Source organism: Sphingobium rhizovicinum, assembly GCF_042647625.1.
In the GTDB taxonomy this organism is placed as follows: domain Bacteria; phylum Pseudomonadota; class Alphaproteobacteria; order Sphingomonadales; family Sphingomonadaceae; genus Sphingobium; species Sphingobium rhizovicinum.
The window spans coordinates 1-461,373 of the sequence record NZ_JBHRVU010000005.1 but is presented as its reverse complement, the minus strand read 5'-3'; the positions used below and the strand labels follow the sequence as shown (position 1 = coordinate 461,373).

Genomic DNA, 461,373 nt, shown 5'->3' with positions numbered 1-461,373 from the left:
CCCGCATGATATCCAAATATCGCCAAAAACTATTCGCAATCGACCGCAGATTATTTCAATATGATATGATTATAGAAATATCCTGCGAGTTGAATCGAACGATGAGCGATACGATTGATGCGACGGACCGGGCGATATTGCGGCTGTTGCGGCTCAATGCGCGTCGGCCCAATTCGGAAATCGCGGCGGAGGTGGGATTGTCGCCATCGGCTTGCCATCGCCGCATCCGTATATTGGAGGATGCCGGCATCATCCGCGGCTATACGGTCGTGACCGGCCTGATCGATCATGATGCAAAGTCGGTGGATGTCGTCGTACAGGTGACGCTGGATCGCCAGACGGAGGATTATCTGGTGCGGTTTGAGCATGCCGTGCGGCAGTGCCCTGAAATTCGCGAATGTTTCCTGATGACCGGGGCGGTCGACTATTGGTTGCGGGTGCAGGCCGACAGCGTCGCCGCCTATGAAGTTATCCATGGCGAAATTCTGTCCCGTCTGCCTGGCGTAACCCGGCTGAACTCCAGCATCTCAATGCGGGACGCGTTGCGGCCGCGCCGTTCAACCAAGAGGTGACGGGGGGTAAAGGGCAGGGCGCAGACGGGGGCCGCCTGTCTGGCAGGCATTGCGAGGCGCTTGAGCGACGCGGCGATGCAACCGCTGGGGCGATAAGGGGTTCCGGGTTTCTGCTGTCTCATGCGCTGCGCCGGAATAATCCTAATCTTTCGGTAACATCCGCACGGCATGAGGGGGCCGTGGAGATGTGGCATGTATGAAATCCGGTTTCGCCACGACATCAACCTGTTGGACATTGCCTGGCATGGCCTGTTCAGCAGCGATGCGGTGGCGGCTTATGCGCGCGAGGCGAAGGCGCGATTCGCGGCGGAAGGATTTTCGCCCGGCTATCTGCTGCGCATGGACATGAGCCATAGCGCGGTCCAGCCGAAGGATGCGGTGGCCGCATTTCGCGAACATCTGGGAGAGGGGAAATTCCCCCGCGCTTCGCGCATTGCCATCGTCACCCCCAGCGTCATTGCCAAGATGCAGGTGCGGCGGGAAATGACGCAACCCTATCTGCGCATCTTCGAAGCGGCGGAACCGGCGCTGCAATGGCTGCTGAACGGCGATGGTGAGCGGGCTTAGGAAGAGGCGATCTCCTGCAGAGATTGCGTGCGCAATCCTCCGTTTGTCGTAGTCACGAAATTTTCATGTTGCGCTGCACAACGAAATCTGATCCCTTGGCTGAACAGCGGTGGAACAGGCGCTTAAGCCTTCAGTAACCATGAGGGGCGCATGATCCACCCTGCGACTGAGAGTCGGAGGGCTTGAACATGGGCACGAGTGCAAGACCGGCGGATGGGGCTGTCACCCTGGCGGAACTGCGTGAATTCGCCAGCTTCCCGTCTGCCACGCAGCGGTACATCAGACGTTCGCTCGACATCGGACTGCATCGCCGCGACGCGATGAAGCTGTGGTCGCGCGACATGGTGGAGGAAGCCTCGATCCGCGCGCAGGCGCGCATCTATGGCCGGCTGGACGAAATCAAGATGCGCGTGCCCGACGATAGCGGCCTGGAGCAGGTGGAGCCGTTCATGGCGCCGCTCGTTACCATTTCCGCCTTCGATCTGGGACAGGATCGGCTGGGCAGCTTTTCGGCCTATCGCTTCCTCTATGAGCGTCTGCTGGGCGCTGGCGCGCGGCCATGGTTGCCCGGCGCCTTCTGCGCGGCGGCGAGCCTGCCGCACCTTCACCCCGAAAAGAGGCGCGCGCTGCTTCAGTCGATCAGCGAAGCGGCGGCCACGGCGGTGGGCTGGTCCAATCGAGAGCCGACCTTCTACCCCGAATGGGTGGAAAAGGTGGATATGTCCAAGGCGAACTGAACAGCCGTCACATCTTTGCAAGAGGCTGCGCGGAGTGGGGGCTCCGGCGCGGCCTTTTCTTTGTTCAGGGTTCAGGCGCGATGCGGGGCGTAGAGGATGACGGCCGCGCCAACCAGACAGAGCGCGACGCCCATCAAATCCCAGCGATCGGGACGCACCCCTTCCGCGCCCCACAGCCACAACAGCGCCGACAGGATATAGATGCCGCCATAGGCCGCATAGGCGCGTCCGGCCTGATCGCTGTCGACCAGGGTCAGCAGCCAGGCGAACAGGGCCAGCGATACGCCGCCCGGCAGCAGCCAGAGCGGCGAACGATCCATGCGCAGCCATGCCCAGAAGGCGAAGCAGCCGGCTATTTCGGCAAGGGCTGCGGCGAGGTAGATGAAGAGTGCAGGCATCGGTCCCGTCATAGACAGGATATAGGCGGATGGAACAGGCTCATTGCGTCCCGGCCGTCATGGCCAGCAGGGCGAAGCTGGCAAGCCAATGTTCCCCCATATAATCGCCCGACACCGCGCCGATCGATGCGTCGATATGGGATTGCGCGGATTCCAGCAGGACGCGGCGGGTTGCTTCATCCTCATATTGCCCCGCAATCTCGCGCATGGTCCATGCCCGGCTCAGATTGAGGCCGTTGAGATGGGCGATCCTGCCGTCGCTTTCATCGCTGACATGGGCGGGAACGAACAGTTCCGCCGGCGCGCGCTGGGGCAGTTCCGACAGAAAATGGGCCAGCCATGGCTGGAACGTCTCGCGCGGCAGAATGTGGGCCATGGCGCAGGCCTCGGTCAGCACCGGGGATAGGAAATCCTCGCCCCCCGGCTCCCAGGTCTGCACCACCTTGTCCGTGCCATACCAGTGCAACGCGCGCTGCTCCAGCAGGTCGAGCAAGGGCTGGTCGTCATGCGTCTGCCCATAAATCTGCGCCAATATCAGCGCGAAGGCGGTATTGGCGTGATTGCCGACGCGCAGGGGATAGGTCAGCGCAGGCAGATAGGCCATGAACAGATTGCGGAAATCCTGCGCCAAAGGCGCAAGCGTCGCGGCATGGGGATTGTCGCCCCGCGTCAGTTCGCTGGCCAGCATCAGCAACCAGCCCCAGCCATAGGGGCGCTCAAAGGTGCGCGCCCAGCTGCGGGTCAGATAGGCGCGCTCCGCAGCGACCTTTTCGGGCGTCAGCATCGACGCGAAAAGATCGTCAATTGCGCGGCTCTCCGCAATGTCGGGGAAAAGACGGCGGACGCGGGCCAGCAGCCAATAGCCATGGACGCAGCTATGCCAGTCGTAACTGCCATGGAAGATCGGATGCACCTGCCGCGGGATATAGGCGTCCGCATCGCTGTCCATCACATGGTCGGCCTTGTGCGGATATTCGCGGGTGACATGGCCCATGGCGATGTGGGCGAACGCGCCGGCCTGATCGGGGGTCAGAATATTGGCCATTGGAAATCCTTCATGGAAAGGCGCACCACGCCATGGCGATGATGTTGAAGCAGAGAATGATGAAGGCGGTGGGGGCCTGTGCGCGGATCACGCCATGGCGATCGCGCAGTTCCAGCAGGGCGGCCGGCACGATGTTGAAATTGGCCGCCATCGGCGTGAGCAGCGTGCCGCAAAATCCTGACAACATGCCCAGCGCAACGATTGTCGGCGGATTGCCGCCAAATTGATGGATCAGTATCGGAATGGCGATGCCCACCGTCATGATCGGGAAGGCGGCGAAGGCATTGCCCATGATGATGGTGAACAGCGCCATGCCGACGCAATAGGCTATCACCGCCATGAACCGTGCGTCGAGCGGCAATGTCGACGTGATGCCGGTCGCCACCATCTTGCCCACGCCCGCCAGCGCAAAGATGCCGCCGAGAGCGGCCAGCATCTGCGGCAGCGCCATTGCCCAGCCGATCGTGTCGCTCAGGCGGCGGGCTTCGGCCGCCGGTGCCGATCGCGGCGCCCGCGTCAGCCCAGCAGCAAAGCCGATCGAAATCAGTGTCGCGACCGCCAGCCAGACTAATGTCACCTGTTTGGGGTCGATGATCGGCCTGCCCGCCAGCCGGCCGTCGGGCATCAGCAATGTGCCCGCGAGCGTGATCGTGGGGATGCAAAGCGCCGGCAGAAGCAGCCGCCAGCCAAGGCGCGCTGCGCTGCGCAGCTTGTGCGCCTCGTCGCTCGATGCGACGGGCTGGGGTTTAAGGCCCATCGCCGCGAGGGCAACCATGCCCAGGACCAGCAATCCGTTCACCAGATCGGGCAGCCATGGCCCGATCGCCAGCGTCACGGCGAAGGCGGCCCAGAAGGCGGCGCTGCGCCATCGCGCGGCGTCCCTGCGGGTGATGATATGGTGAAGGGCGACGCCGGCAGGCAGAAGTCCCGCGACAATCCCCAGAAAATCAAGGCCGATCATGCCCGGCCTGCCCGAAGACGACGATCAATCCACAACAGGCGCGCGCCGTGGATGGCAAAGGCGGCCAGCGCGGTCGGTATCGACCAGAGCGCAACATGGAGCGGCGCGACGGTGATCCCGTTCTGCTCCATCACCGCCCGGATCAGCAGGATGGATCCGATGGCGATGAACACATCTTCGCCAAAGAAGGCGCCCACATTGTCGGCGGCGGCGGCATGGGCGCGCACCAGTTCGCGATTGTCGTCGCTCAGTCCGTCGGTCGCATCCCGCTCGGCGGCGCCTTCGGCCATGGGGGCGACGATCGGTCGAACCATCTGCGCCGCGCCGCCCAGCGACATCAGGCCCAGCGCCGCGGTCAGCTGGCGGAAAGCGAAATAGCCCAGCAGCACGCGCCCGGCGGTCGCCTTGCGCAGCCTCTGGATCATCGCCCGCGCCTGTTCCCGCAGCCCCGCCCGCTCCAGCAGGCCGATCATCGGCAGGGCCAGCCATTGCACCGACATGAAACGGGCATCGACAAAGGATTTGCCGATCATCTCGACAATCTCGATCGGGTTGAACCCGGCCGCCAGCGCGCTGGAAAAGGCCGCGACCGTCACGACCAGCATCGGATTGAGCCGAAGGGCAAAGCCCACGACCAGAACGACGATGCCGCACAGGACCAGCATGGCGGCCTACAGCGTCGCGGCGGCGCGTGCCGCCTGATTATACTGGCCCGAAATCCGGCGCAGCAGGTCCGCTGCTTCGGACAGCGCCGTTTCCGCCGGCCCATCGGCCGCCAATGGGGTCGCCAGAAGCCTTTCGCGGATGATCCGATAAGCGTCGCAAAATTCGCGGCCGGCGGCCGTCGCTTCGATCAGCTTTTCCTTGCCTTCGCGTCGTGTTGCGACCAGCCCCGATTTTTCCAGTTTGCGCAGCGCATAGGTCGCCAGATGCGTATCCTCTATGTCCAGCACCAGCGCGATGTCGCCCAGCCGCTTGGCCCGGTCGCGATGGCGCACCGAATGGAGGATCAGGACTTCCAGCGGGGACAGCGACATGCCGGCGGCCTGCGCGCATCGGCCCAGCCAGCGTTGATAGGCGGTCGCAGCGAGGGTCAGGCTGAATTCCAGTTCAGACAGAGCCGGGGCGGCGCCATCGGCCAGATGGGCCGAAGAAACAATGGCTCGCCTTTGTTCACCCATTTTCCACTCCTTGCGAAGCTGCTGGATCATTGGGTAGCAATCTGTCTATATTATGTCGACAATTTATTGATAATTTGGAGCGACAGATGGCCGGGTGGCAATTTTGGGTGGATCGTGGCGGCACATTCACCGATATTGTGGCGCGCGCTCCTGAAGGCGATCTGCGCAGCGCCAAGTTGCTGAGCGAAAATCCCGAACGCTATGCGGATGCGGCGATCGCCGGCATCCGCAATATCCTGTCCCTGACCGACGATCAGCCGCTGCCCCATGGCCTCATCCATTCGGTCAAGATGGGCACCACGGTCGCCACCAATGCGCTGCTGGAGCGCAAGGGCGCACGGACCCTGCTGCTGGTGGACAGCGGATTTGCCGACCTGCTCCGGATCGGCAACCAGACCCGTCCCGATCTGTTTGCGCTCGACATCCGGCTTCCTTCGCCGCTCTATGACGCGGTTGAGGAAGTTGGCGGGCGCATCGACGCTGCGGGCCACCCGGTGTCTGATCTTGGCGAGGCGGCCGTCGCTGCCATGCTGGCGGCCTATCGGCAGGACGGCTTTGAAGCCGTTGCGATTGTGCTGGCGCATGCCTGGGCCTTTCCCGCGACCGAACAGCGGGTCGCCGCGCTCGCCCGTCAGGCCGGCTTCACGCAGGTCTCCGCCAGCCATGCCGTCAGTCCGCTGGCCGGTCTGGTTGCGCGCGGCCGCACCAGTGTTGTCGACGCCTATCTTTCGCCGGTCCTGCGCCGCTATGTCGATCAGGTCGCGGGCGCGCTGGGGGATACGCCGCTGGAATTCATGCAGTCCAACGGAGGGCTTACGCAGGCCAGGAATTTCCAGGGGAAGGACGCCATTCTGTCCGGCCCCGCCGGCGGGGTCGTGGCGGCCGCGCGCACCGGGGAGGCCGCCGGCTTTGAACGGATTGTCGGCTTCGACATGGGCGGCACATCGACTGACGTCGTCCTCTATGCCGGCCAGTTTGACCGCGTGTTCGACGCGCAGATTGCCGGCGTCGAAATGCGCGTGCCGATGATGGCGATCGATACCGTGGCGGCAGGCGGCGGATCGGTGCTCAGCTATGAAGATGCGCGCTTGCGGGTCGGGCCAGAAAGCGCCGGGGCCAATCCAGGCCCCGCCTGTTACCGACGCGGCGGCCCGCTGACCGTCACCGACGCCAATGTCCTGCTCGGGCGGATTCAGCCCGATCTGTTTCCCGCCCTGTTCGGTCCTGACGGCGATCAGCCACTGGACCGGGCCATCGTCGAAACGAAGTTCGCGAATCTCGCCGCCCGGATCGCGGCGCAGACCGGGCTTGCCCAGACGCCGCAGCGCGTGGCCGAAGGCTTTCTGACGATCGCCGTCGCGCACATGGCCGCCGCCATCAAGCGCGTCGTTCTGGAACGGGGCGAGGATGTGACCGACTTCACGCTGCAAAGCTTTGGCGGCGCGGGGGGACAGCATGCCTGCAAGGTCGCCGAAACACTGGGCATGCGGACCATCATGATCCATCCGCTGGCCGGCGTGCTGTCGGCCTATGGCATGGGTCTGGCGGACAGGGTGGCGATGCGGCAGCAGTCGGTCGAGCAGGCGCTGGATGCGCACAGCGTCGCCGCCATCGCCGATCTGGCTGCTATATTGGGGGAAGATGCGGCGCGCGAACTCGGCGCGCAGGGCGCTGGGCGGCATGCGTCCGCCTATCTGCGCTATGCCGGCACGGACAAGGCGCTGCCCGTGCCTCTGGCGGACGCGGCGACGATGCGCGCCGGCTTCGGCGATGCGCACCGGGCGCGCTACGGCTTTGCGGATGCCGATCGCGAGATTGTGATCGAAACGATCGTGGTGGAGGCTCTGCTCCCCGGCCCTGCGGTCGAGGCTCCGACCTTCCCGTCGCGCAGCGATGCGCTTGCGCCGATGGCGCATGTGCCCTTGTGGAACGGGGATCAGGAAGCATCCGTCCCCGTCTATGATCGCGATGCGCTGCGCCCTGGCGATCTGCTCTCTGGCCCGGCTGTCATCCGGGAGGCGATCGCCACGACGATTGTCGATCCGGGCTGGCAGCTCGTCGTTGGCCATATGGGCGAACTGCGCCTTACCCATGTTGCCGCCGCAGCACTTCCCGCGCAGGATCCGGCCGTCTGCGATCCGGTGCAGCTGGAATTGTTCAACACCCAGTTCATGAGCATTGCCGATCGCATGGGCGTCGTGCTCCAGAACACGTCGAGCAGCGTCAACATGAAGGAGCGGCTCGATTTTTCCTGCGCCCTGTTTGACGCAGCGGGCAATCTCATCGCCAACGCGCCGCATGTCCCCGTCCATCTGGGCGCGATGGGGGAAAGCGTGCGCACCGTGCTGGCCAGCCGTGGGGACAGCCTGCGCCCCGGCGATGCGATCGTGCTTAACAACCCCTTCAACGGCGGCACCCATTTGCCGGACGTGACCGTGGTGTCCCCGGTGTTCGATGCGGGCGGGACGCAGCTACGCTTCTTCGTCGCCAATCGCGGCCATCATGCGGACATTGGCGGATTGACGCCGGGGTCCACCCCGCCGGCCTCCTCCAGCCTTGACGAGGAAGGCATCGTCATCGACGATTTCCTGCTGGTGGATGGCGGCACGTTCCGGGAGGAGGCGTTTCTGGACCTGCTGGCCAGCGGTCGCTACCCGGCCCGCAGCCCGCAGGTCAATCTGGCGGACATCAAGGCGCAACTGGCGGCCAACGAAACCGGCATTGCCGAACTCAACGCGCTGGTTGCGGCGCGCGGATGGGATATGGTCCGCGCTTATATGGGCCATGTCATGGCCCATGGCGAAGAATGCATCCGACAAGTCATCAGCACCTTGTCGGATGGTCGCTTCCACTATGTCATGGATGATGGGGCGCCGCTGGAAGTGTCCGTGACGATCGATCATGACAGCCGCAGCGCGGTCATCGACTTTGCCGGCACGGGCGCCAGCGATTCCGGCAATTTCAATGCGCCGCCGGCGGTGACGCGGGCAACCGTCCTCTATGTCTTCCGCTGTCTGGTGGGGAAGGATCTGCCGCTCAATGAAGGCTGCCTCATCCCCCTGTCGATCCGGTTGCCCGAAAACAGCTTCCTTTCTCCGCCGCGCGGGGCCGCAGTCGTGGCGGGCAATACCGAAGTCAGTCAGGCGGTGTGCAATGCCCTGATCGGCGCGCTGGGTGCGGGGGCGTCGTCGCAGGGCACGATGAACAATTTCCTGTTCGGCACCGACCGCTACCAATATTATGAAACCATCTGCGGCGGTGCGGGGGCGGGCGATGGCTTTGACGGCGCATCGGGCGTGCATACGCACATGACCAACACCCGCATCACCGACCCGGAAATTCTGGAAATGCGCTACCCGGTTCGGCTGGATCGGTTCGCGATCCGGCAGGATTCAGGTGGCGATGGGCGCAATCGCGGTGGCGATGGCGTGATCCGGGCTGTCACCGCGCTTGAACCGATGACCGCGACGATCGTCAGTTCGCGCAGGACGGTCGCCCCGTTTGGCCTCGCCGGCGGCGCGCCCGGCCGCATCGGGCGGCAATATATTGAGCGCGCCGATGGCAGGGTAGATCATCTTGCCGGTCGAGATCAGGCCGAACTGGGCGCCGGCGACAGATTTGTCATCGAAACGCCCGGCGGAGGCGGCTTTGGCGCCTGAAGCCTGCGCTGAATAGCCGAAGGCCTCCATCACCCCGCAGGCTGATGGAGGCCTTCGGTCGCAGCGCCGTCAGATTTGCGCAAAGCCGCCATCGACGAAGATTTCCGCGCCGTTGATATAGCTGGCCGCATCCGGCTGGAACGCGCCGCCGCCCGCATTGGCGACCAGAATGTCGATCGGCGCGCCATGCTGCTGCACGACGTCATAAAGGCGGTCGAGATCGGCCAGGCTGGTGACGTCGCCCTGCACGCCAACCGCGCCATGGCCGATCGCTTTGACGGCGGCGTCCAGCTCCTCCTGCCGCCGCCCGGTCACGAAAACCTTCGCGCCCTGTTCAGCCAGCTCCTGCGCGATGCCCAGGCCGATGCCGCTATTCCCGCCGGTCACGACGGCGACTTTGTTGGTCAGATCATAGGTCATTGTCATTCTCCTTCTTCTGGTCGGCAAACCGTCGCCGTCCGATGGGTTGGAGATAAATCCGCAACGATTTCCGCTGTAGTCGGCAATATTGACACTTATCGTTCCTTGAATAGAACGATGCCATGCAAGACTATAATGATCTGCGCTATTTCGATGCGGTGGTGGCGAACGGCGGATTTGCGGCGGCTGGCCGCGCGCTGCGGGTGCCGAAATCGAAGCTCAGCCGGCGTGTCGCGGCGCTGGAGGAACAGTTGGGCGTCCGGCTGATCGAACGCTCCTCCCGGCGTTTTCGCGTCACCGACATCGGCCTCGCCTTCCATGCCCAGTGCCAGCTTGCGGTCGCGGCCGCCGAACGCGCAGAGGCACTGGTCGAAGCGAGCCTCACCGAACCGCGCGGCACCGTGCGCATGTCCTGTCCGACCGGCCTCGTCGCAATCGTCGCCGACATGTTGCCGGATTTTCTCGGCGTCTATCCCAAGGCGCATGTGCAACTGATCGCAGTCGATCGGCCGGTGGACGTGATTGCCGAACGGGTCGATGTCGCCCTGCGCGTGCGCACCCGGCTGGACAGCGACGCCGCGCTGACGATGCGCACGCTCGCGCACAGCCGGCGCATCCTGATCGCCAGCCCCGCGCTGGCCAATCGGGTGGCCGCGCGCGGGATCGACGCCCTGCGCACGGAGCCGACCCTAAGTTCGTCAGGGGAGGATGGCGAAATCATGTGGCGGCTGGAAGGCCCGGAAGGAGCGCTGCGGGAGATACGCCATGTCCCGCGCCTCACCTGCGGGGATTTCGGCGCGATCCGGGCGGCGGCGGTTGCGGGACTTGGCGTGGCGATGCTGCCGGATCATGCCTGCGCCGCAGAATTGCGCAGCGGCGCGCTGGTGCACCTCTTTCCCGAATGGGTCAGCGAAAACGGCATCGTGCATCTGATCTTCCCGACCCGCACCGGCCTGCCGCCCTTGGTCCGCGCGTGGATCGATCATCTGGCGAAGGGCTTCAGGAACCCGGACATATTCGCGGATCGCTGACCCGCGCAGGATGCCGGGCCATCCCGCCACGGGAAGGCGGAATGGCCCGGCCGATCCGCCTATTTGCGCATGCCGCTCGCGATGATGTCGTCCACATCATGGCTGACCCCGTTCACCATGACCTTCCGGACCTTGAAGGTATTGGCGATATTCTCGCGCGGGTCGCCCTCCACCAGCACGATGTCGGCCAGCTTGCCGGCTTCCAGCGTGCCGGCATCCAGATTGAGATCCTTCGCCGAATTGACCGTCGCGGTCTGGAGCGCCTGGAACGGCGTCAGCCCCGCATCGACATAGGAAGATATTTCCGCATGCAGATTGTTGGCGATCATCGTGTCGGTGCCCGCCGTCACCAGCGCGCCGGCGTCATACATTTTCTTCAGGCTCTTATATTGCCCCTCAAGCAGCGGTTTCAGCATCGCCGCCATCGGATCGGTCCCGCTGATCGTCTCGCGCGCCCAGATGGGATAGAGGTTAAGGCGCGGATCGTCGCGATAGCTCGGATTCTTCGCCAGATAGGGGTTCATCGCGCCGAAATTGGTCGGCGTCAGCGTGCGGCCGCTGCGCCCGAACAACTGTATGACATCCTCATAGGCCATGCCATGTGGCCCCTGCTTGGGGGAATAGCCGCGCCTGCTGGTCGCGCCCATATGCTCGGTTGCATCCACGCCGGTAAAGGCGGCCGGGAAGATTTCATGGCCGCTGACCGGGATGCCCATTTCATGCGCCGCGCGCACGATCTGGCGCTGATAGAGGTCAGGCATGCGAACATAACTTTTGATCATGTCATATTTGAGCGCGCGCATGCGGGTGAACTCCCGCTCCAGATGCGCCGGGCCGGATACGGCGACCCCCATCTTGTAATAGACGCGCTGCCATTCCAGCAGCGGCCCCGCGACATAGAGGCGCGGGGACAGGCGCACGCCCGCTTCGGCCGCCTCGCGATCCTCCACCGCATCATAGATTTGCGTGCCGGGATCGCGCACGGTGGTGATGCCATAGGTCAGCCAGGCGCGCTCAAGGTTGGACCCGAAATCCTTCTGCGCGTGGGAATGATGTTCGATCAGGCCAGGAATGGCGGTCAGGCCGGTGCCGTCGACGAAATGATCCGCCTTGTGCAGCGCTGGGTCATGGTCGCGGATTTCGGCGATGCGATGGCCGTCGACGATGATGTCCTTGTCATGCTGGGTCACGTCATGGACGGAATCGACCAGATTGCTGACATGGATGACCGTGCGCCCTTCGGGATTGGCGATGCGGTAGGTCAGGTCGACCGGAATATCGGTGATCGCGCCGGTTTCAATGTCGATCGACTTCAACTTGTCGGCCGACTGGAACAGGATGGTCTTGCTGTCGCCGGTCCAGGTCGGGAAATAGGAAATATCCGACGTATAGGTGCGCGGCGGACTCAGCGGCTTGCCGTCCGGGCCGACCGGCCAGATTTTCAGCAACCCTTCATAGATCGCCGCCATCTTCGTGCCGTCGGGGGACCAGGTCGGTCCGCCGCCCGCACGCGTGTCCATCGACATGTTCGGCTCGGGCAGTTGCCAGAAGGGTTTGCCGACCCCGTCGGTCGGGATCATGTAGATCTGGTTCGTGCCTTCGCGGAAGCTGTTGGAAAATTTGTAGGACAGCGAAATCGCGACATGCTTCCCGTCCGGCGACCAGCTTGGGCTGCCCGGCTGGCCCAGCGATCCCTGAAGCCGGGTGATCTTGCCGGTCACGACATCCACCACGCACACGCCCGCCACGCCCCATCGGCCGTCCACGTCGATATAGGCTATGCGCGTGCCGTCATGCGACCATGCCGCGCCCAGCGGCTGGGTGTCGATGTCGGTCAGGCGGCGGTCCTTGCCCGTCGCCATGTCGCGGATCCACAATTGCGGCAGGCCACCGCCCTTGTCGGATGTGTAGACCAGGCTCTTGCCGTCGGGCGACCAGGCCGGATCGGTGTCCAGCGCGGCGTCCTTGGTCAGATTTTCCGGCGCGCCGCCCCTGGACGACATGACATACAGGTCGCCCAGCGCGGCAAAGGCGATGCGGCTGCCGTCGGGCGAAATAGTGGGGTGGACGATGCCCAGCGCCTTGCGCGGCGCGCTGCTGTCCCAATCGCGTTTGGCGCGCGCATATTGGGGCTTCACCACTTCCAGCGTGGCGGCGAAATCGACCGTGGACAGCGCAGTCCCCTTGCGGCTGCGGATCTTGCCGTCCGACACATAATAATAGCCGGATTTTCCCCATGACACGCGGAAGGGGAAGACATTCTCCGTGCCGCTGACCGCCTTGCCATCGATTTCCAGACGGCTGCCCTGCGCATCCTGCACCACATAGGCAAGTTCGCCGCTGGGGCCGAAGGACGGCGCATCGACTTTGCCCTCCACCTGCTTCAACAGGCTTTCCTGTCCGTCCGCGATGGTCGTCGCATAGAGCGCCGTCTTGTTGCCTTCCACGCCGGCATAGGCGATGCGCGACCCGTCGGGCGACCAGCTGGGCAGGCGATCTTCCCGGCCATTGCTGCTAATCTGCTTCATCGCGCCGCTGGCGATGTCCAGCGTCCATATATCGTAATTGCCGCTGCGGTCGGAGGAGAAGGCCATGGTCTTGCCATCGGGCGACCAGACCGGCTCGCGATCGTCATAGGCGCCATCGGTCAGTTTCTTCATGTCGCTGCCGTCGGGCCTGATCGTCCAGAGGTCATAACCGCCATCGCGATAGGAGAAGAAGGCAAGGCGCGATCCATCGGGCGACCAGACCGGCTGGCGGGCGTCGTTGAAATAGTCGGTGATCCGTTTCGCCTTGCCGCCCTTGGCCGGGATGATCCACAGGCTGCCCTGCAAATCCATCGCCAGCCATTTGCCGTCGGGGGAGACGGACACGGCCATGGACGTGCCTTCATGGACATCGAAGGCGACGGGCGTTTCGCCGCCGGGCGGCGGCAGGTTGGCGGGCTGGGCATAGGCATTGACGGCGCCGGCCGACAATAGGGCGATGGACAAAAGTGTGATGGCGGATTTCATGGTCGCTTTCTTTCCCTTACCAGCCAAAGACATAGCGTTCGCGGCGGACATCGGCCCCGCCGCGCAGCGTGCCGCTGCCCGGCACCACGCCGGTCGCGACGATGCCGGTGGACACGGCGAACGGTCCCAGCACGTCCAGCTTGTGGCCGCGCGCCGTCAGGTCATCGCGCACCGCCTGCGGCACGCGATCCTCGATTTCCAGCACGCCCGGCTCATCCTTCTTGATGCCGAACGATCCGTGGAAATGACTGGAGTTGATGCGCGGCGCCTCGATCGCGTCCTGCAGTGGCTGGCCGAATGCCAGCACGCGCAGCAGCACGTTCATGATCTGCTGGTCCTGATTGTCGCCGCCTGGCGTGCCGATCGCCAGATAGGGCGTGCCATCCTTCAGCACCATAGACGGTGACAGGGTGGTGCGCGGCCGCTTGCCCGGCGCCAGAACATTGGGGCTGGCCGGGTCCAGATCGAACACGGTCAGGCGGTTGCTCATCGGCACCCCGGTGTCGCCCGCAATATAGGCGCCACCCAGCATCCAGCCGGAACTTGGCGTGCAGGAGAAGAGATTACCGTCCCTGTCCACCACCTCGATCGCTGTGGTGTCGGCGGTGGGCTTTGGCGGGGCCTTGAGCATATGGGGGGTGAAGACCGGCGTGCTGCGCGCCTTGCCCTCAAACGCCCATGGATCGCCGAACCGATGCTCCAGCGACGCCTTTGGGCCGATCTGCCGCGCGCGGGCGGCGGCATAGTCCTTGGACAGCAGGCCCTTCATGGGCACCGTCGCGAAATCGGGGTCGCCAAAATACATGTTGCGATCGTCGAACGCCAGTTTGATCGATTCCGCTACGGTATGCAGATAGGGCGCTGACCCCGGCTCCATGGATGCGATGCCGGCCGCTTCGACGATGTTCAGCGCCATCAGCATTGCTGGCCCCTGGCTCCAGAAGCCCGCTTTGTACACCTGATAGCCGAACACGCTGGTCATGGCCGGGGTTTCGACCTTGCCCTTATATCGGGCGAGGTCGTCATAGCGCATCAGCCCACCGTCGCGCTCCATTGCCGCGCCGATGCGGCGGGCGATGTCACCCTTGTAAAAAGCGTCGCGCCCGGCCTGAATAGCAGTCTTGCGGTCCTTTGTTTTCTTGAATGTCGCGCGGTCGGCCTCCGCAATCGTCCGCATCGTGCGCGCCAGATTGGGCTGGCGGAACATTTCGCCCGTCCTGGGCAATTGTCCGCCCGGATAATAGGCGTCGTAGGCGTCCTTATATTTGGCGGTGGCCTTCTGCTGGCTGACGAAGACTTCGGCCAGAAAATTATACATGACAAAGCCGTCGGCCAGTTCGATCGCCGGCTGCATCACCTGATCCAGCGTCATCGTGCCATTGAGTTGCAGCGCCAGCGCCATGGCGTCGACCATGGCGGGCACCGTACCGCCATTGGGACCATTGCCCGGAATGACGCCCGCGGCCGCGAACTTGTCGGGCGTGGCAAGGCCGGGCGCAACGCCCTGGCCGCTGATCAGCGACACCTGCTTCGCCCTGGCGTCATAGATGATGGTCGGCGCTTCGCCGCCAAAACCGAAATGCGATATTTCCGTCACTGCAGCCGCGAATACGGCGGCGACGCCGGCATCGGTCGCATTGCCGCCCGCCATCAGGATGCGGGTGCCCGCCGCCACCGCATAATGGCGGCCGGCCGCGACGATGCCGAATTGCCCGACGATTTCGGGGCGCAGCGTTTCGCCCGCGCTCACCAGTCTGGTCGGTTCAATCGCCGGCTTGGCTGCACCGCCCTGCGCCATGGCAGGCGCGCCGCCGGCCATCATCGCGGCCCCACCCACAGCCATCGCCGCAAGATCGCGGCGGCTCAGCCCCTGTTTTTCGCTGTCGCTCATCAAAGAAATCCCCTGTGCCCGGCCAGTCAAGCTCATGCTGTTCGACACGGCCGGAGGGACGGCGCGTGCCTGCCGATAGGCTTCTTAACGACCGAGCCCGCCGTCTCCGCCACGTCCCGGATAAAATTAGGACATATTTCAAGATATTTCGAAATGCATGGCGGAAATTTCCTGCTCGTCAGTTTTAGCAAAAGAAAGCTGCGCGACTTGCGGAGGACGCGCCGAACAATGCTTTGTCGCCGTGAGGGTGGCGACAGGCGAGATATTCCGCGCAGGGGAGGATGCTGGAACTCCGTTTTCGGGAGGGTCTGCCCGTGCAGCATGGTGTGCGCCATAATTTAGGACAGGGTGCGCATATCCGGGCTTCTGCACCGCATTTTGTTGGCCATCCCGATGACGGAACCGCCAGGGCCTTGCGCCGGAGGGTTCGGCGCATGTGCTTCATCACAGGGGAATCACGATGAGGGATAGAGGAAAGACACTGGGTGCGTTGACAGGCGTCAGCCTGTGGGCCTTGCTGGCCGGCGCGGCGCAAGCGCAGACGGCGGCCGATGCCGCGCCGCAGGCGGAGGAGCAGCCGAGCGCGGAAATCGTCGTCATCGGTTCGCAGATCCGGGGCGCCAACACCGCCGGGGCCTTGCCGGTCAGCGTCGTGGGTGAATCGCAGATCGAAGCCGTCGCCGCCGTGTCCGGCGCGGACCTCTATCGCTCCATTCCGCAATTGGGCGGCGTCACCTTCAATGAACAGGTGCTGGGCGGCGGCAACGCCAACGCCGCGCGCGGCGACGTGTCCACCGTATCGCTCCGCGGTCTGGGGCAGGGCAATACGCTGCTGCTGATCAACGGCCGCCGCACCGTGCTGCACCCCACGTCGCAGGCCATTACCGGCGTCGTCGATTCCGGCGTCCCGACCTTTGGCTATAACGCCAACACCATTCCGGTCGGCAATATCTCCCGCGTGGAAGTGCTGCGCGATGGCGCGGCGGCGCTTTATGGTTCGGATGCGGTCGCGGGCGTCGTCAACAACGTCCTCAACTCCGATTATAAGGGCGCAAAGTTCGACGTCCAATATGGCGGCGCAGAAGGCACCAATTTGCGCGAGTTTCAGGCCAATGGTCTGGTCGGCTTCGACTTTAACGAAGGCCGCGGGAATATCTCCATCTTCGGCGGCTATGCGCAAAAGTCGAAACTCTATCTCAGCGATCAGGATTATACCGCCAGCGTCGACCGGCGCGGCTATGTGGCGGGTACGCCCTTCGCCAATGTCGCGGCCTGGAACGGCACCAGCACCAGCACGCCCTGGGGCACGTTCCGCGTGGTGCGGCCCGGCGGTGGGGCCGTTTATCTGAACCGCACGCTCACCAGCAACGGCACGGCCTTCACCAACAGTTCGGGCCAGTTCCATATCCAGCCCAGCGCCAATGCGGGATGCCGCATCGCATCTGGCACGTCCGACACATGCTATGATGACGGCAATGGCGCGACCGAAATGTCCGGCGCGGATTCCAACCTGCGCTTCAATTCCCCCGCGACCTTCGACGACCTGACCGTCCAGCCGTCGGTCAAGCGCATCAACATCTTCTCCTACCTCAATTATGAACTGTCCGACTCTCTCGCCTTCTTCGGCGAAGTCGGCTTCTATCGCGGAAAGACCAGCTCCACGATCGGCGCGCCCGGTTCGCTGGCCAATATTCCGATCACCGTGGCCGCCAACGCTTATTGGAACCCGCTGGGTCCGGTGGGTTCGCCCAACCGCCTGCCGGGGCTGGACACCGCAGTCGTGCCGGAAACCGGCCTCCCGGTCCAGATCACCTCGCTCAGCTATGTCGATGTCGGCTCGCGCAAGGTGGACGTCACCAACTATCAATATCGCTTCCTGGGCGGCCTGCGCGGCAATATCGGCGATTTCGAATGGGAATCGGCGGGCCTCTACACCTGGGCGACGGCGGCCGACACGCAGGAGAATTTCTCCAACACTTTGTTGCAGGCGGCGATCAACCGCACCACGCCGGACGCTTACAACCCCTTTAACGGCGGTTGCGTCAGCACGCCCTCCGTTGGCGATTGCACTCCCAACAGCCAGTCGACCATCGACAGCTTCATGATCGAAGCCACCCGCAAGACGCGCACCTCGCTCGCCCTGTGGGATTTCAAGGTGTCAAACGCCAATCTGCTGGGCCTCTGGGCCGACAACAGCATCGGCGTTGCGGCGGGCATCGAATGGCGGCGCGAAACCTATCATGACAATCGCTCCACCTACCAGGGCGGCATTGCCGGGGTCGACACCACCTATACCGATGCCGTCACCGGCGTCTTCTATGGCTCCGATCTTGGCGGCGCCAGCCCCAGCCCCGACGTGCGCGGCAAGCGCAACGTCAAATCCGCCTATGCAGAACTCGCCATCCCGATCTTCAGCCCGGAAATGGACATTCCCATGTTCCGCCGCCTCAGCTTCCAGGTCGCCGGCCGCTATGAAGATTATAGCGACGTCGGTTCGGTCGCAAAGCCCAAGGTCGCGGGTTCTTGGGAATTGCTGGAGGGCATGATGCTGCGCGGTTCCTGGTCGCAGGGCTTCCGTGCGCCCAATCTGGAGGTCATCAACACCTCCACGCTGGACCGCGTGAATGGCGGCTTCGACTATGTGCTGTGCGACGCCGATGTGCGTTCCGGCCGCGCGACCAACTTCTCCAGCGCGGTCTGCAACGTGTCGGTCCTGCGCCGCAGCGGCGGCAATCCCAATCTGAAGCCGGAAGAATCAACCAGCTGGAGCTTCGGCGGGGTCATTTCCCCGCCGCTGCCCGATGGTCTGGGCAAGGTGACGTTCACGGTCGACCGCTGGAAAATCCAGCAGAAGAATGTCGTGGGTCTGCTCGATTATCAGAATGCGCTGAACCTCGACTATCTGCTGCGCACCCAGGGCAGCAGCAACCCCAACGTCATCCGCCGCGATCCGACGGCGGACGACATCGCCCGCGTTCAGGGCACCGGCCTCGCGCCGGTGGGCGAGCTGCTCTACGTCGTCGCCAACTTCCAGAATCTGCTGCCCGTCACCGTGCAGGGCATCGACTTCAACCTGGACTATCTGCTGCCCAATACCGGGATCGGCACCTTCTCGCTCAACGTCAACGCCTCGCGCCTCATCAGCTATTATGTCGATGCGCCCGCCGGCGTGCAGCAGGTGATCGCCGGCCAGGCCGCTGGCGACATTAACGCCGGCGTCCCCATTCAGGGCGGCGGCGACGTGATCGGTCGCGACGGTCAGCCCCGCTGGCGCCTTTCGGCCACGTTTGACTGGACGCTGGGCCCGTGGAAGGTCGGCGCCTTCACCCAATATATCGACAGCGTCTATGAAAATGGCGTGCGCGATGCGGCGGCCAATCCCTGGACCGTGAAGGGCCAGACCACGGTCAATCTCTACGGCCAATATACGTTCAAAAATGGCGGGCCGCTCAACGGCACCACCATTCAGGTCGGCGCGCGCAACATCTTCGACAAGGATCCGCCGCTCTCCTCGGCCGGCTATATGTCGAACCTCTACCAGCCGCAGGCGCGCTACTGGTACACCAGCCTGAAGAAGGTCTTCTAAAGGCCAATATGAGAACAAAGGCGCGGCGCCCGATCGGCGTCGCGCCTTTTCTTGTTTGTGCAGACATGAAGGGAGCAGACATGCTCGGCAAGATCGCGCTGCTAGAGCATTTTCAAAGCAGATGGCATCATCTGCTGGCTCGGAAAATGCGGAAAACAAAAGAGAAGTAGAGCATGATCCGATTCAGTATGAACGGATTATGCTCTAAGGGTTGTGGGGATTCATCTTGAGTTGATGACGGCAGCAGCGAGGTAGATGATGGCCTCGAAGCTGCGATCAGTTTTGCATGCGCGCATGGCGATGCGCTTGAACTCTTTGAGTTTACAGAAGAAGTTTTCGATCAGGTGTCGCCATTTGTACATTTCGGCGTCGAGCGGGATGGGTATGGCGCGGCGAGGGTGCTGAGAGATAACGATCTTGGCGCCGCGTTGGTTGAGATCGGTAATGATGTCGTTGCTGTCGAAAGCCTTGTCGGCGAGCAACGCTCCGAACTCGACGCCTTCGATCAGCGGTGCAACACCAACGCTATCGAAGCGATTGCCCGGCATCAGACGGAAGCGCACCAGGTTGCCCAAGGCGTCGGTGAGCGCCAATATCTTGGTCGTCATGCCGCCTTTGGAGCGGCCGATGGCCTGGCTCGAAGTCCCCCTTTTGCGCCTTGTCCATGACGATGAACTTTGACGATGGTGGCATCGATCATAGCGTATTCCATGTCAGGCTGATCCGACAAAGCATCGAAAATCCGCTTGAAAACATCCGCTTCGCGCCAATCGCGAAAGCGTCGAAACGCCGTACTCCAATTGCCGAACTGTGCTGGCAGGTCGCGCCATGGACTGCCCGTTCGGACAATCCACAACACCGCTTCCATGAATAGCCTATTGTTCTTGCCGCTGCGTCCAGGATCGCTGACCTTCCCCAGACAATGTGGCTCCATCTTCGCCCATTGGGCGTCGGTCAGTACAAAGCGATCCATCCACAACATGAATCACATATCCAGATAAATGGGAATCCTAAATCCCCACAACCCTTAGGCAATGGGCCGACGATCGTCCGGGACAAGGGGCGGCTTAAACTCGTCTTCGGTTCGCCCGGCGGGGAAACGATCGGCCAGACCCAGTTCCAGTTTCTGGTGAACATCGTCGATCGCGGCATGCCCGTTCAGGCCGCGATCGAAGCGCCCCGCTTCGCGCTGGACGATGCTTCCGGCCTGCCGATGGCCGGGGCCGATCCGCGCCGCATGGGCTATGCCGTGGGCTATTGAAGACAGGGCGGCGGGGGAGGGCCGAACCAGTCGCTCCCCTGCAGAAATCCCTCAGTCCTTCTGGTCCGCATAGGCTTTGACCAGCCCGTACAGGAAAGTCCGCCCCTCCGTCACCGACCGCACCCGGATGCGTTCGTTCAGGCCATGGACGCCATTGCCGTCGGGATCGCGGAACAGGCCGGTCACGCCATAGGTCGGGATGCCCGCCGCATTCATCGTTACCGCGTCGGTCGCGCCGGTCGCCATATGCGGCACCACCGGCACATCGGGCCACACCTGCTGCGACACCTTGATCGCCGGTCCCAATATTTTGTCCGTGACCGGCGCGGGGTTGGCCGGGCGATAGGTGCGGCTGGCGCTCACCTTCACCTCGGGATCGTCCACCACCTTCACCAGCGTCGCCAGCACCTCCTCGGTCGGAACGCCCGGAATGACCCGGCAATTGACCGTGGCGGTCGCCCGCTGCGGCAATGCATTGGCGGCGTGCCCCGCCGACAGCAAGGTCGCGACGCAGGTCGTGCGCAGCATCGAATGATAGCTGGGCGACTTGTTCAGCAGGGCGTTGGCCGCCGGGTCCGTCGGATTGGCGACGATCGCGGTCATCGCCGCGCCTTCCTCGCCGCCGACCACCTTGGCCATCTTGCTGAAATAGCCGCGATTGGCGTCGATGAACTGGACCGGGAAATCATATTTGCTCAGCCGGTCGAGCGCCCGCGCCAGACTGTAGATCGCATTGTCCGGGCGCGGCACGGACGAATGGCCGCCCGGATTGGTGGTTTCCAGCGTGAATTGCATCACCACCTTCTGCGCCGCCTGGAACGTCTGGTCGACACGCTTGCCCTTGTCGTCCAGCTCGCCATAGCCGCCTTCATTCAGGGCGATGCCTGCGTTGACCAGCTCCTTCTGATTGTCGACCAGCCATTTGGCCCCATTCAGGAACCCGCCGCCTTCCTCGCCGCAGGTCAGCGCCATCTTGATCGTGCGCAGCGGCTTATATTTTTCCGCCTGAAACCGCAGCAGATTGTCGACCCAGATCGCATCCTGCGCCTTCATGTCGGCGACGCCCCGGCCATAATAATAGCCATCCTCCTCGATGAAGGCATAGGGATCGCGGGTCCAGTCCGCCCGACGGGCATTGACCACATCGACATGCCCCAGCATCAGCACGGCCTTCAGCTTGGGGGCGCGCCCCGGATAGACGGCGACCAGCGCGCCGGCCTTGGGGTGGCCTTCGGGCACGAACAGGTGCAGATTCTGTGCGGGATAGCCCGCCGCCTTCATCCGCGCGGCGATCTTTTCCACGACGCTCGTGCAACTGCCCGAATCCGCGCTGCTGTCCGTCTCCACCATCTCCTTCAGCATGGCGCGGAACGTGTCGTCCTGCGCAGCGGGCGCTGCCTGCGCGACGCCTGCACCGCAGGCCATGAGCGCGACCGTCGCGCCAGCCTGTCTCAACCAGCCTGCTCTCATCTCTCGTCTCCCGCTCATGGCCTCGCTCTGTCAGACGGTTGGCGGCCCATATTCCACGGGTCGGGAACGCGAATATTTCCGTCAGCCCGGCTCCAATATCGTCCGCCGGAACGCCTGCGTCGTGGGCGACATGTCCATGCGATGGATCAGCCACAGGCGGCTGGTCACGGGCGTCGCCAGTTTCCGATAGACCAGATTGTCGACATGTAGGCGGGTCAGGGAATGCGCCAATATGGTGGCGCCGAACCCGGCGGCGACCAGCCCCAGCAAAGTCGCCAGACTCCCCGCCTCCTGCACGATATTGGGCTGGAACCCGGCCTTGTTGCAGAGGGCGAAGAAATTCTCGTTGAAGCCCGCGCCGCTGGTGGCGTTGTAGAACACCATCGGCTCTCCCTTGAGGTCGGCGATGGCCGGTGCGCCGGCCTGCGTGGCGATCGGATGATCCTCGCGGATCGCCAGCAGCATCTCCTCCTCGGTCAGGGTCCGGGCCACCAGTCCGGGGGGCAGGGGCGGGGGATCGAATCCGCGCACGATGCCGATGTCGATCTGCCGACGCTCAATCCCCTCAATCTGCTCGTCCCGGCTCCATTCGCGCAGGCTAAGCTCCACCCCCGGATGCGATTGCCGAAAATCATAGAGCGCCCGCGCGACGCAGGGGACGAAGGGGCCGGACGGGGTGAAGCCGATCGCCAGCCGTCCGATCTCACCCGATTGCGCTTGACGCGCGACTTGCATCGCCTGCTCGGCCCGATCCAGCGCCGCGCGGGCCTCCGGCGCGAACAGTCGCCCCACATCGGTCAATGTCACCCGGCGACTGGTGCGTTCGAACAGGCGCGCGCCCAGTTCCTCCTCCAGCGCCCGGATTTGCTGGCTGAGCGGAGGCTGGGATATGCCCAGCCTCTGCGCCGCCCGGCCGAAATGCATTTCTTCGGCCACGCACAGAAAATAACGAAGATGCCGCAGGTCCATGAATCAAGTCGTCCAACATATCGATGTAGCCATATTATATATTAGACGCGCAAGATTCTAGGTTGCATGGCGAAACCGGATGTGGCGGTAGTCGATGCCGTGCCGAGGGTGGTGCGCCTCTTGCCCCCTAATGCCGCTGCCTGCCGGACCTTCGGCTGCTGCCACATTCCCGAATGACAGTCATAACTTCATGCCGTGACAAGCGGCTTTATCCGCACGAATGGTTGCGCTAAGTCACTGGGCACCCCTTCAGGAGAGGCGTCTATTTCAACATCCGGCAATCTTGCCGGTGCGTCCCGGAGCCGTGGATGATCGGTATCGTCAAGGTTGCCCTCAACCGTCCTTTGACCTTCATTGTGATGGCGATCCTGATCGCGATCGTCGGCCTGCTCGCGGCTGTGCGCACGCCTGTCGACATGTTCCCCAACATCCGCATTCCGGTCGTGGCGGTGGCATGGCAATATGCGGGGCTTGCTCCGGAGGATATGTCGAACCGCATCGTCGGCCCCTATGAGCGCGTGCTGACGACCACCGTCAACGACATCGAGCATATTGAGAGCCAGTCGCTTCAGGGCGTGGGCATCATCAAAATCTATTTCCAGCCCGGCGCTGACATCCGCACCGCGACGGCGCAGGTGACGTCCATTTCCCAGACCGTATTGCGCCAGATGCCGCCCGGCATCACGCCCCCGCTGATCCTGAACTACAGCGCGTCGACGGTGCCGATCCTGCAACTGGCGCTGTCGGGCAAGGGGTTGTCGGAACAGCAATTGTTCGACCTTGGCCAGAACCAGATCCGGCCGCAGCTCGTCACCATCCCCGGCCTCGCCATGCCCTTCCCCTCGGGCGGCAAGCAGCGGCAGGTGCAGATCGACCTCAATCCGCTGGCGCTCCAGTCCAAGGGGCTGTCCGCGCAGGATGTCGGCAATGCGATCGCGGCCCAGAACCAGATCAATCCGGCCGGCTTCGTCAAGGTCGGCGCCACTCAATATAGCGTGCGCCTGAACAATGCGCCGACCTCGATCGATGCGCTGAACGATCTTCCGGTCAAGGTCGTGAATGGCGCCACCATCTATATGCGCGACGTGGCCTATGTCCGCGACGGCAATGGTCCGCAGCAGAATATCGTGCATGTGGAAGGCAGCCGCTCGGCCTTGCTGACCGTGCTCAAAAATGGCTCCACCTCGACCCTGTCGATCGTCGACGGGGTGAAGCAGGCGCTGCCCCGTATTGCGGCGACCCTGCCTGACAGTCTGAAGATCCTGCCGGTCGGCGATCAGTCGCTGTTCGTGAAGGCGGCGGTGGAAGGCGTGATCCACGAAGGCGCGATCGCCGCCGCGCTCACCTCGCTGATGATCCTGCTGTTCCTGGGCAGCTGGCGCTCGACCGTCATCATCGCCCTGTCGATCCCGCTGGCGATCCTGGCGGCGATTGCTGCGCTGGCCATGTTCGGCCAGACGCTCAATGTCATGACGCTGGGCGGTCTCGCGCTCGCGGTCGGCATCCTTGTGGATGACGCGACGGTGACGATCGAAAATATCAACTGGCATCTGGAACAGGGCAAGGGCGTGACCGAAGCGATCCTGGATGGCGCGGCGCAGATCGTGACCCCGGCCTTCGTTGCGCTGCTCTGCATCTGCATCGTGTTCGTGCCGATGTTCTTCCTGCCCGGCGTCGCCGGCTTCCTGTTCGTGCCGATGGCGCTGTCGGTCATCTTCGCGATGATCGCGTCCTTCATCCTGTCGCGTACGCTGGTCCCGACGCTCGCCATGTATCTGCTCAAACCCCATGTCGAACATGGCGATGCGCATATGGCGGGCAATGCGGCCTCGCATAATCCGCTGGTCCGGTTCCAGCGCGGGTTCGAGGCGCGGTTCGAAAAGGTCCGGGCCGCCTATGTCGGCCTGCTCCATCGGGCGCTGGGCGCGCAAAAGCCGTTTCTGCTCGGTTTCCTGGCGGTCGTCATCCTGTCCTTCGGGCTTCTGCCGATGCTGGGCAGCAACTTCTTCCCCTCGGTCGATTCCGGGCAGATCGCCATGCATATTCGCGTGCCGGTCGGTTCGCGGATCGAGGATACGGCCGCCCGGTTCGACCGGATTGGCCGGGAAGTGCGCAAGATCATCCCGGCGCAGGAACTGGGGTCGATCACCGACAATATCGGCCTGCCGGTCAGCTCCATCAACACCGTCTATAATAATAGCGGCACGATCGGCCCGCAGGATGGCGACATGCTGATCGCGCTCAACCATGGCCATCGTCCGACCGACGAATTTGTGGCGCAGCTCCGCAAGGAACTGCCACAACGCTTCCCCGGCACGACCTTCGCCTTCCTGCCGGCCGACATCACCAGCCAGATTTTGAACTTCGGCGCGCCCGCCCCGATCGACATCCAGATCGCCGGCAAGAATGCCGAAGCGAACCGGGCCTATGCGGACAAGCTGCTGGCGCGCATCGCCACCATTCCGGGGCTGGCCGACGCCCGCATCCAGCAGCCGGGCCGGTCGCCGCAGCTGGATGTCGATGTCGATCGTTCGCGTGTCGGCCAATATGGGCTGACCGAACGGGACGTGACCACCAGCCTGGCGAGCCAGCTGGCCGGCACATCCCAGACCGCGCCTGTCTTCTTCGTGAACCCGGAAAATGGCGTGCAATATCCGGTCGTCGCGCAGGCGCCCGAATATCTGGTCGGTTCGCTCAGCGATCTGTCCAACGTGCCGGTCTCCGGGACCAACGCCACATCGGTTCAGCCGCTGGGCGGGCTGGCGACCATCGTGCGGTCGAACACGGTCCCGGTCGTGTCGCACTATAATATCGCGCCGGTGCTCGACATCTTCGCCACCACGCAGGGGCGCGATCTGGGCGCCGTGGCCGGCGACATCGAACACATCATCAAATCCATGGAGAAGGATCAGCCCAAGGGCGCGACCATCACCATTCGCGGCCAATATGCGACGATGAACACTGCCTTTTCCGGGTTGGGCTTTGGTCTCGCCGGCGCGGTGGTGCTGATCTACCTGCTGATCGTCGTCAACTTCCAGAGCTGGGTCGACCCCTTCGTCATCATCACCGCGCTGCCTGCGGCGCTTGCGGGCATCATCTGGATGCTGTTCACCACCGGCACCACCTTGTCGGTGCCGGCGCTGACCGGGGCGATCATGTGCATGGGCGTTGCGACCGCCAACTCGATCCTGGTGGTCAGCTTCGCGCGCGAACGCTTCGCTGAACTGGGGGATGCCACCAAGGCCGCGCTGGAAGCGGGCATGGTCCGCTTCCGCCCGGTGCTGATGACGGCGCTGGCGATGATCATCGGCATGGGGCCGATGGCGCTGGGTCTGGGCGAGGGCGGCGAACAAAATGCCCCGCTGGGCCGGGCGGTCATCGGCGGCCTGATCTGCGCGACCATCGCCACTCTCTTCTTCGTCCCCACCGTCTTCGCCCTCGTGCATCGCAAACATGGCCGCAAGGCCCCCAATATGGAAATGCAGCCCAGCCATGTCTGAACATGAAGCCACCATCGCCAATCCGGCCGAGGCCGGTCCGGACAGCCGCACCCTCAAGCGCGTCGGTATTGGCGCGGCCATATTGGCCGTCGCGGTCGTCGGCGTGGGCGTCGCATCGCGCATCAGCGCGACCGAGGAATTGCGCCAGACTGCCGCCGCCGCCGCCCTGCCCAGCGTCGCCGTGGTGACGCCGAAGGCGGATGCGGAAGGCAATGCGCTGGTGCTGCCCGGCAATGTGCAGGCGTTCAACAGCGCGGCCATTTATGCCCGGACCAATGGCTATGTCCGGCGCTGGCTGGCCGACATCGGGGATCGGGTCGGGGCGGGGCAGCCGCTCGCCATTCTGGATGCGCCCGATCTCGATCAGCAGCTTGCCGCCGCGCAGGCCGATTATCAGACCGCCCTCGCCAATCAGCGTCTGGCCGCAACGACCTCGACCCGCTGGTCCGCGATGTTGAAGGAAGACGCCGTCTCGCAGCAGGAAGTGGACGAAAAGGCGGGCGATCTGGCCGCGCGCATGGCGGTGTCCAACGCCGCCCTCGCCAATGTGAAACGGTTGAAGGCGTTGCAGGGCTTCACCCGCCTGTCCGCGCCCTTCGCCGGCGTCGTGACCAGCCGGTCGGCGCAGATCGGCGCGCTGGTCGTTGCCGGCAATGCCAGCGCCCAGCCGCTCTTCACCGTGTCCGACATTCACCGCGTGCGCATCTATGTTCGCGTGCCGCAGGGCTATTCTGCGGCGGTGAAGCCCGGCGCAACCGCCACCTTGTCGCTGCCCGAATATCCGGGCCGCACCTTCACTGCGACCATGACCAGCAGCGCCGGCGCGGTCGATCCGCAATCGGGCGCCGTGCTGGTGCAGTTGCAGGCGGCCAATCCCGATGCCGCGCTCAAGCCCGGCGCCTTTGCCCAGGTGCGTTTCCAGGTCGGGGCTGGTCAGGGCAATGCGCTGACCCTGCCGGGCAGCGCCATTCTCTATGGCAATGACGGCCCGACCGTCGCCGTCGTCGGCAAGGATGGCCGCGTCACGGTGAAGCCCGTCACCATCGCTCGTGACGAAGGCGCGACCGTGCAGCTGTCGACCGGCGTGAGCACGCAGGACAGGGTGATCGACACCCCGCCCGACGCGATCCGCACCGGCGACCGGGTGCAGGTGCAGACGGCGTCGACCGGCGCGAAGGACTCTGCCCATGGGCGTTGATCGCCGGGGGATCGCGCTGTTGCCGATGATGCTGGCGGCCTGTTCGATGGCGCCGGACTATCATGCCCCCGAAACCGCAGCGCCCGCCGCCTTCAAGGAAGTGGCGGGCTGGACCGCGGCGCAGCCCATGGACGCCGCGTCGCGCGGCGCCTGGTGGGAGGCTTTCGGCGATCCCGTGCTGAACGATCTGGAGGCGCAGGCCGAAAAGGCCAGTCCCACGCTGGCCGCCGCCCTGGCGCGCTATGATCAGGCGCGCGCCGCCGCCCGGATCGAAGGATCGGACCTTATCCCCACCATCGGCGCGGGCGCGGACGCAACCCGCCGCCGCGTGTCGGGCAACCGTTTTCAGGGCAACGGCAATGCCGTCACCTATAATGACTATGTCGTCGGCGGATCGCTCGATTATGAACTCGATCTCTGGGGCCGCATCCGCAACAGCGTCGCTGCGGCCAAAGCGGATGCGCAGGCCAGCGAAGCCGATCTCGCCTCTGCGCGCCTTAGCCTTCAGGCGGCGGTGGCGGACGCCTATGCCCGCTTGCGTGGCCTTGATGCGCAATCGGCGCTGTTGCGCCAGAGCGTCGAGGCGTTCGATCGCGCCTACAGCCTGACGGCAACCCGGCATCGCGGCGGCATCGCGTCGGGCATGGACGTCAACCGCGCCCGGACCGCGCTCAGCAATGCGCGCGCGCAGATTTCCGACGTCGCCAATGCACGCGCCGCCACCGAACATGAAATCGCCGCGCTGATCGGCGCCCTGTCGTCGGGCTTCTCGATCCCCGCGCAGGATGCGCTGCCGCACCTGCCCGCCATGCCCACCGGCACGCCGTCGGAACTGTTGCAGCGCCGGCCGGATATTGCGGCGGCGGAACGGCGCGTCTTTGCCGCCAATGCCGGGATCGGTGTCGCAAAGGCGGCCTATTTCCCGTCACTGACGCTGGGCCTGACCGGCGGGTGGGAAACGACGCGCGGCGATCTGCTGCGCAGTCCCAACAGCTTCTGGGGGCTTGGCCCGCTGTCCGCGCTCGTCACCCTGTTCGACGGCGGCCGGCGCAATGCGCAGGTCAGGATGTCGCGCGCCCAATATGATGAAATGGCCGCAAACTACCGCGAAACCGTGCTGGGCGCCTTCCGTCAGGCGGAGGATGCGATCGCGGCCGGCCGTCATCTCGCGGCGCAGGCGGTGGACCAGCGCGACGCTGCACAGGCGGCCGAGCGCACCAGCAAGATCGCCTATAGCCGTTATCGCGACGGCGCGTCGGATTATCTGGAGGTCGTCACCGCCCAGACCGCCGCGCTGGAGGCGCAGCGTGCGCTGCTCGCCGTGGAAACCAGCCGCATGCGCGCCAGCGTGGCTCTGGTGAAGGCGCTGGGGGGCGCTGCCGGCTAAATATATCCCGCTGCACTCTTGCCAAGCACGGCGTTATCGCTCAGAGTAATGATAACGCTAACATAGCTGGGAGAGAGATGTCGTGTACCTGTCCAAATCTTTGTCGCACCTGCGACACGCCGCTGGACCGGCCGCATCCCTCATTTGTCTTTCGGCGCTGGCGATCGGCCTCGCCATGCCGGCGCATGCGCGCGAAAGCGTGTCTATCAGCAAGGACTGGCGCTTTACCAAGGGCGATCCGACCGGCCTGACCACCGACCTGCGCTATGATGTGCGCCCGCCCATCGAGGATGCGGGCGATGGTAAGATTGCCGACGCCCGCCCCGACGATGCCGTGAAGGTGGATGACAAGGGCGCCAAAGTCCTCAAGCCCTGGATCCTGCCCAGCGCCAACCCCTTCATCAAGGATCCGGCAAAGCATCATGCCCGCCCGGCCGGCAATCCGGGTGGCGACGTGCCCTATGTCCAGGCGAATTTCGACGACAGCAAATGGACCCATGTCGATCTGCCCCATGACTGGGCGATCGCCGGGCCTTTCATCAAGGATGGTCCCTATGGCGGCATGGGCCGGCTGCCCAGCTGGGGCATTGGCTGGTATCGCAAGACGCTGGACATCCCCGCCGCTGACAAGGGCAAGTCGATCTTCCTCGATGTCGAAGGCGCCATGTCCTACGCCACCGTCTGGCTGAACGGCAAATTGGTTGGAGGCTGGCCCTATGGCTATAATAGCTTCCGCCTCGACCTCACCCCCTATGCCATTGCGGGGGCGAAGAACCAACTCGCCATCCGGCTCGACAATCCGCAGGCGTCGGCCCGCTGGTATCCGGGCGGGGGCCTCTATCGCGACATTTACCTGACCACCGCCGACAAGGTCCATGTCGGCCAGTGGGGCAGCATTGTGCGCACGCCGCAGGTCAGCAAGGAACGGGCGACCGTCGACCTCAGCCTCACGCTCGACAATGACGGCGACACCCCGGCGCAGGTGGAAGTCGCCACCACCCTCTACGCGATCGACGCCAGCGGAAAGCGGATCGGCCGCCCCGTCGCCAGCATCGCGCGCCAGTCCGCCAGCATTGCGCCGGGCGCAAAGACGGTGCTGAACGGCTCCGCCATCCTCGCCAACCCGCGCCTCTGGGGACCGCCCCCGACGCAGCAGCCCAACCGCTATGTCGCCGTCTCCACCGTCACGCAGGGCGGCAGGCAGATCGACAGCTACGAAACCCGCTTCGGCGTGCGCGACGTAAAGTTCGATCCCGACAAGGGCGTCATCGTCAATGGCGAGCATATCCCGCTGCGCGGCGTCAACAATCATCATGATCTGGGCGCGATCGGCGCCGCCTTCAACGCCCGCGCCGCCGAGCGCCAGCTCGAAATCCTGCGCGACATGGGCACCAACGCCGTGCGCATGAGCCATAACCCGCCCGCGCCTGAACTGCTCGAACTCACCGACCGCATGGGCTTTCTGGTGATAGACGAAGTGTTCGACAGCTGGGAGAAGAAAAAGACCCCGCATGATTTCCACCTGATCTTTCCCGACTGGCATGAGGCCGACGCCCGCGCCATGCTGCGTAGGGATCGCAATCATCCCTCCATCATCCTCTGGAGCGTCGGCAATGAAGTCGGTGAACAATATGATGGCGAAGCCGGCGCGAAGATCGGCCGCGAACTCGTCGCCATCGCGCATGAGGAAGACCCGACCCGACCCGCCACCGGCGCGATGAACTTCGCCAAGGCGGACATGCTGCTGCCCACCACGGTCGATGTCATCAGTCTCAACTATCAGGGGGCGGGCATTCGCGGCATCATCGGCCAATATCCCGCCTTCCGCGCAAAATTCCCGGACAAGGTCATTCTGTCCACCGAAAGCGCCTCAGCCCTGTCCAGCCGCGGCGAATATATGTTCCCGGTCGCCGGCGCGATCAGCGGCCCGGTGCGGCCTTGGTCTGGCGGCAATCCCGACACGCATCAAGTGAGCGCCTATGAGATGCATGCGGCGGACTTCGGCTCCTCGCCCGATCGCGTCTGGGCGGCCGATGATCAGAACCCCTATGTCGCGGGCGAGTTCGTGTGGACCGGCTTCGATTATCTGGGCGAACCCACGCCCTATTACACCTCGCGCAGCAGCTATTCGGGCATCCTCGATCTTGCCGGCTTCCCCAAGGATCGCTTCTGGCTCTACCAGTCGCGCTGGCGCCCGGACCTCAAATTCGCGCATATCCTGCCGCACTGGACTTGGCCCGACCGCGTTGGCCAGATCACGCCCGTCCATGTCTTTTCCTCGGCGGACGAGGCGGAACTGTTCGTCAACGGCAAGTCGCAGGGCAAGGTCAAGAAGCGCGACTATGAATATCGCTTCCGCTGGGACTATGTTGTCTATGAACCGGGCGAAGTGAAGGTCGTCACCTGGAAGAAGGGCCAGCCCTGGGCGACCGAGATGATCCATACGGTGGGCGAAGCGGCGAAACTGTCTCTGACCGCCGACCGGGCGACCATCAAGGACGATGGCCGCGACCTTAGCTTCGTGACGCTCAAGGTGCTGGACAAGGACGGCAATATCATCCCCGCCGCCAAGCAGAAAATCGATTTCACGATCGAGGGGCCGGGCCAGATCGTCGCCACCGACAATGGCGATCCGACCGACCTCACCGCCTTCCCGTCAAACAGCCGCAATGCCTTTAATGGCCTCGCGCTGGTGATCGTGAAGGCTGATCCCAAGCTTTCCGGCAAGATCATCCTGCACGCCCGCGCCGAAGGTCTCGGCGAAACGCAGGTGGAGATCAGCAGCAAGACGGCGCGTTAGGGCGGAATAGATATAATAACTCCCGTTCGTTTCGAGCGAAGTCGAGAAGCGGATAGCCCAGCGCTCTTATGCTAGGCTTCGCTGAACGCAGCTCTGCCGCGTTTCTCGACTTCGCTCGAAATGAACGGGGTAAGTTACAGTCTTGGCAGTCCTGCTATCCCGCCTTCAGATGCTGCTCCACCAGCGCGACATGCAACCGCACACCCAGTTCCAGCACATCATCGTTGAAGTCATAATGGGGATTATGCAGCGGCGTCGATCCTTCGGGCTTCGCCTGGCCCAGCCAGATATAGGCGCCCTTGCACGCCTGTAGCATGAAGGCGAAATCTTCCGATGTGAAGGCCGGATCGGGCGCCAGTTGGGCCGTCCCGACCGTAGCCGCCGCGTTCAGCGCTTCTTGCGCCGCTTCCGCATCGTTGATCGTGGCGGGATAATAGCGCTGATAGTCGACGCTCGCCGTCAGTTCCCCCGCCAGCGCGACGCCCGCCGCAACCTGCCGGATCGATGCTTCGATCCGATCCTGCACCGCCGGGTCGAATGTGCGCACGGTGCCGCTGATCGTCACCGCCTCCGGGATCACATTATGCGTATGCCCGCCATGGATTTGGGTGATGGACAGCACCGCCGATGCTGTCGGCGCAATCCGGCGCGACACGATGGCGTTCAGTTGCTGCACCAGCGATGCGGCCGCCAATATGGCGTCGGGCGTATCCTGCGGAATGGCGGCATGGCCGCCGCGCCCCTCCAGCCGGATCTCGAACTTGTCGGCCGCGCCCATGATCGGGCCGGGCCGCGTGGCGATCGTCCCGGCGGGCAGATCGGGCCAGTTGTGCAAGCCGAACACCCGGTCGCAGGGGAAGCGGTCGAACAGCCCTTCATTGACCATCTCGCGCGCGCCGCCCTGACCTTCTTCGGCCGGCTGGAAGAAGAAATTGACCGTCCCGTCGAAATGCCTGCTGCGCGTCAGATGTTGCGCTGCGCCCAGCAGCATCGCGACATGCCCGTCATGGCCGCAACCATGGAATGTGCCCGGCGTCGTGCTGGCATAGGGCAGGTTGGTCTGCTCATGGATCGGCAGCGCGTCCATGTCCGCCCGCAACCCGATGCTGCGGCCTGACGTTCCGTTGCGCAGCACCGCGACCACGCCGGTCCTGCCAATCCCCTCATGCACCTCCAGCCCCAGCGCGCGCAGCTGCTCGGCGATGCGCCCGGCGGTGCGATGCTCGCAAAAGCCAAGCTCAGGATGGGCATGAATGTCGCGGCGAAACGCGACGAGCGGTTCGATCAGGTCGGCAATGTCGGTCATGTGGGAAGTATAAGCCTTATCTCTGCTCGCCGAACAGATGCTGGATCGGATAATGATGTTTGATGAAGGGGGATTTGATCACGACATAGCTGAAATATTTTTCGATGCCGTAATCGCTCTCCAGCATCCCTTCGATGATCGACTGATAATGCGCCACGCCGCGCGTTACGAATTTCAGCAGATAGTCGTATCCGCCGCTGACCAGATGGCATTCGACGATTTCGTCCAGCTTGCGGATGCGCGTTTCGAACCGGGAAAAGTCGCCGGCGCGATGCTCGGTCAGCGTCACTTCTGTAAAGACGGTCAGATATTCGCCCAGCTTGTGCAGGTTGATGTGCGCGCCATAGCCGGTGATATAGCCCGCTTTCTCCAGCCGCTTGACGCGGGTCAGGCAGGGGCTGGGGGACAGGCCAACCGCGTCGGCCAGTTCGACATTGGTGACGCGGCCCGATTGCTGAAGCTGCGTAAGGATTTTGAGGTCGATCCTGTCCAGTCTGGGTCCGCCCAACATAGTTCCTGCTCCCCCTTGTTTATCGCACCGCTGCGCGAATATCGGCTTCTTCGAGAAGATCGTCCAGCGTCTTGGCGATGCGGGCGAAAATCTCGTCCATCTCGGCGTCCGACGCGCACAATGCCGGGGCAAGGCCAATGATATTGTCGGCAAAGGCGCGGAAGATGACGCCATTGTCATAGGCTTTGGCGAACAGCCGGTCGGCCAGTTTCAGCGACGGGTCGAACCGCGTCTTGCCGCCCTTGTCGCTCACCAGTTCGATCGCGCCCAGCAGGCCGCGTCCACGCGTATCGCCCACCATCGGATGATCGGCCAGCCGCGCCAGCCCCGCGTCGAACCGGGCGGCGACCTTCTGCCCGTTCGCCAATATGCCGCCCTCGGTATAGAGGCGCAGCACCTCCAGCCCCACGGCCGCGCTGACGGGATGACCCGAATAGGTGGCGCCATGGCCAATCGCGATCTCCGGCGCGGCGCCATTGGCGATGCCCTGATACACCTTGTCGGACATTAGCACCGCGCCCATCGGAATGTAACCGGCGGTCAGCCCCTTGGCGAGCGTCATCAGGTCGGGCGACACATCCTCCGCTTCGCAGGCGAACATCGGTCCGGTCCGGCCGAACCCGGTGATGACCTCATCGGTGACGAACAATATGTCCAGATGCGTGCAGGTTTCGCGCATCGCCTTCAGCCAGCCGATCGGCGGCACGATGACCCCGCCCGACCCCTGGATCGGTTCGCAGAAGAAAGCGGCGACCTTGTCCGCGCCCAGCGCCGCAACCTTGTCCTTCAATTCCTGCACCGACCGGGCGATGATCGCAGCGTCATCCCCCTCCAGATCGCTGCGATAGGGATAGGGCGACGCTATATGATGCTGCCAGCGCAGCGGCAGGTCGAACCCGCGATGGAAATTGGCCAGCGCGGTCAGCCCCGCGCCGGTGCTGCTCGATCCATGATAGCCGCGCTCCAGCGCAATGAACTGCTTCTTCTCCGGCTTACCGATCGCGTTATAATAATGGGTGATGTACCGGATCGCGCTGTCCACCGCATCCGATCCGCCCAACGTGAAATAGACATGGTCCAGCCCCTCGGGGCTCAGGTCCACCAGCTTCTGGGCCAGCCGCACCGTCGGCTCGCTGCCGAAATGGAAATAGCCCGTCGCATAGGGCAGGCGGCGCATCTGTTCGGCCGCGACTTCGGCAATACTGTCCTGCCCATAACCGACATTCACGCACCACAGGCCGGCAAAGCCGTCCAGCAGATCCTTGCCGTCCATATCCTTCAGCCACATGCCCTTGCCGCTTTCCAGCATCAGCGCGCCATGCGCTTCATGCCCGCGAAAGGAGGTGACGGGATGGATCAGGTGATCGCGATCAATGTCCAGCAGGGAACGGTTGGATTGCAGCGTCATCAGCAGGCTCGCCATAGTGGGTCTTGGGGTTCAGCCTAACCTTATGCCGCAGAGCGAAAGCCCGATATGGGGCGAATGGCGACTGTCGCCGCACTTAATCGCGAACCGTCGCAGCATAATCTGCCGCTGTCCTACAGGATAGGGATCGTGTGAAAAATAGCGAAAGGGCCGGCCCTTCGGACCGACCCTTTTTCTTGCCTCGCGCGCTTTCCGATAGGATCAGGACAATGGAATAAAATGTCTGATTCGGCGGGAAATATGCGAAGTTAAGCCCGCGAATTCCTATTTTACGCCAGCGCGTCTGCAATCGCCTTGCCGCATTCTTCGGTACTGGCCTTGCCCTTGAGGTCGCCCGTGCGCAGGCCCGGTTCCGCCAGCACCGTTTCGACCGCCCGCATGATCGCGGCGGCAGCAACATTCTCGCCCAGATGCTCCAGCATCATCGCCGCCGACCAGATTTGCCCGACCGGATTGGCGATGCCCTTGCCGGCAATGTCGGGGGCGGAACCATGGACCGGCTCGAACAGCGACGGCGCGGTGCGATCCGGGTTGATGTTGCCCGACGGCGCGACCCCGATCGTCCCGGTGCAGGCCGGGCCAAGGTCGGAAAGAATGTCGCCGAACAGGTTGGACGCGACCACCACGTCGAACCGGTCGGGGTTCAGCACGAACTGCGCCGTCAAAATGTCGATATGATATTTGTCATGGGTGACGGTCGGATAATGTTTCGCCATCTCCTCCACCCGTTCGTCCCACCAGGGCATGGTGATGGCGATGCCGTTGGACTTGGTGGCGGATGTGACATGTTTGCGGTTCCGCGTCGCCGCCAGCTCGAAGGCATAGCGCAGCACCCGGTCGGTGCCATGGCGCGTCATCACCGTTTCCTGAATGACGACTTCCCGATCCGTGCCGGGGAACATCTTTCCGCCGACCGAGCTATATTCGCCCTCGGTATTCTCGCGCACCACCCAGAAATCAATGTCGCCCGGCTCGCGCCCGGCCAGCGGACAGGGGACGCCGGGCATCAGGCGGACGGGGCGCAGATTGACATATTGATCATATTCGCGCCGGAACTGGAGCAGCGATCCCCAAAGAGAGACATGATCGGGCACCGTATCGGGCCAGCCGACCGCGCCAAAGAAGATCGCATCGGGATTCCCGATCTGCGCCTTCCAGTCGTCGGGCATCATCTGGCCATGTTTGGCATAATAGTCGCAGCAGGCGAAATCCTGCCACTTCTGCTCGATGCTGAACCCGTACAGGCTCGCCGCGCGTTCCAGCACGCGAATGCCTTCGAGCATGACTTCCTTGCCGATCCCGTCGCCGGGAATGACGGAGATCGAATAGTTGCGGGCCATAAAAACCTCCCGTTCGGGCTGAGCCTGTCGAAGCCCTGTTCTTTCTTGAAGTGGAATACGGCCCTTCGACAGGCTCAGGGCGAACGGAAATGGGGGAGGGGACGGATATTAGAGTTTCAGCCCCGCAATATGGAACGCCTTGGTTTCCAGATATTCCTCGATGCCTGCATGCGCGCCTTCGCGGCCCAGGCCCGACATCTTGACCCCGCCAAACGGCGCGACCTCCATGGCGATCGCCCCGCTGTTGAGCGCCACCATGCCCGCTTCCAGCCGCTCCGCCACGCGGAAGGCGCGGTGCAGATTTTCGGTGTAGAAATAGGCGGCCAGTCCATAGCTGGTGGCGTTGGCCAGCTCGATCCCCTCCTCCTCATGGGTGAAGCGGAACAGCGGGGCGACCGGCCCGAATGTCTCTTCCTCCGCCAGCCGCATGTCCCGCGTCGCCCCGGTCAACACCACCGGCCGCGCGAACCGCTCGCCGGTCGCCCCATCCGGCGCCTGCGCAAAGAGCGTCGCGCCATGGGCCAGCGCATCCTCGACATGGGCCTTCACCTTGTCGGCGGCGGCGGCATTGATCAGCGGGCCGATCGTGCTGCCCGGCATGTCGCCCGGCGCAACCTTCAGCGCCGATACCGCCTTGGCCAGCTTTTCGGCAAACTGATCATAGACGCCATCCTGCACCAGAATGCGATTGGCGCAGACGCAGGTTTGCCCCGCATTACGGAATTTGCTGACCATCGCACTCGCGACGGCAATGTCGACATCGGCGTCGTCGAACACGATCAGCGGCGCATTGCCGCCCAGTTCCAGACTCAGCCTTTTGATCGTTGCGGCGCTTTGCTCCATCAGCAGCGCGCCGATCCGCGTCGATCCGGTAAAGGATAATTTGCGCACCACCGGGCTGCCTGTCAGCGCGCCGCCAATGGCTGCCGGCATGCCGGTAACGACATTGAACACACCCGCCGGAACGCCGGCTTCATCTGCCAGCTTCGCCAGGGCCAGCGCCGTAAAAGGCGTCAGTTCAGATGGCTTGATCACTACAGGGCATCCGGCCGCCAGCGCGGGCGCGCATTTGCGGGTGATCATCGCCGCTGGGAAATTCCAGGGCGTGATCGCCGCCGACACGCCGACCGGCTCTTTCATGATCAGGATGCGGCGATTGGCCTCCGGCGCCGGCACCATGCCGCCGTCGACCCGCCGGGCTTCCTCGGCGAACCATTTGATGAAGCTCGCTGCATAGCGGATTTCACCCTCGGCCTCGGCGATCGGCTTGCCCTGCTCAGCGGTCATGATCCGGCCCAGATCGACGACATTGGCCAGCACCAGTGCGTGCCAGCGCTCCAGCACCGCTGCCCGATCAGCCGCAGTGCGGGCTTTCCACGCCGGGAAGGCCGCTTCGGCAGCAGCAATGGCGGCCTGCGTCTCCGCCTCGCCGCAATCGGGCACGGTGCCGATGATCGCGCCGGTTGCGGGATTGTCGACCGGCACCGTCGCGCCGGAAGCAGCCCCGATCCACGCACCGCCGACAAAGGCGTTCTGAATGAAAAGGGCGGGATTGTTGAGAGAGAAAGTCATCCAAGGGCCTGCGTCGTAAGGGAGAAGGTGGTTATCGAATGATCGAGCGCCGGCAAGGGTCCGCGCACCATCCGCATGACCCGGCCGACACAGGGCAGGCCCAGTTCGTCGAGCCATGCCGCCAGCCCGCTTTCTTCGGGCACGTCGAGCCGACAGAAGATGCCCGCATTCGACCCCAGCCAGTGCGAGATCAACGCCTTTGCGCCGCCCGTATCGGGCGCAATCGTCGGCCCGACGACATAGCCGCGACCAAAGCGTCGGAACAGCGCAAAGCCGACCGGCTCATTGCTGCGCGTCAGCACCACGCCCTGCGCGCCCGGCACTAGTGCTTCCAGCAATGCGTCGCGATCCATGCCGCTCGCTCGCCGGGCGAGGTCGCAAAGCGTGGGCATATCCTTGGCTCCCAGTGGGCGCACGCGCTCATCGGGGATCAACTCCGCCATCGGGACAGCAAAGGCCGCGCCCTGATGCTGGAAGACGGGGCCAATCGGTTCAAAGCCTAACTTGCGATAGAGAGGCGCGCCCTCGTCGGTCGCGTTCAACAACACCGTGCGATCGCCCAGATCGCTCAGCACCGCCTCCATCAGCCGGCGGCCGATGCCCATGCCCTGCGCGCGGGGCGACACGATCACCATGCCCAGCGTGGCGGCATCCGCGCCATAGAGCCAGGCCATGGCCGTGCCGACCACTTCTCCGTCGCGCTGCGCGACATAGCCAAAGCCCAGGCCCAGCAATATTTCCCAATCCTCGATACGGTGCGGCCATTTCTGCTCGCTCGAAAGATCGTGGGCGGCGGCCAGATCCTGCGCGGTCATGCGCCGCAGGTCCACCATCGCCTCTATGCCTGTCGCCATGCGTCTTGCTCCTTGGCGGGAAAGGACGCCCGCCTGTCTGACATTTGGAATCGGTGATCGGACATTAGGAGGCCGTATCAAGCATTGGCTGCTGCCTTCGCCCTGATTTTGGAAGATTATCGCGCACATTTTTACGTGCAACTACAACAAATGCCGCAACGCACCCTTATTTTGCCGATATGTCCGTACGAAGGAGATTATGTCGTGACAGGTTTTGACCCCGATCAGATCAGCCTGCCAAAGGCGAATAATTTCATCGGCGGGCGCCGGGTGGAAGGGCGCGGATCGGCGATTATCGTGCGTCGCCCGTCCGATGGTCGGGTGCAGGCCGAACTGGACAGTGTCGATGCGGACCAGTTGGCGGAGGCGGTCGAGGATGGGCAGGCGGCCTATAAGAAGAGTGGCTGGGCGCAGACGGATCCACGCGGCCGAATGAAGATACTGCGACATTGGGCGGACCTGATCGAGGCGGATGCGGCAAAGCTGGCGCCACTCGAAGCGCTGGGATCGACCCGCACGATCAATGAAATCAACGCATGGGATTTGAGCTACACCGCTGAAACGATCCGCTTCTTCGCCGAATGGGCGGACAAATTTGGCGGCGAAGTCGCGGCCACGACGCCTGACAAGCTTGGCCTGACCATCGCCGAACCCTATGGCGTCGTCGCAGCGATCGCGCCGTGGAACCTGCCTTTGGTCATGGCCGGGTGGAAGATCGCGCCGGCCATTGCGGCTGGTAATTGCGTGGTCCTCAAGCCGTCCGAAATGACGCCCTTCTCCATCGTGCGCCTTGCCGAACTCGCGATCGAGGCCGGGCTGCCCGCCGGCGTCTTCAACATCGTGCAGGGCGATGGCCGATCGGTCGGCGATCCACTGGTGCGCCGTCCGGAGGTTGCGAAAGTGACATTCACCGGATCGACCGCCACCGGCGCTGCGATCATGACCGCCTGCGCCCAGACCGGACCCAAGCCGGTGACGCTCGAACTGGGCGGCAAAAGCCCGCAGATCGTCTTTGCCGATGCAACTGTCGACAAGGCCGCGGCGCTCGTCGCTCGCGCCATTACGCTCAATGCCGGGCAGGTTTGCGTTGCGGGATCGCGCCTGCTGGTGCAGGACAAGGTTGCCGATCAGGTGATCGACCGCATCCTGACCGCCTTCACCGCGCACCGCGCTGGCCCGACCTGGGCGACCGATACGACCCTTGGGCCGATCATTTCCGAAGGCCAGCTTGACCGGATCGACGGTATCGTCAAGCGGGCCATCACCGCCGGAGCCGAGGTGCTGGCGGGCGGCGGCCGGGCCACTGCGCCGCAGGAGGGCAGCTATTTCGCGCCGACCCTGCTCACCAATGTCGCCCAGAAGAGCGAAGCTGTGCAGGGTGAAATCTTCGGTCCGGTCCTCACCGTTCAGACCTTCACGGACGAAGACGAAGCCTATGCCCTCGCCAATGACAGCGCCTATGGCCTTGCCGCGGGCGTGCATACCGGTGATCTGAACCGCGCCTTGCGCGCCACCCGTTCGCTGGAGGCCGGCACGGTCTGGGTCAATCGCTATGGTCGCAGCAATGACTTCATCCTGCCGACCGGCGGCTACAAGCAATCGGGCATCGGGAAGGATCTGGGCCGCGAAGCCTATATGGCCAATCTCAAGACCAAGACCGCGCTCATCGAATTCTGACATTGGCGATGCAAGGCTTTGGCGATCATGCCAAGTCTTGCATCGGTCATGCGCATCTTTGAGTTGGACCGTTCGGGCCGCTTCTCCCTATTCAGCATCTCAAGCACCGGCGAATGTTGATCACGCCGAGGAGAGGAGATGCACGGATATGAGCCATTTTAGCCCCACGGATCTCGCCCGCCAACTGGGCCAGGGGCTGCTGTCCTTCCCCGTCACCCATTTCGATGCGCAAGGCGCATTTTTGGAAGGCCCCTATCGCGAGCATTGTGGGTGGATGCTGGAACGGGAACTAACCGGCCTGTTCGCGGCGGGCGGCACGGGCGAGTTTTTCTCGCTAACCCCGACCGAAGTCGCACAGGTCGTTGCGGCTGCGGTTGCCGAAACCAATGGCCGCATCCCCGTCATTTCCGGCTGCGGCTATGGCACGGCCATCGCCACCGGCATTGCCCGCGACGCGGAAAAGGCCGGCGCAGATGGCCTGCTGCTGCTCCCACCCTATCTGATGCATGCCAAGCAGGAAGGGCTGGCCGATCATATCGAGGCCGTTTGTCGCGCCACGGGTCTGGGCGTTATCGTCTATAATCGCGATAATGCCATCATCAACGACGAAACCCTTGCCCGCTTGTGCGATCGCAACCCCAACCTGATCGGGTTCAAGGACGGGGTTGGCGATATTGAACTGATGACGCGCATCTATGCCCGGATGGGCGATCGCCTGACCTATATTGGTGGCCTGCCCACGGCCGAAACCTTCGCCACGCCCTATCTGACCATGGGCGTCACCACCTACAGCTCGGCGATCTTCAACTTCATGCCGGAATGGGCGCTGGCCTTCTACAAGGCGGTTCGCGCTGGCGACCAGGTCTATGTGATGGATCAACTGCGCAGTTTCGTGCTGCCCTATATCGCCCTTCGGGACAAGGGGCGCGGCTATGCGGTGTCGATCGTCAAGGCGGGCATGCGCGTGATCGGTCGCGATGCCGGCCCGGTGCGCTCGCCCCTGACCGACCTGTCGGCCGCCGAAGAAGCGGAACTGCGTGCGCTCATCGAACGCGCGACAGCGTGACACGGTGGCGGAGCGCGGATAGTCTGGCATGATGTTCGAACTCAGCCAGCTCCGCTGCTTCGTCGCCGCTGCCGAAGAATTGCATTTCGGCCGCGCCGCCCAGCGGCTCAACATGACCCAGTCTCCGCTCAGTCGGCAAATCCAGCTGCTGGAACGAATATTGGACGTGCAATTGCTGGAACGCACCAGCCGGCAGGTCAGCCTGACCCCGGCTGGCAGCGTCTTCCTGATCGAGGCGCGCCGGATCGTACGGCTGGCCGACAGCGCGGCCCTGTCGGCGCGGCGCGTGGCAAAGGGGGATGCCGGGCGGGTGGCGATCGGCTTTACCGCCGTGTCGGGCTATAATGTCGTGCCGCGCATCGTAGCGCAAGCCCGCGCCGTGCTGCCCAATATCGAACTGGAACTGCGCGAAATGGTGTCGGGCGATCAGGTCGACGCCTTACTCACGGGCCTTGTCGACATTGGCTTCGTGCGTCCGCCGGTCAACCGCCATGAATTTGACAGCGCTTGCGTGCTACACGAACCGCTGTTTGTCGCCCTGCCGCCGGGCGATCCGCGCAAGTCGCTCGCTGGGCTCAGTCCCGCCGATTTCGACGGGCAGCCGCTGGTCATGTATTCTCGGCAGGGCGCGGCCTATTTTCACAATATGCTGGAGCATCTGTTCAACGAAGCCGAGGCTGCGCCGCTCTACGTCCAGCATGTGACGCAGATCCATTCGATGCTTGGCTTGGTCCATGCCGGTGTCGCGCCCGCGATCGTACCCGAAAGCGCGACCGGCCTGCATATGAGCGACGTCCATTTTCGACGCCTGATGACGCCGCAGGAAAAGCCGGTCGAACTGCACATGGCCTGGCGGCGTGACAACGCCAATCCGGCCCTGCCCGCCATGCGCCAGCTTTGTACGGAAATGACCGGATGAACGACATCGCCCGCCGCACCCTGATCGCCGGCATGGCGGCCGCGCCCGTCGCCGCATCGGGGCGGGGGCTGAGGGCCAGTCCGGTCGCGACGACCCGCCATGGCCGGGTGCGCGGCGCGATTGAGAGAGACGTGCTGGTCTTTCGCGGCGTGCGCTATGGCGCGGACACGCGCTTCACCCGCTTTCGTCGGGCGGTAGCGCCCGCAGCCTGGGATGGGATCGCAGACGCTACCCGTTACGCTGCCGCCGCGCCGCAGACCCGGGCAGAGGAAGCGACGTCCGAAGACTGCCTGTTCCTCAATGTCTGGACGCCGGCGCTGGACGCGGGGAAGCGGCCGGTCATGGTCTATCTGCATGGTGGGGCACATGCTCATGGGTCGGGTAGCGATCTGCTTTACGACGGCGGCAATCTGGTGCGGCGTGGTGATGTGGTGGTAGTGACGCTGAACCATCGTCTGGCCGGCATGGGCTATGCCTATCTGGCGCAACTGGGTGGACCGGCGGAATCGGGCAATGCCGGCAATCTCGACATCATTCTGGCGCTCCAGTGGGTGCGGGACAATATTGCGGGCTTCGGCGGCGATCCCGGTCGGGTGATGATCTTCGGCCAGTCGGGCGGCGGGGCGAAGGTCGTGACCCTGATGGCGATGCCGGAAGCGCGCACCCTGTTCCATGCCGCCGCGACGATGAGTGGGCAGCATGTCACCGCCGCCGGGCCGATGCATGCGACCGCGCGGGCGCGGGCGTGGATGGCGCAGGCGGGCGCGGCCGATGTGGGCGCTCTGATGCAGCTTCCGATCGAACGGCTGGTCGAGGCGATGGCCATGACCGATCCGCTGGAGGGCAAGGGCGAGATCAGCTTTACCTCCACGCTCGATCATGGCGTGCTGGCGCGTCATCCCTTTTTCCCTGATGCGCCGGTTGAGGCGGGGCACATTCCCCTGATCATCGGCAATACGCATGACGAAACCGCGCTGTGGATCGAAAAGACGCTGCGTGCTGGCAACACGACCTGGGATAATCTGCCCCAGCGGCTGGCGAAGGAGATGACGAAGGATCTGGCGCCCGATCATGTCATTGCCCGCTATCGCCAGCTCTATCCCGATCGCAGTCCGGGCCAGATTTTGCTGGCGGCGTCGACGGCGGGGCGGTCCTGGCCGGGGCATCTGATCCAGGCGGAGGAACGCGCGCGGATTGGTGCGCCGACATGGATGTATCAGCTCGACTTTCCCTGTCCCGAAGCGGGTGGCTTGCTTGGCGCGTTCCATACGCTCGACATTCCGTTGGTGTTCGACAACGTCGACGCAGCCGGCGCACGCACCGGATCAGGCCCCGAAGCCCGTCGGCTGGCCGGGCAGATGGCGGATGCCTTCATTGCCCTTGCCCGCACCGGCGATCCCAATCATCGCGGCATCCCGGCCTGGCCGCATTTCAACCTCAACGACCGGCCGACGATGATCTTCGACCGGGCTGTGCGCATCGATCATGATCCGCGACGGGAGGAGCGGCTGCTCTTTGCCGTCGCCCCCTATATCAAGCCGGGCGGATAGTCATTTCGGCATGCCGCTGAGGCCACTCGCCTGCCGCAGGGCTGCGCCGTCGAGCCGATAGCCGTCGAGGAAGACGCTATGGACATGGCGCAGGTTGCGCAGATCCCGCGACACATCGCCATCGACCAGAATGATGTTCGCCGTCTTGCCCGGGGCGATCGATCCGGCGCGGTCATCCATGCCGGTCATTCGCGCGGGGATGATGGTCGCGGTCTGGAGCGCCTGCGCATTGGTCAGCCCGGCCTGCTGATACAGTTCCAGTTCGCGCACCAGTTCCAGTCCGTAGCCATCGGTTCCCGCGACGATGCGGACGCCGGCCTGATGCAGCCGGCCGACGACATCGACCATCTTGGCAAAGCTCTTGCGATAATCGTCGCGGGTCAGGCCATCGACGAGCGGGTAGCCGCCAATCTTCCACCCGCGCACGATGGCCGGCGGCGCGACATCGGCAAAGGGCGAATATTCGGGTGACAGAGCCGTGCCATCCGACGTCATCAGCGGCTCCCACACGGTCAATGTGGGATCGATGATCGTCTTGCGCTGCGCCAGTTCGGCATAGAAGGCCTTCATCGTCGGGGAATCAAGATCGATGTCCTTGCCATATTTTGCCGGCCCCTCCAGCCGGGCGGCGGTATTCGCCTTGTCCACCACATCCTGCGGCATCGCCTGCATCAGGATGAAGTTGATATGCGTCACCTCATCATAGCCCGCGCGCACCGCGTCGAGCGGGCGCATGCCGGCCGGGACATGGCCATGGACATGCAGGCCCAGCTTGTGCGCCTCGGCTGCGCCGGGGGCGATCCAGTCGGGCGTCATTGACGTGTAGAATTTGACGCCCCACAGGCCGGCCGCCTTGATCTTGTCGACCGCCGCGACGGTTTCGGCGGCGGAAGAGACGGTGAGCGCGCCCTGTGCGGCGAGCGGGTCTTTCCGGTCGATGATGACCGACACCTTGCCGTCCGGCGCCAGCAGATCGCCGGCGGCGCGGCGCTTGGCGATGCTGAGCGCTTCATCGATCATCGAACCGGGGCTGCGATAATTGGTCATGCCCGTGGCCACATTCTGGAGCAGATTCCAGTCGTCGCCGACATGCTGGTGCGCATCCCACAGGCCCGGGGTCAGCGTCTTGCCCCGCCCGTCGATCAGGGTCGCGCCGGCCGGCGCCTTGATCGATCCGCCCGCACCGACCGCCGCGACCTTGCCATCGGCGATCAGCACCGCGCGATCGGGCAGATATTGGCCGTCGACGGAATCGAACAGCAGCACATGGTCGATCAGCGTCGGGGTGCGATTGGCGGGGCTGAGGAAGCGGTGGGCAACGTCGCGCACCATGGCGGCGGTCGCCTGATCCTGAATCTCCTTGAGCCGCGGGCCGTTCTTTTCATAGCCGGCTGGCAGCAGCGAAATGACGCCGGCATTGCCGAAGAAGCGATCATTCTGATCCAGCCAGACGGGAGAGGGCGAGAAGCCATAACCCTGAATGAAGGCCAGCTTGACGGTCTGAGCGCCCTGCGGCCCGTCAATCTGCACCGACTGACCTATGCGGATGCTGGCATGGCCGGTGGGGAGCAGGTCAACGCCCTTGTCGCCAGCTGCCACCAGCGCCTCAACATCCTTCTCGCCCGCAAGGAAGGGACCGCCATAGCTGTTATAGCGCTTGCCTGCGAAGGGCGCCGATCCCTGATCGACGACTGTCTTCCAGGTGGCGATGCCATTGGCGTCGACCGAGAAATCCTCTGCTGCATCGCCCTGATCGGTGAAGCCGCGAATGGTAATGCCGACGGGCCGTCCATCCGTTCCCAGCTTCATCACCTCGTCGGTTTCGGTAACCCAGCCGCGCAGCGACATCGACATGCGATAGGCGATCCGCCCATCGGCCAGCGTCCAGGACCAGATGTCGCCATGATTGCCGGCGGTCGAACTGATCGTATAATGGCGCGCGCCCGCAGGCGGCGTCATTAACTGTTCCTTGGGGGTGGGGGCGGCCGATGCCATGGACGTGGCGGCAAGCAACGACGCGAAGATCATGGAACGCATGGCACTCTCCCAAGGGTGACAGGCGCAGACTGGCAAGGTGATGGCTCCGGTGCAATGCCTTTCGTGTCGGGCCATGGGTCGTCCTGCGTACGATGCGACAGCCGAAGTTCACACCGTTGCAGGGCCTCTTGTGCCGGTTTTTTACCCAAAGCGTCAGTGAGGCGACACCAACGCGACAGCGAGACGACACCGGAGCGACATATGCGCGCCATTGATGCGACAGTCAGGCGACAAGGATGCATCACTGGCAATGGCTGCGTTATGATGGGGGCGATGGCAGCAAAGGGATCGGGCAGTGTCATCAGGCAAGGTAGATCGACAAAAATCCAACATTGGAAGGCGGTTACTCGATATGCCGCTTGAGCACGTTAAATAATATTGCGAATCATTTGCAATCTGAAAATGACGGCCGTATCGGCTCTCCCCGGGAAAAGGGGAGAATGACCATGTCGATACCATTGTTGCTGCTGGCTGCCGCCGGCGCCGCTTCTACTGCGCCAAGTGACGCTGGATCGGTCGAGGAGCCCACGCGCGACGCCATCATCGTCACCGGGCTGCGCGAGGAAGCGACCGAAGGAACTGGCAGCTATACCGCCAAATCCAGCAAGACTGCGACCAAATTGCCGCTGACCCTGCGTGAAACGCCGCAGTCGGTAACGATCGTCACGCGCCAGCGGCTGGACGATTTGCAGATGATCAATGTGACCGACGTGGTGAAATTCACGCCCGGCCTGTTCCTGAACAGCGGCAATGGCCCAGGGCGGCCGGCGTTCAATGCGCGCGGCTTCGACATTGACAATATCATGTATGATGGCTTGCCCAGCCGCTATCAGGGGCATGTCGTTGGCTTGCAGGCCAACCTGGCGATTTTCGACCGGGTGGAGGTGGTGCGCGGGGCCACGGGCCTGATCACCGGCAGCGGCAATCCGTCCGCTGCGATCAACATGGTGCGCAAGCGGCCGCAACGCGCCTTCCACATGGACCTGACGGCGGCGGCGGGCAGTTGGGACAATTATCGCGGCGAAATCGACATGGGCGGGCCGGTCAATGACGATGGAACGCTGCGCGTGCGCACTATCGGCAGCTATCAGGACAGCAGCAGTTTTCGCGATGGCGAGAAAATCCATCGCGGGCTGATCCACGCCATCGCCGAATATGATGTCGGGCCGGACACGTTGCTGATGATCGGCGCGACGCATCAGGATGATTTCTACAACAGCTTCTGGGGCGGCCTGCCGCTGAGCGCCACCGGCGCGCATCTGGACCTGCCGCGCTCCATCCGTCCGTCCAACGACTGGGAGGGTAAATGGCAGAAGGCCAACAGCCTGTTTGGCGAAATCCGCCAGAATCTGGGCAGTGACTGGCAGGTCCGGGTGGCGGGGATGAAGACATGGCAGGACGCCATTTTCTCCGGCTCCTACATCTATCGCCGCGATACCGACCTGTCGCTGACGCAGAGCATCTATCAGGCGAGCTATAAGGAAAATCAGGCGGGTGTGGACCTCTATGCCGGCGGCCCGCTGACGCTGCTGGGGCGCAAGCATGACATCATATTGGGGGCGAGCTGGCGCGAGACGGATACGATCACGCAAAATTATTCGCCCAGCGGCGTGGTGGCCGGCACGATCGATATCTTCAATTTCGATCCTGCGGCGATGGCGCGGCCGGATTTCCGCGCGACCACGGCCAGTCGCAACATCATTACCCAGAAAGGCGCCTATGCATCGGTGCGGTTGAACCCGGCCGATCCGCTGAAGATCATAGTGGGCGGGCGGCTCGACTGGTATGATTATGACAATGTCACGGCGGCAACCGGCGATTATCGGGTGAATGCGCACAAGACGCTTTATGCCGGCGTGCTGTTGGACTTGGACCGGCATCACACCCTTTATGCCAGCTATACCGATGTGTTCCAGCCGCAGAGCGCCAAGGGCTTTGCCGCCGATGTGGGATCGCAGCAGATATTGGCCCCGATCCTGGGCAAAAATTATGAGGTCGGGCTGAAGGGCGAATATCTGGACGGGCGGGTCAATGCGACGATCGCCCTGTTCCAGGTCGACCAGACCAACCGGGCGATCGTGCCGACCGACCAGAGCGGATGCCCCAGCTTCCCGGCCAGTTCCTGTTCGGTGGCGGCGGGGCTGGTGCGCAGCAAGGGCGTGGAGGCCGAAGTGCAGGGCGAACCGCTGGCCGGATGGCAGCTGTCGGCTGGCTGGTCCTATGTCCGTGCCCGCTATGTCGAGGGGATCAACCCCACCAATGAAAGCCGGGTGTTCGACACCGATTATCCGGCGCATATCGTGAAGCTGTCATCCTTTTACACCTTGCCGGGGAGGTTGGACCGCTTCCGGGTGGGGGCGTCGCTCCACTGGCAAAGCCGCATCTATAATCAGAGTCTGCGGGGGAGTAATTTCAACAATGTCCCCTTCCTGGTCGAGCAGCGCGCCTATGCCGTCGCGGACCTGATGGCGGCGGTGAAGATCAACCCGCGCGTCGACCTCCAGGTGAACGTCAACAATGTGTTCGACAGCACTTATTACAAAGCGGTGGGCTATGACATTCGCTGGGGCTCGGTCGACGCCTATGGCGACCCGCGCAACGTGATGGCGACGTTGCGCGCACGCCTGTAGGGTCATCGATCCCAGGGGAAGGCGAGTGCGGGCCGGTTGGCGAAGCGCGTCATGGCGATGGTCAGGCGCGCGCCGCATCCCGGCTCCAGTCTTATGGTCATGTCGCGGCCGTTGATAGCCATGGTGCGGCCGTCCAGCGTCACCGTGTCGATACGATGTTCGGCATAGGCGCCGCCCTGTATCGTGACGCTGCGCGGGCGTTGGCCGATGTTGATGAGCGTCACGTCGGTCTGCCCGTCACTCATGCTGTGAACCAGCGCGCTCACATCGGCGGGAACGCCCGCGCGCCGCGCCGCCGGATCGAAATAGCGCAGCCGGCAATGGAGCGGCACGCCGCCCTGTGGCGGCGAGGTTTTCGACCAGGGCGGGCGCGCGATGTGCAGGCCGCCGGTCATCAGCTGGACCAGCGCCTTGACGCTGGCGGGGTTGATGTCGATCGGCCAGTCGGCGAGCCGGGTCTGCGGCGTGGTGGTGTCGGCCTGTCGCGCGGCGACGCGGTCGGCCACGCGCTTGAGATCCGCACCAAGCGCCTGTTCGGGATAGGCAGGATTGCGCCCCTCCAGAAAGGCGATCCATGGATCATCGCCGGCGTTGGCGCGATCCTGCGGCTTTTGCGTCATATACCAGATTTCAAAGCCATTGGTGCGCACCGGGCCGGGCTTCCAGCCATACCAGCCTTCGGCCCCATACATGGTGGGGGCGCTCATGACGCCATCGATCAGGCGGGAGGCATTGTTGAGCCGGTCGGCCTGCCGCCGCCACAGGTCGATATAGGCCATGTCGCCGCTCATCAGCAGCCCACCCATGAAGGCGGTGATGGAGCGGGACACGCGATTGCGATTTTCGCGCACCCCGGTTTGCGGCACGCGGGGGGAAAAGCCCCAGCCATAGACGCCGCGCCACCAATCGTCCCCGACCGTGCCGTCGGGGCGGACATGGCTGGGCAGAATATCGTCATTGCGCGCGGCGCGCTCCGCCCAGGCGGACAGATAGTCGAGCGCCCAGGCGCGGAAACGATCGCCGCCGCCCAGCGCATAGGCGTTGAGGCCCAGCGTCGTCGCCTGAAGATTGAGGGGATTGTCGCCGACGACATCGCCATATTCGGCATAATGGTCGAGCGTTTCCTGATAGTTGCGCTCGCCATGCTCCATGTGGAAGGGCGTGGGATCGAACGGATCGCCGGCCCAGTCGAGCGGTGTGGCCTGTCGCAGCATCGGGCCGCGGCTGCCGTTGAGCAGGCTGCGGATCATGCGGCGCTGGGGGTCGTAATTGTGGACGGCGGGATCGCGGCCGGTGTAGAAATCGGCATAGCGGCGGGTGCGCGCCAGCAGCCGGGCGTCGCGGGGCATGGACAGGCCCATGACGTTGAAGCTGGTCAGCCCCTCCGCATTATGCTGCCAGTCCATCTGTACCGGAAATTCGCGGTGGTACATGCCCTGCCGCGCGATCGGCACATCGGTCGTACGGGCGGCGGTGAACTGGCGTAAATGCCCTTCCCAGAAGCGGTCGGCCAGCGTTTTGATGCGGTCGCTGCCGCCCAGCGCGTGGAGCAGGAACCAGTCGTTGGTCGCTTCGGCCGCATCGTCCGGCCCATCATTGGCGCCCCATCGTTCGAACACTTTCAGCTGGTCGCGCCGATCAACATAGGCGGCGTAGAAGGCTTCGCAGGCGGCGGCGTTGGCGTCCAGCAACTGGCGCTGGAGCGTGGCCCATGTCGGGGCCGCCATCGGCGTGGCGGCGATCAAGGTGGCAGGCTGCGTGCGGGCCTGAGCGGGAAGGGCGACGGTGGCGGCGGCGGCGACGCCCAGAAAATGCCGGCGATCGATGTGCATCAGGCCAGCTCCAGCCGGCGGATCGGCCCGACGATCACGGTGAAGGCGAAGATGGTGAGCAGGCAATGGGCGCCCACGAACACCAGGGCCAGGTCGAAAGAGCCGGTGACGGCGACGATATAGCCCACGACGATCGGGGTGACGATGCCGGCCATGTTCCCGAACATGTTGAACACGCCGCCCGACAGGCCAGCCAGTTGCTTGGGCGCGACGTCCGCCATCACCGCCCAGCCGAGCGAGGCGATGCCCTTGCCGAAGAAGGCGATCGCCATCAGGGTCACGACCAGCCATTCGGCCTCCACCCAGACGCAGGCGATGATCAGCGTCGCCAGCACCATGCCGACGATCAGCGGCCCCTTGCGCGCCAGATCGATCGATCCGGTGCGGCGCAGGATGAAGTCGGAAGCGAAGCCGCCCACGAGGCCGCCGGCAAAGCCGCACAGCGCCGGCGCAGCGGCGGCAAAGCCTGCCTCCATGATGTTGAGGCCGCGTTCCTTGACCAGATAGATGGGGAACCAGGTGACAAAGAAATAGGTCAGGACATTGATGCAATATTGGCCGAGATAAATGCCCAGCATCATCCGGTTGGCCAGCAGCTGACGCACATTGGGCCAGGTGAAGGTGGGCGTGCGGCTTGCGTTGGCGCCGGCATCCTCCATGTGGATGAGGCCGCCGCCTGCCTCGATATGCGCCAGTTCCGCCCCGTTGATCGACGGGTGCCGGGCGGGGCTGTGGATGAAGCGCAGGAAAAGCGCGGTCGCCACCAGTCCCAGCGCGCCCATGACCCAGAAGACCGACCGCCAGCCAAAGCTGTGGACCAGCCAGCCCATCAGCGGCGCAAAGGCGACGAGCGAGAAATATTGCGCGCTGTTGAAAATGGCGGACGCGGTGCCGCGCTCCGCACCGGGGAACCATGCTGCGACCAGTCGGGCGTTGCCGGGAAAGGAGGGCGCTTCCGCCGCGCCCACCAGAAAGCGCAGCGCAAACAGCGTCGCCACCACCGGCAGGCCGGCGATCAGGCCGACGGTGCCCTGAACGGCGGTGAAGAGCGACCAGATGGCGATTGCGCCGGCATAGATTTTCTTGGTGCCGAACCGATCGAGCAATGCGCCGCCGGGAATTTGCGCCAGCACATAGGCCCAGGCGAAGGCGGACAGGATGAAGCCGGTCTGCACCGGCGACAGGCCCAGTTCGCCGCTGGCGGCATTGCCGGCGATGGAGAAGGTTGCGCGATCGGCATAGTTGATCGAGGTGATCAGGAAGATCAATGCTATGATGCGATGGCGCACATGGGTTGGACGCTGGCTGGTCGATAGGGCGGCGGCCTGGGTCAAAACACTCTCCTGCTGGCGCCGCCCGTCTGTCGAAGCGGTCAAGGGTCTGGAGGAAAAGGCTAACCCGAGGAAGGGCTTTGGTCCAAGTCCAAATGCGGCATGATCAAGCTATTTCTTGGCATAATATGCAGTTGACCACCGGTGTCCATTTGCAATCAGTGCAAGATGTGCATCGATTCATGCCGGATTGAGGTTGGCATATCGCCACTTTGCGGGTCTATCCAAGAGTGACCGACCCGGCGCCGACGCCGGGCATGATGATTAGGGGAGTGAGAAGGCCATGAATGGCACCCGTCGACTGAAATCCTGCCTGAGCCTGTCCAGCGCCGCCGTCGCGCTGCTCTTTGCGCCCCATGCGCTGGCGCAGGAGCAGGCCCCGCCGCAGGACGATGCCCCCGTCGCCGACATCGTCGTCACCGGTTTCCGCGCCAGCCTGAACAATGCGCTGGCGGTCAAGCGCAACGAAACCGCTACGGTCGATGCGATCAAGGCGGAGGATATTGCCGAATTTCCTGACCTGAACCTTGCGGAATCGCTCCAGCGCATTCCCGGCGTGGCGATCAGCCGCGTCAATGGTGAGGGCCGCAACATCTCCGTACGTGGTCTGGGCGCCGAATATACCCGCGTGCGCATCAATGGCATGGAGGCGATCGGCACCACCGGCGGCACCGACAATTCGGGCGGCGTGAACCGGGGGCGCGGCTTCGACTTCAACATCTTCTCGTCCGACCTCTTCAGCAACCTGTCGGTGCGCAAGACCGCGACCGCCGATGTCGAGGAAGGCTCGCTGGGCGGCACGGTCGACCTCCAGACTTCGCGCCCGCTCGATTACAAGAAGCCCACGGCGGTTCTCTCCGCCGCCGCGAGCTACAACGACCTGAGCGAAAAGACGACGCCGCGCCTGTCCGGGCTGGTCGCGACCCAGACCGACGACGGCCGTTTCGGCGTGCTGCTGTCGGTCGCCTATGAAGAACGCAAGATCAAGGAAGAAGGCGCGAACATCACCCGCTGGACCTATGGCGGGTTCAACGGCGGCTTCAATGCGGCGTCGACCCTGCCCGGCTACACGATCGGCCAGATCAACGACAGCAACCCGGACACCGCGCTGTTCCATCCGCGCATTCCGGGTCTGGTCAGCTATGATATTTCGCAAAAGCGGCTGGGCGCGGCCGGATCGGTCCAGTTCAAGCCGACAGATCGCACCCTGCTGTCGATCGACGGCCTCTATTCGCGGCTGGACGGCACGCGCAAGGAAGCGCAGTTGCAGGCGATCAGCTTCAGCCGGTCGGGCACCGGCAAGCCGCAGACCATCATCCGCGATGGTGTGGTGGACGACAATAACAACATCGTCAGCGGCACGTTCGACAATGTCGATCTGCGATCGCAAGCGCGTTATGATGTGCTGAAAACCGAATTTTATCAGGTTACGGGATCGGTCGAGCATGAGTTCACCGATCGACTGAAAGTCTTTGCGATGGGCGGCTACGCCAGTTCGGAATTCACCAATCCGATCCAGACCACGGTGACGATCGACGCGATCAACACCGGCAATTACCAATATGATTTCTCCAGCCGCTTCCCGATGATCTCGCCGGGCGTGGACGTTGCCAATCCGGCCACCTGGAGCTTCATCAACGGCACGTCGGAAGTCCGCATCCGCCCGCAGACGGTGAGCAACGCCTTCACCACCGCCAAGGGCCATGTGGAATGGGAAGCGATTGATGGCATCACCTTCAAGGCGGGGCTGGACTGGCGCAAGTTCGAATATGACTCGACCGAACGCCGCCGCCTGTCGGGCGAAAGCGTCATCGCGCCGCTGACCGCCGCGCAACTGGCCGGCATGACCACCCTCTATTCGGGCTTTGGCAAGGGGCTGAACATCCCCGCCGGCACGCCGACCGCCTGGATCGTGCCCGACCTCAACGCCTTCATCGAACAGGGCGGCATTTACAGCAATCCGCTCTACGCCACCGGCGGGATCGAGAATGCAACGGCGCGCGGCTCCTATATCAATGTGACCGAAGAGGATACCGGCGTCTGGGGCATGACCCAGTTCAACTTGCAGGATATTGCCGGGGTGCCGATCCGTGGCGACATTGGCCTGCGCTATGTGAAGACCGACCAGTTTTCCAGCGGCTATGCCAGCCAGGGTACGGCGATCAATCTGGTGACGGCCGATCGCAGCTACAAGCGCTGGCTGCCGTCGTTCAATCTGGTCGGCAACATCACCGATAATTTGCAGGTCCGCTTCGCCGCCGCAAAGACGCTGGCCCGCGCGGGCATCGCTTCGCTGACGCCGGGCGGCAACCTGAACGTATCGGGCGGCAACCGCAGCTTCAGTTCGGGCAACCCGGACCTGAAACCCACATCGTCGAAAAATCTGGATGCGTCGATCGAATGGTATCCGATGCCGGGCGCCATCTATGCCGTGTCCGCCTTCCGCAAGGATATTGGCAGCTTCGCCCAGACGCTCAGCGTGGGCGTGCCCTATAGCAGCCTGGGCCTGCCCGATGCGTTGCTGAATGGCACGACGGCGTCGCCCACCGACATCTTCATCGTCAGCCAGCCGGTCAATTCGGATGGCGGTATCCTGAAGGGCTTCGAAATCAACGTGCAGCAGCCCTTCAGCTTCCTGCCCGGCATATTGGCCAATTTCGGCGTGATGGCCAACTATACCTATGTGAAGTCCAACATCGAATATCTGACCTCCGCCAATGGCGCGACGTCGGTTACGGCTCCGCTGGTCGGCCTGTCCAAGCAGGCCGCCAACGCCACCCTCTATTATGAGGACAAGAAGTTCCAGATCCGCGGATCGGTGGCCTATCGTTCCAAATATCTGACTGCCGTGCCGGGCACCGAAGGCAATGCCTATAACGGGACCAACAGCACGCTGAACGTCGACGCCCAGGCCAGCTACAACATCACCGAAAAAATGAAGGTGAGCATCGAGGCGATCAACATCACCGATACCAAGAATGACCAGTTTGTCGACGAAACCAACCGCCTGAATGTGCTGACGCACAGCGGTCGCCAATTCAACTTAGGCGTGCGCTACAGCTTCTGATCCTTTCCTCCCTCCCTGGAGGCTGAATGCGCCCCGCGCCGGTTGCCCAAATGGGCGGCCGGCGTATTTTTTTGGTGAAGAATGGCTGATCTTCTTCAGCGCTCGGAACCATGGCGCGGGCCATGCCATTGACCGGGCATGACCCGCAAAATCCTCTTGCCCCTGATCGCCGCCCTGCTGTGCAGTGCGCAGGCGCCGTTGCCGCCCAGTCCGCAGGACATATATGGTCCCCTGTTTGAAGCGGTGCAGGCGCAGCGCGTGTTTCCCGACGGGAAGAGCTTTGTGGACGCGACGCCGCGTGAGGCGCCCGACGCGATCATGGCCGCCTATCGCAGGGATGCGCCCCGCGACAAGGACGCGTTGCATGCCTTTGTCCTGCGCCATTTCGATGTGCCGGGGGAGGCCGCGCCTGCGCAGAAGACATTGACCGGGCATATTCGCGCGCTGTGGCCGCAACTGACCCGGCCGGCGCTGGAGCCGGCGGCCGGATCGAGCGCGCTGGCGCTGCCTGCGCCCTATGTCGTGCCTGGCGGGCGGTTTCGCGAAATCTATTATTGGGACAGCTATTTCACCATGCTGGGGCTGAAGGCCGACGGGCAGGATGCGCTGATCGCGTCGATGCTGGCCAATTTTGAAAGCCTGATTGATCGCTATGGCCATATTCCTAACGGCACGCGGACCTATTATCTCAGTCGGTCGCAGCCGCCCTTCCTGTCGCAGATGATCGATCTGGCCGGCGATGCTAATCCGGCGAGCGGGGCGCGGCACCTGGCGGCGCTGCGGGCGGAACATCGTTTCTGGATGGCGGAAAGCGAGACGGCACAAAAGGACGGCGCAGCGCGGCGTGTGGTGCGCATGCCCGATGGCAGCCTGCTCAACCGCTATTGGGACGACAGGGATGACCCGCGCGACGAAAGCTGGGCGGAGGATGTCGCAACCGCGCGGGAAAGCAACCGGCCGCGTGCGGAAATCTATCGCCATTTGCGTGCTGGGGCGGAAAGCGGATGGGATTTTTCTTCCCGCTGGCTCGCCGATCCGGCGCGGCTGGCGACGATCCGCACCACCGACATCGTCCCGATCGACCTTAACAGTCTGCTCTGGGCAATGGAGCGAAACATCGCCCGGCGCTGCCGCGCGGCGGGGGACGAAGCCTGTGCTGATGATTATGACCGGGCTTCGGTCCAGAGAGAGCGGGCGATTGATCGCTACCTTTGGGTGGCGCGGGACGGGCGCTTTGCCGATTGGGACCGGGTGACAGGTCGGCCCACGGCGATCCTGTCGGCGGCCACGCTCTACCCCCTGTTCGTTGGCATGGCGGACAAGGTGCAGGCGGCCAAAGTGGCGCGCACCGTGCGCGCCCGACTGGTGGCGTCGGGCGGGTTGCGCACGACAGAAATCGAGAGCGGCCAGCAATGGGACCGGCCCAATGGCTGGGCGCCGCTGCAATGGATCGCGATTGCAGGATTGGAGCGCTATGGCGAAGCGCAACTGGCGCGGACCATCGCGGCGGGATGGGTGCGCACGGTCGACACCGCCTTTCGATCCACCGGCAAGATGCTGGAAAAATATGATGTGGAGCAGCATCGGCCCGGCGGCGGCGGAGAATATCCGTTGCAGGACGGCTTTGGCTGGACCAACGGCGTGACCCGCGCGATCCTGGAGCGCTATCCGGCGCTGACGCCATCAGATAATCCATAACGTTAAGGCATGGGTCGGGCAGTCGGCACGGCTTATCCGGTTGGGGCCGACATGGGATGATGGCGATCCAGCAGGAGGTTCATCATGTCCAACGCCATCGCCACGGTTTCGCTCAGCGGCACGCTGGAGGAAAAGCTGCGCGCCGCCGCTGCGGCCGGCTTTGCCGGGGTCGAGATTTTCGAGAATGACCTGATCGGATCGTCGCTGTCGCCGCGCGCCGTGCGGGGGATGCTGGACGATCTGGGCCTGGCCTGCATGCTCTATCAGCCGTTCCGCGATTTTGAAGGGATGCCGGGCCATCTGCGCCAGCGCGCCATGGATCGCGCCGAACGCAAGTTCGACCTGATGGGAGAATTAGGAGCGGATCGCATCCTCGTCTGCTCCAACTGTTCGCCGGTGTCGCTGGGCGAGCGGGCGCGGATTGTCGATGATTTCCGCGAACTGGGCGAACGGGCGGCGAAGCGCGGCATCCTGGCCGGTTATGAGGCGCTGGCCTGGGGCCGCCATGTGTTTGACCATCGCGACGTCTGGTCGATCGTGGAACAAGTCGACCATCCCAATATCGGCATCATTCTGGACAGTTACCATTCGCTGTCGCGCAAGATACCGAGCGAGAGCATCAGCCAGATACGCGGCGACAAGATCGTCTTCGTGCAACTGGCCGATGCGCCGTTGCTGGACATGGACCTGCTCTATTGGAGCCGCCATTTCCGCAATCTGCCGGGGCAGGGCGGGCTGGATGTCGATAGCTATGTCGCGGAGATTTTGCGGACCGGCTATGACGGGCCATTTTCGCTGGAAATCTTCAATGATCGTTTCCGGTCGAACAGCGCGACGTTGGTGGCGGAGGACGGGCATCGTTCGCTAAACTATGTGCGCGATGCTGCGCTGCGCCAGTTGGGCCTCGAAACGACCATGCCCGCGCCGCAACCTGTGCTGGCGGCCGAATTTGTCGAATTTACCGCCGATGGGGTCGAATCTGCGCGACTGGGCAGCACGCTGGCGACGCTGGGCTTCACGCTGGCGGGCGAGCATCGGCAGAAGAAGGTGACGCGCTGGCGGCAGGGCGGCGTCAATCTGGTCATCAATGCCGAGCCGAAAGGCTTTGCCAGCGCCTATCGCGCTGCCCATGGCCCGTCCATCTGCGCCATCGGCGTGCGGGTGAAGGACAAGGCGGCTGTGCTGGCGCGTGCGGCGGCGCTGGGCATCCGCGCCTATAGCCCGGAGGGGCGGCCGGGGCGCATGGCGATGCCGGCATTGCGCGGCGTTGGTGGCAGTCTGGTCTATCTGATCGACGATAATGAGGTGGAAGGGCTGTGGGCGCGGGAGTTCGTCGCGCTCGACATGGAGCCGGATGCGCCCGTTCATGCGCGCGGCTTCGACCATCTGGCCGCGGTGGTGCATGAGGATGAATTCCTGTCCTGGCAGCTTTACTGGCGTGCGCTGTTCGGGCTGGAGGCGAAGGCGGCGCAGGATGTGATCGACCCGTCCGGTCTGGTGCACAGTCAGGCATTGCAGTCGCCCGATGGCGGCTTCCGGGTCACGCTCAATGCATCGGATGCGCGTCAGACCTTGTCGTCACGCTTTCTGGAGCAAGGCATTGGCGGCGGCTATCAGCATATCGCGATCACCACCGACGATATTTTCGCGACCGCCCGGGCGCTGCGCGACAGCGGGGCGGCGATGCTGGCGATCCCGGACAATTATCATGCCGATCTGGCTGCGCGTTTCGGCTTTGACGACGCCATGATCGCGCGCATGGCGCAGCTTGGCATCCTGTATGACGAGGATGCGGAGGGCAATGGCTTCTGGCAACTGTACAGCCGCGCCTTCGACAAGCTGTTCTTCTTTGAAATCGTGCAGCGTGATCCGGCCTATACAGGCTATGGCGCGCCCAATGCCGGGGTGAGGCTGGCGGCGCAGAACCGTTTCCGCGATGACAGCCTGATCGATTGAACGCTGCTCAGAGAATGAGTTTAACTGTTAGCCCGCCCACCACGGCGTCGGGATAGCGGCTGGTGGCGCCGACGCGGTGGATATATTGCAGATTGGGTCGCAGCAGCAGCGATCGGGTCGCCTGCCAGCCATAAAATAGCTCCCCGCTGGCCTCCCATGTCTGAACGTCAACTGCCTGCCCCAGCGATTGTTGGTCGCGCTGGCGATCGGCGATGCGCGGATTGACGCGGGCATAGACGAGGCCGACGCCGAAATTATCCTTGGGTCGGCTGTCCCATGGCCCACGCGCAACGAAGCCGCCGCTCAGGAAGAAGGGGACGCGCGCGGTGTGCTTGTCCGATAGGGTCATGGTGCCGAACAATGCCAGCCCGCGGTCGCCAGAGCCAAAGCGCGCGATCATCTTTTCACCCATGATCCAGGCGCTCCACCGTTCCTGCCGTATTGCGGGGGCAAGGCCGGACAGGGCATAGCTGTTGCCGTTCGCATCGTCGCGCACATCGGGCTTGTCGGTTGTGTCGACCAGCCCGCCGACGCGCAGCAGTCCGGGCAGGCCGCCATCCTGCTGGCCGAACTTCCAGCCCAGCTCGACGGGCAGCACGAAACTGTCGAAACGGGGCGCGAGTTGCCAGCCGCTGCCGGTCTGCGCGCGATAGGCGTTCACTTCGAAAGCGGCCACCGTGACGGTCAGGTTCCTGGCAATTTCCTGCCGGGCGCGCACGCCCCAGCGCGGGATGGGGAAGCCCGAAAAGCCGCTATTGTAGAAGAGCGTCGTCGGCCGCGGGCAGAAGGCGAAATTCTGGAACTGGCAGCCCGATGGCAGCGTCGCGAAATCATCCCCGGTATGATAGAGGCCGATTTTCAGTGCGGTCTTGCCGCCGTTCAACTGCTGTTCGTAACTGAGTTCGGCCGGGCGCAGATCCTGTCCGCCGCCGAATAATTCCTGCACTTCGAACAGATTGCCGATGCGGGTGGCGGTCAGATCCTCCCCTTTGCGATGGATGATGGTGGCGATGATCTTGCCGCCGTCCAGCCCGAAGGCCTTGCCGGTGTCGACAACCGCCGACGCCAGCAATTGCTGGGTGTAGGCGGCGCCCTGATCGCGTCCGCCGCTGATCGATGCCGCGCTTTCGGAGACGTAGGAAAAGGTGAGGGTGACGCCCTTGTCCTTCAGGCGCGTGCGCCAGCCGGGGTGGGTGTCCGTCGTGGGCGGCGGCGTCTGCGGGCCGGCGGGAGGCCCCGATTGTGCGGTCGCGGCAGCGGCGACCTGCACCGGCTGGACGAGAATGACGGGCGGGGCGGGGGGAGTGTCGGCGATCATGCGGCGGCCCTGCGCTGTGTGTCGCGTGCGAAATCCGCCAGCATGCGCGCGCTGTCCGGCTCGATTCCGGTGAACTGGGCAAAGGCGTGTGCCGCCTGCATCACCGCCATGCCGCCGCCATTCAATGTTGCGCATCCTTTTGCCTGCGCCGCAGCGAGCAGGGGCGTCTGGAGCGGGAAATAGATGATGTCCGATACCCATTGGTCGGGGTGCAACAGGTCGGGATCGAAGGGCAGGCCGGGATGGCTTTCCATGCCGATGGGGGAGGTCTGGACCACGCCATCCGCGCCGGTGATCGCATCGGCGGTGCTGGTGGCGATGACCTGCGCGCGCGGGAACAGCGCGCCCAGGCGATCGGCCAGCGCTGCTGCGCGATCCTGCGCAGGGTCGGCAATGGCCAGGCGGGCCGCACCGAGATCGAGATGGGCATAGCCTACCGCCGCCGCTGCGCCGCCCGCGCCGATCAGGGCGATGTGCGACCGCCGTCGATCGCCAAGGCCGGCCAGGAAGTGCGTGCGATAGCCCGACCAGTCCGTATTGTCGCCAAAGGCTTTGCCGTCTTCGAACAGGATCGTGTTGACTGCGCCGATCGCCCGGGCTGCGTCGGACAGGCTGTCGAGCAGCGGCATCACATCCTGCTTGAAGGGATGGGTGACGTTGAGGCCGTCAAAGCCCATCGCCTGAAACATCGGCAGCAACCGGGGCAGATCGCTGGCGTCATAGCCCATCGGCTCGCCGTCGAGGATGCGATAGACCATGGTCAAGCCCAGCGCGCGCGCTTCGCCTTCATGCATTTGCGGGCTGCGCGATCCGGCGACGCCGCTGCCGATCAGACCGCAGAGAATGGACGCGACGGGTCGCCCCGCATCGATAACGGGTTGATGGATCATGATATTCTGGTCCTTCAGATGAGGGAGCGTCAGTCGGCCTTGGGCAGGCGGATCAGTGCGGCGCAGATGCCCGCCAGCACCACCGGCACCGCAAAAATGCCGAAGATGATCGACAGCGACACCTTGGCCGCCAGCAGGAAGCCGCCCAGCATCGGCCCGATCACCGCGCCGATCCGACCCATGCCCATGGCCCAGCCTATGCCGGTGCCGCGCGCTTCAGGGGGATAGAGGCTGGCGGCGAGCGGATAACAGCCGTTGAAGCCGCCCTGCACGAACACGCCAATCATAAATGCGGTGGCAAGTGTCGCGGCAAGTGGCATGGCGACCGATCCGAACAGCACCAGCGCGGCGGCGGCCAGCAGCATATAAGTCAGGATCAGCTTGCGCAGGTCAAAGCGCATGGCGACCAGCCCGATGGAGGATGTGCCGACGAAAGCGCCGATATTGTAGATCGCCCCGGCATAGATGGCGTCGGTCGCGGGCAGACCGGCCTCGATCGCCAGCTTGGGAATCCAACTGATGACGAAGTAGAGTGTCATAAAGCTGAAGATGATGGCGAACCACAGCAGGATTGTGCCGAAGGCGCGTCCTTCGTTCAGCAGGCCGCGCACGCCGGCATGCTGCGTTTCGCTGACATTACGGGCGGGCAGCGCATCCAGCCGAGGCTGGCCGATGGAGACAAGCAGGCGATTGGCCTTGTCCAGCGCGCCTGCGGGCTGGCGGCTTAACAGGAAGGCGATCGATTCCGGCAGCAACAGCCAGACCAGGGGAATGGCGGCCGCGCACAGGATCGCCGCGCCAAGCAGCATCGCCTGCCAGCCATGGGTGCCGACATGGCTGGCGACGATAAAGCCGGTGAGGGTGGCGCCAACCGGATAGCCAGCCTGGAGGAAGCCGACAGCAAAGGTGCGATGCTTGGCGGGGGCATATTCAGCCGTAAGCGCCGCCATGCTGGCCAGCACCGTGCCGATGCCGATGCCCACGATGAAACGGCTGGCGATCAGTTCGCCGATGGACGTCGCGATGCCCGATCCGAACATCGCGGCGGCCATCATGATGAGCGAGGCAAGGATCAGCTTGCGGCGGCCGAAGCGATCGGCCAGCGGCGCGATGAGCAGGCCGCCCGCCGCCATGCCGGCAAGTCCCGCGCTGAACACCACGCCCAGGCTTTCGGGGCTGACCTGCCAGTCGGCGGACAGGGCCGGCGCGACATAGGAGAGGATCAGCACATCCATGCCGTCCAGCATGTTAAGGATGAAGCAGATGGCGACGACCAGAATCTGACGCGCGGTCCATCGAGAGCCGGAGGCCGGCGGCGCGGCGTTGTCCACCGTGACATAAGGACGCACCGACACCGTTCCGGTGGGGGAATAGCTGGCCATGAACAATGACGCCTTTCATCCTCTCGGGGGACGCAATGCGCCCCAATACTTTACGCAACCCGGTGGCCTGTCGGCTTCTATTCTGCGGGTGTGCTTCCGTCGGCCTTTCCCTACGCAATTTCCACTAGGTCAATCATTGTCCTCTATGCCCTTATGTTATGCCATGACGGGGGAGCTTCATCAGCGTGCTGCGGGCAATCTCCTCAAATGTCTCACCGATGATGGCGCGCGGGGATTCAAGATTCCGGTTGATGTAGACCGGCAGCAATCCGGATTCTTCGAACTCCAGGAAGCGCACCGTGTCGGCATGGGGCTGCATGGCGGTGAAGCTGTCGACCAGCGCAATGCCCATGCCGCTGGCGACGAAAGCGACGGCGGTTTCGGCGAAGCGGATATAGGTGGATACGTCCAGATCCAGCCCCGCTTTGGCGAACATGTCGGCGATGATGCGGCCATGGGGTGTGTCGGGGCGAAAGGATTGCAATTGTTCGCCAGCTATGTCGGCGACGCTAATCCGCTCCCGATCCGCCAGCCGGTGACTGGTCGGTACGGCGCACACCATGCGCCCTGCGCCGATCCGGCTGGATAATATGTTAGGATGGTCGATCGGGAAGACGCTCAGCGCATATTCGCCGCGTTGCAGCGCCAGATAGTCGCCGGCCTGCTCGACCGACAATATGTCAAACTGAATGGTGAGGCCGGGATAGTTGGCGGTCAGCCGACCCAGCATCTGCGGCACGACCGAATGGCCAAGCGAAGGCGATGCGCCCACGCGGAAGGTGCGATCTTCTCCCTTGGCGAGCCGCTGGATGACATGGCCAAGGTCATCGAACCCTTTGTAAATGCGTTCGATTTCATCGAACAGGATGCGTGCTTCCTGCGTGGGGACGAGGCGACCGCGGGTGCGGTCGAACAGGCGAAAACGCAGCCTGTCCTCCATATGCGCCAGCATCCGGCTGAGACCCGGCTGCGAAGTGCCCAGCATGCGGGCCGCCCCGTTGACCGTCTTGGTAATCATCACCGCGCGGAATATCTCTATCTGTCTTACGGTCAGCATGGGGTATTCTTGGCCAAGCAGGAAAGCATGCGCCTCTGCTACTCCAGTGGAGCGTCAAGGAACAGCGCAAAGCCGGACCGACGATCCCCCCTTAAAAAAGAAACGGCGCCGATAGTGCCCGGCGCCGTTCCAAAATCCGATCTGATATCCAGATTAGCCGACGATGAACTCGGCATTGGTCATTGCCAGTCCGGTGCCGATCTGCGCGAACAGCACCGCCGCGCCCGCGCCATTGCCGTCGGCATCATAATAGAGGCCGCCATTGCTGCTGTTGTAGATGATCCGATCATCCGCATCATGCGCGCTTGCACCGATGTAAAAGGCGTTGGCGGACAATGTGCCGGCTGACAGGGTGGTGAAGATCGCATCGTCCAGCTGGATGCTGTCGTCCGCCACGACATAGTCGAGAATGCGGTCAACATTGCTGGAGCCCAGTGCGCTGTCGAAGACGAATGTATCCGCCCCGTCGCCGCCCGTCAGCGTGTCGTTGCCAGCACCGCCGATCAGCGTGTCGTTACCAGCGCCGCCGAGCATGCGGTCGCCGCCGCCCAGGCCCGACAGGATATTGTTCCCGTCATTGCCGGTCAGCGTATTGACGCGCCCGTTGCCGGTGGCGTCGATATTGGCAGTGCCCGTCAGGCTGAGGAACTCGACGATCCGGCCAGTCAGGGCGTAGGATACGGAGGAGAAGATGCGATCGGACCCGGCATTGTCGGCTTCGATTACATTGTCATTCACATTGTCGACATAATAGGTGTCGTCGCCAAGGCCACCAGTCAGCGTATCCGCGCCCGCACCACCGTCCAGCGTGTTGTTGCCACCATCGCCGGTCAGCGTGTCGTTGAAGGCGGAGCCGACCAGCTTTTCGATACTGATGAGCGTGTCGGTGCCCGCGCCGCCGGTGTTCTGGGCCGTGGTGATACCCAGATTGACGGTTACGGCGCCGGTGGCGTCGATGTAGGTGGCGGTGTCGGTATGGGCGCCGCCATTCAAGATGTCGTTGCCCGCGCCGCCATTCAATATGTCCGCGCCATTACCGCCATTCAACGTGTCGTTTCCACCAAGACCCGAAAGGCTGTTGCCATTGCCATTGCCGTTGATGACGTTGGCGCGGCCATTGCCAATGCCGTCAATGGCATCGGATCCGGTGAGCGACAGGGTTTCCACCAGTCGCGCTGTCAGGTCGTAGCTCACCGAAGCGTAGATGGTGTCGTTGCCGGCCCCATCGGCTTCAATCACATTGTCGAGGACGTTGTCGACATAATAGACGTCGTCGCCCAGTCCGCCGTTTAGTGTGTCGGCACCGGTCCCGCCGTTCAGCGTATCGTTGCCTGTCGAGCCGGTGATGATGTTTGCCAAGACATTGCCGATCAGCGTCTGGCCGGTGGTCACCGTGCCGGTGAGATTTTCGACATTGGCGGCCAGCGTGTAGGTGGCGAGGCTGGTGCGAACTTCGTCCGTGCCTTCCCCCGCCAGTTCGGTCAGGACGTCGCTGAGGCTGTCGACGATATAGACATCGTCGCCCATGCCGCCGGTCAATATGTCATTGCCTGCGCCGCCATCCAGCATGTCGTTGCCAGCGCCGCCGTTCAGCGTGTCGTTGCCGTCCAGCCCCGACAGGATGTTGTTGCCGCTATTGCCGTTGAGGATATTGGCCCGGCCGTTGCCGGTGGCGTCGATGTTGGACGATCCGGTCAGGGTCAGCGTTTCGACGATACGGCCCGCCAGCGTGTAGGACACCGACGAATAGATGATGTCCGTACCTGCCCCGTCGGCTTCCACCACATTGTCGCCGACATTGTCGACATAATAGGTGTCGTTGCCCGCGCCGCCGGCCATGATGTCGGCTCCCGTGCCGCCATCGATGACATTGTCGGCGCTGCTGCCGGTCAGGCTGTCGGCGAAGGACGATCCGATCAGGTTTTCGATGTTGGATACCGTGTCGCTGCCCGATCCGCCAGTATTCTGCGCCGTCGTGAGCGCCAGGCTGATCGTGACCGCGGCGGTCGCATCCGCATAGGTCAGCGTGTCGATACCCGCACCGCCGTCCATCACATCGTTGCCGGCGCCGCCATTGAGCAGATCATTGCCATTGCCGCCGCTCAGCGTGTCATTTCCGGCAAGGCCGCTCAGCGTATCTGCGCCGGTTCCGCCAGTGATGACATTGCCCAGGCTGTTGCCTGTCAGCGTCTGGCCGGTGGTGGCCGTGCCAGTCAGATTTTCGACATTGGCGCCGAGCGTATAAGTGGCCAGTGCGGTCTGGATCAGATCGGTGCCCTCGCCCGAGGCTTCGGTCACGACATCGCCGACATTGTCGACGACATAGGTGTCGTTGCCAAGGCCACCCGCCATAGTGTCGGCCCCGGTGCCGCCATTCAGCGTGTCATTGCCGTTGCCGCCGGTGATGACATTGGCGCTGCTGTTGCCGGTCAGGCTCTGACCAGTGGCGGCGATGCCGGTGAGATTTTCGAGATTGGCGCCCAAGGTGTAGCTGGCGAGCGTGGTGCGGATCTCATCCGTCCCCTGACCGGCCGATTCAGTAACCGTGTCGCTCGCATTGTCGACATAATAAATGTCGTTGCCAAGACCGCCGGTCATGCTGTCGGCGCCAGTGCCGCCGTCGATGATGTCGTTGCCGATGGTGCCGGCTATGATGTTAGCCAGATTATTGCCAGTCAGCGTCTGCCCGGTCGTGCCGGTGGCCGTCAGCCTCTCCACATTGGCGGTGAGTGTATAGCTGGACAGGGCTGTACGCACTTCATCCGTGCCTTCGCCCGATGCCTCGGTAACGACATCGCCCGCATTGTCGACGGTGTAGACATCATTGCCCGCGCCGCCAGCCATGCTGTCGGCGCCAGTACCGCCGTCAATGCTGTCATTGCCGCTGCCGCCCGTGATGACATTGGCCAGGCTGTTGCCGGTCAGGGTCTGGCCGGTGGTAGCAGTGCCGGTGAGATTTTCGACATTGGCGCCGAGCGTATAGGTGGCCAGCGTCGTGCGAACTTCGTCAGTGCCTGCGCCCGATGCTTCGGTGACGACGTCGCCGGCATTGTCTACGATGTAGATGTCGTCGCCGGTGCCGCCCACCATCGTGTCTGCGCCGGTGCCGCCGTTCAGCGTGTCATTGCCGGCGCCACCGTTCAGCGTGTCATTGCCGGCGCCGGTCGTGATCGTGTTGGCCAGACCGTTGCCGGTCAGCGTCTGCGCCGTGGCGGCGGTGCCGATCAGATTTTCGACATTGGCGGCCAGCGTGTAGCTCGCCAGCGCGGTGCGTACGGTGTCCGTGCCTTGCCCGGCCGCTTCCGTGACGACGTCGCCGGCATTATCGACGATGTAGGTGTCGTTGCCCGCGCCACCGATCATGGTGTCGGCTCCTGCCGCGCCATTCAGCGTGTCGTTACCGCTGCCGCCAGTGATGATGTTGGCCACGCTGTTGCCGGTCAAGGTCTGGCCGGTCGACAGCAGGCCGGTCAAGCGCTCCAGGTTGGTTCCCAGGGTGTAGGTGGCGAGCGTGGTGCGGACTTCGTCCGTGCCTTCGCCGGCCAGTTCGGTGATGACGTCACCGACATTGTCGACGGTGTAGACGTCATTGCCAGCGCCACCGATCATGGCGTCCGCGCCTGCGCCGCCATCGATCCGGTTGGCGGTTGCCGTGCCGGTCAGCGTATCATTCTGCGCCGAACCGATCAGATTTTCAAAGCCACTGATATAGTCGTAGCCGCTGCCGGCATCATACCATGTGCCCTGATTGGTATTGAGTGAGAAGGTGATCGCGTTGGAGGAGGATGCGAAGCTGAACGTGTCATTGCCGTTGACGCCGCCGCTGAACTGCTCCCAGTCGACGCCATCACCGCCGTCGATGACGTCATTGCCCGCGCCGCCGTTGATGTAATCCTGCAGCGATCCGCCGGTGATGCTGTCATTGCCGGCGCCGCTCTCGATGCTGATGCGCTCGACGTTGGTGAGCGTCGTACCCTGTCCAACGAAGGTGGAGGTAGCGTCTGCCGTCTGGTTCAGCGTGAAACTGATGTCGGCCGTGTTTGTGGAGAAATCACCGGTGAAATAATCGGTGCCGCCACCGCCATTGAACGCGACGACGGCGTTGGCATAGGCGGTGAAGTTGCCTTCGCCGCTACCGAACAGGACGGTCAGTGTCTCGATATTCTGGGCGTTGACGCTGTAGCCGTAGCCATAGTCGTAGGCGTACATGGAATTACTGCCAGCGCCATACCAATAGCCATATTGGGAATAGCCGTCGCTGGCCGACCAGTTGATGGTCATGCTGTCGCTGCCGTCGCCGGCATTGAAAGTGCCCGATGTAGCGATCTGGAAACTGTCGTTGCCGCTGCCAGTGGTCAGTTGCAGATTTTCCACATTGGTAATGCTGCCACCATTGGACAGGGCGTAGACGCCAGCGCTTTCCGTGACGGTCAACGCCGAGGTCAGATCACCATATTGACCATACCAATAGTCATAATCGGCACCGCCATCGACCGTATCAACACCATTGCTGTAGATGTTATCGTTGCCTGCGCCGCCATTGATGCTGTTGGTGCCACTGCCTACACGGATCGTGTCATTGAGCGCGCCGGCGGTGATGCTGTCATTGCCGCTGCCGGTGGTGACGTCGATCCGCTCCACATTGGTGAGCGTGCTGCCCTGATTGACGAAGGTCGAGGTGGAACCCGCCGTCTGGTTCAGCGTGAAGCTGATATTCGCCGTGCTGGTGGAGAAGTCGCCATAGAACATGTCAGTCCCTGCGCCACCATTAAAGGCGACTACAGCATTGTTATAGGCGGTAAAGCTGCCATCACCGCTGCCGAACAGAACCGTCAATGCTTCAATGTTGGAGGCGCTGACGTTGTAGCCATAGCCATAATCATAGGCATAGAGGCTGTTGCCGGCGCCATACCAATAACCATATTGGGAATATCCGTCGCTAGCCGACCAGTTGATTGTCATGCTGTCGGTGCCATCGCCGGCATTGAACGTGCCCGATGTGGCGATCTGGAAACTGTCATTGCCGCTGCCGGTGGTCAGTTGCAGATTTTCGACATTGGAAATGCTGCCGCCGTTGGACAGGGTGTAGACGCCAGCGCTTTCGGTGACGTTCAGCGCCGTGGTCAGAGCGCCATATTGACCATACCAATAGTCATAGTCTGCGCCGCCGTTCACGGTGTCGACGCCGCTGCTGTAGATGCTGTCGTTGCCCGCGCCGCCATTGACGCTGTTCGTGCCCGTGCCCGCGCGAATGGTGTCAACCAGCGATCCGCCGGTGATGCTGTCATTGCCGCTGCCGGTGCTGACGTCCAGCCTCTCGACATTAGTGAGCGTGCTGCCCTGATTGACGAAGGTGGAGGTGGCGTCCGCCGTTTCGTTCAGCGTGAAACTGATATTCGCGGTGCTGGTCGAAAAATCTCCCGTGAACAAATCATTGCCCGCGCCGCCATTGAAGGCGACAACGGCATTATTGTAGACAGCGAAGCTGCCGTCGCCGCTGCCGAAGCGAACGGTCAACGCTTCGATATTGGAGGCGCTGACACTGTAGCCATAGCCATAGTCATAGGCATAAAGGCTATTACCGGCGCCATACCAATAGCCATATTGGGAATAGCCGTCGCTGGCCGACCAGTTGATGGTCATGCTGTCAGTGCCATCGCCGGCATTGAACGTACCCGACGTCGCGATCTGGAAACTGTCGTTGCCGGTGCCGGTGGTCAGGTGCAGATTTTCGACATTAGTGACGCTGCCGCCGTTGGACAGGGTGTAGACGCCCGCGCTTTCGGTGACATTCAGTGCCGTGGTCAGGTCGCCATATTGGCCGTACCAATAATCATAGTCGGCCCCGCCATTCACGGTGTCGGCACCGCTGCTGTAAAGGGTGTCGTTGCCAGCCGCGCCATTGACGCTGTTCGTGCCCGCGCCGGCGCGAATAGTGTCGTTGCTGGACCCGCCGGTAATGCTGTCATTGCCGGTGCCGGTGGTGATGTCGATGCGCTCGACATTGGTCAGGGTCGAGCCCTGGCCGGTAAAGGTGGACGTGGCGTTGGCGGTCTCGTTCAGGGTGAAGCTGATGTTCGCCGTGCTGGTCGAGAAGTCGCCGGTGAAGCTGTCATTGCCAGCGCCGCCGTTGAAGGCGACCACGGCATTATTATAGGCGGCGAAGCTGCTGTCGCCACTGCCGAAGCGGACGGTCAACGCTTCGATATTGGAGGCGCTGACGCTGTAGCCATATGCATAATCATAGGCGTAGAGGCTGCTGCCGGCGCCGTACCAATAGCCATATTGGGAATAGCTGTCGCTGGCCGACCAATTGATGGTCATGCTGTCCGTGCCATCGCCAGCATTGAATGTGCCGGACGTCGCGATCTGGAAACTGTCATTACCGCTGCCGGTGGTCAGTTGCAGATTTTCGACATTAGTGACGCTGCCGCCATTGGACAGAGTGTAGACGCCGGCACTTTCGGTGACGTTCAACGCCGTGGTCAGATCACCATATTGGCCGTACCAATAGTCATAATCGGCGCCGCCATTGATGGTATCGACGCCGCTGCTGTAGATGGTGTCGTTGCCTGCGCCGCCACTGACGCTGTTGGTGCCGGTGCCTACGCGAATGGTATCGGCCAGCGCGCCGCCGGTGATGCTGTCATTGCCGCTGCCGGTGGAAACGCTGATCCGCTCGACATTGGTGAGCGTCGTGCCCTGATTGACGAAGGTCGAGGTCGTGCCCGCCGTTTCGTTCAGGGTGAAGCTGATGTTTGCTGTGCTGGTGGAGAAGTCCCCTAGGAAATAGTCGGTTCCCGCGCCGCCATTGAAGGATACAACAGCATTGTTATAGATGCTGAATTCGCTGTCGCCGCTGCCGAACAATATGGTCAGGACTTCGATATTGCTGATGTAGACGGACTGGCCGCTGCCATAGTCATAGACATAGCCCGAGGATGTCGGGCCATACCAATAGCCATATTGATAATAGCCGGTGCTGGTCGACAGGTCGACCGTCAGGCTGTCGGTGCCGCCTCCGCCATTCACGTTGGAATTGCCGTCGCTCGGCGTGATGGTCCAGCTATTGTCTTCGGAGCCGCCCGTATAGTCCGTCATGTCCACACCTCATGCACAGGATGAGTTCGCGACGTCCCCGATTGGAGACTCGCTGAATATTTCGTGAACGACCCGCCGGCACCGCTCGCACGGCACGGTGCCCGATGCAAGCGGCATTATCGGGACGACGAACGATTGTCCTATTATTGGAAAAGTGACGGAGGTTGCATTTCACCGTTTTCGTTAACCATTTGGTTTTCCCCAGCCTCCGCCGAGTGCCCGGAACAGATCGACTTGCGCGAAGGAAACCGCGCGGGTTGCGGTGGCCAGATCGGCCTCGGACGCGGCCAATGTCCGTTGCGCGTCAAGCACGGTCAGGAAGTCGATCTGCCCCTCCCGTTGCCGGGCCAGGCTGATCCGGGCGGCGCGTGCCGCTTCGTCCCGCGCGGCGCTCAACGTCTGCGCCCGTTCGATCGCATGGGAATAAGCGGAGAGCGAGCGTTCCGTTTCCTCCAGCGCCTGTAGCACCGTGCCGTCGAAGGTGGCGAGGGCTGCGGCACTGTCCGCCTCCGCCGAACCAATCCGGGCGCGAATGGCCTTCTGATTGGGGAAGGCCCAACTGATCAGCGGTCCCAGTACCCAGTTAAGCGGTCCGCCACCGAACAGATTGCCGCCGCCCAGCGCCGTCGTGCCGATCGATCCGCCCAGCGTGATGCGGGGATAAAGGTCCGCCGTCGCCACGCCGATGCGAGCGGTATCCGCCGCCAGCCGCCGTTCGGCCGCGCGCACGTCGGGCCGCCGCGCCAGCAGCGCCTGTCCGTCGCCCACCGGGATCGGCAGCGAGAGTTGCGGCGTGCGGATCGCAGCCCGCACCGTATCGGGCAAATCCTGCGGTGTCCGACCGGTCAGCGTGGCGAGACGGAAGAGCGCTGCGTCCCGGTCTGCCAGCAAGGCCGGAATGGCCGCCTTCTGCTGTTCCCGAAGTGTCGTCACGCGGATGACGTCCAGCCGGTCCGATCGCCCTGCGTCGAAACGCGCGCCGGTAATACGGACGGACTGGTCGAGCAGGTCCACGGTGCGCTGGGCGACCGCCAGCCGTTCCGCCGTGGCGGTCACGTCCAGATAGGCGCGCACCGTATCGGCGATCACCGCCACGCGCACGCCATCGGCATCGGCTTGTGCGGCTGCATAGTCACCGCGTGCCGCTTCCACGCCGCGCTTTACCCGACCGAACAGGTCGACTTCGTAGCTGATGTCTAACCCGCCATCGTAAATCGTGTTTTCGCGATCGATACCCGGCAGGGATTGCGCTGCTGATGTGCGACTGCGCACGGCGGACGCGCCAAGGCTGGTCTGCGGCAGACGATCGGATTTCGCGCCGCGCAGCGATGCCCGTGCCTTCTCGATCCGCGCCACCGCCACGCGCAGGTCGGTATTGGCGGCCAGCGCATCGCCGACAAGGCTGTCGAGCAGCGGATCATTATAGAGCGTCCACCAACGATCCTGCGCGGCGGCGGCGCTGACCGCCGGGCTCGCCGCCCCGATGAAGGGGGCGGCGGTCGGCGTGGCGGGCACCTTGTAATCCGGCCCGGCGGCACAGGCCGTGAGCGCACTGGCGCCGAGCAACAGGGCAATGAAGTTGCGTGTCATGTCTCTATTCCTCATTCGGCCGGTTGCAAGGCAGGTTCGGCCCCATCATGGCCGGCTCCGGGCCGGCGGCGGGCGAAGCGATCGCCCAGCGCACGGCACACGACATAGAAGGTGGGGGTGAAGAGCAGGCCGAAGGCGGTAACACCGGCCATGCCGAAGAACACAGCCGTGCCCAGCGCCTGCCGCAGTTCCGCCCCAGCGCCGGTCGCGATCACCAGCGGCACCGCACCCAGAATGAAGGCGAAGCTGGTCATCAGGATCGGGCGCAGACGGGTTTGTGCGGCTTGAACGGCGGCTTCGACTGTCGACAGGCCCTGTTCCTCTTCCGCCTGCTTGGCGAATTCGACCACCAGGATGGCGTTCTTCGCAGCAAGCGCGATCAGCACGACCAGACCGATTTGCGTCAGGATATTATTGTCCATTCCGCGCAGGTTCACGCCCAGCATGGCCGCGAACAGGCACATCGGCACGATCAGGATGATCGACAGCGGCAGCGTCAGGCTTTCATATTGCGCCGCCAGTACAAGGAAGACGAAGAAGACCGCCATGCCGAAGACAAGCCCGGCGGTGTTGCCCGCGCTGACCTGCTGATAGGCGACGCCCGTCCATTCGCCGCTGTAACCGGCAGGGGCTGCGGCAGCCAACTTCTCCATGGTGGTCAGCGACTGACCCGACGAATAGCCCGGCGCCGTGTCGCCATCGATCTCCACCGCCGGCAGCAGGTTGTAGCGGACCACGCGATAGGGACCAGTCTTGTCCTTGAAGGTGGAGACGGAGCCGATCGGCACCATCTGGCCGCTGTTCGACCGGGTCTTGAGGTTGGCGATGTCCGCCACCGTGCCGCGATGTTCGGCATCGGCCTGCGCGGTCACGCGATAGGTGCGGCCCAGCAGGTTGAAGTCGTTGACGAACGCCGACCCCAGATAGACCTGCATCGCTTCGAAGATGCGCTCGGGCGGCACGCCCAGCAGGTCGGCCTTGCGCCGGTCGACGTCTGCATAGACGCGCGGCGTGCCGACGTCGAACAGGGTGTAGACCATGGCCAGGCTGGGGGACTGGTTCGCCTTGGCGATCATGTCCTGCGCCACCTTGTTCAGTTCGGCGTAGCCGCGATCCTCCCGGTCCTCCAGCATCATCCGATAGCCGCCGGCCGAGCCGATGCCCTGGATGAGCGGCGGGGGGACGAGCAGGATGCGCGCCTTGTCATAGCCTGCGACCGCCTTGTTCGCCTGTTCCATGATGCCGGCATAGGTGACGCTTTCCTCCTTACGTTCGGCAAAGCTTTTGAAGGGGAAGTAGATCGCCGCGCTGTTGGGCGCCTGCGTCTGCGACGGGCCATGGAAGCCGGCGAACATCACCGCGCCGCGCAGGCCCTTGATCGGCAGGATCTTCGCCGCGACTTCGCGCGTCACCTTGTCCGTGCGTTCCAGCGATGCGCCGGAGGGCAGTTGCACGACGGCCAGGAAATAGCCTTGGTCCTGCGCCGGGATGAAGCCGCCGGGCGTCACCCAGAACAGGGCGATGGTGGCGGCGATCAGGCCGGCATAGGTCAGCAGCATCTTCTTGGGACGAGCAACGAGGAAGCGGGTGAGGCGGCCATAGCCTGCGCTCATCCGGTCGAAACCGGTGTTGAACGCATCGACGGCCACGCCCAGCTTCTGCCGCCAGACCGGATCGCCGCTGCGGTCGCGCGGGCCGTGCTTGGGCTTCAAAAGCAGGGCGGCGGCGGCCGGCGACAGGGTAAGCGACAGGATCAGCGAGATGACGGTCGCGGTCGAGATGGTGACGGCGAACTGCTGGTAGAAGGCGCCCGAAATGCCGGTGATGAAGAGCGTCGGCACGAATACCGCGCACAACACCAGCACGATGGCGATCAGCGCGGTCGACACCTCATCCATGGAGACGCGCGCGGCCTCCAGCGGCGACATGCCATGCTCGATATTGCGCTCGACATTTTCGACCACGACGATGGCGTCGTCGACGACGATGCCGATGGCGAGGACCAGGCCGAAGAGCGACAGATTGTTGAGGGAGTAGCCAAGGCCTGCAAGGATCGCCGCCGTGCCGATCAGCGACACCGGGATAGCGATGATCGGGATGATCGCCGCGCGCCAGTTTTGCAGGAAGACCAAAATGACGAGCACGACCAGCAGCACCGCCTCGATCAGCGTGTGATAGACGGCGTCGATCGACTGGCTGATAAATTCGGTCGGGTTGTAGATGATGCTATATTCCAGGCCCTTGGGAAAGCGCTTGGACAGTTGCTCCATCTCCGCCTTCACCTTCTCCGCCGCGTCGAGCGCGTTGGAGCCGGGGCGCTGCATCGTCGCGATGACGACGGTGGGCTTGTTCGACAGATAGGTGTTGGTGCCATAATCCTGTGCGCCCAGTTCGACGCGGGCAACGTCGCGCACGCGCACCTGGCGGCCGTCTGCGTCGGACCGGATCACAATGTCCGAGAACTGCGCCGGCGTATTCAGGCGCCCCTGCATTTCCACGCCAAGCTGGAAGGCTTCGCCACGGTCATAGGGCGGCTGACCGATCGAGCCGGCCGATACCTGCACATTCTGCGCGCGCAGGGCGGACACGATCTCGCCTGCGGTCAGGTCCAGCGCGGCGGCGCGGTCGGGGTCGATCCAGATGCGCATCGCATAGTCGCGCGATCCGAACATCTGGACATCGCCCACGCCGTCGAGCCGGGCGAGCCGGTCCCGCACCTGCGTCAGCGCATAGTTGGAGATATAGTCGCGATCGAACGTGCCGTCGGGCGACTGCAAATTCACGACCATCAGGAATTCGGGCGTGGTCTTGCGCGTCACGACGCCAAGGCGTTGCACTTCTTCGGGCAGGCGGGGCGTGGCGACGGCGACGCGGTTCTGCACCAGCACCTGCGCTGCGTCGAGGTCGGTGCCGATCTTGAAGGTGACGGTGATGACGACCTTGCCGTCGCCGGTCGACTGGCTGCTCTGGTAGAGCATGTCGTCGACGCCGTTGATTTCCTGTTCGATCGGCGCGGCCACGGTCGACGCGACCGTTTCCGCCGATGCGCCGGGATATTGGGCGGACACCGTGACCGTGGGGGGGACGATGTCAGGATATTGGGACACCGGCAGGCCGATGAAGGCCAGCGCGCCGACCACGGTGATGACCACCGCGATCACGGCGGCGAAGATCGGCCGGTCGATGAAGAAACGGGAAAAGCGCATCGGATCGTCCTTTGCGAGCGAAAGGGATGCCGCGCGATCCGGCGAGGCCGGATCACGGGCAAGAGAATGTCTTGGAAGTTCACTCTTCTTCCGTTCGCCCTGAGCTTGTCGAAGGGCTGCACTTTTCTTCAAGAAGTGCAGGGCTTCGACAGGCTCAGCCCGAACGGAGGGTGGTAAAACTTACCGGGAGAAGGTCGCCTGCGCCGCCACCGGGGCCGCGCTGTCGACCGGCGTGACCGGCGCGGGGGCTGGCCGGATCGTGGCCGGCTTCACCGCCACCTTCGCGCCGGGCATGGCCGCCTGAAGGTTGGACACGATCACCCGATCCTGGGGGCTGAGGCCCGAACGGATGATGCGCAACCCGTCGACGATCGGACCAAGCTCGACCGGCTTGGCCGTCACATTGTCGTCCTTGTCCACCACCAGCACAGTCTTGCGCGCCTGATCCGACTGGATCGCCTCGTCCGGGACCAGCAGGGCATTGGCCTTGCCGCCATTGGCGAGGCGCATATTGCCGAACAGTCCCGGGGTCAGGAAATTGCCCGGATTGTCGAAAACGGCGCGAATGCGGATCGTGCCAGACCGTGGATCAAGCCCATTGTCGGTGAAGTCGAGCCGGCCCTGATGATTATAGTCGGCCTCATCCTGCAAGCGCACTTCGACCGCGCCTTCCGCTCCCTTGTCGCGTTGCGACTTCAGGTACAGGGCTTCGGACGCATCGAAGTTGAAATAGATGGGATCGAGCTTGTTGACCGTGGTCAGCAGAGTCGCGCCCGTACCTTCCGCGCCGGCGACCAGATTGCCGATGTCGACGCGGCGGTCGGAAACGCGGCCCGAAATTGGGGCGCGAACCTGCGTAAACTCGACGTCCAGCGCCCGGCTGCGTTCGCGCGCCTGCGCGCCTGCAAGGGCGGCCTGCGCTGCCTGCAGGCGAGAGCGCAACGCATCCACCTCGCTGGCAGATACGGCCTCGTCGCCGCTCAGCCGCTGGACGCGGGCATAATCATTTTGCGCCAGCAGCAGCGCACTGCGGGCCGATGCGCTGCTTGCCCGCGCTTCGGCAAGGGCGGCGAGGAAGGGGCGTTGATCAATGGTGAAGAGCAACTGCCCCTGACGGACGAAATCGCCATCGCGGAAGTGAATGGCCGTCACAGCGCCCGATACGCGCGGACGGATTTCCACCGTCTGGCTGGGGGCAAAGCGGCCGACATAATCATCCCACTGCGTCACGCTGCGGGCGAGGGGGGCGGATACGCCCACCGCCGCCAGCGGCGCGGCCGAGGCCTGCGCTTCGGACTGGCCCAGATATTTCCATGCGCCCCCGCCCAGAACGGCAAGGCCCAGCGCCGCCCAGGCCATATGCCGGGTGCGCCAGCGTCCGGTGCCGGCGCGCGCCACGCCGCCCGCCACATCGGTGTCGATCTTCGCGATCATGTTCATGCGTAAGTCCCTTTGGCATTGTGGCGTTCGGCATTCACGGCGGTCAGCAGCGTTTCGAGCTGCCCTTCGCTGAAACCGGCCATTTTAAAGTCACGAATGGCGGAGGGGCGGACGGCAAAGCCTTCATACCAGGCTTCGACCGCGAGCCGACGCAGCGCTTCCAGCTTTCCGTCCGCCAGTTTGAAATGCGGCTGGGGGCCAAAGATCATGGCCTTCAGACGCGACCAGCGGCCCGGCTCACGCAGCGACGCGCGGCCATCGGTGCGCGCAAGCTGCACGATCTGCCATTCCATTGGCGAAAAGCCGGTGGCGACCGCCCTGATCCGCTCCCGGATCGCAGGCAAGGAGATGCCGTCCCCAACCGCCGGCAGCGGCTGGGCAAAATCGATATAGGCCATGATCCAGTCCCCTGATTTGGACGCAATCCGGCGGCCCACGCCCGTTGATGGGCACACACAGTCCTTTCCCGAACCCTATTGGCTACAGGATTGCGCAGGCCGCAGGCGTCAGGGCGCACCCCGACCGCCATGGCCAGACGATGAAGAATGTCGCGGACGTACGCAGGCACGTCGCGCGATCGATGTCAGTCGATTAGCGTGTACAGATAATATGCATGGAGCCTCCTTCGAGGGCGACGCCTCAACCGGATTTCATACTTATCGGTATATAATGAAATGCTGCATTGCGTCAACCGCTTTCTGTACCGCTTGGTAAAATTTTCTCTATCGCGGCTGAATGAGCGGTTTGAGACAGTTCAGTTTGTCGGCCACATCGCCATGGTCGTTTCGACCAGTTGCTCCAGTTGGGCCGGAGTGGCGCCGGCGCTGGCCTGAACGCCCATGCCCTGCATCACCGCCATGACATAGCTTGCAAGGGCAGCCGGCTCGACGCCGGCGGGCAGATCGCCTTCGGCTCTGGCCCGCTCCAGCCGCTCGACCAGCGCCTTGTCGGATGAAGCGCGGCGCGCGATCACATCGCTCTTGATCGATTCCGCCTGCGTGGTGCAGGCGACCATGCTGATGACGCCCAGGCAGGCGCGCGGATCATTGCCGCCCGTCTGAATTTGCAGCGTGCCGCGCAGCAGGCGTTCCGCCACGGCCCGCGCCGTAGGCTCTTCCATGGCTGAACGCATATAGCAAAGCTTGTCGCGCTCATAGAGGTCGAGCGCCTTGTGAAACAAGGCTTCCTTATTGCCGAAACAGGCATAGAGGCTGGGCTTGGTGATGCCCATCGCTTCGGTTAGTTCCGCCAGCGAGGCCCCTTCATAGCCACGCGTCCAGAAGACCTGCAAGGCCGCCGACAACGCCTCCTCGGGATCAAATTCCCGGGGACGTCCTCTGGTGACAGGTTCGGCTGCGCTTTTCATACCGCTCGGTATATAGGTAAGGGAGTCGGGAGTGTCCACTCCCTGTCGCCAAATATGCGGCGGCAACGCCTGTTGCTTCATCAGGCGCTGGGGTCAGATACGGCGGGCGACGGCTCCTGCGGCCCAACCCATGCCAACAGCCAGTGCGATTGCCGCCAGTCCATAGATGAAGGACCAGTTTTCGGCAGCGCTGGCCATGAACTGTTCGAAACCGGATTTGCGCACGGTGATGTCGCGCACCGCAGCCGCCACCACCCGCCCATCCTGCACCAGGAAGGTTTCGGCCGTATAGTCGCCCACAATCACACGCGCCGACAGCGGCAGGCGGGCGCGATAAAGGACGCCATCCGTGATCTCGACCGTTCCCGGCTTTTCCACGAACAGGCCGGCACGCGAGCGCAGGTCGACCAGCCCATCCTGAAAGCGTGACAATTCCGCGCTTTCGTTGAGCGAGGAGGGGGAAAGCTGCAATTTGTCGACGCCCAGTTCATAGATGGCGGCGGTGCGTTCATCGACGATCCTGTCGATCGGATGCGACGATGCCATGGCGTAAAAGCTGGGAGCGGAGCGGAATTGGGCCGTATCGGCATTGACCCAGATGCCAGCCACCTTCTGCTTCTCGCGCATGGTGATCGATTGTTCCGGCCCCTTGAGCACGACGACGATATCGGCGGGGCGTTCCGGACGGCGACCATCGGGATAGACGATCGCGCCGAACAGCAGCAGGTCGGCGCCTGTGAAGCTGTACTGGATTTCCACTTCGCGTTGCGACACGTCGGGAACCAGCGTGGGTTCATCTGCGGCGCTCAGGCCCCAGGCAGCCGCCAGCAATCCGATCAGGCGCCGCCGATGCATCAGTGGACCTCGATCGTGTAGATTTCATCGGGGCGCCAGCCCAACCCCAATGCCATCCGGGCGGCAACCAGCAGCACGATCGCGGCCAGCAGGATGCGCAGATATTCCGGCCGGATAGTCATGGAAAGGCGTGTGCCGACCTGCGCGCCGGTGACGCTGCCGACCAGCAGCAGCATGGCCAGCACCAGATCGACCGCCTTTGTGGTCATGGCGTGCATCATGGTTGTTGCCATGGTGACGAACAATATCTGGAACAAGGATGTGCCCACTACCGACTGGGTGGTCATCCCCAGCAGATAGAGCATAGCCGGCACCAGAATGAAGCCGCCGCCCACGCCCAGCAACATCGTCAATATGCCGGTTGCCATGCCCAGCAGCAGGGGGGCGAGCGGAGATATGTAAAGTCCCGAGCGATAGAAGCGCCAGCGCATCGGCAAGGCGGCGACCAGCGGGTGGTGCCGGCGTTTGCGCGCCGCGGGACGACGGCCGGTCTTGAGCGCGATCAGCGCCTGGATCGATTCCTTGGCCATCAGCGCGCCGATGCCGCCGAGCATCAGCACATAAAGGATGCCAATGACGGTATCGATTTGCCCCAGATGCTGAAGCAGCCGGAAGATCAGCACGCCAAGACCTGCGCCGCCCACGCCACCGGCGATCAGTACGCCGCCCATGCGGAAATCCACCGTGCCGCGCGACATGTGAGTCACCACGCCCGATACGCTGGCGCCCGTGACCTGCGATGCCGCCGATGCGGCCGCGACGGTAGGAGGAATGCCGTAGAAGATCAGCAGCGGCGTGGTCAGAAAGCCGCCGCCTACGCCGAACATGCCGGACAGCAAGCCGACCACGCCGCCCAGTCCGATGATGACCAGGGCGTTGACCGACAGGTTGGCGATGGGCAGGTACAGATCCATGCCGGATCGGGGTAAAGACAAATGGCCATAATATAAAGCCGCTGTCTTGCGGTCCGATCAAAAATCGGCAGCCAGTGTGATGGCAAGGCCGCTGCCGGGGCGGGCATGGCCCGCGATACGGTGCCGCCATTCGATCGAGAGGCGGGCGGGTATCCGAGGAAGGCGCATCTGAAGTTCGGAGCCAATGTCAAGCCGCCCTGCAGCGGGCTGCGCGCCGCCGGAAACGGATGCGCCAGCCCGGATCGGCAGGCCGGGCAGCGGTGTGAGGACCGACAATTTGCCATCGACAAAGGCGTCCCGGTTGCGAAACCCGACAATGCCCGCCTGCGCGTAGCCTTCCGCTTCGACCCCTCGGGCGATCCGGGTCGTGTTGAAGCCGCCGAAGGCCATCAGGCTGTTGGCGTTGCGCCCGCCCGCGCCCAGCGCGATGCGCCTTTCCATCGCGAGGCTGACGGGAATCTGGTGGACGGGCTGGACGGCAAGGCCGGTCGCCGCTTCCGGGGCGGAAGGATGGTCGAGCGCGCGGCTGACGCGTGCATAGGCGGTGACGCGGCTGTTCTTGTCTGGCGTCAGTTCATAGTCCACACGCAGCCCGGCCTGTGACCCGCCAAGGCGGCTGGCCGCGATGGAGCCAGCGGGCGCGCCACTGCCCGCCCGCCACAACAGCCATGCGCCGACCCGCCAGCGATCCGGCGGTTGTCGGGGCAGGGACGGGGGAGGTGTGGCGGCGGGAAATGCGGAATGGCTCCATGCCGGCGTGGACGATATATGGTCGCCGGCGAAATCCGTGACCTCGGACATGAAGTCGCGCAGATTGATCGCGGCAAGGGGAGGCATGGAAGTACGGCGCGGCGCGTGCGATGGGTAGCCCGACGAACTTCGATGGAACGGGGCAATCGATCGCTGCCTGCGCATCGGCGTCAGCATGGCTGCTGCGGCGAAGGGCATGGGCGCGACAGTCGGTATCGGAATGCGATCGGGCCGGGGCATTGTTCCATGGACAAGGATGGGGGCGTCGATGCCGCCGAAGCGGATGGCGATCCAGGCGATCATCGCCAGTCCAAAGAAACGGAAAGGGCGCCCGGTGGCCGGCGCCCTCATGGATCGGTCTTCAGGTCGGGGAAACGATGCTGTGTCTTGTCCCAGACCAGAGCCATGCCCAGCAGCGATCGGGCATAAAGCCACAGCGCGCGCCGCGCCGCCAAGATAGCGATGCCGTTGGCGACGAATGTCCTGGGGATGGATCCAAGTCCGTATCGCCAGCCATAGGCGCGGGTGACGAAAATGGCCCGCATCGCGACGCGCCATAACATCAGGGCCAGCGTGAGCGAGAGCAGGGTGTCGATCAGCGGCGGCAGCGACAGGGCGGGCATGGGCATGAACAGACCCATAGCGCCAAGGATCAGCGCAAGGATGAAGGCAAGATAGGCTGCACACAGTATGAGCGCCGCGATGGCGGCGCGCCGGTCTCGAATGCGCATCCACCATTCGGCCGGACCGCCTTGCCAGCCCATCCGGTCCCATCCGGCGAGCGAAATGCCGATCATCCAGCGCGCCTTCTGGCGAACGGCCGAGTCGATGCTGTCCGGGAAATATTCGCGGGTCGCGACCAGATCGCCATGTTGGTCCCGCATCCGGACGAAGGCGCCTCGACCGCCCATCTGCCTGATCCGCAATCCGGCCTCATAATCTTCGGTCAGGGACGACGGGTCGAACGGGCCGCCATGGGTGGCGGACGCCAGACGCCCCAACATCTGTCGCTCGAAAGCGCAGGCGACACCCGCCGACGGAATGGAAGCGCCCAGCGCTTCCCGCACGGACAGGCTTTTCCCATGACTTTCTGCGAACTCATCACAATAATGGTTGGTGATGGCGCGTCGCAGCCATCCGCCGCGTCCGGTCAGTGGCAGCACCGGCAGTTGCACCATGTCGAACCGATCAATCATGAAGTCGAAAAGACGAATTTCGTCGCTATGGACCACGTCCTCTGCATCGTGCAGCAAAACGGCCTTATAGGGGCGCCCTTGCGTTGTTTCGCTGGCGCGCATGGCGCGCCACAATATGTTCAGGCAATCGGCCTTGGTGCTGGGGCCGGGATGGGGATTGACGCCCAGGATGATGCGAGGATCATCCCGGGCGATCGGCGCCAATGCTGCGATCGTGTCCAGGTCATTGGGATAGACGCCGACGAAGATGCGATAATCGCCATGCCGCCAACAGGACAGGGCGTGGCGCAACATGGGGCCGATGACGTCGGATTCACGCCAGGCGGGTATGAAGACAGCGATGGAGCCCGGCTGCGATGACGGAGGCAAGGTCGCCGTCGTCATGCGGCGATGGCGCGTATAGACCATCATGTCGCGCCATGATTTGCGACAAAGGTAGAGGATGTCGATCAGGAAATCATCGATGCCGCCGATCGCCAGGCCGACAACAGCCAACAGCAGGCATTCGCGATACAGCGTCAACAACGCCGTCAGCAGCCAGTCCCCCATGGTCTTGCCCCCCAATTACCGGAAGGATGACAGTTGCGCAGGCTGCTTCCAAGAATTTTTCGCTTAGGCTGAGGGGGAAGAGCAATATTGCAGATTGCCATCATGTGGACGATGGCAGTTTCGGTGAAAATATCACTTCGCCATGTTTAATAAACTGCCATGATTTTTGGGTGGTGGATGGCGAAAGGATGTTAGGGTCGACCGTCCTGAAGTCTGGGAAGGGGGAGCGTCATAGTTATGCCACACGGCCTCTCATGCCGATGAAGTGGCCGCATCAGTGCGGTTGTGCGTCATCTTCTTGCGTTGGACTGGCCCGCCACCGGGTTCGGCTGTGTCAGTCGATTAGGATAATGGCCCGACCGATGATAGAATTCCCCTGCACTGCCACGAGTCGAAGCGGAGGGGCAGGCAGTCGACCAAACTCTTGAATATGCGGGAGGAGGGCGAATATGGAGATGGACGTGAATTATCTGCTGCATCGTCAGCAGGTGTCACTGATGCGGGCGCAGGATAGTCGTTCCCCGGGTGGGAAGGCCGCTTATGAAAGTCTGGCGCGCAGCTATACGGATCGAGTTGACGCTTACAGGCGTGAGAACCAGCGGCTGGTGGCGCTCGCGCACTGAATAGCGCAAGCGCTCCTGAGCGTTGCCTTATCGCCTAGCGATCAGTCTCTCGATCGCTAGGCGATGGGTTTCGTCGTCTCCGCACTCCTTTTCCAGCACAGCCTTGATCCGCTGAAGCTCCGCCTCGGTAAGGTGCTCGATGCCGATAAAGTCGTTTCGCGCGGCGTCGATCGCGCGGATCAATTCGTCCAGCTTGGCCTGAATGGCCGAACCGTCCCGATTTTGTGCATTCTGGATCAGGAACACCATCAGAAAGGTAACGATGGTCGTGCCGGTGTTGATGACCAGTTGCCATGTGTCCGAATAATGGAAGAGCGGCCCTGTCGTCACCCAGATGATGACGGTAGCCAAGGCCAGAATGAAGGCGGCCGGCTGCCCGGCCCAGTTGGCGACGCGGTGTGACAGGGCGGCGAAAATGCGATCGAACATGGATTTTTCCTTTGCGAAGCGGCTTATTTATCCTTCGTTCAGCCGCCTGTGGCCATGGGAATATCCATGATCCGCATTTCTTCTCTTGTCGCGCTGGTCGCGGCCATCGTGCTGCTTCCTTCCTGCACATCCTTGTCGCCCGAATCACGCCTTCGATCAGGGCTGGAGGAAGCCGGGCTGCCGCCGAAAATGGCCGGATGCATGGCAAAGCGGATGGCCGATGAGTTGAGCCTGACCCAGTTGCGTCGCCTCCAGTCGCTGGCGTCGCTCCGCAAGTCTCACATGGAAGAAATGACGATCGAACGGTTGCTGCACAAGGTCCGTGCGCTCAAGGATCCAGAGATTTTTGCGGTGACGAGCGGTGCGGCGTTGCGCTGCGCCCTATAGTCCGCATCCCTCCGTCATTTCACAATAAGCCGCTTTGGCGCGTCTTTAGTTTTGCAATTTTGCAAAGTGATTTTGCAAAATCTGCTGGCGCGCCGAATCCGCCTGTGCTTAGCCCCTGACCATCAGGTTCAACGCAACAAGGACGGGCGTTCCCATGAACATTCACGAATATCAGGCCAAGGAATTGCTGGCCAAGTATGGCGCGCCGATCGCTGCCGGCTATGCTGCCTTCACGGTCGAAGAGGCTGTCGAAGCCGCAAAGAAGCTGCCTGGGCCGCTTTATGTCGTGAAGTCGCAGATCCACGCTGGTGGCCGCGGCAAGGGCAAGTTCAAGGAGCTGGCTCCCGAAGCCAAGGGCGGCGTTCGCCTTGCCTTCAACCTGGACGAAGTGAAGGCCCATTCGGCCGACATGCTGGGCAACACGCTGGTCACCATCCAGACCGGCGAAGCGGGCAAGCAGGTCAACCGTCTGTACATCACCGACGGCGCCGACATCGCCAAGGAATTCTATCTGGCGCTGCTGGTCGATCGTGCCACCAGCCGCATCGCTTTCGTCGTGTCGACCGAAGGCGGCATGGACATTGAAGAGGTCGCCCATTCGACCCCGGAAAAGATCCACAGCTTCTCGGTTGATCCCGCTTCGGGCTTCCAGCCGCACCACGGCCGCGCCGTTGCCAACGCGCTGGGCCTGACCGGCGATCTGGCCAAGCAGGCTTCGAAGGTTGCCGCGTCGCTCTACGCCGCGTTCCTCGACACCGACGCCGAGCAGATCGAAGTCAACCCGCTGGCGCTGACCGAGCAGGGCAACCTGCTGGTTCTGGACGCCAAGGTCGGCTTCGACGGCAACGCCATGTTCCGCCACAAGGACATCGCCGAACTGCGCGACCTGACCGAAGAAGATGCGGCCGAAGTCGAAGCGTCGAAGTACGACCTGGCCTACATCAAGCTGGACGGCAACATCGGCTGCATGGTGAACGGCGCGGGCCTGGCCATGGCGACGATGGACATCATCAAGCTGAACGGCGAATTCCCCGCCAACTTCCTGGACGTGGGTGGCGGCGCCACCACCGAGAAGGTGACGGCTGCCTTCAAGATCATCCTGAAGGATCCGGCGGTGAAGGGCATTCTGGTCAACATCTTCGGCGGCATCATGAAGTGCGACATCATTGCCAATGGGATCGTCGCCGCCGCCAAGGAAGTGAACCTGTCGGTTCCGCTGGTCGTCCGTCTGGAAGGCACCAACGTCCAGCAGGGCAAGGACATTCTGGCCAATTCGGGTCTTCCCATCGTCCCGGCGGACGATCTGGGCGACGCGGCCAAGAAGATCGTCGCGGAAGTGAGGAAGGCGGCCTGATCGCTCACCTCGCCTGAACGATACACCAAAGGGGTGCGGGTAGTCCGGTTACGGGCTGCCCGCGCCCTCGTTCCCGTTTGGGAATTTGTTGTTTGATAAGGAGGATGTTGAAATGAAGATCCTTGTGCCCGTGAAGCGGGTGATCGACTATAATGTGAAGCCGCGGGTGAAGGCGGATGGTACGGGCGTCGAACTGGCGAACGTCAAGATGAGCATGAACCCGTTTGACGAGATCGCGGTCGAGGAAGCCATTCGCCTGAAGGAAAAGGGCGTGGCGACCGAGGTCGTCGCGGTGTCGATCGGCGTGGCGAAGGCGCAGGAAACGCTGCGCACGGCGCTGGCCATGGGCGCGGACCGGGCGATCCTGATCCAGACCGACGATGAAGTCGAACCGCTGGGCGTGGCCAAGCTGCTCGCCAAGGTGCAGGAAGAGGAAGGCGCTGGCCTGATCATCCTGGGCAAGCAGGCGATCGATGATGACAGCAACCAGACCGGCCAGATGCTGGCCGCGCTGCTGGGCTTGCCGCAGGGCACCTTCGCGTCGAAGGTGGAAGTTGAAGGCGACAAGGTCAGCGTGACCCGCGAAGTCGATGGCGGTCTGGAGACGGTGAAGCTCAACACGCCGGCGATCATCACCACCGACCTGCGCCTGAACGAACCGCGCTATGCCTCGCTGCCCAACATCATGAAGGCCAAGGCCAAGCCGCTCGCGACCAAGGCGCCTGCCGATTATGGCGTCGACATAGCGCCGCGTCTGGAGACGCTGAAGGTTTCCGAACCGGCCAAGCGGTCGGCCGGCGTGAAGGTGGCCGATGTTGATGAACTGGTCGCGAAACTCAAGGCTCTGGGAGTTGCAGCATGAGCAAGACACTTGTCTGGGTTGAACATGAAGGCGGCGCGGTCAAGGACGCGACCCTTTCAGCCGTCACCGCCGCTGCAAAGCTGGGTGAAGTGCATCTGATCGTCGCTGGCGCTGGCGTCGATGGCGTGGCCGCCGAAGCCGCCAAGATCGCCGGCGTGGGCAAGGTCCATGTCGCCGACGACGCGGCTTTTGGCCATGCGCTGCCGGAAAATGTCGCGCCGCTGATCGTCGACCTTATGGCCAGCCACGACGCTTTCGTCGCGCCGGCCACCAGCAATGGCAAGAATATCGCCCCGCGGGTCGCGGCACTGCTCGACGTGATGCAGATCAGCGACATCCTGTCGGTGGAGAGCGAAGACACGTTCACGCGCCCCATCTATGCCGGTAACGCGATTGCGACGGTCAAGAGCAAGGATGCCAAGAAGGTCATCACCGTGCGCGGTACGGCGTTCGAGAAGGCTGAGCGCGAAGGCGGTTCCGGCACGGTCGAGGCCGTGTCCTCGACTGGCGACAAGGGCATCTCTTCCTTCGTCGGCGCGGAAATCGCCAAGCTGGAGCGCCCTGAACTGACCAGCGCGAAGATCATCGTTTCGGGCGGTCGCGCTCTGAAGGATGGCCCGACCTTTGAGGAAGTGATCTTCCCGCTGGCTGACAAGCTGGGCGCGGCGGTCGGCGCATCGCGCGCGGCGGTCGATGCGGGCTATGTGCCCAATGACTATCAGGTTGGCCAGACTGGCAAGATCGTGGCCCCCGAAGTCTATGTTGCCGTCGGCATTTCCGGCGCAATCCAGCATCTGGCGGGCATGAAGGACAGCAAGACCATCATCGCCATCAACAAGGATGAGGACGCCCCGATCTTCCAGGTCGCGGACATCGGCCTGGTCGGCGACCTCTTCAAGGTCGTGCCGGAGCTTACGGGCAAGCTGTAAGGCGAAAGCCGGTTGAAGGCATGGAGAGGGCCGCGCTTCCCGGAAGCGCGGCCCTTTCTTTTATCTGGCTGTATGCCCTGCGACGACGGCGGTGACGGTCAGGTTGGCGCTGGCGCTGGCCACGGTGCGGGTCATGTCAAGCAGGCGATCGAACGGCAGGACGAAGCCCACCACCAGCGCCGTCTGTTCGGGGGAAATGCCCACGGCCGAGAGCACGGCGGCCAGCATGAACAGCGAAGCCGACGGAATCGGCGCCGTGCCGAAGGCGGCGAGCGATCCGGTCAGCAGCATGATCGCCAGCATCGTGGGATCAGGATGCACGCCCAGCGCCTGAAGACTGAAAATGCTGAGCAGGCCGACATACATGGCGGTGCCGTCCTTGCCGATGCTGGCGCCGATCGGCAGCACGGTGGAGGCGACCGCCGGATCGATCCGCAAATCTTCCTGCGCGACCCGAAGCGCCACGGGCAGGGTAGCGGCCGAGGAAGCGGTGGAAAAAGCGACCAGCAGCGGGTCGACTGCGGCGCGGAAGAAGCGGCGAACGGAGAGGCGTGCGACAAGCCGGATGAGCGGCAGATGGACGATCAGCATTTGCGCGATCACCCCCAGCAGGACGCAGAGCGCCAGCCAGCCGATATTGGTGAAGACGGCGACGCCATTGTCCGCCACCGCCTTGGCGATCAGCGCGAGTACGCCGAAGGGCGTGATTTCCATGACGATGCGGACGAGGTGGAAGAGGACGCGGCCTGCCGATTGCAGCATGCGGGCCATTGGTCGTCCGTCTTCCCCGGCCAGGATGACGCCAAAGCCGAAGAGGATGGCGAAAAAGATGATGGCCAGCATGTCGCCATCGGCCAGCGATTGGACGATATTGACGGGGACGATGCCCATCAGTTGATCGTGCAGCGATTTAGCCTCGCCCAGCGCATGCGGCACCGCCTTGCCCAGCGCTGCGCCTGCGCCGGGGCCGACCAGCAGGCCGAGCGCCATGCCGATCGATACGGCGCAGGCGGTGGTAAAGGCAAAGAGCAGGACGGTGCGCCCGCCGACCGACCCCAGCCGACGCGGGTCGGCCAGTGCCGTCACGCCCGATGCGATCGACACGAAGACAATCGGGACGACCAGCATGCGGATCAGCCGGACGAACAATTCGCCGATAAAGACGATCCAGGGCGTGACGGCCGGCCAGAACAGGCCGAGCAGGACGCCGATGACGAGGCCGCCCAGCACGCGCTGCCAGAGCGGAATGGCGAACCAGCGGCGGGCGATTGCTGCCATGGCTGCGCCTACAGCCCGCCCCAAAAGCCTGGCTGCGGCGGCAGCAGATGGCCGCGATCGCCGGTCACGCCGCCATCGCGATCCGCCGACAACCAGAGCGGCCCGTCCAGATCGACAAAGGCGCTGTCCGCCGCAATCGCCCAGGCGGGGGCGATCGACAGCGACGAACAGATCATGCAGCCGGTCATGACGCCAAGGCCGCGCGCGCGCGCCGCCTGCGCCAGATCGAGCGCGGCGGTGAGGCCGCCGGCCTTGTCCAGCTTGATATTCACCACGCCATAGCCATCGGGCAGGCTGTCGAGATCACTCGCGACATGGATGGATTCGTCGGCGGCGATCAGGATGGCGGAGGCAAAGCCATTGAGGTCGCCATCTTCATGCGCGGGCAACGGCTGTTCCAGCAGGTCGATGCGCAGTTGCTGCATCAGGCCCTGAAGATCGCTGACCTCCGCCATGGTCCAGCTTTCATTGGGATCGACGATCATGCGGGGGGATGGCGCGGCGGCCCGAACGGCGCGCAGCTGTGCGGCGGGATCGGTGCGGTCGACCTTGACCTTGATCAGCGGCACATCGGCCAGCGCGGCGGCGGCCAGCCCCATGGCGTCGGGCGTGTCGAGGCCGACCGTCATGGCCGTCGCGATCGGACCCAGGGGTTTTGCCAGACCCAGCGCAATAGCGATGTCGCTGCCCGCCAGTTTCAGTTCCAGATCCCAGAGGGCGCAGTCTACGGCATTGCGCGCCGCGCCAGCCGGCAGCAGGTCCAGCAGTTCCCGCCGGCTGGCACCCTGTTCCAGTGCATCCCGGACCGTCTCTATTTCGGCGATGCTGCTGTCGACGCTTTCGCCATAGCGCGGATAGGGGACGCATTCGCCCCGTCCGACCCGCCCCCCTTCAGCGATGGTGACGGTGACGACATCGGCAGCGGTCTTGACGCCGCGCGAAATGCGGAAGGGGGTGGCGAGGGGGAAATTTTCCCCCAGGGCGGTCAGCGTGCGGGGCATGGGGCTTAGACGGTCTCCGTGGCGGTGGCGGCTGTTGCGGCATCGCTTTCCAGCAGCCGGTCGAGGATCGCCTCCACACCCATGCGATAGGGATCGGAACAGGGCAAGTCGAACTCTTGCGCGGTGCGGGCGCATAGAGCGATCGCATCGGCTTCATCCATGGCCGAGGTATTCAGGGCAATGCCGACGACACGCACATCAGGGTTGGTCAGGCGCGCGGTGCGCAGGTTCGCTTCCAGACAATCGGCAAGGCCGGGCGGAGTATAGTGCGGCAGGCCGCGCATGCTTCGGCGCAGCGGATCATGACACAGGACCAGCGCGTCGGGCTGGGCGCCGTGGAGCAGGCCGGTCGATACGCCAGCGAAGGAGGGGTGAAAGAGCGATCCCTGCCCCTCAATCAGATCCCAGCCAGCATCGTGGCGATCAGGCGAAATCTGTTCGATCGCGCCGGATATGAAGTCGGCCACCACGGCGTCGAGCGGTACGCCGTCGCCCGCGATCAGGATGCCGGTCTGGCCGGTGGCGCGGAAATCGGCAGGCACGCCGCGCGCGGCCAGCGCACGGGCGAGGCAGAGGGTGGTGTACATCTTGCCCACCGAACAATCGGTGCCGACGGTCAGCAGGCGCTTGCCCGCACGCTTCTTGCCATTGCCGACCGGAATGTCGGGGCGCGGATCACGCACATCATGCAGGGCGCGGCCAAGGCGGACGGCGGCTTCGACCAGACGGGGTTCGTCCTTCAGCCGCTGATGCAGACCCGATGCGATGTCTAGACCGGCCTCCATCGCAGCGAGCGCATCCTGCACCAGATCCTCGCCCAGTTTGCCGCCGGCGTTCGCGATGCCCAAAACCAGCGTGCGCGCGCCGGCGGCATAAGCGGCAGCAAAGTCCATGCGGGGCAGGTTCAGCGTCAGGCCGCAATCGTCATGGCGAAATTCGCCCACGCAAATGTCCGGGCGGAACACGGCCAGCCCGCGCGAGGTCTTGATGCCGATCTCGTCATTGCTGTGGCCGAGATAGAGGAGATAGGGCGTGGCGATCATGAAATGGGGACCCTGTGCTGATGAGAGGTCCGCTTTATCGCGCCGCCGCGTCCGGCCCCAATAGCAAGGCCCACATAGGCTATAGCCTGACGCTATAGGCTTTCAATCACCTCAGAAAGCAGGTCTAGAAATTCCGATGCGGTCTTCGATGGCGGGCGGTTCTGGAGATAGACGGCGTTGATGTCGAAGGTGATGGCGGGCTGAAGCGGGCGGCTCGACAGGCCCAGCGCTGTGGAGGCGTGGGCGGTGAAATTATCGACGATCGCCATGCCCACGCCGGCGCGGACGAGCGCGGCAGCGATATAATAGGTGCGGGCCGACACGACTTCATCGAGTTCGACGTCGAGCCGGTTTAGCTCGCTGGAGAGCATGCGGCCGATCGGTCCGCCCTGCACCGGGCTGATGAATTTCTGATCGCGCAGTTCGTCCAGATGGAGGCGGCCGGGCGCGTCGGGCATATCCTCCTCGCGATAGAGGACGACCAGTTCGCCCTCTCCGATCACCTGATGGGCGACGGGGGCGGACAAAGGCACTTCGAAGCTGATCGCCAGATCGGTTTCGCGCTCATAGAGTTTGCGCACCATTTCATCATGATGCAGCGTCTGGAGATCGAACATGATGTCTTCATGCCCGCGCAGGAAGCGGGCGACGGCATCGGGAATGGCGCCAAGGCCAAGCGAGGGGAGGGCGGAGACGCGCAGCAGCGCGCCGCGTCCGTGGCGCATATTCTGCGCCGCCTGACGCAGCGATCGAACACGATCCTGAATGTCGGAAACTTCGGCAAAGAGGGTGCGGGCGTCCTGTGTGGGGATCAGGCGGCCCTTGGCCCGTTCGAACAACGGCAGGCCGATCGATCGTTCGGCATGGCGCAGCACCTTGGTCACGGCGGGTTGCGAGACGTTGAGCGCGCGAGCGGCGGCGCTGACCGTGCCGTGCAGATAGACGGCGTGGAAAATTTCGATCTGGCGCAGGTTCATAGGCGTTGTCCCCTTTGGCTGCGGCCCGTCCTGCGCCATTAACGGCGGCTGGGCTACGGCCCGCTATGACATCGGGTTATGGGGCGCGCAACCGGGCGCACTGGACGGGCGCGACTTATCGGGGCCATGTTGCCGATAAGGCTCACCTTCCAAGGACTTCCCCGCTTATGCCCGCTTCCATCGCTTCGCGCCGCCTTCGGACCCTGTTGCTGGCGGGGGGACTGACCGCGCTGGCTGGCATGGGGACGGCGGCCACTGCCGAGAAGGCGGATGTGCTGATCCGGGGCGGGACCATCTATGATGGCGGCACGGGCAAACCCTATGTCGGGGACGTGGCGCTGAAAGGCGACCGGATCGTCTATGTCGGGCGCAAGGCGCACATGACGGCGGGGCAGGTCATCGACGCCAAGGGCATGATCGTCGCGCCCGGCTTCATCGATGCGCATACCCATGCCGACAGCTTCATTCGATCGCCCGACAAGGCGGTGCGGGTCAATGCCGCCTGGCTGGATCAGGGGGTGAGTACGGTGATGATCGGCGTCGACGGGTTCGGTACGCCGGACGTTGGCGCGGATGCGACGAAGCTGGAGGCTTCGGGCATCGGCACCAATATCGTGCCGTTCATTGGCTTTGGCCGGGTGCGGCAGCAGGTGCTGGGCGATGATGCGCGCGCGCCGAACGCGCAGGAACTGGACCGGATGAAGGCGTTGGTCGCCAAGGGCATGTGCGAGGGCGCGACGGGGTTTTCGGCCGGGCTTTTCTATCCGCCGCAGAGCTTTGCCAAGACGGATGAAGTGGTCGCGGTGGCGAAGGAAGCAGCGATCCGGGGCGGGCTGTACGATACCCATCAGCGGGACGAGTCCAGTTACAATATCGGCCTGCTGGGATCGGTGAAGGAAGCGATTGCCATCGGCAAACAGGCCGGGATGCCGGTGCATTTCGCGCATCTCAAGGCGCTGGGCGTCGATGTGCAGGGACAGGCGCCGGCGGTGATCGCGGAGATCGAGGCGGCGCGCAAGGCGGGGCAGGATGTGACCGCCGATCAATATCCCTGGTTGGCGTCGGGATCGAGCCTGGATGCGTCGTTGCTGCCCGGATGGGCGGTGGACGGCGGCGGCGAGGCACTGGTGAAGCGGCTGGACGATCCGGCAACGCTGGGCAAAATCCGCGATGAGATGCAGAATAATATGCGGCGGCGCGGCGGACCCAAGGCGTTGTTGCTGATCGCGCAGGGCTTTCCCTGGACCGGCAAGACGCTGGAGCAGGTGGCGAGCGAGTGGCAGGTCGATCCGCGTGACGCGGCGCTGCGGATCATTCGCCAGAGCATCGAGACGAATGAGCCGGGCAAGAAGGGCAAGGGGACCGGCGTCGCATCCTTCAACATGGCGCAGAAGGATGTGGACCTGATCATGCAGCAGCCCTGGGTCGTGACATCGTCCGACGGGTCGGACGGGCATCCGCGCATGTTTGCGACCTTCCCTGAAAAATATAAAAATTATGTCCGAGACCGAACAGTCATCAGCCTTCAGACTTTTGTGCGCCAGTCGACCGGGGCGACGGCGGATATGTATAAAGTCGACCATCGCGGCTATCTGAAGCCCGGTTACTATGCCGATGTGGTGGTGATCGATCCGGCACAGTATGCGCCGCGCGCCGATTATGTGCATCCGCGCGAATTGAGCGTTGGCGTGTCGCGACTGTTCGTCAACGGGGTGCTGTCGGTCAGCGACAGCCAGACGACGGGCGCGGCCGCTGGGCGGGCGTTGCTGCGGCCAAAGCCCGCCGGCTGTTCCTGATGAAAATAGGAAAATGGCGGCTTAACTTCGCATATTTCCCGCAAGATTCGACTTTTTGGAATAAAATTCGGTAATTTTGTTACGTGTTGATGATGGCGTGGATGGGCTGGGAAGGAGGCTTCCCGGCCCTTATTCTATTGGATCTGCGTGGCTGTAGGACAGCGCGGCATCAGGCTGTATGGCGCTTGGCGATTGCGTATTCAGAAAGGTCCGTTCGGTTCGAGCTTGTCGGGAATGGTTTCGCTTCGGCTTCTCGACGGACGGTTCTCGACTGCGCTCGAACCTGCTCGAAGCGAACGGAGAGGGTGAAGGAGACATCCAGGCAAGAAAAAGGGTGGAGGATCGCTGATCCCCCACCCCGTTCCTCCTGTCTGTATCTTTTATTAGTTGGTCTTGAAGCGCACGCCGACGCGGAAGCTGCGGCCCAGCAGGTCGCTGTAGGTCGAATTGGCCGAGAGGCCGGTTTCGGGCAGCAGGATCGGGTCCTTGTCGAACAGGTTGGTGACGTTGAAGAAGAGCTGACCGTCTGCGCCGCCAACCTTGATCTTCGCGGTGAAGTTGAGGTCGGTGTAGAAGGTGCCGTCAACATGGTTGCTGTTGATCGTCGGGTTGGCCGCCGTGCTGACCGGGCAGGCGGTGGTGCAGACGATATAGGTGTTGTTGTAGGTGCCCGAGCTGACGCCACGGCCGACCGCGGTGATCGAATAGGTCGGGGTGTCGAAGGTCGCCGACAGGCGGAAGATCCAGTCCGGGGTGCTGGACTGGCCGCTATTCTGGCCGACCGTGTCGACGGGCACGGAAATGCCGTTGTCGACCAGATTTTCCAGATAGTTGGTGGCCGTGCCGTTCAGCGTCAGGCTGCTGGAGCTGCCATTGTTGAACAGGCGGTCCATGGGAAGATTATAATTTACGGCATAGTCGATGCCACGCACCTTGACCTGTGCGAAGTTGAACGGGCTGGCGGTGACATAATAATCCCGTTCACCCAGCGGATCGCGGACGATGGCGGCGCAGAAGCTCTGAATGCCTTCGTTGCAACGCTGAGCGATGTCATCGGCATAGAATTGCGCGATCGCATCCTTCACCTTGGTGCGGAACCAGTCGACCGAGATGGACAGGCCCGGCACGAAGCGCGGCTGGAGCACGCCGCCCAATGTAAGCGTATCGGCCTTTTCGGGGTCGAGCGCCAGATTGCCGGTGGTCAGTTCGCGGAAGGTGGCGCCGGCATATTGGCCATAGGCTGATGCGTTAGTGCCGAAGGTGTTGGTGCGCGATGTGCCCGACTGGAACAGTTCGTTGAGGTTGGGCGCACGAATGTCGCGCGAGCGGGTGCCGCGCAGCAGAATGTCGGGGATAGGTTGCCAGGTCAGGCCCGCCTTCCAGGTGGTGACATAGCCCGACGTCGAATAGTCGGTTGCGCGCACCGCGCCGTTGAATTCCGCGCCCAGACCCAGCGGGACCACGGTTTCCAGATAGGCTTCCTTGACATTGTAGCTGCCAAAGGTGGGACGGAAATTGCCGACCGACCAGCCGCTCTGATATTCGGTGGGGACGTAGCCGGACACTTCTTCCTTGCGATATTCGCCGCCGACCGCGACGCTGACGTCGCCAGCCCAGGTGGCGAAGGGCGTGGCCGACAGGTTGAAGCCGGCCGTCGTCTGCTTGAAGCGCTGATCACGATAGGGATCGCCCAGCGCCCATGCGACCGCCGCCTGATCGGCGACGCCAATGCCCAGGCGATTGAGCGGGATGCAGCCATTGGTCGGGTTGGTCAGGCTGGAGCGGCAGACGATGGTGCCGGTCGGGCTGTACACGGCGTCGGTCGCCTGCGCGAGGCGGGTGGTGTTGATGATGTCGCGCAGCAGTTCATGCGTGTCGGTCTGGCCATATTGGCCATAGATGTCCCAGACCGCCTTCTTGCCGAACATCTGGAATTCGCCGCCCGCGCCGATGGCGTAACGCTGGACTTCGCGGCTGCTGTTATTCTTGCGATAGGGCATATCGGCCGAGGAGGAGCCGATGGTGACGGAGGTCACGCCCGCCAGCGCGGCGGCGCCCAGCGCCTGTTGCAGATAGGGATTGTCTGCGGTGAGGGTGAAGGTCGTCGCCTGCGGACCCGAATTGAACAGGGTCTTGTTCCAGTTATAGGAGGCTTCGCCAAACACCTCGATCCAGTCGGCCAGTTGATAGCTGAGGCGACCGAAGACGCCGCGACGGTCATCGGTGGCATCCAGGCCGATGCGGCGCGAAGTGTCGTTCATTTCCCAGTCGCCGCCGACCGTCTGCGAACTGTCCGTCAGCGAACCGAACTGATAGGCGCCGGGCGTGCCGCCCTGCCCGAAATAGGTGCCGCGCAGGCTGGTGCCGTTGCCCACCTGAGAGCGGATGATGCCGCCCGGCGTGGTGTTCCAGGTGCCAGCGCCGCGCACGACCAGGCTGGCCGGGCCGCCGGCCGCGATGGCGGCGGCAGTGTTGGCGACGGTGCGGTAGCCCAGTTGGTTCCAGTCGCGATCGACCTCGAAAATGCCGTCCTTATGGGCATATTCGCCCGACAGCAGGATGTGGCCGCGCCCGTCTGCGAAGCTTTTGCCGATCGCGCCGTTGAAGCTGTAGTTGAAGCCGTCGCCCTTGTCGGTGATGCCGGTGTCGGCGTTGATCTTGAAGCCTTCATATTTCTTGTCGAGCACATAGTTGACGACGCCTGCGACCGCGTCCGACCCATAGGCGGCCGATGCGCCGCCGGTCACGATCTCTACGCTCTTCACCAGCGCCTGCGGGAAGGTGTTGATGTCGACAAGGCCGGTGATGGTCGATCCGACCGAGCGGCGGCCGTCGAGCAGAACCAGCGTGCGCACTTCGCCCAGGTTGCGCAGGTTCATCGTGTTGATGCCGGCCAGGCCCGAACTGATGGCGAGGCGCGAGTTGGCGGGACGGGTGCTGCCGGCCAGCGCCGGCATCTGGTTGATGAGGTCCGCGATATTGTTGGTCGGCGACTGATTCTGGATCGCCTCCTGCGTCATCACGGTGAGGGGGGTGGGCGATTTGAAGCCATCACGCACGATGCGGGTGCCGGTGACGACGATCTGGTCGTCCGGGGCGGCTTCCGCGCTTTGCTGGGGCGCTACCGCATCCTGCGCCAGAGCGGGTGCGCCATGAACCAGCGCCAGAGCGGTCATCGCCAGCCCGAAACCGTGGTGACGGCCGAACGACCGACGAATACGCCTGAAATCACGCATAGATAAAAGCCCCTTGTCAGAGGATAGGGCTGCGCGCTTGTTCCTGCGTGCGCGGCGTCGTTGCGCCGGTCTGACCCTATCCTGCCCTTTCAACCACATGACCGCAGGCAGGTTGTGCGCCGTCTGCCGGTTCCCACCATGCCGTCATCATGATCCCGTCAGGCCCGCCCGAAGGGACGGAAAAGCCGGTTCCATGACGGGGAGGTTACAGGGTGGTCACGGCTGGTCAATAGATTTGGTATTACTTTGATCGCATACAGGTATAGCCAGAGGGAATGGCGGGGTGGATTGTCCGCTGCGGGCCGGGCTACGGATAGCTTGCAGTTATGGGCGCTGGCGGGCTTACTATAGGCCCTTCCGGTCCCGCTGCGTTAGTCGTTGCCGCCCCATTACCAAGTTAAGACAAGGAGGCTGTGTTGATCCAGCGTCGTGCGTTCCTTCTGGCCGGTGTGGCCGCATTCGCCCTGCCCGGCGGGCTGATGGCGAGGCCGATGGTGCGGGGCGCAAAGCCGCTGCGCGCAAAAATGGCGGGGGCGAAGTCGCCGATCGAGATTGTCGAGGATGAACTGGGCGTGCCGCATGTGCGGGCGCAATCGCTGCACGACGCCTATTTCGGGCAGGGCTATCTGGTGGCGCGCGACCGTCTGTTCCAGATCGACATGGATTATCGCCGCGACATGGGGCGCATGGCCGAAGCCTTCGGCCCGCGCTTCGTGGCGGCGGACAAGGCGGCGCGGCTGTTCCTCTATCGCGGCGACATAGAGGCGGAGATGGCGAGCCTGCCGCCCGGCGTGCTGGAATGTGCGAAGGGTTATGTGGCGGGCGTGAATGCGCGGATCGCCGAAGTGATGGGCGATCCGGCGCAGATGCCGCTGGAATATGGGATATTGAACCTGACGCCGCTGCGCTGGGACGTGCGCGATCTGGTGCGCAACCGGGGCATCGGCATGGGCGACGCGGATGACGAGGTGCGGCGTGCGCAGATGCAGGCGAAAGGGCTGCTGGCGCATGATGCGCTGATGGCGCCGCTGCGCCCGGCATGGACCTTCACCGTGCCCGACGGGCTGGACTGCGCGGCGGTGAGCGATGCGGATCTGGGCGTGCTGGACCCGGCGAACCGGCCGGTGCCGTTCGACGCGATCGAGGAAGCGTCGCTCGACCGGGCGGAACGGCGCGCCGACCGCTTTGCGCAGGGGAGCAACGCCTGGACCATCGCGGCTTCGCGCAGCGCCACCGGGCGGCCGATATTGGCGAATGATCCGCATCTGGGAATTGGCGGCGCCAGTCCGCGCCATATGATCCACCTGACCGCGCCGGGGCTGGACGTGATCGGCGCGGGCGCGCCGGGCCTGCCGGGGATTATGCAGGGGCATACCGATCATTTCGCCTTTGGTCGCACTAATTTCCATATCGACCAGACCGACCTGTTCATCCTGCGCACGCACAAGGATGACCCGGAGCGTTACTGGCATAAGGGCCAGTGGAAACAGTTTGAAAGGTTCGAAGATACGATCGCGGTCAAGGACGGCCCGGCGCAGCGGGTGACGTTGCGCTATGCGCAGGGGCGGCCGATCGTGGCGCAGGATGCTGAGAAACAGCGCGCCAGCGCCTTTGCCACGGTGAGCATGTTGCCCGGCGCGAACATGCGTTTCGCCATCATCGCGATCAATCTGGCGAAGGATTGGACGTCGCTGCGGCAGGCGTTCAAGATCCATACCTCGCCGACCAATTTTCACTATGCCGATGTGGACGGCAATACCGGCTGGCAGACGATCGGCTTTACGCCGCGCCGGCCCAAGCATGACGGGCTGTTTCCCGCGCCGGGCGATGGCGATTTCGATTGGACGGGAATCGTGCCGGTGGAGGAGATGCCGTCCGTCTATAACCCCAAGGAAGGCTGGTTCGCTTCGGCCAACCAGATGAATTTGCCCAAGGATTATCCCTATGGGAAGACGGTGATCAGCTTCGACTGGAGCGATCCGTTCCGCTACGACCGGATTGCCGAAGTGCTGCGCAGCCAGCCAAAGCACCGGATCGAGGACAGCATCGCGTTACAGCATGATGTCCAGTCGCTGCCGGCGCGGGCGCTGGTGAAGCTGATCCCGGACAGGCTGCTGCCCGATGCGCAGCCGGCGGCCGCGTTGCTGCGGCGCTGGGATTGCGGGCTGGAGGCGGATAGTGCGGCGGCTCTGCTGTACGAGATGATCATGCCCGAACTGCAATCGGGCTTTCGCGACCTGATCCTGCCGGCGGCGGCGCGCGAATTTGTGCCGTCGATCAACCTCTATGAGATGCTGCGCATATTGGCGGCGCCCGACGCGCGGCTGGGACCGAACCCGCAATTGATGGCCGACGGGCTGATCGAACGATCGCTGATCGCGGGGTGGAAGAAGGCGCTGGCGCAGGGCGGGACTGACCCCGCGCAATGGCGCTGGGGCGATTTGCATCGGGTGACGCTGGCGCATCCGTTGTCGTCGCTGCCGGGGATCGCGGCGGCTTTCCCGAAAATTGAGGGCGGGCGTTCGGGCGGCGATGGCTTTACGCCGATGGCGCGCGGCTTCAATGCGAAGCGCGGCTATCAGGTGTCGCATGGCGCCAGCTATTTGCTGGTCGCGGATGTGGGTGCGTGGGACAATAGCCGCTTCCTGCTGTTGCCCGGCCAGTCGGCCGACCCGCGATCGCCGCGCTACCGGGACTTTTACCCGCGCTGGCTGGCGGGCGAAATGCAACCGCTGTGGTTCAGCCGTGAGGCTGTGGAGCAGCATGCGGCGGAGCGGATGGCGATTTTGCCGGGGTAAGGCCTTATAAAGCCGCCGCTATGTCGACCAGCGCGCGGTCGACGGCGGCGGTGGCCTGTGCGTCCGTGCCGTCGGGCATGTCGTTGGCGAGGGCGGAGAAGACCAAGGTGCGGCCGCTTTTCGTGAGGAAATAGCCCGAGACGGCGCGGGCGGCGTTGAGCGATCCGGTCTTGGCGAAGAGCTTGCCCTCCAGCAGCGTGCCCTTGAAACGGCCGCGCAATGTGCCGTCCTGCCCGGCGATCGGCAGCGTATCGCGCCAGGCCATGCCCCAGGGCTGGCGCGCGATCCATGTCAGCAAGGTGACGGCCGCACGCGGGGTGATGCGGTTGTAGGAGGACATGCCCGATCCGTCGGCGAAACTGTAGCTGGTTTCGGGCAGGCCGGCCTGCGCCATCAGCCGGTGCAGCGCGACCTGTCCGTCGGCGATCGAGCCGCTGGCCTGCGCGCGGGAGACGCGGCGCAGCATCAGGTCGGCGTGGAGATTTTGGCTCTGCTTGTTGATGATGCGCATATCGTCCGCCAGCGGCAAAGCGGGGAGTTGGGCCAGCATGGTGGGCGCAGGCGGTTGGGCGGCGGGCGCGCCCTTGCGGATGGCGGGATCATCGGCGGGCGAGAGGGGACGATGGCGGGCCATGACCGTGCCGTCGACTTTTACCCCACGCGCGACGAGCAGATCGCGCAGCCGCCAGGCGGCATAATGGGCCGGATCGTCTATGCTGAAATGGAGCGTGGTCGGCTGCGCCTCTGCGCCGATCGTGCCGGTCAGGCGGATGACGCGACCGTTGGGCATGCGGTCGGCTATGATCGCCTCGGCCTTGCCGGGGACGGTCGTGACGCGATTGTCGATGCTGTAATAAGCGGGCGCGCTGACGGTGGGCGCGGCGCCGATCGCAGCGGGGGCGACCGAGGCGGTCATTTCATTATCGTCCAGCGTCAGCGCGGAAATGCCGGTGCCATAGCGCGACTGGATATTGTTCCAGCTCATCCCCGGTCCCCAGCGTTCGTCGGGGAACCAGCTGTCATCGCCCACGATGTTGCGGACATGGCGGGTCTTTGCGGCGACCGCGTCGGCCAGCGTCTGGAGGCAATCGATCGTGCAGCCGTTCGCGCTGGACAGGCGCGCGTCGCCATGGCCGACCAGAATGACGTCGCCCTGATCGAGGCGGACGCCCGTGCCCTGCGCCGCTGCATCCAGCGCGGGCAGGTCGGCATAGGCGGTGGCGGTGGTGAACATCTTGGTATTGGAGGCCGGGATGAAGCGCTGATCCGGCGCGATGGCGAGGATCGGCTCCCCCTCCAGCGTGGCGACCAACAGGCCATAGCGGGTGCCGGCCGGCCCCTGCGCCAACTGATGTTCGACCGCGGTGAGGAGCGGCGGCGGCGCATTTTGTGCGGAGAGGCTGGTCAGCGGCAGGGTGAGGGCGAGCAGGGGCAGGATGAGACGCATGAGGCGGATCATAGACCGCAAGCAGACCGGTGGAATAGGGCGTGAATGGCGGAACCTATAACTTGGGGCAATGAGGTTGCAACGAAGTGGACGATGCGCCGAAGAGAGGGTATAAAAAGGTAATACCCTTGGCTACCGGAGGCATCCATGGCAGCGGCAACATCGATCAAACTGGACGAGGTCTTGAAAGGGCGGGTTCAGCAATTGGCGCAAGCGCGTGATCGCAGCGCGCACTGGATCATGCGGGAAGCGATCGCGCAATATGTCGAGCGCGAGGAAAAGCGGGAGGCGCTGCGGCAGGACAATGTGAAGGCGTGGGAGGCATTTCAGGCGAACGGGCTGCACGCCACCGCAGAAGAGGTCGACGCATGGCTGGCCAGTTGGGGAACGGAGGACGAACTGCCAGCGCCGCCATGCCATCCATAATTTTCGCCCCGGCTGCGATCCGGGACATGCAGCGCCTGCGGGACTTTCTGGAACCCAAGGATTCGGATGCCGCCCGTCGGGCAGGTTTGGCTATCCGGCAGGGCGTGAAGATGCTGAGCGCCTATCCCCGGATGGGGCGAATGGTGGACGATCTGCCCGAAGAATATCGGGAATGGCTGATCGATTTCGGGGATAGCGGCTATGCCGTGCGATACCGCATCGAGGTCGCGATGGTGATCATATTGGCGGTGCGGCACCAGAAGGAGGCTGGGTATAAATAGGGGGCCGGTTGTTCTGAAGCCGGAATAGGCCAGTTTGGGCTGTCTGTTTCAATTACGGCACATGCACCGATTGAACTTCCAGTCGTGCAAGTCTATCGTCTCTCAACCGCGCGTGGATCACCAGATCACTAACCGGCTCTGCTGTAGTCGTCAGGTCTATGAGGAACTGCCAATAGCCATTCATCCAGCGATAGACTGCATGATCCCACACGGCAGGGTTCAGCGGGGCGAGGGTGCAACCATAAGCTGATATATTATCTGCAATCGATTGGGCGATAAGGGGATCGACTGGCGCAATCTGATCGCAAGAAGAATGGCTTAGGGTAAAGTCCCCGGAAATGAAGGATGTGACCATGTTCTGAAAGGCGACATGCCATTTCAACGGAATGGGATGTTCCATATTGTCCCTTTCGAGCATCGTCTTGTTTCCTGATTTCCGTCACTCTTCATTCATCCCGCATCCCATGCTTGGATCAGCGTTCCGCCCACAGCCGGGCGCAGGGTGAAGATGCCGCTGTTGGCATGGCGGGTGGGGTGGACGCGGTTGGTGAGGAGGGTCCAGGCGAGGCCGCGGTCGAAATCGATCCAGAGGCCGGTGCCGGTGAAACCGGTATGGCCGATGGTTTCGGCCGAGCAGGCGTCACCGCCCGACCAGCCGGCAAAGGCGCGTTCCCAGCCGCAGGTGCGGTGGCCGAGTTGCGCGGTGCGGGTTTGGGCCAGCATGGCGGGCGAGAGGATGGAGCCGTCGAGCATTGCCCTGGCGAAGCCCAGCACGCCGTCGACCGTGCCGAACAGGCCGGCATGGCCCGGTGCGCCGCCCAGAGCGGCGGCGTTTTCGTCATGCACTTCGCCCTTGAGAATGCGGCCGCGCCAGTGGCATGCCTCGGTCGCGACGGCGGGTCCGGGGGCGGGCCATAAGACAGGCCATCGCCCAGCGGCCAGTCGCTGAGCGGCGCGCCGGTGATGCGTTCGATCGCGATGCCCAGCAGGATGAAGTTGATGTCGGAATAGACCGGCGGGCCGTGCCGCCATTCGCGCTGGAGGACAAAGGCGCGCAGCCGCGCGGGATCATCGCCATAGGTGTAGATCGGCTCGACCGCAGGCAGGAAGCTGCGATGGGCAAGGCAATCGCGGAAGGTTAGTTTGCGTTCGGCGGCGTTGGCGACGTCATATTGGCGCAGGTCGGGAATGGCGTCGGTCAGGGGGCGGTCGAGGTCGATCCGGCCTTGCTCCGCCAGTTGCAGGATCATCGTGGTGGTGGCGATCACCTTCGACACGGAAGCGAGGTCAAACCAGTGGTCGCGGGTCAGGGCTTCGCGTTCGGGCAGGATCGCGGCCGATCCGGCGAGGCGCACGGCGCTGTGGCCATCGGCGCTCACGATGCCCAGCGTCGCGCCGGGGATGCGACCGCTGGCGACAGCTTGCGCCGCCGGGGCGAAGGCGGCTTCGCAGATATGGTCGATCATGATTGGTCCTAAGCTGTTCTGGCCCGAACGCGCATGACGATCGGCAGGAAGAAGATGGCGGCGAAGCTCAAGGCGCCCGACAGGATGAAGAAGCCGTCATAGCCGATCTGTTTCTGGATCGCGCCGGCCGCGCCGCCGATCAGGCGGGGCAGCAGGAAGGCGAAGCCCGACAGGAAGGCATATTGGGTGCCGGGATAGCGCGGGCTGACCAGCATGGAGAGATAGACGACGAACACCGCGCCCTCCAGCCCATGGCCGAACTGGTCAACGCCCGCCGCGACATAGAGGACGAAGGCGGAGGGTTCGGCATACCAGAGCCAGACAAACACCCAGTTGCCGATCGCCGAGGCGCAGGCGCCGATGATGAGCGCGACCGTCATCGGCAGGCGTGCGGCGCACAGGCCGCCCAACGCGACGCCGGCCATGGAACAGGTGAGCGCGACGATGCCGTCGGCCATGCTGATCTGTTCCAGGCTGTAACCGGCCGCATTCCAGAGCGGATGCGACAGGGTCAGCGTCAGCACATCGCCCATGCGGTAGAAGGAGACGAAGGCCAGCACCGGCAACACGGCATAGCCATAGCGCCAGAAAATCTCGACATAGGGGGCGACGAAACCCGGCATCTTTGCGGGCGCATCGGCGGGCAGGCGGCGGATGCGTGGCAGGGCGATGGCCAGCGCAGCGAAGGGCAGCAGGGCGACCGCCAGCACGATCGGCGTGACATTGGTCTGGGCGGAAAAGCCCGCGCCCTGCACGGCGGAGAGGAACGCCCAGCCGATCAGGGCGGTGGCCGCGCCGGTGACGGCGATGATGGCGAGGCTGGTGAGCGTGCCGCCAAGGAGCGCGCCGGTGCGGCCCTTCGCGCCTTCCTGTTCGGGGCGCATGGCGGCGAGAATGGGGAAGGGCAGGAAGGCGGCGATGGCGATGGCCAGATAGGCCCAGGTCCAGTCCGCCCAGGCGGCGACCAGCACGGCGCCGCTCCCCGCCGCGACCATGGCGCTGCGATAGCCCCAGAGGTTGGCGGCGACGATCGGCCCCTGCTGCGCCTGTGTGGGCGCCAGTTCGATGCGCCAGCCATCGGCCGCGACCTCCAGCGTGGTCGTCCAGAAGGCGAGCAGGATCGCGAAGAGCGCGGTAAGCGGCAGGCTCTGGTCGCTGGAGGTGAAGGCCATGGCGACCATGGAGAAGAAGATGCCGAGTTGCGACAGCATGATCCAGCCGCGCCGTCGGCCCCAGAAACGGGAGAAGCCCGGTACGCTGTAACGATCCAGCAGTGGCGCCCAGACGAATTTGAAGGTCGGGAGCAGCGCGATCCAGGCGAAGAAGCCGATGATGACGATGTCGATGCCATGGCGCGCGAGGCGCAGCGTCAGCACGGCATTGAACATGTAGAAGGGCAGGCCGGCGGAAAAGCCGAGCAGCAGATAGAGGCCCAGCGTGCGGAGCGGCGGGCGCTGCGGCGCGGGGGCTTGCGTCAGGTCGGCGGCGATCGATGCGGTCATTCAGCCGATTTCCTTGAGTTCGGTCACAAAGTCATAGCGGTCGCCGCGATAGACGGAGCGGGTAAATTCGACCGCCCGGCCGCCGGGAATGCGGGTGAGGCGCTCGATGCGCAGCACTTCGCTATTCTGGCGAACGCACAGCAGGCCGGCTTCGGTCGGGGTGGCGAGCGAGGCGCGCACGCGCTGCGTGCCGGAGGTGGGGCGAAAGCCGCTGCGGCCCATCGCTTCATAAAGAGAATCGCCGATGCTGGCGAGATCGGGCAGGCAATCAGCGAGGACGACGGCATGCTCGATCGCCAGCGGCTCCCCACCCGACAGGCGCACGCGGCCGAGGCGCGCGACGCGGGCGGAAGGGGAGATAGAGAGGGCGGCGGCCTCCTCCTCGGTTGGCTGGGCGTAGTTCTTCATCATCCAGATGACGCCAGGATCTTCGCCGCGTAACAGGGCGTCGCTGGTGAAGCTGGACAGGACCGAGGCGGGCGTTTCGATCCGGCGGGCGACGAAAGTGCCGGAACCCTGTTTGCGGAACAGCACGCCTTCCTCGATCAGTTGCTCGATCGCCTTGCGCACGGTGACGCGCGAAATGCCGGCCATTTCGCTGAGGTCGCGTTCCGACGGCAGGGCGTTGCCCGGTATGATGCCGCCGCTTTCGATATGATCGCGCAGATTGCGCGCCAGTTGCAGGTAGAGCGGCGTGCCGTCCTCCCCCCGCGCGACCAGTTTTTCCCGCATGTCCCCCTATCCCCCCTGTTGCGCGGCCCGCATCGCGGCCGGCAGATTCTGGCCGTGGATGTCAAGAAGACGGTCCGCTTCGTCGGTCGCCACCCCCATGGCAACCAGCACCGCCTGCTTGATGTCCTGTCCCGCCGCATCGAGCGCGCGCGATGCGGCGGCCATGTCCACATCGGCAATGTCGCGCACCATGGCCTCTCCGCGCAAGCGCAGCTTTTCGTTGGAAATGCGCATGTTGACCATGCGGCCGCGATAAACGAGGCCCATGCGCAGCATGATCGCGGTGGACAGGATGTTGAGCGTCGCCTTTTGCGCGGTGCCGGCCTTCATCCGGGTCGATCCGGCGACGATTTCGGTGCCGGTCTCTGCGACCAGGCCATAGTCGGCGGCGGCAGGCAGGGCGGTGCCCGGATTATTGGCGACGGCGATGGTAAGCGCGCCGGCCGCGCGGGCGGCCGTGATGGCGGCGAGCGTATAGGGGGTGCGGCCGCTGGCGGCGACGCCGATCACCACATCTTGCGGGCCAAGGGCGGCGACAGCGATTTCGGCGCGGGCGGCGTCGGCATCATCCTCCGCCCCTTCGGCCGCTTCGGTCAGCGCGGCGAGGCCGCCGGCCATCAGGAAAAGCAGGCGTTCTTGCGGCCAGTTATAGGTGGGGTAGAGTTCGACGCCGTCCTGCACCGCGATGCGGCCCGATGTGCCCGCGCCGACATAGACCAGTCGGCCCTGTGCGCCGAGGCGCGCGGCGGCGGCTTCGGCCGCCTGTGCGATAGCGTCCGCCTGCGATCCGATCGCGGCGATGGCGGCCATCTGTCCTTCCAGCATCGCTTCGACCGCGCGAATGGTCGGCCATTGGTCGATGTCGACATAGCGCGGATCGATGGCTTCGGTACTCATATATGCTCCGTGGCCGGCCGTTGACGCCCGGCTATGTTCGGTTCAACTTCATGCGCGGCAGGCAGGGTGCGTGCAAGCGGCAACTGCGCTATGTGGTATTGTCCTTGTCGCGTTTCGATGCAACCAAAATAAATCCAATTGCCCTTTTTCGTTCATTTGGTATTGTTTCGGCATGATCGCGAACCAGGATGAGAGCCGCGCCACGCTGATGGCGCGCGAGGCGGCGGAAGCGCCGGAGCGTTGCGCGGCGCAGATTGCGCGCAATGCGAATTTGATGCGAGAGGCCGGGCAGCGGCTGCGCGCGCTGGCGCCGCCCTTTGTCGCGACGCTGGCGCGGGGCAGTTCGGACCAGGCAGCTGCCTTTGCCAAGGTGCTGCTGGAAACGCGGGCGGGCATGCCGACATTGAGCCATGCGCCGTCGATCGGGTCGCTGTACAAGGCGACATCGCAGCGCTTCAAGGGTGTGCCGCTGATCGCCATTTCGCAGTCGGGGCGCAGCCCGGACCTGATCGCCGCCGCAGCGGATGCGCAGCGGCAGGGCGCGCTGGTGGTCGCGATCGTCAACGATGAAGCGTCGCCATTGGCGCAGATGGCGGATATTTGCATCCCCATCCATGCCGGGCCGGAAACGAGCGTGGCGGCGACCAAGAGCTTTATCGGGACGCTGGTCGCGCTGGCGCATCTGGTGGCGGAATGGAGCGAGGATGCCGCGCTGCTGGCGGCTTTGGCGTCTGTCGGCGATGTGCTGGAGGCGGCGGTGGCGGCGGACTGGACCGGGGCTGTGCCGTTGCTGAAGGATGCGGGCAATATGCTGGTGCTGGGGCGCGGCCTGACCCTGCCGATCGCGGGCGAGGCGGCGCTGAAGTTCAAGGAGACGTCGAGCCTGCATGCCGAAGCGTTCAGCATCGCCGAAGTGGCGCATGGGCCGATGACGCTGATTGGTGAGGGCGATCCGGTGTTGGCGCTGGGACCGATCGATGCAGCGCGGACGGGGCTGCGCGAACGGCTGGAGGATTTTCGGGCGCGCGGGGCGCAGGTGATTGCGGCGGGCCATCCGGACGATGTCGTAGCCGCGACTCTGGCGCTGCCGGGGCAGTGGGATGTGCATCCGGTGCTGGGCGCGATCGCGCAGATACAGAGCTTCTATGGGGTGGCCAATGCGCTGTCGCTGGCGCGCGGGCGCAATCCCGATGCGCCGCCGCATCTGGCCAAGGTGACGCGCACGCTATGAGCAGGCAGGCGCTAGTCGGCGCTGCGATCGTGCGGCCGGACAGGATCGTGGACGATGGCGCGCTGCTGATCGAAGACGGGCGCATTGTTGGCGTCGTGGCGCGGGACGCGGTGTCGGAGGGGTATGAGACGGTGGCGCTGGAGGGCGGCTGGCTGCTGCCCGGCTTTATCGATACGCAGGTGAATGGGGGCGGCGATGTACTGCTGAACGACCGGCCCGATGTGGGGGGCATCCGCGCCATTGCGCAGGCGCATCGGCGCTTCGGCACGACCGGCCTGCTGCCGACGCTGATCAGCGATGACGCGGATGTGGTCGATGCGGCGATTGCGGCGGGAGAGGCTGCGCTGGCCCAGGGCGTGCCAGGCGTGCTGGGCCTGCATATCGAGGGACCGCATCTCAACCCGGTGAAGAAGGGCATTCATGATGCCGCAAAATTTACTGCCATCGATCCCAAGGTGCTGGAGCGGCTGACACGGCCGACGATCGGGCGGCGGATCGTGACGCTGGCGCCCGAACTGGCGCCCGCTGGCGCGATCCGGGCGCTGCACGGTGCGGGGATATTGGTTGCGGCGGGGCATAGTATGTCCGATTATGACCAGACGGTCGCGGCGCTGCGCGAAGGCTTGACCGGCTTCACCCATTTGTTCAACGCGATGACGCAGATGGGAAGCAGGGAGCCGGGCATGGTGGCCGCCGCATTGCTGGACCGGGGCAGCCATTTCGGGCTGATCGTCGACGGGTTGCATGTCCACCCCGCCGCCCTGCGCGTGGCGGTGGCGGCGCGGGGGCTGGACGGCGCGATGCTGGTGACGGACGCAATGCCGCCGGTTGGTGGCGCGAAGGACAGCTTTACCCTGATGGGGCAGTCGATCCATGTGGTGGATGGCACCTGTCGCGGGCCGGATGGCACGCTGGCCGGATCGGCGCTGAGCATGGCGCAGGCGTTCCGCAATGCGATGAACATGATGGGCTGTTCCATGGTCGAGGCGTCGCGCATGGCGAGCGGCAATCCGGCGCGTTTCCTGCGGCTGGCGGATCAGACGGGCGCGATCGCGCCGGGGCTGCGCGCGGATCTGGTGCATCTGGACGGGGACCGGCAGGTGCGGCGGACGTGGATCGCTGGCCAGATGGAGGATAGCGGCGAGTGAGTGATTTGCTGCCCCAGCTGCGTGCGATCGTGGGCGCGCGCCATGTGCTGACGGGTGCGCGGGCGACGGCGCGCTATCGCCATGGCTATCGCACCGGATCGGGCGAAGCGCTGGCGGTGGTGCGGCCGGGCAGTCTGGTCGAACAATGGCGGGTGGTGCAGGCTTGCGTCGCGGCCGATGTGTCGATCATCATGCAGGCGTCCAACACCGGGCTGACCGGCGGGTCGACCCCTGATGGCGATGATTATCCGGGCGGCTGCGTGATCATCAGCACGACGCGGATCGACGGGCTGCACCTGATCCGCGACGGCGCGCAGGTCATCTGCCTGCCCGGCACGACGCTCTATGCGCTGGAAAAGGCGCTGGCGCCGTTGGGGCGGGAGCCGCATTCGGTGATCGGCTCCTCCTGCTTTGGCGCGTCGGTGGTGGGGGGCGTGTGCAATAATAGCGGCGGATCGCTGGTGCAGCGGGGGCCGGCCTATACGCAGCTGAGCCTGTATGCGCAGGTCGATGTGGACGGGACGGTGCGGCTGATCAATCATCTGGGCGTGGCGCTGGGCGATGATCCCGAAGAGATGTTGCGGCGGCTTGAGAATGGCGATTTTTCCGCTGGGGATGTCGACGCTGCGGCGGATCGCTGGGCGCATGACCATGATTATGCCGGCCATGTGCGCGACATCGACAGCGCGACGCCAGCGCGCTTCAATGCCGATAGCCGATGCCTGTATGAAGCGGCGGGCAGTGCGGGCAAGATGATCGTCTTTGCCGTGCGGCTGGACAGTTTCGTGAAGGAGGAGGGAGCGACCACCTTCTATATCGGCACCAATGATGCGGCGCAGCTGACCGCGATCCGGCGTGGCATATTAAGCGGGTTCGCCCATCTGCCGGTGGCGGGCGAATATATGCACCGCGACGCATTCGATATTGCCGACCGTTATGGCAAGGACATGTTCGTCGCGATCGAGCGGCTGGGCACGGACCGGCTGCCCCGGCTGTTTGCGCTGAAATCGCGGGTCGATGCGCTGCCCTGTGTCGGCGCGGGGTTCAGCGATCGGATGATGCAACGGATCGGCCGGTTGCTGCCCGATCATCTACCGGCCGAGATGCGCGCCTGGCGCGACAAGTTCGAGCATCATTTGCTGCTCAAGATGCCGCTGGTGGCGGTGGAGGAGACGCGCGCCTTGCTCGCTGGGCTGTTTGCGGCCGGGGAAGGCGCCTATTTCGAATGCAGCCCGACGCTGGCGGCCAAGGCGTTCCTGCATCGCTTCGTCGCGGCGGGGGCGGCGGTGCGCTATCGCGCGATGCATGCGGACGAGGTGGAGGATATTGTGCCGCTGGACGTGGCTTTGCCGCGCAATATGCTGGACTGGCAGGAGACATTGCCGCCCGATCTGGCGGCGCAGAGCATCCATAGCCTCTATTATGGCCATTTCCTGTGCCATGTGTTCCATCAGGACTATATCGTGCGCAAGGGCGTGGACCCGCTGGCGTTCGAGCATCGCATTTGGGCGCTGCTGGATGAACGCGGGGCGGAATATCCGGCCGAACATAATGTCGGCCATCTGTATAAGGCGAAGGCCGATCTGGCGGATTTCTATCGCCGGATCGATCCGCGCAACCAGTGCAATCCCGGCATCGGCCAGACCGTGCGGGCGCGCCATTGGGGCGAACAGCAAGAGGAGGCACGGCCCTGACCTATTTTCTGGGCATTGATGCGGGTGGCAGCAATTGCCGGGCGCGGCTGATCGACGGCGATGGCGTGGTGATTGGTACGGGACAGGGAGGGACCGCCAATGCCCGGATCGGGCTGGAGCCGCTTTATGCGACGCTGCGCGCGGTGTCCGATCAGGCGATCGGGGAAGCGGGGCTTTCGGCGGCGCAGGTTACGACGATCCGGGCGGGCATGGGCATTGCCGGCATTTCGCGGCCGGGCGTGCGCGATGCGCTGAAGGATTTCGCCTTTCCCTTTGCCTCGGTCGGCTATGAGACGGATGCGTTCATCGCCAATCTGGGCGCGCATGGCGGCGCGGACGGGGCGATCCTGATATTGGGTACGGGCAGCATCGCGCAGGTGCGGGCGGGCGGTCGCGACTTCACCATCGGCGGCTATGGCTTCCCCATTTCCGATGAAGGGAGCGGCGCGGCGCTGGGCCTGAGCGCGATGCGCCATGCGCTGCGCGCACTGGACGGGCGATCGCAGGCGACGCCGCTCAGCCGCGCGGTTACGGAGCGCTTTGGCCATGATACGGCACAGGCGATCGGCTGGATGGATAAGGCCAGCCCCAAGGAGTATGGCAGTTTCGCGCCGCTGGTGATGGATTATGCGGAGGCGGACGACGCCATCGCCCGGTCGATCGTCGAGGATGCCGTCCAGCATATCGAGCGGTTCATCGAGACGATCTTCGAACGGGGGGCGAGCCGTTGCACGCTGGTCGGCGGACTGGCCGAACGGATGCAGCCCTGGCTGCGGGCGCGGACGGTGGCGCGGCTCAGCCCGATGCTGGGCGATCCGCTGGACGGAGCGCTGTTGCTGGCGGGTTATCGCGCCAGAACATCATCCGATTAGATTGAATCGGATGATGTTCTAATTTTCTTTTGTTTTCCGCATTCTGCGAGCCGTCTGCTGTACCAGCCGACTTCAGAATGCTCTAAGGCGTGACGGTGATGATCGCGCGGCGATAGGCGGTGAGGGCGGGTTTGCCCTGATCGCGGGCCTCCAGGATGATGTGGAAGCGGGTCGGTTCCTCCACGGCGGGGACGGTGAAGCGGGTGTCGCGCGGGTCGCCGCGTTGCAGTTCGACGCGGGGATTGCGGTTGGTCGCTTCGGACTCGCGATATTGCCACCAGTCATAGATGACGGCGTCGCCATCGGGATCGGTCGATCCGGCGGCAGAGAGGCGGACGATGTCGCCGGCCTTTGCCGTCAGTTCGACTGGCGCATTGCCGGCGACGCCGTTCAGCACCAGTCGGGGCGGGTGATTGGCGCCCTTGTAGCTGGACTGGAGCGACCATTGTATCCGGGCGGCAAAGTCATTCTGGAAGGCGTCGCGCCAGCGCCAGATGGTGGCCTTGTTGCTTTGGTGCGTGCGGCCGTCCGCGCCGGTGACGAGGTCGCTGGTGTCGGTCCAGATGCCGTCCCATTCCGAAATCTTGCCATAGCGGCCGCCCCAACTGCCATAATCGGGATGCTCGGGATGGCCCAGGCCATTGGGGACCAGATAGAGGAAGCTGGGCGTGTCGCCTTCCATGATAAATTCATAATTGGGGTAGAGCGATCCCAGCGGGCCGATCTGGATATTCTCGCGCAGCCATTCCTTGGAGACGGTCGTGAAGTCCGGTCCGTCGAAATAATACATGCGGTCGCCTGATATGCCGCCCCAAGTCGACAGATTATAATGGCGGTGCGCGGTCAGGCTGACGATCCAGAAGATATCGGGGAAATAGCGGCGGACCCAGGGACCGGCATTATCCTGATCGGAGATGGAATAGACGCGCAATTTGCTGACGAATTTGGCGAGTTGTTCGGGCGAACGGGTTTCGCGGACCTGCCAGAGCGCCTGCGCCAGATCAACTGCGCCGCCCCAGACGGTGATCCATACCGGGCGGGGATCGGGCCGGTCGACGGCGGCGATGATCGCCTGTGATCCGGGCGTGTCCTTGCCTGCGCCGACGCCCGCCATGCCATATTCGGGACGGCCGGGCTTGACCGCGGCGCGCAGCGTTTCGGCGCTGGGCCAGCCATCGGCATGGGCCTTGAGATTGGGCAGTATCTGCGCATAGGCGTCTATCCGGCGCACTATCTGTTCGGGGTGGACGCTGTCCTTCAGGTGGCGCGAGGTGGAGGGGATCAGCGCCTCTATGTCGAAATCATTGGCGTAGAGCAGGAAGCGGACCATGGATTCCATGTCGTCCGGGTCCGACCCGATATCGGTCAGCACGATGATGCGGGATTTTGGCAGGTCGTTGTTTTTGTCCGGCGCTGCCTGCGCGGGCGCGATCGCCAGCGCCATGGCGGACAGGGCACTGGCCCAGAGGCGTTTCATCGGCGATCGTCCTTTGCCGGAAAAAGGGCGGAGCGTTGCAGCCCCGCCCGGTCAGGATCAGAAGCGGACGCGCACGCCGCCCGACAGGCGCCGGCCAGTCTTGCGATATTCCTTCGTCCGGTCGGCGCTCACCGAATAGATGAACTCCTTCGCATCGTTGAGGTTGATCGCGTCGGCGAAGATGGTGAAGTTTGGCGTCACTTCATAGGAGAGGCCGGCGTCAAGCTGGCCATAGGCGTTGAAATATTCCGGTTCGCCATTGCGGCCAGACGCGACCTGAAGGAAATTGTCGCGCCATGTGTAGGCGACACGCGCCTGCACGCCATATTTTTCGTAGAAGCCGACAAGGCTGTAGCTGTACTTGGACAATCCTTCGAGACCGAAGGAGACATTGGCGACGGCATTTTCATATTTGGCGTTGGAGTCGGTGAAGTTGAAGCTGGTCTGGACGCCGAGGCCGTCGAAGGGGGCGGGCAGGCTGGAGAAAGCCTGACGATAGCCGACTTCGAAGCCCTTGACCGTCGCACCCTTGCCATTGCCGGGCACCGTCACCTGGAACGTCACCTGATCCACCTTTTGCGGGGTGGTGATCAGCGTCACGAAGGAGTCGATCTTCTTGTAGAAGGCGGCGAAGGACAGGAGTGAGGAGTCGGCGAAATACCATTCCACGCCGGTTTCGATCTGCTTGGCGCGGAAGGGTTGCAGGTCGGGATTGCCGCGACTGATCGTCTCATTGCCGGGGTTGGTCTGGATCGACTGGCGTGGCGACAGGTCGGTCAGGGTCGGGCGGGTCATCACCTTCGACGCGGAGAGGCGCAGGATCAGGTTATCGGTCGCCTCCAGCTTGATATTGAGCGAGGGCAGCCAGTCGTCATATTTGCCGCGGAAGCTGACCGGGACAATGCCCGACACGACGATGTCGTTCTGCCCCGTGGGATTGCCGTTGGCGTCCACGCGCGGTTTGGCGCTGAGCACGGTGCGCGATGCGCCCGATGAGGTGTAATCGGTATTTTCGTAGCGCAGGCCGGCGTTGATGGTCAGCGGCATCGACCCCAGCATGGTTTCGAAATTGGCCATGGCATAGGCGATCTTCACCTTTTCATCGATGACCGAGGAGGCGGAGGGCGAGAAGATAGCAGGGTTGAACGCCTTGCCGTCCTGCGTGGCATATTGATCGATCAGCTGGACCAGCTGCTGCGGATTATAGATCACCCAGTCGCGGATGATGTCGTCCGGGCCGCTGCCCTGGAAGAAGTTGCGGTTGGTCGGGCTGAACAGCGATGTGGGCAGCAGCCGGTCCGATCCGCAATAGGCGCATTGTTCGCCAAAGGGCATTTCGTCGGCGGTCAGCGTCTTCTTGCGGTTGGCGATCATGCCGCCGGTGAAGAAAGTGAGGTTGGACGTTGCCTTCCATTCGGCGTCGGCGCGATATTCGCCGATCTTGTCATCGACATTGGTGCCGCCGCCCCAGATATAATAATGCGCGGTGATCCCTTGCGGATTGGTCGCGGCATTGGGGTAGTTGGGGCTGGTGAAGCCATAATCATAGATCGGGCTGTCGCCGCGCCGGTCGAACCAGAGGTCGATATTCTTGCGGCGGATGGTGGTGAAGAGATTATTCTCCTTGCCGCGCCGTTCCGCCTTGGACCGGGAAGCGTCCAGCTTCAGTTTGAAATTATCGGCCGGCTTCCATTCGATGTTCGCGCCGAACTGGTTGGTCATGACGTTGCGCTGGTCATATTGCAGGATCTGGTCGACGAAACCGCCCTGATAGCGCTGATAGACCGCCTCGCCATCCTCCACGACCTGTTCGACCAGCGTGCCGCCGGAAAAATCATAGGCAAGGCCGGTCTGCTGTTCGGTGAACTTCGCCTTGGAATAGAGGCCGTCGAGCGTGAGGGTCAGCGTTTCAGTGGGGCGGACCTGAAAGGAACCGGAGAAGCCATAGCGTTCCAGACCCCGTTCGAAGAAGAAGGGCGACAGGTTGGAGGGCATGGAAATATTGCTGAACGGCGCGACATTCGGCCCGATGCGGCCGCCATCCACGCCATTGGCGCGATAATAGGAGTCGGTGCTGGAGCGGTGGACATGACCCGCGCCGATCGTAAATTCGTCGTTGCGGGTATCACGCTTGGTATAGACGCCCGACAGCGACAGGCCGATGGTGCGGTCGGCATTGCGCCAGGAGGCGACGCCCGAGATTTCAGGATTGAACTTGTCGGCGATCTCCGCCCACATCTGCCCGGCGGATGCGCTGAAGGCGAATTGTTCCTTCTGGTCGATCGGACGCAGCGTATGGACGTCCACGGTCGCGCCGATCGATGCGCCGTTGAGATTGGCCTGGGGCGATTTGAACACGTCGGCGCCGGCAATGATTTCGGACGGCAGCACGTCGAAGGAAAACTCGCGGCCATTATTGTCGGTGGCGAGGGTACGGCCATTGACGGTGACGGCGTTGAACTTGGGGCCAAAGCCGCGGACCGTGATGTAGCGGCCTTCACCCCGGTTGCGCTCGATCGTGACGCCGGCGACGCGCTGAAGCGATTCGGCGACATTCTGGTCGGGCAGCTTGCCCAGATCCTCCGCCACGATCGAGTCGACTACGGCAACGGAGTCGCGCTTGATGTCGATCGATGCCTTCTGGCTGGCGCGGATGCCGGTGACGATGATGTCCTCGGTCGTCGCTTCCGTATTTTGCGGCGCGGCGGCGTCCTGCGCCATGGCCATGCCACTGATCGTCAGCGCCAGCCCGGACGCCGCCATCATGCTCGCAAGACGGATTTTGCCCACCTTCCTCATATCACTCTCCCTCTCTTTATTGTCGGTGTTTATGGCGCAGCGTTGTGCATATGTCAAATGACGTAATACATAATATGAATTATCGAACGGCGCGGATCGGCAACACGCACAGGGCCGATCCGAAGACGAACAGCAGCGCCGTGATGAAGATGGCGCGATAGTCATTGTCGAACAGGCCGAGCTGGATGGCAGCCATGACCGGGCTGATGATCTGGGGAATGTTGACCGCCGTGGTCAGCACGCCCAGATCCTTGCCCTCGTCCCCCAGCGCGCTTTTGGGCAGAACCTGCGTCATCAGCGCCATGTCGATCGACATGAACATGCCGTAACCAATGCCGATTACCCCGGCATAGACCCACATGCCGGCCATGGACGGCGCCAGCAACGGCGCGGTCATGGCGACGCCCATGATCAGGCTGCCCAGTATGACGAAGGGCTTGCGTCGTTGCCAGCGATCCGACAGCCAGCCGGAAATCAGCGAAGAGGCGACAAGGCATACCAAAGTCAGCAGCGCCATATTGGCGATGGCGATGTTGGACGCGCCGTCCGACAGGCCGATATAGTCGCGCAATATGTAGAGCAGATAGGCCGCGACCGCCTGATAGCCCATATAGATGGTGAAGCGGCTGGCGAAGGCCCAGGCGAAATCGGGATGGGCGCGCGGGCTGATCCAGAAGCTCTTGAGGAAGCTGCCCCATTGCATCGGGCGATGAGGGGCGGCGTCGCTGGGCGGTTCGCGGTTGAGCGCCACGAAGGCGATGCAGGAAGCGGCGATGGCGCCGGCGAACAGGCCATAGGCGAGCACCCGCTCCCCCGCCAGATAGCCGGCGACGACCGTGCCCGCCGTCAGGCCGGCGGTCATGCCCGCGCCGACGATGCCCGATATGCCGCCGCGCGTTTCCGGCGCGAAGCGATCGGCGATCAGCGTCGTCATCGCCGGTTGCATGGCGTTATAAGCGATCGCCGCCATCACCCAGAGGATCATGAGCGACCAGAAACTGGTCATCCATGACACGCCGAACAGGCAGAGCGATCCGATCAGCGAGGCGATGGCGATCCAGGGCGCGCGCCGGCCCCAGCGGCTGCGGGTCCGGTCCGACAGAGCGCCCGCGATCGGTGTAGCCAGGGTGGAGAAGATCGAGGTGACGGCAAAGAGCAGAGCGAGGTTGTTTTCCTTCGCGCCCGGCGAAAGTTCGGCGATCTGGTGGGGCAGCAGCACGCCCAGAACGCCGCTGTAGAGCGCCATCAGCAGGAAGAAATTGACCATCAGCGACAGTTGCAGCCGAACGCGCGCCGGGCCTGTCACCCATTGCGGCGACGCCGTGTCGGTGGATGTGGCGAGGCCGTGCATCAATGTGCCGCCCGATCCTGTGGCACCAGACGAAGGCCGGCGTCACGGGGGCGGCGGTGCGGGCCGCCGCGCACATTCCAGCCATTGCCCGCCACGCTCTGGGCGATGGCGGCTTCATCGACGAGGATGCCGAGGCCCGGACGATCGCCCAGGATGATGCCGCCATCGGCAATCTGCTGGTCGACGTCGAGGCCGGTCGGGAAACGGAAATCCTGCACCTCTATGCCGATCATATTGGGCACGGCGGCGGCGGCGTGGGCGACCGGATTGGCGTTATAGGCGACCGGCGAAACGGGCAGGCCGCGCGCATGGGCGGCCATGGCGACGCGGTGGAAATGGGTGATGCCCCAGACGCTGCCGGTCTGGACAATGTCCACGGCGCCAGCGTCCAGCAAGGGCGTATATTGCTCCAGCCCGGTCAGGTTTTCGCCGGTGGCGACGGCCGCTTTGGCCGCGCGGGAGATGGCGACATGGCCGGCCGCGTCCCAGCGCCGCACCGGCTCCTCGATCCAGGTCAGGTCGATGCGCTTTTCGATTTCGGCCAGATGGCGGATCGCCTGCTTGCAATTCCACGCTTCGTTGACGTCCAGCATCAGCGCGGGGCGATTGCTGTTGCGCGACAATATGGCGCGCACCGTTTCCAGACGGGCGATGTCCCGGTCAAGATCGCGGCCGCCCTTGATCTTGGCGGCGGTGAAGCCACGATCGGCCCATTCGCCATAATGAGCGGCGAAGGCATCATCATCCAGACCATAGCAAAGGCCCGAGGCATAGCCGGGCACGAAACGGTCGCCCGCGCCCAGCGTGCGCCAGAGCGGTTCGTCGGCCATCTTGGCCTTCAGATCCCACAGCGCCATGTCGATCGCGGCGATTGTGCCGAAGGTCGCGCCGGCATGGCCGCTTTTGAACACATGGGCCAGCATCGCGTCATAGAGGGTCGATACGGCGCGGGGGTCCGCCCCCTCGACCGCCGGGAACAGCCGGTCGATCTCGCCATGCTGGCCAAGGCCGATGCCGGTCAGACCGCCGTCGGTCTCCAGCAGCAACAGGGGCACTTCGGTAATACCGGACTGGACGACGCCATTCACGTCTCCCACCGGGCGCCGCCAGTCATGATAGGCGGTAAGGCTGCGATAGCCTGTAATCTTCATTGTATGTCCTCTACCCTCCGGTCCAGCCGGCCACGAGTCATATTATGTATTATCTATGTTGTTTGACAAGTCTTGACGGCGCTTGTCAATCGGGTCCACCGTCGAAAAGAGCGCCGTGCAGGGCGCGAGCATGAGAAAAGGCGTAAAAAACATGCAGGATAGACTGGCCGGCGGGGGGCTGGCGGCGACGCAGAGGGTCAGGCGGCGTCCGCGACTGGCGGAAGCGGTGGTCGAAGATCTGGTCAATGCGATCGTGACCGAAATGTATCCGGCGGGCACGGCATTGCCGCCGGAAAATATGCTCTGCGACCTGTATGGCGTGAGCCGGACGGTGGTGCGCGAGGCGACGACGGCGCTGACCGAAAAGGGGCTGGTGGTGTCGCAGCAGGGGCGTGGGACGATCGTGCGGGATTCGCGCGACTGGAACCTGCTGGACCCGATGATCCTGGCGGCGTTGTTCCGGCGCGAGGACGGCCTGTCCTACCTCGACAATCTGTCGGAAATCCGATCGTCGCTGGAAGCGTCGATGGCGGGCAAGGCGGCGAAAAAGGCGACGCCGGACAGCATCGCGGAACTGTCGGCCCAGATCCACAAGCTGGAGGGGCTGGTCGAAATGCCGGCCGCCTATGTGCATGAGGATGTGAATTTCCACGATATCATCATGCGCATGTCGGGCGACCGGCTGAGCAAGGCGATTATCGACGGGATTCAGGGCAAGGCGCTCAAGACCCATGGCTATGCCGGCAAGCTGAGCGTGGCGCATGTGCGCGACACCCATGCGGCGCACCGGCGCATCTATGATGCGATCGCGGCGGGCGACCCGGATAGTGCGGCCCGCGCGATGCGCGAGCATATCGAATCCTCCTGGGCCAAGCGGCGCGGATCCCACACGGCGGCGTGAAGCGCGCGCAGGGTAAAGTGGCGGTTGTGACACTTTACCCTGCGGCCTGTTCGCTCCGTGACACTTTACCCCCGGGCAAAGTGTCACTCGCGACAAAAATCGCAGGAACGACTCGAGAGGGATTCCCTTTGGTCCGCTCTTGTGCTTGATTCCTACCCGTTATGTTTCACGGGTCCCTTCAGCCTCGATCCGCCTGCAATGGTGATCGCTCGGCTTTGCTCGACCGGCTGGCCCATGCCAGTTCCCGCCCGCGCTACGCCTATATGCTGCTGACCCTGATCGCCGATGTCGCCCGCCCGGATGGCAGCGCCGGGCCGCTGGTGGCGCAGGATGGCGGGCTTGTGGGCTTGCGGGACTGGCTGTGCGACGCGCTGACGCCGATGGGGGGACGCGATCCGCGCCGGCTGGCGCTGACCGAGCGGGTGCGGGCGGAAATGGCGAAGCAGGGCGAGACGCCCAGCACCGCCGCGATCGAGGAAGAGGTGAAGCTGCGCGTGCGCGCATCGGGCAAGTCCAACCTCAGCCGAGCGGTGTCCGAACTGGTGGCGGCCGGGTTGCTACGCCGCCATTATCAGGGCTTTCGCGTCGATCATCTCAATCGCGGGGCGCAGCGGCAGGCGGTCTATACGCTCACCGGCCTTGCCCGTGCGCTGGTTGTCCGGCCATCAGCCCCGCCGCCGGCGTCCGCACGGGCGCGACAGGGGGAGTTGGGCTTTTAACCTGCCCGATCAGCCATAGGGCGGATAATCGGTATAGCCTTTGGCATCGCCGACATAGGCATAGTCGAAATTCGCCGGGGCTAGAGGATGGCCTTCGCGCAGGCGGGTGACGAGGTCGGGATTGGCGATATAAGGCCGGCCGAAGGAGATGGCGTCCGCCTTGCCGCCTTCGATATGCGCGACGGCGGTGGGGGCGTCGAAACTGCCATTCTGGATGATCGCGCCGGCGAACATGGCGCGCAGATGGGCGATCACCGGATAGTCCGGCTTTTCCATGAAGCCCGATGCGACCGGCTCGATCAGGTGGATATAGGCCAGGCCATGGCGCTGGGCGAGGGCGCCGATCGCTTCGGTGAGGGCAGCGGGATTGGCGTCGCCCATGCCCTTGCGTTCGCTGGTCGGGCTGATGCGCAGGCCGACCCGGCCCGGATCGACATGCGCCGTCACCGCCCCGATCACTTCGTCCAGCAATCGCACGCGGTTTTCGACACTGCCTCCATAGCCATCCTGCCGCTGGTTGGTCTTCGATTGCAGGAACTGGTCGATGACATAGCCATTGGCGCCGTGAATTTCCGCGCCGTCGAAGCCGGCCGCCATCGCGTTGGCAGCCGCCCGCCCATAGGCCGCGACCAGATAGTTGATGTCGGACTGGCGCATTGCGCGCGGCACGACATAGGGCTTCATCGGCAGGAAGCCGCCGTCATAGTCTGCGGTGGGCGGGGCCATCGTCTCGCCTTCACCGGCAATGGCCGACGGACCGATCGGCAGCGCCCCGCCCAGATAGTCGGGCAGCACCAGCCGGCCCATATGCCAGAGCTGGCAATAGATGCGCCCGCCGGCGGCATGGACCTGATCGGTTACGCCCTTCCACGCCGTCACCATTTCATCCGACCAGATGCCGGGCGCGCGATACCAGCCCATGCCGAGCGGATCGACGGCGGTGGCTTCCGATATGATAAGCCCGGCGTCGGCCCGCTGGGCATAATATTCGCCCTGGATCGGCAAGGGCACGCTGGCGGCGCTGGCGCGGGCGCGGGTAAGTGGGGCCATGACGACCCGATTGGGCATGGCGAGCGTGCCCATGGTCAGCGGGCTGAACAGCGCGTCGAGGGACATGAGGGGATAGTCTCCGTACTGTGGCGGGACGGGAGGCGCCTGCACGCGCCCGCCGTCCCGCCCTCACTTATTAAGGATCGAGCCATTCGCCCGGATTGATGCCGGCATTGGAGCGAGCGAATTTCAGGATCTTTGCGATCCGTTCGCCCAGCACGGTCGGGTCCTTCGACGCTTCGCAGCTGGGACCATGCTGCCAGCTTTCGGCAACAGTAATGCCATAGCCCCAGACTTCGAACACGCGGCCGCTGACCTGCGCGGATTCCGGGCTGGCGAGCCAGGCGATGAAACCGGCGATCCATTCGGGGTCGCGCCGCGCCAGCTGTTCGGGCGTCCATTCGCGCAGGCCCGCGGTCATGCGGGTTTCGGCGCGCGGCGCAATGGCGTTCACGGTGACGCCGATGCGCTGCAATTCGCGCGCGGCGACCTGGCTGAAGCTGGCGATGCCGCCCTTTGCCGCCGCATAATTGGCTTGGCCGATATTGGCGAACAGTGCCGAGTGCGACGTGGTGTTGATGACGCGCGCGTCGGGCTGACGCCCGGCCTTGCTTTCGGTGCGCCAGTAATTGGCGGCATGATGGGTCGGCGCGAAGGTGCCTTTGAGGTGCACCTTGACGACGATGTCCCATTCATCCTCGGTCATGTTGACCAGCATGCGGTCGCGCAGAATGCCGGCATTGTTGATCAGGATGTCGAGCCGGCCGAATGTGTCGACAGCCTGCGCCACCATATCCTTTGCATTGTTCCAGTCGGACACATCGCCGCCATTGACGACGGCTTCGCCGCCCTTGTTCTTGATTTCCGCGACGACTTCCTGCGCCGGGGTAAGGTCTGCGCCGCCACCCGATGCATCACCACCCAGATCGTTCACCACGACCTTCGCGCCATATTCGGCCAGTTTCAGCGCATAGGTGCGGCCCACGCCGCGCCCGCCGCCGGTGACGATGGCGACTCTCCCTTCAAGCAGACTCATAGTCTTTCCCTCACTGTCATGATTGTTGCATGTTAAGTTTCACAGCGACACCCGCGCGCCGCGGACCGCCGCGCGCTCGATCGCGTCGATCAGGCGGTGACGCCGCACGGCGTCGGCGAAGGTGGGGCAATGGGATGTGCCGTCGCGCAGGTCGCTGGCCAGCAGGGCATAGGCCTGCGCTACATTTTCCGCGAAGGGCGGAATGTCGGACGGCGTCCATTTATAATCGGACGGCACCGGCAGGGGTTGCAAAGCCCTGTCCTCGCCCCGGCCGCCATGCAGGGTGATGGGGAACATCTGCGCATGGCCGGCATCGGCGGTGGCGACGATGTCTCCCTCCGTCCCGTTGATTTCCCAGCGGAAATTGGTGCCGCGGCAAAAGCCGCCGCGATAATGGATGGCCATCGTCGCGCCGCTTTCCAGCATGCCGGACACCAATATCTGGTCCTCTGCGGTCATCGGCTGTTGCGATCCGTCCTCGACCAGCGTGAAATGGTCGCGCCGGTTGGCGAGCAGCGCCTGAAGCGAGGAAAATTCACCCAGACATTGGGCGACGGCATCCATGGTGTGGCCAAAGGGGATGGTCAGCAATGTCGCGCCGTTCGCCTTGTCGGCGGTATAGGCGTTGGGCTGGTCGATGAACGCGCCCCAGTTCATGCCGGAACCGACGAGCGTGCTCGACAGCACTTCGCCGACATAGCCGTCGGCGACAAGATCGCGGACATAGCGCAGCGCCGGGGCGGAGCGGGCCTGAAGGCCGACCGCGCCGACGACGCCTTTGTCCAGCGCCATCGCCGCCATGGTTTCGGCTTCCGTCAGGCCATTGCCCAGCGGCCATTCGCAATAGACATGTTTGCCCGCCGCGATCGCGGCCGTGACCAGTTCCAGATGATGCGGCACCTTCACCGTGACGGCGACCAGATCGACAGCGGGGTCGTTCACCAGCGCCTGATGATTGTCATAGGCCTTGGCGACGTCCAATTCGGCGGCGGCGGCATCGGCGCTTTCCTGCCGCGTGGTGCTGAGCGCGCGGACCTCATAGTCGGGCAGCGCCCTCAGTGCGGGGATATGCGCCAGCGCCGCCCAGCTCCTGCCGGGAGACACGCCAATAATCCCAACCCCGATGGCCATCTGCGTCCGCTCCATATAGTCCGTTATCGTTTCGTCAGTATGCGTACTATATGTTTATGAGCGATGCTGCAATGGGCGTTGTTCATAAAGGCGGATTTGGCATCGTCACGGCGATGGGCGCGATGGCGCGCCGTGGCGGCGGCTTTTAAGCGATGGAGGCCATGGCCGCCTGAAACTGGGCGGAATCGAAATAATCGCGCCAATGCGTCAACAGGCCGGCCTGCCATTCGAAGGTGCCCATTACCGGCATTTCGATCCATTGGCCGTTGATCAGAAAGCGGTCGACTCGTTCGGTCAGGACGACGCCGTCGGCATTTTCCGCCGCATGATGCACGCGCCAGTCGATCGCCTGCGCGCCGGAGAGGAAGGCGGCCAGTCCTTCCCGGATGGCGGCATGCCCCTGCAACGGCGCCCAGGGCATATTATGATAGAGGCAATCGGGCGCCATGACGGCGAGGATCGCGTCGAGATCGATCCGGCTCCACACTGCAATGAAATCGAGCGTGCGATCGAGGTTGGAGGTCATGGCTTTGCTCCTGTTGCCGGGCCAGTCAGCGGCCCGACCAGTTGGGTGCGCGCCGTTCGACGAAGGCGCGTTTGCCCTCGATCGCGTCTTCGCTGGCGAGAACGGCGTTGGATAAGGGGAAATGGCGCATATCGAGCGCCTGTTCGATCGGCATGTCGAAGGCGGCATAGGCCACCTGCCGCGCGCAGCGCAGGGCCAGCGGGGCGCAGGCCGCGATCTGGCTAGCCCAACGCATCGCGGCGGGCCGCAGATCGGCGGCCGGCGTCACTTCGCTTGCCAGGCCGATGGCATGGGCTTCGCCGGCGTCCACGGTGCGCCCGGTCAGGATGATGTCCATGGCGCGCTTCATGCCCACGGCGCGGGGCAGGCGCTGCACGCCGCCGCCCACCGCCGCCCAGCCAACGCGCGGTTCCGGCAATGCGAAACTGGCGGTGTCGGCGGCGACGATGATGTCGCAGGCGAGCGCCAGTTCGAAGCCGCCGCCCATGGCGATGCCGTTGACGGCGGCGATCACCGGCAGGGGATAGTCGCAGCGCGCATTGAAGCCGGCAAAGCCCGTCGGCGGCAATTCCATGACGCCGGTTTCCAAATTGTCCTTCAGATCATAACCGGCGCAAAAGGCGCGATCGCCAGCGCCGGTGACGACGACGACGCGGACATCGGTCGTCATCGCCAGCCGATCAAAGGCGTCGGACAATTCATAATGGGCGGCAGGATGCAACGCATTCATCCGCTCGGGCCGGCGGATCGTCAGGATGGCAATCCCATCGTCAATCACGATCCTGCTAAACTCGCCGTCGGTCATCGCCTTCTCCTGATGAATGGCAGTTGATAAACATCAATATCGTATATATGCAAATTATATTGACGCTGAAGGGAGAGGCGAATTGGCAGTCACCGACCTTGTGAAACTGAACGGCATGCGCGGCATCATCGCGCAGAAGATGAGCGAAAGCCTGGCCAAGACGGCGCAACTCAGTTTCTTCTGCGACATCGACGCGACGGCGTTGATGGAGGCGCGCGGGGCATGGAAGGCGGCAGGCGTCAAAGTCGGATTCGAGGATCTGATCGCCAAGGCTGTGGCCGGGGTGATGGCCCGTTTCCCTACGTTCAACGGCGTGGAAACGGCGGCCGGTGTGGAATTGCATGATGAAGTGCATGTTGGTTGCGCCATCGCCCTGCCGGGCGCGCTGGTCGCGCCGGCGATCGCCAATGTGGAGCTGCTGTCGGTGTCCGAAATAGCGGTGGTGCGTCAGGATCTGGTGGACCGGGCGAAGCGGGGCAAGTTGACGATCGCGGAACTGACCGGCGCGACGGTGACGATCACCAATCTGGGGCTGACGCGGGTGGAGCATTTCACCCCGATCCTGACCTATCCGCAGCAGGCGATCATTGGTCTTGGCCGGATCGCGCCCAAGCCATGGGTGGACGGGGATGGGCGGACGCTGGTCGTGCGATCCGTGATGGGCCTGTCGCTGACCGTGGATCATCGGACCATCGACGGTGGCCCGGCCGGCGACTTTCTGGGCGCTCTGGCGCAGGCGCTGGAACGCGCGGACGGCCTGTCGCCGGAGTGATGATGCGCCGTGCCGATCCTTTCCGTGTCAGTCGTTCTGCAACATATCCCGGATATTGGCCTTCACCAGCGCCAGCGTTTCTTCGGTGATGCGCTGATGCTCCGGGGAAACGCCTGCCAGGATCGATTTGTTGAGTTTGCTGCCGACCTTTTGCATTTCGGCAATCACTTCATAGCCCTGATCGGTGATGAACACGCGCCGGGCGCGCCGGTCTTCGGCATCCAGACGCCGTTCGACATAGCCGGCCGCCTCCAGCCGGTCGATGAGGCCGCCGATCGTCACCTTGCCCACATCCATATGGCGCGAGATGTCGACCTGCATCATCCCGTCCGCGCCGACGCGCGACAGGGTGGCCAGCACCGACCATTGCGACCGGGTGACGCCGCGCGACCGCATGACATCGTCAAACAGCGTGCGGCGCATGCGCGACACGTCATGCACAAGAAAGCCGAAGCGGAAGGGCTTCACCACTGGCCGGGAGGCGGACTTGGCTTCCTTGGCCGGGCTGGTCTGTTTCCTGGGCATTATCGTCCTTGGCTCACGCAAAAATGGATCGGCCCAACCTGATGCATTGGCCCGAAATCTGCCAATAGCGCGGCCCGTTTCGATTGCAAATTGATAATACACTATCGCACCAAATGGCGACTTTTAATCGACATATTCTGATGATTGGAGAGAGACATGCTGCTGCACGAGGATTATCCCCACAGCGTTCCCACCCGCGCTTGGCTGCGCTGGAAGGAGAATTATTTCTGGGTGTTCATGGACCCGGACCGGGACATTTGCTGTCTGGCCCATTGCACGGCAGAGCCGACCTATGATCGCGCCTTCGCCTCTTTCACCGTGCTGCACAAGGGGCAGAAAATCATCAGCGGCAAGGAAGTGCCGATGCCGTCGCCCTTCGAACATGCCAAGACGCTGCATTATGGCGACCTGACAATCGATTTCGTCAAGCCGCAGGCGGAATTTGTGGTGGAATATGAGGATGACAAGGTCGCTGCGAAGCTGGTCTTCACCCGGCGCATGCATCTGTTCGACTTTCAGGCCTGCGCCGACGTCAATCCCGACTGGTTTTCGATTTCCGAAAATACCGCTTTCGAACGCAACAGCTTTCGTCATCAGGGGCAGTGCATGAATGCGACGGGCAATGTCACCTTCAAGTCGGGCGACTTTGCCGGCACGTCGATCGACGTCGACGGATCGGGCTATCGCGATCATAGCTGGGGCATGCGCAACGACCAGATGACGCTGGATCATAACTGGTCCTTCTTCAACTTCCCGTCGATGGGCTTTCACCTGATGCGGGTGCGCAACGTCATCCGTCCTGAAAGCCGCACGGCGGAGGGCTATATCGCCCTGCCCGAAGGCAATGAGGTGATCAAGGCGCTGGAGATCGACAATGTCGGGGATGGGCCGGAGGGCATGCCCGACAAGGTCATTTTCCGCACGACGACATTGAGCGGCAAGCCCTACACGCTGGTCGCCGATGTCGGGAACGCCTTTGCACGGTTGCCGCTGCATTCGCAAAAGCCCGGCGCCAAAGTTTATCTGAACGTCGAAAATATGTGCCGGGTCCATTGCGAGGAAACCGGGGAGCAGGGGCTGGCCAATGTCGAGATCGGCGCGCTGAAGGACGCCTGAGAGGAGGGAGCGAGGCTATGGACGACCCCGAACATTTCCTGTTCGACGTTGCCGACGGCGTCGCCACCATCACCATCGACCGGGCGGATCGCCTGAATGCCTTTACCCGGGCGATGGCGCTGGATCTGACCGCCCTGTTCGACCGGGTCGATCGCGACGATGCGGCGCGGGCGGTGATCCTGACCGGGGCGGGGCGCGCCTTTTGCGCGGGCGCGGACCTGTCGCCGGGGCAATCCTCGCTCTCGTCGGCCGAGCTGGACGATGTGGCGGACTGGTCGGACCCCGCCACTCGCGACTTTGGCGGCCTGATCACGCTGCGCATCTATGAGTGTCTGAAGCCGGTGATCGTCGCGTTCAATGGATCGGCAGCGGGCATGGGCGTCACCATGGCGCTGGCGGCCGATTTTCGGCTGGCTTCGGATGAGGCGAAGTTCGCGCTGCCCTTCGTGCGGCGGGGGATCGTGCCGGAATCGGCGTCGAGCTGGTTCTTGCCGCGGATCGTGGGCATAGCCCAGGCGCTGGAATGGACGCTGACCGGCGCGACATTCCCGGCGCAGGAGGCATTGCGCGCCGGGCTGGTCCGGTCGCTGCACCCGCCCGAAGAGGTGATGCCCTCCGCTTTGGCGCTGGCGCGACAGATTGCCGCTCAGAGCGCGCCGGTGTCTGTCGCGCTGACGCGCCAGATGCTGTGGCGATCGCTAGGCATGGGGCATCCGATGGACGCACACCGGATCGAAAGCCGCGGCATCTATGCGCGCGCGCGCGCGGCGGATGTGCGTGAAGGGGTGGCGAGCTTTCTGGAAAAGCGCGACCCGCTGTTTCCGAACCGCGTGACGGAGGATATGCCATCCTTTTTCCCCTGGTGGGATGCGCATCCTTATTGATCGCTAATTTGGATGGACCGGCGCATAGAACGCATTGCGTTCTCCAAAAATAAGCGTATAGTTTGCGAGCATACGGCTTGTATCCATATCAAATGGACGCGAATCAAATCCGGGCGGAAATATGGGAGGATGTCTGGCGCCGCAGTAGGGCGAGCCAACCCTGTTGACCATAAGAAAAGCTGCACCGGACGCCGGTAGCAGATGTTGCTGCATCAGAAAACGCGCCGGAAAAGGCGCATCTGCAACAAGATATACAGAGGGAGGATGTCCATGTCTGGATCCGTTCGTGATCTTTGCATCAACGGCGCGCGCAAGGCTGCGCTGCTGGCTTCCGTTGCGACCCTTGTCGGCCTGACCGGCACAGCGGCGCAGGCGCAGGAAGCGCAATCAGAAAATTACCAGCTGCAGGATATTGTCGTCACCGCGCAGAAGCGGTCGCAAAATGTGCAGGATACGCCTTTGTCGGTGACGGCGGTCAGCGGCGAAGCGCTGGTGTCGCAGGGCATTACCAGCGTTCAGGAACTGAACCGCATCGACCCCGCGCTCCAGATCGGGCAGGCGACCGGCACGGTCACGACCTTCATTCGAGGCATCGGCAATCCGGTGACGACTGCTGGTAATGAAGCGAGCGTTCCCGTCTATATTGACGACGTCTATTTCATCCGCGCGGGCTTTCCCTTCTTCGATCTGGCCAGCGTCGACCGCGTCGAAGTGCTGAAGGGGCCGCAGGGCACTTTGTTCGGCCGCAACGCATCGGGCGGCGTCATTTCCATCTACACCAAGGATCCGAGCCAGGACGCCGAACTGGAAGCCCGGATGGGCTATGCCAATTATGAGACGATGGACCTGAAATTCTATGGCAATATGCCGATCACCGATCGGCTGGCCGCGAATTTCTCGATGAGCTGGCATAATCAGGATCAGGGTTGGGGCCGCAACAAGAAGCTGGTCGATCAACTGGATACGTCCAAAGGTTATCAGGATGGCGGCAATGATTATTGGAAGGGTCATAGCATCAGCCTGCGCGGCAAATTGCTGTGGGAGCCGACCGATACGACCGCGGTCAAGCTGATCGGCTATTATCAGAATAGCTGGAGCCAGATCGGCATCTATTCCCGGCCCTTCCCCGGCACGGTGGGGGGATCGCCCGATCCGGCGCACAATGGCGCAGGGCCGATCCCGGAAGCGCCGGTGCCATCGCAGGTGCTGCCTGCGCTCGACTTTTACGATGTGTCGCTGGCCGAAGAGCAATATGACGCCTCCGAAGGCTGGGGCGTTTCCGCGCGGATCGATCAGGAACTGGGTTTTGCCGATTTCGTGAGCATCACCGCCTATCGCCACAATAAGGAGCTCTATCATTCGTCCGGCAATTATTCGGACTATGACTGGCTGGTCTATGACCTAAACATCGTCGACAAGCAGTTTTCGCAGGAGTTTCAGCTGAAGTCGGCCGCTGGCAGCAAGATCAACTGGATACTGGGCGCCTATTATCTCAATGCCGATGGCGGTTTCGATCCCACCTATATCGGTGGCCCCGGCCAGAATGCCAATGGCATCGACGTGATCAAGATCGTCGGGCGGCAGAAGGTCAAATCCTATGCCGGCTTCGGGCAGGTCACGGTGCCGCTGGGCGAAATGACCAATGTGACAGGAGGCCTGCGCTATACCGTCGATAAGGTGCGCGGCACGGGCTACACCGACGTCACCTTCTTCCCCGGTATTTTCGGTCCCGATCCGTTCGTGCTGCGCGCGCAGCAGTTCGACGCGCATAATGATTTCGGCAATCCCAACGGCATATCCATCATCGATGGCGACAATCCATCCGCGTCCAAGACATTCAAGAAATGGACGTACAAGATTTCTGGCGATCACAAGTTCAATGACGATGTGATGGCCTATGCTTCCTATAGCCGCGGTTACAAGGCAGGGACATTCAACACCTTGCCGCTCGACACCAAATCGCTAAATCCAGAAATTGTCGATGCCTATGAAATCGGGCTGAAAACCGAATTGTTCGATCGCAAGGTGCGCTTCAACACGGCTTTGTTCTGGAACGACATCAGCAATCCGCAGATTCAGGCGCAGCGCAACGGGCTGGTGTTCCTGGCCAATGCCGGATCGGCGCGGACCAAGGGCGCGGAGTTTGATCTGACGACGGTGGTGGCGCAGGGGCTGACGCTGCGGCTGGGCGGCACCTATCTGGACGCCAAATTCCGCAACTTCGGCGATGTCGACGGCAATGGCACGCTCGATTGCGCATCCTATGTGCCGTCGCCGACCGCGCCGGGCAATCTGGACCAGATCAGCATTAATTGCAGCGGCAATCGCATGCCCTATGCATCAAAATGGAAGTTTAGCGGCGGCGCCAGCTATGTCCGCGAGATTGAGGGCGCGGGCGAGATGACGCTCGACCTGACCGGCAACTGGTCCAGCAGTTTCAACTGGGACGCGGACAATCTGATCAAGGAGCCGTCGCGCTTCCTGCTGGACGGCGCAGTCGGCTTCACCCCGGAACGCTGGGAGCATCTGACCCTGCGCTTCTGGATGAAGAACATCACCGGCAAGAAATATAACATCAACTATTATGCGCAGGCATCGGGTTCGGCCTTCGCCAGCGCACCGGGCGCGCCGCGCACCTATGGCGGGGAACTGGTCTTTAAATTCTGAATCGACCAGCGTTCAAAAAGAGAGGCGGCCGGGGCAATCCCGACTGCCTCTCTTTTTGTCTGGGGAAGGGGCGCTCCTTCCCCGCGTCTTTTGATCAGCGCGCCAGATCGCGGTCGATCAGTTCGTGCCACGCCTGGATCATGCCTTCCTGATAGGCGCCAAGGCGCGAATAGGGGGCGGCGGGGTTGGCGGCCTTCAGCCCCTGCTGAACCAGTGGCAGGTTGCTCATGTCCTGATCGAAGATCATGGCCAGGAAACCATAGGCCGGCGCTTTCTCCGCAATGCTTTCGTCCGCGCCGATCTCGATCGGTTCGGCGGCCGGTGGCCGGGCTTCGCCCTCACGCCAGGGCATCAGCAGGCGAACGTCGAAATAGCAGAGATTGGGATCGCTTTCATGCGGCAGGAACTGGTAGACGAAGGGCACCGATTCCGACAGCCACAGGGTAAAGTGCGGATAAAGGAAATAGAGCGAGCTATCGATCATGACCGCATCGCTCTCTGTGATCGGGCGGTTGTAGCTCTGCTCATAGCTTTGCCGCAGCCAGTCGCCCAATTGCGCGCGCACATCCCTCGCCGGATCGATGTCGGGCAAGGTGGCGTCGGGATAATGCCACATCTGCTGCACCTGCGCCGCCACCATGGCGGCGGCATGCGCCGTTGCCGAGGAGTCTGCATGCATGCTGGGCACGGCGGACGGCACCGCCTCGCGCCCGACCGCGCCCAACGGCGTGGTGAAAATGTCATATTGCGACTGGCTGTCGCCGGTGAAGGGCACGCCTTCCGGATGCGTGGCGTAGAGATGATAGGATTCCTGAAAGGCTTCCTGCGTGATTTTCCAATTGGCGCGGACCTGCTTGCGAAAGCGCGCCTTGGTATAGCGCTTTTCCGGCGCGAAGGCGGCGAAATGCGCGGGCATCGGTCCCAGCGCGTCCAGCAGCGGTAGCGCGTCCTTGTCGGCATTGATGAAGATAAAGCCGCCCCAGCGTTCCAGCCGCACTTCCGGCAAAGCGCCGTTCAACCGGGTAATGTCGGGGAAATCCCAATGGCTGGGAATGCGCTTCAGCCGCCCGTCCACATTCCATTCCCAGGCATGATAGGGGCAGCGGATCGTTTCGGCCTGCTCTTTCTTCGCGCATAACATGGTGCCGCGATGCAGGCAGCTATTGTAGAACGCCTTGAAACCGTCCGTGTCCGACCGCACGATGAAATAGCTGTTGGGACCGATTGTCAGTGGCACCCGGTCGCCAACCTGTGGAATATCCTCCTCCCGACAGGCGAACAGCCATTGGCGGTTCCAGATCTTGTCCAGTTCCTGCTGGAAGAAAGCGGGGTCATAATAGCGCGCATAATCAATCTGCCGATTGTCCGGCTGATGGTCGCCGCGCGCCTGCATGGCGGCATTGGGTCCGCGACTGTCCCGGCTCCACAATTCGCTCAGCAAGGGGCGATCCTTGCTGCCATAGCCTTTGACCACATCCCGTTCGGCAATGACTGCCATCATCCGTCTCCCTTGGCTGCGGGTTCGCATTCCAATATGGTATGCTACCATACAAGATGTCCGTCGGTCCAGCCTGCAGTAAATTATGCTAGCATATGGTGCGTAAGCATCCTAATGATCGGGCAAAGGCCGATGACGGCGCAAATGGAGAGGCTTGATGTCCGATACCGACTGGAACAGCAATCTGGGCGGAGGCTTTGGATCGCATGTCCCGCAGGACGAATATTATCATGGCGTGGGCGATCCCGTCGATACGCTGACCGAGACATGGTACTGGAATTTTCATGTGCCCGAAGCGGCGATCAACTGCTTCGCCTATTGCTGGGTGCATCCCACGCTGGGGACCGTGAGTTCGGGCCTGATGATCTTCAAGGGCATCAAGCAGAGCCATCTGGCCTGCGAACTGTTCGACTATCGCGACTATATGGCGATGAATGTGGTGGGCGACGGCAGCGATATTCAGTTGCCCAACAGCATGCGCGTGCAGGCGATCAAGCCGCTGGAGCATGTGCGCATGACTTTTGACGATCCGGTGCGTGAAACCAGTGTCGACGTGGACCTGCGCGCGATCGGCGTGCCGATCATGCGGGCGAACAACAAGCATTTCGAACAGGTGATGCATGTGACCGGCGATCTGGTTCTGCGCGGCGAGCGCTACAAGGTCGACTGCCATGCCGTGCGCGATCGCAGCTGGGGCGAGGCGCGGCCGGAAAATCACAATCCCGCGCCGCCCTATACCTGGGTGACGGGTGCCTTCGGCGAGGATTTCGCCTTCAATGTCGGATCGCATGACGACCCGGATCGCAACCCCGAATGGAAGGGGATCATGCCGGTGCCCACGCGCATCTTCAATGATGGCTGGGTTGTGGTGAAGGGCGAGCAGCGCCGCATCCGCAATGCGTCCAAGATCACGACCCGCACCCCCGACCAGTTCGGCCCGATCACCCATGATTACAGCTTTGAGGATGACCGGGGCGAAACCTATCATATTCGCGGCAAGCTGGTGGCGCAGACCATCTGGGGCGGATGGTCCAACATCACCTGCCATATCGGCCTTGTCGAATGGGATTGGGACGGGCGCACCGGCTATGGCGAAAGCCAGGAAGTCCAGTGGAACGACTATGTCTACAAGATGAGCCAGCAGCAGCGCTGAACCGAGCGGGGGAGGAAGGCATGAAAGGCGCACGGATCATCGCCTGGGTCGTGATCGCGATCATGGGCGTCAACATGGCCAATGTCGCGATCAACAGCGGCATGGACCATGGCGTGGGCTTCGACACCTTCCTCGCCGGATCGGGCGATCCATGGCAGCTGTTCATCAATAATGATCTGGTGACGGGCCTGCTCTTCATGGTCGGCTGGCTGATCTTCCGCGAACAGGGCGGGCGGCTGGCCGACCGGATCGCCTGGGTTTGGATGATCATGTGGTGGGGCAATATCGTCGTCGCCGCCTATGTGCTGCTGGCGCTGTGGCAGGCGGGCGGGGACGACCGGCGCTTCTTCCTTGGCCGCCGGATAACGCAATTGCCAGCGTTGCGGATTAGCGCAGCTACGCGGGTGGCGAGCGGTATTCTGGCGCTGCTGGTGACGCTCTGGACATTGGTGGGGATCGTGAAAGTCGGCTTTGCGCCGATCGCGACTTTCGGTTTCGTCATGGGCTTTGCGCCTGTCACCCTGTCGCTGCTGCTGGTCGCATGGCCCGCCAGGAGGGAAATATGACTGTCTATCTCGTTGTCGAACTCACTTATCTGGATGAAGGCTGGCGCGCCGATTATGGCCGCGCCGTGCCGCCGATGGTGGCGGCGGCCGGCGGGCGCTATCTGGCGGCGGGTGCGCCCGATGTGCTGGAGGGGGAGGGAGATGCGCCGGATCGGGTCGTGATCTTTGACTTTCCTTCGGCGCAGGCGCTCAAGGGCTTTCTCGCCAGCCCCGATTATCAGCCTTATGCGCAAAGCCGGCAGGCGGGTGCGAACACCCGTATGTACCTGATCGACGCGCTGTAACTTCAGCGCGTCGAGGGGAAGGCAGCGCTGCGCTTTTCGAGAAAGGCGCGGACGCCCTCGGTGAAATCCGGGTCGCCCACGCAGGCGACGATGCCATCGGTTTCGGCGTCCAGTATCTGCGCCAGCGATTGTCCGGGCGCATCATTGACCAGCCTCTTGGCGCGCGTGATCGCCAGTTGCGGTGCGCGAGCGAGACGGGTCGCCATCTTCATCGCTTCTTCCTCCAGCGCATCCGCCGCGACGATCCGGTGCAACATGCCCAGCCGCAACGCCTCCTGCGCGTCAACCTTCGCCGCGGTCATCAGCAGCATGCGCGCCATGCGCGTGCCTACGACCTGCGGCAGGACGGCGGTGACGCCGCCATCGGGCGACAGGCCGACCTTCTGGTGCGCGAAGACGAAGGTCGCGCTATCGTCGCCGATCGCATAGTCGGCGACCAGCGGGTAGAAAAGGCCCGCGCCAGCGGCGGCGCCGCGCACCGACGTCACGATCGGCCGGTCGAAGGCCGCGATCGCCTCCACCAGTCCGCGCGCCAGCGGCAGGCGGCGGGCAAAATCGGCTTGTCGCGTCGCCACATCCTGTTCGATCGACTGCGCGAAGCCGGCGACATCGCCGCCGGCGGAGAAGATCTTGCCTTCGCCGCGGACAAGGATGCAGCGCACGGCTGGGTCGGCCTGCGCCGCATGAAATAGCTGCGTCAGGCCCGGCACCGCCGTTTTGGGAATGGCGTTGCCAAATTGCGGCCGGTTGAAGGACAGGCGCAGCACGCCTTCCGTCAAGTCGACCAGATAGCTGTCATCTTCTGCCGAAACGATCATGCAGATACCCTTGGACAGGAGGGGCCACCCATGGGGCGACCCCATGATAGTCAGGCGAGCGCGGCCTTGATGGCGGCGGCGATCGTGTCGGGTTGCGGCGCGAAAGCGGTTTCCAGCGGCTTCGAAAAAGGCACTGAGCTGAAGGCGGCGCCAACCCGCTCGACCGGGCGCTTGAGCGTGCCCCAAAGCTCTTCGGTGATGACCGAGGCGATTTCTGCGCCGATGCCGAACTGCTTGACCGCTTCGTGAACGACCACCGCGCGGTCGGTCTTGCGCACCGACGCCAGCACCGTTTCCTTGTCCCAGGGCGAAATGGTGCGCAGGTCGATCACTTCGACCGACACGCCTTCGCCGGCCAGTTTCTCCGCCACGGCCAGGCTGTGCGTGACCATCAGCGAATGGGCGATGACGGTGACGTCGCTCCCTTCGCGCGCGATCCGCGCCTTGCCGATCGGGATGATCTGCTTGGTCACTGGCGCGGGCGTCCAATAGCTGGGCAGATTTTCGATGAACAGCACCGGATCGGGATCGTCGATCGCCGCGCGCATCAGGCCATAGGCGTCGTCCGGGTTGGACGGGGCCACCACCTTGATGCCGGGGGCATGGGCAAACCATGCCTCCCAATAATCGCTATGCTGGCCGCCGGTGGAAAAGCCCGCGCCGGTCATGGTGCGGATCACCATGGGTACGCCGGTCTGTCCGCCCGACATGAAGCGCAATTTGGCGGCATGGTTGACGATCATGTCCATCGCCACGGTGACGAAGTTCATCAGCATGATTTCAGCGACGGGCTTATAGCCGCCGACCGCCGCGCCAATGGCCGCGCCGATGATCGCCTGCTCGGAAATCGGGGTCGATTTGACGCGATCCTCGCCGAATTTGGTGGACAGGCCCTTGGTGACGCCCATGACGCCGCCTTCCTGCGGGTCGGCGACTTCTTCGCCCAGCACGAGCACCTTGGCGTCGGCCTCCATCGCATCGTGCAACGCCAGGTTGATGGCTTCGACGGCGGTCATCTTCTTGACCTTGGCGTCGGCCGGGGCGGCTGTTGTGGTGGTGTCGGTCATGACGATCCTCTCACGCAATTTCTTCGGCGAACACGTCGCGCTTCAGTTCGGCGACATCCGGGAATGGCGCGTCATAGGCGGCGGCCAGCGCAACATCGATGCGGGCGTCGATGTCGGCTTCGAGCGTCGCCAGCACGGCCTCGCTCGCGATGCCGTCGGCGATTAGACGCGCGCGCAGGATCGGCATCGGATCGTCCTTCTGCGCCTGGGCATAAAGCCCCTTGTCCATATAATGGCCGGCCTCGCCCAGCAGATGGCCGTTGAAGCGGAAGGTCATCGCCTCGATCAGGGTCGGGCCTTCGCCGGCGCGGGCGCGATCGATCGCGACCTTGGCGGCGCCATACATCTCGTCGGGATCATTGCCGTTCACCGTGACGCCCGGCATGCCATAGCCCGCCGCCCGATCCGAAATCCTGTCGATCGCGCGGGAATAGGCGATGCTGGTATGTTCGGCGTAGAGATTATTCTGGCACACGAAGATGACCGGCAGTTTCCACACTGCCGCCATGTTCAGCGATTCATGGAAAGCGCCGATGTTGGACGCGCCATCGCCGAAATTGGCGATGGACACGCGGTTCTTGCCATCCAGCTTCGCCGCCCAGCCAAGGCCGGTGGCGATCGGCATGGACGATCCGACGATGCCGGTCGTGACCATCATCCCCTTGTCGGGGCAGGTCAGGTGCATCGGCCCGCCCTTGCCCTTGCAGGTGCCGGTGACGCGCCCGGCCAGTTCGGCCCATAACTCGTCCAGCGGGAAACCCTTGGCCAGCATATCGTGAATGCCGCGATAGATGGTGCAGATATAATCGTCGTCGGTCAGGCTGACGGAAATGGCCGACGGGATGATCTCCTGTCCGCGCGGGCTGTAATAGGGCATGACCAGCTTGCCGGCCATCATCTGCTTGATGATCCGCTCGTCATTCAGCTTGATCAGGGCCGCCTTCTTGTAGATTTCCAGCAAGGTTGCCGGATCGGGCTTGGGATAGTTGGACATAACCTCTCCTGATTATGGCTCAGTAGGATTTGGGCAGGTCGAGCACTTTTTCGGCGATGAAACTGAGGATCATCTGCTCCGTGATCGGCGCGATGCGCAACAGGATCGATTCCCGGAACAGGCGTTCGACCTGATATTCGGTGGAATAGCCCATGCCGCCATGGGTCATCACCGCGCGGGTGCAGGCGTCGAAGGCCGCGCGTCCGCCCAGGAACTTGCCAGCATTGGCCTCCGCGCCGCAGGGTTTGCCCTGGTCATAGAGATTGGCCGCGCGCATGATCATCCAATAGGCGGATTCAAGATAGGTCCAGTTTTCCGCCAGCGGATGCTGAATGCCCTGATTTTCGCCGATTAGCCGCCCGAACACCTTGCGCTCGCCAGCATAGCGGGACGCGCGGGCCAGTGCGCCGCGGCCAAGCCCCACCGCTTCGATGCCGACAAGGATGCGTTCGGGGTTCAGGCTGTGCAGGATATAGTGAAAGCCCTTGCCTTCCTCGCCGATGCGGTCCTCATCCGGGATGAAGTAATCGTCGATGAAGGTGGCGTTGGAATCGACCGCGTTGCGGCCCATTTTGGGGATGCGACGCACTTCGACCTGGCTCTTGTCCAGATCGGTGTAGAATAACGTCATGCCGTCGGTCGGCTTCTTGCACTGGTCCTTGGGCGTGGTGCGGGTCAGCAGCAATATCTTGTTCGCGACCTGCCCCGACGATGTCCAGATCTTGCGCCCGGTGACGCGATAGCCGCCCGGCACCTTGGTTGCGAAGGTCGTGATGCTGGTCGTGTCTAGGCCCGCGTCCGGTTCCGTCACGCCAAAACAGGCGCGGTCGGTGCCGTCGATCAGGGGCTTGAGCATCCGCTCCTTCTGTTCGGGCGTGCCGTTCACCACCACCGCATGGGGACCGAAGATATTGAGGTGCAGCGTGCTGGCGGCGGAATAGCCGCCTGCGCTGCACGCCACTTCATGCATCATGATCGCTGCTTCGGTAACGCCCAGATTGGCGCCGCCAAACTCCTCCGGCATGGTGATGCCCAGCCAGCCGGCATCCGCCATCGCGCGGTGAAATTCGAACGGAAAGGTCTTTTCCTGATCGCAGCGCGACCAATATTCGTCGTCGAACTGGTCGCACACCTTCCGCACATTTTCGCGAATGGTTTCATGATCTTCCGATAGGCAAATATCCACTCGATCTCTCCTGCGAGGTCCGGTTCGATTGGCCGGCCCTCAATTCGTATGCATTATTACTATATGCATCATTTCCAGAGTCAAGGGCGAGTGAAGGCGCAGGCCGCGTTTCAGTGCGGCGTCAGACCGCCATCGACGAAGAGTTCAGCGCCGGTGACATAGGAAGCCGCATCTGATGCGAGGAAGGCGACGACCGCGCCGACCTCCCGCGCTTCGCCCATGCGGCCCATGGGGATGGCGGCGCGCAATGCCTGTACTTCGGGCAGATCTGCCTTGGCGTCGCTGCCCAGCAGCATATCTGTGGCATGCGGGCCGGGGTGGACCGAATTGACCCGGATGTTGGCGCCGCTCTGCGCCAGATGGATGGCGGCGGACTTGGTCATGTTCGCCACCGCCGCCTTGGTCGCGGCATAGGATGTGGTGATCGCGCTGACGCGCCGGGTGGAGTTGGACGATATGTTGACGATCGCGCCGCCGCCGCTGGCCTTTATCGCCGGGATCGCTGCCTGCATGCCGCGAAACGCGCCGAGCAGGTTGATGTCGAGGATTGTCTGGAAATCCGCGACGGTCAGATCCTCCACGGTGACCGCTGTCGCGATGCCGGCATTATTGACCAATATGTGCAGCCCGCCAAAGGCCTGGACGGTGGCGTCGACCGCCGCCGCCCACGCCGCCTCGTCGCGCACGTCCAGTCTGACGAACTGCGCGGCATGGCCGGCGGCGCGCAATTCGGCGGCGGTTTCCTCGCCGCGATCGACCAGCAGATCGCCGATCATAACCTGTCCGCCCGCCTCGCAGATCGCCCAGGCGCTCGCTGCGCCCAAGCCGCGCGCTGCGCCGGAAATCAGGGCGGCCTTCCCCGTCAGGCTGGGGCTGTTGGTGCGTTGCATATCCTCTCCTTGATCCGGCGTCGGATTGAATTTCTTTGCCGAAATGAAATGCTAGCATATGGTATGAATGATAACCAGTGGCATGGCCGCATTTCAGGAGAGAGATTATGGCGCGCAAACCCGTGGGTCGGCTGAACCAGATCGCCTATATGGTGCCGAACCTGGACGCTGCGATCGATTGGTGGACGCAGGTGATGGGCGTTGGTCCCTTTTTCGTCTTTCCCGGTTTCGACATGGTCCGATCCGACTATCGCGGCGCGGATCAAAAGGTGGAATTCGGCGCGGCGGTCAGCTTTTCCGGCGACCTGATGGTCGAACTGATCGAGCCGCGCGGCCCCTCCATCTTTCAGGAATTTCTCGATGCCGGTCGGCAGGGCGTTCATCATCTCTGCGCCTTCGCCGATGATATGGCGGCGACGCAGGCATGGGTCGACAGCGTCGGCGGAAAGCGCTTGCAGGGCGCGGCCTTCGGCGACGGGTCGGAAATCGCCTATTTCGCAATGACCGACGATGAAACGATCATATTGGAGGTCGGCGTGCTGCAACCGCAGGTGATCGGCCTGTTCGATGCGATCCGGGCCGCCGCGGCGAATTGGGACGGGGAAAGCCGCCTGTTCGATCCTCTGGCGACACAAGAGGGGTGACGGGCAAAATAATATGTATTAGTACGATATGCATATAATCATATATCGGAGAGGCGCCCCGACGTGAGCAATGCACAATATCTCTGGAGCGCGGCGATGGGCCTGCGGACGCAGGTTCGTCCCAAGGTGGAGGACAGCGCCGCGCTGGGCGCGCTCGACAATGGCATTCGCATCCTGACAGCGGTCGCCAATGCGCTGGAGCCGGCGACAGGGCAAATTCCGGCGCATTTTTCCGCCTTCCCATTGGCAGATACCGATCGGCAGGGCGGCCCGGCGGAAAATGCCGCCGCCTATCGTGATACCGGCGCGGCGATTGCCGATGCGGCGGGTCGGCTGTCGAGCGGCGCGGCCCTTTCCGGCCTTGGCGATGCGATCCGCTGGGAGAAATCGTTGCTCGACAGCGCGATCGCCCGGATGGACGCGGTCGAGCGGGCGCTGCCCCCGGCGGTGGAAGCGGATGATCAGGCGATCGATCCGGCGCGCCTGCAAGCCTATCTGCGCCGGCGACCGGGCTGCGAAGGGGCGATACTGTCCGCCTTCCGCCTGATCGTGGGCGGCCGATCGCGCCAGACAGCGATCTTCTCGGTTTCGGGCGCGGACGCTTTGCCCGCCCATATGGTCATCCAGCGCGGCATTCCGGGGCAAGCCGGCAGCGCCGCCTTCCTCAGCGAGATTGCCCAATATCGGCTCCTGACCCAATTGCATGCGGCTGGCATGCGCGTCCCGCGCCCGGTGCTGGTAGAGGAAGATCCGGCCTGGCTGGACGCCCCTTTCCTGCTGGTCGAGCGCGTGGACGGCGCGCCGGTGCAGCCTGATTACTGGTTGCCGGCGGAGAGCGAGCAGATCGTACTCGGCCTCGCGCGGGAAATGGCGTTGCTGCACAGCCAGCCGGTGGAAAGCGTGGGCGACGGGCTGCGACAGGCGCGCGAGCGTTATGACGTCGATGGCTGGCGCGCCGAACTGGAGCAGTTGGCGGCGCAATGGGAGGGGGCGGCCCATTGGCCCTCCGTCACCATGTCGGCTGTCATCGCCTGGCTGCGTCAGAATGTCGATTGTCTCGATGACCGGCGCGCCATCGTTCACAATGACATGGTGTTCCACAATATATTGGCCGATCAGGATCGGATCACGGCCGTATTGGACTGGGAGCAGGCGGCGATCGGCCATCCCGGCGAGGATCTGGGCTATTGCTATCCCGTCGTCATCGCCGTCACCGATTGGAGCCGCTTCATGGACGCCTATCGCGCGGCCGGCGGGGCGGATATTCCCCAGCGCCAGATCGATTACTTCGCCCTGCGCGCAGGGTTGCGGCTGATGCATCTGGTCATGCATGGCGGCCGCGATTCCTTCGAAAAGGGGCTGAGCGACGACATATTGGTCGCCAGCGCCGGCGCGCATTTCACGCAGCGACTGCTCCATCGCATCGCGATGATCCTGGCGTCGGTGCTGGAGCGCGACGCATGAGCGAGGCCATCCGCCCTTTCACCCTGGCGATCTGCGAGGATGTGCTGGACGATCTGCGCGGCCGTATCGACCGGACGCGCTGGCCGGAACGCGAAACGGTGCATGACTGGAGCCAGGGCGTGCCGACCGATCGGCTGCGCGCGCTGATCGACCATTGGCGCCATGGCTATGACTGGCGCCGATGCGAGGCGATGCTGAACGGCTTTGGCCAATATAAGACGCGGATCGACGGTCTGGACATCCATTTCCTGCATATCCGTTCGCCCAATCCCGATGCCATGCCGCTGCTGCTGACCCATGGCTGGCCGGGATCGGTGATCGAATTTCACAAGGTGATCGGGCCGCTCAGCGATCCTGTGGCGCATGGCGGCGATCCGGCCGACGCCTTTCACCTGATCGTCCCGTCACTGCCGGGCTATGGCTTTTCCGACAAGCCGGCGGAAAGCGGTTGGGGGGTGGAGCGGATCGCGCGCGCCTGGGCGGAACTGATGCGGCGACTGGGCTATGATCGCTATGTTGCGCAGGGCGGCGACTGGGGATCGGCGGTCACGGTGTCGCTGGGCGTTCAGGCGCCACCCGGCCTTGCCGGCGTGCATTTCAACATGCTGTCGATCCGGCCGGAGCAGGTGTCGGAGCATCCCGATGCGCAGGAGCAGGCGGCGATCGACGCGATCGACTATTTCGGCAATGTCGAATCCGCCTATGCCCGCCTTCAGGCGACGCGCCCACAGACGATCGGCTATGCATTGGTCGATTCCCCCGTGGCGCAGGCGGCCTGGATTTATGAGAAGCTGCGCGGATGGAGCGATTGCGATGGTGAGCCGGAGACGATTTTCACCCGCGACGAGATGCTCGATAATATCATGCTCTACTGGCTGCCGGGCAATGGGGCGTCATCCGCGCGCCTCTATTGGGAAAGCATGGGCAGCTTCCGGCCCACCAGAATCCACCTGCCGCTGGGCTATAGCCAGTTCCCGCGGGAAATCATGGTGCCGCCGCGTCATTGGGCGGAACAGGTTTTCAGCAACATCATCCACTGGAACACTTTGGAAAAGGGCGGTCATTTTGCCGCCTTCGAACAGCCGGACCTTTTCATGGGGGAGGTGCGGGATTGTTTCCGCACCCTGCGGTGACGACATGCCGATACCCGCTCAAATTCTTATCATATGGGCCATTATGATAAGCATGCGTGAATATTATACGTGCATGGCGCGCTGGCTTGCGTCATGATGGCCATGGCGCAGCGCTCATGCGCGTCCAGATGAAGTTGCAAAGATGAAACATGGGGATCAGGCCGCCGTCGCGGTGGCGCAATCGGAACAGCAGGCGGGCGCGCAGCCCTTCACCTTCGGCTATCTGGTGCATGACGTGTCGCGCGTGCGGCGCGTGGTCATGGACATGGCCATGCGCCCCTATGACATTACCCGATCCCAATGGTCGGTGCTGACGACGCTGGCGCGCGGCGGCAATGACGGGATGATGCAGGTCGACCTGGCCCGGCTGATGGAAGTGGGCAAGGTGACGGTGGGCGGTCTGATCGACCGGCTGGAGGCATCCGGCCATGTCGAACGACGCCCCGATGCGACCGATCGGCGGGTGAAGCGGGTCTTCATCACCGAAAAGGGGCATGGCGTCGTCAAGCTGATGGTGGAGGTCGCATCGACCATGAACCAGCGCATCCTGGCCGGCCTGTCGCCGGAGGAGGTGGCGATGTGCGAGCAGGTCCTGGGCCGCGTCAAAAAGAATCTGAAAACCATATTGGCCGAAAATGGCGGGACCGTAGAGAGTCTGGACGACTAGGCGGCATGGACATGTTCCGATCGACCGGCAACCGGCCATAAAGCGACAAAAGAACCGCAAAATAGATGCGGAATTGTCGCTTTATGTCGCTTTTGCGTGTCCGCAGGGAGCAATTTACGACACGTCTTTTAACGATTGAAGGAGCCGATTGCAGGATAGGAGCGGTCGGCCCTGTAGGACAGAAGTTACGATAGCATACAGGCATTGAGAGGCAGCGCGTTACGCGTGATATGTCCACATCGCCGAACCTGCACAAGAGAGAGGATGCTCGGATGTTCTTCATTGTTCTGGCGTATGACAAGCCGGGCATGCTGGCGCAGCGGCTGGCCCATCGGCCGGCGCATGTCGATTATTGGGTGGGGCAGGGCGATGCGCTGAAGGTCGCGGGCGCGATGCTGGCATCCGACGCGGCGGATGCGACGCCGATCGGCAGTTCCTTCCTGATCGAGGCGGAGGATGAGGCGGCGGTGCGCGCGCTTGTCGCCGCCGATCCCTTCACGATCGAAGGGATTTTCGGCGACGATGTAACGGTGCAGCCGGTGCGGCCGGCGTTGGGCGTGTGGCGGCCCGCCTGAATCCGGCGGGCGCGCTTCCGCCTCAATCTTCCCCGATATAGACCAGCATCTTGCCGGCATTGGTGCCGGCGAACAGCGCCTCCAGCGTGGGCAGGATGCGCTCCATGCCCGGCTCGACGCTTTCGTCGTGCTTCAATTGTCCGGCTAGCAGCATGTCGGTCAGGCGTTCGATCGCGGCGGGGAAGCGATCGACATGGTCGAAGATGACGAAGCCGCTCCAGGTGAGCGCCCGCATCAGGATTTCGCGTTCGTTGCGCAGGCCGGTGGGCGCCGGGTTCCAGCTGGAGGTGGCGGCCGTCCCACACTGGACGATCCGGCCGAAGCGGGCCATGGCGCGGATCGCGCTGTCCAATATCGCGCCGCCCGTATTGTCGAAATAGGTGTCGAAGCCCTGCGGACAGGCGGCTGACAGCGTTTCAGACAGGTTGCCGACTTTGTAATTATAGGCGGCATGATAGCCATAATCGCTGATGCAGCGGGCGATCTTATCCTCGTTGCCGGTCAGGCCCACGACATGGGCGCCTGCCTGTCGGGCGATCTGGCCGACCACGCTGCCGACGGTGCCGGCGGCGGTGGACACCAGCACGGACTGGCCTTCGCGGGGCGGGGCGATGTCGTGCAGCGCCAGCCAGGCCGTCACCCCCGGCATGCCCAGCACCCCGGCATAGGCGGGCAGCGGCGCGCGCGGATCGGGGATGTGCGACAGCAGGTCGGCGCGGGTGGCGACGGCATAATCCTGCCATCCGAAAAAGCCATAGACGACATCGCCAGTCCTGACGCTGGCGTCGCGGCTGTCGATCACCACGCCGATCGCCAGCGAGCGCATCGGCGCATCGATCGGCGTCAGCGCCGGATTGGCGGCCCAGCCGCGCTGCACCGGATCGGCGGACAGATAGAGCGTGCGGACGAGGAAGCCGCCATCCTGCGGCGCAGTGATCGGCGCTTCGCGTAGCGCGAAGTCGGCGGGGCGGGGCGTGCCCTGCGGTCGCTGCGCCAGCACCATCTGCCGGTTGGTCCGGGGCGTCGTGAAATTGGGCATGGCGGTCCGCAAGGGAAGCTCCTGTGATGATGGGCGCATGGTCAGCGCCGGCCCGGCGCGTCGGTTGGGTCGTCGCTCAGGTAACGGTCCAGCGTCTGGTGTAGATGCCGGATGCGCACTTCCTGATAGGCGGAATAGAGAATGTCGGCGTCGCCGCCGTCACGCAGCCCCTGCTGGCACATGCGCAGCCCGGTGACATCCTGATCATAGATTTCGCCGAGCCAGGGCGGCAATATGCCGGCGCCTGCGAAACTGTCTCCCTCGCCCAGATCGACAAGCTCGACTTCGGGGATATAGCCGTCCGCCGGTTTGGGCTTGAAGATCATGAATTCGAAGGTCGCCCGGTTCGGATCGTCCCGCACCGGCAGGAAGCGATAGACATAGGGATAGCCAAGCGAGCGGAAGATGATGATGTTGGGGAAGAGCGAATATTGAATGGCGTCGGCGGCTTCGGCATCCGACAGGGTCGAATAGTCCACCCCGTCCGCCGCACCCATCGCCGCGCGCATGCCGGCCGCCATATAGTGACGCGCTTTCGTGCCAGCCTCCAGTTCGGGCACTTGTGCGCCGACGAAGACTGCGGAAAGGGCGGCGTCCAATATCTGCTGTTCCGACAATTGAACCGGCAGTTGATCGCTCATCACCCCGGTCGGCTCCAGAAAGCGGCTGACATGGGGATCGTCCGGCCAGACATCATATTGGGTGCTGGCGTCGCCGCCAAAGGGCAGGGCCTGGGCATGGATGCCGGCCAGATGATAGGATTCGACGAACCCTTCGATGCAGGTCTTCCAGTTGGCGTCGATCGTCTTGCGCATGACCGTCGCCAGATAACGGTCGCCATAGGACCAGTCGGCGAAATGGGCGGGCAGATGGCCCAGATACGCCTGTAGCGGCGGGGCTGCGGGATCGCGGTTGATGAACACGAAACCCTGCCAGCGCTCCACCCGCGCTTCGGGCAGGTTCATGGCGTCATCGCGCATGTCCGGGAAATCCCAGCGCGCCGGGACATGGGCCAGCTTGCCGTCGAGGTTCCAGGTAAATCCGTGAAAAGGGCAAGTGAGTTTGCGCACACTGCTGTCTTCGGCGCACAGCCGCATGCCCCGGTGCAGGCAGCTATTGTAAAAGGCTTTGATGTCGTCCGGGCCGCTGCGCATGATGATAAGCGAAGCGCCGGGGCTTTCATACAGCACATAGTCGCCGACCTCGGGAATCTGTTCCTCGCGGCAGGCCAGTTGCCACACGCGCGGCCAGAGCCGTTCCATTTCCAGCGCGGCGAAATCGATGCTGCGATACTGGTCGCGCGGCACACGCGCGACCGGAATGTCGATTTCGGAATATTCCCGCAAAATGGGGGGCGCGGCTACCGGATCGTCGGCGATTACCTGCTGAAACAGGGGGGCTGGACTGTCCCGATAGTCGGGCGCGAACTGGCTCTGTTGGCCCATTTTTCTCTCCTGACATGCCGATGACGCGTTGCGCCTTCATGGGCGATCTTATGCCGCCGCAGGATAGATGGAAGCGCCGCCAAGTCAATATAGTATGCTAGAATATCATATGAAGGCTAGCTTTGCCGAAAAATGATTGCTAGCGTACCATGATATTGCAAACAATATAAAGCCGTCAGGCGCTTTAGGAGATGACAGGCGTGAACCTAGAGAAGATACGGACCATGATGATCGATCCGATCATCCAGTCCTATGACAAGCGCGACACGATCATTTTTGCGCTCGGTCTGGGCTATGGCGCGGACCCGTTGAATGAAGGCGAATTGCCCTTCGTCTATGAAAAGGATCTTCGCTGCCTGCCGGCCTATGCCAATATCCTGTGTCATCCCGGATTCTGGGCGCAGGACCCGGCATTTGGCATCGACTGGGTCAAGATATTGCACGCCGAACAGGATCTGGTGATGCACAGCCCATTGCCCGCCGTTGGCGCGGTGCGCGGCGAATATCGCGTGGCCGGGATCGAGGATAAGGGCGAAGGGCGCGGCGCGCTGTTGCATCAGGTCAAACAGCTTTATGACGAGGCGGACGACACGCATCTGGCGACCGTGCGCTCCACCCTGTTCCTGCGCGGCAATGGGGGCGAAGGCGGATTTGGCGATTCGATGCCGGTTGCAGCGCCGGTGCCCGACCGTGCGCCCGACCGGGTCGTGGAGATCGCGACCTTGCCCCGGCAGGCGCTAATCTACCGTCTGAGCGGCGACTGGAATCCGCTGCATGCCGATCCGGCGATCGCCCGCAAGGCGGGGTTTGACCGGCCGATCCTGCATGGCCTGTGCACCAAGGGGCTGGCCAATCGCGCGATCCTGTCCGCCTATTGCGACAATGACGTGACCCGCTTCAAATCGATGTTCGTCCGCTTCAGCAAGCCGGTGATGCCCGGTGAGACGATCCGCATCGAGTTTTTCGAGGAAGGCGAAGGACAATTGCGTTTCCGCGCCATCGCCGTCGAGCGCGACATTGTCGTGCTCGACCGCTGTTCGGCCACCGTGGCGTAAAGCAGGGGGCACGGACGATGCGTTGCCTCATCCTCTATTATTCGATGACCGGGCAGGCGGAAAAGGCCGCCATGCGCGCGGCGCAGGCCGCCACCGACGCAGGATGGGATGCGACATTGTGTCGCATCGGCATGAGCGACCCTGCGGATGCGCTGGCCCGCCCGATGAACATCGCCGCGTCGAAGAAATGGACGCAGGGCGCGCAGAAGGGGATGATGGTGCCGATCGCCTTCGATCCGCCTGATGCGCTGGACAGGCGCTATGACGCCATCCTGCTGTTCAGCAATACCTGGGGCGATCACCCGTCCGTGCCGATCCGGTCCTTTCTGGAGAGCGATCGGGCAAAGGCGTTGTTCGCCGGCACGCCGGTCGGCGTCTATATCGTGTGCCGGCGGCTGTGGCAGAATAACCTGCGGATCGTGCGGGACCGGGTGGAGCAGGCCGGCGGCCATGTGCTGGCGGGCGAGCCATTCATGCATCCGGGCGGCCAATGGGGCAGCCTGATCCAGACCATCACCTATCTGTACCGCACCGACATCGGCCGGACGCATTTTCTGGGCTTTCCCTTGCCCCGCTACGGCCTGTCGGATGACGCCATGGCGCGCATTCCCCTCTTTACCGGCGAGTTGCTTGCTGCGGCGATGATCGATCAGAAAGGCCATATATGACGGATCTGGAACTGGACCGCGTGGTCCCGCTGACGGGCGGGCATAATTTCCGCGATCTTGGCGGTTATCCCACCATTGATGGCCGCACCGTCGCGCGCGGGCTGATTTATCGGTCAGGGACGATGGCGGAACTGAGCGACGAGGATCATGCCATGCTCGACGCCATAGGGCTGAAGGTGATTTGCGATTTCCGATCTTCGCAGGAGCGCGACCGGCGGCCGTCGCGTCTGCCGGCCATGGCCAGTTACGAGATATGGGCGCGCGATCATCAGACCAGCGCCGGCGACATCACGATCGCCTTGCACAAGCCGGGTGCGACGGCCGATACGGCGCGCACGCATATATTGGAGGCGTATCGCGACCTCGCCTATGAACAGGCGCCCTCCTACCGCGAACTCTTCCTGAGGATCGCGCATGGTCCGTTGCCGCTCGTCTTCCATTGCGCGGCGGGCAAGGACCGCACCGGCATTGCCGCTGCGCTGTTGCTCGATCTGCTGGGCGTGGCGCGGGATATTATCGAGTGGGATTATGCGCTGACCGATCGCTTCTTCGCGCGGGGTTGCGAACTGGTGGCGAAGGATCCGTTCGGTGCGAAGCTGAAAGGGGTCGACCCGGCGATCTGGGCGCCGATCATGCGGGCCGATCCCAGCTATCTGGCCGCGATGTTCGAGACGGTGGAGCAGCGCCACGGGTCGGCGCAAGGCTTCCTGCGCGAGGAACTGGGGCTTGGCGAGGATGAACTGGCGATCATTCGAACCCGTCTGTTGGAATGATCCCCTGAACTTATGATGCGCTTTCCATGAAGTGCCGGCGGATCATGGCGCGCTGCACCTTGCCCGATGCGGTGCGGGGTAGCGCCACGCCGGTTTCGATGCGGCGCGGGATTTTGTAGGCGGCGAGCGATTTGCGGGCAAAGGCGATGACCTCTTCGGGATCGACGTTGTGGCCGGGGCGCAGTTCCAGTGCGGCGGTGACGCCTTCGCCCCATTTGGGATGGGGCAGGCCGAACACGGCGCAATCCAGCACGGCGGGATGATCGCGCAGCACAGCTTCGACTTCGGCGGGATAGACATTTTCGCCGCCCGACACGATCATATCCTTGATGCGATCGGTCAGGAACAGATAGCCGTCCTTGTCGATCCGCCCGCCGTCGCCCGACCGATACCAGCCGTCGATCAGCGCTTCGGTGGTTGCCTGTGGCTTGTTCCAATATTCGATCAGCAGGCCGGGACCTTTGACCCAGATTTCGCCGGGGGTGTCGATCGGCAGCAATTCGGTATCGGGACCGCGAATGGCGATGCTGAAACCGGGCAAAGGGCGTCCGACCGATCGGAGCAGATGCGGCCGGGCGGCATCATGTTCGGCGGGGCCGAGGATCGCCATGGTGCCGGTCACTTCGGTCATGCCATAATATTGCAGGAAGCGGCAGCCGATCCGGTCGACGGAGCGCTCCAGCAGGGCCGGGTCCATGGACGCCGCGCCATAATGGATCCCGCGCAAAGTCGGCACGCGCACGCCGCGCGCGTCCATCTCGCCGATCAGCGCGCGGACCAGCGTCGGCACGATGAAGGTGCGGGTGATGCCATGGTCGAGGCAATTGTCGAGGATGACTGCGGGATTGGTGTCGGCGATGATATGCGCGGTCGCGCCGCGCACCAGCGCCGTGCAGACCCAGGACATGCCGCCGATATGAAAGGAGGGCAGCGGCGACAGCAGAATTTCATCATCGCCCCAGTCGGCGAAGAAGCCGGAGACATTTTCGATATGGCGCGCGCTGCCAAACGCATGTTGGGATGTAACGACGCCCTTGGGGCGGCCGGTCGTGCCGCTGGTGTAGAGTTGCAGGCAGGGGGCATGGGGGTCGAGCGGGATGCGCCCGGCTGGCGAAGCGGCGGCGATGCGGGTGCGCAATCCATCCGGTCCGTCCTGATCGATCACCAGCAACGGCAGATTTTCGGGATTGGCCTGTTCCACCAGATCGACGAACGCGCTGTCCGCGATGATCAGCGAGACGGCGCTATCCTCAATGACATAGCCGGTTTCGGGTGCGGTGTTGCGCCAGTTGACGGGCACCATGACCGCCCCGGCCCGGATCGCTGCAATCAGCAGGACGAAGAACAGGTCGCTATTCTTGCCCATATAGGCCAGCCGCCCGCCCGGACCGATGCCGTGTTCCGCCAGCACCGTGACGGCCGCGTTCACGCCACGGTCGAGTTGGGCATAGGTCCAGCGGTGCGGGCCGAAGACCAGCGCGGGCTTGTCCGGGGTGATGGTGGCATAGGTGTTCGGATAGTCTGACGGCAGGATCATGCCGGCAACGTCCAGCGGCGGGCCGCTGGCGAAGGCATAGCCTTGTGCGATCCCGGCATGAGGGGCGGCAATGTCAGAAGGCGACATTGTCACCCCCCTTGGTCTGCATCATCGCGCGTGCTTCATCCGGTGTGGCAACAGTCAGGCTCAACTCCTCCAGAACACGGCGGATTTTGGCGACCTGTACAGCGTTCGATGTCGCCATCACGCCTTTGCCGGCATAGAGGCTGTCTTCCAGTCCGACGCGCACCGACCCGCCCAGCAGCGCCGACAGGGTGATGAGCCGCATCTGATGCTTGCCCGCCGCCAGAGCAGAGAAGATATAATCTTCGCCAAACAGCCGATCAGCCGTTGATTTCAGATGCATCACATTTTCCGGGTCCGGCCCGATGCCGCCCAATATGCCGAACACGCCCTGAATGAAGAAGGGCGGCTTCACCATTCCACGATCGACGAAATGCGCCAGATTGTAGAGATGGCCGACATCATAGCATTCAAATTCATAGCGGGTGCCCTGATCCGACAATTCGGTCATCGCCCGTTCGATCTGGGCGAAGGTGTTGGACAGGATGAAATCCTTCGTCATGTCCAGATAGGGTTTTTCCCAGTCATGCTGCCAATGGTCGATTTTCGTCCCGGCGCCGGAGATGTTGAAATTCACCGACCCCATGTTCATCGAACAGACTTCAGGCTGGAATCGCTTGGTCGGCGCCAGCCGATCGTCCAAACTCATGCCAAGGCCGCCGCCGGTCGTGATGTTCAGGATCGCGTTGGTCGACTGTTTGATGCGCGGCAGGAATTGCGCGAACAGATCGGGGTCTTGTGATGGCTGTCCGGTTTCGGGGTTACGCGCATGCAGATGCAGCATGGCGGCGCCCGCTTCCGCCGCTGCGATCGCATCCGCCGCGATCTGATCGGGCGTGATCGGCAAATGCGGCGACATGGTGGGCGTGTGGATCGAGCCGGTAACGGCGCAGGTGATGATGACCTTGTCGGTACGCTTCATGATGTTATCCGGCGCCTGACACGCCTCTCCATAATATTTTATGTTTGGGAGCGTAACGGAATCAGACGATTTCGCCCAGCACGGTCCCGACTTCATAGGTTTCGCCAACCGGCTTCAGAATCTTCAGCGTCCCGCTGACCGGCGCTTCCACTTCCTGAGTCGATTTGTCGCTTTCCAGCGCGAACAGGGGCTCGCCGGCCGTCACTGCGCCGCCATCGGCGACCAGCCATTCGGACAGCAGGCCTTCATTCATTGAAAAACCAAGTTTGGGCAGGATGATTTCGGTAGCCATGAAAACCTCTCTCCAAGTTCGGCATTTGCCGATTACCGTATGTATGCGACCCATGAAGTAATCTAGCGTACCGATTGCGTCCAGCGAAATTGCATGGCGATCCCTGCAATCCGATAAATTCGTATGCCGACGTACTATATTGACAGACTGGTCGGTGTCCGCCACAAAATGCTGCACAAGATCCGATGGAAAGGCAGGAGAGGAGCGGGCGCATTTTGCCCGCCAATCCTGGGTGGCTGTCGCGATCGTCCGACGCCTTGTCCCATCAGGAGTTTCGCCATGCCGACACCGCCGATCAATGATTATCCCTGGGATGGAGCTTTCCCGGAGACGCCCAACTGGAGCGAAAATTTCCTGCTGGCGGGCGACGATCCCAGGGCCGGGGTCGGCTTCTGGCTGCACCTTGGCCGTTGGCGCAAGGATCTGACGATGTTCCGGGAAACCACCATTGTTCGCCTGCCTGATGGAACAACAGTGGGCAATCGCGCCATCGGCAATGGCCGCGCCGCCAAGGAGGGGCCGGGCGGCCCGCATTATGCCATCCGCATTATCGAACCGGGCCGCAAGCTAACCTACAGCTATGCCGGCGGCGTCCGGCGGGTGCCGGCCCAATTGATGCGCGACGGGCTGGTGCTGGAAGGGCCGCGCACGCCCATGACCTATGAACTGACGTTCGAATCCGACGCCGACATATGGGATTTGCACAAGGTTGGCGGGTTGCAGGACTTTCTACCTGCAGGGCATATCGAACAGATTGGCAGGGTCACGGGATGGCTTCAGGTCGGCAAGGACCGCTTTGACATCGATACCATCGCCAATCGCGATCATAGCCTGGGTCCGCGCGACAATAAGGATCTGATGAACCATCAATGGCATCAGGGTTATTTTGAGAATGGCGTCAGTTTCCTGCTGTTCGATGCGATGACGCGCAGCGATGGCAAGGTCGTGTTTTCGGAAGCCGTGGTTTATGAAGGCGACCGCCTTTATCCCGGCAAGCTGGAGATGGGCTGGCGCTGCGACGACGCCACGCGCGACGAGGAGCCGATTTCGTTCAGCATCCACTATGAAAAGGGGCGGCTGGATATTGAGACGATCGGTTACACCAGCAACAGCTATTCATCGCTGACTTCGCCGAACGATCAATATGTCGGCGTGTACAAGTCCGATACCGACGAGCCTACTCTTGTTCTGCTGGAACAGTCGGTGAAGCTGCGGCTGAATGGATCTGTACCCGGCTATGGCTGCTACGAACGCACCGTCAATGGCCGGGTCATGCCGGAAGAATGACGCCCGGCCCGCTTGCGGAGCGACGGGTGCCCAAGGATGCTGGAGGAGGATGTGGCGATGGAATGGGGCGAGAAGAACTGGTTCATCACCGGAGCCTCCTCCGGCTTTGGCAAGGCGATCGCCACGGCCATATTGGCGCGGGGCGGGCGGGTCATCGCTACAGCGCGCAACCCCGACGCTCTGGACGATTTGAAGGCGATAGCGCCCGATCGCGTTATGGCAGTTCCACTGGATATTCGTGATCCGGTCGGCATGGCGGAGGCGCTGGATCAGGCGAAAGCGTTTGGCGGCATCGACGTGCTCGTGAACAATGCGGGTTACGGTTTTCTGGGCGGCGTCGAGGAAAGCAGCGTTGAAGAGATTGCGGCCCAGATGGACGTCAATTTCTTTGGGCCGCTGCGGCTCATTCGAGCCGCTTTGCCGGACATGCGCGCGCGAGGTTCCGGGTTTATCGTCAATATCTCCTCCATCGCGGGGGTTCGATCCTTTGCCGGATCGGCCTTCTACTCGACATCGAAATTCGCGCTGGAGGCCTTGTCCGAAGCGCTGGCCGGGGAAGTGGACCGATTTGGCATTGGCGTGATGATCGTCGAACCCGGCTATTTCCGGACGGATTTTTCCGGCCGCTCCCTCATGCACGCAACGGCCCCGCATCCCGATTATGACTTCCTTGCCCGGCGGCGGGCGGCGGCGTCGGCCGCCAGCGGCACGCAGATCGGCGATCCCCGCCGGGGAGCAAACGCGATTATCGACGCCATGAATGCGCCGACGCCGCCAACCAGATTGGTGTTGGGCAGCGACGCCTATGCCATCGTCAAGGACGCGCTGGACGCCCGGCATATGGAATTGGAAGACTGGCGGACGCTGAGCGAAAGTACGGACTTCGCCACAGACTGATCCCCTTCATGCCGGGCGTGGTCGGTAGAACAGGAACAGCAGCCCGATCAGGATAAATGTGCCGAGATGGAGCAGGACCGTCGGCCCATAGCTGCCGAAGCGGTCGAACATCGCGCCGGCCAGCGGCCCGGCCCCGAACATGAACGGGATTTGCAGCAGATAGCATAGGCCCATGCCCAGGCCGACATTGGACGATCCCAGCCAATTGCCCATCAGCGACCCGAAAAGGGGCAGAATGGCGTTGCAGCAGAGGCCGATCGCGAAGATCAGGCCCAGCAGGGCGGGCAGATCGCTCCCTGCGACCAGCAGGCCCAGCCAGGCGGGTATCTGGATGAGGCCCAGCAGGGCAAAGGCGCGACCTCCGCCGATGCGATCCGCGATCCAGCCGAACAGGGGGGCGCCGACCACGCCGGCAAGGCCGAAGGCGGACAGCAGCAAGGAAGCGGGCGCCAGCGCAACGCCCCTGTCCATGGCGAGGGCGACGATATGGGTCACCATCACCAACCCCGCCGCGCTGAGCAACGATACGCCGAGCGTCAGGACCAGAAAGGGTGGCGAGCGCAATATCTGGCCAGCCGTCATGGACTTGGACTGGCCCGCCTCGTTCACCTGGTCGGGGCTGGCGCCGAGCGCATGCTGGCCGATCCGGCCGGGATGATCGACGACCAGCCAGATCAGCGGCAGCATGGCGATCAGGGCGATGCCTTGCCCCAGAAAGGTGGCGCGCAGGCCAAAAGTGGCGAGGATAGCGGCCGCCAGCAATGGCATCAGGCTGTTGCCGACGGGCATGTTGATGATGCCCAGCGCCTTGCCCCGGCCGCTATCGAACCAGTTGGCGATGATGGCGGTGCAGGGAACCGGGCCGGACAGGGCAAAGCCGGGGCCGATCAGCAACATGTAGATGGCAAGCAGCAGGCCGATATGGCTGACCTGCGTCAGGAGGAGGAAGCCGAGTGCATTGAGCATCATGCCGGTCAGCATCAGGGTGCGGATCGATATGCGGCGCATCAGTCCGCCGACGAGAGGCGACAGCAGGCCGAGTGCGAGAGTGAGCATGCTGAGACCCGCCGCGGCAAGGGCGCGACTCGTCGCGAAACTGGTCTGGATCGCGTCCACCAGCGCGCCGTAGACAGCGAAGTTGACACCTAGCGAGCAGTTGAGAATGACGAAGATCAGGGCGACCATGCGCCAGCCCTGGAAGGATTGCCCGCTGCGGGCGGCGGTCGTTGCCATGGTGTCTCTCTCCGATAGGCGTGCCGGAAGTCGTCCGGTCTGGCCGGTGAAATGGTCAGGCGATGGTTGCGCGGCGATAGGGACGCCAGGCGCAGGCATAGAGTATCCAGGCGATCGGCCCGGCGATCAGCGCAATGGTCAGCATGGCCTGTCCCAGGCCCGCCGGCCCCGGAAAGCGCGTCTGCGCCAGCAGGGCGACGAGATAGGCGCCCAGACTGAGGCTGATGATACTGTTGCAAAACTGAACCATCGCCACGAGGCGGCCGCGCAAGGCTGGCGGTGCGGTGAGCGGGACCGTGATGGAAGGCAGCGCATTGATGGCGCTCAGCAGGCTGAATCCCAGCCCCATGAGCAATGATGCGCCAAGCAGGCTATGCTGGAGGAGCGCAGCGATGAACAGCAGGAGGCCGATCGGTATGATGACCAGCGGAATGCGCATGAGAATATCGCGCCGACCGGAGCGGGCAAGGCGCTGGGACAGGGTCGGGAAGAGGATGGTCAGCACGACGCCCAGCGCCAGCGCGGTGGAGAAGAGATAGCCGGCCTGCGCTGGCGCCATATTCTGGCTGCGGATCAGATGGGTCGGATACCAGGCGAGCGCGCCATAGAGCATGGTGCCCAATATGGCGTTGCCGATGAAGAAGCAGCCATAGAAGCGGACAGCATCCGATCGGTTGAGGAAGATGCCGACGCGGGATTCCGTCGCCTCCGCCGATGTCGCGCGGTCTGTCGAGACCGGTTCCATCGCTCCGCGCGTTGGCTCCGGCACGGTGAGGATGAGCAGGGGCGCGATCAGGAAACCGAGCAGGGCGATCAGCACCAATGTCTGACGCCAGGCCGGGAGAGCGCCGATCAGCGGCAGCGTGGCAAGGGCGCCGCTGCGGGCCAGATCGAGCGCGGCGGCGCCGACGACATAGGCCAGCATCACGCCAGTCGTGCCGGCCGCGATGAAGATGGCGCTGGGCGCTGCCCGCTTGTCGCGCGGGAACAGGTCGCCAATTAGCGATATGGCGGCGGGGGCCAGCACCGATTCGCCCACGGCCAGCCCCATCCGCAAGGCGAACAGCATCGCGAAGGAGGATGCATAGCCGGCCAGCAGGGTCGACAGGCTCCACAGGATGATCCCGGCCGCCAGATATTTTGTGCGATTGCCACGATCGATCAGCCAGGCGACCGGCAGGCCGATTACGGAGAAGAGGATGGCGAAAGCCGGGCCGATCAGCAGGCCGACCTGAAGGTCGCTGATGCCCAGATCCGCCTTCATCGGATCGACCAGCAGGGTCAGGATCAGGCGATCGACATAGGAGATGACGTAAAGGGCGGCGAGCAGCAGGACGGCATAATATGGCCTGTTTTGCATATATTTATCCTCTCCGGCCGCCTCATGCTTATCGAGTCAATAAGTTCGCCAGCGAATGATAAATAGCAATACGATAATTGACGTGTAAACATCCATCGCGGATAGTCGGCACAAAGAGGCAATGCCCGGCAGGACGGGCGGAACGAGGTGAGAGGATGGGATTTCCCAAACTGGTCGAGGGCGACCATGTCGGTACGGCCTTTCCGGCCAGCGTCGATGTGCTGCTGGAAGATGCGCCGGGCCATCTGACCCGGCTGTTTCGCGCATCGGGCGCGATCGGGCCGGACAATGCCGTGACGGAAATCACCCATAAGCGCGAGTTTTTCGGTGGCGGCATGGGGCGCAAGATGGAGATCGATGTGCGCTATGCGCAGGCTGCGCCGGATTTGCCGACTCGCCTGTTCGCCAAGTTCACGCGGGAATTTGGCGATCCGCTGCGGGAGCTGTTCTCCCCGGTGATGGACCCGGAAGTGCGCTTCGCCATGTTGTCGCGTCGCGCCGACTTTCCGGTGCGGGTGCCATGGTGCCTGTTCGGCGATTATAGCGCGGCGGACAAGACCGGCCTGCTGATCACCGAGCGTGTGCCTTATGGGGCGGAAGGGGTCGAGCCGGCACTCGAAAAATGCCTCGACTATCGGATCGCCGATCCGCTGCCTTATTATGAGGCGCAGACACGGGCGATTGCGGCGCTGGCTGCGTTTCATCGGTCCGGGCGGTTCGGCGATGCGGTCGAGCGCCAGTTTCCTTTCCAGCCGGACAGCCTGGCGATGGTGAAGGTCATCCCCTTCGATCCGGCGGGACTGGCGGAAAAGCTGGCCGCATTGCGCGCCTTCGCGCGCGAGGCGCCCCAGCTATTGCCGCCGGAACTGACCGATCCCGATTTTCTCGATGCCTTTTGCGCCGATGCCGCCGTCGTTCTGGAAAAGGAGGAGGCGCTTTGGGCTTTCCTGCACGGACAAGCCGATCTGGTGGCGCTCGCCCATTGGAACATGAATCCGGACAATGCCTGGTTCTGGCGGGATCAGGCGGGCGTTCTGCAATCCGGGCAACTGGACTGGGGCGGGGTGGGGCAGGCCAATATCGCCCAATCCTATTTCGGCATGGTCTGTGCGGCGGAAACCGGCTTTCTGGATCGGCATGACGCGCATTTGCGTGCGCTGCTGCTGGAGCGGCTTGCAGCTTTGGGTGGCCCGACGGTCGATGCAGAATTGTTCGACCGATGCGTGCTGATCGCGACGGCATTGCTGGGCGTCGCCTGGATGCTGGACGCGCCGGCCCTGATTGCGGCGGAAATTGCCGATCATGCGTCGCTGAACGACCGCTATGATCCGCGCATCCGCGACGCCTTCATCCCGCGCGCGCAATTGCACCTGATGACGGCGTTTCTGTGGCTGTGGCGCCGCCATGATATGGGGGCGGCGATCCGACGCTTCCCGGCCTAAAAAAAAGAAGGAGGGCGATATGCGGGAATTTGACGGCAAGTCGATATTCATCACGGGTGGGGCGAATGGCATCGGGCTGGCCACCGCAAGACTGTTCGTCGAGCGCGGCGCGCGGGTCGCCATTGTCGATTTCGACAGGGATGCGGGTGAAAACGCGCTTGCCGAACTGCGGCAACTGAGGGGGCAGGCGATCTTTCTGCCCGGCGACATTGCGGATGCGGCCGATGTACGGCGCATGGTCGATGCAACGGTCGAACAATTTGGCGGTCTGGACTGTGCGTTCAACAATGCCGGCATCTGCCACCCTGCCGATGCGCTGTGGGACGACGATGCCTTCGACCGGACATTTGCCATCAATGTGCGCGGGATGATGCAATGCATGAAGGCGCAGCTGCGGCATATGGTGCCGCAGGGGCACGGGGCGATCGTTAACACGGCTTCGGTCGCGGGGCTGGTTGCTTCGGTGGCGCCGTCGCAGCCGGCCTACACCGCCAGCAAACATGCCGTGATCGGGCTGACCAAGAGCGTCGCCCTGCGCCATGCGCGCGATGGCATTCGCGTCAATGCGGTGCTGCCGGGCGTCACCATGACCAACATGGTGCGCGAGGTGATGCAGCAGGGGCCGGAGGTGCGCGCCACGCTGGAAAATCTGGCGCCGATGGGCCGGATGGCGCGTCCGGAAGAAGTGGGGGAGGCCGTCCTGTGGCTATGCTCCGACCGGGCGAGTTTCGTTACCGCCCATGCTCTGGCGGTCGATGGTGGAGCGTTGGCGCAATAACATGCTGCGATCAGCAGTCGACCTCTATCATGTCGCCGTCGATGCGGACGGGATAGAGAGTGAGGCTGTTGGTCGTAAGTGGCGACAGCGACCGACCGTCCTCCAGATTGAAGCGGGCGCCATGATGCGGGCACATGATGAAATCACCGCGCACCCGCCCGCCATCGAGCGACAATTTCTGATGCGGGCACATTTCCGCCATGGCGTGGATCCCCTTCGGGCTGCGGCACAGCAGCACGCGGCGGCCATCATAGTCCACGATATGCGTGCCATTGGCAGGCAATTGCGCCAGCGAAATCCGCATCCCGACCTCTCCTCTTCGTTCCTTGTGGTGTCATGATAAAGCAGGTCGGCCAATAAGTCACTTGCATAAGGTAATATAGCACACTAAATATCCGTCAACCGAGAGACGAGAGTCTTTCCGCGGCGAAAGGCCGCCTGACGCAACCAGAAAAGGGCGATGGCCCCAAACAGGTGAGGTGCATGACGGAAATCGGTATTGCGCGCTTTGGCGCCTATGTTCCCCGCCTTCGGATCGAACGGTCGATCATCGCCGCTGCCCATGCATGGATGGCGCCGGGTTTGAAGGGCCAGGCCAAGGGCAGTCGCGCCTTCACCAGTTGGGATGAAGACGCCATCACCATGGCGGTGGAGGCGGCGCGCGATGCCGCGGGATCGGGTGATCTGGCGGGCGTGGCGGCAGTGCGGTTGGCATCAACCAACCTGCCCTATGCCGATCTTCAGAACGCCGCCATCGTCGCCGGGGCGATCGGCGCGCCATCGACCATCGCCACATCGGATGCCTCCGGGTCGCAGCGGGCAGGCACGTCGGCGCTGTTGCAGGCGTTGAAAGGGGGGCGACCGGAACTGGTGATCGCGGCCGACAATCCTTTCGGCAAGCCCGCCAGCGCGCAGGAATTGAGCTTCGGCGCGGGAGCCGCCGCGTTTCTCCTGTCGGATCAGGATGTGGCGGCGCGGCTGATCGGATCGGCCAGCGTCAACAATGTCTTCGTCGACCATTTCCGGTCGGATGAAGCGAGCAGCGACTATGCCTGGGAAGAGCGGTGGGTGCGCGATGAAGGCTATGCCAAGATCGCCCCGGCGGCGATCCGGGCGGCTCTGGCCGATGCGCAGATCGAGATTGGCGATATTCAGTATTTCGTGATGCCATCCTATCTCAAGGGTGCGGCCGATGCCGTTGCGAAGAAGGTGAAATTTGCTGGCGCCGTCGCGGGCGGGCTGGAAGATGGGCTCGGTTATGCCGGCGCGGCTCATGCGCTGCTGATGCTGGCGGCGACGCTGGAAAAGGCGCAGCCGGGGGAGCGCATCCTGCTGGTCGGATTCGGGCAGGGCGCGGACGCGCTGATCTTCGAGGTGACGGACGCGATCGCCCAAGCCCGGCCCGCGCGGGGTGTTGCCGGCTGCATCGCCGACGCCCTGCCGACCGACAGCTATTTGCGGATGCTGTCCTTCTATGGCGGGCTGGACGCCGAATGGGGCATGCGGTCTGAAAAGAGCGCCAAGACGGCGCTGACCGAACAATATCGCTCTGCCGGCCAGTTGGAAGGGTTCAATGCCGGCAAATGCGGCAGTTGCGGGACGGTGCAGTTCCCGCAGCTGCAATATTGCGTGCAATGCCATGCGTCGGCCGAAGGGTTCAGCGACGTGTCGTTGCGCGACGAGCAGGCGGAGGTGCTGACCTCCACCGCCGACTGGCTGTCCTATCATCCTTCGCCACCCTTGTGGGTCGGCTTCGTCCGGTTCGACAGCGGCGCGCGGGTGCTGATGGAGATGGTCGATATTGGCAAGGAGGGGATCGATACCGGCGCGAAGCTGCGGATGGTCTACCGCATCAAGGAGAAGGACCGGCAGCGCGGCTATAACCGTTATTTCTGGAAATCGACGCCGCTGGGCGCGGCCTGAGGAGCAAGAGCCATGGCAACAGGGATCAAGGACAAGGTCGCCATATTGGGCATGGGATGCTCCAAATTCGGCGAGCGTTGGGACGCGGGATCGCCCGACCTGATGAAGGAGGCGTTCGAGGAAGCGCTGGCGGACGCGGGGATCGAGCGCAAGCAGATCGATGCGGCATGGTTCGGCTGCTGGGGGGATGGCATCAATGTCGGCAATTCCTCCATTCCGGCCGCCATGGCGCTTCGGCTGGAGGGTATACCGGTCAGCCGGGTCGAGAATATGTGCGCGACCGGCACGGAGGCGCTGCGCGGCGCGACCTATGCGGTGGCCAGCGGTGCGGCCGATATTGCGCTGGCCATTGGCGCGGAGAAGCTGAAGGATACAGGCTTTGGCGGTCTGCCCCCGCCGTTCAAGGGCACGTTCAACGACATGTGGATGCCCATGGGGTCTGCGCCAGCCGGCTTTGCGCAACTCGCGCCCTATTATCGGTCCAAATATGGCACGTCGAAGGAAGATCTGAAGCGCGCGATCAGCCATGTCTCCTGGAAGAGTCATCAAAATGGGCAATATAGCCCCAAGGCGCATTTCCAGAAGGCGGTGTCGATGGACACCATCATGAATGCGCCGATGATTTCCGATCCGCTGGGCCTGTTCGATTGTTCGGGCGTGTCGGACGGATCGGCCTGCGCCATCGTGACGACGCCGGAAATCGCCAGGGCGCTGGGCAAGAGCGATCTGGTGACGATCAAGGCGCTGCAACTGGCGACCAGTTCCGGGCGCGAGACGCAAACCAATAGCTGGGATGGCAGCTATGTCGCGACGACCCGTGCGGCCGCAGCGCGGGCCTATCAGGAAGCGGGCATCACCGATCCGCGCAGCCAGGTGCATCTGAGCGAAGTGCATGACTGTTTTTCGATCACCGAACTGGTGACGATGGAGGATCTGGGCTTTTCCGACGATGGCCGGGCGGTGTTCGATATACTCGACGGGCGTTACGACCGCGATGGGGCAATGCCGTGCCAGATTGACGGGGGGCTCAAATGTTTCGGCCATCCGATCGGCGCGTCGGGGCTGCGCATGGCTTATGAAATCTACAATCAACTGCTCGGCCGGGCAGGCGAACGGCAAATGTCGTCGCCGTCGATCGGGGTCACGCATAATCTGGGCGGTGTTCCCTATCAGGGGATCGCAGCCATCTCTGTATTGGGACTCGCATAATGGCTGGTGTCTGGTTTGATGAATTGGAAGTTGGGCAGATATTTCATCACCCGATCCGCCGCACCCTGACCGAAACCGACAATCTGTTGATGTCGACGCTGACGCATAATCCGGCGCAGCTTCACATCGATGCGGAGTATATGAAGGGGACGCCGTTCGGCCGACCGCTGATGAATTCGGCTTTCACGCTGGGATTGATGGTCGGGATTTCAGTGGGGGACACGACGCTGGGCACGGCGGTCGCTAATTTGGGATGGGATGAAGTGCGTTTTCCCAACCCGCTCTTTGCCGGCGACACCATTCATGTCGTGACGCAAGTCATCGAACTGCGTGAGTCGAAGTCGCGACCGGAGGCGGGCATCGTCACCTTCCTGCATCAGGCCTTCAACCAGAAGGATGAACTGGTCGCCACCTGCAAGCGGTCCGGCTTGCAGCTCAAGAAGCCGGCCGACGCATGACCGACCTGCCGATCCGGTCCTTCCTGTTCATTCCGGGGGACAGCGAGAAGAAGATGGGGAAGGTCGACGGCACGGCCGCCGACGCCTTCATCTTCGATCTGGAGGACGCTGTCGCGGTCGCGCGCAAGCCGGTCGCGCGTGAAATGGTGCCAGCCTTCATCAAGGAACGGCCCAGGGGACAGCGCAAGGCGCAATATTGGGTGCGGGTGAACCCGCTCGATACGCCCTGGACGCTGGAGGATCTGGCCGCGATCGTCTCGGCCGCGCCCGATGGCATCATGTTGCCCAAGGTGAATGGGCCGCAGGATGTGGCGCAGGTCAGCCATTATCTGTCCGCATTAGAAACGGCGGCGGGGATTGAAGTGGGATCGATCAAGATATTGCCGGTCGCGACTGAGACGGCGATTTCGCCCTTTCGGCTGGGCGACTATGCCGGGGCGGGGCTGGATCGGCTCTATGGCCTGACCTGGGGGGCGGAGGATCTGAGTTCCGCGATCGGGGCGAGTGGCAATACCGACGAGAGCGGCCAATGGACGTTGACCTACAGGATGGTTCGTTCGCTCTGTCTGCTGGGCGCGCATGCCGCGGGCGTGGAGGCGGTCGATACGCTGTACGTCGATTTCCGCGATCCCGACGGATTGCGCACATCCTGCATGGCGGCGCGGGCGGAAGGCTTTTCGGGACGGGTGGCCATCCATCCCGCGCAGGTCGACATCATCAATGAGAGCTTCTCGCCATCGTCGGCGGAGGTGGATTTTGCCCGCCGGGTGGTCGATTTGTTCGCCGCCAACCCGGACTCGGGCACTTTGGGACTGGACGGAAAGATGCTGGATATTCCGCACCTGAAACAGGCGCAACGCACGCTGGCCATGCATGAGGCGCGTCATGGCTGATCCGCTGCTGCGCAATGATGGCGGCCGGGGCATATTCTCCGCCGAACATGAGCAATTCCGCGAGACGGTGGCCCGCTTCGTCGACGAAGAACTGGTGCCGAACCATCATCAATGGGAAAAGGACGAGGTCGTCCCCCGTGAGATATGGAAGCGCGCGGGCGAGGTCGGCATTCTTTGCCCCAATATCCCGGAGGCCTATGGCGGCTTCGGCGCGGACTGGCTCTATAATGTCGTCATCATCGAGGAACTGGCGAAGAAGGGCATTACCGGCCCCGGCTTCATGGTCCATTCGGAAATGGTTGCCCCCTATATATTGGCCGCCGGCACCGAGGAATTGAAGCAGGATGTCCTGCCGAAAATGGTGACGGGCGAGTATATCGGCGCACTGGGTCTGACCGAGCCGGGTGCCGGGTCCGACGTGAAGGAAATCCGCACGCGGGCTGTCCGCGACGGTGACGACTATGTTCTCAACGGGCAGAAAGTCTATATTTCCAACGGACAGCTGGCCGATGTCATGGTCTGCGCCTGCAAGACCGATCCGACGGCCGGGGCCAAGGGCGTCAGCCTGATTGCGGTCGACACGCATCAGGACGGGTTCAAGCGCGGGCGCAATTTGGAGAAGATCGGCCTCAAGGCGCAGGATACGTCGGAAATCTTTCTGGAGGATGTGCGCGCGCCGCTCCATCGCCTGCTGGGCGCGGAAGGCACCGGCTTTGGCATCATGATGGGCAAGCTGGCGCAGGAACGGCTGACCCAGGCCGTGCGCAGCATCTGTGTGGCGGAAGCGGCGATCCAATGGACGGTCGATTATACGGCGGAACGCAAGATGTTCGGTCAGACGCTGGCCGATTTCCAGAATACCCAGTTCGTGCTGGCGGAATTGTCGGCTGAAGTGCTGTCGGCGCGGGTCTTTACCGACTGGTGCATCAAGCGCTTCCTGGCCGGGGAACTGACCGGCGTGGAAGCGGCCAAGGTGAAGCTGGTCGTCACCAACCTGCATGTGAAGGTCGTGGACCAGTGCCTGCAATTCTTCGGCGGCTATGGCTATATGACCGAATATCCGATCGCGCGGGCCTATGTCGACGCGCGCATCGTCCGCATCGCGGGGGGCGCGGCCGAGGTTATGAAACAAATCATCGGGCGTGACCTATTCAGAAAATAAAGCCGCCCTCAATTTACATTCAAACATGAATGTATGTCTTTACTCATTCCGGTATGCACGCTAACCATATCGCGTGCGGACGGCAGGGTGAGTGCATAGCCGATCCGTACATCCCGTTGACAAAAGAAGAGCGCCCGAATGCGGCGTGACATGGGGAGAGGATTGGCATGACGAGCAACAAGCTGTTGTTGTGCGCGTCGCTCATCGCGATTGCGCAAATGAATCATGTGGCATGGGCGCAGGAGGATGGGGCCAGTAGCGCTGCCCGCCAGCAGGCCGACATCATCGTGACGGCGCAGCGCCGCGAACAGAGGCTGGAGGAGGTGCCGCTGACAGTGGCGGTGCAGTCGGCCGATCAACTGGCGCGGGCGGGCGTAACTGACAGTCGCGGCCTTCAGCAACTGACGCCGGGTCTGGTCTTTCAGCAGCAAAGCAGCTTCCTCAACCCCTCGCTGCGCGGCATTTCCACAACGGTCGTCACGGCGGGCGCGGAAAACCCGATCGCCATCTATCTCGACAATGTCTATGTTTCCAGCTTCGCCGGGTCGATCCTGTCGCTGCCAGATGTGGAGCAGATCGAAGTGCTGAAAGGGCCGCAGGGCACGCTCTTCGGGCGCAATGCGACCGGTGGTGCGATCCGCATTTCGACCAGAGAACCCGGCAATGACGTCGCGGGCAAGGTCGATGTCACGACCGGTTATTATGACGGTGCAGGGTCAAGCCGGTCGGCCTATGACCTGTCTTTCAAGGGCTTTGTCTCCGGGCCGATCGTGGAAGATGCGATCGCCGCCAGCCTGGCCTTCTCCTATCGCAAGAGCAATGGATATGGGCGCAATATCGCCTATTCGCAGGTGTCGGACAGCGTGCGGCAGGCATTCGGTAGCGACCGCATGATGTATCTGGAGGACAAGCTGTTGCGGGGCAAGCTGCGCCTGACGCCGACGGATAATCTGGACATTTTATTGGCTGGATATTGGAACGAATGGGAGTCCGATCGTGGTCAGATCGGCGTCGTGCAATATGGCGGCACGGCGACGGGACCGGCGCAACTGAACGACGCCAACGGCAATCCCTACAACTACATCGTGGGCAAGCGGGCCTGGCAATATGCCTATGATGCGCTCCGGCCCAATGCGTCCGTGGAAGGGCGCGGTGCCAGCATGCGGATCAAATGGGATCTGGATATGGGGCAGTTCACGTCGACCACGGCCTGGTCGCGGGCGCGTAGCCGCGAATATGTCGATTCCGATGCAACCTATTCGCCTGACTGTCTGGAAATCGCCAATGTGGGAGCGGGCGTTGGCTGCGTCGCACCGTTCGACACGATATTGGACAAGACATTCCAGCAGGAACTGCTCTTTTCCTCGAAGGATTTCGGCATCTTCAGCTTCGTTGCCGGGGCGAATTATTATCGTGGGACGTCGGTGGTGGATGTGCGGGTCAGTGACTTTGCCACGGGTGCCTTCCCCGCTGGCGACCTGTCGGTGAATTATCCGTCCATCTTCACCTATAATACCGGCATCAAGACGAAAGCGATCGGCCTCTTCGCCGAGGGCACGTTCAAATTCACCGATCGGCTGACCGGGGTGGCGGGCATCCGTTATAGCGATGAAAAGAAGAGCGGCACGACATCCTTCTTCGGCGGGGCGGATTCGCCGCTGGTCCCGATCAAGGACGATGCCTGGACGCCGCGCGTATCGCTGATCTACGAGATTGCCGATCGGACCAACATTTATGCGACATGGTCGAAGGGCTTCAAATCGGGCCTGATTCCGGGGGGTAATGCCGCCTATATTCAGGGCAGTGCCGATCCACTGCCCAGCGTGCGGCCGGAAAAGATCACCGCCTACGAAGTGGGTTTCAAGACGGCGAAGGCCGGTGCCTATACGTTCAATCTGGCGGCCTTCTATTATGACTATAGCGATGTGCAGGTGCAGGCCAGTCTGGGGGCGGGTGGCACCGTCATCGCCATCCAGAACGCCGCCAGCGCCACCATTTACGGCTTCGATGCGGAAGGCACGCTGACCCTGAACGATGATTTCAGCCTGCGGGCGGGCGCATCCTATATTCCCCGCGCGCGCTATGATCGGTTCCCCGGTGCACAGGTCGCGTTGCCGCCGGGCAGCTATGGCGGTTTCGTCAATGGCGAACTGGTGGATTTGAAAGGAAAGCGGCTGTTCAAGACGCCGAAATTCACTGGCAATATCGCGCTCAATTATGAGCATGAGCATGATTGGGGCAAGATCGACGCGAGCGTGAACGCCTATTATGCCTCGCGCCTCTATTTCGACCCGACCTATCTCTTCTCCACCAAGGAGTTCAAACTGGGTGGCGAGGTCGGCTTCACGCCCGCAGGCAGTCCGTTCCGGGTTGCGCTATGGGTACGCAACCTCACCAACAACGACGCCTATGTCTCCTATCAGCTGACGTCCAACGCATCAGTGCTGACGCCGGGCGAGCCGCGCTCCTTCGGCCTGACGGCGGGGTACAAGTTCTGAAGAAAGGGAGGGAGCGCGATTGGGCGCTCCCTCTTTTACCGGTCACAGGCGGACGCGGACAAATTCCAGCAGCATGATGCGGGTGTCGGCCATAGTCTTGTCGATGGCGGCTGATGTCTGGCTGAGCAATTGGGCCATCGCCGCGCCCTCGCTCATCATCAAGGTGATTTCCAGACTGGTTTCGATCAGCGGCGCGGGGATATGGCCGTCCAGATTGCGGCGCCAGAATTCCCGGAACTGCTGGGTCAGCGGACGCTGCAATTCCAGTGTCCGGTCCTTGAGCGCCGGATCGCCGCGACTGGCGCTCAGCAGGTCATAGACCGCGATGGCGTCGGGCGAGACGGTCAGCGCCGTCACCTGATCGAACAGGGCGGCAACGCGGTCGATGCCGCGCACGCCATCGGGCACGCTGTAGCTTTCAAATGCCTGCGAGAGCCGATCGTCCAGTTCACGCACGGCGGCCAGGATCAATTCTTCCCGGCTGCTGAAATGATGCTGGATAGCCCCGCGCGTCAGATTGGCGTCGGCCGCTATCTCGCTCATGCTGGTGGCGGCAATGCCGCGTTCGCGCATCAGGCGAATGGCGCTGTCGAGCAGGCCAGCGCGCGAGGTTGCGCTGCGCTCTTCCTGCGAACGGCGGATTCGGCCTGTCTTCCTTGTCCCGTTCTTCTCGATCGTCGTGCGTGTCGCCATCAGCTTTCCGGCATGCCCTGTTCAGTTCCCCTTTACAAGGGTCCGCTGCTTGCACATACATTCGATAAAGAATGTATGTTGCTTCTATGCCTTTTTGTGGCGGCATGGCAATCATATACCCGGAGAGATGATGTGACGGCGACCGATACGCTCGATTCCGCAGCCAATTTTGATTTTACCGCGCCTGCGCTCCTGGCATACCCCCATGCGGCGCTGGCGGCAGTGCGGCAGCAGGGGCCGGTGGTGAAGGCGCGCGTGCCCGGCGGTATGGACGCCTATCTCGTCACCAGCTTCGCCGCCGTATCCGAAGCGACCAAGCGGACCGAGGATTTCTCGTCGCAGATGGGGCATCTGACCAACCGACCGAACATGGACAATCATGAGGCGCTGGCGATATTGGCGGAGGCCGGGAAGGCGGGGTCCGGCCTGTTGCTGGTGTCCGACGATCCCGATCACAAACGCTATCGCGCGCTGGTCAACGCCGTGTTCGCGCATGGCCGCATCGCCAATCTGCAACCGTTGATCGAACGGATCGTGACGCAGTTGCTGGACGATATGGCGCGGAAGGAAGAGGCGGATTTCGTCAATGAATTCGCGGTGCTGCTGCCTACTTATGTCATCGCCGACATATTGGGGCTGGACCGCGACCATTGGCATCTGGTGCGCCAATGGTCGGACGCCGCCATCCTGCTGGTCAGTCGCATGGGAACAATGGCGCAGGAGGTCGAGGCCGCGAAGCAGGTGGTGGCGTTCATCCGCTTCATCCGCGAACGGCTGGCGCTGCGGCGCGCCGAACCGGCGGACGACCTGATTTCCAATCTGGTGCATGTCGGCGTCGACGGCATTCCGCCGCTCAATGATGATGAGGCAACCGCGCTGACGCTGGAAATTGCCGTGGCGGGCAATGAAACGACGCGCAACACGCTGATGAGCGGGCTGGTGCAATTGCTGCGGCATCCCGAGCAAATGGAGATGCTGCGCGCCGACCCGTCGCTGATCGCCAATGCGGTGGAAGAATTGCTGCGCTACGAAACGCCGGCAACGTCGATGTGGCGCATCGCCACGCGCGACACCGAACTGGCGGGCACCTTCATCCCGGAAGGCGCGCCGGTGCTGTTGCGGTTCGATGCCGCCAATCGCGATCCGGCGCGTTTCCCGGAACCGGATCGGTTCGACATCACCCGCAAGGAAGCGCGCAACCATGTCGCCTTTGGCGCGCCGGGCATGCATCGCTGCCTGGGGCAGATGCTGGCGCGCAAGGAATTGGCGATCGCGCTGCCGGCGCTGCTCGCCCGGCTGCACGACATTCGCATTCTGGAGGGCAGCGACACGGCCTATTGGCCCGGCTTGCTGCATCGCGGGATCACCAGCCTGCGGATCGGATACCGGGCGATTAATCCATAATCATTAGAGCATATGTTATCAGGAACAGGATGATCGATCATGGCGACCATTGTACGCAAATCCGAAATCACCCGCGGCTATGGCACGAAAGAACGGCCGGTCACGCAGGAGGTGTGGGATAAGGAGACATTCTTCCCCGATCATGTGTCGCTGCATATCGACGGCACGATCGAGCCGGACAGCCGACGTTTCGATCATAATATCTATATCGATCCCGGCATCGCTGCGCTGGAGCAGGAGCATGTGTGGGAGAAGAACTGGCTTTATATTGGCCGGGACGAAGATCTGCCCAATGTCGGCGATCGCATGCCGGTCAATGTCGGCCGCCGATCCTATATGATCGTCCATAGCGCGCCCAACGAGTATAAAGCCTATTATAACAGCTGCCCGCATCGCGGCACCGAACTCTGTTCGCAGAAGGAAAATGCGGCGTCGATCCGCTGCCCCTATCATGGCTGGGAATGGCAGAATGGCGGCAAGCTGAAGCGCATCCCCAGCCATTGGGATTTCAAGGAAATCACGCCCAATAATGGTGGCCTGCCCGAAGTGCGGCTGGAGCGCTGGGGCGGGTTCCTGTTCATCAATGCGGATAAGGATGCGCCGTCGCTGCAGGATGCGCTGGGCCTGATCCCGGATCATTTCAAGGAATTCGATTACGCCAATCGCTATACCTATGGCCATTTCCGGCGGGAGATGGATTGTAACTGGAAGGTGGCGCAGGAGGCGTTCCAGGAAGCCTATCATCTGTACGCGACCCATCCCGAAGCGGTGCCCTTCGCCGGCGACGCGCAGGGCAAATATGATGTCTGGGAAACCAAGGGCAGCTATATCGGCCGCAATTCGACTTACTCGGCCATTCCGTCCGCCCATGCGCCGGCCGATACCGATCCGGTCGCATCGGCGCAGATGTTCCTCCAGACCACCGGCGACTGGCATTATCCCGGCCATCCGGTGACACAGCTGGACCCGGACAAGGATTTGCGCGCGCAGGTGGCGGACTGGATACGCGGGGCGTATCGGGCGAAACATGGCAAGGATACCGAATTGCCGGACGCCATCCTGCTCGATTCCCTGCTTTATTTCTTCTACCCCCATTGCTGCTTCTGGCTGTCGGAGGCCGTGCCCTTCACCTACCAGTTCTGGCCGCATGCGACCGACCCGAACAAAAGCTATTTCGAAGTGCGCATGCTCTATCCGGTCGGCGAAGGCGAGGCGCGACCGGCCGCCACGCCCCGCGTCGACATTGGCCCCGACGAGTCGATCTTTGCGACCATGCAGGAGAGCTTCGGATTCCTGGCCTATATTTTCGATCAGGATTGCAGCAATTTGCCGCGTGTGCAGCGCGGCGCGCATTCGGCCAATATCGAGAACCCCACCACCTTCCTGGGCGCCTATCAGGAATCGATCATCCAGCAATGGAACAAGGTCATATTGGCCGCGATCGAAGAAGGGCAGGCGCGCAAACGCGCCTGACGCCTGCAACCGAATAAGGGGGCTGCGGCGCCGGAGCGATCCGGCGCCGTCTTTTTGTTTTTCAGATCGGCAGACAGATAGCGATCGTCCAGGATTGAGCCATAAAGCGACAAAAGAACCGCAAAATGCACGCGAAATTGTCGCTTTATGTCGCTTTATCCCAGAGCATTTCCAAAGCAGATGGCATCATCTGCTGACTCGGGAAATGCGGAAAATGAGAGAAAAATAGAGCATGATCCGATCCAGAGTGATCGGATCATGCTCTAGCCATATGAACGGGCCTGCGCAGTTACCGCCGACAATCAGAAAGAACCGCTGGCAGGATAGGAGAGGTCGATCCCGTAGGACAGGCAAAGACGCGGCCACGAAAATATTGGCGGAATCTGACGTCCTTCAGGCTTCGTTGGCCGATATGGCCAATTTCAGATTCGGGGCGCCACGCGAAGTCTCCTGTGAATTTCTAGGAAGCAGCCTTGCGCGGCGCGACCCAGGAGGGGGCGGCGCGCTCTGTCGCTGCGGCATAATCCGGGTGAAGGCAATCCTCCAATATGTCGACGCGGTCTTCGCGCGGGGACCAGCCCAGTTGCGTGCGGGTGCGCGGGCAACGCTGGCGACTGTTGGATTGCAGGATGATCTTGCCCAGTCCCTTGTCCCAGATGTCGCAGGCTTCCTCGATCGTGACCGATCGGGTCGAAACGCCCAAATGCTGCGCGATCCGATGGGCCATCACGCCATAGGCGACCTCACCCGACACCGCGAAATAGAGCGCGCCGGCCTCGCCCTTTTCGATGGCCAGGCGATAGATTTCGGCCAGTTCTTCGACATGAATGTTGGAATAGACGTTGAGGCCGCGTCCGACATGGCAGACCGCGCCGGTCGTGCGCGCCGAATGATAGAGGTCGGCGATGATCTGGCTGCCGCCATTGCCCCAGATGAGCGAGGGACGGATCACCATGCCGCGCACGCCCTGTTTCGCGGAATCGCGGGCGATGGCTTCGTTGATCAGGCGGGGGGCGATCTGGCGCTTGGGCTCGAAGGGTTCATCCTCGGCAAAGCTGCGCTCATCCCACAGGCCGCCGGTCGGGATCGACATCAGGCTGGTGCCGCTGGTGAAAATGAACGTCCTACTGCTGCCGGCCAGATGATCGACGATCGTCTGCGTCACCTGCTTTTCATGGTCCAGCATCAGTTGGGCAGCGAAGATGACGACATCCTGCCCCTCCAGCATAGCCGGTATCGAGTCGATCTGGGCCAGGTCGCCACGCACGGCGCGCACGCCCATGGCCTGCAAGGTCGCGTCATTGGCGGCGTTGCGGGAAAAGCCCGACAGGTCATGGCCATGAGCCGCCAGATTGGCGACGATGTGCCGCCCCAGATAGCCGGTCGCGCCGAAGATGATGACCTTCATCGGTCAGGCCTCCGTAGTGATGGCTATGGGTGCGGACAGGCTGCAAGGGTGGGGTTCGTTCATGATGGGCATCCTCCTCCAAATGTCATTGGGCTGACATAAATACATTCAATAAAGAATGTATCTTGCGTTTATGGTCGGATGCAATAAGTTTCGATCCAGTTCCTGAAGGGTTTGACCAAAGCCCTTCCCAAAAGCGGGCCTGATAACAGGCCGGGCGCACCGCTTTGGCCGGGTCGCCCGGCATAGCCGCCTGCAATAATGACAAGAACCAAAAGGAGAGGACCACAGATGCTCACCCCCTATGACGAATTTCCCGTCCATCAGGCGTCCCGGCCGTTCAGCTTCATTCCATCGACCGACTATAGCTGGGACGACGGCTATTATTTCGGTGTCTTCAATCCCGATGAGGGGATTTTCATCGCGACCGGTGCGCGGGTGAATCCGAACACCGACATGTTTGGCGGCTATGCCTTCATCAACGATAATGGCATCCATTCGACCACCCGCTTCAACCGGACCTGGCGCGGCAATTTCGACGTGGCGATCGGCCCCTGGCGGGTCGAATTTGTCGAACCGCTCAAGAAAATCCGCCTGGTGCTGGAGGATAATGGCAGCGGCCTGTCCTTCGACATATTGTGGGAGGGTGTATCTCCGGCGTTTCTGGAGGACCATCATTCGGCCGAAAATCGCGGACGGCTGACGACCGACCAGAGCCGCTATTCGCAGCCCGGCGTGGCGACGGGCTGGGCCGAATATCAGGGAAGACGGTTCGACATCACGCCAGACACATGGTTCGCCGCGCGCGACCATAGCTGGGGCCTGTATGCCGAGCGGCCGCCGCTGGCGCCGCTGGCGTCGCTGTTGCCGCCGCGCCGCAAATCCGGGCCGCAGCGGGCGATGCGCTGGTGGAACTGCTTCGTCGCAGGCGATTATAGCGGTTTCTTCCACCTGCATGAAACGCCCGAGGGCGTTCAGGCGAAGATGAATGATGTGTTCGGCACGCCGCTGGGCGGGCATGTGTTCAAGGGGTGGGGCAGCGATGCGCTGCATTTCACGTCCGCCCGGCACGAAATGAACTTCGTGGAAGGGACGCGGATGCTGACCGACGCGACGCTGCATCTGGAGGATGACCGGGGCGGGGCGTGGACAATCCGCTATGATGTCGCCGCGCCGCCCTGGATGGGGCAGACGATGGGCTATCATCCGGGCAGTTGGAAGGATGGCGGCACCTTCCATACCTATCATGGGTCGGAGGAACTGGCGATCGAATGGGAGACGCTGGACTGGTCGCAGCAACCCTTCACCTACACCCCCTACAAGGTCAGCGGCGAGCAGCTGGCGACCAATTTCGGCGAAGGCACCGGCGTCGAGGACAAGGGCAATGATGGCAACAAGACCCATGGCGTCGAATATCTGATGCGGGTGACGTTGCATGCGCCCGACGGGTCGGTTCACACCGGCGCAGCGCAGGTCGAAATGTTCATCAACGGCCGCTACGATCCCTATGGCTTTGCATGAAACTGGGGCTTGAAGGCCGGGTCGCGCTGGTATCGGGCGGCAGCGCCGGCATGGGCCGGGCGATCGCCCGCGAACTGGCGCGGGAAGGCGCGCATGTGATGGTGGTCGCGCGGGGCGAAGCGGCGCTGCGCGACACTGTTGCCGCGATCGAGGCGGAGGGCGGCCGGGCCGGGTGGATCAGCGCGGATATGGCCGATGAAGCCGGGATCGTGCGGGCGGTTGCGCAGACGCGCGCGCTGTTCGGCGATCCTGACCTTGTCATCGGCAATGTCCGGTCGGTGGTGCGGTACGGGTTTGAGGAAGCGTCGAACGACGATTTTCGGCTGAGCAACGAGCAGGTCGTGCTGTCCTTCGCCATGCTGGTGCGGGAAACCCATGGCGCGATGAAGGCGAAGGGATTTGGACGCTTCGTCAATCTGGGATCGGTGTGCGCGAAGGAGCCGCATCGCTTCTTCGACATCATCCTGTCCAACACCTATCGCACCGCCGCCGTCGGGCTGGCGCGCAGCCTGTCCAATGAACTGGCGCCCCATGGCATCACTGTCAACACGATCGCGCCGGGCAGCATCGACACCGGGCTGAATCAGGAAACGCAGGGCGGCGGGGCGGAAGCGCGAACCCAGCGGGAACCGCCGCCGGTAATCCAGATGGGGCGGCATGGCCGGCCCGATGAAGTGTCGGGCCTGGCGGCGTTTCTTTGCTCCGACCGGGCCAGCTACATCACCGGGCAGACGATCGCGGTCGATGGCGGCTGGACGCGCGGGCTGTTCTGATGCGCATGGGGACAGAGGCATGACGCTGGAGGAAATGCTGGCGCGCGAGGCGATCCGCTACACGATCGCACTCTATAATCGGGCGTCCGATACGGCCGATTATGCGCTGCATCATCATGTCTTTCATCCCGATGCGCTGTTCGAAGTGCAGGGGCAGGGCGCGTTGCAGGGGCCTGACGCCATCATCGCGATGCTGCTGCCCGCGGCGCGGCGGCGCGGCGCATTCGATCCTGGCAATTTCCAGCGGCATAATCTGACCACGACGATGATCGATTTCACCGCGCCGGACCGGGCGACGGCAACGACCTATATCATCGTCGTCACCGAATTGGGGATCGACCATGCCGGCCGCTATGATGACGAGTTCGTGGCGTATGGCGACCGATGGCTGATCGCGCGCCGGCGCGCGACGATGGAATGGTCGCGGCCGGATTCGCGGTTCGTGCGCTGGCTGGGGATTGGCCGGCCGGTCGATACGGCCAGCGACGCACCGGATGCTTATAAAAATTCGGCGTAGTTCGTCGCGGTTTGCGGGTGGACGGTGGACTTGCCCTGCGCATAGACGTCGAAAATATCCGGTCCCATTTCCAGGCCGTTGAACAATTCCATCGTCATCGGACCACTGCACAGGTCGAGCATCTGGCTGACCAGTTGCTTGAAGGCGTCGGTCTTGCGGATGGCGTTCACCGCTTCCTCATTCTTGTAGGATTCGATCGCGACCATGACATTGGGATCGCGGCCAAAGCCGTAAAAGACGAAATTGGCATTTTCCTGCATGAATTCCGTGGCATTTTGCCAGAGCGGGTTGAAGATCGCCAGAAATGCGTCCCGCTTGCCCGGTTTGATCGGGTAGCGGGATATGAAGATGTTCGATTGGGTGACGATGATGCCTGTCATATGTCCTCTCCCTTGTCAGCAGCCTTACCGGCTGCCGCAATTTGCATGCAATAAAGAATGTATGTTATCAAGGGCGGATCGGGATGAAGTATGGCATCCCGTTCCCGTCATCTGTCAGTCGAATGCGTCCAGCGCGCCATAATCGTCGATCGCGGTGCCCATGCGGCGCAGAAATTCCAGCGTCGTATGTTCCGGCTGCATCGCGGGCATATCGTCGGTCGGGCGCATGGTGATCGTCCAGAAGGCGAAGGCGGTGAACATCTGCTGCCGGACATTGCGCAGCGCATCGTCAAAATCGATCTTCGCCACGCCCTTCTGCGCCATCAGGTCGATATAAAGGCGGAGCAGATCCTCCAGCCATGCGCGGCGCTGCTCCACGGTCAGCGCGGTCAGGGTGGAGAAGATGAAGTCGCGGCTCCAGTGGCCGATCGTGGTCAATTGCCAGTCGGCCAACCCCAAACGGTCATCGGGCGTAATATACCAGTTCTTCAGATGCACATCGCTGTGAATGAGGGTGCGGGGCAGGTCCAGATGGCGGGCGACGGACCGTTCGGTGGCGTCCCAGATCTCGCTGCTGCGGCGGACCAGACCGGCGGGCAGGACATGGGCCGCCGCATCAACGCCTTTGGCGCAAAAGTCGGGAAAGTCGGGTGCGCCGTGCATCATGTCGCGCCACCAGACCGGCCAATGTTTGAAGGGCAGGGTGGCGCTGCCCAGTTCCGGGCTTTCATAGAAGCGGGAGTGGAGGCTGGACAGCGTCGTCACCAGCGCTTCGGCCTGGTTGCGCGTCAGCGTGGTGCGTTCGTCCGGGAAATGCACCTTGCCCGCCATGTCGTCCATCATGATCAGATAGGCGAAACTGTCGGGATCGAATTTGGCGAAGCGCGGCGTCGGCGCTTCGAAATCGATGCCGGGTCGGACGAGATTGTAGAAGTCCGATTCTGCCCGCGCCGTATCCGACACGCCCAGGACGATGCGATTTTCCAGCGTTTCCGCAGCCTTGCAGAAGACCGTGGCGGGCAGGCCGGCGGCCCGGGCCGCGTCATTGTAGGACAGGAAGATGCGACGTCGATTGGAGGAGCCATCGTCCCGTTCATCGAAGCGGAAATCCGTCACCGCGCCGCCCGGTATGTCGGCGCACAGCACGGCCGTCAGCCATTGATGGGTGATTGCTGCATAGCTGGTGGGCACTTCATGCCTCTGGGTCACGGGGCGGTCATGATCGACCTCCGCCGCATAGGCCGCCTTGATCGCTTCCGCCGATGCTCCCATCGATCCTGCTCCTCAAATTTGATCGTTATGAAGCATATGATTAGCTTGTATAGAGATTTTGGCAAGGGTGAGGATGGCGGACGCAATAAGGATTTGCACTTTGGCCATATGCATATAATATGCATGCAAACATGAATGTAAATATAGTTGTGCGTGAGCGGTCAACGGTCGCGCCGGCCATGATGGGAGAGAGGATTTGAACCAGCAAGCCATGGCGTTTGGCCTGGATCTGAAAGGCAAGGTCGCCGTCGTTCTGGGCGCTTCGGCGGAAGGCGGGACAGGCTGGGCGATCGCCGAGACGCTGGCCCGCAATGGCGCTGACGTTGTGGTCGCTGCGCGCAGCCTGCCGCCGCTGGAGCGGCTAGCCGAGCGAATCGGCGGCGCGGCATTCCGCTGCGATGCCGGGGTGGAAGCGGATATAAAGGCGCTGGGTGTCTTTGCGCTGGAACGCTATGGCCGGGTCGACATTGCGGTGAACAGCGCCGGCCTGCCGGTCATGGGCATGATTTCGGAGATGACGCAGACATTGCTGGACGATGCGACCCGCGTCAATTTCCATGGGCCGACCTTCTTCATCAAATATATGGCGGAGGCGATCGGCAGCAACGGATCGATCATCTTCATATCGTCCATGTCGACGACCCATCCGGTGATGCCGCACATCGCCTATGCCGCCGCGAAATCGGCCGCCGATTGCATCGTGCGCTATGCCGCGATCGAATATGGACCGCGCAATATCCGGGTCAATTCGATCCTGCCGGGGCCGATCAATTCGGACATGGCGAAGGAAGCCTTTGCCGATCCCGATTTCGAACGGGCTTACGCGCGGGAAATCCCCGTGGGGCGCGTCGGCTTGCCGGATGATTTCGCCAACGCCGTGCTGTGGCTGGCCGGGCCATCCTATGTCTCCGGCCTGAATTTGCAGGTGAATGGCGGCAATCAACTGACTCGCATGCCGCGCCCCGATGAACTGGCCAAGGGCGCCGATTCCTATGGCTCCGGCAAGGCGCTGGGCGACCGCTGACAAGAGCAACGCATAATGGAGAGGTAGAGGCGTGGAACTGCTGAAACGGCCGCTCGCCGATTATATCCGCCACCTTTATGGGGAAGAGGCGGTGCTGGAACATGATGTGCGCTATCCCCGGGGATCGTCGCGCCTGACCTGGTTTGTCGATTATCGGGAACGGCCCGGCGCTGACCTGTCCTCCATCGTCCTGCGCGCCGATTTCGAGGGCGGGAGTACGATCCACAGCTCGCTGGAGCAGGAATATTTCATGTATGAGCGGCTGGGGCAGAGCGCCGTGCCGGTCGCTCCTGTGCTGCGGTGGGAGGCTGATGCGGAGTGGGCCGAACGCCCTTTCTACATACGTCGGCAGATCAAGGGCGATTGGGAAATCCCGCATTTCAAGGATCCTGATCCCCAATATGATGCGATGCGCATTGCCGCGTCGAAGGAGCATATGCGCAAGCTCGCGCTGGTGCATCAGGTGGACTGGAAGGCGCTCGGCTTTGATGCGCGCCTGTCCGCTCCCGTCAGCCGTGAGGCATGCGCCAGGCACTTCATCGACCGGCTGATGGCGCAACTGGCCGATTTTCAGCGCGAACCCATGCCGGTCGTGGTCGAATGCCTGTCCGCGCTGAAGAAGGGCGCGCCGGGCGCGCCCTGCATTTCGCTGTGCAAGGGTACGAACGGGCTGGGCGAGGAGATATTCCTGGATGGCGAGATCGTCGCCATGAGCGACTGGGAGGAAGCGTCCATCGGCGATCCGGCGGCCGATTTCGCATCCTTGCAGGATCTGATCCCGGAGATTGAGCGGGATGGCGCCAAGCTCTGGGGTCTGGAACAGGCGCTGTCCTATTATCGGGAGGTCAGCGGCATCGACCTGCCGATCGAAAATGTCCATTTCTATCAGCGGATCCGCACGCTGGGCGCCATCCTCTATGGCCACAAGGCGGCCGTGGTTTTGCACAATGGCAAGGCGGATATTCGGCAGGCATGGACCGGGACCGAAGTCTTCCATCTGGCCAAGCGGATGCTGGCCGGCGCGGGCGGCCTGGGAAAGCCCATCGATCCTGCCTGGTTTGCTCAAATGAACGAGACTGTCGCATGACCCCGATCCTGACCCCGACCGCAACCGAAGTGCTGCGCTGCGTGCGCGAAACCATGGAAAGCGGCATCATCCCATCGCTGTCGGGTCGCACCGAACGCAGCAATGCCGCGACGATCCAGCATATGCTGCGCTTTGTGGAGCATCGCATCGACAAGGAAGGGCAGTTGCTGTTCGACGAAATTGCCTATCTGCGCGACCTTTTCCCTGCTGCACTGGATTGGCTGGGCAGCCAATCGGATGCGGGGGGACTGAAGGCCGCGATCGGGCAGGCGATCGACGCGACGCCTGATCCGACCATCTATCCATCGCTTGCGCGCCTGAGCGAAACGGTCGCTGCGTTGCGGCAGCATGTGTGCGATTTGCTGCTGCTGTTACAGGCCGCGCCGGAGAATGATGGTCAGGCGGTCGACCTCCATCAGAGGCTGCGCGATTATATCGTGTGGCAGCTGGAGCAGGAAGGCAGCATGGTGGAACCCGCCTTCATCGGCCATGGACCGCGGCGGTAGCCGAGATTGTTACGGGGCGGCTGCAACGCCGCCCCGCAATCTTGTTCAGGCCGGCGCCGTCTCACCGGACATCATGGCCGCCATCATGGCATCCATCTCCGCGTCGGACAGGCTGTGCGCGGCGGCGATCAGCTGTTCTGCATCGGCGCCGGCCGCATAGCGGGCAGCCGGCGCTGCATCGGTCAGGGCGCGCACCACGACATTGGCGACCTGTTCCGGCGTCGAAGCAGTGCTGATGTGGCTGGCGTGTGCGGCCATGCGGAAGCCGCGATAGAAATGGCCGTAGAGCGCATCGTCCTGCGGCGTCAGTTCTTCGATCATCTGGCTGACCTGCGCCAGTTGCGTGTCGACCATGGGGGTCTTGATCCCGCCCGGCTCCACCAGCGCGACATGGACGCCCTGTCCCGCCACTTCGCGGCGCATGGCGTCGGCCAGCCCCTCCAGGCCGAATTTGGAGGCGCTATATTGGCCGACAAAGGGCATCGCCACCTTGCCCGCCATCGAACTGATGAAGACGATGCGGCCTTTGCTCGCGCGCAGCGACGGGATGGCAGCCTGGAAGATGGCGAGCGCGGACAGGATGTTGACGTCCAGCGTGCGGGCGACCTGATCAAGATCGGCCATTTCCAAAATGCCGATCGGTGCGACGGCTGCGCAGACGGCTACGCCATCCAGCCGATTGTCGCCGATCGCAGCGCGTACGGCCTGAACGACGGAGGCCGGTTGGGAAAGATCGAGCGGGAATGTCGCAACATCCGCGTGCGCGGACGCGACGGCCGCCGCTTCCCGATCATTGAGGACGGATGCGATGACGTCATCGCCCGCCGCCTTGAGCGAAGAAACAAGGGCCGAACCGACCCCGCCAGCGCCGCCAATTACCAGATACCGTGCCATATCCTGCTCCTGAAAATGCCTGTTATGGAAAATGGGTCTGCCGATCATGCACCGGCAGACCCATGGTGGCGATGCAAGATCGGGAGGTTATTGCCCGAACTTGTAGGACAGACGGATCATCACTTCGCGCCCGCGGCTGACCGCGGCGAAGCGATCGCCCGGCACGCCCGCCGCCGTCCCGGTGCCGCTGCCGGTGAAGGGCACGTCGGTCGAGGCGACATAATAATATTTGTTGGTGAGGTTCCGGCCGACCAGTGCGATTTCCCATTGGTCGTCGGTGTCGCCAACACGCAGCGATGCGTCGAGCAGCGTATATTTGGGCATGCGGCCATTGGGCGCGGAGGTCGCGTCCGTCAGGAAGCTGCTAGAATAGTTGGCGTCGACCGACAGGCCCAGCTTGATCGCTTCGCTCAGCGGCGTTTCATAGGAAAAGCCGCTCGACAGGTTCCAGCGCGGGGCGCGGGGGATTTCGGCCCCCGACAAATCCTGCACCGGCGCGCCGGAGGCGCCGATGACGCAGCCCAGCGTCGGCGTCTGGCCATTATAGCAGGGCGCGTTGGCGAAGGCGGCGTAGCGCGCATGATTATAGGCGGCGGCCCCATGAACCGACAGGCCATCGAGCGGCGTGCGATAGTTGAAGTCGAATTCCACGCCCTTGATCTTGGTCGACGCCGCGTTGCGGATGGTGGAACTGGCGTTGGTGAAATTCACCACCTGAAGATCATCGACGCGGTAGGTGTAGGCGGCCATGTTGATGCGCAGCGTGCGGTCCAGCAGAGCGGCTTTCACGCCGGCTTCGAACCCCTTGATGGTCTGCGGGTCATAGGACAGATCGGTGGTCGCGATATTGTCGACCGAGCTGGAATTGAAGCCGCCCGACAGGAAGCCATGCTTATAATTGCCGAAGATCGTCAGATCCTGGGTCGGACGATAGGAGACGCTGATTTCCGGCGAGAAATCATTCCAGTTGCCGCTGCGCTTGACCAGCTGATCGGTGACGTCGACCATATTGTCGAATGTATTGTCGACCGGATCGACGAAGCCGACGCCGCCATTGATGCCGTTCAGCACCTTGGTCAGCTTCTTCTTCTCATAGGAATAGCGGCCGCCGGCGGTGATTTCGATCTGCTCGATCGGCTTGTAGCTCATCTGAAGGAAAGCCGAATAGGCCGTGCCCTTCTGCACGAAATAATAGTTGTTGATCTGGAAGGGGGTGCGCAGCGGAATGAAGCCCAGGCCATTGGCGGTCAGCGAGGCGAGGCCGCTTTCTTCGGCCGCGAACAGGAAGGTCTTCGATCCCGTTTCGGCCTTTGTGACACCGAGGTAGACGCCTGCGGTGAAGTTTAGCGGGCCGTCATAATCCGTCTGGACGCGCAGTTCCTGGCTGAATTCCTTGTCCTTGTAGATGTTGCGGCTGGGCAAAGCGATCGAATAGTCATTTTCGTAATTTTCGGCCTGAATGAGGTCGACATCATAATAGCCGGTGATGGAGGTCAGCTTGACCTCGTCCGACGGGCTATAGTTCATTTCCAGCCCGGTCAGTATCTGGCGCTGACGGCCATAGGGTTCGCCGTCGCGGAAGGTAGGATCGAGCGTGCCGACGATCGGGCCGGAGGAGCCGCGGATGATCTGGTCGTCCGCCTTGCAATTGTCGGTCGATCCCGACTGGGGCGAACCGAACGGGCAATGGATGAACTCGCCTGCCTGGGCCGGGCCGGCATATTTGGTGCGGCCGACATTGACCTTCAGCCGGGCGTCGAAATTGTCCGTCGGCTCCCATTTCACCGTGCCGCGGATCGCATAGTCGCGATTATGGGGCAGGCGCTGTTCCTTGGGATAGAGATAGGCGGTTTCGGGTACCTGATTGTTGAGGTCGCCCTCGATCCGCGAATAATAGCCGGCCAGGCGCACGCCCAGCGTTTCAGTGACGGGGCCGGACACATAGCCTTCCAGGCGCAGTTCGTCAGCGTTGAATTCATAGCCGCCGCTCAGCTTCGCTTCGAAGCTGCTGGTCGGGTCGGCGGTGCGGATGGACACCACGCCGCCCGGGCTGTTCTTGCCATAGAAGAGCGCCTGCGGTCCTTTGAGCACTTCGACCTGGGCGATGTCGGTGTCGCTCATGCGGCGGACGGTCGCCTTGGCGATCTGGACGCCATCAATGTTGAAGGACACGGCCTGATCGCCGAAGGGATTGCTGTCCGGGCCGCTGATGCCGCGCAGCGCGATGTTGCCGCCCTGCACCGATCCGTTCTGCGGGGCGATGATGAGCTGCGGCACGATGCGCGCAATGCCGTCCAGATTGGTGACGGAGCGGCGGGAGAGTTCGCTGGCGCCAACGGCCGTCATCACGACAGGGACCGCGATCGAGGATTCGTCGCGTTTGCGGGCGGTGACGACGATGTCGTCGAGGCTGGCGGTGGGCTGATGCGCCGTGCTGTCGGTGCTACCCTGCGCCATTGCGATGCTGGAGGAGGACGCAAGCAACGCTGCAACGAACAGCGAATCGCGCACGAGGATATGGCTTTTCAACTCTACTCTCCCGGAACATATTTTGGGTCCATTTGACCGACTGCGAACATATAGTATATTAACGTACCATACGTCAAAGGATTATCAGCTTATTGTCAAAATCATGTAGTCGGCTATCGTTTCCCTTGCAATCTGGTACGCTAGAATACTAGATTGCCGTCGCAAACCGGCCAGAAGCAGAAAACGGCCTGATATCTGAGAGCCAAGCCCGGTGCATATCGGGATAAATCGGCATGGAGAGGAATGGGCGCATGAGCACGGATTATGACATCATCGTGGTGGGCGGCGGCGGCGCGGGCATGACCGCCGCGCTGTTTGCGCAGGCGGCCGGCGCGTCGGTCATGCTGCTGGAGGCGGATACGAAGCTGGGCGGCGCGACTCGGCTGTCGGGCGGCGTCGTCTATGCGGCGGGCACCAGCGTCCAGCAGGCGATGGGCATTACGGACAGTCCGCAGGCCATGTATGACTATATCATGACGCTGAACGGCTGGCAGACCCGGCCCGACATCATCCGCCTGTTTGCCGAACGCAGCGCCGCCACGGTCGAATGGCTGGTCAGCCTGGGCGCGGAATATGAGTGGGTGGTGAAATCCGGCGTGGATACGGTGCCACGCGGCCATTGCACCGTCGGCGCGGGCGACACGATCGGCCGCCTGCTGATCAATGAGGTTGGCGCAAAGGGCATAGAAACCGCGCTGGGCACCCGGGTCGATCGATTGCTGGTCGAGGATGGCCGGGTGGTGGGCGTGCATGCGTCGGGCATGGATCTGCGTGCGAAGGCGGTGATCATCACCACGGGCGGTTTTGGCAACAGCCCCGGCATGCGCGCCCGATTTTTCCCGTCCGCCGCCCAGCATGGCGACATCGTCTATTCGGTGCATAATGATGCGCCCTTCATCCTTGGCGACGGCATCAAGCTGGGCGAGGCGATCGGCGCGCAGATTACCGGGCATGATACGGGCCTCGTCCTGCCATCGGCCGGGCTGGTGCCCAATTCGGTGGAGGCCTTCCTGCCGCCCTGGTGCATGCTGGTGAATGACGAAGGGCGCCGCTTCATGCCGGAAAATTCGCCCTATGCTGTCTCTGGCTATCTGATCAACGAACAGTCTGGCGCCCATGCCTGGGCCATATTCGACGAAAAGACTTTGGTGGAGGGCAGCGCCGACAAGCGTTTTTCGGACCCCTATCATACCGGCGAAGTGTCGCAGACCTGGGACGAGGATCTGATTCGCAAACATGTCGAGAGCGGCAAGATCCGCAGGGCCGACACGCTGGAGGCGCTGGCCGATATGGTCGGGATCAATCGTCTGGCGCTGTCGGAGACGGTCGCGCGCTACAACAGTGATGCGCAGGATGGTGTGGACAGCGAATGGGCCAAGCAGGCGCCCAAATATTTCCCGATCGACGCCGCGCCTTATTTCGCGGTGGAGGTGCGGGCATCGGTGATCGGTCAGACCAGCGCCGGGCTGGACATCGATACCAAGGGGCGGGTGCGCGATCGCAACGGGGTCGCCATTCCCGGCCTCTATGCAGCGGGCGAGATATTGGGCTGCGTCCAGGGCAATCGCTATTCGGGTGGGGGCATGGGGGTCGGCAATGCCCTGACCTTTGGCCGACTGGCGGGTGAGGAAGCCGCCGCATCGCTCCGCGTGAACGCCTGAACTATAATCCCGCACCGGGAGAAGAATGAATGTCGATTTCCGCGCGTCTGCTGCGCTCGCTCAACCGTACCGCCGCCATTGTCCATGAAGATGTGGTCTATGCCTCCAATGAGGAGGCGCTGGTCGCATCGCTCAAGATATTGGAGACGCGGGAAAGTTTCCACGATCCGCTGTTTTCCGGTTGGCGCGACCGGCTGGAGGCGCAACTGTCGGGGCTGGTCGATCGCCTGTCCTTGTCCAGCGTCGCGCCCGACTTGTTCGAAGAGGTCGAAGCCATTCGCGCGGCGCTGGCGGGCGCGCCCGATGGCAAGGCAGAGCGGGAGGCAATGCAGCGCGCGACGATGCGAGACTGGTCCTTGCTGGTCGAGCGGCTGGCGTCCGACCCGCGCATTGAGGCGGCCGAGCGGACGCGGATCGTGTTCGAAACGTCGGACGCGGAACTGACGCGCATTGGCGAATTGTGCGGCGACCTGCTGCCGGCCGAGACTATGCAGGATACGGCCGTAACAGCCCCGCGCCTTCAGGCCTATCTGGCGGATCGCTTTGACGATGCCGGCCTGCGCGTCACCGATTTCCGGCCTTTGCCGGGCGGTTATGGCAAGGAAACCATCCTGTTCATGGTCGAGGGGCAGGCGCTGTCCGGCGCGTTCGTCATGCGCCGCGATCGGGACGAGCCGACGATGGATAATGATTGTCATCGCGTGCGCTACGAATTTCCGGTTATTCGGGCGGCCTACGATCATGGCTTCCCCGCGCCCGAAGCGCTTTGGGTGGATGAGGACCATAAGCTGCTGCCCGGCGGCGACTTCCTGATCATGACGCGCGCGCCGGGGACCAGTGGCGGCAATGTCCATGGTGCGGCGGGCAAGGTGGATCACGCACTGGTCGACCTGCTGGCCGGCAGCGTCGCACGGTTGCACCAGTTGCCGCCGATGCGCGAACTGGGCGACCTGACCGACGGGATCGCATCGCATCTGTGGGATCTGCCACTTGCGGAAGTGACGCGCCGCTATATCCAGTCGATCAAGGATCTGTATCTGCGCGAAATGGCGATGCCGTCGCCCGCGGTGCTGGCGCTCTATGGCTGGCTGATGGACAATATTCCCGATGCGCCGGGGCGGCCGGTGCTGCTGCACGGAGATATTGGGTTCCACAATTTCATCGTCGACGACGGACGGCTGAGCGCCGTGGTCGACTGGGAATTTTCCCATATCGGCGATCCGGCCGACGATGTCGGCTATGTCCGCAACACGGTGGGCAATTCGCTCGACTGGAAGGCTTTCATGGACGCTTATCGTGCGGCGGGCGGTCCCGATCTGGATGAGGCGCGGGTGCGTTTCTTCCAGATATGGGGGCATGTCCGCAATTTGACCGCGAGCCAGCTGACGACCAATTGTTTCGAGACGGGCAAGCTGGACGAACTGAAGCTGGGCCATGTCGGCCATTCGATGATGGCCGGATTTCTCCGGCCGATCCGGGATATGATGGCCGGTTAGATTATAGTCGGATCGACCATCACCTTGGCGGCGTGCGATCCGCTGCGCATCGCTTCGAACCGGGCGGGCAGGGCGGCAAGCGAGATCGTCTCGCCGACCAGCGCGCGCGGTTCGAGCGCGCCGGCGTCCAGCGCGTTCACGCACTGGATGAAGTCGGCCAGGCCATAGGCCACACTGAATTGCAGCCTGATGTCCTTGAACATGGCGATGGCGGGCATGATCGGGTCGGGCTGGATGCAGCCGCCCAAACTAAGCACCGTCCCGCCATTGCCGACGAGATTTATCGATTGCTGGATCGCGCCGGATGATCCCGCGCCTTCGATCACGATGTCCGGTGCCCCGCCCAGCATCTGTTCCAGTTGCCGGGGAAGGTCGTCATTTACCGTCAGGAAACCGTCCGCGCCCATGGCGGCCGCCAGCCCTTCATTGCGGCGCGACCGCGCGATCATCGCCACATGGCCAGCGCCCAGCCGCCGCGCCCAGAAGGCGGCGGAAGCGCCGATCGCGCCCGCACCCAGAATGGCGACGCGGCTTTCCGGTCCCAGTGGACCCATTCGCCGCACGCCGCGCAGCGCGGACGCGAGCGGCTCCACCAGCGCGCCATCCGCATATGTCAGCGTGTCGGGCAAGCGGATCGCCTTGCGCGTGTCGATCAGCGTATATTCGCCATAGCCACCCGCCATCGATCGGAGCGCCGTGCAATGGAGGGGCATGTCGGCGCGGCAGGCAGGGCAATCGCCGCAGGCGGACATGGGCAGCGCAGTCACGCGGTCGCCGACCCGGATCGGCGCGGCGTCCGGGCCGACCTCCACCACCTCGCCGGCATATTCATGACCGGGCGCGGTGCCGCAGGGCATGTCGAAGGGGCTGCCGCTGGTCATATGCAGATCCGACCCGCAAATGCCGCAGCGGTGGACGCGGATCAGCGCCTGATGCGGTCCGGGCCGGGGAATGGGGCGGTCTTCAATCGCCAGAGGCAGGCCCGCCTGCACGAAAATCGCCGCCTTCATCGCATCCATCCTCTCATTCTTATAAATATGCTAGCATATCATAATCTAGCGTGCCTATAAGAGCCTGACAAGGAGAGAGACATGGCTGAAACGCTGACCATTCCCCTGCGCTATGATGATATCGATGCGTCCTGGGTGACGGCTGCGCTGCGGCGGAGCTGGCCCGAAGTGGCGGTTTCGCGGGTCGAGCGCGGGCAGGTGTTCGGCTTCAAGCAGAACAAGTTTCGCATCAAGGTGGACTATGCGGCGGGCGGCGAGGGCAAGCCGGACAGTTTCATCGTCAAAGGCAATTTCCCCGGCGAAAATGATCCGGCGACCGGATCGGCCTGGGCCATGGCCAATGAATTGCGGTCTTTCCGCGACATCGTGCCGCTGGTCGCTGCGCCGGCCGGGCCGCGCTGGCACCATATCGACGTCAGCGACGAAGCATCGGCGATCATCATGGAGGATCTGACGCCGCAGGGCGCGACTTTCTTTCATGCGCATCATACGCTCGACTTGGGGCAGGCGATGGCGTTCATGGACGCCTTTGCGCGGATGTATGCCAGCAGTTGGAACAGCCCGATGTTCGCAGAGGGCGGCGCTATGGGGCCGGGGACGCTGGCGCATGAAAATCGCCGAATGGTGAACGACGTCTATTTCCCGACCTTCTTCACGGCCGAGAATTGGCGCAGCTATGTCGAATTGCCGCGCGGGCGGGCTTTGCCGCGCGCCTTTCAGGATATGGGGCGGGCGCAGGAGGCGTGGAGCCGGCTCTGGGCGCTATTGCCGCAGAGCGCGATGGTGGTGATCCATGGCGATGAACATCTGGGCAATCTCTATGTCACGGCCACCGGGCAACCGGGCCTGATCGACTGGGTCGCACGGCCGGAACATTGGCCGATCGGCCTGTCCTATTTCATGCTCTGCGCGCTGGACATTGCCGACCGCAGAATATGGGAAAAGGCGCTGCTGTCGCATTTCCTGACCCGGTTGCGCGCCTATGGCGTGGCGGATGCGCCTTCGTTTGAGGAGGCGTGGTTCTTCTATCGCTGCGCCGCCTTTTATCCGGTCGTCACATGGCTCAACAACAGCGCGGTGTGGCAGCCCGAAGCGATCAACACCGCCAATGTCGTGCGCGCGGCGACCGCTGCGCTGGATCATGACAGTTTCGGCCTGCTGGGACTGTAAGGCCGGGGCGAGGCACGCCTCGCCCCGAACAACTCAAGCTGTCTTGTCGGAGCGATAGGCGTCCGCGCCGCTTTCGACATCCTCCAGCCGGGGCATGCCGGTCAGATGATTGCCGCCGCTGACCGGCAGGTTGACGCCGGTGATGTAGGTCGGGCCAGACAGGAACACGACCGTATCGGCATAATCGCGCGGCAGGCCGACCCTTCCAAGCGGAACATGGCTGGCGTAAAGCTCTTCCACGCCGGGGATGGCGAACAGGCCGGCGGCCAGCGCCGACTTGATCGGGCCGGGCAGCAGCGAATTCACGCGGATGCCGCGCGCGCCATATTCCAGCGCGGCATAGCCGACCAGGCAGTCGGTCGCCGCCTTGGCGCAGGCATAGGCGAAATGCGGCGGTTGCGGCTGTACCGTGCTGTTGGAGGAGATGAGCGTGATCGATCCGCCATCATTCATCACCTGCGTCATGTGACGGATGAAATGGACATGGCCGAAATAATTGACCTCCACGCCGCGCTGCAACTGTTCGGGCGTGACATCGGCGATCATGCTGATGACCGGCAGGGCGGCGGCGTTGACGGCGATGTCGATCGCGCCATGGGTCTGCGCCGCCACGCGCGCCAGATTGGCGATGTCGGTTTCATTGCCGGCGTCGCACTGCACCGCCAGCCCGCCGATCTTTGCGGCCAGCCGCTCCAGCCCGTCCATGGAGCGCGCGGCGACGATCACCTTCGCCCCGGCCTCCGCCAGCGCTTCGGATATGGCCCAGCCGGTTCCGCCTTCCGCCGATGCGCCCAGCACCACGGCGACCTTGTCTTTTAACTGCATGTTCGCTTCCTCTCCTTGCTTTTGCCGCATTCCGGCATATAAGACACATGCACATGATAATAATATGAACTAGATTGCAACCGCTAGTCGTTGTGCAGGACGAGGAGTTTGCCATGCGCATTGCCGCCAGCCCCAGGCTGTTCGATCCGGTGACGATCGGCAGCCTTTCGCTTGCCAACCGGACGGTCATGGCGCCGATGACGCGCTGCTTTTCACCCGACGGCGTGGTGGGACCGGACGTCGCGGCCTATTATCGGCGGCGGGCCGAGGGCGGGGTCGGGCTGATCGTGACCGAGGGCACGTGGATCGACCATCCCAGCGCGTCGAACGAGGACAGCGCGCCGCGCTTCCATGGCGAAGATGCGCTGAACGGGTGGCGTCATGTGGTCGATGAAGTCCATGCGGCCGGCGGCAAGATCGTGCCCCAACTCTGGCATGTGGGCATGACCCGGCGGGCGCAGATCGACAATCTCTATGATGCGATCGAAGAGGACATGACCCTTAAGTCCAGTCCTTCGGGCTATGTGGGGCCGGACGAGCGGGTGGCGCAGGGCAGCAGCGAAGCGGATATTGCGGCCCTGATCGACGCCTATGCGCGCGGCGCGGCCAGCGCGCAGGCACTGGGGTTCGACGGGGTCGAACTGCATGGCGCGCATGGCTATCTGATCGACCAGTTTTTCTGGCACGGCACGAACAGGCGGCAGGACAAATGGGGCGGCGCGGCACTGGCCGATCGGGGACGCTTCGCGGTGGAGGTGGTGCGGGCCTGCCGCCGCGCCGTCGGCCCCGACTTTCCAATCCTGTTTCGCTTTTCGCAATGGAAACAGCAGGACTATGCCGCGAAGCTGGCGACGACGCCGGGCGAACTGGCGACCCTGCTGGAGCCGCTGACGGATGCGGGCGTCGATATGTTCCATGCGTCGCAGCGGCGTTTCTGGGAGCCGGAATTTGCCGACAGTCCGCTCAATCTGGCGGGCTGGGCGCGCAAGCTGACGGGGCGGTCCTCCATCACGGTCGGATCGCTGGGGATCGAGAAGGAAATGCTCGACACGATGTTTTCGGGATCGCAGGCCGCGCCATCGCTGGGGCGGCTGGAGAGCCTGAACATCATGCTGGAGCGCGGCGATTTCGATCTGGTCGCGATCGGCCGGGCGCTGCTGGTCGATCCCAACTGGGTCGATAAGGTGCGGCGTAGCGCCCATGACGAACTGCAACCCTATAGCCCGGCGTCGCTGGCGACCCTTTCGTGACGCGCGGTTGCGCGTTTTCCCATGGCTGCAGGATCGGCCCCACCCCTATCGGAATGACGACATGGCGAAATTGAACCTGGTGAAGCGCGACGGGACTAGCCTGGAGATTGAAGGCGAACCCGGCATATCCGTCATGGAGATGATCCGCGACCATGGCGTGGACGAATTGATGGCCTTGTGCGGCGGATGCTGTTCCTGCGCGACCTGCCATGTCTTCCTGTCCGACGCCGATATGGGCCGCACGGGGGAGGTCAGCGCAGATGAAGACGATCTGCTGGACAGTTCCGATCATCGACAGACCGGATCGCGCCTGTCCTGCCAGATTATCTGGACGGAGGCTCTGGACGGACTGACGGTGACGATCGCGCCGGAGGACTGATCCGGCGCGCGTACTTCAGGCAGCGTTGCGCAGCGCCTCATCCTCCAGGATCAGGTCGGCTGCGCGCCAGCCGGTGGCCATGGCCGGGCCGTTGGTATTGCCCGAAATCAGGCCCGGCATGATCGAACAGTCTACGACGCGCAGGCCATGGACACCGCGCACCCGCGCGCGTTCGTCCACAACCGATCGTTCATCCCGCCCCATGCGGCAACTGCGCACGGCATGGGTGCCGCACAGGGCGATGCGGCGGATGGCGGCCAATATGTCTGCGTCGCTCTGGTGCGCCACGCCCGGCGACATTTCCTCGCCGACATAGGGCGCCAGCGCCGGCTGGGCGACATAGGCGCGGATATAGCGCACCATCTCGATCGCGGCGCGCTGGTCAGTTTCGCTCGACAGCCAGTTGGGGTTGATGATCAGCGGCGCATCGGGATCGGCACTGCTCAGATCGAGCGATCCTTCGCTGTCCAGGCCGATCAGTTGCGCCGTGATGCTCATGCCCGGTACGGCTTCGACCGACTGCATCGGGGCGACCGTGTCCTTTTCCTTCTCCTCGGGAATATCCAGCGTCCAGCCGCTGACATAGAGCTGCGCATTGGGGCGGTCGCGATCCGGGCTGGTGCGGATGAACGCGCCCACCTCCATTGCGCCATTGGCCAGCGGGCCGGATTTCAGCATCAGATATTGGGCGACGCTGGCGGCCAGCCCCACGCCCCGCAGGCGGTGATTGATGCCGCGCTCACCGCCCTTCAGCCGATAGGTGGCGATCATGCCCAGATGTTCGAGCACGCGCCGGCCGACATCGGGGCTGTCGTGCAGGACCGGGATGCCCAGCGCGCGGAGTTTCTCTGCGGGGCCGATGCCTGAGAGTTGCAGCAGTTTGGGGCTGCCGATCGTACCGGTGCTCAGGATGATCTCGCCATGGCAGGCATAATAGGTTCGCTGACCATCGACGCGGCATTCGACACCGGCGGCACGCCGCCCGTCGAAGCGGATGCGGTCGGCATAGACATTGGTCACGACATGGAGGTTCGGCCGATGCCGCACCGGATCGAGGAAGGCGACGGCGGAGCTTTGCCGGCGGCCTTTCCGGATATTATAGCAATAATAGCCGATCCCCTCCTGATCTTCCCGATTGAGATCTTCATAATGGCGCGGCAGCCCCATTTGCACGCCCGCTTCGATCGCGCGTTCGGCCAGTGGATAGCGGAATTTGTTGGTGGTGATATGCACCGGGCCGCCCACGCCGCGCACGCCATCGTCGCCCAGTTCATGATCCTCGATCGCGCGATAGGCCTGCTTCATCTGCGCCCAGGACCAGTCGGACCCGGCCTCCCCTTCCCAGATATCGAAATCCTGCGGCTGGCCGCGCACATAGATCATGCCGTTGATGGCCGACGATCCGCCCAGGCCACGGCCGCGCTGCCAGACTTCGGATGGCGCATCGGCCGACCCCACCGGATAGGTCCAGGCATGATTGGGGTCCGTTACCAGCTTGCCAATCCCCTTGGGCATCGACACCATGAAGCTGTTGTTCGTGCCGCCCGCCTCCAGCAGCAGCACGCGATTGCGGGGATTTTGCGACAGGCGATTGGCCAGCACGCAGCCGGCCGACCCCGCGCCGACGATGATATAATCGTAGCTGGCCATATCTCTCTCCTGTTGGTTTTCGTCAGGCGGCGCGCGACTGGCTCGTCCTGCGGGTGATGCGGATCGGCAGGTCACTTAGTGCGTGGAAGGCGAAGACCGGGTCATAGCGGACCGCGTCTGGCGGCACGGCCAGTTCCACCGCCTCGAAATCGTCCAGCCACCGGCTGATCGCCGATTGTAGTTCGGCCCGCGCCAGAAAGCTGCCGACGCAATGATGCACGCCCATGCCGAAACTGATGTGGGACCGCTTGTTCTTCCGGTCGAGATCGATCGTCTGCGGTTCGGGGAAGCTCTCTTCATCCTGCCCGCCCGACGCCCACATGGCAAAGATGGTGGCGCCGCGCGGCAGGGCGATGCCGCCTATTTCCGTATCCTGAAGGACGGTGCGCGGCGTGGTGATGGCCGGGGCGTGGACGCGCAGCACTTCCTCGATAAAATCGGGGATCTTGGCCCGTTCCGATTGCAGCCGCGCCCACAGATCCGGCCGGGTCGCCAGCACGAACATGGCGGAGGACAGCGCGTTGCGGGTGGTTTCATTGCCGGCAATCACCAGCACATGGCACATCGACAATTGTTCTTCGATGCTGAGCGGCTGGCCATTGATACTGGCGGTTGCGATCGCGCTGACCAGATTATCCTGCGGATCGCGGCGATAGCGGTCGAGGATATCGACGAAATAGCGATAGCCCTTCACGATGGTCCGTGTCGCCTCGATCGCGCGAGGCAGCGGATGGACGGGATCGACCAGATGGGTGAATTCGTCCGAGTAGAATTTGAGGAAGGCGGCGTCGGCATAGGGCATGCCCAGGATCAGGCAGATCGCCTCCAGCGGCAGGGGAACGGCAAAGGCGTCAACGAAATTGACGGCTTCGCGATCCGGGATCGCCGCCATCAGCCGATCGACGATGCGATCGATTTCCGGCTGCAATGCGATGATCTTGCGCCGATTGAGCGCCTGTTCGGCTATCTGGCGATAGGCGAGCGACACGGGCGGATCGGTGGCTTGCAGCGTCTGAACGACCTTATATCCCGCCTCGGCAAACACTTCGGCAATGGCGGGTTCGAACTCGCCCCAGCGCCAGACGGTGGGAATGGGCGTGTTGGAAAATATGTCAGTGCTGCGCGCGATCGCCTCTATGTCGCGCTTGCGGGTGGCCAGGAATACCGGCGCGGGGGACGGAATAGGGAGTTGATACACCGGCGCTTCCTGCCGCAGCATCGCCCAGCCGGGTCCGGGCGCGGACAGGTGATCGGGACTGAACGGGTTGAAGCTGGCCAGATCGTTACCCTGGGTCATGCCGGTTCCTCCGCATGGGGTTACGGAAATGGGTCGATCCCGCTGGAACGGCGCCTCTCCGAAACCGAAATTGGGCCTTGTCCGGCAGGTCTGATGGCCGGTGGTCCCCTTGTGGTCATCAGCTTATGCACAAGAATGATATTCTGCAATACCATATGCATGCTTATTCAATGCTGATGTAATATAGTATGCTAGAATATTATATGTTGCGCTAGCACACCATATGCCGCATGGGCGAGGGGAAACACATTATGAGAGGATTGCGCCATGTTCCTTCGCCCTGCCTTGGCCCTTATGCTCGCCATCGCCAGCCTGTCGTCCGTCCATGCGGCAGCGCCCGCCATTGATCGCAATGCCCGCATCTATTCTGCCGATGGGGCCGTGCTGGGCAAGGTCGATCGCTTGCTGATGAAGGGCGATGAGCTGACCGGCGTTCAGCTGATCTTCGGCAGCAAGATGATCGTCATCCCGGCCGATACGCTGACGGTTGAGGAAACAGGTGTGAAGACCAGCCTGACCCGGAAGGAAGTGCGCGCACTTCGATAAGACAGAGATGGAATGTCAGCCGGCGCTGGCCGCACGCACAAGAACAGATGGAGATGATGCATGACCCAGACGATCGAGGCGCCCGCGCCGCTCAGTTTCGCCGACCCCGCCGTCCAGCGTTGCCCCTTTTCCAGCTATGCCGGGCTGCGCGATGAACAGCCAGTCTATGTCGACCCGCTGACCGGCAATTATGTGCTGACCCGCTATGATGATATTCGCAAGGCGCTGCTGAATGTGAAGGTGCTGCGCAATCGCACTGGCCTGAACGCCACGCGCAACGATGCGGCGGCCAATGCGGTCTATGAAGAGAAGGGCTGGATGCCGATCGACACTTTGGTGTCGAACGATCCGCCCGATCACCGTACCTATCGGACGCTGGTGGACAAGGTGTTCACGCCCGCGCGGGTCATGGCGCTGGAACCGCGGATCGAGGAGATTATCGAGGAACTGATCGATGGCTTCATCGATGCGCCGGAGATCGATTTCCTCCAGGCCTTTGCCGTGCGCTTGCCGATGTTCGTGATCGCCGAGCAACTGGGCGTGCCCCGGTCCGACATGGATCGGTTCAAGCTCTGGTCGGATGTGTCGGTGGAATCGGTCAGTCCGGTTCTGACGTCGCAGCGCGAGGTGGAGATTGCCGAACTGCTGACCGACATGCAACGCTATCTGGCGGCGGAGATCGAGCGGGTGCGCGAAACGCCCAATGAGACGCTGATCAGCCATCTGGCCAATACGGAGACGGATGGCCGTCTGCTCGACATGCGCGAATTGCTGAGCATCATTCACCAGTTGCTGGTGGCGGGGAATGAGACGACGACCACGACGCTGGCATCGGGTATGAAGCTGATGATTGAGCAGCCTGCATTGGCCGAGGCAATCTTTGCCGATCCCACCCGTGCCAAGCCCTTCGTGGAAGAGACGCTGCGGCTATTGTCGCCGATCCAGACTTTGTTCCGCCGTGTTGCCGAGGATGTGGAGATTGCCGGGACGACAATTCCGGCGGGCGCATTGGTGGAGGTGCGTTATGGCGCGGCCAACCGTGATCCGCGCCAATATGCCGCGCCGGACGTCATCGATCTGGATCGGAAAAATGCGTCCAGCCATCTGGCCTTTGGCGCAGGACCGCATCTGTGCATCGGCAACCAGTTGGCGCGGGGCGAATTGCGGCTTGCCTTCCAGCATCTGACCCGGCGGCTGACCAACATGCGCGCGACCCGCGGCGAGGACAGCTATCGCTGGATGACCAGCTATATCGCCCATGGCCCGGACCAGTTGTGGATGGCGTTCGACAAGCGGGGGTAAAAGGGGAAGGGGCCGGTCCATACCGGTCCCCTTCTTCAGTCAAGGCTGTCGAGCGCGTCGAGATCGTCCATGGCGGTCGCGATGCGGTGGATGAACTCCAGCGTGATGTCGCGGGGCTGCATGTCGGGCACATCGCCCAGCGGCGTCAGCGTCATCGTCCACCAGGCCAGAGTCGTCAGCAATTGCTGGCGATAATTGCGCCATGCGTCGTCGAACGGCACGGCCTCGCCACCAGCTGCGGCGAAGGCCTCCAGATAATAGGCCAGCAGGTCTTTCTCCCACAGGCGGCGTTGCTCGACCGTTAGAGCGGTGGAGATGGTGTAGGCGACATCGCGCGACCAATGCCCCTTCGACGTCACCTGCCAGTCGGACAGGCCCATCCGGCCGTCGCCGGTGATGTACCAGTTCTTCAGATGCACATCGCCATGGGTGATGGTCAGCGGCAATTCGCCATGCCGGGCCGATGCTCGCATGGTGGCGGACCAGACTTCGTCCTGCCGCGCCATCAGGCGGGCGGGCGCGACGTCTCCCGCTTCGCGCAGGCCAGCCTCGCACATGCCCTTGAAGTCATGATCGCGATCCAACGCCAGGAAGCGATCATCATAGCGGAACATATGCGCCAGTTCCCGATCGAGTTGCGGCGATCGGTAGAAATGGCCGTGCAGGGTAGCCAGCACGCGCATCTGGTCCTGCACGCGCTCCAGCGTCATCTGGGTATGATGGTTGCAGAAACTGACCGAGCCGCCGAGATCCTTCAGCATTACGATCGACGCATAGGAGTCCGGATCATAGGTGGCGAGATAGGCCTGTGGCGCCTCGATCGCGAGTTGCGGCCTGATCTGGTTGTAGAAGCTCGTTTCGCTGAGCAGCGCCGATGTCGACAGCAGTAGTCGGTTGCGCAGGTCGACCGTGGCTTTGCAGAAGACCGACGCGGGCAGGCCCGCCGCTTGGCCCGCCTCATTATAGTCCAGATAGATGCGCCGTCGGTTGGAGGTGCCGGAATCGGGCACGTCCAGTCGCACCGCGACCACCCGTGCATCCGGGTGATCGGCGCAGACTATGTGGGTCATCCATTCGGGCGTGATCGCCTCATAGCGCCAGGGGATGTCGCCCGGCGCAACCGCCGGCCTGTCCTCACGCTGGTCGCGGGCGAAAGCGGCCTTGATCCGGTCGGTCTTCTCGCCGTTCATGCCGTTAATCCTGCTTGTCTGTGCTGCATCAGAAGCGCGTCTCCAACGTGGCATAGAAGCGGCGGCCCGGCTGATAGGAGCGCGCCTGATTTTCGATGCCGAGCATATAATAGGTCTGGTCGAGCAGATTGGTGCCGCCCACCGTGATCGACCAGCGATCATCGGGCGCGCGATAGCCCGCCCGCGCGGTCAGCAATTCATAGGCGTCGGACTGCTGGTCGATCGTGTTGGCGACGTTGCGGAACGCCTTGCCGGTCAGGGCCAGATCGCCGCCCAGGAAGAAAGTCCCGGCCATCGATCCGATCGCGCTTTCATACAGGCCGCCGACCACGACATTATGCCCCGGCGCATGTTTGAGGTCGCGGGCATAGGGCTGGCCGGCCGGCGGCGACGTATATTTGGTCTGCATCAGCCCGGCATTGGCGAAGAGGGACAAGCCCCGCATCGGGCGATAGCTGGTTTCCAGCTCCAGCCCCTCGATCTTGGCGTCCGACGTCACGACCTGCGTGATGCCATTGATGGTGAGCGTCGCCTGAAGATTATTATATTTGGCGGAGAAGGCGGTCGCCGAGACGTTGAGCCGGTTGTTCAGCAGCTTCGCCTTGAACCCGCCCTCGATCGATTTTTCGCTTTCCATCTTTGACTGGAGCATCATGCCCGCCAGATTGCCGGGGTTGGAGGTGATGAAGCCGGGCGTGCGATAACCCTCGGTATAGGAAGCGAACAGCAGCACCCCGCCAGTGTCATAGCTGACGCCGATCTTGGGCGTGAACTTGTTCGACTTGATTTTGGTGGCATAGGTGAAGCTGGGATCGGCGTTGGTGATCGCGCTATAGAGCGCGCGATCGACCGAGCGGCGATCGAGCGAGTAACGGCCGCCCAGCGTGATTTCCAGCGCCTCGACCGGGCGGATATAAAATTCGCCGAACGCGGCATAGCTGTTGGAAATCTGCGTATCGTCATTGAGGCGCGGCACGGTGGACAGGGTGCCGATCTGCGACTGATAGAGCGAATGCACCTTCTCGCGGAAATAGAAGAGGCCGACCGTATAGTCGATCAGACCGCCGCTGGCGGAGGACAGCTGCACCTCCTGCTGGATCTGCCGTTGCTTGAGGTGCGCGCGAAGATTGACCTGCGTGACCGGCGGCGGCTTGCCCCAGAGCGAGGAGGCGAAGACGTCGCGGAAACCGCGATAGCTCGACACCCATTTGACCGTGCCAAAGTCCGTCTTCCAGTTCACCGTGCTGGCTATGCCGCCGCCGTCGAAGCGCGGGTCATTTTCCGCGAAGGGACCGCGGAAAGCGGTGTAGGGATCATCATAATAAAGCGGGCAGCGCTCGAACTGACCGGCCGACACATTGCCGGGCACATAGTCGCCCGCCGCATTGGTGACAAGGCCCGGCCGCGTGCCCAGCGCGGCGCAATTGGTTGGCGTCACCGCCTGAATGCCGGAGCGATTGCGGGTATAGTCGGCGGCAATATCGATCGTCAGATCATCGACCGGCGCAAGGCGCAGTACCGCGCGATAATCCTGAGCGTTCACGCCATTGGCGCGGTCGCCCGTATCCTTGCCTGCGGCATCGACCAGCTTGATATAGCCATCCTGATCGCGGGTCTGCACCGCCAGAATGAGGGCGGCCTTGTCGGGGGCCAGCACGATATTGGCATTGGCCTTGAAATCGCGGCGATCATCGGTGCCCAGAGTGGCGGACAGCTTGGCCGAATTTTCGTGCAGGTCGGGCTTGCGCGTGACGAACTTGACCGCGCCGCCGGTGGAGTTGCGGCCATAAAGCGTGCCCTGCGGCCCGCGCAGTACCTCGATCCGCTCCAGATCGAGCGCCCCGGCCAGCGACCCCACCAGTCGGCCGATGAACACATCGTCCAGATAGACGCCGACATTGGGATCGGTGCCAAAGCCGACATCGTCAATGCCGACGCCGCGCAGGAATATCTGCGCCGAGGAGGCTGACGTGGTCGCCGCCTGAATATTCACATTGGGCACGAAGCCGTCGAGCGCGCGCAGATCATTGACCGCCTTCGTTTCCAGCGATTTGGCGTCGACCGTGGCGATGGCGATGGGCACGTCCATCAGCGTTTCCTCGCGGCGGCGGGCGGTGACGACGATCGCGCCTTCTTCCTGCGCCTGTTTGCTGACTTGCGGGGTTTCGCTCTGGGCGGAGGCGCTGCCTGTCATCAGGGTGAAAGCCATGACTGCCAGAGATGCACTTGCCCTGCCGAATATCCTCATCGATTATCCCCTCTCCAGCGATTTTCTCTGCCGGCTCCATTATCCGGCCGGCTTGATAGGTTGCATATGTATCTTATTCTAGCATACTATAGCGGCGGCGCACGGCGTAGCAAAGGCTTTTGTCAGGGCACCGCCGTAAAAGCGCGAATTTATATCGGGATGAGGATGACAGCATGGCCGAAGGACGCATGGCGGGCCGCCGCATTATCGTGACGGGCACAGCATCCGGCATCGGGCTGGCCACGGCAAAGCTGCTGGCGCGGGAGGGAGCGGTGCTGGCGTTGATTGACCGGGACGCCGGGGCGCTTGCCCGGATCGCGGAAGAACTGGGGGCGCATCATGCGCAGGTGGATTTGCCGGACGAAGCGGCGATCGACCGGGCGGTGCAGGCGGCTTCGGCGGCGATGGGCGGGATCGATGGACTGGTGAATGTCGCGGGGATCGGCGGCATGGGGCGTCTGGCCGACCTGTCGTTGGCGGACTGGAACCGAACGATCGGCGTCAACCTGACCGCGCCGATGCTGCTGATGCGGGCCGTGCTGCCGCATATGCTGGCGGCGGGGCAGGGGGCGATCGTCAATGTCGCGTCGGGGCAGGGCCTCACGCCGTCCGCGCCGGGCATGGCGTCCTATTGCGCGTCAAAGGGCGGGCTGGTGACTTTGTCCAAGGCATTGGCGCTGGAACTGGCTCCGGCGATCCGGGTCAATTGCGTCTGCCCCGGGGTAGTCGACACCCCGTTGTTGCCGGACAGCATGCGGGCCGCCGCACGTGAGGCTGGCTCGCCCTATGCATTGAAACGGGTCGGCGAAGCCGAAGAAGTAGCAGCCGCCATCTTGTTCCTCACCAGCGCGGAATCCGCCTTCATCACCGGCATCGCCATGGCTGTCGATGGCGGGCGAACCTATCATTAGGACAGGTCACGGTGTTTCCGGCCATGCTTCGCCGATCAGGGCGTCAGCGATGCATTGGCGGCGCGAATGGCGGAGGAGAAACGCTGTACGGACTGGCTATCGTCGATGCGGGCGGCGTTGGCCGGATCGACCAGCAGGCCGATGCGCCGGCGCAGATCGAAACCCGACAATTCGGGCATGGCGATGCCCGCCTGCGCGTAGCAGCGCGGCATGACGGTCAGGCCCAGCCCCGAACGAACATAGGCGGCGGCACGATCATCGTTGGTCGTGCGCGCAGCGAAGAAGGGGCGGATGCCGCGCTGCGTAAAGAACTGGCTGACTTGGGAGAGCGCCTCGCAATTGCGGCGAACCAGCATGTCGCAGTCCGCCAGTTCCTCAGCCTCCAATGTCCTGCGCTGCGCCAGCCTGTGCGTTGCGGACAGCGCCAGCGCATAGCCTTCCTCAAACCAGGTGTCCCTGGCGCGCGGATCATTGCCCACTATACCCGCTATCGCATCGATCCGGCCGCGCTCCAGTCGCGGCAGGAGATCGCGCATCCGGCCCTCGACGATTTCCACCCGTTCGCCTTCGACCTTGCAGGCCTCACGCGTCGCGTTTTCGATCCAGCTGGACGGCAAAGTGGAAATGACGCCGATCCGCACCAGCCTGCTCTTCTGGTCGGTCGCCATGGCCTGCATCGCCATAGCAAATTCGGCCTCTATGCGCCGTGCATGGACGGCGAAGGTGGCGCCGAAGCTGGTGAGTTCGACCCGGCGGTTGGTGCGGTGGAACAGCATATGGCCCGTCATCGCTTCCAGCTTTGCGATGCCGACCGACAGGGTGGGCTGGGATACCCGGCAATGCTGCGCCGCGCGTGAAAAATTACCCTGATCCACAACCGCGAGAAAATAGTGGACGAGGTAACGTTCTATCATAGATGACATCTATAATATGCATAGTGCGCGGTCAATTTTCAAACCGTTCGCCGGGCTGCTATAAGTGCCGCATCAAAAATATGAGGAGAGGCAGATGGCGCATGATTTCGATTTCGCGCTGGGTGAGCACGCCGACATGATTCGAGAGACGACGGCGCGCTTCGCTGCTGACCGCATCGCACCGCTGGCCGCAAAGATTGATGCAGACGACTGGTTTCCCCGCGACGAACTGTGGACCGCCATGGGCGATCTTGGCCTTCATGGCATCACCGTGGAGGAGGAATGGGGCGGGCTTGGCCTTGGCTATCTGGAGCATGTGATCGCCTGCGAAGAGGTGAGCCGCGCATCCGCCTCCATAGGCCTGAGTTATGGCGCACATTCCAATCTCTGCGTCAATCAGATCCGCCGCTGGGGCAATGCGGAGCAAAAGGCGAAATATTTGCCCAGGCTCATTTCGGGCGAGCATGTCGGTTCGCTCGCCATGTCGGAAGCGGGCGCCGGTTCGGACGTCATCTCGATGAAGTTGAAGGCGCGGGAGAGCGATGCCGGTTATGTGCTGGATGGCACGAAATTCTGGATCACCAACGCAGCCTATGCGGATACGCTTGTCGTCTATGCCAAGACCGGGGAGGGCAGCCGGGGCGTCACGGCCTTTCTGATTGAAAAGGGCATGCCCGGTTTTTCCGTTGGTCAGAAGATCGACAAGGTGGGCATGCGCGGCTCACCGACCGCGGAACTGGTGTTTGACGGCTGCGAAGTGCCGCGCGAGAACGTCATGGGGCCGCTGAACGGCGGCGCAACGGTGCTGATGAGCGGCCTCGACTATGAGCGGGCGGTTCTGGCCGGCATCCAGCTTGGCATCATGCAGGCCTGTCTTGATACGGTGATTCCCTATGTTCGCGATCGCAAGCAATTTGGCCAGCCGATCGGATCATTCCAGTTGATGCAGGCGAAGGTCGCGGACATGTATGTCGCGCTGAACAGCGCGCGCGCTTATGTCTACGCCGTGGCCCGGACCTGCGATGCGGGCAAGACCACGCGTTTCGACGCCGCCGGCGCCATTCTGCTGGCAAGCGAGAATGCGGTGAAGACCGCGCTGGAGGCGGTGCAGGCGCTGGGCGGCGCCGGATATACCAGGGACTGGCCGGTCGAACGCTATATGCGCGACGCCAAATTGCTGGATATAGGCGCAGGAACGAACGAGATACGGCGCATGCTGATCGGCCGGGAACTTATTGGGACGGCGGCATGAGCGGGCGGGTGATCGACACGGCGCTGTCCCCCGACAGCGATGCGTTTCGCGCCAATGCGGCGCACAATCGGGCGCTGGCGGCGCAACTGCGGGCGGATGTCGCTTCAGCGGCGCTGGGAGGCGGGGATGCGGCGCGCGATCGCCATGTCAGTCGTGGCAAGCTGCTGCCGCGCGACCGGGTGGACACTCTGCTCGATGCTGGCAGCCCTTTTCTTGAAATCGGTCAGCTGGCGGCGAACGGCCTCTATGGCGATGAGGTTCCCGGTGCTGGCATCGTCGCGGGCATCGGTCGGGTCGCCGGACGCCAGGTGATGATCGCCGCCAATGATGCGACGGTGAAAGGGGGAACCTATTTCCCCATGACCGTCAAGAAACATCTGCGGGCGCAGGAGATCGCGCTGGAGAACCAGCTGCCCTGCATCTACCTGGTCGACAGCGGCGGCGCGAACCTGCCGCATCAGGCCGAGGTTTTCCCCGACCGGGACCATTTTGGCCGCATCTTCTACAATCAGGCGCATATGTCGGCGCGCGGCATCCCGCAAATCGCCTGCGTCATGGGCAGTTGCACGGCGGGCGGCGCCTATGTCCCGGCCATGTCCGACGAGACGGTCATCGTGCGCAATCAGGGCACCATCTTTCTGGCCGGGCCGCCGCTGGTGCAGGCGGCGACGGGCGAGGTGATCAGCGCCGAGGATCTGGGCGGCGGCGACCTGCATGGCCGCAAATCCGGCGTCGTGGATCATGTCGCCGATAATGACAAGCAGGCGCTCAGTATCGTGCGGGACATTGTCGGCACTTTTGCGCCACAGGCGGCCCCTGGCGTCAACATGCAGGAGCCGGTTGCCCCCAGATATGATCCGGCGGAACTATATGGCATCATCCCGCAGGATGTTCGCGCGCCCTATGATGTGCGCGAAGTCATCGCCCGTATCGTCGATGGCAGCGAATTTCACGAATTCAAGGCGCTCTATGGCACCACGCTGGTGTGCGGCTTTGCCCATATCTGGGGCATGCCGGTGGCGATCCTGGCGAATAACGGGGTGTTGTTCAGCGAAAGTGCGGTCAAGGGCGCGCATTTTATCGAACTGGCCTGCCAGCGGCATATTCCGCTGCTGTTCCTCCAGAACATCTCCGGCTTCATGGTCGGCGGCAAATATGAAGCCGAAGGAATTGCCAAAAATGGCGCCAAGCTGGTGACGGCCGTCGCAACGGCCAGCGTGCCCAAGATCACCATCCTGATCGGCGGCAGTTTTGGCGCGGGCAATTATGGCATGTGCGGCAGGGCCTATCAGCCGCGCTTCCTGTTCACCTGGCCCAACAGCCGGATTTCGGTGATGGGGGGCGAACAGGCGGCGTCGGTGCTGGCGACCGTCCATCGCGATGCAGGGAACTGGACTGTAGAGCAGGCGGAAACATTCAAGGCGCCGATCCGCCAGAAATATGAAGAGGAAGGCAATCCCTGGTACGCGTCGGCCAGATTGTGGGACGATGGCATCATCGATCCCGCCCAGACGCGCGATGTCCTGGGCCTTGCCTTTGCTGCCGCCCTTAACGCTCCCATTCCCGAACGCCCCTCGTTCGGCGTGTTCCGGATGTGATGCCCATGATCCAGTCTCTCCTTATCGCCAATCGTGGCGAGATCGCCTGTCGCGTGATCAGGACTGCGCGTCGGTTGGGCATCCGCACGGTGGCGGTCTATTCCGAAGCGGATGCTCAGGCGCTGCATGTCGCCCTGGCGGACGAGGCCGTGCATATCGGCGCTGCGCCGGTGCGCGAAAGCTATCTTCTGGGTGAGCGGATCATTGCCGCCGCGCGACAGACCGGGGCCGAGGCGATCCATCCGGGCTATGGCTTCCTGTCCGAAAATGCGCAGTTCGCCCAGGCGGTGATCGACGCAGGCCTTGTCTGGGTCGGTCCCGATCCGTCGTCCATCACGGCCATGGGCTTGAAGGATGCGGCCAAGGCGCTGATGGCGGATGCCGGGGTTCCGGTCACGCCGGGCTATCTGGGTGAAAATCAGGAAGCGGATCATCTGGCGCAGCAGGCGGCGGACATCGGCTATCCCGTCCTTATCAAGGCCGTAGCGGGCGGCGGGGGCAAGGGTATGCGGCTGGTCGAGCAGCCAGCCGACTTTGCCGAAGCCCTGTTGTCCTGCCAGCGCGAAGCCGCATCCTCCTTCGGCAACGCGCATGTGCTGATCGAAAAATATATCCAGCGGCCACGCCATATCGAAGTGCAGGTGTTTGGCGACAAGCATGGCAATATCGTCCATTTGTTCGAGCGGGACTGTTCTCTCCAGCGCCGTCATCAGAAGGTGATTGAGGAGGCTCCAGCGCCGGGCATGGATGCGCAGACGCGCGAGAGCCTGTGCGCGGCTGCCGTGCGGGCGGCGAAGGCGGTCGATTATGTCGGGGCAGGCACGATCGAATTCATCGCCGACGCTTCTGAAGGGCTGCGCGCCGACCGGATCTGGTTCATGGAAATGAACACCCGGCTTCAGGTCGAACATCCGGTGACCGAAGCGATCACCGGCCAGGATCTTGTCGAATGGCAATTGCGCGTCGCGTCGGGCGAACCGCTGCCATGCGGGCAGGACGAACTCGCCATTTCCGGCTGGGCAATGGAGGCTCGCCTTTATGCGGAAGATCCGGCCAAGGGCTTTCTGCCCTCGATCGGTCGCCTCGACGCCTTCGATCTGGGGGGCGATGTCCGGGTGGACACGGGTGTCGAACAGGGCGGAACCATCTCCCCCTATTATGATCCCATGATCGCGAAGCTGATCGCGCGGGCCGAAACGCGCGACGGGGCGCGTAGCCGCCTGGCCAGGGCGCTGGACGGTTCGGTCGTCTGGCCGTTGCGCACCAATGCCGGCTTTCTGGTCAAGGCGCTGACGCATCCCGATTTCGTGGCGGGGAATGTCGACACCGGACTGATCGCGCGCGAAGGGGAGGCGCTGATGCCGGCGACCCTGCCCGGCGATGCGGCGCTGGCCCGGGCGAGCGCCCGGATTGGCGGGGCCGGCGCGCTGGCGGGCTTTCGCCTGAACGGAGCGGCGCGACGGACCGGCCGCGTCCTCGTCGAAGGTCAATCGGTGGACGTACAGGTCGCCCGCGCCACCGGCTCCGCACTGGCTGAACGGCCGCTGGCGCGACTTTTGGTGACTGAACATGGCCGCAGTTGGCAGGTCGCGCCGTGGCGCGCAACATGGGGCGGCGCTGCTGTTGCGGGGAACGGAGCAATATTGGCGCCGATGCCAGGGCGGATCATCGCCGTCAGCGTGGCGCAGGGCGACAAGGTGGTGAAGGGGCAGAGGCTGATCACGCTGGAGGCCATGAAGATGGAACATGGGTTGACCGCACCCTTTGACGGCACCGTCCAGGATATGCCGCATGAACAGGGCGCGCAGGTGCAGGAGGGCACATTGCTGGTCCGGATCGTCGGGGAGGAGGCGGAATGAGCGGCCGATATTTTGAGGAATGGCAGGTCGGCGATCATATCGACCATCCGATCCGCCGGACCGTCACCGAAACCGACAATCTGCTCTTTTCCGCAATGACCCATAATCCTCAGCCTTTGCACATCGATGCGGAGGCGGCGCGGGCGAGCGAGTTCGGCCAGATCCTCGTCAACGGCACTTTCACCTTTTCGCTGATGATCGGCCTGTCCGTGGGCGAAACGACGCTGGGTACGCTGGTCGCCAATCTGGGTTATGACAGGCTGGTGATGCCAAGGCCCGTATTCATCGGCGACACCGTGCGCGCGACCAGTGACGTCGTGGAACTGCGCGAGAGCAAATCCCGGCCGCGCGCGGGCCTCGTCACCTTTCGTCATGCGCTCATCAATCAAAGAGACCAGACTGTGTGCGAGTGCCTGCGCACCGCATTGTTGCAGAGGCGGCCGGCGTGAGGTTGCGTTCGCTGATCTTCGTGCCGGGCGATCGGCCGGATCGCTTCGTCAAGGCATCGCAAAGCGGCGCGGATGCGATCATTCTCGACTTGGAGGATAGTGTCGCTCCTGCCGCCAAGAACAAGGCGCGTGAGAGCGTGTCCGCTTATCTGGCTCGCCCGGCGGCGATAAGGCGCTTTGTCCGGATCAATCCCGTCGATGGCGACAGTCTTGAGGCGGATATGGCCTGTTGCGCTGCGGCGGATGGCATTGTCCTGCCCAAGGCGCAGGGCGCCGCGACGGTCGCGTCCCTGTTGAAGCATCTGACGTCCGGCATGCAAATCCTGCCGATCGCGACGGAGACGCCCCAGGCGATCTTCGAACTGGGCGGCTATGGCGCGGTGGCGGACTGGCTATGCGGCCTGACCTGGGGCGCGGAAGACCTGCCCGCGGCCATTGGCGCGATGGGCAGCCGTCATGCCGATGGATCCTACACCAGTCCTTATGAAATGGTTCGTTCGCTGACATTGTTCGGCGCCCACGCCGCGGGCGTCGCCGCGATCGAGACGGTCTATCCGGCGATAAGGGATGAGCAGGGTCTGGCCGCTTATGCCGCGCGTGGCGCATTTGACGGATTTACCGGGATGATGGCGCTTCACCCTGCGCAGGTGCCCATCATCAACGCGGCGTTCACGCCGACCAGGGTCCAGATCGAGCAGGCCAGGAGGATCGTGACGGCCTTTGCAGAGGCGCCCCATGCCGGTGTGCTGATGCTGGACGGCAAGATGATTGATGCGCCGCATCTGGCGCAGGCGCGCAAGATCCTGCTGCGGGCAGACGACCCTGAATCAGGCCGCTGAGGCGTCCATCGTCACGATGACGCCGTCATCGACGCTGACCGGCCACGGAATAAGCCTCTGCCCTGCGCATGGGCCGCCGACGCAACGGCCGTCCCGGATGTCGAACAAGGCGGAATGCCAGCTGCACGCGATGAGACCTCCGCCCGGCGCCAGATAGGCGTCCAGACTCTGCGCAAGCGGCAGGCCCATATGCGGGCATTTGTCGGCATAGCCATGCACATCGTCGCCCTGTCGCACCACGAAACCATGGAAGCGGCCGGCCCGCATCTGGACAACAAATCCTCTGGCCTTGCCATCGTCAATGGCTTTGAGAGGAGCCAGCTTTATGCCTGCCGGCGTCGCAAACAGGCGCCTTCCGTCCGGCGGCTCCGTCATGACGGGTCAGCGTCTGGGCCTACCGTTGACGGCGTCCGTTTCAGGACGCTCCGGATGGCGGAGCGGAGCCAATAGCCGTGGGGCTGGATCTCGCTCATCGCGCCGGCACTATCCGTGCGACGCAATCGCCAAACCCTATGGCGACATGGCCTTCCGCCACGGCGCTGGCGCGCAAAATCACTTCGTCGCCATCCTCCAGAAACAGGCGTTCTTCACCGCTGGGCAAGGTGATGGCGTTCCGACCGCCCTGGGTCAGCTCCATCAAACTGCCAAAGCCTTCGGGATCGGGGGAGGACAAGGTGCCCGTGCCCAGAAGATCGCCGGGGTTGAGGTTGCAGCCATTGGATGCGTGATGGGTGACGATCTGTTGCGCAGTCCAGTACATGCTGGTCGCCTGCCCATGCGACAATTGATGGGGCGCAAGGCCGGCTTCCCGCATTTTTGCGCTGGAAAGAAACACTTTCAGCGTGACGGCAAAAGCGCCGCCGGCCTGATCCGCCGTGTCCAGCAGATAGGGCAGAGGTTGCGGATCGCCGTCGGGACGGCCGGGCTGGGGCAGGCGATAGGGCGCCAGCGCTTCGCTCGTGATCACCCAGGGCGATATGGTCGAATGGAAATTCTTGGCCAGAAAGGGGCCGAGCGGGACATATTCCCATGCCTGAAAATCCCGGGCAGACCAGTCGTTCAGCAGACAGAAGCCGGCGATATGATCAGTCGCGTCGGCGATGTCGATCGGCGCGCCAAGCATATTGCCGGTCCCGATCCAGATGCCCAGTTCCAGTTCATAGTCCAGGCGCGTGCTGGGGCCGACGACGGGGACATCCGCATCCGGCAACTTGCGCTGCCCCCGGGGGCGAACGACCGGCATGCCGGACGGGCGGATGGACGATGCCCGGCCATGATAGCCGATCGGAACATATTTATAGTTGGGGAGCAACGGATTGTCGGGCCGGAACAGCTTGCCGATATTGGTGGCGTGATGGATGCCGACATAGAAATCGGTATAGTCACCGATCGCGGCAGGCAGGTGCAGCAAGCACATATCTGCGGGAAAGAGCATCGGTTCGACCAGCGCGCGCATCCTCTCTTCGCTCAACAGCCTGCTCAGCGTCCTGCGCAGCGCCAGCCGGCTGGCCGCTGGCAAAGAGAAAAGGGCATTAAGCGTCGGCTGTCTCGTCGCGGGAACGACGTCGCACGGAAGCAGGCCAGCGGCACCAGCCTGATGCAGATCCAGAATATGGTTGCCGATCGCCACGCCGGCGCGGGGCGCCCCGCCGGATGGCGAAAATATGCCATAAGGCAGATTCTGGATCGGAAAGTCGGTGTGGCCATCGGCGCCGGGAACCCAGCTCTTAAGGGCGGCGTCATGCGTTTCGTCGATCTTCGGGAAGCTCACGCCTGTTTGTCTCCATTATCCGGCTGTCGTGGCACCTGCGCCTTCTGGAAGCCCGCCCAGCAATCATCATAGTCCAGCTGGCACAGCGGGGTTTCCATCGCGAAGCGCGTGGGACTGAAGGCGAAGCGGCTTTCGAACATGAAAGCCATGCCATTGTCTGTCCTGACCGGGCTGAGGTCTGCATGGATCGCTCGCTCATAGCTCGGCCGGTCCGGTCCATGGCCGGACATGCAATTGTGGAGCGAGGCGCCGCCCGGCGCGAAACCGCCTTCCTTGGCGTCATAGGCGCCATGGATCAGTCCCATAAATTCGCTCATGACATTGCGGTGGAACCAGGGCGGACGGAAACTGTCCTCGGCCACCATCCATCTTGGCGGGAAGATCACGAAATCGCAATTTGCGGTGCCGGGCGTATCGGTGGGCGAGGTCAGGACCGTGAAGATTGATGGGTCGGGATGGTCATAGCTGACTGTATTCATCGTGTTGAAATGGCGCATGTCATAGCGCACCGGCGCCAGATTGCCGTGCCAGGCCACAATGTCGAACGGGGAATGATGCTGGGTCGTCTTCCACAATGTTCCGCGGAATTTCTGGACGATTTCGAATGGCGCATCATCATCCTCGAACCAGGCGACGGGTGTCTGGAAATCCCGCGCATTGGCAAGCCCGTTGGCGCCGATCGGGCCAAGATCGGGCAGGCGGAACAGCGCGCCGTAATTTTCACAGATATAGCCGCGCGCGTCGCCGTCGATCAGTTCGACACGAAACCGCAGCCCTCTGGGAATGATTGCGATCTGCTGGGGAGATACCGTGAACCTGCCCAGTTCGGTGTACAGGCACAGCGCGCCTTCCTGCGGAACGATCAGCAACTCGCCATCCGCATTGCAGAAGGCGCGGCGCTTCATAGAGAGATTGACGGCATAAAGGTGGATGCCCAATCCGCTGGCCATCGCAGGATCGCCCGCCCCACAATAGCTGACCATCCCGTCGACGAAATCGGTTGGCGTGCGGGGGATGGGCAGGGGATCCCAGCGCAACCGGTTGGGCGTAGGCGGCACTTCATGAAAAGGGCCGGACCGCAGAAGGGACGGGCGATCATAGCGGCTATATGGCGGGTGGCTGGCGGCAGGGCGCAGCCGATAGAGCCAGCTGCGCCGATTTTCCGTGCGGGGCGCCGTAAAGGCCGTCCCGGAAAGCTGCTCGGCATAAAGGCCATAGGGGACGTGCTGGGGAGAGTTCCGGCCTTGCGGCAGCGCGCCTGCAACCGCTTCGGTCGAAAAATGATTGCCAAAACCGGACATCATCTCCTCACCCGGATCGGCGCGCACCTTCGGGATCTGACGCGGCAGCGGCTTCATCGGCGTCATGGCGCTCTCCCAGCCACTTTCAATCAGGTCCGGCCTCATGATCAGGCATCGATGGTGATGACGCCACGCCGAATCTGATCGAGTTCGATCGATTCATACAATGCCTGGAAATTGCCGTTGCCAAATCCTTCATTGCCTTTGCGCTGGATGATTTCGAAGAAAATAGGGCCGAACAGATTTTCCGTGAAAATCTGAAGCAGAATACCTTCTTCTTCCACATCCCCGTCGATCAGGATGCGATTGCTTCTGAGCCGTTCCAGATCCTCGCCATGACCGGCTATGCGCTTGTCCACCAGCTCATAATAGGTATCGATCGTGTCCTGAAGCCTTACGCCATTGGCGCGCAGCTTTTCGACGGTCGAATAGATGTCGCGGGTCGTCAGTGCGAGATGCTGAATGCCTTCGCCATTATAATCGCGGATAAATTCCTCGATCTGGCTCTTGTCATCCTGGCTCTCGTTCAGCGGGATGCGAATGGCGTGGTCCGGCGCGATCATTGCCTGACTGAACAGGCCGGTCGCCTTGCCCTTGATATCGAAATATTTCTGCTCTTCGAAGCCGAAAATCCGATTGTAGAAGGCTGACCACACCCGCATCTGGCCGCGACGGACATTATGGGTCAGATGGTCCAGAAGGTCGAGGCCGACAGTGTTCGCGGCGGCCGCGTCCCGCCAGCCGGGCACTTCGTCCCAGTCGGCGAAGGGATCCGCACTCGTAAGATACAGTAAAGAGCCGCCAATCCCCTCGATCGCGCGTTCGCCCGGCAGCGCACTGACCGACGTGTCTGCGGCCGTCGCGCCACGTTCGATCGCAAGGGCATAGGCCGTTTCGGCATCGACCACATTGAACCCCATGGCGTTGGCAGACGCGCCATGCATGTCCCTGAACTGTCTGGCCTGACCCGTTTCTGCGGCATTGAGGATCAGGTTGATCCGTCCCTGCCTGTAGAGCGTCAGGCCCCGATCAGCCTTTGTCCTGGCCGGCACGAAGCCCAGTTGTTCGAACTGGCTGGCCATCGCTTCGGGGGTGGGGGAGGTAAATTCGGCAAAGGCGAACCCATCCAGACCGAGCGGATTATTCGGATCGAGCATCATGACGCCTCCAAATGGTATCATTTGAAACTATATATGACTCATTGCCAATCTAGTGTCAAATGTTACTATATCGGATGCACCCGACGCTTCTCCGGCTAGACGCCTTCATCCCCTACAGATTATCCTACACTTCCAATCTGGTAAGCCACAGCATTGCGGAGCGATATGAAGCTCTTTTCGGGATCAGCATTCCTGAATGGCGCGTGATCGCCTGGGTTGCCGAGACGGACGGCATTACCCAGCAGGAAATTTGTTCAAGAACGCGAATGGACAAGGTCAGCATCAGCAGAGCGGCCATGTCTCTGGTCCATAGAGGCTTGTTGGAGCGCAAGCCCAATGTCGAGGACAAGCGATCCCATCTGTTGATCTTATCGCAGGCGGGCGAGGAACTTTATGCGGCGATCGCACCAAAGGCGATCGAACTTGAACAACGCATATTTTCCCGATTCACGCCGGAAGAAATGGAAAATTTCAGATCCATGCTGAGGCGCATCGATCAATATATTCTCGAAGAGTCGGAGCAGGACATAGGGTAGGCTACGGGTTGTCGCCGGCCAACTGGGCCCGCAGAAATTTACGTCCGAAAAGATGGGCCGGGAGGTTCGCGCCTGTCGGCGTTCCGTACCCGCCATCTTCGCTTCCGGCAGGGATTTCTGTCTGGCGCTTACACCTTAAAAGTTCGATAATATATGTTATGTTAAATTCAAAAACATATTAGATATGCATCATAACAATATGGAATCATTTACCCCTTCAACGGATTTTGCGCCACTCAGCGCCATCGCAACCTGCATGCCCTGCGCGATCTTTTGCAGCAGGTCAGTAACGCCAGCCTCGCCTCGCGCTGCCAGCGCATAGATATAGGCGCGTCCCAGAAGGACGGATCGTGCGCCCAATGCGAGCATGCGCACGACATCCAGCCCGGTTCGCACGCCGCCATCGACCAGCAAAGTCACCTCATCGCCAACAGTCTCCGCGATGCCCGGCAAGGCGCTGACGGTCGAAGCCGTTCCGTCAAGCTGGCGGCCGCCATGGTTGGATATGATGATGCCATCGGCACCGAAACGCACCGCGTCGCGGGCGTCCTCAGGATCGAGGATGCCCTTCACGATCATCTGTCCCTTCCACATATCGCGGATCCATTCGAGATCGGACCAGGTGATGGACGGATCGAAATTGGCGCCAAGCCATCCGATATAGTCGGTCAGGTCTGTTGGCTGTCCCCGATAGGCTGATATATTGCCCAGATCATGCGGTCGGCCCATCAACCCGACATCCCAGGCCCATCCTGGCCGTCCCATCGCCTGTAGCATCCGACGGAACGGCGCAGCAGGACCGCTCATGCCCGAATGCGCGTCGCGATAGCGCGCGCCCGGCAGCGGCATGTCGACGGTGAAGACCAGTTTGGTGACGCCCAGAGCCTGCGCGCGTTCCAGCGCATGGCGCATGAAGCCCCGGTCCTTGAGCACATAAAGCTGGAACCAGATGGGCTGTCCGGCAGCGGCGATCACCTCGTCGAGCGGGCAAACGCTCACGGTAGACAGGATATAGGGGATGCCGGCTGCGCGCGCCGCGCGCGCTACCTGCAATTCGCCGCGCCGACGCATCATGCCGCCCAGCCCGATCGGCGCCAGCAGCACCGGCATGGACAGATTTTCGTCAAACAGGGTCGTTTCAAGGCTAAGCTGGGATATGTCGCGCAGGACTTTCTGCCGCAAGCGAACCCCGGCCAGATCCGCGCGATTGGCCGCCAGCGTCTCCTCGCCAAAGGCGCCGCCATCGACATAGTCGAACAGGAATCGGGGCAACCGCCTGCGCGCGGCTTCACGATAGTCCAGCGGGGACGATATGATCATTGCGCCATCCTCAATCCACGGTCCTTGTCCAGAAACAAGCTATGATCGGCATAACCGGGCATATCATCTAAAATATGGCGTGTAAGACGTTCATAATGTTGGATGAACCTGTCTATTTGAACGACGTCCATCGCATGGCTGGCGCGATCGCCCTGCTCTGCGCGCAACGCCTCTTCCTGCTGGCTCCGCCATGCATGGACGACCGAGAAATCGGGGGCCGCCAGCAGGACCAGTCGGTCGATGCGGGCAAAGAGATCGGCATAGGGGCCGCTCAACTGGCGATTGACGTGGCGGCGCCATAGCTGTGCGGCGTCCTCATCCCGCTCCAGAGCATTGACGGGATTGGCGAGCGCCTGGTCCGGTTGCGGCCGAGCGCCGACACACCAGCCCTCGAAAATCAGCAATTCGACCCGGCCGGGCAGGAGAAGCTCTTCGTCGGCAGGTTCGTCCTTCCCCTTGTCGAAACGCGGCAGAGCAACGGGCTGGCCCGCCTTCACCGTGTCCAGTATGGCGATGCCCCGCGCCACGTCATGGGTGCCCGGCACGCCGCGGGTGCGCAGCAACGGATGCACGTCACGCGCCAGCCTTTCCCGCTCTGCGCCATCCAGATACAGGTCGTCCAGCGACAGGACCGCCGTCATCCGCCCTTCCGCCTGCATCCGCCGTTGCAGGCCCGCGGCCAAAGTCGATTTGCCCGACCCCTGCGCTCCGCAAAGCCCCAGAATCAATGGCTTGTCGGTCAATGAAAGCCATTTCCGGGCCGCCCCTGCAATATAGTCAAGCGACTGGGTCAAGCAGAGACGCTCCGGCAAAGAAACGGTCGAGATTGTCGGCGACCTTCATCCCCATGGCCGTCCGCGCCTCAATCGTTGCGCTGCCCAGATGCGGCAGCAGTATGACATTGGGAAGGGCGACCAGCGCCGGATGCACCTGCGGTTCGCCTTCGTACACGTCCAGTCCCGCCGCCGCGATCCGCCGCTCCGCCAGCGCCTGCGCCAGCGCGCCTTCATCGATCAGCGATCCGCGCCCGGTATTCACCAGCACCGCATGGCCCGGCATCCGCGCCAGCAGCGCCGTGTCGATCATATGCCGCGTCTCCGCGCCGCCCGGCGCATGGAGCGACAGGACATCCGCCTGTTCCGCCAGCGCGCCAAGGTCGGCGAAATAGGCGCTGGCCGGCATATCGTCTGCCGGCCGACGGCTATGATAGGCGATGCGCATGCCAAAGACCTCTGCCCGCTTCGCCACCGCGCGGGCGATCCGACCGAAGCCGACCAGCCCCAGCAACTTGCCATCCAGCGACTGGCCGAGCAGATGCGTAGGCCGCCAGCCGCTCCAGTTACCGGCGCGCAATTCGCGCTCCCCCTCACCCGCACGGCGCATCGCCATCAGCATCAGGGTCAGCGCGATGTCCGCCGTCGCCTCGGTCAGCACATCGGGGGTGTTGGTGACGACCAGTCCCGCCTCACGCGCGGCCCCTAGATCGATATGCTCATAGCCCGCGCCATAATTGGCGATGATCCGCGCCCGCCGCCCATCGGTCAGCAGCACGTCCCGCGTCACCCTGTCCGTCACCGTCGGGCAGAGCGCATCATGATAGCGCATCGCCTGCGCCAGCGCCGCCGCATCCATCGGCTGGTCGCTCTGGTTGAAGGTCACATCATAGGATGCGGCGAGCCTCTGCTCGACCGCGTCAGGCCAGCGCCGGGTCAGCAGGATGCGGGGCCGTGTGCTCACAACAGACCCCGCGCGGCCAGATTGCGCATCAGGGCGCCGACGCCGAAGGTCCATGGCTCGACCCGATCGGTCGCCGTCACCCGGTTCACCAGCATGCCCAGTTCGTCACAAGCAATCCGCACCTCATCTCCTTCCGCATGGGTAAAGCCCCGCCCCGCTGCGCTCCGATCCTGCGTCGGCGCAAACAGGGTGCCGAGATAGAGAACCAGACCGTCGGGATAGCAATGATGCGCATTCACCGCCTGCGCCGCAAGCTCTGCGGGCGGGCGGCTGATTTCCGCCATGGCCGACCGCCCCTCCATGACGAAACCATCGGCGCCATGCACCGACAGGCTCACCGTGATGCGCTCCACGGCCGCCAGATCAAACCCGTCATCGAACAGCCGCACGAAAGGACCGACCGCCGCAGCCCCGACATTGTCCTTCGCCTTGCCCAGCAGCAGCGCCGATCGCCCCTCGACATCGCGCAGATTGACGTCATTGCCCAGCGTCGCGCCGATGATCCGCCCGTCGGAGGCGATCACCAGCACCACTTCGGGCTCCGGATTGTTCCAGACCGAAGCGGGGTGTACGCCAATGGCGCTGCCCGCGCCGACCGTCGCCATCGGCTGCGCCTTGGTGAAGATTTCCGCGTCGGGACCGATCCCGACTTCCAGATACTGGCTCCACGCTCCGGCTTCGATCAGCGCCTGCTTAAGCAGGGCGGCTTCATCCGATCCGGGTCGCAGACTACGCAGCTCATCGCCCACCAGCGCGCGGACCTGCTGCCGAATCTGCGCCGCCGCCTCCGGATTGCCGCGCGCCTTCTCTTCAATCACCCGTTCCAGCATGGATGTGACGAAGGTGACGCCCGCCGCTTTCACCGCTTGCAGGTCGATCGGCGACAGGAGCCAGGGCTGCGCAACATCGCGCCGGTCGGGTGGCGTATTGGCGAGGATGTCGGCAAGGGCACCGGCATCCTCGCCCTTCGCATCCCGCAGCGCCTGCGCCGGGGAGGCGGCTTCGCACAGGTCGCGCGCGGTCGGGAAGCTGGCGGAAATATCGGTCAGCCGATCGCCATCCACCCGCACCAGCGACGGGCCGGAACGATCGGGCCGCCAGATGCGACCGAACAGCAGCGCAGCCGGATCGGTCGGCAAAATGGCGGCAGGGCTCATGTCCATGGCTCAGCGCCGCTGGAAATCGGGGGCGCGGCGTTCGGCGAAGGCCGCGCGTCCTTCGGCGGCATCGGCGGTGCCGAAGCAGATGGCTTGCAAGTCGCGCTCATATTCGATCGCCTTGTCATAGGGCATCTGGTGCGCGGCGCGCAGATTCAGCTTAGCCGTTTCGGCGGCAATGGGCGCTCGCTGCGCTATGGTGGCGGCAATCGCCTGCGCCCGCGCCATCAACTGGTCGGGCGGTGTCACCTCACTCACCAGTCCCCAGGCCAGGGCCTGCTCGGCGCTCACCATGTCGCCGGTATAAAGCATCAGCGCCGCGTTCGACATGCCGATCGAATGGGCGAGCCCTACCGCCATACCGCCGCCGCCAATCCAGCCCAGCTTGATTTCCGGCGCAGCGAAGCGCGCTTGGGTCGACGCGATGCGAATGTCGCAGGCCAAGGCGGTTTCCAGCCCGCCGCCCAGCGCATAGCCGTTGACCGCCGCGATCACCGGCTTGCGACAGGCGCGCAGCGCATCGCAATAATCCTGCCGATTGCGGAAATCCCATGGGGTCGCATAGGAGTCCAGCGTGGAAATGTCGGACCCGGCGGAAAAAGCCTTCTCCCCCGCCCCGGTCACGATCACCACGCGCACCGCATCGGAGCCATTGCACTGGCTGACGGCCTCCACCAGCGCCGCCGCCATGTCCGGCGTCATGGCATTGAGCTTTTCCGGACGATCCAGCGTGATCGTGGCGATATGATCGGCAATGGTGAAGCGCAAATTGGCGCTCATAGTTCGGCTCCTTTGCGATGATGGCGGTGGAAAGCCGCCTCTATGGCGTCCAGCACGGCGTCGACAGGATCGCCGTCAATCAGGCCGGCACGCAACCGAGCCGATGCGTCGGTCTGGAAACGGATGGCGCCGTCATGGCGGGGGCGCAGGCTAGCCGTGTCCAGCGTGGCGCGGGTGCCGCTGTAAAAGCCGCCCCAATTGGCATCGACCTGCGGATCGCTCCATGCGGCCCGTAACGAAGGTTGCCCGTCATGCGCAGGAATGAAGCCGCATTGCGCCTCCGCCCCCATCAGCCATAGCAGATGCGCCTTAAGCGCTGGCGTCACGGTGCATCGTTTCGACACAGCAATGCCGGTGCCCCCGAGGATGGACCCGATGCCGACCGCTCCACGCGGCGCATCGGCAAAGCCCACCCGGCCAGCCGCTGCATAATTGACATAGCCATAGATGAGCGGGACCAGCGCAACATCCTGGCCCGCCGCCATAGCCTCCAGCAAGGCGATGGGGTTGGCATGGACGAAGGCCCGGCTTGCTTGCCCGGTCAGCGCCGCCATGATCGCAAAGGCCTCGCGCCCAATCTGCCGATCGACAAAGCCCTCCGCCGGGCGACCGCCACCCAAGGCCGCCACGATCGACTGGAAGGACAGGATCGCATGCGGCCCGGCGAGCGAAAGGGCGACCGGCTGACGCGCCGCCAGATCGATCACCGCGTCCCAGTTTTGCGGCGGCGTATCGATACGATCACGCGCATAGGCCATGACCTGCGTCGCTGCATCGAGCGGCAGTGCCCAGTGCGCCCCTCCATAATGATAGCTGGCGAGCGACCGTCCGATCGCAGCGACCTCCAGCTCCTGTAGTATCTCAGCGTCGAACAAGCTCTCCATCGGCAACAGGCAATCCTGCGCCACGGCCTCCCCGACATGGGGATGATCAAGCACGATCAGGTCGTAACGCTCAGCCAGTTCGGCGATCGGCGCCGTTTCGAACCCCTCCAGCGAGTGGCGATCCCAAGCGATGAACAGCCCCTGCCCCGGCGCAATGTCCTGCGCCGCCGCCTCCAGCGCGCGATAGCCGCGCGGATGGTCCCATGTCAGACCGCGATATTGGGACAAGCTCATGCGTGCTGGCGCACCACGCCGGATTCGATCAGTCGCGCGATCTCGTCCGCACTGCGACCGATCTCTGCCAGCACGTCGCGACTATGTTCGCCCACCAGTGGCGCACCACGGGTGATGGCAGAGGGCGTCTTGGAGAAGCGGATCGGGAAGCCCGGCACCTTCACCCGGCCCTCGGTCGCGTGATCATATTCCACAAAAGTGCCATTATGCCGGATTTGCGGATCGTCGATCAGGTCGGCATAGCCATAGACCGGACCGCACCAGATGTCGGCGGCGCGGAATGTCTCCAGCCAATGGGCCGTCGACTGCCCGATCAGATGCGCCTTCACCCGCGCAAAAATGGCGTCGCGCTGGGTCCAGCCATCCCGTTCCTCGTCGAGTTCGGCAAAGAAGGGGTCTCCCAACACCTGCCCCAACGTCTTCAGCGAGGCCATGGCCAGCGTCATGTAACCGTCCGCCGTCTCAAACACGCCATAGGGCGCGCGGATATAGCTATGCGCATGGGGTTCGGCCGATCGCGCCTGCGGCTTGCCGCCCACGGTGAAAACCGACAATTCCTGCATCTGGAGGGTGGTGATGGCGTCGAGCATATTGACCTGCACCAACTGCCCCTCGCCCGTCCGCTCCCGATGGAACAGCGCAGCCAGCGCCCCTTCGAAAGCGGTATAGGCGGTCACGGCGTCGACCAGATATTGCCCGGCGGGCGATGGCGGCATGCCCTCCGCCCCGGCAGACAGCATCGCCCCCGACATGCCCTGCAACAGCAGATCCTGCCCCGGATAGGCCCGATAGGGGCCATCTTCGCCATAGCCCGACATCGACACATAGATGAGGCGCGGGTTGATCGCCGACAGCGTCGCATAATCGACGCCCAGCCGCTCCGCGACGCCGGGCCGGTAGTTTTGCAGGAAGACATCCGCTTCCTTCACCAGATCGAGCAGCACCGCCTTGCCCTCCGGCGATTTGAGGTCGATCGCCAGCGACCGCTTATTACGATTAAGCGAGAGGAAGGACACGTTGATCCGGTTGCCGGTCGCGCCGCCGGCCGAAGCATGGCGCTGCCACTCGCCGCTGGTCGGCTCCACTTTGATGACGTCGGCGCCCATGTCGCCCAGACGCTGCGCCGCGAACGGACCGGCCATGGCGATCGAGCAGTCGAGAACGCGAATATCCTTGAGTATCGTCATATCTGGTCCTTCAGGCCATGACCCAGCCGCCATTCACATGCAGCGTCTGGCCAGTGATGAAACCCGCCTCGTCAGCGGCGAAAAAGGCGATGGCGTGGGCGATGTCGGCGGCGACACCCCGGCGCTTGACCGACTGGGCATCCAGTACCATCTGGTTATAACCTTCCGGGTCGGGATGGATTTTCTCCGCATCGGTCGGGAAAGCGCCCGGCGCGATCGCATTGACGGTGACACCCGCTGGTCCAAATTCCCGCGCCCAGGCACGGGTCAGGCCCACCAGCGCACCCTTGGACGCGACATAGGGGGACAGGTTCGCCCAGCCGCCCGAAATGGTGATGCTGGAAATATTGATGATCCGGCCAAAGCCCTTGGCACGCATTCCCGGCAATGCTGCCTGCACCGCGACGATCCCGGCATCGACATTGATCCGCTGGACCAGTTGATGCTCCTCGACCGAGAAATCCTCGAAGGGTTTGGACGGGTAGATGGCCGCATTATTGATGACGACATCGAACCCGCCATGCTGCGCGATCAAAGCATCCAGCGTGGCCCGAAACCCGGCCAGATCGGACAGGTCGGCCGTCGACACGATCAGTGTCCCCGGCCCCCTGCCCGCCGCAGCCTCGGTCAGGCGCGCCACTTTCGCCGGATCATTGTCGACCGCGATCACGGTCGCGCCGCCTTCTATCAGCAGCAGCGTCGTCTCCAGCCCCAGGCCACCAGCCGCGCCGGTGTAGAGGATCGTGCGGCCCATCATGCGGCGCCTCCGATCGCCGGATAATTGCCGGACGGCGCAGGATAGTCCTCATCAGGCTGGCGCTGGACAGCTTCGATCCGCGCCACCGCATCGGACACCGCCGTCGCATCGGGCAGGACGCGGAGGACCGTATCGTAACGCCGTTCCTCGCCATGCTCCAGTTCGATCAGTTCGCCGCGCTCGCGGGCGAAATCCTTGCCCAGCACATGGTTGGTCGACGGCTCGATCCCCACGGCATAGTGGCCGGCATGGAGGTTCTGCCATTCGAACATGGCCGGAAACTGATCCTTACGGGTCACGACCGAAAAGCCGAAACCCAGTGCTTCATTGACGATCGCCACCTCGACCCGGCCATCCGCGTCGGGCGCCATGTCATGCTGCCACACCTGCTCATGGAAATTGACGATCGGCGCCGGCAGGGTGCGATAGCCCACCCCCTGCGCCTGATAATCGTCGGCATGGGCCGCCCACAGCACGTCGCGGATCGGCGCGACATAGCGAGCGCCCTCGGCCACCACCGGATGACCGACATTGATATGGTAGCAGAACATGTGCGGCGTGCGATAAAAGCCATGATTGACCACCCGGTCGGTCAGCCGGATTTCGTCGCCGCCCAGATCGGCCTCGATCCGGCGGATCAGATGCAGATCCTCGCCGAATACGGTCGACTGGCGCACGATCCCTTCCGCCCAGAAAGTGCAGCGATCGCCATCCCATTGCTCGCCATAGCCGGTTAGTTGCGCCGGGATGGTGCCGACCCGCCCGTGCAGCGAAGAGGAAACGCTCTGGCGCGGCCCATAATGATAATGTCCGGCCGGATCGTCATGCATGAACAATATATGGTCCAGGCCACAGGTGATGTTAAGGCCCGACATGGACCGGAACCAGCTCAGCCCCCCCTCGCCTTCATAGTCATGCAATCCGGGATGGCGGAAGCCCGACGGCGAATGCCAGCCTATGGCCCGCCCGGCATGGTCACATTCGGCAATGTCCATCGCCCGATCGACCAGCACGGTGAAGGACAGGCCCGATCCGGTGCGGAAATGCAGCATCCGCACGCCTCGCTCGACGCCATCCCCCAAAGTCATCAGCCGCACCCCCGCAAATTGGGACAGCGTGCCGGATCGTTCGGCGATGTGCCGTTTCGACACCTCGCCGCCATAAAGCCGGGCCATGATTCAGCCTCTCCATCTTGTAAGACATATGATGAATATATAGACTGGTCGGAGACGTCAACCGGGAGAGAGAAAATGGGAGAAATTGTCCGGCGCTGCTTCGCCGTTGATCTGGTGGATGATCCGGACATGATCGCATGCTATCGCGAATGGCACCGGCCGGGTGGTCCGCCACAAGCCGTTACGGCTGCCATCCGGGCCGACGGCGTCCTCGATCTGCAAATCTGGCAAGTGGGCGACCGGATGGTCATGATCATGGAACAGGACATGGCTTTGGCGCCCGATGCGGCGACAAAGGCAGCGCGCGATGCCGCCAATCCGCAGGTGGCGGCCTGGGACGGGCTCATGCGAACCTTCCAGCGCCCCCTTCCCTTTGCTCAGGACGTCACCTGGGTCGAAATGGAGTCCATCTATTATCTATCAGAACAACCATATGATATTAAATAATATTTACCTACAATTCGGGAAATTGGAAAATCGCTTGGTGGCGCGCCGGGGCTCACAAGGAAGCGTAATATGGGTAATGAAATTCCGCCTATGCCGATAGATTGCGGCTCAATGGAACGGCGGATATTGGCTGGGCGACCGCCTCGATCCTGACGCCTCGTCAACTTACCCCAGACTGTCCGTCCGTATCCAGAGGCTGACGGAGCCGCCATTGACGCGCAGCGCCACCTTGCCCGCATCGTCGGCGGTTATTTGTTCCTCGCAATGACCCAAATAGTCGCAAAAGCTTACCCCGGCATGATCTGGCCCAAGCTCGACGCGCTTGGTCGTCTCTGCGCCATTGTTGACGAGAAGAATGCAACCGGCCTGCCCCGCTGTACCGTGGCGGATAACGCCCAGGCAATTTGGATCGTCAAACAGATCGGTCTGCGGCCCGTTGGCAAAAAGCTGTCGGGCCCCGATCAGCTTTGGCAGGCAGGGAACCGCCATGATCTCTATCTCATGGGTTTCGCCATCACCGCCAGCATCTCTATATTTCGCGCCATAGAGATCAGGGTGGAAAATGCATGGCACACCCTGTTCGCGGATCAGGATCAAAGCATAGGCCAGCGGCTTGAACCAGTCCTCGACGGGGGCCTCCAGAGCCTGGAGCGGTTGCGTGTCATGATTGCCCACGATCGTCACGGCATGGGCGGGCGATGCCGCAACCAGCGTACCATCAAATAAGCTGCGTAAATCGAAATCGCCGCCGGCCCGCGCCGCGTCGTGAAAGCGCTGCAGCAAGCCGACGTCGAACAGCATCAGTTGCTGATCCACCAGATCAAGATAGGCCTGAAGCGCCTCCATGTCGGGATGCCAATATTCGGCGACGACGAAAAGTTCGCTATTCACGCTTTCGCGCATATGGCCGACCCAGTCGCGGAAGAACCAGGCGGGGATATGCTTGGCTGCGTCCAGGCGAAACCCGTCGCACGGCAGCTGTTCCGCCAGCCAGCGCCCCCAATATTTCAATTCTTCGTAAACAGCCTTGTTTCGAAACTCGACATCCGATCCCATCAGATAATCGAAATTGCCCTTCTCGCCATCAACCTCGCTATTCCACTCGCCGTCGCCATAGTCATTGACCAGCCGGAATACGCCATCTTCGGTCGGATCCTCGATATGATCGACGCCGGTGAAGCATTTTGCGTCCCAGATGAACTCCGAATATTGTCCCTGTCTGCCGGGGAAGGTGAACCGGGTCCAGGCGCGGGCTTCGAACGCCTCTTCCTCTACTTCGTCACGGTTGTCGGGATTGGCGCGGCGCACAAAGACCTCTTCGATCTCATCGGCGCCCATCTTGTGGTTCAACACCACATCATGGATGACACGAACGCCCGCTTCCCGCAGTGCGCCCGTCGCATGCTCCAGCGCGGCGCGATCGCCATATTTGGTGGCTACCGAACCTTTCTGGTCGAACTCGCCCAGATCGAACAGGTCATAGCTGTCATAGCCCACCGAATAGCCGCCCGCCACGCCCTTATACGCAGGCGGGAGCCAGACGTCGGTCACACCCATATCCCGCAGACTTGCAGCCTTCTGCGCGACTTCGCTCCACAACCCTCCGCCATCGGGATAATACCAGTGGAAGAATTGAAGCAGCGTCCGTCCGGCCATGAAAGCTCCTGTCGCAGCAAATGCAGCGGCGGCTAAACGGCCCTGTGCGCAAGAGGTTGCAGACGCTCATAATCTGCCCGCCCCGGTTGAAGACGTTAATTGTCAAACATGGATCAAGAACGCAGAAATCCTTGGAACTTCGCAGCAAAGCGCGCGTCTCAATCGCTGCAATCCGGGATCATCCGATGCCACGGATGGGGAGCCACTGCCCAATGTCAGACCGCCAACTCATGGAATTCATCTCATCCCATTGCGAGAGCCTGCATATCCAGCATAATGCCCATCGCGAAACGGACACGACAGTGGCTCGACATTTGCTCCACCGCGAACGGCTCGGGGATCTCATCATTTTTGCCAGCCCGACTTCACGCACACGGTGCATAGAAAGCGATGCCATCTGGGAGGTGAGCCTCCGTCACCAAGATGACACACAGACCCACATCGCTGGAGCAAGCCTTGACGAGTGTATGGAACTGGCGAGTGCGACGATGAGGGTCGCAAATGTTGATGCGATCGCCGCCTGAGACGGGTTTCGACAAACGCTTTTCATCATAAGGCGGCAAGCTTATCAGCCTGTTCGCCCTATGCGGGTTCTGATATTGTCACAATGCGCATGGCCCTTGGGGCACTCCACGAGCACAGGCCGATGTGCTCAGGAGTACGTCTTATGGCGATTTTCAACGATTTCCTCCGCAATCGTCGCCAGGATGAACTGTCGGCAGAAGATCTTCAGGCGTTGGAGGCCAGCATTCACGCGGTACAAAATGTGCCTGCGCGCCATAGCCTGGCGATTTCCCGCCAACCGATTGGCATGAGCACCTATCTGATCGAAGGGTTCATATGCCGCTATATGGATGACCGGGAAGGTGTCCGCCAACTGGTGGCGGTGCATGTTGCAGGCGATTTTGTCGATCTTCATGGCTACCCGCTCAAGCGCCTGGATCATGACGTAGCAACCCTTGGCCCGTGCAGGATCGCGCTTGTCCGCCATGAAGCGCTGGACAGGCTTGTGAGCGACCGGCCTAATCTGACGAAGCTCCTCTGGTTCAGCACTCTGCTTGATGCGGCCATGCATCGCGAATGGATATTCCGCTTGGGCCGCCTGGATGCAGTCGCCCGCGTCGGTCATTTTTTCTGCGAAATCGAAGCTAAACTGCGTGCCGTCGACCTGAGTGATGGCAGACAATTTTCCCTTCCTTTGACCCAGGCCGACTTGGGCGAGGCTTGCGGCATGACTCCGGTCCATATCAACCGGATGCTCAAGGAGCTTCGGGAGCGCGGACTGATGCATATGCAGCGTGGCCGCGTGACCATATTGGATTTACCAGCGCTTCGGCGCCTGAGTGAATTTGATCCCTCCTATCTGTACATCAGCGAGTGATGGAACCGTCTTGTTTTGGAAGCGTCCATCGCCCGTGGAGAGATGGAGAAACTATGTCCCAAGCTTATGTCTACGAGGAAGGCGGGAAAGCCTGCGCGGAAGAGGGTCAGGTCATGCTTGACGGGCCGGATGGCGTAGCCGTCAGCATGACACCAAAGGCAGCCGAAGACACGGCCAGAGAATTGTTGCGGGCAGCCTGCGAGGCGCGAAATCAGTTATCAACACTTAGCTGATCGGTAATCCTGAAAACCCTGCTATTCTGCTCCTGCTGGTCTCGGGATCTCTGGACAAAATGCAGAGCCCAGTGCCAGGGCCTTTCAGGCAACACGCCTTTTGAACGAGGCTGCGTCCGCCTGCGCCCACCAGCGCGCAAGACGTGCATCACGGGCGCCGTCGAGCAATTCGCCGGGCTCGACGAACGGATAAAGTTCGTCCATCGAACGCATCTCCACCGCGCTGATCCTCTGGCGTAGTCCGTCCGGCGTGAATTCGTCAGGAGAATGGAGGCCACAGGCAACCACAATGTCGTGCAACGCCGATAATGTGGATCGCTGGAAGCGGGCCACACGCTCCGCTTTCTCGGGGATGACCAGACCTCTCTGGCGTGCAACCGACTGGGTCGCTACCCCGGTCGGGCAGGTGTCGGTATGACAGCGCATGGACTGGACACAGCCCAGCGAGAACATGAAGGCCCGTGCCGCATTGCACCAGTCCGCGCCAAGCGCCGCATTCATCGCAATACCGGCGCCCGACGTGATCTTGCCCGAAGCCGCCAGCCTGATTTTGCCCTTCAGATTGCTTCCCACCAAGGCATTGCGCGCGATCATGAGGCCTTCGCGCAGCGGCATACCGACCCGATCCGACAACTCAGTTGGAGCAGCCCCCGTGCCCCCCTCCGCGCCATCGATGACGATGAAATCGATCAGGATGCCGGTTTCGATCATCGCTTTGACGACAGCGAAAAGTTCATGGGGATAGCCTACGCACAGCTTGATCCCGACCGGCTTGCCGCCAGAGAGTTCGCGCATCCTGCCGGCAAATTCGACCAGTTCGATCGGCGTTGAAAAAGCGCTATGTCCAGCTGGAGACAGGCAATCCTCGCCCATGGGCACGTCACGGGTCGCAGCGATTTCCAGCGTCACCTTTGCCCCAGGCAAAAGTCCGCCATGGCCGGGCTTGGCGCCTTGGCTCAGCTTGATTTCCGTCATCTTCACCGCGTCATGCGCGGCACGATCAGCGAAATGGCCGGCATCAAACCGGCCCTGTTTGTCGCGACAGCCAAAATAGCCTGAGCCTATTTCCCAAACCACGTCGCCGCCATGTTTGAGATGATAAGGGGAAAGGCCGCCTTCGCCAGTGTCATGATAGAAATTGCCGATCTTGGCGCCCAGATTAAGCGCCTCGATCGCATTGGCGCCGAGCGCGCCAAAGCTCATCGCCGAGATGTTGAGGCGTGCGGCCTGATAGGGGCGGCTGCATTGATCCGTCCCGACATGGACGCGTGTTTCTTTGGGAGCATCGCGGGATGGTGCGATCGAATGGGCAAGCCATTCATATTCGTCGGAATAGACGTCCAATTCGGTGCCGAACGGATGGGCGTCCACCTCCCCCTTGGCCCGGGCATAGACCAGCGCCCGCTCATCATGGCTATAGGGTCGTCCATCCAGATCGCTCTCGACGAAATAGGCGCGTGCAAAGGGACGCAGCCATTCGAAGAACCAGCGAAACCGTGCAGACGCAGGATAGTTGCGGCGCAGGCTATGATGTGGCTGCGTCAAATCGATCAGCGCCAGAACCAATATCGGCACGAACAGGATCAGCAGCCATAATGTGCGGGGATGCCGCCAGCCCATAGCCAACGCACCCAGCGTACCCGACAGCCCGATCAGCAACAGCAAGTTGCGGGAGAAGGCATGGTCGCGGGTCAGCGCCGCGACCATGCTTGACCTTCCCTTCACGACAGGAGGTTCCGGATCAAGCCCACAACATCACGCCCGCGCCCGTTCAGCACGGCCTTAGCCGAATAGAGCGCCATGCCTGCGACCTGTCCTGCCTCGACCTTGGGCGGCATGACCAGTTCAAAGCGATCCGTGACTACATCGAGCAGGGCCGGTCCCGGCGCAGCGAGCCAGTCGCGCACGGCGCCTTCCAACTGATCGGCTTGCTCGACGCGGCGTCCCCACAAGCCCATCGCTTCGGCCACCCGCGCAAAGTCCGGGTTGATGAGTTCGGTATAGGCTTCCAGCAACCCTTCGACCTTCTGCTCGATTTCGACAAAATCGAGCGCGCCATTATTGAACACAGCGACCTTGATCGGCAGTTGCTCCTGCACCGCGGTCAGCAGATCGCCCAGCAGCATGGCGATGCCTCCATCGCCCGACAGCGAAATCACCGTCCGGTCGGGGAAGGCCGCCTTGGCGCCCAGCGCCTGCGGCATGGCATTGGCCATGGTGCCGTGGCTGAGACTGATAACCGTGCGGTTCTGCCCAGTAGCTGCGACATGGCGCAGGCACCATACCATCGGTGATCCTCCATCGGCGGTATAAATGCTGTCGGCAGGGGCATTCCTTGAAATCACCTCTGTCAGATATTGGGGATGGATTGCGCCGCCTTTGCCGACCGTCGCATGCTTGGCCTGGTCCTCTATCGTCCGGGCGCGATGCGCCAGGCATTCGTCGAGGAAGGCGCGATCGCTGCGCGGCGCGATGCGTGGCATCAGGGCTTCGATCGTGGCGGCAACATCACCCACAACGCCAATGTTCACGGGATGACGCCGACCCAAATGGGTGGCATCTATATCGACCTGAATGATCGTCGCTTTCTCCGGATAATATTGTCGCCAGGCGAAATCGCAGCCCAGCAGCAACAGCGTGTCGCAGGTCATCAACGCATGATAGCCCGCTTCGCCGCCGAATATGCCGGTCATCCCGACATTGAAGCCGTTGTCATATTCCAGAAAATCCTTGGCGCGTGAAGTATGGGCAACCGGAGCTTGCAACACCCCCGCAAGGGCAATGATCTGATCATGAGCGCCTTCGCAACCCGATCCGCCATAGATGGCGATCTTCTTGCCCTTGGCCAGTTCGGCAGCGACGCGATCCAGGTCCGCGTCGGCCGGCCGTATGACGGGGCGGGCTGAATGGACAGCAAAGGGCGGTTCGTCAGGGGCCGTGGCGCTCGAAATATCCGCTGGAACGATCAGGACCGCAACGCCCTTCTTGGCCAGCGCCGCCTGGGCCGCCATGGCTGTCTTGCGCCGGGCCTGGGCTGGGGTTCTGATTTCTTCGCAGAACACGCTGCACGACTGGTAGATCGGCCGAAAATCAACCTCCTGAGGGAAATCGAAGCCCAATTCATCGCGCACGATCTGGCTGGCGATCAGGACGACCGGCGCTCGGTTGCGGTGGGATTCAAACAGACCGTTGATGAAATGAAGACTGCCCGGCCCGCAGGACCCCGCGCACAGGGCCACCTCGCCGGTCAGCAGCGCATCGGCCCCTGCCGCGAAGCCGCCCGCTTCTTCGTGACGTACATGGACCCAGCGAATGTCGCTCTCACGGATCGCATCCGTGACATGATTAAGGGTATCGCCCGGGACGCCATAGCAGCGCTTTGCCCCTGCGGCGGCCAATGTTTCGACGATTACCTGCGCTACCGTGCTCATCTGATCCCCAATCGCATCTTAAGATGCTGGGGTAAGCGGTGAGCAACCTGCATGTTCCGTTACAATTAGGTCATGTTCGAGCCATCCTGAACGCGAAGCGGTCGATTTTCGATCTCCATCGGAGACAAGCCATTCCTTTTACGACGGGATCGGGAAAGGGCGCTGCGCCTGGGCAGACCGCCCCTTTCCAACCTCAACCGACCTTGTCCGGCGCGCCCGGTAGGAACGGGGTATAGACGCCCACGGTCATGCCCCCATCCACCGAAATTTCTGCGCCATTGACGTAAGACGCATCCTCGCTGACCAGAAACAGGCTGGTTGCGGCCACTTCCTCCGGCTCGCCGATGCGCTGGATCGGCTGGCCGACATAATATTTGGCCAGTTCCGACGGCGCTTCGTTGGTGACATTGCCCATCACCGTATTGATGCCGCCGGGGAAGACCGCATTCACGCGCACGCCTTTGTGCCCTAATTCCATCGCCGCCGTCTTGCTGATCCCGCGCAGCGCCCATTTGCTGGCCGAATAGGCGGTCAGGCCGTTCATGCCCCACAGGCCCGAACTGGAACAGATGTTGACGATCGCGCCCTTCCCCTTCGCGATCATGCCGGGCGCCAGCGCCTTGATGCCCAGCCATGCGCCGATCAGATTGATGGACAGAACCCGTTCAAAATCCGCCTTGGTCAGGTCCAGCATGCCGGCCGGATGCACGATCCCGGCATTATTGACCAATATGTCCACGCCGCCCCAGCGCGACTCGATCGTCCGGGCAAGGGCCAGCCATTCCTCCTCGGCGCTGATATCGATCTTCAGCGCCATGGCATTGTCGCCAATGTCCGCCGCGACCTTCTGCGCCTCGGCTTCCAGCATGTCGGCCAGCACGACCTTTGCCCCCTGCGCCGCAAAAAGCCGCGCCGTCGCCTCCCCCTGCCCGCGCGCCGCGCCGGTAATGACTGCAACCTTACCGTCCAGCTTTCCGCTCATATCCTGCTCCTGTTGCGCATTGCTCTTGTGCGCCATCCATAATAGCATGCTACACGACTGTACATATACTAACTATATGGAGAGAGACATGCGGCTGGATGGCAAGGTGGCGCTGGTTCTGGGCGCCGCGGGCAAGGACAATATGGGCCAGACGATTGCGCAGCGGCTGGCGGCCGAGGGTTGCAAGGTGGTCGTGGGCGGCCGCCATGCGGCAGAACTGGATCGGCTGGCGCAGGAGATTGGCGGCGCGGCGGCCGTAGTCGACATCACCGATCAGGCGCAGGTCGATGCTGCCGCCGATTTTGCCGTCGAGCGCTTCGGCCGGATCGACATCGGCGTCAACGCCACCGGCTGGGGCCTTCTGAAACCCACCCATGACACGACAGAAGCAGACCTCGACAAGATATTGGCCATCCAGTTCAAGGGACCATTCTTCTTCATCCAGGCGATGTTGCGGACGATGGACCGGGGTGGATCGATCATCCAGATTTCGTCGGCAACGGCGACGATCATGCTGGAAAATCACGCCGCCTATATGGGAACCAAGGCCGGCATCGACCATGTGATCCGCACGGTCGCCAATGAATATGGCGACCGGGGCATCCGCGCCAATTCCATATCGCCGGGCATCACCGAAACGCCGATGGCGGGCATGACCTTCCAGATTCCCGAAATGGTCGAAGCCTTCACCCGCGAATATCCGCTGGGCCGGGTCGGCACCAGCGAGGATATTGCGGCTGCCGTCGTTTGGCTGGGGTCGGACGAATGTTTCATGACCGGTCAGAATTTGCAGGTGAATGGCGGCCTCACCCTGCGGCGCAATCCCAGTCTGAAGGAGCTTGGCGCCGTCGCCGAACGCGCCACCGCCCATCTGCATAGCTGAATTGAGCGGCGGGCCGCTTGACCGGCCCGCCGCCATTGGCGAGAAAGGCCGCTTCCACATGGCAAGAAGGGGGATCATCACCATGGCATCCGCACAGTCGAAGGGCCGCGCGAAAAAGGCCGTGCCGGCGGACGAAGCCCCCTTCCCCCAGTTCAAGGAAAGCCTCGCCTATCAGGCGCAATTGCTCGCCCGCATCACGCAGAATGACTATATGGCGCGAATCGCCGGCACCGGCATCGCGCCGGCTCAGGCCTATGTGCTGGGTGAACTCTGGTTCGATGAGCCCCTGTCGCAGGTGGAACTGGCCCGCCGGTTGGACATCGGCAAGGCGACCGTCGGCCAGACGCTGACCCGGCTGGAAAAGGCAGGCCTGATCGAACGCCGGCGGATCGCGTCGGACCGGCGGCTGATCATGGTGCATCTGACGGACAAGGGCCGCACCCTGCGCGAACCGCTGCGCGTGGCGGCGATCGACCAGAATGACGCCTTGCAGGATCGCATCGGCGCGGACCGGATGGAGCAACTCAACGCAACGCTCAAGACCGTGAACGCGCTGCTCGCCAACGCCTTCCCGCGGGCGATGACCGACTGATCATCGCCCGCACGGTTGCGCCCCTTTCCCATAATCCGTTCGCTTCGAGCGAAGTCGAGAAGCGGATAGCACTGCGCCAGCGTTTCTCGACTACGCTCGAAACGAACGGGAAAGTCGCTCGGTCTATTGGCGCCTTATTTCAAGCTATGGTGAAGCGCCGGATCGGATCGCTCCCGTCGAAACCCTGCGCGGATGATCGGACCAGATCATAGACGCCCAGCAATTGCGGCGTGGGTTCGTACAGTTCCACGAAATGCCCCAGTGTCGCCACGCAATCCATCATGGCGAAGCCGACGCCCGGCGCCACTTCGGCATAGAGCGCCGCTTCATGACCGGCCGCTTCGAAACGGGCCATGTCCGCTTTCAAATCCTCCACGATCAAGGCAACATGATGCATGCCCTGCCGTCCGCTGCCTTCGGGATATATATCATGGAAGCAGGATGGACCGGGGTTATTCTGCTGCACATATTCAACCATGATGTCGCCCCACTGGCCATAGGCGGAACTATGGTCCAGCTCCGCCGGCGCGCCGCGATAGAGGCACAGGCTCAGCGGAATATGCTCGGCGACATAATAAGGGCCGGACCCGAAGGTCGCGACATGCGCCAGCGCCGCCTGTTCGACGTCCGGCACGAAATAGGCGATCTGGCGGATCGGCCGCCCGGCGATCAGACGGGTCATCTTCCTCTCCCCTTTCAGGCCGTTTCCACCATCAACCGCGTCAGCCGCAGCGAGGCGATCTTCCACCGGCCATCCGCGCGGGTGTAACGCTCATGATAATGGCCATAGCCCCGGAAGATGCGGAACGGCCCACCTTTGGGCGCGCGCAATATGTCGAGCAGCGCCCAGATGCCGGTAGCTTCGTCGCCTGAGAGAATCTCGATTTCGGGCATATGGCCAAAATGCGCGCTGGTCAGCGGGGTGATCCCGCGCTGCACATAGGCGGCGATGGCGTCCGCCCCACGAATCGGATCGCCGGTGATGACGGGATTTTCCTCCAGCGCGCCGCGCACGTCGAACAGCGCGTCAGGCGTGAACAGGTCGGCAAACCCCACCCAGTCCTTTCCATCCATCAACCGGAAATAGCGCGCCTTGAGCGTCTTGATCTCCTCGATCGCAATCAGCCTTTCTACCGGCTCCATCCTCTCTCTCCTGAACATCGTTGATATGTACGCTAGCTTTCGATATGCTAGCATTCATATTTTCGATAGCAAGACGTTCCAGGAGAGGACATGACGGTTCAAGACATATTGGGTAGCCTGGCCTCGCCGGAGATTCAAACCTGCCCCTTCCCTTTTCTCGATCGCCTGCTGGCGGAAGCGCCGGTCTATAAAGACCCGCTGACCGGCATGTATGTCGTGACCCGGTATGAGGATATCGGCCATATCTCGGCCCATCCCGAACTTTATTCCAACAAGACGACCGTGGTGGTCGGGCGCCATGATTCCCCCGTCGCGCAAGAAGTTGCGCGCCGTTTTGCCGACCGGGGTTTCCCGGAAATGCACACGCTCGTCACCAACGACCCGCCCGGCCACACCTCCTATCGCGCGCTGGTCGAAAAGGCATTCACGCCCAGTTACGTCAAATCGCTCGAACCCTATATCGAAGCGCTGGTCGACGAACTGATCGATGGTATGCTGCCCAATGGCCGCGCCAACCTGCTGCCTGAATTTGCGATCAAGGTGCCGATGTACATCATCGCCGACCAGTTGGGCGTCGACCGGGCGGATTATGATCGTTTCAAGCTCTGGTCCGACGTGACGGTGGAGCGCAACAATCCGCTGCTCGATCCCGACCGCGAACTGGAGATCACCGATCATCTGATCGACATGCAAAACTATCTGCACGAACGCGCCGAACGCTATCGCGTGCAGCCGGAGGATAATCTGCTCAGCCGCCTCGTCCATGCCGAGGTGGATGGCGAAACGCTCAGTCCGCCCGCGCTGATCGCGATCGCGCATCAGTTGCTGGTGGCGGGCAATGAAACGACCACGACCGGCATCACCACCGCCATGTGGCTGCTGCTGACCAAGCCGGACCTGCGCGCCGCGATCGAGGCGGACCCCAGCCGCATTCCCACCTTCATCGAAGAAGTGCTGCGTTCCCATTCGCCCGTGCCGCATATGTGGCGCGTGGCAACGCAGGCCAGCCGGATCGGCGATGTCGAGATTCCCGAAGGCGGCGTTCTGATGCTCAGCTATCTAGCCGGCAATCGCGATCCGGCGCAATGGGCATGCCCCGCCGATTTCGATGTGGGGCGCAAGGGCGTGCGCAATCATCTGGCGTTCGGTCGCGGCATCCATTTCTGCATCGGCAATCAATTGGCGCGCGGCGAAATGCGCATCGCCATCCGCCGCCTGCTGGAACGGTTGCCCAATCTGCGCCTGTCGCCCGATCATCCAGAGCCGCAGTTTATCCCGCATTTCGCGATCCATGCGCTCGATCATCTGCACATTGTCTTCTGACCGGCCCGCGCGCATGAACGGAACGGCATCGCCTTGGCCATCGAAGGGACCGGCATGAATTTCGACCATTATAAGCTGCTGACCCTGTCGCGTAACGGCCGGGTGCTGACGATCATGATGAACCGGCCGGAACTGATGAATGCGGTCAACCATGCGCTGCATGAGGAAATGGCGCGCGTTTTCTTCGAGGCGGCGGACGACCCGGACAGCGACGTCATTGTCCTGACCGGCGCTGGCAAGGCCTTTTCGGCCGGCGGCGATTTCGACTGGCTGGAAAAACAGGTGAAGGGAGATCGCGTCCCCTTCGTCCATGAAGCCAAGAGCATGCGCCGCATCGTCATGGGCCTGCTCGATTGTCCCAAGCCGGTGATCGCCAAGGTGAATGGCGACGCGATGGGCTTTGGCGCGTCGATCGCTTTGTTGTCCGACATCGTGATCGCCGCCGACCATGCGCGTTTCGCCGATCCGCATGTACGGCTGGGTCTGGTGGCGGGCGATGGCGGCGCGCTGATCTGGCCGCAGCTGATCGGCTTTGCCAAGGCCAAACATTATCTGCTGACCGGCGACGCGATCGATGCGGTGACGGCGGAACGCATCAACCTGATCAGCTTCGTCGTGCCCGCCGCAGAGCTGGACAGCTATGTGGACAGCTATGCGCAAAAGCTGGCACGCGGCGCGCAATCGGCTATCCGCTACACCAAATCCGTGACCAACATCGCCCTGCGCCAACTGTTCAGTTCGGTGTTCGAAGCGGGCGTCGCCTATGAAGGACTGAGCACCTACACCCGCGATTTCGGCGAGGCGGTCCATGCGGTGATGGAAAAGCGACGCCCCGAATTCAAGGGCGAATAAGCGATGCCAAAAGGAGAGGAATATGGACGAGCAGCTTGAAGCGCGGCTTCGCGTGGCGCTGGACCGGCAGGAGATCGAGCATGTGCTCAAACTCTATTGCCGCGCGATCGACCGGTGCGATCTGGACCTGCTCAAGACCATCTATCATCCCGACGGTACGGATGATCATGGTTCCTTTTCCGGCAATGCCATGGAGTTTGCCGAAACGATCATCCCGTCCCTGCGCGAAGGGATATTGGACGGCATGCATACCGTCACCCATTGCACCATCGATGTGGAGGGCGACTTCGCGACGTCGGAATCCTATTATTGGGCCTATCAGCAGGCGCCGGGCGGCGAAGAGGCGGTAACGGCCTTCTTCGGCCCGGATTATGCGGCCAAAGCCAGGGCCGAAGGCACGATCGACGGCAAGCATGATTATTATTGCGGCGGCCGCTATATCGACCTGTTCGAACGACGCGCCGGGCAATGGAAAATCCTGCGCCGCAAGATCACCAATGAATGGAACGACATCCGCCCCAGCACTCGCATCACCGATGCGGGCCATGTCGCCCATTATAACCTGCCCGGACGGCGGGACCGGCAGGATCCGGTCTATCTCAACCGCCTGCCCGATCGCGTACCGGCCTGATCCCTATCCCGCTGGATCGACCGGATATTGCAGCGCCTCCTGCACCATGGAGGCGACCAGTTCTCCGGCCCGGTTATAGATAAGGCCGCGCGCCAGGTTGACGCCATTTTCCGCATTGGGACCGTCGGTTTCGAACAGCAGCCAGTCGTCGCAGCGCACGTCGCGATGGAACCACATACAATGATCGAGGCTCGCGACGAACAGATGCGGCCCCGGCAGCGCCACCGTATGCCGCGACAGCGGCGCGCCGGCGAACATGAAATCGGACAGGAAGGCCAATATCTGCCGCTGCACCATCGGATCGTCACAGCGTTCCGCCCCCGGCGCCCGCAGCCAATAATGCCGCTTGCCCGTCCCGTTGCGCTCCAGGAAACCGGCCTTGCCGGGCAGCCGCACCTCAATGGGATAGTGCCCCCCGAACAAGGCGCCATAAGACCGCCCATCCTCTGCACGCATCGTGCGGAATGTCGCTTCGTCCAGCGCATTTTCGGGATCGAAGGCGATCGGGCTGGCGCGATAATGGCTGAACCCGGCGACCGACGAACGATAACTCGCCTCCATCGTCAGAATAAGCTGCCCCTTCTGCAACGCCTCGACCCGGCGGGTGGAAAAGCGCCCTCCGTCGCGCAATCGCTCCACCCGATAGTCGATCTGTTCGCTATCGACGCCCGCGCGCAGAAAATAGGCATGGAGCGAATGGATGGTGCGATCGGGCGCGGTCCTGTCCGCCGCCGCCAGCGCCTGCGCAACGATCTGCCCGCCGAACAGCGCGCGATAGACGTTGCGTTGATTATCCCGGTTGCGGAACAGGTCCGGCGCCACCTCATCCAGCGCCAGCAGGGCCGGTATGTCCCTCACCCACTGCGCATCATAGAGGCTATCATCATATTTGCGCGACATGCCCTCTTCCCTCCTGTGTGACCTTGGCTATAGGCAATCATCTAATGATATGCTAGCAAACTAATAACGAAAAAGACCGAGAGGGCCATGACACCATATTTTAGCGCCGAAGACACGGCTTTCCGCGCCGAAGTCCGGGCTTTCATCCAAACGAATCTGCCGCCCGATCTGGCCCGGCGCGGGCGCTATGATTATCATCCCCGGCGGGAGGATCAGGCGCGCTGGGCGAAAATCCTGGCGGGAAAGGGCTGGTCCGTCCCGCATTTTCCTGTCGCCTATGGCGGCGCCGGCTGGACCGGCGTGCAGCGCTTCATCTTCGAGGAGGAGATGCGCCGCGCCTATGCGCCCACCATGGATCGGATCGGCCCGGAACTGGTTGCGCCCGTCCTCTACACCTTTGCGTCGGAGGAACAGCGGCAGGCCTATCTGCCCGGCATCCAGACCGGCGACACTTTCTGGGCGCAGGGCTTTTCGGAACCGGGTTCGGGGTCTGATCTCGCTTCCTTGCGGACCCGCGCGGTGCGCGATGGCGACGACTATATCGTCACCGGCCAGAAGACCTGGACGACCGAGGGGCATCATGCCGACATGATCTTCATGCTGGTGCGCACCGACATGGAGGCAAAGCCCCAGGCCGGCATTTCCGCGCTGATCATCGACCTCAAAAGCCCCGGCATCACCCGGCGTCCGATCTGGACCATTGATGAAGGGCTGACCGTCAACGAATTTTTCTTTGACGATGTGCGTGTGCCCGCCGCCAATCTGGTCGGACAGGAGGGGGCCGGCTGGTCCTACGCCAAATTCCTGCTGACCAATGAGCGGACCAACAGCGCGGAAGTGCCACACACCAAGCGTGACATCGCCCAATTGCGCGACATTGCCCGGATCGAACAGAAAAATGGCAGACCGCTGATGGAAGATCCGTCCTTTCGCAACAGGCTGGCGCGGATCGAGATTGATACGATGGCGCTGGAAACCGCCGTGCTGCGCGCCCTGACATCGGGATCGCATGATGGCGGCTCCATCGCGTCGCTGGTCAAGGTGCGCGGCTCCGAACTGCGGCAGCGCATCGCCGATCTTGCTGTCGAGGCGCTGGGCGATCGCGGGCTTGCAATCTGCCTGAACCCGGAGGGTGAACATCGCATGTTCGAGGATGGACTGACCCCGCCGGTGCCCGATCATGGCATCGGCATCGCCGCCAAGGCGATGTTCCGCCGCGCCACCACCATCTATGGCGGCGCCAACGAGATTCAGCGCACGTTGATCGCCAAGACCGTGCTGGAGCTGTGACGATCATGGATTTCACCTACACGTCAGAACAGGATGCCCTGCGGGACAGCGTCCGGCGCTTTGTCGAGCGCGAATATGACTGGGAAGAACGGTTCCGCATCATCCGGTCGGACTGCGGGTTTGCTCCCCATCATTGGGCCATGTTCGCCGAATTGGGATGGCTGGGCGCCGGCCTGTCCGAGGAAGCGGGCGGCTTTGGCGGCGGCGCGATCGAAAATGCGCTGATCGCGGAAGAGCTGGGACGCGCTCTGGTCACCGAACCCTTCGTCCCGCACGTCATCGCAACGCAGCTGCTCGCCGCGCTCGACAGTGAGGCGGCGGCCGATCTGATCGCTTCGCTCATCGTTGGGGAAACCATCATCGCGCCCGCCTTGCAGGAAGCGGCCGGCCGCGGCGACTGGCGGCATGTCGAGACGGTGGCGGATGCTGATCGACTGACCGGCGTGAAGACGTTGGTGGAGGGCGCCGCCCGCGCCGGCAGCTTCCTTGTCTCCGCTCGCAACGGCGACGGCGTGGGCCTTTATCTGGTCGCGGCGAGCGCAAAGGGCGTCAGCCGCACCGACTATCGCACGCTCGACAACCGCCGGGTTGCCGACCTTATTCTGGACGGGGCCGAAGCGGTGCTGCTCGCATCAGGCGCTCCGGCGCTGACGGCGATCGATCACGCCATGGATCATGGGCTGATCGCGCTCTGTGGCGAAGCGCTGGGCGCCATGGACGCCGCGCTCTGGGCCACGCGCGACTATCTGCGGGTGCGCAAGCAGTTCGGCACCGCCATCAGCAATTTCCAGGCATTGCAGCATCGCATGGCCGACATGCTGATCGAGGTCGAAATGACCCGCTCCCTCCTGTACGCCGCGCTGGGCGCCATGGCTGGCGACGATGCGCAGGCCCGCACGGCAGCGGTGGCGGCGGCAAAGGTGCAACTGTCCACTGGCGGGCTTCAGGTCGGCGCACAGGCAATTCAGCTGCATGGGGGGATTGGCGTCACCGAAGAACTGAACATCAGCCATTTCTATCGAAAACTATATGGAATCTCCCGCCAGTTTGGAGACGTCGACCTGCACCTCGCCCGCTTCGCGCAGGCCCGCGATCAGGCTCCTCGACGCGGCGGATGACAGCGCAGGCGAAGAAGGCTTAACCGTCCTTCCGGGGCCTGTCGCCCCCATCATTCGGGGGCGACAGGATCGAAGATCAGGGCTTCCCGGCAACCTCAGCGATCACCGCCAGCCCGCGTTTCTTCGCGTCCGCGACGCTCACCTTCTTTGCCTCTATGTCGTCGGCCAGACCCATCAGCCGCTCGGCCGCTGCCGATCCGGTTTCGGCCACCTCGGCCACGGCCACGCCGCCATTGCGCACAATGACATCGGCCCATCCCGCCCGGATCGCCGCCCAATAGTCCTTCGTCGCCGACCAATAGGCATCGGCTGGCGCCGCATTAAACGCGGTGTCGCGGCTATACGTATTCAGCACCGATTCCTGCACGAACGGCACGATCTTCTCGTCCTTGCCGCTGCTACCCGGTTCCGGCCCCATCTTGATATTGTCCTGCCAGTGGACCCACCCCGCTGGCGAGGGCGAATGGCGGTTGATCGACAGATAGCGATCATAGGCCGGATGGCGCACCGCGTCGCGGCGGGCAAGCGGACGCCACGTCCAGCTGCTGCGCCACCGGCGCACGCCGCCCTCCTGCGTCCACTGGCCCCATCCGCCATAGCGCGGGGAATCATCGGTCTGGTACACCGTCTGCGACCAGCGCCCCGCGCGCAGGCCAGCAGGCACCGGATCCAGCTTCCACCGCCCCTTGCCGGCATAGACCAGCACGGTTTCGGGTTCATAATTCCAGTCCTGCCGCCAATGTTTGATCACCATCGGCTTGCCGCTGCCGTCATCGACGACCAGCAGATGTTGCAGGATGATGCGGCGGCCGCTGTCCTCCACCACCCGCACCGCTTCATGCCCGCCCGACACCTTGTCCGGGATCGGCATATAGTCGGCGCGCCATGGCGTGGTTTCGCGCATGTCGAACTTCACCTTGTAATTGCCCGCCATCGCCAGGATCGACGCCCGGTCGGCTTCGAAAGCCTGCGCCTTCGCGGCGGCAGAGGGGGCAGCAACGGGGCCATCAGCCAGCGCCGGCATAGCCGCGCCGATCGCGGTGGCCAGCAGGATGGATGTGATCAGGGACTTCATCGCAAATTCCATTCGTTCAAAGAGCAGCAGAAAGGCGGTCATCGACCAGCGCCTGGACATGGGCGAAGGCAGCATTGGCACCGGCCACGACGCGCGCTTCCTCCTCCGGGTCCAGCACGACGGCATCCAGCGCCGCGGTAAAGGCGCGCCAGTGCGCGGCCGGTCCTGCCTCGGCGGGGGCAAGGTGGCGGGCGCCATAATCGTCCGACAGGCCGATCTTCGCCGCTTCCTTGCGCAGCAGCGCCGCCCCCATATTCGATCCTTCCACGACATAGAGCCAGCCAAGGCCCGTCGCGACATCGCCGTCCGGTCCGGATGCATCATCGACCGCCGGAATGGCGCTCCCCGCATCTGCAAGGTCGGCGGCGATCAGCGCCAGCCGCTGCCGCCCTTCCAGCCCCGGCAACAGCGCCTGCAACCGCGCGTCGGCATAGAGCGGCGCGACCGCATGATGCAGATGATATTGGATCTCGGCAAAGCGCCGATAGCCCTCGATCGTGGCGAAGGATGCCGCCGCCATGATCGACCTGTCGAGCCGGTCATGCGTCCCATGGGTCGCCGCCTTCAGCCTTTTGGCCCGGCCCGGCTCACCCTGTTCTGGCTGCACTGAATTCATATAGTCTACCCTTGATGGCGGAGGAGGGCGGCTCGGACCGCCCTTCCCCCTTTGAAAACTATGTCAGAAGGACAGGATGACCGACGCCTTGTAGGTGCGTCCCGGCTGGCTGTAGTAAAGCTGCGAGATGCTGCCGCTGTCGGGGATGTCGAGCGCGTTATAATAGGTCTTGTCGAGGATATTATAGACGCCGCCCTGAAGCCGCAGCCCCTCGAACAGGCCCGGCTTCACCCATCCGGTGAAGTCGACAATGCCATAGCCCGGCGTCTTGTTGAGCGACGAGCTGCTATTCTCCACCTTGTTGCGCTTGGCGGCGACGGTGGCGGACAGGTCGGCGCCGAAGCGCTCCTGATGATAGCCGACGCCCAAGATACCGCGCAGTGGCGGGACGGAGTTAAGGTACGTGTCCTCGTCCGTATCCTTGCCATGGGCATAGTGCACCGATCCCCACATCCGCCAGTTGGGCGTCAGCGACCATTGGGCGCTCGCTTCCGCGCCATAAATGCGCACATGCGCGCGGTTGACATAGCGGAACACGCCGAAGGGATAGCTGCCGGTCAGGCCGACCGCCGCCGCCGTGGTCGTGATCGAATCGATGAAATTGCGGTAGTAATTGTCGTAGACGGCGATCTTCGCGCCATTGTCCTTGTCGCCGAATTTCAGCCCGACTTCATAGCCATTGCTGGTTTCCGGCTTCAGGTCGGGATTGCCGATGCTGACATAGCTGGATGGGCCGCCGTAGGTCAGATACAGTTCCGTGGCCGATGGCGCGCGGAAGGCCTGCGACCATTGGCCATAAAGGGTCAGGTTCGGCAAGACATCCCATTCCGCCATCAGCTTGGGCGAGAATTTGGAATCGCGCGACTTGTCCGGCAGGCCTTCATAGGCCGCATTGATGGTGTAGGTCGCGGTTTCCTGCGGCGTGCGGCGGTAGGAATCGAACCGCAGGCCCGGCGTCAGGTGAAACGCGCCAAAGCTGATCCGGTCCTGCACGAACAGGCCGATGTCCGTGCCATCGACATCAGGCATGTCGGACTGGTTCACATGGAAGAAGCTGCAACTGAACATCGTCGGCGTGCAGTTATCGACACCGGCGGCATATTGGCTGGTCTTGGTGGCGTAGACTTCGCCGCCCAGGCTGATGGCATGCTCCAGCGCGCCGGTCGTGGCAGCAGCGACGATCGACCCGTTCAGGCCATAGGATTCATCCTGCAAATCGCTGTCGCGGTCATATTGGCCGACCGGCGCGGTCGTGCGGGTCGCTTGCGTATAGGTGCGCAGGTTCAGCCGCTGCCAGTAACCGACCAGATGCGCCTCGCGGATGAAGCCGTCGCCTTCGGAGGTATAGTCATAGGTGCCGGCCACCCGCTTGCGCTTGTTCTGCTCCAGCGTGCCATAGCTGGAATAGGTCGACGTCACGCTGGTCAGCGTATTTTCGTCATAGCTGCGCTTGAAGATTTCGCCGGTCAGGCCGATGCGATGCCCGCCGCCCAGATAGTGATGCACTTTGACCAGCAGATTTTCCTGATCATAATCGGCCGGGTTCTGCGCGGTCCGGGTCGAACCGCTGCCTTGGGTCTTGCCCTGATTTTCGGTTTCATGGCCATTTTGATAGCCGCCCTGGATCAGGACCATCGTGTTGCCGGTGCGGAAAGCCGCCGCCTGATTAAGGTAGATGCTGTCGCTCGCGCTGTCATAGGTCGCCTTGCCCAGCGCCGCCTGCGTCTTGCCGTCGACCAGCAGGTCTTCGGGGTCCAGCGTACGGGCGGCGAACACACCACCCAGCGCGCCCTGCCCGAAATAGCTGGCGTCGCTGCTCTTCACCACATCGATGACCGACAGCGAATTAAAGTCGAAGGAAGCCACGCCACCCTGCACGCCGCGCGCGCCGTCGGACAGCCAGGGCAGGCGAATGCCGTCCAGCGTCGTCAGCACGCGGTTGGAATCCAGACCGCGAATATTGATGCTGAAATTATTGCTGTTGAAATTGACCCCCGCGTCGACACGACGGGCATAGTCGGTGATGCTGTCGACCATCCGCCCGCGCAGCGTCTCGGCGCCGGTGCTGGTCGTCAGCAGCGGCGACTTGCCAGCCGCATTGCGATCGAGATTGGTGGGCACCTCGATCGCATCCGCCTCGACCCGCACGGACCCCAGCGCCACTGGCCGCGATGCCGTCTCGCCGCCGCCCTGCCCCGTCGCAGCCGCAGCGCCAGCCCCCTGAGCATCCGCCCCGCCGCTATTGCCGCCCTGCTCCAGCGTGACCGTGTTGGGGCCGGTAAAGCGATAGGTCAGGCCCGTGCCGGACAGCAGCCGCGACAGCGCCTGCGTCGGCGCCAGCTTGCCCGATACGCCCGGCGACTGGATGCCGGCCCCGATCGATGCCGAATAGCCGACCTGAATGCCCGACTGCTCGGTAAATTGCAGCATCGCGCTCAACAACGGCTGCGCGCCAACCTGAAAGCTGCGCGCGGCCGGCGCCGCCTGCGCAAAAGCGGGCGTCGCGACCGCCGCGATCGATAGCCCGGCGCTGCTAGCCATAAGGAGCGCGCGCAAGGCGGCTCCGGTCAAAATTCCATGTCGTGCCGCGCTGGCCATGCCAAACCCCATTCGCTCCAAGGCGCTGCACCATGCCACGCCCGACGCTTGTTGCACAATGATCGCATTAGCAAAAAGTCGTCCTAAGACGGATGCGGATCGGCTCGCCCTAACCCCTTCGCAAAATTTTTTCAGGCAGCGTGTGTTTTTGCCGGCTCAGCGGCGCAGCACCATCATCTCGCCTGGCAGGGTCATGACCTGCAAGCCCGCCATCTGCGCCACGCTGCGCAGCGCCTCATCCGGCGCATCGATGCGAAAGATACCGCTGATCCGCGGCGCGGCCGACAGGTCGGCAAGAGTCAGCGTATAACCGGGCCGATAGCGCCCAATCTCGGCAATGGCCTCCGCCACCGACCGGCCATCCAGCACGATCAACCCGCGACGCCAGGCCGCCATGCTGCTGATCATGCCGGGCTTCAGCCGCACAAGCGCCCCGTCATCGCCATAATGCGCCCGCTCCGCCATGCCCAACAGCATGCCCGGTCCCGAAGCGGTCCCTCGCACGCGCACCGCCCCCTGCGTCACATTCACGTCGACGCCCGCCGCGCCCCGATCGACCTCGAAGGCGGTGCCTATATCCTGCGTCACCCCGCCCGATGCCGCCACCCGGAATGGCCGGCGATCGCCATGTTTCACATCGAACCAGGCCTTACCCTGCAACAGGTCGATGCGCCGTTCCTGCCCGTCATAATGGATGGCGATGGCCGCATCGCTATCCAGCATCGCCGTCGATCCATCCGCCAGCGCGACCGTGCGCACCTCACCCCTGCCCGCCATTTCATCGGCCCGCAGGCGGACCATCATGCCCGGCGCCAGAAAGGCCAAAGTCGCCGCCACCGCCCCGGCCGCCAGCCAGACACGAGGCCGAACAAGGGGCCGCGCCACCGCAGCCCAGCGCCGCCCCCTGCGCCGGGGCGCAGGCGTAGCGCTGGCAAAGGCCGCCCGCTGGCCGTCCAGGCTCTGCCACAACCGCCGTTCCCGATTGAAGGCGTCGCGATGTGCATCGGACTGGCCATGCCAGTCCTTGAACCGCGCCATCTCCGCCGCGTCCATCTCGCCGGACGCCAGCCGGACCACCCATTGGGCGGCCGCTTCGCCGATCGACGCATCGACATCTCTGCTGTTCATCGGCGCTTCCCCTCGGCCCGGTCCCACGGCGCTATCGCCTTTGAGACGTTTGTCGACCGGCGCGCCCTAACCCGCCCTGGCAAAAAATCGCAACTATCCCCTGTCCCTATGTCCTGTCCCGTGCGGCCCGCAATATGTCGAGCGCGCGGCGAACATGCTTTTCGATCGTCGTCACCGATACCCCCAGCTTTGCCGCAACGTCACTTTGCCGCAAGCCATCAAAGCGGTGCATGCGAAAGATGCTGCGCGTGGGCTCGGGCAAAGTCCGCGCAGCAGTCAGCACCTGCTGCAACTCCGCTTCGGCCGCCACAATCTCTTCGGGACCGGGTTGCGCGAAATCGGCCCATAAAAAGGCCTCCGCCTCCGCCTGTATCCTGGCTCGCGTGCCTTCGGCCCGGACATGGTCGATCGCCAGATTGGACGCCAGCCTGAACAGAAAGGAACGCTTGTTCACGATCGCGATGCTATCGTCGATCCGCTGCACGCGCAGATACAGGCTCTGCGCCACATCCTCGGCCGCCGGTTCGCTCCCCACAATCCGCACAAGACGCCGGATGATAGAAGCACGCTCCAGAATCAGCATATCCGACAGGGCAGCGGCATTGGATGACATGACCGGCCATTATCATATTGCGATGCATTCGCAATATGATAATGGCGTCGGGATCAGGGGGCCGGATCTACCGCATGTTGACCGAGGACAGGCCCAGCCATCCGGCCATGACATGCAGTTCCTCGGACAGGGCGTCGCGAGCGTCCATAGGCGCATCCGACTCCAGATGCACCGATCGGACCATCAGCGCGGACGCCGTCCGGTCCGCCTTCAGGTCGACCCGCGCGACAAGGCGGTCCCCCAGCAGGAATGGCAGCACATAATAGCCATGGGTCCGCTTTTCGGCGGGCACATATATTTCGATGCGATAGCGAAATCCGAACAGCCTTTCGGTCCGGTCGCGCTCCCAGATGAGCGGATCGAACGGCGCCAGCAACGCCCGCGCATCGATGCGGCGGGGCTGCCTCGCGTCCCGGTGCAGCCAGGCGTGCCGCCATCCCTCCACGGCGACGGGAATAAGGACGCCCTGCCGCGCCAGTTCATCGATCGCCGGCCGCGCCTGTGCGGGCGACTGACGGAAATAATCGCGCAGCTCCTTTTCGGTCGCAATGCCATGGGCGCGCGCCGCCCGCTCGATCAGCGCCCGATGCGCATCGGCCTCGTCAGGCGTCGGCAGCGCCAGCACATCGGATGGCAGAACATGTTCGGGCACATCATATACGCGTTCGAAACTGCCGCGCCGCGTTGCCGTCGTGATATGGCCGGCCCAAAAGAGCCACTCCAATGCGCGCTTGGTGTCGCTCCATTCCCACCAGCCCGATTGTCCCTTGTGCGATTCAAAGTCCGATGTCGCCATCGGCCCCTCCGCACGGATCCGCGCCAGCAGGGCCATGGCTTCGGCCCGGCGCTCGGTCGCAAACAGGCGCATCCCGCTCCAGCCGCTTTCGCCGCGATCCGCGCTCTCCATTCGCCAGCGCAGCAGAGGCTGTAGGGCAAAGGGCAGAAGCGAAGCCTCATGCGCCCAATATTCGAAGAGACGCCGCTGCCGCCGCGCGCCCCATGCAAGCCGGTCGAGATCGCCGCGATCATAGGCGCCCAGACGGGAAAAGGCCGGCAGATAATGCGCCCGCGTCAGCACGTTCACGCTATCGATCTGATGCAACTGTACATGATCCAGCGTCCGGCGCAAATGGCCGAGGCCGGGCGCGTCGGGGCGGCGGGCGCCAAAGCCCTGCGCCGCAAGGGCAATGCGCCGCGCGAGCGGCAGTCCGATCTTCTCCATTTTCATCGCCCGCCACGCTAAAAAGGCCAGCGGGATGTCGGCAAGAAAATTCCGCCCTTACTCCATCAGCCGCCCGAGCCGCCGCGAGCCAGTTGATCGCGCCGCGCATTGCGCCATCGCCTGTAACCCATGACCGCCAGCAGGATCATCGCCGCATAAAGTCCGGCTGTCAGCCACAAATGCTTGAACGCGAACATGCCGACATAAATGATGTCCACCACGATCCAGAGCAGCCAGCTGGCGGCATGACGGCGCGCGGTCCAATATTGGGCGACCAGGCTGAAACTGCTGAGTGCGGCATCCATCCAGGGCAGCGCCGCATCGGTGTAGCGGTGCATGACCCAGCCAATGGCAATCGCGCCGACCGCACCGATCGTCAGGCTTGCGGCGGCCCGCACCGGCGGCAAAGGCGCTATGACGACCTCTCCCGTCTTCTCCCGGCCCCGCGCCCACTGGAACCAGCCATAGAGGATCGCAACGCCGAACAGCGCCTGCAACAGCATGTCGGCATAGAGGCGCACGTCGAGGAAAATCCGGAAATAGAGCATGCAGGCCAGCATATTGACCGGCCAGCTCAGCATGCGCCGCCTTGCCGTCAGCCAGATGCCCAGAAAGCTGACAGCGACCGCGATGATTTCCAGCATGGACATCAGGCCATCGCCTTGTCTGCAAACCGCCGCAGGAAATCCTGCCCGGCGCGCGACAGGAACCATTGCGCATGCCCGATCAGATAATCCTGCCAGGCAATCCGGGCCTGATCGGGATCGCCCACGATACCGGCGAAATAGTCGATTTCCGACAGGGCAAATTCCACATGAACCAGCGGCAGCAGGCGCCACAACGCGTCCATGTCCGCATGATCCAGCGGCAATATGTCGCAATAGCCAGCCACGATCGCCATAGCCGCATCGACGTCGCCAATCGCCTCATCCTGCCCCAGGTCCAGCCAGCGGAATGCGGTCCGCTCGATCGCTATGGCCAGATCGTGCAGCGCGCAGGTCCGCGTCGCAAGGCCGAAGTCGATGACCGTGCTGACCCTGCCATCCTCCGTCCAGAGGAGATTGGATGGATGCCAGTCGCCATGGGTCCACAGCGAAGCCTGTCCCGCCAGTCGGTCATACAGGCCCGCACCCAACGCTGCGAACAGCCGCGCCAGTTCCTGCCGCCAGGGCTTGTCCTCCAGCCATCGGCCCAGTGCCGGCCGGGCAGCGACATAGGCGTCCGCAGCGATCAGCGGATCGGCGGCAGGCAGGATGGTGAAACTGGCGATCAGCGGATGATCGGCGCGCGCGGGGGCCGGGAAATCCTGCGCGGCCCGATGCAGTCGCGCCAGCGCTACGCCGGCTTCGCGGGCATGGCCGGCCGTCAGAAACGGCGTCCAGGACTGGCGATCGCGATACAGGTCGATGCCCGGCGCGTCGCGATGCAGTTCATAGGTCCATTCTCCCAGCGCGATGGCCCCGCTTCCGTTCGCCGCCTTCACGATGTCCGGCACGGACAATCCGGCCGCCCGGACATGGGCCATATAGCCATGTTCTTCCGCCAGCGCCGCAGGGGTGCGGAGGCGATCATGATGCCGTTTCAGGAAATAGGCGCCCTGATCGGTGTCGATCAGCGCCGCCGCAGAGAAGGGACGCGGCGAGTGCCAGTTGAGGCGGATCAGCCGTCCCGCCCCCGGAAAGCGCGTCAGGACATGCTCCACCTCGGCATGGGTGATGGCGGGCCAAGTCGGCGCCTCCAGCGCCATCCCCATGCCATGCACCAGATGCCCGCCGCTCAAGTTCAGAAGGCCCGCGACAGGGTCGCCACGAAGGCGCGACCGCTGCCAATATAATAGCTGGGGGCAGACCCGGCGATCACCGTGCCGTTCCGGCCGATCACATCCTGCGCATTGCTGCTGATCGCTGACACGCCGGACAGGACGCGCGGATTGGTGACATTGATCGCGTTCAGGCGCACATCCATGCGCTGCGCGTCGATCAGCCCGGCCAGATGCAGGCCGATCGCCAGATCCAGCGTGGCATAGCCCTTGATGCTCTCATCATTCATGAAGGTCGCATATTGGCGACCGACATATTTGAGCGCGGAACTTCCGAACAGGCGGCCATCATCATAGGTGCTTCCAACGGCGAACTGAAAGCGCGGACTGCTGACCGCCTGCTTGCCCTTCGTCGGCAACAGGTCGCCGCCCACCGACAGATCATCGTTCAGCCGGCTGTGCAGATATTCGCCCGAAGCATAGAGGCTGAACCCCTTGGCCGGGCGATAGTCGATCTCGCCATCCAGCCCGTAGCTGCTCTGGCTCCCGCCATTTATCGTCGAATTGACCAGAGCGCCGCCGCTGTTGATCACCGTCGCCACCTGACGATTGCGGAACCGATAGTGGAAAGCTGTCAGCGAGAAGGATAGATTAGGTCCAATATAGCGGTATCCCAGTTCTTGCGACAGGCTATATTCATTCTTGAGCGCACCCGTCCCCTGGGACACCAATTCGCCGCCATAATAGCTATTATAGAGCGAAAACTCGTTGGGCGTGCGAAAATTCGTCGTGATATTGGCGAACAGCTGCTGCCGCTCGTCCAGTTGATAATGAATGGCCGCGCGCGGCAAGGCGGCGAAGCTGTCGACATGCACCTTCGACTGCGGTCCCGGCAGATAGTTGCGGCCGTTGCGCAGCAGGCTGACGCCCTTGAACCCGACATCGACACCCAGACGCGGCGTCACCGTAATGCTGTCCGCCAGGAAAAATCCCTTGGTCACGGTAACAGTGCGCTGATTTTCATAAGCGAGCAGACGCCCGTCCGCCGTGCGGATCGCCTTGTCCTGATAGCCCCATGCATCGACCGGCCGCCCGTCAGCCCCGATCGACGTATAGCTTTGCGTCACGCGATCCGTGCCATAATCGAACCAGAGACCGGCCGTGATCTTGTGCCGGCCCGCCTGCAAGGTCAGCTTGCTGACATCGCCGACACGCCTTTGCTTCCCGGTCCAGTTGCCCAGCACCGTCGCCAGGCCATCCACCGCGCCGGGCAGCGCGATCGGCTGTGTCAGTTCCTCCGTGCCCAGATAATTGCCGGTCGTGGTCAGTTGCGTGCCATAGGGCGAATTGCCATGCCCCATCTGAAGATAGGCGCTGCTGTCGAACGTCAGACTGTCGCTCAGTTGGATATGCACCGGCGCGGCGAAATAGAGATTGCGGAACGGTGCGCGATACAGGCGCCAATAGCTGGTGTCGCCATCGCTGTAGCGGTCCGTGAAGTTGAAGCCGCGCCCGCTCGCCTGCCAGTCCGCCATGGTCGGGCTGGGATAGGTCGACGTGATCGCATCATTGTAGGAAACGGCCAGACTGGCGCGATTGCCTTCGCCCCATTCGTGCAGCAATTTCGCATCGATATGCTGGCGCTTGTCATATCCCGCCCCGCGCCAGTTGTCCGCACGGTTGTTGGAATAGGAAATGAACGCCTTCAGGCCACTGCTGCCAATCTCGCCCGTGTCGAACCGCAGGAAAGCGCGCCGCTGGTCATAGGAACCCACCGACAGATTGACCAGCGCCGCCATATCCGCCTTGGGATCATCCAGCGTCAGCGACAGCGTACCGCCCACCGCTGCGACAACCGGCGCATCAATGTCCGCCGCCCCCTGCGCCAGCGCGATCTGGCGCACATTTTCGGCATCGGCGAATTGCGAGGGATAGGCATAATAATAGCCTATGTCATTTTGCGGCGCCCCTTCCAGCAATACGCCGATCTGGTCCTGGCCCAGACCGCGCAGCGTCAGGCTCGACGTCGCGGACAGGCCGTAGGGATCGCTGGACGAGACATTCGCGCCGGGCAACAGATTGACCAGTTGGAAGGCGTTGAGCGTCGGGGCCTGCTTGCTGATGAAGGCTTCGGCGATCGCGCTGACCGCCTTGGGCGCTGTCTGATCGGGCAACAGACCTTCGGGATCGGGGTGGCCCGTGACCTGAATGGTCGCGCGATCCGCATCTTCTCCTTCGGCAGCCATCACGGCGGACGTTGCGAACAGCATGGCGCTCGCCAGCGCGGCCCGACCGACAAAATTCACGGCAATCGTCATCGTCTCACATCCACTCCATGCAGAGGGATTGGCGACGTGCCGCCTCGCCCTCCCTACGCCGGTATCAGCCGGATCAGGTTCAGCGGGTCGTGGCCTGCCAGCCACCTCTCAGCCGCGCGTCAGCGGCCCCCCGGGGAGTGGCTGCTCTAGTCTGTGAGCGGAGAGCTGGAAAGTCCTAATTATCGGGCCGGCGAAACACCCGGGCAGCGCAGGTTCGGCTCGCTGGCTTAGCAATTGACCAGCATGGGAAATCTGACGGCAAATATGCTGCCCGATCCCGGCGTGCTGGCTTTCAGCCGAATATCGCCGCCATGCAATTCGACGAGTTGCTTGACCAGCGCCAGGCCAATGCCCAGCCCTTCCTGCGCGCCATGGCTTTTCGACCGCACCTGCGCGAACAAATCGAAAATCCTTGCCTGCATATCGGCCGGGATACCAATGCCGTTGTCGGCCACTTCAACCTCGATCCAGTCGCCACGGGCGAGGACGGTCAGCCCGATTTCTCCTCCGGGTGGGGTATATTTGGCGGCATTGTTGAGCAGGTTGCTGATGATCTGGGCGATGCGCGTATAGTCCGCCCCCATCCAGACCGGCGCGTCGGGCATATCCACCGTCAATCTATGGCCGGCAGCATCAATGGAAGGCTGGCTCGCCTCGACCGCAAAGGTCAGGGCGTCCTGAAGCATGATCCTTTCCTTGCTAAGCGAGATTTTGCCCTGATCTATGCGGGCGATGTCGAGCAGATCCTCCACCAGACGGGAGACATGGCGGACATGGCGGTCCATCTGGCCGCGAATGGAGCGGCCCGCATCCGTCCCTTCCCGCCGTTCCAGCAGATGCAGCCCCGCGCCCAGCGCCATGATCGGATTGCGCAGTTCATGGCCCAGTATCGCCAGAAATTCATTCTTGCGCCGGTCCGCGCCCTGCAACGCCTTCGCCAGCGTCGCCAGTTCATCGCGCTGCGCCATGATCTGACGCCGCTGTTCGAACAGGTCGAAAAAGACATTGGCTTTCGAACGAAGAATGTCGGCCTCGATCGGCTTCTGGATGAAATCGACCGCCCCCGCTTCATAACCACGGAAGCGGCGCTGCAAGTCAGCGCTGCCCGCCGTCAGAAATATGATCGGAATATGGCGCGCCCGCTCATTGCCCCGCATGAACTCGGCCAGTTCAAAGCCATTCATCCCCGGCATCTGGACATCCAGCAGCGCCAGCGCGACGTCATGCACCAGCAACAGTTCCAGCGCCTCCTCGCCGGACCGCGCCTTGAGGCATTGGAGGCCGTCTCGCTGGAGCAGCGCTTCCAGCGCAAGCAGATTTTCCTCCAGATCATCGACCAGAAGAAATTGAACGGGAGACGCTTCACTGGTCATCGGGTTTTCAATCCCACAAGATAGGCGAGAATGTCGTTAAGCGGCATGACGCGCGCGCTCGGGCAGGCGGCAAGGGCTGCCGTGGGCATGGTCGGAACCTGCGCCGTTGCCGGATCTTCGACGATGACGACGCCGCCGGCCGCCGCCACCGCGCGCACCCCATCCGCCCCATCATGATTGGCGCCGGTCATGATGATCGCCGTCAGCGCCGGGCCAAAGGCGTCGGCGGCGGTTTCCAGCAGCACGTCGATCGCCGGGCGGCTATGGTTTACCGGCTCGTCCGATGACAGCGCCAATGTCCGTTCCGCCTCGACCAGCAGATGATAGTCCGACGGAGCGAAATAGACGGTGCCATGGGCAATCGCCTCCTTGTCCTCCGCTTCCTTGACGCGCAGCCGGCAGCGATCCTGAAACAATGTCACCAGCGCATTGCTGCGATCGGGCGGAACATGAACGACGATCAGGATCGGTACAGGCGTGTCGGCCGGCAAGGCGGGCAGAATGTGCAGCAGCGCCTGCACCGCGCCGGCAGACGCGCCGATCGCCACCGCTTCGATCGGGGCCACTTCGACCGGGTTCGCGCTCATGCGTCGCGCCTCTGATAGATTTTTTCTTCCTGCACATAGTCGGCAAAGGCGTCGGCATGGGCGGAAAAGCGCAGGCTTTCCTTCGATCCCAGCCCCAGAAAGCCCTTGCGCGCCAGCGATCCGCGAAACAGGCCCAGCGCCCTGTCCTGCAATGGCCGGTCAAAATAGATGAGGACGTTGCGGCAGGAGATCAGATGCATTTCCGCAAAGACCGCGTCCGTCACCAGACTATGGTCGGAAAAAACGACCTGCGCCCGCAGGCTCTTGTCGAACACCGCCCGGCCATAATCGGCGGTATAATAATCCGACAGGGAATTGCGCGCGCCCGATTTCTGATGATTCTCGGTGAATTTGCGGATCTCGCTCAACGGATAGACGCCCGCTTCCGCCGCTTTCAGGGCTTTCGGGTTGATGTCCGTCGCATAGAAAAGCGTGCGCTGGTCCAGCCCCTCCTCGCGAAACAGGATGGAAAGGGAATATAGTTCCTCGCCATTGCTGCACCCTGCAACCCACACCTTGAGCGAAGGATAGGTTTTGAGGTGCGGGATCACCTTTTCCCGCAACGCCCGGAAATAGGTGGGGTCGCGGAACATCTCGCTGACCTGCACGGTCAGATAGTTGAGCAGCCGGGGCAGCGTGGCGGGATCATGCAGCAACCTGTCCTGCATCGCGGAAATGCTCGCAAACCCAAGCTGCGTGCGCGCCTGCATGATGCGCCGCTTGATCGAGGCCCGCGCATAATGCCGAAAATCATAATGATAGCGCTGATAGATCGCCTCCAGCAGCAGCGCGATCTCAATATCTTCGACCGGGTCGCCCATCAGCGCGGCATCCACACGCGGACCAGCGACAGCAATTTGTCGACGTCGATCGGCTTGGCCATATAGTCGTTCGCACCCGCTTCCAGACAGCGTTGCTGATCGTCCGGCATCGCCTTGGCGGTCAGCATGACGATCGACAGATCCTGCCAGCGGGCGTCGCCACGGATCGCGCGGGTCGCAGTCAGGCCGTCCATCACCGGCATCATCACGTCCATCAGAACCAGGTCGATGCGCTTGGTGGGGTCAGCCGCCGATGCGTCCAGCGCGTCGATGGCTTCCTGCCCGTTGCGCGCAATCTGGACGACCGCGCCGCGCGGCTCCAGCACGCTGGTCAGCGAATAGACGTTGCGCACGTCATCCTCGACGATGAGGATGCGGCGTCCTTCCAGCGCGGCGTCGCGATGCCGCGCCTTCTGGATCAGCTTGCGCTGCTCGCTCGGCAGTTCGGACACGATCTGATGCAGGAAGAGCGACACTTCATCGAGCAGACGCTCGGGCGACTTGGCCCCCTTGATGATGATCGAACTGGAATAGCGACGCAGCCGCTGCTCCTCGTCGGGCGACAGATCATGGCCGGTATAGACGATCACCGGCGGAAAGCCATGCTCGCCATCCCGGCTCAGCGTTTCAAGCAGGCTGTAACCCGATGCATCGGGCAGCGACAAATCCAGAACCATGCAGTCATATGTCTGCCGCCGCAACTGCTCCAGACATTCCGCCGCAGTGCCGACACCTACGGTTTCGACATCGTCAGACCGCAGCAGCCTGCCAACCGCGTCGCGCTGGACCACATCATCCTCGACGATCAGCACGCGCCGCATCCGTGTCGCCAGCTTCGCCTGCAAGGCGGCCAGAACATCGGCCAGCTGGTCGCGCCGCACCGGCTTCACCAGATAGCCGATTGCGCCCAGAGACAAGGCGGTCTGGCTATGGTCGGATGCGGATACGACATGGATCGGAATATGCCGCGTGTCGTCATCATGCTTCAGCCGGTCGAGCACCGTCAGCCCCGACTGGTCGGGCAGACCCAGGTCCAGCACGACCGCACTGGGCCTGAACTTGCGGGCCAGATGGATGGCCTCCTCCGCAGTCCCGGCGACGATGCACTGAAAGCCCATTTCGCGCGACAGGTCGCAGACAATGGAGGCGAAACTCTGATCATCCTCGATCACCAGCAGCAGGCGCCGCCCTTCGGACAGCGCTCCGCGATCATCCTCGATCACCCAGCCCGTCGCTGCGGTCCGGCTTACGGGCGGCTGGGAAGCAGGAACGACCTCCGGCACCGTCGGCTGCGCCGCCTCGCGCGGCGCAATGGCCGCGGCGTCATAGGCGATGGGTATGGTCAGGGTAAACCGGCTTCCCTGGCCCGGCTCGCTCTCCAGGCTAATCCGTCCGCCCAGCAGGCGCGCCAGTTCGCGGGATATGGAAAGGCCAAGCCCGGTTCCGCCATAGCGTCGGCTGATCGTCCCGTCGGCCTGATGGAAGGCGGCGAAGATGCTGTCCTGCTGTTCGGCGGAAATGCCGATGCCGGTGTCGGCCACCTCCAGCGTCAGCCTGTCCTCCCCGGCGCGGGACAGGGCGAAGCGCACCCGTCCGCGCTCGGTGAACTTGAAGGCATTGGACAGGAGATTCTTGAGGATTTGTTCCAGCCGCAACCGATCGGATTCGAACGCGCCGGGCATGTCCCCGGCAACGACGATGTCGAACCCCAGGCCGCGCTCGTCCGCGACCGGCTGGAACAGTTGACGAATGTCGGCGACCAGCCGCTGTACGGACAATGTCTCCGGCTGGATTTCGACATGGCCGGCCTCGATCTTCGACAGGTCGAGAATGTCGTTGATCAGCGTCAGCAGATCATTGCCCGACGATTCGATCGTCCGGGCATATTTGACCTGATCCTGCGTCAGCGTGCCTTCCGGATTGTCGCCCAGCAGCTTGGACAGGATCAGCAGCGAATTGAGCGGCGTGCGCAATTCATGCGACATATTGGCGAGGAAGTCGGATTTATACTGGCTCGCCTGCTCCAGTTCGCGCGCCTTCAGCTGGAGCGACGCGCCGGCCTGCTCCAGATCGTCCCGTTGGGTTTCCAGCGTCTGGGCCTGTTCTTCCAACTGGCTGTTCGTCTGTTCCAGTTCGACCTGCTGCTGCTCCAGCCGCACCTGCGATTCCTTGAGCGCCCGGCCCTGCTCCTCCAGCTCCTCGTTGGATACGCGCAATTCTTCGCTCTGCGCCTGCAATTCGCCGGCCTGTCGCTGGGTTTCCGCAAGCGCGTCCTGAAGCTGCGCCCGGAAACGCGCCGACCGCAGCGCAACGCCGATCGCGGCGGACGCCTGATCCAGCAGGTCCAGGGTCTGGCCGTTGACCCGATCGAAGAAGCCCAGTTCCAGAACGGCGTTGACCATATCGTCGGCCTTGGCCGGCATGATGACCAGATGCCGGGGCTTGTCGCGCCCCAGGGCGGATCCGATGGTGAGATAGCCGTCGGGAATGTCCCGGATGACCAACGATCGGCCTTCTGCGGCGACCTGTCCCAGCAAGCCTTCCTTCACGCCGAAGGCAGTCGGCACATTGGCGTCCATCGGCACGCCCAGCGTGGCGGTGCGATGGAAATGACCCCGCTCGCCCTTGAACACCGCGCCACCCCGCGCGCCGAGATAGGCGGACAGAAAGGCAAGGATCGCCTCGGACAATTCTTCAACCGACTTGTCGCCGCGCATGGCGTCGGCCAGCCCGACCTGTCCGGCCTGAAGCCAGACCTGGCGGATGCGGGCGCGATTGGCGCGCCGCAGCAGGACGAAGATGATGATCGTCAGCGCCGCGCCCAGCAGCGCCGACACGACGCCGCTCGTGATCGCGGTGCGCGACGCCGCGTTCATTTCCTCGATCCGGATCTGGCGGAGCCGCAACTCCTCCTGCGCCATCGTGCCAAGCTGCGTGCGGATGGCGTCCATCTCGATCTTGCCGCGATCGGTGGCGACGACGGCCAGCGCCGCCGGAAGCCCCTGCGATCGGCGCAGAGCGATGGTTTCCCGTAGTTCGGCCAGCTTTGCGTCGAAATGCCGGCGCAGCGTAATCAGGTTCTCCTGTTGCGTCGGATTGTCGCGGGTCAGATCAGCGACGGTCTTCAACTGATCGCTCACCGCCACTGTCGCGTTCTTGTACGGATCAAGATAGCTGTCCGCCCCGGTGAGCAGATAACCGCGCTGGCCGGTTTCTGCGTCCTGCGTTGCCGACAGCAGCTCGCCCAGCGCGATCAGCACCGTATGGGTGTGCCGGATGGACTCGTTGCTGTCGCGCAGCGCCTGAATGTTCAGATAGGCCGTCGCGCCGCTGACGAGGAAAAAGAGGAGGCCAAGCGAAAGGCCTGCGATCGACCATATGCGCGCGCCGATACCGGAAGTGGCTTTCAATGCTGGTGTCTTTCCTGATGGCGTGGGCTGTCTGGGGCCATAGTGCGGGCCATATTGCTGGGATGCCGGTTGATCCTGATCATCGCAGGGCCAAGGCAAAAATATCCGCCAGTTCCTCGGGCCGATAGGGTTTGGCCAGGAACAGGCTGCCCTCGGGCAATTCGTCCTCGCGCGGCCGCACCTTGCCTGATGTGATGACGATCCGCACCGAAGGCCAGGAAAGACGGATATGCTTGGCCAGCATCAGACCGTCGCATCGGCCAGGCATGTCGATGTCGGTAAAGACGATGTCGATGTCCGGCTCGCGCTCCAGAAGACTGATCGCTTCGTCGCTGCCATCGGCTTCCAGCACGGCATAGCCATGCTCGGCCGCAACATCGGCCGCCAGCATCCTGATCAGACATTCATCTTCCACAATCAGGATGCGCGCCACATGCGCGGTTTGAACCAGCGACACATTCATCTCCGCCTCGGCGCTCTGCGCCATCCCCAACGGATCGGTGAAATGCCCCCACAGTCCGCTCTGACAACCGATGCGGAAATATCGGTCGCGGCAAAAGTTCCCTAAAAAGCTGCTATCAGCAAAAAATACCCGGCAGGGTCGATGCCGACCCTGTCCGATACCCTATATCTCCTGTGTCACGCCGCAATCAGGCGCGGGCGACCAGCATCCGCTCCAGCGCCGCCACATGGGCCGGCACCGGCCGCGCCTGAAAAAAGTCCCGCAGGTCGATATAACCCAGATCGCGGATGCGTTCCGCCACGGCATAGCGCACATCATCGTTCAATATCGCGGAAATCCGCGATTTAAGGGCCTGAAGTCTGGTTTCAACAGTCATGAACTGGCCTCCATGATCTTCTGTTACAGCGCCTGACTATGACCCGCCGCACGGGCCTTTCGACGCACATGCCTATCCCAAGGCTGGCCCCAGCCTACACAGGAGCGCGCCTGCGCGTATAATGAGTTTTCCCAATAGGTCGCCGGCGGCATGTCGCTATAGCGCGCCGGCAATGGGCAGGCGGCCCGGATGCGCCGCCCGCTACTCCTGCGCAGCCAGCGGAGTGTCCCGCACATGCTGCGCCAGACATTGCCCGGCCCTTGCGCCAGCCTCCGTCAGGGACTGTTGCGCCGCCCGGTAATCCCGCAGCACATCCGTCCCGCGTCCGGTCAGCTTCGCGCCTTCGCTCGATGTTGAAACAAGCGGCATGTCCCAGCATCGATTCATAACGTCGACCAGCAACCAGCAGCGGCGATAGCTCATGCCCAGCTTGCGCCCGGCAGCGGAAATCGATCCCTCGCTGGCGATAGCATCCAGCAGATCGGCTTTGCCCGGTCCCATGGCGATTTCTTCGCCGCAATAAATCTGGATCTTGATCTTCAGCATCGTCCCGCCCCTCATGCCACAGGCAGAGCGGCGGGCCAACGCTTCGCTTTATGCGCCGGGCCGCCGTTCCAGCACCGCGCCAATCATCGCCCGCCAAACCGCTACGTCGCCCGCCTGCGCCATATGGGCGTCGGGCTCGCGCAATGTGCTCAATATCGCATAGGCGTCATCGACATGGTCCGGCCAGGCCGCATCCACCGCACAGGCCGCATGGGGATCTTTCCCCTCGCCATTCAGGCTCAGGTGGCGACCAGCCAATACGCGGGCGATCCGTTCGATGGCGGGCGTGGTGGATGTGGGCATGGACAGGAACTCCTCTCACAATAGGCGGCTTTTTCGCTCTGCCGCCGCCAGCATAACATAGAGCATTTTCGAAGTAGATGGCATCATCTGCTGGCTCGGAAAATGCGCAAAACAAAAGAAAAATAGAGCATGATCCGATTCAGTATGAACGGATTATGCTCTAGCTTCCGGGCGCGGCTATCGATCCGCCTTGCTGTATCCCGAAGACGGCACCGGATCGCCATGATCGCCCGGCCGGGTTGCAGCCGGCGGATCGGACGCATCCATCGAATCCTTCAACCCCTCGTCCAGCGCTTCCTCACGGTCCAGCACATGGTCCTGCGCGTCGCTTTTACGCCTGTCGACCGCTTCCTCGCGGCTGCTGGGGCGAATGTCCGTCGTCTGGGTCATGCTCATCTCCTATGCCCGATAAACGGGTGGCGCCGCAGCCCGGTTCCCGCCCTCTGCTTCGACAAACGTCCCCACCAGTTCGACCAGCAACCATGGCCGCTACAGACTTTCCCGCGCGGCTGGCGTAGACAGGGATCATGATCGACACGGCCGAAGAAGGCGAACGCGGCGTAGCGCCAGCGATCGCGCTCTATTCCATATTGGGTTTCTGGTTTTTCTACACCATCATCGTCAGCCTGCGCGCGGTCGTGATCGGCTTTGAATCGCAGGGCGAAATGGCGGCCCGCCGCATGGTGGTGGCGACCATCGGCATCATCGTCACCTGGATCTTCTATCTGGTGCTGCGCCGCTTCGACCATAAGCCGCTGGTGGTGCGCGTCGTCGCCGCCTTTTCGCTCGCCGCCCCCTTCGCGCTCGCGATGGCGGCCGCCAATTACTATATCTTCAACGTCTATGATCCGGGCAATTTCATCTCCGACGGCGAGAAGATGAAGATGGCGAAGGAAGAGGGCTATGTCCTCATCTCCATCGTGGAGGATGCGCTCAGCCGCTATTTCTTCCTGTCCGCCTGGGCCGGCCTCTATCTCGCTCTCTCCTACGCCAGTGAAGCGCATCGCACCGAACGGCGCGCCGCCCGGCTGGAGCGCGCCGCCCAGCAGGCCGAACTGCGATCGCTGCGCTATCAGGTGAACCCGCATTTCCTGTTCAACACGCTCAACTCCCTCTCCACCCTGGTCATGCGCAACCGCCCGGACGAAGCGGAAAAGATGATCATGTCGCTCTCCAACTTCTACCGCACCAGCCTGACCGGCGATCCGCTGGACGATGTGCCGCTGGAGGAGGAAGTGCATCTCCAGAAACTCTATCTGGATATTGAGGCGGTGCGCTTCCCCGATCGGCTGGCCACCGCAATCGACATTCCCGCCGGCCTGCTCAGCGCTTGCGTGCCGGGCCTGATCCTTCAGCCGCTGGTCGAAAATGCGATCAAATATGGCGTCTCGCGCACATCCAGCCCCGTCACCATCCGCATCACCGCGCGCGAAGACGGGGATCAGATGCACATCGCCATCACCGACGATGGCGACAATCCTCCCGGTGCCGGCGACGCGGGCAGCGGCATCGGCCTCGCCAATGTCCGCGACCGGCTGACGGCACGCTTTGGCGATGCCGGCCGGATCGTCTATGGTCCGCGCGAGGGGAAGGGCTTTTCCGTCCTTCTCACTTTACCCATCATCCGCCGGGGTTGCTGAAGCGCATGTCCATCCGCACCATGATCGTCGATGATGAACCGCTCGCGGTCGAGCGGCTTCAGATGCTGTGCGCGCGCGAACCGCGCATCGCGCTGGTTGGCACCGCCACCGACGGCGAAGCGGCGCTCCGCCTGATCGAAGGACTCAGGCCCGACCTCGTCCTGCTCGACATCGCCATGCCTCTATTGGACGGCATCGGCGTCGCCCGCGCGGTCGGTCGCATGGGCATCCGCCCTGCCGTAATCTTCGTCACCGCCTTCGAAGGCTTCGCGGTCGAGGCGTTCGATCTCGCCGCCGTCGACTATATGCTCAAACCCGTCGCCCATGACCGGCTGACCCGCGCGATCGACCGGGTGGAAGTGGCGCTGCGCAACCAGAATAGCGACGACGCCCCGGCCATTTCCGCCGACCCCACGCCCGAATGGGCCGAAGAATTCTGGGTGCCGCACCGCTCCGAACTCATCCGCATCGCCGCCGACCAGATCGACCGGATAGAGGCGGAGCGCGACTATATGCGCCTGCATGTCGGCGGCCACAGCTATCTCCTGCATCAAACGATCAGTTCGCTGGAGGAACGGCTCGACCCGCAGCAGTTCGTCCGCCTGCACCGCAGCCATATCGTGCGCCGCGACCATATTGCCCGCCTGCGCCATGACGGCAGCGGCGTCTGGTTCGCCGCGCTCGCCGACGGCGGCGAAATCCGCATCGGCCGCACCTTCCTCGCCAACGCCCGCGCCATGACGGGGCGCTGACCATATTATCCCTCTTCCGTCTTCACGGGAGAGGGAGGGTGAGGGTCTTTCCACGACCGCAAGCAAAGCCGCCCACGCAAAAAAGGCCCGGCAATCCGCCGGGCCTCTATCGCATCTGCACCATGATGACGCCGGTCAGTTGCCCACGACTGGGCGCGGTTCCTTCGTCACGCTGGCGTCCGCATAGCGTTCCCTGGTTTCCGCACGGGCGATGGCGGCGTTGATCGGCGTTTCGACATGCGCGATCGCCCTGGCGCGGCAGCTCATCTGCGTCTGAAGATCGCTGTTCGCGCACACCCGGCTGGCGGCGCGGGCAATGCGGGTGCGCAGCTGCTTCTGCTGGTCCGCCTTGGTCAGGTCCAGATCGCCATGATAGACTTGCGACGTGCGACCATTGGACTGGAAGTCCTGGGCGCTGGCCACGCCGGCGCTGGCGGCCAAAGCGATGGAAACGAAAGCGGCGGTGAACTTGGATGACGTAAACATGGGCCTATCTCCTCAAAACCTGTTGTGACCGGCATGCGCAAAGGGGGCTGCGCGAAACGCCGGGGTGCGAACGGGCGGGAAACGGAGGTCATCAAGGGGTCGGTCCCTGTCCCGTTCGCTAATCCTGTGTAGGCGACCGACTGGCTGCGCGCCCGTTCGCTTCGACCGGCAACGACCCGGATCGGCCAAACGACGAAGTGCAAAGCCGTAGGGACGAACGGCGCGACGAACGACATGTCGCCCGCCGCAAACGACATGATCCGTAGCGTAAAGCAAGAATCGTCGATGGCGTGGAAATGAAGAACGCCCCCGGCGCAAGGGAAGGCCGGGGGCGTATCCAGGCGCTGTCGGGCACACCGGATCAGGTTGAAACTGTCAGGACAGACACGACGCCATCGGCGGTGAACCGTGCCTTAACGCGGGGCCTGCGGCCTCGCTCCTGTGGCTTCACCATAACGCAGCGACCGGGCGACGCGCCGCAGCTTCGATGATCCGCCGATCCCGTCCGCCGGGCGGCGTCACCACCGGACGAACGGCCTTCAGCTGCCCATGAACGACATCAGTCCGCGAGCGACGGCAGCCCCGCCGTCGTCAGCGCGGCCTCGACATAAGCGGCGAAGGCCTCGTCGCGCGCCGGCCCGCGATGCCGCATCCATGCCAGCGCGACCAGCGGCCGCCACGCCGCCAGCGCTTCGGGCGCCATATCGGCCAGCGTGCAATAGCGATCGACATAGTGGCGCGTGGCCGCATCGCGCACACGTTCTTCCCACCATCCTCCCGCCTGCCCCGGTCCGAAGCGCATCAGCATCTCGCTGCGCACCACATCGGCCGGGGGCGCGGCGCGCGCGGCGCGCGACCAGTCGATCACCGCCAGCCCCTGCGACGTGACGATCAGATTGGCGGGATGCAGGTCGCCATGGGACAGGCTGTCGCCTTCGACCAGCTGGTCCAGCCGCTCCACCGCCGCCGCCCGCACCCTGTCGCTCAGCGTCGCGCCCTCAATATCCTCGGCCAGCAACGCCTTGCGACTGCGCAACAGCGGCAGGCGCTGCGCCTGTATCTCCCATTGCAGCTGCGCCATCTGGTCCAGCGCCCATCGCCAGCGCCAGGGGTGCCGGCGCAGATAGGCCAGCAGGTCGGGTCCGTCCATTTCGACATAGACGATGCCGCGCCGGCCGCCCACTTCGCGCTGCTCCACCGCATGCGCCACCGGCAGGCCCGTCGCCTGCACCGTCTGCATCAGCGCATATTCGCGCTCCACGATGCCGGCTTCGACACCGTCATGGAACAGCTTGAGCACCAGCCCCTGCTCCAGCCGAAACACTTCCGCACTTTGCCCGGCAGCCAGAAAATGGGAAGGGTGGGGCAGGCTCATCCCCGCGCCTCTGCCCGACCGCAGCCCGCTTGGCCAGCCTCTTTCGGCCCCATCGGGCGCAGCCGGTCATTGGACGCGCTCAATTTTCCTGATGGCGCGGGCGGGCCGGGCCGTCCGCGCGCGCCATATGCTGCGCCCGCTGCGCCTGTCGCGCGGCGGCGCGCTGCTGGGCCTGTTGCTGCCGCTGAACCACCTGCTGCCGGACGTTCGCCTGCCGCTCAGCAGCGCGATCCTGTTGCCGGCGTTGCGCCTGCTGCTGGCGCTCGGCCTGCTGCCGGCGTTCGACGCGGGCCTGCTGCGCCTGCTGACGGGCGGCCTGTTGACGGCCAGCCTGTTCACGGCCAGCCCGCTCGCGGGCAGCCTGCCGACGCTGCTGCGCCGCCTGCGCCTGCTGCTGCTTATGCGCCTGTTGCTGGCGCATGTGCTCCACGCGCTGCCGACGCGCCTGGGCCTGTCTTTGAGTCTGTCTTTGCGCCTGTCGCTCGACGACCTCTCGCTGCTGCGCCACTTGCACACGCGCGCTCCGGCGCTGTTGGGCCTCCCGCCGTTCATCAACCCGCGCCTGTGCGGCGCGCTGGGTTTCGCGCCGCTGCTCCATCTGGCGCACGGTCGCGCGACGCTGCTCGTCCCGCGCGGCGTCCCTGCGCTGCTCTGCCCGGCGCTGCATCAGGGCCACGCGCTGGTCAGCGGCGTCGCGTCGCACTTCCGCCCGCTCCTGCCGCATCCGCCGGTCGCGCTGCTGCTGCGTCAGTTGCTGCTGCGCACGCACCCGATCCCGCTGTCGCTGCTGCTGCCAGAGCGGCTGCGGTCCGCGAAAATCCTCCCGTTGCCAGCGGGCGAAGCGCACCGCCGCCTGTTCGCGCGCGCGCCGCTCTGCCGCCCAATGCTGCTGCGCGCGCACATCCTGCCGGGCGCGATAGCGTCGCCAGTCGGCCTGCTCTCGCCGCGCCTCATCCCAGCGCAGCCGATCCTGCCGGATCGCCGCCCGGCGCGCCGCCCATTGCCGCGCCTCGATCCGTTCGCGCTCCCGCGCGCGGGCGGCCCGCCGCATGTCGACGGCGCGGGCATAATAGCGCGCGGCATAGGCGTCGCGCCCACGCGCCTCGCGCCATGGCATCACCCGACCGCCGCGATCATAGACAGCGACCAGCTGATCGCCGCGATAGCCGTAACTGTTCCACGGATCGCGCACCAGATAGGGGCTGGCCCCGCCGGGCTCATAATAATAATAGCGATAACCGCCATCGATCGGTTCGGCATAGCGCAGATAGTCATCGCCGCTCTGCCAGGCCCAGGGCTGCACCCCATCCTCATAGGCAAAGCCATAATCGGGCGGCGCATCGCCCAGCGCATCGGAAAACATGTCGGCCCGGTCGATCCAGGCATAATCGTCGCCCTGCGGCCGGGCATAGCGGATTGGCGCCGCCGCAGGCAGCCGTTCGACGCTCGGCGCAGCGACCGGCGCGCCCGCATCGGCAATCGCCATCGGTTGCGCATCCGGCAGGGGCGGCAGGCCGCTCTGATTGGCGAACGCATTGCTCCACGCCTGATCGCTCAGCGAAAAGGCGTTGTCGGGCTTATCCTCGCCACAGGCGGCCAGCAACAAAGTCAGCGACAACAGGCCTGCGCCGGGCGCGCCACGCAGCAAAAATCGGGTCATGGCATGTCTCCTTCGACCAGTCCCCCCATGACCCGGGCACAATGCGCCAGGGGGCATGAACGATCCTTGGCCGGATCGTTCATGCGTTGGTCAGGGGGCGATCGCCGGAGACGCGCGCCTTACCCGATCATATCGACCATCGCCGCAGCCGGCGTAAGCGGACGATGCTCATAATAGCCCTTGTCGATATAATGTTCGGTCAGCGCCTCGACATCGGTGCCGAACGCCGTCGCCAGATCGGGGTTCGCCGCCGCATATTGCAGCGCGTCGAAGCTGCTGGTCGGCCGGTTCTCGGCAAACCCCGACCGCAGGAAATGCTTCGCCGCGCCGTCATCGTCGCTGCCGATCCCAACGATCAGGTCCGGGTTCGACGCGATGTAGCGCAGCCCGTCAAACGCGTCCGCCGCCCGCCCTTCGGCCCGGCCGAACTGCAGATAATGGCGCGTCGCCGCATCCTCGTCCGTCCCGAACAGCGCGGCCAGATCCTTGTAGGACGCGGCATATTGCAGCCCGTCAAAGCCGCCGTCGCTGCGCCCCTCCAGCCGGCCATAGAGGATATAGTGCCGCGCCGCCGCTTCCTCGTTCGCGCCATAAAGCGTCGACAGATCCTTGTAGGACGCCGCATAGTTGAGGCCGCTGAACAGTTCGTCGGTCCGCCCCTCCAGCCGTCCGGTGGTCAAATAATGGCGCGTCGCCCCCGCTGCATCCGTGCCGAACCCGTTCGCCAGATCCTTGTACCCGGCGATATAGTCATAGGGGTCGAACGCCTTGGCGTCGCGCCCCTCGGCAAAGCCCTTCGTCACATAATGGTTCGTCGCCGCCGCTGCATCGGTCTTGAACGCGGCCGCCAGATCGTCATAGCCCGCCGCATAGCGCAGCCCGTCAAACGCGCTGAGGTTCGCCTTCAACTGCGCCGTCGCCAGCGTGCCATTGGCGAACTGCACCTTCTCCACCCCCGTCATCCGAGTCGCGCCTTCTTCCCCCACCAGATAGATGGCGCCATTCGCCTCCAGATAGGAATAGCTCGCCTTCACCCCCAGCAGGACCAGCGTGTCGGTGCCCGCGCCGCCATTGACCACATTATTGCCGCTGTCGGGAATGAAGATGTCGTCTCCGCCCATGCCGTTCAACGTGTCATGGCCCAGCAGGCCCTGGAGCACATTGCCCGCGTCATTGCCCACGATCACATTGTCGAGCTGATTGCCCGTACCGCGAATGCCGGCCGTCCCCTGCAACGTCAGCCATTCCACATTGAGGCTCAGCGTATAAGACACGGTCGAGAACACAAGATCGGCGCCCTCTCTGGCCAGTTCGACCACCCGGTCGCCTGCATCCTCCACGCGATAGACATCGTTGCCGGCGCCGCCGATCATGACGTCGTTTCCAGCGCCACCGCTCAGATAATCATCGCCAGCCAGCCCGGACAGCTGGTCATTGCCGCCATAACCGAAGATATTGTTGGCGCTGGCGTTGCCGGTGATGGCCTCGCTGCCATCGGTGCCGTAAAAATCCTTCTGCTGATAATCTATGTCGGACAAGGATACGGCATTGCGCACGAACAGCATGAAATTGTCCGTACCCCTGGAGGCGTAGATATAGTTGCCAAAAGCATAGTTGCCGATGCTGACATTGGTGGCGGCCAGCGCGCTGATGTCGATGCGATCGACGCCGGTCTGGAAATCCTCGATCTGGTCGGCATAGCCAGCCGGGGAATCGCCGAAGGACTGGAACACGAACCGATCAGCCCCTGCCCCGCCATAAAGGAAGCTGAACCCGCTGCCCGCGACCAATATGTCGTTGCCCGCCTCGCCAAACAGGCTGCCTCTGGCCGAACCGGCGTAGAGCGTGTCCGATCCATCACCGCCGTTGAGCGACACATTGGCCAACTGGCTGTCATTGCGCAGCACATCATTGCCGGCGCCGGTGGTCAGCGACAGGGATTCGATGCCACGGAAGTTCAGCGACGACACCAGCAGGTTGTACGTGCCATTCTTCGCTTCATAGCTGAGCATATCCTGCCCGTCGCCGCCGTCGATCGTCGCCAGGCCAACCATCGTGCCCAACAGGCTGAAGAACAGGCTGTCATCGCCGGTCCCGCCAAGCACTGTCCCCCGATCGCTGTTGTTGAGGTAGACCGAGTCATTCCCCGCGCCGCCGTCCAGCACATCTTCGCCAAAGCCGCTCAGCGTGTCATTGCCATCCTCGCCGCGCAGCGTATCAACGCCATAGACTTCGCCCGGAAACCCCCAGTCGCCGCTCAGATAATCGTCGCCCGCGCCGCCCAGCAGCAGGTCGTCGCCTTCCTCGCCATACAGCGTATCCCGATCGGCTCCGCCAGACAGCGTGTCATTGCCCAGCCCACCGTCCAGACGGTCATTGCCGGCGTCGCCATTCAAAATGTCATTGCCACGACCACCGCCGATCACATCATCTCCCGCGCCGCCGCTTAACTGGTCGTCACCGTCCCGTCCGACAATCTCGTCATTGCCGTCGCCGCCGGTGATGATGTCCGTGCCGCCAATGCCATAAATGGCGTCGGCGCCCGCGGAGCCGGTCTGAGACAAGGTGCGCGTTGCCGCGTTCCAGTTCCAGTCGGCGACCTGCTTGCCGTCCTGGCTTGCATCGCCATAGATGTGGCGGATCGCCTGCACATCAAATGTGCCCAGCACATCGCCGGCGGTGCCGCCGCTGGTATAGCTCAGCACGGTTGTCGCATAATTATCGATGCTGGTCTCCAGCGTCACATCCCCTTCAAAGGGATGTTTCAGCCCCAGCGCGTGGCCGATCTCGTGCAGCAGCAGGTGCATGCTGCCGGCCAGACCGGTGTCGATGAACACATCGCTGGCCGCCTCGAAACCGTCATAGCCGTTCATCGGATAATAAGCGAAGCCCGCCGCATTGCTGTTCAGCGCAGACAGGTCGAAATTCATGAACTTGATGTCGCCCTCACCGGGCGCAACTTCAAAAAAGGTCAGGCCGGAAACCTTGGCCCACAGGTCCAATGCCGCCCGCGCCACCGCTTTTTCCGCTTCGGAAAAGACGCGATAGGTAGCCAGGCCCTCTGCGGCATAAGTGTCATAGAGATAGTCGGGCACGACATCAGGAAAGGAATAGCTGACAAAGGCGCCTGTCCCGGTCGTGCCATTGATTGATGACCCCGACAGAATCGCCGTATAATCCGAAACAGCCGCCATATATCCCCCAAAAATCTGACCCGTCGGCACGCCTAAAGCGCCACCCCATGCAGGTCAATTAACCCGCTCCCTTTGCCAAATATTTAAGAAGGCAGCAGAAATATATCAGCAACACGCAAATGGAACTAACGGGCGCGCAGTAAATGTTGAGGAAGCGGAATAATCATCCGCTTCCTTTCAGTCTTAGAGCCTGTTTGGAAATGCGCCTGTGGCGCATCCGCACCGGCCAGCGCCCTCATACGACCGCCCTTCGATACCATCCGTATCGAAGGGCGGTCGTATGAATTACCTTTTATCGGCGTGGCATGGCAGATCCACGTAGCGCCGAAATTCAGCCCCTTTCCTTTACACCACCACGAAATCCGCCTGCGTCAGCGCCAGCCCCGTGCCCAGTTGCGCGAACAGGATCGCCGCACCCGCGCCATTGCCGTCGGCATCGTAGGAGAGATTGCCGGTCGCGCTGTCATAGAGGATGCGGTCGCTCGCATCGGCCGCCGTCGCGCCGATATGAAATGCCGCAGTGGAAAGCCCGCCCGCGGCCAGCCCCGTGAACACCGCATCGTCCAGCAGGATCGTGTCATCCGCGCCCGAGAAGTCGACAATGCGATCGACATTGTCGCCGCCCAGCGCGGTATCGAACACGAACCGATCGCTGCCCACGCCGCCCGTCAGCGTATCGGCGCCCAACCCGCCATACAGCAGGTCATCTCCCGCCCCGCCATTCAGCCGATCGGCGCCGCCCAGCCCCCACAGGCTGTTATTGCCGTCATTGCCGTTCAGCGTGTTCACGCGGCCATTGCCGGTCGCCGTGATGCTGGCCGATCCAGTCAGGCTCAGCGTCTCCACGATCCGCCCGGTCAGGCTATAGGACACGGAGGAAAAGATGCGATCCGTCCCGCCATTGTCCGCTTCCACCACATTGTCGCCGGCATGATCGACATAATAGGTGTCATCGCCCAGACCGCCGGTCAGAATATCCGCACCCGCGCCACCATCCAGCGTGTTGTTGCCCGCGTCCCCGGTCAGCCTGTCGGCATAGGCCGATCCGGTGAGCTTCTCGATGCTTACCAGCGTATCGACACCCGCGCCGCCCGTATTCTGCGCCCCGCTGATCGCCAGGCTCACCGTCACGCCAGCGGTCGCATCGACATAGCTTGCCGTATCGGTATGCGCGCCCCCGTCCAGCAGGTCATTGCCAGCCCCGCCGATCAGGATGTCCGCGCCATAACCGCCACGCAATATGTCGTTCCCGCCTTCGCCACGCAGGATATTGCCGCCATCATTGCCTTCCAACGTGTTGGCGCGCCCATTGCCCGTCGCATCAATGTTCGCGGACCCGGTCAGGCTCAGCGTCTCCACGATCCGCCCGGCCAGGCTGTAGGACACCGACGCGTAGATGCGATCCGTCCCGCCATTATCGGCCTCCACCACATTGTCACCGGCATGATCGACATAATAAATGTCATTGCCCAGACCGCCGGTCATGACATCCGCGCCTGTGCCGCCGTCAATGACATTGTTGCCGCTATCTCCGGTCAACAGGTCGCTATAGGCCGATCCGGTCAGATTTTCGAAATTGCTGATCGTGTCAGTGCCAGCGCCGTTGGTAGCCTGCGCGGCGGTGATGGCCAACGACACGGCGATCGGCCCCGTCGCATAGGCATAGCTCAGCGTATCGACACCGCCTCCGCCATCCAGCACATTATCGCCCGCATTCCCGCTGATGACATTGGCCCGCCCATTGCCCGTGGCGTTGATGTTGGCGCTTCCCGTCAGCGTCAGCGTCTCCACGATCCGCCCCGCCAGCGCATAGCTGACCGAGGAGAATATCTGGTCATTCCCCTCGCCATCCAGTTCAACGACATTGTCGCCAACCTGATCGACAAAATAGATATCGTCACCGAGGCCGCCGGTCAGTATGTCATTGCCCGATCCGCCATCCAGCCGGTCATTGCCCGCGCCGCCGCGCAGATCGTCATTGCCGCCCCCGCCCGACAGCGTGTCATTGCCCTTACCGCCGAACAGCATGTCGGCAAACGATCCGCCATTCACCGCCCGCGCGGCCGTCGAACTGTTGAAGAGGAAAGACGCCGCCGTCAGCTGCTGCGGCAGGATATTCTGGATGCGGATCGCCTCCGTCCCATTGCCGATGAAGAAGCTGATCAACGTATCGGTGCCATCCTGGCTGATGCGATCGGCAAAGGTCGACAGATCGGCGATCCCCAAGGTGGACAGATCAATCCGGTCCACACCCAGCGTGAAGTCGGTAATCACATCCTGCCCAAAACCGCGCTCGTCATAGGCGAAGACATCCGCCCCCGCCCCGCCGGTCAGCGCATCTCCGCCGCTGCCCCCGATCAGCCGGTCATTGCCCGCGCCCCCGCGCAGATCATCATTGCCCCCGCCGCCCGACAGCGTGTCATTGCCCTTGCCGCCGAACAGCATGTCGGCAAATGACCCGCCATTCACCGCCCGCGCGGCCGTCGTATCGTTAAAGAGGAAAGACGCCGCCGTCAGCTGCTGCGGCAGGATATTCTGGATGCGGATCGCCTCCGTCCCATTGCCGATGAAGAAGCTGATCAACGTATCGGTGCCATCCTGGCTGATGCGATCGGCAAAGGTCGACAGATCGGCGATCCCCAAGGTGGACAGATCAATCCGGTCCACACCCAGCGTGAAGTCGGTAATCACATCCTGCCCAAAACCGCGCTCGTCATAGGCGAAGACATCCGCCCCCGCCCCGCCGGTCAGCGCATCTCCGCCGCTGCCGCCGACCAGCCGGTCATTGCCCGCGCCGCCGCGCAGATCATCATTGCCGCCCCCGCCCGACAGCGTGTCATTGCCCTTGCCGCCGAACAGCATGTCGGCAAATGACCCGCCATTCACCGTTCGCGCCGTCGTCGTATCGTTAAAAATGAAGGACGCCGCCGTCAGCTGCTGCGGCAGGATATTCTGGATGCGGATCGCCTCCGTCCCATTGCCGATGAAGAAGCTGATCAACGTATCGGTGCCATCCTGGCTGATGCGATCGGCAAAGGTCGACAGATCGGCGATCCCCAAGGTGGACAGATCAATCCGGTCCACACCCAGCGTGAAGTCGGTAATCACATCCTGCCCAAAACCGCGCTCGTCATAGGCGAAGACATCCGCCCCCGCCCCGCCGGTCAGCGCATCTCCGCCGCTGCCGCCGACCAGCCGGTCATTGCCCGCGCCGCCGCGCAGATCATCATTGCCGCCCCCGCCCGACAGCGTGTCATTGCCCTTGCCGCCGAACAGCATGTCGGCAAATGACCCGCCATTCACCGTTCGCGCCGTCGTCGTATCGTTAAAAATGAAGGACGCCGCCGTCAGCTGCTGCGGCAGGATATTCTGGATCCGGATCGTCTCGGCCCCATTGCCGATGAAGAAGCTGATCAGCGTATCCGTGCCGTCCTGACTGATGCGATCGGAAAAGGTCGCCAGATCGGCAATACCCAGCGCAGACAGGTCGATTCGGTCCACACCCAGAGTGAAATCCGTAATCACATCCGCGCCAAACCCGCGCGCCGCATATGCGAACTGGTCCGCGCCCGCGCCGCCGGTCAGCGTGTCATTGCCGTTGCCGCCTTCCATCCGGTCGTCGCCGGCCAGGCCATTGATCACATCATTGCCGTTCAGTCCGTAAATATCGTCCGCTCCGGCTGTACCGTTCAGCGTATCGGCGCCGTTGGTGCCGGTGACTGTCTCAGCATAGCCAAAGCCTGCCACATGAAATACCGTCCCGCTGGTGTTGGTGACATAGGCTTCATCCGGCGCACCGGGAATGAAGGCGATGCCCGCCAGTCCGCCAATGCCGGACGGCAATGCAATGGTGCCCAGCAATGTGCCCGTGGGCGACACGCGCAGCACGCTGCTTTCATCGCTGCTCACCAGGATCAGGTCGCCAGTGGCGGGGTCCACATCAATATCGCCAAAGTTGATCGTAAAGCCATCACCATCCACGGCGAAGCTGTTGAGCACCGCGCCCGTGCTTGCGTCGATTTCCGCAACCGTGCTTTTTTGCGTTGCCGGCACGCGATCCTGCACCAGAAAAAAGCTGCCCCGCGCCGCATGATAGGCGCCTCCCACGACATGGCTGCTGCCAAAGGCCGTGGTCAGGCTGGCGATCACGGCGCCGGTCTGGCTGTTGACTGCCCGAATTTCCGCGACGCCCGTTTCGCCGTTGATCAACAGGGTACTGCCCGCAGCGACCGCCGTACCGCTCAGGGTCAGCGCAACATCGGCAAAATCAATATCGAAATCATTGGCGGCTTCGCCCGGATTGTCAAAGCTGCCCAACGCTGACCCATCGACAGAAAAACGTCGGACAATGCTGTCCATGGAGCCATAGACAAGTACCTCGCCGAGCAGAGAATCATAGCCGATACCAACAGCTGCGCCACCGGTATTGAATTGTGACAATATCCGTAACATTCCGATTCTCCATCAACGAAATTATTTCGAATCGCGAACCCCATCATTTATGTTTACTAAAACCGTCCATCGCGAATGCGCAACAGCATCGCAAGAACATAAAATCAATTTTCGACGATTGGCGAACCATTTTCCGTAATCTCCGCTATCATTATAATTACAGCAATATTGGGCAATGTTGCGCCGCCCCTCTCTCATCATTTTCGGCCACCACATTGCTGATGCCCGGACCTATTTACGGCCCGCCTCTTGCTCCGCACCTTCCGAACAAATAAAGAACGATTCATGAGTCTGACCCATATCTCCGTACGCGGCGCGCGTGAACATAATCTCAAGGGCGTGGACGTCGATCTGCCCCGCGACAGCCTGGTCGTCATCACCGGCCTGTCCGGTTCGGGCAAAAGCTCGCTCGCCTTCGACACCATCTATGCCGAAGGACAGCGCCGCTATGTGGAGTCCCTCTCCGCCTATGCGCGCCAGTTTCTGGAGATGATGCAGAAGCCGGACGTTGAGCATATTGAGGGCCTCAGCCCCGCCATCTCCATCGAACAGAAGACCACCAGCCGCAACCCGCGCTCCACCGTCGCCACGGTCACGGAAATCTACGATTATATGCGCCTGCTCTGGGCGCGCGTCGGCATCCCCTATTCGCCCGCCACCGGCCTGCCCATCAGCGCCCAGACCGTCAGCCAGATGGTCGATCGCGTCGCCACCCTGCCCGAAGGCACCCGTTTCTACCTGCTCGCCCCCGTGGTGCGCGGCCGCAAGGGCGAATATCGCAAGGAACTCGCGGAGTGGCAGAAGGCGGGCTACACCCGCGTCCGCATCGACGGCGAAATGATGCTGATCGAGGATGCCCCCGCCCTCGACAAGAAATATAAGCATGACATCGAAGTCGTGGTCGACCGCCTGGCCGTGGACGCCGACATGGCCACCCGTCTCGCCGACAGTTTCGAACAGGCGCTGAAACTCGCCGACGGCCTCGCCTATGTCGACCTGGCCGACGGCGTCGTCCCCGGCCGCGAAGATGAAGTGCAATCCACCGACAAGAAGATGAAGGGCGCGGGCATCCCCCTCAACCGCATCGTCTTCAGCGAGAAATTCGCCTGCCCCGTCAGCAGCTTCACCATTCCCGACATCGAACCGCGGCTCTTCTCCTTCAACGCCCCCTTGGGCGCCTGCCCCGCCTGCGACGGCCTTGGCGAACGGCAGGAGTTCGACCCCGATCTCGTCGTCCCCAACGAAGCCCTCTCGATCAAGAAGGGCGCCGTCGTCCCCTGGGCCAAGTCCAACCCGCCCAGCCCCTATTATATGCAGGTGCTCGGCTCCCTCGCCAGGGAGTTCGGCTTCTCCCTCGACACCCCGTGGACCGACCTCCCCGGCGAAGTGAAGCTCATCATCCTTCACGGCACCGGCGGCAAGCCCGTCACCCTGCGCTTCCAGGACGGCAAGAAAAGCTACGAGGTCAAGAAAGCCTTTGAGGGCGTCATCGGCAACCTCAACCGCCGCCTCCTGCAAACCGACAGCGCCTGGATGCGCGAGGAACTGGCCAAGTATCAGACCGCCATGCCGTGCGAAACCTGCAACGGCGCGCGCCTGAAACCCGAAGCGCTCGCGGTCAAGATCGCGGGCGAGGACATTTCCGTCTCCACCCGCCGCTCGGTGGTGGACGCGCTCGCCTTCTTCACCGCCCTGCCCGATCACCTGAACGACCAGCAGAGCCAGATCGCCAGGGCCATCCTCAAGGAAATCGTGGAACGCCTCGGCTTCCTCAACAATGTCGGCCTCGATTACCTCAACCTCGACCGCACCAGCGGCACCCTGTCGGGCGGCGAAAGCCAGCGCATCCGCCTCGCGTCGCAAATCGGCAGCGGCCTCTCCGGCGTCCTCTACGTCCTAGACGAACCCTCGATCGGCCTGCACCAGCGCGACAATGACCGGCTGCTCGTCACCCTCAAGCGCCTGCGCGACCTCGGCAACAGCGTCATCGTCGTCGAGCATGACGAGGATGCGATCCGCGCCGCCGACTATATTGTCGACATGGGGCCGGGCGCCGGCGTCCATGGCGGCGCCATCGTCGCGCAGGGCACGCTGCCCGAATTGCTCAAGAACAAGGACAGCCTCACCGCCGATTATCTGAACGGCACCCGTCGCATCGACGTGCCGGCCAAGCGCCGCAAGGGATCGGGCAAGAAGCTCACCGTCCACAATGCCCGCGCCAACAATCTGACCGGCGTCACCGCGTCGATCCCGCTCGGCACCTTCACCTGCATCACCGGCGTCAGCGGATCGGGCAAATCCAGCTTCACCATAGACACGCTCTATGCGGCATCGGCGCGCGCCCTGAATGGAGCCAGAATTGTCGCCGGCCCGCATGACAAGGTGACGGGCCTGGAACATTGCGACAAGGTGATCGACATCGACCAGTCGCCCATCGGCCGCACCCCGCGCTCCAACCCGGCCACCTATACCGGGGCCTTCACCAATATCCGCGACTGGTTCGCCGGCCTCCCCGAAGCGCAGGCGCGCGGCTACAAGCCGGGCCGCTTCAGCTTCAACGTCAAGGGCGGCCGCTGCGAAGCCTGCCAGGGCGACGGCGTGCTCAAGATCGAGATGCACTTCCTCCCCGACGTCTACGTCACCTGCGACGTCTGCCACGGCGCGCGCTATAATCGCGAAACGCTGGAGGTGAAGTTCAAGGGGCGCTCGATCGCCGACGTCCTCGACATGACGGTCGAGGATGCGGTCGAATTCTTCAAGGCCGTGCCGCCGATCCGCGACAAGATGGCCATGCTCGCCGAAGTCGGCCTTGGCTATATCAAGGTCGGCCAACAGGCCACGACCCTGTCCGGCGGCGAAGCCCAGCGCGTCAAACTCGCCAAGGAATTGTCGCGCCGCGCCACCGGCAACACGCTGTATATTTTGGACGAACCCACCACCGGCCTGCATTTCGAGGACGTCCGCAAACTACTCGAAGTCCTCCACGCGCTGGTCGACCAGGGCAACAGCGTGGTCGTGATCGAACATAATCTGGATGTCATCAAGACCGCCGATTACATAATCGATCTCGGTCCCGAGGGTGGGGTAAAAGGGGGTGAAATCGTCGCTACCGGCACCCCCGAGCAGGTCGTCAAGGAACCGCGCAGTTTCACCGGCCATTACCTCGCCCCCCTTTTGGCCCAGCCGAAGACCGAGGCCGCAGAATGACTGGATCTCGACATTTGATCGCGCCGAGACCGTCCGGGGGACGGTCGAACGCGATCAACCGGAAGGCGGCGTGAGCCGAAGGCGACCGCAGGTCAACGGCGGCGAGGTTGTGGCGGAAGGAACGCCAGAGAAGGTAGTGAAGGAGACGCGCAGCTTTACCGAGCGGTATCTTGCGCCGTTGCTGGGGCTGGAGGCTTTGGCGGCGGAGTGATTGGACTTTTAGCGATGCAGGTAGACCAGCGTGGGATAACCTGCATCCCAGTTGCCATTATTTCATTCGAGATCGGCATCCAAGCAACCACAGCCACTTTGCGGTTTGAAAGCGCAAACATATTGGCTGGTAACTTTCAAACCAATCCTAGATTCGGCCTTTACGCGTATTGAATAATATTCTGCACCATCCATGGATTTAACTATATCATTTATCGGCCCATCTAGTTGATCACCAAATTTCCAGCGCTCACTCGGACTAACATTGTGCCCACGCCAAACTTTGTTCGCCACGCCCTCAGAAAATTTCATTTTATCAATAGATTTAAAATTAAAAAACTCTGCATTTTCGGGATTAAGCAGATCCATTTTGATGATGCCTCGGCACTCTCTCTCCGTCGCCGACATACCGCCACAAGAGGTAACAAGGGCCAGAGAAGCAAATAATACCCGAGGCTGCCATCGACTGATGAGCTGTTTGGAATAACGCATTGCTGTTGATACCCCTTCGAATAGACAGTAGCGCGACCAGTTATCTAGCAGCAACCCTAATTCAGACTGCGAGAATAAGGTAATTTCTCAGCTTGAATTTTGCCATTTGCGCTGTCGCGCTTGGCCATCGGTTGCGATATGCTGCACGGGAGCAAGGAGGCAGCAATGACGAAGTATCCACCGCAAACCTGTCGAAATTGCGGCTCAGCAAGCTGGATATGGTCTCGCAAAAATTATATAGAAGGAAAGCGCAGGATCATTGTGCAGCACCCCGGTTATTGCGGCTCACATGATCCAATCAAAAGGGCAAGCCGTACAGAGCGACTACAAGCCCAACAACCCTACACGGATTGCTCCGCATGGCTCCCGATGAAACGCGACAATACCTAACGGCCGATGTAGGGCGATGCCCAGCCCGGCAGGCTCAGTGATTGCCAACCTACTCTTCCCGCCTCACAATCCGCACCCGCCCAGCACGCATCGCCACCCGCACCTTCTCCAGAAGCGCGCCCGGTATCTTCCCATAATAAGGCGACCCATCTCCGCCCCGTACAGGCCGCACATCCGGCCCCGGCCAGACAAAGCGATTGACCTCGCCCGCCACGATCCAGCAGCGCGCATCGTCCAGTCCCAGATGCCGCTTCACTGCCATCGGCATTTCCACGAACCCGCCAGCCTCACGCGGCGGCTTCGTCGTCACCGGCGCGACATAAACCTGCATCAGATCGCCCTCCGCGACCGCCGCAAGAACGACCACGACCGGACGATCCTTGACTCCCTCGTCCCGTCCCTGCGCCGCCTCCCATTCCCATAAATAGGAATAGGACAGAACGTCAGTCGGTTGCGGTATCGTCCATGAGGTAGTTGAGCGCGACGGCTTCTGCGGGGATTTCGGCGTTGAGAATGGCGTCGAACGTTTCGTCATCAAGGTCTTCCGTGCGTATGACCTGACGATCCCGGCGCAGGAGGCGCTCATATTCATTCAGCGACAGCATCACCACCCGCGTGACCCCATGCCTTTGAATACCTACCGGACGGAGCATTGCCTCGTCGGTATAGTAGCCGAACTTGCCAGCTATCTCCTTAGCCGAAACCTCCAGCAGGTTTCTATCCATCTTTCCCACACCGGCCTCCATGCCGTCCGGGCATAACGCCCTTGATCGATCCGGGCCTTGGCTACGCCGCCCTTGATAGGTGCTGCTTTTCAGCAAAATCGCTAATATCCGAATTTTGGTCACTACGCAAATCTGCGTGGAGTGATGCGGGCAGATTGCGTTCCATCGACACCATCCCACACTCCTGATAAATTCTATCCATGACCAAGCTCACCCCCATCGAGTCCGAGTTCGCGACGACCGAAGAAGCGGAAGCCTATGACGCATGGTTCCGCGCGGAGGTTGAGGCCAGCCTTGCCGATCCCCGACCCGGCACCCCGCACGATCAGGTCATGGCCGAATTGCGCGCGATCATCGAAGCCAAACAGGCCAAGCGCGCCTGATGGCGCACATTGCCTGGCGCCAGAAGGCGCGACAGGACGTCCGCAACATCATCGACTATATTTCCGACCGCAATCCCGCCGCCGCGCTGCGCCATGCGGACCTGTTCGCCCATGTGGCCGAACGTCTGGCCGATCATCCCCATATGCACCGCGCCGGTCGCGTGCCCGACACGCGGGAAGCGATCGTCACGCCCAATTATGTGCTTGTCTACCGAATCGGCCCCGACGCAATCGAGATGTTGACGGTCAAACACACCCGCCAGCAATATCCCTGAACCATGTCCGCCTACCGTCCCGAATTTGAAGCGGCCCTCCGCCTCCTCGCGCAAATCAGCGATGCCATGGTCGCACGCGGCCTTTCTCGCCCAATCCTCGTTGGTGGCGCCGCGGCCGAATTTTATTCTGTCAGCGCGCTGACGACTGGCGATTTCGACCTGTGCGCCATTGGACAGGCCGAACTGGAAGAGGAAATGCAGCGCGCCGGGTTTGTTCGCCCATCGGGTTCGGGCCAGTCGCTGCGCGGCTGGATACATCCCGATTTCAGACTGGGTTTCGAAATCGTCGCCGACGTGCCGATGGATGGCAATGTCGATGCCGCCCATATCCGCCTTGTTCGCCCGGTCGGCGAAACCGCGCTGCTCCGCATCATTTCGGTGGAAGATTTGATCGCCGACCGAATGGGCCAATATGCGTCAGGCACAGCGCGCGACCGACTGGATCAGGCGCGGCTGTTGCTCGCCCTTCACTCCGCCGCAGATATGGAGTATCTGGAGAGGCGTATCCGCGAAGAAAGCATGGGCGATTATGGCGTCGAAGACATTATCGGCTGAACAAGGCGAACCCGTAATCGACATGGCCGAACTTGGCCGCCAGATCGCGCGCCGCCGCGCCGAACTGGGCATCACCGATGCAGACATTCCCCGCAACGGCGGCGCGCGTCGCACCGAAAGCAAGAAAGCGCTGCTCAAGGCCATCAAGGACGCCGGCGGCAACTGGTAAAACCGCCGCGACACCCAATCCCCCTCTGTCCTACACACCCCCAATCGCCCCATCCTCCCGGCAAACCCCTTTTGCACGGAGGCTCCCATGTCCCTTCACGACGCCGATCTCCCCCTCCCCACCCCGCAAATCCGCGAGGATGGCTGGTCGCCCGCGCGCCAGCGCCGCTTTCTGGAAACCCTCGCCGCCAGCGGCGTCGTGCAACTCGCCTGCGAATCCGTGCGCATCACCGGGCGCAGCGCCTATAACCTCCGCAACCGCCGCGATGGCGCGGCCTTCCGCCTTGGCTGGGATGCGGCCATCCTCATCGCCCGCGCGCGTCTGGCCGATGATCTGCTCGCCCGCGCCATCATGGGCTGCACCGAAACGGTGCGCCGGGACGAGGGCAATTTCGAAGTCACCCGCCACCGCCATGACAATCGCCTCGCCATGTCGATGCTCTCCCGGCTCGATCGCATGGCCGACAGCCCGGCCGAAGGCACCGACGCCGCCCTCGCCCGCGTCGTCGCGCAGGATTTCGTCGCCTTTCTCGACCTGATCTGCCCGGAGGACATCGCCCGGCAGGAAGCCGAAGCGCATGACCTCCCCCGCCCCGGCGCGGAACCCTCCGCCCGCGCCATGGCGGACGCGCATATGCTGGATGGAACGCAGCCCGACACCCCCGATCCCGTCGATCCCGCCGTCGACGCCATCGCCGGCGCCCTCTCCCCCGGCGCGTCGGCCGCGCTCTTCATCGCCGCCCGCACGGCCCTCTATCAGGACTATGAGCCGGAAGAGGAGTATCTGTCCGAAGAGGAAGAAGCCGAGTTTTACGCCGATCAGGAACAGTGTGAAGTTCCGCCCGAAGAGCCTGCCCCGCTCTCCTCCCTGCCCCCGGAAGAGGCGGCGGGCCGGCTGCGCGGCGTCTGGTGGAACAGCTACACCAACCGCTGGCGCACCGATTTCCCCGCGCCGCCGGAATTTGACGACGAATCCACCCATTATGGCTATCCCATCGGCCTGTACGAACGCTATCTCACCCCGGAGGAGGAGGAGATGCTCCGGGCCCGGCTGGATGCGCAGGAATTGCCCTATGTCGAAGCCGCCACCCGCGCGCGCGACGCCTATTTCCGCTATCGCCCGTCCGCTCAGGCGCCGGTCGAGGCACCAGTCGAGGCACCGGCCGGGATGGCCGCCGACGCGCCCGCCTGATCGCTCTCCCCACCCCGCACGATCGGCCGGCCCATCACCGTCCGTCGCATGTCAGGCGGAAACCGTCGCATGCGCGATCGGGCGGGGAACCGCGCGGCCTGCCGCCGGTTATCTTCCGCAACCAGTCGCAAGGAGATGTTCATGATCCGCACCCTGATTTTCGGCGCCATTGCCGGCTATGTCGGCAAGAAACTCTATGACGAAGGCAAGCTGACCGAGTTCAAGGACGACATCATCGCCCGCTATGGCGAAGCAAAGGCCAAACTCGCCGAACAGCGCATCGAAGGGGACAGCAGCACCGCGCCTCTGGTCAGCCCTTCGACCAGCCCCACCGCGCCGCTGACGCACTGACGCGCACCCATCTTCACGCCTTCCCGGCGGCATCGTCCCCCCGCTCGCCGCCGGTCGCCACCCGCCCGCTGTCCTTCCCCTCTCTGACAGCGGCGGGTGGCTTCTTTTTTGTTGTGGCGGCTCCCCTCCTCCGCCTCCTCCCCCAATCCGTAACGCCACGCCACCGATCGCCATCCGGCGGGCCATATGCGATGACTGAACAGGATCGTCCCGTCGCCCGACATCGGCAAATCTTCGATCCTGTTATCCTGACTACCACCAATGGAAATACCGCTACTATTTGCCCTCTCCCAATAGTTGCAAATATCTCCACAATATTGATTGCGGGGACAGTCAGCCCCTTGCATCGATAAAAATTGTATGCCTTACTAACAATATCACGGAAGGCGTTTACGGCGGGTCGCGCTCGATCAGGGCGGATCTTAAAGCCGGTTTAGGAGAGGGGATTTCCCATGCAACACGATCTTCGTGCCATGATGGCGCGCGCCCTGTTGGCGTCGGCATCGATACTCGCCATCACCACCCCGGCCAGCGCGCAGGCGCAACCGCCACAGCCTGCCCCCCAGGGCGCCGATCAGGAAGCGCCGCCCGCCAGTTCCATCGCCGACATCGTCGTCACCGCCCAGTTCCGCGCCCAGCGCCTGCAAGACACGCCGATTTCGATCACCGCCGTCGGCGCCGCGGAACTGGAGGCCAAGAGCCAGACCAATCTGGCGCAGATGGCCGACGCCGCGCCCAACGTCTCGCTCAAGCCGCAGGGCGCATCCTTCGGCCCGTCCATCACCGCGTCGATCCGCGGCGTCGGCCAGAATGACTTCAACCCCGCCTATGAACCGGGCGTCGGCATATACATTGACGATGTCTACTATCCGCAGCTGACCGGCGCCGTGTTCGAACTGCTCGACCTCGATCGCGTGGAAATCCTGCGCGGGCCGCAGGGCACACTGGCGGGCCGCAATGCCGAAGGCGGCGCGATCAAGCTCTATTCGAAGCGCCCCACCGGAGACGGCGGCGGCTTTGTCGAGGTGAATTACGGCATCCGCAACCGCATCGGCATCCGCGCCGCCGCCGATTTCGGCATCACCGACACGCTGGCCGTCCGCATTTCCGGCGTCGCCAAGCAGCAGGACGGCTTTGTCGACCGGATCGACTATGGCTGCGCCAATCCGGGCAGCGGCATCCCGTCGACCCAGCCGGCCGGCGACTGCACCATCAGCAAGTTGGGCGGCGTTGGCTATCAGGCCATCCGCGCCATCGCCTTCTGGGAACCCAGCGACAAGCTGGATGTCACGGTGATCGGCGATTACACCCGCGACGAACATACGATCGCTGGCGAAGTGTTGATCGCGACCAACCCGGTCAATTCGCCCAACACCAACCCGGCGCCCGGCGTCGTCTATGATGATCGCTTCATCTGCGGCCGCTATTGCAACTATATCGGCACCGGCCAGCCGGCGGGCACATGGACCCCGCCCATCCCGGTCGATCCCTATGGCGCCGCCGGCACGCCGCTCGCCGCGACGCAGGGCACGGATCGCAGCCTGTACAAGGGCTGGGGCGTATCGGGACAGATCAATTACGCCCTGTCCGACGCGTTCAAACTCTCCTCCATCACCGGATACCGCACCTTCAACACCCAGTTCGATTCCGATGATGATGTTTCGCCCGCCAATATCGGCTTTGGCCGCAATTATCTGGAAAATTGGAGCTTCAGTCAGGAAGTCCGGCTGAACGCGGAACTGGGCGACAATCTCAACGCCACGGTCGGCGGCTATTATTTCAAACAGAAATCGACCTATGACTCGTTGCAGGACATTCGCTACGTCCCGGTCTATCCGCTGCAATTCCGCCAGCCAGATCCGACCAAAGCCGAAGCTAAGGCCGCGTTCGCCCACCTCTCCTGGAAGCCGATCGACCGGCTGACGCTGAGCGGCGGCCTGCGCTACACGGCGGAGACGAAGGACCAGACCTATTATCGCCTGAATTTCGACGGCACGGTCAATCACTTCCTCGATCCGGTCGGCGCGGCCTATGGCATCGGCTATTCAGGGGCAGATACGCTCGATTATAACGGCAATGGCAATGTCAGCGAAATCGTCACGGCGCTGTCGGGCCTGACGGCGCATTACAGCGCCAAGCGCTGGGACTATCGCATCGCCGCAGACTATCGGCTGACCGACAGTCTGATGGTCTATGGATCGGTGTCGACCGGCTTCAAGGGCGGCGGCTCCAACCCGCGTCCCTTCACCACGGAGCAGGTCATCGCCTTCCGCCCGGAAAAGCTGACCGCCTATGAAATCGGGTTCAAGAGCGACTTTCTCAATCGCCGCGTCCGGTTGAACGCCGCAGCCTTCATCAACGACTATACCGACATCCAGATCCCGGTGCTGACCTGCCCCACTGCTCCCTGCGCCGCCCGCCTCAATGCCGGCGACGCACGGGTGAAGGGCTTCGAAGCCGAACTCTCCGCCTATCCGGTGGATGGCCTCGCAATCGATGCGTCGGTCAGCTATCTCGACTTCAAATATATCGCCAGCAGCCTCAGCGCCGCGGCGTCCTACCCGACCAATCCGGGTGGCGTGTCGGCGAATGATCCGCCCGTCTCTCCGCCCTGGAAATTCAGTCTGGGCGCGCAGTATAAGATCGATCTGGACAAGGCAGGCAGCCTGACCCCGCGCTTCGACGTCACCTATGAAGACAAGAAGTTCGGCGGCGCGGCGGTCATCAACGGCACTCGCATCCTCAATTTCGTACCGGCCTACACCCTCGCCAATGCGCGTGTCACCTGGCAGAATGCGGACGAGGATCTCGACGTCTCGTTCGAAGTCACCAACCTCTTCGACAAATATTATTATCTCTCCGTCTTCGACCTGCGCGGCGCGGGTGCCGGCGTGCGCAAGGCGCGCCCGGGCAACCCGCGCGAATGGGCGGTGACGGTGAAAAAGAAATTCTAGGCCTCCCCCTTGGCCGGTCGGGCAGCGCACGGCCCGACCGGCTTCTTTTCGGAGACATAAGCGGCATGACCGACGTCACACTCTATCATTGGGAACCCAACGCCAATTCGGGAAAGCCCATGCTGGCCCTGTTCGAAAAGGGCGTTGCGTTCGACAGCCATTATCTGGACCTGCTGAATTTCGATCAGCATCGGCCAGATTATCTGGCGGTCAACCCGCTCGGCACCATTCCCGCCATGACGCATGGCGACAAGGTGCTGACCGAATCCACCGCCATCATGGAATATGTGAATGAGGCGTTCGATGGCCCCCGCCTGATGCCGGTCGATGCGGTCGATCAATGGCGTGCCCGCTGGTGGATGAAATTTCTCGACCAGTGGCTCGCGCCCAGTTTCTCGATGATCGGATGGAGCGTGTTCGTCGGTCCCTCGGTCCGACAGAAAGACCCCGCCGAACTGGAGGCCGCGATCGACCGCATCCCCATGCCCGAACGGCGCACTGCCTGGCGCAAGGCGATCCATGGCGCATTTTCTACGGAGGAAATGACGGAGTCGCAGCGCCGCGTGGCGCTGGGCATCGGCTATCTGGAGCAGGCGCTGGGAGAGCGGGCCTGGCTGGCGTCGGATAGCTACAGCCTCGCCGACATTAACGGCTTCAACCTCGCCTACGCCATGCCGCTGTCGCAGCCGCAGTTCTGCAACGACGCATTGACCCCCAACATCATGCGCTGGCTGCGCGCCATCTATGCGCGCCCGGCCACGCGCGCCTGCTGGGCGCTCGGCCGTACCGACCTCGCCCGCCGCATCACCCTGCTCGAAAGCGAACCTGCATGACCGGCATCCTCTATCATGGCCAGCCCAATGGCCCGTCCTTCACCGTCCTCGCCGCCGCCTTCGAGAAAGGCGTCGACCTGGAATTGCGCGCAATCGATCTGGTCGCGGGTGAACGGCACTCCGCCACCCTGCCCCATCCCATCGAAGTCGACCAGTCGATCGAAGGCGAAGGCCCCGTGCTGCTGGTCGATGGCGTCGCCATGACCGACAGCGTCTTTGTCGCCTGCTATCTGGACGAAGTCGGCAGCGGCCCGGCGATCCGCCCGGCCGATCCCTATGCTCGCTGGCAGATGATGGCCTGGTGCCGCTATGTGATCGAGCGTGTGGCCCCCGCCGCCGCCGCGCTCGGCAACGCCGCCGCGCCGCCGCCCGCCGTCCCGGCCGGCATCGCCAGCGCCGATCTCGCGGCGCGCTGGACAGAGGCAGTGCAAGGCAAGAGGGACGACACCCAACTGGCCGACAGCCGCATCAAGATCGCGCAGGCGGTCGAAAAGGTCGAGGCGCAACTGGCCGATGGCCGCGACTGGCTGATGGGCGATTTTTCGATCGCCGATCTGGAGAGCTATGCCTGGCTGGCGGGGATGCGCGCGATCCTGCCCGACGCCTTTGCCGCCGCGCCGCTGGCGAACGCCTGGGAAGCGCGGCTGCGCACCCGGCCCGCCGTAGCGCAGGCGCTCAGCCTTGCCACCGTCCCCAACCCCGAAGCGATCTGGGCGCCCGGCCCGGAGATCAACCGCTGGGGCTGATGGGATGCGCGCGATCGACTATTTCGACCGGGGCCATGATCTTGATCCCCGACGGCCCTGCCTGGTCGATGGGACCAGCGGCGAGACGATGAGCTTCGCTGCGGTCAGGGCGCTGACGATCAGGATCGCCGCCGCGCTGCATGCGGCGGGTTTCCGCAGTCAGCAGCCGATTGCGCTCTATGGCCCAAACAGCGTAACGATGATGGCGGCGCTGCTCGCCATCTGGCGCGCCAATGGGCAATGGGTGCCGGTCAACACCCGAAACGCGATCGACGCCAACGCCGCCTATCTCGATTATGTGCGCTGCGGCTGGCTCTTCTACCATAGCAGTCAGGCGGCAGACGTCGCCGCGCTCAAGGCGCGGGTGCCCAGCCTCACCCATTTCGTCTGTCTCGATCGCTCCTATGACGGCGATCCTTCGCTCGACCAGTTTCTATGCGACAACGACATGGACAGTTTGCCGGACTTTTCCGATCCCTTCGGCAAGCCCGACGATATTGTCGGCCTTTTCCCCACCGGCGGCACCACCGGACCGTCCAAGGGCGTGGTCGTCACCAACCTTGGCTGGGGCACGATGATCGAGACGCTGGCCGGCGCGCTCGATGGCAAAACGGCCGCACCTGTCTCGCTCGTCGTCGCGCCGATCACCCATGCCGCCGGGCCGGTGGCGCTGGCGACCTTGTCGCTGGGGGCGACGCAGGTCATCCTGCCCGGCTTCGACGCCGCTGCCGTACTGGGGGCGATCGCGCATCATCGCGTCACCCATCTCTATCTGCCGCCGACTGCGCTATACAGCCTGCTGGACGCGCCGGAACTGGCCGACAGCGACACCAAGTCTTTGAAATTCTTCCTTCTGGTCGGCTCTGCCGTTTCCCCGGAGAAACTTCGACGCGCGGTCGACATTTTTGGCCCCTGCCTCTGTCAGGCCTATGGCCAGGTGGAATCGCCGATGATCGTCACCTGGCTGCCGCCCGAAGATGTCTCAGCCGCGGCGGCGGGCGACCGACCCGAACGGCTCGCCAGCTGCGGCCGGCCAACCCGTTCCGTGACGCTCGCCATCATGGACGAGGAGGGCCGCCTGCTGCCCGATGGTGAAGCCGGCGAACTGGTGGTGCGCGGCGTGCTGGTGTCGCGCGAATATCATGCGCAGCCGCAAGCCACGGCCGAAATCCGCACCCATGGTTGGCACCATACGGGCGACATCGCCCGGCGTGACGCGGACGGCTATGTCTACATCGTCGATCGCAAGAAAGACATGGTCGTCTCGGGCGGGTTCAACGTCTTCACTGCCGAAGTAGAGGCCGCCGTGACCGAACTGGCCGCCGTGCGCGAATGCGCAGTCATCGGCATCCCGCATGAAAAATGGGGCGAGGCCGTGCATGCCATTGTCGTCGCCGACAATATCGGGGACATGGAGATCATCGCCCATGCCAAGGCCCGGCTGGGCGGGGTGAAGGCGCCCAAAAGCGTCGCCTTCGTCCCCGCCATTCCCCGGACCGCCGCCGGAAAGATGGACAAGAAGGCCCTGCGCGCCGCCTATTGGACCGGCGCGCGGATGGTCAATTAAATGCGCTGCGACGGATGAAAACATCCGCGCCACAATTGGAGAGGAAGAGGATGCGGGTCGCGATTGCACTGCTGTTGGGAACCAGTCTGGCATTGTCGGCCTGTGGCAAGGGGCGGAGCGAGGACGCCACCGCTGCGGCTTCCACCGGCGGCGTCGACGCCGCCCGCATCATCGCCGCCAAACCCGCCGAATGGCTTTCGACCGGCCGCACCTATGACGAACAGCGCTTCAGCCCATTGACCGCCATCAATCAGCAGACGGTCGGCAAGCTCGGCCTCGCCTGGTCGACAGACATGGACACCAATCGGGGGCAGGAAGCGACCCCGCTCTTCATCGACGGCATCCTCTATGTCTCGACGGCATGGAGCATGGTGAAAGCCTATGACGCGCGCAACGGCAAGCTGCTCTGGTCCTATGATCCGCAAGTGCCGCGCGAAACGCTGGTCAAAGCCTGCTGCGATGCGGTCAATCGCGGGGTGGCCGCCTGGGGCGACAAGCTGTTCGTCGGCACGCTGGACGGCCGACTGATCGCCATCGATCGCAAGAGCGGCAAGCCGGTATGGAATGTGGTGACGATCGACCAGACGAAGAATTACACCATCACCGGCGCGCCCCGCGTCGTGGACGGGCTGGTCGTTATCGGCAATGGCGGCGCGGAATTTGGCGCGCGCGGCTATGTCGCCGCCTATGATGCGGACACGGGCAAGGAGCGCTGGAAATTCTACACCGTCCCGGCCCAGCCCGGCACGGAACAGGAACCCGACTATCTGAAGAAGGCCGCCGCCACCTGGCATGGCGAATGGTGGAAACAGGGGGGTGGAGGCACGGTATGGGACGCCATGGCCTATGACCCGGAGCTTGATCTTCTCTATATCGGCGTGGGCAACGGGTCGCCGTGGAATCAGGCCTATCGATCGGAAGGCAAGGGCGACAATCTCTACCTGTCTTCGATTGTCGCGGTCCATGCAAAGACGGGCGCATATGCCTGGCATTACCAGACCACGCCCGGCGACAGCTGGGACTTCACCGCCACCCAGCATATCATGCTCGCCGACATGGAAATCGGCGGCGCCATGCGCAAGGTGCTGATGCAGGCGCCCAAGAATGGCTTCTTCTATGTGCTGGACCGCACCAACGGGAAGCTGCTGTCGGCGCAGAATTTCGTGCCGGTCAACTGGGCCAGCAGCATCGACATGAAGACCGGGCGACCGATCGAAAATCCCGATGCCCGCTATTACAGGACTGGCAAGCCCTTCATCGGCTCCCCCGGCGCGACCGGCGCGCATAGCTGGCACCCAATGGCCTTCGATCCCAAGAGCCGGACCGTCTTCATCCCCGCCAATCTGGCCGCCTTCCCCTATATCCCCGAAAAGGGGTGGAAAGCCGACAAGCTGGGTTTCAATGTGGGCGTCGATATTGCCGCGGCCGCCATGCCCGCCGACAAGGCGGTGCGGGAGGCAGCCCTCAAGGCCACCACTGGCGCGCTCATCGCCTGGGATCCGGTAGCACAGAGAGAAAAATGGCGCGTTTCCTATAAGGGGCCGTGGAATGGCGGCCTGCTGGCGACCGGCGGGGATCTGGTGTTTCAGGGGACCGCGACCGGCGATTTCAACGCCTATGCCAGCGCGGACGGCCGCAAGCTCTGGTCCTTCCCGGCGCAGACCGGCATCGTTGCGGCACCCATCAGTTATGAACTGGATGGGCAGCAATATGTCGCGGTGATGGCCGGCTGGGGCGGCGTCTGGGCGCTGGCACCCGGCGTCCTTTCCGACAAGAGCGGTCCCAGCCGTAATATCAGCCGGCTGCTGGTGTTCAAACTGGATGGGAAAGGCACATTACCCGCGCCGCCGCCTCATAACGCCATGCCGCTCGATCCGCCGCCCTCCACCGCCAGCGCCGCGGATATAGCAGCAGGATCTGCGCGCTTCGGTCGCTATTGCAGCACCTGCCATGGCGACGCGGCGGTCGGGGGCAGCATCGTCCCCGACCTGCGCCGCAGCGCCGCGCTCAATGACAAGGCGACATGGCAGATGATCGTCCATGATGGCGCGCTGAAAGATAATGGCATGGTCAGCTTCGCATCGATCTTCACCCCCGCCCAGATCGACACCATCCGCGCCTATGTCATCCACCGCGCCAATGAAGACAAGAAACTGGAAAGCACCGCCAATGCCCGTTGATCCAACCAAAGTCACCGCCATCGACATGCATGTCCATGCCGAAGTGTCGTGCCATGACCCCGAAGACCCGGTAATGGCCCAATATTTCGACGCTGCCTCCGCTTATTTCAAGGCGGATCGCAAGCGCCCGACCATCCCTGAGACGATCGCTTATTACCGACAACAGAATATCGCCTTCTGCCTGTTCACGGTCGATTGCGAAAGCGGGATCGGGGCCAAGCGGATCAGCAATTATGAAGTGGCGGAACTGGCGGCGAACGACAGCGACATCGTCATCCCTTTCGCCTCCATCGATCCGCGCAAAGGCAAATATGGCGCGCGCGAAGCCCGCGACCTGATCGAAAATTATGGCGTCAAAGGATTCAAGTTCCATGGCATCATGCAGGATTGCCATCCGGCCGATCGGGTCGCCTATCCCATTTACGAAGTCATCGCCGAATATGGATTGCCCGCCATCTTCCACACCGGCCATTCGGGCATGGGGACGGGCATGCGCGGCGGCGGCGGGGTGCGGCTGAAATATGGCCAGCCCATATTGGTGGATGATGTCGCCGTCGACTTTCCTGACATGAAGATCATTCTAGCCCACCCCAGCTGGCCCTGGACGGACGAAAGCCTGTCAATGGCGCTGCACAAGGAGAATGTCTTCATCGACCTTTCGGGCTGGTCGCCCAAATATTTCCCGAAGCAGATTATTCAATATGCCAATAGTCAGCTGAAGCATAAAATGCTTTTCGGATCGGACTGGCCGCTCATCAGGCCCGAAAAATGGATGGAAGCTGCGCGCGAAGCCGGTTTTCGGGAAGAAATCTTACCTCTTTTGATGAAGGATAATGCATCCCGTCTGCTGGAACTGTCCTGACAGTCTTCATCACTTCGCGATAATATCTCGCCATGTCATTATGGCCAGACATTCACATGGCAGGCGCGCGAACAATCCATGATGGCGCGCCGTGCGATTTCCGTCACTTTACTTTGACTAATGTGTCAGTAGCGCGCAAATGTCCGCTTCAATCGCCATGGATCGAACTTCATGGCAACAACCAGAGCTGTTTTCCTGAAGCGAGGATATCCATGGCCGAGAATGATCTGCCCGACTACACCACTCTGACCGTCCAGTTGTTGAGCGCCTATGTCGCGAACAATAATGTCGACAGCGGAGATCTGGCATCGCTGATCCAGTCGACCCGCGCAGCGCTCATCGGTGAAGTCGCAGCGCCGGAACCCACGCCGGCCGCTGTCGAACATGCGCCGGCCGTCAGTATCCGTCGCAGCCTCGCGTCGAAGGAATTCCTGCTCAGCCTGATCGACGGCAAGCCGTACAAGACGCTCAAGCGCCATCTCGCCAGCCATGGCCTGACCCCGGAGCAGTATCGCGAACGCTATGGCCTGCCCAAAAGCTATCCTCTGGTGGCGCCCGCCTATGCCGATATTCGCCGCGCCGTCGCTCAGCGCACCGGACTTGGCCAGCGCCCCGCCCCGGCGGAAGTCCAGCCAGTCAAAACGCCGAAGGCCAAACCCTCACGCAAGGCCGCAACCAAGGCCGCAACCAAGGCGATTGTCGCAGCGCCAGTCGAAGCCGCCCCAACAGTAGCGACGGCTCCGGTGGAAAGCGCCGCGCCCGCCAAGACCCAAAAGCCCAAGGCCCCGCGCAAGGCGAAGACTGTTGCGGCGCCAGCGACTGACACGATAATTGTCGAAGCAAAGGCGAAACCTGTCCGCAAGACCAAGGCGCCGCGCAAGACATTGGGCATCAGCGCCGGCTGACGCTACCCTTGCCCATGTTCAGGGCATTGGCAGGATCAATCGGAAATGGGCGCCTGTCTCCGACGGCAACAAATGCAGTTCGCCGCGATAGGCGCCCAGCAGCGACCGGGAAATGGCCAGCCCCAGCCCGGTCCCGCCCGTCTCGCGCCGGCTGGTGAAGAAGGGATCGAAGATGCGTTCCCTGTCGCCATCGGGTATGCCGCAGCCATCGTCGAGCAGATCGATCGACGCATGGCCTTCGCTGGTCCCGACCTGAATATCCAGCCGATGCGCACCGGCCTGACGCGCATTTTCGACCAGCGTGGTCAGGATCGCCTCCAGCGCGCCGGGATCGATCGCCAGCGCCGGAACCGTCTCGGCGGCATGAGCAATGACGGCAAAGCGGTCGGTCGTCATGGCATCCGCCACCGCCGCCAGCACGGACGCAGCGTCCGATCGCGCATCGCGCGCGCCCACCAGGACATCGGCCCGCGCCAGTTCCATCAGTCGCCGCACCAACCGGGACAGGCGCGCCGCGTCCGCCCCCATATTGTTGAGGAAGCGCCTGCGATCATCCGGGGCCATGTCTGCGCCATGATCCTGCAACAACTCGATCGCGCCGGACATGCCGGCCAGCGGCGTCTTGAATTCATGGCTGACCGACGCAGCGAAATCGCGCAGATAGCGGGATCGCTTCTCTATACTGTCCGCCATCCGGTCGAAATCGCGGTAGAGCGCCTGAATCTCCACCACCTGCAAGGACGGCGAACGCGGCGAAGCGCGGCGCCCCGACGCCAGTTCGCGGGTCGCCCGGCTCAGCGCCTCGATCGGCCGCACGATCGCGCGGGACAGCACCGCCGATAACAAGAGCAGCAGCAGGAAGATCGCCGCCACGCCGAACATTATCTTCCCGCGGTCCTCATAAAGCCCCAGAGACAACGCACGCGGCGACCGCGACAGCAGCAGCACCCCCACCACCTTGCCATCGACGCTGATCGGTCGGGCATGGTGCAGGCGGATGCCGGCGGCCCGGCTCAGCCATTCGGCCGGATAGCGCGCTACATAGCCGGCATTTTCCCGCATCACCGTCGCCGCTCGCCCGTCCAGCGCCATTCGAACTTCCGGCAGGGTGGCCAGGCTGCGCCCCCGCTCCGCCCCGTTCAGCAATATGCCTTCATGGTCCAGCACCAATATGGAAGACAGGGTCGTCAGCTTGGTTTCCTGAAAGGCCGGCATCATCCGCCGCGTCAGCGCCAGCGCCGCGCCATCGGGCTTCTGCTGCGTCGCGCGTGCAGCCGGGCGCGGCGGCAGGATCGGCGAGGAGCGCAGGTCGATCTCCGTCGCGCGGTCGCGATAGCGCACGGCGGCTGTCGGCGGATCGGCCTGTTCCGGCATGCCTTTCCAAACAATTGCCGCGCTCGCCGCCAGCGCCGCGCCCTGCGCCACCAGTTCCGCCTCGGTCCGGCGCACCAGCGCATTTTCATAGACGCGCAGGAAGATCGCGCCAAAGCCCGGCAGCGCGGCGACAAAAACCATGGTGCACAGCAGCAGAGTGCGCAGCCGCAACACCGGCCAGTGTCGCGCAATCCACGCCTTGATCGCCACGATCATGCCGGCGGCGCCGTCCCGCTGCATCCTCCCAGCCGATAGCCGATGCCGGCGCGCGTCTCGATGATGTCGAGCCCGCCGACATCGGCGAATTTGCGGCGCAGGTTGCGGATATGGCTGTCCACCGTCCGGTCGGTCAGCGCAAAGCCCGGCCCGCGAAACCGGTCGATGATCTGGTCACGGGAAAAGATGCGCGTCGGCATGGCCAGCAGCGTCCGCAATATGGTGAACTCCGTCACGGTCAGGCTGACCTCCTGCGCGCGCCACTGCGCCGACCAGCTTTCGGTGTCGATGCTCAGCAGGCCGTGGCGCATCTGTCCCACATTCTCCACCGCCGGCGGACGCCCAGCGGTGCGGCGCAGGATCGCCATCGACCGGGCGACCACTTCGCGCGGGGAAAAGGGTTTCACCACATAATCGTCGCCGCCCAGTTCGATGCCCAGCACCCGGTCAATCTCGTCATCGCGCGAGGAGAGGAAGAAGATCGGCACGTCATTGCTCGCGCGCAGCCGCCGGCACACCTCCAGCCCATCCATGCGCGGCATGTTGATGTCCAGTATGACAAGGTCGGGGGCCTGCTGCTCGACCTGCGCCAACGCCGCCTCGCCATCGGCCGCCTCGATCGTGTCCAGCCCCGCCTTGCCAAAGGCGAAGACGAGCAACTGGCGGATATGGGGGTCATCATCGACGATCAAGATAGTGCTGGGCATGGGGCATAGGATCATTTCGGGGTCGCTCCTGTCAACGCGGGCGTGGGCTTTGGCGCGGTTTGTTGCAGAGCTGGCGCCGGTTCGGGCGGCGACAGCAAGGTGCCGGCGCACCCGCGATCACCCGATGGCAGGGCGATGGGCTTCGTCCGCGCGGCCAGTATATGCGCTTGCGTCAGGCGCCTTTGCCCCAATAGGGTCGGGCCGGAAATCTGGTCCGCCTCCAACCGCTCCATCAACCAGATGCGGGTCGCCTGCACACGTTCCCGAAAGGCGGGGCGCAAATCGGCGCGCTGCTCCAGCGAGAGCAGAGGCAACAGCGCGGAATCGCCCAGATGGCGCATATGGCACAGATCCAGTGCCACGCCCCGTCCGCCCACTTCGCGCGCATGGCGCACATTCCACCGCGCGGCGACTTCGCCCAGATCGATGAAGCAGACCGCGCTCAGCACCAGTCCCGTCACCGCCAGATTGACGTTGATCAGCCACCCGGCGCTGCGCCCCCGCAGCAGACGCCAGCAGATCGCAGCCAGCCCGAACGCCACCAGCGCCATCCACAGCAAGGCGGCGATGCGCAGCCGGGTCAGCGAATAAGCGTCGATATAATCGATCGTGCGCAGCATGGAGGAGGCGACGAGGATGATATTCTGCGCGATCCACGCCATCACCAGCCTGCGGATCGCCGGATCGCGCGCGGTGTCCGATCCGGGGCGCAGCGTCACCAGCACGAACAAGGCCGCCAGTAGCGCCGTGGCGATCAACGGATAGGCGCCGCGATGGGCATAGTCCGCCATGGTCATGCCCGCGGGCATCGGCGCCCAGCCCCACAGCCAGACCGCATCCATCATATTCTGCGCGGCGAACAACAGGTTGAACAGGATCAGCGACAGGGTGATGGACGCAACCGATACGCCCGGCAGCGTCAGGTCGCCGCGCCCGTCGAATGTCGGCAGCAACCATCGCGTCAGGCGCGGCCGCATCAGGCTCCAGACCGGCACGAACATCATGGCCCACAACAGCGCACGCACGACCAACAAAGGCGACAGGTCGGGAACCAGCACGGTATCGAGCAACCGTTCGACCAGCGGATTGGCCGCCGCGAACAGGGCGATGATGATCGCGCTGCCCGCCACTGGCAGGGCGAACATGGCCAGCGCCGCATGCAGGCTGAACCGGCCCGACCGCCCCGCCGCCCGCACCTTCAGCAGACGCCGCATATCGATCAGCGGCGCGAAGGGCGCACGCACCCCATGCAGCACAAGGCGCTGAAACCAGCGCCACCCATCATCGAACCGCGCCGTCGCTGGCAACAACGCCGCCATGACGATAGCGACCCAGAATAAGGCCCAGGCGAGCAGGCTGGCGTCATAGGCCAGCGCCAGACTGAACAGCCCTACCGCCGCCAGCGCCAGCCATGCGCGCCGATCGCGTCGCACCGCCGGCCGCCCGGCGATCAGCGCGCCCGCCACCGCAAGCGTGAACAGGCCCAGATAGCCGCCATAGAGATGCCGCTGATAGAAAAGCCAGTCGCCCAAGGCGACGACCAGCAGCGCGGGCGCCAGTTTCCAGCGAAAGCGCGCCGTCAGGCGAAAAGCGGAGGAACGCATCAATCTTGTCTCCCTGCATGTCAGGGCAGGATGCGGCCGCGCCAAGCAGATCAGGGGGCGACATCGATCAATAGTTGGCGCAACTGCGGTGCAGATGCCGTGCAGGGCATCTTCGAACCCACGCATTTCTGCGAAAATGGGCAAAAGGGCGTGTCGCCTATCATGGGCAGCGCGGGTGCACACCTCCATTCGTCGCTTGCCAGCCACATTTTATCGCTCCTATTTTCTCTCTACCCCAATAGTGGAGAAATCAGGATGCGCTCTCGCCTGGCAATCACGCTCGCCCTCTTCCCCAGTCTCATATTCGGATTGACGCTGGCCGGATGCAGTCAGTCCCCCGGCAGTCAGAGTAGTTATGAGATGGCCAACAGCGCCGCCGCCCAGTCCGGCGAACACTATGACGGCCACCCGGTCAGCCCGATCCATCAGGTCGCAAGCGATCCCGTATCGACCTTTGCCGTGGATGTGGACACGGGCGCTTATGCCAATGTCAGGCGCATGCTACTGGCCGGCCAGACCGTCCCGGCCGACGCCGTCCGAACCGAGGAGATGATCAACTATTTCCGCTACGACTATCCCCTGCCCGACGATCGCGCCGCGCCGTTCAGCGTAACCACCGATGTCGCAACCACACCCTGGAATCCCGGCACGCGGCTGCTGCGGATCGGCCTGCGCGGCTATGATGTCGCCCGATCGCAGCGGCCACCGGCCAATCTGGTGTTCATGGTCGATGTGTCGGGATCGATGCAGGATCAGGACAAGCTGCCGCTGGTAAAGCAGGCCCTTTCCACCCTTGCCGACGGGCTGCGCCCTGACGACAGCGTGTCGATCATCACCTATGCCGGCTGGGTCGAAACGCTGGTGGAGGGCAGCCATGATCCAGCAGAGATCAAGGCGGCGCTGAACGGTCTGGACGCGGGCGGCGCAACGGCAGGCGGCCCGGCCCTTTCCATCGCTTATGACCTTGCCCGCGCGCATCGGGTGCCCGGCGGCATCAACCGCATCATCATGGCGACGGACGGCGACTTCAATGTCGGCCTGTCCGACCAGCAAAGTCTGGAGGAAATGGTGAAGCAGAACCGGGAAGACGGCATCACCCTGACCACATTGGGCTTTGGGCAGGGCAATTATAATGATGCGATGATGGAGGCGGTCGCGGACCTCGGCAATGGCAACCATGCCTATATCGACAGCGTCCTGGAGGCGCGCAAGGTTCTGGACGAGGAACTCTCCTCCACCCTGTTCACCATCGCAAAGGATGTGAAGGTGCAGGTGGAATTCAACCCGGGAGCCGTCAGCCAGTATCGGCTGATCGGCTATGAAAATCGCGCGCTGGCGGAGGAGGATTTTGCCGACGACCGGGTCGATGCCGGCGAAATCGGCGCAGGGCATCAGGTGACGGCGCTCTATGAAATCGTACCGGCAGGCGGAGCCGGCTGGACCGGCCAGCGCAAATATGCCGCCAATCGCCCGGCGGCGGCCACCGACGACAGCACTGACATCGCCACCGTGCGCCTGCGCTATAAATTGCCCGAAGGCGACAGCAGCCGCCTGATCGAACGACCGATTCCCGCAACCCTGCTCGCTGCCGCAGCCGGACCGCGAGGGGACATGGCCTTTGCTGCGGCCGTCGCCGCCTTCGGCCAGAAACTGCGCGGCGATACGAAACTGGGCAGCTTCACCTATGGCGACATAGCAAGGCTGGCCGGCCCGCAATCGGGCTATTGGCGGCAGGAATTTGTCCAGCTCGCCAGTCTGGCCGATGCGGGTCATCGATCTGCCTGGGGCGGGAGCGCTGGCGAGTAGCTCCAGCCTTCCCGTTCCCAAACTTCCTCCGTTCGGGCTGCGCCTGTCGAAGCCCCGCACTTTTCTTCAAATACAGCCCTTCGACAGGCGCAGCCCGAACGGAGGAAGGGATGCTGTCCCGTCACGCCGGGAGCGGGATGAACTCGCTCTCGTCCGGCACCCTGGCAAAGCGCTGGGCCTGCCAGTCGGCCTTGGCCTGTTCGATCCGGTCGGCCGAGGAGGAGACAAAATTCCAGTAGATGTTGCGCTTTTCCGGCAGCGGTTCGCCGCCCAGCAGCATCAGCCGCGCACCGCCCTTGGCCCGCAGGATGATCTCCGCGCCGGGCTTGAACACCACCAGTTCGCCGGTCGCAAAGCCGCCGGTCTGACCGACCACCTCAATCTCGCCCGCGACGACATAGATGGCGCGTTCGACATGCTCGGCCTTCAACTGATAGCGCGCGCCGTCCAGCAGGGCGATGTCGGCATAGACCATGTCGGAAAAGGTTTTGACCGGCGACACCAGCCCGTCGGAATTGCCAGCGATCAGCGTCAGCCGCGTGCCTGCATCCTCGATCGTGGGGATTTCATGCGCCTTGTGATGCGAAAAGCCGGGATCGGTTTCCTCATGCTGCGTGGGCAGCGCCACCCAGGTCTGGAGGCCGAACAGCTTGCCGCCCTTCGCGCGATTTTCGTCCGACGTGCGTTCCGAATGGACGATGCCGCTGCCCGCCGTCATCCAGTTGACCTCGCCCGGCCGGATCGACTGCACCGACCCGACGGAGTCGCGGTGCAATATCTCCCCCTCCAGCAGATAGGTGACGGTGGCCAGGCCAATATGCGGGTGCGGACGCACGTCCAGCCCTTCGCCGCTGTTGAATACGGCTTCCCCCATCTGGTCGAAGAAGATGAACGGGCCAACCATGCGCCGATGCGCCGAAGGGAGCGCGCGGCGGACCGAAAAGCCGTCGCCCAGATCGCGGACCGGCGGCAGGATGACCATATCGACGGCGTCGATGTCGGAAGAGCGGATGGACATGGGACTGTTCCTTTTCGGAGAAATTGGGGATCAGGCGCCGAGCAGCGCCAAGGCTTCGATCTGCGCGCGGGAGAAACCCTGCGCCGACAGGGACGGGACATGGCGTTCGGCCAGTTGGCGGGTGCGGCCAGTTTCGCACAGGAAATCGCGCACCGGGCGCAGATGGGCGGGCAGCGGCGCAGGCGCGGCCTTTTTCGGCCCGATCAGCGCATCGACCACATGGCCGATCCGCGACCGCAGCGACCCGGCATTGGCGGGTTCGCCACAGCCGCAATCGGCCACGGCGGTCAGGGTCGCCTGAACATCGTCCCATTCGGCGGGGCTGAGGCGGGGGGTGGCGATGGTCAGCATGGCGAAACTCCTTTCCGGCTATGCCCCTCTTCTAGTCCCACCCTGCTTTGCGGATCAGATAGATAAAATCGTCACATCTGTTCCAAAATCTTGAAAAGCTGGACTGTGAACGAACATTGCCCGCACGCAACAATGGCCTTGGCCTGATCCCATGGCCCGGTTATCAAGGGCGATGCCGACCAACGCTCGCCGGGAACGCCGCTCTTGGGTTTGACGAGATGCCTTGCTCCTTTTCATCCCGGCGCGCCGGGATGAGCGACCCGACGCCCTATGCCTTCAAGCCGCATGAGCGCCCGACCCTGCCGGGATCGCCGGCCAATCCTGATCATCCTGCGCGCCGCCGCCGCCTCTATTTCGCGATCGGCTGTCTGATCGGCGTCACCGGCGGCCTTGGCAATGCACTCGTCACGGTGAACCTCAATTTCGCGCAGGGCACGCTGGGCCTCAACAGCAATGAAAGCGCCTGGCTGACCGCCGCCTATTTCATGACCAACGTCACCGCCAATTTGCTGCTGGTCAAATATCGCCAGCAATATGGGTTGCAGCCTTTCATCCGCTACATGCTGGCGGCTTATGCGCTGACGACGATCATGCATTTGTTCGTCCATGGTTTCTGGACGTCGGTGGCGGTGCGCGCGGCCAGCGGCGTGGCGGCGTCGGGCCTGTCCACCATGACCATCCAGTACCTGATGCAGAGCCTGCCCGCACCCAAACGCCTTGCCGGTGTGATGATGGGCATATCCATCCCCCAACTCGCAACGCCAATCGCGCGCGTCCTCTCCCCGCATCTGCTGGAATCGGGCGACTGGCATATGCTCTACTGGTTCGAAATGGGGCTGGCCTTCGCCTCGCTCGCCGCCGTCATGGCGCTACCGCTGCCGCCCAGCGAGCGGGAAAAGGTGTTCGAACCGCTGGATTTCCTGACCTTCGGCCTGCTGGCGCCGGGCCTGTGCCTGCTGATCGCCGTGCTGTCCGAAGCACGAATCGAATGGTGGACGGAACGCGCCTGGATGGGCTGGTCGCTGGTGGGCAGCGTGCTGCTGGTCAGCGCCGCCCTGCTGGTCGAACATCATCGCGCCAATCCGCTGATCAACACGCGCTGGCTGGGCAAGCGGGAAATGGTGCGGCTGATGCTGGTCGCCGCCTCCGTGCGCATCCTGCTGTCGGAACAGGCGTTCGGATCGGTCGGCCTGCTCAATGTCGTGGGCATGATCAATGATCAGATGATCACGCTCAACCTTATCATCCTGGCCGCATCGCTGGCGGGGCTGGCGACTGCGGTGCTGACCTTCCGCCCCGCCAATGTCAGCCGGCCCATCACCATCGCGGTCATCCTGATCGCAATCGGCGCGTTCATGGACGCCGACGCCACCAACCTCACCCGCCCGGCCAATTTCTACCTTAGCCAGGCGCTGATCGGCTTCGCCTCAATATTGTTTCTGGCGCAGGCAATGGTAATCGGCATTTCCCGCACACTGCTGGCGGGTGGCAAGCATTTCGTCAGCTTCGTCGTGCTGTTCAGCATGAGCCAGAGCGTGGGCGGTTTGCTCGGCACCACATTGCTCGGCACCTTTCAGGTGGTGCGCGAAAAATATCATTCGCACGAACTGGTGCAACATATCGTGATGACCGACCCGCTGGTCGCCGCGCGCATCCGGGCGGGCGGCGGCGCGGTGGCGGGCGTCATCGGCGATCCGGCGCTGCGCAGCGCGGAGGGCGCGGCGATATTGGCGCAGCAGGTCGCGCGCGAAGCCAATATATTGGCTTTCAACGATGTGTTCCTGCTGATCGGCGGGTTAGCGGTGCTGACGGCGCTCTGGGGCTTCGCCATCCGCTATTCGATCCGCCGGCGGGGGGAAATTTCGCCGGTCATCCTGCTCCAGCAAAAGATGATGCAGGCACAGGCCGCGCAACAGGCTGCGCAAAAGGGTATAGGGAGCCAATAAGGGGACGCATGAACCAGCCGACGACCACCGCGCCGGAACCGCAGACACACGATCCGCAGATCGATCCGCCGCAGAGCGGATGGCGTCCGCCGGCGCGCGGGCGGCTGACGGTAATCGCCATCGTCGCGATCGCGATCGCCGCCGTCGCCGCCATTCTCTACGCCTGGCAATTGCCGCCCTTCGCCGGCCTGTCCGAACAGACCGACAATGCCTATGTGCGCGGCAAGGTGACAATCATCAGCCCGCAGGTCAGCGGTTATGTCACATCCGTCCCGGTGCAGGATTTTGCCGATGTGAAGGCGGGCCAGACCCTCGCCACCATCGATCAGCGCATCTATGCGGCGAAGGTCGAACAGGCGAAGGCCAATCTCGCCGCCCAGATTGCCGCGCTTGACAATTCGCAGCAAAGCCAGCGATCGCGCGAAGCGGCGCTGACCGGGCAGGAAGCCGGTATCGCCAGCGCCCGCGCCCAGCTGGTGAAGGCGCAGGCCGACATGCGCCGCGCCGACGCGCTGGTGGCCGATGGCTCGATTTCGGAGCGGGAACGGGACCAGACCCGCGCCGCCCTGCTCGCCGCGCAGGCCACCGTGCAGCAGGCCAGCGCCACCCGCCAGATCGGCACGCAAGATGTGCGGTCCGTGCTGGTCGGGCGCAGCGGGCTGGAAGCAGCGGTGGAGGGCGCGCGCGCGCAACTGCATCTGGCGCAGATCGACCTCGACAACAGCATCATCCGCGCACCCGTCGCCGGCCAATTGTCCGAAATCGGCGTGCGCAACGGCGCCTATGTGACGGCGGGCACGCAATTGATGTTTCTGGTGCCGCACGACCATTGGGTGATCGCCAATTATAAGGAGGCCCAGACCCACCGGATGCGCGTCGGCCAGCGCGCCACCTTCCGCGTCGATGCGCTGGGCGGGGCGAAGCTCACCGGCCATGTCGAAAATATGGCGCCCGCCGCCGGATCGGAATTTGCGGTGCTCAAGGCAGACAATGCAACCGGCAATTTCGTGAAGGTTGCGCAGCGCATCGCCGTGCGGGTGCGGATCGATCCAGGACAGGATCTCGCGAAACGGCTGCGCCCCGGCATGTCCGTCGTCATCAAAATCCATACGCACGACTGATGCGCAAGCTGCCCCTTTTGCTGCTGGCGTCTCTGGCGGCCTGCGCCGGCCCCGTGGTCGAAACCACTCCTGTTGCCCCCATCACGCCGCCGCCCACATGGCGCACCGACGCCGGTCCCACCGCCCCCTTCGACCGGACATGGTGGCAGGGTTTTGGCGATCCGGCCCTGACCGCGCTGGTCGAACAGGCGCTGGCCAGCAATATCGACATCGCCATCGCCGCCGCCCGCATCCGCGAAGCCAAAGCGCAACAGGGCATCGCCCGCGCCGCCCTGTTGCCCACGATCGATGCCACTGGCGGCGTAACGGACTCCCGCACCGTCAACGCCTTTGGCGAGCCGATCGAACAGACCGCCGGCCAGCCGCAAGTGCAGGCCGCATGGGAAGCCGACCTGTTCGGCCGCCTGTCCGACCGCGCGTCGGCGGCCCGCTCCGCCTGGCTCGCCAGCCAGGCCGCGCGCGACGCCATTCGCCTGTCTGTCGCCGGCACGGCGGCGAGCGGCTATATCACGCTGCTGGCGCTCGACGCCCGACTGGCGGTGGCGAAGCAAACATTGGACGCCCGCGCCGCCGCGCTCAAACTGGCGCAGCGACGCAGCGACGCGGGCTATTCGCCCCGATTGGAACTGGCGCAGGCGCAGGCCGAATATCAGGCGACGGCGCAGGTCATTCCCCCGCTGCAACAGGCGATAGCGCGACAGGAAAACGCCCTGCGCCTGCTGACCGGAGAACTACCGGGCGGCATTGCGCGCAGCGCGGCGCTCGCCGCCCTCACCCAACCCGCCATTGCCGACGGCCTGCCGTCCGACCTGCTGCGGCGTCGGCCCGACATTGCGCAGGCCGAATTGCAACTGGCCGCCGCCGACAAGTCGCTGGCCGCTTCACGTAAGGCATTCCTGCCGCAACTGCGCCTGACTGCGTCGGGCGGCGCAGCCTTTTCCACCTTGCTCGCCGATCCGATCACCATCTGGTCGATCGGCGGCAGCATCCTCGCCCCGCTGTTCGAAGGCGGACGCCTGCGCGCCGGGGCGGAAGCGGCGGGAGCCCAGCGCGATCAGGCCGCACTCGCCTATCGCAAGGCGACGCTCGGGGCCTTTCGCGACGTGGAAGATGCGCTGGCGGCCATCAAGCATGGCGACGAACAGGTGCAATTGCTCCAGCGCCAGCGGGAGGCAGCCGCCGAAGGCTTTCGCCTCGCCTCCAACCGCTACCGCGCCGGCTATTCCCCCTATCTGGAGCAGCTCGACGCACAGCGCTCGCTCTTCTCGGTCGAACTGGCGCTGGTGCAGGCGCAGGCGGACGCACTGACCGCGCGCGTCACCCTCTATCAGGCGATGGGCGGCGGCTGGACCGGCGTGGAGTAGCCGCGCGGAAAAGGCGGCATTGGCAATCCTGGGGGACTTTGCGCTCCGAAAGGACTCGACGCGACAGCAATTCACTGTCCTACCGGATCACCCTCTCCTATCCTGCGACCGGCTCCTTCTATTGTCGATAAAAGACGCGCGACAAATCGTGCCGTGCTGGTCTGGCAAAAGCGACATAAGGCGACAATTTCGCACGCATTTTGCGGTGCTTTTGTCGCTTTATCGCCAGCTTCCGGTCGATCGAAACTGGTCCATGCCGCTTCAGGCCGGTCACCATTCCAATGATGACGGAGCGAAATAAGCACATCGGGCGCAAAGACGGGACGCTGCCCATGACGCGTTCAACCATGTCCAGCCTGTCAGGCCCGAATGGCGGTTGGCCTTATAGCGCGCGGAACCGGAAGTTGCGAAACCGCGCCTCGCCCGGCCCGGCGGCGTACAGGCCGGGCCGCAACATCAGGAAACCGCCGCGCACATTATGGTGATAGCCCGATGCTTCCATGCCCCGGTCGAACCGCTGCCATGTCCGCCCGCCATCGCCCGACAGATGATAGGCGATGATATGATGCGTGTTCGTCACCTTCATCGTCAGCCGCCGACCATAGCTATTGGCCGGCCGTCCCCGCTCCATCCCATATTGATGGGTGACGAAGCGCGCCTCGTCAAAACCCAGTCCGCAATAGAGTTTGTCGTCATAAAAGAGGATCAGCCCCGCCGTCCCGCCCGGCGCAATCTCTATGTCGCACTGAAACTCGTAAGACGGATCGCCCGCGATCAGCAGCAGCGGCGATGAATCCACTGGCGCCTTGCCCCGTCCCTTCAGCATCAGCGCACCGTCGGCCACCCGCGCCCGCCTCGCCTCGTCGGGCGCGGGCCGGAAGAAATTCCATTTCGCGCCCAGCTTGAGGTCATGGAAATCATCGCTCAGCGCCATGCCATGCGGCAGTGCCTGCCCGCCGCGCGGCTTGGGCAAGAGCTGCGACAGGTCACCGCCGGTCATACGGAACCATCCGTCCGCCGTCCACTCCACCGGATCGAGCAAAGTCTGCCGCCCCAGCGTCCATAGGCCATTTTCATAGCCATGATAAACCGCCCACCAACTCTTGTCCGGCGCCTCGACCAGACTGGCATGCCCCCGCGACCACCAGCGTTCGTCAAGGCTCGTGGTGCGCACCAGCGGGTTGCCCGGATGCTGCTCCCACGGCCCATGAATGGAGCGGGATCGCGCGGCGATCACCATATGCCCCGTCGGCGGCCCCGCCGTTCCGCCCACCGCCGTCAGCATGTAGAACCAGCCGCCATGGCGATGAATCTTCGGCCCTTCGGGCGAAAATCCCTCCACATCCCATGTGTCGGGATAGCGCCAGGGATCATAGACATGCTCGACCGCGCCGACCGTCGACAGGCCATCGTCGGACAGGCGAATGCGGTCCCCGCCTGACAGGAACAGCCAGCGGCTGCCATCCTCCCCCACCGCATGGCAGGGGTCGATATGATCATGCAGCTTCAGGTCGATCGGGTCGCTCCACGGCCCGTCGATATTGTCGGCATGGCTGACGAAGATGCTGTTTGGTTCGGCCTTCACCGGAATATAGAGGAAATAGCGGCCCTCATGCTTTTCCAGACTGACCGCCCAGACAGAACCGATATTTTTCGTCAGCGCCGCCTTGCGCGGCTGCCAGTTGATCAGGTCGCGACTGTGCCAGATGGTGATGCCGGGATAGCTGTCGAAACTGGAAAAGGTCATGTAATAATCCGCGCCATCCTTCAGGATGGCGGGATCGGGCCGGTCGCCCGACAGCAGCGGATTGAGGAAACGTCCGTCGCCCAGATCGGCGACCCTCTGATTGTCGAGACCGCGTTTCCAGTCGGCCGGGGCAGCCGATGCGGCCAATGCAGCAGGTCCGCCGCCCAGCGCGATCGCGCCGCCGGCCAATGTTCCCGTCAGGGCGTCGCGGCGGCTGATCGTCATATGCTCTCCTATACTCGAAACCATAAAATAGCCGGATCGCGCGTGCAGACGCGATCCGGCCGGGCGCCTTAGAGCTTGAAGCGTGCGCCAATTTGAAGAGTGCGCCCGAAGTGCAGATATTCGTAGTTCCGGTTGGCATCGAGATCGGTGTAGCGATCGCGATATTCGTCGGTCAGGTTAATGCCCTCCAGCGACAATTCGATCCAGTCGGTCAGCTTGTAGCGCACCGACGCATCGACATTGACCGTGCTGTTATACCCTTCGAACACATTGCCGGTGCCGCTATTCTGATCAATATAGCCGCTGCGATAGCTGGCCGACACGCGCGCCGAGAATTTCTCATCTTCATAATAAAGCGTGCCGTTGAACGCCCGCTTCGACAGGCCGAACAAAGTGGCGTTGCGCACCGATGCGATATTGCCGCCGCCCGGGACCACAGCCGGGCCGGAAACAGTGTAGCTTGCGCTGGAGTCCACGAAGGTCGCGTTCAAAATCCCGCCAAAATGCGACAGGAAGCCGGGCAGGAAGGTGAAGGGCGCCTGCACAGCCAGCTCTATCCCCTTGAGACTCGCGCCGCTGCCGTTGACGATCGTGTTGATTGCCCAGCCTTCCGGCCGCTCAGGCTGGATCGCGGCGGGCGAACTGGGCGGGATGACCGACAGAGGCAGCCCGGTCGACGCGAAGGTGCCGGTGATGGTCTGGCTGATCGGGAAGCTCTGCACATCCTTCTTGAACGCCGCGACGGAAAAGACCGATTGCGGCGCAAAATACCATTCGACCGCCAGATCATAAGCGGTCGCCCGGAACGGATCGAGGAAGGGATTGCCGAAGCTGATGCGATAGTTGAACCCATCGACAGACCCGCCGGGCGTCAGATTGCCCAGGCTCGGACGCGTCATCACATCGGCGACAGAGGCGCGAACGATGATGTCCTTGTGTGGGAAGAAGGCGATGTTCGCGGCCGGCAACCAATCCTCATAGGATCGCGACACGCTGACCATCGTACCATTGTTCAGACCGCGCGAACTCTGATCGGTCTTCACATAGCGGATGCCGGCATTGGCCGCATATTCCAGCCCGAAAATCTCGCCCTTGGCATCGAACTGGATATAGCCGCCGGTGGTCTTTTCCACGACGCCGCGCGTGTTGCCGGCATCCACCGCCAGCGCCCGCTCATACAGGTTGGTGTAATCGGTGCCGGTCGCCAGATTGGGCACCAGCCATTGCGTCGTCGTCCCCGCCGGCGCGCCCGCGCCCTTCAGCGTGAACAGTTGCGCCAGATCGGACGTCACCGGCAGACCATAGATGGCGGTGGGGCCAAAGGCGCTGGTGGGCGAACAGTTCACCGTGCCCAGCACCCGGTCCACACCGCCATTACCGCACACCACCGTATCGCGGGTATAGCCTTCGGTATCGAAGGCGAAGCGGCGATAGACCCCGCCCGCCTTGACCGTGAAGCCGTCCGCCACATCCCATTCGGTGCGCAACTGTGCGGTGCGGAACTTGTTGACGGTGGAGGAAGGCCGGTCGCGAATTTCCGCCAGCTGAAAATTGGCCGGATCGGTAACGCTGGTGCCGAATGTCAGCACCGGCTTGCGCGAATTACTATAGTCATAGCTATAACCCTGCGCATCGCGATCATCGAACACCAAAGTCGTTTCGACCGGGATCGACGCGTCCGACTTCGAGAAGCCGCCCAGCAGGGTGAAGCGGAAGCTGTCGCTGACATCCTGATCCCAGGTCGCGCCCAGCTGATAGAATTTGGTCTGCGACTTGCGCAAATAATGTTCGGTGCGGACCCAGGCGTCATTCAGCGTCGCCGACACCATATTGCCCTTGTCGTCATAGGTCGGGTTGACGACGTCGATCGAGCGTTCGTTGGAGCGCAGCAGCACTTCGCCCCATTTCTCCTCGCGCGTCTCGCGAAAGCGGGAGAAGAGGCCGTCGATCGACACCTTGGTCGCGTCGGACGGCGCCCACTGGATTGATCCGGTCACGCCCAGCCGCTCGCGTTCCTGCGCAATTTCGCCATAGCGCGGAATGCGCGGGTGAAAGGCCAGCGCCGCCTCGTTGCAGGCCGCGCTCGCCACATAGGAACCGCCGCTATTGGGCTGGGTGAAGCAGGGCACGCCATCGACGCTGTCGAACCGCGCCTGCGACCAGCGCACCGTATTATTGCCCATCTGCCTGGTGTCGAGCTTGGAGTAAGCGGCGGACAGCGCCACGCCCCATTGCCCGTCGGCCGACTTCCAGGACATCAGCCCCGCCAGACGCGGCCCCCATTTCTTGCTGAGGTCATTATAGGAACCCGTCGCGGAGCCGACGAAGGTAAAACCATCCTTCCCCGCCAGAGGATTGCCGGTGTTGAGGTCCACCACCGCGCCTAGCGATCCTTCGTCCAGCGAAGCCTCGGCCGTCTTGTGCACCACCAGCGAACTGAACAGCTCCGACGCGAAGACGTTGAAGTCGAAGGCGCGATCGCGGTTGGAACTGGCGCCGTCGGTCGATGTCGCCACCGTCTCCAGTCCGTTCACCCGGACCCGCGTGAATTGCGCGCCCAGACCGCGCACCGTGATCGCGCGCCCTTCGCCGCCGTCGCGCTGGATCGAGATGCCGGGAATGCGTTGTAGGGATTCCGCCAGATTCTGGTCGGGGAATTTGGCGATGTCTTCCGCCACGATCGCATCGACCGATCCTACCGTCTGGCGCTTCAGGTTGATTGCCGCGCCCAGCGACTGGCGAAAGCCGGTGACGACGATGTCGGCGACCTCACCCTCCGGCGCGGCGTCCTGCGCGGCCTGCGGCGCGGATTGCGTTGCCGCGTCCTGCGCCAGCGCGCCGGCCGGCATCGCCAGCATCAGCGCCGCGAAAGACGCGCCGGTCAGCCAGCGCCGATTATTACGATGAATATTGCCCTTTCCAGTCATCAGCTTTCCTCTCCCATCCCATTTTCCCGGTCGATCCGAGCCGACCGGGTCCGCATTTCACGTGGGAAAGGTGCAGATTGCATCCTTCCCGCAGCAGCGACGCCGGCTTGTGCCGGTCCGTTGTCGCTGCGTGGAAACCGGTGTCATAAATGCGCCCGACGCGAAAGCCTGTCAATATGCCGTGATGCGATCGGGCAGAACTTCACACCGCAATTTCTGATATTATATTGATTTTAAATGTTTTTCTTTGCAATCTCAGGTCGACATCAGGTCCTGTCCGACGGCCCATTCGACAAAAAGTTCGGGCCAGACGGCCACCGGTTTCCCTGCCGCTCGCCGCAGCCCGAAACCATGCCCGCCCTGCATGAACAGATGCGTATCCACCGCCAGTCCCTGCGCCCGCCAGGCCCGCCGCAACAACAGGCTGTTTTCCACCGGCACCACATCATCATCCTCAGCATGCACCAGAAAACAGGGCGGACAGGCCGGCGTCACCTGCTCATGCGGCGAATGAAGTCGCTGCGCCGCCGCATCGGGCGACTCGCCGATCAGGTTGCGCCGCGACCCTTCATGCGCTTCGGGTCGATACATCGACACCACCGGATAGATGGGCGCCGCGACAATTGGCCGCACCGCCTGCCGGTCCGCAACATCCACCGGATCATAGGTCGGCGTCGCGAATCGCGTCGCCAGATCGGCGCAGACATGCCCGCCCGCGGAAAAACCCATCGCCCCGACCCGCGCCGGATCAACTCCGAAATCCGCCGCCCGATGCCGGATCAGCCGCATCGCCCGCTGCGCGTCTGACAAAGCGACATCTGCCCCCGCCGCCCAGCCATCCTGCGGCAAGCGATAGAAAAGCACGAAGACGCTGACGCCTCGCTGCGCCAGCCAGGGACCGATTTCATAGCCCTCCTTGTCGATCACCACCCAGCTATAGCCGCCGCCCGGCATTACCAGCATCGCCGCGCCATTGGGGTTGCGCGCCCGGAAAACCGCCAGTCGCGGCCGCGCAATATGGATCAGGGCGCGATCGGTCAGCGTCGGGTCGCTACTGCGTTCGCGCACCATTTCGGCCGGCGCGACCGGCGCCATGCCCGGCGGCCCGCCCGGCCACAGATCGATCATCAGGTCCGGCTGAACGGCCCCCGTCACCTCGGCTACCGCCGCGCTGGCCGCACCCTTTGCCGGACCGCGCCCGGAAGCACCCAGCGCCAGCCCTCCGCCGATCATCAGACTGCGGCGATCCACCGTCATGGCTCTCTCCTGACACAAGAAGGGCCGGTCGGCGCGTGCAGACGCCGACCGGCCATCCGCCCTCCCCCTTCCATATCGGGATAGGCAGGCACCGGGCCATCACAAGGGCAACGGATGGACACCGGTGTCAAAAACAGTTGCAGCCGATCCGCGCCAATGTCAAGAATGAAGGAAAGAGGAGAGTTGATCGCCATGAAGCCCCCCCTGTCGCGTCTGCTGTCGCTGCCGCTGGCCGCCCCCCTGCTGATCGGCCTGACCGCCATCGGACTCCCCCTTCCTGCCGCCGCCGCGCCATCCGCAGCAACGCAGGCGGCCAGCGCTCTTGCCTTCCCCGGCGCCGTTGGCTGGGCCGCGACTACGCCGGGCGGGCGCGGCGGCCGCATCATCCGCGTCACTACCCTTGCTCCAGATGGTCCCGGCAGCTTCAAAGCCGCGCTGGAGGCCAAAGGCCCCCGCATCATCGTATTCGAAGTCGGCGGCATCATCGACATGGGCCGGGAAGCGCTCAGGATCAGCGAACCCTATGTCACCATCGCCGGCCAGACCGCGCCCTCGCCCGGCATCACCCTCATCAAGACCGGCATCGACATCGCCACCCATGACGTGGTGATGCGCCATATCCGCATCCGCACCGGGGTCGATGGTCAGCCCAAGATGAGCGGCTGGGAAGCCGACGCCCTGTCCACTGTCGCCGCCCATCATGTCGTTATTGATCATTGCAGCTTCACCTGGGCGATCGACGAAAATATGTCCGCCTCCGGCCCGCGCTTCGAAGGCAAGACCCCTGACGAGTGGCGGCAGAACACCAGCCACGCCATCACCTTTTCCTATAATCTCGCGGCGGAAGGACTGGCCGATGCCAGCCATCCCAAAGGGGAGCATAGCAAGGGCACGCTGATCCATGACAATGCCAGCCAGATCCTGATCTGGCGCAATATCTATGCCCATAACAAGGAGCGCAATCCGCTGGTGAAGGGCGGCGGCCAGGTCGAACTGGTCAACAACATCCTCTATGATCCCGGCGAACGCGCGCTTCATTATAATCTGATGGCGCTGGAATGGGGCGATCACCCCTATCAGACGGGCAAGATTTCCGCCGTCGGCAATGTGCTGCGCGGCGGCGTGTCGACCGCCACCGGCATGCCCTTCCTCATGCTGGGCGGAGACGGCGACCTCGACTATCATGGCAAGGACAATATCGCCGTCGATAAATTCGGCCAGCCGCTGCCCATGTTCGGCCGCTATGGTGAAACCCGTGCAAAGCTGAACGACCTGCCCGCCCCGCCCATCTGGTGGCCCGGCACGCAGGTCTTGCCCGCACGCGACGTGGAAACCCATGTCCTCGCCCGCGCCGGCGCCCGCCCCTGGGATCGCGATGCAGACGATCTGCGCGTCCTGTTCTTCGTGGCGGAGGGGCGCGGCGAGATCATCGACGATGAAAAACAGGTCGGCGGCTATCCAAAAATGGCCCAGACCCGCGCGCCCTTTGTCGAGGGCGACTGGAATCTCGACACGATGGAACCGAAATCGGGCCGCTATCCCGGCCAGACAGCGGAAATCGCCGAACATCTGTCGGATCGCGACAAGATGATGCGGCAGGGTGAAGCGGAGACACGCAAATGAGCCTTATCCTTTCCCTTCTCGCAGCCGCCGCAGCCGCTGCTCCGCCCATGGCGGTGATCGACGAAAAGACTGTGATGCGCGAAGAACCGACGCCCCACGGAAAAATCGGCATGAGCACCGCCTATCGCATCAGCGACGCTGTGCCCCAACCGCGCCGCATGGAGTTTCGCAAACGCATCCTCCATGTCGGCTCGGCCATCGGCCTGCACCCCATCGCCCATGATGAGGTCTATTATGTCCTCTCCGGCACCGGCGACGTCACATCCGACGGCGAAACCCGCAGTCTTACCCCCGGCATGACCGCCTATCTTTATGACGGCGCGGTCGTAGGCATCAAACAGACGGGCGCGGAACCGCTGGCGTTGATCATCTCTTATCCTGTGAAGGAGTGATGCACCCCAGCGCCCTCAGCGCGGGGCCATGCGGATTGCGCCGTCCAGACGAATGACCTCGCCGTTCAGCATCGGATTGCGAACGATGCTTTCCACCAGTTGCGCATATTCGGTGGGCTTCCCCAGACGGCTGGGATGCGGCACTTGTGCGCCCAGCGCATCCTGCACTTGCTGCGGAAATGCCTCCAGCATCGGCGTCAGGAAAATGCCAGGCGCGATGGTCATGACGCGGATCTTGTGGCTGGCAAGGTCGCGGGCGATCGGCAGGGTCATGCCCACCACCCCGCCCTTCGACGCGGCATAGGCCGCCTGCCCGATCTGCCCGTCATAGGCCGCGACCGACGCCGTGTTGACGATGACGCCCCGTTCGCCATCCACTTCATCCACAGCCGCAAGCTGGGCGGCGAATTTGGCGATGACGTTGAAGCTGCCGATCAGGTTGACCGAAATGGTCTTCGCGAAAATGTCGAGCGGATGGGATGCATTGTCCTTGCCCACCGTCTTTACCGCTGGCGCCACCCCGGCGCAGTTGACGAGGATGCGGGCAATGCCATGCGCCGCCTGCGCCGCATCCAGACCGGCGGCCACGCTGGCATCGTCGGCGACGTTGACAGCGACATAGACACCTCCCAGCGCGTCCGCCGTCGCCCGTCCGGCCTCCTCATTCAGGTCAAAGATCGCAACCTTCGCCCCTTGCTGCGCCAGCATCGTCGCCGTCGCCTTGCCCAGGCCCGATGCGCCGCCGGTGACGATCGCGGCTGCTCCGTTGATGTCCACTTCGCTGTCTCCTTCAGATCCGTTCGATCGCCATGGCGGTCGCTTCGCCCCCACCGATGCACAGGCTGGCCACGCCGCGCTTCAACCCGCGCGTCTCCAGCGCCGCGATCAGCGTAGCGAGAATGCGCGCGCCCGATGCGCCGATCGGATGGCCCAGCGCGGTCGCGCCACCATTCACATTGATCCGATCGTCCGGGATGCCCAGTTCCTTGGCGGCGATCATGGCGACCACGGCAAAGGCTTCATTGACCTCGAACAGGTCGACATCGGCCACCGACCAGCCTGCCTTGTCCAGCGCCTTGCGCATCGCGGGCACGGGCGCCGTCGTGAACTTCGCCGGCTCATGCGCATGGGCAGCCGTCGCGACGACCGTCGCCACAGTCTTGAGGCCCAGGCGCGCCGCCACGCTGGCCCGGGTCATCACCAGCGCCGCCGCACCATCCGAAATGGAGGAGGCATTGGCCGCCGTGATGGTGCCGTCCTTGACGAACGCCGGCTTCAGGCCGGGAATCTTTTCCGGCCGCGCCTTACCCGGCTGTTCGTCGGTATCGACGATCGTATCGCCGCCCCGGCCCTTGACCGTGACCGGCGCAATTTCCCGCACGAAAGCGCCACTGGCGATCGCCGCATTCGCGCGCTCCAGCGACCGGATGGCATAGGCATCCTGATCCTCGCGCGTGAACTGATAGTCGCGCACCGCCTCCTCGGCAAAGACGCCCATCGCTTTGCCGGGTTCATAGGCATCCTCCAGCCCGTCCATCATCATCGTGTCGATGATCCGGTCATGGCCGATCCGCGCGCCGCCGCGATGCTTGGGCAGGGCGTAGGGCGCATTGGTCATGCTCTCCATGCCTCCGGCAATGACGACATCGGCCGCCCCGGCAGCCAGCGCCTCATGCGCCATGATCGCGGCCTGCATGCCTGATCCGCACATCTTGTTGACCGTGGTCGCCTCGGTATTCAGGCCCAATCCCGCGCCCAAGGCCGCCTGACGCGCCGGCGCCTGTCCCAACCCCGCCGGCAACACGCATCCCATATAGATGCGATCGACGGCATCGGCGGCCAGCCCCGCCCGCTCGACAGCCGCCTTCACGGCCGCCGCGCCCAGATCGGTGGCTTTGAGCGGCGACAATATCCCCTGAAATCCGCCCATCGGCGTGCGGGCATAGCTGGCGATGACGACGGGATCGTCCTGCATCTTTTTCTCCTGTCTCAAAGGCTGCGCGCAATGACCATGCGCTGAATGTCCGATGTGCCCTCATAAATCTGGCAGACGCGCACATCGCGGTAGATTTTGGCGACGCCATATTCCTCCAGATAGCCATAGCCGCCCAGCGTCTGCATCGCGCCGGAGACGATCGCCTCCGCCGCTTCGGACGCGAACAGCTTGGCCATCGACGCCTGCGTCAGGCAGGGCGCGCCGGCATTTTTGGTGCGGGCCGCGTGCAAAACCAGTTGCCGCGCAGCCTCCAGCCGGGTGGCCAGGTCCGCCAGGCGAAAACCCACCGCCTGATGATCCATGATCGCCTTGCCGAAACTCTTGCGATCCTTCGCATAGGCGATCGCAATCTCCAGCGCCGCCTGCGCCATGCCCACACACTGGGCGGCAATGCCGATGCGCCCCGTTTCCAGATTGGCCAGCGCCTGCGCATATCCCTGCCCCGGCTGGCCGATCAGCAGGTCATCCTCCACAAACATGTCGTCGAAACGCAGCGCGCAGGTATCGGATGCGCCCTGCCCCATTTTATGTTCGACCTTGTCGACGCCATAGCCAGGCCGGTCGGTCGGCACGATGAAGGCGGACAGGCCCTTCTTGCCAGCATCGGGATCGGTCAGGGCGATGATCATCACCAACCCGGCGATCTTGCCCGATGTAATGAACTGCTTTGCGCCCGTGATCCGCCAACCGCCCTCGACTCTGATCGCGCGGGTGCGCACGGCCGAAGCGTCCGATCCGGCGTCCGCCTCCGTCAGGGCAAAGGCGCCGATCGTGCGGCCGCCGATCAGGTCGGGCAGGAAGCGCGCCTTCTGCGCGTCGCTGCCATTTTTGAGCAGGCCCGAAACGAGGATGCTGTTCTGGATCGACACGATGGTCGACAGCGCCCCGTCGGCCGCGGCGATCTCCATCAGCGCCAGCGCATAGGAAACGGCGTCCGCCTCCGCCCCGCCATAGGCTTCGGGCGCGGTCATGCCCCAAAGGCCAAGCTGCGCCATCTGCTCGAACAGCCCAGGCGGATAGCCGCCCTCCGACTCGAACCGCGCGCTGTGCGGACGAATATTGTCCTGCGCAAAAGCGCGTACCGTATCGCGAATGGCGATCTGGATTTCCGTCAGCATACTCACCCGTCTTTTATATACTCATGGGTACATTGATTATCCTCTGGTTTCTTGTCAATGCTGGGGCGTGAAGGAGATCGCCTTGTCGAAACAGCTTGCCGCATCCCCTTTCCGCTCACGCGAGGAACGCAATCGGGAGCGGGAGGAAAAGCGCGAGGCCGTGCTGCTGGCGGCGGTGCGCCTGTTCAACGCGCGCGGCTATCATGCGGCGTCGCTGGACGATGTCGCCGCCAGTCTGGGCGTCAGCAAACCGACCATCTACCATTATCTGGGCAATAAGGAGCAGGTGCTGGTCGAATGCGTCAATCGCGGGCTGGAAATGCTCCGTGCGGCGGCGGATGACGCCATGCAGGCGCAGGGCAGCGGCTTTGATCGACTGCGCGCCTTCCTATGCCGCTATGCGGAAATCAACATGGATGATTTCGGCCGCTGCGTCATCCGCACCAGTGAGGAAGTCCTGTCCATGGACAGCGCCACCCGCTTCCGCGCGCGCAAGCGGGAGATTGACGCAGCGGTGCGCGACCTGATCGCACAGGGCATGGCCGACGGATCGATCGCGCCGGTCGATGTGCGCTTCGCCTCCTTCGCGCTGGCGGGCGCGCTCAACTGGCCGGCGCGCTGGCATGATCCCGACGGACCTCTGGCGCCGGAAGAGATTGCCGAAAGGCTGGTCGATGTGGTGATGGGTGGACTGACGCCCCGCGCCTGACGCGCGCCCGCAGCCCTGCGCGACGGATTTTCTTCGATACGCGACCGGAACGTCCGCGCCTGCACGGCATTGATGTGCGGGATAGCGGGAGCATGTAGCCCATGCGCATTTTTGTACGAAACGCATATATTCGGCGCGCCGTCATCGCCGCGTCGTTGCACAATATTATCAATCAGACAGAGCGATATTCTCGACTTTGTACAGGCGGCGACCGATCCTAAAGTCCGCGCAGGGAAAAGACAGGAGAACAGAGATGGACGCCAAGACGACTAAAGATGCTTCGGGCTGCCCGGTGAACCATGGGGGCGTAACGCGCACCCTGTTGGGCCGCACCAATCGCGACTGGTGGCCCAACCAGCTGTCGCTCGACATCCTTCAGCAAAACGGCCTGTCGGGCAATCCGATGGACAAGGATTTCGATTATGCGGCGGCGTTCAAGACGATCGATTATGATGGGCTGAAGGCGGACCTGACCGCGCTGATGACCGACAGCCAGCCCTGGTGGCCGGCCGACTATGGCCATTATGGCCCCTTCTTCATCCGCATGGCCTGGCACAGCGCCGGCACCTATCGCACCGGCGACGGGCGCGGCGGCGCGTCCTCCGGGTCGCAGCGCTTCGCCCCGCTCAACAGCTGGCCGGACAATGGCAATCTGGACAAGGCGCGCCGCCTGCTCTGGCCGATCAAGCAGAAATATGGCCAGAAGCTCAGCTGGGCGGACCTCATGATCCTGGCCGGCAATGTCGCGATCGAATCGATGGGCGGGCCGGTCTTCGGCTTTGGCGGCGGCCGCGCCGACGTGTTCGAACCGGAAAAGGATATTTACTGGGGCACCGAAGAAAATTGGGTCGGCGACCCGGATAACCAGACCCGCATCCAGCCGGAAAAGGACATGGAGCTGGAAAGTCCGCTGGCGGCGATCCAGATGGGCCTGATCTACGTCAATCCCGAAGGACCGGGCGGCAATCCCGATCCGCTCCAGTCGGGCCGCGATATTCGCGAAACCTTTGCCCGCATGGGCATGAATGACGAAGAAACGGCGGCGCTGACGGCCGGCGGCCACACGTTCGGCAAGGCGCATGGCGCGGGCGACGCGTCGCTGGTCGGCACGGAGCCGGAAGGCGCAGACATCGCGCAGCAGGGCTTTGGCTGGCTGAACGGCTTTGAAAGCGGGATTGGCGACCACACGACCACCAGCGGCATCGAAGGCGCATGGACGCCCACGCCCATCACATGGGACATGAGCTATTTCGACATGCTGCTGGACCATGAGTATGAACTGGTGCGCAGCCCCGCTGGCGCGAAACAGTGGCAGCCGGTCGGCAACCCGGAAGACACGCTGGCGCCCAAGGCGCATACGCCGGGCGTCAAGGTGCCTACGATGATGACCACTGCCGACATGGCGATGAAGGTCGATCCGGCCTATGCGCAGATCATGGCGAAATTCCGGGCCGATCCGGCCTATTTCGCCGATGCCTTCGCCCGCGCGTGGTTCAAGCTGTGCCATCGCGACATGGGACCAAAGGCCCGCTATCTCGGCCCTGAAGTTCCGGCCGAAGACCTGATCTGGCAGGATCCGATCCCGGCAGCGACCGGGCCGGCGCTGGACGATGCGACCGTTGCAACGCTCAAGGCGAAGATCGCCGCCTCTGGCCTGTCGGTGGCCGATCTGGTCAAGACCGCCTGGGCGTCGGCCGTCACCTATCGCGGGTCCGACCATCGCGGCGGCGCCAATGGCGCGCGCCTGCGCCTCGCCCCGCAAAAGGACTGGAACGTCAATGAGCCGGCAGAACTGGCCCGCGTGCTGGCAATTTATGACGGCATCGCCAGCGAAAGCGGCGCATCGGTCGCCGACCTGATCGTGTTGGGCGGCAATCTCGGCATCGAGCAGGCGGCGAAGGCGGCGGGCCATGATGTGTCCGTGCCCTTCACGCCCGGCCGGTCGGACGCTTCGCAGGAGCAGACCGATGTCGAAGGCTTCGCCGTGCTGGAGCCGAAGGCCGATGGCTTCCGCAACTATCTTCAGGTGCGTTTCAACGTGCCGACGGAGGAGTTGCTGGTCGATCGGGCGCAGTTGCTGGGCCTGTCAGCGCCCGAAATGACGGTGTTGGTCGGGGGGCTGCGCGTGCTGGGCGCCAATCATGGCGGATCGGCGCATGGCGTCCTCACGACCCGCGTCGGCCAGCTGACCAACGACTTCTTCGTCAACCTGCTCGACATGGGCACCGCCTGGAAGCAGGTGGAGGACGAAGCCGACCAGAGCTATGTCGGGTCCGACCGCGCGACTGGCGAGAAGAAGTGGACCGCCACCCGCACCGACCTCGCCTTCGGATCGAACTCGCAGCTGCGCGCCCTGTCGGAAGTCTATGCGGCGTCCGACGCGGGTGAGAAGTTCGTGCGCGACTTCGTGGCGGCCTGGGTCAAGGTGATGACCGCCGATCGTTTCGATCTGGCGTAACAAGGATATGGGCGGCCTGCGATGAAGATCGTCATCGCAGGCCGTTTCCATCAAACGTCGCTCATGCCATCGGCTTCACGATCATCCTGTCCCAGCGCGACGAACTGCTCCAGCAGCCAGCTGGCCGCCGGGCCGGGCGGCGTGTCGCGCCGCCAGATGCCCGAAAAGCGATAGGTGCCGCCGGGATGATCGGGCATGGCCAGCCGCACCAAAGTCCCCGCGACCAGATCGGCCTCGATCATCGGCAGCGGCATATTGCCCCAGCCAATCCCTTCGCGCAGCAGCGCATGTTTCGCGCCCAGGTCCGCCAGACGCCACGTCTTCGGGCTGCTGACCGAAAAATCACGCCCTTCAGTAAAGCGCGAACGGTCGGTCAGCACCAACTGGGTATAGTCCCGCCCCGCGCCCGGCGCGATCACATCCATCCGTCCCAGCGGATGATCGGGCGCAGCGACCGGCACCATCGACACCAGCCCCGCCCCCATGCTTTCAATCCCCTCGACCCCGGCAGAAAGCGGCCCGGAAAGGCCGACCACCGCGCCGCGATCCAGCACCATCGCCGTGATCGCGCCCAGCGCTTCGGCATGCAGGCGCAGTTGCACGGTGGGAAACTCCTTCGCAAAGGCGCGCAGCACCCGGCCCAGTCGCTCCGCCGGCAGCATCACGTCGACCGCCAGATTGACCTCCGCCTCCAGCCCGTCGAGCAGCCCCTTCACCTTGGCCCGCAGACCGTCAATGCCATGGGATATGCTGCGCGCCTCGGCCAGCAAGGCACGGCCAGCCACGGTCAGCTGCGGCTTGCGCGTTCCTTCCCGCTCGAACAGCATCAGGCCCAGTTGCGCCTCCAGATTGGCGACGCCATAGCTGATGACTGACACGGCGCGATTGAGCTTGCGCCCGGCGGCGGCGAAACTGCCGGTATCGACGATGGTCAGGAAGATGCGCAGCTGATCGAAAGTCGGCGTGCCGGGATTATTCACTTTTCTATTCCCTCGAACATTATCACCCATTTTATCCCTCTGAACCAGAAAGATCGCAAGGGGTAAAGACAGTCCCAACGCGAGGCGGCATTCCGCCCCCGCACGGAGACAAGACCATGATCGAACTTCGTCCTTTCGACAGCCTCGGCGGCGCCAACCATGGCTGGCTCGACGCCAAGCATCATTTTTCCTTCGCCAGCTATCATGATCCCAAGCGCGTCCACTGGGGCAATCTGCGCGTGTGGAACGACGATACGATCGCGCCGAACACCGGCTTTCCGCCGCATCCCCATCGCGACATGGAAATCATCACCTATGTTCGCGAAGGCGCGATCACCCATGAAGACAGCCTGGGCAACAAAGGCCGCACCGAAGCGGGCGATGTTCAGGTGATGAGCGCAGGCACCGGCGTTCGCCATTCGGAATATAATCGCGAAGATGTGACGACGAAGATCTTCCAGATATGGATCATCCCCACCCGCGAAGGCGAAGCCCCCAGTTGGGGCGCCCGTCCCTTCCCCAAGGGCGACCGCGCCGGCCAGTTCGTGACGCTGGCGTCGGGCTATGACAATGACAATGACGCGCTGCAAATCCGCACTGACGCGCGGGTTGTCGCAGCCACGCTGAAGGCCGGCGAAAGCGCCGAATATCCGATCGGCAAGGATCGCAAGGCCTATCTGGTGCCCGCCACCGGCGCAATCCGGATTGACGATGTGCGGGTCAATGCCCGCGACGGCGCAGCGATCAGCGACCTCGATGTCATCCGCGTAACGGCGATCGAGGATAGCGAAATCGTGCTGGTCGACGCCGCGTAAAAATAAGGAGGGGGGGGAGGCTGACCGATCAGCCTCCCCACTTCTTCATGCGATCAATCGTTGACGAAGGTCAGCGTCGCCATGTGATAGAGCGTCGCCACTTTCTGGTCGCGCAACGTCAGGTCGCCCTTCTCCTCATGCGTCGCCGACAGGATGAAGCGGCCCTTGTCCTTGAGCGGCAAAGTGACGCGCCCCTGCGCATCGGTGGTGAAGCTTTTCGACCATTTGTCGGGCGAAATCACCAGCAGCTTGGCCGCCGGCACCGGTTTGCCATCACGGATCAGGGTGAAGCTGTCTGCGTTGGCGGCGGTCGGCACGATTTCCAGCGGCAGGCCGGCCTTCGCTTCGGCGCGGCCGGCGCGAGCATAATAGATGACGCCCTGCTTCTTGCCCTCTTCGCCCCAGGGGTCGAACACGCTGTCGTCTATCACGCGAACATCGCCGGCGGGCGCTGCGACCTCTATGTAGCCGGTCTTGCGTACCTGCGCCGCCTGCGATGCGGGCACCAGACGCGGCGCCTTCAGCTTTTCGAACTCGGGATCGCCGCCTTCGGGCAAAACATCGCCCGGTTCGCCCAGATAGATGCGCGCCGGTCCTGCGCCATCGCGCTCGACCCAGATTTCATGCGCCTGCGCGGCGGATCCCGTCGCCAGCAGCGCCGTGGCCAGCAGGAACGCCCTGCCCCATGTCGCAACTGTTTTGCCGCTCACCATCATCCATCTCCCAAATGTGACCCAATGTCTGCCTGATATAGCTAATGCGATCAATTCTCAATTAAATAAAGACTAGTTCGCGACGTGAGCGTCACACCGTCTTTGCAATCCCAGTGATCCAAAGCGTTCGAGATGCCTCTCCCGCCGTCGCCGCCGTGAGCGACGTCGCGGCTTTGCGCAGCGGCTTTCTCAACGACGCCAAGCCGAAAGCCTGGATAACCATCGTGAACCTGTTCATGCTGGTCGTTCAACCTTCAATACCGCTTATCATCCAAATTGGCTCTGGCGCATTCATCTCGCCAGCCCATATCCTCTGGTTTTCGCGGGTCGCCTATTCTCCTCGAACGGATCGATGCGCGGCTTTCCGACCCGCATCCTGCAGTAAATCGATCGCGCCTTTGGCACCCTGCCAGCTGATCTTGGCGACGCGATTGCCACTTCACCCTGAACCGCCAGGCCGAATTAGCATTTGTCATGGCGGATTGCGCGCAGCTATAATAAAAATGCAAAATACAAACGGTGCAACGAATGATCGAACGGACTGCAATACCAAGGACCAGCCTTCACGACGTGCTGGTTACGGAAATCCGCGAGATGATCGAGCAGGGTGAGCTAAAGCCGGGCGAGAAAATTTCCGAACCTGCATTATGTCAGCGGTTCGATGTGTCGCGTACGCCCCTGAGAGAGGCGCTCAAGGTTCTGGCATTTGAAGGGCTGGTTCTGATCTGCCCCCCGCTGAGTGGCCCAGAGACTATGATAGTCTGGACCACGAAAGGGACGATGAATGCCGAGCAAGAAGCACAAGCCGGAAGAGATTATCGGCAAGCTGCGTGAAGCTGAGATTGTGCTGGCGCAGGGAGCCTCGACAGCAGAGGCGTGCCGCCGGATCGCAGTCAGCGAGCAGACATACTATCGCTGGCGCAAGGAATATGGTGGCCTGAAGACCGACCAAGCGCGGCGGATGAAGGATCTGGAGAAAGAGAACCAGCGGCTACGCCGGGCGATTTCGGATCTGACGTTGGACAAGCTGATCTTGCAGGAAGCTGCCAAGGGAAACTTCTAAGCCCCGCGCGGCGGCGGCGCTGCATCGATCAGTTGCGACAAGATTTGCCGATCCGGGTGTCCGAGCGACGGATATGCCGGGTGCTAGGGCAGCATCGATCGACACAGCGCAAGGTGCCGCGTGGGGCGGATGACGAACAGGCTCTCACGGAGGACATCATCGCGTTGGCGAAGCAATATGGTCGCTATGGCTACCGCCGGGTGACGGCGTTGCTGTGCCATGCGGGGTGGACGGTGAACCACAAACGGGTCGAGCGGATATGGCGACGCGAAGGACTGAAGGTCCCGCTGCGCCAGCCCAAACGGGGACGCCTGTGGCTCAACGACGGATCATGTATCCGCCTACGGCCTGAGTATCCCGGGCATGTGTGGGCCTACGACTTCGTCGAAGGGCGCACGCACGATGGCCGCAAGTTCCGGATCCTGACCATCATCGATGAGGCCAGCAGGGAGTGCCTGGCACTTATCGTTGCCCGGCAGCTCAAACACGAGGATGTGCTGGCGGCGCTGGCTGACCTGTTCATTTCTCGCGGTCCTCCGGCACATATACGGTCCGACAACGGAAGCGAATTTATCGCGACCGCCGTCCAGAAATGGCTGGGGCAGATCGGCGTGAAGACGCTTTTCATCACGCCGGGATCACCATGGGAGAATGGCTATAACGAAAGCTTCAATGGATCGCTTCGCGACGAACTGCTCAACGGCGAGATCTTCTACAGCCTCACTGAGGCCAAGGTGCTGATCGAGGCATGGCGGCGGCATTACAACACCGTTCGCCCTCACAGTAGCTTGGGCTACCGACCGCCGGCACCGGAAACAGCGACACCGCCATATCCGGCCTCCGGTTCCGCTTCGCTCCACCTCCGTCCGGATATGGCGGCGATGGGCTTAATGCATCTGTGGATGCCCCGATTAACGCAAGTGGTATTTGGAGGTAGGCACGTAGTCGGATGCTGCCATCTGTCCGGCCTCTCTGATGCAGCGATGATAGCTGCGGGCCCGTATGGGAGTTCGCGGACCGGAACCACATCACTAACGCGTGCTGATGAAGCACGGTGGATTAACCTGGTTCTTCCGACCCCGTCTCGCCGACTGTTGTGCCATACCCTCCTTCGACCGACTACGTTCCGACGACCTCTGGCCCGCCTTGGCTTACGCCGTCGCTGCGACCGGAGCTTTGTAAACTTCATCCTTCATCATCAGCGCCCAGACGATCCGTGCCGTCTTATTGGCCAGCGCGACCGTCACCAGCATACGTGGTTTGCGGGCCAGCATCTGCTCGATCCACGATCCCTTCGCCGGGCCTCGTTTGCTCGCTTGGAGCACCACCGCGCTACTGCCGTTAATCAGCAATCGACGTAGCGTGCGCTCGCCCATCTTCGAGATAGATCCCAACTTCTGTTTACCACCCGTTGAGTGCTGACGAGGGGTAAGGCCGACCCAGGCAGCGAAGTCACGCCCCTTGGCGAACGTTCCTAACGGCGGCGCAAGTGCGGTGATCGCCGTTGCGGTGATCGGTCCGATGCCAGGGATCGTCATCAGGCGGCGCGTGACCGTATCCTCCCGAGAGCGTCGCACGATCTCCTTGTCGAGCAGGGCAATTTGCCGGTCGAGCTTAGCCAGAGTATCGAGCAAAACCACGCACACAGACCGCACCCCTTCAGGCACTGCCGTTTGATCGGAGAGCAGCGCCCTGAGCTTTTCCAGATGCGCCAAGCCCTTGGGCGCGATCCAACCATATTCTGCCATGTGCCCGCGCAGGGCGTTGCTAATCTGGGTGCGTTGGCGGACCAGCAGATCTCGCCCCCGGAACACCATCGCAGCTGCCTGCTGTTCCTCAGTTTTCACCGGTACGAACCGCATGTTGGGACGCTGTGCTGCCTCGCAGATCGCCTCGGCATCGGCCGCGTCGTTCTTCTGCCGCCTCACAAAGGGCTTCACATAGGCCGGAGCGATCAACCGCACTTCGTGACCGAGCTTGAGCAACTCGCGCGCCCAGTGATGGGCTCCGCCACATGCCTCCAACACAATGAGGCAAGGCGGATGAACGGCAAAGAACGGCAGCAACTTCGAACGCGTAATCTTCTTACGCAAAATCGCATGGCCTGACGCATCTACCCCATGCGCCTGAAAAACATGCTTGGCGATATCCAACCCGATTATGGTAACTTCCGACACGGACGCCTCCCTCAAGTGGTGTTCAACACCTCCACTGTGGCACATCGATGCCGTCGGGGGGCGTCCACCCCATCACTAACAAACCAATCGGTCCACTCGGCGGGGGCAGATCAGGAGGGCAGGCCTATCTGGACAAGGGATCGGACGGCTTCCGCCGGACCTTCACCCGGCCGCCGATCAGCCTGGCCGACCTGGCCAGCGAAATGGCGACGAAGCTGCCGAGCAAGAGCATCCGCGTGGTGGGCCGGCCGGACCTGATGATTAGCCGGATCGTCAACATCGGCCATGATATTGCCGGCGTGCTGAACGCCTTTGCCATCGGCGACGTCGCGATCTGCCCGGAAATCCGGGAATGGGATTCGATCGAATATACCCGTGACGTCATGGCAACCACCGGAGACAAGGCGCTGATCCTGATCGCGCATGAACGCGGCGAGGAGGATGGGATGCTGCTATGCCGCGACTGGCTACAGAAACTGGTCCCGGAGCGGAAGGTGACCTTCATCGATTCCGGCGAGCCGTTCATCAATATTCCCAGTGCATAGGAGGACAGAGGTGGTCGAATTTCACGCGTTGGGATAGGCCCGATCGGTGGTCGCGGCAGGCAAGGGCCAGCGCCTGGTTCTGACCTGCGTCATCTCGCCTCTGTTCATCTTGGGCGGCATCACCATTCTGCAGGTCGCAGCCAATTCGCTCGTCGCCACCATCCTGCTTTCGCTGGCAATTCCCGCAATCTGCTACGCATATATTGCGATTTTAGGATCGTTTGCGGACAAGCCCGCAAACGATCCGGCTAGAAACACGATGTTGGTCTGATCGACTGACCTGCCACATCATGGCTGAATGTCCGGTTCGGCGGAACCTAGAGCATCATCCGATTAGATTGAATCGGATGATGCTCTAATTTTCTTTTGTTTTCCGCATTCTGCGAGCCGTCTGCTGTTCCAGCCGACTTCAGAATGCTCTAACGCAGAATATCGCTCGCTTGCGCCTGCATCACGATCTTTTCCGCGTCGTCGGGCAGCAACCAGCCAAGCTTCACCTGCTCAGACGCGACAGCGCGGACGCGCGCGACAAAGCCGGCATGATCGCCATAGCGTGCTGCCAGCGAAGGTCGTGGATCGCCTCTGCCCTTTCGTTCCGCCTCGGTTCTGGCGAAGGGGATGAAGCCGCCAATAAAGCCGCATCCACGACCTTTATAATAGCCTGCAGCCGCCTCGTTCCAGCCGGTGAACGTGCCCGTGGGCACCAGCAACTGAACGGACGGGACACCCGCCATCTCGTTGCCGTCCACATTCACGCGTGGCACGCGGGACGGGATGATCCGGCGGATCGACGGAGGCTGTTTCGATTGTATGCCCGACAGGTCGCGATAGTCGAAGGCCGGGCCGAAATCATAATCCGGCATTTCGTTGATCTTGCCCGTCGGCGTCGGCGCGCCCGGAATGGCGGGCCAACCCAGCGCGGCGGCATCTGGCGCGACCAGATCACCGGCAGCGAGCGTGGGATAACGGCTGGGCAACGGCTCCTTGCCTTCGCTGATCCAGGCTTCCAGCGACTTGAGCACCGCGCGCCGCGTTTGCGACGACGGATTCGGGTTCCAGGCCAGCGTGCATGCGGCCAGGCCGGGGTAGGCCTTTTCGCCACCGGCCGGAAAGCCGCCCACATAGGAACCGCCATGGGTAACGCCAGGGAAATAGTAGCGCCGGACTTCAGGCGGCAGGGGAATGTCGGATCCGGCATCGGTGCCGATCAGGTTGGGCGACATGCGCAATCCCCAAAATTCTGCCGATCCGAACGTCTCTACTATTTTGGGGCAGGTATCGGTTTCGCGGCAGCGGTCGAGTAGGCTGGATGTGCCGCGTCCTCGCGCCCTGTCGTCGTAGCGGTTCCACCAGAGCGGCCCCTCGCTGCCCGCTTCATAGAGGTTGGCTGCCCCGCCCGGAACGCCAAAGCGAATGTTGAGCGGCACGCCCCGCGCGGCGATATTGGGGTTGGCCCCGTCGAACAGGCGGCGATTGCCCTCTGTCTGATTGAAACCAAGGGCAATCAGGCTGCGCATGAAATTCCCCGACTGCGACGTGCCGAGGCCGATCGCCCAGCGCACCTGCCCGGCGACGGGATTGGGCGTCCCCGCATCATCCACCGTGCCATAGCGCAGGAAATCGTTGAGGTCGCGCACGGCGGCAAAGCCGATGCCCAGCACCTTGGGGTCTTTCCCCTGATAGGTCAGAATATAGGCCTTTGTGCTGTCGAACCCGCCCTTGACGCAAATCTGCGTTGGATCGGGCGTACCGGGGAAAGGCTTGGCACGGCAGTCGGCAAAGGCCCAATCCTTCGCGGCGATAGTATGGCGCGGCGCATTGTCGTTCGTCTGCGTAAACAGCCTGGCCCGCCGGGTATCAAGCGTCAGCGGCAACGGCCGGGGCGTGGGCCGTCCGATCGATCCGGTGATGGCGACACTCGCCGTCCCCGCCGCAATATCGGTGAAGCGCTGCAACACCGGCCCGGTCAGCGACCTCCCATCGGCCCCTCGGGCGATCGGCACGGTCAGGGTCTGCAAGCCATCCTGCGGCGCAATGTCGCCCTGCCAGCCGCTGATGACCCGGATATGGCCGTCGGCATCCGGCGCCACGGCGCCATTGCCGCGATTGGGCACGTCATAATAGAGGAAGCCGCTGTCTCGTGCCGGATCGACCGGCAGCGCCATGGCGAGGTTCCCGCATAAGCAACCCGGCCGTTGCGCTGGCGTGGCGCGTGCGCCAGATCGGTGATGATGCGGTTGTGCGGATCGGCCGGGTCCAGTTCGCCCTCATAATGGCCGCGCAATATCCGATAGGCAGGCGCGCCATCCTTCCCCGCGACGTCCTCCCGCTGTTCGACGAGCAGCCGCGCCAACCGCGCATCGACCGAAACCGGCGCGCACAGTGCCGCCGTCAGAAACAATATCGTCCGGGCACGCATGAAAGATGTTCTCCGTGACACCATTCGGCTCTTGGCCATTATTGCAGATATTCGGGCGCCGGCCATTCGAACACGGGGCGCGGCGCAGCGACACAGGTGAAGCTTTTTGCATCCTTTGCATCGCCCTTGCCGTCGTAGCGCGCGACCTTTGGGTAGGCGCAGACGGGGCGGGTCGCCACCACCGGGCCGTCTACCGGTGGCGCGAAAGGATTGTCCGCTCCCGCAACCTTCGTCGCAATGATCTGATCGGGCGCCTTGCCTGTCTCCACCCATGTGTCGAGCGCGGCGAGCAGGTCGTGCTCGGCATCCCCGCTCTTGAACTCAACGCCTTGCCCGAAGCGATCGGGGCCAAGTCCGCCTGCACAGTGGCTGACGCCGGGCGCCATGAACAGGCGCGAAAATTGCTCGCGCGACGGTGCCCCCTGCCCGGTCCTGATCCGCGTATAATAGATAATGCTGTCAAGCGGACTGACGATCAGGTCCGACCAGCCATGATAAAGGATCAGCTTGCCGCCGCGCGCGGCGAAACGGGTCAGTTCGGGGTCATTGGCATTCACGTCCGCGCCCAGCGCCGCATCCATGCGAGCGACATCCTTATCGAAATCGAAGGATGCCGCATCATATTGACCGCCGAACACCCAGCGCGCCAGATCAGCCGCAACGGGCTTCTTCGCCAGTTCCGGGTCACCGAAGAAATAGGCGAGCAATGCCTCTGTCCCCTTCATTTCTGCAGGATAGATCAGCTTGCCCGTGCGCGGATTGCGCACACCGCCATAGATGCGGTCCAGCACGGCCGCCTGCTGCGTCGTCAGGCAGGAACCGTCCACCTGCCCCGGCTTGCAGAGCATGTCGCGCGGGGCGAAACGGCATTGCAGCGGTTGGGTCAGGAAGGCGTCGCCCGGTGCCCCACCGTCCTTGCCGACGCAACTGCGGTTCACCGCCGTTGCCCAGGCGGTCATCGTCGCGGCGGGAATGTGCGCACCCGGCATCCGCCCCGCCTGGCCGAACCAGGTGAAGGCCATGTGCAGATGGGTGCGATTATGGCCGGGTGCGCCAGCGATGATCGCGTCATAATCCTCGGGATAGCGCTGTGCTTCGGTCAGACCCTGATGCCCGCCGGTCGAACAACCGGCGAAATAGCTGCGGCTGGCGTCCCGGTCATAATAGGCTTTCGCGACAGCGCGCGTGGCCAGCGCCATTTCATGAGTCGCACGCGAGCCCCAGTCCCGCACGGCTTCCGGTCGGCCGATGCCGGCATCATAGCCCGCCGCGCCCAGCGAACCCGCCGGAAAGGTGCCCATGTCGGTATTCGCCACCGCATAACCACGCCTCACGCCGCCAGCGAGCGCGGCATAGCGGACGCTGCCGGCAAAGCCCCCGTTACCCGTTCCCAGCAGCTTGCCATTCCAATGGTCGCTGGCGGGCAACCATATTTCGATCAGGATGTTTGACTGCGGGGCGGGCGTGGCGCGCGCAACAACACGGCAGAACGCGCCCAGTTGATCATAAGTTTGACTATCGGGCGCCTTGTAGCCGGGCCCGGCGACGGATTCGGTCGACAAGATGATGGCATTGCCGCTGGCAAATCCGCGTAGGGCATCGCAGCGATCCTGCGCCAGTGCACTCCCCGCTTGTCCGAACGCGAACAATGCCAAGAGAAAACCCATCAGCCTGACCATCCCAGTCCCCCTACGTGATTGCATTTTTTCGATACGCCCATTCTCAATATGTCTTGCCTGACAGGAGGCGCGCAGCCTGGAAATGAAAATTATTCGATAGTTCGATCAGCTTTGTGGAATGCTGATGGCGAAGGCGTGTCCGCGTCGAGTGACGTGCTGCCTGTATTTCCTCCGGTTTGAATGAGAGCGTTCCGTTGCCGGAATTCTCGCGTTGAAGGAGCATGTCGAATATCAATCGCTATACCGAAGAGCAGGTTGCTTACGCGCTGAAGCAGGCAGAGTTACTCTGCCTGCGTTCGGGGTATCTCATCAGCCGGAAAATCATCAGCCACGGCGCCGCAGGCGCAGCGAAGATGCCTGGATGGTGGGTGAGCACCGCTCAAGCGGCGAACGCAAATACGATCTTCCGAACTTTTCCGCCGACACGCCGATCAAGGACGTCGCTGGCGCCACCAAGGCGCGCTGGATCTGCGAACAAGCGCATCAGCAACTCAAGGACGCTCGGTCTCAATCATTCCGAACGTCGTTCATAAACCGGATTGCATCGCCATACGCTCATGACAATGATCGTCTATACCCTCCTCCGGACACGAAAGCTCGCTCAAACGAGGCGGAAAAAGACGCTCCAATTCGCCACCTCAACCGAGCCATCCGGCTGTCCGTCAGGCCATTTTTTGCAGCTATGCTGCCAGTCCATCCATATCTCTGTCTGGGATTTCGCGACGGGATGCTCAATCCAGAAGCCTGCAGACGACTGCACGGCCTCTAAGAGTCCGTTTGGAAAATCAGGGGTGAACATTTCGGCGTAGGAGATTTCCGCCCATGGCGCCGAGGATCATGGCCTGCGAGACGTCAATGCGCTTCTCGTCATCGCGGACCAATCGGCGCCATCAGATCATCCGGCCAAAGGTCCGCTCAACGACCCATCGTCGGGGCAGAACCTTGAAGCCCTGCTGCTGATCGCTGCGTCGAATGACCTCAACGACGAACTCCAGATAGCTTGCCTTGTCCATGAGCTTGAGGCGGTCATAGGCGCCATCGGCGAAGAGATGTTTGATCCAGGGCCAGCGTTTGCGGATGCCATCGAGGATAGTCTGGGCACCCGCGCTGTCCGAAATCTCAGCAGTGGTCAGGTTGACCATCAGCAGCCGTCCATCGGTATCGACGGCGATATGCCGCTTACGCCCGACAAGCTTCTTGCCTGCGTCGAACCCACGCTTTTCTGCCGATGGCGCCTTGACCGACTGGCTGTCGATCACTGCTGCGCTCGGACTGGTCTCTCGCCCTTGGCGATCGCGATCGAGCATCAGTTCGATGTCGTGGATCGTCTGGAACAGGAACCTGCGAGCCAGTTTACGGAACCAGCCATAAACCGTCTGCCATGCCCCGAAATGCATCGGCAGCATCCGCCACCCACAGCCAGACCGAACAAGGTAGCGCACGGCGTTGATTACCTCGCGAAAATCCACCTCGCGTGGACGGCCCCGGCGCCCCGGCTTGGGCATCAGGGGCGCCAGGCGATCCCATTCCTCATCGGTCAGATCGCTGTGATAGCGCTTCATCTTCTTGGCAATCTGGGCCATGCGTCCTCGGCTCTGATAGGTCCACATCCAGAGCCTGAATCAGACGCAGAGCCTCGCGAAAACCCCCGCCAACGATTTTCCAAACAGCCTCTTACTGCATCGCGGGGCAGTCCCCTGCCCCGCGAGCATGTCCATGTGGTCTAATTTTTGTAAATCCTGATCGCCTGCCCACCGCCTGGCGCCAGATCGATCTGCAGACTTTCGCCTTTCCTGACGGCCTTCTTCTCCATGACGATGGAATGTCGCGCATCGCTTCGATAATCGGCATCGCTTCCATCGCGATATATTTCGGCCGTATAGCTTGCCCCATCGTCGAGAAACGACAAATTGATCTTGTGGGATCGCGGCTCTTCATCACCAATCGATCCGATATACCAGTCCCCTTTGCCCTTTGATTTGCGAGCGATGGTCACATAATCGCCGACTTCACCGTTGAGGACCAGGCTGTCCGCCCAGTCCGTCGGCACATCCTTGATGAATTTGAACGGACCGGGGTATCTGGCGTAATTTTCCGGCGTATCCGCGGCCATGACGAAGGGCGAATAAAGGACGACATAGAGCGCCAGTTGCTTCGCAATGGTCGACTGGATTGCGCTTCCTTCCGATCCGGTCAGGCTGAGGACACCGGGCGTGAAGTCCATCGGGCCGCCCAGCATTTGCGTGAAGACGAGGTTAGCCTCATGCTCCGGGGGGTTCTTGCCACCGATCCAGGCATTATATTCCATGCCGCGGCCACCTTCCCGCGCAACCCAGTTTGGATAGGTCCGCCGCAAACCCGTGTCCTTCACCGGCTCATGGCTGTCGATGCTGATCTTATATTTGGACGCGGCCTGCACGACGCGCAGATAGTGGTTCACCATCCACTGCCCCTCATGCCATTCGCGATGCCGGGAGCCGTCCGGATCGACCCGCTCGATCTGGCCGGCGTCGGTCACATAGCCGGTCTTGACGACTTGCTCCCCATGATCGGAGGCCCATTTGAAGGCGCTGTCCAGTTGCCCGTCATAATGGCTGGCCGAGCCGCCCGTTTCATGGTGCCCGATCAGGCGCACGCCCTTTGCCTTCGCATAGGCAGTAAGCGCATCGGCATCAAAGTCATCGGTGGGCTGCGAGAAATTCATCGCATTGCCATTGCCGAACCAGTCCCCGTCCCATCCCACATTCCAGCCTTCGACCAGAACGCCGGAAAAACCGTTGGCGGCAGCGAAGTCGATATAGCGGCGGACATTGGCCGTAGTCGCGCCATGCTTTGGTCCCCGCGCCCATGTCCAGTCACCCTTGATCATGTTCCACCACACGCCGGCGAACTTGCCCGGCTTTATCCAGTCCGACACTTCGCCCAGCTTGTTGGGTTCATTCAGGTTCAGGATCATGTGGTTCATGTAGAGGCCTGCCGCATCGTCCGCGATGGCGATGGTGCGCCACGGCGTCGAGAAGCCGGCGTCGCGGGAGACTTTGGGCGCGCCGGAACCGGGGGTCAGCGCCGCGCGGAAGACATTGCCCTGCGCGCGCGCGAGATTCATCCCGCTATAGTCGACAAGCGCCGCTTCGTGCAGCGCGACATGAATGCCGCTGGCGAGCTTCACCGTCATGACCGTTTGCGCGGTGCTCACCGCATCAAGGGGCGTCTTATTGTAAAGATATTCCTCCCGGTTCCACTCGAACGCAGGCTTCCACCAGGCGGTGCCGCCCTCTGCAAAGGCGAACTGGGTCAATTCCTCGGCGATGTTGGCATGGTGAAGATTGGCCTGATCCGGCAGAGTGTAGCGGAAGGCCACGCCATCGTCGAACAGGCGGAAGGTCACGTCCATCTGACGCTGAAGATCGCCCTTTTCCCGGAAAGTGACGCGCATTTCATTGTGATGGTCGCGAATAATGGACCATTCGCCCCAGGGCTGGGTCCATGTTGAGTCATGCCGCGCGGTTTGCGTGCCTGCGAGTGTCAGATTGCGCTCGATCTTGGGCGCGTCGGTAAACATGAAACCGAGGCGGCTGTCCGCGATCAACGGCTTGCCGTCGCGCTGCACCGCATAGCTGGGGCGCCCCTCATTGTCGAGGCTCATAGACAGGGTGATGCGGCCATTGGGAGACGAGGCCTTCGCCACGACTTCCGCACGAGCCGGAGCAGAACCAAAAATACAGGAACAAAAAAATACAGATGATATGGCAAATCGCGAAATAGCATGTCTGTTCTTGAAGATGGATTTCAGATTGAGCCCATCATCCTGACTGCGATGCATGTAACATCCCCTCACCGGCCTATTTTTTCGTTGCTGATCATGGGAAATGACTGCCCACAATCAGCTATCAAGAGGGTCCGGCCTAAGAGTTTGGCGATCCGATTTCCACCCCTGGGCCGCCATCAGGCCGTGATGCATTCGTATTCAGTGCGCCGCGGACAGAGCAAGGGATCTGATTTTTTGATCGAAAGCGGATTGCGATTGCCTGGGGATCGCTTGAACGCGCCCTTGGCTGCGTTCAAGCGGATGACATAATATTTCGATCAGATATGGAGCGCACGCCCATAGGCCGCGAGCACGCTTTCATGCATGCTCTCGCTGATGGTCGGATGCGGGAACACCGTGTGCATCAGTTCCGCTTCGGTCGTCTCCAGCGTCTTGGCCGTCGTGTAGCCCTGGATCATTTCCGTGACTTCCGCGCCGACCATGTGCGCGCCCAGCAATTCGCCGGTCCTGGCGTCGAACACCGTCTTGGTGAAGCCTTCCGCCTCGCCCAGCGCGATCGCCTTGCCATTGCCGATGAAGGGGAACATGCCGACCTTCACCTCGTAACCCGCTTCCTTCGCCTTGGCTTCGGTCAGGCCCACGCTGGCGATCTGCGGGTGGCAATAGGTGCAGCCCGGAATGTTGCGCACGTCCATGGCATGCGGATGCTTGCCGGCAATGGCCTCGGCGGCGATCACGCCCTCATGGCTTGCCTTGTGCGCCAGCCATGGCGGCGCGGTGACGTCACCGATCGCCCAGATGCCATCGACGCTGGTCCTGCACATCGGATCGGTGACGATATGGCCCCGCTCCGTCTTGATGCCCAGGTCTTCCAGACCGATATTCTCGGTATTGGGCACGATGCCGATGGCGACGATGACATGGCTGTAATCGCCGCTGACGATCTTGCCATCCTTGTCCTTGATCGCGGCCTTCACGGCCGTAGCGCCGACCTCCAGCTTGTCGACGCCAGCGCCGGTCAGGATGGTCATGCCCTGCTTCTTCAGCGCCTTTTCGAGGAAGGCCGACACATCCTTGTCCTCGACGGGGACGATGCGGTCCATCATCTCGACCACGGTCACGTCAGCGCCCATGTCGTTATAGAAGCTGGCGAACTCGATGCCGATCGCGCCGGAGCCGATGACCAGCAGCCTGGACGGCATTTCGGGCGGGGTCATGGCGTGGCGGTATGTCCAGACGCGCTTGCCGTCGGCCTTGGCGAAGGGCAGGTCGCGCGCGCGGGCGCCGGTGGCGACGATGATGTTCTTCGCCGTCAGTTCTTCGGTCTTGCCGTCCTTGGTGACGGTCAGCTTGCCCTTGGCCACCAGCTTGCCGTCGCCCATATGGACGGTGATCTTGTTCTTCTTCATCAGGTGCGTGACGCCCTGATTAAGCTGCCTGGCGACGCCGCGCGAGCGCTTCACCACGGCGGCAATGTCGGCGCTGATCTTTTCAGCGGCCAGACCATAGTCGCCGGCGTGGCTCATATAGTGGAAAATTTCGGCCGAACGCAGCAGCGCCTTGGTCGGAATACAGCCCCAGTTGAGGCAGATGCCGCCCAGATTTTCGCGCTCCACGATGGCGGTCTTCAGGCCCAGCTGAGCCGCACGAATGGCGGCCACATAGCCGCCGGGGCTGGAGCCCAGAACGATGACGTCGTAATTCTCTGCCATGACGATATGCCTCTCGTTCAGTCAATCTTCCGGTGCGATCGCGACGCGCAGCCCATCAAGACCCGCGTTCAGAACAATCTGACAGGATAGGCGGCTGTCATCCCGGCGATGGTCGCTGCTGTCGAGCAGATCATTTTCATCATCGCCCAGCGGCGGCAGCGCGCCGTCCGCCGGCGGAGTCACATAGACATGGCAGGTCGCGCAGGAACAGCATCCGCCGCACAGCGCCAACAGCTCATCAAAGCCATTGTCCCGCAGGGCTTCCATGAGGGACAGCCCCTCCTGCACCTCGACAGCGCGTTCGCTGCCATCCCGATCGACTACATAGATATTTGCCATCATCATCCTTCATTGCTGCATGCGCGCTGGCTCAGAGCGCCTCTACGATAGTGACATTGGCGATGCCGCCACCCTCGCACATGGTCTGAAGGCCATAGCGCTTGCCCTGCGCGCGCAGCGCATGAACCAAAGTCGTCATCAGCTTGGTGCCCGTGGCGCCCAATGGATGGCCCAGCGCGATCGCCCCGCCATGGACGTTGAGCCTTGCCGGATCGGCGCCGATCGCTTTCAGCCAGGCCATCGGGATGGAAGCGAAGGCCTCATTCACCTCGAACAAATCGATGTCGTCCAGCTTCAGCCCCGACCGCTCGAAAGCGCGCCGGGTCGCCGGGATCGGTTCTTCCAGCATGATGACTGGATCGCCCGCCGTCACGGTCAGATTCACGATCCGCGCGATCGGGGTCAGCTTATGGCGTTTCAGCGCCGCTTCATTGGCGACCAGCACGCCCGACGCGCCATCGGTCATCTGGCTGGCATTGCCCGCCGTGATGGTGCCGCCTTCGGTCAGGGTCTTCAGGCTCGCCAACGCCTCCATCGTCCCGTCGGGGCGCACGCCTTCATCCTGCGCGAAACGGCCATCGGCTGTCTGGAACGGCACGATTTCCTTGACGAAGGCCCCTGCGGCAATCGCGGCGACCGCCTTGCGATGGCTGTCCAGTGCGTAGGCGTCCATATCCTCTCGGGTGAAACCATATTTGTCCGCAATCGCCTGCGCGCCGTGGAACTGGCTGAACTCCGTGACGCCATAGCGTTGCTGGATGCTGCGTGGCCATGGCCCCTCTCCCATACCCGCCTGCGCGTGCAGCATATAGTTGGACCCCATCGGCACGCGCGTCATGCTTTCCGCGCCCGCCGCGATCACCAGATCCTGCGTGCCGGACATCACCGCCTGCGCAGCGAAGTGCAGCGCCTGCTGCGACGATCCGCACTGCCGATCGATGGTGACGGCGGGCACGCTGTCGGGCAGGGAAGACGCCAGCACGACATTGCGACCGAAAGCGAAGGATTGTTCGCCGCCCTGCGTTACGCAGCCCAGGATCAGATCGTCGATCGCCGCCGGATCGACGCCGGATCGGGCGACCAGCGCATCGACCACCGCCGCGCCCAGATCAGCGGGATGAACGCCCGCCAGCGCGCCCTTGCGCCTGCCGCCTGCCGTGCGGGCAGCTTCCACGATATAGGCTTCTGCCATGCTCATATGCTCCTGAAATTGGCGGGACGTTTGGCGAGCAGCGCGCGCAGCCCCTCTTCGCTTTCCTGGCCAGCGCCAGCCGCGACCATCGACCGCAATTCCCGGTCGAGTTGCGCCTCCAGACCATGGTCGAAACTGTCGGTCAGCAGCGCGCGCGCCGCACCCAGCGCCGCCACCGGCGCATCGGCCAGCGTGCGGGTGAGTGTCGCGCCCTCCTCCGCAAGCTTTTCGTCCTCTACGACGCGGGTGACAAGGCCGATGGCCGCCGCTTCTTCCGCCTTGATCCGGCGGTTGGTCAGGATGATTTCCTGCGCCTTGCGCAACCCCACCAGCCGGGGCAACAGCCAGCTCAACCCCGCATCGGCCGTCAGGCCGATGGCCCCATAAGCCGCCGTGAAATGGGCCGAACGGCACGCAATCGCGACATCGCCCAGCATGGCGAGGCTGAAACCCGCCCCAGCGGCAGGCCCGTTGATCAGCGTCACCAAAGGCTTAGGCATGCGCGCCAGCCGCTGGACCGCAGCATGCAGCACTGCGATCAGTTCGCTCAGCACAGCCGGCCGCTGCGCCCCTGCCCCCGCCAGCAACGGCACGTCACCGCCCGCGCAGAACAGCCGTCCCCGCCCGGTCAGCACGACGCACCGGATCGTCCTGTCGGTTTCGCACCGGATCGCCGCCGCCAACAGCGCATGCGCCAACGGCAGGGTGATGGCGTTGCCGGCATCGGGGCGGTCGAGGGTGATCGTGGCGACGCCATCCTCGATCGTCAGGCTGATGCCGTCCATCAGCGCGGCGCCATGCGGATCGCGCCGTCCAGACGGATCACTTCGCCATTCAGCATCGGGTTGCGGATGATGGATTCGACCAGCTGGGCATATTCTTCCGGGCGGCCAAGCCGGCTGGGATGGGGCACCTGCGCGCCCAATGCATCCTGCACATGCTGGGGAAAAGCCGCCAGCATCGGCGTCAGGAAGATGCCCGGCGCAATCGTCATCACGCGGATCTTGTGCTGCGCCAGATCGCGCGCAATCGGCAGGGTCATGCCGACCACCCCGCCCTTCGACGCCGAATAGGCCGCCTGACCGATCTGCCCGTCATAGGCCGCAACCGAAGCGGTGTTGATGATCACGCCACGCTCACCCTCGACCTCCTCGTCGGCCGCAAGCCGGGCGGAGAATTTGGCGATCATGTTGAAGCTGCCGACCAGATTGACCGTCACGGTCCTGGCAAAGACATCCAGCGGGTGCGGCGCATTTTCCTTGCCCACGGTCTTCACCGCCGGCGCGATGCCCGCGCAATTGACGAGGATGCGGGCGACGCCCTGCGCCGCTTCAGCCGCATCCAGCCCCGCCGCGACGCTGGCATCGTCGGCCACATTCACAGAAACGTAAATGCCGTCCAGTTCGGCGGCTGTCGCGCGGCCGGCGTCCTCGTTCACGTCGAAGATCGCGACCTTCGCCCCCTGCGCCGCCAGCCATGTCGCCGTCGCCTTGCCAAGGCCGGAGGAAGCGCCGGTCACGATCGCGGCTACGCCCTTTATATCCATGTCGTCATGCACTCCAGATCAGATGTTTATTCGGCCGTCTTGTCGGATCGGCCGGCGGCCGCATCCGAACCGGCAGCGATCGACCGGGCGGTTTGCCCGCCGATCGCGCTGCCCGTGGTCAATTGCGCATGGGCGTGCGCCAGATGATGGGCGTTGAAGGCCAGGTCCATCGCCGTCCGCTTGCCCATCGCATCCTCGGTCTGGTTCAGCACCTGCTTGGCCAGCGTCAGGCCAAAGGGCGGCAGCGCGGCTAGTCGTTCTGCGATGGCGGCGGCCTCCGTCTCCAGCGCGTCCCTTTCCACCAGCCGATTGACCATGCCGAGTTGATGGGCGCGCTCCGCACTCATCCGATCGCCCAGAAGCAGGAATTCGCGCGCGACGCGCGGGTGCATCTCGAATGCATGCGCAAAATATTCGACGCCCGGCACGCCCATGCGCAGCACCGGGTCCGAAAAATAGGCATCGCGGGAGGCGACAATCAGATCGCATATCCAGGCAAGCATCAATCCGCCCGCGATACAGGCGCCATGCACGGCCGCAATCGTCGGCTTGGGAATATCCCGCCAGCGCCGGCATAGGCCCAGATACAGTTCCTGCTCCCGCACATAGGCGAAAGCCGCGCCATCCAACTCGCTATGATCGCCCCAGAGCGACCGGCGCGCTTCAACCGGCTGGTCGGCATCGCGCCCCGGCGTGCCAATGTCATGCCCGGACGAGAAATGCTTGCCCTTGCCGGTCAGGATGATCGCCCGCACATCCGGATCATCGACCGCCCGCGCAAAGGCCGCGTCCAATGCATAGAGCATCTGTCCATTTTGCGAGTTGGCAAAATCCGGCCGGTTGAGCGCGATCCATGCCGTCGCATCGCGCCGTTCATACAGCACAGGCTGGTCGGTTTCGTAGATCGCCACCGTTCAACCCTCCAGCTTTTCCCATGGACGCGGACGCGGCTTGCCGGTTGCGGCGATGACGGCTGCGTCCACCTCCGCGCTGGTCGGATTGCCACGCAGGGTCAGGCCGCCATTCACCTGAAGATTCTGGCCGCTCATGAAGCAACCGTCGCTCGCCAGCCAGGCCACTGCATCGGCAATGTCATCCGCCGTGCCCGCCCGGCCCAGCGGATAATGGCTTTCATAGGTTTCCCAGACGCCCGGCACCAGCTTCGCGCCAGCGCCCATCGGCGTGGCGGTGATGCCCGGCGACACCGAATTGGCGCGGATACCATATTGTCCATATTCATTGGCGATGCAGCGCACGACATGGTCGATGCCTGCCTTCGTCCCCATATAGGCGGTGTGATTGTCCAGCATGATCGTCGCCGTGGCCGAACTGATCTGGATCAGCGAACTACCGCGGCGCATCAGCGGCAGCATCGCCTGAAAATATTGGAAGGGGCCGATGAACTGAAGGTCGGTCATCCGCCGCAACTCGGCGTCGGTGGTCAGCGCAAAGGGCTTCAACAGGCCCCATCCGGTTGCGTTGACGACAATGTCCAGTTCGCCAGCCGCATTCCGCGCCGTGGCGGCCAGAGCCGCCAGCGATTCCTGACTGGTGATGTCGCAGGTCGCGGGCACACCACCAATGTCCTGCGCGAACCGCTCCAGTTCCGCCGCGTCGCGCCCGGCGACGATCATCCGCGCGCCATCACGGGCCAGCCGACGAGCGATGACCTGCGCCATATTGTCCCGTGTGCCAGCGCCTATGATGAGGCCAGTCTTGCCCTTCAGCATGTCAGTCATGCCCTTCTCTCCTCACGCCACCGACCGATCGCGCCCGACCCAATAGGGCGCCCGCAATTCCCGCCGCAGCACCTTGCCTGAAGCGTTGCGGGGCAGCGCATCCACGAAATCGATGCTTTTGGGCACTTTGTACCCGGCGATGGACAGGCGCGCCCAGCCGCGGATCGCTTCCTGATCGGCGATCGCACCTTCGCGCAGCACGATGACGGCCTTCACCGCTTCGCCCCAGAGCGGATCGGGCACGCCGATCACCGCAACCTCCGCGACATCGGCATGGCCCCGGATCGCATTCTCCACTTCGGCGGGGAAGACATTCTCCCCACCGCTGACGATCATGTCCTTGATCCGATCGCGCAGGTAGAGATAGCCGTCTTCGTCCAGAAAACCGGCGTCCCCCGACCGGAAATAGCCATCTTCGCCCAACGCCTCCGCCGTCGCTTCGGGCAGCTTCCAGTAACCCGTCATGCCGGTGGGCGAACGGATGATGACCTCCCCGCTCTCGCCCGGCCCCAGCCGGCGCCCTTCCGGATCGACGATGGCGATCTCCACGCCATCCAGCGGCCGACCGGCCGATGTCATGCGGATATTGCCCTGCGCCGCATGATCTTCGGGCGGCAGGACGGAAATGGTCCCGCACATCTCCGTCATGCCATATTGCTGCACAAAGCCGCACTGGAAGATGTCGATCGCTTCCCGCAGCACATCCAGCGGCATCGGCGATGCGCCGTAGACGATGGTGCGGATGCGGCCATAATCCACCTGCCGCGCGCGCGGATGACGCATGATGAGTTGCAGCGCGGAGGGCACGGTGAATAATTTGCTCAGGCCCTGATGTTCGATCGCATCGAGCACAAGATCCGCGCTGAATTCTTCCGCCACCAGTCCGGTCGCGCCGGCACACAATGTCTGGAGGCCAAAGCCCGTGCCGCCGATATGGAATTGCGGCATCACGATCAGGCTGACATCGTCCTGCGTCCAGCGATTCCATTCAGGCTGCGCCTCTTCCGGCAGCGATCGGAAGGCGAGCAGCGCCCGCTGGCTGAGCAGCGCGCCCTTGGGTCGGCCCGTCGTCCCCGATGTGTACATCTGGACGGCGATGGATTCGGGATCCCGCACGTCGGAGGCTTCGCTTTCCACGCCCGACGCCAGCCAGGGCGCATAGGCGCTATCCGGACCGTCGATAATGACGACATGGGGCGGATGGGCCAGATTGGCCGTGAGGTTCATCATGCCATCGGCATGGTCCGGCGTCACGAACAGCAGTTTGCAGCCCGCATCCTCCAATATCCAGGCCGCTTCCTGCATGGCGAGCCGCCAGTTGACCGGGACAAGCGTCACACCCGCGCGCGCCGCGCCGAGCAGCAATTCATAATAGATGTCGCTATTCTTGCCGAGATAGCCGACGCGATCGCCCGCGTGGCAGCCCGAAGTCCGCAACGCGCCGGCCACTGCACGGCTGCGGCGCGCAACGTCCGCGTAGCTGCTTTCGCGGGCGCGGAAACGCAACGCCGCTTTGTCGCCATGAAGCTGCGCCTGCGCGTCGATCATATCCGCAAGGCAGGTGAATCGCGGGCGGGCAGGAATGAGTGCGACTTCAGCCAAGGACATTCCCCTGCTTTTCCGCTTTGGCGACCATCATCATCCTCTCTCGCAACGATTACGCAACGCGTCCGCTTTTCCCTATAGTCGACAAAAGGGTTGGCGCGCCAGAGCGTTTCATGCTTCAAGCGATAAAAATAATACTCGTGATAAATTGATGGAGAATCATCGTGACGATCGGCAAAATAGCGTGGACCATTGGCGATCGCCCCGCGCTGCCCCTGATGCTGGGCGGCAATGTCTTTGGCTGGACGGCTGACCGCGCCGCCAGCTTCGCGGTGCTGGACCGCTTTGCCGACGCAGGCGGCACGCTGATCGACACCGCCGATTATTATGCGGCCTGGGCGCCGGGCCATGAAGGTGGCGAGTCCGAACAGATGATCGGGCAATGGCTGAAGGCCAGCGGACGGCGCAACGCCATGACCATCGCCACCAAGGTCGGCCTGCTGGAGGGGCCGGCCGGCAACGGCCTGAGCGCAGCCCGAATCGCCGAGGCGGCTGAGGCCTCCCTGCGCCGGCTCGGGACCGACGTGATCGACATCTATTTCGCGCATATCGACGACCGGAGCGTGCCGCTGGAGGAAACATTGGCGGCCTTCGATGCGCTGGTCCGGCAGGGCAAGGTGCGCATGCTGGCCGCGTCCAATTTCACGGCGGACCGACTGGCGGAGGCGCTGCGCATCGCGGACGCCAACGGATTTCACCGGTTCCAGATGATCCAGCCCAAATATAATCTCGCCATCCGCGACACTTATGAAGGATCGCTGGAACGACTGGCGCTGGCGGAAGACCTGGCGGTCGTGCCCTTTTACGGTCTGGGCGGCGGCTATCTGACCGGCAAATATCGCAAGGCCACGGACATTATCGGCACGCCACGCGAAACCTGGCTACGCCCCTATGTCGAAGGAGGCGGACCGGCCATTTTGGCGGCGATGGACGCCGTCGCCGCCGACACCGGCCTCAGCCTGCCGGACATCGCCATGGCCTGGGTGCGGGACAAGCCGGGCATATTGGCGCCCATCGCCAGCGCAACCAGCGTAGGGCAGGTCGATGCGCTGATTGCGGGCGCCCATATTGTCCTGCCCCCGGAGCATCGCCGCCGATTGGATATGGCAATTTAGGGCCTCCTCCGAGCAGGACCATTGCCGAAACCGGGGACAAGCGGCACCGACAGCATAGGCCTGCCTTCTTCCATCCCACCGACAGCCCGAAAGCGGGTTGCAAGAAAGAATATCATGTTATACTTTTTGTGGAGCACATAAGCAGGAGAGCCTTCAGGTGGCGGAAAGTTGGGACTATATCATCGTCGGCGCGGGGTCTTCGGGTTGCGTGCTGGCGGAGCGTCTATCCGCCAATGGCCGCCATAGCGTGTTGATGCTGGAAGCGGGCGGCACGGATGACAGCCCCCTGATCCATATGCCCAAGGGCATTGGCAAGGTTGCCGCCAACCCCAGATATGCCTGGCATTATCAGGTGGAGCAGCGGCGCCTGCCCGAAGTGCCCTCGACGGAAAGCTGGGTCCGCGGCAAGGGGCTGGGCGGCTCCTCCTCCATCAACGGCATGATCTATGTGCGCGGTCAGCCGGAAGATTACCGGCAATGGGTCGCACGTGGCGCCACCGGCTGGGGCTGGGACACGATGAAGGCCGCCTATCAGGCGATAGAGGATCATGAACTCGGCGCTGGCGATGGCCGTGGCGTCGGCGGTCCGCTGCACATCAGCAGCGGCAAATTTCGCTATCCCCTTGCAGAAGCGATGATCCGCGCGGGCGAGCAGATGGGCCTCAAGCGCAAGGACGACCTGAATGGCGAGGATCAGGAAGGGATCGGCTATTATTCGCACAATATCCGGCGGGGCAGACGGCAAAGCGCCGCCCTCGTCTTCCTGAAGCCAGCGAGCAGGCGTCCCAATGTCAAAGTCGTGACCGGCGCCCATGTCGACCGCGTTCGGTTTGAAGGCAAGCGCGCCGTGGGCGTGGAGGCGACCGTGAACGGTCACCCCGCCTTCTTCGCGGCGGCGGGCGAGGTGATCCTGTCCGCCGGCGCCGTGGTGTCGCCGCTGATCCTGCAACGGTCGGGCGTGGGCCGGGGCGCACACCTGTCCGCGTTCGGCATCGACATCGTGGCCGATCGTGCCGGAGTGGGCCATCATCTGCGCGAACATCTGGGCATATCGCTGCCCCATCGACTGCGCGGCGCGCCCGGCAACAATCGCGAGTTTCAGGGGCTGCGTCTGGTCGGCAACGTGCTGCGCTATTATCTGAAGCATGATGGCCCGATGGCGACCGGCCCTTATGAAGTCGGCGCTTTCGTGCGCAGCCATGCCGGAGCCACGCGCCCCGATCTGCAACTCTTCTGGAGCGCCTTCACCTTCAAGCGGGTGACGAACGCGAACAATCCGGTGCAACTGGCCGCAACCGAGGATGAGCCGGGCATGACGCTCTATGGCCAGTTGATCGGGCTGACATCGCAAGGGTCGGTTGAAATTGGCGGAGCGGGTTCGGCTGCCGCGCCCATCATCAAACCCAACTGGCTGACCACGCCCGAAGATGTGAAGACCGGCATCGCCTCCATCCGCTACATGCGCAAAATCCTCCAGCAAGGAGCGATCGCCCCTTATGTCGGCGAAGAGCTGCTGCCCGGCCACCAATATGAAACGGACGCGGGAATCGAGGAAGCGCTGCGCCTGTTCGGTCGGTGCGGCACCCATGCCGTCGGCACCTGCGCCATGGGGGACGCCGACGCCGTGCTCGACCCGCAATTGCGCGTGCGCGGCGTCGAAGGGCTGCGGGTGGTTGACTGTTCGTCCATGCCAGGACTGATTTCGGGCAACACCAACGCCCCCGCCATGGCGCTGGGCTGGCATGCGGGCGAAGTCATCCAGAACAGCCCGCGCGCCTGATTCCCAAAAAGGGGCATCGGGCGGTTCACGTGCATCGCCCGATGCACAAGGCCTTTTATTAAGGCCTGATTTTTGAGGCCGTTGCCGGGAGACGACCGGCCTCTCCCGCCGCGTCCGCCATGAGCGGTCACGGCGCTATAACGCCCGGACAGGGCGTGGGCGGCCCGGTGGCTCGCCTCGGCAGGTACGGCAAAAAGCCGGCCTCGCTTTCCCCCAAGGTCGCCAAATAATCAGGAGAAGAATCGTGCCCGCCCCCCATCCCCTGCCGCGTCGCGGCCTGCCCCTGCTATTGTCTGCAACGGTTGGGCTTGCAGCCCTGCCCTGCGCCACCTGGGCAGCGCCGGAAAACGAGCAGTCGCAACAGCATTCGCAAGCTGAAGATGCGCCTGCGCCGCTCCCGGCCGACAAGTTCAAACGCTTCGACGCGCTGATCGAACCGGGATTGACCACCACCTATCCGTCCCTGTCCGAAACCGTGCTGCGGGATACCGGCGGCTTTCGCAGCGCATTGGCCGATCTGGGCATCGGCTTTGAACATCGCAGCAGCACCACAATCATGGACGGCTTCCTGCCGACCGGACAGCCGCATGATCCATGGCTCTATAACGGCCAGCGCTTCACGGTGCAGAACAGCAGCAACGCATTCAATTTCAATTTCGATCTGGGCAAAGTCGGCCTGAACGGCATGATGGTTAGCGCCGGCATCATTCAGGCCTACACCAATTTCAGCCCGAACAGCCCCGACACGGTGCGAATGCGCACCATGGCCCTTTACGGGAAAACGGCAGACGGGCGGCTGGAGGTCCGCGCGGGCTATCTCAACAATATGGACGAATATATCGGCCTGTTCACCGGCGGCAGCCCCATATTGTCGGCGGGCCTGAACGGTCTGGTGCCGCTGGCGGCGGGCCTTAGCGCCGCGCCCATCTCCACGCCGGCCATCAACGTCACGCTCCATGCCAAAAATGTCTATCTGCGATCGGGCCTGCAACGCAGCGTCAGCCCGCGCGGGCGCGTGGATGAACTCAACAATGACAAGGGCGGCTTTCGCTTTTCCCAGCCGGGCGCGGGCATGCTCTACATATCCGAACTGGGGGTAAAGCATGCGCCCTCAGCCAATCGACACAGCCTCTGGGCGCGGGTCGGCGGCTTTTACAATGACTCGAAATATGTCCGCCATGACGGGCGGGGCACATCCGCCAATGGCAATCTCTATGGCGCGATCGACTATCAACTGACCCAGCCCGATAAGGGGCGGCCGGGCGCCGGCATCTATGCCGGGGCCAGCGCCTTCTGGGCGCCCGATGCCGTGAATGTCTTCACCCAAAGCTATGAGTTGCGCACCTATGCCATCGGCATGATCCCCGGCCGGCCACGCGACACGGTGACATTGAAAGCCGTCTACAACAGCTTTGGCGACGCCGCCGTCAGAAGCGCGCGGGATCGGGGCCAATATGCCTCACGCAACCAGACGAATGTCACCGCCAGCTATTCGGCGCGCGTGACTCATGGCGTCTATGCCGTGCCGGCCATGTCCTATATCGACAATCCGCCCTTCACCGGGGATTTCAGGGATGCGCTGATCGGGTCGTTCACCCTGTATTTCATGCTCTGAGAGATGGTTTGAGAAATCGCGAAAGAGCGATTTCTGATACGGCACCAGCCCGCTCCCCCACCCGGCCACCCATAAGATACTGCCGTTGGATGGCCGGGCGGGGGAGCGGACTGGTGCCGGAATGCGCCGGATGGCGCATTCTCAAACAGACTCTGACAGCAAAAGGGGCGCTCCACCCAACTGGCGGAGCGCCCCTTTTCCGAACGGACAGGATAGCGTTTAGAACTGCACGCGCTTGGTGTAGCCGCCATCGACCACCAGATTGATGCCGGTCGTATGCGAAGAGGCGGGGCTGGCCAGAAAGACGATGCTGCGCGCCACTTCCTCGGCCGTGCCGAAGCGATTGCCGACCATCTTGGCGGCGGTGGCGTCATAGAGTTCCGGCCGCACGCCCCTGATCTTTTCCCAATTGCCGCCGGGGAAGGAAATGGGACCGGGCGACACCGTATTCACGCGAATGCCCTTCGCCCCCAAGGCCTGCGACTGCTGCTTGGCATAGGTGATCAACGCCGCCTTGAGCGCGTTGAAGGCATTGGCCGACAGAAAGGTTTCCAGCGCCGCCGTCGACGACATCAGGATGACGGACGCTGCATCGGACGCTTCCAGATAGGGATCGAGCGCCTCGAAACCGGCGACCGCGCCCATGATGTCGAGTTGCAGCGTGGCGTTCCAGTCGCTGCCCACGCCCGCGCCCGACGCGCTGACATTATGCACGAAGATGTCGACGCCGCCCAGTTCGCCAGCCGCCTTGACCAGCCAGGCCCTATACGCATCCAGATCGTCCAGGCTGAACGCTTCGCCGAAAACCTTGCCGCCATGCTGCTGGAGCGCGGCGACGGTTTCCGCCACCTGATCGGCCGAACGCGAGAAAAAGGCGACATCGCATCCTTCCTGCGCGAACAGGTCCAGCGCGGCGCGACCAAGTCCGCGGCTGCCGCCGGTCAGAATAACTTTCTTGCCCTTCAAACCCAGGTCCATCGCTTCATCTCCGGTCGATGCGCGCCCACGGCGCTGTTCTGCACTTGCGGAGTAGGCCGCCGATGCGTCACCGTCAATAAATTATATCGCGTAATATATTTTGCATCTGGACGACGACGCCGGATTGCGCAGCGCCACGCGTGATACTAAGCTGCCATGCATGACAGATACACAGATGATGCGCGCAATCGGCGTTCAGGGCGGAACCGGCCCCGCCAGCGCCCTGTTCGAGGAACAGGTGGCCCGCCCCACCCCGGCCGCCGGTGAAATCCTGATCCGCGTGCGTGCTGCGGGCGTGAACCGCCCCGATATTTCCCAGCGGGAGGGCAATTATCCGCCCCCGCCCGGCGCGTCCCCGGTCATCGGGCTGGAAGTCGCCGGCGAAGTCGCGGCTCTGGGTGAAAGGGCCGCGCGCTGGGCCATTGGCGATCGCGTGACCGCGCTGCTGCCCGGCGGCGGCTATGCCGGCTATGCCATTGTCGACGCCCGCCACGCCCTGCCCATTCCCGACGACATGAGTTTCGAACAGGCGGCGGGCCTGCCGGAAACGATTTTCACCGTATGGGCCAATCTGTTTGAAAAAGGGCGGCTGACGGCTGGCGAAACGGCGCTGATCCATGGCGGCAACAGCGGCATTGGCGTGACCGCCATCCAGATGGCGAAAGCGGCGGGCGCCCGCGTCATCGCTACCTGCCGGGGCAGCGAGAAGGCGCAGAAGGCGGCACAGGTCGGCGCCGACATCGTGATCGACGTAACCACCCAGGATTTTGCTGCGGTTGTCACCGATGCAGGCGGCGCCGATGTCGTGCTGGACATCGCCGGCGGCTCCTATTTCGAAGGCAATATCGCGGCATTGAAGCCCGATGGCCGGCTGGCGCAGATCGCCCTGCTGGACGGCGGCAAAGTGATGCTCGACCTGATGCCGCTTCTGTTCAAGCGACTGACCATTACCGGCTCCACGCTTCGGGCGCGCCCGGCCGACGAAAAGGCCCGATTAACGCGCGCGATCGAAGATGTCGTATGGCCATGGGTGCGGTCTGGCCTTGTTCGCCCCCCGATTGATCGAATCTTTCCGCTGGAAAATGCGCAGCACGCGCACGAATATCTGGAAAATGGCAGCCAGTTCGGCAAAATAGTGCTCACATTGTAAATGCACCGGCGCGGGCCGGCCAGGAAAGAGACAGGTCAGGACGTTGAACGGAGAGATACTCGCCCCCCATCCGGAAAAGCAGCTGATTTATTCAAGCAGCCTGATTCAGGAACGGCGCCAGCGCATTTTGCAGGAAACGCGCCGGATGATCGCCGAGGACGGCATCGACAAGTTCAGCATCCGCACCCTGTGCAAGCGCGCCGATGTCGCCCAGCGCACGCTATACAATGCCTTTCATAGCAAGGACCGGCTGATCGCGCTCGCCATTCGCGAGACATATGAAGGCGTCAACAGCTACATCCGATACCGCACATCGGCCGACACGATCGACGGGATCGTGGATCGGCTGATGTCGGTCAATCGGCGGAACCTCAAGGCGCGCAATTATACGCAGGCGGTCACGTCCATCTATTTTTCGCCCAATACCAGCAGGGATGTCTGGAATGCCCTGCGCGACATGGTGTTCCTGAACCTGCGCCAGTGGCTGGACCGCGTCGCGCAGGATGGCGAATTGCAACCCTGGGTGAAACTGGAGGAAGTGGGCGGCAGCTTTGCCAATATCGAATATGCGGCAATCAATGACTGGGCCTGTGGCCGAATTGCAGATGAAGCCTATCTGCGGCACCTTATCACGTCGATGCTGTCCCTGGCGTCAGGCGTGACCCGCGGCCAGACGCAGGCCAGAGCCAATCAGATGCTGGAGGAAATCGCGCGAACCGGCGAATTGCCGGAATTTCCCAAGCCTGTGCTCAGTCCGCCGGATGCGGTGGAAGCCGGCTGATCCGGCCTTCCGCCCCGAAATTCCTCAGTGCATCCAGACGCATCCGACCCCGACGGATATATTCCGCTGATCGCGCAAGACGCACTTGTACCGGGCCGCGTCCATGCCTTTGTCGTGCGGCACTGGCCGATCATAGTGGTGCGCACGGCAGACCAGGTGCATGCGCTGCTCAATCGGTGCAGCCATGCCGCCGCTCCGCTGGACGATGCGCGGGTCAGGCGGGATTTCCTGATCTGCCCGCTGCATGGCGCACAATTTGATCTGGCGACGGGCAGTTGCCGGTCGGCTGGCAGCGGCTATCTGCCGATCCGGACTTTCCCGGTCCGTGTGACAGACGGGATGATCGCGGTCCGGGTGCCGGACACGCAACCGACAGTGGACGATCTGCCACTGCGGCCATGATGTGCTGCATGAAAGACAGGGCCATCCGGTTTCCCGGATGGCCCTGCGCCGTCGCGACCATAATGGCAAACTGATAATAAGGCGACGGGCGGCCAGACCATGGCCACCCGCCCCGAACCTCCTTAAAATTCGAAACGGAAGCCCGCCCGGATCGTCGTGCCGATCACGTCATAGAGGAAGGGATTGGTGCCCGACGCCTGCGTATTGGACGCGTCCAGCTGAACCACGACCGGCGGATCCTGGTTGAGCAGATTGTCCACCGCCAGGAAGAATTCGCCCTTGGGCGCGATGGCGTTCGCCTTGATGCCCAGATAGGCGTCCAGATAGACGATGGTCGGCACCGTGCGCTTGTCGATAACGGTCGGTCCCCAGGCATCGTCGAACACGGCCGACCCGATCAGGCGGCCACGCAACTGCGCGGTAAAGGCGCTGGTGTCATAGGTCGCCGTCGCGGTGCCGCGCCAGTGGGGCACGCCTTCCGCCGCGCCGCTATTATTGCCCACTTCACCCGCACGGGTCACGACAGAGGTGGGGAGCACGATGTTCAGGCGATCGACATAGTTGGCCAGCACCCGCAGGTCGAGCGTGCCCGACGCCACCGGCATGGTGTAGCTGACCTCCACGTCGACGCCGCGCGCCTGCTCCTGCAACGCATTGAACGGCTGGAGGCTGATGCCGGTGATCTGGTTGGCGCTGTTGCGGGTGATGGCCGCGCAATATTGCGCATCCCCCGCCTGACAACGATCCACGATCTGCTGCGCCGAATTGGTCGCGATCGCATCCTTGATCTTGATGTCATAATAATCGACCGACGCGCGGAAGCCCCGCAGGAAGGATGGCCGGAACACGACGCCCGCCGTCAAAGTATCGGCATTTTCCGGTTGCAGGGCGCGGTTGCCCGCCACCGTGGCGAAGGCGCGGATCGGCGTATTGCCATTTTGCGGATCGTTGACCAGCGTATTGGTGATGGAGCCGACCTGGAACAGTTCCTGCAAATTGGGCGCGCGAATGTCACGCGACCGGGTCACGCGGAATTCCAGCCCATCGATCGGCTCGTAGCGGAAGCCCGCCTTCCAGGTCTTGACCGAACCGCTGGTGCTGTAATCGGTCAGGCGTCCCGCCAGATTGAGGTCGAGCGACTTGCCGACCGCGCTGTCCTTGAACACCGGAATGCCGACTTCGGCATAGAGTTCCTTGACGTTGATCTTGCCGTCGAACCCCTTGAAATTGCCGGCCCAGAAGCCCGGCGTCACCGTGCCATTGGCGTTCGGGATGCCGAACTGGGAAATCGGATCGGCGGTGGCATGCGCCTTTTCCTGCCGCCATTCCGCGCCAGCCGCAAAGCTGAGGTCGCCGGCCGGCAGTTCGAACAGATTGCCCGCGATATTGGCTGCCGCCACCTGCTGTTCATAACGCAGATCCTGCGCCGCGACGCCCACGACATTGGCCAGCGCCGCTGCACTGACCGGCTGCGACCCGAACGGATTGATCGCCACGCAACCATTGTTCGGACTGGTCAGGGTCGACCGACAAATGGCCTGTGACGGGTTGGCCGGATTGGCGACGGCATCGATGGCCAGCGCATATTGATCGGGCCGCGGCATGCCGGACGCCCGGATCTTTGAATCCACCCGGCCATATTGGTAGGACAGGCCCCATTTCCAGCTGTCGCCAAAGCTGCCATCCACCCCCATCAGGCCGCGATAATTTTTGCGGCTGTTGGCGATGACGATATTGCCCATCTTGGTGTTCTGGATGCTCAGCGGGATGGTCGTCAGATTATTGGCGATCATCGCATCGCGCACTTCCGTCGGCAGATAGAAGTTATCAACGGAAACCGTCGCCGTCGTCGCACCGCTGCGGCCATAGTTGGCGCCGCGCGTCTCGGCCTTGGACGTGGCGTAGGAACCTTCGACATAAGCGTTGATCGTGTCGGTCAGATCGTAGGATGTCCGCGCATAGATCGACTTTTGCGACGTCGGCATGCTCGATTCCGTCAACGGCGCCTGATCATACAGGCGATCGAAGACCGCCTTGTCGCCAAAAGCGAACGTCCGGCCCGTCGCCACGCTGGTCAGCGGAAAATCGGTTCCGGCAAGGCCGCCGGTCGCGTTGAAATAATAGCCTGCCAGAGGCCCGCTGGCGATCAGACCCGTGTCATTGGCCAGCTGCGCAGACCATGGCGCAGCCAGATAAGTGGTCTGGCCGGGCTGTCCCGCCAGCGGATTATTGACGATCTTATAGCCCTTGAACCAGTCCCGGCTGCCATAGGTGGCGGCGCCGTTGCGGGTATATTGGCCGCTGACGATGAAATGGCCTTTCCCGTCCGCAAACTTCGTGCCGAAACTCAGCGCGCCGGTCAGGTTGCTGGCATCTCCCTCGGTCGATATGCCCGACTGGAAATTGCCCTTCAGCCCTTCATAATCGGTATCGAGGACGAAGTTCACCACGCCGGCGACTGCGTCCGAACCCCAGGCCGCCGAAGCGCCGCCGGTTACGATGTCGACCCGTTTCACCAGCGCATTGGGCAGGGTGTTGACGTCGACGCCGCCGGTCAGCGTGGTCGGCGTCACGCGCTTGCCATTCATCAGCACCAGCGTGCGCGATACGCCCAGATTGCGCAGGTTGAGGATGTTGGCGCCGGCCAGACCATTGCCGATCAGCGCCTTGTTGGTGCGCGGCGTGTTGGATCCCGACAGGGCCGGAATCTGATTCACATAGTCGGAAATGGTTGCGGGGGCGGCGCGCTGAATCTGTTCAGCCGTCACGACGCTCACGGGGGTCGGCGCGTCGAAGCCGGCATTTTGCAGGCGCGTGCCGGTCACGACGATGTCGTTGGTGGTCACGGGCGCGCTGTCCTGCGGCGCGGTTTCCTGCACCGGCGTCACCTGGTCCTGCGCCGCAGCGACATTGGGCAACCACAGCGACATTGCGAGCAGGGAAACAGCGCCCATAGCCTGAGCACGATTAACAGTTTTCATACATCCTCCCCAGAGAACAGGGTTCACACTCTTATTGGATTACCCGTGTTATTTTCTTACGCCCTCTCGACGGAGCGGACAAGGTGAAAAATGGAAGTTCATGATACTCGTTATATTTTTTGTGACTTACCGTTTATCCATCACGCCATCCCATTGATATAAAATGGTTTATTTATAACCCTGTAGTAAAAAAGCCACTGCCGAAGGCCGCCACATGTCTCCGACTCGCCCCGTCCTGCGCGTCAGTGCCCGCTCTGATCCGGAAATGTGATCGTCACCTTTTTGATACGACCCTGAAAATTGTCCCCTTCGCCATACTCGGCCGTCACGGGGGCACCGCTGTCCTTGCCGATGTCCATGGTTTCGCCCTGCCCCGCATCCACAGACGGCGTATGGGCGAAGTCCGCGCAGCCCTGGCCAGCACCATTAGCGACAAGGCACATATGCCCGCCCGCCTGCTTCTGCGGGCCATATGATGTAAAGCGAAATTCCAGCCGGGCAGGGCCAGCCCGAAGCGGCGTGTTGCCGCGTGCGACAAACTGGTCCTCCGGACGCTCCGATAGCGCGCTGACAACCATAGGCACCCCGTCCTTCAGGTAGAAACTCCATCCGCCAAACCAGCTCCCCCTCGCCAGCAGCGGTCCGTTCGCCCAATCGCTGGCCAGTTCCACATCCGCCGTGACAAGGAAGGATCGCCCGGCAAAATGCGGCGCCATATCCTCCGCCACGCTGATGTCGCCTCCCCAATAGGTGTAGCTGGCCCGCTTCTCCTCATAATGCGTCCGGGCGGCATTGAGCCGCGCCGGGGTCAGTGCATCATCAAGTGGCAGCACCTGATTGGCCCTGGCCTGCTCCAGAAAGGCCTGCTTCATCTCCTCGACCTTCGCCGGGTTGGATGCGGCCAGATTGCGGGACTGGCTGTAATCTTTCCTAAGGTCGTATAATTCCCAACCATAGCTGCTCCAGGCGTCGCCATCGGGCGCCACATTTTTCCATGGCACGCGCTTGGGGATGTTATTGGCGAACCAGCCATCCTTGTAGAGGCCCCGACTGCCCAGCATTTCGAAATATTGCGTCCGCGGCGGCTCAGCCGCCGTTCCATGGGCAAAACTGTAGCTGATGCTCCTGCCCGTCATGGGTTGCTGCAGCACGCCGTCGACCATCCGTGGCGCGGGGACATGCGCCGCCTCCAACAGGGTAGGCGTGATGTCGCTGACATGGGCGAATTGCGTCCGCACTGTACCAGCTTGCGCAACATGGCCCGGCCAGTTCACCACCAGTCCGTTGCGCACGCCGCCCAGATGCGACGCCATCTGCTTCATCCATCGAAAGGGCGTATCCATCGCCCAGCCCCAGGGCGCGGGATAGAGCGGATAGCTATGGGGACCGCCCATCAAATCGAGATATTGAATATCCTCTTGGGTCGTGCGTCGGCCAGACAGGCCGTTCTTGTGATGACCGATCTCGTTGAACGTCCCGGTCAGCCCGCCTTCGCCACTCGATCCGTTGTCGCCTTCGATAAACACGACCATGGTGTTGTCCAACTGGCCCATGCGCCGCAGTTCATCGATCACCCGCCCGATCTGATCATCTTGATAGGCGATCATGGCGGCGAACACCTCCATATAACGGGCATATAGGCGTTGCTGCTGCCGCGTCAGGCTATCCCATGCCGGGATTTCGCCGGGGCGCGGCGTGAGCATAGCATTTGCAGGAATGACACCCTCGCGCTTCTGCCGGGCAAAAGTGTCTTCCCGCTGCCTGTCCCATCCCTTGTCGAATTTACCCTTGAACCGGGCGATCCATTCCGCCGGCGCCTGATGCGGGCCATGGCCGGTGCCGGTTGCATAATAGAGGAAGAAGGGCTTGTCGGGCGATGATGCCTTTTGCTGATGGACCCAATGGATCGCATCATCCGCCAATCGCTGGTCAAGCAGGCGGGGATCAGGCGCGTTATCGACCGAAATCGTGTTGCGGAACAAGCGGGGATGCCACTGGTTCGTGTCCCCGATGATGAAGCCGTAGAAATATTCAAAGCCCAGCCCCGTAGGCCAATGATCGAACGGTCCGGACAGCGAAGCCTCCCACCGCGGGATATTATGATGCTTGCCGAACATCGCCGTGTTGTAACCATTGTCGCGCAGGATGCGGGCGACAGTCGCCGCCGAACGGGGGATGACGCTATTATAGCCGGGATAGCCGGTGGCGACATCGGTGATGCCCCCCGAACCCACGGCATGGCTGTTCCGCCCGGTCAGCAGCGCCGCCCGCGTTGGGGAGCACATCGCCGTCGTATTGAAATTATTGTAACGGGCGCCGCTGCGCGCCAGCGCATCCAGATGCGGCGTCGGAATGGGACCGCCAAATGCCGAGCTGGCGCCAAATCCGACATCATCCGTCATGATGAGCAGAATATTGGGCGCACCAGCCGGCGCAGTGACGGGCACGGGCCAGTCCTGAACGGATGTCGTAGCGGTCAGACCGACCTTGCCGGCAAAATCATGGGGCGCAATCGGCAGCACGGTGCGATCCAACGGTGCGCGCGTAGCCTGTTGCTGCTGCGCAGCCGATGGATGCCCGGATGCCGTCGCCGCAACAGCCGCACCCGCCATCCAAAGCTGTCGCAAACGCCGCATCCTTCATCCTCCTCACGCTCTTTATATGGGCGCGACCCTATATAAAATATCACAACATACAAATTTCAAAGCAGCAAAAAACATGCCGCCGCCACCCTCGGCGTTATTCAACGATATAACGCGTGCGATAATTTGACTTGGGCAGCGAAACCTCTATCATGATCAGCCTGAAAACATCCTCATGAGCGGGGGTGATCGGGTCGAGGTGAGGATGAAGATGAACAGCAGCGGGCAATCCCTTCAGGATCAGGCCTACCCGCCCGCCAGCGCCGGTTGGCGCGCCGTTGCGGTACTGACCGCGCTTTACTGGTTCGGCACGCTGGACCGTCAGGTCGCCGCCCTCCTCATCCCCCTTATCAAGGCGGACCTTCACCTCACCGATTCGCAGGTCAGCCTGATCCCCGGCCTCGCCTTCGGCCTGGCCTTCATGGTGATGAGCCTGCCAATCGGCTGGCTGGTCGATCGGGTCAGCCGTCGCGCCATCCTGTTCGTCGGCGTGCTGATGTGGAGCATGGCCGCGATGGGGTCTGGCCTCAGCCGGACCTTCGGCCAGTTGCTGGGCGCCCGCGCGGTCGTCGGCGGCGCCGAGGCGACGATCAACCCGTCCGCCTACAGCCTGATTTCGGATTTCTTTCCGCCGTCAAAGCTGACCCTGCCCATGTCCATCTTCAACCTGGGCGGCAATCTGGGCAGCGGCACCTCCTTCATGCTGGGCGGCGCGGTCATCGCACTGGTCGCCAGCTTCGGCGATGTGACGCTCCCCCTCGTCGGCACGCTGGCGGGCTGGCAGGCGGCCTTCGTCATCACCGGCATTCCCGGCCTGCTGCTCGCCTTCCTCGTCTGGGCCTTTCCCGAAGCGCCACGGCACAAGCCTGCGACAGCGACGACCGATGCAGCGACCTTCGGCGAACTGGGCCGGCAATTCCGCCGCCATTCCGGCTTCTACCTGATGCATAATCTGGCCTTCGCAATGGTCATGGGCTTCGTGGTCGGCCTGCAAAGCTGGAACTCGGCCTATCTGGCGCGCCATTTCGCCATGCCGCTGGCGCAGATCGGTTTCTGGATCGGCCTGACGCAGGTGGTTTCCGCGCTGGTCGGCATGTGGTTCCATGGCTGGGCGGTCGACCGCATCTTCAGCCGTGGCCGGCATGACGCCCATCTGGTCTATTTCTGCGTCATGTGCCTGCTCGCCTGCCCGGTGGGCGTCGCGGCTTATATGGTCGACAGCGCGGTCGGGATGATCATCCTGTTCAACCTGGCCTATTTCCTGATCATGGCCTTTTCCAGCATCGGCCCGGCCGCCCTCCAGATCGCGACGCCCGGCCGCCTGCGCGGCAAGGCGACGGCCGTCTACATGATCGTGCTGAGCGTGCTGGGGACCATATTGGGGCCGATCGTGGTCGCAACCTTCACCGACCGGCTGTTCCGGGACGAAGCGATGCTGGGCCATAGCATGGCGCTGTTCGCCGCCGTCACCACATTGCTGGCCGCGCTGTTCTGTTGGCTGGGCCGCGCGCCGATGCGCCGGGCCGTCGCCGACCAGCTGGGCGTTTAAAAAACAATCCATCTGGACTTTTTTATCGCCGGGACTGATACTATGTTGGCCCCGACAAAGCATAAGGAGAAGAGGATGTTCGCAGGGCCGGATCAGGACAGGCTGCTCATCCGCGAATTGATCGACAGCTATGGCGACGCCGTCGTCATGCGCGACGCCGACGCATGGAGCGCCTGCTGGGCGCTAGACGCCGTGTGGCGCTTCGCCGGCCGGGAATTGAGTGGCCGCGACACCATCGTCGCCACCTGGACCCGCGCCATGGCCGGCTATGCCAACCTCGCCTTCATGGCCTTCCCCGGCGCAATGAACGTGCAGGGGGACAAGGCCACGTTGCGCACCCACACGTTCGAGCATCTGACGCCGGTGGACGGTCCCACCCGCGTCCAAGCCGGCATTTACGAGGATGAACTGGTGCGCCGCGACGGCCGCTGGATGTTCGCCTCCCGCAGTTTCAACCCAAGGGAAATCACATAATGGCTACCGTACTTATCTGGGCGCAGATGGACCTTCCGCCCGAACATGCCCGCGACATCATCGACGAGGCAAAGCCGCTGATCGAAGCCGCGCTGGAGGAGCCGGGCTGCGAAATCTACACCTGGTCGCACGACCCCTATGTCCCCGGCCGCGTCAACGTGTTCGAACGCTGGACGAGCGAGGAGGAACTGGCCGCCCATTTCCTCAATCCGGCCTATACCGACATGGGCAAGCAGTTGCGCTCGCGCGGCCCGATCGTGGCGCAGAGCCGCAAGTTCCGCGTCGATGTGCACGGCCCGATCTATGACGAGAACCGCGTACCCAGCGCCGAATTTTTCGACGTGGCATCTTAATTCCAAGGACAAGGCCCATGGCTGACGACATCGCCACCCTGCCCCCCCTCGTCGAGCCGGATGCGGACGCAACAGCCGCCCGGACGCAGTCCCATTACGGCCTGCGCAAGCGGACGCTGGACAAGATGCGCAGCAAGACGACCGACCTCGACGTCGCGCCGATGCGGATCGACCCGCGCGTCTATACCGATCCCGTTTATTTCGAACGGGAAAGGAAGACGCTGTTCCGCGAGACGCCGATCCTGGCGGGCCTGTCGCTGGATATTCCAGAACCCGGCAACATGATGCTCTTCGACGCGCTCGGCCCGTCGATCCTCATCACCCGCGACAAGGAGGGGAAGGTCAACGCCTTCCTCAACATGTGCATGCATCGCGCGGCCAAGCTGGTGACGGAATGCACCAAACGCAGCCGCATGACCTGCCGCTTCCACGCCTGGACCTATGACCTGACCGGCAAGTTGATCGGCCTGCCGGGCAAGGAAGGCTTTGAAGGGATCGAAAAGGCCGACCTCGGCCTCATCCCCATTCCCGTTGCGGAATGGAAGGGGCTGATCTTCGTGCGCGGCACCCCTAATGGGGCGCCGATCGACGTGGCGGACCATCTGGACGACTTTGGCGACGAGCTGGCCGCGCTGGAACTGGACAAGGCACGGCCCGTCGCCTCCAGCCGGCTCGATTGCGACGCCAACTGGAAATATGCCTACGACACCTATGGCGAAAGCTATCATTTCGCCTCGCTGCACCCGACCACGATCGGCGCGCTCGCGATGAGCAACATCATGGTCTATGACAAGTTCGACAATGGCCATTCCCGCCTTGGCTTCCCGCGCGAGGAATTCATGGCCTATGCCGACCAGCCCGAAGAACAATGGCCCCATAGCGATTATGGCGGCCTCTACATGCTGTTCCCCAATGTCTCGATCAACGTGAACAGCATGAAGGGCGGCGGGCAATTTTACGGCATATCCCGCGTCTTTCCGGGCGAGACGCCCGACAAATGCTATTCGCTGCACAGCACCTACCAGCCCGCCCACACCGTCCGCGCGGAGGAAGTGGACCGCTGGAAGGAGATGCACGCCTTCATCGACCATGTGATTTCGACGGAGGACTATAGCGTCTCAGCCGATGGCCAGGCGAATCTCAACTGGGCGCCGGAGGGTTTTGCCAGCACCCTCGGTCGCAACGAAATCGCGCTCCAGCATTTCCACCGGCGCCTTGCCAGCATCATGCAGCATAATTGGTAAGCCGCCTTCCCTCGCGCCGCCTTCCCTCGCGCCCCCTTCCCCCGCGCCGAAGTGCCCTGAGGCGCGGGGGACACCCGATTTGAGACCGTTTGAAAAATGCGCGAAAGAGCGCATTTTTAGCCGCACCGGCCCTCACCCCCACCCGACCGCCCACATATGGTACCCTGTTGGGTGGCCGGGTGGGGGTGAGGGCCGGTGCGGATGCGCCAGAGGCGCATTCCCAAACAGACTCCTAGCCGAAACGCCGCACCGGATCGCTACCATCCCAGCCGATCGACGCCTGTTTCATGATGGCGAACCGCTCCAGCGTCGCCGCGCTGGCCTGCATCACCTCGATCATCGTGCCGGGTCCGCCGCCCATGTCGGCGTAGAATACCCCCCAGCCCTGCCCCCTTATTTCCTGCGCAATCACGCCGCCCGCCGCTTCGGCCGCGCGTTGCGCCTCGGCGATGTCATCCACCAATATGCAGCTATGGTGCATGCCTTCATGGCCCGCATCGCGCCATTCCTTGTAGATGGAGGGGCCGTCATTATGCTGCTGCACCAGTTCCACCTGCACATCGCCCCAATAGGCGATGGCGATGGAAAAGACCGCATCGGTCGGTTGCCCCCTATGATAGCTGCCCGGCGGCGACAGGTTGGGCTGAAGGAAGAAAGGCCCGACCCCCATCACCTGCGTCCAGAAGCGCAGCGCGCCGTCGAAATCCGCGGGGACATAGGCGATCTGCATCACCTTTCCCAGTTGCGCCAGTCCGGTCATCGTCCCCTCTCCCATCATGCAGCACTCGCCCAGGCTAGACCGCGCCGTAACAATTCGTAGAAAATCGGCTCCTCCCAGGAGCAGCGGTCGACGCTGGGCCACTTGTCCATCAGCGGACGCATGTCATGCGGCCCCCGGCAATGGCCAAGCGTCAGATAGAGCACCGCCCCCTGCCCCAGATGGCGCAGATAGAAGACCGGGTGACGCCCCGCTTCCTGCGGCGTCTGGCGAAAACTGCCCAGCGGACCGCCATCATAATGGCAATCGAGCAGCGTTTCGATCGGCGCGCAGGGGCGGCTGAGATACAGCTCATCCACCGTCTCGAACGACTCGATGCCCCGCACCAGAGGATGGGCAGCATCGACCACCTCGACACGATAGCGATCGATCGGCGGGTGGCCGATGAACTGCGTCCCCAGCAATGCCATGAAGTCGGGCGCCTCATCCGGCGTCGTCACCGTGCCGCCCTCGATAAAGCGCAGGATGGAATTGGTGCCGTGCAGCGCGAACCAGCGCCCGCCTCGCTCCACAAACTCCCGCAGCGCCTGCTGTCGCGCCGCCCCTTGCGGCACCCGATCGCAGGTGTAGGTCAGGATGAAGTCGGCCTGCGCAATGACCGCCGGCTCGGGATAATCCTCAAAAACCCGCGTGCGAATGTCGGGATTTTCCGCCAGCAGCTTCAGCATCTCCAGCCGGGCGAAATCCATGTCATGCCAGGCCCCGCCCACGATGAAGAGGCACTCGATCGCCCGCCCGGTCATTTTCCGCTCCATGCGTACGCGTTGCATATTTTCATCATCATCTCCCACATTCGATATTCGACATTATTATTGCGCGTTGCGCTTTTTGAAAAGCCTGTCTATCATCCAAGCATGAAAACAGGAAAATGGCGATGAACGATCCTGTCGCCCAGGAGAATCTGAAAGCTTTTCGGGATGAGGTCCGCGCCTTTCTGGACGCGTCGCTAAGCCCGGAACTGCGCGCAGCCGCAGCGGGACAGGCGGGCGTCTTCTCTGAAGGGGACGTCGCCCGGCAATGGCATGACATATTGTACAGGCGCGGCTGGATCGCGCCGGCATGGCCGAGCGAATATGGCGGGCCGGGATGGTCGCCGATGCAGCGCATGGTGTTCGAACATGAATGCGCCAATGCCGGCGCGCCGACATTGCCGGCGATGGGCCTGCAAATGTGCGGTCCCGTCCTGATCGGCCATGGCACGCAGGCGCAGAAGGACTATTTCCTGCCGCGCATCCTGTCGGGCGACCATTTCTGGTGCCAGGGCTATTCGGAACCGCAGGCGGGATCGGATCTCAGTGCCCTGCGCTGCGCCGCCGCGCGGGACGGCGACGACTATGTCGTCAATGGCACCAAAATCTGGACCACCCACGCCCAATATGCCAACTGGATTTTCCTGCTGGTGCGCACCGACCCGGCTTCGCGCCGGGGGGCAGGCATCAGCTTCCTGCTGGCGCCCATGGACACGCCGGGCATCACCGTCCGGCCGATCCTGTCCATGTCGGGCGAGCATGAGGTGAACCAGCTCTTCTTCGACGATGTCCGCATCCCCGTATCGAACCGGGTCGGGCCGGAGAATGAGGGCTGGCGGATCGCCAAATATCTGCTGGAATTCGAACGCGGCGGCGGCGCGGCCGGCGGGCGCGTCGCCCGCGTGATGCGCCGCCTCTATGAGGCGGAGGCGATGGCGCAGGGCGCGGACGCCGAGCGGTTCCGGGAGCCCGAATTCATCAAACGCCGCGCCGAAATAGAGATTGAACTCATGGCGCTGGAAATGACGCAGTTTCGCAGCATCGCCGCCAGTGAAGCCGGGCAGACCGTGGGGGATGCCGCTGCATCGACCTTCAAGCTGGTGGCCGCCACCCTGTTCCAGAAGGCGACCGAACTCGCCATGGACGTGCTCGGCCCCGCCGCCGCCATCGACCAGCGCGCCGCGCTGGAAGGGCGCGGCCCGGTGATCGGCCCGGCTTATGCCGCTGTGCCGACGGCCCGTTATCTCAACGCGCGTGCCATGACCGTGTTCGGCGGCACCAGCGAAATCCAGCGCAGCATATTGGCCAAAGCGGCGCTGGGCATCTGACGGTCAGGGGGGACAGGATATGGCCATATTGGGCGAATCGCAGGAAATGCTGGCCGATCTGGTCGGCCGCTACCTGACCGAGAATTTCGATTATGAAAAGCGGCGCCATGTGCTGGCCCGCGACGCATGGCCGGTCGATCTTTGGCAGGCCTTTGCGCAGGAACTGGGCATAACCGGCCTGCCTTTCGCCGAAGATCAGGGCGGCGTGGGGCTTGGCCCGCTCGACATCATGGTCGTCATGGAAGCGCTGGGCAGGGGCCTCGCCGCCGAACCTTTCCTGTCGTCGGTGGTCGCCTTTGGCGCGGTGGTGAACGGCCTGGACGCCGCCCCGCGCGCGCCGCTGTCGCCGCTGGTCGGCGATGTCATTGCCGGTGACGCACGGGTCGCGATCGCGCTGTCCGACGCGCAGGGCGCGCCCGGCAACGGCAATCGCCTGCTGACGCCCGATGGCGAGGGCTGGCGCCTGACCGGCGATGCGTCGATCGTGACGGCCGCCGCCGGGGCGACGCATGTCATCCTCAGCGCCATGATGCCCGATGGCAAAAGCGCGCTGGCACTAACGCCGTGCGATGCGGCCGGACTTATCTGGACCAACCTGCCGCTGATCGACGGCACGATGGCCAGTGCCCTGAAAACGGACATGCTGCTACCGGACGCCGCCCTGATCGCGCGCGACGCCGCCGACCTGCTTCTGGCCGTTCATGACGCCATATTGGCGGCTTTGGGCGCGGAAATCACCGGCATCGTCAGCGCGCTGATCGCCATCACGGTCGATTTCGCCGGCCAGCGCACCCAGTTCGGCAAGGCGATCGCACAGTTTCAGGTCATTCAGCACAAGATGGCCGACATGTATGTGGAGGGCGAACTCGCCCGCTCCATGGCGCTGCTCGCGGCGCTGAAGTTGGACGGCGATCCGGTCGAGCGGTCCGCCGCCGCCGCCGCCTGCAAGGCCCGCACGGCCATCGCCGGTCGCATGGTCGCCCAGAATGCCGTTCAGATCCATGGCGGCATCGGCACGACCGACGAACTGGTCGTGGGCCATTATTTCAAGCGTCTGCTGGCGATCGAGGCGATCTATGGCGGCGCGGCGCGCCATATAAAGCAATATGCCGGTCATCGCGCGACATTGGGATCGCCCCTGTCGGTGGCCTGAAGGGGCGTATCATGATCCTGATGCAGTCCGTGATCCATGTGCGCCCCGGCAAGATGACGGCCATGTTCGACATCATCCGCGATCGGCTGGTGCCGATCCTTCAGGATGGCGCCGGCTGGCGGCTGATGGGCTGTTACGAACAGCGCGTCGGCCGCCTGAACACCATCGTCGATCTTTGGGAACTGGACGACTATGCGCATTTTTCCAATGCCTTCGCCGCCTATCGCGCGGACCCGGACTATCCCGCCCTGCGCGCCATGATCGACGACTGCGTGGAGCAGGAAACCCTGACCTTCCTGGAAAAGCGCTTTTAAACGATAGCGCTCAGCAGCGGCTCTCCGCGCAGGAAAGCCTCCACATTCAGCGCGCACCGACGCTTGGCCTCCTCCATCGCGCGTTCGGCCCATGCGCCGACATGGGGCGTCATGACGATCGTATCGAGATGCTTCCAGCGCGCGCCGTCATGCGGTTCATCAACAAACACGTCCAGCCCCGCCCCGGCGATTCCGCCCGTCTCCAGCGCGGCCAGCAGCGCGACTTCATCGACCAATGCGCCGCGCGAGATATTAACCAGATAGCCGCGCGGCCCCAGCGCCGCCAATATGTCCGCGTCGATCATGCCCTGCGTATCCGCCGTCGCCGGCGCCGCGATGATCAGGGCATCGCTGTCCTGCGCCAGTTGCCTGAGCGACGCAGCGCGGGGCCATGGCGCATCCGGCTTGTCGCGCGGCCCCCACCAGGACACGGTCGACCCAAAGCCGCCCAGCCGACGCCCGATCGCGCTGCCGATCGCGCCCAACCCCACGATGCCGCACCGCATCCGCGACAGCGAAGGCACTTGCGGCAACAGCAGACGCCCCGTCCAGGCGCCGTCGCGCACCAGTCGGTCCGCCCTGGGAATTTGACGGATGGCGGCGAGCAGCAGGCCCATCGCCATATCCGCCACATCTTCGTCATTGACGCCCAGCCCCACCGTCACCCGCACCCCGCGTGCCCGCGCCCGATCAAGATCGATGCCATCATAGCCCGCGCCCAGACAGGCAATCAGGCCAAGGTCAGGCAAATCCCAGATCGCCTCCTCCATCGGCGCACCGCCCGCAGTCACGATGGCGCGCATCCCGCGCCCGTCCGCCCTGGCATAGGCGGACAGGTCAGGAATGCCGCTTCTGGGAACCAGCGTGCAGAAGGGGTGAAAATGATCCGCGACATCCAGATGCTCCAGATAGAAGAGCACCGGCTCCCGCAATGCCGTCACCGCGTCCATCGATGCCATCCCGATCAGTCGCGATAATCGGGGCAGCTACGGTCCAGTTCCCGCCGCAGCGCAATCCAGTCCATCGATCCATTGGGCTGGCCGCCATAATTATAGACCTGGCTATGGACCAGATCCTGCAACTCATCGCTCAGCAGGCGGACGGGCGTGCCGCCGCTCAGCGCCGCGATCTGGATTTCGCACGCACGCTGGGTCTGCATCATCAGCCAGAAGGCCTCGCCCACCGTGCGCCCGACCGTCAGCAGGCCGTGATTGCGCAGGATCAGCACATCCTTGTCAGCCAGATCGCGCTTGAGCGTCTCACGCTCCGCTTCGATCAGCGCGACGCCTTCATAATCATGATAGGCGACGCGACGGCCGACCACCAAAGCCTGCTGGCTGATCGGCAACAGGCCATGTTCCTGCGCCGAAACCGCGACGCCCGCCGCCGTATGGGTATGCATCACGCACACCACATCCTCGCGCGCGGCATGAATGGTGCTGTGGATCAGATAGCCCGCCGGGTTGATCACCCCGCCCTCGGACCGCACTTCGCCTTCCAGCGTCACTTCCACCAGATTGCTGGCATTCACTTCGTTGAACAGGCTGCCGAAGGGATTGATCAAAATCCGCTCCTCATCACCCGGCAGACGCGCGGAAATATGAGTCGCGATCAGATCGGTCATGCGATGCATGTGCGCCAGACGATAGCAGGCCGCCAGATCTTCGCGGATGGCCCGTTCCTCCTCGGCCGTTGCCGTATCTTTCCGGGTATCGAATGCCGTCGCCATGGCGAACCTCCTCTCTCGTTCGAGCGACCTTGATGGCCACCCTAAAACAATCCATATGGCTTGTTATTACATGTTTCGACCCGCCACGTCCACACCCACCACCGCGATTTCACTCCGTTTCGCAAAAAATTAGCACACGTGTTTTTTTGCTTGCGGAGTCACCCGCGTCTTGCGATCAAGCAGCCATAGCCCGCCGTCAGGCGCCGGGTCCGTGGCATGAACAGGAGAGTGAAAATGCAGCTCAGCCGCGAGCGCATGTTGCAGGCCTATCGACAGATGAAGGTCATCCGCGAGTTCGAGGAACGCCTGCATGCGGAAATCCAGACCGGCGAAATTGCCGGCTTCACCCATCTGTATAGCGGTCAGGAGGCCGTCGCCGTCGGCGTGTGCGAACATCTGACCGACGACGATTATATCATCTCGACCCATCGCGGCCACGGCCATTGCATCGCCAAGGGATGCGACGTGAAGGGGATGATGCAGGAAATTTACGGCCGCGCCGGCGGCCTCTGCAAGGGCAAGGGCGGCTCCATGCACATTGCCGATGTCGACAAGGGCATGCTGGGCGCCAACGGCATCGTCGGCGCAGGCGCTCCGATCGCGGTCGGCGCGGGCATATCCGCCAAGCTCGACGGCAAGGGCGGCGTCTCCATCGCCTTCTCCGGCGACGGCGCCTGCAACCAGGGCACGACGTTCGAGGCGATGAACATGGCCGTGGTGCTGAAGGCCCCGGTCATCTTCCTGTTCGAAAATAATCATTATTCCGAACATACCGGCCCCGATTATGCGGTCGGCACCGCAGGCGACATAGCCAGCCGGGCCGAAGCCTTCGGCATGAAGGTGTGGCGCGGCAATGGCTGCGACTTTTTCGAGACGCATGAACTGATGCGCGAGGTCATCGACTATTGCCGCGCGGGCAACGGCCCGGCGGCCGTGGAACTCGATACCGAGCGCTTCTTCGGCCATTTCGAGGGCGATCCGCAACGCTATCGCGGCCCCGGCGAACTGGACCGCATCCGCGAAGAACGCGACTGCCTCAAGATATTCCGGACCAAGGTTACGGAGGCTAAGCTGCTGGAAGGCGCAGACCTCGATACGCTGGATGCCGAGGTGCTGGCCCTAATCGACGAAGCGGTGGCTGAGGCGCGCGCCGCGCCCAAGCCTTCGCCTGATGACGTCCTCAAAGACGTCTATGTGAATTACTGAAGAGGGTAGGCAAGATGGCAAGAATGCAGCTGCGTGAGGCGATCAACCTCACCCTCCATCAGGAGATGGAACGCGACCCCAACGTCATTTGCTTGGGCGAAGATCTGGTTGGCGGCATGGGCACGGCCGGCGGCCCCGAAGCGATCGGCGGCATCTGGAAGACGACGGCGGGCCTCTACGCCAAGTTCGGCGCGGACCGGGTGATCGACACGCCCATTTCCGAGAGCGCGATCATCGGCGCGGCCGCCGGCGCGGCGCTGGCCGGCAAGCGCCCGGTCGCCGAACTGATGTTCGCCGACTTCATCGGCGTGTGTCTGGACCAGATCTGGAATCAGATGGCGAAGTTCCGCTACATGTTCGGCGGCAAGACGACCTGCCCCGCCGTCATCCGCGTCGCCTATGGCGCGGGCCGCAACGCCGGGCCGCAGCATAGCCAGGCCGCCTATGCGATGATGACCGCCATTCCGGGCCTGAAGGTGGTGATCCCTTCCACCCCCGCCGAGGCAAAGGGCCTGCTGGCTACCGCAATCCGCGACGATGATCCGGTCCTCTTCTTCGAACCCAAGGCGCTCTACGCGACCAAGGGTGAAGTGCCGGAGGAGGAATATCTCATCCCCTTCGGCCACGCCCGCTCCGTTCGAGAAGGCGAGCACGCTACCATCGTCACCTGCGGCCAGCTGGTCGGCGTGGCGGAGAAAGCCGCCGACGCGCTGGCGAAGGAAGGCATCAGTTGCGACCTGCTCGATCTGCGCACCACCAGCCCGCTGGATGAAGAAGCGATCCTCGATTCCGTCGAACTGACCGGCCGTCTGATCGTGGTGGACGAAAACCCGCCCCGTTGCGGCCTGGCCACCGACATTTCGGCCCTCGTCGCGCAAAAGGCATTTGCCGCGCTCAAGGCCCCGATCCAGATGGTCACGCCGCCGCACAGCCCCGTGCCCTTCGCGCCGGAGCTGGAGCAGGCCTATCTGCCGTCCGCCGCCCGCATCGACGCGGCCGTGCGCGCCGCCCTCTCTTACCGCTGAAAGGACGCGCCATGAGCAAGCTGCGCGCATTCACCATGCCCAAATGGGGCATCGAAATGGAAGAAGGCGTCATCGCCAATTGGGAAGTCGCCGAAGGAGCGACCTTCTCCAAGGGCCAGTTGCTGACCCTGATCGAAACGGACAAGATCACCAATGAGGTCGAGGCGGAATATGACGCCACCGTCTGCCGCCTGATCGCGCAGCCCGGCGAAACCTATCCGGTCGGCGCCCTGCTCGCCGTCTTCGCCGATGCGCCCGCCGATGCGGCGGCGGTGGACAGCTTCATCGCCGGCTTCGGCGGGCCCGGCGGCGCGCCCACCCCTGCCCCGGCGGCGGAACCCGAACCAGCGCCCGCCCCCGCTGCGGTCGCCGTCCCCACGGATTCGAACATCATCAGCCCCGGCGCGGCACAACTTGCGCGCAGCAATGGCATAGATGTATCCGCCATCGCCGGCTCGGGCCGCGATGGCCGCATCACGCTTCAGGATGTCGATCAGGCCGGCAAGCCCGTGCAGCCGCTGCCCGGTGGCGCACCTGTCTCCATCACGCCGGTCGCGGGCATGGACGGCTATTTTGCCTCCCCGCTCGCCAAGCGCGTCGCGGCGGCCAACAATATCGACCTCGCCTCCGTCAACGGCACCGGCCCGCGCGGCCGCATCGGCAAGGCGGACGTGCTTCAGCATGTCGCTCCACCCGCGCCTGCCCTCCCGCCGCAGCCCGTCGCCTCCGCTCCGGCAACCCCGCCGCCCATCCCCGGCGACGGCGTGCGCGTGGTGAAGATGTCCCCCATGCGCAAGGCGATCGCGAAGCAACTCACCCTCTCCAAATCCACCATCCCGCATTTCTATCTGCGCAACAGCGCAGCCATTGATGCGCTGCTGGCGATGCGGGAACAGGCCAAACGAGCGACCGGGGCGGCCCCTTCGATCAACGATTATCTGGTGCGCGCCTGCGCGCTGGCGCTGGTCCGTCATCCCGACATCAATGTGCAGGTGCATGGCGACGAAATCCATCAGTTCGGCCATGCCGACGTGGCGGTGGCCGTCGCAACCGACAAGGGCCTGCTGACGCCGATCATACGCGCTGCCGATACCAAGAGCGTCGCCGCCATCTCTGCCGAGGTGAAGGCGTTGGCCGAGCGCGCCCGCGCCGGCAAATTGTCGCCGGACGAATTTCAGGGCGGCAGTTTCTCGATCAGTAACCTTGGCATGTTCGGCATCGACACGTTCGACGCCATCATCAATCCGCCGCAGGGCGCGATCCTGGCCGTGGGCGCGGGTCGCCAATGTGCCGGCGCGGCCAGTCATGCCCTTCAGTTCAGCACGCGCATCCAGCTTTCGCTGTCCTGCGACCATCGCGCCATCGACGGCGCCGTGGGCGCAAAATTCCTCGCGGAACTCACCGCCCTGATCGAATCGCCCGCAGAATTGACGCGCTAAAAAGCCGCGCGCGTTATAATTATCACCTCAAACAAGCGCCGCCGGCAACGGTGGCGCTTGTCTTATTCCCCGGCGCGTTGAATATTGTCGGCATGTGATGGCGCGAAGAGGCGAAAAGCGAATGCCCGAAGTGAAGCTGGTTGACCTGTCGGAACTGGAGCCGGTCGGCATGGTGCGGGCCGATGCCGGGTTGCAGCAGCGCAAGAGCGCCGACACCCGCGTCACCATATTGGAAGCCGCGATCGATTGCCTCGCCGACCTTGGCTATGCGCGCACCACCAATCGCCTGATCGCCAAGCAGGCGAAGGTGTCGCGCGGGGCCATGCTGCATCATTATGCCACGCGGCAGGATCTGATCGAATCCGTCATCGACTATGCCTTCTACTGCCATATGGAGGAATTTGGCCGCGCGATCCGGGGCCTGTCCGATCAGGAGCGCAAGAGCGACAATAGCGGCATCGCGCTCGACTGGGAATTATTCCTCTCCCGCCCGCACAAGGCCTATCTGGAACTCACCATGGCCGCCCGCACGGACGAGGAATTGCGCGCCATCTTCGTGCCCAAGGCGCAGCGCCACGATCGCATCTGGTGCGACCAGCTGCTCGCCGTCTTCCCCGAATGGAGCAACGATCTCGAACTGCTCAACCGCTCCCGCCGGGTCGTGACCGCGATGATGAGCGGCATGATCCTCAACCGCGACATCTGGAACGACGCGGGCATGGAACAGACCCTACTGCAATTCCTGGCCGACATATTGATCAAGCTGCGCGAAGGCGACCTGACCTTCGCCGCCCCACCGCCACCCGCACCGAAAAAGCGGGCAAAGGTGGGGTAAGAGGACGGTCGCTAAGGGTGGGAAACGGACTGGCAGGTTTTGGTTCTCATAAAGCAGAAAGCTGACGCTCGATCCGGTTCTACTCTTTGACATCTATCCATGCTGGTACGTCGAACGCCTCCGAAGCAGCATCTTTCGGTGGCGATCCATATGTTGTGACGAAACCCTCCACCCATCCTGTGAGGCCGATCCTCCATTCGTGAATGTCGAAGCCTGCCGGATGCTCGCTAAAGCCGGGCTTGTCGCGGAGAGCAACTATCACAGCCTCCGCCTCTTCACGGGTAGCATATATGCCAATGTGTAGTTCGGTATCGCGTCGATGCTCGTATTCTCTCGCGAAATCCAGACTGTAGACTACTTTCATGGCCCCGAAATACCGCTCGCTTGTGCCAAAGGCAACGGCCGCTGTCAGGGAACGTCTAAAGCACTTCAAACGACAAAAATGGTCGAGGACGGTCGTCTCTAATTGAGGAGAAACTTCGTAGCGTCCCGACAAAGGCCGGGTTCCCACCATTTCCCACCCATATCCATACAAGTATCTATGGCAACCTCTCCTCTGAGGAACCAGCCAGCCGCTAAGCCAATGATTAAAGCCAAGGCAATGCGCAGAACGCGTTTCCACATCGCCTCACGCTACAGCCATTTTGAATGGCAGCAAACAGGGCAGAGCGGAACGTGCTTAAAAGGCAACTTCTGGCCGGCAACCGACCATCCTCCGTCATGCCGGGCTTGACCCGGCATCCCGCTTTTTCTGTGAATGCGCCAGCAGAAGCGGGATCCCGGCTCAAGGCCGGGATGACGAAGAGTAATGTCTTCCCTTGGTCGAACCCGGTCAGCCGACCAACCTGCAACTAACGCCAATATAGAGACAAATGGGGCGACGCACCCATCGGATGCGCCGCCCCATTTCGTTACCGTTGAGCCCCGCTCACTTCACCGGCGCATGCTTGTCCAACCAGCGGTCCAGATTTTCGTGGAAGTAGCGCACCCGCCGTTCCTGCCCCGACAGCGTCTCGCGCTGATAGCCGCGCGAATGCAGCGCCTTTTGCTGCTTGTCCCAGATCGCGACGTCCTGGTCGATCGTCGGTCCCATCGTGTGGTCGCCGGCCTTCCCCGTCTGGTGCGGCGCGGGCACCGACAGGTCCACCGTGTCGCGCAGCGTGGGCGAATAATAGGTTGTCTGCCCCTCCGGGAAGAGGTTCAGGAACCACATGTCGAAATAGCATTTTTCCGGGTCGGTCGGGTGCGGCCGCGCGCGCAGCCAGATATTGCCATCGGGCTTCAGGCTCAGCGACAGGTTCGGAAACAGCGTATAATGCCAGTTGTCCGTCAGCATATTGTCGTCATAGCCGGAAAAGTCATAGCCCTTCTCCTTGCCCAGCAGCCGCTTCTGTTTCTGGAGCGCCTCGCGCAGGTCATGCATCCGCCCGCGATACTCCTCCGGGTCGATGCCCCAGAATTTGAGGTGCTCGCCCAGTTGCCGGATCACCTCCGCCTCGCTGCCCTTGACCGTGCGGCTGGGCGCGCCACCGGGCATCAGCATGCGGCTATGCCCGCTCTCGTACAGGTCGAATTGCGAATAGAGGTAGGAAAATTCCGCAACGAACTTCAGCTGCGGATGGGCGTGGAACACATGATAGGACTCATTGAAATTATCCTGCACCAGCTTCCAGTTGAAATCGCCCTCCACCGTCACCCACAAAGTGCGGACCATCTTGCCCATGGGATAGGCTTCCATCTGCTCGCCCACTTCGCCCAGAAATTCGCGCAGCGGCTCGCAATCGTCGTTCATGTTGAACCAGACCATCCCGCCCCAGCTGTCGGACCGGATCTCGACCAGCTTCTTTTCCATGCACTTGGCTTCGGCGGGGAAGTCCGGCAGGTCGGGCACGGTCTTGATCTCGCCTTCCAGACTGAAGGACCAGGCATGATAGGGACAGGTCAGCCGCCGCGCATTGCCCGTTTCTTCCGGCACCAGCATCATGCCGCGATGCGGGCAGACATTGTAGAAGCAGCGGATCTTCTCATCCTTGCCGCGCACGGCCAGGATTACCTCATGGCCGAACTCCATGGTGACATAGTCGCCGACCTTGCGCAGCTGCTCCTCCAGCGCGACGACCTGCCAGCTCTTCGTCCACATCCCCTCCCATTCGCGTTTCCAGAAGTCGCGGTCATAATAGCGGGAAGGATGGATCGGCGCATCGCCCAGCACCGGTTCCGGCGCCTTGCTGGCGTCGATGCCGATCGGCCGGGTGGCCGCAGGCGCGTCCTGCATATCGATATCGCTCATGGCTATCCTCTCCCTCCCCGTCAGACGAAGTCGCGCGCGACCGGCAGCCGGCGCAGATGCGCGCCGCCGCTCACCCGGATGCAGTCGCCCGTGGCGATGCAGTCGTCGCTCGCCAGCCACAATGCGCCGGCCGCCACATCCTCGACCGTGCTCAGCCGCCCGATCGGAATTTCCCGCTGGAACGCGTTCACCACCTTCTCGTCGGCGAAATAGGCAGCGGTCATCGGCGTACTGGTCAGGCCCGGCGCCAGCGAATTGACGCGAATGCCCCGGTCGCCATATTCGACCGCCGCGACCTTCACCACCTTGTCGGCCGCGGCCTTGCTGCCGGCATAAGCGGCCAGACGCGGCGTGGTCAGCTCGGCCGTCACGCTGGACATGGTGATGATCGACCCGCCATTGGGCATCGCCTCGGCCGCTTCCTTGATGAACAGGGCGGTGCCGATGAAATGGATCTTCGCCTGAAACAGCAGCGCGTCATAGGTCTCCTCGGCCAGCGGCGCATTACGATTCACGCCCGCCGCGTTGATCGCAACGTCGATGCTTCCGCCCAGCAATCCGGCGGCCTTCTGCACACCGTCATGGATCGACTGTTCATCGAGAATGTCGACCTTGACGATGCCGACCGCCTTGCAGTCCGCCGCCACCGCTTCCGCCGAAGCAATATCCGGCGAACCCAGCGCGATGGTCGCGCCCTCGTCGCGGAACAGGGCGGCGATGGCCGACGCGATGCCGCCCGGCGCGCCCGCGCCCAGAATGAAAACCGTCTTGCCGTTCAGCTTGCCTGCGCTCATGGTCTTCCTACCCTTATCCATTATTCAGTGTCGCCCGGTGGGCGTAGAGGGGATCGCCCTTGCCGCGCTCGCCAAAGACGCGCGGGCTGCCGGGCGACCGGTCCCAGGTGTCGGTGCGCTCCAGATTGGCGTTCCAGTCATAGACGGCATGGCGGTGGCTGATCTTCCACACGCCGTCCCGCCTTTCAAAGCGATCGAGATAACGGCCCGCCGCGATCATGCGGATCGGCTTGCCGTCCGCACTGGTCATATCGTGATTGGCCATGAAACAGGCTTCCCCCACCGCATGGTCGCCCTTCACGTCGATCAGCACATTGCCGATCAGATGCTGGGTGCGCTCCATGCTGGGGAGCAGGCCCGTGACCCAGTCGACAAATTCGGCCGCCGTCCCTTTGAACCCGCCATGATCGTCGGTCGCATCGGAATGAAACACCGACAGCAGCATGTCCCGGTCGCAGCGATCAAGGCCCCGCGCCAGCGTATAGACCAGTTCGGCACAAGCCTGTTTCGACAGGAGAATATCCAGCGCGTCAGCCATTATCGCCCTCCTCCCGCGCCAGATATTTGTCCAGCGTATGCTGGAAATGCCGCACCCGGCTTTCCTGATAGCGCGCCAGCCGCAACTGCCCGGTCTTCGATACCTTCATCCCCGCCTGCACCTGCGGCAGATTATACATATCCTGCTCCAGCACATTGCCCAACTGGCCCAGATGATCCGCGAAACTGCCGCCTTCGGGCAACAGGATCATCTCGGGCTGCGGCGCCTCCTCGCCGGGCTTCAACCGCCCCAGCAGCCGCACTTCCATCAACGTATGGTCCTGGTCGGGCCATGGCCGCCAGCGATACAGGATCGTCGGCTGGAACCCGCCCCAGGGCGAGAAATTGGGGAAGACATTATAGGTCAGCGCATCCTGCACCTCGGCATCGCTCGCCTCGTCCAGATCGCGCCCGAACATCGCGCCAAAGCGCTTGCGATTATGATCGCCCATGGAGGCGCGGGCGGTCCGCCCCTCCGCCACCGTCAGGGTCATGCCCGGCTCCACCACACGGCCGTTATATTTCAGGAAATTGTCGATAATATCCTGCTCGGTCGCCGCATCCTCGATCTGGGGAGACAAGACGCCGAACGGCGTGATGTTCAGGTTCACATGGTCGCCCCACATCATATATTTGCTGTTGGCGTCACCAGTGAACGGCATGATCTGCGGGTGAGTGGCGGACACATGATAGGCCTCCATGAAAGCCTCTGCGCAGGCTTTCCAATTGGCCTTGATCACCTTGCCGACCCACGCCGTCGTATAGGCCTCCTCATGCCGCCAGCGCGCGAAATGATCGGGCAGCGGCGCCAGATATTCCTCCAGTGTCGGGCCGCCTTCATTGTCCTTGATGAAGATATAGCCAGCCCACACGCCCGCCTGCGCCTCCGGCAATTTCACATCATCGTCACGCATGTTCGGGAAGTCCCAGCGGCACGGCACAGTCTTGATGGTGCCGTCGGTCTTCCAGGCAAAGCCATGATAGGGACAGGTGAAATCGCTCGCCCAGCCGCTTTCGGTGCGCAGCTTGCGCCCGCGATGCAGGCAGACATTGTGGAAGGCGCGAACCGATCCATCCTCCTGCCGCACCACCAGATAGGAACGGCCGGCATTTTCATACAGGACATAATCGCCCGGTTCGGGCATTTCCTCGACCCGCGCGGCGAACTGCCACACATTGGGCCACATCTTCTCACATTCCCGCCTGAAGAAATCAGGCGAGGTATAGCGATCGACGGATAGCATCTCGTCGCCCAGATCACGCCACGATTCGCCACGCAGAAATTCGGGGACGGCGCGACTGTCATTATCGGCCAGTTCGTCCCATGTCGGCCCCGGCGGATCGGACATCATCGGCCCGTCATAATCGGCCACGCTCACTCTCCCGTCATTTTGACTGATGAGACAGATCATGCGCCTCCCCGGCGAAAATTACAAGCCACATGGACTTTTTTATGCCAACCGGACCGCTTCTGGCGGTTTTGCAGCATTTTGATAGGCACAATCTATATTGCGCGTGTTAAAATTTAACTGCAGCCATTGCGTTCTGAGCGGCGCGACAATATTCAGGCCATGTGACCTGTTTCAGACAGGCAATGTTCGGCCATGCCTCCGGCGGCCGATTCGAGTGGAAATTGGGAGAGTGGCATGACCGCCAATGCAGACGATATGAACGGCGATCTCGCCTGTGATGTGCTGGTGATCGGCAGCGGCGGCGGCGCGCTGACGGCGGCAATCACCGCGCGCAAGGCGGGCCTCAACGTCATCGTCGCGGAAAAGATGGAGGTGTTCGGCGGCACCACCGCAACCTCCGGCGGCATGCTCTGGATTCCCGGCAATCACCACGCCCCCGCCATCGAACAACGGCTGGGCGAACCCGACAGCCCGGAGAAAGTCCGCACCTATATATTGGAGGAGGCCGGCAACTATGCCGAGATCGACCGGATCGACGCCTTCCTGAAATATGGCCCGGAAATGATCGACTTTCTGGAGCGGGAAACCCACGTCAAATTCATCGGCATGGAATATCCCGACTATTATTTCAAAAATCCCAATGCGGCCAAGAGCCGTTCACTGATCGCGGCGGAATATGACGCCAAGAAACTGGGCAAGCATTTCAAACAGTTGAAGCGTCAGTTGCCGCAATTGCTGTTCCTGGGCTTCGCCATCGGCTCCTCGGTCGAGATGCAGCAATTCTTCAAGGCCGGCCGCTCGCCCAAGGCGTTCCTCGCCGTCGCCGGCAAGATGGCGCTGCACCTCGTCCACACCGCCATTTATGGCGGGGCGCGGCGCGTCGTGCGCGGCGGCGCGCTCATTACCCGCCTCGCCCAGAGCTGTTTCGAACTCGATATTCCGATCCTGCTGAACAGTCCCGCCAAAAGCCTGATCAAGGAAAATGGCGTCGTGCGCGGCGCCATGGTCGACGGCCCCGACGGCCCCCGCCGCATCATGGCGAAACATGCCGTGATCCTGGGCAGCGGCGGCTTCCCGTGGAGCAAGGAACGCCGCGCCCAATCCTATCCGGCCAATGTCGACGCCACGCCCCATTCGGTCGCCAATCCCGGCAATGTGGGCGACGGCGCGCGCATGGCGGAGGATGTGGGCGGCGTCTTCGGCAATGATGTGTCGAACGCCGGCGCATGGATGCCCACCTCCGTCCAGCCCGGCATTGCAGGGCCAAAGGCCGTCTGGCCGCATCTGGTCGACCGCCTCAAGCCCGGCTTCATCTGCGTCACCCGCCATGGCAAGCGCTTCGGCAATGAAAGCTGCGCCTATTCCAGCTTCGTACCGCAAATCATCGAGGCGACGCGCGGCGACACGGCCGGCTATGTCTGGCTGCTGGGGGACAAGGCGGCGATCGACAAATGGGGCATGGGCCGCGTCCGCCCCAGCCCGCTGCCGCGCAAGCACTACCTCAAATCCGGCTATCTGATCGAGGCGCCCACGGTCGCCGCGCTGGCGAAGAAGCTGGGCATCGATCCGAAAACCCTGACCGAGACGGTCGAGCGCTTCAACGGCTTCGCCAAGCAGGGCCTCGATCCCGATTTCCAGCGCGGGCAGGATGATTATGACGCCTATCAGGGCGATGATGAGAATAAATGGCCCAACCCCTGCCTCGGCCCGCTGGAAAAAGGCCCCTATTACGCGATCAAGATGTTCGCGGGCGAGATCGGAACCTTCGCCGGCATCAATGTCGATCGCTTCGCCCGCGTCGTGGACGAAGCAGGCCAGCCGATTCAGGGCCTCTACGCAGTAGGCAATGACCAGAAGAATGTCTTCGGCGGCTCCTATCCCGGCGCCGGCGCGACGCTGGGGCCTAGCCTGACCTTCGGCTACGTCGCCGGCCTCCACGCGTCCGGGCAGATCGGGGAAGAAAAGGCACGCTCCGCCGCCTGACCGGATCGGTTTGGCAGCCATATCGGAAAGGGTCGGACCTTGGACACAAGGCCCGGCCCTTTGGCCATCCCCTATCCTTGCCCCAAAAAATCCTGTCCTACACGCCGATATTCCGGCTCATCCTTGCGGATGAACGACAGCGACCCCGCCCCCATCACCATCGCCTTCACCCCTGTCCCGCTCGCGCGATCCCGCTGCAACGGCTGGACGCCACAGGCACAAAGGCGCTTCATCGATGCGCTGGCCGCGCTTGGTTCGGTGGGACAGGCGGTGCGCGCCGTCGATATGACCCGCAACAGCGCCTACCGTCTGCGCGCCCGGCCCGATGCGGAAAGTTTCGCCGCCGCATGGGATCGTGCGCTGGATATAGGGCGCGCGCGCATCTTCGACATTGCCATGACCCGTGCGCTGGATGGTCACACGACGATCCGCGTTCTGCGTGGCGGATCGGTCATCATGGATCAGGGCGTTTCACGCCATCTTGTCGTGGCGGCCATTCGCGAAGCGCCGCCCCGTTCCTCGATAAAGTGACTTAGAGTGACAATTTCGGACGCTTTTTGCGTCTCTTTTGTCACTTTATGGCCAGGATCGACCCGCACGGCTACGCCGCGCCCTTATCCCGCACGATGCAGCGAAAGCCGATATGGCTGGTCGAACTGTCCACCGCCTGCGCATGCCGCGCGGCAGGGCGATAGCGCTGGCAATAATTGGGCGCGCACAGATGCGACCCGCCTTTCAGCACCTTGCGCCCGATCCGCACCTGCGGCGTGCAGGGGTCGATGCTCCCTTTCAGATTGCCGCCACGCGGATTGGCCGGCACACAGCAACTGCCCTTGGCTTTGCGTTCAACCTTGCGCTCCCCATACCAGTCGGCCGTCCATTCCCAGACATTGCCGATCATGTCGTACAGGCCATATCCGTTCGCGGCATAGGTCCGCACCGGCGACGTCCGCTCATAGCCATCCTCCAGCAGATTGCTGAACGGGAACAGCCCCTGCCAGTAATTGGCCAGCATCACGCCGTCCGGGGCCAGTGCGTCGCCCCAGGCATAGTCCGCGCCATCCAGACCGCCCCGCGCCGCATATTCCCATTCCGCCTCGGTCGGCAGCGACTTGCCCGCCCATTTCGCATAGGCCTGCGCATCCTCATAGGCGACATGCACCACCGGATGGTCCCACAGCGCCTCCAGATCGCTGTCCGGCCCATGCGGATGCCGCCAGTCGGTGCCGAAACTGAAAGACCACCACTGGCTGAAATCCTGAAGGTCGACCGGCCCCGCCGTCCGCTGGAACAGCAACGACCCGGCCCGCGCCATTTCCGGCGACATGCCGGGATAGTCGGCCGGGTCAGGCGCAACTTCCGCCAGCGTGCGATGCCCCGTCGCCTCGACAAAGCGCGCAAAGTCACGATTGGTGACGGGCGTCTCGTCAATCCAGAAACTGTCGACCCGCACCCGCTGGACCGGCGCTTCCTCCGGGTAGAAACGGTCGGAGCCCATGGCAAAGCTGCCACCTGTAATCAGGCGCATGCCTTCCCGAACGGATTGGATCATGTCTGTCATGCCGCAATGCCTGCCATAAAAATCGCACTTATGGCAGCGGCGGCATCGCGTCGGGATCGAAATGCATGTCGATCAATATCGGCCGATCACGCGTCTCGATGGCGGCAATGGCCTTTTGCAAATCACCGAAGGTCCGCACCGCAAAGCCCTGCCCGCCCAGCGCATCGGCAACCTTTGCGAAATCGGGCCAGTCGAACATCGACAATTCCGGGTCCATATTCTTGTTGCGGAACTGGATATGTTCCGCACCATAGGCCGCGTCGTTGCAGATGATGGTCACGACGTCCAGCTTGTGCCGCACCGCCGTATTGAACTCGGCCAGCCCACCCAGCACGAACCCGCCATCGCCCGTCACATGCAACACCGGCGCATCCGGCTTCGCCAGCGCCGCACCAATGGCATGCCCCATGCCAAGACCAATGGAGCCAAAGGCCAGCGTGATGCAGAATTGCCGCGGATCGGGCACCCGCAAATTCTTCCACGGCTCGGTCAGGAAGCGTCCCCCGTCCGTCACCACCGTTCGATCCTGTGGGAAAGCCCGCTCCAGCAACCATATGGCTCGTGGCATATCCACCGGCTCGTCCGGCAATGGCTCGGCCATCCCGTCCCAGGGGGACGCCGCCTCCAGCACCGCCGCCAGCCACTCGTCCCGCGCCTTTGCCCCCTCGATCTCCGCCATGTCGAGCCATTGCACGAACAGATCCGCCGTCCGCCCCGCATCGCCCAGCACGCCGACATCCGGGGTCATATACCGCCCGAACTGCGCCGGATCATTATCCACCTGCACGAACCGCTTGCCCTTGGCGAAGGCGCCATGAGACAGGGTATAGGGCGTCAGGCTGGCGCCAAAGGCGATGATGCAATCCGCCTCCGCCAATGTGTCGATCACCGCCGGCTGGCTCAGCGTGCCGCAAATGCCAAGGTCAAATGCTTCACCCCGAAACAGGTCTTTCGCCTGAAGGGTGGTGGCGACCGGCGCCTCGATCCGCTCGGCAAAGCGCAGCACCGCCGCCCGCGCCTCCGCACTGATCGCGCCCCGCCCGGCCAGCACCAACGGCCGGCGCGCAGCGGCGATGATGCCGATCGCATTGTCCAGATCCTCGCTCTCCGGCACGGTGAAACGGCTATCCACGCCCTTCCACGGCGCGGCCTCATAGTGCGTGTCGAGCCACTGGAACTCCACCGGTATGTTGAGCACGATCGGCCGCCGCTCGGCGAAGGCGCGCCGGATGCAGGTCGCCACATCCTGCGCAATGGTCGCTGGCGTCCGCAACTGCTCGAAGCCCGCGCCGGTCGCGACGATATGCTCGCGCTGCGATATATTCTGGAAATTCTCCCGATCCGCCACCGCCGTATCACCGATCAGCAGCAACATCGGCACCCGCGCCTTGACGCCATGCACCAGCGCCGTCAAAGTATTGGTGACGGCCGCCCCATGGGTGACGCTGGCCACGCCCAGCCCGCCCGACACACTGCTGTAACCCAGCGCCATCAACGTCGCGCCTGCTTCATTCGCCGAGGATATGAAGCGCCCACCGCAATCCCGCACATAGCTGTCGACCATGTAGAGATTGGCGTCCCCAATCAGACCAAACAAAACCTCCACGCCATTGTCGCAAAGCGCCTGCGCAATCGCTGCATGTACCTTCATCAATCCACCCTTGATCTAGTTGCGGCAGCACAACGGGCGCTCGCTTTACCGACAAGCGCCCGCCGTTCCTTATTTGAGGTTGATCTTCACCTGGCTGATGTCGCCGGGGAATTCGGCCGGCGACTGATAATCGGGCAGGACGGGAGATGTGGTGTCGGCCCCGATGTCGAACCCTTCGGTATGCGACAGCCAGCGCGGCATCGTCTCCTCGATCCTTCCCTGCGCCACCTGCTTCCCGTCGGACAAGATGGTCGCCGTGCCGCCCTTGCCGATCCCGCCGCCATCATATTGGAAGTTCACAACGACATGATGTTTGCCGGGGCTGAGCGACTCGGCGGCCCGCACCACGGAAATGCGCGGCGGCACCGCGTTGTGGCCGAAGATCAGCCTCCCATTGACCATGGCAAAGCTGTAACCGCTATACTTGCCGCCCTGCGCCACAATCGCGCCGGTCCCACCGTTCGCCGGAACCGTAATGTCCGCCTCGATCGTGAAGGATCGGTTGACGATGGGCGGCGCGGTGTTCAGCCCGACCCGGCGCACGCGCGAGCGATAGACGAACTCCGTCCGCCCCTCGCTCAGCGATGGCCGCCCCTCCATGCCAAAGCCGGCAATGCTGTTATGGATCGGCAAAATCTGATTGTCCGCAGCGACCTTCCAGAAAGCGCTCTGCATCTCCGCCAGTTTCTGCGGTTCCTTTGCGGCCAGATCATTGGACTCCGAAAAGTCCTTCGCGACATTGTACAATTCCCACTTCCGATCATCGGCCGGGATATTGACGACCTTGCCGGTCTCCCAGGCGAAGCGGGCCGGGGTGGTCCCGGCGAACCAGCCATCCTTGTAGAGGCCGAAATTCATCAGCATCTCGAACACCTGCTCGGTGCGATGCGACGGCGCCTTGGGCTGGGTAAAGGTATAGGCCATCGACACGCCGTCGATCCGCTGTTGCTTTACGCCTGCAAACTCGGCCGGGGGCGTTATCTTCGCCGCGTCCAATATGGTCGGCATGATGTCGGCAACAAAGTGATATTGCGACCGAATGGTCTGACCCTGTTCGATATGACCGGGCCAGGACATGACCAGTCCGTTACGGGTGCCGCCGAAATGCGACGCCACCTGCTTATACCATTGAAACGGGCTGTTCATCGCCCAGGCCCAGGGCGCGGGCATATGCGCATAAAGGTCACGCGTGCCGATCTTGTCGATATTGGCGAGCTTATACGCCATCGACTCCGGCTTGCGCCCCAGCAGCGACTGCTCGTACATCAGTCCGTCCAGCGTGCCTTCGGCGCTCGCACCATTGTCGCCCTGAATATAGATGACCAGCGTATTGTCGAACTGGCCAATATCCTTGAGATGCTGGATGACCCGGCCGATCTGATGATCGGCAAAGGCCAGCGTCGCAGCATAGGCCTCCATATGCCGGGCATAAAGCCGCTTCTGGTCTGCGTTCAGACTCTCCCATGCCGGAATGCCATCTGGACCCGGCGTCAGTTTCGCGTCCGCCGGGATCACGCCCATCTTCTTTTGCCGCGCGAAAGTATCAGCGCGCAGCTTGTCCCAACCGCCGTCGAATTTACCACGGAATTGATCCAGCCATTCCTTGGGCGCCTGATGCGGCGTGTGCGCGGAACCGGGCGCATAATAAGCGAAGAAAGGCTTGTCGGGTGCGAGCGACGTCTTCTGGTCGATCCAGCCGATCGCCTCGTCAGCCAGATCCTTGTCCAATATATAGTCGGTGCGGCCCGTTCCCGGATCAACCGGCGTGGTATTACGGACCATTGCCGGCACAAACTGATCGGCATCGGCGTTCAGAAAGCCGTAGAAATAGTCGAAACCAAGTCCGGTGGGCCAGCGATCGAACGGACCGACCGGACTCTGCTCCCAATCCGGCGTGATATGCCCCTTGCCGAACATGGCCGTGGCGTATCCGCCATCCCGCAGCAATTCCGCCACCGTCGCCGCCGACTTGGGAATGATCGACGTGTAGCCGGGATAAGAGGTCGAATTGTTAGTCACCTCACCCATGCCCACCATATGCGGATTGCGCCCTGTCAGCAGCGAAGCGCGCGTCGGCGAACAGAGCGCAGTCGTATTGAACTGGTTATAACGCGCGCCAACCTTCGCCAGTTCGTCAAAAGCCGGGGTGGGTATCGCGCCGCCAAAGGTACTGCTGGCGCCGAAACCCACATCATCCGTCATGATCAGCAGCACATTTGGAACTCCCTTCGCAGCGCGCGGCAAGACCGGCCAGGGCGGTGGCGGCGCGCCGGCTTCCGGCGAATGGGCAGAGATCCTTGGCGATGCAGACAGGGCAAAAGCATAGGAATTCACCCCCGCCAAAACAGCCGCAACCGCAACACCCTTTAACCAAGCACCCTTCACCAACCCATCCTCCATCTTATGCGCAATCAAAGTATCACGCGTGCTACATAAGGCAACGGGATTTTGGCTGACCGACAGATTAGGGCGTTTCAAGAGGATAGCGGGCCATTCCATATCTGCCTTGCCCGTTCCGAAATTTCGCAAAACGATTCCACAGTTTTGCAAATTTACATTTGCAAATTGCAGCCAGCTTGGAAATGGAGGAGTTGAAGCTGAAAATAGCAGCCGCTCTCTTTTAGTTGATACCGCTGATACTGCCGCCATTGGAAAGGGTAAAATCATGTCCCAAGAAAACCAGCTCCGGGATTCGATGCCTTATGACATCGTGATCGTCGGTGGGGGACCGGCGGGCTTGTCCGCGGCGATCCGGTTGAAGCAGCTGGCGAACGATGCGGGACAGGAACTGGCGGTGTGCGTGCTGGAAAAGGGGTCGGAAATCGGCGCCCATATCCTGTCGGGCGCGGTGATCGATCCCCGTTCGCTGGACGAACTCTTCCCCGACTGGCGCGACATGGGCTGTTCGCTCGCCGAAACCCCTGTCACCGACAATCAGCACTGGATGCTGACGAAGACCGGCAAGATCGCCATGCCGCACATGCTGACGCCGGGCTGGATGCATAATAAGGGCACCTATACCGGGTCGCTGGGCAACCTCTGCCGCTGGCTGGCCGAGCAGGCCGAAGGGCTGGGCGTGGAAATCTTCCCCGGCTTTGCCGCGGCGGAAATCCTCTATCATGAAGATGGCAGCGTGAAGGGCGTCGCCACCGGCGACATGGGCATTGGCCGGGATGGCGAGAAAAAGGGCGATTACCAGCCGGGGCTGGAACTGCATGCCCGCTACACCTTCTTTGCCGAAGGCGCGCGCGGCCACCTGACCAAGATTTTGAAGCGCCAGTTCGCGCTGGACGCCGACAGCGAGCCACAGGTCTATGGCCTGGGCATGAAGGAATTGTGGGACATCGATCCAGCCAAGCATCAGCCGGGCCTTGTCATCCACTCGCAGGGCTGGCCGCTGACGGATGCCTATGGCGGCGGCTTCCTCTATCACCAGGCCAATGGCCAAGTGGCGCTGGGCTTCGTGGTGGGGCTGGGTTATCGCAACCCGCATCTTTATCCGTTCGAGGAGTTCCAGCGCTGGAAGCAGCATCCGGAAATCCGCAAGTTTCTGGAGGGCGGACGCCGCGTTTCCTATGGCGCGCGCGCGATCAACGAGGGCGGTTGGCAGGCGATTCCAAAGCTGGCCTTCCCCGGCGGCGCGCTGATCGGCTGTTCGGCGGGGTTCGTCAACGTGCCGCGCATCAAGGGCACGCATACGGCGATGAAATCGGGCATGCTGGCGGCCGAGGCGGCGTTCGCCGCGGTGCAGGCGGATCGTTCGGGCGACGTGCTGGCCGATTATGAGCCGACGCTGCGGTCGAGCTGGATCGCGACCGAACTGCAACTGGTGAAGAATGCGGAGCCGCTGCTGGCCAAGTTCGGCAACACGATCGGCACGTTGCTGGCGGGCATCGACATGTGGATGCGCACGCTGAAAATCGGTCTGCCCTTCACGATGAAGCACAAGCCCGACGCGGAGAAGATCTGGCGCAAGGACCAGTGCGAGAAGATCGTCTATCCCAAGCCCGACAATGTCATCAGCTTCGACCGGCTGACATCGGTGTTCCTGTCGAACACCAATCATGAGGAGGACCAGCCGGTCCATCTGCAACTCAAAGACCCCTCGGTCCCGATTTCCTATAATCTGCCCCTTTATGACGAGCCGGCGCAACGCTACTGTCCCGCAGGCGTCTATGAAGTGGTCGGTCAGGAAGAGGGCGATCCCAAATTCCAGATCAACGCGCAAAATTGCGTCCATTGCAAGACGTGCGACATCAAGGATCCGACCCAGAATATCAACTGGGTCGTGCCCGAAGGCGGCGGAGGACCGAATTATCCGAACATGTAAGCGGCATCCGTCGCCCAATGTTCAGACTCACGCGGCGCAGGTAAATTCCAATCAATCGCATTTTAACGATAAAGTGACAAAAGCACCGCAAAATGCACATGAATTTGTCACCTTATGTCACTTTATCCTCACCATAGAAACGCGCCTGCGCAGCTTTACCGGACAATCGAAAGACCGGGCCAGAATAAGAGAGACCGATCCTGTAGGACAGGCAGGCGACCGGGCATCGGCAACTCGCATGTCAGGCCGATCGCCCCCAATCGATAATGTCTTCGTTGAAGAAGACGCCATGTATTGATCTTAGCGTGTCGTATGCCAGCCTCAACCGTCGCATCTTATCGTAGCCCAAGCATCACCACGCTATGGGGCGGCAATGTCACGGTCAGGGCGTCGCCGGACACTAGAGCATAATCGGTTTCCGTGAACTGCGTCGCCGATCCCTTCACCTTGCCGCGCGTGGGATGCGTGTAGTAATGAAGGCCGATGCCGTCGTTCGACTTGCCGGCGACGCGCATCATCACATCGGTCCAGTCATAGTGGCGGCTGTTGGCGCGGCTCGCAATCTTGAGAATCTTCGTGCCGCGCGGCGATTTGACGAATGTCGCGTAACGACGGGTGACGTCGGCGACATAATCAGCGCGCATATTACCGCCGCAGCCCCATAATTTATTGCCGATACCGAACATCGGCAGCTTCCATGGCTGCTTGCGGCCGTTTTTCGCCCTCTCATCCGCCCGCGCACCGGCGGGTGCAGTCCTATATTCAACCCATTCGGCCATTTCCGCCGGGGATCCGTTACCGACATTCCCCGATACATAGGCCTCTGCGCCGATGAGTTCGGCGAAGTCGATAAATTCATGGGTGCCAAAATTATTGGGTTCGGCGACGCCGCCCCAATGGGTGTTGACCTTGACCTGGCGCTGACTGCGCGGGCCGATCCCTTCGCGCCAATGATATTCGTCGGCGAAGCAACCGCCCGGCCAGCGCACCACCGGCACGTTGAGCGCTGTGAGCGCGGCGACCACATCATTGCGATAACCGCGCGTGTTGGGGATTTTCGACCCTGGTCCGACCCAGATACCGCCATAGATGCCATAGCCCAGATGTTCGGCAAACTGGCTGAAGACGCGACGGTCGATGATGGCGCCGGGCTTGTCGCCGTGCAACGTCGCGGTGGCGGTGAGCCCTGTGACATCCTGCGCCGTGACATCCGGCCCTGTGACGGCCGGCGTGCCGGTCTGCCCCACGCCGGGCGAGAACGGTGTCAGGATCGTTGCCGCGAACAGCAATATCGACAATGTGAATCGCATCTCCATCCTCTCCTTTATCTTTCAGGCTTTTCTGAGCGACTCCACGATTGCGGCAATATCGCGATGGCCCTCCCCCGCAGCGTCGCCATCCAAAAAGCGCTGCCGTGCCGCCTGCGCCATGGCAGACTGGATGCCGACATCGGCCAGCGCTTGCGCGGCATAGCCCAGATCCTTGGCCATCAGCGGGACGAAGAAATGGGGTGCATCGTTGTGGAGCCTGCGGCGGCGCAGTTCGCGGCGTTACGGCGCGACGGCCAGGATATTTCCCGCATGGGGCATGCGCTGGAGGAAATGCGGCGATGCGGCCTGCAAACGGCAGAAGGGCGCGCGGCCGACCAGAGCTTCCACCGCCAGATATTGCTGGCCACGCGCAATGAATCGCTCATCACCCTGGCCACATCCGTCACTGCGGTCTTTGCCTGGACCACCCGCTTTGCACGCGACGAGCGCAAGGAGTCGCGCGGCCCAATGCCCGATCATGACGCCGTGTGCGACGCCATCATGCTCAGCGAGGGAGAGGAAGATGCTGGCCCTGATCCGCAACGCATCGGGCGATGCGGGCATGCTGTAACAGTCGGCATAGTATTTCTCATACCAGATTGTCCGGCTATGGCGGTTTCGGCAATCACGGCGTGGTCGCATCCGGTGGATCAATCGCGCGGCTATAGAGCACCATACGCAAAAGCGGGAGCCAGTTTCGCGCTTAAAATAATGCAATAACAAAAACTTATGTCGCTCAATGCGCATCCTGTTCAACGCAGCGCGCGCCCGGAGAAGCATCCGGAGGAAAGACCATCTTTCAGAGCATTTGGCCGTCATCTGGAGCAGATGACGGCCAAACATACTCATTTCAGACCGTCACATTCTTACCTCTTCGTCTTCGCAAGCGCCGCACGCCTGGAGAGATAGGGGCGCGGCGTATAGGTCAGATCCTGCACGAACGGGAAGCTGGGCACGCGGTTCTTGTTCTCGATATTGGGAATATCCTGATCGATGGCGCCAGGCGACAGAGCCATCAGATGTGGATTGGCGAGCGGCTTCATCGTCGGGTTGAGATAACCGCATTTGAGCACCACGATCTTGAAGGCGGTGGGCTCAAGGCCGAGCACTTGGAAGGCTTCCGCTGCATGATAGGCGCGGCGTCGTGCCGACAGGGTGGCGGTGATGCCGTTAAATTCGACCACGGCCTCGCCATCTTCGGGCTTGGCGACCTTGGCGAGATATTTGACCGTCGCATTGACCTTGACCGGCTGGCTCTGGATCGGATCGAGCGAACCGCCGATCGCAATCGCGATGGTCGCGCCCACCCCCGCCTTGTAACAGGCGTCGGTCGCGGGCCGATCCGTCATGCCGCCGAGCAGCACATCCTTCGCCCCCGCCTTCAGCAACGCCTGAAGAAAAGTCGACTGGTCGGCATTGCCGCCGCCGCCCGGATTGTCGCCGGAATCGGAAATGATGACAGGGTGGGTCTTGGACGCCATCGCCTGCGCGATGGTTTCCTCGATCGTGCCGGTGGGACTGCCGAACTTGAAGTCGCGACGCGCATCCCAGTAACGCTGCGCCAGTTCGGTCGCAATCTGCGCCTGCGTAACCGGCGCGGTGCCGGTAACGACGACGGAAGCGGCCGAACGCGGTTCATCGGCCCAGACATAACCGACAAGCTGCGACACATCGAGGATGCCGGGCTGCCGGTTATATTCGCTCAGGTCCGACCAGAGGCGGCGGCCCGGATCCCATTCCGTGCTGCTCTGTTCGCCGGCCAGCAAAACAGGAATGGTCGCCCAACTGATATAGGGGCGGATGCCATAGCGCAGGCAATGGGTCAGCATGTCGGTGGCGCGCATCGTATTTTCGACCCGGTCGACATGGGGCGCGGTGCGGTAGGCGGTGATGCAGTCCAGATTGTCGACGATGCGCTGGCTGATATTGCCGTGCAGATCGTAGCTTGCGGAAATCAGGCAGTCCGGGCCTACAAGCTTGCGGGTCGCTTCATACCAGTCGCCTTCGGCGTCCTGCATGCCTTCCACGAACAACGCGCCGTGCATGGCGCAGTAGACGCCATCCAGCGGCATCAGCGCCTTGAGCCGTTCCAGATATTCGGCCTTGAGCGTTTCATAGGCCTGACGGTCCATCGGGCCGCCAGACCCGGCATTGGCCACCAGTGTCGGCAGGAAGGGAACGTCGTACCGCTTGAGGAAAGTGAACTGGTCGCTTTCGAGGATGTCGTCGCCACGCAGCACGCGAATGTCGGGCAGGCGCGAACGGATGCGGCTATAGGTACTGCATTCCGACGCGATGCCGCCGATGGCGATGCGCGGGGTTTTTGCGAAGGCGGGGATCAGGCTCTTGGCCCCGACTGCATCGATGGCGAAGGTCGCCAGCGCGATGGCCGACGCGGATTTCAGAAAAGTACGACGTTCCATGACGAAATAGCCTTTCGACTGATGGAGTAGAATATGCGCCTTTACGGCGTCAGTTTATGGATGCGACCCGAAGCAGAAAAGCCGCTGTCGGCCGTGCAGCAACCGACAGCGGCCTTCCATCAGAATGCGGCGCTTATGGAGAAAGTCGCGCCGATTCCGCCACCGATGAGGTAGGTCGGAGCCGAGCCTGCAATAGTGGTGCCCGTACGGCTGGTGGTCGCCAGCGCGTTGGACGTCACGCCCTGCATGCCCGACAGATATTTCTTGTCGGTGAAGTTGGTCAGATTGAACTGCATCTGCGGCTTCTTGATGAAGCCCATCGTGTCGAAGCGATAGCCGATCGTCGCATTGCCGGTGGCGAAGGAGGGCAGGATTTCGTCGTTCATGAACGTCGAATATTGCTTGCCGACATAATTGCCTTCGACCGATGCGAAGAAATGACCATTGTCATAGCTGATGCCGCCCGATGCGATGAATTCCGGGCTCAGCACGGCGCGCTTGCCGGCGGTCGGCAAATACTGGCCGCGCACCGGATAATCGTCCTTCGTCGTCGCATCCAGATATTGGGCGGAGAAATAGGGGCTGAAGCCGTGATAGGGCACCATCCCGATTTCGAATTCGATGCCGCGTGCGCTCTGGTCGCCGACATTGACGGCAAAGCCGACGCTGGTTCCGTTGACGATCTGGCTGCCCTGCACCAGGCGATCGCTCAGATCATAGTTGAACGCCGCGATGGTGAAGTGGACGACATCGCCATGGTGGCGGAAGCCGATTTCCTCACCAATCGAATATTCGGGCTTATAGTTGCCCGACGGCGTGCTCGACGGCTGGCCGGTCGTCAGATTGTAGATGTTGACATAGGATGACACGGCGGACGGCGCGCGGAAAGCCGTTGTGACGTCTGCGAAGACCTGGTTCTGGTCGTCGAAGCTGTAGCGGATCGACGCCTGCGGCAGCGGCTTGCGGCTAAGGCTGCTCATGTTCATCGCCGTTCCGACCAGCGGACTGGTGGACTGACGATCGACCCAAACATATTTGAAGCCCGCGTTCAGCAGCAGCTTGTCGTCCATCAGCTTCGACGTGATGTCGGCATAGACGCCGTTCACATCCTGCTTGATCACGGCAGCGAAGTTGCGCAGCACTTCGCCATTGGCAGTCAGCACCGAACCGTGATCGCCATAGGGATCAGTGACTTTGCCGTTGGCGTCTGCGACCTGGAATGCGGCCAGTTCGTCATGGACGAAATGCGAATACCAGTAGCCAACCCGGATCTGGCTCGAACCCACATCCCACTTCAGATAGCTGTTCTGGCCATAGGTATTCTGGTCGTAGCGATCGACGTTCATCACCGTCGCCGTGGTCGCGCCGGCGGCAGCACCCGGCGCCTGCAACGGACCGGCCGGCACGCTGCCCTGATAGGCAGTGACCAAGTTCAGGTTGCTGGCGCCGTTGATGATGCCATGGGTGTAGAGATAATAAGGCGTGACCGACAATTGCAGATTTTCGGTCAGCCGGATGTTCGACGGCGCGCTGACATACAGGCTCTGGCGATCGGCGATGCGCAGACGGTAATAGTTGGCGTTGCCCGGCGTATAATCTTCGTCGAAGTTAAAGTCGCGACCCGACGCCTTCCACTGCGCCATCGTGGGGTTGCGCGAACGATCGGACTTTTCTTCATTATAGGTGGCGACCAGCGATACGAAGCTGTCTTCGCCCCATTCCTTCACGAACTTGCTGTCGATATGATGGCGTTCGGTACGGCCCGGACCGCGCCAGCTGTCATTATAGGTCCGCGACCCCGAGATGAAACCACGGATGCCGGTCTTGCCGATCTCTCCGGTTTCCAGACGCACGAACTGACGATTGAGGTCGTGATTGCCGACCGCGAACGAGACATAGCCGCCCGCATTCTTCGCCGGGGCCTTAAGCTCTTCCTGAAGCAGGGCGCCAACCGAGTTGTAGACCGGCGCAGTAATATCGGTCGAACCACGGGTCAGGTTGATCAGGCCGACATTTTCCGTGTCCGCCCATTCGCCCGGAAAGGCGCTGTAGGACAGCTGGTCGCCGATCGGCATGCCTTCAAAGTTGAAGCCCAGCGAGGTCTGGCTGAGGCCGCGGATCGACAGGTTGACGTTGCCGCCAAAAGGATCGCCGGCGCCCACGACCACGCCCGGCAGGCTCTTGATCGCAGAAAAGGCGGTCGTGGTGCCGGTCAGCTTGTCGATATAGTCGCGGGTGATGGTGCTGCGCAGCTTGGTGCCGGTCTGCACCGCCATCAGGCCACCGCCCGGCGTGGTGTTGGTGACGCCGTTGGCGGATGCGCCGCGGCCGGTCACGATAATGTCCTGCGCGCCTTGGTCGGACGTGCCGTTGAAGCGTTCGGACTGCGGGCGGCTATCGGCGTCGCCACTCTGGGCGGGGGCCTGCGCATAGGCCTGACCGATGGCCATGGCGCCCAACGCTGTCGCCAGGAAGAAACGGGAAAGTCGATGATTCAACGTCATAATAACCCCTTTTTTGCTCTTGAGTGCGACACAGCTTCCTGCTGCCGCCCGGATGCTCTTTGTCATCTCGGCTTCGGCACGGCATCCGATGGGAAATCCCGTCAGAGCCGGAACAAACCTCGTCCCGCCGCCACGCTGGCGGCGCCGACGGCCCATGCTTCCCGGCCCAGCCGCGTCATGGCGACGTCTATCTGGCGGGTTTCACTGGACATCACATTCGCTTCGATGGTCTGGCGAATGACGCGGGTGTAGGGACCATCGAGCGGCCCTTCGGACAGGGCGATAACGATGCGCGCCGGATCCATGGTCTGGATCAGTTGCGACACCGACAGGCCCAGCGCCGCCCCGGCCCGATGCAGGATGGCGATCGCATCCTGACTGCCATGATCGGCGGCCTCGTCCAGCGCGGCGAGGTTTTCGGGCAATCCCGCCTCCCGCGCGAAATTGGCGATGCTCTTGGCGGAAGCGAGCGTATCGAGGCACCCGCGCTTGCCGCATTTGCACGGCAATCCGTTCAGTTCGATGGTCGAATGGGCGATTTCCCCCGCCCCTCCCCGCGCGCCGCGATGCAGTTCGCCGTTGATGATCAGGCCGCAACCGATGCCGTCGCCGATGGAGATCACGGCGCAGGCGTCGCTGCCGCGCAGGCTGCCGAACAGATGTTCGCCCAGCGCCAGCGCATTGGCGTCATTTTCCACGAAGGCGGGCAGGCCGGTCGCCTGTGCGATCATCGGGCCGATGGCGACATCGCGCCAGCCGAGCAGAGTGGAGCGAATGCAGGTTCCCGCCTCCGCATCCACCAATCCGGGAATGGCAATGCCGATCCCGGCCAGTCTTTCGCGATCGACCCCGGCGCTGACGACGATTTCGTCCACCACCCGCGCGATGGCGCCCGCCACATCATCCGGGTCGGTCCCCGCCCCCATCGTCGCTTCGCCCACGACGCTGCCATGCAGGTCGGTCAGGCGCACGATGAACGGGGCGGACGCCAGCGAAACGCCGATGAAGAAGGCCGACGACGCCGCCAGCTCCAGCCGAACAGACGGCCGCCCCGCGCCGTAGACGACCTCCCCTTCGGCCAGCATGCCGCGATCGATCAGGTCAGCCGCCAGCGCAGACATCGTCGCCTTGCTGACGCCCAACTGACGAACCAGCTCCATCCGGCTCAACGGACCAGACTGGTTGATCAGGCGCAAAATATGGGCGTGCATTTCCGTCAGCATGGAAAACCGTTCCTCCGCTGACCGAAATAAAATCAGATTCGGAACCTAGGCGCAATACTTAGTTCAAAAAATAGTCAAAGTTATGCAACATAGTTTGACAACGCCGTCGCAACAGGCAATTTTGAGAGGGTGGAAGGGCGTCGAGGGGCCAGAAACGGTCGCAACCGAATCACGCCAAGGTCAGAAGGCAAGGGGCAACAGATGGTGACGCAAGTCGCGAAACGGGCCGGAACGGGATATGCCAATGGGCTGGTGACGACCGGCATCATCGGGGTGATGTTCTTCATCTTCGGATTCGTGACATGGCTGAACGGTCCGCTCATCACCTTCGTGAAACTGGCCTTCACGCTGGATGACGTATCGGCGTTCATGGTGCCGATGGTCTTCTATATGTCCTATTTCTTCCTTGCCCTGCCGGCCGCGATGATCCTGCGGAAAACCGGCATGAAGAAGGGCATGACGCTCGGCCTCTTCATCATGGCGGCCGGGGCGATTCTGTTCGGCCAGATGGCGACGATGCGCGTCTTTCCCGGCGCCCTGACCGGCCTGTTCGTCATCGGCGCAGGCCTTGCGATTCTTCAGACCGCCGCCAACCCCTATATCTCCATCGTCGGCCCGATCGAAAGCGCGGCCCAGCGCATCGCCGTCATGGGCATCTGCAACAAGTTGGCTGGCATATTGGCGCCGGTGGTGATTGGCACGCTGGTCCTGCATGGGGTCAGCGAACTGGACGCACAGATCGCAGCCGCCCCGGACGCCGCCGCGCGCGAAGCGCTGCTCAACGCGTTCGCCGCCAATATCCACATGCCTTATATGGCGATGGCGGGCCTGCTGGCGCTGCTTGGCCTGTTCGTCCTGCGATCCCCGCTGCCTGACATCCAGCCCGCCCCCGCGCCGGCCGGCCATGGCGACCGGGGACCGGGCCTGCTGTCATTCCCGCATCTCTGGCTCGGCGTGCTGTGCCTGTTCCTCTATGTCGGGGTGGAGGTGATGGCCGGTGACGCCATCGGCCCCTATGGTCAGAATATGGGCCTGCCGATCGCGGAAACCGCCTTCTACACATCCTTCACTTTGGCCGGGATGCTGCTGGGCTATCTGGTGGGCCTGGTGGTGATCCCGCGCTTCATATCGCAGCAACATTATCTGGCGCTGTCGGCGGCGCTTGGCATCCTGCTGGTGATCGGCGCCTATATGACCAGCGGCTATCTGTCCGTCGGCTGCATCGCCGCACTCGGCTTTGCCAATGCAATGATGTGGCCCGCCATCTTCCCGCTCGCCATCCGCGATCTTGGCCGCCACACCGAAACCGGATCGGCGATCATGATCATGGCGATCTGCGGCGGAGCGGTCCTGCCGCAACTCTTCGCCATGCTAAAGGAATATCTGGATTTTCAGCTTGTCTTCCTGATCATCATGGCGCCCGCTTATGCCTATATCTTCTACTTCGGGATGCGCGGCAGCCGGGTGAAGCCGGTCGGGACCGATCGATGACGCTGCTGGAAGTCTGCGTCGATACTCCCGCCGGACTGGCCGCGGCGCTGGATGGCGGCGCTGATCGCATCGAACTTTGCTCCGCGCTGGCGCTGGGCGGCCTGACGCCATCGGCCGGGCTGATCGCGCTCGCGGCCCGGACCCGGAAACGGACGCAGGCGCCAGTCCGCGCCATGATCCGTCCACGCGAAGGCCATTTCCTGTTCGATGCGGCGGATTGCGACATGATGCTGCGCGATATCGACGCCGTACGCGCCGCCGGTCTGGATGGCGTGGTGATCGGCGCATCGAACGCGGCCGGCGGACTCGACATTGCCCTGCTCGAACGGCTTGTCGCCCATGCATCCGGCATGGCGATCACGCTGCATCGTGTCGTCGATCTGCTGCCCGATCCGGTGGAGGCAGTGGATGCCGCCATCACGCTCGGGCTATCCACGATCCTGACATCCGGTGGCGCGACCAGAGCCGTCGATGGCGTGGACAACATAGCCGCGATGCAACAGCGCGCAGGCGGCAGGATCGAAATCATGGCGGGCAGCGGGGTCCATGCGGACAACGCGCCCGGCATCATCGCGGCCACCGGCATCGGCGCGGTCCATGCCTCGTGCAGCCGACCGATAGCGGGCATATCGGCGCGGTTGCTGGACCTGGGCTTTGACAATGCGAACCGCCGCATCACCGATCGCGCAGCCGTCGCCGCGCTTCGTCAGGCGACCGGCGGCTGACGCCCCCCACCTTAGAGCGTGATGCGATTAGATTGAACCGCACCACGCTCTAAGGCTCTTTTGTTTTCCGCATTTTGGAGTGAATGATGTTGGAAGTTGCGGCTGATCCCGCCGGCAAAGGCCCTGAAGATACGCTGATGCATGCCGAAGCCCGCGAAGCGGGGGAAGCGTCTGCCCGCTTTCTGGCCAATAATGCCGAAACGCTGAAACGCATCGCCGCCCGTCTGCGGGCCAGCCGCCCGACCATGGTCGTCACCTGCGGACGCGGATCGTCGGATCATGCCGCTACCTTTGGCAAATATCTGTTCGAAACGCTGATTGGCGTGCCCACCGCATCGGCCGCGCTGTCGGTTGCCTCGGTCTTTTCCGCGCCGCTCAGCGCGAACGGTGCGCTGTGCATCGCCATATCCCAGTCCGGCCGCAGCCCCGACCTGTTGCGCACCGTTGAAAGCTACAAGGCGGCAGGCGCGTTCGTCGTGGCGCTGGTCAACGACGCGGCATCGCCGCTCGCGGAACTGGCGGACGAAAGACTGCCTCTCCATGCCGGCCCCGAACATTCGGTCGCGGCCACCAAATCCTACATCGCCTCGCTGGTCGGCCTTGCCGCCCTTGCCGCCCACTGGGCGCACGACGATGCGCTGCTGGCCGCGATCGCGCGCCTGCCAGTCGATCTGCCCCGCGCCTTCGCGCTGGACTGGAGCGCGGCAATGCCGATGCTGGCCGACGCCCGCAACCTGTTCGTCATGGGGCGCGGCTACAGCTTAGCCGTAGCGCAGGAAGCGGCCTTGAAACTGAAGGAAACCAGCGGCCTGCATGCGGAAGCCTTTTCTTCTGCCGAAGTGCGTCATGGTCCCATGGCGATCGTGCAGCCGGGCTTCCCCCTGCTCGCCTTTGCCACGTCGGACAAGGCGGGCGACGATGTGCGCGCTGCGGCGTCTGAATTTGAAGCCCGCGACGCCCTGGTCGCGATGGCGGACGCCAGAGATCCTGCCGGCACGCTGCCGACCTTCGGGTCGCATCCCGCGGTCGAACCCATATTGATGATCCAGAGCTTCTACCGCTTCGTGAACATGCTATCGCGCGCGCGCGGCTATGATCCCGACACCCCTCCCCACCTCAAGAAGGTGACGCAGACAATATGAATTCCTTTGCGTTCGTGAACGGCACGATCGTTGGCCTGACCGGCGATCCGTCCGATCGGCCGCCCATCGAACGGGTGGCGATAGAGCAGGGTGTCATCGTTACCGGACCGGCATCGCCCCCGGACCAGATCATCGATCTGGAGGGCGGATATTTGCTGCCCGGCTTCATTGATACCCAGGTCAATGGCGGCGGCGGCCTGTTGTTCAACGACAGCCCGACCGTGGAAACGATCCGGGGAATTGGTACGGCGCACAGGCAATATGGCACCACCAGTTTCCTGCCGACGCTGATTTCCGACGATCTGGACAAGGTCGACATGGCGATGCGCGCGGTCGAACAGGCCATTGAGGCGGGCGTGCCGGGCGTCGTCGGCATCCATCTGGAGGGCCCCTTCCTGAACAGCGCCAGGAAGGGAACGCATGATCCGGCCAAGTTCCGCCGGATGGATGATGACGCCATCCGCCTGCTGTCCAGCCTTCAGCGCGGACGGACGCTGGTGACGCTAGCCCCGGAATTTTGCGACGACGATCAGATAGGCCGCCTGACGGAAGCAGGCGTCATCGTCGCGGTGGGCCACAGCGATGCGGACTATGCGCGGACCCGTTCCGCTTTTGCCGCCGGCATGTCGGGCGTAACGCACCTGTACAATGCCATGTCGCCGCTCAATCACCGGGCGGCCGGCGTGGTCGGCGCGACGCTCGACAATGATACCGTCTATGCCGGGATCATCGTGGACGGCCAGCATGTCTCTCCCCCGGCATTGCGCATCGCCCTGCGCGCCCGCCCGCATGATCGCTTCATGCTGGTTACAGACGCCATGCCCACAGTCGGCAATGCAACGAAGAGCTTCACGCTTCAGGGCAAGACCATTCGTGTCGAAAATGGCGTGTGCGTCGAAGAAAATGGCACGCTTGCCGGATCGGATCTGGACATGGCGACTGCGCTTCGCAATGCGATGGCGATGATGGCCGTGCCGATCAGCACGGCCGCCGTCATGGCGTCGGCGGCCCCCGCCCGCTTTCTACACCTCGCGGATCGCGGAACATTCGCACAGGGACAGCGCGCAGATATGGTCTGGCTTGACGCCGATCACCAGATTCGCGGCGTATGGCAGGGCGGCGTGCGCGCTTTCACCGCCGGATGATCCCATTTGCATTTGAACATTCGAAGATTATGGCCACCAGAACAGACTTGGCGTTTTCAGCCCCCCATCAGGCACTCTCCGCCCGGTTGACAGGAGACAATGAGTGAGGATTTGTGCCGATGTAGGCGGCTCCTTCGTGGATATCGCGATGGTCGGTGCGGATGCGTCCATCCATCATCGCGCCAAATTCCCCACGCCCACCCGCGACTGGGGCGCTTTTGTCGATGTATTTCGGCAATTTCAGCATAGCCATGCCGACAAGATGGCCCCTGACGATCCGATTTCGATGGCGATCGCGGGTCTGCCCGCCCCCGATAGCGGCCGCATCATCTCGGCGAATATCGAATGCACGCGCGGGAGAAGGCTGGCGCATGATCTGAGCGAAGAACTCGGCCGCCCGGTTTTCGTCATCAACGATGCCGACGCTTTCGTGCTGGGTGAAGCGCGACTGGGCGTCGCCAAGGGGCATCGACGCGTGTTCGGCATCATCCTGGGCACCGGCGTGGGTGGCGGTGTGATCGAAGATGGCAGGGTCGTCACCGGCGCGCATGGCATTGGTGGGGAATGGGGACATGGGCAGATCATCTTCCCATCACCCACAATGCCAGGCGCCGTTCCGCTGTTTCAATGTGGCTGCGGCCGTATGGGTTGCCTCGACACCGTGGGCAGCGCGCGCGGACTTGAGCGCCTTCATCAGTTTCTGCACGATGAAAAAGCCAGCAGCAACGAAATCACATCGGGATTTGCCGCAGCCGCGCCCAAAGCCGCCGCCACGGTGCAATATTTCACCGATATATTGGCGGGCGTGCTGTCTGTCGTGCTGAACAGCTTTCCGGCGACCATCGTGCCGGTTGGCGGCGGCTTGTCCAACTCGGCCGAACTGATTGCGGAAATCGATCGCAAGGTGCGGATCAACATGCTCGATGCGCCCGATGAGCCGATATTGGCAGCGACAAGGCTGGGGGGCGATGCCGGCCTGATCGGCGCCTATTTCGCTGCGGACTGACAGGGAATGAACGATGGCCCATATCGCGACAGACCTGTTCGTCGCAGCATGGGCCGCAAATTCGTCTCCATCCAATCGCCACGATCAAACAAGGCGCGGATCGGCATAGCCGGGCCGCGCCGTTTCCTTACGGCAGCCCCCCGCCTACGTGGCGGCATCCGTATCCGTCATTTTTGCGTCGGGTTCGAAACTAACGCTTGACGATAAATCTATATAGGTAGATTTATTGCGCATGTCTCGAACCCGTGCGCTCTCGCCCCATGCCCGGATGGTCCTCGCCGTCCTGCTCGACGCCGCAGGCCAATGGTCGCACGGCTATGATCTGGCCCGGCGCGCCGAAGTCAAATCCGGTACGCTCTATCCGCTTCTCATTCGTCTGGAGGCGCAGGGCTATCTCGAAGCGGAATGGCAGCAGCCGGCTGAAACTGGCCGTCCGCCCCGGCACGCCTATCGGCTGACGGCAAGCGGTGTGGAGCTTGCCCGCGCCAATCCCCCCAGCCAGGCGGCGTCCACAACAACATCGCGACGCCGGGAGGCGCGCATATGAGCGCAGGTCTTCGCCGGCGACTGATCGATCTGGCCTGCCATGCCCTGCAAGCGACCTTGCCCGAGGCATTGCAGTCCTGGGGATGGGCGGTCCGTTGTGAGGCGGACGCCATCCCGGACGATACCAAGGCCCTGCTGTTCACACTCGACAGCCTGTGCGGGCTGATGCCCCGTGCGATCGCATCGCATCTGTTCCAGCCCTTTTCCGCGCTTGTCGGCAACAATTCTCCGCTTTCGCAAGGATCGACCATCATGAAAATCCTGGACGCCGCCACTGCTCGGCCGCGCACGCTCGGCCTCATCTGCGCGATCTGCTCTGTTGCTCTTGGCCTTGCCTATATGGCTGTCGCCGGCGCGCCGATGCGCTATCTGGGGGTCAATATGGGCGCATTGGCCATCGGCCTGACGATGCTGGCGCTGCTCGGCCGCATTGGTGCAACCGCCCGACAATGGGCGGATGGCGCTAATATCGCGATGGCGGGCGCGCTGCTGGCGACAGCCCTTTTCGGTTCCCAGGTCGACGGCGCAGCGCGCTGGGTCAGCCTGGGCGGACTAGCCATTCAACCGAGTTTGATCCTGTTGCCGATGATGCTCGTCGCCTTCTCAAAAATCCGCAGCGTGCCGATGACCGCCAGCATTGTCGCGGCCGCCCTTGCCATGGCGCTTCAGCCCGACCGCGCGATGGCCGGCATGCTCATATCATGCCTCAGCGCGCTCGCGCTCATCCGCCCGGACAGGCATGTCGGCGTGGCGCTCGCTGCCGGTTTCGCCAGCTTCGCAGCCACGCTGCTTCGTGCCGATCATTTGCCCGCTGTCCCCTATGTCGACCAGATACTCTATTCGTCCTTCGCCATTCACGCCGTTGCGGGTCTGATGGTGTTGGCGGGGGTGGGGCTGCTTCTGGTCCCGGCGATCGCCGGCTGGAGCCGGGATGCAGACAATCGCGCACCCTATGCTGCTTTTGGCGCCGTCTGGTTCGCCGCGATCATGGCGGCAGCGCTGGGCAACTATCCAACGCCGATCGTGGGCTATGGCGGCAGCGCCATCATCGGCTATGCCCTAAGCCTTCTGATGCTGCCGAAATTGTCCGGCGCTCATGCCGAGGCGGACCGGAACATGCGCCGCTTGACGAATGGATCACCCTCCAACAGGCATCTGTTCGTCGCCCTCACCTGATTGCGACGCTGCGTTCGCTGCTCCCGAATAGCGGGTCGGCGTAGAGTTTGTTTGAAAATGCGTCTGCGGGGCGGTCGCGCTCCCGCCCTCATTGGCGCGGTCCGGAATTGTTGCCCTGGCGGGCCAAGCTCCGCCCAGGTTATTTCTCCCGCTGTTTCAGGCAATCCTTCGGCGTTCCATTCATCAACAGCCACCGTCACGCAATCGCAACGGTCCGGTCATTAAACTGACCATCGATGCCGATAGGTCGCCGTGCCCATGGGCGATCATCCGCAAGAACAGACGCATATGCCATCGCTGCGGCTATGGACCGGCTGGACCGGACTGCTGGCGCAGGTCGAGCGGATGACGCGGCGTTCCGACAGCGAGGATCTGTTGCACGATGCCTATGTCCGCATGGCGGCCCGGCCCGAACGGCCCAACAATGAGGAAGCCTTTCTGGTCCGCGCGGCGGTCAATCGGGCGAAGGACAGCTATCGACGCGAAAAGGTGCGCGGACCGGCAAGTGGCGAGGATGCCCTGGCGCTGCTGCGGGACGGCGCGCCGTTGCAGGACGAAGCGCTGATGGCGCAGGCGCGGTTGCGACGCGTATCGGAGGGGATAGATCGCCTGCCGCCACGAACGCGCGAGGTGTTCCTGCTCCAGCGGATCGACAGTCTCAAATATCGCGAGATTGCCGAACGGCTGGACATCAGCCAGAGCGCCGTCGAAAAGCATATGGCCAGGGCGATGAGTTTCCTTGGCGAATGGACGAAAGATTGGTGAGCCCCCACATGCCCGGTGAGCGCCCCATGGCCCGGACCGCCGCCGAGTGGATTGCAAGGCTGAATGCGGAAGAACGGACGGTGGACGACGAGCAGGCCTTTCGCGCCTGGATCGCCGCCGACCCTGCACATGCGGCCGATTTCGAGCGGGCGACCGATATCTGGGCGCTGGTGCCCGGTACGAATGCGGCGCGTCCTGCGCCGGCATCCGCAAGCCCTCTCTCACGCCGGCGGATGATGGCGGCCTGCGCCGGCGCTTTGGCGGTGGGCGGCGGAAGCTTGGCGATCATGCAGACGGCGATGGCGGGCACGCGCTATCGCACCGCCATCGGCGAGCAGCGCCGGCTGACCCTGCCGGAAGGATCGGCGCTGTTCCTGGATGCCGATACCGATGTGCGGGTGCTGGCGAGCGCCAGCCGGCGGCGGTTGTGGCTGGAACGCGGGCGCGTGGCGCTGACGGTGAAGCCGTCCGCCGTGCCCTTCGGAATTGAAGCCGGCCGGGGCAGCTTCATCGCCGGCAGCGGCCGGTTCGACGTGCGGCGCGACAGCGATGACCGGCTGGCGATGACGGCGCTGGCGGGGCAGGCCGATGTCGCGATCGCGGGCGGGCAACGCAGCCTGTCGCCCGGACAACGCATCCGCACCGATGCCGCCGATGTCGTGCAGCTCGATCGGCCCGATGTCGAAACCACCCAGGCCTGGCTGAGCGGCCGGGCGGCCTTTCATGACGACCGGCTGGATGCCGTGGCGGCGGAGGCCAATCGCTACAGCCTCACCCGGCTGGTGATTGCCGATCCCGCCACCGCCGCGCTGCGGGTGAGCGGCATGTACCGGATGGGCGACAATGTCGCGCTGGGCCAGGCGCTGTCGCAATTGCTGTCCGTGCCCGTCCGGCAGGTGGACGACCGGGTGCTGCTGGGCGGCTGAAAAAAATTAAGTGATCCCGGGGTGGGGTAAAATCCCGCTGGCGCGTCGGGGAGGCGCGGCGCCTTCTGCCGCTGTCCACGGGGGATGATCGTGACCGCTTCTTCTTCGCGCACTTTGCGCCGCTCTCTGGTGCTGGGCGCCGCTCTTGCCGCCTTCTGCGCCGTTCCGGCTCAGGCGCAGCATCGTCAGGCGACCGTCCAGATCGCCGCGCAACCGTTGGGGACCGCGCTGGAGGCGCTGGCCCGCCAGACCGGCACCGACATATTGTTCGCGCCGCAACTGGTGGCCGGGATGAGCGGCCCGTCGCTGAACGGCCGGATGGATGCGATGGCGGCGGTCGAGCGGCTGATCCAGGGCAAGCCGCTGGCGGTGCGGCGGCAGGGCAATGGCGCGCTGCTGATCGTGGCGGCGGCTGAGCCGCAGGAGACGGTGGCCAGCGGCGGCGTCGAAGTCGCGCCCGACATCATCGTCACCGGCTATGCCGCCAGCCTGTCTGGCGCGCTGGCCGAAAAGCGCAAGGCGACCAATGTCGTCGACGTGGTGAAGGCCGAGGATATCGGCAAATTCCCCGCCCAGAACATCGCCGAAGCGCTGCAACGCGTACCAGGCGTATCGATCGTGCGCGATCGTGGCGAAGGCGTGTTCGTCCGGATCCGCGGTCTGGGCGCCAATTTCCAGGTCGTTACGCTGAATGGCCGGTCGGCCGCAGTGAACGAGAATGTGCGCGACAGCGGCCAGAGCGGGCGCCAGTTCCGCTTCGACACGCTGCCGTCCGAACTCATGTCGGCGGTCGAAGTCATCAAAAGCCCGCGCGCGGACCTGGCCGAAGGCGGGATCGGCGGCATCGTCAACCTGCAGACCTTCCGCCCGATCGACCTCAAGAAGCCGGTGCTGGCGTTGTCCGCCACTGCCAGTTCGCCGCGCCTGGCCGACACGGTCGATCCGCGCCTGTCGGGCATGGCCAGCTGGGTCAATGATGAGGGCACGTTCGGCGCGCTGATCGCGGCGGTCTATGACGAGCGCACCACGCGTCAGGACCGTGTCACCGGCGTCGGTTGGGCCGACGGGCGGATCGATGCCAACGGCGATGGCAAGCTGGAGAGCGACACAATCCTGGTGCCGACCAGCACGCGCCCGACGCTGGAGCGTGAAAACCGCAACCGCATCGGCCTGAACGGCGCGATCCAGTGGAAGCCCGACGACCGGTTCGAACTGAATGTCGATGGACTGTGGAGCCGGCTCAACATCGACTATGACGAGCTGACTTATTCAACCGATTTTTCGGCGACCACGCCGGGCGCGATCGTGCCGGGCACGGCGGTGATCGAAAATGGCGTGCTGACCGCCGCGACCGTCAACACATCGACCCAGATCGGCCGCGAGACGTCGCGGCTGGAATATGAGAATTGGCTGATCGGCGCGAACGCCAAATGGTCCGCCAATGGCTGGACGCTGGCCGCCGACGCGAGCCTGGGCCGCGCCTATTCCAACACGCCCACGCCCATCTATCGCACCCGCCTGTTGGGCAGCGTCGGCCAGGTCGCGTTCGATTATGGCAAGGTGGGCGAGCGCTTGCCGAACCTGGAGTTCCTGACCGCCGACCTGACGGAATCGACCACCTTGCCTGGTCGCCGGATCGAATATCGCGTCAATGACTCGCTCGATCGCCAGCGGGCCGCGACCTTTGACGTGACGCGCGAGCTGAGCGGCGTGGTGCAGGCGCTGCGCTTCGGCGCCAAATATGAAAAGCGCGACCGCACCTATAATCGCCGCGACATCAACTTCACCAGCGGCATCGCCGGCCAGCGCTTCGACGATAGTTATTTCGAGGCCTTCCCGGTCGACGATTTCCTGAGCGGCGTGGGCGGCAATCTGCCCACCAGCTGGGTCATGCCCGATCCCGACCGTTTCTGGGACGCGGCGACCGGCAAGGAGGCACTGCTCGACGCGCCGCTGACCCGTGGCGACCGGCGCAACAGCTATGCCATCGATGAACGGATCATCGGCGGCTATGGCATGGCGGAGTTCAGCCTGCCGCTGGGCGGTATGACCATCCGGGGCGACGCGGGCCTGCGCTACGCCCATACCCGGCAGACATCGTCGGGCTATGCCGACAATGGCAGCGCGGCGCTGCCGGTCAGCTATGAGCGCAATTACGGGAATTTTCTTCCCTCGCTCAACCTGGTCGCTGAATTTACCTCGAACCTGCAGATGCACCTGGCTGCGTCGAAGGTCATTACCCGCCCCTCGCTGGCCGATCTTGCGCCGCGCCTGACGATCAATTCCAACCCCACGGTGCTGACGGCGGTGGGCGGCAACCCCGAACTGCGGCCGTTCGAGGCGTGGCAGTATGACGGCACCGTCGAATGGTATTTCGCGCCGGGCAGCGCGCTGATCGGCGGAGCCTTCTACAAGGACATCACCAGCTTCGTCTTCCAGCAGACCCGCAATTTCGACCTGGATGGCCAGATCTATCGCCTGACCGCGCCGCAAAATGGCGGCAATGCCTATGTCGCGGGGATCGAGATCGCCTATCAGCAACTGTTCAAGATGCTGCCCGCGCCGTTCGACGGCCTGGGTTTCCAGGCCAATTACACCCATACCAAGAGCAAGGGCACCTATGCCCTGTCCGATGGCACCACCTTCCGCGACGACCTGACCGACGTGGCGGGCGACAGCTTCAACCTGACCGCCTTCTACGAAAAGGGGCCGGTCGGCGCACGGGCCAGCTATAGCTGGCGCGGCAAGGTGCTGCGCGATGTCGGCGGCGCGGGGCTGGCGGCCAATAATGACGCGGCGTTTGGCAGCCTGGACTTCGACATTTCCTACAAGGTCACGCCCAATGTCACATTCGTGGTGCAGGGCATCAACGTGGCCGGCGGCGTCCAGTGGCAATATGTCCGGGACGATCGCTTCGCGGGCTACACCGATTATGGCACCACGCTGATGGCCGGCGTGCGAGCCCGTTTCTGAACGGAAGGACGGCAATGACGATGCGATCGATCGGGATCATGCTGGCGGCGGGCGCAACGCTCGCCGCCGCACCAGCGCAAGCTCGCAATGATGACGGGGCCGCGCCGCAGCGGGCCCGCAACATCATCCTGTTCCTGGGCGACGCCGGCGGCGTGCCGACGCTGAACGCTGCGGGCATCATGGCGCATGACCGGCCGCAATCGCTGTTCATCCAGTCCATGCCCCATGTCGGCCTGTCCGACACTTCGGCGCTCAACAATTGGGTGACGGATTCGGCGGCGGGCATGAGCGCGATCATGACCGGCCACAAGACCAACAGCGGCATGATCTCCGCGTTGCCGGCGGCCGATGGGGCGATCACCCCGGTCAAGAGCTTCCTAGAATATGCCGAGCAGCGCGGCCTTTCGACCGGCGTCGTCACCAACATGCCGATCTGGGACGCCACCCCGGCCGCCTGCTTCGCCCATGTCGCCACGCGCAAGGACAAGGACCAGATCTTCCGCCAGATGCTGGCGCCCCGCTTCGGCAATGGCGTCGACATCCTGATCGGCAAGGGGCAGGCCGATGCGGTCGCGTCCTTCGCCAAGGATGGCACCACGCCGCAAGCGGCCTTCGCCAGGGCGGGTTATCGGTTCGGGGACGATCCGGCACTGGTGAAGGATAGCGGCCGGGCGGCGGTGCTGCGCGATGCCGACTATGCGCCGATCCCGGCGGTCGAGGCGACGATCGGCCAGTTGGCGCGCAATCCCAAGGGCTATTTCCTGATGGTCGAATGGGACATGCACACCGACAAGCCGGAAAATGGCCTGAAGCATGTGATCGAGATGGACGAGATGATCCGCCGGGCAAGCGCGATCGCGGGCAAGGATACGCTGATCCTGTTCACCGCCGACCATAGTTTCGGCCTGCGCATGACCAGCGGCAAGCGCAACGCGCCGATGGCCCAGCAATATGCGGCGGCGGCCGCCAAGCCGGGCGCAACGGTCGCCAGCAATGCCATCATTGGCGTGGAGGACAATCACACCGGCGAGGAAGTGATCGCCGCCGCCGCCGGGCCGGGCGCCGAGCAGGTCCATGGTTTCTTTGCTAACACCCGCCTGTTCGACGTGATGCTTCAGGCGATGGGTTGGAAGAAGGAGCAGTGATCAGCACAGCTTTTCTACAGAGAGCATCCTTTCACGGACTCGACCGGGCAACTGACGGTCGAGGACAGGCCAACCGGGCAAGCATGACCATCGGCACATGCTTGAAGAACGGAGATGGCTGCCTGAACGATAATGGTGGGTAGATTGCGGATATTCCTTATTCCTCTCCCTTGAGGAAGAGGGCAGCGTAGACTTGGCAGATTACTGCCTGGAGTCAGCTGCTTTCGGTAGGAGGATAGGATTAATTCAATTTTGGCGTCATTTGGACCACCGCGGGAGGGATAGAATATCACCACCGGCTCCAGGAAGGGCAAGAAGCCGTTGCGCATATAGGGGCGGACGCGCGAAACGCGCTGACTTCCCGCACCTTGCCGGTGACGTTCCAGCGCCCAAGACCCTGACGATCGGTCCCGTAGAAGCTCAGCCCCAGATTGTAAAAATGCCAGGTCGTAAAAATGATTGTCCGTCAGCAAGGGGCCACTGTGACAGTTCGCTCAGCCCGCCGGCGTGCGGAACAGATGAAGGCCCTGCAACTGCTGATCGCCGAGGACTGAAACACCCTGCGAGAACAGGCGGTCCCAACGACTGCGAGGCTGCGCCAGGCCGCAATCAATTTTTCCATATCGCCGATCTGGATGCGGCGCGCGCCAATCCGTTCAGCAAAGGCACTGCGCGCTCATGCTCCTCCCCCTTGCGACGCCTGCGGACCAGTCGCAGCATCCCCATCAATGAGGGCTTGGCCCTAATCCGCTCCGTCAGGCGGCATCGCATCCATCAGGTCCATGAAGTTGCGCGCCGCCGCCCGTTCGGTTGGGTCGTCGAACGCGTCCAGATCAGGCGCCTGTCCCAGCAGGAACAGCAGCGACCAGAGCGCAAAGCGCCGTCCCTGATCCGCTTCCAGCCCAAAATCGACACGCATCCGCTCGATCCCGACAGCCATGACGTCTGCCGGCAAGGCATCAATCTGGCGCGTACCGAAATAGCGTTGCAACTGATCGTCGAAATTCATGCGCCGTCACATTCTTCGATATTATGCGCCACCAGACCGATCGCCGAATTGCGATAGCGCGGATCGTCAGTCACTTCCCGGCCGACCCAGTCGGGCAGGTCGACACGCGCGTCGGCCGCGTCCAACTCTACCTCAGCCAGCACCAGTCCCGCCGCCGCCCCGGCGAACACATCCACGTCCCATAGCCACCCGCCATGGGGCACTTTGTACCGGGTCTTTTCGATCACCGGGCCGCTGCACAGTCGGTCCAGCATGTCCGCGGCCTCGCCCGCCGCAATCTCATATTCAAATTCGTCGCGCACCATGCCCGCCCGCGCGCTCTTGAGCGTGATCCAGCCCCGATCGCCCGCCAGCCGGATGCGCACGCTGACCTTGCCTTCGCGGACAATATAGCCCTGACGCAAGGCTCGCCCCCCATCCGCGCTCTGCCGCCAGCCATCGCCGACGACCAGAAATTTGCGTTCAATCTCTATCGGCATAGATTCTGTCGCGCTGCGTTCTTTCCAATAAGGCTTTGACGCCCATTAGCCCGCGAAGGCGATTTTTGCCACCCCATGCCCGTCCCCCATCCAAGCGATCGGATGATCCCGAGAATATTCCTCATTAACCTATGAGAAATGCTGCGCACCCTTCCCGCCGCGCCGGCAGCCGCTATGGATGGGGCAGTTCATTTATAGGGAATGCAGCATGGAATATCGCGCACTGGGCCGGACCGGGCTTGACGTCAGCCTGATCTGCCTTGGCACCATGACCTGGGGGTCACAAAATAGCGAAACGGAGGCACACGCCCAACTGGACTATGCCATTGGCGAAGGCGTCAATTTCATTGACACGGCCGAAGGCTATCCCGTCACACCTGTGAGCCATGACACGCAATTTCTGACCGAAACTTATATCGGCAACTGGATCGCGGAACGCGGGCGGCGCGACGATTTCATCCTTGCCACCAAGGTCGCCGGTCCCTCGCGCGATCCGGTGCGCAAATTTCGCGGCGGCAACAACCGCCTCGATCGCCGTAACATCGAACAGGCCGTGGAGGATAGTCTGCGCCGACTGCGCACCGACTATATCGATCTGTATCAGGTCCATTGGCCCGACCGCCCGGTCCCGTCCTTTGGCGTTCGCGGCCTGTCGCAGCTTGCCGACACCAGCGATACGGTGCCGATCGAAGAGACACTGGGGGCGCTGGCCGATCTCGTGAGCGCGGGCAAGATCCGTCATTTTGGCGTGTCCAACGAAACGCCCTGGGGCGTCTCGGAATATCTGCGCCTGTCGCGCGAAAACGGCCTGCCGCGCGTCGCGTCGATCCAGAATGCCTATAATCTGCTGAACCGCACCTTCGAATATGGCCTTTCCGAATTTGCCCTGCGCGAACAAGTGTCGCTGCTGGCCTATTCGCCGCTGGCGGGCGGCAATCTGACCGGCAAATATCTGGGCGGAGAAGTCCCGCCCGGTTCCCGCCGTGACGTCGCGCACCAGTTCCGGCGCTACGACCTGCCCGGCCAGCCGCTCGCCTCCGCCCGCTATGTTGCGATCGCCCATGCCCATGGTCTCGATCCGGCCACGCTCGCGCTCGCCTATGTCAACAGCCGGCCGTTCGTCACGTCCAACATCATCGGCGCAACCTCGCTGGAACAACTCAAAGTCGACATCGACAGCGTGCGCGCGACGCTCAGCGACGAAGCGATCGCCGCGATTGAGGCCGTGCATCGCGACATGCCCGACCCCTGCCCATAAGGCGGATCAGCCCCGCAGGCGCGCTTCGGACAGGTCCAGTTCGCGCGTCAGCTTGCGGGCGGCTTCGCTGCCGATCGATCGGGCCCGGATCAGACGGCTGAGCGCGGCGCGTTCCGCCTTGATGCCCACAAGGCGGAATTCGCTCATCAGCCGGTCCTGCGCCCGCGCTCGATCGGCCTGCTCTTCCGCCAGCCCCTCGATCCGCTCGCGATAAAAGTCCATCACCCGCCCGCCGGCCTGGGCATAGAGGTCCGCCTCGCCGCTCTGCTCGGCCAGGCCATGTTGCCGGCGTTCGATCGCCACGATCGCCGCCTGCGCAGTCATGATCCGCGCCTGATCCTCTTCCGCCTGCCGCGACGGTTCGGCCGGCATCTTCAGATCCTTGAGCAGGATCGGCAGCGCCACGCTGGCGACCACCAGCGACACGATGATCACGCCCGCCGCCAGAAAGATCGCCAGATCGCGCGCCGGGAATGGCGCGCCATCGTTCAGCGCCAGCGGCAATGTCAGCACGCCCGCCAGCGTGATCGCCCCGCGTACGCCAGCGAAAGACATGGCCGCAATCAGCCGCCAGTCGGGGCTATGGGGCGTCTGCGCCGCATCCCGCCTGCGCAGGATGGTCAGCTTGAGCGAACCCCACACCCACAGGAAGCGCAACGCCGCCAGCCCCGCCACGATCGCCAGTATATAGACCGCCAGCCACCAGGGCGCGCTATGTCCGGTCAGCGCCACCGTTTGCCTCGCGCCCGACAGGATGCCCGGCAATTGTTCGCCCAGCAGCACGAAGATGATGCCGTTGAGCGTAAACTGGATCATGTCCCACACCGAAATGCGCCGCATGCGCGTGTCGGCCAGCGCCTGCCGCGAAACTTCGGCAAAGCTCATCGTTACGCCGGCGCTCACCGCCGCCAATATGCCCGACGCATGGACATGTTCGGCCACCATATAGGAACCGAACGGGATCAACAGGCTGACCAATATCTGCGATCCGGTGTCCTCGCCCCAGCGCTTCGTCACCCATGCCTTGACCCGCGTCACCGCCAGCGTCACCGCCACGCCGATCGCCAGCCCGCCGCCCGCGACCCACAAGAAATTCAGCACCGCCGGCCCGGCCGCGAAATGCCCCGTCAGCGCCGCAGCCACGGCAAAACGCAGACAAACGAGGCCCGACGCATCGTTCAGCAGCGATTCCCCTTCCAATATATGCATCATCCGCTTGGGAATGGGCACGCGCGCGGCGATGGCGGACACGGCGATCGGATCGGTCGGGGACACCACTGCCGCCAGCGCGAAGGCGACCGCCAGCGGCATCGCCGGGATCATCCAGTGGATGAACAGGCCCATGCCAACCACCGTGATCAGCACCAGCCCCAGCGCCAGTTCGACCACGGTCGACACGTCCTTGAACAATTCATCCTTGGGAATGCGCCAGCCATCCAGGAACAGCAGCGGCGGCAGGAACAGAAAAAGGAAAAGTTCGGGGTCTAGAGCAACCCGGTGGGAGGTCGACAGGCCAATCACACAGCCCAGCACGATCTGCACCAGCGGCGTCGGCAACGCCAAGGGCACCATACGGGACACCGCACCGCTGACGACGACCGCCAGCAGCAGGAAAAGCACGATCGACACTGTCTCCAAAATTTCCGCTCCATGTTGAATGATGCGGTCTTTTTGGAAAATCAAAGCCATTTGAGCAAGTCTTTCAATGACTTTTTTGTCGTTCTTCACTCAGCTCGCATTCAGCCGCTTGACCCTATAACAGGGGTTCGCAGCCCATTTCCCGGAGATATATTCTTTTGCTCAAGTCCTTCGCAACGGCCCTTCTCTTCGCCACATTGCCGTTGATCGCCGGATTGTCTCCGGCTCATGCCGAAACCTATTATGTCGACGCCGTGAAGGGCGATGATCGCTTCGGCGGCGTTACGGCAGAGCAGCCCTGGCGATCACTCGCCAAAGTGCGCGACTTCGCGCTACGGCCCGGCGACCGCGTCATGCTGGCGGCCGGATCGGTGTGGAAGGAACCGCTAACCCTGACCCGATCGGGCACCGCCAGCGCCCCGATCATCGTCGCTGCGACCGGCACGGGGCCGCGCCCGCGCATCGATGCGGGCGGCGTATCGCCCCACGGCGTCGCCATCCTCAACGCCGAATATATCAGCGTCGGCGGACTGGAAGTCACGAATGATGCCCCCGGCTCCCCCCGACGCAAAGGTTTGGCGTGCTGGTGTCAGCGCAGGATCGCGGCGTCACCCGCGGCATCCGCGTCACCGACATGTACGTCCATGACGTGCGCGGCACCAATGACCGCAAGGATAATGGCGGCATCGTCTTTCGCGCGACCGGGCAGAAGCTCGCCACCCGCTTTCAGGACCTGGCAATCGAACGCAATATCGTCTGGCGGGTCGATCGATCGGGGATAGCGGGCATTGCCGACCGCGTGACCCATCGCGACTGGTTTCCTAGCGAAAATGTCGTGATCCGCGACAATTATGTCGAGGATGTGGGCGGCGACGGCATCGTCCCGCGCGGCACGGACGGCACGCTGATCGAACATAATATCGTCCGCTATGCGGGCAGCCGCGCGCCCGGATATAGCGCGGGCATCTGGCAATGGAGCACTGACAATAGCCTCATCCAGCTAAACGAGGCCGCTTACACCCGCACCCGCTATGACGGTCAGGGCTTCGATTCCGACTTCAACTCGCGCCGCACCACGTTGGTTTACAACTATAGCCATGACAATGCCGGCGGCTTCCTGCTGATCTGTTCGCCCAAACGCAGCGAAACCGACAATCTGGGCAATCACGGTACGGTCGCCCGCTTCAATGTCAGTCGCAACGACGCCAGCCGCATCATCCAATTGTCCGGCAATGTGTCCGACGCGCTGGTCGAAAAGAATGTCGTTCATGTCGGCAAAGGCATGGATGTGCAGATGGTGGTCGCGACCCAATGGGATGGCTGGGCGCATGATGTGCGCGTGCAGGACAATCTGCTCAAGGTCGCCGGCACCGCCCGCTATGGTCGCGAAACCGGCCGCAACGGTCCCGACTATCTCATCCAGCCCGGCTTCGCTCCGGCGCGGGAAATCCGGTTTAAGGGCAACATATATCTGGGCAATCACATCGACCTGCCGGAGGATGGCGCAGGGCAAGTCATCCCACCCTATCAGGAACAGCCCGCCGACTGGCAAGTTCCGACCTTCGATCCGGCGAAGCCCGAAGGCTTTTCCGACTATCTGATCCGCCATCGCAGCTGGATGCTGGCCATGCTGCAACGCGAACTGGCGGCGCCGGTCGCTTTGCGCCAACCCCGAACCATGTCGATCTTCGAAGCGCGCCGTTAATCCCGCCGGCGCTGCATCGCACAAAAAGGGCTTGCACCCGACCGGCGAGTCCGAATATTATCGGCGCGACATTCAGCCTGACCGCGCAATGATGTGTGGGACGGCGACGCCCCGAACGGGGCCAGAGCAGTTGGCAAAGGCGCCATCAACCGGACCAGAACAGGTCCGGTTGATGGCGCCTTTTTTGTTGGTTCGGGGAGCGCCGGGTGACGACGAAGACGGTGAAGAGCATGTGCCCCTATTGCGGTGTCGGCTGCGGCATCGTGATGGAGGTCGCCGACAACCGCATCGTCAAAGTGACGGGCGACAAGAGCCATCCCACCAATTTCGGCCGCCTCTGCACCAAGGGCAGCAGTTGCCATGTCCCTGTCGCCGCCGAAGGCCGCGCCGACCGCGCCTATGCCCGCCTGCCCGGCAGCCGGGATCAGGGATCGATCCCCATGGACGATGCCATTGCGCGCACTGCGCAGGGACTGCGCACGATCATCGATCGCGACGGGCCGGATGCGGTGTCGCTTTATGTGTCCGGGCAAATGTCGCTGGAGGCGCAATATCTGGCCAACAAGCTGTGCAAGGGCTTCATCGGCACCAATAATATCGAAAGCAATTCGCGCCTGTGCATGGCCAGCGCGGCGAGCGGTTACAAGCTGTCGATCGGCGCGGATGGCCCGCCCGGCTCCTATCAGGATTTCGACAAAGCCGACCTGTTCTTCGTGATCGGCGCGAACATGGCGGATTGCCACCCGATCCTGTTCCTGCGGATGATGGACCGGGTGAAGGCGGGCGCGAAGCTGATCGTCGTCGATCCCCGCCGCACCGCCACCGCCGACAAGGCAGACCTGTTCCTGCAAGTGAAGCCCGGCACTGATCTCGCCTTGCTGAACGGCCTGCTCCACCTGCTCACCGCCAACGGCCAGATCGATCCCGATTTCATCGCCGCCCATACCGAAGGCTGGGACGCGATGCCGGATTTTCTGGCGGACTATGGCCCCGAACTGGTCGCACAGACGACCGGCCTGGCCGAGGCTGATCTACGGCAGGCGGCGCAATGGATCGGGGAAGCGGGCGAATGGATGAGCTGCTGGACCATGGGCCTCAACCAGAGCAGCCATGGCACCTGGAGCACCAACGCCATTTGCAATCTGCATCTGGCCACTGGCGCCATTTGTCGTCCGGGCAGCGGCCCCTTCTCCCTTACTGGCCAGCCCAATGCGATGGGCGGGCGCGAAATGGGCTATATGGGACCGGGCCTGCCCGGCCAGCGCGCCACCGTCAGCCCCGCTGACCGAGCGTTGGTCGAAGATATATGGCGCATAACGCCCGGCACGCTGAAGCCGCAGGCCGGCGCAGGCACGGTCGCTCTGTTCGAAGATATGGCGGCGGGCAAGATCAAGGCATGCTGGATTATCTGCACCAATCCGGTCGCCAGCGTCGCCAATCGCCAGACGGTGATCGCGGGATTGGAAGCCGCCGAACTGGTGGTGACGCAGGACGCCTATGTCGACACCGAAACCAATCGCTATGCCGACATCATCCTGCCCGGCGCGCTCTGGGCGGAGGCGGAAGGGGTGATGATCAATAGCGAACGCAATCTGACGCTGGCGCAAAAGGCCGTCGATCCGCCCGGCGAGGCGATGGCCGACTGGGCGATCATCGCCCAGGTCGCCTGCGCCATGGGCTATGCCGACGGCTTCACTTACGCCTCCGCAGACGAGATATTCGAGGAAATCCGCCAGTTCTGGAATCCCCATACCGGCTATGACATACGCGGCGCCAGCTATGACCGGCTGCGCCAGACGCCGCTGCAATGGCCCTGCGCGCCCGACAGCACGGATGATCGCAGCCCGATCCGCTATCGCACTGGCGCGGAAACGGGGCCGGCGATCCGCTTCCCCACCGCCAGCGGCAAGGCCGCCTTCTTCCCCCGTCCGCACATGGACCCAAAAGACATGCCGGATGCGGATTATCCGCTGATCCTCAACACCGGCCGGCTCCAGCATCAATGGCACACGCTGACCAAGACGGCGAAAGTGCCCACACTCAACAAACTCAACCCCGGCCCCTTCGTGGAGGTCCATCCCGAAGATGCGGCCACGCTGGGCATCGGCGAAGGCGACCGGGTGGAACTGCGGTCGCGCCGGGGCCGCGCCGTCCTGCCCGCTGTCGTTACAGACCGGGTGCGGCCGGGCAACTGCTTCGCCCCCTTCCACTGGAACGACGTCTTCGGCGATGATGTCGCGGTCAATGCCGTCACCAATGATGCGATCGACCCGATTTCGATGCAGCCGGAATTCAAATTTTCCGCCGTGGCGCTCACCCGCCTGTCCGGTCCCGTCCCCGCCGCGATCGCATCCCCAGTCGCCGATGCGACAAGCGCGCCCGTCCTCAGCGCCGATCAACATGCCGCCATCAACGCCTTCGCCCACGTCATGGGTCTGGCGCCGAACGAAAGCCCGGTCCTGGCGGAGGGCGCGCGCGCCTATCTGGACGGCTTCACCACCGGGTTGCGCGCCGCGCCGATCACCGCCGTACCGCTGCTGCCCGACAGCGCGCCGCTCGATCCGACCCAACGCCATTATATGAATGGCCTGCTCGCCGGACTGTTCGGCCGCACGAGCTTGCCCGCCGAAGACGGCGATGCTGGCCAGCAGGAAATCCTGATCCTCTGGGCGTCGCAGACCGGCAACGCCGAAGGATTCGCCCAAAGCTGCGCGCGCCAGATCGCAACCCCGCACTGGCGCGCGCGCCTGCTGGCGATGGATGCGGCCAAGCCCGCCGATCTTGCCAACGCCAGTCATGCCTTGTTCGTCGCCAGCACCTTTGGCGATGGCGACGCCCCGGACAATGGCGACGGCTTCTGGGCGGCGCTGGCGGCTGACGCCGCGCCCCGGCTTGACCATCTGTCCTATTCGGTGCTGGCCTTTGGCGATTCCAGCTATGGGCAATTTTGCGGTTTCGGCCGCAAACTTGACGCCCGGCTGGCGGCGCTGGGCGGCGCGCGGCTTGCCCCGCGCGCCGATTGCGAACCCGATTATGAGGATTGCGCGGCCGGATGGATCGCTGCGGTCAAGGCGTCGCTCGGCAGCGCTCTGGTGACGGAACCCGCCCCGGCTCTCGACACCCCTGCCGCCTATAGCCGCAAAGCCCCACTCGCCACCCGCCTCGCACGCAATGTCCTGCTCAGCGGCGCGGGCGCGCAAAAGGAGGTGCGCCAGTTCGGTTTCGACATAGGCGGCGCGGGCTTTGCCTATCAGGCCGGGGATTCGCTCGGCGTGTGGCCGGTCAACTGCCCGGCGCTGGTGCGCGAAACGCTCGATCTGCTCAACCTGTCGGCCGACGCTCCCGTCAGCGTCAAGGATGCGGGCGAAGTCCCTCTTGCCGATGCCCTGACCCGCCATTGGGACATTGCAAAGCCAACCCGCAACTTGTTAGAACTGATCGCAGAACGTGATCCCGACATCGGCTTCGCTCCGCTTCTTGACCCATCGCGCAAAGCCGATTTCGACCATTGGCTCTGGGGCCGGCAAATGGCCGACATCCTGCATGAAGCCCGTCCCCAGCTCAGCCCCAAGGATCTGATGGCGATCATGCGCCCGCTCCAGCCACGCTTCTACTCCATCGCCTCCAGCCCGGCCGCGCAGGCGGACGAGGTCCAGCTGACCGTGTCGGTAGTCCGCTATGCCTGCGACGGGCGGCGGCGCGCGGGCGTTTGCTCCGCCTTCCTCGCCGATCGCGCCGACAGTGCGCAGCCCGGCCTGTTTCTTCAGCCCTCGACCCATTTCCATCCGCCCGCCGACCTCAGCAAGGCGATGATCATGGTCGGCCCCGGCACCGGCATCGCGCCCTTTCGCGGCTTCCTGCACGACCGACAGGCGCATGGCGCGCGCGGGGCCAACTGGCTCTTCTTCGGCGAACGGCATGAGGCGACCGATTTCTATTATCGGCAGGAAATCGAAGACTGGCGGCGCAGCGGCCATCTCGATCGGCTCAGCCTCGCCTTCTCGCGCGATCAGGCCGACAAAATCTATGTCCAGCAGCGCATGGTGGAGGAAGGCGCAGAACTATGGCGCTGGATCGATGGCGGCGCGCATTTTTACGTCTGCGGCGACGCCAGCCGCATGGCGAAGGATGTCGATGCCGCCCTCAAACAGGTCGTCGCCCGTCATGGCGGCATGAGCGCGGACATGGCCACCGACTATGTCGCCCAGATGCAGCAGGATCGCCGTTATGTCCGCGACGTGTATTAAACACCCGCCGCGTCCTGTTGCCTTGAACGGTCGATGCCGGCGCGCCCATTGGCCCTTAAGGCAATTGCCCAGATAGCCAGAGCGCTATAGCAGATGCGATCAGGACATCATGTCACATGGACATGGTCCGCAGCCGAGTTAGTTGTCGACGCATGGGCAATTGGATCAGACAGTCACAAGCGGGACGCGGGCTATTTGCCCTGCTGATGCTATGTGCGCTGGCGATCCGCATTGCCATTCCCACCGGCTTCATGCCGACGCAGAGCATCCATGGCATCGTCATTTCGCTCTGCACTGGCCAGGGGGCCGTCAAGGCGGTCCTGCCGATCGAAAAGGGCAGCGAGCCGGCCGGCCATGAAAAGTCCGGGGGCGACGCATGCAGCTTTGCAGCCGGTCTGGGCGGTGGTCTGCTTGACGCTCCGGCATCAGCCATGGCGGCTGCCCTCCTGCCAATTGCGCCGCTCATTTCAAGCCGCGCCATAGCCGATCTCACGGTTCATCGTCTGGCGGCGCCACCGCCGCCATCCCAGGCTCCCCCCGCGCGCGCCTGAAAAGCCCGCGCGGCGAACAGCATCATCCTCGTTCGCCGTAGACTGCGCATGCTGCGTGCATGCGTGATGCCGTGGTTCCGATGGGATCACGGATCAAAGCAGCGAGATGCCCATGTCTATTTCACGCAAGGCGCGTAGCGTTGCGCGCCATATCCACTTGTGGCTTGGGCTGTCCCTCGGCCTGCTGTTCGCGCTGCTCGGCATTACGGGTTCCGCGCTGGTCTTCTATCAGGAGATCGACGCCGCCCTGCATCCGCAGATCAGCGTCGAAGCTGGCACGCCTGCCCCCGGATGGTCCAGTCCGGTCTGGGATCACGCGCGCGCAACCGTCCGTCGCCAATGGCCGGGCGACGGCGGACAATGGCGGTTCGAGGCGACCGACCAGCCGGGACCGATAGCCGCACGCTATTATCCATCCGGCGCGCCGGCCAGCCATGGCGCCAAACGCATGATGGTCTGGCTCTCGCCAGACGGCGCGCACATTCTACGTCATGAGCGCTGGGGCGATTATGCCATGAGTTGGATCTACGAACTGCACATGGACCTTTTGTCCGATGAGGCCGGGCGTAAGATCGTGGGCTGGTCGGGCCTTGCCATAGTTGTTCTTGTGGGCACGGGACTGGCGGCATGGTGGCCCAGAGGGTCTTGGCGCAAGGCCTTGACGTTCAAGCGGCGGGCGGCGCTCATTCGCCGCCTTCACGACATTCACAAGCTGACCGGCCTGTGGAGCCTCATGCTCCTGATCCTCTTTGCCGGCACCGGCTTCATGCTGGCCTTGCCCACGGAGGCCAACTGGCTGCTGGAACGGACCGTCGCGCCCATCGACAGGATGCCATTGCCGCAATCAACGCTCCGCAATGACCGGCCCGTCACCCTGAGCATGGCGCTCGCCAGCGGACATCGCGCCCTGCCGGAAGCGCGGCTTGCATGGATCGAGGCGCCTGCTCCGGGCCGCGGCGTCATCCGGCTGCGGGTCCAGGTGCCCGGCGATCCCAGCCGGCGCTTTCCGCACAGCTATATCTTTATCGACCAATATTCCGGCGCTGTTCTGGCTATCCTGGATGCCCGGCGGGGCAGCGCCGCAACCAGCATCAAAAACTGGCTTCATCCGCTGCATGACGCCTCAGTCGGCGGGCTTGCCACCCGCATCCTCGCCTTCCTCATCGGCCTCGTCCCGGCCGCCCTCTTCATCACCGGCCTGCTGCGCTGGCGCAAACGCCGCATCCATCAGGCGAAGGCCGTCCAAAATCACAAATTACAGGGAGTATATTCATGATCCGCATCTCCATTGCCGCTTTGACGTCCGGTTTGATGGCGACGTCCGCCCTTGGGGCGGAGGTGGACCGCAGCGATGCAATCATCGTCACCGGACAGCGCGATCCGCTCAACCTTGACCAGCAAAGCGACACCGGCAGCCGCCTCGGCCTTTCCATCCTGGAAACGCCGGCCAGCGTGGAGATTTTGCGTCAGGCGGACATGCAGTTTCGTGGCCTGCGCACCGCGCGCGAAGCCTTCGCAGACGTGCCAGGAGCCGTCTCGGGCAATGTGCCCGGCAACCCGGCAGTCATCTCCATGCGCGGCTTTGCGGGCAATGTTGTTTCGATCCTCCAGGATGGCGTCCGGATTTCCTCTTCAACGGTCGTGCAGCGCGACACCAATGTCTGGCATTTCGACAGGATCGAGGTGATTAAGGGACCGGCCTCCGTCTTGTTTGGCGAAGGCGCGCTCGGCGGCGTCGTGAACAAGGTGACTCGCAAGCCGCAATTCGACGGCAATCATATGGACGCGCTGCTCAGCTATGGCAGCTTCAACACGCTAACGGCGGCAGGCGGGGTCAATTACCAACTGTCGGACAAGGTCGCGGTGCGCGCGGACGCCAGCATCATGCGGTCCGACAGCCTGTATGATGTCGATGACAATGATACGCGGTCAAGCGGCCTGACCGCCAGTTTGCTGTTCAAGCCGTCCGAAGACCTGTCGATCCTGATCGCGGTCGACCATTATAATGATCGATATGACAGCAGCTATCAGGGCGCGCTGTTGATCCCGATCGCCTATGCGCGCGATCCCAGCGCCGCGGTGCATTCCAGCAATGATCTGGTGATCGACAGGGCGATGCGCAGGCGAAACTACACGCCCTATGGCGGCTATTCCGGTGTGGACGAAACGACGGTCCGATCGCGTATCGACTGGAAATTGGGGGATGGCTGGGCGCTGGGCGCCGACCTGATATGGTACACGGCCGATCGAGCCTTCCTCAACAACGGCACCCGCAGCTTCGTTTCCCCGACCACAGATTTCCCCAATGGCGGCATCCAGCGGGGGCTGACCGCTTTCTATCATGACCATGATTATTGGAATGTTCGCAGCGCGCTGTCGAATGACAACAGGATCGGCGGTCTGCGCAATCGATTTACGATCGGCATGGAATATAACCAGACCGATTTCGCCAGCCTGCGCCAGACCAGCGGGAACAGCCTGGTTCGCGCTGTCGATCCCTTTGATCCCGTCATCGGCACTTTTCCGACAGACGGCGCGCTCTACCGTTCGCAAAATGTCAATTTCGATTCCAGGCTCAACACCATGTCGGTCTTTGCCGAAGATGCGCTGAATGTGACGCCGCAATGGCTGCTGGTCGGGGGTGCGCGATTCGACCATATGGACCTGCGACGGTGCGTAACCGATTATCTGACAACGCCCAACGCCGTTACCAGCGCGCATCCCGTCTACAAGCCCTTCTCCTGGCGCGGAGGCTCCAGCTATGCGGTCACAGCCGACCTCACTTTCTATGGACAATATACTACCGCTGTTTCGCCCGTCTCCTCGATCCTGCTTCAGTCGATCGCCAATAGCCGCTTCAAACTCACCAAGGGGCACAGTTACGAAGCCGGTTTCAAACTGGCTGCGCTCGCCAGACGACTGACGGTGACGGGTGCGGCCTATCGCATCGTCCAGAACGACATATTGACCCGCGATCCCGCCAACCCGCTCCAGACCGTACAGGGCGGCGCCCAATCATCCAAAGGGGTGGAACTGAGTCTGGGCTGGGCATTGACCGACGATGTCACACTGGGCGGCAGCTTCAGCTACAGCGACGCCCGATATGACGCGTTGATCGAGGCCGGCGGTGTCGACAGATCCGGCAACCGTCCAATCAACGTGCCCTCCACTACGGCGGGCGCAAACGCAGCCTATCGGTTGCCGGGAACGCCGGTCACTCTGTCCGCCTTCGCCAGGCATGTATCGGGGTTCTACACTGACACCGCCAACAGCATTTTCGTAAAGGGGCGCACGACCTTCGACGCGGCCATCGGCTGGGCCGTAAGCGATAGCGCATCGCTGACGATGCGCGGCCGCAACCTGAGCAACGCTTTCTACGGCGAATATTCGGGCTATACTATAACGGACGTCTACATTGGCGCGCCACGCAGCTTCGAAGTCGTGCTGACCACACGGCTCAGTGCCGCGCAGCCGATACGGCAATGATTGGCCGATTATCCTTCGTCGCCGTTCCGGGAATTATTGATCAGATGTAAAATGCAAAACGCGAAACTGCATCTTCAATAGCTGAAAAACTGTCATTATAGGCCATAGGGAAGCCGGGCGGCCATGCGCATAGCGCAAGAGTCCTGTCGGTACGAGAATAGGGGAGAGAGGCAGCGTGAAAATTGGTGCACCCAAAGAAGTGTCAGCGGGCGAGGCGCGGGTCGCGTTGACGCCCGATAGCGCCCATCAGTTGCAGAAGCTGGGGCATGAATGTCTGATCGAAAGTGGTGCTGGCGCAGCGGCTGGCTATAATGATGACAGCTATCAGAATGCTGGCGTGAAAATCGTTGCCACAGCAGAAGCGCTATGGGCCGCGGCCGACGTCATCGCCAAGGTGCGTCCTCCCGAACCGGAGGAGGCCGCCCGCCTCACGCCTGGCAAGACGCTGATCTCTTTCTTTTATCCCGGTCAGCGCGGTGACGCGCTGGAAGCGGTCACCGCCACCGGCGCCAACGTGCTGGCGATGGACATGGTGCCACGCATCTCGCGTGCGCAGAAAATGGATGCGCTGTCATCCATGGCCAATATCGCCGGCTATCGCGCTGTCATCGAAGCCGGCGCCAATTTCGGACGCTTCTTCACCGGGCAGGTGACGGCTGCGGGCAAGGTGCCGCCGGCCAAGGTGCTGGTCATCGGCGCAGGGGTCGCCGGTCTGGCGGCGATCGGCGCGGCGACATCGCTGGGCGCGATCACGCTGGCCTTCGACGTGCGGCCCGAAGTCGCCGAGCAGATCGAATCGATGGGCGCGCAGTTCGTCTATCTCGACTTTGCCGAGGAACAGCAGGATGGCGCCGCAACGGGCGGCTATGCCGCGCCGTCCAGCCCGGAATTTCGCGCCGCGCAGCTGAAGAAGTTCCGCGAACTGGCGCCGGACGTCGACATCGTTATTTCCACCGCGCTGATCCCCGGGCGCGACGCCCCCGTGCTGTGGACCAAGGACATGGTCGAGGCGATGCGCAATGGATCGGTCATCGTCGATCTGGCGGCGGAACGCGGCGGCAATTGCGAACTGACGGTTCCCGACGAAAAGATCGTGACCGGCAATGGCGTCACCATCATCGGCTATACCGATTTCCCCAGCCGCATGGCGGCCCAGTCCAGCTCGCTCTACGCCAGCAACATCCGCCACATGCTGGCCGACCTGACGCCGGCCAAGGATGGCGTGATCGTCCATGACATGGAAGATGACGTGATCCGGGGCGCGACCATCGCCTTTGAAGGGCAGGTCAGCTTCCCGCCGCCGCCGCCCAGGATCAAGGCGATCGCGGCCCAGAAGCCCAGGCCCAAAGCGGAGGAACTGACGCCCGAACAGAAGCGGGCGCAGGATATTGCGGCGTTCAAGGCGCAGACCCGGTCGCAGGTGACGACATTGATCGTCGCGGCAGTGCTGCTGATGGCGGTGGGCGCGGTGGCGCCGGCCAGCTTCATGGGGCATTTCACGGTGTTCGTGCTGGCCTGTTTCGTGGGCTTTCAGGTGATCTGGAATGTCAGCCATGCGCTGCACACGCCGTTGATGGCGGTCACCAATGCGATTTCGGGCATCATCGTGGTGGGGGCGATGCTTCAGGTGGGGTCTTCCAACGGCATCGTACTGGCGCTGGCGACGATTTCCATTTTGATCGCTTCGATCAATATCGTTGGCGGCTTCCTGGTCACGCGCCGGATGCTGGCCATGTTCCAGCGGTCGTAAGAGGGGGCGATCCATGTTTGATGTTGGTGTTGTATCCGCCGCCTATATTTGCGCCGCGGTTCTTTTCATTCTGTCGCTGGGCGGCCTGTCCAATCAGGAAAGCGCCAAGCGCGCCGTATGGTATGGCATATCCGGCATGGCGCTGGCGGTCGTAGCGACGCTATTTGGTCCAGGTGCGGCCAATCTGCCGATCGTGATGGGCAGTTTTGCCGTGGCGGCCGTGGTCGGCTGGGTCGTGGCGGTGCGGGTCCAGATGACTGAAATGCCGCAGCTTGTCGCCGCGCTGCACAGCTTCGTGGGGCTGGCCGCCGTGTTCATTGGTTTCAATGCGCATTTCGAACTGGAAGCGGTGCAGGCGCTCGATCCCGCCGCGCGCGAGGCGCTGACCGGCTTTGCCGCGATACTGGCGCACAAGACGCCGGTCGAAATCAACATCCTGAAGGTCGAGGAATTTCTGGGCATCTTCATCGGCGCGGTGACCTTCACCGGGTCGATCGTCGCCTTCGGCAAGCTGGCAGGAAAGCTGGACGGCAAGGCGAAGAAGCTGCCGGGCGGCCATTTGCTCAATGCCAGTGCGGCGATCGCCTCGCTGGTTCTGCTGGTCCTGTATGTCGGCAATATCGGGGTCGAGGGCCGCGAACTGACCGTGCTGATCGCCATGGCGGTGCTGGCATTGTTCATCGGCTTTCATCTGGTGATGGGCATTGGCGGCGCGGACATGCCGGTGGTCGTGTCGATGCTCAACAGCTATTCCGGCTGGGCGGCAGCGGCGATCGGCTTCACGCTGGGCAACGACCTGTTGATCGTGACCGGCGCGCTGGTCGGTTCTTCCGGCGCGATCCTGAGCTACATCATGTGCAAGGCGATGAACCGGTCGTTCGTGTCGGTGATCCTGGGCGGCTTTGGCGGCGCCACCGGCCCGGCAGCGGAGATTGAAGGCGAACAGGTGGCGATCGACGCCGATGGCGTGGCCGCCGCGCTCAACGAAGCCGACAACATCATCATCGTGCCGGGCTATGGCATGGCGGTGGCGCAGGCGCAGCAGGCGGTGAGCGAACTGACCCGCAAGCTGCGCGCCGCCGGCAAGACTGTGCGTTTCGCCATCCATCCGGTTGCAGGCCGCCTGCCCGGCCATATGAACGTGCTGCTGGCCGAAGCCAAGGTGCCCTATGACATCGTGCTGGAAATGGACGAGATCAACGAGGATTTTCCCACCACCGACGTGGTGATCGTCATCGGATCGAACGACATCGTCAATCCTGCCGCGCAGGATGATCCCAATTCGCCGATCGCCGGCATGCCGGTGCTGGAAGTGTGGAAAGCCAAGCAGGTCTTCGTATCGAAGCGCGGCCAGGGCACTGGCTATTCCGGCATAGAAAATCCGCTATTCTACAAGGAAAATACCCGCATGTTCTATGGCGACGCCAAGGTCGCAGTCGACAGCCTCCTCGCCAAAATCGGCTGAGGCAACCCTGGCAGGCTGAGCATGCACGCTGCGCCTGTGGACATGGAAATCGAAAATCCGGCGGACAGACCGACCGGATTTTCGATTCCCTGGTTGAATCTGGTCGTCAGGCGATCGCGGGTGAGTTTTCCTGATCAAGGAGCAGGATCGCGTTTACCTGTCTCACGAAAGAGCCTTTTGCGGCAGGTCCGTGATGATCAGAGCCTGTGGAATGGTGATGGTGAAGCAGGCGCCAAATGGCACCGCATTATTGGACGCAGAGACGGGAAGGCCCATGGCTTCGGCGAAGCCCTTGACGATGGCGAGACCATGCCATGTTTGGCGCGATCGGAGCCTTCAAGTCTGGTAAATATGTAGAAGACGCGATGTTCCGCGCCTGACGGAATATCCCGGCCTTCATCAACGATCGACAGGGTGATGGCATCGGGCAGGGCGTCCACCCTGGCATTATGACCAACAAGCGATTGTCATGTATCGTGCGCCGCACCGGCGCCGCGTCGAAGAGATCGATGGCTTTTGATCGGCCGGAAAAGCGCTTTTATCGGATGTTTCGCCTATAAGGTGAAAGGGTTGTGAAGCAGGGGCTACGGTGCGATAGGAGAGTCGGGTGCCGGCTCCATCGCAGGGTCATGGCAGGAAACACATCGGTCGGGCCGCCGGTGACACGCACATATTCCGGAGTGTCCCTTGGCTTTTAAACTTGCCAACAGTCGAAGCGCCCTACGTCAGTTCCTTACGCATCAGTCTTCCGCAGGGCTGATTTTGATGGCGACCACCATCGTTGCACTGGCAATCGCCAATTCTTCGCTTCACGGCCGCTATGAATCGGTCTTGCTCGCCTATCTGGGGCCATTGTCAGTCGAACTTTGGGTCAATGACGGCTTGATGGCCATTTTCTTTCTGCTGGTTGGGCTGGAAATCAAGAGGGAGATGCTGGATGGCCAGCTTTCGACATGGTCCCGCCGCATCCTGCCCGGCTTAGCGGCGATCGGCGGCATGGCGATCCCGGCGCTCATGTTCCTGCTGTTCAACAACACGGAAACGGCGAATGGATGGGCGATCCCGGCTGCGACCGATATTGCATTCGCGCTCGGCGTTCTTTCGTTACTGGGAAATCATGTTCCGGCGTCCCTGCGGATTTTCCTGACCGCGCTTGCTATTCTGGACGATCTCGCCGCCGTCGTCATAATCGCCATCTTCTACACCGCCGAGCTCCAATATTTCTATCTGCTGGGTGCTGGCGCCCTCACGCTATTTTTGTTCCTGTTGAACCGGCTGGGTATAATGCGCATTACTCCCTATCTGCTGGTCGGCGCGCTGCTCTGGTTCTTCGTCCTGCGTTCGGGTGTTCACGCCACGATAGCTGGGGTCGTGATGGCGCTCGCAATCCCGCTGCGCACCAGTCCTGGGGAACCGGACGACGAGGCTAACAGCCCGCTGCATCGACTGGAGCATATGCTTCATCGGCCGGTGAGTTTTGTTATTTTGCCGATATTTGGATTTGCGAACGCCGGTATCCCTGTTCTGGGTTTGCCGGCCGCGACCTTGTCTGCGCCGGTGACATTGGGCGTCGCGCTGGGATTATTCGCGGGGAAGGCCATTGGCGTTTTCAGCTTCTCCATGCTCGCCATCCGGTTGAAGCTGGCGAGCATGCCCGCTCATGCCCGCCCCATCCAGTTGTTCGGCCTCGCCCTGCTATGTGGAATCGGCTTCACCATGAGCTTCTTCATCACACCGCTCGCCTATCCAGACGACCCGATGCTGCAAACGCAAGCCAAGATAGGCGTGCTGATGGGTTCGCTACTTGCCGGCATGCTGGGTTATCTCGTCCTGCGGCTTGTTCCGCGCCGCATAAGTCCATGAAGAGCGTATCGCAGGGCCGAGCTACATCCTGCCGGCCGCGCCATGTGAGAGTCGAAGGCACCCAAACCAGCGTATAGTTACGTCCGTCGACTGGATCGGTCATAAGCCTTCATCACGTCGGCGAAGATTGGCCCACAGTCGAGCATCCCGACGAGTCTGAAAAATGGTGTCGCCCGCGTAACGGGCGCGCCAATGGATTGAAACCGGTGCGCGTTGTCGAGATGACAGCCCAGTTGACGCGCAAGTGATGGCGGCTGAGCATCAACGATGCATCGTGGGTTCTGCATGACGGCGATAACAAGCTTTGCGCGTTCGCACATCTGATCGAGGCAGCCTCACATCGTCACTCGTCCCGCCGCTCGCACTGGCGCAAAATGCCGGCATAGATGTCAGGATCGACATTCCCGCCCGAAACAACCACGACACTGACCCCATCGGTCCGCGGCACGCGCTGTTCAAGTACAGCAGCGAGGGCCACCGCGCCGCCCGGCTCGATCACGAGCTTCATGGCTTCGAAGGCAAATCGCATCGCCGCGCGCACCTCATCGTCCGTGACGCAAAGACCTGCGGTCAGCAGCGCCTTATTGATCGGAAAAGTGAGCGCCCCCGGAGAAGGTGCGAGCAGGGCATCGCAAATAGACCGCGCATCGGCAGGCACCGTTTCCCGTTGTCCGCTGAAAAGAGACCGGGCGGTATCGTCAAAATCCTGCGGCTCGACGCTGTAGATTTCGACATGCGGCGCGCTATCCTTGATAGCGGTTGCAATTCCGGCGACCAGTCCACCCCCGCCGCAACAGACGAATACGCGATCAATCGACACGCCAATCTCGGCCGCTTGTTCGATAATCTCCAGTCCGGCAGTTCCCTGTCCAGCGATGATATAGGGGTCGTCGAAGGAGGGCACGAGAATGGCGCCGCGCTCTCTTGCAAGTGCCATCGCTATCTCTTCGCGCGACTGGGTATAACGATCATAGAACAGGATTTCGGCACCCAATGCCCGTGTGTTGGCGACTTTGATCGCAGGTGCGTCCGCAGGCATCACGATGGTCGCCGGGATGCCAAGAAGCGCGGCTGCGGCCGCAATTCCTTGCGCATGATTACCCGACGACCATGCAACCACGCCGGCAGCCTTGTCAGCGTCGGGGATTCGCGACAGGCGATTATATGCCCCGCGAAACTTGAACGATCCGGTATGCTGCGCGGCTTCGAACTTGACGAGTACGCGATGACCCGCCCGTTCGTTCAACGGAGCAAATTCGAGCAAAGGCGTGCGAACCGCCGCTCCCGATATGTAACGGGCTGCTTCATGGACATCGGCCGCGCAGATGGCAAACTGGGTCATGCTGGAAATCCTGGGTTCGATGCTTCGACGGCCTGAAAGACATAGCTGGCTATCCAAAGATCCTGCAAGGTGCTGCAAGAATCCAAAGATGCTGCAATCAGCATCATGTCGATCAGGCCCGACACAAGATGCCCAATCACAATGATCCGCGCAGGCGACAAAGCACGACCAGACGCGCCTTGACCGACTGACATGCATCCGCCGCAATGCGAGGCCGCCAAAAGCACCTGTCAATGCAGCTTGAGCCGGGGCCGCACCAGTCGGTTGATGTGGCTGACCGCGATCAGCGCGCTGCCACGCCACCAGCCATGCACCGCCAAAAGATGCATGCGGTATAGCGACAGATAGACAAACCGCGCCAGCCGCCCTTCCACCGCCATGCGTCCACCAACCAGTTTGCCCATCAACGATCCAACTGTCGAAAAGCGGCTCAGCGACACCAGAGACCCATGATCGCGATAGTTGAAATCGACCAGCGGCCGCTCCGCCAGCAGCCGCTTTATATTGGTGAAGGCGGTCGAAGCCATCTGGTGCGCCGCCTGCGCGCGGGGTGGCACCGGCCGGTCGCGCCGGGGCAACATGCTGTATGCGCAATCCCCCATGGCGAAGATCCGATCGTCGGTTTCGCTTTGCAACGTCGGGCGCACGATGACCTGTCCGCCACGCGACAGGGCCAGCCCATCCAGTCCACCCCGCACAGGCGCGGCCTTCACCCCGGCGGCCCAGATTTGCAGATCGGCCGGGACGAACGCGCCGTCGCCCGTCTTCATCCCTTCCTCCGTCGATTCCGTCACCGCCATGCCGGTCAGCACCTTGACCCCCAGCGCCTCCAGTTCGCCATGCGCCGCCTCCGCCAGCCGATCGGGCAAGGCGGGCAGGATGCGCGGTCCGGCCTCCAGCAGCGTAACGTCCAGCCGCGCCCGGTCGAACACCTCCAGCCCGTAATAGCCCAGCGCATCAGCAGCATTGTAAAGCTCGGCTGCCAGTTCGACGCCGGTCGCCCCGCCTCCAACGATTGCGATCCGTACTCGTGCATCAGACGTAGGGCGAGCCACCATGGCGCGCGATACGCGCAAACAATGGTTCAACAACTGATCTCGGAAACTGTCCGCTTGCCCCCGGCTGTCGAGGAAAAGACAATTGTCTACGACGCCCGGTGTCCCGAAATCGTTGGTGACGGAGCCATAGGCCAACACCAGATAGTCATAACGCACCACATGGGCGCTGACGACCTCGCGCCCCTTATCGTCAAACATCGGCGCGATATGCACCTGCTGCGCGGCGCGATCTATCCGGTCGAACTGGCCATAGAGATAGCGATAGCCCCAGCGATGACAGTGGCTGCGATAGCCGACCTCATCCATGCTGGCGTCCAGCGATCCGGTAGCGACTTCGTGCAGCAATGGCTTCCAGATGTGGGTGCGATTACGGTCGATCAGGATTATATCGTGCCGCTTGCGGCCATAATGCGCGCCCAGCTTGCGCGCCAGTTCCAGGCCCGCGGCGCCGCCGCCCACGATGACGATCTGAGTCTTCCGGTCCGCAACCATATTCCTATCTTGCCCCCTGTGCGATGCGCGAAGATGCGCCATCAGAATTGCATTTTTATCTGGCCACCTATTGCGATGGCATTTGTGGCCGATCGAAAACTAAAAGCGCCCGGCTTCACTATATATGGAATGTCCGGACGGATGGAGAGCCAGCGTTGCGTCTGGAGGCGATAGCGCAGTTGAATCGCAGTTTCCTCGACGGGGAGCACCGCACGGCCAGATTTACCGTTTTCCGTCCGTGCATGAGCCCGTCCTGTGGGTGTGCGGCGCCCAGGGCGATCTTGTCCGCATCGCGGCCGTGGAAGGTGCCGGTTCTTGACCACGCCCGCCGCATACCAGCGGGCAATGGGATAATTACACCAGCCGCTATCACCGGACATAGGCGGAGGATAAGCGCAAAAGGCCGCGTTGATGAAATTGCAGCCGATCGGCGCCCGCCCAGATCATTGCCCTTCACGAAATAGCCCACTCGCATGTTCAGCCGCCCGCCGGTCATATCTTACTCATAACTGACTTCACTCAGGCGACTATACTGACCGCCATAGGCTTCCTGTACAGGCAGGCGTTTGCCGATGTAATCGGACGAAATGCCAACGCCGCGCCGATCATTGAGTATGATATACAGCTTGGTGCCCTTCTCCCCCATTATCCGATCCCTATCGAAATCCGCGCCCCGCGTCGGCGTGCCAATCGGGGTGGGCAGGCCCATATGGGAACCGAACAGGCGGCAACCCGCACCGTGCCAACCGGCGCCTGCCATTTGATCTTGCGGGTTGTCACGTCGACCACGGTCATCATACCATAGGGCGGCGCCTGACAGGGAAGGCCCAGCGCGGACAGGAAACGGTCCTTCTTCACCGAATGGCACTTGCTTCATAGGCACGCTGCCCATGCCAGTGTGGGTCGCTTCCCCTCTTGCTGACGATGGCCTGCTGTTCTGACGACTGCGGCAACATCCGCTAGAGCAACTATCCGGCATCCCCCTTATCCTGCTAAAAACGCAGTTCGGGCAGCGGCTTTTTCGAGACGGCATGAGCGTGACCGACCTTCAGCCGATGAGCATGATCATGCCACGCGGCCGCCGTTTCGTACCGGGGGTTCAGAGGGTGATGGAGTTCTGCCAGAGCCAGCTAAGCCGACTCTGAAGCTCCATATGCATCACAGGATCGCCGGTGCGTCGCCCGATACGCAACAAGTCGGACTTCTCAGCTTCAGCGCCATCATCAGCCACGTGATCCGAGCCGTCGTCGTGAAGGCCGCACATATGACAGGCGACGCCTCAACTGCCCGGCTGAATATAAGGGACGCGGGCGAACAAACGTCGCTCCCACCCGCGCGGGTCGTCTGCCATGCCGCTCTCGACATCGAAAATCATCGTCGTCCGCCGATCCAGCCGATATTGGTTCCACCCCGGATCACCCCGATGGGCAAAGTCAAGGAAACGGTCCATCATTGCAGCAGACGCCGATCGCGCGCCGGCCCCGGTTCCGGTAAAGGAGCCTGGCGCATCCAGCGTGCCAAAGGCGAGCGCAATGTCCATGGTGTGCGGCGCCCCGCGACGGGGCTGGGTGGGCGACTGGAAATCGACCTGATAGACCCAGGTCGGCGCATCCGCCCGCGCTCGCGCCTCCGCCTCTATCACCTGCCCCGGCCAACTGCGCCCGGCGGTCGTCGCGGCATAGAAAATGCGCTCAGCCGACCAGTCGGGATGATGCGCGCGATATTGGGCGACGATCCATTCGGGCGACAGATCCATGCGCAACTCCCCCGCTATCCGCGCCGGCAAATTGCCCCAGTTCAGCCCCGCGATCAGCGGCCCGTCAGGATTGATGAAGGCGCGCGTTTCATCGCGGGTATTGCCCAGCATCATCGGGATAGCATTGCCCTGCGGCGCGGCGTCCGGCCAGAAGGGGTGGCGATCCAGCCATCTCATATCCAGCACCGGCCCCATATAGAGGCCGCCGCCCAATATTGGATCCTGCACATCCAGCCCGTCGATCAGCCGTTCGACCGGCATCGTCAGCAATGGATCGAGATGATCCGGCGACACGCCCAGTTTTGCCAGATAGGCGGCGGTGCGACGCGAGGCGTTGAGCGGGCCGCTAGCCGTCACCTGCTGCCCGCTCATCGTGATGGCGCGGTGGAATAGTCCCTTGGCGGCGGGCATCGCCATCATCGTCGCGATCTTCGCCCCGCCGCCCGACTGGCCGAAGACAAGGATATTGCCCGGATCGCCGCCGAACGCGGCGATATTGTCCCGCACCCAACGCAGCGCCAGTATCAGGTCCAGCTGCCCGGCATTGCCGCTGTCAGCAAAGCGCGGATCGAGCCGCGCCAGATAGAGATAGCCCAGCGCATTGAGCCGATGGTTGACCGTCACCACCACCACGTCGCGCCCCGCCAGATGCCGCCCGTCATTCAGCGGATCGACCACGCTGCCGTTGGAATAGGCGCCGCCATGGATATAGAGCATGACCGGCCGCCGGGCCGCTGGCTCCAGCCCCGGCGTCCAGATGTTGAGAAACAGGCAATCCTCGCTGGTCGCCGCCTGCTGACCCTTTTGCGGGCAGGACGGCGCGAAGGCGGTGGCCCGCTGGATGTCGCGCCATGGTTCCGGCGGGGCGGGTGCGCGAAAGCGCCGGGGCGCCGTGTCCTGCCCATAGCGCACCCCGCGAAATATATGCAGTCCGCCTTCGCTTGTCCCCCGGATGCGCCCATTGCGGGTGGCCACGACCGGATCGCCCCGCGCCGCCCATGCCGGAGAGGATGCCAGCGCCAGCCCCGTGCCGATCAGGGTCCGCCGGTCGAGCATGGACATCGAGCGCTCCTCTCCAGTTGTATAAGCCGCAGAAGGATTTGCCCCTCCTGCTGGCAATTAACGCCCTCGCCCCGCAGGAGCATCGACGCATTCACATCAGCGTGCGAGCCATCCTCCATCGACGGCGAGGATATGGCCGTGGACATAGTTTGCGGCGGCGGAGGCAAGGAATAGGGCGGCCCCGCCAATGTCGCTGGCCTCGCCCCATCGGCCGGCCGGGATGCGCTCCTGGATCTGGCGGTTGCGCGTCTCGTCGGCTTGCAAGGCGGCGGTGTTGTTGGTCGCGATATAGCCCGGCGCGATCGCGTTGACGTTCACGCCTTTGGCCGCCCATTCATTCGCCAGCAGCTTCGTCAGGCCGGCGATGCCGCTCTTGGACGCGGTATAGCTAGGCACCCGGATACCCCCCTGAAAGGACAGGAGCGAGGCGATGTTGACGATCTTGCCGCTACCCTGCGCGATCATGTGGCGGCCCGCCGCCTGACACAGGAAGAAACTGGTCTTCAGGTTCGTGTCGATCACCGCATCCCAGTCTTCCTCGGTAAAATCGACGCTGTCGGCGCGGCGGATGATGCCCGCATTGTTGATCAGAATGTCGAGGCCGCCCAGCGTCTCCAGCGTTTCATCCACAACGCGCTGGACGGGTTCGATGCTGGAAAGATCGGCCGAAACGATCTGCGCCCTGCGCCCCAGCGCGCGCACCTGCTCGACGGTGTCTTCTGCGGGCGTGCGGCCCACCGCGGCAATGTCCGCGCCGGCCGCCGCCAGCGACAGCGCGATCGCCTGACCAATGCCGGTGTTTGCGCCGGTGACGATCGCCACCTTGCCCGTCAGATCAAAGGGCCCGGTCAGATCAAAGGGTGTCGCCATCTCGCTCACCGCAGCTGGCAGATGTCGAGGACGTTCATGTCGGTATAGTCGAGATTCTCGCCGCCCATCGCCCAGATGAAGGCATAGCTTTTCGTGCCCGACCCCATATGCACCGACCAGGGCGGCGAAATCACCGCTTCCTCATTCTCGATGACGATATGCCGCATCGCGTCCGGCTCGCCCATATAATGGAAGACACGGTCGCCGCCCTGAAGATCGAAATAGAGATAGATTTCGCTGCGCCGGTCATGAAGATGCGGGGGCATGGTGTTCCACACGCTGCCCGTCTCCAATACGGTCAGGCCCAGCAGCAACTGCGCGCTGTCGCACACGCCCGGGATCACCAACTGATAGATGGTGCGGTGGTTGGAATTGGCCAGGTCGCCGCGCTCCAGCGGGTTCGCCTGCGCCAGCGTGATTTTCTTGGTCGGGCAGACCTTATGCGCGGGCAGCGAAGCGATGTAGAAACGCGCCTCTTCTCCCTCGAAGATCACCTCAATCGTGCCCATGGGCACATAGAGACATTCCTTATTGTCCAGATCATAGCGCACGCCATCAACGATGATCGCGCCGGGGCCGCCGATATTGACGATCCCCGCCTCGCGCCGCTCCAGAAAGGGATGCCCCGCCGCCGACGCCGGTTCGCTCTGGTCGGGCAGCCGGATCGAACCACCCGCAGGCACCGCGCCGCCAATCACAAACCGTTCATTATGGCTGTAGTTCAGGACAACCTGCCCCGCCACGAACATCCCGCCAACCAGATAGCGGTCGCGCAGGCTCACATTGTCCACGCATTCCATCATATCCGGGTGCGTCGCGTGATAGGTCTTCTCGAACATGAACCATCCTCTCAGCAGCGATGTCCAATTCAGACACCGGTGTCATAACATGCCGTCTATCAGCTTGCGGCTGGTGGCGCAACCGATCCGCGACGGATCAATGTCGAACTGAAGTGGGACGGTTCATTGACGTCCGCTCCTTCGCCGATCGCCGTGCCGATCAGCTTGAGCGCTGCAGCCCGGCCCATGGCGACGATCGGCCAGCGAACGGTGGTCAGCGGCGGCCAGACCCGTGTCGTCACCGGCGTGTCGTCAAAGCCGATGATCGACAGTTCTTCAGGCACAGCGATGCCACGCAGGCGCGCCGCATAGAGAACGCCTGCCGCCATTTCATCATTGCTGGCGAAGATGGCGGTGGGCCTAGGCGACAGATCGAGCAGGCTTTCCGATGCCGAAAGCCCCGATTCAAACGTATATTGGCCGTCCGCGACCAGGCTGCGCGGCAGGCTGATTCCAGCCTCCGCCAGCGCCAATTCAAATCCTTCGCGCCGCTCCTGCGCTGAGCGAAAACCATGTGGCCCGGCGATCAACCCGATCCTGCGATGCCCCTGCGCAATCAGATAGCGCACCGCCTCTGCCACCGCTTCCCGATCGTTGGATGTCACCATATGTTCGGCATCGTCCAGCACAGCCGATCCCATGCGCACATAACGACAGCCTTCTTCATCCAGCATCCGCGCCAGCGCGTCATTTTCCGACATGGGCGGCAGGATGACCACGCCGAACAGGCGCTGGCGAGTTACGAAGCTGCGAATATCGTCCATCACCAGATTGGAGCCGCGATCCACGGGACGAATCACCATTTCGAACTCGGTGCCGTGCAGCGCCTCCAATATGCCCTTCTGCATGCTCAGGATCATCTGGACATTAGGATTGTCGTAGATCAGGCCGATCAGGAAGTTGCGGCCCAGCGCCAGCGCGCGGGCCTGCGGATTGGGAACATATCCGGTTTCCCGGATGATCGCCTCCACCTTGTCGCGCGTTTCCTGATTGAGCAGCGGCGACCGGTTGATGACGCGACTGACCGTTTTTTTCGACACGCCGGCCATGCGGGCGATGTCGTTGATGGTCAGCTTGGGCGTCTGGCCCTCATCCTGTTTCTGTTTTGCCATGCCGCCTTATAGCGCACAATCGGGCCAGCGCCAGAATGGCCCGCTTGCCAATGACACCGGTTTCCATTACCCCGAGTCCCAAGAGTGAGGACAGAGGATGAGCCAGTGAGCGCAAGCAATGATGTGGTGATGACGGCGACCGCCTTTCTGGATGCGCGCCGGACGGCGTCCGGTCTTGCCGACTATCCCGGCACGCCGCCCGCCACGCTCGACCAGGGCTATGCGATACAGGATGCCGCGCTTGCACGCGTGAGTGACTCCGTTGCCGGATGGAAAGTTGGTCGAATTCTGCCGCCTTTGTCCGACCAATATGGTTGCGACCGGCTCGCGGGACCGATCTTCACACCCTTTGTCGAAATCGTGGACGATGCCACGAGCGGTCTGGTTTTCGCCGAAGGATTCGGCGCAGTCGAGGCGGAATTCCTGTTCCGTATCGGCACGCCTCCGCCCGTGGATAAGTTGCATTTCACGCTGGAGGAAGCCGCAGCCCATATCGATGCCGTGCATATCGGTATCGAGATCGCCAGTTCCCCGTTCAAGGGCATCAACGCGATGGGACCGGCAGTGACGATTTCCGACTTCGGCAACAATAATGGCCTGTTGATCGGTCCAGCTGTACCGCACTGGCGCGACGGCGCATATGCGCTTCAACCCGTCGCCACCCGTATCGATGGCGTCGCGGTGGGAACCGGCACCGCTTCCGCCTTCAACGACGGTGCGATCGGTTCGGTGCGTTTTCTGCTAGAAAATCTCGCGGCGCGGGGCATTGCGGCACAATCGGGCTGGTGGATATCGACCGGTGCGGTTACCGGTGTCCATCCGGCGCAGCCGGGGCAGTCTGTGGAAACAGATTTTGGTCCCTTGGGCACGCTGACGTGCCGCATCGCGACACAAGAGCCGCGCTAAAAGCGGCCAGCAGGACGAAGATCAGGAGCAGGATGATGAAGGACGGCAGCATCGAAGTCCCACCACCGGGCCGCTATCGCTGGGTCGTGGTCGGCCTGTTGTTCGCGGCGACCGCGATCAACTATGTCGATCGCCAGATGATCGGCGTGCTCAAACCCACCCTGTCGGCAGAGATGGGATGGACGGAAACCGACTATGCCAATATCGTCTTCTGGTTCCAGGCCGCCTATGCCGTGGGCTATCTGGGCTTTGGCCGGATTGTCGATGTCGTTGGTGCGCGCTTTGGTTATGCCATCGCCGTAACCATCTGGACGATCGCCCATATGGCGCATGGCGGCGTCCACAGCGTCACCCAGTTCGCCATGGCGCGCTTTGGCCTGGGCGTCGGGGAATCCGGTAATTTCCCCGCCGGCATCAAGGCCGTGACCGAATGGTTCCCGCAAAAGGAGCGCGCCTTTGCCATCGGCCTGTTCAACGCCGGCGCGAATATCGGCGCGATCGTCACGCCGCTGCTCGTGCCATGGTTGACCATCACCTATGGCTGGCGCGTCGCCTTCTACGCGACCGGCATCTTCGGCATATTATGGCTGATCGCATGGCTGGTCTTTTATCGGCGGCCCGAAGATCATCCAAAGCTGACGGCGGGTGAACTGGCCTATATCCGGCAGGATCCGGCTGATCCGGTCAAACCGATCGGCTGGGCGAAACTGATCACGGTCAGGGAAACCTGGGCCTATGCGATCGGGAAATTCTGCATCGATCCGATCTGGTGGTTCTTCCTCTTCTGGCTGCCCGGCTATCTGGGCACCCGTTATGGCCTCGACCTCGTCAGCTTCGGCCCCCCGCTTGTCGCGATCTATTTGTTGTCGGATGCCGGCAGCGTCGTGGGCGGATGGATGTCGGGCCGGATGATGAAGGCGGGCAAGAGCGTCAACGCGGCACGCAAGCTGACCATGCTGATCTGCGCCTGCGCCGTGCTGCCAATCTTCTTCGCCCAGTCGATCGACAATCTGTGGCTCGCCGTACTAGTGATCGGCATCGCGACCGCCGCGCATCAGGCCTTTTCCGCCAATCTCTATACGCTGCCGTCCGATCTGTTTCCACGCGGCGCGGTCGGCTCCGTTGTCGGCATTGGCGGTACGGTGGGCGCAATCGGCGGCATGGTCATGGCAAAATATGCCGGCTATATTCTCGACAGCATCGGCAGCTATACGCCCCTGTTCGCGGTCGCGGGCAGCGCCTATTTCGTCGCACTGGCGCTGGTGCATATCCTGTCCCCGCGCCTGGAGCGCATCAGCGTCGATGAGTTGGATTGATGAACATCCTGTCCGAACCAAGCCCTGTTCTGCTGGTCCATTCCGACGACAGCGTGGTGATTGCCATGACGCCGATCACCGCCGGCATGTCCGTCATCATCGATGGTGAAACCATCATAGCGCGTCAGGATATTCCGCAGGGGCACAAGCTGGCGCGCCGCAGCGTGGCTAACGGAGCCCCGGTGCTGCGCTATGGCTTTCCCTTCGGCGTCGCAACCATGGCAATCGAACCGGGTGACCATGTGCACAGTCACAATGTCCATACCGCGCTGGGTACGGGCGACGCCTATCGTTTTTCACCGCCTGAAGCCGATGCGCCTGCGCATGGATCGGACAGATCGTTCATGGGCTATGTTCGTGACGATGGTTCAGTGGGGACGCGCAACGAAATCTGGATCATCCCGACCGTCGGATGTGTAGGCCGCACGGCGGAACGACTGGCGGCCAAAGCCGGTCTGTCCCTGCCGGCCGGTATCGGCGGCATCCACGCCTTCCCCCATCCGCTGGGCTGTTCGCAACTGAGCGACGATCTGGAGGGCACGACCGGCATATTGGCGGCGCTGGCGCAGCACCCCAATGCCGGTGGCGTGCTGCTTCTGGGGCTGGGGTGCGAATCCAACCAGATGGCACTGATGCTGGAACGGATACCGCCGGAGCGCCGCACCCGCATCCGCACTCTAGGCGCCCAAGCGTCGACGGACGAAATGGCGGAAGGGCTGGCGGCCATCGCCGAACTGACGGCCATTGCCGAACGGGATGAACGGCAAGCCGTGCCGCTTTCCGCGCTGCGCCTGGGCGTCAAATGCGGCGGGTCCGATGGACTGTCGGGGCTGACCGCCAATCCGCTGATCGGCCGTATGGCCGATGCGGTGGGCGAGGCCGGAGGAAGCGTCCTGCTGACCGAAATTCCTGAGATTTTTGGCGCGGAACGCATATTGATGGATCGTTGCGCCGATGAAGCGACATTCGACGCGCTGGTGGGATTGGTGCGCGGCTTCAAGGACTATTTCGTCGCTCATGGTGAGCCGGTTTCGGAAAATCCCAGCCCCGGCAACATTCGCGGCGGCATCACCACGCTGGAAGAAAAATCGCTCGGCGCCGTGCAGAAAGCCGGGCATGTTCCGGTAACGGACGTCCTGCCCTATGCCGGGCGAGCCAGCCGCACCGGCCTGACCGTACTGGAAGGCCCCGGCAACGACGCGGTGTCCACAACGGCGCTGGCGGCGGCGGGCGCGACCCTGACGCTATTTTCCACCGGACGCGGCACCCCGCTGGGCAGCCCGATCCCGACCGTCAAGATCGCGTCCAACAGCGCGCTGGCGGCGGCCAAGCCGGGCTGGATCGATTTTGACGCAGGCACGGTGCTGGCAAAGGGCATGGATGCGGCGGCGCAGGATCTGCTCGATACGGTCATCGCCATTGCATCGGGCAGGCCGGCTCGCAACGAAGTGAATGAAGAGCGGTCGATCGCGATCTGGAAACGAGGGGTTACGCTGTAAGCGCACCCTCAATTGTCTCCAAAGCCGGGATCGCCAATGTCACACACAGACCTGGCGTCGCATCGCCAAGGGTCAATTCGCCATCATGAAGACGCGCCACCGCAGCCGCCAGCGACAGCCCCAGACCCGCTCCGGTGATATGGCGTGACGCATCAAGTCTCGCAAAACGACGCAGCGCCTCCATTCTTCGCTCCTGAGCGATGCCCGGTCCGTTGTCGGCGACCTGAATGATGATCCGGGCACCATCGCACCGTGCAGACAGGGTTATGACGTCGCCGCCATATTTGAGCGCATTGTCGATCAGGTTGGATAATACCTGCCCGAAGATTTCACGATGGGACCGGATCAACAAGCCGGGATCGGCGTCCACCCGGATGCTTATGTTGCGCTCCTCCGCCACGGCGCCATACATTTCCTGAAAATCATAGAGCAGCGCTGCGACATCGACCGGCGCGAAACTGTCCCGACCAATGCCCGCTTCCGCCCGGCTGATCGACAGGGCGGCATCGAGCATGCGCAACAGCGTGTCTCCCTCATCCAGCGCACGCTCCAGCGCCGCAATGGCCGCCTCGTCCCTGCTCTGGCTCAGCGCCTGCTCCAGCACGGCGCGCATCCGGGTAAGCGGCGACCGCAGATCATGCGCTAATCCATCCGTCACCAGCCGCAATTCGCCGACTAGGCCCGTGATGCGATCCAACATGGCGTTGATAGCGGTGCCCAATGCGTCGAACATGTCGCCGCTATCGTTGAGGGCGATGCGCTGGTCCATCGCACCGGTTTCAACAGCGGCGGCCGTATCGATAACCACGCGCAGGCGGCGCTGGATGATCGCTGCGGACACCCACGCGGCGCCCGCCGCCAGCGGCAGGGCCAGCAGCACCGCCCCCAGCAGCGCCGCCTCCAGATACGTGCTAAAGCGCATATCCCGTTCCACCGCATGGCCGGTCAGCAACCGCGTGCCATCGGGAAAACGGGTGCCGACAATACCGATCGTGCGCCGCTGCCCCTGTGGCGTGCCTGCCCAGTGGAGGCTGACCTGATGCCAGGCCCCGGCCGTACCCACCTCCGCCGGCCAGCGATCCAGATTGCCGGCGATGCGATGGCCATCGGGCGCCAGCAACAGGATGACGGCGTTGCCGCTGGGATCGGCGGCGATTCGGTTTCGTACCGTCGCTCCTGCCGCGCTGAGGCCCGCCGCTGCGTAGGTTGCGGCAATATCGTCGCGCAGCCCGATCGCCACCTCGCGACTGGCATGATCGACCGCACGTCCGGTAAACTGATGCACCGCGCCCAGCGCCAGCAGCACGCAGGCAATCTGCATCAGGAAGACAAGCGCAGCAAAGCGCCATATGACCGAGTGGCGCCAGCGCATCGGCGAACTCAGCCCTTCTCGCTCAACCGATAGCCCGCACCGCGCACGGTGTGGATCAGCGGCGTATCGCCTTCTTCGTCAATCTTGCGGCGCAAGCGGCTAATATGCACGTCAATGACATTGGTGCCTGGATCAAAATGATAATCCCACACGCCTTCCAGCAGCATCGTCCTCGTCACGACCTCGTCCCGGTGCCGCAACAGATAATCGAGCAGGCGAAATTCCCGGGGTTGCAGATCGATCGACCGACCACCGCGCTGCACCTTGCGCGACAACAGGTCCATTTCCAGATTGCCGCAGGCCAGCCGCGTTTCAGGCAGTTGCCCATTTGTCCGCCGTCGCAGCATGATGCGCAGCCGCGCCAACAGTTCGGCGAAAGCGAAAGGCTTCGCCAGATAGTCGTCTGACCCGCTCGTCAGCCCTTTCACCCGCTCATCGGCGGTCGCGAGCGCGGAGAGAATCATGACGGGCGTTTCGATCCCGGCTGCACGTAGCGCCGCCAACACCGCCAACCCGTCCATGCCCGGCAGCATCCGGTCGAGGATGATCGCATCATGCGCCGCCTCAGTCGCCAGGAACAACCCGTCGCGCCCATTGTCGGCCCGGTCGACGGTGAAGCCTTCCTCCTCCAGCCCCTTGGCAATATAGTCGGCTGTCGTCGCGTCATCCTCGACCAGCAGCAGCTTGTGACTCATGACGCTCATTGTCCTCCATCCTCACGCGCCGCGCTGGCCGCCTGCATCCGGGCAGCGGCGCTGGCCCGACCACCCCCGACCAGCCTTTGCAGATCGACCATCGCCCGGCCCAGCGATATGCCCTGTGGCCCGGCGATGAAGCGCGGTTCCCAGCTTGGCGCGAATTTCGACTTATAGGCCCTCAATCCGCCAAAGCCATAGAAGCCGTCGCCATGGCGATAGAGAAAGGCCGCCGCCTTTACCCAGAGCGGCGACAGGCGGCGCGCTTCCAGCCCCGACAGCGGCGTCAGCCCCAGCGAAAACCAGCGGTAACCCTGTTCCTGTCCCCACAGCAGCAGGCTGGAAAACATGAAGTCCATGACGCCATAGGGGGCGCCTTCATCATGACGCATCATGTCGACCGACAATTCATTGCCGTTCGCGGTCGCCAGAATATTGGCGAAGGCGACGATGCGGTCGCCCTGCCGGACGACGGCGCAGTCGCAATGCTGCAAATAGCCATTGTCGAACCGGCCGACGCTGAAGCTCTTTTCCGAACCGCCCTTGCCAGCCAGCCAATGATCCGAAATCGCCCGCAACTGCGGCAGGAGCGCCGACACATCGGCAGCCGGTATGATGTCGAACTGAGCGCCGTCCCGCTCCGCCCGGCGGGCGGCATGGCGCAACGGCCGCGCGGCCGAACCCGTCATGCTGAAATGGGTCAGGTCGATGCGCGCTTCCTCGCCATATTTGACGATCGACAGGCCCAGTTCGATCGCCAGCGGCAACGCATCCATACTGATCTGATAGAGCAAGAGACGCCCCTGCGCAGCATCGGCCCGTTCGCGAATCTGCCACAGCAGGTCGCGCCATTCCGCCGGATCGCCGACAGGATCGCTCATGACGATCCAACTATGTCCCTGAATCTGGTACATCAGGAAAGCGCGCCCCGATGGCGATACCTCAAATAACTTGTCACCCGTCAACGCCAACAGCGCATCGGTGCGTTGCGCAAGCGCCAGGGCCGGCCTGCTAATGCCTGGACAATCGGCCAGCGCAGGACCATGGGCCGGGGCCGGTCGCAACAGGCTGCGCACCGCAGCGCCGACTACCAGCACCCCGGTCGCCAATGCCGCACGCAGGAAACGGGACGCATCGCGATGTCGCCCGAACTGCCACCAGAGGTCATTTTGATAATCGACATGACGATAGGCGACAAAGCCGATCCAGATCGAGAGGCCCACGGCGATTCCCAGAGCGATGATCCATCTGGGTGTGAAGATGCCGGAGGTCAGGCTGGTGCGTCGATAGAAGGCGCGGCGGGACCATTGCAGCAGGCCGGCGATCAGAAGGAGGACGATCGCTTCTTCATAATCCAAGCCCTTGGCAAGGGAGAAGATGGCGCCGGCCACAAGCAACAGGCGCGTCAGCCAGAAAGCACCGTCCAGCCGACGATACAGGCCTGACGCCAGCAGCATGAGCAGACCGCCGGTCACGCTGGCGGCCAGATGCGACGCCTCGACAAAGGGCATGGGCGCCAGTTGGCTAAGCGCGTGAAAACGTGCCGGTACGGCGGGGAGCGAGCCTGACACCAGCAACATCGCCCCGCCAATGGCCGTCAGGGTCGCAAGAAGCGTGGGGGAAAAGCCGCGCAGCACCAGCGCCAGCGCGCGGAGGACATGACGCAGCGGGTTGTTCCATAGCCGACCTTCATGTTCCGCCATCAGCAGCAGCGCGATCGCCAGTGGCGCGAGATAATAGATCAGGCGATAGAGGATCAGCGCCGCCATCAGGCCCGGGCGGTCCATACCAGGCAAAACCGCCAGAAAGACCGCTTCAAAAACACCCATGCCACCCGGCACATGGCTGATCAGCGCCAGAATGATCGCCAGTGCATAAGCGAGGAAGAAAGTGGGATAGAGCGCATATCCGGCATGCGGCGCCAGCACGAACAGCGCCGTACTGGCCAGCGTTAAATCGATGCAGGCGATGCCGATCTGGCCCAGCGCCTGTCGCCGGGACGGCAGCAGTAGCGCCCAGCCCATGATCCGCACCGTAATCGGCACAGGCCGCAACCCCGCCAGCACGCCTGCCGCCACCATCAGCATGGCGATGCCCGCTGCACGCTGCGCCTCCGCGTTCAGCGCTATCGTACCCAGCATGACGGAAACGGGGTGCACCGCCATGACAAGCGCCGCCATCGTGAAAACGCCGCCCCAGAAAGCCAGACTGGCCGACGCAATGACCCGGGCGACATCGCCCGACCCAAGCCCGGCCGCGCCATAGATGCGCAGACGCGCCGATCCGCCAGTGATCAGCGCCAGTCCCAGATTATGGCTGATCGTATAACTGCAAAAGGACGCCAGCGCCGCCGTCTGCCAGGGCACCCGATGCCCCGCGATCCGCAGGGCAACATGATCATATAGGGTCAGCGCCAGATAGCTGAGGACCGTTAGCGACATAGACGCAGCAATGGCCAGCGGACCGATGGCATGAAACGCCTGCCCCATGGCGGCAGTGTTTGTCTGTCCGATCAGATGGTGCAGCCCCGCCAACCCCAGCGCGGCGACCAGCAACACCGCCAACGCCGCCAGACCGGGCCCGCCCACTCTGATCGGCGCCGGCGGGACCAGCGCAGCCATCACCGATGCACCCGGTGCACGAGCACCCGGTCGATTGCGCGCAACAACACCGCGCCCACGGCGTCGGGATCATGCCGCAGCGGATGACCGCCGGGCAGTTGCACCCTTACGGCATTGGGTTGACGAAGCGACGGGCACAGGCTGCTGCGCTCCTGCGCGCCATAGATGCACAGCAACGGCGCCCAACTGAGCCGACGCGCGGCAGTGCGCGAATCCTCCTCAGGTTCCCATAGGGAGAAAATCTCTGACGGAGAGGCCCGCCATTGACGCGTAGCGCCGGGCACGATGAGACCGATGAAGTCGATCCGCCGACGCAAAGCAAACGGGATATAAGGCAGCGATGGCGCAATCACATCAGCGCCATAGGATTGCCCCAGCAGCAACAGCCGGGCACTTGGATCGATGGCCAGCGCACGACGAAGCCCTTCGGCAATCATGGCGCCCGCTTCTTCCGGCGTGCGGCGGGTGCGGAAGAAATGCAGGCTGTTCTCCGCCACGACCGGGATGCCGTGCCGGTTCAGCCGGTCGGCTATTTGGGGGCCAAGCCCCATATGAAAACCCATATCGCCGGACAGATAAAGCGCCACGGCATGCGCCTGCGGGGATGCCCCCGGCCGGGCGGGCCTGACATCGAAGGATTGGCCGCCAACATAGCCGATATGCCAGAAGAAGAGGAAAATCCCCGCCAGCAGGATAGGCGCGCTGCGCGCAACCATTCTCACGCCGCCTCGCTCCATCCGCCGGCATTGTGCGTCAGCCCCTCCACCGCCTGCACGCGGCCGGTGCGCTCCAGCTTGCCCCAGCCAACCCAGGGGCCCAATATGGCGGTGAAGACGGCGCGGATCACAACGCCATACATGATCTGGCGATAAACGAAGCGCTGCGCGACGAGCAGAAAAGCAGGATAACGCCGTTCGCGCGGTTCCAGATGATAGGCAACAGCACCGCAGGCAATGTCTATTGCGGCAAAGGCCAGCCAGTAGACGGCCATGCGCAGCACGTCACTCTGGGTCTGCGACCAGCCATGTTGATGCACTCGAACCACTGTGTCGACACCACTGACCAGCAAGGCCAGATCAATGATCGGCGACACCAGCGCGAAGCCAATCTGGAACAGCCATGCCTGCGGCAGACCGACCCAGGCCAGCCCCGCCGGTCGGCCATCGCGCCACACGCCGCGATGCTTCCAAAGGCATTGCAAGGTGCCATAGGCCCAGCGGAACCGCTGGCGCGAGAGCGCGCGAAAGCTCTCCGGCGCTTCGGTCCACGCCACCGCTTCCGTATCATAAGCGATGCGCCAGCCAGCCCGCTGAACGGCGATGGTCAGATCCTGATCTTCCGCCAGCGTGTCGGTCGGATAGCCGCCGACCGCGTCCAGCGCGGCGCGGCGCCATGCGCCGACTGCCCCTGGCACCACGGTGATCGCGCCGAAGCGGGCTAGCGCCCGCCGCTCCAGATTCTGGGCGGTCACATATTCCACCGCCTGCCAGCGCGTCACCAGATTGACCCGATTGCCGACCATGGCGTTGCCCGCGACCGCGCCAACGCCGGCATCGTCGAACCAGCGCGCCAGCCGGGCGATGGTCAGCGGTTCGAACTGGGTGTCCGCGTCCAGCGCGACGACAATGGGCGCGCGCGCAAGGGCCAGCGCCTCGTTCAGGGCCTTGGCCTTGCCCCCATTGGCCAGGGTGAGCAGACGCACGCGTGGTTCGTTGGCAAAGCTGCGCGCGACGATGGCGCTGGTATCGTCGGTGGACCCGTCATCGACCACGATCACCTCGATCGCGACCTGCTCGCTCGCCAGTACGCGACGAACAGACGCTTCGATCACCTTGGCTTCGTTGAAGGCCGGGATGATCACCGACACCGATCGCGCCGGATCGATAACGGGCGGTTCGATCCGGTTGCGCCGGGCCCGGCTGCCGATAGCCAACCATGCCAGCAGCAAGGCGCGGCCGATGCCGAACAGGATGACGACGAAAAACAGCCATTTGAGAACCATGACAATGCCCGCCACGATCAGGAAGATGGCGACATCGACCCGCACGGCGGCCAGATCGGCCCCATGGATGGGCGGCATCACCTGATCACGGGTCAGGCCCGCCAGGCTGGAAACAGTGACGAACCGATAGCCCCGCGCCTGAAGCGCCCGGATGATGCGCGGCAGTGCGACCACGGTCTGCGCACGATCGCCACCGCTGTCGTGCAGCAGGATGATCTGCGCAGAACGGTCGGCACTCCCCGTCTCCACCTGCTCAATCGTGCGTGCGACGATGGCGTCGACGCCCGGTCGCGTCCAGTCGCCTGGATCGACATGCAGGCCGACATTGACATAGCCTTTTTTCTGCGCCTCCAGCGCAGGCCCGATTTCATCCGCCGTGGTCGGTTCTGCGTCGCCGAAATAGGGCGCGCGAAACAGGCGCATCGCCCGGCCGGTATAGGCTTCCACCAACCGCTGGGTGCTGTTGAGTTCGAGCGACACGCCACGCGGCGACACCTGCGCCATATTGGGATGGGTATAGCTGTGGCTGCCGATTTCACTGCCCTGATCGACGATCCGGCGCAACAGTCCGGGATGCATGATGGCATTTTCACCGATGACGAAGAAGGTCGCCGGAACATGCGCCGCCTTCAATATGTCCAGGATCGGCGGCGTCCAGGTCGCGTCGGGACCATCATCAAAAGTCAGCGCCACCATATGGGGACGATAGCCGGTGCGGCGGATCACATAGGGGGTCGGCAGGCTGTGATATTGTTCGTCCACGATCAGGCCTGCATGCGGTCCCGATCCGGTGCGCACCGTCCTGTTACCAACCGTCGGCACATCATCGACCTGCAATATCTCGCCATTACCCTCGACATCGACCGAATTGAAACTGGTCAGGCGGGCCATGGCCTGCGGCGGCACGCCGGTCTTGTCGGCCAGCGCAGGCCAGAATCCGGGATCTTCCGACCCCAGCCGCCACAGGGCGATACCGCCGACGCCGGACAGCCGGGCCGCACGAATCTGGTTCCATCCGCTCGCCGCGTCCAGCATCCAGACATGATGCGCGCGACCGCTTTCCTCATAGTCGAACCGCGCATTGCCGCTTGCCGCATCAAAACGGATCGGCGCGCCGGCGTCATGCGCGGACAGCCAGGCATCCTCGATCGACAGCGCATCCGCCGCACCGCCGCCTTCGGTCCAGTCATAGGCATAATTGCCGACAGCGACGATCGTCTTGGCGGCCGGAACGATATGCAGCGCAGCCCGCAGGCGCTGCACGAACCAGGGTTGGGCCGCGATCGGCCCGGCTTTGTCGCCGATATAATGCTGGTCATAATCCATCAGGATCAGACGATCGGCAATGCGCCCATAAGCAGCCAGGTTCCAGCTGGTATCGTCGACCGGAACCGTCAGCATGATCTGAAGGCGACGGGCATGCAGCAACGGCGCGGCCTGCCGCAGGAAGCTGAGATAATCGCGCTGAGCAGCGGCAGGCAAAGCCTCCAGATCGAAGATGACACCCGAAGCATGCAGCGTCTTGAGCATCGGGATCAGCCGTTCAATCAGCAGGGCGCTGGCCTTGCGGTCATGCAGCAACGCAGCGGTGCCATCGCCATCCCATGCGCCGTCCCGCACATTCTGCACCACTGGCATCACCAGCGGACGACGGCGCGCGCCGCGCATGATGGCGGCGAAGGCGGGATCGGCCTGCATATGCAGATCATGATCCGGTCCCGTTACCGACAGCAGGGCTGGCGCAACCCAGTCGATCTGGGCGCTATGCTGGCGCAGCGACGCGCGACTGGCGTCATCCCATGGCACATAGAAGGCAAGCCGGACCGGATGCGTGGACGGCGCCCCATGCCTATGCGGCAACCAGCCCGTCAGTTCGTGACGGATCGACGCGCGCAGATGATCGATACGCTGGCCAATCCCTTCCACGCGCGGCCGCTCCATACGCAGCGGCACCGGCGCCGGGACGGGCACGTCAACAATGGTCATGGCAAAGGCGACCGCAGCGACAAGGATCGCAATCAGCGCGATCGCCACCGTCGGCAGAGTCAGTCGGCGGCGACGGCCGCTGGCATCATAGAAAATCGGCCTGTCCATCATCCCGTCCGGATATGGAAAGGCGGCGCAACAGGGGACGCGCCGCCTTTCACTCTGCTTGGTCATGCAGGATGACCTTTATCCGGATAGGCCGGGCGTCCCGTCGCCGCGATGATCGGCGGATTACAAATTTGTCACCTTGGTCAGGCGGCATGCGCCGGAAGGGATTGACGCCGCTGTCCAACATCAGTTCAACGCCCTTATGGAACAGATGCAAGTCGACGCCATGCGAGGCAAACGCGAGAGGAAATGGACGCATGGCTAGAACGACATCGCCGGAGGGCGCATCGCGCGCCACCGATGCGGAAGAAACCCGGCTGAACATCCTGGATGTGGCGACGGCGGAATTTGCCGATAAGGGGCTGAGCGGTGCGCGCATCGATGAAATCGCCGAACGGACCAATGCGTCCAAGCGCATGATCTATTATTATTTCGGCGGCAAGGAAGGTCTGTATCGCGCCGTGCTGGAGCGCGCCTACACCGCCGTGCGTGAGATGGATGCGGACAATCTGCGCGATCACTTGGAACCGGACGCCGCCCTTCGCGACGTCGTCGGCGCGACCTTTGACTATCATAACCAGCATCCCGAATTCGTCCGGCTGGTGATGAACGAGAATATTCTGCGCGGCGCCCATGTCGGCGAGATCCCCGGTATTCGCGAACGCAACCGCAAGGTGGTCGAACATCTGCGCGGCATATTGGCGCGCGGCGTCAATAACGGGCAGTTTCGCGAAGATATTGATCCTGTCGAACTGCACATGACGATCAGCGCACTCTGCTTCTACAACGTCTCCAACCGCTATACCTTTTCCTATGGATTTGAACGCGACATGAGCTCACCCAAAGCGCTGGCGCGGCGGCGGATGAGCGTGATCGACGTGATCGACAGTTGGTGCCGTCGCTGACCCGAAAGGGGCGGTGGGGCGCGCGTTAAACAGGACTGGTTGGGAAGCAACATAAGCGGCAATTACGACTTGCCGTCGCCTCTCGTTCACGATACCAATGTACGAAATGGTTCGCTCATAAGAGGTGACCGGGAGAGAGATATGAAACGGCTTGCCTGCACAGCATCCATCGTCGCAGCCATGGCGGCGTTCATCAGTCATAGCGCCAGCGCACAACTTGCCGCGCTCGCCACCGGGCCTGAGCCGGCGCTGGGCGATCCCATGCCCGAACGCCTGCTGACGCTGGGCCATGGGGTCCGCGTCAGCGCAGACATCCCCTTTTCGACCATAGCCGGCTATCGGCCGATCACGTTCGATCTCTATCGCCCTGTCAAAGCTGACAAGGCGCTACCGCTCGTCATTTATGTTCATGGCGGCGGCTGGATGGCGGGACATACGCGCCAATCGGGAGCGTTCAGCGATTTTACCGCCGTCCTCGCCGACCTGTCCGCGCGCGGCTATGTCGTTGCGTCGCTGGAATATCGCCTGTCGGGCGAGGCCCCCTTCCCCGCCGCGATCGACGATGTGCGCAGCGCGATCCGTTTTCTCAAAGCCAATGCCGGTCGCTATGGCATCGACCCGGCGCATGTCGCCATCTGGGGCGGATCGGCGGGCGGGCAATTGTCGGCGCTCGCGGCGCTGGATTGTGGCCATGCGCCGACGGGGGCAGACAAGAATAACGCCGGGCAGAATGATTGCGTTCAGGCCGCGGTCGGCTGGTATGGCGTCTATGACTTCGCCACCATGCCGCAAGCGGCCATCCCCCGCGCCGAAAACCAGTATCTGGATTGCATGAAGGGGGCCTGCCCTGCCGATCGGATCGCCGCCGCCAGTCCCGCCGCGCATGTCGATCCGCAAGATCCGCCGATGCTGCTGATCCATGGCACGGAGGACCAGACCGTGCCCGTCGGGCAATCGCGCGAACTGGCGGCGAAGCTGAAGGCGGCGAACGTGCCAGTCACGCTGGAAATCATTCCCGGGGTCGGCCATAGCTGGATTGGCGTGGATGCGGCGGCAACCCGCGCCGCCAGCCTGCATGCGCTGGATATGACCTTCCGCTTCTTCGATGCGCAGTTGAAGGGCGGCAAGTGATACTGCGCCTGTGTGCGGCGCTGGGCGCGCTGGCAATGGCGTCGCCAGCACTCGCGCAAGTGGTGGAGCGCCCAGCTGGCGATCCGGTGCATGGCGATGCGGGGCTGATCGCAGGCAAGACATTGCCGTCCGGGATACGGGAATGGCTAGGCGTGCCTTTTGCTGCGCCGCCGGTACGCGATTTGCGATGGCGCGATCCGCAACCTCATGCGGCCTGGCTAGGCGTATGGAACGCGGATCGCCCCGCGCCTGAATGCATCCAGCCGTTGCGGGGGCGCAGCATCAACCATTATTTCGGGGAGGAGGCGACCAGCGAAGATTGCCTGTATCTCAATATCTGGGCGCCCGAAGCTCCTCCTCCGTCTGGCAAACCTTATCCGGTCATCGCGTGGATCTATGGCGGGGGCTTCAATGTCGGCTCCGCATCCATGGCCAATTATGCGGGCGAGGCGTTGGCAGGCAAGGGCGCGATCTATGTCTCGATCGCCTATCGCGTCGGGCCGCTCGGCTTTCTGGCCCATCCTGACCTGACGAAGGAAGGTCAGGGCCATTCGGGCAATTATGGACTGAAAGACCAGATCGCAGCGCTGCGCTGGGTGCAGCGCAACATCGCGGCGTTCGGCGGCGATCCGACCAATGTGACGATCGCAGGCCAGTCGGCTGGGTCGATGTCCATATCCCTGTTGCAGGCCAGTCCGGCCGCCAGGGGCCTGTTTCATCGCGTCGTCGGCATGAGCGGCAGCGCGCTGGGCGAATTGATGGCCCCCGCTCCGCTGGCCGATGCGGAGGCGGAAGGGGTTGCTCTGCAACAAGCGCTGGGCGCGTCCTCGATCGAATCGATGCGCGATATGCCCGCTGATCGACTGATCGCGCTGGCCGCGCCGATGAAGCGCCGGCCAGTCGTGATTGACGGGCAAGTGGTGGCGGAAGCGCCGCAGGCCGCCTTTGCTGCCGGACGGCAGAATGATGTGCCGATGATGATCGGCTTCACACAGGACGAATATTTCCGGTCGCTGGGACCAATCGCCAGCGTCGCCGACTATGAAGCAGCGGTGCGGCTTGCCTTTCCTAAGACGGCAACACAGCTCTTGCGGGCCTATCCGGCGCAAACGGCGGAAGAGGCCCAGCGTGCGGCGCGGGATGTCGAGCGGGATTCGACGCTGGGGCTGCAAATGGCCGAGTGGGCGAAGGCGCAATCGTCCAAGGGCAAGGCGCCGCTTTATGCCTATTTCTTCACGCGCACCCACCCCTATCGACCGGGCGTCACGTTCGCCGATCATGATCCGGCGACGGTAGGGGCCTATCATACCGCCGATGTGCCCTATTGGCTGGGGACGCTGGACAGCCTGAATCTCTTCCGGTCGACGCGCGACTGGACGGCGATGGACCGCTCCTTGTCTGCGGACATGATGGATCGGCTGATTGCCTTCGCCCGCAATGGCAATCCGGGCACTGACTGGCCAGCATGGAAGGCCACCACGCCGAAACTGCATGTCTTTGGCGAAACTGGCGGGATGATCGACTGGCCGCATTTCAGGGATTTGCCGCTGTTAAAGGATGCAGCGCCAGCAACGCCGACGCAACGACCGCGGATCAGGGATTAAGAACATGGGCGACCTGGACAGGCGCAGCATGCTGGCTGGCGGCATTGCGCTAACAGCATGGATTGGCGGGACGGCGCAGGCCGCCGAGCCTGACGAACCGGGGCTGGCGTTCGTCTATGAGGCGATCGTGACGCTGGAGCCGACGATCGAGGTCGGACGGACGCCGTTGGGAACGCGGCGGCGCGTGCCGATCACCGGCGGCCATTTCGCCGGGCCGCGCATCAGGGGCAAGGTGCTGGCGGGCGGGGCGGATTGGCAGTTGCAACGGACCGACAACTGGACCGTGATCGAGGCCGATTATATGATGCAGGCCAATGACAGCGCGCTGATCCATGTGCGCAATGTCGGGCTGACCAACAGTAAGGTGCCGGACGCCCCGCAGCGTTATTTGCGCACTGTTCCGATTTTCGAAGCGCCCGAAGGGCCGCATGCCTGGCTCAATCAGGCCATTTTTGTGGGGACGATCGGTACGCCGCCAGAAGATGCGCCAAAGCCATCGGTGCGTATTCGCGTGTATCGCGTGACATGAGTCGGGCGGCTTTTCTTCTGGCGCTGTTGCTGGGCGGATGCGCTGTTCTGCCCGGTGAGACAACGACGGAGACACATGGAACGACATCGCAATTTGCGTTTGTCAGCGAAGCGATGAAGCCGGAGGATCTGGCGCGGGTTCCTGAGACACCATGGATCGTCGCGAGCGGCTTTGCGACCGGCGCGGGGTTGAAGATCGTCGACAGTCGGACGCGCAAAGCCGCGTTCTGGTTCAGAAATGAGGCCGATCAGGTCGCGCGCGACCCGCTTTATCCCGATTGTGAGACATCTCCCGATCCGGCGCTGTTCACCGCGCGGGGACTGAGCCTGCGGGTCACGGCGCCAGGACAGGCCCGTTTGCTGGTGGTCAATCATGGCGGGCGCGAGGCGATCGAGATATTTGCTGTCGATTATCGCGATACCCGTAAACAACCGGCGCTGCGCTGGCAGGGATGCCTGGCCATGCCGGCCGGGCATGTCGCCAACAGTGTCGCATCCTATAGCGACGGCACGGTGATCGCGACAGTGCTGACCCGACCGGGAACCAGCATCACCGATTTCGTGCGCGGCCAGCCGACCGGCGGCGTTTATGAACGCGCGCCCGGCGAACCGGCTTTCCGCTTGCTGCCGGGCACGGAACTGCCGGGCAATAACGGACTGGAAACGGCGAAGGACGACAGCGGGTTCTATGTCATCGCCTTTGGCCGGCGCGAGGTCGTCGGCTATGCGCGGCACGACACGCGCCAGCCGCTATGGCACGCGCAGGCCCCTGAATTCATGCCAGACAATATCCATTGGGATGGCGACCGGCTGCTGCTGGCTGGAATGGTGCGCGACGAGCCAGCCTGCGGCGGGGTGCGGCAGATCGTCCATGGCGTGGCCGACGGCATGACCTGTCATCGCGGCTGGGCAGTGGCGCAACTGGACCCGGCGAGGCAGTCCTTCTCGCTGGTCGCCTATGGCCCGCCTGATCCGACCTTCAACGGCGTATCGGCGGCGGTGATCGTGGGCCGCGACCTGTGGCTTGGCTCCTATCAGGCCGATCGCATCGCCGTGCGCGCGCTGCCCTGAATTTTATCTTTCATTGCATGTACCAGTTCGTACATTTTGCTTGCCGCGCGATCTGAACCGGCGTAAAGGTGATTCTGCAAGATCGGGAGCGTCATCCCGGCACGCAGCGGGAGGATCAGGCCGGTCATGGGCCAGCGTTTCATTCATATTCTCAACGGTCCCAATCTGGACCTGCTGGGCGTGCGCGAACCGGATATTTACGGCCGCCAAACCCTGGCCGATGTCGAGACCGCCTGCCTGCGCGAACTGGATGGATCGGGCGTCGGCCTGATATTCCGCCAGACCAATGCCGAACATGAGATGGTCGAGTGGCTGCATCAGGCGCGAGTCGGCGCCTTTGGCGTCGTCATCAACCCGGCCGCCTTCTCCTATGCCGGCTATCCTGTGCTGGACGCGCTCAAAATGTGCGATTGCCCGATCATCGAAGTGCATATCTCCAACATTCACAAACGCGACGAGGAATGGCGGTCCCGGTCGATCATGAGCCGGTCGGTCACGGCCATGCTGTCGGGCATGGGCATTGACGGCTATGCGCTGGCGGTGCGCCATCTGCTCCAGATTGATGAACGGAAAGCAGCATGAGAGCGTCGACGCAATTGCTGAAGCCCACAAGGGCGCGGCTGGGCGTACTGGCGCTGATCAGCGTCGCTACCCTGCTCAATTACATGGACCGCGCAGTGATGGGCGTGGCCGCGCCGTCGCTGACCGCAGAACTGAAGATTTCGCCCGAAATGATGGGCTTCATCTTTTCCGCTTTTTCCTGGACCTATGCCGCGTCGCAGATACCCGGCGGGCTGCTGCTCGATCGGCTTGGCACGCGCATCACCTACGCCGGATCGCTGATCCTCTGGTCTTTCTTCACCCTGCTCCACGGCATAGCCGGAAATGTGGCAATGTTGTTCGGCTTCCGCCTGGCGCTGGGGGTGGCGGAAGCACCTTGCTACCCGTGCAACAGCCGCATTCTCAGCAGTTGGTTCCCGCAGGATGAACGTGCGCGGGCCAATTCGGTCTATGCCGTGGGGCAATATGCGGGGCTGGCCTTTTTCGCGCCAGTGCTGTTCTGGGTGGTGGGCAGCTTTGGCTGGCGCGCCCTGTTCCTGATTGCCGGCGCGCTGGGCATGGCGTTTGGCCTGCTGATGTACGCCCGTTATCGCGATCCGAGCGACAGCAGCCGCATCAACGCCGCCGAACTGGAGCATATCCGCGCCGGCGGCGGGCTGACCGCGACGAAGCAGGACGCGAAAATCCCCTTTTCCTGGGCGAATGTCCGCAAGCTGATGGGCAAGCGCCAGATATTGGGCGCGTCGATCGGCCAGTTTTGCGGCAATTCGACTTTGGTCTTTTTCCTGACCTGGTTCCCGACCTATCTGGCGACCGAGCGGGGCATGGACTGGCTGAAATCGGGCACCTTCGCCGTGCTGCCCTATATTGCGGCGTCGGCCGGCGTGCTGCTGGGCGGGCAGGTTTCCGACCTGCTGATCCGCCGCACCGGATCCGCCAATATCGGCCGAAAGCTGCCGATCGTCGCCGGGCTGCTGCTGGCATCGACCATCGTCGCCGCCAATTATGTGACGAGCAACACGCTGGTCATCGCCATCATGTCGATCGCCTTTTTCGGTCAGGGCATGGTCAATCTGGGCTGGACGCTGATTTCCGACGTGGCGCCGCGCCAATATGTCGGCCTGACCGGCGGCGTGTTCAATCTGTGCGCCAATCTGGCAGGCATCGTCACGCCGATCGTGGTCGGGGTGATCGTGGGGCAGACCGGCTCTTTCTATGGCGCGCTGGCCTTCATCGGTGTGCTCGCCCTGATCGGGGCCGCCGCCTATGTCTTCATCGTGGGGGATGTTCGCCGGGTGGAGATGGATTGAAGGGCCGTCCACGCATCGGTGTAAATGATAATGTACGAACTAGTTAGTAATAATAATGGGAGGATAGGATGAAGTCAGGTTTTCATATGCAGCTTCGCATCGGCGGGTCGCTGGCCGCGATGGCGCTGAGCGCCTGCGTCAGTCCGGTCTGGGCGCAGGATCAGGCCGAGCCTGCGGCCGCCCTGGCGCCGCAGGCGACCGATGCCGCAGCGGACCAGCCGTCCACGGCCGACATCGTCGTTACCGGATCGCTGATCGCGCGGCCGAACAATGTCGCCGTCAGCCCCATCGTCACCGTATCGGATGAGCTGGTGCAGCAGAGCGGGCAGATCACGCTGGAAGATTCGCTGAACCAGCTGCCCGGCTTCACTCCGTCGGGCAATGCCGGCACCGGCGGCCAGGGTGCGGGCGGGCGCGCCACGCTGAACCTGCGCGGCCTTGGCTCCAACCGCAATCTCGTGCTGCTGGACGGTCGCCGTCTGCCGCTGTCGGACATTAACGGCAATGTCGACATCAATATCTTGCCGGAATCGATCATCGGATCGGTCGACGTCATCACCGGCGGCGCATCGGCCATCTATGGGTCCGACGCCATGTCGGGCGTGGTCAATTTCAAGACCGACAAATATTTCGACGGCGTGCGCGCCGACATCCAGAATGGCAACAGCTTTCGCGGCGATTATGGCAAGTTCAACGCATCGCTGGCGCTGGGCACCAAATTTGCCGACGATCGCGGCCGGTTGATGCTGGCGCTGAGCTATGGCCAGCGCGATCCGCTGTCGGGTTCGCAGCGCAGCTTCTTTGACGACAAGGTGCCGTCTTCCTTCATCGGCACCGGCGCCTTCGTGCCCAATGCGCTGAACCTGCCGAGCCAGGCGGCGCTCAATGGCGTGTTCGCCCAATATGGCGTCACCAATCCGATCAACCGGACGCTGAATCTGGGCTTCAACAATGACGGCACCCTGTTCGTGCAGACCGGCGCGATCAATTACAAGGGGCCAACGACCGACGCCTATGCCGTGGTCGGCGGCAATGTGCGCATGCCGGTGGGGCCACAGCTTCAGATATTGAACGCCTTCGAACGCAAATCCGCCTTTGCCAAGGGTGAGTTCGATCTGACGGAGACGCTGACCGCCTATGGCCAGTTCCTCTATGTCGATTCGACCGTCACCACCGAAGCGGGCGGCAGCCTGACGCAGTTCGCGCCCTTCACCACCATCCCCGTCACCAATCCCTTCATACCCAACGACCTGCGCACGTTGCTGGCGTCGCGCGCCGATCCGAGCGCCCCGTTCCGCTGGAGCGCGCGCTATGTCGGCATCGGCGACAAAGGATGGGACGAAAATTACCGGGTCCAGCAGTATCTGGGCGGCCTGAAGGGCACGATCGGCGGATCATGGAAGTTCGACGGCTTCGTTTCCTATGACGAGACGGTCCATAATCAGTCGATGTTCAACGCGGTGCTGAAATCCCGCGTGCAGACGCTGCTGAATGCGGCGGATGGCGGCGCATCCCTATGCGCCGGCGGCTTCAATCCGTTCGGCATCACCAATGCGACCAGCCTGTCGCAGGCATGCCAGGATTATATGACCGCCACCGTCAACAGCCGCGAGCGGCTGACCCAGACGCAGGTGCAGGGACAGGTGAATGGCCCGCTGTTCAACCTGCCCGCCGGGCCGGTGCAACTGGCGCTGCTCGCCGGTTATCGCAAGAACACGTATAAATATGATCCCAGCCCCGATCTGGTGTCCAATAATGTGGAATCGGTGGTCGGCTCCAACCCGGCACAGGGCCAGATCAGCGTCAAGGAATTTGCCGCGCAGATCGACGTGCCCTTGCTGTCGGACACGCCCTTCTTCCATGAGTTGGGCGTTGGCGCAGCCTTCCGCTATTCCGACTATAACACCACCGGCAGCGTGAAAAGCTATGAGTTCGATGCGCGCTGGCAGCCGGTAGACGCGCTGTTGATCCGGGGTTCTTACCAGCGGGCCGTGCGCGCGCCCAATATCGGCGAGCTATTCTCCCCCGTCACCGGATCGCAGCTGGCGATCGGCACGCCGCCCGCCGCGATCGGCGACCCGTGCGACGTCCGCTCCACCGCCCGGACCGGCGCCAATGGCGCGCAGGTGCGTGACCTCTGTCTGGCGCAGGGCATTCCGGCCGCCGCGATCGACGCCTATCAGTTCGCGACCACCGCGACCGGCGGCAATATTCAGGGCAACAGCGCCCTGACCCCGGAAAAGGCCAACACCTTCAATGTCGGCTTCGTGCTCAATCCGAAATTTTCCTCACCCTGGCTGTCGGGATTCTCTTTCTCGGTCGACTATTACAACATCAAGATCCGCAACGTCATTTCGACCATCAACGGCCTGACCGTGCTGGCCAAATGCTATAATCTGGACGGGTCGAACAGCAGCTATTCCAATGGCAACGAATTTTGCCAGCTGATCCAGCGCGATCCGACCGGTCAACTCGTGGCGATCGCCCAGCCTTACCTGAACCTCGGCGCGCTCGACACCGATGGCGTCGATGTGCAGGTCAACTGGTCGCTGCGCCTGTCCGAAGCGGGCATCGGCGATGGATCGGGCAAGATTTATGCGTCTTCGGCGATCGGCTGGCTGAACCATTATAAGGTCCAGACCCTGCCGGGACAGGCATCGCAGGATTTCGTCGGCACCAGCACGCCGGGCCGGCCCCTGCCCAAGTGGAAGGCGCTGACGACGGTGGGCTACAGCTCCGATATGTTCGGCATCGGCCTGCGCTGGCGCTATCAGGGCAAGCTGCGCGACATCAGCGCGGTGACGTCTCCGGCGGCGGAACAGGTGGGGGTGAAGCCCTATAATCTGTTCGATGTCTTCTCGACGCTGGACGTTACGAAGAATGTCCAGTTCCGCGCCGGCATCACCAATCTGTTCGACAAGGGCATTCCCTTCGTCGCCAGTTCCCAGAACGGCACCGACGCCGGCACCTACGACATGGTCGGACGGTCCTTCTACGTCGGCGCGAAATTCAACTTCTGATCTCCCCCTGCCGCCTCCTCCCCTGCGGGCGGAGGCGGCTCTTCTCTTCTTGGATGGCCCGATCTTGACCCAGTTTCGCTACCTCACCGGCCTTATCGGACGCGACATTCAGGCGTCGCTGTCGCCCATGCTGCATGAAAGCGAAGGCGATGCGCAGGGGCTGCGGCTGGTCTATCGCCTGTTCGATCTGGCGGCGGACGGCATGGATGCGGGCGATCTGCCCCGCCTGCTCGACGCGGTGCAGCTGGCGGGGTTCGCCGGGGTCAATGTCACCCACCCCTATAAGCAGGCGGTGATCGCGCATCTGGACGACCTGTCGCCGCAGGCGGCGCAGATCGGGTCGGTCAATACGGTGGTGTTCCAGCATGGCCGGCGGATCGGCCATAATACCGATATTCAAGGCTTCGCGGAAAATCTCCGCGCGGGTCTGCCTTCCGGGTCGCGTTTCGGAAAGGTCGTACAGATGGGCGGTGGCGGTGCAGGCGCCGCCACCGCCCACGCCCTGATGGGCATGTATGTCGGCACGCTGACTTTGTTCGATCCCAATGGCGCGCGGGCGGCCGAACTGTGCGCGGCTCTGTGCGCCCTGCATGGCGACGGGCGCGCGGTGGTGGGGCAGGATCTGACCGCCGCGCTGGCCGATGCCGACGGCGTGGTCAATGCGACGCCGCTGGGCATGGCGGGCTATCCCGGATCGGCCATTCCGCAAGACCTGCTGCGGCCCGACTTCTGGGTGACGGACATCGTCTATTTCCCGCTGGAAACGCAATTGCTGCGTGAGGCGAAGGCGGCGGGCTGCGTCACGCTGGATGGCAGCGGCATGACCGTGCATCAGGCCGCAGGCGCGTTCGAACATTTCACCGGGCGCAAGGCGGACGCCGCGCGCATGGCCGCCAATTTCCACGCGGCGCTGACAGGAGGCACCCGCCGATGACTTTCGGGATCGCGACCGTATCGCTGAGCGGCACGCTGGAGGAAAAGCTGCGCGCGGCGGCGGCCGCCGGCTTCGACGGGGTCGAGATTTTCGAAAATGACCTGATCGCGTCGCCATTGTCCCCGCGCGAGGTGCGGGCGATGATGGACGATCTGGGCCTTGGCTGCATGCTGTACCAGCCGTTCCGCGATTTCGAAGGCATGCCGGGCGCGATGCGGCAGCGGGCGCTGGACCGGGCGGAGGCGAAGTTCGACCTGATGGGCGACCTCGGCGCGGACCGCATCCTCGTCTGCTCCAACTGTTCGCCCCATGCGCTGGGCGAGCGCAACCGCATCGTCGCCGACTTGCAGGAACTGGGCGAGCGGGCGGGCAAGCGCAGCATCATCGTGGGCTATGAGGCGCTGGCCTGGGGCCGGCATGTGTTCGACCATCGCGACGCATGGGCGATCGTGGAAGCGGTCGACCATCCCCATATCGGCATCATCCTCGACAGTTTCCATTCGCTCTCGCGCGGCATCCCCAGCGAGAGCATCCAGGCGATCCCCGGAGACAAGATCGCCTTCGTCCAGTTGGCCGACGCCCCAAGGCTGGAGATGGACCTGCTCTACTGGAGCCGGCATTTCCGCAATTTTCCGGGACAAGGCGGCCTGCCCGTGGCGGACTATGTCGCGGAGATCATCCGCACTGGCTATGATGGCCCCTTGTCGCTGGAGATTTTCAACGATCGGTTCCGCGGCTGGTCGCCCGACCTGATCGCCGCCGACGGGCTGCGGTCGCTGCGCCATGTGGAGGATGCGGCGGAGCGACTGCTGGGCCGCACGCCCGCCGTGCCGGCCCCGCCCGCCGCGGTGCGCCCGGAATTCGTCGAGTTCGCCGTCAATGCGCAGGATGCGCCCGCGCTGGAGCAGATGTTCGGATCGCTGGGCTTTGCCCGGACGGGCGTGCACCGGACCAAGGCTGTCACCCGCTGGCAGGCGGGATCGGTCAATCTGGTGATCAACGCCCAGCCGGACAGTTTCGGTCAGGGGTTCGAGCGGGCGCATGGCCCGTCCATCTGCGCAGTGGGGCTGGCCGTGCCGGATCGCGACGCGGTCGCGGCGCGCGCCGCCTTCCTCGACATCGGGCAGGTGGATCAGGCGGAGGCACCGGGCAATCTGTCGGTGCCGGCGCTGCGCGGGATCGGCGGCAGCCTGATCTACCTGATCGGCGAGGAGGAGATCCCCGCCGTGTGGGATACGGAATTCGAACCGACCGGCGCTGCGGTCGATCCCCACCCGCTGACCATCGACCATCTGGCTGCCGTGGTGCGGATCGATGAATATCTGTCCTGGCAGCTTTACTGGCGGGCGCTGTTCGGGCTGGAGCAGAGCCTCCAGTCGGACGTCATCGACCCGTCCGGTCTGGTGCTGAGCCAGCCGCTGCGGTCGGCCGACGGCGCGCTGCGCCTGACGCTCAACGCATCCGATGCGGCGGGCACGCTGTCTTCCCGCTTCGTCGGGCATAATTTCGGCGGCGGTTATCAGCATATCGCCTTCGCCAGCGACGATCTGACCGCGACCGCCCACAGGATCGCCGAAAAGGGGGCGGACATATTGCCGATCGGCGGCAATTATTATGCCGATCTGGCGGCGCGCTTCGGGCTGGACGGGGCGACGCGCACGCAATTGCGCGACGCCCATATCCTCTATGATGCGGACGATGCCGGCGACTATCGCCAGCTCTACAGCCGGGCTTTCCAGAAACGCTTCTTCTTCGAATTTGTCGAGCGGCGCGGCTATGAAGGTTATGGCGCACCCAATGCCGGGGTGCGCCTGGCCAGCCAGGAGCGGTTCAGGACGGCATGAGCAGCGCGGCCCTGCGCCGGGCCAACTGATCGTCAAACACGGGTTGGACAGGAGGAAGCCGATTTCCCCTGCCCGTTCCTGATGGATCGTCTCATCGGGCATCGACGCCAGTATCGCGTCGAACCGGGTGCGCATGCCGTCTGCAAATTCAGGATGAGTCAGAATATAGAGGTCGTTGGCGCGAATGCCGGCCAGCACCCGCTCCCCCACCTCGTCCGCGCTCATCCAAAGCGGAGAGACGGGCCGCTTTTCCAGATCATCCTCTCGCTGCTTATAACCGCTGTCGCTGCGATAGGCGGCCGGGCGCAGTTCGCCGCTATGGGCGATATGGCTTTGCACGGGGCCGGGCATGAAGGCGGACACGCCGATATTCTCCGCCGTCAGTTCACCCCGGATCGCTTCGGACAGGCCCAGGATCGCGGCCTTGGCGGCAGTGTAAATGGCCGAATAATTGACCGGGATCAGCGCAGACTGGGACGAGGTGGTGACGATCTGCCCCCCCTGCCCATGCGCCTTGATCCGGGGCAGCAGGGTGACGAGGCCGTTGATTACGCCGCCCAGATTGACGCCCAGCCCCCAGTCCCAGTCATCATAGCGTGCATCCAGCACCGGCCCCATCACACCGATGCCGGCATTGCCGATCAGCATATGGATGGGACCAAAACGCGCCTCCGCCATATCGGCCGCGCGGGCGAAGCCGGCGCGATCGGTGACGTCCAGCTGCACGGTTTCCACCTGCGCATCGGCACCAAGATCCGCCTTTGCCTGCGCCAGCGATTCCGGGCGAATATCGGCGATCACCACATTGGCGCCCGCCCGCACCAGCGCGCGCGATATGCCAAGGCCGATGCCATTCGCTCCGCCGGTGATGAAAGCTGTCTTCCCCGCCACATCCGCCATCGGCGCCTTTGCCAATTGTGTCATCCCATCCTCTCCCTATTGCTTCAGGCCCAGCATGGCCCGCGTTTCCCCGGCGCTGGCGATGTCGCCGCCCATCCGGTCGACCATTTCCACCGCCCAGCGCACCATGTCCGCATTGTTCGCCGCCATCTGGCCGCGCCGAAGGTAAATCGTATCTTCAAACCCCACCCGGATATTGCCGCCAAGCAGCATCGATTGCGCAGCCATCGGCATGCTGTGGCGACTGACGCCAAAGCCGGTGAAACGCGCGCCGCGGGGGATCTGGTTCCTGGCGTAGAGCATGGCTTCGGATGTTGCAGGCAGGCCATATTTAGTGCCCAGAACGAAAGTGAAGGGCACATGTTTGGGGATCGCGCCCTTGGCCATCAGATCGTCGGCGAAGACGAAATCCCCGGCCTCGAAACATTCGATTTCCGGCAATACCCCGGCATCCTGGATCATATGGCCCATTTTCGTGATCATCGGGTCCAGGTTGATCGCCACCCGCCCCATAGCTGCATCGTACAAATGTCGAGCGTGCACATGTCGGGCCGCAGGTCGAGAATATGTTCCAGCCGCCGTTCGGCCGTGAACATCAGTGTGCCGGGACCGCAGACGGCGGGTCTTCATCCCCCTGCATCCAGGTGCAGCCCGCCCGGTGGTGACGTTGAGGATGACTTCGTTGTTCTTTGCCCGGATGAGGCCGACGACCTCCCGATAATCCTCCAGCGCCTGCGAGGGATCGCCCGTTTCCCGGTCGCGTACATGAACATGGATGATCGATGCGCCGGCCTCCGCCGCCGCCAGCGCTTCGGCCGCCACATGATCCGGGCGGAAGGGGAAATCGGGGTGTGTCGGCATCGGTGAACTTCCCGTCACCGCGCAGGTCACAAATAGCTTGCCAGCCAATATCGCTCTCCTGTCTAGTCTCGGCTATGTTGCCGACCGCAGACCAAGCGGTCTTGCAGAGGAGACGGCCCGCAAGAAGGCCGCTGGATGTCCCATCATTGCGAGTAACTGGATAAGGCATGGCACAAAGGGAAGAATTGTCGCGGTTCCTGAAAGCCGCACGCGCGAAGCTCGCCCCGTCAGAAGTTGGATTGCCGGCCGGCGAACGCCGCCGCACGCGCGGATTGCGGCGCGAGGAAGTGGCGACGCTCGCGGGGATGAGCGTCACCTGGTACACATGGTTCGAACAGGGGCGCGAGGTGCAATTGTCCGCGCCGATGCTGGAGCGGTTGAGCCGGACGCTGCGCCTGACGCCCAATGAGCGCGAATTTCTGTTCGCGCTGGCGCAGCATCGTCCGCCGCCGCTGGCCCGCCGCGCCGACGAGACGATCCATGCCGGCACCCAGCATCTGATGGACGCCCTGTCCATTCCCGCGCTGGTGATCGTGGAGGATTGGACCGTGATCGGCTGGAACCGCCTCGTCGGCCGAGCCTTCCGCGATTACAGCCAATTGCCGCGCGAGGAGCGCAATCTGTTCCGCATCCTGATGCTGCATCCGCGCTATCGCGCCGATCCGGACAAGTTTCAGGATATGTGCCGGCGGCTGATCGCCCGCTTCAAATGGGATTATAGCCGCACAGCCCAGCCGGAGGTGTTCGAAGGGATCATCGCCGACATGATGGAGCAGTCCGAATTCTTCCAGCGATATTGGCAGGATTCGGAGATCATGGCCCATTTCGAGGATACGAATATCGCCGACATGCCGGGGGTGGGCGAAATCATGTTCCGCCACACCAGCTATGCGATCGAAGAGGCGCCGGGCCAGCGGCTGTTGCTGTTCGCGCCGCTGGACGATGTCAGCGCGCAGCGACTGGCGCAACTGATGGCGGAAACGGAGGCGCCGGTGCTGGCCTGAAACCCGCCCGGCGTTTACGATCAGTTCGTCTCGCGCTTCAGTCGGTCGGCCAGCGCTTCAATTTCTTCCGGCTCCAGCAGCCAGGTGCGGGTCTTGCGCCCTTCGCGGTGGACCGGCTGGGTCAGCAGCACGCGCGCCTGCGCCTTTGCATGCGGCTTATAGAGGCCGAAATGAACGGCGCAATCGCGGATCGTGCCAATCAGCGGAGCCTTGCCGTCTAGGTCGATCATGGTCGCGGGCTGATCCCAAGGGATGCCGGCGACGCCGGGATGTTTCTGTTCCATGGGCGGGGGACACCATGCCCCGGCGCGGAAATCAAGACCTAAGCGATTTGCCGGGAAATCGCGCCGTCAAAAACTATCGCAGCAGCGCCATCAGGATCGGATCGCGGGTCGCGGCGGGATCGCGCCGGATTTCCGCCTCCTCCCGCCCGATCGCGCGGAAGATCGCGTCGCCAATCTGGCCCGAAACATTGTCGGCGATCGCCGCATAATCCTTGCCGCCGGTGGCGGACAGCGCGGCCGAAAGCATTTCGAACATGTCCGATCGCAACGCGCGCGATGCGCCGGGCAACAGCGCCTCGACCACCGAACCACGCGCTTCGCGGGCCAGCAGGTCGGTCGCCGCCGTCGGTCCGCCGCGCAACACGGATATGGCGTCGGCCAAAGTCATGCGATGCACCGCGTCCATCACGACCGGCGCGGCATGGTCGGCCAGGTCGACCGCCACGTCATTCAGGGCCATCGCCACCCGGTTGCGCACGGCGTTGGTGCGCAACAGCGCGGACAGCACCGCGCCGCCTTTACCGCCGCCCAGATCGGGAGGGGCGATGCGGGTCAGCTGGTCATCATAGAAGCCGCCCGGTTCGGTCAGCCGGGCAAAGGCGCGCTGGCTCGACAATTCCAGCAGCCGGCGCACCGCATCCTCGACCGTATAGCGGCCCATCGGCGTGGCGCAGGCCGCCAGCGGCAGCAGCGCCAGCGTCGCGATCAGGCTGCGCCGGTCGGAAAGACCCAATGATTGCTCCATGACGCATCTCCCTTATTGCAGGCGATGCTATGGCGCGGATAGGCTTGCCGGGCGGTGAACATATATCAGGACGGAAACAATGCCCGTACCGAATCCGGCACTCGCTCGGCGCGCAATCCGGCGGGTCGACTTGCGTCGGGCGCGGTCCAGACCCGTTTTTCGGTGCATTCCACGCATAATTCGCCATCCAGCGACAGCCGATGGGCGACGGTGAAGCTGCTATTGCCGAAGGATGGCGCATCCGCCTCCACCAGCACATCGTCGCCATAGGCGGTGGGGATGAAGAAGCGGGCGGACACATCGACCATCGGGAAGCCGGCAAAGGGCATGGTCGCCAGCATCTGGCGCTTCTTGGGCAGGCCCGCCTGTTCGAACAGCAGCATCGTGCTTTCGCCGAAAATGTCGAAATAGCGGGGCGCATGAACGATGCCGGCGGGGTCGCAATGGCCCCATTCGATGCGAACGATCCGCTGGAGGAAGGCGCTCACGCGAGAATGGTCTTTCCCTGTTTCGTGGTCTTCTCCGCCATCTCTTCGGGCGTGGGCGGCGTGGGGACAAGAAGCCCGCGCTGCACCGCGGGCCGCGCTGAAATTCTTTCGAACCAGCGCTGAAGGTGAGGGAAACCGCCCATGTCGACACCGGCCCAGTCATGGCCGCGTATCCAGGGAAAGCAGGCCATATCGGCGATCGAATAGTCGCCTACCAGATAGTCGTAATCGGCAAGCCGCGCGTCCATGACGCCGAACAGGCGCTGGCTTTCGCGAACATAGCGATCGATCACCGATGGCAATTTCTCGTCGAAATAGCGGGTGAAGACGGTCGCCTGCCCCATCATGGGGCCAAGGCTGGACATCTGCCACATCACCCACTGGATCACCCGGCTGCGATCCTGCGCGTCGGTGGGGATGAACCGCCCGAATTTTTCCGCCAGATAGAGCAGGATCGCGCCGGATTCGAAGATAGCAAAATCGCCCGCATCATGATCCACCAGCGTCGGTATGCGGCCATTGGGATTGAGCGCGACATACCAGTCCTGTTTCTGCACCCGGTCGGTCAGGGATATAGGCGTCACCTGATAGGGCACGCCCAGTTCCTCCAGCAGGATCGCGACTTTCCAGCCATTGGGCGTTTCCGACGTCAGCAGTTCCAGCATCTTCCTCTCCAAATGTCTTTCCCCATCCAGAGCAAAGGCTTGTCCCCGCTGCAAGACGAGTGGCGGCGCTATCATTGAAACTGACAGGTTAAGGTGCCGGGTAGTGGCACTGATAGTATCGACAGAGGACTTGCGACCCGCCGGAGCGCCAGCCACTTTCCCGTCCGAAGGCGCCCAAGACGCCATAACCACAAGGTGAGGATGAACCAGCGCATGTTGACGCTCTACAGCTTCGGTCCGGCCGCCAATTCGTTGAAACCCCTGCTGGCTTTGTATGAAAAGGGGCTGGAATTCACCCCCGCTTTGTCGATCCGACCCGGTTCGAACATCATGAGGACTGGTTCAAGGCGATCAATCCGCGCGGGCAGGTGCCAGCGCTGGACCATGACGGGCATATCATCACCGAATCGACCGTGATCTGCGAATATCTGGAAGATGCCTTCCGGATGCCCCGCGCCTGCGCCCGGCCGATCCGGTGCAGATCGCCGAGATGCGGGTCTGGACCAAATGGGTGGACGAATATTTCTGCTGGTGCGTGTCGACCATCGGTTGGGAACGGATGATCGGCCCGATGGCGCGCAAGCTGTCAGACGCCGAATTCGAGGAAAAGCTGAAGCATATCCCGGTCCCGGAGCAGCAGGCCAAATGGCGCAGCGCCCGTGCCGGCTTCCCGCAGGCGGTGCTGGACGAGGAAATGCGCAAGATTGGCGTGTCGATCGACCGGCTGGAACAGCGGCTGTCGCAAAGCGAATGGCTGGCAGGCGAAGACTATACGCTGGCCGACATCTGCAACTTCGCGATCGCGAACGGGATGCAGTTTGGCTATGCCGACATCGTCAACAAGACGGCGACGCCGCATCTGGTCGCCTGGATCGAGCGGATCAATGCCCGCCCCGCCACGCAGGCGATGTTCGCCAGGTCGCAGAGCGAAATGCCGCCCCGCCCGGCCGCGACGGCAGCCTGATCCATGGGCTGGCAGGACGAACCGCCCGCCGGGCAGCTGCGCATGTACCATATCCCCGGATGCCCCTTTTCCGAGCGGATCGAGTTGCTGCTCGATCTGAAGGGCCTGCACGGCATCATGGCCGATCATGAGATCGACATATCGCAGCCCCGGCCCGACTGGCTGCTCGCCAAGACGCGGGGGACCACGGCGCTGCCCGCGCTGGAACTGGAAAATGGCGAGACGCTGAAGGAGAGCATGGTCATCATGCGCTATTTCGAGGATCGCTTTCCCGATCCGCCGGTGGCGCGGCAAGACCCCTATGAACATGCGGTCGAGGCGATGCTGTGCGCGACCGACGGGCAATATACCGGGGCGGGCTATCGCATGATCCTGAACCGCGACCGGCGAAGCGCGAAGAGCACAAGGCCGAGATCGACGCCCAATATGCGCGGCTGGACGCGTTTCTGCGCCATTATGCGCCGGACGGGGATTTTCTGTTCGACCGGTTCGGCTGGGCGGAGGTCGCCTTCACGCCGATGTTCAAACGGCTGTGGTTCCTCGATTATTATGAAGCCTATCAGATCCCCCAGCATCTGACCCGGCTGCTGCGCTGGCGTGACGCCTGTCTGGCCCATCCGGTGGCCCAGCGGCATCACGGCCATCGCGAGCTGATGACGCTCTATTATGATTATAGTCAGGGTGGCGGCAACGGGCGCCTGCCCGAAGGCCGCACCATCTCCAGCTTCACGCTCGATCCGCCCTGGGACAGCCGCCCCCTGCCGCCGCGCGACAAATGGGGCACGCCCGCCTCCGACGCCGAACTCGGCCTTCTTCCCGCATAAGGACATTCATCATGCCCAACACGCTTCAGCATTATATCGATGGCCAGTGGGTCGACAGCCAGGGCGGCCGGACCATCGCCGTCATCAATCCCGCGACCGACCAGAGCGCCGCCGACCTGATATTGGGCACGGCCGCAGATGTGGACGCCGCCGTGATCGCCGCGCGCCGGGCGTTCGAGACATTCTCGCTGACCAGCCGCGAAGAGCGCGTCGCGCTGCTGGAGCGCATCATCGGTGAATATCAGAAGCGCGTGCCCGACATCGCCCGCGCCATCGCCACCGAAATGGGCTGTCCCATCTCCATCGCCCAGACGGCGCAGGCGGGATCGGGCCTTGGCCATCTGGGACAGGCGCTGGCGGCGCTGAAAAATTACGAGTTCAGCGAGAAGATCGGCGATAATCGCGTGGTGCGCGAGCCGATCGGCGTGGTGGCGCTGATCACGCCATGGAACTGGCCGATGAACCAGATCGTCGCCAAGGTCGGCCCGGCGCTGGCGGCGGGTTGCACCATGATCCTCAAGCCCTCCGAAGAGGCGCCTAGCTGCGCCGCGATCTTCGCCGAAATACTGGGGGCGGCGGGCGTGCCGGCGGTGTCTTCAACCTGGTACAGGGGGATGGCGAAGGCGTGGGCACCGCGCTGGCCAAGCATCCCGATATCGACATGGTGAGTTTCACCGGATCGACCCGCGCGGGCATCATGGTGGCGAAAAATGCCGCCGATACAGTGAAGCGCGTCGCGCAGGAACTGGGCGGCAAGTCGCCCAACATCATCCTGGAAGGGACGCCGCTGGACCTGGCGCTGCGGGTGGCGTGGGCGGCGTGCTGCTCAACAGTGGACAAAGTTGCGTGGCCCCCACCCGCATGCTGGTCCACCGCTCCCAGCATGACGAAGCGGCGCAGAAGGTCGGCGCGCTGTTCGCTGCCAAGAAGGTCGGCGACCCGCAGGCGGAGGGCGATCATATCGGCCCGGTCGTCAGCCAACGGCAATGGGACCGGATTCAGGGCCTGATCCAGACCGGCATTGACGAAGGCGCCACGCTCGTCACCGGCGGCACCGGGCGGCCCGAGGGGCTGGAGGCGGGCAGCTATGTGCAGCCGACCGTCTTTGCCAATGTGACGCCGGACATGACGATCGCAAAGGAGGAGATTTTCGGCCCCGTGCTGGTCCTGATGCCCTATGATGACGATGAGGATGCGATCCGCATCGCCAATGACACGCCCTATGGTCTGGGCGCCTATGTTGCGGGCGACCCGGCCCGTGCCCGCAAGTTCGTCAGCCGGATTCGGGCTGGCGCCGTGTTCGTCAATGCCGGCGGGCTTGCCTTCGACATGCCCTTTGGCGGGTATAAACAATCGGGCAATGGCCGGGAATTCGGCAAGTTCGGGCTGGAGGAATTTCTGGAGGTCAAGTCGGTGATCGGCGCGCTGCCCGAAGAGGTGGCGTGATGGCGACGCTGGCCAGAACCGAGGATATTGAGGACAGCGCGCGGCAGGCACCCGCGCTGATCCGCTATCTCGACGAAGGCGATTTCGTCACGCGGCGCTATGTGTCGCAGGGGGTGGAGATCAACACCGGCACCTATAGCGACCATCGCATGTTGGTGCGCGACGGGATGCCGATCCGCGATCATTTCGAATTCGACACCCATGGCTTCATGCTGGCCGACATCGCAGCGCGATCCGCAATTTCTTCGACAAGGAGGAGGTCGATCGCCTCTATCTGCGCGAATGCGAGGCGGCGATACAGGCGCTCACCGCTGCGTCCTGCGTGTCGGCGGGCGGGTGGATGATCCGCACATCGGCCGACCTGACCGCGCGGGCGCAGGAGAAGGTAGAAAATTATCGCCATGAAGGCGGCATCCAGCCGCCAGCCGGCGAAGCGCATGTCGATTATAATGAGATTACCGGACGGCGCGCGGCGGAGCGGGCCTATGCCGCCGCTTTCCCCGATGGGCCGGGTTATAGACGGTCTGTCTGCGTCAGCTGGAGACCCGCAAAAACGGGTAATTTCGGCCTGGCTTGACAGACGTCGAGGCTTCGGAGCGCACGAACGGCATCGTTCGGACCGATTTCCACGATGCCTAGCGTTGATTTCGCCGGTTTGGCTGGCTTGCAGACAGAGTCAGCCCCTGCATTCCCGCGTTCGTGGAAAATCAGGCGGTTGAAGTTGTAGGCCAAGTTGCAAAGCGTCAGTTTTGCCTCAGCGCGGGCGAGGCCGATGGTGCGGATGAACAGGTTGAACCGGTTCTTCTGATGGGCGAAGACATGTTCGACATGGGCCCGGATCGAGGATTTGGCTGCATTGGCCCGCGAGGTGGCCTTCGACATCGGCTTGCCCATAGGTTTGCGCCGATGAATGCGGGACGTGAGCATCTGATCCGACAACCACTTCTCGTTGCGCCTGGAGCGATAGGCACTGTCTGCCCAGACCTCGGAACTGGTATTGTCCGTGCTGACGACCTGCCGGAGAAGACGCCCGTCCGCCGCTGACGCCGAAGTCACCGCCATGCCTCGGATGAAGCCGAAGCGTCGATCGATGCTGATGTGGGATTTGTAGCCGAAGACCGGCAGGGCGATCATGGGGAGCGGCGTTCCATCCGCTCGATACCGAACTTTCCCGCCGATCTTGAGGGTCCAGCGCGCGTCGGTATCCTTCTGTGCTGCCTTGTTCGGCTCGTTCGGCCAGATATCTCTGGCGCTCTTGCCCGACTTGATCGCTTCGCGTTCGCCCTCGGTGTTCCGCTGTCTTGGTGCAGGCACCAGCGAGGCGTCCACGAGTTGCCGGACATTGGAATGTAGCCCTTCTTCTGGAGTTGCCAGTCAAAGGCCTTCATCACCCGCTTGAGCGTTCCCGTCTCGGTCAGGCGATTGCGAAAATGCCGGATCGTGTTCTCATCCGGCGTGCGGTCCCCAAGCGACAGTCCCAGAAACCGCAGCCAACTCAGCCGATCGCGGATCATGAACTCCATCGGGGCGTCTGACAGATTATGCTGCGCCTGCAGGATCAGGGCCTTGAACATCATCACCGGATCGAAGGGTGGGCGTCCGCCTTTGGCTCCATCGCCATAACCAAGCCCTTCGACCAGCCACGCTCGGAAATACTCGAAATCCACCGTCTCCTGCAAAACCTCAAGCGGATCGCCCTCCTTGCTCAATGCCTCAAGGTGATCGCTCAAACTGAACAGGGACTTGGGATCCATGGCTGGCCTCCGTGATCGCGCGCCCTCAATGAATCATCATAGCCGTCCAAACACTACCGGTTTTTGCGGGTCTCCAGCTTCTGGCGCACCTTCTCACCCGGCCCGCAGGACTGGCCGCTCGCGCTGTGCGACGGGCGCACCGTGTCGGACGAGGAAGCGACGTCCAACACCTTGTTCGTGGTGGATGAATTGCCGACCGGCGAGGCGCTGACCGTGCCGGTCGATGGCGAGGATCAGATGATCGCCGCTTCCATCTTCCGCCATCGCGACCGGCATCGCTGGTGGTATTTTTCGAACATGGCGGCGGACGATGTGCTGCTGTTCAAATTTCAGGACAGCGATCATGATGTAACGTGGCGCTGCCCGCATACAGCCTTCCATGATCGCAGCTTGCCGGACACGCGCATCCGTTAGAGCATCGAAGTCCGAGCCGTCGCCTTTTTCGAATAGGGGAAGATGCTCGCGCATAATGCAAATAGGGCGGCTTTCCTGAAGAAAGCCGCCCTGTTTGGGAGATTGCGAATGGGTTTTGTGTTTAATGCGCGAGCTATAATGCCTGGCGAGCCCCTACTCTTCCGGGGCTTGAGCCACAGTACCATTGGCGCAGTCAGGTTTCACGGCCGAGTTCGGGAAGGGATCGGGTGGGTCATGACGCTATGGTCACCAAGCAATATAGCTTGCGCATTGTTTTTTGATCGATGTTATCCGTGCATATCTGGTGAGAATAAGACCGTATGATCAACATGGTCCTGGGTATCAGGGTTGTTGTTGATGGTGGGACTCATTGGTTCGTAATGAACCGTTTAAGCGTGAACAGAGCAATTAGGATCGGTTAGCTTCATGCGTTACCGCACTTCCACATCCGACCTATCAACGTCGTGGTCTACGGACGGCTCGATGAAATCTTATCTTGAGGG

At 63.0% G+C, this 461,373-nt stretch carries 375 protein-coding genes, 2 rRNA genes, 11 pseudogenes and 1 riboswitch; of the genes and pseudogenes, 185 read left to right on the top strand and 203 right to left on the bottom strand.

Features of this window, described 5'->3' with window-relative positions; genetic code table 11:
- Positions 1 to 101: 101 nt before the first annotated feature.
- The 3 genes from ACFOKF_RS20835 to ACFOKF_RS20825 all read left to right on the top strand — a co-directional run bounded on the left by ACFOKF_RS20835 (position 102) and on the right by ACFOKF_RS20825 (position 1,876).
- Complete coding sequence (locus tag ACFOKF_RS20835; RefSeq protein ID WP_380798433.1) at positions 102 to 572, top strand: Lrp/AsnC family transcriptional regulator; 471 nt, start codon at positions 102 to 104, stop codon at positions 570 to 572.
- A gap of 192 nt (positions 573 to 764) precedes the next feature.
- Positions 765 to 1,139, top strand: a complete 375-nt coding sequence (locus ACFOKF_RS20830; RefSeq protein ID WP_380798432.1) for an STAS/SEC14 domain-containing protein — start codon at positions 765 to 767, stop codon at positions 1,137 to 1,139.
- Positions 1,140 to 1,327: 188 nt separating this feature from the next.
- The gene (locus tag ACFOKF_RS20825) at positions 1,328 to 1,876 is read left to right on the top strand and encodes a hypothetical protein (protein ID WP_380798431.1); all 549 of its coding nucleotides are present in this window, start codon (positions 1,328 to 1,330) and stop codon (positions 1,874 to 1,876) included.
- 71 nt (positions 1,877 to 1,947) lie between these two features.
- Here the strand turns inward: ACFOKF_RS20825 and ACFOKF_RS20820 are convergent, their stop codons facing one another.
- From ACFOKF_RS20820 to ACFOKF_RS20800, 5 genes are read right to left on the bottom strand one after another with little or no spacing between them, the layout of a single operon-like run.
- A complete protein-coding gene (locus tag ACFOKF_RS20820; RefSeq protein ID WP_380798430.1) occupies positions 1,948 to 2,274 on the bottom strand; it encodes a YnfA family protein in 327 nt (108 codons plus the stop codon).
- A gap of 40 nt (positions 2,275 to 2,314) precedes the next feature.
- On the bottom strand, positions 2,315 to 3,319 hold the full coding sequence (locus tag ACFOKF_RS20815) for a DUF2891 domain-containing protein (RefSeq protein ID WP_380798429.1): 1,005 nt from the start codon (positions 3,317 to 3,319) through the stop codon (positions 2,315 to 2,317).
- A gap of 10 nt (positions 3,320 to 3,329) precedes the next feature.
- A complete protein-coding gene (locus tag ACFOKF_RS20810) occupies positions 3,330 to 4,280 on the bottom strand; it encodes a DUF979 domain-containing protein (protein ID WP_380798427.1) in 951 nt (316 codons plus the stop codon).
- On the bottom strand, positions 4,277 to 4,945 hold the full coding sequence (locus ACFOKF_RS20805; RefSeq protein WP_380798425.1) for a DUF969 domain-containing protein: 669 nt from the start codon (positions 4,943 to 4,945) through the stop codon (positions 4,277 to 4,279). The genes ACFOKF_RS20810 and ACFOKF_RS20805 overlap by 4 nt, the downstream gene beginning before the upstream one ends.
- 6 nt (positions 4,946 to 4,951) lie before the next feature.
- On the bottom strand, positions 4,952 to 5,461 hold the full coding sequence (locus ACFOKF_RS20800) for a winged helix DNA-binding protein (RefSeq protein WP_380798424.1): 510 nt from the start codon (positions 5,459 to 5,461) through the stop codon (positions 4,952 to 4,954).
- Positions 5,462 to 5,547: 86 nt separating this feature from the next.
- On the opposite strand from ACFOKF_RS20800, the gene ACFOKF_RS20795 reads away from it, so the two are divergent.
- The gene (locus tag ACFOKF_RS20795; RefSeq protein WP_380798423.1) at positions 5,548 to 9,120 is read left to right on the top strand and encodes a hydantoinase B/oxoprolinase family protein; all 3,573 of its coding nucleotides are present in this window, start codon (positions 5,548 to 5,550) and stop codon (positions 9,118 to 9,120) included.
- Between the two features lie 69 nt (positions 9,121 to 9,189).
- On the opposite strand, the gene ACFOKF_RS20790 is transcribed toward ACFOKF_RS20795, so the two are convergent.
- Complete coding sequence (locus ACFOKF_RS20790) at positions 9,190 to 9,540, bottom strand: SDR family NAD(P)-dependent oxidoreductase (protein ID WP_380798422.1); 351 nt, start codon at positions 9,538 to 9,540, stop codon at positions 9,190 to 9,192.
- Between the two features lie 122 nt (positions 9,541 to 9,662).
- Here ACFOKF_RS20790 and ACFOKF_RS20785 point away from each other — a divergent pair, with 122 nt between their 5' ends.
- Positions 9,663 to 10,571 carry a LysR family transcriptional regulator gene (locus tag ACFOKF_RS20785; RefSeq protein ID WP_380798421.1) on the top strand — a complete coding sequence of 303 codons (909 nt, stop codon included), beginning with the start codon at positions 9,663 to 9,665 and terminating at the stop codon, positions 10,569 to 10,571.
- 59 nt (positions 10,572 to 10,630) lie between these two features.
- On the opposite strand, the gene ACFOKF_RS20780 is transcribed toward ACFOKF_RS20785, so the two are convergent.
- Both ACFOKF_RS20780 and ACFOKF_RS20775 read right to left on the bottom strand, forming a co-directional pair.
- A complete protein-coding gene (locus tag ACFOKF_RS20780) occupies positions 10,631 to 13,585 on the bottom strand; it encodes an amidohydrolase family protein (protein WP_380798420.1) in 2,955 nt (984 codons plus the stop codon).
- Positions 13,586 to 13,601: 16 nt separating this feature from the next.
- Positions 13,602 to 15,476, bottom strand: a complete 1,875-nt coding sequence (locus ACFOKF_RS20775; RefSeq protein WP_380798419.1) for a gamma-glutamyltransferase family protein — start codon at positions 15,474 to 15,476, stop codon at positions 13,602 to 13,604.
- A 460-nt stretch (positions 15,477 to 15,936) separates the two neighbouring features.
- Here ACFOKF_RS20775 and ACFOKF_RS20770 point away from each other — a divergent pair, with 460 nt between their 5' ends.
- Positions 15,937 to 19,062 (top strand): TonB-dependent receptor domain-containing protein, encoded by a 3,126-nt coding sequence (locus tag ACFOKF_RS20770; protein WP_380798417.1) that lies wholly within the window; start codon positions 15,937 to 15,939, stop codon positions 19,060 to 19,062.
- A 221-nt stretch (positions 19,063 to 19,283) separates the two neighbouring features.
- Here ACFOKF_RS20770 and ACFOKF_RS20765 read toward each other — a convergent pair.
- Positions 19,284 to 19,996: pseudogene (locus ACFOKF_RS20765) on the bottom strand (IS5 family transposase).
- Between ACFOKF_RS20765 and ACFOKF_RS20760 the strand changes: the two are divergent.
- Positions 19,985 to 20,323, top strand: coding sequence for a gamma-glutamyltransferase (locus ACFOKF_RS20760; RefSeq protein WP_380798415.1), 339 nt, complete (start codon positions 19,985 to 19,987; stop codon positions 20,321 to 20,323). The pseudogene ACFOKF_RS20765 and the gene ACFOKF_RS20760 overlap by 12 nt on opposite strands.
- 51 nt (positions 20,324 to 20,374) lie before the next feature.
- Here ACFOKF_RS20760 and ACFOKF_RS20755 read toward each other — a convergent pair whose 3' ends face one another.
- A complete protein-coding gene (locus tag ACFOKF_RS20755; protein ID WP_380798414.1) occupies positions 20,375 to 21,793 on the bottom strand; it encodes a M20/M25/M40 family metallo-hydrolase in 1,419 nt (472 codons plus the stop codon).
- 81 nt (positions 21,794 to 21,874) lie between these two features.
- Positions 21,875 to 22,762, bottom strand: a complete 888-nt coding sequence (locus ACFOKF_RS20750; RefSeq protein ID WP_380798413.1) for a LysR substrate-binding domain-containing protein — start codon at positions 22,760 to 22,762, stop codon at positions 21,875 to 21,877.
- A 308-nt stretch (positions 22,763 to 23,070) separates the two neighbouring features.
- Between ACFOKF_RS20750 and ACFOKF_RS20745 the strand changes: the two genes are divergently transcribed.
- The 4 genes from ACFOKF_RS20745 to galB all read left to right on the top strand — a co-directional run bounded on the left by ACFOKF_RS20745 (position 23,071) and on the right by galB (position 31,647).
- Positions 23,071 to 26,262: an efflux RND transporter permease subunit gene (locus ACFOKF_RS20745; protein ID WP_380798412.1), complete on the top strand. Its 3,192-nt coding sequence runs from the start codon at positions 23,071 to 23,073 to the stop codon at positions 26,260 to 26,262.
- Entirely contained in the window at positions 26,255 to 27,460 is a 1,206-nt protein-coding gene (locus tag ACFOKF_RS20740) for an efflux RND transporter periplasmic adaptor subunit (protein ID WP_380798411.1), read from the top strand. The genes ACFOKF_RS20745 and ACFOKF_RS20740 overlap by 8 nt, the downstream gene beginning before the upstream one ends.
- Positions 27,450 to 28,847, top strand: a complete 1,398-nt coding sequence (locus ACFOKF_RS20735) for an efflux transporter outer membrane subunit (RefSeq protein ID WP_380798410.1) — start codon at positions 27,450 to 27,452, stop codon at positions 28,845 to 28,847. Before ACFOKF_RS20740 ends, ACFOKF_RS20735 begins: the two co-directional genes overlap by 11 nt.
- 82 nt (positions 28,848 to 28,929) lie before the next feature.
- Positions 28,930 to 31,647 (top strand): beta-galactosidase GalB, encoded by a 2,718-nt coding sequence (gene galB / locus ACFOKF_RS20730; RefSeq protein WP_380798409.1) that lies wholly within the window; start codon positions 28,930 to 28,932, stop codon positions 31,645 to 31,647.
- A gap of 154 nt (positions 31,648 to 31,801) precedes the next feature.
- Here the strand turns inward: galB and ACFOKF_RS20725 are convergent, their stop codons facing one another.
- The 6 genes from ACFOKF_RS20725 to ACFOKF_RS20700 all read right to left on the bottom strand — a co-directional run bounded on the left by ACFOKF_RS20725 (position 31,802) and on the right by ACFOKF_RS20700 (position 38,656).
- Entirely contained in the window at positions 31,802 to 32,953 is a 1,152-nt protein-coding gene (locus ACFOKF_RS20725; RefSeq protein ID WP_380798408.1) for a M20 aminoacylase family protein, read from the bottom strand.
- A 16-nt stretch (positions 32,954 to 32,969) separates the two neighbouring features.
- Positions 32,970 to 33,464, bottom strand: a complete 495-nt coding sequence (locus ACFOKF_RS20720; protein ID WP_298400274.1) for an Lrp/AsnC family transcriptional regulator — start codon at positions 33,462 to 33,464, stop codon at positions 32,970 to 32,972.
- A 19-nt stretch (positions 33,465 to 33,483) separates the two neighbouring features.
- Positions 33,484 to 34,887 carry an aspartate aminotransferase family protein gene (locus ACFOKF_RS20715; RefSeq protein ID WP_380798406.1) on the bottom strand — a complete coding sequence of 468 codons (1,404 nt, stop codon included), beginning with the start codon at positions 34,885 to 34,887 and terminating at the stop codon, positions 33,484 to 33,486.
- Positions 34,888 to 35,159: 272 nt separating this feature from the next.
- A complete protein-coding gene (locus ACFOKF_RS20710; RefSeq protein WP_380798405.1) occupies positions 35,160 to 36,230 on the bottom strand; it encodes a tartrate dehydrogenase in 1,071 nt (356 codons plus the stop codon).
- 108 nt (positions 36,231 to 36,338) lie between these two features.
- Positions 36,339 to 37,802, bottom strand: a complete 1,464-nt coding sequence (locus tag ACFOKF_RS20705; RefSeq protein WP_380798403.1) for an NAD-dependent succinate-semialdehyde dehydrogenase — start codon at positions 37,800 to 37,802, stop codon at positions 36,339 to 36,341.
- Positions 37,799 to 38,656, bottom strand: a complete 858-nt coding sequence (locus ACFOKF_RS20700; RefSeq protein ID WP_380798402.1) for a GNAT family N-acetyltransferase — start codon at positions 38,654 to 38,656, stop codon at positions 37,799 to 37,801. Before ACFOKF_RS20700 ends, ACFOKF_RS20705 begins: the two co-directional genes overlap by 4 nt.
- 204 nt (positions 38,657 to 38,860) lie before the next feature.
- Here ACFOKF_RS20700 and ACFOKF_RS20695 point away from each other — a divergent pair, with 204 nt between their 5' ends.
- From ACFOKF_RS20695 to ACFOKF_RS20680, 4 genes are all read left to right on the top strand, one after another.
- On the top strand, positions 38,861 to 40,333 hold the full coding sequence (locus ACFOKF_RS20695) for an aldehyde dehydrogenase family protein (protein WP_380798401.1): 1,473 nt from the start codon (positions 38,861 to 38,863) through the stop codon (positions 40,331 to 40,333).
- 148 nt (positions 40,334 to 40,481) lie between these two features.
- Positions 40,482 to 41,399: a 5-dehydro-4-deoxyglucarate dehydratase gene (gene kdgD, locus ACFOKF_RS20690; RefSeq protein ID WP_380798399.1), complete on the top strand. Its 918-nt coding sequence runs from the start codon at positions 40,482 to 40,484 to the stop codon at positions 41,397 to 41,399.
- A 28-nt stretch (positions 41,400 to 41,427) separates the two neighbouring features.
- A complete protein-coding gene (locus ACFOKF_RS20685) occupies positions 41,428 to 42,318 on the top strand; it encodes a LysR family transcriptional regulator (protein WP_380798397.1) in 891 nt (296 codons plus the stop codon).
- Positions 42,315 to 43,868, top strand: coding sequence for a carboxylesterase/lipase family protein (locus ACFOKF_RS20680; protein ID WP_380798396.1), 1,554 nt, complete (start codon positions 42,315 to 42,317; stop codon positions 43,866 to 43,868). Before ACFOKF_RS20685 ends, ACFOKF_RS20680 begins: the two co-directional genes overlap by 4 nt.
- Here the strand turns inward: ACFOKF_RS20680 and ACFOKF_RS20675 are convergent, their stop codons facing one another.
- Positions 43,869 to 45,905 carry an amidohydrolase family protein gene (locus ACFOKF_RS20675; protein ID WP_380798394.1) on the bottom strand — a complete coding sequence of 679 codons (2,037 nt, stop codon included), beginning with the start codon at positions 45,903 to 45,905 and terminating at the stop codon, positions 43,869 to 43,871.
- A 446-nt stretch (positions 45,906 to 46,351) separates the two neighbouring features.
- Here ACFOKF_RS20675 and ACFOKF_RS20670 point away from each other — a divergent pair, with 446 nt between their 5' ends.
- The gene (locus ACFOKF_RS20670; protein WP_380798392.1) at positions 46,352 to 48,535 is read left to right on the top strand and encodes a TonB-dependent siderophore receptor; all 2,184 of its coding nucleotides are present in this window, start codon (positions 46,352 to 46,354) and stop codon (positions 48,533 to 48,535) included.
- A gap of 2 nt (positions 48,536 to 48,537) precedes the next feature.
- Here ACFOKF_RS20670 and ACFOKF_RS20665 read toward each other — a convergent pair whose 3' ends face one another.
- A complete protein-coding gene (locus ACFOKF_RS20665) occupies positions 48,538 to 50,367 on the bottom strand; it encodes a hypothetical protein (RefSeq protein WP_380798391.1) in 1,830 nt (609 codons plus the stop codon).
- Entirely contained in the window at positions 50,367 to 51,701 is a 1,335-nt protein-coding gene (locus ACFOKF_RS20660; RefSeq protein WP_380798390.1) for an MFS transporter, read from the bottom strand. The genes ACFOKF_RS20665 and ACFOKF_RS20660 overlap by 1 nt, the downstream gene beginning before the upstream one ends.
- A gap of 280 nt (positions 51,702 to 51,981) precedes the next feature.
- Here ACFOKF_RS20660 and ACFOKF_RS20655 point away from each other — a divergent pair, with 280 nt between their 5' ends.
- The 3 genes from ACFOKF_RS20655 to ACFOKF_RS20645 all read left to right on the top strand — a co-directional run bounded on the left by ACFOKF_RS20655 (position 51,982) and on the right by ACFOKF_RS20645 (position 58,419).
- Positions 51,982 to 54,765 carry a TonB-dependent receptor gene (locus ACFOKF_RS20655; protein WP_380798388.1) on the top strand — a complete coding sequence of 928 codons (2,784 nt, stop codon included), beginning with the start codon at positions 51,982 to 51,984 and terminating at the stop codon, positions 54,763 to 54,765.
- Positions 54,766 to 54,903: 138 nt separating this feature from the next.
- Complete coding sequence (gene treF / locus ACFOKF_RS20650) at positions 54,904 to 56,463, top strand: alpha,alpha-trehalase TreF (protein ID WP_380798387.1); 1,560 nt, start codon at positions 54,904 to 54,906, stop codon at positions 56,461 to 56,463.
- Between the two features lie 84 nt (positions 56,464 to 56,547).
- Positions 56,548 to 58,419, top strand: coding sequence for a bifunctional sugar phosphate isomerase/epimerase/4-hydroxyphenylpyruvate dioxygenase family protein (locus ACFOKF_RS20645; RefSeq protein WP_380798385.1), 1,872 nt, complete (start codon positions 56,548 to 56,550; stop codon positions 58,417 to 58,419).
- 7 nt (positions 58,420 to 58,426) lie between these two features.
- Here ACFOKF_RS20645 and ACFOKF_RS20640 read toward each other — a convergent pair whose 3' ends face one another.
- The 14 genes from ACFOKF_RS20640 to ACFOKF_RS20575 form a co-directional block, all read right to left on the bottom strand.
- Entirely contained in the window at positions 58,427 to 59,737 is a 1,311-nt protein-coding gene (locus ACFOKF_RS20640) for a carbohydrate porin (protein ID WP_380798384.1), read from the bottom strand.
- Positions 59,734 to 60,627 carry a shikimate dehydrogenase gene (locus ACFOKF_RS20635; protein ID WP_380798383.1) on the bottom strand — a complete coding sequence of 298 codons (894 nt, stop codon included), beginning with the start codon at positions 60,625 to 60,627 and terminating at the stop codon, positions 59,734 to 59,736. The genes ACFOKF_RS20640 and ACFOKF_RS20635 overlap by 4 nt, the downstream gene beginning before the upstream one ends.
- A gap of 29 nt (positions 60,628 to 60,656) precedes the next feature.
- Positions 60,657 to 62,009 (bottom strand): MFS transporter, encoded by a 1,353-nt coding sequence (locus ACFOKF_RS20630; RefSeq protein ID WP_380798382.1) that lies wholly within the window; start codon positions 62,007 to 62,009, stop codon positions 60,657 to 60,659.
- Positions 62,010 to 62,160: 151 nt separating this feature from the next.
- Positions 62,161 to 63,066: a LysR substrate-binding domain-containing protein gene (locus tag ACFOKF_RS20625; protein WP_380798380.1), complete on the bottom strand. Its 906-nt coding sequence runs from the start codon at positions 63,064 to 63,066 to the stop codon at positions 62,161 to 62,163.
- Between the two features lie 153 nt (positions 63,067 to 63,219).
- Positions 63,220 to 70,167: a hypothetical protein gene (locus ACFOKF_RS20620; protein WP_380798379.1), complete on the bottom strand. Its 6,948-nt coding sequence runs from the start codon at positions 70,165 to 70,167 to the stop codon at positions 63,220 to 63,222.
- A 183-nt stretch (positions 70,168 to 70,350) separates the two neighbouring features.
- Positions 70,351 to 71,757 (bottom strand): efflux transporter outer membrane subunit, encoded by a 1,407-nt coding sequence (locus tag ACFOKF_RS20615; RefSeq protein WP_380798377.1) that lies wholly within the window; start codon positions 71,755 to 71,757, stop codon positions 70,351 to 70,353.
- 11 nt (positions 71,758 to 71,768) lie between these two features.
- Positions 71,769 to 74,963, bottom strand: a complete 3,195-nt coding sequence (locus ACFOKF_RS20610) for an efflux RND transporter permease subunit (protein WP_380798376.1) — start codon at positions 74,961 to 74,963, stop codon at positions 71,769 to 71,771.
- A gap of 180 nt (positions 74,964 to 75,143) precedes the next feature.
- On the bottom strand, positions 75,144 to 76,403 hold the full coding sequence (locus ACFOKF_RS20605) for an efflux RND transporter periplasmic adaptor subunit (protein WP_380798374.1): 1,260 nt from the start codon (positions 76,401 to 76,403) through the stop codon (positions 75,144 to 75,146).
- Positions 76,400 to 76,801 carry a hypothetical protein gene (locus ACFOKF_RS20600; protein ID WP_380798373.1) on the bottom strand — a complete coding sequence of 134 codons (402 nt, stop codon included), beginning with the start codon at positions 76,799 to 76,801 and terminating at the stop codon, positions 76,400 to 76,402. The genes ACFOKF_RS20605 and ACFOKF_RS20600 overlap by 4 nt, the downstream gene beginning before the upstream one ends.
- A gap of 356 nt (positions 76,802 to 77,157) precedes the next feature.
- Positions 77,158 to 77,769, bottom strand: coding sequence for a TetR/AcrR family transcriptional regulator (locus ACFOKF_RS20595; protein WP_380798372.1), 612 nt, complete (start codon positions 77,767 to 77,769; stop codon positions 77,158 to 77,160).
- A 93-nt stretch (positions 77,770 to 77,862) separates the two neighbouring features.
- On the bottom strand, positions 77,863 to 78,624 hold the full coding sequence (locus ACFOKF_RS20590; RefSeq protein WP_380798370.1) for a TIGR02186 family protein: 762 nt from the start codon (positions 78,622 to 78,624) through the stop codon (positions 77,863 to 77,865).
- Positions 78,624 to 79,538, bottom strand: a complete 915-nt coding sequence (locus ACFOKF_RS20585; protein WP_380798369.1) for a sulfite exporter TauE/SafE family protein — start codon at positions 79,536 to 79,538, stop codon at positions 78,624 to 78,626. The genes ACFOKF_RS20590 and ACFOKF_RS20585 overlap by 1 nt, the downstream gene beginning before the upstream one ends.
- Before the next feature lie 57 nt (positions 79,539 to 79,595).
- The gene (locus ACFOKF_RS20580) at positions 79,596 to 80,639 is read right to left on the bottom strand and encodes a hypothetical protein (RefSeq protein WP_380798368.1); all 1,044 of its coding nucleotides are present in this window, start codon (positions 80,637 to 80,639) and stop codon (positions 79,596 to 79,598) included.
- Entirely contained in the window at positions 80,636 to 82,033 is a 1,398-nt protein-coding gene (locus ACFOKF_RS20575; protein WP_380798366.1) for a glycosyl transferase family protein, read from the bottom strand. The genes ACFOKF_RS20580 and ACFOKF_RS20575 overlap by 4 nt, the downstream gene beginning before the upstream one ends.
- A gap of 449 nt (positions 82,034 to 82,482) precedes the next feature.
- On the opposite strand from ACFOKF_RS20575, the gene ACFOKF_RS20570 reads away from it, so the two are divergent.
- Entirely contained in the window at positions 82,483 to 82,656 is a 174-nt protein-coding gene (locus tag ACFOKF_RS20570; protein ID WP_380798365.1) for a hypothetical protein, read from the top strand.
- A 27-nt stretch (positions 82,657 to 82,683) separates the two neighbouring features.
- Here ACFOKF_RS20570 and ACFOKF_RS20565 read toward each other — a convergent pair whose 3' ends face one another.
- Positions 82,684 to 83,085, bottom strand: a complete 402-nt coding sequence (locus ACFOKF_RS20565; RefSeq protein ID WP_380798364.1) for a low affinity iron permease family protein — start codon at positions 83,083 to 83,085, stop codon at positions 82,684 to 82,686.
- A 66-nt stretch (positions 83,086 to 83,151) separates the two neighbouring features.
- On the opposite strand from ACFOKF_RS20565, the gene ACFOKF_RS20560 reads away from it, so the two are divergent.
- From ACFOKF_RS20560 to ACFOKF_RS20545, 4 genes are all read left to right on the top strand, one after another.
- Complete coding sequence (locus ACFOKF_RS20560; RefSeq protein WP_380798362.1) at positions 83,152 to 83,472, top strand: hypothetical protein; 321 nt, start codon at positions 83,152 to 83,154, stop codon at positions 83,470 to 83,472.
- A gap of 154 nt (positions 83,473 to 83,626) precedes the next feature.
- Positions 83,627 to 84,826: an ADP-forming succinate--CoA ligase subunit beta gene (gene sucC, locus ACFOKF_RS20555; protein WP_380798360.1), complete on the top strand. Its 1,200-nt coding sequence runs from the start codon at positions 83,627 to 83,629 to the stop codon at positions 84,824 to 84,826.
- A 112-nt stretch (positions 84,827 to 84,938) separates the two neighbouring features.
- A complete protein-coding gene (locus ACFOKF_RS20550; RefSeq protein ID WP_380798359.1) occupies positions 84,939 to 85,688 on the top strand; it encodes an electron transfer flavoprotein subunit beta/FixA family protein in 750 nt (249 codons plus the stop codon).
- Positions 85,685 to 86,617: an electron transfer flavoprotein subunit alpha/FixB family protein gene (locus ACFOKF_RS20545; RefSeq protein ID WP_380798358.1), complete on the top strand. Its 933-nt coding sequence runs from the start codon at positions 85,685 to 85,687 to the stop codon at positions 86,615 to 86,617. The genes ACFOKF_RS20550 and ACFOKF_RS20545 overlap by 4 nt, the downstream gene beginning before the upstream one ends.
- 60 nt (positions 86,618 to 86,677) lie before the next feature.
- Here ACFOKF_RS20545 and ACFOKF_RS20540 read toward each other — a convergent pair whose 3' ends face one another.
- From ACFOKF_RS20540 to ACFOKF_RS20525, 4 genes are all read right to left on the bottom strand, one after another.
- The gene (locus ACFOKF_RS20540; protein ID WP_380798357.1) at positions 86,678 to 87,895 is read right to left on the bottom strand and encodes a dicarboxylate/amino acid:cation symporter; all 1,218 of its coding nucleotides are present in this window, start codon (positions 87,893 to 87,895) and stop codon (positions 86,678 to 86,680) included.
- A gap of 8 nt (positions 87,896 to 87,903) precedes the next feature.
- Entirely contained in the window at positions 87,904 to 88,896 is a 993-nt protein-coding gene (gene dgcA / locus ACFOKF_RS20535) for an N-acetyl-D-Glu racemase DgcA (protein WP_380798356.1), read from the bottom strand.
- 5 nt (positions 88,897 to 88,901) lie between these two features.
- Positions 88,902 to 89,939: an N-acetyltransferase DgcN gene (gene dgcN / locus ACFOKF_RS20530; RefSeq protein ID WP_380798354.1), complete on the bottom strand. Its 1,038-nt coding sequence runs from the start codon at positions 89,937 to 89,939 to the stop codon at positions 88,902 to 88,904.
- 92 nt (positions 89,940 to 90,031) lie between these two features.
- Positions 90,032 to 90,916: a LysR family transcriptional regulator gene (locus tag ACFOKF_RS20525; protein ID WP_380798352.1), complete on the bottom strand. Its 885-nt coding sequence runs from the start codon at positions 90,914 to 90,916 to the stop codon at positions 90,032 to 90,034.
- A gap of 167 nt (positions 90,917 to 91,083) precedes the next feature.
- Here ACFOKF_RS20525 and ACFOKF_RS20520 point away from each other — a divergent pair, with 167 nt between their 5' ends.
- Positions 91,084 to 92,712, top strand: coding sequence for an N-acyl-D-amino-acid deacylase family protein (locus ACFOKF_RS20520; protein WP_380798350.1), 1,629 nt, complete (start codon positions 91,084 to 91,086; stop codon positions 92,710 to 92,712).
- Positions 92,713 to 93,095: 383 nt separating this feature from the next.
- Here the strand turns inward: ACFOKF_RS20520 and ACFOKF_RS20515 are convergent, their stop codons facing one another.
- Positions 93,096 to 95,948 carry a TonB-dependent receptor plug domain-containing protein gene (locus tag ACFOKF_RS20515; protein WP_380798348.1) on the bottom strand — a complete coding sequence of 951 codons (2,853 nt, stop codon included), beginning with the start codon at positions 95,946 to 95,948 and terminating at the stop codon, positions 93,096 to 93,098.
- Positions 95,949 to 96,361: 413 nt separating this feature from the next.
- Between ACFOKF_RS20515 and ACFOKF_RS20510 the strand changes: the two genes are divergently transcribed.
- Positions 96,362 to 98,746 (top strand): penicillin acylase family protein, encoded by a 2,385-nt coding sequence (locus ACFOKF_RS20510; protein ID WP_449325399.1) that lies wholly within the window; start codon positions 96,362 to 96,364, stop codon positions 98,744 to 98,746.
- Positions 98,747 to 98,750: 4 nt separating this feature from the next.
- On the opposite strand, the gene dacB is transcribed toward ACFOKF_RS20510, so the two are convergent.
- On the bottom strand, positions 98,751 to 100,193 hold the full coding sequence (gene dacB, locus ACFOKF_RS20505) for a D-alanyl-D-alanine carboxypeptidase/D-alanyl-D-alanine endopeptidase (protein ID WP_380798345.1): 1,443 nt from the start codon (positions 100,191 to 100,193) through the stop codon (positions 98,751 to 98,753).
- 147 nt (positions 100,194 to 100,340) lie between these two features.
- Between dacB and ACFOKF_RS20500 the strand changes: the two genes are divergently transcribed.
- Both ACFOKF_RS20500 and ACFOKF_RS20495 read left to right on the top strand, forming a co-directional pair.
- The gene (locus tag ACFOKF_RS20500; RefSeq protein WP_380798344.1) at positions 100,341 to 100,619 is read left to right on the top strand and encodes a CopG family ribbon-helix-helix protein; all 279 of its coding nucleotides are present in this window, start codon (positions 100,341 to 100,343) and stop codon (positions 100,617 to 100,619) included.
- Positions 100,607 to 100,900: a type II toxin-antitoxin system RelE/ParE family toxin gene (locus ACFOKF_RS20495; RefSeq protein ID WP_380798343.1), complete on the top strand. Its 294-nt coding sequence runs from the start codon at positions 100,607 to 100,609 to the stop codon at positions 100,898 to 100,900. Before ACFOKF_RS20500 ends, ACFOKF_RS20495 begins: the two co-directional genes overlap by 13 nt.
- A 52-nt stretch (positions 100,901 to 100,952) precedes the next feature.
- Here ACFOKF_RS20495 and ACFOKF_RS20490 read toward each other — a convergent pair whose 3' ends face one another.
- From ACFOKF_RS20490 to ACFOKF_RS20470, 5 genes and pseudogenes are all read right to left on the bottom strand, one after another.
- Complete coding sequence (locus ACFOKF_RS20490; protein ID WP_380798341.1) at positions 100,953 to 101,300, bottom strand: DUF7668 domain-containing protein; 348 nt, start codon at positions 101,298 to 101,300, stop codon at positions 100,953 to 100,955.
- Positions 101,301 to 101,350: 50 nt separating this feature from the next.
- A pseudogene (locus ACFOKF_RS20485) lies at positions 101,351 to 102,279 on the bottom strand (serine hydrolase domain-containing protein).
- Between the two features lie 95 nt (positions 102,280 to 102,374).
- Entirely contained in the window at positions 102,375 to 103,868 is a 1,494-nt protein-coding gene (locus ACFOKF_RS20480) for a permease (RefSeq protein WP_380798338.1), read from the bottom strand.
- Positions 103,869 to 104,600 (bottom strand): GntR family transcriptional regulator, encoded by a 732-nt coding sequence (locus ACFOKF_RS20475; RefSeq protein WP_380798337.1) that lies wholly within the window; start codon positions 104,598 to 104,600, stop codon positions 103,869 to 103,871. It abuts the gene before it with no gap.
- A gap of 6 nt (positions 104,601 to 104,606) precedes the next feature.
- Entirely contained in the window at positions 104,607 to 105,497 is an 891-nt protein-coding gene (locus tag ACFOKF_RS20470) for an N-acetylmuramic acid 6-phosphate etherase (RefSeq protein WP_380798335.1), read from the bottom strand.
- A gap of 172 nt (positions 105,498 to 105,669) precedes the next feature.
- Here ACFOKF_RS20470 and ACFOKF_RS20465 point away from each other — a divergent pair, with 172 nt between their 5' ends.
- The 4 genes from ACFOKF_RS20465 to ACFOKF_RS20450 are packed head-to-tail and all read left to right on the top strand — an operon-like array spanning position 105,670 to position 110,442.
- Positions 105,670 to 106,728 carry an SIS domain-containing protein gene (locus ACFOKF_RS20465; protein ID WP_380798334.1) on the top strand — a complete coding sequence of 353 codons (1,059 nt, stop codon included), beginning with the start codon at positions 105,670 to 105,672 and terminating at the stop codon, positions 106,726 to 106,728.
- Complete coding sequence (gene nagA / locus ACFOKF_RS20460) at positions 106,725 to 107,876, top strand: N-acetylglucosamine-6-phosphate deacetylase (protein ID WP_380798333.1); 1,152 nt, start codon at positions 106,725 to 106,727, stop codon at positions 107,874 to 107,876. The genes ACFOKF_RS20465 and nagA (ACFOKF_RS20460) overlap by 4 nt, the downstream gene beginning before the upstream one ends.
- Positions 107,873 to 109,570, top strand: coding sequence for a D-lactate dehydrogenase (gene dld / locus ACFOKF_RS20455; RefSeq protein WP_380798332.1), 1,698 nt, complete (start codon positions 107,873 to 107,875; stop codon positions 109,568 to 109,570). Before nagA (ACFOKF_RS20460) ends, dld begins: the two co-directional genes overlap by 4 nt.
- Positions 109,567 to 110,442, top strand: a complete 876-nt coding sequence (locus ACFOKF_RS20450; protein WP_380799318.1) for a BadF/BadG/BcrA/BcrD ATPase family protein — start codon at positions 109,567 to 109,569, stop codon at positions 110,440 to 110,442. The genes dld and ACFOKF_RS20450 overlap by 4 nt, the downstream gene beginning before the upstream one ends.
- A gap of 82 nt (positions 110,443 to 110,524) precedes the next feature.
- Here ACFOKF_RS20450 and ACFOKF_RS20445 read toward each other — a convergent pair whose 3' ends face one another.
- The 4 genes from ACFOKF_RS20445 to ACFOKF_RS20430 form a co-directional block, all read right to left on the bottom strand.
- A complete protein-coding gene (locus tag ACFOKF_RS20445) occupies positions 110,525 to 111,919 on the bottom strand; it encodes a DUF1593 domain-containing protein (protein WP_380798331.1) in 1,395 nt (464 codons plus the stop codon).
- A gap of 57 nt (positions 111,920 to 111,976) precedes the next feature.
- Positions 111,977 to 114,718, bottom strand: a complete 2,742-nt coding sequence (locus ACFOKF_RS20440) for a TonB-dependent receptor (protein WP_380798330.1) — start codon at positions 114,716 to 114,718, stop codon at positions 111,977 to 111,979.
- Between the two features lie 79 nt (positions 114,719 to 114,797).
- Positions 114,798 to 116,069 carry an MFS transporter gene (locus ACFOKF_RS20435; RefSeq protein WP_380798328.1) on the bottom strand — a complete coding sequence of 424 codons (1,272 nt, stop codon included), beginning with the start codon at positions 116,067 to 116,069 and terminating at the stop codon, positions 114,798 to 114,800.
- Positions 116,069 to 117,220, bottom strand: coding sequence for a mandelate racemase/muconate lactonizing enzyme family protein (locus tag ACFOKF_RS20430; RefSeq protein ID WP_380798327.1), 1,152 nt, complete (start codon positions 117,218 to 117,220; stop codon positions 116,069 to 116,071). Before ACFOKF_RS20430 ends, ACFOKF_RS20435 begins: the two co-directional genes overlap by 1 nt.
- Positions 117,221 to 117,371: 151 nt before the next feature.
- Between ACFOKF_RS20430 and ACFOKF_RS20425 the strand changes: the two genes are divergently transcribed.
- Together ACFOKF_RS20425 and ACFOKF_RS20420 are read left to right on the top strand one after the other, a co-directional pair.
- Positions 117,372 to 118,121, top strand: coding sequence for a FadR/GntR family transcriptional regulator (locus ACFOKF_RS20425; protein WP_380798326.1), 750 nt, complete (start codon positions 117,372 to 117,374; stop codon positions 118,119 to 118,121).
- A 161-nt stretch (positions 118,122 to 118,282) separates the two neighbouring features.
- The gene (locus ACFOKF_RS20420; RefSeq protein ID WP_380798324.1) at positions 118,283 to 118,840 is read left to right on the top strand and encodes a hypothetical protein; all 558 of its coding nucleotides are present in this window, start codon (positions 118,283 to 118,285) and stop codon (positions 118,838 to 118,840) included.
- A 9-nt stretch (positions 118,841 to 118,849) separates the two neighbouring features.
- Here the strand turns inward: ACFOKF_RS20420 and ACFOKF_RS20415 are convergent, their stop codons facing one another.
- From ACFOKF_RS20415 to ACFOKF_RS20395, 5 genes are all read right to left on the bottom strand, one after another.
- Positions 118,850 to 119,956 carry an alkene reductase gene (locus tag ACFOKF_RS20415; protein WP_380798322.1) on the bottom strand — a complete coding sequence of 369 codons (1,107 nt, stop codon included), beginning with the start codon at positions 119,954 to 119,956 and terminating at the stop codon, positions 118,850 to 118,852.
- Positions 119,957 to 120,026: 70 nt separating this feature from the next.
- A complete protein-coding gene (locus ACFOKF_RS20410; protein WP_380798321.1) occupies positions 120,027 to 120,926 on the bottom strand; it encodes an SDR family NAD(P)-dependent oxidoreductase in 900 nt (299 codons plus the stop codon).
- Positions 120,927 to 120,965: 39 nt separating this feature from the next.
- A complete protein-coding gene (locus ACFOKF_RS20405) occupies positions 120,966 to 122,057 on the bottom strand; it encodes a Gfo/Idh/MocA family protein (protein ID WP_380798320.1) in 1,092 nt (363 codons plus the stop codon).
- Between the two features lie 145 nt (positions 122,058 to 122,202).
- Entirely contained in the window at positions 122,203 to 122,583 is a 381-nt protein-coding gene (locus ACFOKF_RS20400; RefSeq protein ID WP_380798318.1) for a limonene-1,2-epoxide hydrolase family protein, read from the bottom strand.
- A gap of 25 nt (positions 122,584 to 122,608) precedes the next feature.
- Positions 122,609 to 123,388, bottom strand: a complete 780-nt coding sequence (locus ACFOKF_RS20395) for an enoyl-CoA hydratase-related protein (RefSeq protein WP_380798317.1) — start codon at positions 123,386 to 123,388, stop codon at positions 122,609 to 122,611.
- An 82-nt stretch (positions 123,389 to 123,470) separates the two neighbouring features.
- Between ACFOKF_RS20395 and ACFOKF_RS20390 the strand changes: the two genes are divergently transcribed.
- Positions 123,471 to 124,160 (top strand): 2-oxo acid dehydrogenase subunit E2, encoded by a 690-nt coding sequence (locus tag ACFOKF_RS20390; protein ID WP_380798315.1) that lies wholly within the window; start codon positions 123,471 to 123,473, stop codon positions 124,158 to 124,160.
- A gap of 27 nt (positions 124,161 to 124,187) precedes the next feature.
- On the opposite strand, the gene ACFOKF_RS20385 is transcribed toward ACFOKF_RS20390, so the two are convergent.
- Positions 124,188 to 124,685, bottom strand: a complete 498-nt coding sequence (locus ACFOKF_RS20385; RefSeq protein ID WP_380798313.1) for a MarR family winged helix-turn-helix transcriptional regulator — start codon at positions 124,683 to 124,685, stop codon at positions 124,188 to 124,190.
- A gap of 156 nt (positions 124,686 to 124,841) precedes the next feature.
- Here ACFOKF_RS20385 and ACFOKF_RS20380 point away from each other — a divergent pair, with 156 nt between their 5' ends.
- The 3 genes from ACFOKF_RS20380 (at position 124,842) to ACFOKF_RS20370 (ending at position 129,352) form a co-directional block, all read left to right on the top strand.
- Positions 124,842 to 125,801, top strand: a complete 960-nt coding sequence (locus ACFOKF_RS20380; RefSeq protein WP_380798312.1) for a hypothetical protein — start codon at positions 124,842 to 124,844, stop codon at positions 125,799 to 125,801.
- 17 nt (positions 125,802 to 125,818) lie between these two features.
- A complete protein-coding gene (locus tag ACFOKF_RS20375; RefSeq protein ID WP_380798311.1) occupies positions 125,819 to 126,685 on the top strand; it encodes a crotonase/enoyl-CoA hydratase family protein in 867 nt (288 codons plus the stop codon).
- A gap of 270 nt (positions 126,686 to 126,955) precedes the next feature.
- Positions 126,956 to 129,352 (top strand): TonB-dependent receptor, encoded by a 2,397-nt coding sequence (locus tag ACFOKF_RS20370; protein WP_380798310.1) that lies wholly within the window; start codon positions 126,956 to 126,958, stop codon positions 129,350 to 129,352.
- Between the two features lie 94 nt (positions 129,353 to 129,446).
- Here ACFOKF_RS20370 and ACFOKF_RS20365 read toward each other — a convergent pair whose 3' ends face one another.
- On the bottom strand, positions 129,447 to 130,853 hold the full coding sequence (locus ACFOKF_RS20365; RefSeq protein WP_380798309.1) for an aromatic ring-hydroxylating oxygenase subunit alpha: 1,407 nt from the start codon (positions 130,851 to 130,853) through the stop codon (positions 129,447 to 129,449).
- A gap of 154 nt (positions 130,854 to 131,007) precedes the next feature.
- Here ACFOKF_RS20365 and ACFOKF_RS20360 point away from each other — a divergent pair, with 154 nt between their 5' ends.
- Genes ACFOKF_RS20360 through ACFOKF_RS20350 form a run of 3 tightly spaced genes read left to right on the top strand, consistent with a single transcriptional unit; the run spans position 131,008 to position 132,853 of the window.
- Positions 131,008 to 132,003 carry a DUF7064 domain-containing protein gene (locus tag ACFOKF_RS20360; protein ID WP_380798308.1) on the top strand — a complete coding sequence of 332 codons (996 nt, stop codon included), beginning with the start codon at positions 131,008 to 131,010 and terminating at the stop codon, positions 132,001 to 132,003.
- A 20-nt stretch (positions 132,004 to 132,023) separates the two neighbouring features.
- Entirely contained in the window at positions 132,024 to 132,569 is a 546-nt protein-coding gene (locus ACFOKF_RS20355) for a hypothetical protein (protein WP_380798307.1), read from the top strand.
- A complete protein-coding gene (locus tag ACFOKF_RS20350; protein WP_380798306.1) occupies positions 132,566 to 132,853 on the top strand; it encodes a DUF1330 domain-containing protein in 288 nt (95 codons plus the stop codon). The genes ACFOKF_RS20355 and ACFOKF_RS20350 overlap by 4 nt, the downstream gene beginning before the upstream one ends.
- 2 nt (positions 132,854 to 132,855) lie before the next feature.
- Here the strand turns inward: ACFOKF_RS20350 and ACFOKF_RS20345 are convergent, their stop codons facing one another.
- The 5 genes from ACFOKF_RS20345 to ACFOKF_RS20325 form a co-directional block, all read right to left on the bottom strand.
- Positions 132,856 to 133,671, bottom strand: coding sequence for an enoyl-CoA hydratase/isomerase family protein (locus ACFOKF_RS20345; protein WP_380798305.1), 816 nt, complete (start codon positions 133,669 to 133,671; stop codon positions 132,856 to 132,858).
- Between the two features lie 50 nt (positions 133,672 to 133,721).
- Positions 133,722 to 134,738 (bottom strand): alpha-ketoacid dehydrogenase subunit beta, encoded by a 1,017-nt coding sequence (locus tag ACFOKF_RS20340; protein ID WP_380798303.1) that lies wholly within the window; start codon positions 134,736 to 134,738, stop codon positions 133,722 to 133,724.
- A 10-nt stretch (positions 134,739 to 134,748) separates the two neighbouring features.
- On the bottom strand, positions 134,749 to 135,732 hold the full coding sequence (locus ACFOKF_RS20335) for a thiamine pyrophosphate-dependent dehydrogenase E1 component subunit alpha (protein ID WP_380798301.1): 984 nt from the start codon (positions 135,730 to 135,732) through the stop codon (positions 134,749 to 134,751).
- Between the two features lie 19 nt (positions 135,733 to 135,751).
- Positions 135,752 to 136,918 (bottom strand): acyl-CoA dehydrogenase family protein, encoded by a 1,167-nt coding sequence (locus ACFOKF_RS20330; protein ID WP_298400749.1) that lies wholly within the window; start codon positions 136,916 to 136,918, stop codon positions 135,752 to 135,754.
- A 110-nt stretch (positions 136,919 to 137,028) separates the two neighbouring features.
- A complete protein-coding gene (locus ACFOKF_RS20325; protein ID WP_380798300.1) occupies positions 137,029 to 137,808 on the bottom strand; it encodes an SDR family NAD(P)-dependent oxidoreductase in 780 nt (259 codons plus the stop codon).
- Between the two features lie 107 nt (positions 137,809 to 137,915).
- On the opposite strand from ACFOKF_RS20325, the gene ACFOKF_RS20320 reads away from it, so the two are divergent.
- The 5 genes from ACFOKF_RS20320 (at position 137,916) to ACFOKF_RS20300 (ending at position 142,291) form a co-directional block, all read left to right on the top strand.
- Positions 137,916 to 138,452: a VOC family protein gene (locus tag ACFOKF_RS20320; RefSeq protein ID WP_380798298.1), complete on the top strand. Its 537-nt coding sequence runs from the start codon at positions 137,916 to 137,918 to the stop codon at positions 138,450 to 138,452.
- A 63-nt stretch (positions 138,453 to 138,515) separates the two neighbouring features.
- Positions 138,516 to 139,916 (top strand): phosphotransferase family protein, encoded by a 1,401-nt coding sequence (locus ACFOKF_RS20315; RefSeq protein WP_380798297.1) that lies wholly within the window; start codon positions 138,516 to 138,518, stop codon positions 139,914 to 139,916.
- Positions 139,913 to 141,049, top strand: a complete 1,137-nt coding sequence (locus ACFOKF_RS20310) for an epoxide hydrolase family protein (protein ID WP_380798295.1) — start codon at positions 139,913 to 139,915, stop codon at positions 141,047 to 141,049. Before ACFOKF_RS20315 ends, ACFOKF_RS20310 begins: the two co-directional genes overlap by 4 nt.
- Positions 141,050 to 141,191: 142 nt before the next feature.
- Positions 141,192 to 141,716, top strand: coding sequence for a MarR family winged helix-turn-helix transcriptional regulator (locus ACFOKF_RS20305; RefSeq protein ID WP_380798294.1), 525 nt, complete (start codon positions 141,192 to 141,194; stop codon positions 141,714 to 141,716).
- A 272-nt stretch (positions 141,717 to 141,988) separates the two neighbouring features.
- On the top strand, positions 141,989 to 142,291 hold the full coding sequence (locus tag ACFOKF_RS20300; RefSeq protein WP_380798292.1) for a YciI family protein: 303 nt from the start codon (positions 141,989 to 141,991) through the stop codon (positions 142,289 to 142,291).
- 22 nt (positions 142,292 to 142,313) lie between these two features.
- Here ACFOKF_RS20300 and ACFOKF_RS20295 read toward each other — a convergent pair whose 3' ends face one another.
- Together ACFOKF_RS20295 and ACFOKF_RS20290 are read right to left on the bottom strand one after the other, a co-directional pair.
- Positions 142,314 to 143,342: an NADP-dependent oxidoreductase gene (locus ACFOKF_RS20295; protein WP_380798290.1), complete on the bottom strand. Its 1,029-nt coding sequence runs from the start codon at positions 143,340 to 143,342 to the stop codon at positions 142,314 to 142,316.
- A gap of 29 nt (positions 143,343 to 143,371) precedes the next feature.
- A complete protein-coding gene (locus ACFOKF_RS20290) occupies positions 143,372 to 144,775 on the bottom strand; it encodes an aromatic ring-hydroxylating oxygenase subunit alpha (protein ID WP_380798288.1) in 1,404 nt (467 codons plus the stop codon).
- 224 nt (positions 144,776 to 144,999) lie between these two features.
- On the opposite strand from ACFOKF_RS20290, the gene ACFOKF_RS20285 reads away from it, so the two are divergent.
- Genes ACFOKF_RS20285 through ACFOKF_RS20275 form a run of 3 tightly spaced genes read left to right on the top strand, consistent with a single transcriptional unit; the run spans position 145,000 to position 147,271 of the window.
- Positions 145,000 to 145,830, top strand: a complete 831-nt coding sequence (locus ACFOKF_RS20285; RefSeq protein WP_380798286.1) for a MaoC family dehydratase — start codon at positions 145,000 to 145,002, stop codon at positions 145,828 to 145,830.
- A 17-nt stretch (positions 145,831 to 145,847) separates the two neighbouring features.
- Positions 145,848 to 146,498, top strand: a complete 651-nt coding sequence (locus ACFOKF_RS20280) for a hypothetical protein (RefSeq protein ID WP_380798285.1) — start codon at positions 145,848 to 145,850, stop codon at positions 146,496 to 146,498.
- Complete coding sequence (locus ACFOKF_RS20275) at positions 146,495 to 147,271, top strand: tyrosine-protein phosphatase (RefSeq protein WP_380798282.1); 777 nt, start codon at positions 146,495 to 146,497, stop codon at positions 147,269 to 147,271. The genes ACFOKF_RS20280 and ACFOKF_RS20275 overlap by 4 nt, the downstream gene beginning before the upstream one ends.
- A gap of 10 nt (positions 147,272 to 147,281) precedes the next feature.
- On the opposite strand, the gene ACFOKF_RS20270 is transcribed toward ACFOKF_RS20275, so the two are convergent.
- From ACFOKF_RS20270 to ACFOKF_RS20260, 3 genes are all read right to left on the bottom strand, one after another.
- Positions 147,282 to 148,895 (bottom strand): class I adenylate-forming enzyme family protein, encoded by a 1,614-nt coding sequence (locus tag ACFOKF_RS20270; protein ID WP_380798280.1) that lies wholly within the window; start codon positions 148,893 to 148,895, stop codon positions 147,282 to 147,284.
- Positions 148,882 to 149,814, bottom strand: coding sequence for a BKACE family enzyme (locus tag ACFOKF_RS20265; RefSeq protein WP_380798279.1), 933 nt, complete (start codon positions 149,812 to 149,814; stop codon positions 148,882 to 148,884). The genes ACFOKF_RS20270 and ACFOKF_RS20265 overlap by 14 nt, the downstream gene beginning before the upstream one ends.
- Before the next feature lie 61 nt (positions 149,815 to 149,875).
- Positions 149,876 to 150,106, bottom strand: coding sequence for a biotin/lipoyl-containing protein (locus ACFOKF_RS20260; RefSeq protein WP_380798278.1), 231 nt, complete (start codon positions 150,104 to 150,106; stop codon positions 149,876 to 149,878).
- Positions 150,107 to 150,385: 279 nt separating this feature from the next.
- Between ACFOKF_RS20260 and ACFOKF_RS20255 the strand changes: the two genes are divergently transcribed.
- Positions 150,386 to 151,393, top strand: a complete 1,008-nt coding sequence (locus ACFOKF_RS20255) for a hypothetical protein (protein WP_380798277.1) — start codon at positions 150,386 to 150,388, stop codon at positions 151,391 to 151,393.
- Between the two features lie 36 nt (positions 151,394 to 151,429).
- On the top strand, positions 151,430 to 152,290 hold the full coding sequence (locus ACFOKF_RS20250; RefSeq protein ID WP_380798275.1) for an oxidoreductase: 861 nt from the start codon (positions 151,430 to 151,432) through the stop codon (positions 152,288 to 152,290).
- Positions 152,291 to 152,296: 6 nt separating this feature from the next.
- Here ACFOKF_RS20250 and ACFOKF_RS20245 read toward each other — a convergent pair whose 3' ends face one another.
- Positions 152,297 to 153,523 carry an MFS transporter gene (locus tag ACFOKF_RS20245; RefSeq protein ID WP_380798273.1) on the bottom strand — a complete coding sequence of 409 codons (1,227 nt, stop codon included), beginning with the start codon at positions 153,521 to 153,523 and terminating at the stop codon, positions 152,297 to 152,299.
- Between the two features lie 55 nt (positions 153,524 to 153,578).
- Positions 153,579 to 154,883, bottom strand: a complete 1,305-nt coding sequence (locus tag ACFOKF_RS20240; RefSeq protein WP_380798271.1) for an MFS transporter — start codon at positions 154,881 to 154,883, stop codon at positions 153,579 to 153,581.
- A 155-nt stretch (positions 154,884 to 155,038) separates the two neighbouring features.
- On the opposite strand from ACFOKF_RS20240, the gene ACFOKF_RS20235 reads away from it, so the two are divergent.
- Together ACFOKF_RS20235 and ACFOKF_RS20230 are read left to right on the top strand one after the other, a co-directional pair.
- Positions 155,039 to 156,325 (top strand): hypothetical protein, encoded by a 1,287-nt coding sequence (locus ACFOKF_RS20235; RefSeq protein WP_380798270.1) that lies wholly within the window; start codon positions 155,039 to 155,041, stop codon positions 156,323 to 156,325.
- A gap of 19 nt (positions 156,326 to 156,344) precedes the next feature.
- Positions 156,345 to 157,103: an SDR family NAD(P)-dependent oxidoreductase gene (locus ACFOKF_RS20230; RefSeq protein ID WP_380798269.1), complete on the top strand. Its 759-nt coding sequence runs from the start codon at positions 156,345 to 156,347 to the stop codon at positions 157,101 to 157,103.
- A gap of 10 nt (positions 157,104 to 157,113) precedes the next feature.
- Here the strand turns inward: ACFOKF_RS20230 and ACFOKF_RS20225 are convergent, their stop codons facing one another.
- Positions 157,114 to 157,407, bottom strand: coding sequence for a Rieske (2Fe-2S) protein (locus ACFOKF_RS20225; protein WP_380798267.1), 294 nt, complete (start codon positions 157,405 to 157,407; stop codon positions 157,114 to 157,116).
- A 179-nt stretch (positions 157,408 to 157,586) separates the two neighbouring features.
- Between ACFOKF_RS20225 and ACFOKF_RS20220 the strand changes: the two genes are divergently transcribed.
- The 6 genes from ACFOKF_RS20220 (at position 157,587) to ACFOKF_RS20195 (ending at position 165,246) form a co-directional block, all read left to right on the top strand.
- A complete protein-coding gene (locus ACFOKF_RS20220) occupies positions 157,587 to 159,026 on the top strand; it encodes a 3-oxoacyl-[acyl-carrier-protein] synthase III C-terminal domain-containing protein (protein ID WP_380798266.1) in 1,440 nt (479 codons plus the stop codon).
- A 12-nt stretch (positions 159,027 to 159,038) separates the two neighbouring features.
- Positions 159,039 to 160,235: an acetyl-CoA acetyltransferase gene (locus tag ACFOKF_RS20215; protein ID WP_380798264.1), complete on the top strand. Its 1,197-nt coding sequence runs from the start codon at positions 159,039 to 159,041 to the stop codon at positions 160,233 to 160,235.
- Complete coding sequence (locus ACFOKF_RS20210; protein WP_380798263.1) at positions 160,235 to 160,693, top strand: MaoC family dehydratase; 459 nt, start codon at positions 160,235 to 160,237, stop codon at positions 160,691 to 160,693. Before ACFOKF_RS20215 ends, ACFOKF_RS20210 begins: the two co-directional genes overlap by 1 nt.
- Positions 160,690 to 161,586 (top strand): HpcH/HpaI aldolase/citrate lyase family protein, encoded by an 897-nt coding sequence (locus tag ACFOKF_RS20205; protein WP_380798262.1) that lies wholly within the window; start codon positions 160,690 to 160,692, stop codon positions 161,584 to 161,586. Before ACFOKF_RS20210 ends, ACFOKF_RS20205 begins: the two co-directional genes overlap by 4 nt.
- The gene (locus ACFOKF_RS20200) at positions 161,579 to 162,748 is read left to right on the top strand and encodes an acyl-CoA dehydrogenase family protein (RefSeq protein WP_380798260.1); all 1,170 of its coding nucleotides are present in this window, start codon (positions 161,579 to 161,581) and stop codon (positions 162,746 to 162,748) included. Before ACFOKF_RS20205 ends, ACFOKF_RS20200 begins: the two co-directional genes overlap by 8 nt.
- A gap of 167 nt (positions 162,749 to 162,915) precedes the next feature.
- Positions 162,916 to 165,246 (top strand): TonB-dependent receptor, encoded by a 2,331-nt coding sequence (locus tag ACFOKF_RS20195; protein ID WP_380798258.1) that lies wholly within the window; start codon positions 162,916 to 162,918, stop codon positions 165,244 to 165,246.
- 42 nt (positions 165,247 to 165,288) lie between these two features.
- Here the strand turns inward: ACFOKF_RS20195 and ACFOKF_RS20190 are convergent, their stop codons facing one another.
- Entirely contained in the window at positions 165,289 to 165,939 is a 651-nt protein-coding gene (locus ACFOKF_RS20190; protein ID WP_380798256.1) for a TetR/AcrR family transcriptional regulator, read from the bottom strand.
- A 132-nt stretch (positions 165,940 to 166,071) separates the two neighbouring features.
- Here ACFOKF_RS20190 and ACFOKF_RS20185 point away from each other — a divergent pair, with 132 nt between their 5' ends.
- Entirely contained in the window at positions 166,072 to 167,343 is a 1,272-nt protein-coding gene (locus tag ACFOKF_RS20185; RefSeq protein WP_380798254.1) for a cytochrome P450, read from the top strand.
- Between the two features lie 39 nt (positions 167,344 to 167,382).
- Positions 167,383 to 168,816 (top strand): aromatic ring-hydroxylating oxygenase subunit alpha, encoded by a 1,434-nt coding sequence (locus tag ACFOKF_RS20180; protein ID WP_380798253.1) that lies wholly within the window; start codon positions 167,383 to 167,385, stop codon positions 168,814 to 168,816.
- Positions 168,817 to 169,276: 460 nt separating this feature from the next.
- Here the strand turns inward: ACFOKF_RS20180 and ACFOKF_RS20175 are convergent, their stop codons facing one another.
- Positions 169,277 to 170,224, bottom strand: a complete 948-nt coding sequence (locus ACFOKF_RS20175; protein WP_380798251.1) for an NAD-dependent epimerase/dehydratase family protein — start codon at positions 170,222 to 170,224, stop codon at positions 169,277 to 169,279.
- Positions 170,225 to 170,515: 291 nt separating this feature from the next.
- Between ACFOKF_RS20175 and ACFOKF_RS20170 the strand changes: the two genes are divergently transcribed.
- Genes ACFOKF_RS20170 through ACFOKF_RS20160 form a run of 3 tightly spaced genes read left to right on the top strand, consistent with a single transcriptional unit; the run spans position 170,516 to position 173,035 of the window.
- Positions 170,516 to 171,745 carry a hypothetical protein gene (locus ACFOKF_RS20170; protein WP_380798249.1) on the top strand — a complete coding sequence of 410 codons (1,230 nt, stop codon included), beginning with the start codon at positions 170,516 to 170,518 and terminating at the stop codon, positions 171,743 to 171,745.
- Entirely contained in the window at positions 171,742 to 172,518 is a 777-nt protein-coding gene (locus ACFOKF_RS20165; RefSeq protein WP_380798247.1) for an SDR family NAD(P)-dependent oxidoreductase, read from the top strand. Before ACFOKF_RS20170 ends, ACFOKF_RS20165 begins: the two co-directional genes overlap by 4 nt.
- A 19-nt stretch (positions 172,519 to 172,537) precedes the next feature.
- Positions 172,538 to 173,035, top strand: a complete 498-nt coding sequence (locus ACFOKF_RS20160; RefSeq protein WP_380798245.1) for a nuclear transport factor 2 family protein — start codon at positions 172,538 to 172,540, stop codon at positions 173,033 to 173,035.
- Here the strand turns inward: ACFOKF_RS20160 and ACFOKF_RS20155 are convergent.
- Complete coding sequence (locus ACFOKF_RS20155; protein ID WP_380798243.1) at positions 173,017 to 173,415, bottom strand: putative quinol monooxygenase; 399 nt, start codon at positions 173,413 to 173,415, stop codon at positions 173,017 to 173,019. The genes ACFOKF_RS20160 and ACFOKF_RS20155 overlap by 19 nt on opposite strands.
- Before the next feature lie 114 nt (positions 173,416 to 173,529).
- Complete coding sequence (locus tag ACFOKF_RS20150; RefSeq protein ID WP_380798241.1) at positions 173,530 to 174,687, bottom strand: aminoglycoside phosphotransferase family protein; 1,158 nt, start codon at positions 174,685 to 174,687, stop codon at positions 173,530 to 173,532.
- A 196-nt stretch (positions 174,688 to 174,883) separates the two neighbouring features.
- Here ACFOKF_RS20150 and ACFOKF_RS20145 point away from each other — a divergent pair, with 196 nt between their 5' ends.
- From ACFOKF_RS20145 to ACFOKF_RS20135, 3 genes are read left to right on the top strand one after another with little or no spacing between them, the layout of a single operon-like run.
- Positions 174,884 to 175,711 (top strand): SDR family NAD(P)-dependent oxidoreductase, encoded by an 828-nt coding sequence (locus ACFOKF_RS20145; RefSeq protein ID WP_380798239.1) that lies wholly within the window; start codon positions 174,884 to 174,886, stop codon positions 175,709 to 175,711.
- Between the two features lie 31 nt (positions 175,712 to 175,742).
- Positions 175,743 to 176,798 (top strand): phosphotransferase family protein, encoded by a 1,056-nt coding sequence (locus ACFOKF_RS20140; RefSeq protein WP_380798237.1) that lies wholly within the window; start codon positions 175,743 to 175,745, stop codon positions 176,796 to 176,798.
- Positions 176,795 to 177,304, top strand: a complete 510-nt coding sequence (locus ACFOKF_RS20135; RefSeq protein ID WP_380798235.1) for a hypothetical protein — start codon at positions 176,795 to 176,797, stop codon at positions 177,302 to 177,304. Before ACFOKF_RS20140 ends, ACFOKF_RS20135 begins: the two co-directional genes overlap by 4 nt.
- A gap of 45 nt (positions 177,305 to 177,349) precedes the next feature.
- Here the strand turns inward: ACFOKF_RS20135 and ACFOKF_RS20130 are convergent, their stop codons facing one another.
- Positions 177,350 to 178,198 (bottom strand): SDR family NAD(P)-dependent oxidoreductase, encoded by an 849-nt coding sequence (locus ACFOKF_RS20130; protein ID WP_380798233.1) that lies wholly within the window; start codon positions 178,196 to 178,198, stop codon positions 177,350 to 177,352.
- Positions 178,199 to 178,285: 87 nt separating this feature from the next.
- The gene (locus ACFOKF_RS20125) at positions 178,286 to 180,727 is read right to left on the bottom strand and encodes a TonB-dependent receptor (RefSeq protein WP_380798231.1); all 2,442 of its coding nucleotides are present in this window, start codon (positions 180,725 to 180,727) and stop codon (positions 178,286 to 178,288) included.
- Between the two features lie 251 nt (positions 180,728 to 180,978).
- Between ACFOKF_RS20125 and ACFOKF_RS20120 the strand changes: the two genes are divergently transcribed.
- Together ACFOKF_RS20120 and ACFOKF_RS20115 are read left to right on the top strand one after the other, a co-directional pair.
- Positions 180,979 to 182,388 carry an FAD-dependent oxidoreductase gene (locus tag ACFOKF_RS20120; protein ID WP_380798229.1) on the top strand — a complete coding sequence of 470 codons (1,410 nt, stop codon included), beginning with the start codon at positions 180,979 to 180,981 and terminating at the stop codon, positions 182,386 to 182,388.
- Between the two features lie 29 nt (positions 182,389 to 182,417).
- A complete protein-coding gene (locus ACFOKF_RS20115) occupies positions 182,418 to 183,884 on the top strand; it encodes a phosphotransferase family protein (RefSeq protein WP_380798227.1) in 1,467 nt (488 codons plus the stop codon).
- Here ACFOKF_RS20115 and ACFOKF_RS20110 read toward each other — a convergent pair.
- Positions 183,881 to 184,894 carry an alcohol dehydrogenase catalytic domain-containing protein gene (locus ACFOKF_RS20110; RefSeq protein ID WP_380798225.1) on the bottom strand — a complete coding sequence of 338 codons (1,014 nt, stop codon included), beginning with the start codon at positions 184,892 to 184,894 and terminating at the stop codon, positions 183,881 to 183,883. The genes ACFOKF_RS20115 and ACFOKF_RS20110 overlap by 4 nt on opposite strands.
- 81 nt (positions 184,895 to 184,975) lie before the next feature.
- Between ACFOKF_RS20110 and ACFOKF_RS20105 the strand changes: the two genes are divergently transcribed.
- Complete coding sequence (locus tag ACFOKF_RS20105) at positions 184,976 to 186,064, top strand: phosphotransferase (protein ID WP_380798224.1); 1,089 nt, start codon at positions 184,976 to 184,978, stop codon at positions 186,062 to 186,064.
- A 33-nt stretch (positions 186,065 to 186,097) separates the two neighbouring features.
- Here ACFOKF_RS20105 and ACFOKF_RS20100 read toward each other — a convergent pair whose 3' ends face one another.
- The gene (locus ACFOKF_RS20100) at positions 186,098 to 186,889 is read right to left on the bottom strand and encodes an SDR family NAD(P)-dependent oxidoreductase (RefSeq protein WP_380798222.1); all 792 of its coding nucleotides are present in this window, start codon (positions 186,887 to 186,889) and stop codon (positions 186,098 to 186,100) included.
- Between the two features lie 113 nt (positions 186,890 to 187,002).
- On the opposite strand from ACFOKF_RS20100, the gene ACFOKF_RS20095 reads away from it, so the two are divergent.
- Positions 187,003 to 188,139, top strand: a complete 1,137-nt coding sequence (locus tag ACFOKF_RS20095; RefSeq protein WP_380798220.1) for an NADH:flavin oxidoreductase — start codon at positions 187,003 to 187,005, stop codon at positions 188,137 to 188,139.
- A gap of 61 nt (positions 188,140 to 188,200) precedes the next feature.
- On the top strand, positions 188,201 to 188,518 hold the full coding sequence (locus ACFOKF_RS20090; RefSeq protein WP_380798219.1) for a 2Fe-2S iron-sulfur cluster-binding protein: 318 nt from the start codon (positions 188,201 to 188,203) through the stop codon (positions 188,516 to 188,518).
- A 15-nt stretch (positions 188,519 to 188,533) separates the two neighbouring features.
- Here ACFOKF_RS20090 and ACFOKF_RS20085 read toward each other — a convergent pair whose 3' ends face one another.
- Together ACFOKF_RS20085 and ACFOKF_RS20080 are read right to left on the bottom strand one after the other, a co-directional pair.
- A complete protein-coding gene (locus tag ACFOKF_RS20085; protein ID WP_380798218.1) occupies positions 188,534 to 190,168 on the bottom strand; it encodes a GMC family oxidoreductase in 1,635 nt (544 codons plus the stop codon).
- A gap of 22 nt (positions 190,169 to 190,190) precedes the next feature.
- Positions 190,191 to 191,465, bottom strand: a complete 1,275-nt coding sequence (locus tag ACFOKF_RS20080) for a cytochrome P450 (protein WP_380798217.1) — start codon at positions 191,463 to 191,465, stop codon at positions 190,191 to 190,193.
- Positions 191,466 to 191,732: 267 nt separating this feature from the next.
- On the opposite strand from ACFOKF_RS20080, the gene ACFOKF_RS20075 reads away from it, so the two are divergent.
- On the top strand, positions 191,733 to 192,011 hold the full coding sequence (locus ACFOKF_RS20075; protein WP_380798215.1) for a hypothetical protein: 279 nt from the start codon (positions 191,733 to 191,735) through the stop codon (positions 192,009 to 192,011).
- A 60-nt stretch (positions 192,012 to 192,071) separates the two neighbouring features.
- A complete protein-coding gene (locus ACFOKF_RS20070) occupies positions 192,072 to 193,313 on the top strand; it encodes a cytochrome P450 (protein WP_380798214.1) in 1,242 nt (413 codons plus the stop codon).
- Between the two features lie 35 nt (positions 193,314 to 193,348).
- On the opposite strand, the gene ACFOKF_RS20065 is transcribed toward ACFOKF_RS20070, so the two are convergent.
- On the bottom strand, positions 193,349 to 194,503 hold the full coding sequence (locus tag ACFOKF_RS20065) for a phosphotransferase (RefSeq protein ID WP_380798212.1): 1,155 nt from the start codon (positions 194,501 to 194,503) through the stop codon (positions 193,349 to 193,351).
- 28 nt (positions 194,504 to 194,531) lie between these two features.
- Complete coding sequence (locus ACFOKF_RS20060; RefSeq protein WP_380798211.1) at positions 194,532 to 196,697, bottom strand: TonB-dependent receptor; 2,166 nt, start codon at positions 196,695 to 196,697, stop codon at positions 194,532 to 194,534.
- 227 nt (positions 196,698 to 196,924) lie between these two features.
- On the opposite strand from ACFOKF_RS20060, the gene ACFOKF_RS20055 reads away from it, so the two are divergent.
- A complete protein-coding gene (locus ACFOKF_RS20055) occupies positions 196,925 to 197,662 on the top strand; it encodes an SDR family NAD(P)-dependent oxidoreductase (protein ID WP_380798209.1) in 738 nt (245 codons plus the stop codon).
- Between the two features lie 35 nt (positions 197,663 to 197,697).
- On the opposite strand, the gene ACFOKF_RS20050 is transcribed toward ACFOKF_RS20055, so the two are convergent.
- Complete coding sequence (locus tag ACFOKF_RS20050) at positions 197,698 to 198,576, bottom strand: LysR family transcriptional regulator (protein ID WP_380798207.1); 879 nt, start codon at positions 198,574 to 198,576, stop codon at positions 197,698 to 197,700.
- Positions 198,577 to 198,670: 94 nt separating this feature from the next.
- Here ACFOKF_RS20050 and ACFOKF_RS20045 point away from each other — a divergent pair, with 94 nt between their 5' ends.
- Genes ACFOKF_RS20045 through ACFOKF_RS20025 form a run of 5 tightly spaced genes read left to right on the top strand, consistent with a single transcriptional unit; the run spans position 198,671 to position 204,573 of the window.
- Positions 198,671 to 199,828 (top strand): acyl-CoA dehydrogenase family protein, encoded by a 1,158-nt coding sequence (locus ACFOKF_RS20045; protein WP_380798205.1) that lies wholly within the window; start codon positions 198,671 to 198,673, stop codon positions 199,826 to 199,828.
- Complete coding sequence (locus tag ACFOKF_RS20040) at positions 199,825 to 201,426, top strand: carboxyl transferase domain-containing protein (protein ID WP_380798204.1); 1,602 nt, start codon at positions 199,825 to 199,827, stop codon at positions 201,424 to 201,426. The genes ACFOKF_RS20045 and ACFOKF_RS20040 overlap by 4 nt, the downstream gene beginning before the upstream one ends.
- 5 nt (positions 201,427 to 201,431) lie before the next feature.
- The gene (locus ACFOKF_RS20035) at positions 201,432 to 203,285 is read left to right on the top strand and encodes an acetyl/propionyl/methylcrotonyl-CoA carboxylase subunit alpha (RefSeq protein ID WP_380798202.1); all 1,854 of its coding nucleotides are present in this window, start codon (positions 201,432 to 201,434) and stop codon (positions 203,283 to 203,285) included.
- Positions 203,282 to 203,734 carry a MaoC family dehydratase gene (locus ACFOKF_RS20030; RefSeq protein WP_380798200.1) on the top strand — a complete coding sequence of 151 codons (453 nt, stop codon included), beginning with the start codon at positions 203,282 to 203,284 and terminating at the stop codon, positions 203,732 to 203,734. Before ACFOKF_RS20035 ends, ACFOKF_RS20030 begins: the two co-directional genes overlap by 4 nt.
- Positions 203,731 to 204,573: an HpcH/HpaI aldolase/citrate lyase family protein gene (locus ACFOKF_RS20025; protein WP_380798198.1), complete on the top strand. Its 843-nt coding sequence runs from the start codon at positions 203,731 to 203,733 to the stop codon at positions 204,571 to 204,573. Before ACFOKF_RS20030 ends, ACFOKF_RS20025 begins: the two co-directional genes overlap by 4 nt.
- Here the strand turns inward: ACFOKF_RS20025 and ACFOKF_RS20020 are convergent.
- The 4 genes from ACFOKF_RS20020 to hppD form a co-directional block, all read right to left on the bottom strand.
- Positions 204,562 to 204,948 carry a Rieske (2Fe-2S) protein gene (locus tag ACFOKF_RS20020; RefSeq protein ID WP_380798196.1) on the bottom strand — a complete coding sequence of 129 codons (387 nt, stop codon included), beginning with the start codon at positions 204,946 to 204,948 and terminating at the stop codon, positions 204,562 to 204,564. The genes ACFOKF_RS20025 and ACFOKF_RS20020 overlap by 12 nt on opposite strands.
- A 94-nt stretch (positions 204,949 to 205,042) precedes the next feature.
- Complete coding sequence (fahA, locus tag ACFOKF_RS20015) at positions 205,043 to 206,344, bottom strand: fumarylacetoacetase (RefSeq protein WP_380798194.1); 1,302 nt, start codon at positions 206,342 to 206,344, stop codon at positions 205,043 to 205,045.
- On the bottom strand, positions 206,341 to 207,645 hold the full coding sequence (hmgA, locus tag ACFOKF_RS20010) for a homogentisate 1,2-dioxygenase (protein ID WP_380799317.1): 1,305 nt from the start codon (positions 207,643 to 207,645) through the stop codon (positions 206,341 to 206,343). Before hmgA ends, fahA begins: the two co-directional genes overlap by 4 nt.
- Positions 207,646 to 207,752: 107 nt before the next feature.
- Positions 207,753 to 208,802, bottom strand: coding sequence for a 4-hydroxyphenylpyruvate dioxygenase (hppD, locus tag ACFOKF_RS20005; RefSeq protein WP_380799316.1), 1,050 nt, complete (start codon positions 208,800 to 208,802; stop codon positions 207,753 to 207,755).
- A gap of 77 nt (positions 208,803 to 208,879) precedes the next feature.
- On the opposite strand from hppD, the gene ACFOKF_RS20000 reads away from it, so the two are divergent.
- Complete coding sequence (locus ACFOKF_RS20000) at positions 208,880 to 209,341, top strand: MarR family winged helix-turn-helix transcriptional regulator (RefSeq protein WP_380798192.1); 462 nt, start codon at positions 208,880 to 208,882, stop codon at positions 209,339 to 209,341.
- Positions 209,342 to 209,530: 189 nt separating this feature from the next.
- Here the strand turns inward: ACFOKF_RS20000 and lldD are convergent, their stop codons facing one another.
- The 9 genes from lldD to ACFOKF_RS19955 are packed head-to-tail and all read right to left on the bottom strand — an operon-like array spanning position 209,531 to position 218,572.
- Entirely contained in the window at positions 209,531 to 210,661 is a 1,131-nt protein-coding gene (lldD, locus tag ACFOKF_RS19995) for an FMN-dependent L-lactate dehydrogenase LldD (RefSeq protein WP_380798191.1), read from the bottom strand.
- Entirely contained in the window at positions 210,658 to 211,455 is a 798-nt protein-coding gene (locus ACFOKF_RS19990) for a kinase (protein WP_380798189.1), read from the bottom strand. Before ACFOKF_RS19990 ends, lldD begins: the two co-directional genes overlap by 4 nt.
- Positions 211,439 to 212,398: a 2-hydroxyacid dehydrogenase gene (locus ACFOKF_RS19985; RefSeq protein WP_380798187.1), complete on the bottom strand. Its 960-nt coding sequence runs from the start codon at positions 212,396 to 212,398 to the stop codon at positions 211,439 to 211,441. Before ACFOKF_RS19985 ends, ACFOKF_RS19990 begins: the two co-directional genes overlap by 17 nt.
- Entirely contained in the window at positions 212,395 to 213,561 is a 1,167-nt protein-coding gene (locus ACFOKF_RS19980) for a fumarylacetoacetate hydrolase family protein (protein WP_380798186.1), read from the bottom strand. The genes ACFOKF_RS19985 and ACFOKF_RS19980 overlap by 4 nt, the downstream gene beginning before the upstream one ends.
- A 3-nt stretch (positions 213,562 to 213,564) precedes the next feature.
- Positions 213,565 to 214,335 carry an enoyl-CoA hydratase/isomerase family protein gene (locus tag ACFOKF_RS19975; RefSeq protein WP_380798184.1) on the bottom strand — a complete coding sequence of 257 codons (771 nt, stop codon included), beginning with the start codon at positions 214,333 to 214,335 and terminating at the stop codon, positions 213,565 to 213,567.
- Positions 214,332 to 215,453 carry an extracellular solute-binding protein gene (locus ACFOKF_RS19970; protein ID WP_380798183.1) on the bottom strand — a complete coding sequence of 374 codons (1,122 nt, stop codon included), beginning with the start codon at positions 215,451 to 215,453 and terminating at the stop codon, positions 214,332 to 214,334. The genes ACFOKF_RS19975 and ACFOKF_RS19970 overlap by 4 nt, the downstream gene beginning before the upstream one ends.
- The gene (locus tag ACFOKF_RS19965; protein WP_380798181.1) at positions 215,450 to 216,640 is read right to left on the bottom strand and encodes a CaiB/BaiF CoA transferase family protein; all 1,191 of its coding nucleotides are present in this window, start codon (positions 216,638 to 216,640) and stop codon (positions 215,450 to 215,452) included. Before ACFOKF_RS19965 ends, ACFOKF_RS19970 begins: the two co-directional genes overlap by 4 nt.
- 10 nt (positions 216,641 to 216,650) lie before the next feature.
- The gene (locus tag ACFOKF_RS19960) at positions 216,651 to 217,397 is read right to left on the bottom strand and encodes an SDR family NAD(P)-dependent oxidoreductase (protein WP_380798178.1); all 747 of its coding nucleotides are present in this window, start codon (positions 217,395 to 217,397) and stop codon (positions 216,651 to 216,653) included.
- Positions 217,394 to 218,572 (bottom strand): aldose 1-epimerase family protein, encoded by a 1,179-nt coding sequence (locus ACFOKF_RS19955; protein ID WP_380798176.1) that lies wholly within the window; start codon positions 218,570 to 218,572, stop codon positions 217,394 to 217,396. Before ACFOKF_RS19955 ends, ACFOKF_RS19960 begins: the two co-directional genes overlap by 4 nt.
- Positions 218,573 to 218,647: 75 nt before the next feature.
- Between ACFOKF_RS19955 and ACFOKF_RS19950 the strand changes: the two genes are divergently transcribed.
- On the top strand, positions 218,648 to 219,019 hold the full coding sequence (locus ACFOKF_RS19950; RefSeq protein WP_380798175.1) for an L-rhamnose mutarotase: 372 nt from the start codon (positions 218,648 to 218,650) through the stop codon (positions 219,017 to 219,019).
- A 165-nt stretch (positions 219,020 to 219,184) separates the two neighbouring features.
- On the opposite strand, the gene amyA is transcribed toward ACFOKF_RS19950, so the two are convergent.
- Complete coding sequence (gene amyA, locus ACFOKF_RS19945) at positions 219,185 to 220,675, bottom strand: alpha-amylase (protein WP_380798173.1); 1,491 nt, start codon at positions 220,673 to 220,675, stop codon at positions 219,185 to 219,187.
- 667 nt (positions 220,676 to 221,342) lie between these two features.
- Here amyA and ACFOKF_RS19940 point away from each other — a divergent pair.
- Together ACFOKF_RS19940 and ACFOKF_RS19935 are read left to right on the top strand one after the other, a co-directional pair.
- Positions 221,343 to 222,056 (top strand): Crp/Fnr family transcriptional regulator, encoded by a 714-nt coding sequence (locus ACFOKF_RS19940; protein WP_380798171.1) that lies wholly within the window; start codon positions 221,343 to 221,345, stop codon positions 222,054 to 222,056.
- Between the two features lie 53 nt (positions 222,057 to 222,109).
- Positions 222,110 to 222,289 (top strand): hypothetical protein, encoded by a 180-nt coding sequence (locus ACFOKF_RS19935; RefSeq protein ID WP_380798170.1) that lies wholly within the window; start codon positions 222,110 to 222,112, stop codon positions 222,287 to 222,289.
- 84 nt (positions 222,290 to 222,373) lie between these two features.
- On the opposite strand, the gene ACFOKF_RS19930 is transcribed toward ACFOKF_RS19935, so the two are convergent.
- From ACFOKF_RS19930 to ACFOKF_RS19920, 3 genes are all read right to left on the bottom strand, one after another.
- On the bottom strand, positions 222,374 to 223,996 hold the full coding sequence (locus ACFOKF_RS19930) for an FMN-binding glutamate synthase family protein (protein WP_380798169.1): 1,623 nt from the start codon (positions 223,994 to 223,996) through the stop codon (positions 222,374 to 222,376).
- Positions 223,997 to 224,010: 14 nt separating this feature from the next.
- A complete protein-coding gene (locus tag ACFOKF_RS19925) occupies positions 224,011 to 225,720 on the bottom strand; it encodes a thiamine pyrophosphate-dependent enzyme (RefSeq protein ID WP_380798168.1) in 1,710 nt (569 codons plus the stop codon).
- A 193-nt stretch (positions 225,721 to 225,913) separates the two neighbouring features.
- Complete coding sequence (locus ACFOKF_RS19920) at positions 225,914 to 226,702, bottom strand: SDR family NAD(P)-dependent oxidoreductase (RefSeq protein ID WP_380798167.1); 789 nt, start codon at positions 226,700 to 226,702, stop codon at positions 225,914 to 225,916.
- Positions 226,703 to 226,790: 88 nt separating this feature from the next.
- On the opposite strand from ACFOKF_RS19920, the gene ACFOKF_RS19915 reads away from it, so the two are divergent.
- Both ACFOKF_RS19915 and ACFOKF_RS19910 read left to right on the top strand, forming a co-directional pair.
- The gene (locus tag ACFOKF_RS19915; RefSeq protein ID WP_380798166.1) at positions 226,791 to 227,585 is read left to right on the top strand and encodes an SDR family oxidoreductase; all 795 of its coding nucleotides are present in this window, start codon (positions 226,791 to 226,793) and stop codon (positions 227,583 to 227,585) included.
- An 82-nt stretch (positions 227,586 to 227,667) separates the two neighbouring features.
- Positions 227,668 to 228,177, top strand: a complete 510-nt coding sequence (locus tag ACFOKF_RS19910) for a MarR family winged helix-turn-helix transcriptional regulator (protein WP_380798165.1) — start codon at positions 227,668 to 227,670, stop codon at positions 228,175 to 228,177.
- A 139-nt stretch (positions 228,178 to 228,316) separates the two neighbouring features.
- Here the strand turns inward: ACFOKF_RS19910 and ACFOKF_RS19905 are convergent, their stop codons facing one another.
- Both ACFOKF_RS19905 and ACFOKF_RS19900 read right to left on the bottom strand, forming a co-directional pair.
- On the bottom strand, positions 228,317 to 228,859 hold the full coding sequence (locus tag ACFOKF_RS19905; RefSeq protein ID WP_380798164.1) for a VOC family protein: 543 nt from the start codon (positions 228,857 to 228,859) through the stop codon (positions 228,317 to 228,319).
- Positions 228,860 to 228,873: 14 nt separating this feature from the next.
- Positions 228,874 to 229,320: a nuclear transport factor 2 family protein gene (locus ACFOKF_RS19900; RefSeq protein ID WP_380798162.1), complete on the bottom strand. Its 447-nt coding sequence runs from the start codon at positions 229,318 to 229,320 to the stop codon at positions 228,874 to 228,876.
- Positions 229,321 to 229,410: 90 nt separating this feature from the next.
- On the opposite strand from ACFOKF_RS19900, the gene ACFOKF_RS19895 reads away from it, so the two are divergent.
- From ACFOKF_RS19895 to ACFOKF_RS19885, 3 genes are read left to right on the top strand one after another with little or no spacing between them, the layout of a single operon-like run.
- The gene (locus ACFOKF_RS19895; RefSeq protein ID WP_380798160.1) at positions 229,411 to 230,643 is read left to right on the top strand and encodes a cytochrome P450; all 1,233 of its coding nucleotides are present in this window, start codon (positions 229,411 to 229,413) and stop codon (positions 230,641 to 230,643) included.
- Between the two features lie 33 nt (positions 230,644 to 230,676).
- A complete protein-coding gene (locus tag ACFOKF_RS19890; protein ID WP_380798159.1) occupies positions 230,677 to 231,495 on the top strand; it encodes an enoyl-CoA hydratase-related protein in 819 nt (272 codons plus the stop codon).
- A 22-nt stretch (positions 231,496 to 231,517) separates the two neighbouring features.
- Positions 231,518 to 232,126, top strand: a complete 609-nt coding sequence (locus tag ACFOKF_RS19885; protein WP_380798158.1) for a nuclear transport factor 2 family protein — start codon at positions 231,518 to 231,520, stop codon at positions 232,124 to 232,126.
- Positions 232,127 to 232,129: 3 nt separating this feature from the next.
- Here ACFOKF_RS19885 and ACFOKF_RS19880 read toward each other — a convergent pair whose 3' ends face one another.
- Positions 232,130 to 233,026 carry an acyl-CoA thioesterase gene (locus ACFOKF_RS19880; protein ID WP_380798157.1) on the bottom strand — a complete coding sequence of 299 codons (897 nt, stop codon included), beginning with the start codon at positions 233,024 to 233,026 and terminating at the stop codon, positions 232,130 to 232,132.
- 87 nt (positions 233,027 to 233,113) lie between these two features.
- Between ACFOKF_RS19880 and ACFOKF_RS19875 the strand changes: the two genes are divergently transcribed.
- Together ACFOKF_RS19875 and ACFOKF_RS19870 are read left to right on the top strand one after the other, a co-directional pair.
- Positions 233,114 to 234,316: an acyl-CoA dehydrogenase family protein gene (locus ACFOKF_RS19875; protein WP_380798155.1), complete on the top strand. Its 1,203-nt coding sequence runs from the start codon at positions 233,114 to 233,116 to the stop codon at positions 234,314 to 234,316.
- Positions 234,317 to 234,321: 5 nt separating this feature from the next.
- Positions 234,322 to 235,434 carry an acyl-CoA dehydrogenase family protein gene (locus tag ACFOKF_RS19870; RefSeq protein WP_380799315.1) on the top strand — a complete coding sequence of 371 codons (1,113 nt, stop codon included), beginning with the start codon at positions 234,322 to 234,324 and terminating at the stop codon, positions 235,432 to 235,434.
- Between the two features lie 76 nt (positions 235,435 to 235,510).
- On the opposite strand, the gene ACFOKF_RS19865 is transcribed toward ACFOKF_RS19870, so the two are convergent.
- From ACFOKF_RS19865 to ACFOKF_RS19780, 18 genes are all read right to left on the bottom strand, one after another.
- On the bottom strand, positions 235,511 to 236,509 hold the full coding sequence (locus tag ACFOKF_RS19865) for a DUF6607 family protein (protein WP_380798153.1): 999 nt from the start codon (positions 236,507 to 236,509) through the stop codon (positions 235,511 to 235,513).
- A gap of 16 nt (positions 236,510 to 236,525) precedes the next feature.
- Entirely contained in the window at positions 236,526 to 237,125 is a 600-nt protein-coding gene (locus ACFOKF_RS19860; RefSeq protein WP_380798152.1) for a biliverdin-producing heme oxygenase, read from the bottom strand.
- Positions 237,126 to 237,188: 63 nt separating this feature from the next.
- Entirely contained in the window at positions 237,189 to 239,681 is a 2,493-nt protein-coding gene (locus ACFOKF_RS19855; protein WP_380798151.1) for a TonB-dependent receptor, read from the bottom strand.
- Between the two features lie 198 nt (positions 239,682 to 239,879).
- Entirely contained in the window at positions 239,880 to 240,851 is a 972-nt protein-coding gene (locus tag ACFOKF_RS19850; protein ID WP_380798147.1) for a FecR family protein, read from the bottom strand.
- 106 nt (positions 240,852 to 240,957) lie between these two features.
- A complete protein-coding gene (locus ACFOKF_RS19845; RefSeq protein WP_380798145.1) occupies positions 240,958 to 241,464 on the bottom strand; it encodes an RNA polymerase sigma factor in 507 nt (168 codons plus the stop codon).
- A 67-nt stretch (positions 241,465 to 241,531) separates the two neighbouring features.
- Positions 241,532 to 242,686 carry a winged helix-turn-helix domain-containing protein gene (locus ACFOKF_RS19840; RefSeq protein ID WP_380798143.1) on the bottom strand — a complete coding sequence of 385 codons (1,155 nt, stop codon included), beginning with the start codon at positions 242,684 to 242,686 and terminating at the stop codon, positions 241,532 to 241,534.
- A gap of 65 nt (positions 242,687 to 242,751) precedes the next feature.
- Positions 242,752 to 243,336, bottom strand: a complete 585-nt coding sequence (pnuC, locus tag ACFOKF_RS19835) for a nicotinamide riboside transporter PnuC (protein WP_380798142.1) — start codon at positions 243,334 to 243,336, stop codon at positions 242,752 to 242,754.
- On the bottom strand, positions 243,336 to 244,472 hold the full coding sequence (locus tag ACFOKF_RS19830; protein ID WP_380799314.1) for a phosphotransferase enzyme family protein: 1,137 nt from the start codon (positions 244,470 to 244,472) through the stop codon (positions 243,336 to 243,338). Before ACFOKF_RS19830 ends, pnuC begins: the two co-directional genes overlap by 1 nt.
- Positions 244,469 to 246,763, bottom strand: a complete 2,295-nt coding sequence (locus ACFOKF_RS19825) for a TonB-dependent receptor (RefSeq protein WP_380798140.1) — start codon at positions 246,761 to 246,763, stop codon at positions 244,469 to 244,471. Before ACFOKF_RS19825 ends, ACFOKF_RS19830 begins: the two co-directional genes overlap by 4 nt.
- Positions 246,764 to 246,796: 33 nt before the next feature.
- Positions 246,797 to 246,906, bottom strand: a riboswitch (TPP riboswitch).
- A gap of 84 nt (positions 246,907 to 246,990) precedes the next feature.
- Positions 246,991 to 248,136 carry a hybrid sensor histidine kinase/response regulator gene (locus ACFOKF_RS19820; RefSeq protein WP_380798139.1) on the bottom strand — a complete coding sequence of 382 codons (1,146 nt, stop codon included), beginning with the start codon at positions 248,134 to 248,136 and terminating at the stop codon, positions 246,991 to 246,993.
- A complete protein-coding gene (locus ACFOKF_RS19815; RefSeq protein WP_380798137.1) occupies positions 248,133 to 248,723 on the bottom strand; it encodes a chemotaxis protein CheB in 591 nt (196 codons plus the stop codon). Before ACFOKF_RS19815 ends, ACFOKF_RS19820 begins: the two co-directional genes overlap by 4 nt.
- A complete protein-coding gene (locus ACFOKF_RS19810; RefSeq protein ID WP_380798136.1) occupies positions 248,720 to 249,544 on the bottom strand; it encodes a CheR family methyltransferase in 825 nt (274 codons plus the stop codon). Before ACFOKF_RS19810 ends, ACFOKF_RS19815 begins: the two co-directional genes overlap by 4 nt.
- Positions 249,544 to 252,954, bottom strand: a complete 3,411-nt coding sequence (locus ACFOKF_RS19805; protein WP_380798134.1) for a response regulator — start codon at positions 252,952 to 252,954, stop codon at positions 249,544 to 249,546. Before ACFOKF_RS19805 ends, ACFOKF_RS19810 begins: the two co-directional genes overlap by 1 nt.
- A 79-nt stretch (positions 252,955 to 253,033) precedes the next feature.
- Complete coding sequence (locus ACFOKF_RS19800; protein WP_380798133.1) at positions 253,034 to 253,441, bottom strand: response regulator; 408 nt, start codon at positions 253,439 to 253,441, stop codon at positions 253,034 to 253,036.
- A gap of 163 nt (positions 253,442 to 253,604) precedes the next feature.
- A complete protein-coding gene (locus tag ACFOKF_RS19795; protein WP_380798131.1) occupies positions 253,605 to 253,793 on the bottom strand; it encodes a hypothetical protein in 189 nt (62 codons plus the stop codon).
- A gap of 201 nt (positions 253,794 to 253,994) precedes the next feature.
- Positions 253,995 to 254,354, bottom strand: a complete 360-nt coding sequence (locus ACFOKF_RS19790) for a winged helix-turn-helix domain-containing protein (protein WP_380799313.1) — start codon at positions 254,352 to 254,354, stop codon at positions 253,995 to 253,997.
- A 33-nt stretch (positions 254,355 to 254,387) separates the two neighbouring features.
- Positions 254,388 to 254,642 carry a hypothetical protein gene (locus ACFOKF_RS19785; protein WP_380798129.1) on the bottom strand — a complete coding sequence of 85 codons (255 nt, stop codon included), beginning with the start codon at positions 254,640 to 254,642 and terminating at the stop codon, positions 254,388 to 254,390.
- 177 nt (positions 254,643 to 254,819) lie between these two features.
- On the bottom strand, positions 254,820 to 255,032 hold the full coding sequence (locus tag ACFOKF_RS19780) for a hypothetical protein (protein ID WP_380798127.1): 213 nt from the start codon (positions 255,030 to 255,032) through the stop codon (positions 254,820 to 254,822).
- A gap of 137 nt (positions 255,033 to 255,169) precedes the next feature.
- On the opposite strand from ACFOKF_RS19780, the gene ACFOKF_RS19775 reads away from it, so the two are divergent.
- On the top strand, positions 255,170 to 256,282 hold the full coding sequence (locus ACFOKF_RS19775; RefSeq protein ID WP_380798126.1) for a sensor histidine kinase: 1,113 nt from the start codon (positions 255,170 to 255,172) through the stop codon (positions 256,280 to 256,282).
- Between the two features lie 5 nt (positions 256,283 to 256,287).
- Positions 256,288 to 257,034: a LytR/AlgR family response regulator transcription factor gene (locus tag ACFOKF_RS19770; protein ID WP_380798125.1), complete on the top strand. Its 747-nt coding sequence runs from the start codon at positions 256,288 to 256,290 to the stop codon at positions 257,032 to 257,034.
- Between the two features lie 135 nt (positions 257,035 to 257,169).
- Here ACFOKF_RS19770 and ACFOKF_RS19765 read toward each other — a convergent pair whose 3' ends face one another.
- The 5 genes from ACFOKF_RS19765 to ACFOKF_RS19745 form a co-directional block, all read right to left on the bottom strand.
- Positions 257,170 to 257,520 (bottom strand): UrcA family protein, encoded by a 351-nt coding sequence (locus tag ACFOKF_RS19765; protein WP_380798124.1) that lies wholly within the window; start codon positions 257,518 to 257,520, stop codon positions 257,170 to 257,172.
- Positions 257,521 to 258,079: 559 nt separating this feature from the next.
- Positions 258,080 to 258,895 (bottom strand): phosphotransferase family protein, encoded by an 816-nt coding sequence (locus ACFOKF_RS19760; RefSeq protein WP_380798122.1) that lies wholly within the window; start codon positions 258,893 to 258,895, stop codon positions 258,080 to 258,082.
- A gap of 79 nt (positions 258,896 to 258,974) precedes the next feature.
- Positions 258,975 to 260,555, bottom strand: coding sequence for a hypothetical protein (locus ACFOKF_RS19755; RefSeq protein ID WP_380798120.1), 1,581 nt, complete (start codon positions 260,553 to 260,555; stop codon positions 258,975 to 258,977).
- 119 nt (positions 260,556 to 260,674) lie between these two features.
- Complete coding sequence (locus ACFOKF_RS19750; protein ID WP_380798118.1) at positions 260,675 to 263,749, bottom strand: M10 family metallopeptidase C-terminal domain-containing protein; 3,075 nt, start codon at positions 263,747 to 263,749, stop codon at positions 260,675 to 260,677.
- A 345-nt stretch (positions 263,750 to 264,094) separates the two neighbouring features.
- Complete coding sequence (locus tag ACFOKF_RS19745; RefSeq protein ID WP_380798116.1) at positions 264,095 to 268,066, bottom strand: beta strand repeat-containing protein; 3,972 nt, start codon at positions 268,064 to 268,066, stop codon at positions 264,095 to 264,097.
- A 420-nt stretch (positions 268,067 to 268,486) separates the two neighbouring features.
- Here ACFOKF_RS19745 and uvrA point away from each other — a divergent pair, with 420 nt between their 5' ends.
- Together uvrA and ACFOKF_RS19735 are read left to right on the top strand one after the other, a co-directional pair.
- Positions 268,487 to 271,408, top strand: a complete 2,922-nt coding sequence (gene uvrA / locus ACFOKF_RS19740) for an excinuclease ABC subunit UvrA (protein WP_380798114.1) — start codon at positions 268,487 to 268,489, stop codon at positions 271,406 to 271,408.
- 70 nt (positions 271,409 to 271,478) lie between these two features.
- Positions 271,479 to 271,619, top strand: a complete 141-nt coding sequence (locus ACFOKF_RS19735) for a hypothetical protein (protein ID WP_380798112.1) — start codon at positions 271,479 to 271,481, stop codon at positions 271,617 to 271,619.
- A 62-nt stretch (positions 271,620 to 271,681) separates the two neighbouring features.
- Here ACFOKF_RS19735 and ACFOKF_RS19730 read toward each other — a convergent pair whose 3' ends face one another.
- The 3 genes from ACFOKF_RS19730 to ACFOKF_RS19720 form a co-directional block, all read right to left on the bottom strand.
- Positions 271,682 to 272,110, bottom strand: a complete 429-nt coding sequence (locus ACFOKF_RS19730) for a hypothetical protein (protein WP_380798111.1) — start codon at positions 272,108 to 272,110, stop codon at positions 271,682 to 271,684.
- Between the two features lie 439 nt (positions 272,111 to 272,549).
- Positions 272,550 to 272,867, bottom strand: a complete 318-nt coding sequence (locus ACFOKF_RS19725) for a hypothetical protein (protein ID WP_380798110.1) — start codon at positions 272,865 to 272,867, stop codon at positions 272,550 to 272,552.
- Positions 272,868 to 272,943: 76 nt separating this feature from the next.
- On the bottom strand, positions 272,944 to 273,348 hold the full coding sequence (locus ACFOKF_RS19720; protein WP_380798109.1) for a hypothetical protein: 405 nt from the start codon (positions 273,346 to 273,348) through the stop codon (positions 272,944 to 272,946).
- A 77-nt stretch (positions 273,349 to 273,425) separates the two neighbouring features.
- Here ACFOKF_RS19720 and relB point away from each other — a divergent pair, with 77 nt between their 5' ends.
- The 13 genes from relB to ACFOKF_RS19655 all read left to right on the top strand — a co-directional run bounded on the left by relB (position 273,426) and on the right by ACFOKF_RS19655 (position 286,196).
- Positions 273,426 to 273,608: a type II toxin-antitoxin system RelB family antitoxin gene (gene relB, locus ACFOKF_RS19715; RefSeq protein ID WP_380798108.1), complete on the top strand. Its 183-nt coding sequence runs from the start codon at positions 273,426 to 273,428 to the stop codon at positions 273,606 to 273,608.
- Positions 273,608 to 273,883, top strand: a complete 276-nt coding sequence (locus tag ACFOKF_RS19710; protein ID WP_380798107.1) for a type II toxin-antitoxin system RelE/ParE family toxin — start codon at positions 273,608 to 273,610, stop codon at positions 273,881 to 273,883. Before relB ends, ACFOKF_RS19710 begins: the two co-directional genes overlap by 1 nt.
- A gap of 3 nt (positions 273,884 to 273,886) precedes the next feature.
- On the top strand, positions 273,887 to 274,438 hold the full coding sequence (locus ACFOKF_RS19705) for a hypothetical protein (protein WP_380798106.1): 552 nt from the start codon (positions 273,887 to 273,889) through the stop codon (positions 274,436 to 274,438).
- A gap of 22 nt (positions 274,439 to 274,460) precedes the next feature.
- Complete coding sequence (locus ACFOKF_RS19700; RefSeq protein ID WP_380798105.1) at positions 274,461 to 274,607, top strand: hypothetical protein; 147 nt, start codon at positions 274,461 to 274,463, stop codon at positions 274,605 to 274,607.
- A gap of 87 nt (positions 274,608 to 274,694) precedes the next feature.
- On the top strand, positions 274,695 to 275,798 hold the full coding sequence (locus ACFOKF_RS19695) for a hypothetical protein (protein WP_380798103.1): 1,104 nt from the start codon (positions 274,695 to 274,697) through the stop codon (positions 275,796 to 275,798).
- A 141-nt stretch (positions 275,799 to 275,939) separates the two neighbouring features.
- Positions 275,940 to 276,149: a hypothetical protein gene (locus tag ACFOKF_RS19690; RefSeq protein WP_380798101.1), complete on the top strand. Its 210-nt coding sequence runs from the start codon at positions 275,940 to 275,942 to the stop codon at positions 276,147 to 276,149.
- Positions 276,150 to 276,601: 452 nt separating this feature from the next.
- On the top strand, positions 276,602 to 279,103 hold the full coding sequence (locus ACFOKF_RS19685) for a TonB-dependent receptor (protein WP_380798100.1): 2,502 nt from the start codon (positions 276,602 to 276,604) through the stop codon (positions 279,101 to 279,103).
- Between the two features lie 65 nt (positions 279,104 to 279,168).
- Positions 279,169 to 279,936: a glutathione S-transferase family protein gene (locus tag ACFOKF_RS19680; protein ID WP_380798099.1), complete on the top strand. Its 768-nt coding sequence runs from the start codon at positions 279,169 to 279,171 to the stop codon at positions 279,934 to 279,936.
- Entirely contained in the window at positions 279,933 to 280,682 is a 750-nt protein-coding gene (locus tag ACFOKF_RS19675) for a glutathione S-transferase family protein (RefSeq protein ID WP_380798097.1), read from the top strand. The genes ACFOKF_RS19680 and ACFOKF_RS19675 overlap by 4 nt, the downstream gene beginning before the upstream one ends.
- A 4-nt stretch (positions 280,683 to 280,686) precedes the next feature.
- Positions 280,687 to 282,249: an AMP-binding protein gene (locus ACFOKF_RS19670; RefSeq protein WP_380798096.1), complete on the top strand. Its 1,563-nt coding sequence runs from the start codon at positions 280,687 to 280,689 to the stop codon at positions 282,247 to 282,249.
- A gap of 50 nt (positions 282,250 to 282,299) precedes the next feature.
- Positions 282,300 to 284,429, top strand: coding sequence for a PQQ-dependent dehydrogenase, methanol/ethanol family (locus ACFOKF_RS19665; protein ID WP_380798095.1), 2,130 nt, complete (start codon positions 282,300 to 282,302; stop codon positions 284,427 to 284,429).
- Positions 284,419 to 285,291: an amidohydrolase family protein gene (locus ACFOKF_RS19660; protein WP_380798093.1), complete on the top strand. Its 873-nt coding sequence runs from the start codon at positions 284,419 to 284,421 to the stop codon at positions 285,289 to 285,291. The genes ACFOKF_RS19665 and ACFOKF_RS19660 overlap by 11 nt, the downstream gene beginning before the upstream one ends.
- A 212-nt stretch (positions 285,292 to 285,503) precedes the next feature.
- Positions 285,504 to 286,196, top strand: coding sequence for a MucR family transcriptional regulator (locus ACFOKF_RS19655; RefSeq protein WP_380798092.1), 693 nt, complete (start codon positions 285,504 to 285,506; stop codon positions 286,194 to 286,196).
- An 18-nt stretch (positions 286,197 to 286,214) separates the two neighbouring features.
- Here the strand turns inward: ACFOKF_RS19655 and ACFOKF_RS19650 are convergent, their stop codons facing one another.
- The 3 genes from ACFOKF_RS19650 to ACFOKF_RS19640 are packed head-to-tail and all read right to left on the bottom strand — an operon-like array spanning position 286,215 to position 290,097.
- Positions 286,215 to 287,810: a sensor histidine kinase gene (locus ACFOKF_RS19650; RefSeq protein ID WP_380798091.1), complete on the bottom strand. Its 1,596-nt coding sequence runs from the start codon at positions 287,808 to 287,810 to the stop codon at positions 286,215 to 286,217.
- A complete protein-coding gene (locus tag ACFOKF_RS19645; protein ID WP_380798089.1) occupies positions 287,783 to 288,493 on the bottom strand; it encodes a response regulator transcription factor in 711 nt (236 codons plus the stop codon). Before ACFOKF_RS19645 ends, ACFOKF_RS19650 begins: the two co-directional genes overlap by 28 nt.
- Before the next feature lie 11 nt (positions 288,494 to 288,504).
- Positions 288,505 to 290,097 carry a DUF4153 domain-containing protein gene (locus ACFOKF_RS19640; RefSeq protein ID WP_380798087.1) on the bottom strand — a complete coding sequence of 531 codons (1,593 nt, stop codon included), beginning with the start codon at positions 290,095 to 290,097 and terminating at the stop codon, positions 288,505 to 288,507.
- Between the two features lie 255 nt (positions 290,098 to 290,352).
- Between ACFOKF_RS19640 and ACFOKF_RS19635 the strand changes: the two genes are divergently transcribed.
- Positions 290,353 to 291,903 carry a vWA domain-containing protein gene (locus ACFOKF_RS19635; protein ID WP_380798086.1) on the top strand — a complete coding sequence of 517 codons (1,551 nt, stop codon included), beginning with the start codon at positions 290,353 to 290,355 and terminating at the stop codon, positions 291,901 to 291,903.
- A gap of 121 nt (positions 291,904 to 292,024) precedes the next feature.
- Here ACFOKF_RS19635 and ACFOKF_RS19630 read toward each other — a convergent pair whose 3' ends face one another.
- Together ACFOKF_RS19630 and ACFOKF_RS19625 are read right to left on the bottom strand one after the other, a co-directional pair.
- Complete coding sequence (locus tag ACFOKF_RS19630; RefSeq protein ID WP_380798085.1) at positions 292,025 to 292,921, bottom strand: pirin family protein; 897 nt, start codon at positions 292,919 to 292,921, stop codon at positions 292,025 to 292,027.
- Between the two features lie 30 nt (positions 292,922 to 292,951).
- A complete protein-coding gene (locus ACFOKF_RS19625; RefSeq protein ID WP_380798083.1) occupies positions 292,952 to 293,272 on the bottom strand; it encodes a hypothetical protein in 321 nt (106 codons plus the stop codon).
- A 251-nt stretch (positions 293,273 to 293,523) separates the two neighbouring features.
- Here ACFOKF_RS19625 and ACFOKF_RS19620 point away from each other — a divergent pair, with 251 nt between their 5' ends.
- The 3 genes from ACFOKF_RS19620 to ACFOKF_RS19610 are packed head-to-tail and all read left to right on the top strand — an operon-like array spanning position 293,524 to position 297,703.
- Complete coding sequence (locus tag ACFOKF_RS19620) at positions 293,524 to 295,218, top strand: MFS transporter (RefSeq protein ID WP_380798082.1); 1,695 nt, start codon at positions 293,524 to 293,526, stop codon at positions 295,216 to 295,218.
- Between the two features lie 8 nt (positions 295,219 to 295,226).
- Positions 295,227 to 296,339, top strand: a complete 1,113-nt coding sequence (locus ACFOKF_RS19615; RefSeq protein WP_380798081.1) for an HlyD family secretion protein — start codon at positions 295,227 to 295,229, stop codon at positions 296,337 to 296,339.
- Entirely contained in the window at positions 296,339 to 297,703 is a 1,365-nt protein-coding gene (locus tag ACFOKF_RS19610) for an efflux transporter outer membrane subunit (protein WP_380798080.1), read from the top strand. The genes ACFOKF_RS19615 and ACFOKF_RS19610 overlap by 1 nt, the downstream gene beginning before the upstream one ends.
- A gap of 382 nt (positions 297,704 to 298,085) precedes the next feature.
- Here the strand turns inward: ACFOKF_RS19610 and ACFOKF_RS19605 are convergent, their stop codons facing one another.
- From ACFOKF_RS19605 to ACFOKF_RS19595, 3 genes are all read right to left on the bottom strand, one after another.
- Positions 298,086 to 299,675, bottom strand: a complete 1,590-nt coding sequence (locus ACFOKF_RS19605; protein ID WP_380798079.1) for a family 43 glycosylhydrolase — start codon at positions 299,673 to 299,675, stop codon at positions 298,086 to 298,088.
- A gap of 68 nt (positions 299,676 to 299,743) precedes the next feature.
- Complete coding sequence (locus tag ACFOKF_RS19600; protein ID WP_380798077.1) at positions 299,744 to 302,602, bottom strand: TonB-dependent receptor; 2,859 nt, start codon at positions 302,600 to 302,602, stop codon at positions 299,744 to 299,746.
- Positions 302,603 to 302,857: 255 nt separating this feature from the next.
- Positions 302,858 to 303,859 carry an alpha/beta hydrolase gene (locus tag ACFOKF_RS19595; protein ID WP_380798076.1) on the bottom strand — a complete coding sequence of 334 codons (1,002 nt, stop codon included), beginning with the start codon at positions 303,857 to 303,859 and terminating at the stop codon, positions 302,858 to 302,860.
- Positions 303,860 to 304,051: 192 nt separating this feature from the next.
- Between ACFOKF_RS19595 and ACFOKF_RS19590 the strand changes: the two genes are divergently transcribed.
- Positions 304,052 to 305,482 (top strand): pectate lyase family protein, encoded by a 1,431-nt coding sequence (locus ACFOKF_RS19590; RefSeq protein ID WP_380798075.1) that lies wholly within the window; start codon positions 304,052 to 304,054, stop codon positions 305,480 to 305,482.
- Complete coding sequence (locus tag ACFOKF_RS19585) at positions 305,479 to 305,874, top strand: cupin domain-containing protein (protein WP_380798074.1); 396 nt, start codon at positions 305,479 to 305,481, stop codon at positions 305,872 to 305,874. The genes ACFOKF_RS19590 and ACFOKF_RS19585 overlap by 4 nt, the downstream gene beginning before the upstream one ends.
- Before the next feature lie 15 nt (positions 305,875 to 305,889).
- Here the strand turns inward: ACFOKF_RS19585 and ACFOKF_RS19580 are convergent, their stop codons facing one another.
- The 3 genes from ACFOKF_RS19580 to ACFOKF_RS19570 are packed head-to-tail and all read right to left on the bottom strand — an operon-like array spanning position 305,890 to position 308,988.
- Positions 305,890 to 306,651: an SDR family NAD(P)-dependent oxidoreductase gene (locus ACFOKF_RS19580; RefSeq protein WP_380798073.1), complete on the bottom strand. Its 762-nt coding sequence runs from the start codon at positions 306,649 to 306,651 to the stop codon at positions 305,890 to 305,892.
- Between the two features lie 13 nt (positions 306,652 to 306,664).
- Positions 306,665 to 307,849 carry an acetyl-CoA C-acyltransferase gene (locus ACFOKF_RS19575; protein WP_380798071.1) on the bottom strand — a complete coding sequence of 395 codons (1,185 nt, stop codon included), beginning with the start codon at positions 307,847 to 307,849 and terminating at the stop codon, positions 306,665 to 306,667.
- A gap of 14 nt (positions 307,850 to 307,863) precedes the next feature.
- Positions 307,864 to 308,988, bottom strand: a complete 1,125-nt coding sequence (locus ACFOKF_RS19570; protein WP_380798069.1) for an acyl-CoA dehydrogenase family protein — start codon at positions 308,986 to 308,988, stop codon at positions 307,864 to 307,866.
- A gap of 82 nt (positions 308,989 to 309,070) precedes the next feature.
- On the opposite strand from ACFOKF_RS19570, the gene ACFOKF_RS19565 reads away from it, so the two are divergent.
- On the top strand, positions 309,071 to 309,697 hold the full coding sequence (locus ACFOKF_RS19565) for a TetR/AcrR family transcriptional regulator (protein ID WP_380798067.1): 627 nt from the start codon (positions 309,071 to 309,073) through the stop codon (positions 309,695 to 309,697).
- Positions 309,698 to 309,950: 253 nt separating this feature from the next.
- A complete protein-coding gene (gene katG / locus ACFOKF_RS19560) occupies positions 309,951 to 312,155 on the top strand; it encodes a catalase/peroxidase HPI (protein WP_380798065.1) in 2,205 nt (734 codons plus the stop codon).
- Between the two features lie 50 nt (positions 312,156 to 312,205).
- Here katG and ACFOKF_RS19555 read toward each other — a convergent pair whose 3' ends face one another.
- Positions 312,206 to 313,135, bottom strand: coding sequence for a LysR family transcriptional regulator (locus ACFOKF_RS19555; protein ID WP_380798064.1), 930 nt, complete (start codon positions 313,133 to 313,135; stop codon positions 312,206 to 312,208).
- 116 nt (positions 313,136 to 313,251) lie between these two features.
- Here ACFOKF_RS19555 and ACFOKF_RS19550 point away from each other — a divergent pair, with 116 nt between their 5' ends.
- Positions 313,252 to 313,950, top strand: a complete 699-nt coding sequence (locus tag ACFOKF_RS19550) for a pirin family protein (RefSeq protein WP_380798063.1) — start codon at positions 313,252 to 313,254, stop codon at positions 313,948 to 313,950.
- Between the two features lie 53 nt (positions 313,951 to 314,003).
- Here ACFOKF_RS19550 and ACFOKF_RS19545 read toward each other — a convergent pair whose 3' ends face one another.
- A complete protein-coding gene (locus ACFOKF_RS19545) occupies positions 314,004 to 314,666 on the bottom strand; it encodes a DUF4198 domain-containing protein (RefSeq protein ID WP_380798062.1) in 663 nt (220 codons plus the stop codon).
- Positions 314,667 to 315,233: 567 nt separating this feature from the next.
- Between ACFOKF_RS19545 and ACFOKF_RS19540 the strand changes: the two genes are divergently transcribed.
- Together ACFOKF_RS19540 and ACFOKF_RS19535 are read left to right on the top strand one after the other, a co-directional pair.
- A complete protein-coding gene (locus ACFOKF_RS19540; protein ID WP_380798060.1) occupies positions 315,234 to 315,497 on the top strand; it encodes a GntR family transcriptional regulator in 264 nt (87 codons plus the stop codon).
- Positions 315,448 to 316,622, top strand: a pseudogene (locus ACFOKF_RS19535) (IS3 family transposase); the annotation flags it as partial. The gene ACFOKF_RS19540 and the pseudogene ACFOKF_RS19535, both read left to right, overlap by 50 nt.
- A gap of 255 nt (positions 316,623 to 316,877) precedes the next feature.
- On the opposite strand, the gene ACFOKF_RS19530 reads toward ACFOKF_RS19535, so the two are convergent.
- A complete protein-coding gene (locus ACFOKF_RS19530) occupies positions 316,878 to 317,903 on the bottom strand; it encodes an IS110 family transposase (RefSeq protein ID WP_380795869.1) in 1,026 nt (341 codons plus the stop codon).
- A gap of 47 nt (positions 317,904 to 317,950) precedes the next feature.
- On the opposite strand from ACFOKF_RS19530, the gene ACFOKF_RS19525 reads away from it, so the two are divergent.
- Entirely contained in the window at positions 317,951 to 318,448 is a 498-nt protein-coding gene (locus tag ACFOKF_RS19525; protein WP_380798058.1) for a hypothetical protein, read from the top strand.
- 46 nt (positions 318,449 to 318,494) lie between these two features.
- Positions 318,495 to 318,719 (top strand): hypothetical protein, encoded by a 225-nt coding sequence (locus ACFOKF_RS19520; RefSeq protein WP_380798056.1) that lies wholly within the window; start codon positions 318,495 to 318,497, stop codon positions 318,717 to 318,719.
- 148 nt (positions 318,720 to 318,867) lie between these two features.
- Here the strand turns inward: ACFOKF_RS19520 and ACFOKF_RS19515 are convergent, their stop codons facing one another.
- Positions 318,868 to 320,613, bottom strand: a complete 1,746-nt coding sequence (locus ACFOKF_RS19515; RefSeq protein WP_380798054.1) for an alpha/beta hydrolase domain-containing protein — start codon at positions 320,611 to 320,613, stop codon at positions 318,868 to 318,870.
- Between the two features lie 292 nt (positions 320,614 to 320,905).
- A complete protein-coding gene (locus ACFOKF_RS19510; protein ID WP_380798053.1) occupies positions 320,906 to 322,534 on the bottom strand; it encodes a tannase/feruloyl esterase family alpha/beta hydrolase in 1,629 nt (542 codons plus the stop codon).
- A gap of 361 nt (positions 322,535 to 322,895) precedes the next feature.
- Between ACFOKF_RS19510 and ACFOKF_RS25670 the strand changes: the two are divergent.
- Positions 322,896 to 323,214: pseudogene (locus tag ACFOKF_RS25670) on the top strand (IS701 family transposase); the annotation flags it as partial.
- 117 nt (positions 323,215 to 323,331) lie between these two features.
- Here the strand turns inward: ACFOKF_RS25670 and ACFOKF_RS19500 are convergent.
- The 10 genes and pseudogenes from ACFOKF_RS19500 to ACFOKF_RS19455 form a co-directional block, all read right to left on the bottom strand.
- A pseudogene (locus tag ACFOKF_RS19500) lies at positions 323,332 to 324,156 on the bottom strand (IS5 family transposase).
- A 113-nt stretch (positions 324,157 to 324,269) separates the two neighbouring features.
- Positions 324,270 to 326,234: a glycoside hydrolase family 97 protein gene (locus ACFOKF_RS19495; RefSeq protein WP_380798050.1), complete on the bottom strand. Its 1,965-nt coding sequence runs from the start codon at positions 326,232 to 326,234 to the stop codon at positions 324,270 to 324,272.
- A gap of 398 nt (positions 326,235 to 326,632) precedes the next feature.
- Positions 326,633 to 328,027, bottom strand: coding sequence for a dihydrolipoyl dehydrogenase (lpdA, locus tag ACFOKF_RS19490; RefSeq protein WP_380798048.1), 1,395 nt, complete (start codon positions 328,025 to 328,027; stop codon positions 326,633 to 326,635).
- 21 nt (positions 328,028 to 328,048) lie between these two features.
- Entirely contained in the window at positions 328,049 to 328,366 is a 318-nt protein-coding gene (locus tag ACFOKF_RS19485; RefSeq protein ID WP_380799312.1) for a 2Fe-2S iron-sulfur cluster-binding protein, read from the bottom strand.
- A gap of 31 nt (positions 328,367 to 328,397) precedes the next feature.
- Positions 328,398 to 329,558 (bottom strand): acetyl-CoA C-acetyltransferase, encoded by a 1,161-nt coding sequence (locus ACFOKF_RS19480; protein ID WP_380799311.1) that lies wholly within the window; start codon positions 329,556 to 329,558, stop codon positions 328,398 to 328,400.
- Between the two features lie 2 nt (positions 329,559 to 329,560).
- Positions 329,561 to 330,343 carry an enoyl-CoA hydratase/isomerase family protein gene (locus tag ACFOKF_RS19475; protein WP_380798046.1) on the bottom strand — a complete coding sequence of 261 codons (783 nt, stop codon included), beginning with the start codon at positions 330,341 to 330,343 and terminating at the stop codon, positions 329,561 to 329,563.
- Positions 330,343 to 331,104, bottom strand: a complete 762-nt coding sequence (locus tag ACFOKF_RS19470; protein ID WP_380798044.1) for an SDR family NAD(P)-dependent oxidoreductase — start codon at positions 331,102 to 331,104, stop codon at positions 330,343 to 330,345. Before ACFOKF_RS19470 ends, ACFOKF_RS19475 begins: the two co-directional genes overlap by 1 nt.
- Before the next feature lie 26 nt (positions 331,105 to 331,130).
- Positions 331,131 to 332,015 (bottom strand): enoyl-CoA hydratase, encoded by an 885-nt coding sequence (locus ACFOKF_RS19465; RefSeq protein ID WP_380798043.1) that lies wholly within the window; start codon positions 332,013 to 332,015, stop codon positions 331,131 to 331,133.
- A gap of 3 nt (positions 332,016 to 332,018) precedes the next feature.
- On the bottom strand, positions 332,019 to 332,843 hold the full coding sequence (locus ACFOKF_RS19460) for an SDR family oxidoreductase (RefSeq protein ID WP_380798042.1): 825 nt from the start codon (positions 332,841 to 332,843) through the stop codon (positions 332,019 to 332,021).
- Positions 332,844 to 332,855: 12 nt separating this feature from the next.
- A complete protein-coding gene (locus ACFOKF_RS19455) occupies positions 332,856 to 334,445 on the bottom strand; it encodes a long-chain-fatty-acid--CoA ligase (protein WP_380798041.1) in 1,590 nt (529 codons plus the stop codon).
- Between the two features lie 167 nt (positions 334,446 to 334,612).
- On the opposite strand from ACFOKF_RS19455, the gene ACFOKF_RS19450 reads away from it, so the two are divergent.
- The 3 genes from ACFOKF_RS19450 to ACFOKF_RS19440 all read left to right on the top strand — a co-directional run bounded on the left by ACFOKF_RS19450 (position 334,613) and on the right by ACFOKF_RS19440 (position 338,958).
- Positions 334,613 to 335,563 carry an aldo/keto reductase gene (locus tag ACFOKF_RS19450; protein WP_380798040.1) on the top strand — a complete coding sequence of 317 codons (951 nt, stop codon included), beginning with the start codon at positions 334,613 to 334,615 and terminating at the stop codon, positions 335,561 to 335,563.
- A gap of 157 nt (positions 335,564 to 335,720) precedes the next feature.
- Complete coding sequence (locus ACFOKF_RS19445) at positions 335,721 to 337,343, top strand: GMC family oxidoreductase (protein WP_380798039.1); 1,623 nt, start codon at positions 335,721 to 335,723, stop codon at positions 337,341 to 337,343.
- Between the two features lie 244 nt (positions 337,344 to 337,587).
- Positions 337,588 to 338,958 carry a carbohydrate porin gene (locus tag ACFOKF_RS19440; protein WP_380798038.1) on the top strand — a complete coding sequence of 457 codons (1,371 nt, stop codon included), beginning with the start codon at positions 337,588 to 337,590 and terminating at the stop codon, positions 338,956 to 338,958.
- 219 nt (positions 338,959 to 339,177) lie between these two features.
- Here the strand turns inward: ACFOKF_RS19440 and ACFOKF_RS19435 are convergent, their stop codons facing one another.
- Entirely contained in the window at positions 339,178 to 339,936 is a 759-nt protein-coding gene (locus tag ACFOKF_RS19435; protein WP_380798037.1) for an SDR family NAD(P)-dependent oxidoreductase, read from the bottom strand.
- Positions 339,937 to 340,111: 175 nt separating this feature from the next.
- On the opposite strand from ACFOKF_RS19435, the gene ACFOKF_RS19430 reads away from it, so the two are divergent.
- From ACFOKF_RS19430 to ACFOKF_RS19420, 3 genes are read left to right on the top strand one after another with little or no spacing between them, the layout of a single operon-like run.
- Complete coding sequence (locus ACFOKF_RS19430) at positions 340,112 to 341,086, top strand: NAD(P)H-quinone oxidoreductase (RefSeq protein WP_380798036.1); 975 nt, start codon at positions 340,112 to 340,114, stop codon at positions 341,084 to 341,086.
- A 43-nt stretch (positions 341,087 to 341,129) separates the two neighbouring features.
- Entirely contained in the window at positions 341,130 to 341,867 is a 738-nt protein-coding gene (locus ACFOKF_RS19425; protein WP_380798035.1) for a TetR/AcrR family transcriptional regulator, read from the top strand.
- 27 nt (positions 341,868 to 341,894) lie between these two features.
- Positions 341,895 to 342,269, top strand: a complete 375-nt coding sequence (locus ACFOKF_RS19420) for a Rieske (2Fe-2S) protein (RefSeq protein ID WP_380798034.1) — start codon at positions 341,895 to 341,897, stop codon at positions 342,267 to 342,269.
- Positions 342,270 to 342,391: 122 nt separating this feature from the next.
- On the opposite strand, the gene ACFOKF_RS19415 is transcribed toward ACFOKF_RS19420, so the two are convergent.
- Both ACFOKF_RS19415 and ACFOKF_RS19410 read right to left on the bottom strand, forming a co-directional pair.
- Positions 342,392 to 345,223, bottom strand: a complete 2,832-nt coding sequence (locus tag ACFOKF_RS19415; protein WP_380798033.1) for a TonB-dependent receptor plug domain-containing protein — start codon at positions 345,221 to 345,223, stop codon at positions 342,392 to 342,394.
- A 269-nt stretch (positions 345,224 to 345,492) separates the two neighbouring features.
- Positions 345,493 to 347,886 (bottom strand): arylsulfatase, encoded by a 2,394-nt coding sequence (locus tag ACFOKF_RS19410; protein ID WP_380798032.1) that lies wholly within the window; start codon positions 347,884 to 347,886, stop codon positions 345,493 to 345,495.
- A 181-nt stretch (positions 347,887 to 348,067) separates the two neighbouring features.
- On the opposite strand from ACFOKF_RS19410, the gene ACFOKF_RS19405 reads away from it, so the two are divergent.
- From ACFOKF_RS19405 to ACFOKF_RS19390, 4 genes are all read left to right on the top strand, one after another.
- On the top strand, positions 348,068 to 349,441 hold the full coding sequence (locus ACFOKF_RS19405) for an MFS transporter (protein WP_380798031.1): 1,374 nt from the start codon (positions 348,068 to 348,070) through the stop codon (positions 349,439 to 349,441).
- Positions 349,442 to 349,516: 75 nt separating this feature from the next.
- Positions 349,517 to 349,915 (top strand): nuclear transport factor 2 family protein, encoded by a 399-nt coding sequence (locus ACFOKF_RS19400; RefSeq protein WP_380798030.1) that lies wholly within the window; start codon positions 349,517 to 349,519, stop codon positions 349,913 to 349,915.
- Positions 349,915 to 350,268 carry a putative quinol monooxygenase gene (locus ACFOKF_RS19395; protein WP_380798029.1) on the top strand — a complete coding sequence of 118 codons (354 nt, stop codon included), beginning with the start codon at positions 349,915 to 349,917 and terminating at the stop codon, positions 350,266 to 350,268. Before ACFOKF_RS19400 ends, ACFOKF_RS19395 begins: the two co-directional genes overlap by 1 nt.
- Positions 350,269 to 350,285: 17 nt before the next feature.
- On the top strand, positions 350,286 to 351,512 hold the full coding sequence (locus tag ACFOKF_RS19390; protein ID WP_380798027.1) for an aromatic ring-hydroxylating oxygenase subunit alpha: 1,227 nt from the start codon (positions 350,286 to 350,288) through the stop codon (positions 351,510 to 351,512).
- A 232-nt stretch (positions 351,513 to 351,744) separates the two neighbouring features.
- Here ACFOKF_RS19390 and ACFOKF_RS19385 read toward each other — a convergent pair whose 3' ends face one another.
- Together ACFOKF_RS19385 and ACFOKF_RS19380 are read right to left on the bottom strand one after the other, a co-directional pair.
- Positions 351,745 to 352,272 (bottom strand): VOC family protein, encoded by a 528-nt coding sequence (locus ACFOKF_RS19385; protein WP_380798026.1) that lies wholly within the window; start codon positions 352,270 to 352,272, stop codon positions 351,745 to 351,747.
- Positions 352,273 to 352,286: 14 nt separating this feature from the next.
- A complete protein-coding gene (locus ACFOKF_RS19380; protein WP_380798025.1) occupies positions 352,287 to 353,033 on the bottom strand; it encodes a ThuA domain-containing protein in 747 nt (248 codons plus the stop codon).
- Between the two features lie 131 nt (positions 353,034 to 353,164).
- On the opposite strand from ACFOKF_RS19380, the gene ACFOKF_RS19375 reads away from it, so the two are divergent.
- Genes ACFOKF_RS19375 through ACFOKF_RS19365 form a run of 3 tightly spaced genes read left to right on the top strand, consistent with a single transcriptional unit; the run spans position 353,165 to position 355,834 of the window.
- Positions 353,165 to 354,367 (top strand): acyl-CoA dehydrogenase family protein, encoded by a 1,203-nt coding sequence (locus tag ACFOKF_RS19375; RefSeq protein WP_380798024.1) that lies wholly within the window; start codon positions 353,165 to 353,167, stop codon positions 354,365 to 354,367.
- 19 nt (positions 354,368 to 354,386) lie between these two features.
- On the top strand, positions 354,387 to 355,520 hold the full coding sequence (locus tag ACFOKF_RS19370) for an acyl-CoA dehydrogenase family protein (protein WP_380798023.1): 1,134 nt from the start codon (positions 354,387 to 354,389) through the stop codon (positions 355,518 to 355,520).
- Positions 355,521 to 355,531: 11 nt separating this feature from the next.
- Entirely contained in the window at positions 355,532 to 355,834 is a 303-nt protein-coding gene (locus ACFOKF_RS19365; RefSeq protein ID WP_380798021.1) for an NIPSNAP family protein, read from the top strand.
- On the opposite strand, the gene ACFOKF_RS19360 is transcribed toward ACFOKF_RS19365, so the two are convergent.
- Complete coding sequence (locus ACFOKF_RS19360) at positions 355,831 to 356,793, bottom strand: NAD(P)-dependent oxidoreductase (protein WP_380798020.1); 963 nt, start codon at positions 356,791 to 356,793, stop codon at positions 355,831 to 355,833. The two genes, ACFOKF_RS19365 and ACFOKF_RS19360, sit on opposite strands and share 4 nt — an antisense overlap.
- A gap of 5 nt (positions 356,794 to 356,798) precedes the next feature.
- Positions 356,799 to 357,563, bottom strand: coding sequence for a class II aldolase/adducin family protein (locus ACFOKF_RS19355; RefSeq protein ID WP_380798018.1), 765 nt, complete (start codon positions 357,561 to 357,563; stop codon positions 356,799 to 356,801).
- A gap of 234 nt (positions 357,564 to 357,797) precedes the next feature.
- Here ACFOKF_RS19355 and ACFOKF_RS19350 point away from each other — a divergent pair, with 234 nt between their 5' ends.
- The 4 genes from ACFOKF_RS19350 (at position 357,798) to ACFOKF_RS19335 (ending at position 362,068) form a co-directional block, all read left to right on the top strand.
- Positions 357,798 to 358,769, top strand: coding sequence for a thiamine pyrophosphate-dependent dehydrogenase E1 component subunit alpha (locus ACFOKF_RS19350; RefSeq protein WP_380798016.1), 972 nt, complete (start codon positions 357,798 to 357,800; stop codon positions 358,767 to 358,769).
- A 14-nt stretch (positions 358,770 to 358,783) separates the two neighbouring features.
- Positions 358,784 to 359,794, top strand: coding sequence for an alpha-ketoacid dehydrogenase subunit beta (locus ACFOKF_RS19345; protein WP_380798014.1), 1,011 nt, complete (start codon positions 358,784 to 358,786; stop codon positions 359,792 to 359,794).
- A gap of 11 nt (positions 359,795 to 359,805) precedes the next feature.
- Complete coding sequence (locus ACFOKF_RS19340; RefSeq protein ID WP_380798013.1) at positions 359,806 to 361,233, top strand: dihydrolipoamide acetyltransferase family protein; 1,428 nt, start codon at positions 359,806 to 359,808, stop codon at positions 361,231 to 361,233.
- A 121-nt stretch (positions 361,234 to 361,354) separates the two neighbouring features.
- A complete protein-coding gene (locus tag ACFOKF_RS19335) occupies positions 361,355 to 362,068 on the top strand; it encodes a TetR/AcrR family transcriptional regulator (RefSeq protein ID WP_380798012.1) in 714 nt (237 codons plus the stop codon).
- 79 nt (positions 362,069 to 362,147) lie between these two features.
- Here ACFOKF_RS19335 and ACFOKF_RS19330 read toward each other — a convergent pair whose 3' ends face one another.
- The 5 genes from ACFOKF_RS19330 to ACFOKF_RS19310 all read right to left on the bottom strand — a co-directional run bounded on the left by ACFOKF_RS19330 (position 362,148) and on the right by ACFOKF_RS19310 (position 367,068).
- The gene (locus ACFOKF_RS19330) at positions 362,148 to 362,432 is read right to left on the bottom strand and encodes a hypothetical protein (RefSeq protein ID WP_380798011.1); all 285 of its coding nucleotides are present in this window, start codon (positions 362,430 to 362,432) and stop codon (positions 362,148 to 362,150) included.
- Positions 362,433 to 362,996: 564 nt separating this feature from the next.
- Positions 362,997 to 364,358 (bottom strand): aromatic ring-hydroxylating oxygenase subunit alpha, encoded by a 1,362-nt coding sequence (locus ACFOKF_RS19325; protein WP_380798010.1) that lies wholly within the window; start codon positions 364,356 to 364,358, stop codon positions 362,997 to 362,999.
- A 20-nt stretch (positions 364,359 to 364,378) separates the two neighbouring features.
- Complete coding sequence (locus tag ACFOKF_RS19320; RefSeq protein WP_380798008.1) at positions 364,379 to 365,152, bottom strand: SDR family NAD(P)-dependent oxidoreductase; 774 nt, start codon at positions 365,150 to 365,152, stop codon at positions 364,379 to 364,381.
- Between the two features lie 13 nt (positions 365,153 to 365,165).
- Positions 365,166 to 365,690 (bottom strand): nuclear transport factor 2 family protein, encoded by a 525-nt coding sequence (locus ACFOKF_RS19315; RefSeq protein WP_380798007.1) that lies wholly within the window; start codon positions 365,688 to 365,690, stop codon positions 365,166 to 365,168.
- Positions 365,683 to 367,068: an aromatic ring-hydroxylating oxygenase subunit alpha gene (locus ACFOKF_RS19310; protein ID WP_380798006.1), complete on the bottom strand. Its 1,386-nt coding sequence runs from the start codon at positions 367,066 to 367,068 to the stop codon at positions 365,683 to 365,685. Before ACFOKF_RS19310 ends, ACFOKF_RS19315 begins: the two co-directional genes overlap by 8 nt.
- 267 nt (positions 367,069 to 367,335) lie before the next feature.
- Between ACFOKF_RS19310 and ACFOKF_RS19305 the strand changes: the two genes are divergently transcribed.
- Both ACFOKF_RS19305 and ACFOKF_RS19300 read left to right on the top strand, forming a co-directional pair.
- On the top strand, positions 367,336 to 369,084 hold the full coding sequence (locus tag ACFOKF_RS19305; RefSeq protein ID WP_380798005.1) for an FAD-binding protein: 1,749 nt from the start codon (positions 367,336 to 367,338) through the stop codon (positions 369,082 to 369,084).
- A 129-nt stretch (positions 369,085 to 369,213) separates the two neighbouring features.
- On the top strand, positions 369,214 to 369,615 hold the full coding sequence (locus tag ACFOKF_RS19300) for a hypothetical protein (protein ID WP_380798003.1): 402 nt from the start codon (positions 369,214 to 369,216) through the stop codon (positions 369,613 to 369,615).
- Between the two features lie 70 nt (positions 369,616 to 369,685).
- Here the strand turns inward: ACFOKF_RS19300 and ACFOKF_RS19295 are convergent, their stop codons facing one another.
- The 3 genes from ACFOKF_RS19295 to ACFOKF_RS19285 all read right to left on the bottom strand — a co-directional run bounded on the left by ACFOKF_RS19295 (position 369,686) and on the right by ACFOKF_RS19285 (position 374,510).
- Entirely contained in the window at positions 369,686 to 370,612 is a 927-nt protein-coding gene (locus tag ACFOKF_RS19295; RefSeq protein WP_380799310.1) for a formylglycine-generating enzyme family protein, read from the bottom strand.
- A gap of 61 nt (positions 370,613 to 370,673) precedes the next feature.
- Positions 370,674 to 372,296 carry a thiamine pyrophosphate-binding protein gene (locus ACFOKF_RS19290; RefSeq protein ID WP_380798002.1) on the bottom strand — a complete coding sequence of 541 codons (1,623 nt, stop codon included), beginning with the start codon at positions 372,294 to 372,296 and terminating at the stop codon, positions 370,674 to 370,676.
- Between the two features lie 69 nt (positions 372,297 to 372,365).
- On the bottom strand, positions 372,366 to 374,510 hold the full coding sequence (locus ACFOKF_RS19285; RefSeq protein ID WP_380798000.1) for a sulfatase-like hydrolase/transferase: 2,145 nt from the start codon (positions 374,508 to 374,510) through the stop codon (positions 372,366 to 372,368).
- A gap of 451 nt (positions 374,511 to 374,961) precedes the next feature.
- On the opposite strand from ACFOKF_RS19285, the gene ACFOKF_RS19280 reads away from it, so the two are divergent.
- Entirely contained in the window at positions 374,962 to 376,626 is a 1,665-nt protein-coding gene (locus ACFOKF_RS19280; RefSeq protein ID WP_380797998.1) for an electron transfer flavoprotein-ubiquinone oxidoreductase, read from the top strand.
- Positions 376,627 to 376,976: 350 nt separating this feature from the next.
- Here the strand turns inward: ACFOKF_RS19280 and ACFOKF_RS19275 are convergent.
- Positions 376,977 to 377,936: pseudogene (locus tag ACFOKF_RS19275) on the bottom strand (alpha-N-arabinofuranosidase); the annotation flags it as partial.
- A 21-nt stretch (positions 377,937 to 377,957) separates the two neighbouring features.
- On the bottom strand, positions 377,958 to 378,116 hold the full coding sequence (locus ACFOKF_RS19270; protein ID WP_380797996.1) for a hypothetical protein: 159 nt from the start codon (positions 378,114 to 378,116) through the stop codon (positions 377,958 to 377,960).
- Positions 378,117 to 378,131: 15 nt separating this feature from the next.
- Here ACFOKF_RS19270 and ACFOKF_RS19265 point away from each other — a divergent pair, with 15 nt between their 5' ends.
- Positions 378,132 to 378,656, top strand: a complete 525-nt coding sequence (locus ACFOKF_RS19265; RefSeq protein ID WP_380799309.1) for a FadR/GntR family transcriptional regulator — start codon at positions 378,132 to 378,134, stop codon at positions 378,654 to 378,656.
- 146 nt (positions 378,657 to 378,802) lie between these two features.
- Here ACFOKF_RS19265 and ACFOKF_RS19260 read toward each other — a convergent pair whose 3' ends face one another.
- The 3 genes from ACFOKF_RS19260 to ACFOKF_RS19250 all read right to left on the bottom strand — a co-directional run bounded on the left by ACFOKF_RS19260 (position 378,803) and on the right by ACFOKF_RS19250 (position 384,086).
- Positions 378,803 to 380,359, bottom strand: coding sequence for a M81 family metallopeptidase (locus tag ACFOKF_RS19260; RefSeq protein WP_380797995.1), 1,557 nt, complete (start codon positions 380,357 to 380,359; stop codon positions 378,803 to 378,805).
- A 119-nt stretch (positions 380,360 to 380,478) separates the two neighbouring features.
- Positions 380,479 to 382,863, bottom strand: coding sequence for a TonB-dependent receptor (locus ACFOKF_RS19255; protein ID WP_380797994.1), 2,385 nt, complete (start codon positions 382,861 to 382,863; stop codon positions 380,479 to 380,481).
- Between the two features lie 101 nt (positions 382,864 to 382,964).
- Positions 382,965 to 384,086: an ROK family transcriptional regulator gene (locus tag ACFOKF_RS19250; protein WP_380797992.1), complete on the bottom strand. Its 1,122-nt coding sequence runs from the start codon at positions 384,084 to 384,086 to the stop codon at positions 382,965 to 382,967.
- A 201-nt stretch (positions 384,087 to 384,287) separates the two neighbouring features.
- Between ACFOKF_RS19250 and ACFOKF_RS19245 the strand changes: the two genes are divergently transcribed.
- From ACFOKF_RS19245 to ACFOKF_RS19195, 11 genes are all read left to right on the top strand, one after another.
- Positions 384,288 to 385,577, top strand: coding sequence for a sugar MFS transporter (locus ACFOKF_RS19245; protein ID WP_380797991.1), 1,290 nt, complete (start codon positions 384,288 to 384,290; stop codon positions 385,575 to 385,577).
- Positions 385,574 to 386,302, top strand: coding sequence for a copper homeostasis protein CutC (locus tag ACFOKF_RS19240; protein ID WP_380797990.1), 729 nt, complete (start codon positions 385,574 to 385,576; stop codon positions 386,300 to 386,302). Before ACFOKF_RS19245 ends, ACFOKF_RS19240 begins: the two co-directional genes overlap by 4 nt.
- An 83-nt stretch (positions 386,303 to 386,385) precedes the next feature.
- Positions 386,386 to 387,444, top strand: a complete 1,059-nt coding sequence (locus ACFOKF_RS19235; protein WP_380797989.1) for an SIS domain-containing protein — start codon at positions 386,386 to 386,388, stop codon at positions 387,442 to 387,444.
- A complete protein-coding gene (nagA, locus tag ACFOKF_RS19230) occupies positions 387,441 to 388,589 on the top strand; it encodes an N-acetylglucosamine-6-phosphate deacetylase (RefSeq protein ID WP_380797988.1) in 1,149 nt (382 codons plus the stop codon). Before ACFOKF_RS19235 ends, nagA (ACFOKF_RS19230) begins: the two co-directional genes overlap by 4 nt.
- A gap of 103 nt (positions 388,590 to 388,692) precedes the next feature.
- Complete coding sequence (locus tag ACFOKF_RS19225; RefSeq protein ID WP_380797987.1) at positions 388,693 to 389,595, top strand: ROK family protein; 903 nt, start codon at positions 388,693 to 388,695, stop codon at positions 389,593 to 389,595.
- A gap of 232 nt (positions 389,596 to 389,827) precedes the next feature.
- On the top strand, positions 389,828 to 390,142 hold the full coding sequence (locus ACFOKF_RS19220) for a PadR family transcriptional regulator (protein ID WP_380797986.1): 315 nt from the start codon (positions 389,828 to 389,830) through the stop codon (positions 390,140 to 390,142).
- Positions 390,139 to 391,317, top strand: a complete 1,179-nt coding sequence (locus tag ACFOKF_RS19215) for a hypothetical protein (RefSeq protein WP_380797984.1) — start codon at positions 390,139 to 390,141, stop codon at positions 391,315 to 391,317. The genes ACFOKF_RS19220 and ACFOKF_RS19215 overlap by 4 nt, the downstream gene beginning before the upstream one ends.
- Before the next feature lie 288 nt (positions 391,318 to 391,605).
- Positions 391,606 to 392,082, top strand: coding sequence for an RNA polymerase sigma factor (locus tag ACFOKF_RS19210; protein WP_380797982.1), 477 nt, complete (start codon positions 391,606 to 391,608; stop codon positions 392,080 to 392,082).
- A 26-nt stretch (positions 392,083 to 392,108) separates the two neighbouring features.
- Complete coding sequence (locus ACFOKF_RS19205) at positions 392,109 to 393,008, top strand: FecR family protein (protein ID WP_380797980.1); 900 nt, start codon at positions 392,109 to 392,111, stop codon at positions 393,006 to 393,008.
- Positions 393,009 to 393,092: 84 nt separating this feature from the next.
- Positions 393,093 to 395,981 (top strand): TonB-dependent receptor, encoded by a 2,889-nt coding sequence (locus ACFOKF_RS19200; protein ID WP_380797979.1) that lies wholly within the window; start codon positions 393,093 to 393,095, stop codon positions 395,979 to 395,981.
- A 14-nt stretch (positions 395,982 to 395,995) separates the two neighbouring features.
- The gene (locus ACFOKF_RS19195; protein ID WP_380797977.1) at positions 395,996 to 397,126 is read left to right on the top strand and encodes an alkaline phosphatase; all 1,131 of its coding nucleotides are present in this window, start codon (positions 395,996 to 395,998) and stop codon (positions 397,124 to 397,126) included.
- Between the two features lie 742 nt (positions 397,127 to 397,868).
- On the opposite strand, the gene ACFOKF_RS19190 is transcribed toward ACFOKF_RS19195, so the two are convergent.
- Positions 397,869 to 398,135 (bottom strand): hypothetical protein, encoded by a 267-nt coding sequence (locus tag ACFOKF_RS19190; RefSeq protein ID WP_380797975.1) that lies wholly within the window; start codon positions 398,133 to 398,135, stop codon positions 397,869 to 397,871.
- Positions 398,132 to 398,614 carry a CYTH domain-containing protein gene (locus tag ACFOKF_RS19185; RefSeq protein ID WP_380797974.1) on the bottom strand — a complete coding sequence of 161 codons (483 nt, stop codon included), beginning with the start codon at positions 398,612 to 398,614 and terminating at the stop codon, positions 398,132 to 398,134. The genes ACFOKF_RS19190 and ACFOKF_RS19185 overlap by 4 nt, the downstream gene beginning before the upstream one ends.
- Before the next feature lie 208 nt (positions 398,615 to 398,822).
- Between ACFOKF_RS19185 and ACFOKF_RS19180 the strand changes: the two genes are divergently transcribed.
- Positions 398,823 to 399,872, top strand: a complete 1,050-nt coding sequence (locus tag ACFOKF_RS19180) for an NADP(H)-dependent aldo-keto reductase (protein WP_380797973.1) — start codon at positions 398,823 to 398,825, stop codon at positions 399,870 to 399,872.
- A 6-nt stretch (positions 399,873 to 399,878) separates the two neighbouring features.
- Here ACFOKF_RS19180 and ACFOKF_RS19175 read toward each other — a convergent pair whose 3' ends face one another.
- Both ACFOKF_RS19175 and ACFOKF_RS19170 read right to left on the bottom strand, forming a co-directional pair.
- The gene (locus ACFOKF_RS19175) at positions 399,879 to 401,510 is read right to left on the bottom strand and encodes a Na+/H+ antiporter (protein WP_380797972.1); all 1,632 of its coding nucleotides are present in this window, start codon (positions 401,508 to 401,510) and stop codon (positions 399,879 to 399,881) included.
- Positions 401,511 to 401,751: 241 nt separating this feature from the next.
- On the bottom strand, positions 401,752 to 402,009 hold the full coding sequence (locus tag ACFOKF_RS19170; RefSeq protein WP_380797970.1) for a hypothetical protein: 258 nt from the start codon (positions 402,007 to 402,009) through the stop codon (positions 401,752 to 401,754).
- 81 nt (positions 402,010 to 402,090) lie between these two features.
- Between ACFOKF_RS19170 and ACFOKF_RS19165 the strand changes: the two genes are divergently transcribed.
- The 8 genes from ACFOKF_RS19165 (at position 402,091) to nhaA (ending at position 416,577) form a co-directional block, all read left to right on the top strand.
- Complete coding sequence (locus ACFOKF_RS19165; protein ID WP_380797969.1) at positions 402,091 to 403,215, top strand: right-handed parallel beta-helix repeat-containing protein; 1,125 nt, start codon at positions 402,091 to 402,093, stop codon at positions 403,213 to 403,215.
- Positions 403,216 to 403,421: 206 nt separating this feature from the next.
- On the top strand, positions 403,422 to 407,462 hold the full coding sequence (locus tag ACFOKF_RS19160) for a molybdopterin-dependent oxidoreductase (RefSeq protein ID WP_380797967.1): 4,041 nt from the start codon (positions 403,422 to 403,424) through the stop codon (positions 407,460 to 407,462).
- A gap of 152 nt (positions 407,463 to 407,614) precedes the next feature.
- Positions 407,615 to 408,013 carry a hypothetical protein gene (locus ACFOKF_RS19155; RefSeq protein WP_380797966.1) on the top strand — a complete coding sequence of 133 codons (399 nt, stop codon included), beginning with the start codon at positions 407,615 to 407,617 and terminating at the stop codon, positions 408,011 to 408,013.
- A 112-nt stretch (positions 408,014 to 408,125) separates the two neighbouring features.
- On the top strand, positions 408,126 to 409,289 hold the full coding sequence (locus ACFOKF_RS19150) for a PepSY-associated TM helix domain-containing protein (RefSeq protein ID WP_380797965.1): 1,164 nt from the start codon (positions 408,126 to 408,128) through the stop codon (positions 409,287 to 409,289).
- On the top strand, positions 409,286 to 411,499 hold the full coding sequence (locus tag ACFOKF_RS19145) for a TonB-dependent receptor (protein WP_380797963.1): 2,214 nt from the start codon (positions 409,286 to 409,288) through the stop codon (positions 411,497 to 411,499). Before ACFOKF_RS19150 ends, ACFOKF_RS19145 begins: the two co-directional genes overlap by 4 nt.
- A 175-nt stretch (positions 411,500 to 411,674) precedes the next feature.
- A complete protein-coding gene (locus tag ACFOKF_RS19140) occupies positions 411,675 to 413,249 on the top strand; it encodes a Re/Si-specific NAD(P)(+) transhydrogenase subunit alpha (protein WP_380797961.1) in 1,575 nt (524 codons plus the stop codon).
- A 13-nt stretch (positions 413,250 to 413,262) separates the two neighbouring features.
- Complete coding sequence (locus ACFOKF_RS19135; protein ID WP_380797959.1) at positions 413,263 to 414,714, top strand: NAD(P)(+) transhydrogenase (Re/Si-specific) subunit beta; 1,452 nt, start codon at positions 413,263 to 413,265, stop codon at positions 414,712 to 414,714.
- A gap of 687 nt (positions 414,715 to 415,401) precedes the next feature.
- The gene (nhaA, locus tag ACFOKF_RS19130) at positions 415,402 to 416,577 is read left to right on the top strand and encodes a Na+/H+ antiporter NhaA (protein ID WP_380797957.1); all 1,176 of its coding nucleotides are present in this window, start codon (positions 415,402 to 415,404) and stop codon (positions 416,575 to 416,577) included.
- Between the two features lie 343 nt (positions 416,578 to 416,920).
- Here nhaA and ACFOKF_RS19125 read toward each other — a convergent pair whose 3' ends face one another.
- The 9 genes and pseudogenes from ACFOKF_RS19125 to ACFOKF_RS19090 all read right to left on the bottom strand — a co-directional run bounded on the left by ACFOKF_RS19125 (position 416,921) and on the right by ACFOKF_RS19090 (position 425,108).
- Complete coding sequence (locus ACFOKF_RS19125) at positions 416,921 to 417,919, bottom strand: threonine/serine dehydratase (protein ID WP_380799308.1); 999 nt, start codon at positions 417,917 to 417,919, stop codon at positions 416,921 to 416,923.
- Between the two features lie 230 nt (positions 417,920 to 418,149).
- Positions 418,150 to 419,469 (bottom strand): NAD(P)/FAD-dependent oxidoreductase, encoded by a 1,320-nt coding sequence (locus ACFOKF_RS19120; protein ID WP_380797955.1) that lies wholly within the window; start codon positions 419,467 to 419,469, stop codon positions 418,150 to 418,152.
- Positions 419,470 to 419,510: 41 nt separating this feature from the next.
- Positions 419,511 to 419,882 carry a carbohydrate porin gene (locus ACFOKF_RS19115; protein WP_380799307.1) on the bottom strand — a complete coding sequence of 124 codons (372 nt, stop codon included), beginning with the start codon at positions 419,880 to 419,882 and terminating at the stop codon, positions 419,511 to 419,513.
- Between the two features lie 86 nt (positions 419,883 to 419,968).
- Positions 419,969 to 420,229 (bottom strand): hypothetical protein, encoded by a 261-nt coding sequence (locus ACFOKF_RS19110; RefSeq protein ID WP_380797954.1) that lies wholly within the window; start codon positions 420,227 to 420,229, stop codon positions 419,969 to 419,971.
- Positions 420,230 to 420,255: 26 nt separating this feature from the next.
- A pseudogene (locus ACFOKF_RS25665) lies at positions 420,256 to 420,327 on the bottom strand (hypothetical protein); the annotation flags it as partial.
- 421 nt (positions 420,328 to 420,748) lie between these two features.
- Positions 420,749 to 422,287: a carboxylesterase/lipase family protein gene (locus ACFOKF_RS19105; RefSeq protein ID WP_380797952.1), complete on the bottom strand. Its 1,539-nt coding sequence runs from the start codon at positions 422,285 to 422,287 to the stop codon at positions 420,749 to 420,751.
- A gap of 96 nt (positions 422,288 to 422,383) precedes the next feature.
- Positions 422,384 to 423,139, bottom strand: coding sequence for a 2-dehydro-3-deoxy-D-gluconate 5-dehydrogenase KduD (kduD, locus tag ACFOKF_RS19100; protein ID WP_380799306.1), 756 nt, complete (start codon positions 423,137 to 423,139; stop codon positions 422,384 to 422,386).
- A gap of 23 nt (positions 423,140 to 423,162) precedes the next feature.
- Positions 423,163 to 423,996: a 5-dehydro-4-deoxy-D-glucuronate isomerase gene (kduI, locus tag ACFOKF_RS19095; RefSeq protein WP_380797950.1), complete on the bottom strand. Its 834-nt coding sequence runs from the start codon at positions 423,994 to 423,996 to the stop codon at positions 423,163 to 423,165.
- Between the two features lie 59 nt (positions 423,997 to 424,055).
- Positions 424,056 to 425,108: a LacI family DNA-binding transcriptional regulator gene (locus tag ACFOKF_RS19090; RefSeq protein ID WP_380797949.1), complete on the bottom strand. Its 1,053-nt coding sequence runs from the start codon at positions 425,106 to 425,108 to the stop codon at positions 424,056 to 424,058.
- 129 nt (positions 425,109 to 425,237) lie between these two features.
- On the opposite strand from ACFOKF_RS19090, the gene ACFOKF_RS19085 reads away from it, so the two are divergent.
- Genes ACFOKF_RS19085 through ACFOKF_RS19075 form a run of 3 tightly spaced genes read left to right on the top strand, consistent with a single transcriptional unit; the run spans position 425,238 to position 428,829 of the window.
- Positions 425,238 to 426,014: a 2-keto-4-pentenoate hydratase gene (locus ACFOKF_RS19085; RefSeq protein ID WP_380797947.1), complete on the top strand. Its 777-nt coding sequence runs from the start codon at positions 425,238 to 425,240 to the stop codon at positions 426,012 to 426,014.
- A 32-nt stretch (positions 426,015 to 426,046) separates the two neighbouring features.
- Entirely contained in the window at positions 426,047 to 427,330 is a 1,284-nt protein-coding gene (locus ACFOKF_RS19080; RefSeq protein ID WP_380797946.1) for an MFS transporter, read from the top strand.
- Positions 427,330 to 428,829, top strand: a complete 1,500-nt coding sequence (locus tag ACFOKF_RS19075; RefSeq protein ID WP_380797945.1) for a UxaA family hydrolase — start codon at positions 427,330 to 427,332, stop codon at positions 428,827 to 428,829. The genes ACFOKF_RS19080 and ACFOKF_RS19075 overlap by 1 nt, the downstream gene beginning before the upstream one ends.
- On the opposite strand, the gene ACFOKF_RS19070 is transcribed toward ACFOKF_RS19075, so the two are convergent.
- The 5 genes from ACFOKF_RS19070 to ACFOKF_RS19050 are packed head-to-tail and all read right to left on the bottom strand — an operon-like array spanning position 428,819 to position 437,613.
- Positions 428,819 to 430,201 (bottom strand): sensor histidine kinase, encoded by a 1,383-nt coding sequence (locus ACFOKF_RS19070; protein ID WP_380797944.1) that lies wholly within the window; start codon positions 430,199 to 430,201, stop codon positions 428,819 to 428,821. The two genes, ACFOKF_RS19075 and ACFOKF_RS19070, sit on opposite strands and share 11 nt — an antisense overlap.
- Before the next feature lie 8 nt (positions 430,202 to 430,209).
- Positions 430,210 to 430,896 (bottom strand): winged helix-turn-helix domain-containing protein, encoded by a 687-nt coding sequence (locus ACFOKF_RS19065; RefSeq protein ID WP_380799304.1) that lies wholly within the window; start codon positions 430,894 to 430,896, stop codon positions 430,210 to 430,212.
- Positions 430,897 to 430,901: 5 nt separating this feature from the next.
- On the bottom strand, positions 430,902 to 433,517 hold the full coding sequence (mprF, locus tag ACFOKF_RS19060) for a bifunctional lysylphosphatidylglycerol flippase/synthetase MprF (protein ID WP_380797942.1): 2,616 nt from the start codon (positions 433,515 to 433,517) through the stop codon (positions 430,902 to 430,904).
- The gene (locus ACFOKF_RS19055) at positions 433,517 to 434,233 is read right to left on the bottom strand and encodes an AcvB/VirJ family lysyl-phosphatidylglycerol hydrolase (protein WP_380799303.1); all 717 of its coding nucleotides are present in this window, start codon (positions 434,231 to 434,233) and stop codon (positions 433,517 to 433,519) included. Before ACFOKF_RS19055 ends, mprF begins: the two co-directional genes overlap by 1 nt.
- A 2-nt stretch (positions 434,234 to 434,235) precedes the next feature.
- The gene (locus tag ACFOKF_RS19050) at positions 434,236 to 437,613 is read right to left on the bottom strand and encodes a glycosyltransferase (RefSeq protein WP_380799301.1); all 3,378 of its coding nucleotides are present in this window, start codon (positions 437,611 to 437,613) and stop codon (positions 434,236 to 434,238) included.
- 257 nt (positions 437,614 to 437,870) lie between these two features.
- Here ACFOKF_RS19050 and ACFOKF_RS19045 point away from each other — a divergent pair, with 257 nt between their 5' ends.
- The 5 genes from ACFOKF_RS19045 to ACFOKF_RS19025 all read left to right on the top strand — a co-directional run bounded on the left by ACFOKF_RS19045 (position 437,871) and on the right by ACFOKF_RS19025 (position 442,852).
- A complete protein-coding gene (locus ACFOKF_RS19045; protein ID WP_380797940.1) occupies positions 437,871 to 438,518 on the top strand; it encodes a TetR/AcrR family transcriptional regulator in 648 nt (215 codons plus the stop codon).
- Between the two features lie 141 nt (positions 438,519 to 438,659).
- The gene (locus ACFOKF_RS19040) at positions 438,660 to 439,649 is read left to right on the top strand and encodes an alpha/beta hydrolase fold domain-containing protein (protein ID WP_380797938.1); all 990 of its coding nucleotides are present in this window, start codon (positions 438,660 to 438,662) and stop codon (positions 439,647 to 439,649) included.
- On the top strand, positions 439,646 to 441,253 hold the full coding sequence (locus ACFOKF_RS19035; protein ID WP_380797937.1) for a carboxylesterase/lipase family protein: 1,608 nt from the start codon (positions 439,646 to 439,648) through the stop codon (positions 441,251 to 441,253). Before ACFOKF_RS19040 ends, ACFOKF_RS19035 begins: the two co-directional genes overlap by 4 nt.
- Before the next feature lie 4 nt (positions 441,254 to 441,257).
- Positions 441,258 to 441,782 carry a DUF3237 domain-containing protein gene (locus tag ACFOKF_RS19030; RefSeq protein ID WP_380797935.1) on the top strand — a complete coding sequence of 175 codons (525 nt, stop codon included), beginning with the start codon at positions 441,258 to 441,260 and terminating at the stop codon, positions 441,780 to 441,782.
- On the top strand, positions 441,779 to 442,852 hold the full coding sequence (locus tag ACFOKF_RS19025; protein WP_380797933.1) for a hypothetical protein: 1,074 nt from the start codon (positions 441,779 to 441,781) through the stop codon (positions 442,850 to 442,852). Before ACFOKF_RS19030 ends, ACFOKF_RS19025 begins: the two co-directional genes overlap by 4 nt.
- Here the strand turns inward: ACFOKF_RS19025 and ACFOKF_RS19020 are convergent.
- On the bottom strand, positions 442,816 to 442,980 hold the full coding sequence (locus ACFOKF_RS19020) for a hypothetical protein (protein ID WP_380797931.1): 165 nt from the start codon (positions 442,978 to 442,980) through the stop codon (positions 442,816 to 442,818). The two genes, ACFOKF_RS19025 and ACFOKF_RS19020, sit on opposite strands and share 37 nt — an antisense overlap.
- On the opposite strand from ACFOKF_RS19020, the gene ACFOKF_RS19015 reads away from it, so the two are divergent.
- From ACFOKF_RS19015 to ACFOKF_RS18995, 5 genes are all read left to right on the top strand, one after another.
- Positions 442,979 to 443,434, top strand: coding sequence for a type II 3-dehydroquinate dehydratase (locus tag ACFOKF_RS19015; protein WP_380797929.1), 456 nt, complete (start codon positions 442,979 to 442,981; stop codon positions 443,432 to 443,434). The two genes, ACFOKF_RS19020 and ACFOKF_RS19015, sit on opposite strands and share 2 nt — an antisense overlap.
- On the top strand, positions 443,431 to 444,723 hold the full coding sequence (locus ACFOKF_RS19010; protein WP_380797927.1) for an MFS transporter: 1,293 nt from the start codon (positions 443,431 to 443,433) through the stop codon (positions 444,721 to 444,723). Before ACFOKF_RS19015 ends, ACFOKF_RS19010 begins: the two co-directional genes overlap by 4 nt.
- A 68-nt stretch (positions 444,724 to 444,791) precedes the next feature.
- Positions 444,792 to 447,743: a TonB-dependent receptor domain-containing protein gene (locus ACFOKF_RS19005; RefSeq protein ID WP_380797926.1), complete on the top strand. Its 2,952-nt coding sequence runs from the start codon at positions 444,792 to 444,794 to the stop codon at positions 447,741 to 447,743.
- A 64-nt stretch (positions 447,744 to 447,807) separates the two neighbouring features.
- The gene (locus ACFOKF_RS19000) at positions 447,808 to 448,677 is read left to right on the top strand and encodes a shikimate dehydrogenase (protein ID WP_380797924.1); all 870 of its coding nucleotides are present in this window, start codon (positions 447,808 to 447,810) and stop codon (positions 448,675 to 448,677) included.
- Positions 448,674 to 450,521, top strand: coding sequence for a bifunctional sugar phosphate isomerase/epimerase/4-hydroxyphenylpyruvate dioxygenase family protein (locus ACFOKF_RS18995; RefSeq protein ID WP_380797921.1), 1,848 nt, complete (start codon positions 448,674 to 448,676; stop codon positions 450,519 to 450,521). The genes ACFOKF_RS19000 and ACFOKF_RS18995 overlap by 4 nt, the downstream gene beginning before the upstream one ends.
- A 378-nt stretch (positions 450,522 to 450,899) precedes the next feature.
- On the opposite strand, the pseudogene ACFOKF_RS18990 reads toward ACFOKF_RS18995, so the two are convergent.
- Positions 450,900 to 451,421, bottom strand: a pseudogene (locus ACFOKF_RS18990) (SDR family oxidoreductase); the annotation flags it as partial.
- Positions 451,422 to 451,457: 36 nt separating this feature from the next.
- The gene (locus ACFOKF_RS18985; RefSeq protein ID WP_380799300.1) at positions 451,458 to 452,312 is read right to left on the bottom strand and encodes a BKACE family enzyme; all 855 of its coding nucleotides are present in this window, start codon (positions 452,310 to 452,312) and stop codon (positions 451,458 to 451,460) included.
- Positions 452,313 to 452,449: 137 nt separating this feature from the next.
- Here ACFOKF_RS18985 and ACFOKF_RS18980 point away from each other — a divergent pair, with 137 nt between their 5' ends.
- The gene (locus ACFOKF_RS18980) at positions 452,450 to 453,286 is read left to right on the top strand and encodes a helix-turn-helix transcriptional regulator (protein ID WP_380797920.1); all 837 of its coding nucleotides are present in this window, start codon (positions 452,450 to 452,452) and stop codon (positions 453,284 to 453,286) included.
- A 20-nt stretch (positions 453,287 to 453,306) separates the two neighbouring features.
- Here the strand turns inward: ACFOKF_RS18980 and ACFOKF_RS18975 are convergent, their stop codons facing one another.
- The 4 genes from ACFOKF_RS18975 to ACFOKF_RS18960 all read right to left on the bottom strand — a co-directional run bounded on the left by ACFOKF_RS18975 (position 453,307) and on the right by ACFOKF_RS18960 (position 455,468).
- Positions 453,307 to 453,570 carry a hypothetical protein gene (locus ACFOKF_RS18975; protein ID WP_380797918.1) on the bottom strand — a complete coding sequence of 88 codons (264 nt, stop codon included), beginning with the start codon at positions 453,568 to 453,570 and terminating at the stop codon, positions 453,307 to 453,309.
- A 73-nt stretch (positions 453,571 to 453,643) separates the two neighbouring features.
- Entirely contained in the window at positions 453,644 to 454,315 is a 672-nt protein-coding gene (locus tag ACFOKF_RS18970; protein WP_380797917.1) for a DUF4197 domain-containing protein, read from the bottom strand.
- Between the two features lie 65 nt (positions 454,316 to 454,380).
- Positions 454,381 to 454,803: an acyl-CoA thioesterase gene (locus tag ACFOKF_RS18965; protein ID WP_380797916.1), complete on the bottom strand. Its 423-nt coding sequence runs from the start codon at positions 454,801 to 454,803 to the stop codon at positions 454,381 to 454,383.
- Complete coding sequence (locus ACFOKF_RS18960; protein ID WP_380797915.1) at positions 454,800 to 455,468, bottom strand: glutathione S-transferase family protein; 669 nt, start codon at positions 455,466 to 455,468, stop codon at positions 454,800 to 454,802. The genes ACFOKF_RS18965 and ACFOKF_RS18960 overlap by 4 nt, the downstream gene beginning before the upstream one ends.
- A 290-nt stretch (positions 455,469 to 455,758) precedes the next feature.
- Here ACFOKF_RS18960 and ACFOKF_RS18955 point away from each other — a divergent pair, with 290 nt between their 5' ends.
- The 7 genes and pseudogenes from ACFOKF_RS18955 (at position 455,759) to ACFOKF_RS18925 (ending at position 459,279) form a co-directional block, all read left to right on the top strand.
- Positions 455,759 to 456,031: a glutathione S-transferase family protein gene (locus tag ACFOKF_RS18955; protein ID WP_380799299.1), complete on the top strand. Its 273-nt coding sequence runs from the start codon at positions 455,759 to 455,761 to the stop codon at positions 456,029 to 456,031.
- Positions 455,944 to 456,432 (top strand): glutathione S-transferase family protein, encoded by a 489-nt coding sequence (locus ACFOKF_RS18950; RefSeq protein WP_380797914.1) that lies wholly within the window; start codon positions 455,944 to 455,946, stop codon positions 456,430 to 456,432. Before ACFOKF_RS18955 ends, ACFOKF_RS18950 begins: the two co-directional genes overlap by 88 nt.
- Positions 456,433 to 456,435: 3 nt before the next feature.
- A pseudogene (locus ACFOKF_RS18945) lies at positions 456,436 to 456,654 on the top strand (glutathione S-transferase N-terminal domain-containing protein); the annotation flags it as partial.
- 104 nt (positions 456,655 to 456,758) lie between these two features.
- Complete coding sequence (locus ACFOKF_RS18940; protein ID WP_380797912.1) at positions 456,759 to 457,256, top strand: glutathione S-transferase family protein; 498 nt, start codon at positions 456,759 to 456,761, stop codon at positions 457,254 to 457,256.
- Positions 457,208 to 458,702, top strand: a pseudogene (locus tag ACFOKF_RS18935) (aldehyde dehydrogenase family protein). Before ACFOKF_RS18940 ends, ACFOKF_RS18935 begins: the two are co-directional and overlap by 49 nt.
- Positions 458,699 to 459,046, top strand: a complete 348-nt coding sequence (locus tag ACFOKF_RS18930; RefSeq protein ID WP_380797911.1) for a hypothetical protein — start codon at positions 458,699 to 458,701, stop codon at positions 459,044 to 459,046. Before ACFOKF_RS18935 ends, ACFOKF_RS18930 begins: the two are co-directional and overlap by 4 nt.
- Positions 459,043 to 459,279 (top strand): hypothetical protein, encoded by a 237-nt coding sequence (locus tag ACFOKF_RS18925; RefSeq protein ID WP_380797910.1) that lies wholly within the window; start codon positions 459,043 to 459,045, stop codon positions 459,277 to 459,279. The genes ACFOKF_RS18930 and ACFOKF_RS18925 overlap by 4 nt, the downstream gene beginning before the upstream one ends.
- Positions 459,280 to 459,398: 119 nt before the next feature.
- Here ACFOKF_RS18925 and ACFOKF_RS18920 read toward each other — a convergent pair.
- A pseudogene (locus ACFOKF_RS18920) lies at positions 459,399 to 460,456 on the bottom strand (IS5 family transposase); the annotation flags it as partial.
- A 63-nt stretch (positions 460,457 to 460,519) separates the two neighbouring features.
- On the opposite strand from ACFOKF_RS18920, the gene ACFOKF_RS18915 reads away from it, so the two are divergent.
- Positions 460,520 to 460,870, top strand: a complete 351-nt coding sequence (locus ACFOKF_RS18915) for a CmcJ/NvfI family oxidoreductase (RefSeq protein WP_380797909.1) — start codon at positions 460,520 to 460,522, stop codon at positions 460,868 to 460,870.
- A gap of 140 nt (positions 460,871 to 461,010) precedes the next feature.
- Here the strand turns inward: ACFOKF_RS18915 and rrf are convergent.
- Together rrf and ACFOKF_RS18905 are read right to left on the bottom strand one after the other, a co-directional pair.
- Positions 461,011 to 461,124 (bottom strand): 5S ribosomal RNA (rrf, locus tag ACFOKF_RS18910).
- A gap of 135 nt (positions 461,125 to 461,259) precedes the next feature.
- A 23S ribosomal RNA gene (locus ACFOKF_RS18905) occupies positions 461,260 to 461,373 on the bottom strand; the annotation flags it as partial.

What these genes read in the sequence shown, in the direction of transcription:
- ACFOKF_RS20835 (WP_380798433.1), top strand. Translation starts at nt 102, where the DNA reads ATGAGCGATACGATTGATGCGACGGACCGGGCGATATTGCGGCTGTTG.
- ACFOKF_RS20830 (WP_380798432.1), top strand. Translation starts at nt 765, where the DNA reads ATGTATGAAATCCGGTTTCGCCACGACATCAACCTGTTGGACATTGCC.
- ACFOKF_RS20825 (WP_380798431.1), top strand. Translation starts at nt 1,328, where the DNA reads ATGGGCACGAGTGCAAGACCGGCGGATGGGGCTGTCACCCTGGCGGAA.
- ACFOKF_RS20820 (WP_380798430.1), bottom strand. Translation starts at nt 2,274, where the DNA reads ATGCCTGCACTCTTCATCTACCTCGCCGCAGCCCTTGCCGAAATAGCC.
- ACFOKF_RS20815 (WP_380798429.1), bottom strand. Translation starts at nt 3,319, where the DNA reads ATGGCCAATATTCTGACCCCCGATCAGGCCGGCGCGTTCGCCCACATC.
- ACFOKF_RS20810 (WP_380798427.1), bottom strand. Translation starts at nt 4,280, where the DNA reads ATGATCGGCCTTGATTTTCTGGGGATTGTCGCGGGACTTCTGCCTGCC.
- ACFOKF_RS20805 (WP_380798425.1), bottom strand. Translation starts at nt 4,945, where the DNA reads ATGCTGGTCCTGTGCGGCATCGTCGTTCTGGTCGTGGGCTTTGCCCTT.
- ACFOKF_RS20800 (WP_380798424.1), bottom strand. Translation starts at nt 5,461, where the DNA reads ATGGGTGAACAAAGGCGAGCCATTGTTTCTTCGGCCCATCTGGCCGAT.
- ACFOKF_RS20795 (WP_380798423.1), top strand. Translation starts at nt 5,548, where the DNA reads ATGGCCGGGTGGCAATTTTGGGTGGATCGTGGCGGCACATTCACCGAT.
- ACFOKF_RS20790 (WP_380798422.1), bottom strand. Translation starts at nt 9,540, where the DNA reads ATGACCTATGATCTGACCAACAAAGTCGCCGTCGTGACCGGCGGGAAT.
- ACFOKF_RS20785 (WP_380798421.1), top strand. Translation starts at nt 9,663, where the DNA reads ATGCAAGACTATAATGATCTGCGCTATTTCGATGCGGTGGTGGCGAAC.
- ACFOKF_RS20780 (WP_380798420.1), bottom strand. Translation starts at nt 13,585, where the DNA reads ATGAAATCCGCCATCACACTTTTGTCCATCGCCCTATTGTCGGCCGGC.
- ACFOKF_RS20775 (WP_380798419.1), bottom strand. Translation starts at nt 15,476, where the DNA reads ATGAGCGACAGCGAAAAACAGGGGCTGAGCCGCCGCGATCTTGCGGCG.
- ACFOKF_RS20770 (WP_380798417.1), top strand. Translation starts at nt 15,937, where the DNA reads ATGAGGGATAGAGGAAAGACACTGGGTGCGTTGACAGGCGTCAGCCTG.
- ACFOKF_RS20760 (WP_380798415.1), top strand. Translation starts at nt 19,985, where the DNA reads ATGTGGCTCCATCTTCGCCCATTGGGCGTCGGTCAGTACAAAGCGATC.
- ACFOKF_RS20755 (WP_380798414.1), bottom strand. Translation starts at nt 21,793, where the DNA reads ATGAGAGCAGGCTGGTTGAGACAGGCTGGCGCGACGGTCGCGCTCATG.
- ACFOKF_RS20750 (WP_380798413.1), bottom strand. Translation starts at nt 22,762, where the DNA reads ATGGACCTGCGGCATCTTCGTTATTTTCTGTGCGTGGCCGAAGAAATG.
- ACFOKF_RS20745 (WP_380798412.1), top strand. Translation starts at nt 23,071, where the DNA reads ATGATCGGTATCGTCAAGGTTGCCCTCAACCGTCCTTTGACCTTCATT.
- ACFOKF_RS20740 (WP_380798411.1), top strand. Translation starts at nt 26,255, where the DNA reads ATGTCTGAACATGAAGCCACCATCGCCAATCCGGCCGAGGCCGGTCCG.
- ACFOKF_RS20735 (WP_380798410.1), top strand. Translation starts at nt 27,450, where the DNA reads ATGGGCGTTGATCGCCGGGGGATCGCGCTGTTGCCGATGATGCTGGCG.
- ACFOKF_RS20725 (WP_380798408.1), bottom strand. Translation starts at nt 32,953, where the DNA reads ATGACCGACATTGCCGACCTGATCGAACCGCTCGTCGCGTTTCGCCGC.
- ACFOKF_RS20720 (WP_298400274.1), bottom strand. Translation starts at nt 33,464, where the DNA reads ATGTTGGGCGGACCCAGACTGGACAGGATCGACCTCAAAATCCTTACG.
- ACFOKF_RS20715 (WP_380798406.1), bottom strand. Translation starts at nt 34,887, where the DNA reads ATGGCGAGCCTGCTGATGACGCTGCAATCCAACCGTTCCCTGCTGGAC.
- ACFOKF_RS20710 (WP_380798405.1), bottom strand. Translation starts at nt 36,230, where the DNA reads ATGGCCCGCAACTATTCGATCTCCGTCATTCCCGGCGACGGGATCGGC.
- ACFOKF_RS20705 (WP_380798403.1), bottom strand. Translation starts at nt 37,802, where the DNA reads ATGACTTTCTCTCTCAACAATCCCGCCCTTTTCATTCAGAACGCCTTT.
- ACFOKF_RS20700 (WP_380798402.1), bottom strand. Translation starts at nt 38,656, where the DNA reads ATGGCGACAGGCATAGAGGCGATGGTGGACCTGCGGCGCATGACCGCG.
- kdgD (WP_380798399.1), top strand. Translation starts at nt 40,482, where the DNA reads ATGAGCCATTTTAGCCCCACGGATCTCGCCCGCCAACTGGGCCAGGGG.
- ACFOKF_RS20685 (WP_380798397.1), top strand. Translation starts at nt 41,428, where the DNA reads ATGATGTTCGAACTCAGCCAGCTCCGCTGCTTCGTCGCCGCTGCCGAA.
- ACFOKF_RS20680 (WP_380798396.1), top strand. Translation starts at nt 42,315, where the DNA reads ATGAACGACATCGCCCGCCGCACCCTGATCGCCGGCATGGCGGCCGCG.
- ACFOKF_RS20675 (WP_380798394.1), bottom strand. Translation starts at nt 45,905, where the DNA reads ATGCGTTCCATGATCTTCGCGTCGTTGCTTGCCGCCACGTCCATGGCA.
- ACFOKF_RS20670 (WP_380798392.1), top strand. Translation starts at nt 46,352, where the DNA reads ATGTCGATACCATTGTTGCTGCTGGCTGCCGCCGGCGCCGCTTCTACT.
- ACFOKF_RS20665 (WP_380798391.1), bottom strand. Translation starts at nt 50,367, where the DNA reads ATGCACATCGATCGCCGGCATTTTCTGGGCGTCGCCGCCGCCGCCACC.
- ACFOKF_RS20655 (WP_380798388.1), top strand. Translation starts at nt 51,982, where the DNA reads ATGAATGGCACCCGTCGACTGAAATCCTGCCTGAGCCTGTCCAGCGCC.
- treF (WP_380798387.1), top strand. Translation starts at nt 54,904, where the DNA reads ATGACCCGCAAAATCCTCTTGCCCCTGATCGCCGCCCTGCTGTGCAGT.
- ACFOKF_RS20645 (WP_380798385.1), top strand. Translation starts at nt 56,548, where the DNA reads ATGTCCAACGCCATCGCCACGGTTTCGCTCAGCGGCACGCTGGAGGAA.
- ACFOKF_RS20640 (WP_380798384.1), bottom strand. Translation starts at nt 59,737, where the DNA reads ATGATCGCCGACACTCCCCCCGCCCCGCCCGTCATTCTCGTCCAGCCG.
- ACFOKF_RS20635 (WP_380798383.1), bottom strand. Translation starts at nt 60,627, where the DNA reads ATGATCCATCAACCCGTTATCGATGCGGGGCGACCCGTCGCGTCCATT.
- ACFOKF_RS20630 (WP_380798382.1), bottom strand. Translation starts at nt 62,009, where the DNA reads ATGGCCAGCTATTCCCCCACCGGAACGGTGTCGGTGCGTCCTTATGTC.
- ACFOKF_RS20625 (WP_380798380.1), bottom strand. Translation starts at nt 63,066, where the DNA reads ATGCTGACCGTAAGACAGATAGAGATATTCCGCGCGGTGATGATTACC.
- ACFOKF_RS20620 (WP_380798379.1), bottom strand. Translation starts at nt 70,167, where the DNA reads ATGACGGACTATACGGGCGGCTCCGAAGACAATAGCTGGACCATCACG.
- ACFOKF_RS20615 (WP_380798377.1), bottom strand. Translation starts at nt 71,757, where the DNA reads ATGACACGCAACTTCATTGCCCTGTTGCTCGGCGCCAGTGCGCTCACG.
- ACFOKF_RS20610 (WP_380798376.1), bottom strand. Translation starts at nt 74,963, where the DNA reads ATGCGCTTTTCCCGTTTCTTCATCGACCGGCCGATCTTCGCCGCCGTG.
- ACFOKF_RS20605 (WP_380798374.1), bottom strand. Translation starts at nt 76,403, where the DNA reads ATGAACATGATCGCGAAGATCGACACCGATGTGGCGGGCGGCGTGGCG.
- ACFOKF_RS20600 (WP_380798373.1), bottom strand. Translation starts at nt 76,801, where the DNA reads ATGGCCTATATCGATTTTGCCCAGCCGCTGCCGGCGGTTGGGGACGGC.
- ACFOKF_RS20595 (WP_380798372.1), bottom strand. Translation starts at nt 77,769, where the DNA reads ATGAAAAGCGCAGCCGAACCTGTCACCAGAGGACGTCCCCGGGAATTT.
- ACFOKF_RS20590 (WP_380798370.1), bottom strand. Translation starts at nt 78,624, where the DNA reads ATGCATCGGCGGCGCCTGATCGGATTGCTGGCGGCTGCCTGGGGCCTG.
- ACFOKF_RS20585 (WP_380798369.1), bottom strand. Translation starts at nt 79,538, where the DNA reads ATGGATCTGTACCTGCCCATCGCCAACCTGTCGGTCAACGCCCTGGTC.
- ACFOKF_RS20580 (WP_380798368.1), bottom strand. Translation starts at nt 80,639, where the DNA reads ATGAGGGCGCCGGCCACCGGGCGCCCTTTCCGTTTCTTTGGACTGGCG.
- ACFOKF_RS20575 (WP_380798366.1), bottom strand. Translation starts at nt 82,033, where the DNA reads ATGGGGGACTGGCTGCTGACGGCGTTGTTGACGCTGTATCGCGAATGC.
- ACFOKF_RS20570 (WP_380798365.1), top strand. Translation starts at nt 82,483, where the DNA reads ATGGAGATGGACGTGAATTATCTGCTGCATCGTCAGCAGGTGTCACTG.
- ACFOKF_RS20565 (WP_380798364.1), bottom strand. Translation starts at nt 83,085, where the DNA reads ATGTTCGATCGCATTTTCGCCGCCCTGTCACACCGCGTCGCCAACTGG.
- ACFOKF_RS20560 (WP_380798362.1), top strand. Translation starts at nt 83,152, where the DNA reads ATGATCCGCATTTCTTCTCTTGTCGCGCTGGTCGCGGCCATCGTGCTG.
- sucC (WP_380798360.1), top strand. Translation starts at nt 83,627, where the DNA reads ATGAACATTCACGAATATCAGGCCAAGGAATTGCTGGCCAAGTATGGC.
- ACFOKF_RS20550 (WP_380798359.1), top strand. Translation starts at nt 84,939, where the DNA reads ATGAAGATCCTTGTGCCCGTGAAGCGGGTGATCGACTATAATGTGAAG.
- ACFOKF_RS20545 (WP_380798358.1), top strand. Translation starts at nt 85,685, where the DNA reads ATGAGCAAGACACTTGTCTGGGTTGAACATGAAGGCGGCGCGGTCAAG.
- ACFOKF_RS20540 (WP_380798357.1), bottom strand. Translation starts at nt 87,895, where the DNA reads ATGGCAGCAATCGCCCGCCGCTGGTTCGCCATTCCGCTCTGGCAGCGC.
- dgcA (WP_380798356.1), bottom strand. Translation starts at nt 88,896, where the DNA reads ATGCCCCGCACGCTGACCGCCCTGGGGGAAAATTTCCCCCTCGCCACC.
- dgcN (WP_380798354.1), bottom strand. Translation starts at nt 89,939, where the DNA reads ATGATCGCCACGCCCTATCTCCTCTATCTCGGCCACAGCAATGACGAG.
- ACFOKF_RS20525 (WP_380798352.1), bottom strand. Translation starts at nt 90,916, where the DNA reads ATGAACCTGCGCCAGATCGAAATTTTCCACGCCGTCTATCTGCACGGC.
- ACFOKF_RS20520 (WP_380798350.1), top strand. Translation starts at nt 91,084, where the DNA reads ATGCCCGCTTCCATCGCTTCGCGCCGCCTTCGGACCCTGTTGCTGGCG.
- ACFOKF_RS20515 (WP_380798348.1), bottom strand. Translation starts at nt 95,948, where the DNA reads ATGCGTGATTTCAGGCGTATTCGTCGGTCGTTCGGCCGTCACCACGGT.
- dacB (WP_380798345.1), bottom strand. Translation starts at nt 100,193, where the DNA reads ATGCGTCTCATCCTGCCCCTGCTCGCCCTCACCCTGCCGCTGACCAGC.
- ACFOKF_RS20500 (WP_380798344.1), top strand. Translation starts at nt 100,341, where the DNA reads ATGGCAGCGGCAACATCGATCAAACTGGACGAGGTCTTGAAAGGGCGG.
- ACFOKF_RS20495 (WP_380798343.1), top strand. Translation starts at nt 100,607, where the DNA reads ATGCCATCCATAATTTTCGCCCCGGCTGCGATCCGGGACATGCAGCGC.
- ACFOKF_RS20490 (WP_380798341.1), bottom strand. Translation starts at nt 101,300, where the DNA reads ATGGAACATCCCATTCCGTTGAAATGGCATGTCGCCTTTCAGAACATG.
- ACFOKF_RS20480 (WP_380798338.1), bottom strand. Translation starts at nt 103,868, where the DNA reads ATGACCGCATCGATCGCCGCCGACCTGACGCAAGCCCCCGCGCCGCAG.
- ACFOKF_RS20475 (WP_380798337.1), bottom strand. Translation starts at nt 104,600, where the DNA reads ATGCGGGAAAAACTGGTCGCGCGGGGGGAGGACGGCACGCCGCTCTAC.
- ACFOKF_RS20470 (WP_380798335.1), bottom strand. Translation starts at nt 105,497, where the DNA reads ATGAGTACCGAAGCCATCGATCCGCGCTATGTCGACATCGACCAATGG.
- ACFOKF_RS20465 (WP_380798334.1), top strand. Translation starts at nt 105,670, where the DNA reads ATGATCGCGAACCAGGATGAGAGCCGCGCCACGCTGATGGCGCGCGAG.
- nagA (WP_380798333.1), top strand. Translation starts at nt 106,725, where the DNA reads ATGAGCAGGCAGGCGCTAGTCGGCGCTGCGATCGTGCGGCCGGACAGG.
- ACFOKF_RS20445 (WP_380798331.1), bottom strand. Translation starts at nt 111,919, where the DNA reads ATGAAACGCCTCTGGGCCAGTGCCCTGTCCGCCATGGCGCTGGCGATC.
- ACFOKF_RS20440 (WP_380798330.1), bottom strand. Translation starts at nt 114,718, where the DNA reads ATGAGGAAGGTGGGCAAAATCCGTCTTGCGAGCATGATGGCGGCGTCC.
- ACFOKF_RS20435 (WP_380798328.1), bottom strand. Translation starts at nt 116,069, where the DNA reads ATGCACGGCCTCGCCACATCCACCGACACGGCGTCGCCGCAATGGGTG.
- ACFOKF_RS20430 (WP_380798327.1), bottom strand. Translation starts at nt 117,220, where the DNA reads ATGAAGATTACAGGCTATCGCAGCCTTACCGCCTATCATGACTGGCGG.
- ACFOKF_RS20425 (WP_380798326.1), top strand. Translation starts at nt 117,372, where the DNA reads ATGCAGGATAGACTGGCCGGCGGGGGGCTGGCGGCGACGCAGAGGGTC.
- ACFOKF_RS20420 (WP_380798324.1), top strand. Translation starts at nt 118,283, where the DNA reads ATGTTTCACGGGTCCCTTCAGCCTCGATCCGCCTGCAATGGTGATCGC.
- ACFOKF_RS20415 (WP_380798322.1), bottom strand. Translation starts at nt 119,956, where the DNA reads ATGTCCCTCGACGCGCTGTTCAGCCCGCTGACCATGGGCACGCTCGCC.
- ACFOKF_RS20410 (WP_380798321.1), bottom strand. Translation starts at nt 120,926, where the DNA reads ATGAGTCTGCTTGAAGGGAGAGTCGCCATCGTCACCGGCGGCGGGCGC.
- ACFOKF_RS20405 (WP_380798320.1), bottom strand. Translation starts at nt 122,057, where the DNA reads ATGGCCATCGGGGTTGGGATTATTGGCGTGTCTCCCGGCAGGAGCTGG.
- ACFOKF_RS20400 (WP_380798318.1), bottom strand. Translation starts at nt 122,583, where the DNA reads ATGACCTCCAACCTCGATCGCACGCTCGATTTCATTGCAGTGTGGAGC.
- ACFOKF_RS20395 (WP_380798317.1), bottom strand. Translation starts at nt 123,388, where the DNA reads ATGACCGACGGCGAGTTTAGCAGGATCGTGATTGACGATGGGATTGCC.
- ACFOKF_RS20385 (WP_380798313.1), bottom strand. Translation starts at nt 124,685, where the DNA reads ATGCCCAGGAAACAGACCAGCCCGGCCAAGGAAGCCAAGTCCGCCTCC.
- ACFOKF_RS20380 (WP_380798312.1), top strand. Translation starts at nt 124,842, where the DNA reads ATGCTGCTGCACGAGGATTATCCCCACAGCGTTCCCACCCGCGCTTGG.
- ACFOKF_RS20375 (WP_380798311.1), top strand. Translation starts at nt 125,819, where the DNA reads ATGGACGACCCCGAACATTTCCTGTTCGACGTTGCCGACGGCGTCGCC.
- ACFOKF_RS20370 (WP_380798310.1), top strand. Translation starts at nt 126,956, where the DNA reads ATGTCTGGATCCGTTCGTGATCTTTGCATCAACGGCGCGCGCAAGGCT.
- ACFOKF_RS20365 (WP_380798309.1), bottom strand. Translation starts at nt 130,853, where the DNA reads ATGATGGCAGTCATTGCCGAACGGGATGTGGTCAAAGGCTATGGCAGC.
- ACFOKF_RS20360 (WP_380798308.1), top strand. Translation starts at nt 131,008, where the DNA reads ATGTCCGATACCGACTGGAACAGCAATCTGGGCGGAGGCTTTGGATCG.
- ACFOKF_RS20355 (WP_380798307.1), top strand. Translation starts at nt 132,024, where the DNA reads ATGAAAGGCGCACGGATCATCGCCTGGGTCGTGATCGCGATCATGGGC.
- ACFOKF_RS20350 (WP_380798306.1), top strand. Translation starts at nt 132,566, where the DNA reads ATGACTGTCTATCTCGTTGTCGAACTCACTTATCTGGATGAAGGCTGG.
- ACFOKF_RS20345 (WP_380798305.1), bottom strand. Translation starts at nt 133,671, where the DNA reads ATGATCGTTTCGGCAGAAGATGACAGCTATCTGGTCGACTTGACGGAA.
- ACFOKF_RS20340 (WP_380798303.1), bottom strand. Translation starts at nt 134,738, where the DNA reads ATGACCGACACCACCACAACAGCCGCCCCGGCCGACGCCAAGGTCAAG.
- ACFOKF_RS20335 (WP_380798301.1), bottom strand. Translation starts at nt 135,732, where the DNA reads ATGTCCAACTATCCCAAGCCCGATCCGGCAACCTTGCTGGAAATCTAC.
- ACFOKF_RS20325 (WP_380798300.1), bottom strand. Translation starts at nt 137,808, where the DNA reads ATGCAACGCACCAACAGCCCCAGCCTGACGGGGAAGGCCGCCCTGATT.
- ACFOKF_RS20320 (WP_380798298.1), top strand. Translation starts at nt 137,916, where the DNA reads ATGGCGCGCAAACCCGTGGGTCGGCTGAACCAGATCGCCTATATGGTG.
- ACFOKF_RS20310 (WP_380798295.1), top strand. Translation starts at nt 139,913, where the DNA reads ATGAGCGAGGCCATCCGCCCTTTCACCCTGGCGATCTGCGAGGATGTG.
- ACFOKF_RS20305 (WP_380798294.1), top strand. Translation starts at nt 141,192, where the DNA reads ATGAAACATGGGGATCAGGCCGCCGTCGCGGTGGCGCAATCGGAACAG.
- ACFOKF_RS20300 (WP_380798292.1), top strand. Translation starts at nt 141,989, where the DNA reads ATGTTCTTCATTGTTCTGGCGTATGACAAGCCGGGCATGCTGGCGCAG.
- ACFOKF_RS20290 (WP_380798288.1), bottom strand. Translation starts at nt 144,775, where the DNA reads ATGGGCCAACAGAGCCAGTTCGCGCCCGACTATCGGGACAGTCCAGCC.
- ACFOKF_RS20285 (WP_380798286.1), top strand. Translation starts at nt 145,000, where the DNA reads ATGATGATCGATCCGATCATCCAGTCCTATGACAAGCGCGACACGATC.
- ACFOKF_RS20280 (WP_380798285.1), top strand. Translation starts at nt 145,848, where the DNA reads ATGCGTTGCCTCATCCTCTATTATTCGATGACCGGGCAGGCGGAAAAG.
- ACFOKF_RS20275 (WP_380798282.1), top strand. Translation starts at nt 146,495, where the DNA reads ATGACGGATCTGGAACTGGACCGCGTGGTCCCGCTGACGGGCGGGCAT.
- ACFOKF_RS20270 (WP_380798280.1), bottom strand. Translation starts at nt 148,895, where the DNA reads ATGTCGCCTTCTGACATTGCCGCCCCTCATGCCGGGATCGCACAAGGC.
- ACFOKF_RS20265 (WP_380798279.1), bottom strand. Translation starts at nt 149,814, where the DNA reads ATGAAGCGTACCGACAAGGTCATCATCACCTGCGCCGTTACCGGCTCG.
- ACFOKF_RS20260 (WP_380798278.1), bottom strand. Translation starts at nt 150,106, where the DNA reads ATGGCTACCGAAATCATCCTGCCCAAACTTGGTTTTTCAATGAATGAA.
- ACFOKF_RS20255 (WP_380798277.1), top strand. Translation starts at nt 150,386, where the DNA reads ATGCCGACACCGCCGATCAATGATTATCCCTGGGATGGAGCTTTCCCG.
- ACFOKF_RS20250 (WP_380798275.1), top strand. Translation starts at nt 151,430, where the DNA reads ATGCTGGAGGAGGATGTGGCGATGGAATGGGGCGAGAAGAACTGGTTC.
- ACFOKF_RS20245 (WP_380798273.1), bottom strand. Translation starts at nt 153,523, where the DNA reads ATGGCAACGACCGCCGCCCGCAGCGGGCAATCCTTCCAGGGCTGGCGC.
- ACFOKF_RS20240 (WP_380798271.1), bottom strand. Translation starts at nt 154,883, where the DNA reads ATGCAAAACAGGCCATATTATGCCGTCCTGCTGCTCGCCGCCCTTTAC.
- ACFOKF_RS20235 (WP_380798270.1), top strand. Translation starts at nt 155,039, where the DNA reads ATGGGATTTCCCAAACTGGTCGAGGGCGACCATGTCGGTACGGCCTTT.
- ACFOKF_RS20230 (WP_380798269.1), top strand. Translation starts at nt 156,345, where the DNA reads ATGCGGGAATTTGACGGCAAGTCGATATTCATCACGGGTGGGGCGAAT.
- ACFOKF_RS20225 (WP_380798267.1), bottom strand. Translation starts at nt 157,407, where the DNA reads ATGCGGATTTCGCTGGCGCAATTGCCTGCCAATGGCACGCATATCGTG.
- ACFOKF_RS20220 (WP_380798266.1), top strand. Translation starts at nt 157,587, where the DNA reads ATGACGGAAATCGGTATTGCGCGCTTTGGCGCCTATGTTCCCCGCCTT.
- ACFOKF_RS20215 (WP_380798264.1), top strand. Translation starts at nt 159,039, where the DNA reads ATGGCAACAGGGATCAAGGACAAGGTCGCCATATTGGGCATGGGATGC.
- ACFOKF_RS20210 (WP_380798263.1), top strand. Translation starts at nt 160,235, where the DNA reads ATGGCTGGTGTCTGGTTTGATGAATTGGAAGTTGGGCAGATATTTCAT.
- ACFOKF_RS20205 (WP_380798262.1), top strand. Translation starts at nt 160,690, where the DNA reads ATGACCGACCTGCCGATCCGGTCCTTCCTGTTCATTCCGGGGGACAGC.
- ACFOKF_RS20200 (WP_380798260.1), top strand. Translation starts at nt 161,579, where the DNA reads ATGGCTGATCCGCTGCTGCGCAATGATGGCGGCCGGGGCATATTCTCC.
- ACFOKF_RS20195 (WP_380798258.1), top strand. Translation starts at nt 162,916, where the DNA reads ATGACGAGCAACAAGCTGTTGTTGTGCGCGTCGCTCATCGCGATTGCG.
- ACFOKF_RS20190 (WP_380798256.1), bottom strand. Translation starts at nt 165,939, where the DNA reads ATGGCGACACGCACGACGATCGAGAAGAACGGGACAAGGAAGACAGGC.
- ACFOKF_RS20180 (WP_380798253.1), top strand. Translation starts at nt 167,383, where the DNA reads ATGGCGACCATTGTACGCAAATCCGAAATCACCCGCGGCTATGGCACG.
- ACFOKF_RS20175 (WP_380798251.1), bottom strand. Translation starts at nt 170,224, where the DNA reads ATGAAGGTCATCATCTTCGGCGCGACCGGCTATCTGGGGCGGCACATC.
- ACFOKF_RS20170 (WP_380798249.1), top strand. Translation starts at nt 170,516, where the DNA reads ATGCTCACCCCCTATGACGAATTTCCCGTCCATCAGGCGTCCCGGCCG.
- ACFOKF_RS20165 (WP_380798247.1), top strand. Translation starts at nt 171,742, where the DNA reads ATGAAACTGGGGCTTGAAGGCCGGGTCGCGCTGGTATCGGGCGGCAGC.
- ACFOKF_RS20160 (WP_380798245.1), top strand. Translation starts at nt 172,538, where the DNA reads ATGACGCTGGAGGAAATGCTGGCGCGCGAGGCGATCCGCTACACGATC.
- ACFOKF_RS20155 (WP_380798243.1), bottom strand. Translation starts at nt 173,415, where the DNA reads ATGACAGGCATCATCGTCACCCAATCGAACATCTTCATATCCCGCTAC.
- ACFOKF_RS20150 (WP_380798241.1), bottom strand. Translation starts at nt 174,687, where the DNA reads ATGGGAGCATCGGCGGAAGCGATCAAGGCGGCCTATGCGGCGGAGGTC.
- ACFOKF_RS20135 (WP_380798235.1), top strand. Translation starts at nt 176,795, where the DNA reads ATGACCCCGATCCTGACCCCGACCGCAACCGAAGTGCTGCGCTGCGTG.
- ACFOKF_RS20130 (WP_380798233.1), bottom strand. Translation starts at nt 178,198, where the DNA reads ATGGCACGGTATCTGGTAATTGGCGGCGCTGGCGGGGTCGGTTCGGCC.
- ACFOKF_RS20120 (WP_380798229.1), top strand. Translation starts at nt 180,979, where the DNA reads ATGAGCACGGATTATGACATCATCGTGGTGGGCGGCGGCGGCGCGGGC.
- ACFOKF_RS20115 (WP_380798227.1), top strand. Translation starts at nt 182,418, where the DNA reads ATGTCGATTTCCGCGCGTCTGCTGCGCTCGCTCAACCGTACCGCCGCC.
- ACFOKF_RS20110 (WP_380798225.1), bottom strand. Translation starts at nt 184,894, where the DNA reads ATGAAGGCGGCGATTTTCGTGCAGGCGGGCCTGCCTCTGGCGATTGAA.
- ACFOKF_RS20105 (WP_380798224.1), top strand. Translation starts at nt 184,976, where the DNA reads ATGGCTGAAACGCTGACCATTCCCCTGCGCTATGATGATATCGATGCG.
- ACFOKF_RS20100 (WP_380798222.1), bottom strand. Translation starts at nt 186,889, where the DNA reads ATGCAGTTAAAAGACAAGGTCGCCGTGGTGCTGGGCGCATCGGCGGAA.
- ACFOKF_RS20095 (WP_380798220.1), top strand. Translation starts at nt 187,003, where the DNA reads ATGCGCATTGCCGCCAGCCCCAGGCTGTTCGATCCGGTGACGATCGGC.
- ACFOKF_RS20090 (WP_380798219.1), top strand. Translation starts at nt 188,201, where the DNA reads ATGGCGAAATTGAACCTGGTGAAGCGCGACGGGACTAGCCTGGAGATT.
- ACFOKF_RS20085 (WP_380798218.1), bottom strand. Translation starts at nt 190,168, where the DNA reads ATGGCCAGCTACGATTATATCATCGTCGGCGCGGGGTCGGCCGGCTGC.
- ACFOKF_RS20080 (WP_380798217.1), bottom strand. Translation starts at nt 191,465, where the DNA reads ATGACCCAGGGTAACGATCTGGCCAGCTTCAACCCGTTCAGTCCCGAT.
- ACFOKF_RS20075 (WP_380798215.1), top strand. Translation starts at nt 191,733, where the DNA reads ATGTTCCTTCGCCCTGCCTTGGCCCTTATGCTCGCCATCGCCAGCCTG.
- ACFOKF_RS20070 (WP_380798214.1), top strand. Translation starts at nt 192,072, where the DNA reads ATGACCCAGACGATCGAGGCGCCCGCGCCGCTCAGTTTCGCCGACCCC.
- ACFOKF_RS20065 (WP_380798212.1), bottom strand. Translation starts at nt 194,503, where the DNA reads ATGAACGGCGAGAAGACCGACCGGATCAAGGCCGCTTTCGCCCGCGAC.
- ACFOKF_RS20060 (WP_380798211.1), bottom strand. Translation starts at nt 196,697, where the DNA reads ATGACAGGCAGCGCCTCCGCCCAGAGCGAAACCCCGCAAGTCAGCAAA.
- ACFOKF_RS20055 (WP_380798209.1), top strand. Translation starts at nt 196,925, where the DNA reads ATGGCCGAAGGACGCATGGCGGGCCGCCGCATTATCGTGACGGGCACA.
- ACFOKF_RS20050 (WP_380798207.1), bottom strand. Translation starts at nt 198,576, where the DNA reads ATGATAGAACGTTACCTCGTCCACTATTTTCTCGCGGTTGTGGATCAG.
- ACFOKF_RS20045 (WP_380798205.1), top strand. Translation starts at nt 198,671, where the DNA reads ATGGCGCATGATTTCGATTTCGCGCTGGGTGAGCACGCCGACATGATT.
- ACFOKF_RS20040 (WP_380798204.1), top strand. Translation starts at nt 199,825, where the DNA reads ATGAGCGGGCGGGTGATCGACACGGCGCTGTCCCCCGACAGCGATGCG.
- ACFOKF_RS20035 (WP_380798202.1), top strand. Translation starts at nt 201,432, where the DNA reads ATGATCCAGTCTCTCCTTATCGCCAATCGTGGCGAGATCGCCTGTCGC.
- ACFOKF_RS20030 (WP_380798200.1), top strand. Translation starts at nt 203,282, where the DNA reads ATGAGCGGCCGATATTTTGAGGAATGGCAGGTCGGCGATCATATCGAC.
- ACFOKF_RS20020 (WP_380798196.1), bottom strand. Translation starts at nt 204,948, where the DNA reads ATGACGGAGCCGCCGGACGGAAGGCGCCTGTTTGCGACGCCGGCAGGC.
- hmgA (WP_380799317.1), bottom strand. Translation starts at nt 207,645, where the DNA reads ATGTCCGGTTTTGGCAATCATTTTTCGACCGAAGCGGTTGCAGGCGCG.
- hppD (WP_380799316.1), bottom strand. Translation starts at nt 208,802, where the DNA reads ATGCTCGATCCGAATAATCCGCTCGGTCTGGATGGGTTCGCCTTTGCC.
- ACFOKF_RS20000 (WP_380798192.1), top strand. Translation starts at nt 208,880, where the DNA reads ATGCACCCGACGCTTCTCCGGCTAGACGCCTTCATCCCCTACAGATTA.
- lldD (WP_380798191.1), bottom strand. Translation starts at nt 210,661, where the DNA reads ATGATCATATCGTCCCCGCTGGACTATCGTGAAGCCGCGCGCAGGCGG.
- ACFOKF_RS19980 (WP_380798186.1), bottom strand. Translation starts at nt 213,561, where the DNA reads ATGGACATGAGCCCTGCCGCCATTTTGCCGACCGATCCGGCTGCGCTG.
- ACFOKF_RS19975 (WP_380798184.1), bottom strand. Translation starts at nt 214,335, where the DNA reads ATGAGCGCCAATTTGCGCTTCACCATTGCCGATCATATCGCCACGATC.
- ACFOKF_RS19970 (WP_380798183.1), bottom strand. Translation starts at nt 215,453, where the DNA reads ATGAGCTTGTCCCAATATCGCGGTCTGACATGGGACCATCCGCGCGGC.
- ACFOKF_RS19965 (WP_380798181.1), bottom strand. Translation starts at nt 216,640, where the DNA reads ATGACGATACTCAAGGATATTCGCGTTCTCGACTGCTCGATCGCCATG.
- ACFOKF_RS19960 (WP_380798178.1), bottom strand. Translation starts at nt 217,397, where the DNA reads ATGATGGGCCGCACGATCCTCTACACCGGCGCGGCTGGTGGCCTGGGG.
- ACFOKF_RS19955 (WP_380798176.1), bottom strand. Translation starts at nt 218,572, where the DNA reads ATGGCCCGGCTTTATGGCGGCGAGGTGTCGAAACGGCACATCGCCGAA.
- ACFOKF_RS19950 (WP_380798175.1), top strand. Translation starts at nt 218,648, where the DNA reads ATGGGAGAAATTGTCCGGCGCTGCTTCGCCGTTGATCTGGTGGATGAT.
- amyA (WP_380798173.1), bottom strand. Translation starts at nt 220,675, where the DNA reads ATGGCCGGACGGACGCTGCTTCAATTCTTCCACTGGTATTATCCCGAT.
- ACFOKF_RS19940 (WP_380798171.1), top strand. Translation starts at nt 221,343, where the DNA reads ATGGCGATTTTCAACGATTTCCTCCGCAATCGTCGCCAGGATGAACTG.
- ACFOKF_RS19935 (WP_380798170.1), top strand. Translation starts at nt 222,110, where the DNA reads ATGTCCCAAGCTTATGTCTACGAGGAAGGCGGGAAAGCCTGCGCGGAA.
- ACFOKF_RS19930 (WP_380798169.1), bottom strand. Translation starts at nt 223,996, where the DNA reads ATGGTCGCGGCGCTGACCCGCGACCATGCCTTCTCCCGCAACTTGCTG.
- ACFOKF_RS19925 (WP_380798168.1), bottom strand. Translation starts at nt 225,720, where the DNA reads ATGAGCACGGTAGCGCAGGTAATCGTCGAAACATTGGCCGCCGCAGGG.
- ACFOKF_RS19920 (WP_380798167.1), bottom strand. Translation starts at nt 226,702, where the DNA reads ATGAGCGGAAAGCTGGACGGTAAGGTTGCAGTCATTACCGGCGCGGCG.
- ACFOKF_RS19915 (WP_380798166.1), top strand. Translation starts at nt 226,791, where the DNA reads ATGCGGCTGGATGGCAAGGTGGCGCTGGTTCTGGGCGCCGCGGGCAAG.
- ACFOKF_RS19910 (WP_380798165.1), top strand. Translation starts at nt 227,668, where the DNA reads ATGGCATCCGCACAGTCGAAGGGCCGCGCGAAAAAGGCCGTGCCGGCG.
- ACFOKF_RS19905 (WP_380798164.1), bottom strand. Translation starts at nt 228,859, where the DNA reads ATGACCCGTCTGATCGCCGGGCGGCCGATCCGCCAGATCGCCTATTTC.
- ACFOKF_RS19900 (WP_380798162.1), bottom strand. Translation starts at nt 229,320, where the DNA reads ATGGAGCCGGTAGAAAGGCTGATTGCGATCGAGGAGATCAAGACGCTC.
- ACFOKF_RS19895 (WP_380798160.1), top strand. Translation starts at nt 229,411, where the DNA reads ATGACGGTTCAAGACATATTGGGTAGCCTGGCCTCGCCGGAGATTCAA.
- ACFOKF_RS19885 (WP_380798158.1), top strand. Translation starts at nt 231,518, where the DNA reads ATGGACGAGCAGCTTGAAGCGCGGCTTCGCGTGGCGCTGGACCGGCAG.
- ACFOKF_RS19880 (WP_380798157.1), bottom strand. Translation starts at nt 233,026, where the DNA reads ATGTCGCGCAAATATGATGATAGCCTCTATGATGCGCAGTGGGTGAGG.
- ACFOKF_RS19875 (WP_380798155.1), top strand. Translation starts at nt 233,114, where the DNA reads ATGACACCATATTTTAGCGCCGAAGACACGGCTTTCCGCGCCGAAGTC.
- ACFOKF_RS19870 (WP_380799315.1), top strand. Translation starts at nt 234,322, where the DNA reads ATGGATTTCACCTACACGTCAGAACAGGATGCCCTGCGGGACAGCGTC.
- ACFOKF_RS19865 (WP_380798153.1), bottom strand. Translation starts at nt 236,509, where the DNA reads ATGAAGTCCCTGATCACATCCATCCTGCTGGCCACCGCGATCGGCGCG.
- ACFOKF_RS19860 (WP_380798152.1), bottom strand. Translation starts at nt 237,125, where the DNA reads ATGAATTCAGTGCAGCCAGAACAGGGTGAGCCGGGCCGGGCCAAAAGG.
- ACFOKF_RS19850 (WP_380798147.1), bottom strand. Translation starts at nt 240,851, where the DNA reads ATGAACAGCAGAGATGTCGATGCGTCGATCGGCGAAGCGGCCGCCCAA.
- ACFOKF_RS19845 (WP_380798145.1), bottom strand. Translation starts at nt 241,464, where the DNA reads ATGTCATCCAATGCCGCTGCCCTGTCGGATATGCTGATTCTGGAGCGT.
- ACFOKF_RS19840 (WP_380798143.1), bottom strand. Translation starts at nt 242,686, where the DNA reads ATGGAGAAGATCGGACTGCCGCTCGCGCGGCGCATTGCCCTTGCGGCG.
- pnuC (WP_380798142.1), bottom strand. Translation starts at nt 243,336, where the DNA reads ATGTCCATGCTGGAAATCATCGCGGTCGCTGTCAGCTTTCTGGGCATC.
- ACFOKF_RS19825 (WP_380798140.1), bottom strand. Translation starts at nt 246,763, where the DNA reads ATGACGATTGCCGTGAATTTTGTCGGTCGGGCCGCGCTGGCGAGCGCC.
- ACFOKF_RS19820 (WP_380798139.1), bottom strand. Translation starts at nt 248,136, where the DNA reads ATGACCAGTGAAGCGTCTCCCGTTCAATTTCTTCTGGTCGATGATCTG.
- ACFOKF_RS19815 (WP_380798137.1), bottom strand. Translation starts at nt 248,723, where the DNA reads ATGAGCGCGAACCCGGTCGAAGTGGCCCCGATCGAAGCGGTGGCGATC.
- ACFOKF_RS19810 (WP_380798136.1), bottom strand. Translation starts at nt 249,544, where the DNA reads ATGGGCGACCCGGTCGAAGATATTGAGATCGCGCTGCTGCTGGAGGCG.
- ACFOKF_RS19800 (WP_380798133.1), bottom strand. Translation starts at nt 253,441, where the DNA reads ATGGCGCAGAGCGCCGAGGCGGAGATGAATGTGTCGCTGGTTCAAACC.
- ACFOKF_RS19795 (WP_380798131.1), bottom strand. Translation starts at nt 253,793, where the DNA reads ATGACTGTTGAAACCAGACTTCAGGCCCTTAAATCGCGGATTTCCGCG.
- ACFOKF_RS19790 (WP_380799313.1), bottom strand. Translation starts at nt 254,354, where the DNA reads ATGAGGGGCGGGACGATGCTGAAGATCAAGATCCAGATTTATTGCGGC.
- ACFOKF_RS19785 (WP_380798129.1), bottom strand. Translation starts at nt 254,642, where the DNA reads ATGCCCACATCCACCACGCCCGCCATCGAACGGATCGCCCGCGTATTG.
- ACFOKF_RS19780 (WP_380798127.1), bottom strand. Translation starts at nt 255,032, where the DNA reads ATGACCCAGACGACGGACATTCGCCCCAGCAGCCGCGAGGAAGCGGTC.
- ACFOKF_RS19775 (WP_380798126.1), top strand. Translation starts at nt 255,170, where the DNA reads ATGATCGACACGGCCGAAGAAGGCGAACGCGGCGTAGCGCCAGCGATC.
- ACFOKF_RS19770 (WP_380798125.1), top strand. Translation starts at nt 256,288, where the DNA reads ATGTCCATCCGCACCATGATCGTCGATGATGAACCGCTCGCGGTCGAG.
- ACFOKF_RS19765 (WP_380798124.1), bottom strand. Translation starts at nt 257,520, where the DNA reads ATGTTTACGTCATCCAAGTTCACCGCCGCTTTCGTTTCCATCGCTTTG.
- ACFOKF_RS19760 (WP_380798122.1), bottom strand. Translation starts at nt 258,895, where the DNA reads ATGAGCCTGCCCCACCCTTCCCATTTTCTGGCTGCCGGGCAAAGTGCG.
- ACFOKF_RS19755 (WP_380798120.1), bottom strand. Translation starts at nt 260,555, where the DNA reads ATGACCCGATTTTTGCTGCGTGGCGCGCCCGGCGCAGGCCTGTTGTCG.
- ACFOKF_RS19750 (WP_380798118.1), bottom strand. Translation starts at nt 263,749, where the DNA reads ATGGCGGCTGTTTCGGATTATACGGCGATTCTGTCGGGGTCATCAATC.
- uvrA (WP_380798114.1), top strand. Translation starts at nt 268,487, where the DNA reads ATGAGTCTGACCCATATCTCCGTACGCGGCGCGCGTGAACATAATCTC.
- ACFOKF_RS19730 (WP_380798111.1), bottom strand. Translation starts at nt 272,110, where the DNA reads ATGCGTTATTCCAAACAGCTCATCAGTCGATGGCAGCCTCGGGTATTA.
- relB (WP_380798108.1), top strand. Translation starts at nt 273,426, where the DNA reads ATGACCAAGCTCACCCCCATCGAGTCCGAGTTCGCGACGACCGAAGAA.
- ACFOKF_RS19710 (WP_380798107.1), top strand. Translation starts at nt 273,608, where the DNA reads ATGGCGCACATTGCCTGGCGCCAGAAGGCGCGACAGGACGTCCGCAAC.
- ACFOKF_RS19705 (WP_380798106.1), top strand. Translation starts at nt 273,887, where the DNA reads ATGTCCGCCTACCGTCCCGAATTTGAAGCGGCCCTCCGCCTCCTCGCG.
- ACFOKF_RS19700 (WP_380798105.1), top strand. Translation starts at nt 274,461, where the DNA reads ATGGCCGAACTTGGCCGCCAGATCGCGCGCCGCCGCGCCGAACTGGGC.
- ACFOKF_RS19695 (WP_380798103.1), top strand. Translation starts at nt 274,695, where the DNA reads ATGTCCCTTCACGACGCCGATCTCCCCCTCCCCACCCCGCAAATCCGC.
- ACFOKF_RS19690 (WP_380798101.1), top strand. Translation starts at nt 275,940, where the DNA reads ATGATCCGCACCCTGATTTTCGGCGCCATTGCCGGCTATGTCGGCAAG.
- ACFOKF_RS19685 (WP_380798100.1), top strand. Translation starts at nt 276,602, where the DNA reads ATGCAACACGATCTTCGTGCCATGATGGCGCGCGCCCTGTTGGCGTCG.
- ACFOKF_RS19680 (WP_380798099.1), top strand. Translation starts at nt 279,169, where the DNA reads ATGACCGACGTCACACTCTATCATTGGGAACCCAACGCCAATTCGGGA.
- ACFOKF_RS19675 (WP_380798097.1), top strand. Translation starts at nt 279,933, where the DNA reads ATGACCGGCATCCTCTATCATGGCCAGCCCAATGGCCCGTCCTTCACC.
- ACFOKF_RS19670 (WP_380798096.1), top strand. Translation starts at nt 280,687, where the DNA reads ATGCGCGCGATCGACTATTTCGACCGGGGCCATGATCTTGATCCCCGA.
- ACFOKF_RS19665 (WP_380798095.1), top strand. Translation starts at nt 282,300, where the DNA reads ATGCGGGTCGCGATTGCACTGCTGTTGGGAACCAGTCTGGCATTGTCG.
- ACFOKF_RS19660 (WP_380798093.1), top strand. Translation starts at nt 284,419, where the DNA reads ATGCCCGTTGATCCAACCAAAGTCACCGCCATCGACATGCATGTCCAT.
- ACFOKF_RS19655 (WP_380798092.1), top strand. Translation starts at nt 285,504, where the DNA reads ATGGCCGAGAATGATCTGCCCGACTACACCACTCTGACCGTCCAGTTG.
- ACFOKF_RS19650 (WP_380798091.1), bottom strand. Translation starts at nt 287,810, where the DNA reads ATGCAGCGGGACGGCGCCGCCGGCATGATCGTGGCGATCAAGGCGTGG.
- ACFOKF_RS19645 (WP_380798089.1), bottom strand. Translation starts at nt 288,493, where the DNA reads ATGCCCAGCACTATCTTGATCGTCGATGATGACCCCCATATCCGCCAG.
- ACFOKF_RS19640 (WP_380798087.1), bottom strand. Translation starts at nt 290,097, where the DNA reads ATGCGTTCCTCCGCTTTTCGCCTGACGGCGCGCTTTCGCTGGAAACTG.
- ACFOKF_RS19635 (WP_380798086.1), top strand. Translation starts at nt 290,353, where the DNA reads ATGCGCTCTCGCCTGGCAATCACGCTCGCCCTCTTCCCCAGTCTCATA.
- ACFOKF_RS19630 (WP_380798085.1), bottom strand. Translation starts at nt 292,921, where the DNA reads ATGTCCATCCGCTCTTCCGACATCGACGCCGTCGATATGGTCATCCTG.
- ACFOKF_RS19625 (WP_380798083.1), bottom strand. Translation starts at nt 293,272, where the DNA reads ATGCTGACCATCGCCACCCCCCGCCTCAGCCCCGCCGAATGGGACGAT.
- ACFOKF_RS19620 (WP_380798082.1), top strand. Translation starts at nt 293,524, where the DNA reads ATGAGCGACCCGACGCCCTATGCCTTCAAGCCGCATGAGCGCCCGACC.
- ACFOKF_RS19615 (WP_380798081.1), top strand. Translation starts at nt 295,227, where the DNA reads ATGAACCAGCCGACGACCACCGCGCCGGAACCGCAGACACACGATCCG.
- ACFOKF_RS19610 (WP_380798080.1), top strand. Translation starts at nt 296,339, where the DNA reads ATGCGCAAGCTGCCCCTTTTGCTGCTGGCGTCTCTGGCGGCCTGCGCC.
- ACFOKF_RS19605 (WP_380798079.1), bottom strand. Translation starts at nt 299,675, where the DNA reads ATGACGATCAGCCGCCGCGACGCCCTGACGGGAACATTGGCCGGCGGC.
- ACFOKF_RS19600 (WP_380798077.1), bottom strand. Translation starts at nt 302,602, where the DNA reads ATGACTGGAAAGGGCAATATTCATCGTAATAATCGGCGCTGGCTGACC.
- ACFOKF_RS19595 (WP_380798076.1), bottom strand. Translation starts at nt 303,859, where the DNA reads ATGACGGTGGATCGCCGCAGTCTGATGATCGGCGGAGGGCTGGCGCTG.
- ACFOKF_RS19590 (WP_380798075.1), top strand. Translation starts at nt 304,052, where the DNA reads ATGAAGCCCCCCCTGTCGCGTCTGCTGTCGCTGCCGCTGGCCGCCCCC.
- ACFOKF_RS19585 (WP_380798074.1), top strand. Translation starts at nt 305,479, where the DNA reads ATGAGCCTTATCCTTTCCCTTCTCGCAGCCGCCGCAGCCGCTGCTCCG.
- ACFOKF_RS19575 (WP_380798071.1), bottom strand. Translation starts at nt 307,849, where the DNA reads ATGCAGGACGATCCCGTCGTCATCGCCAGCTATGCCCGCACGCCGATG.
- ACFOKF_RS19570 (WP_380798069.1), bottom strand. Translation starts at nt 308,988, where the DNA reads ATGCTGACGGAAATCCAGATCGCCATTCGCGATACGGTACGCGCTTTT.
- katG (WP_380798065.1), top strand. Translation starts at nt 309,951, where the DNA reads ATGGACGCCAAGACGACTAAAGATGCTTCGGGCTGCCCGGTGAACCAT.
- ACFOKF_RS19550 (WP_380798063.1), top strand. Translation starts at nt 313,252, where the DNA reads ATGATCGAACTTCGTCCTTTCGACAGCCTCGGCGGCGCCAACCATGGC.
- ACFOKF_RS19545 (WP_380798062.1), bottom strand. Translation starts at nt 314,666, where the DNA reads ATGATGGTGAGCGGCAAAACAGTTGCGACATGGGGCAGGGCGTTCCTG.
- ACFOKF_RS19525 (WP_380798058.1), top strand. Translation starts at nt 317,951, where the DNA reads ATGCCGTCGGGGGGCGTCCACCCCATCACTAACAAACCAATCGGTCCA.
- ACFOKF_RS19515 (WP_380798054.1), bottom strand. Translation starts at nt 320,613, where the DNA reads ATGGCGCTGCCGGTCGATCCGGCACGAGACAGCGGCTTCCTCTATTAT.
- ACFOKF_RS19510 (WP_380798053.1), bottom strand. Translation starts at nt 322,534, where the DNA reads ATGGGTTTTCTCTTGGCATTGTTCGCGTTCGGACAAGCGGGGAGTGCA.
- lpdA (WP_380798048.1), bottom strand. Translation starts at nt 328,027, where the DNA reads ATGGCAGAGAATTACGACGTCATCGTTCTGGGCTCCAGCCCCGGCGGC.
- ACFOKF_RS19485 (WP_380799312.1), bottom strand. Translation starts at nt 328,366, where the DNA reads ATGGCAAATATCTATGTAGTCGATCGGGATGGCAGCGAACGCGCTGTC.
- ACFOKF_RS19480 (WP_380799311.1), bottom strand. Translation starts at nt 329,558, where the DNA reads ATGGCAGAAGCCTATATCGTGGAAGCTGCCCGCACGGCAGGCGGCAGG.
- ACFOKF_RS19475 (WP_380798046.1), bottom strand. Translation starts at nt 330,343, where the DNA reads ATGGACGGCATCAGCCTGACGATCGAGGATGGCGTCGCCACGATCACC.
- ACFOKF_RS19470 (WP_380798044.1), bottom strand. Translation starts at nt 331,104, where the DNA reads ATGGATATAAAGGGCGTAGCCGCGATCGTGACCGGCGCTTCCTCCGGC.
- ACFOKF_RS19460 (WP_380798042.1), bottom strand. Translation starts at nt 332,843, where the DNA reads ATGACTGACATGCTGAAGGGCAAGACTGGCCTCATCATAGGCGCTGGC.
- ACFOKF_RS19435 (WP_380798037.1), bottom strand. Translation starts at nt 339,936, where the DNA reads ATGGACCTGGGTTTGAAGGGCAAGAAAGTTATTCTGACCGGCGGCAGC.
- ACFOKF_RS19430 (WP_380798036.1), top strand. Translation starts at nt 340,112, where the DNA reads ATGATGCGCGCAATCGGCGTTCAGGGCGGAACCGGCCCCGCCAGCGCC.
- ACFOKF_RS19415 (WP_380798033.1), bottom strand. Translation starts at nt 345,223, where the DNA reads ATGGGCGCTGTTTCCCTGCTCGCAATGTCGCTGTGGTTGCCCAATGTC.
- ACFOKF_RS19410 (WP_380798032.1), bottom strand. Translation starts at nt 347,886, where the DNA reads ATGCGGCGTTTGCGACAGCTTTGGATGGCGGGTGCGGCTGTTGCGGCG.
- ACFOKF_RS19405 (WP_380798031.1), top strand. Translation starts at nt 348,068, where the DNA reads ATGAGCGGGGGTGATCGGGTCGAGGTGAGGATGAAGATGAACAGCAGC.
- ACFOKF_RS19400 (WP_380798030.1), top strand. Translation starts at nt 349,517, where the DNA reads ATGTTCGCAGGGCCGGATCAGGACAGGCTGCTCATCCGCGAATTGATC.
- ACFOKF_RS19395 (WP_380798029.1), top strand. Translation starts at nt 349,915, where the DNA reads ATGGCTACCGTACTTATCTGGGCGCAGATGGACCTTCCGCCCGAACAT.
- ACFOKF_RS19390 (WP_380798027.1), top strand. Translation starts at nt 350,286, where the DNA reads ATGGCTGACGACATCGCCACCCTGCCCCCCCTCGTCGAGCCGGATGCG.
- ACFOKF_RS19385 (WP_380798026.1), bottom strand. Translation starts at nt 352,272, where the DNA reads ATGACCGGACTGGCGCAACTGGGAAAGGTGATGCAGATCGCCTATGTC.
- ACFOKF_RS19380 (WP_380798025.1), bottom strand. Translation starts at nt 353,033, where the DNA reads ATGACCGGGCGGGCGATCGAGTGCCTCTTCATCGTGGGCGGGGCCTGG.
- ACFOKF_RS19375 (WP_380798024.1), top strand. Translation starts at nt 353,165, where the DNA reads ATGAACGATCCTGTCGCCCAGGAGAATCTGAAAGCTTTTCGGGATGAG.
- ACFOKF_RS19370 (WP_380798023.1), top strand. Translation starts at nt 354,387, where the DNA reads ATGGCCATATTGGGCGAATCGCAGGAAATGCTGGCCGATCTGGTCGGC.
- ACFOKF_RS19365 (WP_380798021.1), top strand. Translation starts at nt 355,532, where the DNA reads ATGATCCTGATGCAGTCCGTGATCCATGTGCGCCCCGGCAAGATGACG.
- ACFOKF_RS19360 (WP_380798020.1), bottom strand. Translation starts at nt 356,793, where the DNA reads ATGGCATCGATGGACGCGGTGACGGCATTGCGGGAGCCGGTGCTCTTC.
- ACFOKF_RS19355 (WP_380798018.1), bottom strand. Translation starts at nt 357,563, where the DNA reads ATGGCGACGGCATTCGATACCCGGAAAGATACGGCAACGGCCGAGGAG.
- ACFOKF_RS19350 (WP_380798016.1), top strand. Translation starts at nt 357,798, where the DNA reads ATGCAGCTCAGCCGCGAGCGCATGTTGCAGGCCTATCGACAGATGAAG.
- ACFOKF_RS19345 (WP_380798014.1), top strand. Translation starts at nt 358,784, where the DNA reads ATGGCAAGAATGCAGCTGCGTGAGGCGATCAACCTCACCCTCCATCAG.
- ACFOKF_RS19340 (WP_380798013.1), top strand. Translation starts at nt 359,806, where the DNA reads ATGAGCAAGCTGCGCGCATTCACCATGCCCAAATGGGGCATCGAAATG.
- ACFOKF_RS19335 (WP_380798012.1), top strand. Translation starts at nt 361,355, where the DNA reads ATGCCCGAAGTGAAGCTGGTTGACCTGTCGGAACTGGAGCCGGTCGGC.
- ACFOKF_RS19330 (WP_380798011.1), bottom strand. Translation starts at nt 362,432, where the DNA reads ATGAAAGTAGTCTACAGTCTGGATTTCGCGAGAGAATACGAGCATCGA.
- ACFOKF_RS19325 (WP_380798010.1), bottom strand. Translation starts at nt 364,358, where the DNA reads ATGAGCGATATCGATATGCAGGACGCGCCTGCGGCCACCCGGCCGATC.
- ACFOKF_RS19320 (WP_380798008.1), bottom strand. Translation starts at nt 365,152, where the DNA reads ATGAGCGCAGGCAAGCTGAACGGCAAGACGGTTTTCATTCTGGGCGCG.
- ACFOKF_RS19315 (WP_380798007.1), bottom strand. Translation starts at nt 365,690, where the DNA reads ATGGCTGACGCGCTGGATATTCTCCTGTCGAAACAGGCTTGTGCCGAA.
- ACFOKF_RS19305 (WP_380798005.1), top strand. Translation starts at nt 367,336, where the DNA reads ATGACCGCCAATGCAGACGATATGAACGGCGATCTCGCCTGTGATGTG.
- ACFOKF_RS19300 (WP_380798003.1), top strand. Translation starts at nt 369,214, where the DNA reads ATGAACGACAGCGACCCCGCCCCCATCACCATCGCCTTCACCCCTGTC.
- ACFOKF_RS19295 (WP_380799310.1), bottom strand. Translation starts at nt 370,612, where the DNA reads ATGCGCCTGATTACAGGTGGCAGCTTTGCCATGGGCTCCGACCGTTTC.
- ACFOKF_RS19290 (WP_380798002.1), bottom strand. Translation starts at nt 372,296, where the DNA reads ATGAAGGTACATGCAGCGATTGCGCAGGCGCTTTGCGACAATGGCGTG.
- ACFOKF_RS19280 (WP_380797998.1), top strand. Translation starts at nt 374,962, where the DNA reads ATGTCCCAAGAAAACCAGCTCCGGGATTCGATGCCTTATGACATCGTG.
- ACFOKF_RS19270 (WP_380797996.1), bottom strand. Translation starts at nt 378,116, where the DNA reads ATGGCCAAGGATCTGGGCTATGCCGCGCAAGCGCTGGCCGATGTCGGC.
- ACFOKF_RS19265 (WP_380799309.1), top strand. Translation starts at nt 378,132, where the DNA reads ATGGGGTGCATCGTTGTGGAGCCTGCGGCGGCGCAGTTCGCGGCGTTA.
- ACFOKF_RS19260 (WP_380797995.1), bottom strand. Translation starts at nt 380,359, where the DNA reads ATGGAACGTCGTACTTTTCTGAAATCCGCGTCGGCCATCGCGCTGGCG.
- ACFOKF_RS19255 (WP_380797994.1), bottom strand. Translation starts at nt 382,863, where the DNA reads ATGACGTTGAATCATCGACTTTCCCGTTTCTTCCTGGCGACAGCGTTG.
- ACFOKF_RS19250 (WP_380797992.1), bottom strand. Translation starts at nt 384,086, where the DNA reads ATGCTGACGGAAATGCACGCCCATATTTTGCGCCTGATCAACCAGTCT.
- ACFOKF_RS19245 (WP_380797991.1), top strand. Translation starts at nt 384,288, where the DNA reads ATGGTGACGCAAGTCGCGAAACGGGCCGGAACGGGATATGCCAATGGG.
- ACFOKF_RS19240 (WP_380797990.1), top strand. Translation starts at nt 385,574, where the DNA reads ATGACGCTGCTGGAAGTCTGCGTCGATACTCCCGCCGGACTGGCCGCG.
- ACFOKF_RS19235 (WP_380797989.1), top strand. Translation starts at nt 386,386, where the DNA reads ATGATGTTGGAAGTTGCGGCTGATCCCGCCGGCAAAGGCCCTGAAGAT.
- nagA (WP_380797988.1), top strand. Translation starts at nt 387,441, where the DNA reads ATGAATTCCTTTGCGTTCGTGAACGGCACGATCGTTGGCCTGACCGGC.
- ACFOKF_RS19220 (WP_380797986.1), top strand. Translation starts at nt 389,828, where the DNA reads ATGTCTCGAACCCGTGCGCTCTCGCCCCATGCCCGGATGGTCCTCGCC.
- ACFOKF_RS19215 (WP_380797984.1), top strand. Translation starts at nt 390,139, where the DNA reads ATGAGCGCAGGTCTTCGCCGGCGACTGATCGATCTGGCCTGCCATGCC.
- ACFOKF_RS19210 (WP_380797982.1), top strand. Translation starts at nt 391,606, where the DNA reads ATGCCATCGCTGCGGCTATGGACCGGCTGGACCGGACTGCTGGCGCAG.
- ACFOKF_RS19205 (WP_380797980.1), top strand. Translation starts at nt 392,109, where the DNA reads ATGGCCCGGACCGCCGCCGAGTGGATTGCAAGGCTGAATGCGGAAGAA.
- ACFOKF_RS19200 (WP_380797979.1), top strand. Translation starts at nt 393,093, where the DNA reads ATGATCGTGACCGCTTCTTCTTCGCGCACTTTGCGCCGCTCTCTGGTG.
- ACFOKF_RS19195 (WP_380797977.1), top strand. Translation starts at nt 395,996, where the DNA reads ATGACGATGCGATCGATCGGGATCATGCTGGCGGCGGGCGCAACGCTC.
- ACFOKF_RS19190 (WP_380797975.1), bottom strand. Translation starts at nt 398,135, where the DNA reads ATGAATTTCGACGATCAGTTGCAACGCTATTTCGGTACGCGCCAGATT.
- ACFOKF_RS19185 (WP_380797974.1), bottom strand. Translation starts at nt 398,614, where the DNA reads ATGCCGATAGAGATTGAACGCAAATTTCTGGTCGTCGGCGATGGCTGG.
- ACFOKF_RS19180 (WP_380797973.1), top strand. Translation starts at nt 398,823, where the DNA reads ATGGAATATCGCGCACTGGGCCGGACCGGGCTTGACGTCAGCCTGATC.
- ACFOKF_RS19170 (WP_380797970.1), bottom strand. Translation starts at nt 402,009, where the DNA reads ATGGCGACGCCGTGGGGCGATACGCCGCCCGCATCGATGCGCGGGCGC.
- ACFOKF_RS19155 (WP_380797966.1), top strand. Translation starts at nt 407,615, where the DNA reads ATGGGCAATTGGATCAGACAGTCACAAGCGGGACGCGGGCTATTTGCC.
- ACFOKF_RS19150 (WP_380797965.1), top strand. Translation starts at nt 408,126, where the DNA reads ATGTCTATTTCACGCAAGGCGCGTAGCGTTGCGCGCCATATCCACTTG.
- ACFOKF_RS19145 (WP_380797963.1), top strand. Translation starts at nt 409,286, where the DNA reads ATGATCCGCATCTCCATTGCCGCTTTGACGTCCGGTTTGATGGCGACG.
- ACFOKF_RS19135 (WP_380797959.1), top strand. Translation starts at nt 413,263, where the DNA reads ATGTTTGATGTTGGTGTTGTATCCGCCGCCTATATTTGCGCCGCGGTT.
- ACFOKF_RS19125 (WP_380799308.1), bottom strand. Translation starts at nt 417,919, where the DNA reads ATGACCCAGTTTGCCATCTGCGCGGCCGATGTCCATGAAGCAGCCCGT.
- ACFOKF_RS19120 (WP_380797955.1), bottom strand. Translation starts at nt 419,469, where the DNA reads ATGGTTGCGGACCGGAAGACTCAGATCGTCATCGTGGGCGGCGGCGCC.
- ACFOKF_RS19110 (WP_380797954.1), bottom strand. Translation starts at nt 420,229, where the DNA reads ATGGCAGGCGCCGGTTGGCACGGTGCGGGTTGCCGCCTGTTCGGTTCC.
- ACFOKF_RS19105 (WP_380797952.1), bottom strand. Translation starts at nt 422,287, where the DNA reads ATGTCCATGCTCGACCGGCGGACCCTGATCGGCACGGGGCTGGCGCTG.
- kduI (WP_380797950.1), bottom strand. Translation starts at nt 423,996, where the DNA reads ATGTTCGAGAAGACCTATCACGCGACGCACCCGGATATGATGGAATGC.
- ACFOKF_RS19090 (WP_380797949.1), bottom strand. Translation starts at nt 425,108, where the DNA reads ATGGCAAAACAGAAACAGGATGAGGGCCAGACGCCCAAGCTGACCATC.
- ACFOKF_RS19085 (WP_380797947.1), top strand. Translation starts at nt 425,238, where the DNA reads ATGACGGCGACCGCCTTTCTGGATGCGCGCCGGACGGCGTCCGGTCTT.
- ACFOKF_RS19080 (WP_380797946.1), top strand. Translation starts at nt 426,047, where the DNA reads ATGATGAAGGACGGCAGCATCGAAGTCCCACCACCGGGCCGCTATCGC.
- ACFOKF_RS19075 (WP_380797945.1), top strand. Translation starts at nt 427,330, where the DNA reads ATGAACATCCTGTCCGAACCAAGCCCTGTTCTGCTGGTCCATTCCGAC.
- ACFOKF_RS19070 (WP_380797944.1), bottom strand. Translation starts at nt 430,201, where the DNA reads ATGCGCTGGCGCCACTCGGTCATATGGCGCTTTGCTGCGCTTGTCTTC.
- ACFOKF_RS19065 (WP_380799304.1), bottom strand. Translation starts at nt 430,896, where the DNA reads ATGAGTCACAAGCTGCTGCTGGTCGAGGATGACGCGACGACAGCCGAC.
- mprF (WP_380797942.1), bottom strand. Translation starts at nt 433,517, where the DNA reads ATGGCTGCGCTGGTCCCGCCGGCGCCGATCAGAGTGGGCGGGCCCGGT.
- ACFOKF_RS19055 (WP_380799303.1), bottom strand. Translation starts at nt 434,233, where the DNA reads ATGGTTGCGCGCAGCGCGCCTATCCTGCTGGCGGGGATTTTCCTCTTC.
- ACFOKF_RS19050 (WP_380799301.1), bottom strand. Translation starts at nt 437,613, where the DNA reads ATGGACAGGCCGATTTTCTATGATGCCAGCGGCCGTCGCCGCCGACTG.
- ACFOKF_RS19045 (WP_380797940.1), top strand. Translation starts at nt 437,871, where the DNA reads ATGGCTAGAACGACATCGCCGGAGGGCGCATCGCGCGCCACCGATGCG.
- ACFOKF_RS19040 (WP_380797938.1), top strand. Translation starts at nt 438,660, where the DNA reads ATGAAACGGCTTGCCTGCACAGCATCCATCGTCGCAGCCATGGCGGCG.
- ACFOKF_RS19030 (WP_380797935.1), top strand. Translation starts at nt 441,258, where the DNA reads ATGGGCGACCTGGACAGGCGCAGCATGCTGGCTGGCGGCATTGCGCTA.
- ACFOKF_RS19025 (WP_380797933.1), top strand. Translation starts at nt 441,779, where the DNA reads ATGAGTCGGGCGGCTTTTCTTCTGGCGCTGTTGCTGGGCGGATGCGCT.
- ACFOKF_RS19015 (WP_380797929.1), top strand. Translation starts at nt 442,979, where the DNA reads ATGGGCCAGCGTTTCATTCATATTCTCAACGGTCCCAATCTGGACCTG.
- ACFOKF_RS19020 (WP_380797931.1), bottom strand. Translation starts at nt 442,980, where the DNA reads ATGACCGGCCTGATCCTCCCGCTGCGTGCCGGGATGACGCTCCCGATC.
- ACFOKF_RS19010 (WP_380797927.1), top strand. Translation starts at nt 443,431, where the DNA reads ATGAGAGCGTCGACGCAATTGCTGAAGCCCACAAGGGCGCGGCTGGGC.
- ACFOKF_RS19005 (WP_380797926.1), top strand. Translation starts at nt 444,792, where the DNA reads ATGAAGTCAGGTTTTCATATGCAGCTTCGCATCGGCGGGTCGCTGGCC.
- ACFOKF_RS18995 (WP_380797921.1), top strand. Translation starts at nt 448,674, where the DNA reads ATGACTTTCGGGATCGCGACCGTATCGCTGAGCGGCACGCTGGAGGAA.
- ACFOKF_RS18980 (WP_380797920.1), top strand. Translation starts at nt 452,450, where the DNA reads ATGGCACAAAGGGAAGAATTGTCGCGGTTCCTGAAAGCCGCACGCGCG.
- ACFOKF_RS18975 (WP_380797918.1), bottom strand. Translation starts at nt 453,570, where the DNA reads ATGGAACAGAAACATCCCGGCGTCGCCGGCATCCCTTGGGATCAGCCC.
- ACFOKF_RS18970 (WP_380797917.1), bottom strand. Translation starts at nt 454,315, where the DNA reads ATGGAGCAATCATTGGGTCTTTCCGACCGGCGCAGCCTGATCGCGACG.
- ACFOKF_RS18960 (WP_380797915.1), bottom strand. Translation starts at nt 455,468, where the DNA reads ATGCTGGAACTGCTGACGTCGGAAACGCCCAATGGCTGGAAAGTCGCG.
- ACFOKF_RS18925 (WP_380797910.1), top strand. Translation starts at nt 459,043, where the DNA reads ATGATCCGCACATCGGCCGACCTGACCGCGCGGGCGCAGGAGAAGGTA.